The sequence below is a fragment of the Glycomyces sp. NRRL B-16210 genome, assembly GCF_000719515.1.
Lineage (GTDB): Bacteria > Actinomycetota > Actinomycetes > Mycobacteriales > Micromonosporaceae > Glycomyces.
The window spans coordinates 113,793-439,176 of record NZ_JOGR01000003.1 but is presented as its reverse complement, the minus strand read 5'-3'; the positions used below and the strand labels follow the sequence as shown (position 1 = coordinate 439,176).

Genomic DNA, 325,384 nt, shown 5'->3' with positions numbered 1-325,384 from the left:
ATTATTTCGAGCGGGGTATCGAGCTGGCGATCGGTAAGGACGGGGTGCGGTTCGAGGCGGTCGACATCTCGCAGCACAACGTCATCGAAATCGACTTCGGGGGCGACCTCGACAAGGTGAACGAGACCTTCAAGTAGCGGCCCGGGGACGCGCGGCGCTCGCAACGGGGCGCGCCGAGACCCCTGAGATCGACCCTGACTCCGGGAACCGGTCAGGCGAGTACAGAGCGAGGCGTAATGGTGCAACTTTCAGTCGTCATCCCGTATTACAACGTCGAGGCCTACTTCGAAGAGGCGCTCCAGTCCCTGGCGCGGCAGAGCCTGCGGGACCTCGAAGTGATCATGGTCGACGACGGCTCGCCCGACGCCAGCATCGAGATCGCGAAGCGCTTCGCCGCGGAGGACCCCCGCTTCAAGCTCGTGGTCCAGGAGAACGGCGGCCTCGGCCACGCCCGCAACACCGGCGCCCGCCACGCCACCGGCAAGTACCTCGCCTTCGTCGACTCCGACGACGTCATCCCGCACTTCGCCTACCGGCTCATGGTCGACACCATGGAGCGCACCGGCTCCCAGATCGGCGCCGGCAACGTGCGCCGCATCAAGTCCACCGGCGCCAGCGGCTCGCCCATGCACGCCAAGGCCTTCGCCTCCACGAAGCTGCGCACCACCCTCAAGGAGCACCGCGCCCTCCTGCGCGACATGACCGCCTGGAACAAGGTCTACCGGCGCGACTTCTGGGAGGCCAACGAACTCCGGTTCCCCGAAGGGGTCCTGTTCGAGGACGCCCCGGCGACCATCCCCGCCTACGCCCTCGCCGAGTCCATCGACGTCCTGGAGACCTCGATCTACTACTGGCGCGTCCGCGAAGGCGGGATGCCCTCGATCACCCAGCGCGCCACCGACGGCAAGAACATCGCCGACCGCATCGCCACCACCCGCATGGTCTCGGAGTTCTTCGAGCGCCAAGGCGAGCGCGAGCTCAAAGACGGCTACGACGACATGGCGATCCGCCACCACCTGGCGCTCATCCTCAAGTCGATCTCCCAGGCCGAGCCGGACGTGCAGCAGGCCTTCGGCACCGACGCCAAGGCCTACCTCGGCACCGTCAGCGACGAGGTCCTGCGCAAGCTCCCCCGCCACCTGCGCCTGTCGTGCCGCATCCTGCGCGACGGCGCGGTCGACGAACTCCTCACCGGCCTCGACGCCCCGATCTCGGCCTCCAAGCTCCCCTCCCCGCGCAGCCTCCTGCGCAAGATCACCGAACTGCCGGTGCGCGCCGACCTCCAGGCCGTCGTCTGGGAGGACGGTCGCCTCGCCATCCGCGGCAGCGTCGCCCCCACCTCGCCGTCGCACCCGGCCACCTGGAACCCCTCCAGCCGCGTCATGTGGATGCGCAACTCCAAGACCCGCGCGTTCCAGCGCCTCCCCTCCACCACCACCGCGCGCGTGCGCCCCCGCCGCCTCGACGGCAAGCCCGACCGCCACATCGTCTCCACCGAGTTCGAGGCGCTCCTCGACCCGGCCAAGCTCCAGCAGGACGGCACCTGGGAGGAGGGCGTCTGGCACGTCGCCCTCGGCGTGATCGACCAGCTCGGCGTCCACAAGGGCGGCATGGCCGCCGGCTCGGGCCTGGGCACCCTCGACCTCGAACCGCGCTGGCTCGACGACCGGTTCCGGATGGTCCCCGTCCTCAGCGGCGGGCGCCTCCTGGTCAAGATCGACCGGCCCACCGTCGTGCTCCTCGGCTGCGAGTTCGCGAACGGCGAGCTCGTCCTGCGCGGCGAGATCCACGACAAGGTCGCCGCCGAGACCGCCCAGCTCACCTTCGGGCGCACCCGCGGCAACCCCGCGCACCGCGTCGAAGTGGCGCTCGAGGGCTCCGGCGACGCGCGCTCGTTCACGGCCGCGATCGGCGCCCGCGACCTCGCGGACGCCTTCGGCGGCGTCGCGATCGCCCCCATCGGCGGCATCACCGACCGCATGTACATCGAACTGTCCTACGACGACGAATGCCGCGAACTGCTGGTGGGCAACGACGTCACCGGCGCGCACGCGACCCTCGACGACGCGACCCTCGCCGTCGACGTCACCCCGACGCGCTACGTGCGCCTGTCGGCCCGCCCGCCGCTGCCGTTCGTCACCGACCTGCGCCTGACCGAGAACGGCACGGTCGTCCTCACCGGCGAGGGCGCCCTCGCCCCCCACGACCGGATCCTCCTGCAACTGCGCGGCCAGCAGGAGCAGCACCCGTTCGAGGTCGAGGCCGACGGCAGCGGCTGGTCCGGCGAGCTGTCCGCCAACGCCGTCACCTCCCTGGCCGGCACCGTCGCGCTCATCCCCGGCGTGTGGGACCTGCTGCTGGAGACCCGCGACGCGTACGGCGAGACCCGCACCACCAACCTCGCCCTGACCTCGCAGACCGAGGCCCGCCTGCCGCTCAAGGTCACCGTGGACGGGCGCGACATCACCGCCTGCCGCCACGGCATCGACCAGGGCTTCGTCCGCACCGGCCCGTTCACCGAGGCCGCCGAGCGCCCGCCGGCGGGGCCCGAGTGGCTCCAGCGGTTCTTCTACCCGCAGGTGCGCCGCCGGGAGCCGCTGCGCGAGGCGGTCTTCTACGACTGCTTCTACGGCCGCCAGTACTCCGACTCCCCGCGCGCGGTCTACGAGCGCCTCGTCGAGCGCGACCTGCCGCTGGAGCACTACTGGTCGGTCCAGAACCGCCAGTTCGAGGTCCCCGCGCCCGCCAAGAGCGTCACCTACGGCTCCCGTGCCTGGTACGAGGCCCTGGGAACCGCCAAGTACGTCATCACCAACACGCACCTGCCGAACTGGTTCCAGCGCCGCGAGGGCCAGATCGTGGTCCAGACCTGGCACGGCACGCCGCTGAAGAAGATCGCCTTCGACGTCCCCGACCTCAAGACCGCCGACCCCGACTACCTCAAGAAGATCGCCCTCGAGATCCCGAACTGGTCCTACCTGGTCTCGCCCAACGAGTTCTGCACCGAGCGGCTCCCGAAGGCCTTCGCCTACGACGGACCGGTCCTGGAGACCGGCTACCCGCGCAACGACGTGTTCTACCAGGGCGACACCGAGGCGCTGCGGTCGCGACTGGTCAAGCTCCTCGGCCTGCCCGCGGACAAGAAGCTCGTGCTGTACGCGCCGACCTGGCGCGACAACGAGTTCTACGGCCGGGGCCGCTACAAGTTCACCTCGCCGTTCGACTTCGACGCGGCCAAGCGCGACCTCGGCGACGAGTACGTGATGCTCGTGCGCCGCCACCCCAACATCGTCGACCCGGTCCCCGGCGCCGGCGAGGGCTTCGTCTGGGACGTCTCCCTGTACCCCGACGTGGCCGAACTCCTCGCGATCAGCGACGCGCTCATCACCGACTACTCCTCGCTGATGTTCGACTTCGCCAACACCGGCCGCCCGATGCTCTTCTACGCCTACGACCTCGAGGACTACCGCGACAACCTGCGCGGTTTCTACTTCGATTTCGAGAGCACCGTCCCCGGCCCGATCCTCACCACCACCGAGGCCACCGTGGAGGCCCTGCGGGACCTCCCGGCGGTGGCCGCCGAGTACGCCGAGCGCTACGGCGAGTTCCAGCGTCGGTTCTGCGGGCCCGAGGACGGCAACGCCTCGGACCGGCTCATCGACGAGGTGTTCGGCAAGTGAACCTCCCCCCTCCTGCCCGCTTACGATGGAGCGCGATTGCCATGAACATGAACCTGAGCCCGGTCTGGGCCCGAATCGGAGGCCTGTGCGACCGGTTCGAGCGCTGGGGCATGGCCGGACGCTATTACGGGAAAGCCGCGGCCGCCCAGCCGCGCAACGCCGACTACGCCTTCCGGCTCGGCCGCGTCCGCGAGCGCCTGAGCGACTTCCACGGCGCCGTCGAGGCCTACACCGCGGCGATCGAGGCCGGCGGCCGCCACCTCGCCGACTCCCACAACCGGCGCGCGATCGCCCGCGGCCAGCTCGGCGAGTGGTCCGAGGCCGTCGCCGACCTCGGCAAGGCCCTCGACCTCCAGCCGGGCAACCGCAAGTACCTCTCCACCCTCGCCAAGGCCGAGTCCGAGACCGACAACACCAGGGGCGCGGCCGAGGCCCTCGCCGCGCTCGTCGAGGCCGGCGACACCAGCACCGCCTCGCTCGTCTGCCTCGCCAAGGCCTACGCCGACCTGGCCCGCTGGGACGAGGCCGCCGACCTGTACCGGACCCTCATCGAGGCCGACCCGAAGGACTCCGACCTCAACAACGCCTACACCGGGGTGCTCGAATCGGCCTTCCGGATGCCCTTCGGCATCGGCCACGACGACGAGGTCGTCCCGGCCCCCGCCGAAGGCCGCGACGCCCGCGGGGCCCTCGCGGTCGAGCAGATCCAGGCCGTCGTCGACTCCTCCGAGAAGCGCGTCTGGGCCGCCTTCCGCCTCGCCGCCGTCCAAGAGGCCCTCGGGGACACCGCGAGCGCCCGGGCGAACTACCGCGAGGCCGTGCGCCGCGCCGAGATCGCCAACCAGTCCTGGGTCCACCAGTCGATCACCTCCTGGACCTTCCGGGAGCAGTACCTCGCCCACGAGGCCGGCGAGTTCACCCCCGAGGAGCCCGACGAGCGCCTGGCCCGCACCATCGCGCCCGGACCCGCCCGGCCGGTCGGCGAGGACGCCGCCGGCTACGTCGAGGCCCAGATCTCCAACCACGGCCTCTCCGTCAGCGGCGTGCTCCGCCACGGCCTCGGCAACGAGCTCACCATCCTCCTCGACGGCGCGCCCATCCAGAAGATCACCGCCGACCCCGGCCAGTGGATGCCGAAGTTCCGCTCGGTCATCACCCACCGCACCGCGGCGCACTTCCCGCCCGAGTCGGTCCTGTCGATCACCTGCGGCGACCGCCCGGTCGTCGCGCCCAACGGCGCCGCCGACTTCGCCGTGGGCGTCCCCGACGGCGACGGCAGCCTCATGAAGCGCCTCGCCGACGGCCACTCGATCAACAAGAAGGGCCGCCTCTCCAAGCCCGCCAAGGCCAACCCCAAGCGCGAGAAGGACCTCGTCGCCGGGTACGTCAAGCTCAAGGACTACCTCGAGCGCGAGATGGGCGTCAAGGCGTTCCTGTGCTACGGCACGCTCCTCGGGTGCGTCCGCGGCGGCGCGATCATCCCCGGCGACGACGACTTCGACGTCTCGTTCCTCACCGGCGCCGAAGACCCCAAGGCCATGAAGCGCGAGGGCATCGAGATCGTCAAGGCCCTCGTGCGCGGCGGCTTCCACGTCCGCGTCACCGTCGACGGGCGCCTCATGCACGTCAAGGTCGACAACGTCACCCTCGACGTCAACCCCGTCTGGTTCTACCAGGGCAAGGCCTGGGCGTTCACCTCCCACAAGCTCGGCCGCGAGTCCTTCGAGCCCGTGGTCACCGCCCAGATGGGCGGCCAGGAGGTCTACATCCCCGAGCGCGCCGAGGACTTCCTGGTCGAGAACTACGGCGCCGACTGGCGCACCCCCCGCTCCGACTTCAAGTACTTCCGACCCGCCTCGGACATGACCGTCCTGCGCCAGGCCCAGCTCAACCCCACCGAGGTGCAGGAGCTGCTGGACTACTCCGAGAAGGCGCAGGTCGACAACCCCGAGGCCGGGCGCTTCCACGGCTACGGCGACCCGTCCCGACCCGAGTTCCGCTGACCGGTACCGCACCGAATCGCCCTTTAACAACCCTTCCTCACCCCTCTGTACCCTGAAGGCCCTCATATGAAGAACCCGATGACCTGGTGCCTGCTTCGCGCCGGCGGCCTGCTGCACCGAGCCGGGCGCTGGCGCCTGGCCGGACGCGCGTACGCCGGCGCCCTGCACCGCTCGCCGTCCGATCCGGTCGCCGCCTTCCGACTCGGCGTGGTGCTCCACCACGCCGGGGACATCGCGGGCGCCCGCGACGCCTACTCGGCCGCGCTCGCGGCCGGGACCGCCGACCGGCGCTCGTGCCTGCGCCGCCGCGCCCGCACCCACCAACTGCTCGGCGACCGCGACGCCCGGCTCGCCGACATGGAGACGCTGCTCGAAGACGGCGTGGGCGATGCGGAGTTCCTCAAGGGACTCGCCGACCTCTACGCGCAGCTCGACCGCGTGCCCGAGGCGATCGCCCTGCTCGAACGCCCAGCCGCGATCGAGGACCCCGCCCTCAAGCGGCGCCTCGCCGAACTCAAGTGCAGTCTCGGCGCCTGGCCCGAGGCCCTGCTGCTCTACGAGGCCCTGCTCGAAGGCCCCGACGTCGACGGCGCGCTGCTCTACGACGCGGCGCTGACGGCCGAGCGCATCCACACGGTGCCGTTCCACGTCGACGGCGACCCCGAGGGCGCGGTCTTCACCGCGACCGATCCGGCCGCGCGCCGCGAGGCCTTCGACACCGGGGTCGAACTGATGCGCCGGGTCGCCGAGGACCCCGAGCGGGTCTGGGGCCCCTACCGGCTCGGCCGCTTCTTCGAGGCCGCGGGCCGCGGCGAGGAGGCCGCGGCGGCCTACCAGTCCGCGTGCGACCGCGCCGAGGCCGCCGACCGCTCCTGGTCGGAGCACCGGATGGCCCTGTGGGGGTTCCGCCGCGACTACGTCTCCCGCACCGGCGAGGAGGCCGACGACCGCCTGGCCCTGACCGTGCGCCCCGGCCCGGGCCGCGTGGCGCTCGCCGACATCGCCGGCCACTGCACCGTCGGCGTCTCGAACTTCGGCCTCGCCGTCGCCGGCTTCACCTTCCACGGCCGGGAGCGGACCGTGACGCTCCACGTCGACGGCGAGCCGATCGTGAGCGCCGCCGTGAAGTCCTCCGGCTGGCGCCCGGAGTTCCAGATCGCCTTCAAGCACCCGGTGGTCCAGACGCTGGGACCGACCACGGTCCTCACCGTCACCTGCGGTGGCGTCCCCCTGGCGATGGGGGACATGGCCGACTCGGTCCTCCTCGACAACCCGCGCGGCACCGGCGAGTTCGCGCGGCTGCGCGCCGAGGGCCAGACGGTGAACAAGAAGGGCCACTGGTCCCCGCCCGCGCACGCCACGACCGACTACGAGGCCGGGGTCGTCAAGGCCTACGGGCGCTTCCGCGACTTCCTCGAGTCCGAGTTCGGCCGCGAGGCCTTCCTCATCTACGGCACGCTGCTGGGCTGCCACCGCAACGGCGCGCTCATCCCCGGCGACGACGATTTCGACATCGCCCTGGTCTCGCGCGGCGACGGCCCGGAGGAGGCCAAGGCCGACAGCATCGCGATCATGAAGTCCTGCCTCGCGCACGGCTTCGACGTGGGCGTGGGCTTCGAGGGCCGCCCGTTCAACCTGCGCATCGACGGGTACGTCATCGACGTCAACCCCGTCTGGTTCCACCGCGGCCGCGCCTGGGCCTTCAACACCCACGACCTGCGACCCGAGCATTTCGCGCCGGCCCGCCGGGCGGTCCTGGCGGGGTCTGAGGTGTACGTCCCGGCCGACCCGGACGCGTTCCTGGCCGAGAACTACGGCCCCGACTGGCGCCGGCCCCGCTCGGACTTCAAGTACTACCGCTCCAAGGAGACCCTGCACACCGTCCGCCGGACCCAGCTGGTGCTCAGCGAGGTCCGCGCGATCCGCGCCTACGCCGAGGCTCTGCGGCGCGAGTCCCCTTCGGCCGGCACCTTCTACGGCTGGGTCGAACGGCCCGGCAGAGCCGTCTGAGGCACCGCCCGACACGCCGCCGACGAATTGCGAAACGGCCGCGTCCCCGCTTCGGGGGCGCGGCCGTCGCACGATCGGTCAGTCGAGGGCCCGCAGCAGCAGCGCCAGCTCCTCGGCCGTGTAAGCCACCGGGTTGTTCCCGAGGCGTTCGACGTTCACGCCCGCCGCCAAAGCCGCGCGCGCCTGCGGCGTGTCGGCCCCCGCGGCGGTCAGGCCGGTCTTCAGCCCCACGCGCCGCATGAGGTCGTCGAACCGCTCCCGCGCCTCGGCGCCGTCCCCCGCGCCGAACGCGCCGAGGATCTCGCCCATGACCGCGCGGTGGACCCCCGCGTCGATCCCGGGCTGCAACCGCGCGTCGGCCGCCTCGGCGTGGGACTCGATGAACGCGCCCAGCGTCACGCCCACGGCGTGGCCGTGGCTGAGCCCGTAGCCCTTCGTGATCCCGTACGACAGCGCGTGCGCCGCGGTCGTCTTCGACACGTCGATCGCCCGGCCCGCGAGGTGCGCGCCGAGCGCCATCGGCCGCGCCGAGCCGAGCCCGGGCTCGTTGACGAACCCCTCGATCGCGGGCACGAGCAGCTCCAGGGCCGCCCGCGCGTAATCGCGGCTCGCCTCGCTCGCCCCCTGCGCCCACAGGCTCTCGACGGCCTGCGCGATCGCGTCGACCCCCGAGGTGGCCCGCTGGTAGGGCGAGCCGGAGACCGTCAGCGCCGGGTCCAGGACCACCGCGTCCGGGAGCATCCCCGGGCCGGCGATCGAGAACTTCGCGTCGCCGATGTAGACGACCGCGAAATGCGTCGCCTCGCTGCCCGAACCGCTCGTCGTCGGCGCGAGCACCAGACGCGTCCCGCGCTCGGCCACCGCCGCTCCGGCCCGGATCCTCGCGTGCAGCTCCTCGGCGTCGGTGACGCCCCGGTAGGCGCACAGCAGCTTCGCCATGTCCATGGCCGAACCGCCGCCGACGGCGACGATCAGGTCGGGGTCGAACCGCTCCACCAGGCGCAGGCCGACCACCAGGTCGGCCGCGTCGGTGTTCGGCGCGAAATCGCTCCACTGCTCGACCTCGGCGACCCGCTCCAGGCCCGGCAGCAGCCGGTCGGCGCCCGAGTCGGCGAACGAGCGCTTGCCGCGCACCAGCAGGACCCGGCGGGCGCCGAGCCCGCCGGCGACGGCGCCGACGAGCTCGATCGCGTGCGCGCCGAACCGGACGTCCCGGTCGGCGAAGACTGAAGTCGACATCGCTACTTCGCCAGGGCGCCCATGAACGCGGCCTTGGCCTCGGCCGGCGTCCGCGTGGGCCTGCCGATGTCCTTCCGGTTGCCCGGCTTGACCTTCAACTCCAGCAGCGCCGGACCGCCGGCCGCGCGCAGCGCCGCGATCTGCTCCGGCAGCGAACTCAAGTCCTCGGTCGAGGCGGCGTAGCGGTAGCCCAGGGCCTTCGCCGCCGCCGCCACGTCCACGACGCCGACCGAGGTCGGCTGCCCGCCGACCGAGTCGTGCACGCCGTTGTTGAACACGATGTGGAAGTACGTCGACGGCGCGTGGTCGGCGATCACCGCGAGCGAGCCCAAGTGCATGAGCAGGGCCCCGTCGCCGTCGAAGCACCACACCTCGCGGTCGGGCTCGGCCATCGCCACGCCCAGGGCGATCGACGAGGCGTGCCCCATCCCGCCCACCGTCAGGAAGTCCCGGTCGCCGTCGCCGCCGACCCGCTCGCGGTACTCGAACAGCTCGCGGCTGAGCATCCCCGTGGTCGACACGATCGCGGCCTCGGACCCGACGGCCTCGGCCGCGGCGATGAGCGCCTCCTCGCGGCTGGCGAGCGCCGGCTTCGGCGAGGCCACCTTCTCCCCGTCCGCGAACGTGCCCTTCTCGACCAGCAGGAAGAACGGCGAGGACTGCTCGGTCGCGGTCGCCAGGGCCTCGGCGACGGCCTTGTCGGCCGCGTCCGGGTCCTTCGGCAGGACCGCCCACGGCAGCCCGGCCGCGTCCAGCAGCGCCTCCTGCACCCGGCCCTGCTTGACGTGCTGCGGCTCGTCCTTCACGCCCGGCTGGCCCCGCCAGCCGACGACCACGAGCATCGGAATGCCGTACACGTCGGGGTCGGCCAGCGACAGCACCGGGTTCACCAGGTTCCCGAAACCGGAGTTCTGGAGGTACACGACCGCGGGCTTCGCGGTGCGCATGTAGTGCCCGATCGCCAGGCCCACGGCGGCGCCCTCGTTCGCGGCGATGACGTGCCGCTCGCGCGGCAGCGTCGCCATGATGTGGCTGCCCAGCTGCTTGAGCAGGCTGTCGGGCACGCCCGTGTAGAACTCGACGCCCAGCTCCGTGAGCTGGTCGATGAAGCGTCCGGGCTCGATCACGACTCGTTCTCCGGGATGATCGCCAGGGCTTCCTTGATGTTCGCGATCTGCGAGTCCACCTCGGCCGAGCGGGCGTTCTCCAGGATCGACTTCGCGACGCCCGACATGGCCTTGTAGGAGGCGCGCATCAGCTGGTTCGCGTAGATCACGACGTTGACGCCGCGCTCGATGAACTCCTCTTCGGTCACCTGGTTGTAGCTGGTGGGGACCACGACCAGCGGCACCTTCGTCTCGAAGGCCGCGAAGCGCTCGCAGAACTCGAAGATCTCGTCGGGGCTCTTCTGCCGTGAGTGGATCATGATGCCGTCCGCGCCGCCCTCGATGTAGGCCTTCGCGCGCGTGACCGCGTCCTCCATGCCCATCTCGAGGATGAGGCTCTCGATGCGGGCGATGATCATGAAGTCATCGGTGACCTGGGCCTTCTTGCCCACCTGGATGCGGTGGACGAAGTCCTCGATCGTCGACTGCGTCTGCGCCACCTCGGTGCCGAACAGGGAGTTGCGCTTGAGCCCCTCCTTGTCCTCGATGATGACCGCCGAGACGCCCAGGCGCTCGAGCGAGCGCACCGTGTACGAGAAGTGCTCCGGCTTGCCGCCGGTGTCCCCGTCGTAGATGAGCGGCTTGGTGGTGACCTCGAACAGGTCGTTGATCGTCTGGAGGCGCGAGTTCAGGTCCACCAGCTCGATGTCCGGCTTGCCCCGTGCGGTCGAGTCGGTCAGCGACGAGGACCACATGGCGTCGAACTCGACCTTCAGACCGCCCCGCTCCGCCTGGGCGGTCTCGATGATGAGCCCGGTCAGACCCGAGTGGGCCTCCAGGACGCGCACGATCGGCTTGGCGTCGATCAGGCGGCGCAGCCGCGTGAGCCGCACGTCGGGGGTCGTGCCGACCTCTTTGACCGAGGCGTTCAGCTGCGTGGAGGAGATGCCCTGCGTGTAGGGGACCTCGACGAGTTCGCCGCCCCATTCGGCGAGGGCGTCGACCACGCGCTGGCGGGTCTCGCGCTGCACGCCGGTCTGCCAGTCGTCGCCGTGGACGACGAAGTCGGGCTTGACCGAGCGGAGGTTCGGGACGTAGTCCAGCGTCTCCTGGGGGATCACCGCGGTGACGCCCTTCAGGTTCGCGACGACGGCTTTGCGCTGCTCGAACGTCATGTGGGGCAGACGCTTGTAGCTGGCGATGGCCGCGTCGGTCAGCAGGCCGATGGTGACGTCACCGAGCTCTGCCGCGCGGTTCAGGATGTTGATGTGGCCGGGGTGGATGAGGTCGGCGCTCATCCCCACATACACGGTCGGACGTGTTGACAACGTATCTCCTCGATAGGCGCTGGAATTCGCCCTGAGCTGCCCTTGGTCGGACTCGGATGCGGCTACCAGGCGGCGTCGGCTCGTGCCGCAAGCGGGGCGTGCTGCCAGTCTAGCGACGCGTTCGCCAAGCGGTCATCTGCCCGTTGGTTCGCCTTCACTTCGCCGTCGCCTCCGCGTCTCCCGCAGTCCCGCTCCGGTACACCTCGCGCGCGGCGTCGAGGAACACCTCGACGCACCGTTCCGGCGGGAAACCGCCCAGATAATAGGTGCGCGTGCGATCCCGCTGCTTCTCCAGCGGGTCCTCGCCGAGCATCGCGTCCAGCGCCTCGCCGATCCGCTCGCCCGCCGCGTCGATCCGGTACGCCGCCCGGGCCAGCGGCAGCCGCTCTCCGAACGCCTCGCCCAGGTCCTGCATGTCGGTGAGCGCGAACGGCTTCCCCGAGTACAGCCAGTCCGAGGCCGCCCCGCTGACGTCGGTCACCGCGAAGTCCGCCGCGTCGATGCACGCTGAGAGCGACATGCCCTCGGCGGTCGCCGCGCCCCACAGGTGCCGCCGCCCCGAGGACTCCGCGTCGGCCGCGAGCAGCCGCTCCAGCTCCGCCACGCGTGCGGCGGCGGACCGGTCGTGCCGCGTGTACGGGTGCGACCGCAGCAGCACGGTCGCGCCGCGGTCGAGCAGCGCCCGCACGATCGCCCGCCCGATGCGCAGCGAGGAGTAGTCGACCTCGCTCGAAGTGCCCGTCCACGTCGGCGTGTACAGCACCACCGGCGCGCCCTCGTCGCTCGGACGCGGCCCGACCCTCGTGGCCTGCAACTGCGGGCGCCCCACGATCCGGAACCGCTCGTCGGGGATGTCCACCCCGTGGTCGCGGTACCGGTCGATCCCGGCCTGCCCGGCGACGAAGACCCGGTCGTACATCGCCGCGACCGGGTTGCGGCTCGCGAGCTTGTCGCTGTCGCCGTGCATGAGCTGCACGTGCGTGAGCCTGCCGGTCCGCACCAGCTGCGTGTTCTCCATGCTGTTGTTCATGTAGAACACCCCGCGCACCGAGTCGGCGAGCAGGCCCTCGACATCGGTGATGCGCGGTGCGACCACGATCGGCGTCTTCGTCCGCCCGACCAGGGGCCCCAGCAGTTCGCGCTGGCGCAGCACGATCACGTACGGGTCGCCGAGCGCGTCGAAGTACGGCAGCCACATGAGGAGGTGGAAGTACGACTCGGCCGGCCCGGCGAGGTGCACCAGGAACTGCGGGCGCAGCCGCTCGACCGCCTCCCGCGTCGCCCGGTCGCCCGACCGCGCCGGCACGCTGCGCACGCGCACGACCGTGAACGCCGCGAACCCGATCCCCGCCGTGATAGCCGCGGCGATGCCCGCACCGGCCCAGGCGATCGCGAGGGCCCAGGCGGCCTGGGACGCGACGAGCGCCGCGCCGCCGGCCACCACGGCGGCCGTCAGCGCCGAGACGGCCCCGGCGACGCGCTTCGGGGTGAACCAGCGGTCCGGCAGCGGCCGGCGCACCGGCAGGTGCACCGATTCAAGATATGAGGAGGCGATGACCTTGGCCAGGAGCGGCTCGCCTGACACGAGCACGAGCAGGGCGAGTCCCGACAGCAGCAGCGGCAGCGCCGCGGCGAGGTTCGACGCGCCGGCCGACACCGTCCCGGCGACGACGACGGCCGCGACGGCCAGCGCCCGAGGGACGGTCCGCTTCGCGAGTCCGCCGCCGCGCGAGCAGACGAGGAGCGCGATCGCGGCCGCCGCGACGGCGACCCCTCCGATCCGCGGCAGCGGGGCGGCGGCGACGGCGAGCACCGCGAGGCCGCTCCCGGCGGCGTGGTTCCAGAGCTTCCGGAGCAAGTCGAGACGCATGGTGTGAGAAGGTCCTTCGCTGGCGGTGGCCGCCGTGTCGAGTGACGATGCACCGGCCTGGTTTCCGATAGCATCGTAACCGAGCGACGTCCGCCGCCCGAGTTCGCGGCGGAGCGTTCGCATCGCCGGATCGGTTGCACGACGTCACGCGTCGCACCTCCGCGCTTTTCCCGGTCGGGGCCGCCAGACGGCACGGTTACGCTCGATCGGTTCGATATTCAGTCCACATGGGTAGTCACAAGGCACGCGTCCGGTCCGGGCGCGAGACGGTGGGAGTTTCACATGGGAGTCCGTTCGTACCTTGCGAACCGCGTTCGCAAAGGGAGCGCGAAGACGCAGCTGCTCCGGGAGATCCGGGGGGAGCTGTCGCGTATGCGCGCGTCGAACGCCGCGATGGAGGGCCAGCTCAAGAGCGTCAACCGGCACCTCGCGCGGACCCGGCAGGTCGAGGAGGTCATCCGCTTCTCCCTGTCGGAGCGGGTGCTCCACGAGGTGACCCGGTTCTCCGAGGACCGGGTGCTCGACTTCGAGACCACGCTCCAGCGCATCGCGAAGGAGCGCATGAGCTTCGCGCGCTTCGGCGACGGCGAGCTGCGGCTGATGCTGAACCCGGACTACAACCTCAACTTCCAGGCCGGTTCGGCACCGCTGCGGCGCGACCTGCGTTCGGTCCTGACCTATGAGGGCTACGACCAGGGCCGGCTCCTGGTCGGCTTCCCGTTCCTGTTCCGCAGCCCGCACTGGCAGAAGGTGTGGAGCGACTCGTGGCCCCGCCTGCGCGAGATCTTGCCCGGGGACGTGGAGTACGGCGTCGCGCACGTCTCGCGTCCGATCTTCTTCGGCCAGGTCGGTCTCGCCGGGGTGGACCTGTGGCGGGACGTGTGGGAGGGCCAGCGCGTGTGCGTGGTCACCGGGCGCGGCTCGCGCTTCGCGATGGTCGACGAGCTGTTCGACAACGTCGTCTCGGTCGACTTCCTGCACTCGGCGCCGAAGAACGCCTACGACGACCTGGAGCGGGTGCTGGAGGAGGCGGTGGCGGCGCGGGGCGTGGACCTCTTCCTGGTCTCGCTGGGTCCGGCCGGGACGGTGCTCGCGGCCGAACTGTCGCGGCGCGGGCTGTGGGCGATCGACATCGGGCACCTCTCGGCGAGCTACGAGCAGGCGTTCAAGGGCGCCGGCGAGCCGGAGGACCGCCCGGTCAGCCAGGAATGACCCGCCGCACGGGCATCGGGATCGGGGTGGCGGCGGTCGCCGGGTGGGGGGCGACCATGCCGCGCTCGTCGCGTTCGGCGCACAGGTCGGCGAGCCGCTCGTAGGCGGCGGCGCCGAGCAGTTCGGTCAGTTCGACCGCGTACGAGAGGTAGACCGGTTCGGCGGCGGTGTGCGCGAGCGGGGAGCCGGTGCACCACCAGTCGAAGTCGTGGCCGCCGGGGCCCCATGAGGGCCGGTCGAACTCGGTGATGAGGGTGACCGACACGTCGGTGCCGTCGGCGCGGTGCTCGGTCTTGAAGTCGCGCTTGACCGGCAGTTGCCAGCACACTTCGGGCTTGTACTCCATGGGGTGGACGCCGTCGCGCATGGCCTGCTGGTGGAGGGCGCAGCCCGATCCGGTGGGGAAGCCCTCGCGGTTGTGGAAGACGCACGCGCCGTCGACGACGGCGGTCTTCTTGGCCGGCTCCTCCTCGCCCTCGTCGTTCTCGAGGGTGTCGTCGACGATGGTGTCCTTCCACTTGCGGTGGAGCTGCCAGGTCTCGGGGGTGAGCTTCTTGACGATCTGTTTAGTGCGGCGGATGTCGTCCTCGTCGGTGTAGAACGCCCCGTGCAGGCAGCACCCGTCGGCGGGCCGCTCGGCGTCGATGCCGGGGCAGCCGCCCTCGTCGGGGTGCTTGCCGAAGATGCATCCCCAGCGGGAGAGCAGCCAGGTCAGGTCGGCGCGGACCATCGTGTCAGGGTCTTCGGGATCGAGGAACTCCACCCACTCGCGGTCGAATCCCGCGGCCACCTCGTCGGTCATCGGTCAACCGTACCCGCAGCCCCCGCCCGGGCAGGTGAGGCGGCGCGCGCGGCGAACGCTGCGGGGCCCGCGCCGGGGCGGCGTACCCTTGTCCCCGTGACCCAGTCCGTCCCGGTTCTGCTGTCGACCACCTCCGTCTACCCGGAGCCCACCGCCGTGGGCTTCGAGCTCGCCGCCGAGCTCGGCTACGACGGGGTCGAGCTCATGGTCTTCACCGACCGCGTCTCGCAGGACCCGTCGGCCGCCGCGAGCCTCGCGAAGCACTACGGCGTCAAGATCGGCGCCGTCCACGCCCCGTGCCTGCTGGTGACCCAGCGGGTGTGGAGCGCCGACCCCTGGACGCGCCTGCGCCGCTCGGTCCAGGCCGCCGAGTATCTCGACTCGCCGACGGTGGTGATCCACCCGCCGTTCTCGTGGCAGCGCGACTACGCCGCGAAGTTCTCCACGGTGCTGGCGGGGCTGCGCTCCCGGTACCCGTCGGTGACGATCGCGGTCGAGAACATGTTCCCGCTCAAGCTCGGCAAGCGCAACCTGGTGCCGTACCGCCCGCACTGGGACCCGACGCGCCACGGCTACGACGCCTACACGCTCGACCTGTCGCATTGCGCGGCCTCGGGCGCGAACGCGCTCGACATGGCCGAGCGGATGGGCGAGGGCCTGCGGCACATCCACCTGTGCGACGGCACCGCTCCGGGCGCCGACCAGCACCTGGTGCCCGGGCGCGGCACGCAGCCGTGCGCCGAGCTCCTCTCCAACCTCGCCGCCGCCGACTGGAGCGGCTCGATCACGTTGGAAGTGTCGACGCGTAAGAGCGGCAACCGTACCCGCCGCTCCGAGGACCTCCACGAGTCCCTGAAGTTCGCAAGGGACGCCTTCCCCGCCTGAACCGCCTCCGTCCTCAAGGGAATTGAACGTTCGTCGTGCCCGGAACTCGCGGGCACGCAGTCCTCTCCTGGCGTTCGCGAGGTGTTCACTCCTGATTCGGTCGTCATTCCCGACTCGTCGTTAGCGTGAGGTCCCGACTGACCGATTCGGGGAGACGCATGCCAGACGACAAGCGCGACGACGCACCGCCGGCGATTCCGGCGGCCAGGCCGCACCTGGGCGAAGCGGAGATCGCGGCGGCCGTCGCGGTGCTCCGCAGCGGGATGGTCGTGCAGGGGCCCGAGGTCGCGGCCTTCGAGGAGGAGTTCACGAAGGTCTCCGGCACCGCGCACTGCGTCGCGGTGAACTCGGGGACCTCGGCCCTCCAGCTCGCCCTCCTCGCCATGGGCATCGGCCCCGGCGACGAGGTCATCGTGCCCTCGTTCTCCTTCGCCGCCAGCGCGAACGCGGTCCGCCTCGTCGGCGCCGACCCGGTCTTCGCCGACATCGAGCCCGGCTCGTTCTGCGTCGACCCCGACGCGGTCGCCGCGCTCGTCGGCCCCCGCACCGCCGCGGTCATGCCCGTCCACCTCTACGGCCATCCCGCCGACATGGACCGGATCGGCGCCCTCGCCGAGCGCCACTCCCTGGCGGTCCTGGAGGACGCCTGCCAGGCGCACGGCGCGCAGCTCGCCGGGCGTCCCGTCGGCTCCTTCGGCGCCGCGGGCGCCTTCAGCTTCTACCCGACGAAGAACATGCACGCCCTCGAAGGCGGCATGGTCACCACCGACGACCCGCAGCTCGCCCGGACCCTGCGCCTGCTGCGCAACCAGGGCATGGAGCAGCGCTACGCCAACGAGATCGTCGGCGCGAACATGCGGTTGACCGATGTGGCCGCCGCGATCGGCCGCGTCCAGCTCGGCCGCCTCGACGAGTGGACCGAGGCCCGCCGCGCCAACGCCGCCCGCCTCGACGCGGGGATCGACGCAGTCACCGTCCCGCCGGTCGCCCCCGAGGCCCGCCACGTCTACCACCAGTACACCGTTCGCGTTCCCGCCCAGCGCGACCGCGCGCTGGAGCGCCTGCGCGAGGCCGGGGTCGGCGCGGCCGTCTACTACCCGACGCCGATCCACCGCCTCACCCCCTACGCCCACAGCGGCGCCGAACTGCCCGAGACCGACCGCGCGGCGGCGGAGGTCCTCTCGCTGCCCGTCCACCCGTCGCTGTCCGCGGGCGACCTCGACCGCATCGTTGATGCCGTGAACGCTTTGGAGCCCAAGTGAGCCAGACCGCGCTGCGCGCCGGACTCGTCGGCCTGGGCGCCATGGGCCGCAACCACGCCCGGGTCCTCGACGCCCTCGAAGGGGTCGACCTGGTCGCCGTCGCCGACCCGCTCGCCGACGCGAGCGCGATCCCCACCGGGGTCCGCCTCGTCGAGACGGCCGAGCAGCTCATCGACCTTGGCATCGACTACGCCGTCGTCGCCTGCCCCACCGCCTATCACGAAGGCGTGGGCCTCGCCCTCGCCGAGGCGGGGGTGCACGCGCTCATCGAGAAGCCGCTCGCGCACACGCTCGAAGCCTCCGAGCGCCTCGCGAAGGCCTTCGAGGCCAAGGGACTGGTGGCCGGGGTCGGCCACATCGAGCGGTTCAACCCGGCGATCATGAGCCTGCGCGAGCGGCTCGAAGCCGGCGAGCTGGGGGAGATCCTCCAGCTCGTCACCCGCCGCCAGGGGCCCTTCCCGGGCCGCATCGCCGACGTCGGGGTCGTCAAGGACCTCGCCACGCACGACATCGACCTGACGGGTTTCGTGACCGGCCAGTCGTACCGGTCGGTCACCGCGCGGACGGTCTCGCGCTCGGGCCGCCCCCACGAGGACATGCTCTCGGCGATCGGGCAGCTCTCCGGCGGGGCCATCGCGAACCACTCGGTGAACTGGCTGAGCCCGTTCAAGGAGCGCACCGCCGTCGTCACCGGCGACCGCGGCTGCTTCGTCGCCGACACGCTCACCGCCGACCTCACCTTCTACGCCAACGGCGTCGAGGACACCGAGTGGGAGGCCCTGTCGAACTTCCGCGGCGTGTCCGAAGGGGACATGGTCCGCTTCGCCCTCCGCAAGCGCGAGCCGCTGCGCGTCGAGCACGAGCACTTCAGGGACGCGGTCCTCGGCAAGGGCGGGGTCATCGTGGACCTGCGCCAGGGCGCGGCCACCGTCGCCGTCTCCGAGATGATGCTCCGATCGGCGCTCACCGGCGAGACCGTCGCCCTGGACGGGGCCGGCACCCGCTGAGCGCCCGAAGGCCTCGCCTCCCAACGCCATCCGGCATCCGAGCCGGCCGAGACTGTAGGACTGGAAGTACGGGTATGGACATCTGCGTGGTCGCGCTGGGCAAGATCGGGCTGCCGCTGGCGGTCCAGTTCGCCTCCAAGGGGCACCGCGTCGTCGGCGCCGACGTGAACGAACGCGTCGTCGCGGCTGTCAACGACGGGCTCGAGCCCTTCCCCGGCGAGCACCGCCTCGCCGAACTGCTCAAGGAGACCGTCGCCGCCGGGAACCTCAAGGCCACCACCGACACCGCCGCGGCCGTCGCCGAGGCCGACGCGGTCGTGGTCGTCGTGCCGCTGTTCGTCGACGCCGAGGGCGTCCCGGACTTCGGCTGGATGGACGCGGCCACCGAGGCGATCGCCAAGGGCCTCAAGCCGGGCACGCTCGTCTCGTACGAGACGACCCTCCCGGTCGGCACCACCCGCGAGCGCTGGGCGCCGATGCTCGAAGCCGGCTCCGGCCTCACCGCCGGCGAGGACTTCCACCTCGTCTTCAGCCCCGAACGGGTCCTCACCGGCCGCGTCTTCGCCGACCTGCGCCGCTATCCGAAGCTCGTCGGCGGCATCGACGCGGCCTCCGCCGCTGCCGGGGTCGCCTTCTACGAGGCGGTGCTCGACTTCGACGAGCGCGCGGACCTGCCGCGCCCCAACGGCGTGTGGGACCTCGGCTCGGCCGAGGCCTCCGAGATGGCCAAGCTCGCCGAGACCACCTACCGGGACGTCAACATCGGCCTCGCGAACCAGTTCGCGCGCTTCGCCGATCGGCGGGGCCTCGATGTCGTGAAGGTCATCGAGGCCTGCAACTCCCAGCCCTACAGCCACATCCACCGGCCCGGCATCGCCGTCGGCGGCCACTGCATCCCGATCTACCCGCAGATGTACCTGTGGAACGACCCCGAGGCCACCGTGGTCCGCTCGGCGCGGGCCGCGAACGCCGCGATGCCCGCCTACGCCGCCGACGTGCTCGCCGCCGCCTACGGCGACCTCGCGGGCGCGAACGTGCTCGTGCTCGGCGCGGCCTACCGCGGCGGCGTCAAGGAGACCGCCTTCTCCGGGGTCTTCCCGCTCGTGGAGTCCCTGCGCGCCAAGGGCGCCGTGCCGTACGTGAGCGACCCGATGTACACCGACGCCGAAATCGAGGCCGAGGGCCTCGTTCCCCACCGCGGCGAGACGGTCACGGCCGCGGTGGTCCAGGCCGACCACGACGAGTACCGCACCCTGAGCCCGGCCGACCTCCCCGAGGTCGCCGTGCTCCTCGACGGGCGCCGCGTCACCGACCCGGCCGCCTGGGAGGGCCGCCGCCACCTCGTGCTGGGCGGCTGAGTTCAGGCGGCTGAGCCGCAACTGCTGAGCCGCAACGGAAAGCGCCCCGGGCCGCGGCCCGGGGCGCTTTCGTCTCGCTATCGTCGCGAGTGGACCCTCCGGTACACCCCGTCGAGCACTTCGGCCTGGCGCTCCCAGGTCCACGCGGTCAGATCGGCCGCGCCCTCGTAGGCCCTGCGGTACCGCTCGGGATCGGCGAGCACCCGCTGCGCGGCGCGCACGAAGTCGGCGGTGTCCTCGGCGGTGAAGACCTCGCCCTGCCCGGTGGCCCGCACGGCCTCGCTCATCGCCTTGACGTCGCTGACGACGATCGGCAGCCGCGCGTGCGAGTACTCGAAGAACTTCGTGATGAGCGCGATCTCGTGGTTGGGCCAGTGGTGGATCGGGATGACGCCGAGGTCGGCCTCCGAGAGGTGCTCGACCACCTGGAAGTACTCGACGTACGGCAGGAAGTGGAGCCGGTCGTACACGCCGATCTCCTTGCCGAGGGCCTTCAGCTCCGTCGAGTACCGGCCCTCGGGGTTGCCGACCACGAAGGCGCAGTGGACGTCCGGCAGCGACGGGAGCGCCTCGATCATGGTGGCGAGGCCGCGCTGCGGGGCGTCGCCGCCGCTGTAGACCATGAGCGGGACCTCGGGTCCGATGCCGCAGCGCCCGCGCAGGCTCGGCACGCCCGCGGGCCGCTCCGGCTCGCCGGCCGCCGGGGCCCACAGCCGCTCGCCGGTCTTGGCGGCGAACAGCATGAGCTCCCGGTCGCGGTCGATCGCCGCGCCGTCGACGGCCATGGGGGCGTTGAGGACCACGGCCGGGTCCTCCTTCAGCCCGAAGTCGCGGCGCAGCAGGTCGCCCAGTGCGGCCGAAACGGTCACGACCGCGTCGGCGTACGGCGCGAACTCCCGCTCGTGCGCCATCTGCGCGGGCCTCCAGCGCGGGTGGGCGTTCCACGGCGTGATGCCCGGCAGGTACTCGTGGGCGTCCCACACGAGCTTCACCTGCCGGCCCCTCGCCAGGGCGCGGAGCTTCGCCCGCGCGCCGACGCCGAGCATCGAGAAGTCGTTGGCGTGGATCACGTCGGGGTCGAACTGGTCGATCGCGTGGCCGAGGGCCAGCTCGTAGCGCCAGAGCCCCGGTTCGAGCCGCCGCCAGGCCCGGTCGCCCATGACCGCCTGCCAGAACCCGGTGGTGAAGCGGTCGAGCGGCGAGGTCATCGCCTTGCGCCGCTCCCGCAGCGCGTCGGTGCGGCGGCACCGCAGCTCGACCCACCGGGACCAGAGCTTGAACCGGACCCGCTTGGCCTGCAAGGAGGCCCACGCGAACGCGCGCGGCACCGGCGCGAGACCGGAGCCGAGCGCGGCGTACTCGGCCTTCGCCGCGCCGACCTCGGCGCGCTGCGCGCGCAGGTACAGCCGCTTCCACGCGGCGGTGACGCCCGGCGGGTAGGCGAGCGGCTCGCGCAGCCGGGCGCGCCGGAAGTCGTGGGGCCGCCGGTTCAGGTTGGTCGGCATCGGCCGCAGCTCCACCCGGGCCTTCCCGATGGTGCCCTCGTAGAGGCTCGTGTCGGGGGACATGCCGAACAGGGTCACGTCCCAGCCGAGTTCGGCGATCGAACGCGCCTGCTTCTGTACCCGGGAGTCGCCCTTGACATTGTTGTGGACCAACATGGCGATCCTCGGCCGCGGTTCGTTCACGCCTGGTTCTCCTTGGCTAGCAGTGGGGTCCGGAGGCCTTGCGGCGCAAGGCGACCGGACCGGTGATGCGGGAGTGCGCCTCCCGTGCCGAGGTGCTCGGCGAGGACCTCGACGACCGCGGCCCCGGCCCGGCCGCGGCCGTAGGGCCGAGCGGTCGGCGCGGACGGGGCCGGTCGTGCGGCGAGGGCGTGCCATTCGCCGGCCGGGAGCCGGTCGGGGTGGGGTACGAGGGCGTTCCAGCCGTCTTCGAGGGTCTCGACCCATTCGGTCTCGGTGCGCAGCGTCGTGCACGGCCGCTCCAGGAGGTACGCCTCCTTTTGCAGCCCACCCGAATCGGTCACGACGCCGCTGGAGGCCAGCACCGCCGCGACGAGCTCGGAGTACGGCAGCGGTGCACAAGGGACGATCGCGCCGCGTTCGATCGCGATCCCGTGCGCCGCGGCCTTGGCCCGCAGTCGCGGGTGGACGGCGAGCAGCACGGGCACCGGCAGCGCGGCGAGGCTCTGGAGGAGCGCGGCGAGCCGTTCGGGGTCGTCGGTGTTCTCGGCCCGATGGAGCGTCGCCACCAGGAACGGGGCCCCCGGGTCGATCCCCTCCGGCAGCGCCGGTCGCTCCTCCCGCGCCAGCACGGCGTCGCGGGTCGCGAAGCACACGTCGGTCATGACGTCCCCGACGAGCACGGCCCGATCGCCGAGACCTTCGGTCTCCAAGTGCCGCACGGCCGTCGCGGTCGGTGCCAGCAGCAGGTCCGCGCAGTGGTCGGTGAGGACCCGGTTGTGCTCCTCGGGCATCCGCCGGTTGAACGAGCGCAGCCCCGCCTCCAGGTGCGCGACCTTCAAATGCAGTTTGACGGCCGCGAGCGCTCCGGCGATCGTGGAGTTCGTGTCGCCGTAGACGAGCACCCAGTCCGGCCGCTCGCGTTCGAGGACCGGGTCGATCGCGGCGAGCATCGCGCCGGTCTGCTCCCCGTGCCCGCCCGAGCCGACGCCGAGGTGGAAGTCCGGCCAGGGGATCGCGAACTCGGTGAAGAAGACCTCCGACAGGGCCGGGTCGTAGTGCTGTCCCGTGTGGAGCACCAGGTGCTCGTGCCCGGTGCCCTTGAACGCCTTGGCGACCGCGCCGAGCTTCACCAGCTGCGGCCGCGCTCCGACGATGCTGAGGACCTTCACGCCTCCTCCAGTCGCCCTTCGCGCTCGATGAAGACCGCGCCCTCGACCGGGCACTCCCAGCGCCCGTCGCCGAGGTCCTTCAGCCGCTCGCCGGAGCGCCCGACCCACCCGGTCCGCTTCGCCGGGACGCCCATGACGAGCGCGTGGTCGGGCACGTCGCGGGTGACGACCGCCCCGGCCGCGACCATGGCCCACCGCCCGATCCGCAAGGGCGCCACGCAGACCGCGCGGGCCCCGATCGAGGCCCCTTCGGCGATGTCGACGCCGACGGCCTCCCAGTCGGCGGCGCCCTTGCGCTCGCCCTCGGGGGTGACCGCGCGCGGGTTGCGGTCGTTGGTGAGCACCGCGGCCGGGCCGATGAACACGCCGTCGGCCAGCCGGGCCGGCTCGTAGACGAGCGCGTAGTTCTGGATCTTCACCCTGTCGCCGATCTGGACGCCGGTGCCGATGTAGACCCCGCGGCCGACGACGCAGTCGGCGCCCAAACGGGCGCCCTCGCGGATCTGAGCGAGCTCCCAGACGCCGGTGCCGGGGCCGATCTCGGCACTGCCGTGCACTTGCGCGGATTCCTGGACCCTGTGTCCCATTCCCAGCCTTCGCGTGAGTCGAGTGAGTGGTGCGCCAGCGATTATACGAGTCGGAAAGAATGGTGAATACGCGGCAATATGAAGCGAACGAAAACTGAATCCACTGTTCACACGGTGCGAAATTTAGGGAAACACCAGTTGAACGAGACCATTGCGTACGATGTGGTCCGTGAAGTACCCCGGCGGTGGACCACCGCGACAATCGGAGGAACGATGAACGCCAGACCACGGCGGATGGTGATGCTGGTGCAGAACGGCGTGGTCGGCGACTCGCGTGTCCAGAAGGAGGCCGAGGCGGCGGCCGCTGCCGGTTGGGAGGTGTTCCTCCTCGGCCGCTCCCGCGGCGGCGCCGAGGAGTGGGAGCTCGGCGGCGCGCACGTCCGGCTCGTCCCGGCCAAGCGCGTGTTCGAGGTCCGCCGCCACGAGGTCCGCCGCTCCTGGCTCCGCTCGCCCCTGGCGTACCCGCCCGGACCCCTGAAGTCCTACCGGCGCACGCAGATCCGCGCCCGCGGCGCGGACCTGGAGACCGCCCGGGCCGCCCGCGCCTTCGCGGGCCGCGGCGAGGCGGGACTCCTGCCGCGCCGGGCCGCGCTCGCGCTCGCGCGCCGCTGGGTCGACCTGCGCGTGCGCGCCACCGACCGCTTGAGCGCCAAGCGCGCCGACGCCTCCGGGCTCCCCGAGCGGGCCGCCAAGGCCTTCTGGCTCCGCGTCCTCGGCGACCGCGCCTGGCGGCGGCTCGACCCGGCCCTGTGGGACCTCGAACTCGCCTTCGGCCCGGTCGTCGACGAGCTCGCACCGGACCTCATCCACGCCAACGACTTCCAGATGCTCGGCGTCGGCGCCCGCGCGAAGCTCCGCGCCGCCGCGTCCGGCCGCGACGTCAAGCTCGTGTGGGACGTCCACGAGTTCCTGCCCGGGATGCACCCGTGGAAGCGCCACCCGTGGTGGCACCCCGCCCAGTCGGGCCACGAGCGGGAGTTCGCCCCCTACGCCGACGCGGTCGTCACCGTCTCGGACACCATGGCGCGCCTGGTGAAGGAGCGCCACGGCCTCGCCGAGACCCCCGCGGTGGTCATGAACGTCCCCGACGCCGCCGAGGCCGAGACCCCCGCGCCGGGCCTGCGCGAGCGCTGCGGCGTCGACGCGGCCGCGCCGCTCATCGTCTACAGCGGCGCGCCCCTCGAACAGCGCGGCCTGCACATCATGGTCGAGGCGCTGCCGCGCCTGCCCGAGGTCCACGCCGCGTTCGTCGTCTCCAAACCGCACTGGAAGTACGTGCGCGGCCTGGAGGAGCGCGCCCGCGAACTCGGCGTCGACAAGCGCGTGCACGTGCTCTCCTATGTGCCGCACCGACAGGTGGTCCCGTTCGTCGCCGAGGCCGACGCAGGGATCATCCCGCTCCACCACTGGGGCAACCACGAGATCTCCCTCATCACGAAGTTCTTCGAGTACTCGCACGCGCGGCTGCCGATCGTCGTCAGCGACGTCGAGACCATGTCGGACCTGGTGCGCCGCACCGGCCAAGGCGAGGTGTTCGAAGCCGAGGACCTCGACGGCTTCACCGCCGCGGTCGAGCGCGTCCTCGCCGATCCGGCCCGCTACAGGGCGGCCTACGAGGACCGTGTGCCCCTCGCGGACTGGACCTGGCCGAGCCAGGCCCGGCGCCTCACCGAGGTCTACGAGGGACTCGTCGGCGCCCCGAGGCACCGGGACGCCGCGTGAGCCCGGGCCGCCGCGTCGCCGTCGTCACCCCCTGGTACCCCGAACCGCAGGTGCCCTTCGGCGGCTCCTTCGTGCGCGCCATGGTCGAGGCGGTCGCCCCCGGCTGCGACCGCCTGGACGTCTACCACCTGAACATCTGGACCGTGCTGCGCCCGGCAGAGCGCCGCCGGCGCATCTGGCGCGCCCAGCGGCGGCTCCTGCCCCGCTCGGTGCCGGCATCGGCGACCGTCGCCGGGGCGGCGCTCCACCGCATCCCGGTCCTCGCCCCGCCCACCGAGGACTGGCGCGCCAAGTCCGACGCCTTCGCCGAATGGCTCGCCGTCGCACTCGGCGGCGAGCGGATCGAGGCGCCGATCGTGCACGCCCACGTGCCCTTCACCGCCGGCTGGGCCGCCCTCGAACACGCCGCGCCCGGCGCGAGGGTCTACGCGACCGAGCACGCCTCGTTCCTCGCCGAGGTCCTCGCGCAGCCGCGCGCCCGCGACCGCTACGACGCGGTCCTCGACCGCCTCGACGGCTACTTCGTGGTCGGCGAGCCCCTCCGCGACCTCGTCGCCGCCGCCTTCCCCCACCACGCCGAGAAGATCCGATTCATCGCGAACCCCGTCGACTTCCGCGCCAGCCCCGCCGGGGTCCCGCGGGACCTGCGCCGCTGGCTCTCGGTCGCCACGCTCACCGAACGCAAGCGCATCGACCACCTCCTGCGCGGCTTCGCCCTGTGCCGCAACGAGGACCCCGACCTGACGCTCACGCTCGTCGGCGACGGCAAGGAGCGCCCGGCCCTCGAAGCCCTCGCGGCCGAACTCGGCGTCGCCGCCGCGGTGGACTTCCGCGGCGCGGTCGAACCCGACGCGGTCGCCGCGATCATGGCCGACCACGACCTGCTCGTCCACACCAGCCGCCACGAGACCTTCGGCATGGTCGTCGTGGAGGCCGTCGCCGCCGGGCTCCCGGTCCTGGTCACCCGCAGCGGCGGCCCCGAGCACGCCCTCGAAGGGATTGAGGCCGCCTGCGGGGCGTTCATCGAGGTCGACGACGACCCGGCGGTCCTCGCCGAGGGCTACGCCGACCTGCGCGGGCGCTTTCCTTCCGGGCTCGACCTCGCCCGCGCCCGCACCCGCCTCGCGGCCCGCTACGGCCACGAGGCGGTCGCGCGCCAGCACTTCGCGGCCTGGGACGCCCCCGCGCCCGAGGCGGTGCGGCCGTGAAGATCCTCTACGCCGCGCCCGTCGCCAAGCGCTACCGCGCGATCGAGTCCGAGACCCGCCGGGCCGCCGCGGACGGCCACGAGGTCCACCTCGCCGCCGCCCGCAGGCCCCACTGGGACGAGCACCCGCTCGACGCCCGCGTCACCGCCCACTGGCTCCACCCCGCCGGCCGCCGCGCCCCGGAGTCGGCGCTCGCGACCGCCCTGCTGTACCGGCTCCCGCGCGGCCTCCTGCGCCGCCTCGGTCGCGGTCCGCTCGCCGGGCCCGCCGCCGGGGCGCTGCGAGCGTGGAACCGCCGGGTCACCGGCCCGCTCGACCGCCGCCGCAAGCGCCGCACCGCCGAGGTCCACTTCGCCTACCGCCGCGCCGCGGTCCTGGCCCTGATCGAGGAGCACCGCTACGACTGGCTCGTCCTGAGCGAGCCGGGCGCGATCGACCTGCTCGCCGACGACCTGCCCGCGCTCCTGGACCGGCGCCCGGAACTGCGCACCACCTACACCTACGAGGACTTCGCCGAGGCCCGCGATGCCCGCTGACCGCCCCCGCCTGCTCTACCTCGCGTTCTACTTCCCGCCCTCGCGCGCCTCCGGCGTCTACCGGGCCCGCGCCACGGCCGAGCACTTCGCCGAGGACGGCTGGGACGTCACCGTCATGCGAGCCCCCGACCGCTTCTACCGCGAGGTCACCGGCTCCACCGACGAGGCCCTCGCCGACGCCGTCCGCCCCGAGATCACCCAGCTCGCCCCCGACATGGACTTCTTCCCCTGGGAGACCGACCTCGCCCGCTACGGGCGCTTCCGCGGCAACGCCCCCCGCGCGGCCCGGCGCCTCCACGAGTGGAAGCAGCGGCGGATCTTCCCCGAGCAGTACCACTCGTGGGCGCGCCGCAGCGTCATCGAGGCCCGCGGCCTCCACCGCCGCCGGCCCTTCGACCTCGTGCTCGCCACCGGCAACCCGTTCGCCTCCTTCGCCGCGGCCTGGGCCCTCTCCCGCATCACCGGCGTGCCGTACGTCGTGGACTACCGCGACTCCTGGACGCTCGACCTGTTCGCCAACGCCGAGGCCTTCCCGCCCGGGCACCCGGCCTGGAAGTGGGAGCGGCGCGTCATGGCCCGCGCGAGCGCCGCCGTGTTCGTCAACGACGCCCTCCGCGACTGGCACGCCGGCCGCTACCCGGGCACCGCCGACCGCATGATGGTGGTCCCCAACGGCTGGGACTCCGACGTCCTCGACCCCGCGGCCACCGACGGCGCCCCCGGCGGCCCCCTCTCCTACGCCTACGTCGGCACCCTCACCGCGAACCAGCCGGTGCGCGAGATGATCGACGGCTTCCGCGCCATGACCGGCCGCGGCGACCACGCGGGCGCGACCTTGGACCTGTACGGGCACCTCGGCTTCTTCGCGCACAGCCCCGAGAAGCTCCGCGCCGACCTCGGCCTCGAACTGGGCGGCGAGGGCGACGTGCGCTACCGCGGCCCGGTCTCCAAGACCGCCCTCGGCGGCGTGTACGCCGACAGCGACGTCCTGGTCTTCCTCGCCGGCGGCTCCAAATACGTCACCTCGGGGAAGATCTTCGAGTACATGGCCGTCGGCAAGCCCATCGTCTCGGTGCACGAACCCGGCAGCGCCGCCGAGGCGATGCTCCGCCGCTATCCGCTGTGGTTTCGCCCCGAGAGCCTCGACGCCGACCACCTCGCCCGCGCCATGGCCGAGGCCGGCGACGCGGCCGTGCGCGCCGACCCCCGGATCCGCGGGGCCGCACGCGAGTACGGCGCGGCCTTCACCCGCGACAAGGCCCTGGCCCCGCTTTTGGAGCGCGCCCGCGCGATCGCCGGGGGCCGCCGATGAGCCGCAGTGTCGTCGTGGTCGTCTTCTCCGGCGGCCCGGTCGGGCGCGTCAACCGCTTCATCGAGTCCGCCGCCGCCGAAGGCGTGGCCGTCACCGTCCTCACCGCCGAAGGCGGCCAGGCTTGGACGCGCGCCGAGGCGCTCCACCCCGCCGCCCGGTCCGTGTCGATCGGCCCCGGCGAGAACCGCCGTCCCTTCGTGCGGCTGAGTCTCGCGCTCGAACGCGGCCCCGGAGCGCTCCTGCGCCGCGCGGGAGCGCGCCTCCCGGGCGCGCCGGGCAAGGCCCTCGGCAAGGCCGCCTCCGCGCACGCCAAGGCCGCCCGCCTCTGCCGCAGGCGCCTGTTCTGGCCCGTCTACCGGGTCTTCCGCGGCCGGGCGCTGCGCCGCCTCGCCCTGCGCCGCGTCGGCGACCTCGGGCTCGACCGCGCCGAGCGGGTCGTCATCGTCGACGACGCGGCCGTCCCCTTCGGATGGACGCTCGCCCGCCGCCGCCCCGACCTCGAGGTGACCCGCCGCCTGCCCGCCTGAACCCGCCGCATCACCGAGTCCGATCCCGCCGCCGCCTTGGAAGGCGAGCATTGCTCGGTGAATCGGGCTTGGTTTCGAATGCCTCATGCCATCTGTTATCCCACCGTGACCTGATCGCCGGAAGCGGGCGGCTACGCTGCAACCATGCTGCGTTCTGTCATTCTCGCCGCCGCACGGTCATCGAAGATCGAGCGCCTGGTCGGCACCGCTCCGGTCTCCCGCTCGCTCGTCCGCCGCTACGTCGCCGGCGAGACCACCGCCGAAGCGGTCGCCACGACCCGGGCCCTGGCCGCCGACGGACTGCTCGCCAGCCTCGACTACCTCGGGGAGGACACGGTCGTCGTCGAGCAGGCCGACGCCACCCGCGACGAGTACCGGCGCCTCCTCGCCGCGCTGGACGAGGCCGGCCTCGCCGCCTCCGCCGAGATCAGCGTCAAGCTCTCGGCCCTCGGCCAGCGCATCGACGCCGAACTCGCCTACGACCGCGCCCGCGACATCTGCGAGGCCGCCGCCGACGCCGGGACCACGGTCACCGTCGACATGGAGGACCACACGGTCACCGACTCGACCCTGGAGATCGTCCAGCGCCTGCGCGAGGAGTTCGACGACACCGGCGCGGTCCTCCAGGCCTACCTGCGCCGCACCGAGGACGACTGCAAGTCCCAGGCCGTCCCCAAATCGCGCATCCGCCTGTGCAAGGGTGCCTACAAGGAGCCCGAGACCGTCGCCTACCAGCGCAGCCTCGACGTCGACCGCTCCTACGTGCGCTGCATCAACGCCCTCATGGCCGGCGAGGGCTACCCGATGCTCGCCACGCACGACCCGCGCCTCATCGAGATCGGCATCGACCGCGCCCGCTGGTACGACCGCGACAAGGACTCCTTCGAGTTCCAGATGCTCTACGGCATCCGCCCCGCCGAGCAGCTCCGCCTCGCCGGCGAGGGCTACCGCGTCCGCGTCTACGTGCCCTACGGCGACCAGTGGTACGGCTACCTCATGCGCCGCATGGCCGAGCGCCCCGCGAACCTCGCCGTCTTCGCCCGCTCCCTGTGGACCAAGTCCTAGCGCTGTGAGACGGCCGCGGGCTCCCCGCGGCCGTTTCCGTGAGCCCCCTCTCGCGGGGGCGGACCTCCAGCGCACAAGCACCGCTCGCGTCTCGCGCAGGTAGCGATCGGCGACTACAGTTGCGAGCGTGACTCAAGCCCCCGAGGACTTCACCCCGGACACTCCCGAGCACGGCCGCCCCGGCGAATCCGGGCCCGGACCGCTCGGTCCGGCTCCTCACGTGCCCGGCCAGCGCCCCGCCTCCGACACCCCCCACGGCGCCTCCCCGGGACCGGTGCTGCCGCAGGCCGGCGACGGGGCCCTCCCGTACGCGTCCGCGGCCCCGCCGCTCCCCGAGCCGACCGCCCCGCCCTCGGCGATGCCGGTCGACATGGCCCCGCCCGGCTCCATGCCCCCCGGCGCCCCTCACGGGCCCGGCCACCCCGCCGCGATGCCGCCCGGGGTCCCTCACGGAACCGTCCCGCCCGGCCCGATCCCGCTCAGCGCCATGCCCCCCTGGCCCGGCGGCCCCGCCCCGATCTACGCGCCGCGGCCCGAGCCCAAGCGCTCGCGCATCGGCACGGTCCTGGTCGTCATCCTCCTGGTCGGCGCCTCCGTCTTCGGCGGCGCGCTCGCCAACGGCTGGCGCCCCGGCCCCCTGTCCGCCGACACCGGCGACCTCGAAGGCCTCGCCGTCCAGCCCGGCGAGGGCACCGTCCCCAGCCCCGGCCCGGACGCCGACCAGTCGGAGATCCTCGCCTACCTCAAGGACCAGGCCCAGCTCGTCCTCGACGCCCAGGCCGAGTCGCTGCTCAACGGCAGCCTCGAAGGCTGGCTCGCCGCCTTCGACCCGACCTTGCACGACCAGATGACCCGCCGGTACGAGTCGCTCACGTCCATGCAGGTCTCCCGCTTCGACTACAAGATCGCCTCGGGCCCGCTGGAGGACGCCTCGGGCGCGGTCCCGCTGTACGACGTCGCCGTCGCCGTCTCCTACTGCTTCGTGGAGCCGGCCGACGTCTGCAAGGCCGCCGACATCGTCTTCGACACGCGTTGGCGCGCCGGCGACAACGGCATGGTCATGATCGAGGTGTCCGACTCCGAGTTCGGCGAGGGCCCGCACCCGTGGGAGGTCACCGACCTGGTCGCGGCCGTCGGCGACCGCACCGTCACGGCCGTGCCGGTCTCGATGGCCGACCGCTTGGACGAGGCGCTGGCGATCTCGGAGGCCGCCGCGGTGAACGCGGACGAGTGGGCCTACTGGGAGCGGCCGGACCGGTACGTCATCTACATCGCCAGCGACGAGGAGTTCGACACCTGGTTCGGCGGGATGTGGGACTCCGAGGACGTGCTCGGGTTCGCCCTGCCGCTGTCGGGCACGGTGGACGGTTCGCGCCAGCCCTCGACGTACGCCACGGTCATGGGCGTGGACCGGACCGGCTGGGGCGCGGGCCTCACGAGCGTGATCCGGCACGAGCTGGGGCACGCGGTGACGCTGTGGGCCGCGCCGTCGGAGCGCTACGCCGACGACACCTGGTGGATGGTCGAGGGGATCGCCGAGTACATCGACCACGGCGACAAGGACCTCGCCGACTACGACCGGATGTGGGACGTGCGCGACTACGTGGCCAAGGGCGGCTGCGAGAGCGACATCCTCCCGCCCGACCAGGACGACGACACGCTCGCGGGCTCGGGCAAGTACGGCTGCGGGTTCCTCGCGGTCCACTACGTCATCGACACCTACGGGGTCGACGAGTTCGCCGAGTTCTTCGGATCGACCGCGCGCGAGGGCACGCGGGCGTCCGATGCGGCCGAGGCCGTCTACGGGAAGAGCTACGCGGCGCTGATGGAGGAGATTACGGCCTTCATTGCCCAGACCGTGTGAGATCGGGTGTTGCCGGGTGGCCCGGACTGCCGTAACATGAGCAACATCCCAATCGAAATACATCAACGTCACGCTTCGTGACGACCGACTTGTTTCGGTTCATATGGGCATTCGCGTCCACCGCACCTCTAATACATCACACAACCCCACGTCCTTGCAGCAGTGCTCGCAACAGCCCTCGACAGAACGGTGAGACACATGAGCGAACCCGGGGACCTCCTCGACGAGGTCAAGTTCTTGACGGTGACGGAGGTGGCCGAGTTGATGCGCGTCTCGAAGATGACGGTGTACCGGCTCGTCCACAACGGTGAGATCGCGGCGGTGCGGGTGGGGCGCTCCTTCCGCGTCCCCGAGAGCGCGGTCAAGACCTACCTCTCCGAAGCGCTCCAGACCGACGACTGACCCCTGGATCCGACAGGTCCCGCCACGCGCGAGCTGTGACGGGGCCTGCGGTCCGACTCGCCCGGCGCGGGGGCTGCGGGGGGTGCGGGTTAGGCTGGTCGGACTCGAATCATCGTCTAGTGAACATCTGTGAGGAAGCTCTATGGGCTCGGTCATCAAGAAGCGGCGCAAGCGCATGGCGAAGAAGAAGCACCGCAAGCTGCTCCGCAAGACCCGCGTTCAGCGTCGCAAGCTCGGCAAGTAGCCGAGCCGACCGGCTTCCGAAACCCTGCGGGTAGGCTGGGCCACATGCCAGAGTTCGATGCCGTTTTCGCCCTCGAAGTCCGGGGCGTGGTCTCGCAGATCATCCGCTACGGGGCCGTGCTGCTGTGCCTGCTCGCGTGCATTCACTGCGCGGCGCAGAAGGCCGACGCGTTCAGTGTCGTCGGCACCCTCTCGAAGGGGGCCTGGATCGGCATCCTGATCCTGGGGGCGGTCTTCGCGCTGGTCTTCGGCGCTTACGGTCGACCGAGCTTCTTCGTGCTCATCGCCCTGGCGGCATCACTGGTGTACCTCCTGGACATACGCACGGGCCTCAAGGACATCGGCGGCAGCGCCTACTGAGGCCGGGCCGCGGCGGCGCTCCGGCGCCGAGGCGGCTCCTGACTTGACGCCAAGCCGCACCGGCAGCGCCGGTGCGGCTTTCGGCGTGCCCGGATCAGGTGCGCCCCAACCGGTCCAGGAACTCGTCGAGCGCCGCTTCGAGATGCCCGCTGTCGCCTGTGGACCGCAGGACGTGCACGCCGCCCTGCACCCCCGCGATGAGCGCGGCCGCGGCCCGCTCGGCGTCCACGCCCGGGTCGGCCGTCCCCGCCGCCTGCGCCGCGCGCACGCCGTCGCGCAGATGGTCCTGCCACTGCCGCAGCATCGCCGACACCACCGCCGCGACCCCGGCCGTGGACCGCACCTGGCCCATGAGCGAGCCGAGCGGGCAGTTCTCGCCCTGCGCCCCGTAGCGCGCCACCAGGGCGTCCCTCCAGGCCCGCCACGACTCCGGCGAGCCGAGTTCGCTCAGATACGGCTCCTGCTCGGCCAGCACCCGGTCGGCCTCGCGCCCGGCCACGACGAGCAGCAGCTCCTCCTTGCCGCCGGGGAAGTAGTGGAACAGCTGGCCCTTGCTGGTGCCGGTGTCGGCCAGCAGGTCGTCCAGCCGCATCTCTCCCGGCTCCTCGCTGCGCAGCCGCCGCGACGCGGCCTCGATGATCCGCTCCCGGGTCGCCCGGCCCTTCACCGTCAGACTCATCCCTCGAAACTAGCATTTCTGGACTGGCGGGTCCAGAAATACGGATCTAGCTTCGATGCCATGAGCCAACGACTGCAAGGAAAGACCGCACTGATCACCGGCGCGACGGGCAACATCGGCCGCGCCATCGCCGAGGCCTACGCCGCCGAAGGCGCCCACGTCGTCGCCTCCGGACGCGACAAGGACCGAGGGAACGCCCTCACCGCCGCCCTGCGCGAGCAGGGGCTGCGCGCCGACTTCGCCGCCGCCGACCTCGACGGCGGCCCCGAGGCCAGCCACGGTCTCGCCGACGCGGCCCGCGAACTCCTCGGCGGCCGCATCGACGTCCTCGTCAACAACGCCGGCGTCTTCCCCGGGGACACCACCGAAGGCACCGACGGCCCGACCTTCGACCAGGTCTTCGGCGTCAACGTCAAGGCCCCGTTCTTCCTCACCCAGGCCGTCGTCCCGGGCATGATCGCCGCCGGCGGCGGCGCCGTCGTCAACCTCGGCTCCTGGGTCGCCCGCCTCGGCATCCCCGTCGGCGCCCTCTACGCCTCCACCAAGGGCGCACTGGAGACCCTGACGCGGGCCTGGGCCGCAGAGTTCGGACCGCAGGGCGTGCGCGTCAACGCCGTCTCCCCGGGCGTCATCCGCCCGCGCGAGAGCGCCTCACCCGGGGACCTGTTCACCCGAGGCACCCCCGCGGGCGGCCCCGGCGAACCCGAGGCCATTGCCGCCGCGGCCGTCTACCTCGCCTCCGAGGAGGCCGCGTTCGTCCACGGCGCCGTGCTCGACGTCGACGGCGGCCGCATCGGCGTCGCCGTCACGCAGCCTTAGGCCGTGTTCACGAACCCCTCGCCGGCGGTTCGTGAACACGCCCTAGCGCACGACGCCGCGGGCCATATCCCGCAGGCGCTTCACGCGGTCGGCGGTCGGCGGGTGGGTCGAGAACAGGCTCGTCAGACCGCCGCCGCGCAGCGGCGACTCGATCATCAGGTGCGACTGCTCGGCGATCGGGCCATCGGCGCGCGCGGGCATCCTGTCCACTCCGGCGGAGATCTTCTCCAGGGCGCTGGCGAGCGCGAGCGGGTCGCCGGTCAGGCGCGCGCCGGAGGCGTCGGCCTCGTATTCGCGCGAGCGCGAGACGGCCATCTGGATGAGCCCGGCCGCGATCGGTCCGAGGAGCATCGTCAGCAGCAGGACCAGCGGGTTCGGCCGGTCGCGGCCGCCCCCGCCGAAGATCGGCAGGAAGACCGCGAGGTTGGCGAGCATCGTGATGATGCTCGCGAGGGCCCCGGCGACCGAGGAGATGAGGATGTCGCGGTTGTAGACGTGCGAGAGCTCGTGCCCGAGCACCGCCCGCAGTTCGGCGGGGGTGAGCAGCCGCAGGATGCCCTCGGTGACGGCCACGGCCGCGTGCTCGGGGTTGCGGCCGGTGGCGAACGCGTTCGGCTGCATGGTCGGCGAGACGTACAGGCGCGGCATGGGCTGCCCGGCGCGCTGGGCGAGTTCGCGGACGGTGGCGTACAGCTGCGGGGCCTGCGCCTCGGTGACGGGGCGGGCCTGCATCGCGCGCAGGGCGATCTTGTCGGAGTTGAAGTAGGCGTACGCGTTCATGCCGACGGCGACGGCCGCGGCGATGAGGATGCCGGTGGAGCCGCCGAGCGCGTAGCCCACGGCGATCACCAGGGCCGACATCGCGCCGAGCAGCACCGCCGTCTTGAGGCCGTTGTGATGCTTCATGGTGGCTGGTTTCCCTTTCTCGTAGGGAATGCAACGTCGTGGCTACACCCAGTATTTCGCCATGAGCTGGGAGTTCACCGAGAAAACGACGTGAACTCCAGCACGAGCTGCGGGGCGAGGGACACCGCGGCGATCGCGAGGCCGACGACGGCGACGCCGATCGCGAAGCGGCCCTTGCCGGTCGCGGAGGCGCGGCCGAGGAGGACGGCGCGCGCGAGCGGCAGGTAGTACGCGAGCCCGAGGACGGCGCCGGCCGCGACGACCACGGCGAGCCACACGGCCGAGGAGGCGAGCACTTCGAGGACGGCGATCTTCGCGAAGGTCCCGGCGAGCGCGGGCGGGAGCCCGGCGAGACCGATGACCGCGAGGAGGAACACCGAGGCGGGCAGCGGGGCCGAACGCCAGAGCCCGGAGAGCTCCTCGATCGAGCCGCCTTCACTGGAATCATGAACCCCCGCATCCGCGGCGGTTCCCCGCACGACGGTGCGCATCGACGCCTCGCGAGCGTCGCCGAACTCGGGAGAACCCTCCGACACCGCCTCAGTCGTCTGGAGCTCCCCGGCGATCGAGTCGACATTTCCGGCTCTAGCCTTCAAAACGGACCCCTGGGGACCCCCCGATTGCAATGCTGCCTCGGGGGTACGACGCTCTCCGTCCGCGAGCGATCCTCTGGTTTCGGTCGAGGACGCTCGACCGTCGCGCCCCGTCCCGCGCTCGTCGGGGCCCGCGCCCAGGAGCGCCCCGCTTCCGGGGCGCACCGCCGTCAGCGCCGCGAAGGCTCCCGCCTCCAGAAGCACGAAGAACACCGCGTACGCGAACGCCGCCGAAGCGGCCGTCGCCGCCTCCGCCCGTCCGGCCGCGGTCATGACCACCGCGAGCGGCGCGAGCACGTACCCGGCATGGGCCACCCCCGACCACGCCAGCAGCGGCACCGTCCGCCGCTGCGCCAGCGCCCCGAGGTTCCCGACCGCGATCGAGGCGACGCTCAAGACCGCCAGCACGATCCCCGCGCCCGCCTCCCCGGCGAGACCGAAGTGGACCACCCATATGATCGCCACCGCGCCGCCGAGCTTCGAGGCGCTCGCCAGATACGTCGCCACCGGCAGCGGCGCGCGTTCGAGCACCAATGGCGCCCACGCGTGCAGCGGCGCGGCCGCGAGCTTGAACGCCAGCCCGCCCAGCAGCAGCGCGATCCCGGCCGCGACCAGCCCGTGGTGCGCCCCGTCGAGCCCCGCCGCGAGCCCGCCCAGGTGCACCGTGCCGCCCGCGGCGTACAGCAGCGCCGCGCCCATGAGCGCCGTCGCCGAGGAGGTCACCGAGGCGATCAGGAACGTCACCCCGGCCTCGGCCCCGGCCCGGCCCGGTTTCGTCACGAGCACGTACAGCGGCAAGGTCAGCGTCTCCACCGCCACGACGAGCGTGATCAGGTCCCGCGACCCCGCGAGCGCGACGCCGCCGGCCGCCGAGACCGCCAGCAGGAACCAGTACTCGCCCGTCTGTCTGCCGCTCAATGCCGCGACCAGCACCGCGAGCGCGACGAACAGTGCCGCCGCGCCCATCGCCGCGTCGTCGGCCACATAGGAGTGCCACTCACCCACCGCGAACGTCGCCCGGTCCGCGCCGACCCCGACCCACACCGCCGCGGCCCCGGACGCGGCGAGCCCGATCATCGTGGCGGCCTTCGCGAACCGGCCGCCGAACAGGCCCAGGACCGCCGCCCCCGCCGCGAGGTACAGCGGCAGCAGCGCCACGTGGTCGATCGTCTGCGCCCGCATCTAGAGCAGTCCTTCCGCGAACAGGTTCAGCAGCGGACCGGGCACCAGGCCGAGCAGCAGCGTCCCCGCGACCAGCGGCGCCCACACGGCCGCCTCGACCGCCGAGACGTCGCCGATCCCCGAGACCGCGGGCGCGACCGGCCCGTGGCTGACGCGCTTGAGCATCCGCAGCAGGTACGCCGCGGCCAGGAACGCCCCGAAGGCCGCCGCCGCGGCCGGCGCGAGCCAGACCCCGCCGCGCTCGGCCGCCGCGTACACGGTGAACGCCTCGCCCCAGAAGCCCGCCAGGCCCGGCAGCCCTAGCGAGGCGAGCGCGGCGAAGCCGAGCAGGCCCGCGAACTGCGGCGCGGCCAGCCGCAGACCGCCGAGGGAGCCGAACTCCCCGGTGCGGGTGCGGGCCTTGAGCGCCCCGGCGAGGAAGAACAGGAGCGGCGTGATCAGCCCGTGCGCGAGGTTCCCGAACAGGGCCGCGCGGATGCCCGCCTCCGTTCCGGTCGCGAACGCGAGGACCACGAATCCCATGTGCCCCACCGAGGAGTACGCGATGAGCCGTTTGAGTTCGGGCAGACTCAGGCACACGAGCCCGGCGACGAGGATGCCGACCGCGGCGAGCGCCGCCAGGACGGGCGCGGCGCTGGCGGCCCCGTCGGGGGCGAGGCCCCCGGCGACGCGGATGAGCCCGTAGGTGCCGAGCTTGAGCAGGACGCCGGCGAGGAGGACCGACCCGACTGTGGGCGCGGCGGTGTGCGCGTCGGGCAGCCACGAGTGGAGCGGCCACAGCGGTGCTTTGACGGCGAACCCGATGGCCAGCAGTGCGAACACGAGCAGCGACACCGGTTCGCTCACGCCGCCCGACGCGATGATCTCCCCGAGTCCGGCGGTGCCGGTGTCGGCGACGGCGACGAACAGGCCGGTCGCCATGAGGAGCGATCCGGCGACGGTGAACAGCGCGAACTTCGCCGCCGCGCGGCGGCGCGTGGCCGCGTCGCCGTAGCGGTGGATGATCGCCCACATCGGCAGCAGGACCGCTTCGAAGGCGATGAAGAACAGGATCAGGTTGTCCGACAGGAACACCAGGGTCGAGGCGGCCTGGACGGCGAGCAGGAGCGAGGTGAGCGTCGGCGACGCGCGGACCGTGGAGCCGAGTGCGTTGTGGACGCAGCACAGCAGCCCGAGCAGAGCTGTCAGCAGCGCGAGCGGCCACGAGATGCCGTCGACCGCGAGCGAGAAGTCCAGATGGAGCGAAGGGGCCCAGGCGAGGTCGAGTCGGTGCCACCAGCCGCCGGTCGCTGTGCCCCCAGCACCGCGCCCGATCGGCAGCACCGCGACCGCCACCAGCGCGAGCGCCGCCGCCCCGACGCCGACCCAGTGCGCGGAAGGACTGCGCCGCAACGCATAAGCGAGGACGGCTCCTACCGAAGGCAGCGCCACGGAGGCGACGAGCAGCCAACTCACGGGCGCACCTCGTTCCCGGGGAGCGCCGATGCGACCCGGCAGTTCGAACCGGGTCGGTGAAGTCCCGCCGGGAATCGGCCGTCCGCAACGCGGTGCCGCGCCCGGTCGGGCGCGTCATCCCTCCCGTGCAAGCGACCCGCAGCGGCCGTAGCGCAGCGTGTCGCCATGCCGTGCCCGCCGGAGGCGGACCGGCTGGTCACTGTGGTCTTCGAGGCCGCCGAGCCGGAATCCGGGTTCGGCAGCTGGGAGTCGTCCATCGCGGCGCTCGCCGGACCGGCGTCATGTCCGGCGGCGCACTTGGCGGCCGCGGACCGTCTCGCCCGCCTGGTCCTCCCTGCCGCGGTACCGTCTCGGTCCGGGCACCGCCCCGATCCGCCAGGTTCGGGCCGCACGGCTCCGATCGCCCCGCCGCGTCGCACCGCGTGCCCCGTCAGCCGTTCCACAGGCTCACCCCGATCGCCGCGATCGCGATCACCAGCGTGCCCGCCGCGCTCAACCGCAGGTACTTGACCAGCCCGCCCCGGTGCCCGGCCGCCGTCTCCCGGGCCGCCGTGAGCGTTGCCCGCGCCGAACCCTCGACCGCCGTCCGGTCCACCAGCCGCTCGTCGAGCGCCCGCGCCGCGCCGCTGGCGACCGCCGCCCCCGCGCGAGTCGCCTTGGCCGCCAAGCTTTCGGCGTACAACCCCGCCGCGAGCGCCGGTCGTGCTCTGCCGAGGATCCGGGCCGGATCGAACCGGTCGTCCAGCACCGGCCCCTCGGCCCGGCACGAGCGGTCGCGCCACCACGAGTCGGCGACCACGGCGAGACCGCCGAGCGTCGCGAGCAGCAGCAGCGCCATCAAGTCCAGATGCAGCGACGGCACCGAGAACGGCCCCTTGTAGTACAGGCCTCCGACGAGGACCGTCGCGATCGTCAACGCCCACAGGCTGAACGATTCCGGCCCGCTTACTCGCAGCCGCTCGCGTCCGCGCCCGGCGCCGCGCCAGAACAGCAGCAGCCACAGCCGGGCCGCGTACGCCGCGGTCAGGATGCTCGCGCCGACCCCCGCCCAGAACACGACCACGCCCGCCGGCGTCCCGGCCTCGTACGCCGCGCCCAGGACCGTCTCCTTGCTGTAGAACCCGCCAAGCGGCGGCAGGCCCGCCATCGACGCGAGCCCGATCGTCATGGCCCAGAACGCCAGCGGCGACTCGCTCGGGCGCAGCCGCGTCGACCGCAGCGACCCGTCCGTCCCCGCCAGAGCGATCACCACGCCCGCCGTCAGGAACAGCAGCCCCTTGAACGCCGCGTGCGAGACCAGGTGGAACAGTGCCGCGTCGCCGGCCGCGACCGCGACGGCCGCGAACATGAACCCGACCTGGCTCACCGTCGACCACGCCAGCACGCCCTTGACGTCCGCCGCGGCCAGGGCGCAGAGTCCCGCGCCGACCATCGTCACCGCCGCCACGACCGCCACCGCCAAGAGCAGCTCCCGCGGCCACAGCGGCAGCAGCCTGGTGAGCACGTACGCGCCGGCCGCGACCATCGTCGCGGCGTGGATGAGCGCGCTCACCGGCGTCGGCCCGGCCATCGCCGGCGGCAGCCAGATCTGCAACGGGAACTGCGCCGACTTCCCGATGCAGCCGAACAGGATCAGCAGCATCGCCGCCGCCGCGGCGCCCTCGGGCACCTCCTGCATCTCGCTGATGCGGAAGGTCCCGGCCGCCGCGCCGAGGATCATCACGCCGAGCACGAACGCCACGTCGCCGAACCGCGTCACCAAGAACGCCTTCGCCGCGGCCCCCGGCGCCTTCGGCAGCTTCGCGTAGTGGGCGATGAGCAGGTACGAGCAGGCGCCCATGACCTCCCACCCGACCAGCAGCAGCACCAGGTCGTCCGCGGCGACCACGAGGAGCATCGCGGCGAGGAACAGGTTCACCTGGGCCGCGAACGGCGCGTACCGCGGATCGTCGCGCAGGTACGCGGCCGAGTAGGCCTGGACCAGCACGGTCACGAACGCCGCCGCGACCGCCACCGCGCTCGCGGTGGGGGAGACGTCGAACGCGGCGCTCACCTTGACCGACCCGAAGTCGGCGAGCGTGAACGCCGACACCGGATTCACTACGGCGCACGCCAGCGCGAACGCGAGCGCCGCGGCCGGAGCGGCCACCGCGAGTAGTCGGGCGAGCGCCCGGTCCCGCACGAGGAGCCCGGCGAGACCGGCCAGTGCGGGGCAGCCGACCAGCAGCAGCGCGAACGTCATGGAGTCCTCCGCGCGTCGGCCTCGGCGGGCGATTCCTCGGGCAGGGCGTCGGTGTCGACGCTCGCCCGCTCCCGCCACAGGTTGAGGATCAGCGCGAGTCCCACGCCGACCTCGGCGGCGGCGATGACCACGATGAACATGGCGAAGCTCTGGCCGGTGAGCGAGCCGTGGACCAGGTCGGTGGCGACCAGCGTCAGGTGGACCCCGCCGAGCATGAGCTCCGCCGAGGCCAACTGGAGCACGGCGTTGCGGCGGGTCAGGACTCCGAACAGGCCGATGGCGAACAGCCCCACGGCGATGAGATACCCGATCAGCGGATGCACGCAGCCTCCCCGAGACTCCGTTGACACGCGGCCGATCGATGGCACATGGCCTCATCTTGGCCCACCGGGGTCCCCAAAGTCCAGCCCTGAGGCCGTGTCGAGACCGCCGCGTCACGACCGCCGTGCGAGGGGCCTGCGCGAACGGCGTCCGCCATGCGGCCTTCCCCGGTCCTGAGGGGAACGAGGCCGCGTTCGGCGGCGCGCCTATGAACCGATCACGGGGGCCGGGGACGGGCGGCTTCGGTCAGCTGGCCGGGTCGTAGTGGAACTGCCGGAGCTCCTGCGGGCAGCGGCAGGCGGCGGCGATCTTCGCGGCCCATTCGAGCGCGGCCTCGCGCGAGGGCAGTTCGAGGACGGTGTAGCCGCCGTTGGGCACCTTGTGGCCCGGGTACGCGCCTTCGGCGACGGTGCCGTCGGCGGCCACGCGCACCGGGTCGACGCCCTCGTCGAGCCCGCCGCCGAAGACGTACACGCCCGCGGCCTTGGCCTCCTCGATCACGGCGTGGGAGTCCTCGACCACCGCCGCGAACTCCCCTTCGGGGACCACCATGGCCTCACCCGGGAACGAGATCAGATACTTCGTCATCGCGGTCTCCTCTGGCCGGCGCCTGTTCGGACCCCGTCATTATGCTCCGGTTCAGCGCAGGAGCAGGTCCGCCAGCGCGAACGCGAACAGCGCGACCGCCACGAAGCCGTTCGCGGTGAAGAAGGCCCGGTTCACCTTCGACAGGTCGCCGGGCTTGACCACCGCGTGCTCGTAGACGAGCGCGGCGGCCACGACCGCGAGGCCGATCCAGTACAGGAGGCCGTAGCCGGTCATCAGGCCGAATCCCAGGAACGCCAGCCACGCGAGGACGTGCGCGGCGCTGGAGGCGTGCAGCGAGGCCCTCACGCCCCAGCGCGCCGGGGTGGAGTGGACGCCGATCTCGCGGTCGACCTCCACGTCCTGGCAGGCGTAGATGAGGTCGAACCCACCGATCCAGAGCCCGACGGCCGCGCCGAGGACGATGGCCGGTCCCGATCCCTCGAAGGTCCCGGTGACGGCGAGCCACGCGCCGACGGGGGCGACCATCTGGGCGAGGCCGAGGATCGCGTGCGGGTAGTTCGTGAAGCGCTTCGCGTACGGGTAGAGGATGAGCGGGGCGACCGCCAGGGGGCTGAGCGCGAGGCAGAGCCAGTTGAGCAGGCCGGCCGAGACCAGGAGCACGACGAGGCTCACCGCGCAGCCGATGTAGGCCGTGCGCAACGAGACCTTGCCGGTGACCAGTTCGCGCTGGGCGGTGCGCGGGTTCTGGGCGTCGATCCTGCGGTCGATGATCCGGTTGGCGGCCATGGCGAGCGTGCGGGCGGCGACCATCGCGACGGTGACCAGGACCAGGACTCGCCAACTGAAGGCGTCCTCCAGGGCCATCACCGTGAGCGTCGCGAGGTAGGCGAACGGCAGGGCGAAGACCGAGTGCTCGAAGGCGACGAGCTTCAGGAAGTCCTTGACGTGGTTCGGGCGGGCGATGGTGGACACAGTGGACACTCCGGTTCGGGGCGGCGGGCGGGCGGCGGGGGAGGGGCTCAGTCGAGCCCGTACTCCCGCCAGCGTCGGTCGACGGTGGCCTTGACCGCCGAGCTCATGCGCATCGCCTCGGGCCAGCCGCGGGTGTAGCCCTCCTGGGGGGTCTTCGCGGTCGCGTCGATGCCGGCCTTGCCGCCCCAGAACTGGTGGTAGGAGGCGTGGTCGAGGTGGTCGACGGGGCCCTCGGTGAGCAGCAGGTCCCGCGAGTAGTCCACATTGCCCAGTGCGCGCCAGGCCACCTCGCGGTAGTCGTGGACGTCGCAGTCGGCGTCGACGACCACGATGAGCTTCGTCAGGCTCATCATCTGGAGGCCCCAGATGGCGCTCATGACCTTCTGCGCCTGCTTGGGGAACTTCTTGTCGATCGAGATGATGACGCAGTTGTGGAAGACCCCGGCCGCGGGCATGTCGTAGTCCACGATCTCGGGGATCATGATCTTGATGAGTGGCAGGAAGATCCGCTCGGTCGCCTTGCCGAGGCCGTGGTCCTCCTGGGGCGGGGCCGAGGTGATGATGGTGTGGTAGATCGGGTTCTGGCGCATGGTGATCGCCTCGATCCGCATGACCGGGAACGGCTCCACGGGGGTGTAGAACCCGGTGTGGTCGCCGAAGGGCCCCTCGTCGACGCGCTCGCCGGGCTCGGCCCAGCCTTCGAGGACGATCTGCGAGTTGGCCGGGACCTGGAGCGGCACGGTCAGGCAGTCGACCATCTCGACGCGCTCTCCGCGCAGGAACCCGGCGAAGAGGTATTCGTCGATGTCCGGGGGCAGCGGGGCGGTCGCGGCGTAGGCCATGACCGGGTCGGGGCCGATCGCGATGGCGACCGGGAGCCGCTCGCCGCGCCGCTCGGCCTCGGCGTAGTGGCTGGTGGAGTTCTTGTGGATCTGCCAGTGCAGGCCCACCGACCGCTCGTCGTGCTGCTGGAGGCGGTAGAGGCCGACGTTGCGCTTGCCGGACTCGGGGTGCTTGGTGTGCACGAGCCCGAAGTTGTGGAAGATCCCGCCGTCGCCGGGCCAGACCTGGAGGCCAGGCAGCATGTCGAGGTCCACGTCCTCGCCGGTGAAGACCACCTCCTGGCAGGGGGCCTTGCGGATCTTCTTGGGGGGCACCGATTTGAGCTGCATGAGCTTGCCGAGCCCGTCGCGGATGCCGGCCCAGCCGATCGGCAGCTCGGGCTTGGCGAGCTCCCCGATCCGGTCGCCGATCTCGTTGAGGCTCGCGACGCCGAGCGCCTTGGCCATGCGCGCCTCGGTGCCGAAGAGGTTGATCGCCACGGGCATCGTGCTCCCGGAGGGGCGCTCGAACAGCAGCGCCGGGCCGTCCTCGCGGATCACCCGCTGGGTGATCTCGGAGATCTCCAGGTGCGGGTCGACCTCGACGGGGATGCGCTTGAGGTCGCCGTCTGCTTCGAGGGCCGCGAGGAACGACTGTAGGTCGTCGTACGGGAATCTGGGTGCCACGAAGCCATTCAACCACCTGGGGCGGCAGCGTCCCGCCACACCCGAAGCGGAGTGAACACGGTCCTTCGCCCGCCGTTCACGGGCCGGAGACGCCGAGGACACGGGGGAGCGGGAAGGTCGAAAGGACCGCCGCGGCAGGCGGCGGTGGAGCGGCGCCGCGAGCCCGGAGCCGGTGTCGGACCCGGCCGGTACGATTTCCTGTGACCTGTATTACGATACGGTACCGTATCGTTTCGGAACGTCGTAGTCTGGCTTCCAACACCACAACACGCATGGACGCCGCAGGCTCCCGCGTTCGAACACCTTCGCGCCCCGGGCCCGCGTCACCTCGCCCGCCCGCCGCGCGTCATCACCTACAACACCGTCCGCGGTCGGCGCCGCGGACCCTTCCAGGCACCGCCGCGAGGCGCACCCCCGCGGCGACGCCCTCTTACAGAAACGGAAACCCTGTGAGCGAAACCCGTTCCGCCCCGGTCCCCGAAACCGGGCCGACCGCGACCGAAGACGACCTCGGCCACCCGCGCCGGTGGGCGATCCTCAGCGTCCTGGTCGTCAGCCTCATCGTCGTCGTCCTCGACAACACGGTGCTCAACGTCGCCATGAAGACCCTCGCCGACCCCACCGAAGGCGTCGGCGCCGCCCAGAGCGACCTGGCCTGGATGATCAACTCCTACACGCTCGTCTTCGCGGGCCTCCTGTTCGCCTCCGGCGTCATCGGCGACCGGATCGGCCGCAAGCGCATGCTCCTGGCCGGCCTCGTCGTCTTCGGCGTCGCCTCGCTCCTGTCGGCCTACTCCACCACCCCCGACCAGCTCATCTGGTACCGCGCCCTCATGGGCGCCGGCGCGGCGATCATGATGCCCTCGACCCTGTCGCTGCTGCGCAACGTCTTCTCCTCCAAGGAGTTCCCGAAGGCCCTCGGCATCTGGACCGGCGCGGTCGGCATCGGCGGGGCCATCGGCCCCATCGTCGGCGGCGTCCTCCTCGACCACTTCTGGTGGGGCTCGGTCTTCCTCATCAACGTCCCGATCGTCGTCTTCGGCATCATCGCCGTCGCCGTCCTCGCCCCCGAGTCCAAGGGCGGCAAGACCCGCGCCGACTTCCTCGGCATGGCCCTGTCCATGATCGGCCTCGTCAGCCTCACCTACGGCATCATCGAAGCCGGCGACGCCGGCTCGTGGGCCGGCGTCGAAGTCTGGGGCACCATCGCCCTCGGCGTGATCGTCCTGGTCGGCTTCGTCCTGTGGGAGCGGCGCATCCCGCACGCCTCCCTCGACATGAAGCTGTTCAAGAGCACCCGCTTCTCGGCCTCCTCGGCCATCATCACCCTCACCTTCTTCGGGATGATGGGCCTGATGTTCTTCATGACCTTCTACCTCCAGCTGCTCAAGGGCTACTCGCCGCTGGAGACCGGTCTGCTGTTCCTGCCGTTCGGCGCCTCGATGCTCGTCTTCGCGCCCATGTCGAACACCCTGGTCCAGCGCTTCGGCGCCAAGGCCGTCGGCATCGTCGCGATGCTCCTGGTGATCACCAACTTCGCCGTCACCGCGTTCGTGTTCGAGGCCGACACCCCCGTCTGGGTCGTCATCGTCCTGTTCGCCATCACCGGCGCCGGCATGGCCAACCTCATGCCGCCTGCGATGAACACCCTCATGTCCTCGGTCCCGAAGGAGAAGGCCGGCGTCGGCTCGGCCCTGGCCAACACCCTGCGCCAGGTCGGCGGCGCGCTCGGCGTCGCCGTGCTCGGCACGATCATGGCCCAGTCCTACCAAGGCGAGATCGCCGACACCGCGCCCGGACTGCCGGACGCCGCCCGCGAGTCCTACGCCTCCACCTACGGAGCGCTCGAATCCGGGCTCGTGCCGACCGAAGCGGCCGGACAGGTCGTCCAGGCCGCCGACGCCGCGTTCATCTCCGCGCTCCACACCACCGCGCTGGCCGCGGTCGCGGTGGGCGTGGTCGGACTGGTCGTCATCGCCGGGTTCTTCCCCGGCAAGCGCCGCCGCGAGGACGGGGGCGAGCGGGCCGAACCGGCCTCCGAGCCCGAGTACGTCGAGGTCTAGGAGAGAATCGAGCCATGCCACCCGAGCTCAGCGATGCAATGACCATCGGCCCCCTCGACGCCGATCTCCGCGCCGCGGCGCCCGGCCCCGCCAAGGGCCGGCCCCGCAGCGAGGCGGTCAGCCAGTCGATCCTGGAGGCCGCGCTGGACCTCATCGCCGAGCACGGGAGCGTGGCCGACGTCAGCGTCGAAGGCGTCGCCGACCGCTCGGGCGTCTCGAAGGCCACGATCTACCGGCGCTGGTCCTCCAAGGAGGAGCTCATCGCCGCGGCGATCGAGAGCGTCAAGGCCCCGCTGCCGGTCTCGATGCCGCGCACCTCGCTGCGCGACGACCTCGTCCACCTCGGCAACAGCATGCGCCGCACCTTCGGCCCCAGGGACAAGAAGATCGTCAGGTGCATGATGCTGGCGGTCAAGGACCCCGAGTACCAGCGCCACCACGACCGGCTCGTGGACCGCCGCCGGCGGTTCGTGCTCGACACCTTCGCGTACTGGGCCGAGCGCGGCGAGCTGAGCGAGCGGGTCGACCTCGACCTGGCGGTGGCGATGTTCATCAGCCCGATGCTGACGATCTACATCTACGGCCAGTACACCGAACTCCAGGGTCCCGACACCGTCGAGCGCTTCGTGGAGCACCTGCTCCAGGGCATCGGCGCCCCGGCCCGGACCGCCTGAGGACCGGCGAGGCTGAGCAGGCGAGGCAGAGCTGAGCCGGCGAGCCCGAGCCGGAGAGACGAAGGGAGCGGCCCGGCGGATCAGAATCTGATCCGCCGGGCCGCTCGCATGTCCTGACCCGCCGCGTGTGCGGTGGGAGGGGACGGCACCGGTGTGCACCGGGAAGTGTTACGACCGGGCCCCGCCGTCCCGCGGGGCCCGGTCACCGGAAGGAACCGAGGATCTGGTCGGAAGGCGGGGCCCGGCGATCGCCTCCCGGATCGCCGGGCCCCGCTTGACTAACTCACGCTTGCCGCGCCCCTAGTTGATGGGCGGCCAGGCGTTCTGGAGGAGCTCCTGGAACTGCTCCGAGGACCAGTGACCGGAGACCGGCATGTCGCCGCGGGCACCGGACAGGTTGTTGCCGTTGCGCGGGTTGCCGCCGTAGGTCGGGTCGCACATCTCGTCGAAGCCCTTGCCCTCGTCGTTGTCGATCAGTTCCGAGGAACCGTCCGACTCGCCGGGGGGCTTGATCCACACGTAGGCGTCGATCCAAGGCTCAGGCTGGACCTGCGGGCGCTCGCCCAGACCGGCACCGGCCTGGTTGCACCAGTTGCCCTTCTGGATGCGCTGGTCGATACGGGACTCGTCGACGAAGGTGACCGGGTCGTTCGAGGTCGACGGACCGGTCGGACGGTAGCTGCCGCCCCAGCCGTTGCGGCTGGTGTCGATCAGCATGCCGATGTCGGAGTTGAAGCCGTTCGCGATGAGCTCGGTGCGAAGCGCCTCAGTGAAGTCCTTCTCGTTGTTGTAGTCGTTCCAGTCGACCCAGGGCAGGTCCGGGTTCTGGTTCAGCGCCTGGCCGCCGACGTTCTGGTCGACGTCCCAGTAGGGCTCTTCGAGCACCGAGTAGTTCGCGGTGTTCGAGATGAAGCCGTGGACGTCGTCGGCGGTCATGCCGTTCTGCCCGATGAGCGAGCCGAACAGGGCCGCGGAGGCACGGAAGTTGTCGTACTCCGGGTTGTCGTCGCCCCAGCCGATCCAGCCGTGGTGGCCGGCGTCGATGTAGTTGTAGGTGTTCGGCAGGGCGCCGAGCTCGGCGGCGGCGTACGAGACGCCGTCGACGTAGCCGCCGTTGGCGAGCATCGTGTCGCAGGTGTCGGTCGCGGTCTCGCGGGGCGAGACGTTGGTGATCAGGTTCGGCAGCGAGTCGATCTCGATCACGTTGACGATCCGCAGGTCCGCGTAAGCGGGGTCCGACATGATGTCGACGATCTCGTCGATGTACTCCGTCTTGTACCGGTTGATCTCGTTCGGCGCGAGCTGGCCGTTCGAGGCCAGGGCGGCGCAGTCGCGGCCGGGCAGGTTGTAGATGACGACCTGGATCAGGTCGGCGCCCTGGGAGACCGCCTCGTCGAGGTGGTCGGCCAGACCGTAGGAGCCCGTGGTGGGCGAACCGTTGCCGTAGATGGCGCTGGTCTGGTCGAGCCACACGCCGGTGGGCTCGTTGGCGATGGCGGATCCGCCCGGCTCGGCGGCCGCGTTGGCCGACCAGATCGGGTTGACGTAGACCTGCGCGCCGACGTACGGGTTGTCGACCTTGTCACCGGGGTTGCCCGGGTCCGGGTCGGGGTCGGTCGGGTCCGGGTCCGTGGGGTCCGGGTCGGTCGGGTCGGGGTCGACCTGGCCGTTGCAGACGTCCCCGTTGATGGAGAACTGCGCCGGGGCGGTGGAGGAGCCCGAGCCGATGAAGCCGAAGACCTCAGTGGTCTGGCCCGAGGCGATCGAGGCGTTCCAGCCGACGTCGCTGCCGGTGAAGGTGGTGCCGCTCTGGCTCCAGTCGACGTTCCACGCGCTGGAGACGGTGGTGCCGGACGGGAAGTTCCACTGGAGGTTCCAGCCGTTGATCGCTTCACCGGCGGTGATGGAGACGTTGGCCTGGAAGCCGTCCCCCCACGTGCTGATGACGTTGTAGTCGACCTGACAACCCTCTTCGGCGAGTGCCTGGTTCGCCGAAACGAAGGTCAGACCGCCCGCGGCCAGCGCGCCGACGGCGACACCGGTGAGGGCGAGTCTCCTTCTCCTACGAGGTGCTTGCATTATCGAGTCCTTCGGGGTCTATGGGTCGCATGTGGGCGGCCCGGAACGGATGTCCACCGAGGGAAGCGCTCCCAAGATGTGCATTGATAATCTCCGATATATTGATGGACTGTCAAGAGGTTCGCCAGGATATTTCGTCCGTGTGACGGATCGGGACAACGGTTTCGAAGGTTGCCGGTCGCCCAGCAAGCGCTTGAATCAGTGAAAACGCTCCCGCGCCAACCGAAGTGGTCGGTCAAAAAAACTTCGCGTTGGCCTTCCCGCGCCCCAGGGCGCACCCCTCGCCGCACCCCGCTCAGTTGTCCCCGTATTACCTGTAAATACCTCTTGCCCCGAACATTCATGTGGTGACCTTTTTGGAGGCATAGGCCGGATTGATAGGGGTTCGCGCACACGACGGCGGCACGGACCCCGACCCCGGGGACCCGTGCCGCCGTATCCTCTTCTCGATCCGCCCCGCTCGGGCGCTCGCTCGCCGTTCCTCGAGCGGTGCGCCGTCCCGCGGTGCGGACGACGGCGGGGCCGCGCCTGCACGCGACCCCGCCGTCCTCGTCCGGGCGAAGTGCCGGTTCGCCCTCGTGCTTGGAATCTCTCCTCGAGACCCTCCGGCGCGGCGGTGGCGGTGAGCCGCGCCGCCGCGCCTTCGGGTCATGAGCCTTGAGGACCCTTCGGGTGCTCAGCCCCTAGAGGGGCGGGTAGGCGTTCTGGAGGAGCTCCTGGAACTGCTCGGAGGACCAGTGGCCGGAGATCGGCATGTTGTCCCGGGCGCCGGACGGGTTGTTGCCGTTCCGGGGGTTGCCGCCGTAGCTCGGGTCGCACATCTCGTCGAAGCCCTTGCCCTCGTCGTTGTCGATCAGCTCGGAGGAGCCGTCCGACTCGCCGGGGGGCTTGATCCAGACGTAGGCGTCGATCCAGGCCTCGGGGGAGGCCTGCGGGCGCTCGCCCAGACCGGCACCGGCCTGGTTGCACCAGTTGCCCTTCTGGATGCGCTGGTCGATGCGGGACTCGTCGACGAAGGTCACCGGGTCGTCCGAGGACGAGGGGCCGGTGGGCCGGTAGTCGCCGCCCCAGCCGTTGCGGCTGGTGTCGATGAGCATGCCGATGTCCGAGGCGAAGCCGTTGCTGACCAGCTCGTCGCGGAAGGCCTCGGAGAAGTCCTTCTCGTTGTTGAAGTCGTTCCAGTCGACCCAGGGCAGGTCCGGGTTGAGGTTGAGCGGCTGGCCGCCGACTTCCTCGTCCACGGCCCAGTAGGGCTCTTCGAGCACCGAGTAGTTCGCGGTGTTGGTGATGAAGCCGGCCACGTGGTCGGCGGTCAGGCCGTTCTGCCCGAGGAGCGAGCCGAACATGGCCGCCGAGGCGCGGAAGTTGTCGTACTCGGCGTTGTCGTCCGCCCAGCCGATCCAGCCGTGGTGCGCCGCGTCGATGTAGTTGTAGGTGTTCGGCAGCGCGCCGAGCTCGGCGGCGGCGTAGGAGATGCCGTCCGCGTAGTTGCCGTTGGCGAGCATTTCGTCGCACTCGGGCGTCGCGGTCTCGCGCGGCGAGACGTTGGTGACGAGGTTCGGCAGCGAGTCGATCTCGATCACGTTGACGATCTTGAGGTCGGCGTAGGCCGGGTCGCCCTGGATCGCGACGATCTCGTCGATGTACTCGGTCTTGTACGCGTCGATCTCGTCCGGGCCGAGCTGGCCGTTGGAGGCCAGGGCGGCGCAGTCGCGGCCGGGGAGGTTGTAGATGACGATCTGGATCAGGTCCGCGCCTTGGGCGACCGCCTCGTCGAGGTGCTCGGCCAGGCCCATCGAGCCGGTCGTCGGGGAGTCGTTGCCCCAGATGGCGCTGGTCTGGTCGAGCCAGACGCCGGTGGGCTCGTTCGCGATGGCCTCGCCGCCCGGCTCGGCGGCCGCGTTGGCCGACCAGATCGGGTTGACGTAGACCTGCGCGCCCTCATAGGGGTTGTCGACCTTCTGCGCGATGTCGATCCCGCCGGGTTCGTCCGCGGGGGCCTCCTCGGCGCCGGCGCTGGTCATCGTGACCGCACCGACCGAGGTCGCCGCGAGCGCCGCTGCGGCGAGCACGCCCACCTGCTTTTTTCTGCTTCGACTGAGTGTCATGTGCCTTCCCTTGTAAGTCGGCTCGTGGAGCGGTTCCGCGCGTACCGGGTGGAGGCGGAAGCGCTCCCAATCTCATATCGAAGTGTGCCTATGTCTCACTGCGATGTCAAGGGCTTCTGACATAGAGAATCCAGAAATTTCCGATTGGTCGCATGTGTAACGACTCAGGGTATTCACCCGACTTCGGAGGGTAGACAATTGCCCTTTTTGGAACAAATCGACTCCGAAATGGAGTGATCATCGCCCACGGCGCCCATCGGTGCAAGCCGAGAGGCGAGGGTGTCCGGGAGGGACGAATGAGGTCGAATCGGGTCCGAATGCGAGCCGGAGGCGCCCCGAATCGAGGCACGGGAAGGGCCCGGCCGGGGCCGGGAGAAGGTCGCTGCGGGTGACCGCCGGGTCACGGCCGTCAAGGTGCGGCTCAGAAGCGGCTCAGAAGAGGCGGCGCGGAGGAGGCCCGAAGCAGGCGACGCCGGCGAGGCGTCGGACTCCGGGCACACGAAAAGCCGGTCCACTGCGCCCCTGCCGAATACGGCCGAGGTGTCTCGCGGGACCGGCTTGTGCCAGGTGAATCTGCGGCCTGCGGCCGCTGCTCGGGCTTCTACGGCCTGAGAAGGCGGCCGTAGCGGGCGGATTCACGGCTCGTGAGCGAGGCCGTGACGGGCTGGATCGTCGTTCGGGCGTTCGCGGTCGCGGGCACGACCTGGTGTCTCACTGCTGGGCGTTGCCGGTCTCGAAAGCGGCCTGGGCTCCGGCGTCGCCTTCCAGCAGGGCCCGGACCTCCGACTCGCGGAACCGGCGGTGACCGCCCGGTGTGCGGATGCTCCCGATTCGGCCCGCGGCGGCCCAGCGTGTCACGGTCTTGGGATCCACGCGGAACAGCGAGGCCACTTCGCCGGGTGTGAGTAGGCGGTCCTCGGTCTCCATGATTTCTTCCTCCCCGTGATGAAGACTCACTTCGTGCGTTAAACCCATTACACCACTATTCAGTCAAACCTGCCATGAGTTCTTGGACATACTTTCGGTCGGTAGGTTTTGCCTGAAAGTACCACGCGTATGTCAACGGCGCTCTGAGCTGATTCCGACGCTCTAGGCGTACCCGGGTATGAGGTAGGCACAGGGCGCAAGTGGCAACTCTGGTTATCCTCAACGGGTGGACGAGATCGACCAGACCATCGTGAACCTCCTGCGCACCGACGGGCGTACTTCGTACGCCGAGCTCGCGCGCCGGGTCGGTCTCACCGCGCCGTCCGTTCAGGACCGCGTCACCAAGCTCGAGAAGAACGGCGTCATCACCGGCTACAAGGCCGTGATCGACTCCGAGGCGATCGGCCTCGGCATCACCGCTCTCATCGGCATCATCCCCGACAATGCCGCCGACCACCTGGATATCTGCGAACGGCTCCGCGCCATTCCGCAGATCGAGTCCTGCTATTTCCTCGCCGGCGTCGAGTGCTACCAACTCAAGGTCCGCGTGCCGAAGATGGGCGACCTCGAAAGCCTCATCCATCGCGTCGGGGCGATCCCGGGCGTGGCCCAGACCCGCACCACCATCACCCTGTCGACCAAATGGGAGGACCGGCCGCAGCCGGTCCCTCCCGTCCAGGCGGAGTGACGACCGACGAGCGCGAGGGGGGACCATGCAGTCGATCGACCGCACCAAGGACCGGCTCTGGGTGAACTGGGCGATCACCACAGTGGAGGCCGACGCGAACCGCTCGACCGACACCCACCTGCTGCCGTTCCCACTCCCTCCGCAATGGGGAGTCGACCTCTACCTCAAGGACGAGTCGGCCCATCCGACCGGCTCGCTCAAGCACCGCCTCGCCCGATCGCTGTTCCTCTACGCGATCTGCAACGGCTGGATCGACGAGGGCACGCCCGTCATCGAGGCCTCCAGCGGCTCGACCGCCGTGAGCGAGGCCTATTTCGCGCGGATGCTCGGACTGCCGTTCACCGCCGTCATGCCCGAGTCGACCAGCGCCGCCAAGATCGCCCAGATCGAGTTCTACGGCGGCAAGGCCCACCTCGTGCGCGACCCCGCGGCCGTCTGCGCCGAGGCCGAACGCCTCGCCGCAGAGACCGGCGGGCACTTCATGGACCAGTTCACGTACGCCGAGCGGGCCACCGACTGGCGCGGGAACAACAACATCGCCGAGAGCGTGTTCGAGCAGATGCGGCTCGAACGCCACCCGGTCCCGGCCTGGGTCGTGGTCGGCGCGGGCACCGGCGGCACCTCGGCGACCATCGGCCGCTACGTGCGGTATCGCAGGCACGCGACGAACCTGTGCGTGGTCGACCCCGAGCACTCGGCGTTCTTCGACGGGTGGCGCGAGGGCGACCCCGAGGCCCGGGCCGGGCGCGGCTCGCGCATCGAGGGGATCGGGCGGCCGAAGGTCGAGCCGTCGTTCATCCCCGGTCTGGTCGACCGGATGGTGAAAGTGGACGACGCCGAGTCGATCGCGTGCCTGCGATGGGCTTCGGAGCGGCTGGGGAGGCGCCTGGGCGGGTCGACGGGCACGAATCTGGTGGCGGCGCTGGCGATCATCGCGGAGATGCGCGAGTGCGGTCAGAGCGGGAGCATCGTGACGCTGCTGTGCGACTCGGGAGGGCGCTACGGCGCGACGTACTTCGACGACGGATGGGTGGCCGAGCAGGGCCTGGATCTGGAAGCGGCGGCAGAAAGACTCGCCCCGCTCCTCCCGGCCTGACCCGGGCCCGACCGGATGCCGCCTCACTCCTTCGAGTGACAAGGCGGCTCCGCGCCCCGGTTTTTGTCGTACCCGCGCGGGAGAGTGGGACCTACCTTTCCCCAGGGAGGGTGGGGGTTAGGGACGGTATATACCCCGACCTCGATCGACCCCGACTGCGACCCCAACCCCGATCGCGATCCCGCTTTCCCGCGATCGCATCGCACGGAACTCCCCGAGAACCGACCCCTGTGCCGCAAGTATCGACATGTATTGACTTTTGCGGAAGCGCTCGGTACCGTCCTCTCAGCAGTAAACGCTTGCCCGCATCGGCCCCCGAATTGAAACGATTCATACCCGCGTGCGCGGCGAGTTCCCTCCTCTCACTACGGAAGTGAACATGAGGTCCATGACTCCTCCACCCTCTCGACGGCGCCGCGGCCTCGCGGTCCTCGCGGCCGGGGCGACCGCCCTCGCGGGCGCCCTCCACGCCGCCCCCGCGAGCGCGCAAGAGGACGACGGCATCACCGTCTACCTCGCCTCCGACTCCACCGTCCAGACCTACGACGCCTACTACGAGCCCCAGGCCGGCTGGGGCCAGGTGATCGACCGCTTCTTCGACGACGAGGTCACCATCGCCAACCACGCGATCGGCGGCCGCTCCTCGCGCTCCTTCATCGAGCAGGGCCGCCTCGACGCGATCCTCGACGAGATCCAGCCCGGCGACTACCTGTTCGTCCAGTTCGGACACAACGACGCCACCGTCTCGGTCCCCGAGCGCTACACCCCGCCCGAGGACTACAAGACCTACCTGCGCGACGACTACATCGCCGGCGCCCTCGAGAAGGGCGCGATCCCGGTCCTCGTCACCCCCGTCTCGCGCCGCAGCTTCGACGCCAGGACCGGCGAGTTCCACGTCTCCTTCCCCGAGTACGTGGAGAAGGTCCACGAGCTCCACGAGGAGACCGGCGTCGCGGTCGTCGACCTCTCGGCCTCCTCTCGCGACTACCTCAACGGGATCGGCGCCGAAGAGGCGAAGTCGGTCTTCCTGCACGTCCCGGCCGGGGTCTACCCGAACCGGCCCACCGGCACCGTCGACGACACCCACTTCCAGGAGTACGGCGCCATCCAGATGGCCCGCCTGGTCGCCGAGGAGACCGCCGAGCTCGGCCTGCCGCTCTCGGAGCACGTGGTCGACGTCGCCCCGCCGGACGCCGTGCCCGCCGTGCCGACCGGTCTGACCGCCGCCACGGTCGCCAACGCGAGCGTCACTCTCAACTGGACCGACGCCGGCGACGCCGACATCTACCGCGTCTACGTCCGCGAGCCGGGCGGCGACTGGCGGCTGGGCACCACCGCCACCGTGGGCGTCGGCCGCGTCGCCGGCCTCGCCGAGGAGACCGCGTACGAGTTCGCGGTCGCGGCCGTCAACGGCAAGGGCGAATCGGACCGCTCCGCGGCCTTGGCGGTCACCACCGCCAGCGCCGGCTGGAAGTTCGACTTCGGCCCCGCCTCCCAGGTCGTCGCCGACGGCTACACCGAGGTCAACCGCGCCACCGCCTACTCCGAGGCCGCCGGCTTCGGGTTCGTGACCGACATGGCCGAGGCGATCGACCGCGACCGCGGCAACGAGGAGGACCCGGTGGGCCGCGACTTCGTGGCCTGGTTCGGCGGCTCGTACGAATTCGCGGTGGACGTGGCCGACGGCCTGTACACCGCGCGCGTGAGCGTCGGCGACTACGCCGGTTCGGCGCGTTCGAACCTCGCGTTCGAGGGGATCGACCACGGGGCGGCCAATGCCGGCTCGAACTCGGTGCTCGTGAAGGACTTCGAGGGCATCATCGTCGAGGACGGGCAGTTGAACGTCACCGTCACGGGCCAGACCGGGCACCTCAACGGCCTGGAGCTGACGCGGGTCGGGGACGTGCCCGGCCAGGGCGGCAACGAGCCCGACGAGCCGTGCGCGGACTGCGCGGCGCAGATCGAGGACCTCGACCGGGCGCCGGTCGCGGTCGCCGTGGACGAGGCCGACCGCAGCGGCGTGTACCTGAGCTGGCGGCGCCTGGTGACCGACGCCGAGGGCCTGGCCTTCAACGTCTACCGCGACGGCGCGCTGGTCAACGACGAGCCGCTGGCGGCCACGAACCTCGCCGACGCGGACGGGACGGCGAACGCGACGTACTGGATCGCCACGGTCGAGGACGGCGTCGAGACCGGTTTCACGGACGCGTTCACCGTGCTCGCCGATCAGTACATCGACGTGGACATGGACCGCCCGGCGGGCGGGACGACCCCCGACGGGGTCGCGTACACCTACAACCCGAACGACGCGACCGTGGCCGATCTGGACGGCGACGGCGTGTACGAGCTGATCCAGAAGTGGGACCCGTCGAACGCGAAGGACAACTCGCAGGCGGGCTACACCGGGAACGTGTACGTGGACGCGTACACCCTGACCGGCGACCTGCTGTGGCGCATCGACCTGGGCGTGAACATCCGCGCCGGGGCGCACTACACGTTCCTGATGGCCTACGACCTCGACGGCGACGGACGGGCCGAGGTGGCGCTCAAGACCGCCGACGGGACCGTGGACGGCGCGGGCGCGGTGATCGGCGACGCCGAGGCCGACTACCGCAACGACGGCGGGTACATCCTGGAGGGACCGGAGTTCCTGACGGTGTTCGACGGGCTCACTGGCGCGGCGCTGGAGACGGTCGACTTCGAGCCCGACCGCGGCGACGTGGGGGACTGGGGCGACACGTACGGCAACCGGGTCGACCGCCTCATGGCGACGATCGCCTACCTCGACGGGAGCACCCCGTCGCTGGTGACCACCCGCGGGATCTACACGAAGATGGAGCTCACCGCCTGGGACTGGGACGGGTCGGCGCTCGACGAGCGCTGGGCGTTCCGCTCGCAGGAGTGGGGCGCGCAGTACGCGGGCCAGGGCAACCACAACCTGTCGGTGGCCGATGTGGACGCCGACGGGCGCGACGAGATCGTCTACGGCTCGCTGACGCTCAACGACGACGGGACGATCCTCCAGTCGGCGGGCCTGGGCCACGGCGACGCGCTGCACGTGTCGGACTTCGACCCGTCCCGCGAGGGTCTGGAGGTCTTCAGCCCGTTCGAGTGCATGGGCTGCTCGGGGGACCGGGCGGCGGCGATGCGCGACGCCGAGACCGGCGAGGTGCTCTGGTCGATCCCGGGCACCCGCGACACCGGCCGCGGCACCTGCGGCGACATCGACCCGGCCTATCCGGGCGCGGAGTGCTGGGCGGCGAGCACCACGGGCGCGTGGGACTCGCGCGAGGGCGAGCTGCGGGCGGCCGACGGCACGCTCATCGGCGAGACGATCCCGTCGGCGAACGGCATGGTCTGGTGGGACGGCGACCTCGGTCGCGAGATCTTCGACCACGAGTTCGACGAGCCGGACTACGTGCCGCTCTACCCGTTCATCGCCGAGTGGGACCCGGCGACGGGCGAGCAGGTGGAGATCTTCACCCCCGAAGGGGTGCAGACGAACAACGGCACGAAGGGCAACCCGGTGCTGACCGCCGACCTGCTGGGGGACTGGCGCGAGGAGGTCGTCCTGCGCAAGGAGTCGAACGACGGGGTGCGGATCTTCACCACGACGATCGCGACCGAGCACTCGTTCCCGACGCTCATGCAGGACCCGCAGTACCGCCTGGCGATCGCCTGGCAGAACATCTCGTACAACCAGCCGCCGTGGCCGAGCTTCTTCCTCGGCTACGACATGGACGAGCCGCAGTGGCGTCCGGTCTCGGTCGAGTCGACGCGCGACGGCGCGGCGGCGCCGTACGCGGCCGCCTCGTGCACGGTGGACTACGACGTGGTCGCCGACTGGGGCTTCGGTTTCGTGGTGCAGGTCAAGGTGACCAACACCGGTGACGAGGCGTTCGGCGAGTGGGATCTGGTGTGGAAGTCCGGGGGCGTGGAGTCGGTGCTCTACGTCTGGGGCGGGGAGGTCGGCGCGGACGGCGCGGCGATGGTCGTCGAACCGGCCTTCTGGCACTTCCCGCTGGCACCGGGCGGCACCGCCCAGGTCGGCTTCCAAGGCACCGGGAACCCGCACGACCCGGGCATGTTCCTGCTGAACGGGAAGGTCTGCGCGATCGCGTGACGACCATCTGACGACCGTTTGGTGAAGCGGCCCGGGCACCTCGTGCCCGGGCCGCTTCGTCCTCAGTCCTCGGGTTTGGCCTTCATGCCGAACAGGCGGCCGTGGCCGTTGGGGATCGCGGCCCGCTTGTAGAGGTCGATGGCCCTGCCGCGCAGGGAGGTCGCCGTCCAGGCGGCGGCGAGCAGCAGCATCACGTCGAACAGGTAGAGGAACACCAGGAGGCCGACCGCGGTGGTCACCGCCTGGTAGGCGGGCCGGTCGGAGACCTGGAGGACGTACAGGCGCCCCACGGTCTTGAGCAGCTCCATGCCGACCGCCACCGCCAGCGAGGCCCACACGACCCGCCTCGGCGGCATGACGACCCGCGGCAGCGCCTGGAGCAGCACCGCGGCGAGGACCGCGTTCGCGATGAGGCCCACCACGACCGAGACGCCGCGCACGAGCAGCGCGGCGTTCCCGGTGACCTCGTCGAGGTCGAACCAGGCGAGCACCACCTCGGCCCCGGCGGTCGCGCCGATGGTGATGAGCAGGAGCACGCTCACGCCGATGAGGATCGCCAGGTCGATGAGCCAGCGCAGGATCGGGTTGCCCGGCTGCGCCTCGAGGTCCCACACCAGGCGGATCGCCGAGCGCACCGACTGCACCCACGCGACCCCGGCGACGACGAGGGCCACGGCCGCGAAGATCGTCACGGACGTGAGCGAGGACTCCAGGACCCCGATGTCGATCACCGGCAGGTTCTCCGAGAGCCACGTCTCGACCGAGTCGTAGATCTCGGGCACGTTGAGCAGGTACCCGAAGATCGCCAGCGCCAGCAGCGACATGGAGAACGCCGCGAAGAACGCGTAGTAGGAGATCGCGGCGGCGAGCTGACCGCCGTGGACCTCGAAGAACCGCTCCTGGGCGCGCCAGGAGTGGTCCACGAGATTGGAGCGCTTGCGGGCCCCCAGGAGCACGCGGTCCCACCAGGCCCCCAGATCAGGGAACTTCACGCACCGATTCTGGCAGAGCCGCCCGCGCCCCGAGGTCCCGACGCGTCAGTCACGGATGACCCAGGCGTCGGGGTCTTCGAGGAGCTTGGTCACCGAGGTCGGCAGGTCGTCGCCCGCGACGGCCGCGAGGGACACCGATTCGAGGATGTTGCGCTCGGAGACGCGCAGGGCGATCCACACGTTCGTCAGCGCGGTCGCGGTCCCGGAGTAGGGGACCTCCTCGGGACGTTCGCCGCGGACGCCGACGAGCGGGCCGTCGACGGCGCGGATGACGTCGGCGAGGCTGATCGTGTCGCCGGGGCGCGCGAGCTGGTGGCCGCCTTCGGAGCCGCGCTTGGAGGCGGCGATGCCGCCGCGGCGCAGCTGGAGGAGGATCGACTCGAGGAACTTGCGGGGGATGCCCTGGTCCTCGGCGATCTGCTCGGCCGATACCCACCGCTCTCCGTAGCCGGCGAGGGCCACCGCGGCTCGCAGTGCGTAGTCGACGCGGGCGGACAGGCGCATGAGGACTCCATTCGGGTTGACGCCGTTCGAGGCGGCTGCCTCGACTCTATCTCCCGAAAGCGGCTTCCAACTCGCCTCGGGGCCGCCGGTGCGGTGCGCGGCTCGGTCGCGGGCGCCGGGCGGCGCGGTCTCAGTCGTCGATGAGCAGGCGCAGGTACGCGGCGGTCTCGGCGGCGGCGAGGTCGGCGTCCCCGGCGATGATCGCCTCGACCGCGCGCGTGTGGTCGATGTGGGGGTCCTCGGCGAGGTCCTCGCCGATCGCGGCGCGCACGGTCTCGCGCAGCGAGTCGGCCAGCTCGGTGTACAGCTCGGCGAGGAGCTTGTTGTGGCTGGCCTCGGCGATGGCCTGGTGGAGGGCGATGTCGGCGGCGATGAACGATTCGGTGTCGCCGACCTCGTGGGTCGCCTCGCGCTCGGCCAGGAGGATCCGCAGGCGGGTGATGTCGGCCTCGTCGCGGCGCTGCGCGGCCAGGCGGGAGGCCTCGACCTCGAGGCCGCGGCGGACCTCCATGGCGTCGGAGGCGGGGCTGGCGGCGATGCGGCGGCGCACGGCGGCGGTGACCTCGCTGCGGCCGACGACGAAGGTCCCGGCGCCCTGGCGGATCTCCAGGAGCCCGGCGTGGGCGAGCGCGCGGACGCCTTCGCGGATGGTGTTGCGGCCGACGCCGAGGAGCTCGGCCAGTTCGCTCTCGGTGGGGATGCGCGAGCCGAGGCCCCATTCGCCGTCGCTGATCTGCTGGCGCAGTTGTTCGATCACCTGATCGACGAGGGCGGATTTGCGTGTCGACTGCAGTGCCACTGTGCGGACCTGACCTCTCCGGAGCGCTTTCACGGCCGGCCGGGGCCCGCCAGGGGTGTGCGTGTTTCCCAACACTAGAAGGATTAAAGCAGACAGCCGCCGCGATACCGTTGACAGGCCGCCAATTCATCCCATGAATTGACACGATCCTATCCCGGCACACCCGGCACGGTCCGCGAGCCACTGCGGCGCGCGGCCGACCGCACACGTGTGCGGGCCGCACGGCGGTCGCCCACCGCGCCGCCGGCCGCCTCCCGAGCCCGTAAGGAGCCGTCCGCGTGACGACCGAAGCCGCCCAGGCCGAAGACGACGCCACACGGACCGCGGCGGCACGACCGACCGAACCCCACCCCGGCGAGACCCCCGAACCCACCCCGCACGCCGAGACCGCCGAACCGCGCGAAGGCGTCCGCGCCGCGGCCGCCATGGGCTGGATGCTCGTCGCCGGAGTCGTCCTCGCCGCCTTCAACTTCCGCACCGCCGTCACCAGCGTCGGCGCGATCCTCGCCGAAGTGCGCACCGGCCTCGGCATGTCCGAGACCGTCGCCGGACTCCTCACCACCCTCCCCGTCCTCGCCTTCGCCGGCCTCGGCGCGCTCGCCCCGCGCCTGGCCCGCCGCTTCGGCCCCCGCGCCCTCCTCACCGGCGCGCTCCTGGCCATGGGCGTCGGCCTCGTCGCCCGCGCCTGGGCCCCGAGCACCGCGCTCTTCCTGCTGTTCAGCCTCCTGGCCCTCGCCGCCGGAGCTATCGGCAACGTCGCGATCCCGGTCATCGTCAAGCGCTACTTCCCCGGCCGCATCGGGGTCATGACCACCCTGTACTCCACCACCCTCGCCGTGGGCACGGCCGTCGCCGCCGGGGCCACCGCGCCCATCGAGCACCTCCTCGACGACTGGCGGATCGCTCTGGCGGTCTGGGCGCTCCCGGCGCTCGTCGCGATCGTCCCGTGGCTGCTGTGGCACCCGGGTGCGGCCGCCGCAGGGGTCCTGCCGATCACCCGCCTGCGCGGGGTCCGGCACTCGCGCCTGGCCTGGATGATGCTGCTGGCCTTCGGGGCGCAGTCGGCCATCGCCTACATCCTCATGGGCTGGACGACCACGATCCTCGCCTTCGACGGGATGGACGCGGCCGCCGCCGGGGCCATGCTGGGACTGCTCACGGTCGTGCAGATCCCCGTCTCGGTGGTCGTCCCGATGCTCACCGTCCGGTGGGGCCCGCGCCCGGTGTTCCTCATCCTCATGGCCTGCTACCCGCCGGCGATCGCGGGCCTCTGGCTCGACGGCGGCGGGCCGCTCACCTGGCTGTGGATGGCGCTGCTGGGCATCGGCACCTCGGTGTTCCCGCTGATCCTGACCCTGTTCGGGCTGCGGGCGCGCACCCCCGGCGGCACGAGCGCGCTCTCCTCGTTCGCGCAGTCCGGCGGCTACCTCATCGCGGGGACGGGCCCGCTGGCCGTCGGCTGGGTCTTCGGCCTCACCGGCTCCTGGTCGGTCCCGTTCGGCCTCCTCGCGGCCCTGGCGGTCGCCCTGTTCGCCGCGGGCCTGTACGTCACCCGCGAGCGGTACATCGAGGACGAGCTGACGGCCGCGTAGCGACCTTCGTCACGGACCGTCCGCCGCAATCGGGCGAAACCGCTGAAACCGGTCCGTCCGGGGTTCCCCCGAGGCGGGCACCGAACCCGAGTCGTGCCACGATAGTGCTGTGGGCCACAAAGTTGTGGAAATCGGGAGGCGATCGTGACCAACGAGGTGCTTTGGCTGCCGCGGCCGGACGCGGTGGAGACGACCAACATCGGGCGCTTCAGCCAGTGGCTGTCGCGCCGGGAGGAGCGCGACCTCACCTCCTACCCCGCTCTGTGGCAGTACTCGGTCGAGCATCTGCGCCCGTTCTGGGGCGCCCTCTGGGAGTACTTCGGCCTGGGCGAGACCGTCCCCGAGCACCGGGTCCTCGCCGACGAGTCGATGCCCGACACCGTCTGGTTCCCCGACGAGACCTTCAACTACGCGCGCGCCGTGCTCACCGCCCCGGGCGTGGCCGAGGACGACGTGCTCGTGCGCGCCTACTCCGACACCCGCGAGACGGTCGAGTGGACCCTCGGCGACCTGCGCGAGGCCGTCGCCCGTGCCCGCGCCGGGCTCGTCGCCCACGGCGTCCACCGCGGCGACCGCGTCGCGGCGTGGATGCCGAACATCCCCGAGACCTTCGCGCTCATGCTCGCCACCGCCAGCCTCGGCGCGGTCTTCTCCAGCTGCGCCCCCGAGTTCGGCGCCAAGGCCGTCCTCGACCGCTTCGCGCAGATCGAGCCGAAGGTGCTCGTCGCCGTCGACGGCTACAAGTACGGCCCCAAGTCCATCGACCGCACCGCCGACCTCAAGCGCGTCGTGCGCGGCCTCGAAGGCCTCAGCGCGGTCGTCACCGTTCCCTACCTGGGGACCGGCGAGGCCGAAGGCGAGACCTGGGACCGGTTCTGCGCCTACGACGAAGGGGTCGACTTCGAGCGGCTCACCTTCGACCACCCGCTCTACATCCTCTACTCCTCGGGCACCACGGGCCTGCCGAAGGCCATCGTCCACTCCCACGGCGGCATGGGGATCGAGCACGCCAAGATGCACGCCCTCCACCACGACCTCGGCGTCGGCGACCGGTTCTTCTGGTACTCCACCACCGGCTGGATGATGTGGAACTACCTCGTGTCCGCGCCGATCGTCGGCGCCGGCGTGATCCTGTTCGACGGGATGCCCGACCCGGCCGGCATGTGGCGCCTCGCCGAGGAGTCCGGCGCCACCTACTTCGGCACCAGCGCCCCCTTCCTCATGGCCTGCCGCGCCCGCGGCGTCAAACCCAAGGAGGAGGCGGACCTCTCGAGGCTGCGCGGCATCGGATCGACCGGCGCGCCGCTCCCGGCGGTCGGCTTCGACTACGTGTACGAGCAGATCAGCCCCACCGCGCAGCTTCAGTCGCTTTCGGGCGGCACCGACCTGTGCACCGGCTTCATCGGCGGCGTCCCCACCGTCCCGGTCTGGCGCGGCGAGCTGTCGTGCCGGTGCCTGGGCGCCGACGTGCAGTCCTTCGACCCCGAGGGCCGCCCCGGGATCGGCCGCGAGGGCGAACTCGTCATCGCCTCCCCGATGCCCTCGATGCCCGTCGGGCTGTGGGGCGACCCGCTCAAGCACCGCTACCGGGACACCTACCTCACCGACTTCCCCGGGATCTGGCGCCACGGCGACTGGATCACCATCACCGACCGCGGCTCGGCGGTCATCTCCGGCCGCAGCGACGCGACCCTCAACCGCGGCGGGGTGCGCATGGGCACCTCCGAGTTCTACGCCGTGGTCGAAGCCGTCGAAGGCGTCGCCGACTCCCTCGTGGTCCACCTCGACGATCCCGGCCAGGACCGCCTGCTGCTCTACGTCGCCTGCGTCGAGGGCGCCGACCTCGACGATGACCTGCGGCGGCGGATCACCGCGGCCCTGCGCGAGCAGCTCTCGCCGCGGCACGTGCCCGACGAGGTGCGGCAGGTCCCCGCGATCCCGCGCACGCTCAGCGGCAAGAAGGTCGAGGTCCCGGTCAAGAAGATCCTCAAAGGCGCCGAGCCCGACGAGGCCATCGCCAAGGACGCCCTCGCCGACCCCGCCGCCCTCAAGGCCTTCCTGCGCGCGTGAGCCCGCCGCCGCCGGGGGCGAAGGCCTCGGGGTAGTGGGCAAGGCCTCCCTGCGCGCGTGACCGCCCGGCCCTGCGTCGACCGACGGGCGCCCACGCCGCCTTTCCGCACGTGTGATCGGAGCTCGCAACGCCGCTCCCTCGCCCGCGCGCGAGTGTCTCCAAAGCAGTGCGAGGCCTGAGTGACACGGGGCGCCTAAAGACCCGATTTCCTTATGCGGCAAGGGAATTCAGTCGGGTGTGTGCCCGATCGCAGACGACCGGTGGCTAATATGTTCCGAGTCGCCCCGGTCGGTTTCCCCCGTAGCCGCCGGGGCGGCGCCATGCCCGGCGGTGTCCTGCGAGGACGGTGCGCGCGCCCGGCCGCCGAGCCCGGTGGCGGCGTCGGGACCTGTGCTCCAATAGTCGGCGTGACTGACGAGAACGCCTTCGCCGAGGACGCGCGCCCGGACGAGGTCGAGGACGCCGCGCACACCGGCGAGACCGTCGGCGTCGGCCCCTGGGAGGGCCCGCCGCCCGACGACGAGCGCTACGACCCCGAGCTGCTGCGCCTGGGGGACCGGCGCAACGTGGTCGACCGGTACCGCTACTGGCGCCGCGAGGCCGTCGTGGCCGACCTCGACGCCCGCCGCCACGACTTCCACGTGGCCATCGAGAACTGGCAGCACGACTTCAACATCGGCACCGTCGTGCGCAACGCCAACGCCTTCCTCGCCAAGTCCGTCCACATCGTCGGCAAGCGCCGCTGGAACCGCCGCGGCGCGATGGTCACCGACCGCTACCAGCACGTCGAGCACCACGCGAGCGTCGAGGCGTTCGTGGCCTGGGCCGCCGCCGAGGGCCTGGCGGTCGTCGGCATCGACAACCTGCCCGGATCGGTCCCGATCGAGACCACCTCGCTGCCGCGGCACGCGGTCCTGGTCTTCGGCCAGGAGGGCCCGGGACTGTCCGAACCGGTGCGCGAGGCCTGCGCGATGGTCTGCTCGATCACCCAATTCGGATCGACCCGCTCGATCAACGCGGGCGTGGCCAGCGGGATCGCCTTGCACGCCTGGGTGAGGGAACACGTGTTCGGGCAGCGCCCGACCGCCTGAGGCGCCCGCGTCCGAAATCCGACCCGGGGCGGGCCCCCGAACGTCGCACCCGAGTGGCACTCTAGAAGCCGGCGGTCGGCGTGGATCGCTTGCCGAATCGGCGAGTGTCGGATACCGGACGCTTCCATGGGGTCGAGGTGGGCGTTGCGCCTACATTGAGCCAATGGTGGGTGACTTGGGGTAAGCTCCCCGGAGGCATAAGCGAATAGGTTGTTCCGCTGGTGAACAGGCGGAGTCGGGCCACGGCGGAACCGCGAGGCGACGCCCCGTCCCGGGGCGGCCGCTCGGTTCACACCGAAGGGGCCCATACAAAACTGAAAGCCGAGTCATGCTCGTACGGTAGACTCGTGCAAGCCTGCGCCAGACGAACGATCGGCCAGGACCCTTGACGGGAGGGGTGAGGAAGTTGAAGAAGTTTCTGACTTGGGGCGGACTTGCGTTCCTGGTGTTCTTTGTAGCCTTCAGGCCGAGTGAAGCCAGCGATGTGGTCGGAAACCTCGCCGGTGGAATCCTCGATGCCGCCAACGGTTTCGCGGCGTTCTTCACGAACCTCGTGACCTGACGACGGCGGCACCATGACCGATTCCGGTGCAGGCGGCTCGGGGGACAACAAGGACACCGAGCCGCTGGAACCCCCCAGTCCCCGCGCCCCGTCCGACGGCCCCGCCCCGGGCGCCGAATCCCCCACGCGCGAGTTCCGGTTCTCCTCGGGAACGGCCGGCGCCGCCCCCGCGACCGCCGCGAGCGACATCGACGGCGTCCGCTTCGACGACGGCCTCACCGGAGGCCTGCTCTCGGGCGCACGCGCCCCGTCGATCCCGGACGTGCCGTCCCCCATCTCCGCCCGCTACCTCTTCCCGACCGAGAAGTACCGCGGCGAATGGCGCCGCCACTGGGTCCACCTCATGCCCTGGTTCGTCATCGGGACGCTCGCGACCTTCATCATGGGCCTCGCCTCCGGGCTGCTCACGCGGTGGGACAACGACAGCCGGGACACCGCCCTGTGGATCACGGTCCTGGCCTGGCTGGTCATCCTCGGGTTCGTGGGCTGGAAGCTCATCGACTGGTACATGGACCGGTTCATCCTGACCAACAAGCGGATCATGCTCATCCAGGGGGTCATCACCCGCTCGGTCGCCATGATGCCGCTCGGGCGCGTCACCGACATGAAGTACGCCCAGACGCCGATGGGCCGGATGCTCAACTACGGCGAGTTCATCATCGAGTCCGCGGGCCAGGACCAGGCCCTGCGGAACGTCCCGCACCTGCCGAACCCCAACGAGCTCTACCTCCAGATGTGCGAGGAGATGTACGAGCCCGAGGCGGTCGACGAGCGCGAGGCCGAGCCCGAGGAGGACCTCATCCCCGAGGACGACCTCGCCAAGGGCGCCGACGCCTGAGCCGCACCGGCTCGATCCGACACGTGTGCTGACGCACCCGCCGGCACCGCCCGGCGGGTGTTTCGCGTGCGCGTCCATGGTGTGCGCCGCGTCCCCGGGTGCCGGGACCCACCTGATTGCAGATACTTCGTATACTCACCTTCTACCGACCCTCGGTTGCCGACGACACCCAACTTTTGGCAGAATTCCGCCCTGCGGGGCAACCGTCCACCGGGGGTATGTCGTCTGTTGTTCGACCCCCCCAGGGAGACGCGTGAGCGAGGCCAAATCGTCCCAGGACGAGGAGTTCCGCGAGTACGTGGCGGCGCGCTCGGCCGCGCTGCACCGTGCGGCGTATCTCCTGACGGGGAACTGGGCGACAGCGGAGGACCTGGTGCAGACGACCTTGACGAAGACCTACCTGGCGTGGGGCCGGATCAGGACCACTGATTCGGTCGACGCCTATGCCCGTCGGATCCTCTACAACACCAACGCCTCCTGGTGGCGCAAGCGCTCCAACCGCGAGAAGCCCACCGAGGTCTTCGAGGACCGCCCCGACCTCTCCCGCGACTTCACCGAGCACACCGCGATGCGCGACGCCATGTGGCGCCACATCGCCGCCCTCCCCAAGCGCCAGCGCGCGGTCCTCGTCCTCCGCTACTACGAGCACCGCACGGACCCGCAGATCGCCGAACTCCTCGGCATCTCGGTCGGCACCGTCAAGAGCCAGGCCTCCCGGGCGCTCGCGGGCCTGCGCAAGCGCCTCGGGACCCCGTCGGCCGCGCTGGGACTGTCGATGGAAACGCGGGAGGCCGCGTGAGCGGGGACATCGAATCCCTTCTGCGCCGCGGCCTCTCCGACATCGCCGACGCCGCCCCCGTCTACGACGAGCCGGGCCTGGCCGACGCGGCCATCGCCGGGGCCGGGCGCATCCGCCGCCGCAGGCGCGCGGGCGCAGCCGCGAGCGGCGCGAGCCTGGTCGTCCTGGGCGCCGCGGCCTTCGTGTGGCAGCCCTGGTTCGCGACCGGGGCCGATGACGGCCCGGTCGCGGGCGACACGAGCGTGGTCGAGGCCCGCGACGAGTTCGCGATGGAGTTCGTGGTCCAGGACGACGGCGAGTACGTGATCCTCAACGAGCAGGGGAACGGCGTGCCGATCGGGTACGAGGAGCCGATCAACGTGTCGCGCCTGGAGATGGGCTACCTCGTCGAGACCGACACGGCGGTGAACGTCGTGGAGTTCGACGGCACCGAGGTCACCGGCTACGAGAAGCCCGAACCGTGGTTGAACGTGCCGGTCAACCGGGACGGCGACGGGTTCGCGGTCTTCTGGCCGGACGTGGACTTCCTGACGCAGGAGACCGAGCTGGTGCGGCCCGCCACCGACGGCAGCGGCGCTTCGGTCTCGTTCACGACCAGCACCGAGCTGGAGCTGGTCGACTGGAACCGGTCCACCTTGGTCTTCCGGGCCGACCTGTGGTCGGTCTCGGGCGGCGACACCGGCGGCTACATGTTCAACGACGACCACGACTGGGGACTGGAGGAGGTCGCCAGCCTCGGTTTCGAGGCCGCGGTGGTGACCGATATGACCGACCCGGGCTACGTGTGCGTGTCCGACCTCGATCCGATGACGGGGACCGCCAGCGTCAGGGAGTCCTGCGGCAGGGCCGACAGCGAGGAGATCCGGCAGATGCTCGCGGCCGACTCCGGGGACGAGGACGCGCCCGACCTGCTCGCGCACGTGGTCGAGCGGGAGTTCATGGAGTTCGGCGAGTTCGTGATGGACGGCGAGAGGAACGCCGAGGAGGGCGACCTCTACAGCCAGTTCTTCGACGAGGGCAGGGTCTGGTCGGACCCGCAGGGCCGCTGGCAGGTGTCGGGCCTGGCCGGGGACGAGTCGTGGCGGCTCATGGACCTGACGCGGGACCAGCCGGAGCTGACTGAGCTGGCGCTCCCGCCCGGGGCGGTCATGCCGGTGCTGCGGTACGGCTGAGCCGCACCTAACACGAGCGGGTGATTCCGGGGCTGTGACCTGGTGAACTTGCCATACTCGCAGCGTGGGTGGACTCGAGTACTTTCTGACCGTGTCGGTGACGCTGTTCGTCATCATGGATCCCCCGGGCATCGTGCCGATCTATCTGGCGCTGACGGGGACCATGGACAAGCGCCAGCGCAATCGCGCGGCGCTCCAGGCGACGTGCCTGTCGCTGGGGGTGATCACGCTCTTCGCCCTGCTCGGGCAGCAGATCATCAACTACCTCCACATCGACCTCGCGGCGTTGCAGGGCGCGGGCGGGCTGCTGCTGCTCCTGGTCAGCCTCCAGTTGCTGACCGGCAAGGCCGACGAGCCCTCGGAGTCGTCCACCTCGAACATCGCGCTGGTGCCCCTGGGTACGCCGCTGCTGGCCGGGCCGGGCGCGATCGTGGCGGTGATCCTGTTCGTGCAGCAGGCCGACTCCAATATGGACTTCCTGTGGGTCGCGATGTCGATCGTCATCATCCACGTGCTGATCTTCCTGGTGATGCGCTTCTCCGGGTTCCTGGTGAAGGTCCTGCGGCGCGGCGGCATCGAGGTCCTCACCCGGATCGCCGGCGTGCTGCTGGCCGCGATCGCGGTGCAGCTCATCGCAGATGCGGTGATGGGGTACGTCGCGGTCTTCGAAAGTTCGACCGGAGCTTCCGTCTGGTAGATCCTTTAGGGTTCAATGAACGTCATGACGACGATTCTGGATCTGCCCCTCCACCCTCTCGTAGTGCACGCCCCGATCGTGCTCATCGCGCTCCTGATCCTGTTCGGCCTCCTGTACCTACTGGTGCCGCCGGTGCGCCAGCGCATCGGCTGGGTCGCGGCGGCGCTCGTGCTGGCCGGCCCGGCGAGCGCGTACGGGGCGATCTGGAGCGGTGAGCAGCTCGCGGACTACGTGTCGCCGAACGGCTGGTCGGCGGCGATCGAGCAGCACCAGAACTACGGCTGGTGGCTGCTGTGGACGCTGGTGGCGCTGGTGCCGCTGTGGGGCCTGTTCGCCGGGCTCGACCGGGGGCGCAGGGCCGCGCTGAGGCGCAACGGCGACGCGCCCGCGCCGGTGGCGACCGAGGACGGCGAGAAGGTGTCGAGCGGCTCGGACGACCCGGCGGCGGCCGGGCGGAAGGTCGTCATGTTCGTGGTCGGCCTGATCGTGCTGGCGCTGCTGCTGCTGGCGGGATGGTGGCTGTTCCAGGCGGGGCACTCGGGGTCCGAGATGAAGTGGGGCGGGACGGTCCAGTAGGACGCCGCGCAGGACGGATGCGGACGACCCCGGCCGGGAGGCCGGGGTCGTCGGCGTTCAGCCGTTGATGAGGCCGATGACGAGCACGATGAACATGAGCGCCACCGCGACGAGGGTGATCCAATGCGTCACGAGGCGGGCGCGCTGCTCGGCGGTGTCGATAGCGGCGTGGTCCTGCGGAGGCAGGCGCCGGGGCTCGCCGGTGAGCGCGACGGTCTCGACGCGCCAGCCGGGCGGAGGAGGCACGTTCACAGGCGGGCCGTCGTAAGAGGCGGAATCGCTCATACAGAAAGCCTAACGCCGCCCAGGAGGAGCAGGCGAGAGTCGGTCGCCGAGCACGGGCGGGGGGCGTTTCGCGGGCAGGGGGAGAGGCTTGGGCGCCGGTGTTGAAGCGCCCCCGGTTTCGAGCGTGCCCGGCGGGTGTGACAAGACGACCGGGTTCGGTGTCACTCGAATGGGGAAGGCCCGTTCGCGTCCGGGGGTCGTTTGGATCCAATTGGATCCAAACGACCCCGCCGTTTTCCTTGCTTCTAGCCTTCGCTGACCTGGCGGTCGCTGCCGCCGGTCGGCCTGCGGCGGCGCCTGCGCCTGCGTGCGGGCGCGTCGCCTTCGGCGCCGCCCTCCGCGCGCGGGGCGCTCTCGGCCGCCGGCCGCGACTCGCGCGGCGCCGCCTTGGCCTCGCCGCCCTCGCCCTCGGTCCGAACGCGTCGGCGTTGTCGGTTGCGCGGGGCCGTGGCCTCGCCGCCTTCGCCACCGCTCTCGCCTCCGGAGGCGGCCCGGCCGCCCCCGCGGTTGCCGCCTTCACTGCGGCCCCTGCCGTCGCCTCCGCGACCCCTGCCGCGGTCGCCGCCGCCGCGCTGGCTCTTGCCGCGCCCTCGGGGCTTGCGGCTGTCGCCCTCGACGTTCTCCTCGCGCTCGGCGCTCAGGCCGTCCCGCTTGCGCAGCTCGCTCGGCAGCGCCGACGGCGCGCCCTCGGGGATGTCGAGGTCGGTGTAGAGGTGGTCGGAGGTGTGGTACGTCTCCACCGGGTCGCCGATGTCGAGGTTGTTGACCTTGACGATGATCTTCCACCGCGGCAGGTCCTCCCAGGTCAGGAAGGTCACCGCGATGCCGGTCGCGCCTGCGCGGCCGGTGCGGCCGATGCGGTGGATGTACGTCTCGGCCTCTTCGGGCGAGTCGTAGTTGATCACGTGGGTGATGTCGGGGACGTCGATGCCGCGGGCGGCCACGTCGGTCGCCACCAGCACGTCGATCTTCCCCGAGCGGAAGGCCCGCAGGGCCCGCTCGCGCGCGTTCTGGCCCAGGTCGCCGTGGACCGAGCCGACCGCGAAACCGCGGAAGTCGAGCTCGTCGGCGAGCTTCTGCGCCGCGCGCTTGGTGCGGCAGAACAGGATCGTCAGGCCGCGCTCGCGGGCCTGGAGGATCCTGGCCGTGACCTCGACCTTGTTGAGCGCGTGGGTCATGTAGACCAGCTGGCGGGTGTTGTTGGCCGCCTCCTGGTCGGGACCGGTCACGTCGGCGGCCACCGTCATCGGACGGTGCATGTGGCGGCGCGAGAGCGACATGATCGTGTCGGGCATGGTCGCCGAGAACAGCATCGTCTGCCGCTGCTCGGGCAGGAGCTTGAGGATCTTCTCGACGTCCTCGGAGAAGCCGAGGTCGAGCATCCGGTCGGCCTCGTCCAGCACGCAGTGCGCGATCTTGTCGAGCTTGATGTGCTTGGACTTGTAGAGGTCGAGCAGGCGCCCGGGGGTGCCGACGATGATGTCGACGCCGGACTTGAGCGCGTCGACCTGGGGCTCGTACGCGCGGCCGCCGTAGATCGGCAGGACCCGGATCGAGCGGGTCTTGCCCGCGTCCTCGAGGTCCCGCGCCACCTGGAGGCCCAGTTCGCGGGTGGGGACCAGGATCAGCGCCTGCGGCTTGCCGTCGGCGCCCTCCTCGGCGGAGGTTATCTGGTCGATGATCGGCAGGCCGAACCCGAAGGTCTTGCCGGTGCCGGTGGGGGCGCGCCCGATGATGTCGGATCCGCGGAGCGCGATCGGGATCGCGTACTCCTGGATGGCGAATGCCCGCTCGATACCAAGGGCCGCAAGGGCTTCGATGGTCTCTTCGCGGACACCCAGCTGGGCGAAAGTCGGCCCGTCGTTCTTGGGCCGGTCATTGTTCACTTCGTTCACTCTGTTCACCTCGTGGCGGAGGACGTCACCAGATCCGGGGAACTCGGCGCCACATCATGTCTCGTTACACAGCGGCGACGACCGCCGGATTCGGGAAGTCGCCGCTTCGCAGGAGCGGCACAGCGCCTGGCGCTGGTGCCGCATCGAGGACCGCTCGCGCAATCGCCGAAGACTCGTTCTCGCGAGCTTCGTCAAGGGGACTGCCACCTCAGTGGCCGCGGTCGCTCCTGTCCATCCTACGCTCCCCGGACCCGATCGTCTCGGCGCGCCGTTCCCGACCCGCCTCGAACGTGGCCGGACTCACCCCTCGGTGAACCCGCTGGCCTGCGAAGACGCCTGGAACGGTCGGGTAGGCGACGAACCGCGAAGGCGAAGGCCCCTCCGGGCCAGTGGTAACCTGCCCCGGTGTCCGAGACAACTGATCCCGTCGCAGGCCCCGACGCGCCGGCCCCCGCGGCCCCGGCCCCCGGCCGCGAATCCGTCATCGACCTCCTTGGCCTGCTTGCCCTCGGCGAACTGCTCGCCTTCGAGCGCATGGTCTTCGACGCCCGCCTGGCCCCCGACCTCGGACGCCGCGCCGCCCTCTCCGAGGCCGCCGTGGGTGAGATTCGCAACTACCGCCTCCTCGCCGACCGCCTCGCCGAGCTCGGCGCCGACCCCGCCGAGGCCATGGCCCCGTTCAAAGAGGCCTTCCGCTCCTTCGACGCCTCCACCTCGCCGCGCGACTGGCTCGAAGCGCTCGTGAAGGTCTACCTCGGCGACGCCGTCGCCGACGACTTCTTCCGCGCCGTCTCCACCGGACTGGAGGAGGGCGACCGCGCCCTCATCGAGTCCGTGCTCGCCGAGACCGGCGCCGCCGACCTGGCCGCCGAGGAGCTGCGCGCGGCCGTGGAGGCCGACCCGGCCGTCACCGGACGGCTCTCGCTGTGGGCCCGGCGCCTCGTCGGCGAGGGCATCAACCGCGCCCAGGGCGTCGCGGCGGCCAACGAACGGCTCACCGGGCTCATCGTCGGCGACGGCGGCACCCTCGACGCGCTCCTGCGCCGCCTCACCAGGGCCCACCAGGACCGCATGAAGTCCGTCGGCCTGAACAACTGAGCCCCAACGGGATTCGAACCCCCGGATCCGAGACGGCCCGAACCGCCGCCGAAGGAGTCGAAATCGGCGCCACCGCAAGGGCCGTTACCGAATCGAGACCGGCGGGCCGCAACTGCGCCCTTTGTCTCCCGCGTCTTGGGGGCGGAGGAGGACACAAACATGCGGCTCACGAAAAGCCATGTCGTCAGCGGGGTGCTCGCTGTCGCGCTGCTCGGCGCGACGGCCACTGCCTGGTACTTCGCGGCACAGGCCCGGACCCCGGCGCAGCGCGCCGAGGAGACGAGCGAACCGGACGACAGCGTGATCACGGTCCGGGTCGACCAAGATCAGTTGATCGACACGCTCGAATTCGACGCGGTGCTCGACCGGACCGGGGACTACGGCGTACCCGCCCCGTCGGCGCCCGAGGGGGTCGAGACCGCGCTGGCCTCGAAGATCCCGCTGAAGGTGGGCGACGAGGTCAGGGCCGGGACGGTCCTCTTGGAGGTCTCCGGCCGCCCCATGATCGCGCTCAAGGGCGCCGTCCCGGCTTACCGGGACCTCGTCGAGGGCGACACCGGCCCCGACGTCGAGCAGCTCCAGAAGGCGCTCGCGCAGATCTACGGCACCCCGGTCACCGGGACCTTCGACTGGCGCACCGCCTCGGACCTGGAGAAGCTCTACAAGAACGCCGGCTACGACCGCGCGGTCTTCAAAGAGGAGGTCGTCGACGACGATCCGCCGCCCGGCGACGACGAGCTCGGAGGCGACGAGGAAGGCGGCGACGAGGGCAACACCGGCGGCGCGCAGACCACCACGGTCACGCGCGGCAAGCTGCCCGCCTCCGAGGTCGTCTTCCTGCCCGAGCTGCCGATGCAGGTCAGCAAGATCAACGTGCAGCAGTCCGCGCCGATCGGCGAGACCGAATCGGTGATGGTCCTCGCCTCGGGCGACTGGAAGCTGGAGGCCGAACTCGACGACCAGACCTCGGCGGAGCTGTCCAAGCTCGGCGACAAGGCCGAGCTCGAATACGGCTACGGGCCCCTCGAAGGACAGGACGTCGGCACCTTCGAACTGGTCACCCGCGAGGAGGAGGGCGCGACCAACGACTGGGGCGAGCAGTCCGGCCCGGTCGAGAAGACCTACGCGGTCTTCGAGTTCGAGGCCGACAAGATCGAAGGGCTCGACGACCTCGCCCCCGGCGAGAAGCAGGAGCTGACGCTCGTGCGGGCCCGCTCGGCCGAGGACGCCCTCATCGTGCCGCTCTCGGCACTGTGGACGGACGCCGAGGAGCGCACCATGATCACCGTCCTCGACGGCGAGGCCGCGACCGAGCGGCACGTCGAGGTCAAGGTGACCCTGCGCCACGAGGGCCGCGGCGTGGTCGAGGCGGTCGAAGGCGAGCTCGGGAAGGGCGACAAGGTCGTGATCGCCTGGCGCGACCGGGGCAACGGCTGATGGCCCGCAAGCGGCGCGAGCCCGAGACCGACACCGAGCTGCTCAACTACGTCGAGGCGGGGGTCCAGCCCGAGGCCGCCGATCCCGAGCCGCAGGGCCGCAGGGCCGCCCGAAAGGCGGCCCGGGCCGAGCGGAAGGCGGCGAAGGCCGAGGAGCGGGAGCTGCCAGGACCCAAGGGCCGCTTCGGCATCCGCAGCATGGGCATCGCCTACGAGGCGTTCCAGTCCCTGCGCGGGCGCTCCATGCGCACCTGGATGACCGCGATCGGCATCGCCCTGGGCATCGCCGCCACCGTCGCCACCGTGGGCCTGTCGTCCACCTCGGCCGCCGCGATCGCCGAGCGCTTCGACGCCACCGAGGCCACCCAGGTCACCGTCTCGTTCTCCAACAACATGCGCGACGCCGGGTACGCCCCGACCCTGGAGTCGGCCGAGCGCGTGCGCGGCATCAACGGCGTCGTCGACGCGGGCATCCTCTGCGCCTCGGGCGACGAGCTGGCCGCCTCGCGCACTGCGACCCGGGACTACTCGCGCGACGTGCCGGTCTTCGGCATGGAACCGGGCGCGATGGAGGCCTACGGCTTCGTCTTCACCAAGGGCGCGTCCTTCGACGACGGCCACGTCGCGCGCGACGACCGCGTCGCCGTCATCGACGAGTCCGCCGCCCGCGACCTCGGCTACTCCTCGCTCGAAGGCGGGCCGATGATCTACATCGACGGCGAGGGCTACGCGCTCGTCGGCGTGTACAAGGCGCCCCAAGGCGAAGCGAAGCTCACCGGCGCGGTGGTCATCCCGCCGACCCCGTGCACTGCCGCCGACCCGACCTACGGCTCGGCGCAGGTGTTCATCCGCACCGACCTCGGCGCGGCCGACAAGGTCGCCGACACCGCCCCCACCGCGGTCTTCCCCGAAGGCGCCGAGAACCTCTCGGTCTCCAAGCCCTCGGACCTGCGCAGCTTCCGCAAGGGCGTCGAGAACGAGATGCAGGCCCTCCTGCTCGGCCTCGCCGCGGTCTCGCTCGTGATCGGCGCGGTCTCGGTCTCCAACACTGCGCTCGTCTCGGTCATGGAGCGCCGGAGCGAGATCGGCCTGCGCCGCGCCGTCGGCGCGGCCAGGCGCGCGGTGGCGATGCAGTTCGTCTGGGAGTCCACGCTCATCGGCCTCATCGGCGGGCTCTTCGGGACCGTCCTGGGCGTCAACGTCACCGCGCTCGTCTCGCTGGTGCGCGACTGGCAGATCGTGTTCGACCCGATGCTGTTCGCCGCCGGGCCCGTCATCGGCGCCGTCGTCGGCGTCGTGGCCGGGGTCTACCCGGCCTGGCGCGCCAGCCGCATCCCCCCGGCGGTGACCCTCCGGGCCTGACGATCGTTACACCCGTGTGCCGCTCGCCGAGAACGCCCGGGAACTGTTCCTGCCCGCCGCCTGCGCCTCCTGCCGGAGCGCGCCGGCGGCGGGCGGCGGTCTGTGCCCCGACTGCGCCGCCGACCTCGCCTCCCTGCGCCCGGTCCTGGCGACCCCCGCGGTGCGCGGTGCCCCGCCGGCGGTCGCGGCCGGGCCCTACGCCGGGACGCTCGCCGAGGCCTTGAACGAGTACAAGGAGCGGGCCCGGCGCGAGCTCGCGCCGGTCCTCGGCGGCCTCCTCGGCCGCGCCCTGGCCGTCGTCGCGGCCGAAGTCCCCGGGGCCGTGCTCGTCCCGGTCCCGGCCACCCGCGCCGCCCGCCGCGCCCGCGGCTTCGACCACGTCGCCGCCGCCTGCGCCCGCATCCCAGGCCCCGTGCCGGTGCACCCGTGCCTGCGGGCCCTGCCGCGGCCCGACTCGGTCGGCCTGAGCCCGCGCCAGCGCTCGCTCGCGGCCCGGCGGAGCCTGCGGACCACCGGCCGCGCCGCCGCCCTCGCGGCCACCGGGCGGCCCGCGATCCTCGTCGACGACATCGTCACCACCGGGGCGACCCTGCACGCCGCCGCCGAGGCGCTCCGGGCCGCGGGCGTGGTCGCGGCGGCGGCGATAACGGTCGCCGCGGCCTGACCGGGAACGACGCGATCGAGTGACCCCTGATGCGTACGGGACGGCCTGACGGGGTACTCCCACGGACATCGGCGCCCCGACCTGCCGATGTCCGACGGTTCGCCCGAGAATGCGAGGAGTTGTCTCAAGTACGTCGAAACCCGCGCGAGCGGGCCGCGGCCCGTTGGAGAATTCGTGTAGCCGAAGGGTCGACTTTCGGTGATCGAGGGGATAGTCTCAAAATCTCAGATCGGTAACGAGACGGCTGAGGTCAGGTGGACTATCACTGGACCGGAAGTGAACTCTCCCATGGAGTTCGAGCGGGACTCGCAAGAGTCCCGGCCGCCATGGGGAAGCTCCCGCCGCACGCCGTCCCATCCGTGAGAGGAGGTCGAACCTTCCGCCGTACCGGAACACCGGCTCCGGACCCAGCACGCACAACTTCGTCAGCATCCGCGAAGAGCGGGATGCACCTGGGAGGTTCAGAGGTGGACATCGTCGTCAAGGGCCGCAATGTGGAAGTACCCGACCACTACCGCGAGCTCGTCGAGGAGAAGATCGAATCCAAGATCGCCAAGTACCTCGCCCGGTACGACGGGGAGGCGATCCAAGTCGACGTCGAGCTCTATCACGAGCCCAACCCCCGCCAGGCCGACCACGCCCAGCGCGTCGAGATCACCTGCCGCCCCAAGGGGACGGTCATCCGCGCCGAGGCGTGCGCCGGTGACTTCAGGTCCGCGTTCGAACTGGCCGTGACCAAGCTCGGGCACCAGCTCCGCAAGACCTCCGACCGCAAGCGGATCCACCGCGGCGGCACCAAGGCGCCGATCTCGGTCGCCGAGGCGACCTCGAACGGCAACGGCTCCGTGTCGGCCTCGACGCTGCTCGCCGAACCCGATACGAAGGCCGCGCTCGCCGAGGCCCGCTTCATCTCCGAGGACGTCGACCACTTCGAGGGCCTGGTCGAGGACCAGGTGCCCGGCCGCATCGTCCGCGAGAAGATCCACCCGGGCGAGCCGATGAGCGTCGACGACGCCCTCGAGAACATGGAGCTGGTCGGCCACGACTTCTACCTGTTCCACGACAAGGAGAGCGGACGCCCGTCCGTGGTGTACCGCCGCCGGGCCTTCGACTACGGCCTGCTGCGACTCGACCTCTGACCGAGAGGCGCCGGCGGCGCGGCCGAGGTTCCCTCGCGGGACTCGGCCGCGCCGCCGGCGCCGACGCACGGCCCGGATGCACGGCGCGCGAGCGCCGGGGGTGGCATCCGGACCGACCGAGGCCCCGGGCGAAAGCCCGGGGCCTCGATCTGCGTCGATATGCGGTTTTCGGTATGCGGTTTAGAGCGCCGAGCCTTCGCGCCACTCGTCCCAGGACATGATCCAGTAGCCCCAGCCGTTGTTCCACGGCATCTCGCGCGGGGAGCCGACCACGTCGACCGGGTCGCCGCGCTGGGCGAGGTGGTAGAACCACTCCGCGTCCGAGTCGCTGGCGTTGACGCAGCCGTGCGAGAGGTTCGCCGATCCCAGGCTGTAGTTCCACGGCGCGCCGTGCACGAACTCGCCCGAGGAGTTGATGCGGGTGGCCCACTTGACGGGGGTCGAGTAGTAGCCCTCGTCGCCTTCTTCCCGGCCGGGGGAGACCATCGTCTTGTTCGCGAACTTCTCCATCACCAGGTGCACGCCGGTGGCCGTGTAGTACTCCCACTCGGCGCCCGAGCCGCCGCTGATCGGGATCGTGCGGACGACCTCGCCGTCGACCTCGACGGTCATGGTGTGCGCGTCCAGGTCCACCAGGGAGATCTGCGCCTCGCCGATCACCAGCTGCGCGGTGTAGTCCTCGCCGCCCCAGGTGTCGTTGCCGAGGTACTCGCCCTCGAAGTCGGCGGTGAAGGTCACCGTCTGGTGCGCCTCCCAGTACTCCTTGGTGCGGTAGATGACCTGGTTGTCGCTGATCCAGCGCCACGCGCCCTCGTGGCCCTTCTCGGACTCGACGATCAGGTGGCGCTCGACCTCGGCCCGGTCGGGCGCGTTCTCGGTGAAGGTCACGATGATCGGCGCGCCCACGCCGACCTCCTCGCCGTCGAGGACGGGCGTGACGTCGAGGACCGCGAAGCCCGAGCTCTCACGCGCCTCGGTCGTGAACTGGTGCTCGAACTCGGTCACCGTGCCGTCGGAGCTGACGGCCTTCGCCACGACCGTGTGCGTGGAGCCCGCGTTCATGATGCCGTCGGAGGTCCAGGAGGTGAGGTCCTCGGAGAACTCGCCGTCGACGGTCTCGGAGCGGTCGGAGGTGACGTTGACCTCCTCGAGGATGCCGTCGACCACCGTCAGGGTGAACGGAGTGAGCGGGTCCTGCTCCTCGACGACGTCGACGGAGACGACGGGGACGATCGGAGCGGGTATGAACGTCCCGGTCTGGGGCGCGGCGCAGGCCCCCGCCAGAAGCAGCAGGGACAGCACCGCTGAGGCGCGCACGGGCATGAGCTTCAAAGGGGGTTCCTCCACAAAGCGAAGTGACGACATCACTATATCTTCGACGCGCGGCAGGGCCCCTCCGGTTGCACGTCAATCGCTGCTGAGCAACGCCCACAGCAGCGTGTCGCGGCGCGGCCCGCTGATCGTGGGCAATCCGCCCCTTTCGACCCCTTCGAGCCGGAAGCCCGCGCGCCGCAGGACCGCCTGCGAGGCCGCGTTGTGGACGTCGGTCCCGGCCCAGAGCCGGTCGAGCCCGACCTCCCGGAAGGCCCAGCTCCGCACCAGGCGCACCGCCCGCGTCGCGTACCCGCGGCCGCGCACCGCCGCACTCAAGTCATAGCCGATCATCCCCGTGCCGACCACCCGCGCCACGTCGTAGAGCCCGATCGTTCCCTGGTATCCGGTGCCGTCGTCGATGACCATGAGGGCGCTGCGCCCCCGCAGCCAGTCGACCGCCGCCCGCCACTCGCAGATCTCCCGGGCCTCCTGGGCGCTCGGCGGCAGCGGCAGCGCCGCCCCCGCGTACACGTCCGGACTCGACCGGTGGCGCAGATGCGCCTCGAAGTCGCCCGGGACGAGCGGGCGCAGCGAGACGGTGTCGTCGCTGAGCATCCCGCCGGGTAGATCAGGCAGGACCCGCGGCGTCGGCCCTGGGCCGTCGTTCGGCAGCAGGCCCAGCACCATCGCCTCGGTGCCGTCCCAGGCCGCCCCGCGCGAGACCCCGCCGTCCGGCCGGAACCCGGCCCGCAGCGCCGCGCGGATCGCCGCCTGGTCGCGCACCGGCGGGCGCACCTCGAACCGCTTCGCGCCCGCGGCGAACAGGCCCGGCGCGGCCGCCTTGAGCATCCGCGCCGCCAACCGCGCGCCGCGCCGCTCGGGGGCGACCCAGTAGCGGGCGGTCGCGATGCCCTCGTCGCCGCCGAAGGCCAGCGCGCCCCAGACCGCCTCGCCGGCGGGGTCCACCGCGACCGCGTCGGGCCGGAACGGGGCGCCGTCGGGGCCGCAGTCGACCTTGAAGTCCTCGGGAGCCGGACGCAGCGTGAACGCCGTCGTCGCGACGGGTTCGAAGAAATGCACGCACCCAGACAAGCAGTCCCGGGAAGGCGCGTCAACCGTTTGCGCGGTTCGAATCGCCTCGGCGCCACCGCGGCGCGGCCCGCGATCCGGTCAGGCCAGGTCCTCCGGGAACAGGCTGCCGACCCACGAGTCGACCCGGCCGTCCGCGCCGTGGCGCATCCGCCGGCGCACCCCTTCGACGGTGAACCCGGTCTTCTCGGCCACGCGCCGCGAGGCCTCGTTGCCGACCACGGCCCGCCACACGATCCGCTCCAGACCCAGCTCGTCGAAGCCCAAGCGGCACAGGCGCCTGGCGGCGGCGGTCGTCCAGCCCCGCCCGCGCGCCCACGGCGACGCGAAGTAGCCGAGCTCGGCCTCGCCGGTCTCGTCGAGGGTCAGCTCGATCGAGCCGCAGTACCGGTCGGCGTCGTCGGCGAGGACGTAGAGGACGCTGCGCCCGCGTTCCCAGCGCGAGCGGCACACGGCGAACCAGTCGTCGGCGTCGGCCCTCGTGTACGGGCGCGGGAGCGGGACCCACCGCTGCGTCTGCGGATCGGCGCAGCTCGCCGCCAGATCGTCGAGGTCGCCCTCGCGCAGGCCCCGCAGCCGCAGGCCGGCCGCGCCGGTGTCGAGCTCAGGTCTGTCGCCCATGAAGAAGGCGGCCTGGCGCTTCAGAGCCGCGTAGTGCTCGGGCGGGTCGCCCGGCCCGCGCAGCTCGCCGGGGAGGATGCCGCCGACCCAGCAGTCGCGCGAGGTTCCGCGCTGGCTGACGCCGCTGCGGGCGACGCCTTCGACGGTGAAGCCGGTGCGCAGGGCCGCGAGGCGCGAGGCGTGGTTGCCGACGATGGCGTCCCAGGCGATGCGCTTGGCGCCCAGGCGTTCGAAGCCGAAGGCGACGGCGGCGCGGATCGCGCGCTGGGCGACGCCGCGCCCGCGCGCCCACGGCGCGGTCACGTAGGTGATCGTCAGTTCCGACGGGAAGGACTTGGTGAGCGCCATCGAGCCGACGAGGACGCCCTCCTCCTCGACGGCCCACCGCGGATTGCCGCCCTGCCAGTGCCGCACCTGGAGCGAGACGAACCGGTCGCGGGCGGGCCCGCCCCACGGCAGGGGCATGACCAGGTACCGCTCGATGAGCGGGTCGGCGTAGATCCGGGCCAGGTCGGCCAGGTGCCGCTGCTCCCAGGCGACGAGCCGCAGGCCGTCGGCGTCGAGGGTGACGGGTTCCATAGGCACCGATTGTGCCGCACCGGCGGCCATCGGGGCCAGCCGCTTCCTACGCGTAGTATTGACCGGGAAATCCACCCGATCCGGTCAAGTCGTTTGCTGGGAGCTGATCCTCCGTGTCGTTGTTCGAGAAGGTATTGCGGGCCGGCGAGGGCCGCGCGCTCAAGCGGCTCAAGGCGATCGCCGACGCGGTCGACTCCATCGAAGACGAGTACGAGTCGTTGACCGACGCGGAGCTGCGCGCGCTCACCGACGAGTACAAGGAGCGCCTCAAAGACGGCGAGACCACCGACGACCTGATGCCCGAGGCCTTCGCCACGGTCCGCGAGGCGGCCAAGCGCGTGCGCGGGATGCGCCACTACCACGTGCAGATCATGGGCGGCGCGGCATTGCACCAGGGCAACATCGCCGAGATGAAGACCGGTGAGGGCAAGACGCTCGTCTCCACGCTCCCGGTCTACCTGAACGCGCTGACCGGCAACGGCGTCCACCAGGTCACCGTCAACGACTACCTGGTGCGACGCGACGCGGAGTGGATGGGCGAGATCCACCGCTTCCTGGGACTGAGCGTCGGCGTCGTGCTCCCCGGCGAGGGCTCGGAGAAGCACCGCGAGGCCTACGCCGCCGACATCACCTACTCCACGAACAACGAGCTCGCGTTCGACTACCTGCGCGACAACATGACCAGTTCGGCCGCGAACCTGGTCCAGCGCGGCCACAACTTCGCGCTCGTCGACGAGGTGGACTCGATCCTCATCGACGAGGCGCGCACCCCGATCATCATCTCGGGCCCCGCCGAGCACTCCAAGCGCTGGTACACCGAGTTCGCGAAGATCGTCGGCTCGATGAAGCGCGACGAGCACTACGAGGTCGACGAGGGCAAGCGCACCATCGCGATCACCGAGTCGGGCGTGGCCCGCGTCGAGGACCGCCTGGGCATCGAGAACCTCTACGACTCGGTGAACACGCCGCTGGTCGGCTACCTCAACAACGCCATCAAGGCCGAGGAGCTGTTCGAGCGCAACCGCGAGTACATCGTCTCGGAGTCCGACGAGGTCCTCATCGTCGACGAGTTCACCGGCCGCGTCCTGCCGGGCCGGCGCTTCAACGAGGGCATCCACCAGGCCATCGAGGCCAAGGAGAAGGTGGAGATCAAGCAGGAGAACCAGACCTTCGCGACCACCACCCTCCAGAACTACTTCCGCATGTACGACAAGATCGCGGGGATCACCGGCACGGCCCAGACCGAGGCCTCGGAGTTCCACCGCGTCTACGGCATGGGCGTCATCCCGATCCCCACGAACAAGCCGATGATCCGCGCCGACCAGTCGGACGTGATCTACAAGACCGAAGAGGCGAAGTTCCAGGCGGTCGTGGACGACATCGCCGAGCGCCACGAGACCGGCCAGCCGGTCCTGGTCGGCACCGTCTCGGTCGAGAACTCCGAGATGCTCGCGCGCTTCCTGAAGAAGCGCGGCATCCCGCACAACGTGCTCAACGCGAAGAACCACGCGCGCGAGGCCGACATCATCGCCCAGGCCGGCCAGAAGGGCGCGGTCACCGTCGCCACGAACATGGCCGGTCGCGGCACCGACATCATGCTCGGCGGCAACCCCGAGTACCTCGCCGCCGCCGACCTGCGCGCCCGCGGCGTGGACGAGGCCGACGAGGAGACCTACTCGGCGGCCTGGCAGGAGGCGCTGGAGAAGTTCGAGGAGACCACCAAGGCCGAGGCCGAGGAGGTCAAGGACGCGGGCGGGCTCTACGTGCTCGGCACCGAGCGGCACGAGTCGCGGCGCATCGACAACCAGCTGCGCGGTCGCGCCGGGCGCCAGGGCGACCCGGGCGAGTCGCGGTTCTACCTGTCGCTGTCGGACGACCTGATGAAGCGGTTCAACGCCGAGGCGGTGCGCGCCATGATGAACCGGCTGCGCGTGCCCGACGACGTCCCGATCGTCTCCAAGCTCGTGTCCCGCCAGATCGAGTCGGCGCAGTCGCAGATCGAGGGCCACAACGGCGAGATCCGCAAGAACGTCCTCAAATACGACGAGGTCATGAACCGCCAGCGCACCGTCATCTACGACGAGCGGCTCAAGGTGCTCAACGGCGAGGACGTGTCCGAGCAGATCGGGCACTTCATCGACGACGTCCTGGAGGCCTACGTCGCCGGGGCGACCTCGGACGGCTACGCCGAGGACTGGGACCTCGACGAGCTGTGGCGGGCCTTCAAGCAGCTCTACCCGATCCAGCTGACCAGCAAGGAACTGCTCAAGAGCGTCGACGGGATCGACAACCTCGACCCCGAGAAGCTCCTCGAAGCGGTGCGCAAGGACGCCCACGCGTACTACGCCTCGCGCGAGGAGGCCTTCGGCGAGGAGATCCTGCGCAAGCTCGAACGCCAGGTGCTGCTCCAGACGATCGACCGCAAATGGCGCGAGCACCTCTACGAGGTCGACTACCTCAAGCAGGGCATCAGCCTGCGGGCCTACGCCCAGCGCGACCCGGTGATCGAGTACCAGCGCGAGGCGTTCGACATGTTCCAGACGATGCTCGACGGCATCAAGGAGGACTGCGTCCGCTTCCTGCTCAACGCCGAGCTCAAGTCCAAGACCAACGAGGAGGGCGCCGCCGAGCCGGTGGCCGAGATCCGCGGTCTGGAGCCGTTGCGCAAGCCCGAGCGGCTGCTCCAGTCGGCGCCGTCGATCGACGGCGAGGGCGGGGTCCAGCGGGAGACCACGACCGAGGACGGCACGGTGTTCAAGCGCCCGCCCAAGCCCGTCCCGGGCCAGAAGCGCGCGGTCAAGCGCACGCCGGGCGCCGGTTCGAAGGGCGCGGCGAAGGTCGCCCCGAAGTCGGCCCGCTCGGCCGGGCCGCGCAAGGCCTCGACCGCGCCGCCCTCGCAGCAGGCCAACCCCGGTCAGCGCCACTCCGAGAAGGTCGGCCCGAACGAGCAGTGCCCGTGCGGGTCGGGCAAGAAGTACAAGCGCTGCCACGGCGCCCCCGGCGGTGCCGCAAACTAAGGGCATGACGCGCGTATACGTTCCCGCCAACGCCGCGATGCTGGCGCGCCTCGCCGAGACCGGCGAGGTGCGCCCGGCCTCGCCGGTGCACACGGTCACCGCCTGGCTCGGCCGCGAGGCCCCCGGCGCCGACGTCGAGGACCTGGAGTACACGGCCTTCGACGACGCCGCGACGGCCTCGCTCGCGCTGCTGCCGGGAGAGGTCCCCAGGCGGGTGGTGATCTCGGCGGACGTGCCGGACGATCGGGTGCGCGAGCACGCCGAGGGGACCGGCGCGGACTTCGAGGGCAGCGTCAAGCTCAAGAAGGTGGCGGCCGTCCACGTGGACGACGCCGAGGCGGCCGCGGCGATCGCCGCGGCCTTCGCCGCAGGCGAGGTCGACCCGGAGGCGATCGGGGCGAACGTCCTCGACTGGTACGCCCCGACCGAGCTTCAGGACCTCTTGGCGGGCTTGGGGAGCAGCAGGCCGTAGGCGAGGACCGCGCAGAACGCCCCGGCGAACATCGCGGTCATCGAGCCGTTGTACTGCCATTGGAAGCTCAGTGCCAGGAACGCGGTGTCGAGCGGGGAGATCTCGTCGAGTCCGACCGCGAGCAGGACTTCCACGCCGATCTGGGTGATGACGGTGGACACGAGCCAGATCGCCCCGGGGATCGCCCCGGCGAGCAGGTGCCCGAGCAGTTTCACGCCGGCCTTCTTCTGGCGCAGGTACAGGAACGCGCACAGGCCGCAGGCGAGCCCGGCGAGGAACGGGAGGGTCCGGCCGAGGGCGCCGTACTGGTCGAGCGGGTCGGAGAACAGGCTCACCGAGGTGGCCGATTCGAACAGGCCGCGCGCGAACATGAGGACCAGGAGCAGCAGGGCGGCGCCGAGGCCGGCGACGACGGTGACGGCGCGTCCCGGCAGCGAGAACAGGCCGCCGAAGAGCGCTGAGCCGAACAGTACGAGCGCGAGCGTCAAGGCGATGGCGGGGTCGACGCTGAAGCTCGCGTAGCCGATGGCGCCGACGGCGAGTCCGACGACGGTGAACCCGAGCGCGCTGAGGACTTTCGCGGGGCCTTTGACCAGGCGCGGGGTGACGACGCCGGCGACGGTTCCGGCGAAGGCCGCGACGATGACGGGGCTGAACAGGCTGTGCGCCAGGAGCATGATGCCGGTGTCGTCGAGGCCGTCGGCCATGCCGGTGAGCGCGTAGAGGGAGTAGATGACGCCGCCGAGCGAGAGGACGGCGGCGGTCCCGAGCACCCAGAGTGCGACGCGGCCCGGTACTGGTGCGGGCGGCGCGGCGGTTTCGGCCTGCGTTTCCTGCGTCTTGGTCACCCGCCCAGGGTACGTACAGCCCCGCGGGTGCCCGCGTCACACCTGACCGCTGCGCGCGGTGCCGGATTTGTTCGCTTCGCGGCGGGTCGCAGGCGTGGAACTGTGCGAGGATGGCGTGGAGGAACACCGTCTTGTAGCCTGAGTATCAAAGATCTGAAATCACAGTGGCCATTGAATCAATGGGAGGGTCCGATGGAAGCCTTGTTTACGGTACCTAAGCCGGAGAACGAACCGATCAACTCGTACGCGCCGGGGACCCCGGAGCGCGAGAGCCTCCAGAAGAAGCTCACCGAGTTGGCCGGCACCCGGCTCGACCTGGACCTGAACATCTCCGGCGAGTGGCGCAGAGGCGCGGGCGAGGCGATCGAGGTCGTCCAGCCGCACAACCGCGCGCACGTCCTCGGCGTCACCCGCGAGGCCACCGAGGCCGAATGGGGCGAGGCGGTGGCCGCGGCCAAGGCCGCCCGGCACGACTGGATCCGCACCGACTTCGCCGACCGCGCCGCGATCTTCCTGCGCGCGGCCGAGCTCATCGCCGGGCCCTACCGCGACGTGCTCAACGGCGCGACGATGCTCGGCCAGTCCAAGACCGCGGCGCAGGCCGAGATCGACGCGGCGTGCGAGCTCATCGACTTCCTGCGCTTCAACGTCGGCTTCGCCGAGGGCCTGTACCGGCAGCAGCCGAACTCGTCCAAGGGCCTGTGGAACCGCACCGACCACCGGCCGCTCGACGGGTTCGTCCTGGCGATAACCCCGTTCAACTTCACCGCGATCGCCGGGAACCTTCCGACCGCCCCGGCGCTCATGGGCAACACGGTGGTGTGGAAGCCCTCGCCGACCCAGCAGTTCGCGGCGCACTTCGTCATGACGGTGCTGCTCGAGGCGGGGCTGCCGCCGGGCGTGATCAACATGGTCACCGGCGTGGGCCATGCCAGCGAGGTGGCCCTGCTCGACCCGGACCTGGGCGGCATCCACTTCACCGGTTCGACCAGGACGTTCCAGCACCTGTGGAAGACGGTGGGGCAGAACATCGCCGGGTACCGCAGCTACCCGCGCCTGGTGGGGGAGACCGGCGGCAAGGACTTCATCATCGCCCACCCGAGCGCGGACCTGGAGTCCCTCGCGGTGGCGATGGTGCGCGGCGCGTACGAGTACCAGGGCCAGAAGTGCTCGGCGCTCTCGCGGACCTATGTGCCCGCCTCGCTGTGGAAGCACGGCCTCAAGGACGCCGTGGTCGGGATGACCGAGGACATCACCTACGGGGACGTCACCGACTTCGCCAACTTCGGCGGCGCGGTGATCGACGAGCGGGCGTTCGCCAAGCACGTCGCGCTGTTCGACCGCCTCAAGGGGGACGCGAAGGCCACCGTGGTCACCGGCGGGACCGCCGACGACGCGGAGGGCTTCTTCGTGCAGCCCACCCTGATCGAGGCGACCGACCCGACGCACGAGCTGTTCTCCGAGGAGTACTTCGGGCCGATCAACGGCGTGTACGTCTACGAGGACGCCGAGTTCGACGCGGTGGTCCGCCAGGCGGCGGACATCGCCCCGTACGCGCTCACCGGGGCGGTCTTCGCGACCGACCGTGCCGCGATCGCCAGGGCCAGTGAGGAACTGCGCTTCGCGGCGGGGAACTACTACATCAACGACAAGCCCACGGGGGCCGTGGTCGGCCAGCAGCCGTTCGGCGGCTCGCGCGGCTCGGGCACGAACGACAAGGCCGGGTCGTGGCAGAACCTGGTCCGGTGGATCAGCCCGCGCTCGATCAAGGAGAACTTCGTCCCGCCGACGGACTACCGCTACCCGCACCAGGGCTGAGGCGAAGCGGCGCACCCCATCGGGTGATCCCGACAAGCGAGGGGGCCCGGACCGCGCGGTCCGGGCCCTTTTATGCTTGGGCGATGACGAAGCGTGAGCACCCGCTCAAAGGCGAGTTCGACACCGCCACGGCCCGTTGGGAACGCACGACGCACGAGGACGGCACGCCCGCCGCGCTCGAGATCGGTTACGCGGACAACGGCATGGTGGCACTGCGGATGGCCGAGGACCCCGAGGGCGACATCCTCATCTACACCCCGTCGGAGTGGGAGGCCTTCGTCGAAGGCGTCCGCGACGGCGAGTTCGACATCGAGACCTGGGACGACGAACCGATCGTCGAGGTCATCGAAGACGAGGACCCGGCCGAGGACGGCACTGCGAGCGCCGCTGAAGACGACACCACGGCGGACGCGAAGCAGTAGCCCACAACCGCATCCGAGACCGCGCGACCGCGCCGGCCCTAGGGCCGGCGCGGTCGTTCACGTCCGGAACCTCCCCAGGACGTGCCAACTTCAAAATCCCGCAAGAACCGTGTATCCCGCCGAAGGTAACGAACTCTTGCCTAATGAATGACGCGAAACCCGCCCAGTCAATGGTGTTCGCGGCATTCCGGGCTTGAGTGCCTTCCGACTATCGGTGTCGACGTGTACCCCACGATCGGCGGAGAATGAGGAGAATCGATTGAGAAGGATCCCCCTCCTCACCTGACAACCGCATAGACCCCTAGAGAAGCAGAGGAGCTCCCATGCGATTGGTGTTCGCGGACAACGAACCCCATTTGAAGCCCAATCCTCGCCGCGACCATATGAGCGGCGTGCCCGAACTGTCCTACTCGACGCTGGACCGCCACGGCGGCCGCGTCCTGGCCCCCGGCCAGGTCGTCCGCACCGCGGGCCGCTCGGCCCCGGTCGGCACCATCTACCGCTACGACCGCCTCCTGGTGGACGAGTCGGTCATCCAGAACAGCGAGACCCGCGAAAAGCTCGAAGGAGCGATCCGCCCGACGGGCATGTCCCTGGAGAGCCGGTCGGCGAGCTCGATCGTCCCGGGCCAGGGCTCGTACCGGGTCCCGGTGATCAGCGCCCACGGCGACCAAGCGGCGGTGGACGCCTGGTCCCTGCTCCAGCGCCTGCGCACCGACACCAGCGACGACGGCCTCCCGGGCGAACTCATCGACAAGGTGCGCCTGGAGCACCTGATGATCTGCTCGAAGAGCGGATCCGGCATCGGTGGTGGTGAACCGCCTGCCGGAGACTCGCGGGTGTTCACCCTCGGACGCATCCCCGTCGACATGGTGAACCCGATGCCCAGCCGCAAGAAGCTCGACCGGCGAATGCGTGTGGCCATCCTCGACACCGGCGTGCCGACGAAGCACCCGGCGTTCGACGTATCGGACCGATCCGAGAACGAGGACACGTTCGTCGTCGTCGACCACGCCTTCCAGGCGAAGATCGGCGAGCACTCCGATTCGCCTGCGATTCCGTTGGACGACCCCTGGGAGGGGCCGGTTCACGAGCCGACGCTCCTCGGTGAGGTCGCCAGCCACTTCGGCCACGGGACCTTCATGACCGGCCTGCTCCGTCAGATGTCGCCCGACGTACAGATCTACTCCCTTCGAGTGATCCACAACGACGGGCTTGCATACGAGCACGAGGTCATCGCCGCGCTCAACCATCTGGCCGACCAAGTGGAAGCGGCTCGAAGGGGGGACGCCGAGGCGTACAACGTCGATGTGGTCGTTCTTGCCATGGGCTATGTGGACGAGAACCCGAACGACGAGCCCGGCGGCTGGATCGGCAACGCGGTTCAGCGTCTGGCGCTGCTCGGCATTCCGGTGATCGCCGCCGCGGGCAATCAGTCCTCGGACCGGCCGTTCTACCCCGCGGCGTTCTCCGCGTACCCGCAGTCGGACAACGCGGCACCGATCCTGAGCGTCGGAGCGCTGAACCCCAACCGCCACGTCGCGATGTTCTCGAACGAGGGGCCGTGGGTTTCGTGCTACGCCACCGGGGCCGGGTTGGTCAGCACGTATCCCTGCGAGGCGAAGGGCTCGCGAATGCCCGATCGCCGAGCCAAGTCTTCGATCCTCGACCGTCACCGGGAGAGCCACGACCCCGACGACTTCTCGTCCGGCTTCGCGGTCTGGAGTGGAACTTCCTTCGCTGCGCCGATTGCGGCGGGATTCCTCGTGAACGCGATGGCCGAGGCCGGAGCGACCGAGGTAGACGACGCGATCCAAGCGTCGGCACGTGCGCACGAAGCGTTGAAGCGATTGAAAAGCCGCTAGCCTGAAGCAATGAACGCGACTTCAGCTCACTCGGTGGCTGCCGTGGACTACGACCGGCGCGCGCGGCTCTATCTTGCCGCGCGCGCCGGCGACGGCAATGCGCAGCAGGCCCTCGTCGAGGAGCTCAACGAGCTCCTCTGGCGTGCGGCTCGCCGCACCGGCCTTGACGCGGAGAGCGCCTTGGACGTCGTCCAGACGGCCTGGCTTCGCCTGTGGCACATCGACGGAGAGCTGGAACAGCCTCGCGCGTTGACAAAGTGGCTGCTCACCACGGTCAGCCGCGAGGCCTGGAAGCAGGTCAGCCATCTGCGACGAGAGATCGTCGCCGATCCGATCGACTTCAGGGAACCGGTCATGGACGGCATCGAGGACGGCCTCGTCCGCGACGCCGAGCATCAAGCGGTGCGTCGGGCCTTTCTCGCCCAGCCCGAAAGGTGCCGACGGCTGCTCGCCTTCGTGGCGACGGTCGCACGGCCCGACTACGACGTCATCGCCGAGGCACTGGGGATGAAAAGGGGGAGCATCGGACCCACTAGGGGCCGCTGCTTGGACAAACTGAGAAAGACGCTCCTGGACGATCCGTCTTGGGGCGGAGGTGAGGAGCGGGATGAAGATGCAACCTGAATTCGAGGGTCAGGGCGAACACGGGCCATTGGACTCCTGCGATGAGCGGATTCTCTCGGTGATCAACGAACTGCATCACCGATATGATCCGATGCCCGAGGACCTCAATGAGCGAGTCCAATTCGTGCTTGAACTTGAAGCAGAACTCGATGCCCGCGTGGCAAGCGTTTCGCGCTCCGGTGAACTCGTGCTGATGCGAGGTGACGCCGAACTAGCGGTGGGTCAAGGGGATCCGGCTTCGATCACTTTCGATTGCGAGGCGGTCACCGTCATGGTCACCCCTCGACCTTCTGCACTGCGGGAGCTGCGGCTCGACGGATGGATCGGGCCGGAGGGGACATACGAGGTCGAACTGAGAAGCCCGGAGGGAGCCAAGAGGGCGTCCACCGACGACACCGGTCGATTCGTACTCGAAGGTCTTCCCGGTGACCAGATGTTTCAGCTGGTGATCCGTCCGGATGAAGCGCTGCAACGGGAAGGGCTACCGGCAGTAGTCGTCACCCCTGCCGTGCGGTTGTAGCATGTGAAGAATGCTTCACCGCGCCTGGCGCTTGTTCAACCGAGGCCAGCGCCTGCACCGGCGCGGCCGAATCTTGGATGCCGAAGAGACGCTCGCAGGAGCGTTGTCGCATCTCGATTGGGATCCGGAACGCCCTCCAGAGGCGGGTACGTCGCGGGCCCGACTTACGGCACAAGTGCTCATGGTCCGGTCTACGAACCTTGCGCAAATGGGAGACGCCGCGACCGGGATGCGTCTGCTGGACAGCGCGGATGCATTCGTGTTCCCGCAGGATCGGGGCATGCTTCTGCATCAGCGCGCCTTCAACCTCTGGCAGAGCGGGCGACTCGCAGATGCGTTGCGGTGGTTTGAGACCGCCGAGCCGCACTTGGCTGCGAACGGACCCGACAATATCTACGCGGCGCTCTTCCACAACCGTGCGATGGTCTGGCGGGATCTCGGAGAGCTGCGAAAGGGCATGGAGAACATCCAGCGAGCGATCGAACTTTATGATCGCATCGACATTCCCGCCAACAGGGCAAAGGCCTTGCACCTGGAAGCGATGATCTGGCTCGATCTCGGTGAAGTGACCAAGGCGCTTTCGGCGTTCGACAGCGTTCGCGAGCAGTTTCGCAGATATGCGCCAGAACTCGAGTCGTTCATCGATGGTTCCTATGGGGATGCACTGCTGTATGTGGGCATGTACAGGCAGGCGATCGAACGTTGGACTGAGGCCATCGTGTCCCATCAGATGGCGGGCGAGCGTAGGAACGCCGCTATCTGCGAATTCTGGCGTGCGGTGACGGCGTTCGAAGACCGACAGTTCGAGCAGGCCGAAAAATGGGCCGAACAAGCCATGAAGTCATTGTACGAGCAGGGAAACGAGCCGATGGCCTTCTTGGCTCGTCTCCTGATTCTCCAGGGCCAGTTCGACTCTGGACGCCAAGGCCCGGATTTCGCTGACAAGGTCTCGCGACTGTGCGATGCGTTGGAGCAGCGCGGTTGGACGCTGCGGCTCGGCCAGGCCAAGATTCTGGCCGCTCGGGCCAAGATCAGCGTCAGGGAACTCGAAGGCGTCGAGGAGGATCTGCAAGTCGAGCATGGAGGTCCAGGCCATGACGCTCTGGCGGAGGACCTGGCTCGGTTCCTGGCGAAGGCGGAACTCGCGATCGTCCGCGGACAGGATCCGATCCCTGATCTGCAACTCGGCCTCGATCTGCTTGACAAGTACCGGATGACGTTCGGATCGGTCGAGTTCCAAGCCGGAGTTTCCGCGCTCGGCGTGGAGCTCACGCGCATAGGGTTGATTCACACCACCAACCACGGAGATGCCGCGGCGATGCTGTGGTGGGCCGAGCGCAGTCGCGCGCAGGCACTGCGGATCCCCCCGGTCAAGTCCTCGACTGATCCGGATGCCAGGGAAGCACTTGGGCGCCTTCGTCAGGCGCGTCGCCGCCTACGGGACCTTCAGCTCGAAGGCGAGGACGGCACCGCGGAGCTGGCGGGCATCCATATGCTCGAGGAGGAGATCCGCGCCTACGACCGCACCAAACCCGGTCCAGGACAGCAGGCGGACCGGATCGCTCCGGAGAAGATCCATGAGTACGCGGAGTCCCGGAAGACGGTACTGGTCAATCTGTACCAAGTCGGGGGCGATGTACGTGCGGTACTCGCGGGTGGTGACGGGCTGAGACATGTTCGGCTGATGCCCCTTGAGAAAGCGGCCGAACTCGAGCACCGTCTGGGGGCCGACCTCGACGCGCTCGGCAAACCGTTTCGACTTCCTCCACGGCTCCAGACGAGTGTCGAGGGTTCGTTGCGTCGGAGCGCCGCCGCGCTGGCTGAGGGCATCTGGGAACCGATCGCCGATTATGTGGGTGAGCGACAAGTAGTCATCGTGCCCCACCGCCAGCTCGCCTGGGTACCGTGGCCGTTGCTGCCGCCGTTGCGAGGTCGACCGGTCACGGTTTCTCCCTCGGCCGAAGCCTGGTGGCGTGCCGCGCACCGCCCCGCTGCGAACGGTCCCGCCCTGGTGGCCGCGGGTCCTGCGCTCTCGAAGGCCAGCAACGAGATCGTCACCATCGCAGGCCTTTATCCGGGCGCGAATCTGATCGCCGCCGAGAAGTCCGACCCCGAGCAGATCCTGCGCTGCCTCGACGGTGCGTCGGTCGCCCATATTGCGGCCCATGGGCATCATGAGCCGGAGAACGTCCTCTTCTCTCGGCTCGATTTCGGCCTGGGCCCGCTCAACGCTTATGAGCTTCTCGGCCTCGACCAGCCTCCTGAACATGTGGTGTTGTCCTCGTGCGACCTCGGGCGATCGACCGTGGAGGTCGGCAACGAGACTCTGGGATTCACTGCGGCGCTCCTCCACGCCGGCGCCTCGACGGTCGTGTCGAGCCTTGCTCGCGTGCCCGATGACATGGCCGCCGAGATGATGATCGAGTATCACCAGCGCTGCGTCGCCGGTGCCAGCCCCGCCGAAGCGCTTGCGGCCGTGGGGGAGCACCGGCCGTGGCACCCATTTGTCGCGTTCGGCGCATAAGCTCGGACCCGTCCCTCTTTGCTCCGCACTGACCCGTGCCAGTTCCTCCGACCCCGACCCGTCTCCCGCCCCCGGCGAAAGGTCCGCCCCGATGAACGACTGCCCCGGCTGAGCCCATGTTCCGAAACGCCGATCACCGCTTCCTGTTCACCTCCGTCGCAACGAGCCAGGTCGGCCTTCAGGTCGCCTATTTCTCCATCTCGATCATCGCCGTCGTCGTCCTCGAGTTCAGCGAGGCGCAGATCGGGATCCTCAACGCCATGGACCAGATCGCGCTGGTCGTCTTCGGGCTGCTCATCGGAGCCTGGGTGGACCGGGTGCGGCGCAAGCCGGTCGTCGTCACCGCCGAGGTCGCCAGGGCGCTGATCATGGTGAGCGTCCCGGTCGCGTGGATGCTCGACGCGTTGACGCCGCTGCACCTGTTCGCGGCCATGTTCCTGCTCGGGCTCGCCTCGATGTTCTTCGACATCGCGCAGGTGAGCTTCGTGCCGATGATGATCGACAACGACCGCCTCGCCGGCGCCAACTCCCGCATCCAGGGGATCCGTTCCGCCTCCGACACGGGCGGGCCGCTCGTGGCCGGGCCGCTGGTCGCGGTGCTGACCGCGCCGGTGGCGTTGGTGGCTTCGGTGCTGTCGTTCGCGGTGTCGGCTTTCGCGTTCTCGCGCATCAGGTTCCAGGAGGCCGAACCCGCGAAGCACGAGAAACCGCATCTGCGGACCGAGATCGCGCAAGGCGTGAAGTTTCTGTTCCGGGACCCGATCATCCGGTCCGTGGCGCTCGCCAGCGCTTGGTGCAACCTCTCCGTCGGCGCGTTCCAGGCGATGCTCGTGGTGTTCCTGATTCGCGACGGCGAGCACTCCACGACCGTCGTGGGTCTGATCCTCGCGGGTTCGGGCGTGGGCGGCATCCTCGGGGCGATGCTCGTCGGGCGGATCTCGGCGAAGGCCGGGATGGGGCCGACCGCGCTGGTGGCGCTGGCGATGTCGGGTCCGGGCATGGCGGTGGTGGCTATGGCGGGCACTGGTTGGGGCGCGGTGGTGGCGTTCGCGGGGCAGCTCGTGTACGTGGGTTCCATCGTGGTGTTCAACGTGAACGTGGTGAGCTACCGGCAGGCGATCACCCCGGACCCGATCCAAGGCCGGGTGAACGCTTCGCAGCGGGTGATGACGTGGGGCTCATTGGCGGTCGGTTCGATCGTGGGCGGTTTCGCGGGCGAGGTGATCGGCGCCCGGTACGTGCTGTTCATCGCTGCGGGAATGCTGTTCGCGGGCTGTCTGGTCCTGCTGGCGACCCCGATCCGGACGCTGCGAGAGCTGCCCGAGGAAGGCACCGGCCTGCGCGAGGTCCGCTAACGCACCCCTGGTGCGGTTGCGTGACAGGCCCGCCCGAACTGCTGTGCCTAGAGCGGGGTTGCGTCACAAGGCACCCGAACTGCGACAGTGCCGCGCCATCCGTGGCAACGGCCCGTGGACGCCGTTCCAAGGACGGCTGCTTCCGTTGCGCCGCTGTAGAGTCGGCCCATGACTTGGGACCCTGACGCGGCCGGAGTGATGCGACTGCCTTCGGGGCTGCTCGTGCGCGGGCGGCCGCTCGCTCGTCCGCTGCCCGAAGGGCCGACGCCGCAGTTCGCGCTGTACCTCCTCGGCAAGGAGCCGCCGGCGGTCGAGTGGGAGTCCACGTGGGTGCGCTGGCCGGACTTCCGGTTGCCTTCGGACAAGGAGGCGTTCGCGGCGGTACTCCATGATGCCTGGGAGCGGGCGGCGACCGAACGCGTCGAGTTCGCCTGCCACGGAGGGAACGGCCGTACCGGGACCGCGCTGGCGTGCCTGGCGGTCCTCGACGGCGTGCCCGCGGACGAGGCGGTCGCCTATGTCCGGTCCCACTACGCCAAGTCGGCGGTGGAGACCCCAGGCCAACGCCGCTTCGTAAAGCGCTTCGCCTGACCTCATTCCCGCGAGTCCGTTCCGATGACGCGAACGTGCCGAGGCTTGAGAAGTTCGCGCACCTTGAAACTTGAGTTGTCATGTTCGCCGACATCTCAAGTTTCGCGGCTGAGAGTTGAGAAGATGGCGAACTCTGTGATCCGAGGAGACGCTGAGGGTGGTCGGCGGGGGTGGGGGGTCTGGCATAGGGTGGTGTCGCGAACCACGCGTACCATCGCTCCCTTTGAGGCCGCCCATGACGCACCCCGCACCGCACCCGCCTCGCCGCTGGCTGCCGGTCGTCATCGTCGCGGCCGCGCTCCTGGTGGTCGGGATCGCCGCCCAAGGCACCGGCGTCGGCTGGCAGGAGGCCAACCTCCCCGAGGTCCCGGTGGAGCAGGAACCGCCCCCGATGGAGTTCGAATCGGTCGAGGAGATGCCCAGCGTCGAGATCCGCGAACCGGTCGACGGCGGCTTCACGCTGCCGCCCTGGGTCAGCTGGGTCGTGCTCGGCCTCCTGGTCGGCGTCCCCGCGCTGCTCATCCTGACCTTCCTCGTCCGCCGCCTCATCGAATGGCTCGTCGACGCCCCCGGCTCCACCGGCGAGCCCGAACCCGAGACCGCCCACCTGCACCGCGACTTCGCCCTCGTCGAGGACGCCGTCGCCGCCGCGATCGCCGAGATGGACCTCGGCACCGACCCGCGCTCGGCCATCATCGCCTGCTGGGTGCACCTCGAACGCGCCTCCGAGACCGTCGGCATCGAACGCGACGCCTCCGACACCCCCACCGACCTGGTCCGCAAGCTCCTCGAACGCCACCGGCTCGACGGCGACCCGCTCCGGCGCCTCTGCGACGCCTACCTGCGGGCCCGCTACTCGCCCCACGATGTCGGCGACACCGACCGCGACCAGGCCCGCGACGCCCTCGTCGCGCTCCAGTCGCAACTGGGCCTGCGGGTCGGCCGATGAACGACTTCCTCGCCCCGTTCGGGCGCCTCACGCTCTGGCCCGCCGTCGGCGCCGTCGCCCTCGCCGTCGTCTTCTGGGCCATCGCCTTGGTCTCCGGCGTCGACTTCTCCCTGTGGCAGCTCATCCTCCTCGCCCTGGCCGCCCTACTGGTCAACTCGGTCGTCAACGGGATGCGCGCCGACACCGTCAAAGCCCCCGAACTGCGCGTGCGCACCGTCAACGAACCGAGCTGGCGCCCGTTCACCGACGTCAACCGCTGGGAGGACCGGCTCATCTTCGCCCAGGCCAAACCGGGCCGCTTCGAGACCTCCAACGCCAAGCGCCAACTGGTCGAGATCGCCTCCGAACGCCTGCGCCTGCGCCGCGGCCTCACCCTCGACGGCCAGCCCGACCAGTGCCGGGCGCTCCTCGGCGAGGGCACCTTCCTGTTCCTGACCCGCCCCGTCCACGACTGCCCCGCCCCGCGCGAACTCGACGTCCACCTGAAAGCCATCGAGGAGATCTAATGTCCGAGACCCCCCACCTCAGCCTCGACCAGGTCGCGCACCACGCGGGGGCGGTCCTGAAGTCCGTCCGCTCGGTCATCGTCGGCAAGGACGAGCCGCTGCGCCTGGTCCTCGCCGGCATCCTCGCCGGCGGACACATCCTCCTCGAAGACCTTCCGGGCCTTGGCAAGACGCTCACCGCCCGCTGCTTCGCGCAGAGCCTCGGCCTCGACTTCCGGCGCCTCCAGTTCACCCCCGACCTGCTGCCCGCCGACGTCACCGGCTCCTTCCTCTACAACCAGAAGACCGGCGAGTTCGTCTACCGCAAGGGCCCGGTCCACACCAACCTCCTGCTCGCCGACGAGATCAACCGGACCCCGCCCAAGACCCAGTCCGCCCTCCTCGAAGCGATGCAGGAGCGCCAGGTCTCCGTCGAAGGCGAGACCCACCTGCTGCCCGAGCCGTTCACCGTCCTCGCCACCTCCAACCCCGTCGAGTTCGAGGGCACCTACCAGCTCCCCGAAGCCCAGCTCGACCGCTTCCTGCTGCGCGTCTCCTTCGGCTACCCCACCCCCGACGAGGAGTGGGAGGTCCTCCAGCGGCGCATCGCCCGCCGCGTCGAGAACGTCGAGCTCGACCCGGTCATCGACGCCTCCACGCTCGTCGCCATGCAGCGGGCCCTGGAGACGGTCACCGTCGAGGACTCCGTGGGCCGCTACATGGTCGCCATCACCGCCGCCACCCGCGGCCACGCCCAGCTCCAGGTCGGCGCCTCCCCGCGCGGATCGCTCGCGCTGCTCCTGGCCTCGCGGGCCCTCGCCGTCCTCTCCGGACGCGACTTCGTGACCCCCGACGACGTCAAGGGCGTCGCCGCGGCCGCGCTGGCCCACCGCATCACCCTCAAGCCCGAGCTGTGGATGCGCCGCATCGACCCGGCCACGGTCGTCGCCGACATCTGCAACGGCGTCGAGGCGCCCCAGACCGCGCAGGCCCCGACCTACAGCATCCAGCCCCAATGACGCTCGGCGATCCCGCGCTGAGCCTGCGCACCGACAACGCCCGGCCCGTCCGGCGGGCCGAGACCGAACCGCCCGTCACCTGGCGGCGCACCATGGCCCTGACGCGGGCCGTCGGTCTCATCGCGGTGTGCCTGCTCGTCGCGGTCGCGTTCGGACGGGTCGACCTGGTCCTCATCGCCGCGCCCTTCGCGATCGGCACCGCGATGCTCCTCCAGCAGCGGCCCGTGCGGCCCCCCGAGGCCCGCATGACCGCCCTTGACGACGCCTCGTGCGCCGAGGGCGCGACTGCCGCCGCGAGCCTCGTCGTCGCCAACCCCGAGCCGGTCGCGGTCACCACGCTCGTCACCGCCGCCGCCGACCCCTGGATCGACCTGCACACCGGCAAGGGCGACTTCGCCGAGCGGATCGGCCCGGCCTCGGCGCGGGACATGCTCGTCGCCGGGCGCGCCCGCCGCTGGGGCGGCCACCACCTCGGTCCCGTCCACGTCCGCTCCATCGCCTGCGGCGGCCTGCTGGAGACCACGGTGCAGCGCCTCCCCGGCACGACCGTATGGGTCCTGCCGGTCCCCGACTGGTTCGAGTCGGCCGAGTCGCTGCCGTTCGCCGACGGCGTCACCGGCGTCCACCGCTCCAGGCGCGGCGGCGACTCCGGAGAGCTCGCCGAAGTGCGCCTCTACCAGCCAGGCGACCGGCTCCGCCGCATCGACTGGCGCACCTCCATGCGCACCCAGGACCTCTACGTCAACGCCACACTGTCCGAAAGGGACACCGATGTGACGCTGATCCTCGACCTCCAGGTCGAGGCCGGGGTCTCCGGCGGCGTCGACGGCGCCGCCTCGATCGCCGACCTCACCGTCCGCGCCGCCGGGGCCGTCGCCTCCCACTACGCCCTCCAAGGCGACCGCGTCGCCTGCATCGAGTTCGGCGCCCGCGGACGCCGGATGCGAGCCGGAGCCGGACGCCGCCACGCCGCCGCCACCCTCCGCTGGCTCGCCTCGGTCGAGATCCCGCCCGACCCGATCCCGCCCTCGCCCGAGATGGTCCGCCGCCAGATCGCCGGCCAGCGCAGCCTCAACGTCGTCTTCACCCCGCTGCTGACCGACCGCGCCCTGCAACTCATCGCGGCCCTGGCTCGCGCGGGCCGACCCGTGCTCTGCGTCGACACCCTCCCGCCGCACGTGTCCCCGCCGCAGCGCACGTTCTGGACCCCGCACGCCGAGCGGCTCTGGCGCCTCGACCGCGACAACACCGTCATGGAACTGCGCGACCTCGGCGTCGCCGTCGAACCCTGGCAGGGCTCGGCCTCCCTCGACAACGTCCTCGCCGAACTCAACCGGAGGCGCTACCGATGAGCCCCTTGATGAAGCCTGCGAGTCACAGATGAGCGATGTCCAGCGCGGTCTCGCCCGGTCCCTCACCGCCGGCGCCCGTGAACGCCTCAAAGCCGGCAGACGCCGCGGCCTCACCTGGCTCCGGCGCCTCGCCCCCGCCCCGGTCCTGCTGCGCCTGGCGGTCGCACTGCCCCTGTTCCTCGCCGCCGAACTCGCCGTCCCGCCCGAATGGGCCGCCGCCGGCGGCTACATCGGCGCCGCCGCGCTCCTCGCCCTCGCCGCGGGCCTGCTCCCCGGCGGGATCGCGCCGCTCCTGGCGATGCTGTTCGTCCTCGTCTCCTGGCTCGTCAGCGGCGCGCTCGACCGCAACGCCGGCGACGACCCCTCCCTGTGGACGACCGCCGCGATCGCCTGCCTGCTGTACACCGCCCACTCGGCCGCCGCCGTGACCCAGCGGTTCCGCACGACCACCGCAATGGACGGTGAGATCATCCTCACCTGGGGTCGCCATCTCGGCCTCGTCCTCGCGTCGACAGTGGTCACAGCGGGAATCCTGACCCTGTTCACCGCCTATTTCACCGGCCTGACCGCCGGTTTCGCCGTCACGGCGGGCATCGTGGCCGCGGTCACCGTGATCTACGTCCTCGCGCGTTCACTACACAAGCGCCCCTGAGCAGGGCCAGAATTGAACGCGTGAAACGTATAGTCGTGATAGGTGCCGGTCACGTCGGTTTTTACGTTGCCGAACGCTTGAGCAAACTGCTGAAGGGCGACATCAAGCGCGGCCAAGTGGAACTGATGGTCATCGACCCCAACCAGCACATGACCTACCAGCCGTTCCTGCCCGAGGCGGCAGCCGGCTCCATCTCCCCGCGACACGGCGTTGTGCCGCTCCGACAGGCCCTCAAGCTCTGCACCATCCTCACCGGTGCGGTCACCGAGATCAAGCACGCCGAGCGCAAGCTCACCGTGCAGCCCTTCGTCGGCCCCACCCGCGAGGTCGAGTATGACGAGGTCATCGTCGCCCCCGGCTCCGTATCCCGCCCGCTCCCCATCCCCGGCCTGGCCGACGCCGCCATCGGCATCAAGTCCATGGGCGAGGCCATCTGGCTGCGCAACCACGTGCTCCAGCGCTTCGACATCGCCGCCACCACCGAGGACCCCGACGTGCGCCGCAAGGCCCTCACGTTCCTCACCGTCGGCGGCGGCTTCGCCGGCGCCGAGACCCTCGGCGAACTCGAGGACCTCACGGCGAACATCGTCAAGAACTACCCGATGCTCGACGCCTCCGAGATCAAGTGGTACCTCGTCGAGTACGCGGACAAGATCATGCCCGAGGTCGGCCCGCAGATGGGCGCCTACGCCGCCCGCGAGCTCACCAAGCGCGGCGTCGACATCCGCCTCGGCACCACCCTCAAGTCCTGCGAGGGCGGCCACGTCGTCCTCACCGACGGCGAGGAGTTCGACTCCGACACCATCATCTGGACCGCCGGGGTCATGCCGCACCCGCTGCTGAAGGCCACCGACCTGCCGATCGGCCCCCGCGGCCACCTCGAGTGCAACACCCGGCTCCAGGTCGCCACCGGCGTCGAGGCCGGCAAGGACACCATCGGCGAGGTCGTCGAGGACGCCTGGGGCGCCGGAGACTCCTCGCAGGTCCCCGACACCTCGGACTTCCCGATGGACTGGTGCACGCCCTCGGCGCAGCACGCCGTCCGCCAGGCCCGCATCCTGGCCGACAACGTCCACGCCCAGCACGTCGGCCGCGAACTCAAGCCGTACAAGCACAAGTACCTCGGCTCGGTCGCCGGCCTCGGCCTGTACAAGGGCGTCGCCAACACCTACGGGTTCAAGGCCAAGGGCCTGCTCGCCTGGCTCATGCACCGCGGATACCACCTCTCGCGCGTGCCCGGGACCGGACGCAAGGGCCGCATCCTCGCGGACTGGATCGTCGGCTTCTTCACCAAGCGCGAAATGGTACAGCTCGGTGAAATCCAGGCCGGACGGGAGCCCTTCGAGGCCATCGCCGCAGGCACCGACCCCGCGCGGGCGGTCAAGTCCGTCGGATAGTCGTTACAGTTAGAGCACCGCGGGAGTCCACCCGTGGTGCTCTAGCCTTTTGCGAGGTGGAAAACTGGTGTCCATGAGAGCACGTGTACTCGTCGTTGACGACGACCCGGCGCTGGCGGAGATGCTCGGCATCATCCTCCGGACCGAAGGCTTCACCCCCACTTTCGTCACCGACGGCGAGAAGGCGCTCGCCGCGTTCAAGGAGCACCGGCCCGACATCGTCCTGCTCGACCTCATGCTCCCGGGCATGAGCGGCATAGACGTCGCCAAGGCCATCCGCGGCGAGTCCGGCGTGCCCATCGTCATGCTCACCGCCAAGTCCGACACCGTCGACATCGTCCTCGGCCTCGAATCGGGCGCCGACGACTACATAGTCAAACCCTTCAAACCCAAGGAACTGGTCGCCCGCATCCGCGCCCGCCTGCGCCGCGGCGACGACGTCACCCCCGAACGCCTCGAGATCGGCAAGCCCGGCCTCCAGGTCCAGATCGACGTGCCCGCCCACCAGGTCACCCTCAACGGCGCCGAGGTCAAACTGACCCCGCTCGAGTTCGACCTGCTCGTGGCCCTCGCCCGCAAGCCCCGCCAGGTCTTCACCCGCCAGGTCCTGCTCGAGCAGGTCTGGGGCTACCGCCACTCGGCCGACACCCGCCTGGTGAACGTCCACGTCCAGCGCCTGCGCGCCAAGATCGAACCCGACCCCGAGCGCCCCCAGCTCATCCAGACCGTGCGCGGCGTCGGGTACAAAGCCGGCCTGGGCTAGTGACCGGCACGGGGGGCCGGCCTCGATCGAGGCCGGTGTGGCTCAGACGGCTCTGGCAGGGCGCCGCCGACTTCGGCGGCCGCGTCTCCAAACCACTGGTCGACCGCTTCCGCGCCTCCCTCCAACTGCGCGTCGTCTTCTCCACCCTCATCACCTCCACGATCCTGGTCCTCATCTTCAGCTTCGTCGTGGCCGGATCGTTCACCTCCGGGCTTCTCACCGAACGCCAGGACACCGCCGTCGAGGAGACGAAGAACGCCGTCGAACGCGCGGCCGAGCAGCTCGCCGCCTACGGTTCGGCCTCCGACTCCGCGCTGGCGCTGACCATGCAGCGGATCGTGAACGAGCTGGCCGAGGACCCGGTCTACGCCCCGTACGTCATGCTCCGGACCGCCGACGGGACGGTGACCAAGACGCACCCGGTCGCCGGTTTCGACGAGCCGTCCGAGGAGCTCCAGGAGGTCGTGGCCGACCGCCGCATCGCCACCCAGCACGACACCTTCGCCCTCGACGGCGGGGAGTCCATGCCCTACCTCGTGGTCGGCTCCTACATCGACCTCAACATCGACTACGAGCTGTACGCGTTCTACCCGCTCGACTCCCAGCAGGACGCCGTGAGCCTGCTGCGCACGAACTTGGCGCTCGCCGGGGTCGCGCTCGTCCTGCTCCTCGGGGTCATCGCTGCGCTCGTCACCAGGCTCGTGGTGACGCCTGTGCGCGAGGCCGCCCGCACCTCGCAGCGCCTCGCCGCCGGGCTGCTCCACGAGCGGATGGAAGTGCGCGGCTCCGACGACCTGGCCCGGCTGGCCGGGTCGTTCAACCTCATGGCCGAGAACCTCCAGAGCCAGATCGGCAGGCTTGAGGAGATGTCGATGATGCAGCGTCGGTTCACCTCGGACGTCTCGCACGAGCTGCGCACCCCGCTCGCGACCATGCGCATGGCCGCCGACCTGCTCTACGACACGCGCGAGGACTTCGACCCGATCACCAAGCGCTCCACCGAACTGCTCCAGCACGAGATCGACCGCTTCGAGGACCTGCTCCAGGAGCTGCTGGAGATCTCCCGCTTCGACTCGGGGTTCGCCTCGCTCGAAGTGGACGCGATCGACGTCGGCCGCATCGCCGAGGACGTCGTGGAGGGCCTCGCGGGCCTCGCGGAGGAGTGCGGGGTGCGCGTCTCGGTCGGCAAGCCCGCCCGGCGGGTCATCGCCGAGGTCGATCCGCGCCGGGTGCACCGCATCCTGCGCAACCTCGTCTCCAACGCCATCGAGCACGCCGAGGGCAGGCCCGTGGAGATCACCGTGGCCGAGAGCGACACGGCCGTGGCCGTGGCCGTGCGCGACCACGGGGTGGGCCTCAAGCCCGGCCACGCCGACCGCGTCTTCGACCGCTTCTGGCGCGCCGACCCCTCGCGCAACCGCAAGACCGGCGGCACCGGCCTGGGCCTGGCGATCAGCCTGGAGGACGCCAAGCTCCACTCCGGGACCCTCCAGGCCGTCGGCGAACTCGGCGAGGGGACGCTGTTCGTGCTCACCCTGCCGCTCCAGTCCGGCAACCGCGTCATCACCTCGCCGATCCCGCTGCGCCTCGACGCGAAGGCGCTCAAGCCCGGGCCGTCGATCGCGGCGTCGCGACCCTCGCCCGCGAAGGACGCGGCCCCGAACGCCGTGTCCGTGAACGACGCGTCCACCGAAGACGAGGAGGCCCCGCATGCGCCGCAGGACTAGCCTCACCGCCGCCGTGGCACTCGGCACGACCTGGGTCCTGTCGGCTTGCGGCATCCCCGCGGGCAAGGCCCCCGAGGTCATGGGCGACGCCCCGTCCGATTTCGACCAGTCCTCGGGCACCAGCGCCGAGACGTTCGCCCCGACCACGAACGCCGAGGAGACCGTCCAGAACTTCCTGAAGGCCGCCGCGGGCGAGGCGGACGGGCGCAACGACCGCCTCCACTCCTTCACCGTGGACGCCGAGCAGCAGTTCTCCGACCTCTCCGCCGGCCTCGACCTGCTCGCCGGCGTCGACGTCGCGATCGGCGCCGACAGCCTCGAATCCGCCACCGTCAAGGTGACCGGCTCGGTGGTCGGCACCTACCTGCCCGACGGGTCGGTCCGGATGCACTCCGCGCCCCGCGCCTACGACGAGTCCTTCACCCTCCAGCGCGAGGGCCTCCAGGACATCTGGAAGATCGCGACGCTCCCGACCCAGGTCATGCTCGACTACAACCAGTTCTCCTCCGACTATGGCAGCGCGCCGCTGTACTTCCAGGCGGGGATGACCGAGCTGCTGGTGCCCGACATCCGGTGGATCTACAACGACCTCGACGCCGAGACCGACCGCCGCCAGCGCCTCGAATGGCTCGTCCAGGGCCCCTCGGACTTCGTGGCGTTCTCGGCGCGCAACGCGATCCCCGAGGGCACGCTCTGGAAGACCTCCAACGACGACGGCACCGCCCGCATCGACCTGACGCGCGGCGAGACCGTCGACTCCGACACGGCCTCGGCCATCGCGGCGCAGATCGCCTGGAGCCTCGGGCTCAGCGGCGAGTTCGTGCTCGCGATCGACGGCGAGGCCGTCGTCAGCGGGGCCCTGCGGACCTGGCGGAGCTGGAACGCCATCCCCGCGAGCCTCGGCAACCAGGAGAACGGCTACTTCATCGCCGACGAGACGGTGTGGGAGTACACCGGGAGCCTCCAGGTCACCGCGGTCTCGGAGGACCACCCGTGGGTCGGGTTCAGCGTGGAGGGCCTGCGGCAGGTCGCGGTCGGCCCTTCGGGGAAGATCGCCGCGATCGTGGACGGCGGCGGGCGCGACGTGCTCCAGGTCGGCTCGACGACTTCGATGCGGGCCCTCGACGGCGGGCTCGGCGGGGACCTGTCCGACCCGCAGTGGCTCGGATCGCGCACGGTCGTCGTCATCGATGACGGCGTGCCGACGACGGTCGACTCGAGTTCGGGATCGGCGCAGACCCTCGCGGTGGGGACGGACGTGACCGCGATGTCCATCGCGGCCGACGGGCGGCGCCTGGCGTTCGTGGAGGAGGGCGTGGCGTGGGTGGCCCCGATCAGCGTGGACGCGGACGGGAACATCCAGGCCGGCGAGCCGCGGCGGATCGGCCTGGACATCAGTGACGTGACGGACGTGGCGTGGAGTACGGAGAACTACCTGTGGGTGGCCGGGCTGCGCGGCGACGACAAGCTGTTCCGGGTCGCGATCGACAACTCGCGGATCGAGGTCCAGAAGGGGATCGGCGGGGTCGTGATCGAGCAGATCGCGGCGAACCCGGCCGATCCGGTGGAGTCGAACCTCAACTGGGGCGAGCCGGTGCTGGTGGTGTCGGATTCGACGCTGTACCGGGTCTTCGTGAACGGACCGGACGCGGTCGACAACGAGGGGCAGCTGGTGCAGGCCAGTTCGCCGTTCACTGTCTTGAGATAGGCCGGCGGCGAGCGGAAAGGCCCGGAGCGGATGCTCCGGGCCCTCAACGTTTCACCAGCTCAGGCATGGACGGTTACGCGCCGCCGCTCACGGCGTGACACTTTAGCGGGCTCAGGCGTCGTACTGCGCCGCCGGTCACGGCGCGAAGCCTTCGCGGGCTCAGGCGTCGACCGTGAAGCCCACCGACCGCGCGCTGCTCGCGACGACCTCGACGTAGGCGATCTTCTCGACGGGGATGTACACCTGCCGGCCCTTGTCGTCCTCGAGACGCAGGACCCCGCCGTTCGCGACGGCCTGCTCGATCGTCTCGGACAGGTCCTTCGGAGACAGCTTGCTGTCCAACACCAGTTCGCGTGGGGCGTACTGGACACCGATCTTGACCTCCACGGGCCCTCCTCAATCGAAATACTCTGACGTCTAGACGGAAGCAAGACTACTCGCGGCGACCACCCGGAACCGGTACGGCACAGTGCGCCGAGAGCGAACGCGGACGCTCGCCCGGGCCCGGCTTCGCGCGGGTCGCGCCTATCTAACCCGAGTTCGGCTTCGCCCTCGCTCGGACCTTGCCTTCCAATCCGAGCCCGGCCCCGCCCTCCCTCGGACTGCGCCTTCTTAACCCGAGCTCGGCTTCGCCCTCGCGCGGGAAGTGCGAGATCCCCCGCCAAGCGAGGCTGCTCATGAGCTGTACGGCCTCTTCCTTGGGGATCCCTCGGCCCGAGGCGATCCACTTCCTGGCCGCGACCTCGGCGGCCCCGACCAGGCCGGTCGCGAGGAGCTCAGCACGGGCCTTGTCCACGTGGGCGTCGGCCATGATCGTGTCGGCCATCGCCGCCACGCAGTCGGCCTCCATGCGCATCACCCGCTCGGACACCTCGGGGTCGTTGCGCTGGTCGGATTCGAACACGAGCCGGAACGCCTCGCCCTGGGCGTCCACGAAGTCGAAGTAGGCCCGCATGGCGCGGTTGACCCGCTCCTTGTTGTCGTCGGTCGAGTCGATTGCGTTCTGCACCTGGCCGACCAGCTCGGCGGCCCGTCCGTCCAGCAGCGCCAGGTAGAGCTCCAGCTTCGAGGTGAAGTGCTGGTAGAGCACGGGCTTCGAGACGCCGGCGTTCTCGGCGATGTCGTCCATGGAGGTGTTGTGGTAGCCCTTGGAGACGAAGACGCCTTGAGCGGCCTGGAGCAGCTGCGCCCGGCGTTCGCTCCTGGGCAATCGGACCCGGCCCTCACCAGCGCTGTTCACTCCGGTACCTCTCCTCGACTCATGTCGCCCATCCGTCAGTCGCCGGATATTGCGACCTGAAGGAAGTTTACGGAAGTCTGAATACAGTCTCCCAGCGTACGGGGACGACAAACGCGGGTTCGAGTCACTGGGCGCGCCACGGTACCTTGAGGGCGGGAATATGAAGGAGTTGTCTAGTGGTGTATGACCAGAACCGACCGGATGATCCGCAGCGTCCGACCGGGGAGGAAAGGCCCGCCCGCAGGCGTATCGGCAGGTCCTGGGGACCGCCCGCCGAAGAGGCTCCCGAAGCCGCCGAAGAGGGGCGGCAGGGGTCGGGTCAGGCGCCCGAGCAGTACCGGTTCGACCCGGACCGAGGACGCCGACACCGCTACAGCGAGGACCCGACCGGACAGGTCCCGCACGTCCCGGTCGAGATCGCCGAGACCGGCCCGATGGTCCCGGCCACCCGCCGCCCCTCCCCGGGCGAGCAGTTCGAGCCGATCCCGGCCGCACCGCAGACTCCGCAAGGCCCGCAAGGATTCCAGGTCGAGCAGCCGCAATCGCCGTTCGCGCCGCCAGGTGCGAACCGGGAGCACAGCGCGCCGCCAGGCGTGAACCAAGATCGCAGTGCGCCGCCTGGCCTGAACCAGGACCGCAGCACGCCCCCGGGGAACCGCGAGAACGGCGCCGGGCCCGCGGGCCCGGGCCAGGAGTTCAGCGCCCCGCCCGGACCGAACCAGGAGTTCGCCGCGCCGCCCGCGCCGCAGCAGGACTTCGGCGTGCAGCCGAGCGCCCCGCAGGAGTTCGGCGTGCCGCAGACCCCCGGCCAGAGCTTCAACGGCTCCCAGGCCCCGGTCCAGCAGGAGTTCAACCCGCAGGCCCCGAACCAGGCCTTCGCGCCCCCCGGCCCGCCGCAGGAGTTCGGCGCGCCCCAGCAGCACCCCGGTTACAGCGCCCCGCCGGCGCCCGGCGACTACGCCGCCCCGCCGCAGCACCAGGCCCCGCAGCGTCCCGGCCCGAACCAGGAGTTCGCCCCGCCCGCCCCCGACCACAGCCCGCCGCAGTTCACCGCGCCCCCGCAGACGGGCGCCATGCCCAGCGCCCCCGCGTTCGCGCAGCCGGGCGCGGACCAGCACTACAGCGCCCCGCTCGCGCCGAACCAGGAGTTCCAGGCGCCCTCGGCCCCCCGCGAGGCCACCGCGCCGCCCGCTCCCCCCGAACCGGTCCAGGAGCACACCTCCCCGCCTCCCGCCCCGAGCCGGCCCCCGCACACCGGGCCCATCGAGGTCCCGCAGCCGCCGGTCCAGCAGACCCCCGGCGCGCCGCCCGCGCCGACGCCGCAGACCCCCGCCCCGGCCGCCGAGCAGCAGACCGACCAGTTCCCGATCGTCCAACCCCAGCCGCCGGTCACCGAGTTCTCGCCCGCCGCGGTCCCCAGCCCCACCGTCACCGAGCAGGCCCCGCTGCGCGCGCCCGGAGCCGGACGCCAGCCCATCGCCGAGCCCACCCCGCCGGCGACGGTCGACAAGACCGGCCCCGCCGACCCCGAGCCCGTGCGCCTGGTCGAGGCCGTCCGCCAGGTCCCCGGTGTCCGCGACGCCTTCCACGTGACCGCCCCCGACGGCGCCTCCAGCCTGCGCCTCGAACTCGAAGACGGCGTCGACCCCGATGAGGTCCACGCGGCCGTCTCGGCCGTCGTCAACGAGCAGCGCGCCGTCGACCTCGGCCCGCAATCGGCCGACGAACCCGGCGAGGAACTCCACGGCCAGGTCGAGGCCCCCGCAGCAGAAGTCGAGATCGCCGCCCTCGGACCGGTCGAGCTGCGACGCGTCGACATCGAGTCCGCGGGCCTCGAAGCCGAGGTCAGCGTGACCCTCGCGCTCGGCAACGAGGAATCCACCGGGAAGGTCGCCGTCCCGCCGATCGACTGGCACATCCAGCACGCCGCGGCCGCCGCCACAGTGGAGGCCCTACGGCCCCGCCTGGGCGCCAGCGACATCCGCGTCGAGGTCGAGCACGCCTCCATCGTCCCCACAGGCCCGGTCAAGACCGCCGTGGTCGTCGTCCTCTGGCTCGACGGCCAAGCGGTGCGGCGACTCTCGGGCGCCGCCGTGGTCACCGCCGAACGCTCCCGGGCAGTGGTTTCGGCTACATTGGGCGCGCTCGCCAATGAGGTGTCACACTAGCTCCCATGAAACGGGCACGGCTGGTCGACGCCGGCGAGGTTCGCAACCCGCGGCGTCCCCACCCGCCGTGGCCCGGAATCGAACACCAGCTCAGCCGCCGCAGACTCTTCATCAGGCACACCCCGCCCGCCGCCGAGGGCGCCGAGCCGGCCGTGTTCGTCCACGGCCTCGGCGGCTCGGCCCAGAACTGGACCGACCTCGCCGACGCCCTCGCCGACCGCGTCGCCGCCGACGCGATCGACCTGCCCGGCTTCGGCCAATCGGCCCCGGCCCCGCGCGTCACCATCCCCCTGCTCGCGCAGGACGTCGCGGCCTGGATCGTCGAATCGGGCCGCGGCCCGGTCCACCTCGCCGGCCACTCCCTCGGCGGCGCCGTCTCCGTCTACCTCGCCGCGACCCGCCCCAACCTCGTCCGCACCCTCACCCTCGTCTCACCGGCGATGCCCTTCGCGAACCCGCGCCGCTCGCATCAGGCCCGGTACCTGCCGATGCTCGCCGTCCCCAACATGGCCTGGTTCGCCGACCGCACCATGCGCTCGCGCACCCCCGAGCAGGTCGTGGACGACATCGTCCTCGGCACCTGGGCCGACCCCGAACTCATGCACCCCCAGCGCCGCCGCGAGGCCGTCGAAGAGGCCCGCCGCCGCCTCGCCACCCCGTGGAACTCCCGCGCCTACATCCAGACCTACCGCGGCCTCATGGCCTCCTTCTTCCAGACGTTCGTCCCCGGCACCCACTCGCTGTGGCGCCTGGCCGAGGAGATCGAATGCCCCACCCTCGTCATCTGGGGCAAGCAGGACCGCGTGATCGACGTGCGCCAGGCCCCGCCCACCGCGCTGGCGATCCCCGACTCGCGGCTGCTCATCCTCGACCAGACCGGCCACGTCGCGATGATGGAGCGCCCCCAGGCGGTCGCCCGAGCGGTCGCGGCGATGCTCGACGAGGTCCGCGAGGCCGCCGAGGGCGATGCGGAGGATGTCCTGTCCGCTATATGAACTCGAAACGGCGCACACAATACTCGGGGGTCGGCCTAGGGGCCCGCGAACTGACTTAGACTCGCCCTTGTGACCGAAGGACGGCTGAACCGCAACCGCAGGCTCCGCAGGAGGCGCCGCTTCGTGTTCCTCGCGATCCTCGTGCTCATGGCGAGCGCGGGCCTGTACTTCGCGGTCGACGCCGCCGACACCGAGACCCCGCAGGCGCTCGACGACCACGAGCAGGCCCCGCCGAGCACCGTCGTCGCCCCCTCGCCCGAGGAAGTCCCCACCGCGCCGTCCGCGATCGTGCCGCCGCTGTACTTCTCCGGCACCGGCACCTGGACCTACGCCGAACCGGCCGACACCGGCGTGGTCGGCGCCTCGGGCCAGCTGCTCCAGTACGACATCGCCGTCGAGAACGGCATCGAGATCGACCCGGCCGAGTTCAGCGCGTTCGTGCACGACACGCTCGCGGACCGGCGCTCCTGGATCGCCGGCGGCGCATGGCGCTTCCAGCAGGTCGGCGAGGCCGGCAACGCCGACTTCACCGTCTTCCTCGCCAGCCCCGAGCAGCGCTCGTACTTGTGCGGGTCCCAGAACACCACCGTCTCGTGCCGCAACGGCGACAACGTCGTCATCAACTCCGCGCGCTGGCTCACCGGCGTCGACCACTGGGACGGGACCCTCGACGCCTACCGCGAGTACGCGGTGAACCACGAGGTCGGCCACCGGCTCGGCCACGGCCACGAGGTCTGCCCCGCCGACGGCGACCTGTCGCCGGTGATGGCCCAGCAGACCTACCAGCTGGCCGGATGCGTCGGCAACCCCTGGCCCTACCCCGACGGCGACACGTACGTGTCCGGCCCGGCGGGGGACTACAACGGCCCCGACCTACCGCCGGACGACTTCGTCGACCGCTAGCCTCGTCCGAAAACCGTTCCAGATGCTGGGAGCAACCGTCCCACGAACGTGAAGAACCGCACACGGCGCTTCCCGGTGGAATATCCACAGCGTGGACATGCATTATTGGACATATGAGTTTGCCGCCGCTGGTCGAACCAGCCTCTGAGCTGTCGGTCGACGAGGTGCGCCGCTATTCGCGCCACCTCATCATCCCCGACGTCGCCATGGACGGTCAGAAACGACTCAAGAACGCCAAGGTGCTCTGTGTGGGCGCCGGCGGTCTCGGGTCCCCCGCGCTCATGTACCTGGCCGCCGCCGGGGTCGGCACGATCGGCATCGCCGAGTTCGACACCGTCGACGAGTCGAACCTCCAGCGCCAGATCATCCACGGCCAGTCCGACATCGGCCGCACCAAGGCCGAGTCCGCCGCCGAGTCGATCCGCGAGATCAACCCGTACGTGAACGTCGTCCTCCACAACACGGTGCTCGACAACGACAACGTCTTCGAGGTCTTCGAGCCGTACGACCTCATCATCGACGGCACCGACAACTTCGCCACCCGCTACATGGTCAACGACGCGGCCGTGCTGCTCGGCAAGCCGTACGTGTGGGGCTCGATCTACCGCTTCGACGGCCAGGCCAGCGTCTTCTGGGCCGACCAGGGCCCGTGCTACCGCTGCCTCTACCCCGAGCCCCCGCCCCCCGGCATGGTGCCCAGCTGCGCCGAGGGCGGCGTCCTCGGCGTGCTGTGCGCCTCGATCGGCTCAATCCAGACCACCGAGGCCATCAAGCTGATCACCGGCATCGGCGACCCGCTCGTCGGCTCGCTCATGGTCTACGACGCGCTGGAGATGAGCTACCGCAAGATCAAGGTCCGCAAGGACCCGAACTGCGCGGTCTGCGGCCCCGACGCCACGATCAAGGAGCTCATCGACTACGAGGAGTTCTGCGGGACGATCACCGACGAGGCCGTCGAGGCCGTCATCGGCTCGACCATCACCGCGCGCGAGCTCGAGGACTGGATCAAGGAAGGCCGCGACATCGACCTCATCGACGTGCGCGAGCCCGCCGAGTACGAGATCGTGCGCATCCCCGGTTCGCGGCTGATCCCCAAGGGCGACATCATCTCCGGTGCCGCACTCGCGGACCTGCCGACCGAGCGCCAGGCCGTGTTCTACTGCAAGGCGGGCGTGCGCTCCGCCGAGGCGCTGGCCGCGGCCAAGGCCGCCGGGTTGAAGAACGCCGTGCACGTCCAGGGCGGCGTGCTCAGCTGGATCAACCAGGTGGACCCGAGCCTGCCGAGCTACTAGCGGCAGCGACTCGCTGGGACCATGCATCGCGAAGGCCGTGGTTCGAGGAAACCACGGATCGCAATGCCATCGTCTCTTTAAGCCACCGTTGCAAAGGCGTACGGCCACTGGCCGTACGCCTTTGCGCACGTTCGGGGTTGCTTCGGCTCCCGATGACATATCCGACAGGATATTTCTCGGATCTCCCATTGATCGCCGTTGACCGGAACTGTCTGATTCCCTAGCCTTGCATGATGATTCGGCAACCGAACCCCACTCCGAACTCCACACTGAAGCGTTTCCGTCCCTCCCGCCGCACGATGCTGCGCGTCGGTGTCCCGTCCGCGGTGGTCCTCGCCGCCGGCGCCTCCTTCGCGGGCATCGCCGCGAGCGCCGCCGAGGACGGCCTCGGGAGCATCTTCGGCGAGTCGCGCGAAGAGCGGCGCGCACGGCTCCAGGCCGCGCTCGACGAACGCGTCGAGCAGTTCCTCGCCGGGTCCGGAACCCTGGTCGAAGCATCGATCTCCATTGAGCGCGACGGGATCCGCCTGGACTACAACCCCGAGCAGACCCACATCACCGCCTCCATCGTCAAAGTCGAGCTGCTCGCGATGGTCCAGCAGTACTGGGGCTCGGTCGAGGGCATCCCCGACGACCACCGGGAACTGTTGGAGCGCATGATCACCGAGTCGCACAACGGCTCGACCTCGACGCTGTACAACTACCTCGGCGGCGCGGACGCGCTCGCCGCCGCGCACGAGCGATACGGGCTGTCGGACACGACCGTCGACGCCGAAGGCCGTTGGGGAGTGGGCTGGTCGAGCGCGCCGGACCAGATGATCCTGCTCGACCTCAACCTCTACGAAGGGGTGCTCGACGCCGAGCAGGTCGACCTCGGCCGCGAGCTCATGGGCTCCGTGATCGAGGAGCAGGCCTGGGGCGTCTCGGCCGCAGCGGTGGAGGGCGAGACGGTCTGGCTCAAGAACGGCTGGGACGTCGAGTCGCAATTGGACGGACTCTGGGTGGTGAACTCGGTCGGCGTCCTCGGCGGGGACGGCGACGACCCGGTCAGGATCGCGATCCTCACCAGCGGCGCCGTCGACGACGTCGAGGGCATCCCGATCGTCGAGGAGCTGGCGAGGATCGCCCGCGAGGTCGTGGAGCAGGTCTGACCCGCCCGGCCATGACGAAGGCGAAGGCCCGGTCCGAGGTGGACCGGGCCTTCGCCGTCTTCGCTTGCGTCCGAACGCGATCGCGCCCTAGTAGCGGTAGTGGTCGGGCTTGTACGGGCCTTCGACCTCGACGCCGATGTAGTCGGCCTGCTTCTTCGAGAGCGTGGTCAGCTTGACGCCGAGGGCGTCCAGGTGCAGCCGCGCGACCTCCTCGTCGAGGTGCTTCGGCAGCGTGTACACGCCGATCGGGTACTGCTCCAGCTTGGTGTGCAGCTCGATCTGGGCCAGGACCTGGTTCGTGAAGCTGTTGCTCATCACGAAGCTCGGGTGGCCGGTGGCGTTGCCGAGGTTGAGCAGGCGGCCCTCGCTGAGCACGATGATCGAGCGCGCGCCAGTGCCGTCCTCACGAGCCGGGAACTGCCACTCGTGGACCTGCGGCTTGACTTCGAGCTTCTTGATCCCCGGCTCGTTGGCGAGGCCGGCCATGTCGATCTCGTTGTCGAAGTGGCCGATGTTGCCGACGATCGCCTGGTGCTTCATCCGTCGCATGTGGTCGATCGTGATGATGTCGCGGTTGCCGGTGGTGGTGATGAAGATGTCGGCGTACTCGACCGCGTCCTCGAGGGTCAGCACCTGGTAGCCGTCCATCGCGGCCTGGAGCGCGCAGATCGGGTCGACCTCGGTGACGATGACCCGGGCGCCCTGTCCGCGCAGCGCCTCCGCCGAGCCCTTGCCGACGTCGCCGTAGCCGCACACGACGACGGTCTTGCCGCCGATGAGCACGTCGGTGGCGCGGTTGATGCCGTCGGGCAGCGAGTGGCGCACGCCGTACTTGTTGTCGAACTTGGACTTGGTCACCGAGTCGTTCACGTTGATCGCCGGGAACGGCAGGCGCCCGTCGCGTTCGAGCTCGTAGAGGCGGTGCACGCCCGTGGTGGTCTCCTCGGTGACGCCCTTGATCGCGGCGGACTTGCGCGAGAGGCGGGTCGGGTCCTCCTTGAGTGAGCGGGCCAGCAGCGCGAGCACCACGGCCTCCTCCTCGCTGTCGGCCGAGGAGGGGTCCGGCACGACCCCGGCGGCCTCGTAGCGGGCGCCGTCGACCACGAGCATCGTGGCGTCGCCGCCGTCGTCGAGGATGAGGTTCGGTTCCTCGTCGCCCCAGTCGAGGGCGCGCTCGGTGCACCACCAGTACTCCTCGAGGGTCTCGCCCTTCCAGGCGAACACCGGGACGCCCTGCGGGTCCTCGGGGGTGCCCTGGCCGACCGCGATGGCGGCGGCGGCGTGGTCCTGGGTGGAGAAGATGTTGCACGAGGCCCATCGGACCTGGGCGCCGAGGGCCGTGAGCGTCTCGATGAGGACGGCGGTCTGGATCGTCATGTGTAGGGACCCGGTGATGCGGGCACCCTCCAGAGGACGGGACGCGCCGTAGCGCTCGCGCAGGGCCATCAGGCCGGGCATCTCGTGTTCGGCCAGGCGGATCTCGTGGCGGCCGAAGTCGGCCAGCTTGAGGTCGGCAACCTTGTAGTCGTCGGCTCGCAGCGTGTTCGTCATAAGGGAAATGCTACGCGCCGCGGCGGGCGGGCCGCCCCAACGGCACCGTGGCGGCGGCCACCGGCCCGCGACGGATTTTGCCAGAGAACTGCACAGCGTTATGGTGGTGGAACAGCAGGTCACCATGGTTTTGAAGGCCCGTGTGACGGAGGCCTTGGAAAAAACTTTGATCTTGACCCGGGTTTCGCTTGACACTGGTGGGGCTGTGGGTAATATTGCAGATACGCAGCGTCACGGAGATGCGGAGGATCCAAAGGGTCCGGAACCATCACCGCGGCGCCGGGGAATACCAAACCGGGGGGAGTGCCGGGCGGTCTGGGGTGGCCGCCCGGCACATTTTTGTGCGCCGGAACTCGAGCCCGGGTCGCGAAGCGACCCGGGCTTTATGTCGTACCCGGCGCGTACCCTTGAACCAAGGGGTCCCCCGGGACTACCCGCCTTCGCGTGCCCCCGATCCAGGCGAATTCACGAGCACTCCTCGGACTCGTTGCGCGCCACCGCCGACACTCACGCGGTACCGCTCGACCTCTGGCCACTTCGCTAAATCGATTGCGCCGGCCTCCCGGATACGGGACGGTACAGAGGACATGAGTGACATTGAGATTCTCCCGATAGATCCGCTCGACGCCGACCTCGTCGCGGCCTGGATCGCCATGCAGAACGCCGTCATCGAGCACGACCTCCCCGGTGACGCGCCGATCAGCACCGCCCACCAGCGGCTCCGCCTGCTCCTCCACCCGGCCGCCGTCGCCGTCGAGCGCTACGCCGCCCGCGCCGAGGGCCGCGTCGTCGGCGGCTTCGAACTGGTCCTCTTCCTCAAGGACAACCAGCACCTCGCCAACCTCGAACTCGAGGTCCACCCCGACTTCCGCCGCCGCGGCATCGGCACCGCCCTGCTCGCCTTCGCCGAGGAGCGCGCCGCCGCGCTCGGCCGCGACACCGTCCTCAGCGCCGTCACCGACTCCGTCGACGGCGCACCCGCGATGGACCACGCCGGCCAGGGCTTCGCGAAGGCCCGCGGCTACGCCTCGGTCGACAACGAGATCCACCGCCGCAACGACCTCTTCGCCGTCGCGAGCGAGGACCTGGAGCGCCTCTACGCCGACGCCTGGGAGAAGGCCGCCGGATACGAACTGCTGCAATGGGTCGGCCGCGCCCCCGACGACATCGTCGAGGGCATCGCCGAGATGCGCGCCCGCATGTACACCGACCCGCCCATGAGCGAGGAACTGGACATCCGCCCGGCCGTCTACGACGTCGAACGGGTCCGCGACGAGGAGCGCGTCCGCGCCGAACGCGGCGAACTCCAGCTCGCCGCCGCCGTGCGCGAGGTCGCCACCGGCGAGGTCGCCGGGCTCACCGACATCCTCGTCTTCCCCGGCGAAGAGGACCACGCGGGCCAGAACGACACCATCGTCGACCCCGCCCACCGCGGCAAGCGCCTCGGCACCGTCCTCAAGGTCGCCAACCAGCGGCTCCTGCGCGCCTACCGGCCGAAGCTGCGGTACGTGCACACCTGGAACGCCGAGGTCAACTCGCACATGATCGCCATCAACGAGGCCATCGGCTACCGGCCGCTGTGCCGCGACATCGACGTGCAGAAGAAGCTCGCCTGAGCCCCGGACCATCGCGTTGCAACAGAACGGCCCGACCGCTGCGCGGTCGGGCCGTTCACTTCGTCTCGGTGCTCAGGCGCTGGCGATGAACAGCTCGCCTTCGCCGCTCGCCACGACCGGTCCGGCGCTGCCGGCCGAGAACGCGGCGCGGCCGGGGGACAGGGCGGTCTCGCCCTCGTCGTCGGCCACGGTGACGCTGCCGCCGGTGCTCAGGCAGATCCGGGGGCCGTCGATCGCGAACGTCTGCGCGGTGCCGCCGAGTTCGACGCGCCGCAGCGCGAAGTCGTCGATCGGGACCGGCCAGGACCGCACCGGCCCGGCGTCCTCGATGACCGCCCGGGGCTCGTCGATCGCCTCGAAGTCGAGGACCCGCAGCAGCTCCGGCACGTCCACGCGCTTGTTGGTGAGACCGCCGCGCAGCACGTTGTCGCTGGCGGCCATGATCTCCACGCCGAAGCCGTCGAGGTAGGCGTGCAGGTTCCCGGCGGGCATGTAGACGCCCTCGCCGGGCTGGAGCGTGATGTGGTTGAGCAGCAGGCTCACCAGGACACCCGGGTCGTCGGGGTAGTCGCGGGCGAGCGACAGCAGGTCGGTGCTGTCGGCGCTGTCGAGCTCGGCGGCGGCCTTGGCCGCGGCGTCGATGACCGCGCGGCACTCCTCGCGGCCGAGCCCGAGGAGGTCGGTCACGGCCCGGCGCAGCCCGGCCTTGCGGTCGCGCAGCGTGCGCACGAGGCCCTCGAGCTCGGGAACGGCGAGCGCCTCGATGTCGTCGGCGGCCTCGAGCGGGTCGCGGAACCCGCACATGGCACGGAACTCGGTGAGCGCCACCAGCAGCTCGGGCTTGTGGTTGTCGTCCACGTAATTGCGGTAGGCCGCGTCGATGCCGATGCGCAGTTCCCGCTGGTGGCCGGAGTGCGCCTGGCGGGAGTTCGGGTGCGCCTGGAGCGAGAGCGGCTTGCCGGCGGCGAGCAGCTTCAGCAGGAACGGCAGGCGCGGGCCGAAGCGGTCGAAGACGCGCCGGCCCAGGAGGTCGACCGGGGCCGAGGCGATCGCGTCGTCCAGGGGGCGGCCGTCGTGGAGGGTCGAGGGGGCGCTGTGGTGGGCCCCGAACCACTCCTCCGCCTCAGGGAGGTCCGCGGGGACCTCCCGGCCCTGCAATCGGGCGATGTCGACCTGCGATCCCCACGCGTAGTTGCGGATGACGCCGTAAAGCCCCTGCACCGCAGCTCCTCACTGTTCGGCTCGAAGGAGTCAACTCTATCGGTTCGACTCGTGCGCCCGGCTACCACGGCCCGCCGCAGAGACGTGGGCGTCTCTGCGCGGCAGAGGCCGGGTAGCGCTTACAGCCGGTGGAGCGGCGATACCGCTGGGGCACGGGGGATCGGACGGGACCGAGCGGGATCGAGCGAATGGTGTCGACCGAGCGGCGTTGATGCGCTCGGGAAGCGGTCGCGGAGGATCGGGCGCGAGCGGTGTCGGACACGCGGTGTCCGAAACCGGCGGCACCGAAGCAGTCGGACCGGGCCCGAACGCCGGGCGGCGCCCGCCGGGTATTCGGATCGGCCGCGTTTCGCGCCTCCGATCCGGGTTCGTCTATTCGGCTCCGAGCGTGAGGTCCTTCATCTCCGAGACCGCCGGGACCCGCATCGGGTCGAGCCCGTGGGCCAGCGCCAGGTACACCGACGCGAAGTCCGGCACCGCGATGAGCGAGGCGAGCCGCTCCAAAGCGCAGCCGCCCTCGGCCGGGAGCACGTCGCAGCGGATGCCGCGTCGCTGGGCCAGGTCGGCGACCGCGTCGGCGCGGCGGGTGTCCGGCTTGGGGGTGCTGTCGTCGCCGTCGAGGCCGTCGTCGCGCATGAGGATGATCCGCAGACGCGTGAGCTCCTCCTCGCCCTCGGGGTCGGCGAAGATGTCCTTCTGTCCTTCGGCCAGCGAGCCGAACACGCCGTCGAGCAGGCCCACGCGCCCGCGCCCGACCTCGCCGAGTTCGCCGGAGACGACCGGGTAGCGGGAGTTCGCGGCGAGCATGTCGCCGAAGCGGCGGGCGGCGACGCCCGCGAGCGGGCTGGAGCCCCACACGACCGGGACGGACCCCGCGAGGTTCATCGCCAGTTCCTTGGCCGGGTTGACGTAGGCGTCGGCGTCGGGACGGCAGCGTTCGGCGTCCTCGTCGAGGCGGCGCGCGGTCTCGGCGATGTCGGCCTCGACCAGGTTCACCAGGCCCAGTTCCCTGGCGGCCATGAGGACCGGGACGGTGAGCGCCCACAGGCTCAGCCGCGCGGGGGCGCGGCGGGGGACGGCCACGAAAGAGGCGCGGGCGCGTTCGGCGAGCGACTGGAGCTCCGAATCGGGGGCGCCGATGGCGACCAGGCGCGCGCCGCGGCGGGCGGCGGCCTCGGCGGCGGCGAGCGCCTCGGGGCTGCGGCCGGAGGCGGAGACGGCGATGACGACGTCGGCGGCGCCGACCCAGCCGGGGACGCCTGCGGACCGGTGGCCGAGGATCGGCACGGGACAGCGGGGCCCGGCGACGGTGGCGAGGACGTCGCCGGTGCGCGCGGCGGTGCCGACGCCGGCGACGACGAGGGCGCGGGGGCGGCCCTCCTCGGCGAGCGTGCCGAGGCCGGCGTCCGCGGCGATCGCGGCCGACTCGCGCAGTTGCGGCCCGGCGGAGGCGAGCGCCCAGAGGGCGCCTCCGGGTCGGACCGACTCGCTCAGGTCGCCTTCGATACGTCGCTCGTCGGGGAGCCGGTCGCCGGTGATCCCGGCGATGCCGTCGTCCTCAAGACCCATGCTGTGTTCCTCCTTGGCCTGTGGCCCTGGCCGGTCGGGGCCGCTCGCGCGGGCCCTGTCGGTTCGCTTCGTCTGCCGGGGAGTGGTGGTCGGGGGAGTTGTTCGGGTGGCGCCTACGCGGGTGCGTCGTCGCCGGGGGCGCCGCTGTTGGTGACACCGCCGTTGGTGACGCTGTCGAGGAGCATCACGGGGATGCCGTCCTCGACGCGGAAGACCTTCGCGCACTTGGAGCAGACGAGCGCGGCGGCCTCCCGGTCGTAGGCGAGGGGGGCGTGGTGGGGCTCGGGGCAGCGCAGCAGTTCGAGCAGCACTGGTTTGGGCGCGGTGGCGGGCATGGGCTAGTTCCTTACGATGCGGAGGATGTCGTCGCGCAGCCGTTCCATCGATGCCGTGTCGGGGCCTTCGACGTTGAGCCGCAGCAGCGGTTCGGTGTTGGAGGGGCGCAGGTTCGCCCAGGAGCCGTCGGTGAGGGTGACGGTGAGGCCGTCGAGGCGGTCGGTGCCGACCTCGTCTTGCGAGGCGAAGTGCTCGGCGACCTCTTCGATCTTGGCGTGCGGGTCGGTGACCTTGGAGTTGATCTCGCCCGAGGGGGCGTAGCGGACGAACTCGTTCCCGAGATCGGAGGCGCTGCGGTCGCTCTCGCCGACGGCGGCCAGCACGTGCATGGCGGCGAGCATGCCGGTGTCGGCGAACCAGAAGTCCTTGAAGTAGTAGTGCGCGGAGTGCTCGCCGCCGAAGACGGCGTTCTCCTCGGCCATGACGGCCTTGATGTAGGAGTGGCCGACCCTGGTGCGCACCGGGCGGCCGCCGTGCTCGGCGATGATCTCGGGGACGGCCTTGGAGGTGATGAGGTTGTGGCACACCACGGAGCCGGGGTGCTTGGCGAGTTCGCGTGTGGCGATGAGCGCGGTGATCGCCGAGGGGGTGACGGGCTCGCCGTCGGCGTCGACCACGAAGCAGCGGTCGGCGTCGCCGTCGAAGGCCAGGCCGAGGTCGGCGCCGACGGCCTTGACGCGGGCCTGGAGGTCCACGATGTTCGCCGGCTCCAGCGGGTTGGCCTCGTGGTTGGGGAAGGTGCCGTCGAGTTCGAAGTAGAGCGGGTCGATCTCCAGTGGCAGCCCGTCCAGGAGCTGGTCGCCGAGGACGGCCGGGACGGTGTGGCCGCCCATGCCGTTGCCCGCGTCGACCACGATCTTGAGCGGGCGGATGCCGGAGAGGTCCACCAGTTCGCGCATGTAGGAGGCGTAGGCGGCGAGGAAGTCCTCGCGCGTCACCGCGCCCGGCGTGTCGGCAGCGGGGGCCGGTTCGCCGTCGATGATCGCCTGGGCCTTGTCGCGGATGTCGGCCAGGCCGGTGTCGAGGCCGATCGGCCGCGCGGCCGGCAGGCACATCTTCAGGCCGTTGTACTCGGCCGGGTTGTGGCTGGCGGTGAACATCGCCCCGGCCACGTCGCGCTGGCCGGCGATGAAGTAGAGCATGTCGGTGGAGCACAGTCCGGCTTCGAGGACGTCCGCCCCGGCGCGGGTCGCGCCGCGCGCGAAGGCCTCGGCGAAGCCGGGGCCCGAGTCGCGCATGTCGTGGCCGACGGCCCATGTCCGCTCACCGGTGACGGCCACGGCCGCCGCGCCTATGGCCTCCATGACCTCGGGGGTGAGCTGCGAGCCGACGAGCCCGCGCACGTCGTAGGCCTTCACGAATTCGCTGAGCTGGGGAGCCACAGGTCAGATGCCGCCTTTCCGGTGTCACGGGGCCGGTCGGTATGAGAGTCGCGGCGCGCGTGCGCGTCGCGTGTGGGCCGCCCCAGTGACGAGACTAGCGCTGTAGGTCCTCATCGCCGGACACCACCCGGAGGTGACGCCGGGCACCGAACTGCGGGGCCGAGGGGCGGAGTCCTTGGTGCGGCGACGGTTCGGCGTCGGCCGGCTCGCGGGCCGCGCGCGCGGCGCCGTCCGCCGCGTCGTTCGCGGCGAGGCCGGTCAGGGTCCCCTGGTTGGCGTCCGGGCGGTCGCCGACGGCGGCTTCGCGGACGGCGTTCGCCAAGGCGACCAGGTCGTCGTCGGTGGGCATCGGCACCGCGTAGTCGCCCTGGTGCCGGACGAGCTCCCAGCCGTGGGGCACGGTCAGGCGCCGGCCGTGCGCGTCGCACAGGTCGTAGCTATGGGGCTCCCGCGTCGTCGACAGCGGGCCGACCACGGCCGTCGAATCCGAATAGATGTACGTCAAAGTGGCCACCGCAGGCTGGCGGCAGCCGTTCCGGGAGCAACGCCGATCCGACCTCACCCCACGAAACTACCACTCGTGGAGGTGAAGTCGGCGACGCTGAGCAGTGGGGCGGAACCGATTCGCGGGTCGTGCCGCCGCGATGGGGCGGGGACGGGCCCGGCCGGGGCCGCCGGCGGCCGGCGCCGTGGCCGTGCGCGTCGGCGTGAACCCGGAATGTCCGCCGCGGACGCTAAGGTGGCCCAATGCGCAGAGATCGACACGGACGGGGCATGAGGGGTCCGCTCGCGCCCGGCGCGCTGCCGTTGCGGCGCACACCGGTCGAGGAGTTCGACGCGCTCGTGCTGGAGTCGGTGGTGGCGATCGAGCGGCGGCTCGCCGAGACGCTCGGCGAGAAGTTCACCGACCTGCGGCACATCGAGTTCGCGGTGGAGGAGGTCCCGCCGGAGACGCAGCCGTACGAAGCCGACATCGTCGAGGAGCGCGGTGTGGCGCTCTCGAAGCTCTACCCCGCCCAGCCGGGCACGATCGCGGCCTCGCCGCGGATCGTCCTGTACCGCAGGCCCATCGAGCTGCGGTGCGAGAGCAAGGGCGAGGCCGAGTCGCTGGTGCGGTCGGTCCTGGCCGAGCAGCTCGCCTCCCTGCTGAACCTGCCGCCCGACGACCTGGAGCCCTGAGGCCGCGCAGACCTCGCCCGGGCAGAGCGAAAGGGCGGGACCGCGTTGTCCCGCCCTCTCCGTCTGGTGCGACGTCGTTCGCTCGTAGGGATGTTCGCTATGCGGCCACCGGGACGCGGTCCTGCGCGGCCGGTTCCTCGGCCAGGCGGCCGATCGGGTCGCCCAGGGGGGCGCCGACCAGTTCCTCCATCAGCCCGATCGGTCCGCCGTGGCCCGAGCCGACCAGTACCGGGTCGGCGTGGCGCTGCTCAGCCGCGAAGACGACCTCGGTCGTCAGCGCGGGGTTGATCATCGGGCTCGGCATGCAGACCACGACCGGCAGCCGCTCGGTGCGGCGGCGCGCCGCCTCGCGGGCCTGGCGTTTGATCTTGCGGCGCTCCCGCTCGGAGAGGCCGCCCCAGATGCCGAACCGCTCATCGTGGTCCAGCGCGTACTGCAGACAGTTCTCTTTGACCTCGCATCGCGCGCAGATGCGTTTCGCATCCCGCGTGGAGCCCCCTTTTTCGGGGAAGAACGCCTCCGGATCGGTCTGCGCGCACAATGCGCGAGCCTGCCACTCCGGAACGTTACCCAACAGGTCGGCCAAGTAGTCACGGCCGTCCATATACGTCCGCCTCCTCGTTCGCGCACCGGTCGAACCGGTGCTCCCCCCTTGCAATCACTTGCACGGCATCGGTTTGCGGACTCTCGGGCGGACGCGTTCCCTCCCCTGAAACGCGTACGGCCCCGCTGCGGGCGCGCCGGTCGCCCGCTCGTGGTTCAGTCCTGCATTGCAGCGCTTCTCATGAAGCCCGGTGCCCGCGGGCGGCCTGTAGATGGGGCCGCGCCGCCTGACTCATCTCTATGGACGATGAGTCTTCATCGCTATTCGATAACGGTTCGATATCAGACGATAGCGCACAGTGATCTGATCGACGGAAGGACCCCTCAGACTCACGCTTGTGGGGGACTCAGCTTGACGGATCCGCGGTGGCGGATCGCTCGCGAGAGCCGCTCCATCGGGTGGACACGAGACCGATCACGGCCAGTGCCAACCAGACCGCGTCCAGCAGCAGTCGTTCCACTGCGGCGCGGGGGTCGATGAAGACCTGTCCTTCCTCGTCCAGTTGCCTGACGTCGTCGAAGCCGTACCGTGCCGCCGACATCGCCAGCAGCACTCCGATAACGAGGTAGGCGACGTAGACGAGACGGGTAAGGCGCCCGATCACCCGTCCGGGTCGCGTGGCGGGGGCGAGGAACGCGGCCAGTGCCGGAAGCGCCACGGGCAGTATCGAGAAGAGGGTCCGGCGCGCCTCGTCGGTGAAGCCGATGCCCGCGGCGCGGCTGAGGGTGTCGTCGCGGGGGTCGAGGCCGAGCCCGAAGAGCCACTGGGAGACGGCGACCGCGATGTAGATCGCCGCGCAGGCGAGCAGGACGGCGGCGACTGCGGATCGGTGGCGCGTGGCGAGCTGCATGGGCGCCATTAGACCAGATCGGTTCGCTTCGCCTGCTTGAGTTCCTCCACGAGGCCCTTGACCTCTTGGGCGCGGTCCCTGGGGCACACCAGGAGCGCGTCGGGGGTGTCGACGATGATGAGGTCGTCGACGCCGATGGCCGCGACGAGGCGCCCGGAGGCGGGGACGACGACGTTGCGCTTGGACTCGGTCAGGAGCGCCTCGCCCGAGCCGCGCGGCTCGACCACCACGTTGCCGACCTTGTCGGCGGCTTGCAGGACCTGGCCGAGGGTGTTGTAGTCGCCCACGTCGTGCCACTCGAAGTCGCCGGGGACGACGCCGACGCGACCGGCCGCGGCGGCCGGTTCCATGACGGCGTAGTCGATCGAGATCTTCTCGAGGGTGGGCCACAGCTGTGAGAACAGGGCCTCGCGGCCGGTGGAGTCCCAGGCTGCCGCGAGGGTGCGGACGGCGTCGTGGAGGGCGGGGCGGTGCTGGGCGAGCTGGTCGAGGAAGACGTCCACGCGCCAGACGAACATGCCGGCGTTCCACAGGTAGTTCCCGGCCGAGACGTACTCGACGGCCGAGACCTGGTCGGGCTTCTCCACGAAGGCGTCGAGCTGGTAGCCGGGGCCGACGGGGGCGCCCAGGCGCAGGTAGCCGAAGCCGGTGTCGGGGCCGGTGGGGTTGATGCCGATGGTCATGAGCAGGCCGGTGGCGGCCAGTTCCATGGCGCGCTCGACGGTCTTGGCGAAGGCCTCGCCGTCGAGCACGAGGTGGTCGGCGGCGAAGGCGCCCATGATCGCCTTGGGATCGCGCTCGGCGATGACGGCGGCGGCGAGGCTGATCGCGGCCGCGGAGTCGCGCGGGGAGGGCTCGACCAGGATGTTGTCGCCGGGGACGTCGGGCAGCTGGCGGGCCACGTCGACGGCGTGGGCGGCGCCGGTGACCACGTACACGTGGTCGGGCTCCGACAGGAGCCGGACCCGTTCGACCGTCGATTGCAGCAACGAGGAGTCCGTGCCGGTCAAGGGCAGCAGGAATTTGGGTCGTTGCGCGCGAGACAGGGGCCAGAGCCGGGTTCCGGAACCGCCTGCGGGGACCACCGCGTGAAGCATGCCAATAGTCTTGCACGCCGCTCCCACGTGCTCGTTCACCCCTGCGGAGGGGCCGCCGGCGTGACGCGGCAGTTGCAGCGATGTGAAGAATGCGCCAATTCCGACGGGCCGAATGCGCCGGCCATCGGTTGCCACAGGAGCGATCGGGGACGACTTGGAAAAGCCCGGGCCCGCTTTCGCCGTGAGGACCGCAGGATCGGAGCGCAGTCGTACTGCGCCCGCGGTCGATCAATGCGCCAACGTCCTATGGGGATCAGACAGTTCGGTCTGGTCCCTGGTCCGCGGGCCCACCGTGAGCGAGGTCTCTGATACTGTTCGGTCCGCGACCGGTACGGGGCTGGCAGCGCCACCCTAGACTCGGCGCTGTTCGGCCCGAACGAACCGATTGATCGACAACCATAGGAGTTCCCCGTGGCTTACCCGCCCGCCCCGGCCCCCGCCCCCGGGCCCCTTCCCGCGAAGCAGGGCAACGGCTTCGCCGTCACCGCCCTGGTGCTCGGCCTCGTCGCCCTCATCGTCTTCTCGTGGATCCCCGGCATCAACCTCTTCACCGCGATCCCGCTCGGCGTGCTCGCCATCATCTTCGGCATCGTCGCGATCGTCAAGTCCGGCTCGCGCGGCGGCAAGGGCAAGGGTGCCGGCATCGCCGGTCTCATCCTGGGCATTTTGGCGCTCGCCGCCGCTGTCGTGATCAGCGTCGCGCTCGTCAACTTCGCCAAGTCGCAGTGCGAGGACCCGAACTCGGCGGTCTACGGCAACGCCGAGTGCGCCGATATCCTGGATCTGTAAGCGATACGAACAAAAGGGCCGCGGCGGTGCCGCGGCCCTTTTGCGTTGCGCTAGAACAGGCGCGGCTGGGTCTGGTCGACCGCGCCGCGGAGGTCGTCGTAGTCGAGCACGACGCAGCGGATGCCGCGGTCCTCGGCGAGGACCCGCGCCTGCGGCTTGATCGCCTGGGCGGCGAAGACGCCGTCGACCGGGGCCAGCAGAGGGTCGCGGTTGAGCAGTTCGAGGTAGCGGGTCAGCTGCTCGACGCCGTCGATCTCCCCGCGGCGCTTGATCTCCACGGCCACGTGCCCGCCGTCGGCGTTGCGGCACATGAGGTCGACGGGCCCGATCGCGGTGGGGTACTCGCGGCGCACCAGCGACCAGCCCTTGCCGAGTGGCGCGGTGTCGGCGGCGAGGAGCTCCTGGAGGTGGGCCTCGACGCCGTCCTTCTGGAGCCCGGGGTCGATCCCGAGCTCATGGGAGGAGTCGTGGAAGACCTCCTCGATGGTGATCTTGAGCTGGTCGCCGGACTTCTTGGAGGTCACCGTCCACTCGTGTGCCCCTTCGACGACCGTGCACGGCGGCGTCATCCAGTTCCGTCCGCCTTCCAGATGAGCAGGCGGGTCGCCATGGGCAAATGGGCCGAAAGCCGACCGGTGTAATCAACCTGGCAACGAGCCACCAACAAACGCATGGCAAGCACCCTACCGCCGCCCTGGTGCCAGGTCTCTGCGCGTACGCCTGTCTGTGCACCACGTTGAGGGCGCTGACCGGCACCAGCGGATCGCGGCAGCCCCCGGAACCTGAGCGCGACGGTGGCGAGATAATCCACAGGTGGTTGCACCCCTCAAGGCCCGGCTCGAGTGGCGAGCCAACTCAGTCGTCCATATACCTTTCGATGTCGAGATCATTGTGTTCGAGTCGGGAAGCCGATGCTCGGCGCAGGGCTCACTCAATCCAGAACTGCTCGCAGATCCCGGGTCCATCGAGGTGTGGGGACTGTTGTGCGAGGGGAGCCCGTACTTCACGGTGATCTTCGATGACGGCTCCGAGTTCGAAGTAGCGCTGCGGCAAAGCGGCACGCCGGGCGAGTTCACCTTGACCGAATGCGATCGGGAGCTCGGGCAATGAGCGAATTGGAAGCGAAGATCGGTTCGTGGTCCCGAACCGATGGCATGGAACTCCTGTGGCTATACGAGGATGGCGTCGGTGATTACTGCGGGTTCGATCTTGAACCTGGGGCAGCCGGACTGTGGATTCTGCATGCGATGTACGAGCAGCAGGACCCTGCTGCAGAGCTGGTTCGCACATCCGGCTTCAAATGGGATGCCGCTCCGGTGTCTGGATGGCGCCGGCTGCGCTGGAGCGAGCTGTCCGAGCGAACCGGTAACCCAATCGTCCGGGTCGGTCATGACACGATCTACCCGATCCCGTCTCGCCACTCGTTTCCTTCAGCCGACCTGAGCGGCCCCAGCTCTTCACTGGTCCAGGCCCCGATGGAGGGAGGACTTGACGGCGAGTCCTTCAAGGCGCTTGCTGAGCTACTGAGACGCTCCGACGGGCCTGACGCCACGGTATACGTGCACTGGACCGAAGCCGTGACCCACGAGCCCGACGCGGTATTCAGAGGGCGACTCGCGAACCTGGAAGCCCTGGAGGAGCTGAAGATCGGGTTCAGTCCCTCCAACATCTGGCCGGAGGATCAGTCCTGGCTGATCTACTCCGACTGGGACCTATGGGGTACGAAGATCTACGGGCCTTCGGCCCTCCTCGACATGATCGAGGCGGATGCGTTCTTGGAAACGGCCAGACTGCCCCCGTCCGCCTTCCAGATGAGCAGGCGGGTCGCCATGGGCAAATGGGCCGAAAGCCGACCGGTGTAATCAACCTGGCAACGAGCCACCAACAAACGCATGCCCGCCACCATACCGGCCATGCCGTGCCCCTTCCTGCGCGTACACCCGGCGGTGCGATATTGCAGGGCTACAGGTCAGGGTGCGACGGTTGAGACGGGTCCGAGGCCTCAACTTCGCGAAGTTGAGCGGCGATGGCCCGCGCTTCCGCCGACTGACCATTGTTGGGGTGATAGATCCACCAGCCCGGCCCCCAGCGGAGGAACCTGCCGTAGAGGGTGAGGCGCAGGTTCTCTTCGAAGTTCTCGCCGGGCAGCCGGATGTCGCGGACGAGCGGATCGTAGGTTTCGGTGAAGTTTCCCAGCCCGCCGGTGCCCGGTTGGTAGGCCGCGGTGGTTTCCCAGAAACAGTCGATGAAGACCCAGCCTGTGCCGTCTTCAGGCGCATAGCAAAGCAGATCGCGACCGATCTTGAGGCTAGGAGGTCCGAAGGCGTCGAGGATCTCGCTCATGCGGACGTCGGTGTCGACGTAAGCGGTGTCTGCAGTCTCGACCAGCTTCGACCATTCCTCATCGGGCACCAGCCGTTCGGGAGTGAAGTACCCGTGCTGGTGGAAGATCTCGGCGAAAACGGAGGCCACCTCGTTGTAGAACTTCCGCTCACGACCGAACCTCTGATGGAAGGGGCCGATGATGCCGCACTTGCCGTATTTCGCTCCGATGCCGAGGCTGTGGAAGTCCATCTCGGGCGTGCCGTCCAGGAACAGTAGGTCGCTGAGACGCATCGAACAGATCGCCTGCAGCGAAATGCCATCGCTCGAGTACATCCCGGGCCGGCGGATGATGAGGTCGAGTTCGTCGATGAGGCGCTGTCGCATGGCGGAGCCGATATCCATGTACGGGATCGTAGCGAACGCCGCAACGAGCGGCTTCCTCCTGACGGACGGGAGCGGTCTTTCGACTTGGACGACTGATCCCGGAAGCCGGAGCACGAGTTGCTTACGGGGCCGAAACCGCAGTGGGGGCGCCGTTCGGAGACCGTTTGCCGACCGTTTGCCGACCGGTCGCAGATGAATTGATGCATGTCGATGTATTGGGCGGCTGGAGGTCTTGTTCCGCTGTGGAGCCGTCCGGATAATTCGAGGCGTTCCTGTTCATCCGCGGAACATCGCTCCACCGTCACCCCCTCATGACGACAAGCCCCCGGGTCTTCGTCGATGCCGACTGATGCGCCGTACTCCCGGACCGCCGCCGCGCCCGTCCGGGAGCCACCCCAAGGAGGGCAACCATGCGAAGCCGCATGAGACCGCTCATCGCCACCCTGTCCGCGTTCGCGCTCGCCGCCGGCGCCGCCGTGGCGCTCAGCTTCGGCGCCGCCGCGCCCGCGCAGGCGCAGAACTGCAACGGCTACGTCGCGCTCACCTACGACGACGGGCCCAACCCCGGCACCACCACCAGTCTGCTCAACGCGCTCACCGCGAACGGGCTGCGGGCGACCATGTTCAACACCGGCCAGAACGTCTCCAGCAACCCCAGTCTCGCCCAGGCGCAGGCCAACGCGGGCATGTGGGTCGAGAACCACTCCTGGTCCCACCCGCACATGACCCAGCTCAGTGCCCAGCAGATGGCCGAGGAGATCTCCAGCACCCAGCAGGCGATCCAGCAGGCCACCGGCATCACCCCGAAGCTCTTCCGGCCCCCGTTCGGCGAGACCAACTCGACCCTTCAGTCCGTCGAGGCCCAGTACGGCCTCACCGAGGTCATCTGGACCGTCGACTCCCAGGACTGGAACGGCGCCAGCACCGCGCAGATCGTGCAGGCCGCCCAGAGCCTCCAGAACGGCGGCGTGATCCTCATGCACGACGCCTACCAGACCACGATCAACGCGATCCCGCAGATCGCCGCCGACCTGAGCGCCCGCGGCCTGTGCGCGGGCATGATCTCCCCGACCACCGGCCAGGCCGTCGCCCCCGACGGCGCCCCCGGCGGCGGCGACCCGACCGAGCCTGGCGGCGGCGACCCCACCGATCCCGGCACCGGTGGCGGCACCGACCTCCTGCGCAGCACCTCCGCGGGCAAGTGCATCGACGTTCCCAACGGCAGCACCGCCAGCGGCACCAACGTCCAGCTCTACTCCTGCTACCAAGGGGCGAACCAGCAGTTCACCTACACCGCCGCGCAGGAGCTGCGGGTCCTCGGCACCTGCCTGACCGCGCCCTCGGGGAGCAACGGCACGCTCGTGCAGCTCTCCTCGTGCAACGGCTCCGGCGGGCAGAAGTGGACGTTCGGCTCCGACGGGACGATCCGCAGCGTCGGCCACGCCAACATGTGCCTCGACGTCTACAGCTCCTCCAACGGCGCCCCGGTGCAGCTCTACAGCTGCTGGGGCGGCGACAACCAGAAATGGTCCCGGGCCTAACTGAATAGCTCCGGCCGGTCTGTCAACGGCCGGCCGGAGACCTATCAATCCATGTTGTGGCCGCCGTTGACGGTGAGGCGCTGGCCGGTGATGAACGAGGCCGACTCCGAGGCGAGATGGGCGACCGCCGAGGCGATGTCCTCGGGAACCCCGATGCGGCCCACCGCGACATCGGCCACGTACCCGGCCGTGTCCGCGTCGGTCAGCTCGCCGTGCCGCTCGACCGGGATCCAGCCGGGGGCGACGAGGTTCACCGTGATGCCCCGGCGCCCGAGCTCCTTGGCCCACACGCGAGTCAGGCCCCACTGGGCGGCCTTCGCGGCCGTGTAGGCCGACATGTTCGGCAGCGAGCGCTCGAACACGTCCGACCCGATCTGGATCACCCGGCCGCGCCCGCCCGAGCCCAGGTCCTCCAGCAGCGCCTGCACCAGCAGCGAAGGGCTCTTGACGAAGAACTCCAGCTGGTCGAGGTGGTCCTGCCAGGTCACGCGCTCCATCGGGAGCTCGGGCTGCGGCCCGGTCGCGTTGCACACCAGCACTTCCACGGGCCCCAGCGCCGCGCGCACCGTCTCGGCGAGCGAGGCCACGGCCGCCTCGTCGGTGACGTCGGCGCCGAAGGCCTCGGCGGTGCCGCCGGCCGCGCGGATGTCGGCGACGACCTGGTCGGCCTGCGCTCCGCTCGACGCGAAGTTGACGGCCACGGTGAAGCCGTCGGCGGCGAGGTGCCGGGCGATGGCCGCGCCGAGCCCGCGAGAGGCGCCGGTAACGAGTGCGACGGTCATGGGGATCCTCCGGTTCCGGCGCCGGGCGGCGCCGCAGGCAAGCATGGCAGCCCGACCGGGCCGCGGCCGCCGAAAGTCCGAGTACTGGAACGCCGCCTTCCGGGCGCCGGCATTCGAACATCGTGGGATGATCGCCTGTCGCATGGGCTTCATAAGCTCTGCGATGTGAATCCGAATGACACCACCCTCACGGTGACCGAGCCCCTCGGCGAAGACCGGGTCGTCTACCCCGACGAGTGGCGCGACCAGCTTCTGGACCGGCGCGGGCGCGGGACGCCGCGGCCGGTCGCGATCGACGCCGACGCGCCCGAGCGCCTCCGCGAGCTCTTCGCGGAGAACGCCGAACGCCTCGAACCCGTCCTCGCCCACATCGCCTCCCCCGAGCAGGCCGCGGCGGTCCGCGACGGACTCGCCGGAAAGGCCGACCCGTTCGGCGCGGCCGTCGCGCTCGCCCTGGTGCGCCTGGGCCTGGAGGACCGCCAGAAGCGCATCGACGACCTCGGACGCGACGCCTGGATCACCATGCACGGCATCGCCTTCGCCGCTCAGGCCACAGTGGAGTACCTGTCGAACGAGGTGCGCTGGGACGCGTCCCCGCGATTCGGCGACCCCTATACGAGGATCAGGGAGACCGGCGTGGGCGCCCTCCCCAACTCCCGCCGCCTGGTCGAGCGGGCCGCGCCGATGCGCTCGATCCTCGCCGCCCTGCCGGAGGGCCGCCACGCCGAGGCCCGAGCCGCCCTCGACGCGAGCCTCTCCACCGACACGCACCGGTTCGTCGCCGCGATCCTCATGCCCGACCAGGAGGACCTGGTCCTCGCGGCCTGCCGACTCCACAGCGGGATCCGGTGGTCCGAACACGGCTCCGACCCGCTCTGGGCCGTGGTCTCCACGCCCGAGCACCTCGAACTGAGCGGCGCGAGACTGCTCTACCACCGCTGGAACGGCACCACCCGGGTCCCCCTGGTCGTCGACGCCCTCGGCACGGCGTCGCTCGGCGTCTTCGTGAACGTCCTCGAACACGAGGACAAGCCGGCCGCCGAGATTCGCGACGCGATCTACGACGCCATCGGCCGACTGCCCTCGGACGAGGCCGTCGCCTACCTCCTGCGCGACCTCACCAACCCGCAGGCCACCGCCGCCCTTTCCGGTGCCGCGCAGCGGTTCCCGACCCGGACGCTGCGCGCGGTCGCCGCGGCCGCGCCGACCGCGACGGCCTTCGCGAGGACCCGCCTGGCCAGGCTCGTCGAGACCGTCGGCCTCCAGGGCCGCGACCTCGCCGAAGCCGACCGGACCCGCCTGGAGGATCTGCTGCGCTCGGTCCGCCGCCACCCCGTCGCCGAGACGACCCCGGAGGTCTTCACGACCCCGCCGTGGGCGCCGTTCGGCAAGGCCAAGAAGACCGTCGTCGAGGGCCTCACCCCGCCGCCGATCGACGGCCTGCGCTGGGCCGAGGGCGAGCAGGAGGCGTGGTCGGCCAAGCGCGACAACGACTACTACTGGAGCCGGCCGGACGTCTGGAACCGCGTCATGCCCAGCGGGCCGGACCACACCCACTACTGGTTCCCCGAGTTCCTCGCCTACGCCGACGAGGCCCTCGCCCGCTCCGAGCTCCACCGCTGGGACGGCACCGTCCGGTACTCCACGACCGACACGATCCAGGCGATCCTCGCCCGCCACGGCGTCGACGCCCTCGCACGGGTGGAGGGCCTCGCCAAGAAGAAGCCCTCGTTCCGCGAGGCCCTGATGCCGATCGTGAACCTGGAGGTCGCCCGCATGGCCGCCGGGTGGCTCGCCCGCTCCCGCGCCGACCGCGCCATCGCCCGGACCTGGCTCGACCGCCACGCCGCCGAGGCCGCGACCCTGCTCGTCCCCGACGCGCTCGCCAAGGCCGCGGGGCCGCGTCGGACCGCGGCCGACGCCCTCCGGTACCTCGCGGCGGGCGACCGCGCCCTGGTGCTCGCGCAGGCCGCCGCCTACGGCGAGACCGCCGCCGAGGCCGTCGAGGCGCTGCTCGACCTCGACCCGCTCGACCCGCAGCGCCCCCGCGTCCCGAAGGCCGGCGCCTGGGCCGACCCGGCCCAGCTCCCGCCCGTGCTGCTGCACGGTGGCGAGGAGGCCCTGCCCGCCGAGGCGGTCGCGGTGCTCATGTCGGCGCTGGCCCTGGACGACTTCGAGCGCCCCTACGCGGGCATCGACCTCCTTGCGGCCGAATGCGACCGGGCGTCGCTGGCGGCGTTCTCGTGGGGCCTGTTCGAGCTGTGGCTCTCGGCCGGTTCGCCTTCGAAGGACGCGTGGGCGATGGACCAGCTCGGCCGGTTCGCCGACGAGGACGGGGTGCGGCGACTGGCCGCGCTCATCCGCCAGTGGCCCGGACAGAGCCAGAGCCGCAAGGCCGTGCGCGGCCTCGAGGTCCTCGGCGCGATCGGCACCGAGGCGGCCCTGCGGCAGGTGCAGGACATCTCCCGGAACGCGAAGTTCAAGGCGCTCAAGAAGACCGCTGTCGCGCAGATCGAGGTCATCGCCGAGCGGCTCGAACTGAGCCTCGATGAGCTCGCCGACCGGCTCGTGCCGGACTTCGGGCTCGCCTCGGACCGCGATCCCGTCCTCGACTACGGCCCGCGCGAGTTCACCGTCAAGTTCGACGAACGCCTGCGGCCCTTCCTGATCGACGAGGCCGGGAAGCGCCGGGCGAGTGCCCCCAAGCCGGGGGCGAAGGACGACCCGGACCTCGCGCAGGCCGCGTACGAGCGCTTCGCCGCGCTCCGCAAGGACCTCAAGACCGCTGCGGCAGAACAGGTCAAGCGGCTTGAGGGGGCGATGTGCGCGGGGAGGTCGTGGACGCTCGCGGACTTCCGCCGCTACCTGGTGGACCACCCGCTGGTCTGGCAACTCTCCAGCCGGCTCGTCTGGCAGGCCGAGACCGCGGAGGGCCGCAAGTCGTTCCGCCTCGCCGAGGACCGGAGCCTCGCCGACGTGGACGACGAGCCGTACGAGGCGCCCGGGGACGCGACGGTGCGGATCGCGCACCCGGTGACCCTCGGCGACGAGGTCGAGGGATGGGCGACCGTCCTGGCGGACTACGAGATCCTCCAGCCGTTCGACCAGCTCGCGCGGCCGGTGCACACCTTGAGCGAGGAGGAGCGCAAGTCGGGGCGGCTGACCCGCTTCGAAGGCCCGACGGTCGGGGCCGGACCCCTGGTCGGGCTGCTCAAGCGCGGGTGGCAGTACGGCAGCCCGCCCGGCCGGAAGGCCGGGCGGGGCCTGTACCTGGTGTTCGCCGAGGGCGGCCACCTGCACCTCGAACCGTCGCCGGGCGTCTACCCGGGCTACGACCCCGGCGGGGACCAGACACTGGAGGTCGAGATCGCGCTGCCGGACGGCGCGCAGGTCGATCCCGTGGTCCTCTCGGAGGCGATCAACGTGGTGGCGCGGCTGACCCACGTCGGGTGAGCGGCGCGAGCGGCCTGAACACGGCGATCCGCTTCCGACCGACGCGCTCGGCGACGGCGCGGCGGTTTCCGGACCGAGGTCTGGTAACCGCCGCGCCGCGAGTGCGGTGGCGCGAGTTCGCGACCGTGACCGGTCCGCTCGGGCGCGAGCGGTCACCGTGGCAATCGCGTTCGCGTGGGCCGAATATTCGAGACCCGCGCCGGGAGTGCGGTGGCGCGAGTTCGTAACCGGGTCCGCCCGGTTCGAGTGGCCACCGCGGCAATCGTGTCCGCGTTGACCGAATCCTCAAGGCCGCCGCGCGGCGTCGGGCCGAGCGTCCTTCTTCGCTTGCGCCTCTGCGTGTCCGATGCCGCTCAGGCCGTGGGACCGGCCTCGCCGGCGGTCGCGGCCCGCGGCACCAGTCAGATGCGAGTCTGCGGCACGAGCGTCTCCAGCTCCTCCCACAGGGCCTCGGGGATCTCGACGGTGAGCAGGTCGAGGGTCTGCCGGACGCGCTCCGGCTTCGACACACCGACCACAGTGGAATCCACCAGCGGCGAGCGCACCGAGAACTGAAGGGCCGCCGCCGCGAGCGGGACGCCCGCGCGCTCGCACGCGGCGGCCATCGCCACCGCGCTCGCCTGGAACGCCCCGTCGCGCTCGCTGTAGCAGTACTTCGGCTGCGCCGCAGGGCCCTTCGCGAGCATCCCGCCGCCGTACGGGGCGGCGTTGAGCACGCCGAGGCCGTCGGCGCGGGCCTGCTCGAACAACCCCTGCGCGTCCCGGTTGAGCAGCGTGAAGCGGTTGTGGTTGAGCACCACGTCGAACTCGCCGGTCGCCAGGTACCGCTCGGTCACGGCGATGTCCCCGGCGGCCACCGCGAGGTGGTCGGCCACGCCCTCATCGCGCAGGGCCACCAGGGCTTCGAGGGCGCCGCCGCGCGCGAACCCGTCCTGCTTCATGAACTCCGGGTCGTGCAAGGCCAGAATCGGCAGCCGGTCGACGCCGAGGCGCTCCAGGCTCTCCTCGACCGAGGCTCGCACCCGATCGCCGGAGTAGTCCCCGGTCGCCGGGTCGGCGTCCACTTTGGTCTGGAGGACGAAGCCCTCCGGAAGCCCGCTGCGCCTGCGGATCGCGGCGCCGACGCGGCGTTCGGCCAGGCCGTCCTCGCCGTAGCCGTTCGCGGTGTCGAGGAAGTTCACCTCGCTGTCGAACACGGCCTCCACCGTGGCGAGCGCCCGCTCGTCGTCCACGTCGTAGCCGTAGTGCGCCATGTTCGCCAGCGGGCTGGTGCCCACGCACAGCGGGCTCACTTCGAGGCCGGTCTTGCCGAGTGTATTGCGCTGCATGATCATCCGTTCGTCGAGAAGGCTGCGGTGTCGGGGTGCAAAGCGTTGATCGGCAGGCCGTCGAGCCGGGCGGGGTCCAGGGCGTGCTCGATGACCATGACGCCCGCGCCGATCGCGCCGCTCGACTCGCCGGTGCGGGCCGCGGCGATGCGCAGGTGCCTGGTCGCCAGCGGGAGCGACCGCTGGTAGATGACTTCGCGCACCCCCGCGATCAGGTGGTCGCCCGCGAGCGAGAGGGACCCGCCGATGACGATGATCGAGGGGTTGAAGAAGTTGACGGCCCCGGCGAGGACCTCGCCGATGTCGCGTCCGGCCTGGCGGATGCGCCGCAGCGCCGGGACCGACCCGCCGCGGGCGAGTTCGACCACGTCGAGCGAGCCGCGCGCGGGCACGCCCTGCTCGGTGAGGCTCGCGGCGATCGCGGCGCCCGAGGCCACCGCTTCGAGGCACCCGGTGTTGCCGCAGCGGCAGTGCGCGTCGTCGGCGCCGGCGACGCGGATGTGCCCCATGTCCCCGGCCGCGCCCTGGGCGCCGCGGTAGACCTGCCCGGAGGCGATGATGCCGCAGCCGATGCCGGTGGCGGCCTTGATGAACAGCAGGTGCTCGTACTCGGGCCAGGCGGTGAAGTGCTCGCCGAGGGCCATGATGTTCACGTCGTTGTCGACCAGGACCGGCACCGGCAGCCGTTCGCGCACATAGGAGGGCACGTCGAAGCCGTCCCAGCCGGGCATGATCGGCGGGTTGACGGCCCGGCCGGCCGAGTGCTCGACGGGTCCGGGCAGGCCGATGCCGATGCCGAGGAGGTCGCTCAGGGGCCGCCCGGCCTCGTCGAGGAGCAGGCGGCCGTGCTCGACCGTCCAGTCCAGGACCGCCTCGGGTCCCAAGGCGATGTCGAGGTCGGCGTTGACGGCGGCGAGGACGCTCCCGGCGAGGTCGGTGACGGCCAGGCGCGCGTGGGTGGCGCCGAGGTCGGCGCCGATGACGATGCGCGCGGCCGGGTTGAACGCGAACGTGGCCGGGGGCCGCCCGCCGGTGGAGGCGGTCTCGCCGGTCGGGGCGATGAGCCCGGCGGCCAGGAGGGCGTCCACGCGCCCGGCGACGGTGGAGCGGGCGAGGCCGGTGAGCGCGGCGAGTTCGGAGCGGGTCCGGGGCACGCCGTCGCGCAGGAGCTGGAGCAATGTCCCGGCGCCGGCCGAGGTCGCGGCGACGGGGCGACGCCTGGCCCCGGAATCATCTGTCACAGCACTAGTGAATCACACCGGTTCGGTCGCTCGGATGTCATAACTGTTTCATAACACGAGCAACTTTTGCTTGTGCTTCGTCATAAGTCTGTCCTACGGTCGTCATATGGCTCATGTCACGATCACCCAAGCGACCTACCGGGCCGCCATCATCGGCACCGGCTTCATGGGAAGGGTCCACTCCCACGCCATCGCCGTGGCCGGTGGCACCGTCGCCGGGATCGTCGGCTCCAGCCCCGAGAAGGCCCGCGAAGCGGCCGACTCCCTACGCGCCGAAGCGGTCTACGAGGACGCCGCGGCGCTCATCGACGCCGCCGACGTCGTCCACGTCTGCGTCCCCAACCACCTGCACGCACCGATCGCCCTGGCCGCGATCGCCGCCGGCAAGCACGTGGTCTGCGAGAAGCCCCTCGCGACCGACGCCGCCACCGCCCGCGCGATGACCGAGGCCGCCGACGCGGCGGGCGTGGTCGCCGCGGTGCCCTTCGTCTACCGCTTCCACCCGATGGTCCGCGAGGCCCGCGCCCGCGTCGCCGCCGGGCAGATCGGGCGTCTGACCCTCGCACACGGCTCCTATCTCCAGGACTGGCTGCTGCGGCCGGGCGACGACAACTGGCGCGTCGACGCCGACAAGGGCGGCGCGCTCCGCGCCTTCGGCGACATCGGCTCCCACTGGTGCGACCTCCTCGAGTTCGTCACCGGCGACCGCATCACCGCCGTCAACGCCCAGCTCGCGACCGCCAACCGCCGCCGAAGCGGACGAGAAGTGACCACAGAGGACATCGTCACGCTCCAGTTCGCCACGCGCGGCGGCATGATCGGCTCCACCGTCGTCAGCCAGGTCTCGGCCGGGCGCAAGAACCGCCTCCTCCTCGAAGTCTCCGGCACCGAGGCCACGCTGGCCTTCGACCAGGAGCAGCCCGAGACCCTGTGGGTCGGCGGGCGCGAGTCGAACGCGGTCCTCATGAGGGACCCCGAGTCCCTCAGCCCCGACGCCGCCCGCCTCGCCACCGTCCCCGGCGGCCACGCCCAGGGCTACCAGGACTGCTTCAACGCCTTCGTCGCCGACACCCGCGCCGCCGTCGCGGGCGAGACGCCCGACGGCCTCCCGGTCTTCGCCGACGGCCTGCGGGCCGCGCGCATCGCCGAAGCCGTCGCCGCCTCCGCGCGCCGTCGTGATTGGACGGAGGTCGACCGATGACCGCACCGCCCGTGCTCGACATGCACGGCATCGACAAGGCCTTCCTCGGCGTACCCGTGCTCACCTCCGTGGACCTCCGGATCGAACGGGGAGAGGTCCACGCCCTGGTGGGGGAGAACGGCGCCGGCAAGTCCACCTTGATGAAGATCCTCGCCGGCGTCCACACCGCCGACGCCGGAGCCATTGAGCTGGGCGGCCGCGCCGTCTCCTTCACCCACCCCCTCCAAGCCCAGCAGGCCGGCGTCGCCACGGTTTTCCAGGAGTTCAACCTCCTGCCCGAACTCACCGTCGCCGAGAACATCCACCTCGGACGCGAGCCGCGGACCTGGCACGGCGTCGACCGCCGCGCCATGGCCGCGCGGACGGCGAAGCTCCTCGACGACCTCGGCGTCGAGGGCCTCGCCCCGACCGCCAAGGTCGGCTCCCTCTCCGTGGCGCACCAGCAGATCACCGAGATCGCCAAGGCCCTCTCCCAAGGCGCCGACCTCATCTGCATGGACGAGCCCACCGCGGCCCTCGCCGACGCCGAGGTCGAACTGCTCTACCGGCTCGTGCGGCGCCTGCGCGACAGGGGCGTCGCCGTCCTCTACGTCTCCCACCGCCTGCGCGAGATCTTCGACCTGTGCGACCGCATCACCGTCCTCAAGGACGGCAAGCACGTGACCACAGTGGACACCGCCGACATCACCCCCGACGAACTCGTCACCGCCATGGTCGGACGCCGCATCGAATCGGTCTTCCCCGAACGCCTCCAAGGCACCGAGACCGGCGAAGTGCGCCTGCGCGTCGAAGGCGGAGGCAACGCCTGGATCGACGCGATCGACCTCGAAGTGCGCGCCGGAGAGATCGTCGGACTCGCCGGACTCCAAGGCTCGGGCCGCACCGAGATCGCCGAAGCGGTCTTCGGCATCGCCCCCTTCACCCGCGGCACCCTCAGCGTCGACGGCACCCCGATGCGGATCACCGGCCCCCGCAAGGCCATCCGCGCCGGACTCGCCCTCGTCACCGAGGACCGCAAAGCCGAAGGCCTCGCACTGCGCCAATCCGTCCGCGCCAACGCCCGCATGATCCTCGACGCCAACCCCCGCGTCCGCTCGCGCCGCCGCCTCGGCCGCATCCCCGGCCTCCTGTCCAGCCTCGACCTCGTCTCCCGCGGCGAGGACCAGGAAGTCCAGTTCCTCTCCGGCGGCAACCAGCAGAAGGTCGTCGTCGCCAAATGGCTCGCCGCCGAACCCGGCGTGATCGTCCTCGACGAACCCACCCGCGGCATCGACGTCGGCGCCAAGCACAAGCTCTACTCCGTGATCCGCCAGCTCGCGGCCGAAGGCCTCGCGGTCCTCCTCATCGCCTCCGAACTCATCGAGGTCATCGGCCTCGCCGACCGCATCGTGGTCCTCCACGACGGCCGCATCGCCGGGGAACTCCCAGCGGGCGCCACCGAGCAGGAGGTCATGGCCTACGCGACCGGACGCCGCGGCGCAGAGGCGGAGCCGTCATGACCCGCCCCGACCTCAGCGCCCTCACCGCCTCGATCCGGCGCCCGGGCACCACCGCCCTCATCTACCTCGCCCTCGCCGCCGTCGTGCTCGTCAGCGGCGTCGCCGTCGCACTCGAGGGCAAGAACCTCTTCGCCACCGCCAACCTCGTCGACATGTTCACCCGCACCAGCCTCACCGGGTTCCTCGCCATCGGCATGACCCTGGTGATCCTGTGCCGGTCCCTCGACCTCTCGGTCGGCTACACCGCCGCCCTCTCCAGCCTCGTCGCCGCGACCACCATGGACGGACAGGTCGCGAACCTCCCGCTCGCGATCGGCGCGGTCCTCCTCGTCTCCGGGCTCATCGGCGCCGCCAACGGCGCGATCGTCGCCTTCCTGCGCGTCAACCCGTTCATCGCCACCCTCGGCACCGGCCTGATCATCAAGGGCTACCTCGACACCCGGTACAAGGGCCCGGCCGGGGACGTGCCGGAGGCCTTCCGCGCCTTCGGGTACTCCCGGATCGGGCCCGTGCCGGTGTCCACGCTCGTGATGCTCGCGCTGGCGGTGGCCGCGATCTGGTTCCTGCGCTCCTCGCGCACCGGCCACCACATGTACGCGGTGGGCGGCGACGTCGACATCGCGCGCATGTCCGGCATCCGCACCGACCGGGTGCTCCTGACCGCGCACGTGTTGTGCGGCATGTGCGCCGGCGTCGCCGGGCTCCTGCTGGCGGCCCGCTTCGGCACCGGCTCGGCCGAGTCCTACACGAACCTGTACGAGCTCGACGCGATCGCCGCGGTGGTCCTGGGCGGCACGCTGCTGCTGGGCGGTCGCGGCGGCGTGGCCGGAACCGTCGCGGGCGTCATGATCCTCGCCGTCCTCGACTCGGTCTTCAACGTGTTGCAGATCGACCCGTTCGCCAAGGACGTGCTGCGCGGCGCGGTCATCATCGCCGCCGTCGCCCTGTACGCCCGCCGCCAGCTCGACCGGACCGCCCGCCGGCCCCGGTTCCCCACCGCCGCAGCAGGGAGGACGCGATGACGCGCTACCGCGACCGCGGGGCCGCCTTCGGCGCCGCCGCGCTCCGCTGGATCGCCAACCCGACGGCGACCGTGTTCCTCCTGCTCCTGCTCATCTTCGCGGGGATCTTCGCGCTGAACGACTCGTTCTTCGCCGGGCCGTCGTTCATGGCCTTCCTCAAGCAGGCCGCGCCGCTGATGATCCTCGCCGCGGGCCAGTACTTCGTGATCGTCTCGGGGAACTTCGACCTTTCCGTGGGCGCCCTCGTCGGCGCGCAGGTGGTCATCGCCGCGCGCCTCATCGACGGCGAGGAGTCCCGCACGGTGCCGGTCATGCTCGCCATGGTGGCCTTCGGGATCGCGGTGGGCCTGGTGAACGGGATCATCACGACCGTCCTGAAGGTCCAGTCGTTCATCACCACGCTCGGGATGCTCATGGTCCTGTTCGGCGCCATCAAGCTCTGGACCGGCGGCGCGCCGACCGGCGCGCTCTCGGAGTCCTTCCGCACCGCCGGGCGCCTCGGCATCGAGAACGTGCCGGTCCTCGGGCAGATCCCGTGGGCGGTGCTCATCGTGATCGGCCTCGGTGCCGGGGCGATCGGCCTGATGCGCACGGGCTTCGGCCGCGTCCTCATGGCCGCGGGGGACAACGAGCGCGCCGCGACGCTCTCGGGCGCGCCGGTGAACACCGTCCGCATCGCCGCGTTCGTCCTCTCAGGACTCTCGGCGACCGTCGCCGGGATCCTCATCGGCGGCTACGCCGGGGTCAGCGCCCAGGTCGGGCAGGGCCTGGAGTTCACCGTCATCACCGCCGTCGTCCTCGGCGGCGTGGTCCTCGGGGGCGGGCGGGGCACCGTGCTCGCCGCCATCGCCGGCGCCCTCGCCATCGAGTCCCTGTTCGCGCTGTTCAACCAGATGCAGCTGCCCTCGACGCTCCGTCCCACCGTGCAGGGCGCGATCATCATCGCCGCCGTCGCCTACGCCGCCCGGCGGCGGACCCGCCGAGGGGCCGCCGCCAAGACCGCCACCGCAACCGCTACTCCCTCATGAAAAGAAGGTCTCGCACCATGAAGACAACGCGTCTCGCCGCCGCGTCGGCCGCAGCCCTCGGGCTGCTGCTGGCGACCGGCTGCACCACCGACACCCCCACCGACGACGAGGCGACCAGCGCCGGCGAGTCGGACTCGGGGAGCTCCAGCGAGTGGTTCGTCCAGGCCGACTACGACGAGCAGCTCGCCCAGCGCGACATCGAACCCGAAGGCGACCCGAACACGCCGTGGCTCCAGGCCATCTCTCCCGAATGGATCGACACGAGCGAGTTCGCGCGCGAGGGCGGCGACGCCACCGTGTGCTTCTCGAACGCCTCGATCTCCAACCCGTGGCGCGTGACCGGCTGGATCACCATGCAGCAGCAGGTCGAAGTGCTCCAGGAGTCGGGCGACATCGGCGAGTTCCGCAGCTCGGACGCCGGTGACGACGACGACCAGCAGATCTCCGACATCCAGGCGTTCGTCGCCTCCGGCGACTGCGACGCGATCATCATCTCCCCGTCCACGACCGCGACGCTCACGCCCGCGGTCGAGACCGCCTGCGAGTCCGGCGTCCCGGTCATCGTCTTCGACCGCGGCGTCAACACCGACTGCGCGGTCACCTTCATCCACCCGATCGGCGGCTACGCCTTCGGCGCCGACGCCGCCGAGTTCCTGGTCGACAACCTCGAACCGGGTTCGACGGTGCTCGCGCTGCGCATCCTGCCGGGCGTGGACGTGCTCGAGCACCGCTGGACCGCGGCCGAGCAGATCTTCGGCGACTCCGAGCTGGAGATCCTCGGCGACGAGTTCACCGGCGGCGACGCGGCCGAGATCAAGAACATCGTCACGCAGTACCTCCAGCGCGGCGACGTGGACGGCATCTGGATGGACGCCGGCGACGGCGCCGTGGCCGCGATCGAGGCCTTCGAGGACGCCGGCAAGCCTTACCCGGTCATGTCGGGCGAGGACGAGCTGTCGTTCATGCGCAAGTGGGACGAGACCGGGATGACCGCTCTGGCGCCGGTCTACTCGAACTTCCAGTGGCGCACGCCGATCATCGCCGCGACGATGATCCTCGCGGGCGAGGAGGTCCCGGCCGAGTGGATCCTCCCGCAGGACCCGATCACCGAGGCCGAACTGGCCGACTACCTGGAGCGCAACGCCGACATGCCCTCGCTGCACTACGCCAAGTTCGGCGGCGAGGACCTGCCGGGCTTCCCCGACGCGTGGCGGGACCGTTGACGGAGGCGCCGCGCCGACCGATCGGCGTCAACACCTGGGTCTGGGCCTCGCCGCTCGACGACGAGGCCCTGGCCCGGCTCGCGCCGCGGATCCGCGACTGGGGGTTCGACGCGATCGAACTGCCCGTCGAGGACCCCGGCGACTGGGACGCGGCGCGGGCCGCCGACCTGCTGCGGGGACTCGGGCTCGCCGCGACCGTGGTGCTCGTGATGGGGCCCGGCCGTGAACTGGTCGCGGCCGGGCCGGAGACGGTGTCCACGACGCAGGAGTACCTCCGCCGCGTCGTGGACGCCGCGGCCGCGGTGGGCTCGGGCGTGATCGCCGGGCCCGCCTACGCCTCGGTCGGGCGCACCTGGCTCGTCGAGGACCGGGCCGCGGCGTACCGCGAACTGCGCGGCAACCTCGCGCCGGTCGCCGAGTACGCCGCCGAGCGCGGCGTCGCGATCGCCGTCGAGCCGCTCAACCGCTACGAGACGAGCCTGATCAACACCGTCGACCAGGCCCTCGAAGCGCTCGACGGGACCGGTTGCCAACTGGCCCTTGACGTCTACCACATGAACATCGAGGAGACCGACCTCCCGGCGGCGATCGGCCGGGCGGCCGGGCGCATCGGGCACGTGCAGGTCAGCGCCAACGACCGGGGCGCGCCGGGCCGCGACCACCTCGACTGGCCCGGCATCCTCGCGGCGCTCGACCGTGCCGGATACGACGGTCCGCTGGTCATCGAGTCGTTCACGGCGCACAATGCGACCATCGCCACCGCGGCCTCGATCTGGCGTCCGCTGGCGCCGACCCAGGACGCCATCGCCGTCGAGGGCCTGACCTACCTGAGGAGCCTGGACCATGCCTAGACCGATCACGCTGTTCACCGGCCAGTGGGCGGACCTGCCGTTCGACGAGGTGTGCCGCCTCGCCTCCGGTTGGGGCTACGACGGCTTGGAGGTCGCCTGCTGGGGCGACCACCTGGACGTGCGCCGCGCCGCGAGCGACGACGACTACGTCGCCGAACGCAAGGGGATCCTCGAATCCCACGGCCTCGGCCTGTGGGCGATCTCGAACCACCTTGTGGGCCAGGCGGTCTGCGACGACCCGATCGACCAGCGCCACCAGGCGATCCTGCCCTCGCACGTGTGGGGCGACGGCGATCCCGAAGGGGTCCGGCAGCGGGCCGCCGAGGAGATGGCCTTCACCGCGCGGGCGGCGGCGAAGCTCGGCGTGGACACCGTCGTGGGCTTCACCGGCTCGGCCGTGTGGAAGTACGTGGCGATGTTCCCGCCGGTGGCCGAGTCGGTGATCGAGGCGGGCTACGACGACTTCGCCGCGCGCTGGAACCCGATCCTCGACGTGTTCGACGAGGTGGGCGTGCGCTTCGCCCACGAGGTGCACCCCTCCGAGATCGCCTACGACTACTGGTCGACGCAGCGGGCGCTGGAGGCGGTGGACCACCGCACCGCGTTCGGCCTGAACTGGGACCCGAGCCACATGGTGTGGCAGGACATCGATCCGGCGGCCTTCCTGTGGGACTTCCGCGACCGGATCTACCACGTGGACTGCAAGGACACGCGCAAGCGCCTGGACGGGCGGAACGGGCGGCTGTCCTCGCACCTGCCCTGGGGCGATCCGCGGCGCGGCTGGGACTTCGTGTCCACCGGCCACGGCGACGTGCCGTGGGAGGACTGCTTCCGCGTGCTGAACGCGATCGGGTACGCCGGGCCGGTCTCGATCGAGTGGGAGGACGCGGGGATGGACCGCCTGCGGGGCGCGGCCGAGGCCGTGGGCTTCGTGCGGGACTTGAACTTCGACCCGCCGCAGGCGTCCTTCGACGCCGCGTTCGGCTCGGACTGAGGGCCTACATCACACACCACATAGGAGGGCGCCCCGGATGTTCCGGTCCGGGGCGCCCTCTGTGGTCCTCAGGCGAAGGCGAACAGCGGCGGGAAGACGAGGACCACGGTCCAGGCCCAGGCCGCGTAGACCGGCACGTAGTCGGTCTGCCAGCGGTCGAGCTGTGAGAACCGCTTGCGGCCCTTGATGATCGAGAAGTACAGCCAGGCCGTCCAGGCGAGGTTCGCGAACAGGACGAGGTTCAGGCCGAGCGCGGCGCTCTTGTTCGGCGTGAAGCCCCACTCGGTGATGCGGCCGGTGACCGCCACGAGCACCAGGACGTCGATGAGCAGGGCGCTCAGCACGAGCGCGAGCTGCATCCAGTCGAAGACGCCGGTCTTCGCGGCGGGGTCGCGCGCCGAGATCGAGTAGAGCACCAGGCCCAGGACCACCACCAGCAGCAGGTCGAACAGGATGAGCATGTCGCGCTCGACGTCGATGGCGTTGGTGGTCACCGCGATCGCGACCAGGGCGGCCACGAGCGTGGCGGCGAACAGGGGCGTGAAGACCCGCGTGAGGACCGGCGCCATGTTCTCGATGACGCTCTGCTTGGACTCGACCAGCCACGCGGCCACCACGATCGCGGCCATGCCGCCGCACGGCACCAGCCAGTTCACGATGAAGGTCTCGGAGTCGACGCCGATCGCGGCGAAGACCCCGGCGGTGAACCCGGTGAGCACCCCGCCGCCGAGTATCAGCAGCGCCAGGTAGATGAACCATTCGCCGGTGAAGCGGATGAAGTCCATGCGCCTGTGCCCCGAGCGCCATTCGCCCGCGGCGTAGGCGACGCCGACGACGAGCCACAGCGCGAGCGGCAGGTGGATCGCGGTGAGCGCGAAGGACTGCGACTCCTGGTCGAGCGGGAACGCGTTGGCGGCCACCGCACCGAGCGCGAAGAGCAGCACGATCGCCGCGGCGGTGCCGCGGCCGATCCCGCGCCGCCACGCGAAGTACAGCGCCAGCGGCGGCAGCGCGAACAGGCCCAGGTTGCGCGGGTAGAAGGTGCCCGACTCGTCCTCGATGCGCATTCCGAACAGGGCCGGCGCGTCCGCGTCGCCGGTGAAGTCGAGCCCGAACAGCGCGGGGAGCTTGATGGCGACCGCCGCGAGCGCGGCGCACACGACCATGACGACCAGGTCGCGGCGGCGCTCGGACGCGGCGGGCGCGTCGGGGTCGGCGGTCATGACGAGCTGCTTCCACAGCCGCTCGGAGTGCTCGCGGGCGAACTCGCGCGAGAGCTCGTCGACCCCGCCCATGCGCTTGACGGCGATGAGGAAGGCCTCGTCGGCGTGCAGGCCGGTCTCGGTGAGGTCCTCGATGCGGCTGCGCAGGTGGTCTTCGAGTTCGTCGGCGTCGGCGGGGCTGACCCCGCGCTGGCGGAGCATGTAGCCGCGCCAGGCGGCGATCTGGGCCTCGAGTTCGGTGTCGGCGCTCATCTCAGGCCTCCAGGGCCGGGGGCGCGACCGGCGCGGCCGACCGCGTGGCCTCCCAGACGTCCTGGAGCGCGTCGACGACCGCGGCCCACTGCCGGCGCTGCTCGGCCAGTTCGCCCCGGCCCGCCTCGGTGATTCGGTAGTACTTGCGGCGTCGCCCGCCTTCCGGTGTGCGCCAGGTGGATTCGATGTAGCCGACGCGTTCGAGCCGGTGCAGCAGCGGATAGAGCAGACCCTCGGTCCACTCCAGACGGCCGCCGGACCGCTCGCCGATCTCCTTGAGGATCGCGTACCCGTAGCTCTCCTCCTCGGTGAGGATGCCGAGGACGAGCGGGGTGGACGAGGCGGCGACGAGGTCTTTGGCGATGCGCATGGGGGGCCTCCTGACCCTAGTACCTCTATGCCTTGAAGTTCTATGCATCATAGATCTAGGTTTCCCGAACTGTCAAACCGAGGTCAGTGCCGCCGGAACCGCTCTTGTATCGTTTCAATTCCGTGGGTTCCGAGGCTTGGGAGAGCACATGGCCGCCACGACTGGCCCTTACGCGTTCGTGTTCTGGAACGACGACCTCACCGACGACGGGGTCCTCGCCCAGCTCCGCGAGATCGCCGCGGTCGGGTTCACCGGCGTGACCCTCAGCGCCCGCATCGGATTGAGCCGCCGCGTCGGCTACCTCACCGAGGAGTACTTCCGGCTGGTGCGGCTCGCGGTCGATGAATGCGCGCGGCTCGGCCTGGCCGTGATGCTCTACGACGAGGCTTCCTATCCGTCCGGCTCGGCGAACGGCGCCGTCGTGGAGCGCGACCCCGAGTTCGCAGCGCGGTGCCTCGTCCGGATCGAACGCGACATCGAGGGGCCTGCGGACGAGTACTGGCGGCCCGCGCTCGGCCGCGCCCTCGACGCGAGGCTCCTCGCGGTGGTCCGCGCGCCGATCCGCGGCGGCGCGCCCGTCCACGACGAGGCCGAGCTGCTGCCGGTCGAGGATCGCGGCCTGGTGCGGCTCGGCCCCATGGAAGGCCGGTGGCGGTTCACCGCGGTCTTCGACACCCCCAGCGGCGGCACGATCCGTGGCGCGCACGCGGGCCAGGACGACGGCTCGGCGCTCGCGCCGCCCGCCGCCGACCTGCTCAATCCCGCTGCGGTGCAGGCGTTCCTGGAGACCACCCACGACGCGTACGCGCGGGCGCTCGGTTCGCACCTGGGCACCACGGTCGTCGCGATGTTCACCGACGAGCCGTTCCTGCTCGGCCGCAACCCCCGCGAAGGCGCGCAGCCGTACACGCCGGGCCTGGAAGCCGAGGTCGCCGCAGCCGAAGGTCTCGAACCGGACGAGGTCCTGCGCAACCTGCCGTCCATTTGGGACGCTGATGCCGGGTTCGCGCGAGCCTACCGAGACGCGGTGCGCAGGCGCCTGATCGAGGTCTACTACGGCGCACAGGCGCGCTGGTGCGAATCCCACGGGATCGCGCTCACCGGGCACCCCGCCGAACCCGACGACCTCGCCACGTCCGCGAGCCTCCACTGGCCGGGCCAGGACACCGTGTGGCGCTGGGTCCTGCCCGAGGACGGCACCGCCCTCGCCGGGCCCGAGAGCACCGCCCCGAAGACCGCCGCCAGCGCAGCGAACCTCAACGGCGGCAATGCGATCGCCGAAGTCCTCGGCGCGTACGGCTGGCGGCTCACCCTGGACGAGGCGAAGTGGCTGCTCGACTGGTACCTCAGCCGAGGCGTGCCGACCCTGGTGCTGCACGCGTTCTTCTACTCGGTGCGCGGGGGCCGCGCGTACGAGAGCGAACCTGACCTCGGGCCGCACAACTCCTGGTGGCCGCACTTCCCGAGCCTGGTCGCCTACGCCGCGAGGGTCGCCGCGCTCTTCGATGAAGGGACGCACCGGGTCTCGACCGCGGTGCTCGCCGATCCGGAGCACGTGCCGGACGGCCCGGCGCGCGAACTCCTCGAGCACCAGATCGACTTCTTCTACCTCGACCCGGCCCGGCTGAGCGAGGCCGACATCGTGGACGGGACACTCGTCCTGGGGGACCAGCGCTTCCTCGCGGTGGTCGACCACCGCCCGGAAGGCCTGGCGCCCGACCGGGAAGCCGACGCGGCACTGGAGCGGTTCAAGGAAGCGGGAGGCCTGGTGGTCGCGGAGGCGGGCTGGAACCTGCGGAGCCTGCAAGACCACCTGCGAGCACAAGGCGCAGCGGTGGCGACCTCCTCGCCCGAACCGAACCTGCGCGTCGTGCGCTTCGAAAGCCCGGACACGGTCACCTACGCCTGCTTCAACGAAGGCGAGGAGCCCATCGCGACGACCGTGATCCTGCCGGGCGCGCCGGAGGAAGTCCACTGGCAGGACCCGTTCACCGGCCGACGCGCCAAGGCGATCCGCGATGGGTCCCAAGTGGAGCTTAGCCTGGAACGGCGTCAGACGAAGATCCTGGCCGAAGGACCGGCCCGAGCGGAGGACCCGCACCTGGCGCTCGGCCGCACCGCCCGACTCGACGACTGGACCGGCATCCCGACCCGCGCGCTCGGCGCGCTCCCGGCGAACCCGATCGGCCTGGGGGACTGGGCGAAGCGGGAGCCGCTGCGCCGCTTCAGCGGCACCTGCGCGTTCACGACCGAGGTCGAACTGCCCGAAGGAGTAGCGGACGCCAGGCTCGACCTCGGCGAGGTGGGCGAGGCCGCGAAGGTCCTCGTCAACGGCACCGAGGTGGGCGATCTCCTATGGCGCCCTTACGCACTGACCATCGACGGCGTGCACCTGCGACCCGGGACCAACCGGATCGAGGTCCAGGTGAGCAACAGCGCCGCGAACCACTACGAAGGCGCCCGCCGGCCGTCGGGACTCCTCGGCCCGGTCACGCTCGCGTACTGACGCCGGACGCGAAGCGGCCCGGTCGAGCACTCGACCGGGCCGCCTCACCTCACGGGTCAGCCGTTCGGGACGATCACGGCCCGGCCGTTGACGGTCCCGGCGTGCAGACGCTCGTACGCGGTGGGTGCCTCGTCCAGGGAGAACCGCTCCACGTGCACGTCGATCGCGCCGTTGCGGGCCAGCTCGAACACCTCGATCAGCTCGTCGCGCGTCCCCCAGTAGGGGGACTGCACCGACACCTCGAACGGCAGCACGCCGAAGCCGACCGGCAGCGTCCCGCCGCCGATGCCCACGATCGTCACGTCGGAGTCGACCGCCGCGCACGCGCCCGCCGTCTTCACCGTCGGCTCCGCGCCCACGAAGTCGAACACGGCCTGCGCGCCGAGGCCGCCGGTGAGGTCTTTGACCTTGTCGGCCGCGTCCGCGTCCGACAGGATCGTCTCGTGCGCCCCGACCTTCCGTGCGAGGTCGAGCTTCTCCTCGGAGACGTCGAGGGCGATCACCCGCGCGGAGGTGAGGCTGCGCAGCAGCTGCACGGCGACGTGGCCGAGGCCGCCGGTGCCGATGACGACCGCGGAGGAGCCGGGCGTGAGCTTCGGGAGCGACCGCTTGACCGCGTGGTAGGGGGTGAGGCCGGCGTCGGTGAGCGACACGGTCTGGACCGGGTCGAGGTCGCCGAGGGGCACGAGGTGCCTGGCGTCGTCCACGAGCAGGTATTCGGCGATCGCACCGGGCGAGCCGAGCCCGGGCGGGTTGATGCCGAGCTCTTGGGCGCGTTGGCAGTAGTTCTCGGCGCCGGCGGCGCACTTGATGCAGCGCCCGCAGCCCCAGGGGCCGTAGACGGCGACGGACTCGCCGATCTCGACGCCGGTGACGCCGTCGCCGAGGGACTCGACGGTGCCGGCGCCCTCGTGGCCGAGGGTGAGCGGCAGTTCGTAGGGGAATTCGTCGGCGGGCCAGGACATGACGGCGATGTCGGAGTGGCAGACCCCGGCGGCGGTGACCTTGAGGAGGACTTCGCCGGGGCCAGGTTCGGGCTTGGGGACCTCGACTACCTCGGGGTCTGCGCCGATCTCGCGGTATTGCAGGGCTTTCATGGACGCCTCCGTATTGGCTCGGTGTGGTGGCCCGATCAGTGGTTCTCCACGTCCTGCGGCGGGCCCGGTGGACGGTGCGCCCCGCCGAGTGAAACCGCAGCTAGCGAGGCCTGCTCACAAGCTCACCGTAACCCGGAACGGGCCGCGGGAAGCCCGAATCGGTGCACGGGCGCGGGGCGTGGGCGGCGGTGGGTTAGGTTCGGCGCGTGGAGATGGTGAACGACCCCCGGGTATTGCTGGACCGCGTCGCGTCGCTGGGCGGCGGGCGGGTGCTGATCGGGATCGCGGGGTGCCCGGGCGCGGGGAAGTCGACCGCGGCGGCGTGGCTGGCGGGCGCGTTGGGGGAGCGGGCGGTGCAGGTGCCGATGGACGGGTTCCACCTGGCGAACGCGGAGCTGGTGCGGCTGGGGAGGCGCGGGAGGAAGGGCGCGATCGACACGTTCGACGGGGCCGGGTACCGGGCGCTGCTGGAGCGGATCGCGGTCGAGCGCGGGGAGACGGTGTACGCGCCGGAGTTCGACCGGGAGGTGGGCGAGCCGGTGGCGGGCTCGATCGCGGTGAAGCCGGAGGCGGAGGTGGTGGTGACGGAGGGGAACTACCTGCTGGACGGGGAGGGGCCGTGGCCGGGGGTGCGGGCGGCGCTGACGGAGGTCTGGTACTGCGAGACGCCGGAGGAGCTGCGGCTGGAGCGGTTGATCAAGAGGCACGAGCGCTTCGGGAAGCCGCCGGAGAAGGCGAGGGCGTGGGTGGAGCAGGTGGACGAGCCGAACGCGAGGCGCATCCGCGAGGCAAGAGAGAGGGCCGACCTGGTGATCGACTTCGAAGCATTGGGAGTAGGAAAACCAGAAGCCGAATAGCCGCAGGGAAGCAGGGGTACCGGAATTCGCCGAGGTCCGCAGACTGAACACCGCGCACCATGTCGCTAGGAACCGCGCAGCCTGCCCCCGCTCACCCCGCTGCCTCCCGCCTGGCCCTTCGTCGCCTCGAATCGTGCAGCTTGCCCGACTCACCCCGATGCCTCTTGCCTCGCCCTTCGCCACCCCGACCAACGTTCCTGACCTCGCTGGCCGCATCGCACCCGACTTCGGACCCAGTCCCGCCCACCGCATCGCGCCTTGCGGCTCACCTCGCCCCTCGCCCCAACGGATTGTCGGACCCCCGCGTCACTGTTGACTCGGGGGGACCTCGGCCCCGACACACCCGACCCCGGGGTGCGGCCCAGCCTCCCAACTGCCGTTTTGTCGGTCCCTCGCGGCATTCTTGAACCGGGGGAACTTCCATCGCGACACACCCGACCCCGGGGTGCGAGCCGACCGCCCATCTGCCGTTTTGTCGGTCCCTTGCGGCATCTTTGAATCGGGGGAACCTCCGTCCCGACACGCCCGACCCCGGGGTGCGCTCAACTCACCCGATCCCGATCCCGATCCCGATCCTGAACCCGATCCCGATCCCGATCCCGAGCGGAGCCCGCGCCCACTCCAGCCCCGCGGTCCCGTCCCCTGCCACACCCCACCCCCCGCACAGCCGTCCCCGCTCCCCTCCCACCGATCCGACCACTCCGCACCTCCGAATCCGAAGGCTCGCGCGGGCACCGACGTATATTCGACGCCATGCCTCTCGCCGCCGCCTCGCTCCGCGTCGGGGTCCTCGGACCCCTCGCGGTCGCGACCGCCGCCGGCCCGATCGAGATCGCCGGCGCGCGCCTGCGCGCCCTCCTCACCCGCCTCGCCCGCAGCGCCGGGCAGCCCGTCACCGCCGAGAGCCTCGCCGCCGCCGTCTGGCCCGAAGACGGCCCCGCCGACCCCGCCTCCGCCGTCCGCTCCCTCGTCACCCGCCTGCGCCGCCTCCTCCCGCCCGACGCGATCGGCTCCGTCCCCGGCGGCTACCGCCTCGACCTCGAACCCGACGCCGTCGACGCCCTCCGATTCCACCGCCTCGCCGCCGAAGGCCGCCGCGCCCTCCGCGGCGGCGACCACACCGCCGCCCGCCGCCTCCTCACCGAAGCCCTCGGCCTCTGGCGCGGACCCGCCCTCGCTGACACCCCCGACGCCCGCAGCGCCATCGCCGCCCTCGACGAGGAACGCCTCACCGCCCTCGAAGACCGCGCCGAAGCCGAACTCGCCGCCGGCACCGACCTCCCCTCCCTCCTGCCCCTCCTCACCGAGGCCGCCGCCTCCCACCCGCTCCGCGAACGCCTGCACGCCATGCTCTTTCGCACCCTCCACGCCTCCGGCCAAGGCGCCGAAGCACTCGCCCGCTACGAGGAGCTGCGCCGCCGCCTCGCCGACGAGCTCGGTGCCGACCCGGGCACCGAACTCCAATCAGTCCACTTGCGACTACTCGAACCCGAAGCGCCCCAACGCACCCGAGGCAACCTCCGCTCCTCCTTCACCAGCTTCGTCGGCCGCACCGCCGAGATCGACCAGATCACCGCCGCCCTCGACACCTCCCGCCTGGTCACCCTCCGCGGCCCCGGCGGCGTCGGCAAGACCCGCCTCGCCACCACCGTCGCCGCCGCCACCCCCACCAGCGGCACCTGGATCGTCGAACTCGCCCCCGTCACCGACCCCGACGACGTGCCACACGCCGCCGCCCAAGCCGTCGGCGCCTTCGACAAGACCTTCACCGCCCTCGACGACGACACCGCCCGCCGCGACCCCGCCGACACCCTCGACCTCCTCGCCGAGACCCTCGCCTCCCGCCCCGCCCTGCTCGTCCTCGACAACTGCGAGCACCTCGTCGACGCCGCCGCCGACCTCGCCGACCGGCTCCTCGGCCACTGCCCCAACCTCCGCATCCTCGCCACCAGCCGCGAGCCCCTCGCGATCATCGGCGAGACCGTCTGCCAGATCGGACCCCTCGATCCCCAAGCGGCCCTTCGCCTCTTCACCGACCGCGCCACGGCCGCCCGCCCCGGGTTCACCGCCGACGACCCCGCCACCGCCGACGCGATCACCGAACTCTGCGACCACCTCGACGGCCTCCCCCTCGCCATCGAACTCGCCGCCACGAAACTGCGCACCCTCGAATTCCCGCAGCTCACCGAACGCCTCAGTGACCGCTTCCTGCTCCTCACCGGCGGCTCCCGCACCGCCCTCCCGCGCCACCAGACCCTCCGCGCCGTCGTCGCCTGGAGCTGGGACCTCCTCGAACCCGCCGAACGCGAACTCGCCGAAGCCGCCTCCGTCTTCGGCGGCGGCATCGGCATCGAAGCCGCCGAGCACCTCGGCCACTCCCTCGAAACCCTTACCGCCCTTGCGGACAAGTCGATCCTCCAACCGAGCCGCACCGGTCGCTTCCACATGCTCGAGACCCTCCGCGAATACGGCCAGGAGCGCCTCGCCGAGACCGGCCGCCTCGTCACCGCCCACGAGGCCCACGCCGCCTACGTGCTCGACCTCGCCGAACGCGCCGAACCCCACCTGCGCGGCGCCGACCAGCTCACCTGGATGCACCGCCTCGAAGCCGAACGCGGCAACATCCTCGCCGGCTTCCAGTTCGCCGTCGGCGCGGGCGACGCCGACACCGCCGTCCGCCTCGCCGCCGCCATGTGCCTCTACTGGCTCTACACCGGCGCCCGCCCCGAGGTCAACGGCTGGCTCGAAGCCGCGCTGGCCGTGCCCGGGCCCGCCCCGGAAGTCGCGCGCGTCGTCGTCCACGGCATGTCGGTGATCAACCGGATGCTCTGCGGCAGTTTCCAGTCGGACGAGATCATCGGCGAGTTCCAAGAAGTCGTCCGCGAGGCCGATCCGTACGCCGACCACCCGCTGCTCGGGCTCGCCGATCCGCTGCTGCGCATGTTCGTCGACGACCACGACGGCGGGTTCGCGGTCATCGAACCGCGCATGTCCCACCCGGACCCGTGGGTGCGTGCGGTCCTGTGGATGCTGCGCGCGCTGATGCTCGAAGACCGCGGCGAGATGACCGCGATGCGCGTCGACCTCGCCCGCTCCGCCGCGGGCTTCCGCGCCGTCGGCGACCGCTACGGCCTCTACCACTCGCTGAACTGGCTCGCCCAGCTCGGCCTCATGTTCGGCGACCTGGAACCGGCGATCGAGGCGCTGGAGGAGTCGATCGCGTTGCAGCGCCAGCTCAGTCCCGGTGCGACGGCCGTGCAGACCCGCACGATCCTGGCGAGCGCGCTCATGCGCCAGGGCCGCAACGCCGAGGCCCGCACCGAACTCGAGGCGATCGTCGCCGAGGCCGACCAAGACCGCGAGCAGCCAGCCTCGGCCCGCCAGGCCCTGTTCGCCCACTTGGGACTCGGCGACCTCGCCCGACTCGAAGGCCGCCTCGCCGACGCCGAGACCCATTACGCCGCAGCGGTTTGGCTCCGCGACGACTCGGGCGGCATCGTCCCTCCGCAGTGGCACGCGATCATGTCGCGGGCCCGCATCCTCACGGCCATCGCCGACGACGATCCCGAACGCGCAAGGCGCGAGCTGGCGGACGCGGTCGGCCAGGCGATGGAGGCGCTGGACATGCCGGTGCTCGCGAAGGTCGCGATCGGAGCGGCGGCGCTGGAGGCCTACGAAGGCGACGATGCTTCCGCCGCACGACTTCTCGGGGCCGCCGACCAACTGCGCGGCGCGCCCGACCGCTTCGACGTGGACGCGGCGATCCTCGAACGCGGACTGCGCGAACGGCTCGGTCCGGTCGTCTACGAGGAGACCGTGAAGGCCGGCCGGGCCCTCGACCGTGAGGCGGCGATCGCGCTCCTGGACGGCATCCGCAAGTGACAGCCCCACCCGCAATGCACCTGCCCCGCATCGCAAATCGGCGCTGGCCGATCCCGAAACCCACCGATGGCGGACCGGGCGCCGCCGAGTCCGCCATCGGCGAGGGTGTTCGAATGAAGTCCTATTGCGATGATCCACCGCCGGCGGCGACCCGGACGGGTCTGGCGTCCGCAGGCCGGGCCGCCGCCGACAGCGGCGATCAGGTGCGCCGCCGATAGGCCGCGACCGCCAAGGGCGCGAACACCGCGATGATCCCCGCGGTCCACAGCAGCGTCAGCGTCGCCGGCCCGGCGACCGGGCCGCCGACCATGAGCCCGCGGGCCGCGTCCATCGCGTGCACCGCCGGGTTGACGTGCATCCACGCCTGAAGCCAGCCGGGCATCGTCTCGACCGGCGTGAGCATGTTGGTGCCGAAGGTCAGTGGGAAGATCACGATGAAGGCGATGCCCTGCACCGAACCCGGCTCCTTCATCACCGCCCCCAGCAGCAGGAACACCCAGCTCAGGGCGAAGCCCATCCCGATGGCGAGCAGGCACCCGGCGAGCGCCCGCAGCGGGTCGGTCTCGATCCGGAAGCCCAGGATCGAGGAGAACCCGAGCAGCACGACGAGCGTGACCACGTAGCGGATCGCGTCGCCCACCACCGCGCCGATGAGCGGCACGGAGCGGCCGATCGGCATGGAGCGGAACCGGTCGAACAGCCCGGTCTTGAGGTCGGTGCTGAAGTTGACGCCCGACTGGATCGAGGCGAACAGCGTCAGCATGACCGCGAGCGCGGGCACCAGGGTCTGGAGGTACGCGGCGATGTCGCCCGCGAGCGCGCCGCCGAGGAGGAACCCGAACATCGCGGTGAAGATGATCGGCTGGAGCGTCACGTCGAGCAGTTGCTCGGGGTTGCGCATGGTCTTGACGAGGTTGCGCCAGGCGAGCGCGAGCGAGTGCCGCGCGAGCGCGAACGGCCGCTTCACAGCCGACGACGTGTCGTCCACAGTGGTGTTTTCGATGGCGAGGACGGCGGTCATGCCGGGACCTCCGTTTTCTCGTTGTCGGTGCTGGTGGTGTGCCCGGTGAGCTTGAAGAACACGTCGTCCAGATCGGGCAGTTGGAGCGAGAGCTCGGTGACGCCGATGCCCGCGAGCGCGAGTTCGCCGACGACGGCGGTGAAGACCAGGTCGCTGTCGGCGGGCACGGCGAGGACCCCGCGCTGCGGCGACTCGGGTTTGCGCCCGGTGAACTCCGCGAGGAGCCTGCCGACGCGGTCGAGCGTGTCGGGATCGCTGGGGCGCACCACGATCGACTGGCCGCCGACGATCCGCTTGAGCTCCGCGGGGGTGCCGTGGGCGATGACGCGGCCTTCGTCGATCACGGAGATCGCGTCGGCGAGCGCGTCGGCCTCGTCGAGGTACTGGGTGGTGAGCAGGACAGTGGTCCCGTCGGCGACGAGGCGGCGCACCACGCCCCACAGCTCCTCGCGCTTGGCCGGGTCGAGGCCGGTGGTCGGCTCGTCGAGGAACACGATGCGCGGGCGGCCCATGAGGCTCGCGGCGAGGTCGAGGCGGCGGCGCATCCCGCCGGAGTAGGTCTTGACGGTGCGCCGGGCGAACTCGGTGAGGTCGAAGTCGGCCAGGAGCTGCTTGGCGCGGGAGCGGATCTCGTTGCCCCGCAGGTCGAGCAGGCGCCCGATGAGGGTGAGGTTCTCGATCCCGGTGAGGTCGTCGTCCACGGACGCGAACTGGCCGGTGAGGCCGATCATGCGGCGGACCCGGTCGGGATGGTGCACGACGTCGTGGCCGGCGACGGTGACGGTCCCGCCGTCGGGGCGCAGCAGCGTGGAGAGGACGCGGACGGCGGTGGTCTTCCCGGCGCCGTTGGGGCCGAGCACGCCGAGGACGGTGCCCTCCTCGGCGGCCAGGTCGACGCCGTGGAGGGCGGTGAAGTCGCCGAAGCGTTTGACCAGCCCTTCGGCGCGGAATGCGGTTGACATGCGGGGTTCCCTTCGAACGGTTCCTGTTTCCGGGACCCATGGTTCGCGGGAGGCATGTCATCGGCGGTGCACGGGCGTGTCATGCGCGCGTGCGGCGTGACACGCGGGTGAGTTCAGGCCCTGATGAACGGCTCGGTCAAGTGCGGAGTCGCCAGGTGCAGCGCGGTTTCTTGCCCGAGCAGACGCTCCCTCGAATCCCTCGCGGTGGCCGGGTCGGTCTCGTGCGCGTAGGGGAGTTCGGGGTAGAGCAGTTGGAGGGCGTGGACGAGCAGGTCGCCGGTGATGAGGGCCGATTCCCGCCCGTTGGCGACCAGGACGCTCTGGTGCCCGGGGGTGTGGCCGGGGGTCGCGACGACCTTTGCGTCGCGCAGCGCGGTGTCGCCGTCGAGGAGCCGCAGCCGTCCGCTGTCTCGAAGCGGCGCGATGAGCGTCTCGCGAAGCTGCGGATTGAGCGAGTCGATCGCGTCGAACTCCCTGCGCTGCAACAGGTATTCGGCGTTCGAGAAATAGGGCCTGCGCCCGGCCGGGCCCTCGGTCACGACCGCCCAGCCGACGTGGTCGGTGTGGAGATGGGTGAGGACCACGGCGTTCACGTCGGCGGGCTCGATGCCCGCGGCCGCAAGCGATTCGGGGAGGTGGCCGGGGACGGGCGCCCAGGAGGCGGCGGGGCCGTCGGCAGGGCCGATCCCGGCGTCGACCAAGGTGACACCCCGATCAGTGCGGATGGCGAAGGCCCTGAATCGCAGGTGCCAGCGGCCCTCGGCGTCGACCGCGCCGGGATCGAACCGGTCGGCCGCGGCCCACTGCTCGTCCGTGGCCTCGGGAAAGGCCTCGGACCTGGGGGAGAAGAAGGGCCCCTCGCCGTCGGCGAGGGCGATGATCTCGGTGGACCCGAGCCGGAGGCGAGGAGTACGGAGAACCATGGCCGCGATCCTGCCATGCCAAGATCACAGAAGGCACACGCGCCGCGAGATCGGGTCGAGAGCAGTGTGATTCGGTCATGTCGAATGGAGAAGCAATGCCGGGATCGCGAATTCGACGATCGATGCAGGCGAGGATCCTGAAGCGGCCGATCGTCGCCGTGTCCGCGGCCGCGCTCTTGGTACTACTCGTCGCTGTAGCCGTGAACGTGCAGTTCTACGACCGATCCTTCGCCGATGCCGATCGAGATGTCCATCGGGCAGCGGTGGGAAGCGACGGTGGCCTGTACTACCTGCTCGAGACAACCGAGGGCTCGAACTCGGTCGGCGATCGATCGCTCTGGCGCAGTGACCTGGAAACAGGGGAGTCGGTTGCACTCTCGCTGCCCGTGGCGGAGATGTGCGACGGCAGGCTGGATCTGACGGATCTCCATCGATCCGGATCCTCGGGAATCGCCGTAACGGCGCAGTGCCTGAGCGGCGGGAGCTTCCGGTCGAGCATCTGGGAGTACCAGGAGCCTGACGGCCGTTTTCGGGAGGTCTACCACCACGAGCATGAGGACTGGACGGTGCCGGAATCGCTCTCGTATCAAGGAGGGAACGTCGTCTACAGGATTCGGCATGTCGACACCGCCTGCGCCGAAGTGCACGTCGAGTCGATCGGATCCGGTCCGGTCGAAGAAGCGAACTTGACCGATGTCCTCCTGGACCTCTCGCCGCTCGATGTCCCAGGCATCGGATGTGACGCGATTCCCGGCATCCGGTTCGAGGCGGACGACCGTGACGGCCTTTGGTTCTCCTTGGCGTCGCAGGGAGCGCAGACCATCTGTAGATTTTCGTACGTCGACGACGGGCTGTCGTGTGGATTCGAGGGCCGGAAGGAGTGCTCCCTCTGGAGGATCAATTCTGGCGGAACGTCGCTCGCGTGCGGATCGGCGCCGGCGAGCAGCGACGGTCTCTCACTGTCGTTGATCGAAATCGAATCCAAGGAGGCGACTGCAATCGAGATCGACTCCGGATTCTGGATCGTCACCGATAAGGACACGATCCTGGTACTCGGGGACACCTTGGAAATCGCCGAATACGGAGTTCGATGAAAGGCCGTCCGGCATTCGTCGGGGCCAGCGCACTCATCGCCTCGGCCCCACCTGCCGCAGAGGGTCATTCGCGAGATGAGGTGAACGGATCCGAGTGGGATTCTGGGTCAGGGTCAGCAAACCGACTCCAAGGATGAAAGGATCTAAATGTACCAGGCATTTTCTGCATCGCGAGTTGCTCGTAGGTGTATGGCCTTGGTACAGATAGATGAAGGTGAGCAGGGCTTGGCTGGCATGGTTCGGAAATTGTTTGTGTCGTGGGCGCCAGTACTTGGCCTGCTAGTTCTGTCTGGGTCGAGCTGTTTTCCATCGGTGCCCTCTTTCACTCCTGGGGTTGCGGTCATCGATGGGGAGTATGTTGTTTATTTTCCTCTATGCGGATCTGAGGAAGTAAAGAAGTACGAGGTTCTTCATTGGGACTGGGAGCAAGATCGAGGGCCCGGCAATGAGGAGGAGGTGCTTTGGAGCGCCGTTGGTCCGTTTGGTGCGTGGCAGGAGAAGGGGTGGCTGGTGCTCGGCTTGAATGAGGGATTTGCCGAAGTCACTCCGGAAGAGGTGAATGTCGACCAGTGGCCAGGGGAATTCTATGTCGGCGTTGAGGTCGGGACTGAGGAAATCGGGTTCGGAATACAAAGCGGTTGGATTGATGTTTCGAACGCGCCGAGGTACGAGAACGTTTCGTGGGCTGAGGTTGAGTATCTCGCCGATGGGGAGTTGAAGACGCCGAGGGAGATTCTGGCTTCAGACGACCGTTGTAGGTCACAGTCTGATCCGATCGTTCCAAGCTGACGCGTAGCCATTCAGGTCCGTTCGTGAGCTGGTGTTGTGCCAGGCATGATGCAGGGTGGTTGCCTTGGCGTGTGCTCCAGGTTCTAGGCTTTGGGCCGTGGCGCCTGCGTGGGGCGGCTGGGGTCTACGGTCGCCAGGCTGTGGGGATGACTTTGGGGGATTTTCGATGGTTCGTGTGGCGGTTACTGGTGGTAGCGGGAAGCTTGGGCGGGCTTGTGTTCGGGACCTTGTCGAGCACGGGTACGAGGTTTTCAACCTTGATCGCGTCCCCTCGCCTGACGCGCTTGTGCCGTTCCTGAAGATCGACCTCACCGATTACGGGCAGGTTGTTTCTGCTCTTACTGGCCTTGATGACCGGTATGAGGAGCTTGACGCCGTCGTGCACCTCGCCGCGATCCCTGCTCCTGGGCTTCAGGCCAACTCGGCTGTCTTTCGCAACAATGTCTTGAGTACTTACAACGTTTTTGCGGCGGCGAAGGTCGCTGGGATCAGCAATGTCGTCTGGGCTTCCAGCGAGACCGTGCTCGGTCTGCCCTTTGAGACGCCGCCGCCGTATCTGCCGGTCGATGAGGAGTACGCTCCACGGCCTGAATCTACTTATTCCCTGGTCAAGACCCTCGAAGAGACCATGGTCGAGCAGTTGTGCCGTTGGAGCCCTGAGCTCAAAGCGACGGGCCTGCGGTTCTCCAACGTCATGTACGTCGAGGACTACGCGGCCTTTCCTTCGTTCGAGGCCGACCCGAGCTTGCGGGATTGGAACCTCTGGTCCTACATCGACGCACGGGATGGCGCACAGGCGATTCGGCTTGGTCTTGAGCGTGAAGGCACCGGCAAGGAGGTCTTCGTGATCGCCTCACCGGACACCGTGATGTCCACGCCTACAGCGGAACTGGTGCGGGCTCACTATCCTGATCTTGAGCTCAAGCGACCGGTCGAAGGTCACGAGACGCTGCTGTCGATCGACAAGGCCCGTCGGGTTCTCGGGTACGACCCGCAGCACACCTGGCGCGATCACGTCTGATCATGCGTGGGCGCAGAACTCGTTGCCCTCGGGGTCTGCCATCAGAATCCACTTGGCGCCGTCCTCGTCGTAGGCGCCGAGACGGGTCGCACCCAGTCCTTCGAGCCGATCGGCCTGCGCCTCATAGTCTTCGGGCCCGTAGTGGAGGTCGAGGTGCAGCCGGTTCTTCACGGTCTTCTTCTCCGGCACGACCTGGAACAGCAGCCGCATCCCCTGGCCCACACCGTTCTGCGGGTTGACCGGAGCGTCCGGGTCGCGGACCGCCGCTGCGGTCTTCCAGGCCTTGTGCCCGTCGACTTCGACCACCGCGTCCTCACCGACCACGCCCTGCTGGAGCAGCACCTCGATGAGCGGCGAGTGGTCCTCGACGGCGTAGCCCATCGCCTCGGCCCAGAAGGCCGCGAGCCGGTGGGGATCGGTGCAGTCGATGCAGATCTTGAAGTGAACAGCCATGCCGCGATCGTAAACGAGGGGCCCGACAGAAATCCCCGATTGCGGAGCTAATCCACCTCGTACCAGACGTGGAAGTCGTCGTACCGGTGCTCGCCCGGGGCGCCGCCTATCTCGCGAAGGGCCCCTTGCAGGTTCCCGAGCTGCGTCACCGTCATCGGCAGCGCGGCCTCGTCGGGCTGGTACGTCCAGCCGCGCGGGTAGTCTGCGCCCGGCCGGGTCGACATCTCGACGTGGCACCCGACGAGGCGCGAGACCGGGTGCTCCTCGCACCAGGCCACGAGTCGGTCCACAGTGGCCACGTAGGCGTCCCAGTCCTGCACATAGAGTCGGCCCGGATAGAAGGTGTCGCCGGTGAGCAGGAGCCGCGTCCAACTGTCGTAGAAGACCGTCGCGCTGCCGTGGTGCCCCGGACCGGGGATGACGTTCAGCTTCCGGCCGCCCAGGTCGAGTTCGCGGGGCGTCTGCGGCCAGTCGTCGAAGCCGTAGAACCCCGTCACCGCGTCGAGTCCCGGACCGATGACTGTCGTGTTCGGACGGTCGGTGAACTGCGCATCGGCGGCCTTGTGGTCGCCGTGCCCGTGCGTGTGGGCCACGATGAGCCGGTAGTCCTCGCGCGGGTTGCGCGCGAGCCAGTCGCTGATGTGCCCGTCCACGACCGCGCGAAGCGGGAAGTACTCGGGATCGCTCGTCGCCCCGGTGTCGATCAGCAGCGCCGATTCGTTCCCGAACAGCAGGAACATGAACGGTGCCTCGAAGTTCACGGACATGTTCTGGCGCATGACGATCGTGTGCTCGTCCGCCGCGTGCGACTGGATCTCGGGCGCCGGGTCGTGCTTCGGCGAGGGCCAGCCCGCGTGCCAGTCGACGTCGAGGTCCGGCTCGCAGCCGCCGGGATTGAACTGCACTGTTCGATTCGGCAAAGGCTTCTCCTTGTTGGGAAGGTGGGCCGCGGGTCCCGCGGCGGTTCAGGCGGTGAGCGTACCCAGGGCCCTCGGCGACGCGCCTCTGTTTTAAACAGCGGCGGTGACCGGTACCGGAGGGCCGGCAGGGAAGCGAGCCGGTCGATCGACCCGCCTCATGGCGGTCCTGGGCTGCGGAAATGCCCGCAGTCATTTCGTGCGGAACCCATGGGATTCCGCGTGGCGACTCACGTACTGGAAAGTACGAGCCGTTGTCACGTCTGGCTATCCTGGGCGAGACTGTCCACCGGCAGGAGATGAGGGCCATGGGGTTTCGAGTTCAGGTTGAAAGTCAGCGACTGCGAAGCGGCGCAGGGAAGATGCGGTCCTTCGCCTCGGAGGCGAGTCGGATCCCCGAGTCCCCGGAGCGCGAAGCGCAGTCCGCCAACAGCGCGAACCAGGGATTCATGACCGGCGAAGCCTGCGAGGCCCTCGCGGAGGACCTCAAAGCGGACATGAAGGAACTCGGCGAGCACCTCGAGGACACCGCCACCGGTCTCGAAGACGCCGCCAAGGACTGGGACGAGGCCGACGACCAGATGGCCTCCGAGTTCGACCGGATCGCCACTTCGCTGAAGGGGACCTAGCGCCGTGCCCACCTTCCAACAGGCGCTCGACGCCGACCCCTCGAAGTTCATGACCTACGGCGCGACCCTGATCCAGTCGGCCGGTTCGGTGACGGGCCTGGCCGCCAAGTACGGCGAGCAGGTCGCCGACCTCGGCGCGGGCTGGCAGGGCGACGACTACAACGGCCTGCTGGGATGGGCGACCCAAGTCGGCGCCTTCACCGCCCAGGTCGACGCGGTGCTCCTCACCGCCGCGGCCACCTTGCAAGCCCTCGGCGCCTCCATGATGATCAACGTCCAGACCCTCAAGATCACGAAGCAGTCCGCGGAGGGCATGGGCTACAAGGTGCTTCCGACGCCGTTCGTGGTCCTGGGACCGAGCCAGTGGTCGCAGGTCTCCTCGGCGGGACCGGGCGCCCCGGCGGTCCTCGCCGCCTACCAGGCGGGCGCCGTCGCCTTCACCACCGCCCTCACCGCCCAGTACGCGGCCATCATCGCCCAGGACGTGGCGGCCAACACCGCGATCCGCGCCGCGATCGCCCTCTGACCCGAAGGACCCCCATGCCACGCAATGCGCTCCCCCGCATCGGGACCCGACCCGCGGGACAAGGGCTCCCGATGACGAATTACAAGGGCGACGGCCCGGTGACCATCAAACCTCCCAAAGCCGGTTTCACCAAGGCCGAGCGGGACCAAGCGGAGGAATACGTCGCGGCGGGCAACCGGGCCATCAAAGAGGGCTTCATCTCGCCCACCGGCCGCGTCTCCACGACGGCGAACACCGAGCTCGAAAGGCAGGCCCGTAACGAGGCCAAGAAGGAACGCGACCGGGCCAAGAACGACCAGCACTCCCCGGATTACAAGGGAATCGTTGCGCACCTTCCGGACACGGGCTGGATGAACAAGGACACGAAGGGCGTTCCAATGGAATGGAGCGACCACACTAGACGGCTCAATTCGAGTATCGCCGGTCAGAACCCGACCTATCCCGTCGGATTCAAACCGAGCGAGTTCAAGATGCACGATGACTGGTACACTACGGCGGCAATAGATGAAAGCTAAAGGAAATTCCAAGCCGCCCAATGACTCCCATCAAGTGCGCAATCGAGGAGCGCGACGTGCCTGAGCGAAATTCCTGGCCTGTGGTGCTGGGCCTCACCATCACCGCCAAGCGTGAGCTGCACCAGCGGGACCCCGAGGACAGCGACGAGCAGACCATCCCGCGGCTCAAGCTCGCTCCCGAGGAACTCGAAGCGCTCGAAAGGGAGATCGGCGAGCCGTTCCCCTCGGACTTCCGCGATTTCCTCCTGCACGCCAACGGATGGGAAGGCGTCTACTACGACCTGGACCTGTTCGGCGCGCCGGAGCTGCGCGGCGGCGGCCGCTGGCCGGTCGCCAAAGAGCTGCTCGACATCTACACCGAAGAAGGCGTGATGGAGACGCTCGGGCTCGACCCCAAGGGCGTCATGCCGGTCGCGGCCGGCGACGGCACCGACCTGGTCCTGCTCATCCGGCCCGGCTGGGAGCACGAGGGCGAGGTCGTGTGGATCATCGGCGGCCAGCAGTACCTCCGCGCCGACGACTACAAGGCCTTCGTCGAGTTCATCATGACCCAGTTGCAGTCCTGACCGATCAAGGCCGGTCGGCGGCGGCGAAGTCGAAGGTGCGCGGGTATGGGTTTCCGACTGGCGGCTTATGCCGTGTGCGTCGAGGACGAGCGGGTGCTGCTCGCCAGATGCACACCGGCGACGGGCGAAGGCCACTGGACTCTTCCGGTAGGCGGCCTGATCCACCACTGACGCGGCGTCTCCCGTTCCCCACTGACGGTTGACCACCGAGCGTCCCGACTGCGATACTCAGCGCCCTGGTTTCCCTACAGGGCGCGGCCTCCGGCCGCGGCCGAAGCGAGGCGATGGCATGGCCACCATTGAGGAGCACCGCGAGGAATGGTTCACGATCCTCGGCGACTACCCCGACGACGAGAAGCCCGACCCGGAGCACCGTCTCGCCGTGGAGACCTCCTGCTCCGGCTTCCTCGGCAACATGTGGACCCGCGCCACCATCCCCGAGGTCCAGGGCGTCTCGCTCCCGGAACTCGAAATGGTGTTCATCCAGTACTACCTCCAGAAGGCCGACGCCTTCTCAGCCGCGATGCTCGCGGCCATGACCGGACTCGCCGAAGCCCCCGGCGGCCGCCGTGCCGCCGTGAAAGCCGTTGAGCGCCTTGACAAGCTCGGCGTCGCCCCGCCCACCTGGTACGGCGAGGAGGTGACCGTCGGCGAGTGCTGGAAGGCCGGGGACCACTACGGCGACCAGCTCACCTACTTCTGCTCGTTCAACGCCCCCAGCGGGAACCACGCGCTGTCCTACACCGTCGACTTCTCCGAGTACCACTTCGACATGGTCGTGGACTGCGACGCGACCGACGACATCGAGCGGCTGCTCGAACTCCACCGGGTCCGGAACGCGAAGTTCCCCGACCGGCTCTTCGTCCCCGAGCAGGCCGACCCGGCCGAACTCAACCCCGGCACCAGGCGCTCGCTCGAGGACTGGGACCTCTTCTGCGTCGAAGGCGACCCGACCCGGCTCGCGCCCCGGTTCCTCATGCTGCGCGAGCTGTGGAAGGCGCGGATGCGCCTGCTGCCGCAGGCCGAGCCCGAGGAGATCCGGATGCCCTCGGAGGACGAGCTCTCGATGTTCGCCTCCGGGTTCGTCAACCACATCCTGGGGGAGATGCCGCTCGAGGAGGCGCACTTCGAGGCGATCCGGGAGCTGTGCTGGTTCCACGGGATCAACGGCCCGCGGATCAGCCCGACCCGCGCGTACGTGTTCCTGGAGCGGTACCTGCCCGCGAAGTACGAGCCGAGCGACCCGATCGTGGAGGCGGTGCGGCGGCTCTACCTTCCATTCCTGCGCTGGGCGGCCGCCGCGACCGACCTGCGGCCGGAGGCCTGGCCGTACTTCAAGCACAAGACCGAGCAACTCCTCCGGGCGTACCCGAACTGGACGTCAAAGGACCCCGACTGCGCCCGAATCCCGAGGCCGCGATCGCTCTGAACCCGCCTCGATGAGCGAGGGTGCTGGTATTCCTGCACAAGGACTTTGCTGCTCAGGGCACCGGTGGGATCGGCCATGCCACGTCGTCGATCGCGAGCCACGGTGCGGCGGCCACGGCCGTCGGCGTCAGTCCCGTGAACGCCTTGGCCTCGCGATGGAGGTGCGACTGGTCGGCGTAGCCGCTCTCGGCGGCGACGCGGGCGGCGGCTTGGCCCGCCGCGAGGCGGTGGGCGGCATGGTCGAACCGCACCAGTCGGGCGGCGCGCTTGGGCGAGATGCCGAGCTGCGCCCGGAAGCGCGACCACAGGCGCTTGCGGCTCCAACCGACCTCGTCCGCGAGGTCCTCGACCCGGACCCGCCCCCGGCCGGCGAGCGTCCGCTGCCAGATGTGGGCGACTTCCGCGTCGACCGGCGGACGCTCGACAATTCGTCCTTTGAGGACTTCGGCCGCGATCGCGAACCGCTCGTCCCACGACCGGGTGTCGCGCAGCCTTTCCTCGATTCGCGCGGCATCAGCACCCCAGAAATCTATGAGGGACACCAGGTTCCCGCCGAGTTCGCTCGCCGCGTCGAGCACTGCGGCCGCCGCGATCGGTCCCAGCCGGATCTGGAGGCACTCGCCGGGCCCGCGCGCGGACGCCCGAAGATCGCCGGGGGCGAGCCCGATGACGACGCTGCCCCGTTCGCGCCGCCCCTGGGCGTCGTAGACGATGGCCTCGCTCTCGCCCAGATCGAAGAGCAGGGTGACGGAGGGGTGCGCGACCATGTCCAGGTCCATGAGCGCGGGCGTGTGGTGGCGGAACCCGGCCATGCCGACGCCCGGCAGCCTGCCCGAGCGGGGCGGGACGGCGATGTCCACCCGCGCCCAGTCGAACGGTGTCCAGGCTGCCATCTGACAAGCGTAGTGCTCGGGGATCACCGGCGGGCCGTCAGCGGTACGCGTCCGCGAAGCGCAGCAGGAGCCCGCTCGTCGCCTCGGGGTCTTCGAGGAGAGGCAGGTGCCCGATGCCGGGCAGCATTTCGACCTGCGCGTTCGGCACCGCGTCGTATCGGCGCGCCGAGGACGGCTCCCAGCGGGGGTCGGCTGCGCCGAAGACCACCAGGACCGGGACGTCGAGGGCGGTGAGTCGTGCGGGCAGGCTCCGCTCGTCGAGGTACTCGGTGTTCCGGCGCGCTATCTCCCGGAACGAGCGGTAGGAGATGGCCTTGACCCCGGCGACCAGCTCGTCAGAAAGGTCCACCGGGCGGGCGGTTGTGGCGCGGATTCCCTTGCGGATCATCGCGTCCGAGCGCACCGGCCACACCAGCGCGCCGAGCGGCGGGCCCAGCAGGAGCTTGAGGATGGGCGGCTGCGGAAGGAGCGCGTCGAGGCTCGGGCCGGTGCTGATCAGCGCGAGCGAGCGCACCAGGTCGGGGCGGCGTTCGGCGAGCGCGGTGGCGACGTAGCCGCCGCTGGAGTGGCCGGCAGCGGTGACATCGCGAAGGCCGAGGCCGTCGAGCATCGCCGCCACCCGGCCCGCCTGCGCCGGTACCTCGTACGAAGGCGCGGGCGGGGAGTGGCCGCAGCCGGGGAGGTCGACGCGGATGACGTGATGCCGGGCGGCGAGGGCCGGGACCATCGGGTTCCAGGTGTCGCCCGAGGCCCCCGACCCGTGGATGAGCAGCAGGGGCGGCGCGTGCGGTGGGCCGCTGCGGACCACGTGCATCCCCTGCAAGCGTTCGATGTGGTTCTCGCTCATGGGCGAATGATGCACCGGCGAGCGGGTGACGGTCTTGGACGAATGTCGCCGAGAGGCTTTGCGGCGTTTTCATGCCCGGTGGCCGCCGAGTCCGCTTCGGCAATGAGAAAGGGAGGCGATTCCTCTTCCCACTTCAGTTTATACAGCACCGAGTTCGACATAGGGCACACCGGGCTCCTACCTGCGGAAACCAGCTGCTGCACAATTGCCCGTCCAAGCAATTGCAATCGGAAACGGGAGCCGGGAAATGCGTGTATTGCTGTCGACCTTCGGGTCGCGTGGGGATGTGCAGCCGCTGGCGGGACTCGCGCTGCGGTTGCGGGAGAAGGGCGCGCAGGTGCGGGTCTGCGCGCCCCCGGACCGAGAGTTCGCGGACCTGCTCGCCGGCGTCGGCGTGCCGTTCGTGCCGGGCGGGGAAGCGGTGCGCCCCATCGTGACCGGCGCGACGAAGATGGCGCCGCAGAGCCTGCCCGAACGCGCCGCCGGGATCATGTCCGCGCACTACGAGAGGATCATCGAGGCCGCCCGGGACAGCGACGCGGTGGTGGCGACCGGGCTGTTCCCGGCCTGCGCCGCCGCCCGGGCCGCGGCCGAGAAGGCGGGCGCCCGATACGCCCTCGCGGCCTTCGCGCCGACCGTCCTGCCCTCGCACCACCACCCGCCGTACGAGCGGCCCGGCCGCCCGCACCCTCCCGAGATCACCGACAACCGGGAACTGTGGGACCGCAACATCGAGGACATGAACGCCCTGTTCGGCAAGGCGTACAACGACCTCCGCTCATCGATCGGACTGGAGCCGGTGGACGACGTTCGCGGCCACGTCTACACCCGCCGGCCCTGGCTCGCCGCGGACCCGGTGCTCAGCCCGTGGCCGCCGACCGACTTCGAAGTAGAGCAGACCGGGGCGTGGATCCTGCCCGACGAGCGCCCGCTCCCAGCGGACCTGGAGGCGTTCCTGGAAGCCGGCGCCCCGCCCGTGTACGTGAGCTTCGGCAGCATGCCCATGCAGGCCTCGCGCGACGCCGCTCAAATCGCGGCGGAGGCGGCCCGCGCGCACGGGCGCCGGGTCGTGCTCGGCAGCGGCTGGGCGGACCTCGCGTTCGAGGACGCGTCGAGCGACGGCGCTGAGGACCGGTTCGTCGTGGGGGAGGTCAACCAGCAGGCGCTGTTCCCGCGCATGGCCGCGGTGGTGCACCACGGCGGCGCGGGCACGACCTTCACCGCCACGCGTTCGGGAACGCCGCAGGTGGTGGTCCCGCAGATCGTCGACCAGCCCTACTGGGCGGGCAGGGTGGCCGACCTCGGCATCGGTGCGGCGCACGAGGGCCCGAGCTTCACGGTCGAGTCGATGTCGGCCGCGCTGGAGCGGGCGCTCGCTCCGGAGACCGCAGCGCGGGCGGAAGCGGTGGAGGGGGAGGTCCGCACCGACGGCACGACCGTGGCCGCGAACCTGCTGTTCGAAGCGGTTGGTTGAGCGGCATCCCGAGTCGCTAGCGGCGGTCCGGTGACCGGTCGTGCGCTCGGGTCATCCGGTGCCGAAGCGTTCGGCCGCGCGGGCCTTCGCCTTGGCCGCCTCCACCTCGCGGTCCCGCGGCGGCGCCGAGGTCACCAGGGAGTCCAGCAGCTCCTGGGTGGCCGCGGCGATCGCGGCGACCGCCTGGTCGAAGGCCTCCTGGTTGGCCTTCGACGGCTGGGTCGACCCGCTGAGCTTGCGGACGTACTGGAGCGCCGCCGCCGTGACCTCTTCGTCGGTGGCGGCCGGTTCGAGATTGAACAAGGTTCGAATACTGCGACACATGCCTCTAGGGTCGCACGGCGCCGACCCGGTCGAACCCCGATGACGACCCTGCGCTGAGCACCGCTTGGCGTGCCGGAGGGCGGGCCACATAGCGGCCCGCCCTCCGGCGGTTTCCCGGAAAGGTCTCAGCGCTTGTTGAACTTCCGCTTCGCGACCGCGTAGCCGATCAGGGCCAGCGCGAGCGACCAGCCGACCGTGAGCGCCAGGTCCTCGCCTCCGACCGCCTCTCCGGCCAGGAGGCTCCGCGTGACCTCGATGAACGGCGTGAACGGCTGGTAGTCCGCGAAGTACCGCAACCAGGTCGGCATCGACTCCGTCGGCACGAAGCCCGAACCGAGGAACGGCAGGAGCAGCAGCGGCATCGGCGTGTTCGACGCGGTCTCGACGCTCTTGGCGGCCATGCCCATCCCCACCGTCAGCCAGATGAGGCCGAAGGCGATCAGCGCGATCGTGCCGAACAGGCCCAGCCAGCCCAGCGCGCTCGCCTCCGGGCGGAAGCCGACCAGCACCGCGACCGCGAGGACCACGGTGACGCCGAGCAGCGCCTGGATGAGCGAGCCGAGCACGTGTCCGGTGAGGACCGAGACCCGGGCGATCGACATGGTGCGGAAGCGGTCGACGATGCCTTCGGTCATGTCCATGGCGACCCCGATCGCGGTGCCCTGCACCGCCGCCGCGATGGTGGTGACGAGGATGCCGGGCGTCACGTACGCGATGTACGCTTCTCGGCCTCCGGCCGCGGTCCCGGCGACGGCGTCGCCGCCGAGGCCGTTGCCGAGGGTGCCGCCGAAGACGTAGACGAACAGGAGCAGGAAGACCACCGGCATCCCGATGATGATGGCCGTCAGCGACGGGTACCGGATCATGTGCTTGAGCTGGCGGCGCAGCATGGTCGAGGTGTCGGACAGGGTGTAGGCGAGGGTGCTCATTCGAGTTCTCCTTCTGGGCTTGCGAAGTGGTTCGATCGTGGGGCGGGAGTGGGGTAGGTTTCGGCGCGATCCGCGATCCGCGATCCGCGATCCGCGATCCGCGATCCGCTTTCGGCCTCTCCCCGACTCTCGCGGGCGGCGGACGCCCGCTGCGCGGTCAGCGGTTCATGCCGCGGACTCGACCCGGCCGGTGAGGGACAGGAAGACGTCGTCCAGGTCGGGGGTGTGGACGGTCAACTCGTCCACTTCGATCTGCTCGCGGTCGAGGGCGTCGAGCAGCGCGCGCAGCGCGCGGACCGACCCGTCCGAGGCGACCTGCACCGTGAGCTGGTCGGCGTCGAACGCGCTGGCGCTCAACGCCTGCGCGGCCAGCGCGACCTGGTCTGCCCGATGCAGCCGCAGGCTGATGTGGCCGCCGGGGACTAGTCGCTTCAACTGCTCGGGCGTGCCCTCGGCGACGATCTTTCCGCCGTCGAGGACCGCGATGCGGTCGGCGAGTTCGTCCGCCTCCTCCAGATACTGCGTCGTCAAGAAGACCGTGGTCCCGCCTCTGACGAGTTCGCGGATGATCGACCAGACCGTGCGGCGGCCGCTCGGGTCGAGGCCGGTGGTCGGCTCGTCCAGGAAGATCACCTGCGGGTCCCCCATGAGGCACATGGCGATGTCGAGGCGGCGCTTCATGCCGCCGGAGTAGGTCGCGGGCGGTCGCCTCGCGGCCTCGCCCAGGTCGAAGCGCTCCAGCAGCTCCTCGGTCCGGCGGCGGGTCTCGGCCTTGCCGAGGTGGTGCAGGCTGCCCATGAGGTGGAGGTTCTCGCGGCCGGTGAGGAGTCCGTCCACGGCCGCGAACTGACCGGTGACGCCGATGCGCTTGCGCACCTCGTCGGCGTCGCGGGTCACGCTGCGGCCCTTCACGAAGACCTCGCCGCCGTCGGCGGGGACCAGCGTCGTCAGGATGTTCACGGTGGTGGTCTTGCCTGCGCCGTTCGGGCCGAGCAGGGAGAAGACGCTGCCTTCGGGGACGGCGATGTCGATGCCGCCGAGGACGTCGTTGTCGCCGTACGACTTGGTGAGGCTCCGGGCCTCGATGGCCAGGGACTTGGCGGTGTTCATGATTCCTCGCTTCAATTGAGCATTGTGGACAGTCGGCGGGCAGGGCTCCGCCCGTCGGAGGTCAGAGGTGGGAGGTGGTGCGGCGGTGCCGTTCTACCAGTGCCGCCGTCGGGTCAGCACCGCCGTTGCGTCAGCATTGCCGTTGGGCCGGCCGGGTGCCGTTCTATGGCACGTCGTTCAACAGGCACCGTCGTTCAGCGGGCACAATCGTGCACCGGCACGGTGCCGGGTCCGATCTGCGTTGTGCTTGCGGGTCTGCGGGTCCGGCTAGACGTCGAGGTCCTGGACCGGCGGCGCCTCGGCGCTGGCGGCGACCATCGAGTACAGCTCGGCCGGGATCTTCGCCTTGAGCTCGTCGAGGGTGTCGACCACTTCGAGCGAGGCCTCCCCTGTCGTCGAGCCGTAGAACTGCTCGCCGAAGCCGAGGACTTTCTTCCAGCCGGTCTCGCCGGTCACGTGCACGTAGTCCGGCGTCTTCTCGGTGTGGACCACGAACTTGCCCGACCTGGCGCGGTAGACCCGGTAGATCTCGGCGGTCTTGCTGTCCGAGCGGATCCATTCGCCGAGCTTGACGCCGGTGAAGCGCTGGCGCTGGCGTTTGCGTCCGGTGCCCGGGCCCACGCGGACGGTGATCTCCTCGAAGCCTTCGAGCCGGCCCTCCTCGGCGTCGACGTAGCGCTTGAGCGCGGTCGAGATGGCCCTGGACAGATTGCCGCCCGCGAGCTCCTGCGCCCGGTTGTAGAGGGCGAGGTCCTTGTCGGAGACGTAGATCGTCTTATTGGGCATAGCGGCATCCTAACCTCCTTCCAGGGGTCCCCCTTGCTATACGTATAGACTATACGTATACGTAGATCCTTGGCAAGTCCGCTCCTCAGGATTTCTCGTAGGACGCCGTAGCCCGCGAGGTTGTTTGCGATGCGGCACCGCTGGGCAGGCAAAAGAGGGCGGCCCGGTGCTCACCCACCGGGCCGCCCTTATAAGTAAGGCTGCGCGCGTAAGGCCTGAGGCCTTACGCGGCTGAGGTTTCGCGGGGCGTCAGACGCCCTTCTGCGCGGCGAGCTGCGTCAGCTGCGCCTTCACGGTCTCGGCCACGTCGCCGCCGTTCGTGGGCACCGAGAACCGGATCGTCGAGTTCAGGTCCGGGGCCAGCAGCTCGGCCGTGTTGTCGGCCTGGAACACCACGTCGGTGTTCGCCTCGCCCACGACGAAGACCACTTCGAGCTCCTTGATGCGGCCGGCGAACTCGCCTTCGGTCGCCCAGAACTCGACCTCCTGGTAGAACGGCACCGTCGCGCCCTGGATGGTCCCCAGCTCGAGGTCCGTCTCCTGGAACGCGAAGCCCAGGGACTCCACCGCCTCCCAGACCGCCTTGTGCACCGGCAGGGCCTCCACGGTCAGCCAGTCCAGGTCGCCCTTGTCCAGGGCCTTGTCCAGCGCCAAGCGGGTCGCGACCCCGAGCTTCATGCCGCCGACCAGCGGGCGCCCCTCGGCGAAGTTGAACGGGGTCTCCCAGGGCACCTGCACCTCGAAGGGGATCGAGTGGGCCGTGCCCTTGGTGAGGTCGAACTTGCCCGAGACCTCGGCGCGGTAATAGTCGTGCACCGAGCCGGCCGCGTCCTCGCCCTTGCTGTCGTCCTCGACCAGGGCGGTGAACTCGAGGGTGACGCTCTCCACGGCAGCGTCCACTTCGGCGCCGGAGATGCGGACCTCGCCCTTGAGGACCCCGCCGGGGACGATGTGCTTCTCGTGCAGCAGCGTGTCGATCTGGATGCCACTGCCGAGAAAGGCTTTGAGCTTGCTGAAGACCATTGGGGCGGTTCCTTTCGGGGAGGATCGCGGGAACGTCGGGGACGCGGACGGGGGCAACCGCATCGTATCCCGGAAGCGCCGACCCGCGTGTGACAGATCCCCGGCCCCCGAATCGATCGCACCGCCGGCCCGGCGCGGAACCGATGCGCCTGAACAGGACCGTCGGATCGAGCGTTCGGGCGCTCGTCAGAGCCGCTGCGCCCGAACGGGACTACTCGCCGCCCTGGACCTGGACGACCGGGATCGCCGGGTCGCCGGGAGAGAGTTTCAAACCCTCCCAAGGGATCGAGATGAGCCGCTGGCGCAGCAGCTCCCGCGACGCCTCCAGGCTCGGCTGCGCCACCAGCTCGCCGCCGCGGAACAGCGGCACCTGGAGCAGCTTGTCGCCCGGCAGCGACTCCGGTTCCCCTTGGGACACCACGACCTCCTCCACCGCCGTGCCCGTCGGCTTGTGCCGGCGCACCGCGATCTTGCGGCCTCCATTGGTGCCCTTGTGCTCCGAGCGCTTCGCGACCGCGCGGCCCTCGACTTCGACCAGTTTGTACACCAGCTGCGCCGTCGGCGCGCCCGAGCCGACCACGACCGCCGTGCCCGCCCCGTAGATGTCCACAGGGGCCGCCGCCAGCGCCGCGATCGAGTACTCGTCCAGGTCGCCCGAGACCACGATCTTCGTGTCCAGGGCGCCCAACTCGTCGAGCAGTTCCCTTGCGCCGGTGGCCATGACGTCCAGGTCGCCCGAGTCGATCCGGATCGCGTTCAGCCGCGGCCCGGCCGCCTCGATCGCGTTGCGGATGCCCTGCGTGATGTCGTAGGTGTCCACGAGCAGCGTCGTGTCGGTCCCGAACGCGTCGACCTGCGCCTTGAACGCGGCGATCTCCGAGGTGTGCAGCAGGGTGAACGCGTGCGCGCTCGTGCCCGAGGTCGGCACCCCGTAGCGGCGCCCGGCCTCCAGGTTCGAGGTCGCCGCGAAGCCCGCCAGGTACGCCGCCCGCGAGGCCGCGATCGCCGCCGCCTCGTGGGTGCGGCGCGAGCCCATCTCCAGGATCGGGCGCCCCCGCGCGGCCGTGACCATGCGCGCGGCGGCGCCGGCGATCGCGCTGTCGTGGTTGAGGATCGACAGCGTCAGCGTCTCCAGCAGCACGCACTCGGCGAACGTGCCGGTCACGGTGATGATCGGCGAACCGGGAAAGTACAGCTCGCCCTCGGGGTAGACGTCGATGTCACCGGCGAAGCGGTAGTCCGACAGCCATTCGGCCGTCGACTCCTTCACGACGCCGCGGGAGGTGAGGTCCTCGAGGTCGGAGGGCTCGAAGCGGAAGCGCTCGATGGCCTCCGAGAGACGGCCGATGCCGGCGACCACGCCGTAGCGGCGGCCGGTGGGCAGGCGGCGCCCGAACACCTCGAACACGCACGGCAGTTCCGCGGTGCCGTCGCGGAGTGCCGCTTCGAGCATCGTGTACTCGTAGTGGTCGGTGTACAGGGGCGTGCGCGGGAGCGTGACGGACATAGGGGTGAGCGTAATGCACCCCGACCGGTCGCGGGCCGCGTGCGCGAGCGCCGCTCGCCTCCCTCGGCGCGCCCCTCCACCGCAGGTCGGCGGGGCCGCACCCGCCTTCGGCGAGGCCGCGAACAGCGGCGCCGATCACCCCCCGCGCCGCAGGTCGGGAGGCACGTCTCACGCTCTGAGCGAGGGCTTCAGACCTGGGGCGACCGCGTGTACGCTTGCTTGCGTGTTGCGGATCGCTCATGAGCTGGTCGAAGCGATGGTCGCGCACGCCCGGGCCGACCACCCCGACGAGGCGTGCGGCCTCATCGCCGGCCCCGAGGGCACGGGAGAGCCGAAGAGGCACGTCCCGATGATCAACGCTGCCCGCTCCACCACCTTCTACGAGTTCGACGCCGAAGAGTGGAAGCAGGTCTACGACCAGATGTGGGACAACGACGAGGAAGTCGTCGTGGCCTACCACTCCCACACCCACACCGAGGCCCACCCCTCGCGCTCCGACATCGCGATCGCCTCCGAGCTGGGCCTGCCCGGCGCGCACTACGTGCTCGTGACGACTCAGGACCCCGCGATCGCCGAGGTCCGGTCCTTCCGCATCAGCGGCGGCGAGGTCGCCGAGGAGCCCATCGAGGTCCACGGCGCGCCCGAAGCGGTGCAGAGCTACAAGTTCGCCCACACTCCCGACTCGACGGTCTACGACTGTTCCTGAGTTTGCGCCGGGGCCCGCGGCCCCGGCTCGCGTCATGCGGCCTCTCGGCCGCGAACCAGACACATCGAGCGCCCCCGGGCCTCATCGAACAAAGGGAAATCCAGCATGTCCATCGAAGTCCGCGTCCCCACCATCCTGCGCACCCACACCGGCGGCCAGAAGCTCGTCACCGGCGAGGGGGAGAACCTCGCCGCGCTGTTCGACAGCCTCGACGCGCAGCACTCCGGCATCAAGGCACGCATCGTGACCGAAGAGGGCGCCCTGCACCGCTTCGTGAACGTCTACATCAACGACGAGGACGTCCGCTTCATCGGCGGCCTCGAGGCGAAGCTCTCCGACGGCGACTCGATCACGATCCTGCCCGCCGTCGCGGGCGGCATGTAGCGGGAGGACCGGGGAGCCGTGGCACGCTTCGAGGACATCACCGCCACCGTCGGCGAGACGCCGCTGGTCGGGCTGCCGCGGTTGTCGCCCTCGCCCGAGGTCCGGCTGTGGGCCAAGCTGGAGGGGGCCAACCCCACCGGCTCGGTCAAGGACCGCGTGGCCGCCAAGATGATCGAGGCCGCCGAGGCCGACGGCCTCCTGACGCCCGGCGCGACCATCCTGGAGCCGACCTCGGGGAACACCGGCATCGCCGTGGCGATGCTGGCGCGGCGCAAGGGGTACAAGCTCGTCGCGGTCATGCCCGAGAACACCTCGGAGGAGCGCCGCCAACTGCTGACGGCCTTCGGCGCGGAGATCGTGTCGTCTCCGGCCGCGGGCGGGTCGAACGCGGCGGTCGCGAAGGCGCGCGAGATGGCCGCCGAGCGGCCCGACTGGGTGATGCTCAACCAGTACGCCAATCCCGCGAACGCGGCGGCGCACTACGAGGGGACCGGGCCGGAGCTGCTGCGGGACCTGCCGGAGATCACGCACTTCGTGGCCGGGCTCGGAACGACGGCCACGCTCATGGGCGTGGGCCGTTACCTGCGCGAATACGCGCCGGGCGTGCAGATCGTCGCGGCCGAGCCGCGGTACGGCGAGCTGGTGTACGGGCTGCGGAACCTCGACGAGGGGTTCGTGCCCGAGCTGTACGACGAGAAGGTCCTGGACCGGCGCCTGAGCGTCGGGACCGAGGACGCGCTGCGGCGCACGCGCGAGGTGCTCGACGCGGAAGGCCTGTTCGTGGGCCTGTCGACGGGCGCGGTGCTCCACGCGGGGCTCGCGCTGGCGAGGGAGGCCGCGAGGGCCGGACGCAGTGCGGACATCGCGCTGCTGGTGGCCGACGGCGGCTGGAAGTACCTGTCGACGGGCGCGTACTCGGACGGTCTGGACGAGGCGGCGAACGCCTTGGACGGCCAGGTCTGGGCGTAGGCGACAAGAAAGCGAGAGCGATCGGCCGGGCCCGCGCGAAGCGCAGGCCCGGCCGATTCGTGTCTGGCCGTGGGTTGAGGAGGTCGGCCGCCGCGCCCCGGGGTCGGGTGTGTCGGTTCGCAGGTCCCCCCATTGCAAGAGTGACGCGGAGGTACGACAATCCGTCGGGCGCGCTCCTGAGCGGTTCTCAGTGACTTGCTAGCCTGGCCGCATGAGCACCGGCCAGCAGAGCACTTTCACCCTCGGCCAGGCCACGGGCCTGCCCCGCCAAAGTGAAGCGCCGCAGGCGGAATCGAGTCCACTCGATCCTCCGCAGCCGGGCGCCGCCCAAACCGCCGCCGACGAGGCCCCCGCCGTCCGCCTGCGCCGCCTCCTCGGCGTCTCCGCCTGGGCACTCGTCCTCGTCCTCGCCGGCGTCGCCTCCTCGATCGTGGGCCTGTTCGAGATCCTCGGCGACGGCCCCGGCTGGTTCACCCCCGCCTTCATCTCCTGCGGCGTGATCGGCATGATGCTCGCGATGATGGCCTTCGCGACCGTGCGCTTCCGCGGTATGCCCTGGATGTTCATGACCGCCTCCTCGATCACCCTCCTCGCCGCCTTCGTGATGATCCGGATCGCCTGACCCGCCCGCCGCGGACCGCGCGGCCTTCCCCCGCCCAGGGTGGGTGTACAGACCCGACAATCCCTCCCTCCACCGACAAGAACGCCCTTCCCGCACCGGGATTGTGGCGATCGACACGTTGTCATTTTGACGACATTCCCGTGGCGAGCAGGCGCGCTCGCGGGCCGAATGGACGTACGCTCGTAGCCCATGAACGACGCGCCCATCGGGATCTTCGACTCCGGTGTCGGAGGCCTGACAGTCGCGCGGGCGGTCAGCGAGCTGCTGCCCGCCGAGCGACTCGTCTACGTCGGCGACACCGCCCATGTCCCGTACGGTCCGCGGCCCATCGCCGAGGTCCGCAAGCTCTCGCTCGACGTCTGTGACCACCTGGTCGAACAGGAGGTCAAGGCGCTCGTGATCGCCTGCAACTCCGCTTCGGCGGCGAGCCTGGCCGACATCCGCGACCGCTACGACATCCCGGTCGTCGAAGTCATCCGGCCCGCCGTCCGCCGCGCGGTGGCGACCACGCGCACCGGCAGGGTCGGGGTCATCGGGACGGTCTCCACGATCTCCTCGGGTGCGTATCTGGACGCGTTCAACGCCGTCCCGGACGTCAAGGCGACCGCCGTCGCCTGCCCGGCGTTCGTGGATTTCGTGGAACGCGGTGTGACAACCGGCCGACAGCTCCTGGGTCTCGCCCAGGGGTACCTTGAGCCGCTACAGCAGTCCGACGTCGACACAGTCGTGTTGGGCTGCACCCACTATCCGCTGTTGTCGGGACTCATAGGCCTGGTCATGGGAGAGGACGTGACGCTGGTGAACTCCGCGAGTGAATGCGCGCGCGAACTCTACCGCGTGCTCACCGAGCACGACCTCCTCGCCGCCCGCACCGAACCGGCCGAGCACCGCTTCCTCGCGACCGGCGACCCGGAGGCCTTCACCAGGACCGCCCGCCGGTTCCTGGGGAACCTGTTCCCGAACGCGGCGGCGGCCGTACTGGACTCCTCGGCGACGCTTGCCAGCCGAAAACTCGCAGGGTGTGATCTGCCATGAAACTCACGGTCATCGGCTGCGCCGGCTCCTTTCCGGCCCCCGACACGCCCTGCTCGGCCTACCTGGTCGAGGCCGGCGGCTACCGCCTGCTCATCGATTTCGGCACCGGCTCGCTCGGCGAGCTCCAGAAGCACGTCGACCCGCACCTGATCGACGCGGTCATCGTCACCCACCTGCACGCCGACCACTTCTTCGACGCCTGCGGCTACGCCGTGATGCGCCGCTACGCGCCCGAGAAGCCCGAGCACCCCGTCCCGCTGTACGGCCCCGCCGGCGTCGCCGAGCGGATCGCCGCCGCCTACGGCGGCCAGGGCGAGCTGTGCCCCTCCTCGCTGTGCGACGTCTACGACTTCCGCGAGCTCCAGCCCGGCGACTTCGAACTCGGGCCGCTGTCGATCACCGTCGACCGGGTCGCGCACCCGGTGGAGACCTACGGCGTCCGCGTCGAGCACGCCGGCTCCTCCCTCGCCTACACCTCCGACTCCGGCCCCTGCCAGGCCCTCGAATCGCTCGCCGCGCACTGCGACCTGCTCCTCGCCGAGGCCTCCTACCTCGAAGGCCGCGAGAACCCCAAGGATGTGCACCTCACCGGCAAGGAGGCGGGGGAGTACGCCACCAAGTCCGGGGCCGCGCGCCTGCTCCTGACCCACCTGGTCGAACCGTGGGGCTCGCGCGAAAGCACCCTCGCCGAGGCCCGGGCCGCCTACACCGGCCCGGTCGAAGTCGTCCGGCCCGGCGACGTCTACGAGTTCTGAGACCAGCGCTCCGAAGCCCGCCGACGGCGCTCTCAGCAGCGCGTTTCGTCGCCAATGCGCTGTTCAAGCGCATTCGGACGCGCACGCCGCGTCGCTATTGGCACTTTCCCGGGATACGGCCGTTGTGAATTCCCCGTAGTTTCGAAGCATGTCCAGCGATGCCAGTTTCCCGCAGTACTCCGGCCAGCCCGCTGGGCCGCCGCCGCAGTACCAGCAGCAGCCGTACCAGCCGCAGCCCGGCCCCGGCGGATATCCGGCCGGATATCAGCCCGGTCCGCCGCAGCCGAACCCGTACGTGGTCCCCGGCGCGCCCGATCAGGGCTTCGCCCAGGCCGGAGGCGGCCAGCCGCCGCACCAGCCGCCCGGCGCCTACGTGCCCGTCCCGCCGCCCCCGCCCGGGCGCCGCAACACCGGCAAGGTCGCGATCGCCGCGATCCTGTCGGTCGCGCTCGTCGCCGCCGCCGCGGCGATCGTCCTCTTCAAGTTCGTGTTCGTCACCGGGCCCGACCCGGCCGAGAGCTTCCCGGCCTCGGCGACCATGTACGTCGAGATCAACTTCGACCCGTCCTTCGACCAGACGCCGAAGCTCCTCTCGCACCTGGGCAAGTTCGACGACCTCGACTACGAGTCCACCGACGACATGATCGCCGACCTGCTGGAGGAGTCCGGCCTCGAGGGCATCGACGCCGAGAAGGACCTCACCTCCTGGCTCGGCATGCGCCACGGCCTGGCCATGTGGGAGCACGACGGCGAGCAGTACGCCGTGATCAGCCTCGCCAGCACCGACTCCGGCGCCGCCGAGGACGGCATGGCGAAGTTCCGCGCCGCCTCCGAGGCCGACGAGGACCAGTTCGCCTACACCGTCGAGGACGACCACGTCCTCATCGTCGCCGGCGAGACCGGCGCCAAGGGCGCCCTCAGCGCCGCCGAGAGCGAAGCGGGATCCTCGCCGCTGTCGACCTCCTCCGCCTACGAGGAGGCCCGCGACTGGCTCGAGGGCGACCAGCTCATCGTCTACTGGGTCGACATGGACGCCATCGTCGACCTCGCCGAGCTGACCGGCGACGAGTCCGAGGCCGACCTCCTGCGCGAGCTCTACTCCGGCGACCTCATCGCCGGGCTCTCCGCCTTCGACGAGGGCTTCGAGCTCACCTACCGCCTCTTCGGCGACGAGAAGGACCCGTGGACCGGCTCGGCCGACCTCATGTCCAACATGGGCGACATGCCCGCCGGCGACTTCGCCGCCGCCGCGTACCTGCCCGAGGACCTCGGCGCCATCGCCGAGAAGTGGACCAGCCTCTTCGGCGACCTCTCCGGCGCCAGCGGCGACGACTACGGCTACGAGCCCGGCTCGCCGCTCACCGACGCCGAGTACGAGGAGTTCCTCGACCTCCAGACCGGCTACTACGCCGCGACCCTCACCACCGAGGAGGAGGACCGCTACCGCGAACTCGAGGACCGCTACTGGCTGTACGGCACCGAGGACGAGCCCTGGGGCGGCTACGACGACCCGTACGGCTCCGGCTTCGGCGACGTCGAGGAGATGGTCGGCCGGATCACCGACCTCCTGGCCGGGTCGAGCCTCAGCATCGCGGGCGACTTCGCCCCCGAGTCGGTCGACGAGGAGTCGTTCTACTTCTCCGCCCGCCTCGCCGACGACCGCGCCCAGGAGCTCGAGGACCTCATCGAGGAGCTGACCGGCGGCGAGGCCCTCCCCGAGGGCATCGAGGTCGACGGCTCGGAGATCTCCTACTCCGGCCCGGGGGTCGACTCCTCGACCCTCTCGCAGGACTCGCGGTTCAGCGACTTCGCCGACGCCGCACCGGACCAGACCGCCATCGCGCTCTGGGTCGACCTGGCCGCCGCCGGCGAGTCCTACCCGGACGACTTCCGCGACGTCGAGGCGCTCTCGGCCTTCGCCTGGGCCCACGGCAGCGTCGACGGCGACGGGACCGGCGTCCTGCGTCTCTACCTGAAGGATTAACCCGCGAGGAACGGGATCGGCCGCGCTAGGCTCAATGGCGTGACCGATCCCGTTTCGCATTCCCTTCAGGAGCGCTGGCCGCCCCAGGAGCGGCAGGTCGCGGAGCCCGACTCGGTCCGCACCCCGTTCCAGCGCGACCGCGCCCGCATCCTGCACTCGGCCGGATTCCGGCGCCTGGCCGACAAGACCCAGGTCCACACCGCCGGGACCGACGACTTCCTGCGCACCAGGCTGACCCACTCGCTGGAGGTCGCCCAGATCTCGCGGGAACTGGGCCAGGCCCTCGGATGCGACCCCGACGTCGTGGACGTCGCCGGCCTCGCCCACGACCTCGGCCACCCGCCGTTCGGCCACAACGGCGAGGACGCCCTCCACGAGGTCGCCGGGCCCTGCGGCGGCTTCGAGGGCAACGCCCAGACCCTCCGCGTGCTCACCCGCCTCGAAGCGAAGGTGCTCGACGTCCGCGGCGCCTCGGCGGGCCTCAACCTCACCCGCGCCTCCCTCGACGCGACCTGCAAGTACCCGTGGCAGTCGGCGCCGGGCGTGCGCAAGTTCGGCGTCTACGAGGACGACCGGCCGGTCTTCGACTGGCTCCGCGGCGGCGCTCCCGAAGGCGTCAAATGCCTGGAGGCCCAGGTCATGGACTGGGCCGACGACGTCGCGTACTCCGTCCACGACGTCGAGGACGGCCTGCACGGCTCCTATATCAACCTCGCCAAGCTCATGGACGACGCCGAGGAGCAGGAGGCGGTCTGCGAGGCGGTGCGCGGCCGCTACGCCGACGACTCGGCCGCGACGCTCCAAGCGGCCCTCAAGGACCTCCTCCAGGACCCGGTCATGGAAGGACTGCACGACTACGACGGGTCCTTCGGCGCCCAGGTGGCGCTCAAGGAGTTCACCTCGAACATGGTGGGCCGCTTCGTGAACGCCGCCGCGACCGCGACGCGCGAGTCCTACGGCGAGGGACCGCTGCGCCGCTACGAGGCGAACCTGCTGGTCCCCGAGACCGCCCGGATCCAATGCGCCCTGCTCAAGGGCATCGCCTGGCGCTACGTGATGCGCCCGCGCACCGACGAGGCCTGGTACACCCGCCAGCGGGAGATTCTCCACGACCTGGTCGCGGTTCTCACCGACAGGGGACCGGACGAGCTGGAGCCGATGTTCGCCGAGAGCTGGCGCCGAGCGGCCGACGACGCCGCGAGGCTCCGCGTGGTGATCGACCAGGTCGCCTCGTTGACCGACGCCTCAGCCGAAGCCTGGCACCAGCGCCTGCTCGGGGAGTCGCGAGGCCCGACGATTGCCGATCCGAAGCAGCGGGCTGCGGCACTGGCCAGGCTGCGTAAGGCGGTCGCGGATGGCGCGATCGACTTGTCGGTCTACGAGGACAAGCGGAACTACCGTCCGTAGCCGGTTGCCCGCGGGAGGTCGGCTCGACCTAGAGGGGGCGGACGTCCCGTTCACGGAGTTCTGGTACGACCGAGGCGACGGCGCGGAAGTCGTTGTCGACATGGAGCACGGTCAGTCCGTGATGCACTGCGGTCGCACAGATGAGGAGGTCCACGACGTCGGCCGATCGGTGCAATCCCTGTTGCGTCAAGCGGTACTGAGTCGTCTCCACCCATCGCCAAGCATGTTTCGGCACTGGAGCGGGCTTGCAGAACTGGTCGAGCCGTTCGATCATCTCGTCGCGATGGGCCGAACTCGTCGCGGAATACAAGATCTCGGTTCGCGTAGCTTCGCAAGCCCGGAAAAGCCCGGCGGCGATGCCCTCGTGCCAGGCTTCGAGCGCCTTGGCGTTCCTGAAGAGATGCCAGAGCGCGGAGCTGTCGAGGAGGTATCCGTCGATCACTGGATAGCGTCTTTCCACGCCTTCTTCGCGGCGTCATGAGCCTCTGCGGCCGCATCGAAGACCCCTTGGCGGCCTTGCTCGTACAGCCATTCCGCGGCCTTCAGCCGCTCCATGCGCTCCACGTATTCCACGAGGGCCGTATTGACCGTTTCCTTCTTGGTCTTGGTCCCCATCAGGTCCATGGCCCTCTGGAGCGCTTCGTCGTTCAGATCGATCTGTGTAATGGACATGACCGCCTCCGAATGTTGATGATGTATGCAGACATCATACATCGCATTTATGGAGGGGTAGTGTCAGCGTTTGCGGAAGACCAGGTCGAAGATCTGCCTTCCGGCCTTGACGCCTCGGCGTTCGAATTTGGTGACCGGGCGGTGATCGGGGCGGGCGGCGTAGCCTTCGGCCGTGTTCTCCAGGGCCGGTTCGGCCGTCAACACTTCGAGCATCTGCTCGGCGTAGTCGGCGATGTCCGTGGCGCAGTGGATCACCCCGCCGGGGCGCAGCAGTCCGCTCATCGTCTTCACGTGCTCGGTTTGGATGATGCGGCGCTTGTGGTGGCGCTTCTTCGGCCACGGGTCGGGGAAGTACACCCGGATCTCGTCCAGCGACTCCGGCTCGATCGCCTCCCACAGCAGCGGCAGCGCGTCCCCCTGGTAGATCCGCAGGTTCTCCACGCCGCGCTCCTCGGCGCGGTCCATGAGGTCGGCGATGCCCTGCGGGTAGACCTCGACGGCGAGGAGGTCGCGGCCCCGGTCGGCCGCGCTCATCGCCGCGGCCGCCTCGCCGTTGCCCGAGCCGATCTCCAGGACCACCGGCGCCTCGCGGCCGAAGGTCTTCGCGAAGTCGATCCGGCCCTCGCCTGGCGCCCACTCCAGGCCGTAGCGCGGCCAGTGGGCCGCGAACGACTCGTCGTGGCGGGGCTTGTTGCGTCCCTGACGGAAGTTGAAGGTCAGGATGTGGCGGTGCTGCGATGGCTCATCAGGCATAACCGCGCAAGTCTAGCCGCACCGGCGCTCACGGACCGACCGGCGCGGGAGCGCACCGAAAAGCCCGCCGGGCGCGCCGCGAGGGCGCGACCGGCGGGCGTCAGGTTCAGCGTTCGAGCTTCGCCGGCGCCTCATAGGAGCGCCCGCGCACCCCCGCGGGCCCGTCCGGGCGCCTCGGGTCCGGCCGCGGCGGCGCGGCCGGCTCGTCGTGCAGACTGCCGTTCTCGAACAGGTACGACTCGCGCGGCTCCTCGTCCGCGTCGTCGCCGTCGGGCTGCTCGGGCACGTACATCGGCGGGCCGACCTCGGTGTGCTCGGGCTCGGCCGTGATCATCGCCTTCGGCACCGGGCGCCGCATCCGCTTCGCCCGCTCGCGCAGGAAGTACACGTAGCCGCCCAGGGCCAGCACCGCCAGACCCGCTCCGAACCAGAAACCGGGACCGGCGACGATGACGCCCACGAGTTCGAGCACGGTCAGCGCGATGAGCACGTAGAGGATGCGGCGGTGGCGGCGCCGCCACCACTCGGCGCGCATCTGCCGGAGCCTGGCCTGCTCGTGCATCTCGGGGTCCTCGCCGGTCAACGACTGGTCGGTCTCCAACCGTACCGAGTCCCCGCGGCGATTGCCGCGCCGCTCCCACCCGCGCGCGCCCGACGTCTCCGGAACCTCTTGCCCCGCAAGCAGATCCTCGATGGGAATGTCCGGCTCACCCAGATCGGCGGTCTTGTGCGAGGCCGGGCGCGACGGCCGGTGGGCCTCGCGGGCGAGCACCCGCGCGTCCGACGAGGCCCGGTCGGCGATCATGCGCTCGTCCGAGTCGTAGCGGCGCACCAGCGCCGGGGTCAGCGCCAGCAGGGCCGTGGCGGCCAGAAGCGCCAGTAGGACCGATGCGGGCATCGCACACCTCCTCTGCGTCGTTCACGCCGCCGCGCGTGTTCCCCCACGCTACGCAATGGCCTGACGTATTTCCGACAGTTGCCTGGAACCAGGTCGCGAAGTCCCAATACCATCACACCTGGTCACAATCACATCACAATTCACGGTTATGCCTGGCTTTTGCCCTAAACTCGCTGCAATGTCCAGTTCGCGACTGCCCGCGGACCAGGACCGCCCGACAAGCGCAACCTGAGGCGCGCTCGATCGTTAACCCAAGGGAGACATCGAGAACTCCTCCCCCGAGAAGATCGAGACACCTCGCCCGCGAGCACGAACCGAGCCCCCCGATGGTACGAGCTCGGCGCAACCAGGAAGGAGCACCGGCGAACCATGCCCGAGACCGTACCCGCCGGCGATCCCCATCGCGTCGAACCAGGATTGGATCGGCACCCCCAGGACACCCCCGAGACCCGCTCGGACCCCGAACTCATCGCCGCCACCCGCGGCGGCGACACCACCGCCTACGCCGTCCTCTACGAACGCCACGTCCACGCCGCCCGGCGCCTCGCCCGCATCCTCTCCAAGGACCCCGCCGGCGCCGACGACCTCGTCTCCGAGGCCTTCGCGAAACTCCTCCACACTTTCCGCGAAGGCGGCGGCCCCGACCTGGCCTTCCGCCCCTACATGCTCCAGACCCTCCGCAACACCTTCTACGACCGGATCCGCCGCGACAAGCGCGTCGAGTTCACCGACGACCTCACCCCGCACGACTCCGGCGAGATCTTCGTCGACCCCGCCGTCGAGGGCCAGGAGCGCCGCTACGCCGCGCTCGCCTTCGGCAAGCTCCCCGAGCGCTGGCGGATGGTCCTGTGGCACACCGAGGTCGAGGAGGACTCCCCGGCCAAGATCGCCACCATGCTCGGCATGACCCCCAACGGGGTCTCCGCGCTGGCCTACCGCGCCCGCGAGAAGCTGCGGCAGAACTACCTCACCGAGCACGCGGCCGACGCCCCGCGCGAGGAGTGCCGCTGGACGGTGGACCGCCTCGGCGCGCGCGTGCGCGGCAAGCTCGGCGAGCGCGACGCGATGAAGGTGGACGACCACCTCGACTCGTGCGTCACCTGCAACCTGCTCTTCGCCGAGCTCACCGAGTTGAACTCGGGCCTGCGCGGCGTGGTCGCCGGGGTGTTCCTCGGCGGTGCGGCGGTGCCGTACCTCGCGGCGGGCACGGTCTCGGCGGCCGGTCTCGCCGTCGGCGGCTTCCTCGCGGCCGTGTTCGCCCCCTTCAAGCTCGCCTTCAACTGGGTCAGGAGAGTCGTCCAGCAGCTCGGCACCAAGGGCAGCATCGCGACCGGCACCGCCGTCGCGGTGGCCGTCGCGGTCACCGTCTTCGCCCTCTCCGGCGGCGAGGAAGAGGAGGAGCCGCCGCAGGCCCTCCCCGAGGAGACGATCGTCCAGCCCGCCGACGAGGAGCAGGAGGCCGAACCCGAGCCCGAGCGGCCCGGCCCCGTCGTGCCCCCCGACGACCCCGAACCGGACCCGGCCGATCCCGTACCGGACCCCGACGACCCCGCCCCGGACGACCCGGCTCCCGAAGACGCCCCGCCTGACGAGCCCGCTCCGGCCGCCTACGCGATCGCGCACGGCCTCGGCACCAGCGGTCTGGTCGCCGGCGGCGAAGCGGTCCTGCCGATCCGGCTCGAATCGCCCGGCGGCTCCGGTGGCGGCTACGCGCCGCTCGCCGAGCGGCCCGCCGAATCCGGACCGGCCGAACCGATCACCGAGTCCGCCACCGAGCGCCGCGGCCAGGCCGCGACCACCGAACGCGTGACCCTCGACGTCACCCTCCCCCCGGGGATCGCCCTCGCCTCCGAGTCCGCCGAACCCGGCTGGACCTGCACCGAAGGCGACGCGGTCGTCCACTGCTCGATCGCCCAGATGCCGAGCCCCGCCGAAGCGCTGCTGCGCATCACCATCGGCGCCGAGGTCAGCGGCTACCAGACCTTCGAGGTCACCGTGAAGGGCCCGGGCATCAGCGGCACCACCTCGCTCCAGATCCCGATCGCCCCGGCCGGCAGCGAGGTCGGCTACGCCAGCGTCGACGCCACCGGCGTCACCGCCTCCGGGAACACCTGGCTGACCTGCTCGGTCCCCGGCTGCCGCGACCTCGCGCTCCTCGGCGGCGGCGACCGCTGGCCGATGAAGGCCTACAAGCCCGCGGGCGCACCCGCCGGCCGCGAAGGCGACGCCGTCTCCGGCGCGTACCTGGAGATCCCCTCCGGCGCGAAGGTCCAATGGGCCGGCCTGTACTGGGCCGGCTCCCGCGACGACCTGCCGACGGACGTCTCCCTGGCCGGACCGGGCGGGAGCTGGACCGACCTCAGCGCCGCCTCCCAGCGCTTCCCGAAAGGGGGCACGCAGGCGTTCGTCGAGGTCACGAACCTCGTCTCCGGCGGCGGCGCGTACTGGGTCTCGACCGACAACCACCAGTTGCCGACCTCCGAATGCGCGCACTGGCCGATCGACCCGGCCGCGAAGTGCCTCGATCGGCGCTGGGCCGGCTGGTCCCTCACGGTCGTCTACGCCGAACCGGGCGCCGAGCCGAAGGAGGTCGCCGTCTACGACGGCGCCGCCGCGGCCGACACCGAGATCCGCGTCGAGACCGGCGGCGAGGTCGACATCGCCGCGACCCTGTGGGGCGGTTCGGCCGCCAGCCGCGGCGACGGCATCGGCGTCGGCGGGCAGTCGCTCGGCGAGGCCGCGAGCTGCGTCGCGAACGGGGCGGTCGAGAATCCGCGCTGGTACGCGTTCGGCGTGGACGTCCGCGTGCACCGGTCCCGCGCGGGCGACCGCGAGGCGATCAGCATCGAACGCGGGAACGATCCGTTCATCGTCGGCGTGGTCGCCGTCGCCGCGCCGAGGAGCGGCTGAACCCGGACGACCCTCTCACGAGCTGGGACGGGACCGGTTCCCGTCCCGAATCCGCGGCCGCTCGACGCTGTCGGGAAAGCGGCCGAACGGGTAGGCTGGCGCTTGATGTCCACCACGATCGAGACCCCGCCCCCGGCCCGCAGCGGCCTCCTCCCGCGCGTCGTCGGCCTCGCCAGGCGCCACGCCGGGGAGCTGGTCCGGTTCGCCGGCGTCGGCGGGACCGCCTACGTGATCGACATCGGCCTGTTCAACCTGCTGTTCCTCGGCTTCGACTGGTCGGACTGGAGTGCGAAGATCGTCTCGACGATCATCGCGACCACGGTCGCCTTCGCCGGGAACCGGCACTGGACCTGGCGCGACCGGCGCGGCAGCGCCGCGGCCCACCGCCAGTACGCCCTGTACTTCCTGTTCAACGGGATCGGCCTGCTCATCGCGCTCGGCTGCCTGTGGGCCAACAACGGCCTCGCCACGGTCTGGCCGCAGTACTTCGACACGGCGATCGCGAAGAACCTCGCCGCGAACTTCTTCGGCGTCGGCCTCGCCACGGTCTTCCGCTTCTTCGCCTACCGCACCTGGGTGTTCCGCCACCCGAAGCTCGCCGAGGCCCCCGCGGGCTGAGGCCCGCCGCATACGACGAAGCCCGCTCGGTCCTCGACCGCGCGGGCTTCTCGGTGCGTTGCGGGATCAGGTCCCGTCGCCGGAGGCGCCGGCGCGGCGGGAGCGGTCGTCCTCGGCGAGCTGGTACAGCAGGGCCTTGGTCTTGTCGACCTTCGGGACGTCGATGAGCTTGATCTCGCCGTCGTCGGAGGCCGAGTCGATGTGCATGTCGCCGAAGCCGAAGATCCGCTCCCACACGTTCTGCGTGTAGGAGACGGTGTTGACGCGGGCGAGCGGGATGTGGCGGCTCTCGCGGGTCACGAGGCCGTCGCGCCACATGACGCGCTGGTCGGTGATCACGTAGTGGGTCGAGCGCCAGCGGATCAGCGGGATCACCGAGAGCCAGAGGAGGAGGGCGATGAAGATGACGACCTCGGCGAGGATCAGCCAGATCGTCCCGCTCCAGTCGATCCGGGACGTGTAGGTGATGGCGATGGCGCCGATGGCGAGGAAGACCACGAACCACAGGACGGGGCCGACGCCTTCCTTCCAGTGCGGATGGGTGTGCAGCTTGACCTCTTCGCCGCGGGCGAGCTGGTCGTCGGGATATCCCACTGCGGACCTCCAGGAGTGAGAAACGGGCGGGGGCGGTGCGATTGTTCAAAAGCACTGTAGTTCAAAAGCACAGTACAACACGGCGGCACCGGCACGCGGTCCACGATTGCCGCGGTCACCTGCGCGCGCGCCTTGCTAAGGGACCCAGCCGTTCTTGGCCGCGTGCCAGCCGAGCTGGATGCGGGTGTCCACATCCGCCAGGTCCATGAGCTCGCGCACGCGCCGCTGCACGGTGCGCAGCCCGATGCCCAGGCGCGAGGCGATGGACTGGTCGGTGAGCCCGGCGATGAGCAGCCCGAGCAGGACCGCGTCGTCCTGGTCGATCCGCTTCGGAGCGCCGGCCGAGGTGGCCGGTACGCCGGTGAGCCACAACTGCTCGAAGAGCGCTCCCGCGAGTTCCACGATGGACCGGTTCTCGGTGATGATCGTCTTCGGCCGCCCGGACCCGGGCACCTCGATCACCGTGGTCCGCTCGTCCACGATCACGAGTTTCAGCGGCAGCCGCTTGGCGAAGCGCACCTCGTCGCCCGAGGACAGCGCGTGGCGCAGGTAGTCGGCGTAGGGGTCGACGTCGAGCACGGCCCGGTCGAACAGGAGCCGGTGGCTCACCCCGCGCGCCTGGAGGTCGAGGTGGAGCTGCGCCTCGGGGACGGGCAGGACCATCGGGGGCCGCACGAAGGTGCGGATGCTGCGCTCGGCCGCGGCCTTGAGGCCCCGCAGGCGCGAGCGGATCGCGGCCGGGCCGGTCACGATCTCCCAGTGGCCCTGCTCGCCGCCGCTGCCGCCGGACCCGGGCCCGGCCCGGTGGATCTCGAGCAGTTCGCGCAGCGTCTCGTATTCGCCGAGGACGTCGCCGAGCTGCGCGGCGATGCGCCCGCCCAGGACGGTGTCGGGGCCGATCGCGCGGAAGCGCGCGTCGGCGCACATGACGGCGAATCCGGCCTCGACCAGGCCCATGAGCGCCTCGTGGACGCGGTCGGGGTCCTGGCCCGACTCGGTCGCGAGCTGCGACACGGAGGCGTCGGCCTTGGACAGCAGGAGCCGGTACAGGCGTTCGGCGTCGGCGTCGAGCCCGATCGGCGTCCGCCGGGTGCCGGGGCGCTCGCCTTCGCTGTGCGTCCGGTCGGTCAATGCGCCACCCCTCGGTCCCTTCTGCCCCGTCGCGGTCGCGAAGCGCAGTCCTGCGGTCGTCCGGGCCTGCGAACGCTCAGTCCTGCGGCCTCAGGTGGACGATGTCGCCCGCGGCGACCGTCTCCACCGCGCCGTCTCCGGGGTCGATCTTGAGGCAGCCGTCGGCGTCGATGCCGACCGCTCGCCCGGAAAGCTTGCGGCCGTTCGGGAACGATACCGCGACGTGCCGCCCGATCGTGGCGGAGTTTCGGCGCCAGCGCTCGATCGCCGAGGCCGGGCCGCGCTCCTCCCAGCTCCGGTAGACGGCCGCGAAGTGGGCGAGGAAGCTCGCGGCGATCTCCTCGCGGTCGAGCGTGGTCGCCCCGGCGAGGCGCAGCGAGGTGGCCTCGGGGACCGGCAGCTCCTCCTCGGTGAGGGAGACGTTGAGCCCGACGCCGATGATCACCGCGCTCCCCTCGACCTGCGCGAGGATGCCGCAGACCTTGCGGTCCTCGATCAGCGCGTCGTTGGGCCACTTGAGCTTCGCGTGGACGCCGCAGACGGCCCGGAGCGTCTCCTCCAGCGCCACCGCCGTTGCCAGGCTCAGGGTGCCCCACTGCTCGCGGCGGGCGGTGGGGCGCAGCAGGAACGACATCGTCAGTCCGGCTCCGGCGGGGCTCGTCCACTGCCGGTCGAGGCGCCCGCGCCCCTGGGTCTGCGACTCGGCGATGAGGACTCGGCCCTCGCCCGCGCCGTGCTTGGCTGCCGCGGCGAGGTCCGCGTTCGTCGACCCGGTGACCTCCACCACATCGACCTCGGTCCAGAAGTCGGACTTCTCCGACAACAGCGACCAGAGGACGTGCCGGTCCAGTGGCTTTCTCATCGGTGTGCTCACGCACATAGCGTAGCCACCGCGCGGGCCGATACGATCCGAAGCGTGACCGACATCGACTTCCACACGACCGCCGGGCGGCTCGCCGACCTGGCCGAGCGCCTCTCAGAAGCGGCCACCGGGAACCCCCGGGCGATCGAGAAGCAGCACGAGAAGGGCAAGCGCACCGCCCGCGAGCGCCTGGAGCAGCTGCTCGACGAGGGGTCGTTCGTCGAACTCGACGCTTTGACGCGGCACCGCTCCACCAATTTCGGCATGGAGGCCAACCGGCCGTACGGCGACGGCGTCGTGACCGGCTACGGCACCATCGAGGGCCGCGAGGTCTGCGTGTTCGCGCAGGACTTCACGGTCCTGGGCGGCTCGCTCGGGCAGGTCTCGGGCGAGAAGATCACCAAGATCCAGGACCTCGCGCTGCGCACCGGCCGCCCGATCATCGGCATCTCCGACTCCGGCGGCGCCCGCATCCAGGAGGGCGTGGCCTCCCTCGGCGGCTACTCCGACATCTTCTTCCGCAACGTGCGCGCCTCGGGCGTGATCCCGCAGATCTCGCTCATCATGGGCCCGTGCGCGGGCGGGGCGGTCTACTCCCCGGCGATCACCGACTTCACGGTGATGGTCGACCAGACCAGCCACATGTTCATCACCGGCCCCGACGTCGTGCGCGCGGTGACCGGCGAGGACGTGGGCATGGAGGAGCTCGGCGGCGCGCGCACGCACAATGCGGTGGCCGGCAACGCCCACTACCTCGCCTCGGACGAGGAGGACGCGCTCGAGTACGTCAAGCACCTCCTGTCGTACCTGCCCGCGAACAACCTCGACGAGCCGCCCGCGTACGAGTCGAAGGACTTCGAGCTCGACCTGACGGCCACCGACCTCGAACTCGACACGATCATCCCCGACTCGGCGAACCAGCCGTACGACATGCACAAGGTGATCGAGTCGGTCCTCGACGAGGGCGAGTTCCTGGAGACGCAGTCGCTGTTCGCCAAGAACATCCTCACCGGCTTCGGCCGCCTCGACGGCCGCCCGGTCGGCGTGGTCGCCAACCAGCCGATGCACTTCGCCGGGTGCCTGGACATCGACGCCTCGGAGAAGGCCGCGCGGTTCATCCGCTTCTGCGACGCCTTCAACATCCCGATCATCTCCTTCGTGGACGTCCCCGGGTTCCTCCCGGGCACCTCGCAGGAGCACGACGGGATCATCCGCCGCGGCGCGAAGCTCATCTACGCCTACGCCGAGGCCACCGTCCCCAAGCTCACGGTCGTCACGCGCAAGGACTACGGCGGCGCGTACTGCGTCATGGGCTCCAAGGGCGTCGGCGCCGACCTCAACCTGGCGTGGCCGACCGCCGAGATCGCGGTCATGGGCTCGCAGGGCGCGGTCAACATCCTCTACCGCCGGGACCTCGCCAAGGCCGACGACGAGCAGGCCAAGCGCGCCGAGCTCATGGCCGAGTACGAGGAGAAGCTCAACAACCCGTACACCGCGGCCGAACTCGGCTACATCGACGCGGTCATCCAGCCGCGCGAGACGCGCGCGATGCTCGTGCGGGGCCTGCGCATGAACGCCTCCAAGCGCGACGAGCTGCCCGCCAAGAAGCACGGCAACATCCCGCTCTAGGCGCCGCGAAGGCGGCGGGCCGCCCGCGGGCGACCCGCCGCCTTCGGCGTGCCCCGATCCTCCCGGCTCACCCGATCAGGTGAGCCGCACACGCGTCCGCATCGCGCCCGAGGCCGCTACCGGGAGAAACCGGATTGCCATGAAGAGCGGCGTGCACCACTCCCATCCGGAGAGTCCGATCCAGGTACCGTCTTAAGCTGGGGGAAGCGGGACGAATTGTCCCGCCCGATGTTGGGAGTGGGCCATGACACCAATCGGAGGGATGCTGCCCGGGTTGCCGTCCCGGCGGTACGCCATATTGATCGACGTCGGGTACCTCTACGCGGCGGCGGCGGAACTCCTGCTCGACGCCACCTCCCGACGCGACTACCGCGTGGACGCCGAGAAGCTCATCAAATCCCTCATCGAACGCGCCGCCCACCGCCTCTCCGACGGCGAACTGCTCCGCCTGTACTGGTTCGACGCCGCCCGCGACCGCGTGCCCACCGTCGACCAGCGCGTCATCGCCAACATGGAATTCGTCAAAGTCCGCCTCGGCAACCTCAACTCGCGCGGCCAGCAGAAGGGCGTCGACGCGCAGATCCGCTCCGACCTGGAACTGCTCGCCCGCCACCACGCCGTCCACGAGGCCATCCTTCTGGCCGGCGACGAGGACATGGTCCCGGCCGTCGAGGTCGCCCAGGCCTACGGGGTGCGCGTGCACCTGTGGGGCGTCGAGCCGCCGTACGGCACCAACCAGGCCGAGCGACTGGTGTGGGAGTCCGACACGGTCGAGACGATCGAGGCCGAGGACCTGCGCGCCTACTTCACCAAGAGCGGCACGGCCGCCGCGGCCACCTACAGCATGGTCGGCGCGCCCATCACGCAGCCGGAGCCGCGCGTCCCCAGCCCCGCCGCCGTCTTCGGCCAGCGCCAGTCGGTGGCGGTCACGATGAACGCCGCGGATGCGCTGGCCCAGGCCGAGTCGGCCCGGCCGAAGTTCGTGCGGACCACGCAGACCGGTGAGAAGCTCGACCCCGAGACGGTGCGCTCGGTGGGGGAGTACGTGGGCCACAAGTGGCTGCTGACCAGGGGCGCCGACAACATAGCCGACCTGCTGCCCGGCCCGCAGCTGCCGACGGTCATCGACAAGGAGCTGCTGGTGGAAGCGGAGAAGGAACTCGGATACTCTCTACGCGACCACCCCGAAGCGCGGATCTGGGTCCGCGACGGCTTCTGGGAGCGGGTGCACCGCGAATTCGACTTCGACGAGGAATGACACTCTCGCAGTGTCGCAGGTGAGGAGCAGCGCGATGAGTCTGGAGCTCAAGGTCCTGCGTGGCAACCCCACGGACGAGGAGCTGGCGGCGCTCGTCGGTCTGATCACGGCGCTGCCGCGCGCCGAGGAGGAGTCCGAGGCGCCGGGCCGCCGCGCGGCGTGGTCGAACCCGGGGCTGAAGCTGCGGGTGCGCCGTTCGTGGCGCGAGGCCTCGGTTCCGGCGCGGCGCGGGATGGACCGTTGAGCCGTCCGTTCGTCCTCGCTTCGCAGTCGCCGGCGCGGCGGGAGATCCTGAAGGCCGCGGGGATCGAGCCCTTGGTGATCGTCTCGGGCGTGGACGAGAGCCGCGTCATGGGCGAGGACCCGGCCGAGTTGGCCTCCACGCTCGCGGAGTTGAAGGCGCGGGCGGTGCTCGACCTGGTCGGCCCGGACGCGCTGGTGCTCGGCTGCGATTCGGTGCTGCACTTCGGGCACGAGATCCTCGGCAAGCCCGAGGGGCCCGAGGAGGCGACCTCGCGCTGGAAGCGGATGCGCGGCAACTCGGGGACGCTCTACACCGGGCACTGCCTGATCGACACGGCCGCCGACCGCCAGGTCCTGCGGGCCTCGGGCACCGAGGTGCACTTCGCCGAGGTCTCCGATGAGGAGATCGCCGCTTATGTGGCGACGGGCGAGCCGCTGCACGTGGCCGGCTCGTTCACGCTCGACGGCTACGGCGCGGCGTTCATCGACCGCATCGACGGCGATCCCGGCACGGTGATCGGACTGTCGATGCCGCTGCTGCGCAACATGCTCGGCGAACTGGAGATCGCCCTCCACGACCTGTGGCGTTAACGCCGCTTCTGCTTACGCGCGGCGCTTCCTGGGCGCGGCCGATCGGGGCGGCTGGGCCCGCATGTGGTCGCGCACGCGCGCCATCATGTCGCCGAGCTCGCGGATGTCCTCCTCGGTCAACGGCTCGAACAGCAGCCTGCGGGCGACCTGGACGTGTCCGGGCAGGATCCGCTTCACCCGGTCGACGCCCGCTTCGGTGATGGTGACCAGGGTGGACCGGTCGTCGTCGGGGCTGGGGCCGCGGGTGACCAGGCCGGCCTTCTCGAGCAGTCCCGCCTGGTAGGTCAGGCCGCTGCGGCTGTAGACCACGCCGTCGGCCAGTTCCGTCATCGTCAGCCTCCCGCCGGTGCCCGCGAGGCGCGCGAGGAGCTGGAACTGGACCGTGCTCAGGTCGCCGTCGGCGCGGACCTGCTGCTCGACGTGGTGCTGGAGCACGCTCACGGCCTCCATGAGCGCGAAGTAGGTCTCCAGTTGCTCGGGTTCGAGTCCGGGGACGCCGTCGAGGTCGGGCTTGGTCATCCGTCGAACTTACCTGCTTCGAATCCGAAGCAATGTGCGGAGCGTCACCCTCGAAAGCATTGTGCTTCGAATTCAAAGCACTCTAGGCTCGTCATATGCTTCGAACTCGAAGCACTTTCTCGAAGGAGCCATCATGAAGGCAGTGCGCTACCACTCCTACGGCGACAGCGGCGTCCTCGCCCACGAAGACGCCGAGAAGCCCCGAGCCGCCGCGGGACAAGTGGTCCTGCAAGTCGCCGGCACCTCGTTCAACTTCCTCGACATCGCCATCCGCTCCGGATTCGTCCGAGAACTCGCCCCCATCGAATTCCCGCACACCCCCGGCCTCGACGTCTCCGGCACCGTCGCCGAAATCGGCGAAGGCGTCAGCGGCTGGAACCTCGGCGACCCCGCCATCGCCGTCCTCCCACCGGAAGCCCCCGGCGCCGCCGCCGAATACGTCGCCGCAGAAGCGGCGAGCCTCGCCCCCGCGCCCCGCACCGTCCCGCTCCCCGACGCCGCCGCACTGCCCATCGCCGCGCTCACCGCCTGGCAGTCCCTGTTCGAATTCGCGAAACTCCAAGCCGGACAGCGACTGCTGATCAACGGCGCCGGAGGCGGCGTCGGCGGCCACGCCGTCCGCCTCGCCAAACGCGCCGAAGCGCACGTCACCGCCACCGCCGGCCCCCGCAGCCGCGACCGCGTCGAAGCCGCCGGCGCCGACCGGATCGTCGACTACACCCGCACCCCCGTGCAGGACGCACTCGCCGGCGAGCGCTTCGACGTCGTGCTCCACCTCGTGCGCAACGGCCCCGAGGAGACCGCGGCGCTTGTGGACCTCGTCGCCGACGGCGGCGTCCTCGCCAGCACCACCACCCCCGGCCCGCGGGAACCCGGACGCGGCGTGCGCGTCGAACAGGTGCGGATGCGCTGGGACGCGGCGCAGCTCGCCGAACTCGCCGCCCTCGTCGACGCCGGAGAACTCGCGGTCGAAGTGGCCGAACGGCTCCCGCTCACCGCGATCGCCGACGTCCACGACCGCGCCGCGGCCGGGCGACTGCTCGGCAAGACCGTCCTGACCCCCTGACCGCCGGTCAGGCGCGCCTGCGCCGCGTCCTGGTCGCCGCGACCGCGTCGACCGCCGCCAACTGCCAGCGCCGCGCCGCCTCGAGCGTCGGGGCGCGGCCGTCCTCCAGGTGCGCCGACGCGATCGCGGCGGCCCGGTCCGCGTCGCCCGCCTCGAGCGCTTCGAGCAGCTCCAGGTGCTCCTCGCGCTGGCGGGCGGGGTCGCGCCGGGCGGCGCGGTCGAACGAGGTGAGGTGGAACAGCCACCGCATCCTCGCCTCCAAGGGGCCCATGATCTGGGCGAGGAGCGGGTTTCCGGCGGCGGCGACGAGTTCGCGGTGGAACTCGGCGTTCGCGTCCACGAGCGCCTCGTCGTCGGTGCGGGGCTCGACGGCGGCGCGCAGCCGCCGCAGCGCCTCGGGTCCGGCGTTGGCGGCGGCGAGGCGGGCGGCGAGCGGTTCGAGTCCGGCGCGCACGTCGAAGAGGTCCGCGATGTCCTTCGGGGTCGGCACGGTGACGATGCTGCCCTGCCCGGGGACCGCGGTCACCAGGCCGTCGGCCGCCAAGCGCTGCAAGGCCTCCCGCAGCGGGATGCGGGAGACGTCGAACTCCGCGGCGAGGTCGCGCTCGATCAGCCGCTCGCCGGGCCGCAGCGCGGCGGTGACGATGCGCTCGCGCAGGGCCCGGTAGACCCGCTCGCCTCTGGTCATGACCCGTCTCGCTCCCCGGTCCGGCAGGTGGCCGGACCGCCGTCAACGGTATACCGTCGAACATAGTGGTATACCGCTATGAGCGGAACCTGAGGCGAAAGGATCGACACATGACCGACCTGCTGCTGCGCGACGCCCGGCTCTGGGGCCGCGAAGGGCGCACCGACCTGCGCATCGCCGAGGGCCGCATCAGCGCCGTCGGGCCCAGTGCCGCGGGCGAGGCCCTCGCCGACGAGGGCGCCCACGTCGAGGACCTCGACGGCGCCGTCCTCATCCCCGGCCTGGTCGACGCCCACGCGCACGTCGACAAGACCCTCTGGGGCGGCCCGTGGGTCCCGCGCACCGCCGGGCCCGGCCTGGCCGCCGCCATCGCCTACGGCCGCGACCGCCGCGCCGAGTTCGGCGTCCCGAACCCCGACTTCATCACCGCGCTGCTCACCAACATGGTCGTCTCCGGCACCACCCATGCCAGGTCCCATGTGGACATCGATCCGGGCATCGGGATCGGCGCGGTCGAGGCCGTCCGCGAAGGCGTCGAGCGCCTCGCCGGGCGCATCGACGTCGAACTGGTCGCCTTCCCGCAGACCGGCATCCTCGCCAGCCCCGGCACCGCCGACCTCATGGACGAGGCCCTGCGGGCGGGTGTGAAGACCGTCGGCGGCATCGACCCGGGCGGGTTCGACGGCGACGCCGAAGCGCACCTCGACCTCGTCTTCGCCCTCGCCGAGAAGCACGGCGCCGAGATCGACATCCATCTTCACGACGGCGGCGACCTCGGCGTCCGCGAGTTCGACCTCATCATCGAGCGCACCAGGGCCCTCGGCTACGCCGGGAAGGTCGTCATCAGCCACGCGTTCGCGCTCTGCGACGCGGGCGAGGCCGTCCGCGCCCGGCTCATCGCCGACCTCGCCGAGCTCCGGATCGGCCTGACCTCGGTGGCGCCCAGGCAGATCCTGCCGCTGCGCGAACTCGACGAGGCGGGCGTGACCATGGGGCTCGGCAACGACGGTGTGCGGGACCTGTGGAGCCCCTACGGCACCGGCGACCTGCTCCAGCGCACCCAGTGGTTCGCCCGCAACGCCGGGTTCAGCCGCGACGCCGACATCGAACTGGCCCTCGAAGCGGCCACGTTCGGCGGCGCGCGCCTGCTCAAGCTCGACGGCTACGGTCTCGCCGTGGGCGACGCCGCCGACCTCGTGGCCGTGGCCGGGCGCAACCCGTCAGAGGCGGTGCTGGAGCACCCCGAGCGCAGGCTCGTGGTCAAGAACGGCCGGATCGTCGCGCGCGAGGGCGCCCTGGTCTAATTTGGTGCGCCACTTGATGCCGCAGCCGGTCGAGGGGTAGTGCGGCTCGGGGACCGGCTCGCCCTTGCGGACCAGCTCGATCGCTGCCGCCAGGTACTCGCCGGTGACGGGCACGCCGTTGCCGGGGGTCGAGCCGTCGAACGCGCCGCGGTAGGCGAGTTCGCGGCCGGGCCCGTAGAGGAAGAAGTCGGGGGTGCACACGGCGCTGTAGGCGCGGGCGACCTCCTGGGACTGGTCGACCAGGTACGGGAAGGTCCAGTTCGCGCGTGCGACCTGCTCGGCGAGGCCGGCCGGGGCGTCGTCGGGGTAGTTCTCGGCGTCGTTGGCGCAGATGGCGACCACGTCGAGGTCCGCCTGCCCGGTGGTGAAGGCGCCGAGGGTCTGCTCGATGTGCTTGACGTACGGGCAGTGGTTGCACACGAACGCGACCAGGAGCGAGGGCGCGTCGAAATCGGACAGCGACCGGAGCCGGCCGTCGAGGTCGGGAAGCGTGAAGTCGGGCGCCGGGGTGCCGAGCGGAACCATGTTCGAGTTGAGGGCCACGGGAATCGCACTCCTCGGATAGACGATGCTGCCCTCCATCGTAGGGACCGGATCGGCACCGTCGCCAGTGGAGGAGCAGGACCGCTCGATTTTCCGGATGCGGGCGCCTCACGCCTGCGCTTACGAGCAGGGCTCCGAGCCGAGCGCCCCCGCTTTTCGCGCGGCCGGCGTTCCACGCCTGTGCTCCGCGCCCGCGTTTCGCGCGGCGGGGCCCCAGGCCAGGTAAGTGGAGCCCCGCCGCCGGCCGCCCGTGCTACCCCACGTCGCCGGGCGGCCCCCTGGTGATGGCGGCAAAGTCTCGAGTCGAGCAGGCTTGGCCTCTACCGCCGTGTCACCGGAGTGCGTGTAAATAGCGTAGAACTACCCAATCGACTTGCGAAGTCAATAACCCGACAAATGCAGACATTGCCATTTCCGCATGAAAGTGGACGGTCCGGCATCGTCAGTCGCGTTACGTAATTCCTCTAAGGACTATTCCTCGGAAGTCGAATGCCGATGCCGTTCGCCCCGTTGGAAGGTCCGTCCCGAGATCTCCACCTGGGCGATCCGCCGCAGGGCCCCGAAGATCGCGTCGCCCAGCACCGTGCCGACGACCATCGCCTCGATGATCTCGTCGCGGTCGGTGCGGGCCGCCAGCAGGCCGAGGTCGAATTCGGCCACCATCTCCGCCGCGCGCGCGTACTGGCCGCTCATGTCGACCATGTCGGCCAGGCCGAGCTCCCGCAACCGGCCGATCGCATCGGCCAGGGCCCTGACCTGCCCGTACTCCGGTGGAACGGAGTGCCAGCCCTGCCGCGCGACGATCGTCCGCGCCGTCTCCAGGTCCTCCTCGGCGACTTCTCCGGTCGGCTCGCGGTGCTGCGACAGCGCCCGACTCGCCACGCCCAGGGTGCCGTCCAGGCCGCGGTCGGGGACCTCGATCTCGGCCAGCACCTCGCGCACCTTGGCGATCGGCAGGCTCCCGACCTCGACCATCGCTCGCACCAGCCGCAGCCGCCGCACGTGCTCCTCGTCGTATTCGACCTGGTTGTGGCTGCGGCGCTCGCCTCCGGAGAGCAGACCCTCGCGCACGTAGTACTTGATCGTGGCGACCGGGACCCCGGTCCTGGCGCTGAGCTCTCCGATTCGCATGTGTCCTTCTTACCCGAAGCGCGGTTGACCGCCCTTCGAAAACAATGATAGTTTCACTATCGATAGTATCGCTCACACTCAGGAGACCCCATGTCCGTCATCCTCGACACCCCGAGGCGCGAACCGGCCCGGCGCAGGCGCGTCGCCGTGGTCGTCGTCGCGGTGCTCAGCGTCGCCGTCGTCCTCTACTTCGTCCCCGCCTACCTCGCCCCCGGCGCCGACTCGCGCGTCGGCATCCGCGAGAACGTGCCGATCCACCTGCCGTTCCTGGTCGTCCACGCCGTCACCTCCGGGATCGCCCTCCTGGTCGGCCCCTTCCAGTTCTTCGGCTCGATCCGCCGCAACCACCCGAAGGTCCACCGCGTCATCGGCCGCGTCTACCTGCTCGCCGGCATCCTCCCCGGCAGCCTCACCGGGATCGTGGTCGCCGTCCTGACCACGGCCGGGCCGATCGCGATCGTCACCTTCACGCTGCTCGACATCTTCTGGTTCTACTCGGCCCTGCGCGCCTACCGGGCCGTGCGCGCCCGCGACTTCGCCGCGCACGAGCGGTGGATGCTGCGCAACATGGCCGCGACCTTCGCCGCGGTGATGCTGCGGATCTACCTGGGGCTGTTCATCGTCGCCCAGCTGCCGCTGCTGGAGGGCTACTACGGCGGCGACTTCGAGGCGCTGTTCGACAACGCCTACCTCGGCTCGATCGTCGCCTCGGTCGTCCTCAACCTCGCCTTCATGGAAATCTATTTGCGACGCAGGGGAACCGGAGGGAGGCTCGAGGCGACCGCCTGAACCCTCCGGAAGGACGCCGATGGACGACCGCACGATCTCGACCGACCCCGACCGCCTCGACCTGGACTGGATCCACAAGGTCCTCTCCACCGACACCTACTGGGCGGTCGGGCGCTCCAAGGAGCGCGTGGCGAGGTCGGTCGAGCACTCGATCGTCTACGGCGTCTACGAGCCCTCCGGCCGCCAGGTCGCCGTCGCCCGCGTTGTCACCGACCGCACCGTCTTCGCGGTGGTCTCCGACGTCTACGTCGACCCCGACCTGCGCGGACAGGGCTGGGGCAAGCGGCTCGTGGAGCGCGTCATGGCCGACCTCGACGCCATGGACGTCAAGCGCGTCGTGCTCGCGACCGCCGACGCACAGGACCTCTACGCGAGGTTCGGCTTCACCGAACTGACCGGTGACGGGTACACCTGGATGCAGCGGGTGTGGCCCGATCGCGTCTAGCCCTCGATCGGCGGACGCGCGTCACCTCGGCGCGCTAGGCTGGTGCGTTCCCGAATTCGAGCGAGGAGCGCAGTGTCCCAGGAACCAGGCCCCGCCGACGACCAGCACCCACAGGACGTCGACGACACGTCCCACGCCGTGCCCGACCCCGATCCCTCCAACACCCCCGAGCAGGAGATCGCGATCGAGCAGCGCTTCGTCGACCGCGTCTACCAGCGCGTCGACGTGCTCCGCGCGGACGCCGAAGGCAACCGCGACGCCGGGTACGCCCACCTCGCCGCCACCGTCCCCGGCGCCCAGTACGAGCGCGACGTGTTCGTCTACCGCGCCGCCCGCCGCATCGCCGACCTCGACTCCCAGCACGAGGGCCTGGTCTTCGGGCGCCTCGACTTCGACGACGGCAAGGTCCGCCACATCGGACGCCTCGGCGTGCGCGACGAGGAGTACCGCACCCTCCTGGTCGACTGGCGCGCGCCCGCTGCCGCGCCGTTCTACCGCGCCACCGCCGTCGACCGCCAGGAGGTGGCCCGCCGCCGGGTGATCCGCTCCTTCGGCCGCGGCGTCGAGGAGATCAGCGACGACCTGCTCAACGAGGACGCCGCCGAACGCCTCCCGGTCGTCGGAGACGGCGCGCTCATGGCCGCCTTGGGCCGCAAGCGGACCGGGCGGATGCGCGACATCGTCGCCACGATCCAGGCCGAGCAGGACGCGGCCATCCGCGCGCCCGGGCGCGGCGCGACCATCATCACCGGCGGGCCCGGCACCGGCAAGACCGTCGTGGCGCTCCACCGCGCCGCCTACCTGCTCTACCAGGACCGCAACCGCTACGAGGCCGCTGGCATCCTCGTCGTCGGCCCCTCGGCGGTGTTCATGAAGTACATCGGGAGGGTCCTGCCGAGCCTCGGCGAGGAGACCGCCGCGCTGTACTCCATGGGGGAGCTGTACGCCGGGGTCGAGGCCACGCGCCAGGACCGGCCCGAGGTCGCCGCGGTCAAGGGCGGCACCGTCATGATCCCGATCCTGCGGCGGCTGGTGCGCCAGACCCCGCCGGGCGCCCCCGACGAGCTGCGGATCGTCTACCGCGGCGACGTGTTCCGGCTCGACGCGGCCGAGCTCGCGGCCGTGCGCGCCCGCGTCTTCGAGAAGGAGACGCGCCCCAACCTCGCCAAGACCGAGGCCGGGCGGGCGCTGCTGATCGCCTTGTGGCGCAAGATCAAGCCCGTGATCCCCGACGCGGAGCCGGCGAAGTTCTCCCGCGACGTGGGCTCGCGCGGGGAGTTCCTCACGTTCCTCGACCACTGGTGGCCCGACCTCGACCCGGCCGACGTGCTCGGCTGGGCCGGCGACACCCGCCGCCTCGCCTCGGCGGCCGAGGGCCATCTCAAGCGCGACGCGATCGAGGGCGTCGCGGCCTCGCTGCGCGAGAGCGACTTCTCGATCCCGGACGTGGCGCTGCTCGACGAGCTGCGCCTGCTGCTGGGCATCAAGCCGCAGCCGCGCGGGCGCGACCGCATCCGCTCGTGGGACGGCATCCAGGAGGTCTCGACCACCCAGGACCGCTACTACGACCGGCCCGAGCGGCAGTCGCGGGACGCGTTCTACGAGGACTACGCGCACGTCATCGTCGATGAGGCCCAGGACCTCTCGCCGATGCAGTGGCGGGTGCTCGGGCGGCGCGGCCGCGCCGCGGGCTGGACCGTCGTCGGCGACGAGGCCCAGTCGAGCTGGCCGCGCCCGAAGGAGAGCGCCGAGGCGCGCCGCCGCGCGGTGCCGCGCGGGCGCGTCCACGAGTTCCACTTGACGAAGAACTACCGCAACTCCAAAGAGGTCTTCGAGTACGCCGCCGAGTGGGCGAAGCCGCGGCTGCGGCACATCGACCTGCCCGAGGCGGTGCGCGAGACCGGAGTCGCCGTCGAGGAGAAGTCGGTGGCGGCCGACGCGCTGCTGCCCGAGCTCGCCGGAGCGGTGGCCGAGGCCCTCGAAGCGGTCGAAGGGACCGTGGGCATCATCGCCCCCTATGCGCGGCACGCCGAACTCGCGGGCCTGGTGCACGACGACCGGGTGACCCTGGTGGGCCCCTTGGAGTCCAAGGGCCTCGAATGGGACGCGGTGATCGCCGTGGACCTCGGCGCGGTGGCGAAGTCCCACGGAGCCGGCGTCGCCTACGTGGTCCTCACGAGGGCGACCCAACGCCTCCACCGCATCGACGTCGTCTGAGGGCGGTTCAGTCCTCGTCGAGGTTCTCGTCCAGGGTCTCGTCGGTGGTCCGGTTGCCGGACTTGACCATCGCGCGGACCAGCAGCACCGCGGCGATCACGCCCGGTCCCATGTGGACGAGCAGGACGCCGACGAGGCTCGGGCCGCCCCAGTCGTTCTCGTAGCTCGACGGGTCCGAGAAGTCGATGAGGAAGGGCTCCAGCAGGGCCCGCACGATGAAGAAACCGCCGAGGACGAAGCCGATCGGCCACAGGACGCGCTTCATGCTGTTCACGCCGACTCCTCACGGTCGCGGCCCTGCGTTCGCAGCGCCTTCAGGAAGCCGAGGACGAGCAGCAACTGCGCCGCCGCGTACGTCGCCATCACCGACTGGCTCTCCAGCGGCAGGTCGAACCCCGCCCTGCCCATGCCGATCAGCAGGTCCGAGACCACGAACAGCAGCCCGCCGGCCGCCGCGAGGCGCCCGAGGCCGCTCGCGACCGTGCCCATCGACACCAGCAGCAGGCTGTAGACCGCCACCGGGAGCGCGAGGGCCTCGAGCCGCGGCCACAGCACCACGTTGGCGCCCAACCAGAACCCCAGGTAAGCGCCCGGCACGAACCAGCGGCGCCGCAGCGGCTCCAGCGCGCCCAGCCGGGCGAACACCGCGATGTAGACGATCTGCATGAGGCCGAACAGCGCCATGCCCGTCAGGAACGCGGGCGTCCCTTCCACCAGCAGCGCGATGTCGGCCCCGCACGCGAGCACCAGGCCCAGGCCCATCCAGCGGGCCGGCCTCCCGCCCGGCGAGGCGGACACGATGAGGTACCCGAGGAGCAGAAGCGTCAACGCGGGCTTGCAGACCCAGCGCAGACCGTCGAATCCGAAGGTGATCGCGGCGAGGTCGGCGACGATGGCGACCGCGAACGCCCACAGCCACGCGCGCGGCGGGACGCGGACGAGCAGTGACCTGATCAACAGGAGGGGAGGGCTCATGGGTGAGGGAGCGTACCAGAGAAGGGCCCGCTCGTGCCGGTCCCGACGTGCCGATCTCCCCGCCCAGGGGACTCAGTCGAGCCGGAGGTTCTCGATCCGGTCGGCCTGGACGAGCTTGTCCGGACCCGAGCCGCCGAAGAAGTTGTTCTGGAACTTGACCTGCTGCCCGGCCTGGTTCACCTGCGACACCTGGATCGGCTGGCCCGCGAGGTCGCTCAACTGCCGCAAGAACGCCGGGTCCTCCGCGCACGCCCGCTCGATCTCGGCCGCGAGATCCTCGGCCGGAATCTTGCCGGTCTCGGCCCGCAGCAACGTCAGCTCCTGCTTCTCGTTCCCGCTGAAGCGCTCCCTGACGAACTCGCCCGCGGCGGCGATCCCCTTGGCGATCTCCCCGCCGAGTGCACCGGCGGCCGCGGTGGCGATCGAAAGCAGTATCGGGTCCATGGCGCTCCTCCTTCAGGACATGCGACCCAGCTTAGTCTGTGGGACCATGAACGTGGTCCCACCGGAGCGGCGACGCATGGAGGAGAGCGGGCCCCTTGAACCACAACGATTTCCACGGTGAAGTCCGCAACTTCATCCAGGCGGGGACGGTCGTGCAGCAGGCCCCGCGGCCCGAGCCGCCCTGGGAACTCTGCTTCAAGCCCTACGAGTGGACCGACCGCAGCGACAAACTCGAGCAGCTCGCGAACTGGCTCGCGGCAGACGAACCGCGCCCCGTCCAGATCACCGGACCGAGCGGCTCGGGCAAGACCGCGATAGCCGGCGTCGCCGCGGCGATGCTCAAGGACGCCTACCCCGACGGCGTGCTCCACCTCCAGCCCTCGACGCCCGGCGGCCACGACGAACTGGTCTCCGCCCTCGAACGCCTCGGCCGCAACCAGATCCCCTCCACACCGGCCGCCGTCGAGAAGGTCTACCGCTCGATGCTCGCCTCCAAGCGCATGATCGTCGTCCTCGACGGACCCGCCGACCGCGAGGAGATCGAACGGTTCTGGCCGCGGACCGCGACGGTCGCCTTCATCGTGCTCACCACCGCGCACCCCCACTGGCGCCCGGCCCGACGACTCGAACTCGGCCCGCTCGAAACCGAGCACGCCGCCGACCTCCTGGAAGCGGCCGTGGGCCTCGGACCCGACGTCACCGCCAGCCTCATCAAGGCCTTCGGCGGCATCCCCGGCCGCCTGCTCGACGCCGGCGGCGTCATCGCCGCCGGAGCGGTGGAGATCGAAGACCTCGTCGCCCTCGCCGCGCGCCACGACGACGCCGCACTGTTCCTGCGGGCCTACGAGTCCGTCAGCGCCGCGGCCCACCGGGTCTATCGAGCGCTGAGCCTGCTCCCGCAACCCGTGGTAGAACAGTCCCTACTGGACTGGTTCGACGCGAACGCCGACGGGTGCCGGCCCTCTGAGGAACTCCAGGAGCGGCGCCTCCTGGTCGAGAACGGTCCGGGGCGCTGGCGACTGCGACTGCGCCCGCGAGGCAGACACACCCGGGAGAGCGCATGACCGACGAACAGCGGCAGATGGTCCGGTGGCACCTCAAGCGGGCCCAGATCGCCGACCACGCCGTCATGGGCGAGCGCTACCGCGTCCAGGCCCGACCGATCGAGGACGTCCCCGTCCCGCCCTTCACCGACAAAGGCGAAGCGCAGCAGTGGTTCCGCGAGGAGCGCCGCAACCTCGTCTCCCTCACCGCCTTCGCCGCCCAGAACCAGTGGCACTTCGAGACCTGGGCGCTCGCCGAGGCCATGTGGGCCTACTTCACCACCGGCGGCCAGTACGAGGACGCCGAGTACACCTACCGACTCGCCGCCGAAGCCGCCGAAGAGGACGCGAACCCCGTCGCGCAGATCCGCATGATGCTGCTGCTCGGCCAGACGCTCACCGACGCGCTCCAGTTCACCGAGGCCGGCCGAGTCCTCACCGACACCCTCGCGGCCGCAGAGCGGCTCGGCGACCACGTGCTCATCGGCACCGCACTGGAGTTCAACGGCCGCCTGGAACTCAAACGCGAACGGTACGCGACGGCCCTCGCCTGGTTCGAACGCGCGACCGCGAATGCCCATAAGCAGATCGAACTCGGCGTCGGCACCCCCAGAGTGCTCGGGCTGCAACTGTGGTTCCTCGCCCAATCCCGCCGCGGACTCGGCGAACTCGACCTGGCCGCCGAACTCTTCGAGCAGGCCCGCGACCAGCTCGCGCTCGCGAACGACTGGCGCACCGGCGTCATGGTCGAGATCGAGGCCGCCCTGCTGGCACTGCGCACCGATGTGGACGGCGCGGCCGGACGGGTGGAGGACGCGCTCGGACTCGCCCACGACCTCGGCATCGCACTGCCGCTGGCGCAGGGCCGGCACCAGTTCGCGCTCCTCAGCGCCGAACCGGAACGCACCGAGCACCTCGAGAAGGCTCTCGCCCTCTACGAGTCGATCGGCGACGCCGGAGCCGACGAGGTCCGCAAGCTGCTCGGGCGATGACCTCGGCTGCCTGCGGCGAAGCCGCGATCGGGCGGGCCGAACCGCCCGATCAAGCCACGACGCCGATCGTCGCCGAGACCGTGCCCCCGGGACCGCGAAGCCGCAGCGAGGGCCCGAGGCGCGAATCCAGAAGCGCCGCAGGGACAACGTCGAGCAGACCCGCCCCGCAACGGATACCGAAGCGCACCCCGTCGCGGCCGACCGCGAGCGCCTCCTCCGCTCCGGTCCTGACGCTCACCAGCTTGCACTGCGTGTAGTCCGCGAACAACTCCTCCGCGACCGGCCCGACCTCGTCGGCTCGGTGCACTCGCGAATGCTCCAGGAACAGCTCGGCGTCGCCGCGGAGCCGCGAGTCGCGGCACTCGCCCGTGACGACCAGACGGCCCGGCCCGCGCGGATGCGAGGCCGGGTAACGGCTCCAGACGACCTCGTCGCCGTCGATCCGCAGGTCGCAATGCCACGCGTTCATCGGGCGACTCTCCGGAAGCCGCTCGGGCGGCGCCAGCAACTCCGGTTCGGTCTCCTCGGGGGACAAGCTGAGCAGTTCGTAGATCCGGTCCGTGATGCGCCGAGCTGGACCCGGCACCGGTTCCGACCACGCGGCGTCGAGATAACCGCGACGCCCGCAGGCCCCGCTCGACACCGCTTCGCGGATCTGCGAAACCGGGTCCTCCTCGCGGCGCAGCCACACGGCCTCCCGACCGAACGCCTCCTGCGGGCTTCCCGCGGCCATCTCCTCGAACCCGAACGCCGCCAACAGCACCGGCCTGCCCAGGTTCGCCGCGTAGAACGTCACCGAACCCGAATCGCCCACCACGCAGTCCGCCGCGATCAACGCCGCCCGCCAACCCTCCTCCGGCGGGATCATGATGAGCCCGTTCCGAAGCCGCGGCCGCAAGTACGCGAGCAGATTGCCGCCGTGGTCCGCGTCGATGTTCGGATGCGGGATGTACGCCACCGCGAACTCGTCCGCCGGCAGCCGCGACAGCAGATGCTCGGGCAGGGAACGGTCCACCGCGGTGAGCGAATACGGACCCCACGTGGACGAGACCACCACGAGCCTCTGGTGCGGCGCGACCCCGAGCGCCTCGCGGTACGCACGCCGCAGCGGGACACTGATACGCAACCGCTCCATGCACAGGTCGCCTGTCACCTCGGCCGCCGAGAGCGCCTCAGGGCAGTCGGCGGCGAGCTGCTCCACCGCGGCCGCGCCCGGCATCGCCATGAACGCGGGAAGCCGACCGCCCGGCCCGACTACCTGCTCGCGCGCCGTGCCAGCGGCGCCGGTCAGGCCGTCCAGGACGCGGTTGTACGTCGCGCCGTGGGGGATCAGCACCACCGGTGCGTTCGCCTCGTAGAGCTCGGGGTCGGCGCTGGCGGAGACCACCAGGTGGGGCCGCTCTTCAACGGCGACTTTCCATGGGACCAGCGGGATGCCGAGGTGCGGGGCGCGGCGCTCGGCGTGCCAGCGGCGGTCAGAGCCTTCGTTGAGGGTGTGGACGAGGCGAACGCGGTGGTCGAGGGCCAGGAGCGGGGCGAGGTCGAATCGGAGGCGGGCCAGGGACTGGAGGGTGCGTCCGGCGAGGACCACGGTCCGGCTGACGCCCAACGCACCGGGGTCCGGGGTCCGGGGTCCGGGGTCCGGGGTCCGGGGTCCGGGGTCCGGGTTGTGCGGCATCTTATCTTGTCAACCTTCGGATTCGGCTCATTGAACGACGTGTCGCGACGACTAGGTTAACGCGCGGTGAGACCGGATGGGGCCTAAGCGGTTCCGTCCGCCGCTCCATGAGACCGGCGCTCAGCGCGCCGGATTCGCGGCCGCCGCCGTGAGGTTCCACAAGGTGATCGCGTGGCCGCCGTGCTCGTAGCCGAGGGCCGCGATCGAGGCGGTGTCGATCGTGAAGTCGCGCCCGTCCCTCGCCGGCCGGCCCAGCCATCGCGCCGCCGCCACCCGCAGGCTGTGGCCGTGCGCCACGAACGCCACGTCGCCCCGGTCCAGCAGCGGCTCGGCCTCGGTGAGCGCCCGGTCGAGCCGCGCGGCGACCTCCTCGGCCGACTCGCCTTCGGGCCCTTTGCCGCCGTCGGTCCAGATCGACCAGTCCGGGTCGCTCCCCTGGATCTCCTCGGAGGTGCGGCCCTCGTAGTCGCCGTACGCCCATTCGGCCAGGTCGGGCAGGACCGCGGTGATCGCCAGCCCCGCCAGCTCCGCCGTCTCCAGGGCCCGGCGGCGCGGGCTCGACCAGACGGCGGTGAACTCGCGTCCCTCCAGCAGCGGACCGAGCGCCTTCGCCTGGGCCACACCGTTGTCGGTGAGTTCGAGGTCGGTGACCGAGGTGTGCCGGCCGGTCGCCGACCAGGTCGTCTCGCCGTGGCGGATGAGCACGATCTCTCCCATGCCGTCCACCCTAGTTCGGGACGGGGGCGGCCAGGTCCGATCGACTAGACCGCCTTGGCGAGGAACGCGCCCATGTAGTCGCGCTCGTCGGTCCAGCATCGCACCGGTTCGAACCCGGTCGCCTGGAGCTGGTCGTCCAGTTCGGCGCGGTGGAACTTCGTGGAGATGCCGGTGTGGATCTCCTCGCCGACGCTGAAACTGAGGTCGAGCCCGAGCCCCGCGACGTCCACCGACATCGGCTTCATCGCCCGCAGCCGCATGTCGACGGTGGCGGTGTCGTCGTCCCACAAGGCGATGTGCTCGAAGTTGTCCGGCTCGAAGTCGGCGTCGAGGCGGTGGTTGAGCTCGTACAGCACGTTCAGGTTGAACTCGGCGGTCACGCCCGCCGCGTCGTTGTAGGCGGCGAGGATGATCTCGGGGTCCTTGACGAGGTCGGCGCCGAGCAGGAACCAGTCGCCCGGCCGCAGCGCCTCGCGCAGGTCCCGCAGGAACTGGCCCCGCTCCATGCCGGTGAAGTTCCCGAAGGTCCCGCCGAGGAACGCCACCAACCGGGTGCCGTGGTCGTCGGGCAGGTGCGCGAGGTGGCGGGTGAAGTCGCCGACGATCCCGCCGAGGCGCGCGTCCGGGTAGGCGGTGGCGAGTTCGATCAGCACGTCCCGCACCTCCCCGGCGGCGACGTCGAAGGGCCAGAACCCTTCGAGGCGCCCGTCGCGGTCGAGCGCGCCGAGCAGCGGCCGGATCTTCTCGGCCCGGCCCGCGCCGAGCTCGATCACCGAGACCGGCTCGGCGCCGAGGGCCCGGGCGATCTCCTCGGCCCGGTCGCTGAGGATCGCCCGCTCGCTGCGGGTCTGGTAGTACTCGGGCTGGCGGGTGAGCTCGCCGAACAGGGCCGAGCCGCGCCCGCCGTAGTGCAGGCGCATCGGCAGGTACTTGGGGTGCGAGGTCAGGCCCCGCCGGGCGTCGAGGCGCAGCGCCGCGTCGAGGTCGGTCTCGTCGAGGCAGATCCGCAGTTCGGGAGCAGGCACCAGATGATCTTATGCCGCCGCGCGGCGAGTTACCGGCGCGTGAACGACGAGCCGGGTCACGGCGCGCCCGGGACGGTGCACGCGTGGGCGGCGAGCTGGCTCGCGTACCGCAGGGCCGCGGCGACCACGGTCCGGTTGCCCCAGGCGGCGAGGCGGTCGAGGCGCATCCAGCCCGCGGAGGTGAGCCAGCCCAGGAGCCCAGAGGTGAAGGCGTCGCCCGCGCCGATCGCGTCGACCAGGTCGACCTGCGGGGCCGCCATCTCGGTGACGTGGCCGCGGTGGAAGGCCACCGACCCGGCGTCGCCGAGGGTCACGACCACCAGTTGCGGCCCGGCGTCGAGCCAGTTGCGGGCGATCTCGTCCACGGCCTTGCCCGGGTAGAGCTGCGCCAGGTCGCGCTCGGAGACGCGCACGAGGTTCGCGAGGCCCACGAGCCGCTCGGTCCGCTCGCGGACCTCGGCGGGCTCGCCCATGGCGCTGAGGCGGATGTTCGGGTCGAACGAGACGGGGACGGCGCGGCGGGCGCGGTTGACCCAGTGCTCGATGGCGCGCGCCGACGGGTCGAGGTAGGCCGCGAGGGAACCGAAGTGGACGAGGTCCACCCGGGCCGGGTCGGGCTTGGGCAGGGCCCGGCCCTCCCACGCGAAGTCGGCGGTGCCGGTCGTCCAGTAGTCGTAATCGGCCCGGCCGTCCTCGTGCACGATCGCCAGGCCCAGGGTCGAGGGCAGGTCGGTGCGGTGGAGCCAGTCGCGGCGCACGCCCGCCGCGATGTGGCGGCGCCAGATCTGGCGCCCGAAGTGGTCGCCGCCGACCGCGCCGACGAGCGCGGTCGGGACGCCGCGCCGGGCGAGCGCGGCGGCGGTGTTCGCGGGGCCGCCGCCGCAGGTGGGCCGGAGCTGTCCGCCGGGGGCGGGGACGAGGTCGATGACGTTCTCGCCTGCCACGAGGATCAAGGGGGGCTCCTTCCGGTCGGGGCATGCCGCTGCGGTGAGGGTATTGCAAGCCCAGTTCGGGCGTGAAGTCGGATTCACGCCTGCGTGGGCAGGCGTGGGCGGAGCCGACCGGTTCGGGGCCGTCGCGGCCTCGGGCACGAGCCTCCGCGGACGGTCTCGCGGGCGGACTCGGCCGCGGCGGACCCGAGCCGCGCCTCGTGGGACACGCCCGGGCGGGCCGGTGCTCCCGCCCGGGCGCGGGTCGGCGACGATGGGGGCATGTCCACCGATGAGGTCAAGGTCGAACCCGGTCCCGCCGAGTCTGAAGCCCCCGCTGAAGCGCCCGCCGAGGCCGAGAAGCCCGCGCGCCCCAAGCAGCGGCGTATGCGCGACATGGCGTTCTCCATGGCGGTCCTGCTGGTGCCGCTCGGGCTGTTCTACTGGGGCTGGAGCTGGGTCGCGGCGGACCGGCAGGTCAGCGTGGTCGGCACGGCCGAGAACCAGGCCACCGCGGCGAGCCTGGGCCTGACCGTGATCGAGCCGGAGCTCTCCGAGGAGTGGAAGCCGATCTCGACCGCCCTCAACGTCGAAGGCGAGACGGTCACGCTGCGGACCGGCTGGTACTCGCCCGACGGCGACGGCCTCCAACTCGTGGAGACCAACGGCGCGATCGAGGACGTGAACGCGGACCTCACCGGGACCGGCACGCCCGTCGAGGCCTCGGGGATCGAATGGACCGCGTACCCGGTCGGCGCCGGCGAGGCCTGGGTAGCAGAACTCGACGGCGTGACCGTGATCCTGACCGCCGACGCCGACGGCGTGGACGAACTCCCCGAACTCGCCGCGGGCGTGGCCGAGGCCCTGTAGGCCGCTACTCCTCCGCGTCGGGCTCGGTGCGGGCCTTGAGCCGCTCCCTCGCGCCTTCGAGGTGCGACTGGCACAGGTCGGCCAGCGCCTCCCCGCGCTCCCAGAGCTTCAGCGACTCCTCCAGGGTCGCCCCGCCCGCTTCCAGGCGTTCGACCGTGGCCACCAGTTCCGCCCGGGCCGCCTCATAGCTCAACTGCTCGTCGCTCAACGTTCCTCCTGCTCGATCTTCTCGGTCACCGCGGCCTCCAGCGCCCCGGCCGCGAGGCGCACGCCGATGCGCTCGCCCGCCTCGGCCGCGTCCCGCAGCACCGCGCCGGACTCGGCGTCGGTGACGATCGCGTACCCGCGGTCGAGCGTCGACTGCGGCGACAGCGACCGCAGCCGCGCGCGCAGGTGCCCGAGTTCGTCGGTCGACCGCTCCAGGCGCGAGTGCACCTTCGAGCGCATCCGGTGGGTGAGGTTCGCGACCGCTTCGGCGCGGGCCTCCAGCATCGTCTCGGGCCGCGCCAGCACCGGGCGCGCCCGCGCCGCGGCCAGCGCGTCCGACTCCCTGGTGAGCATCGCGTGCAGCGCCTGGCGCAGCCGGGTGCGGCTGATGTTGAGGCCGCGCTGCTCCTCGGCGAGGTCGGGGACGACCTTCTTGCCGGCCTCGGTCGGCGTCGAGGCGCGCCAGTCGGCCACGTAGTCGAGGATCGGCGTGTCGGGCTCGTGCCCGATCGCGGAGACCACCGGGGTGACCGCTTCGGCGACGGCCCGGCACAGGGTCTCGTCCGAGAACGGCAGCAGGTCTTCCATGGAGCCGCCGCCGCGGGCGATGACGATGACCTCGACGTCGGGGTCGGCGTCGAGTTCGGCGAGGGCCGCGCAGACCTCCGTGACCGCTTTCGGGCCTTGGACGGCGACTTCGCGCACGGCGAACTCGGCCGACGGCAGCCGGGCCTGGGCGTTCTTGAGCACGTCGCGCATCGCGTCGGAGGCGCGCCCGGTGATGAGCCCGATCCGGTAGGGCAGGAACGGCAGCGGTTTCTTGCGCTCGGCCGCGAACAGGCCTTCGGCAGCGAGGAGCTTCTTGAGCCGCTCCAGGCGCGCGAGCAGCTCTCCGAGCCCGACCTGGCGGATCTCGCGCACGTGCAGCGAGAGCGAGCCGTTCTTGTCCCACCACTGGGCCTGGGCGCGGATGACGACCTGCGCGCCGTCCTTCAGCGGTGGCTCGCAGGCGGCGACGGCGCCGGTGAAGTCGACGACGCGCATCGAGACCTCGGCGGCCGGGTCGCGCAGCGTCAGGTAGACGGTGCGGCCGCGGTGGGAGATCTCGGTGATCTGCCCCTCGGTCCACACCTCGCCGAGGCGCGCGAGCCAGTCGCCGATCTTCTTGGACACCACGCGCAGGGGCCAGGGGTTCTCGGCGCTCATCGGAGCGCCCGGTCCGGTCTGCGCTGGAGCGTCGGTCACGTCGCCAGACTAACTGTCGGGTGTGACGAAACCGGGCGGCCGGTTACCATCGAGGCGTGGCAGACCCGAAGCGAGTGTTGTTGGCCAAGCCGCGCGGGTATTGCGCGGGCGTGGACCGAGCCGTGGAGACCGTCGAGAAGGCGCTGGAACTCTACGGGGCTCCCGTCTACGTGCGCAAGGAGATCGTGCACAACCGGCACGTCGTGGAGACGCTGGCCGGGAAGGGAGCGGTCTTCGTCGAGGAGAACGAGGAGGTGCCGCCGGGGTCGGTGGTGGTCTTCTCGGCGCACGGCGTGGCGCCGGAGGTGCACGACCAGGCCGACGAGCGCGGCCTCAAGGCGATCGACGCGACCTGCCCGCTGGTGACGAAGGTGCACCAGGAGGCGCGGCGGTTCGCGCGCGAGGACTACGACATCCTCCTCATCGGCCACGAGGGCCACGAGGAGGTCATCGGCACTTCCGGGGAGGCCCCCGAGCACATCCAGCTCGTGGACGGGCCCGACTCGGTCGACCAGGTCCAGATCCGCGACCCCGAGAAGGTCGTGTGGCTCTCGCAGACGACGCTGTCGGTGGACGAGACGATGACCACGGTCGAGCGGCTCAAGAAGCGCCTGCCGATGCTCCAGAACCCGCCGAGCGACGACATCTGCTACGCGACGCAGAACCGCCAGCAGGTCGTCAAGGACATCGCCGCCGACTGCGACGTGATGCTCGTGGTCGGCTCCACGAACTCGTCGAACTCGGTGCGGCTGGTGGAGGTCGCGGTGCAGCACGGCGCGAAGGCCGGGCACCTCATCGACTTCGCCCACGAGATCGAGGAGGAGTGGCTCGAGGGCGCGGAGACCGTGGGGCTCTCCTCGGGCGCGTCGGTGCCCGACAACCTGGTCCAGGACGTGCTCGCGCATTTGGCCGAGCGCGGTTTCACGAGCGTCGAGGAGTTCGAGCCGGTGACCGAGAAGCTGACCTTCTCGCTGCCGAGGGAACTGGTGAAGGACCTGAAGGCGGCCGAGAAGGCGAAGGCCGCGGCAGCGGGCTGAGGCCGGAAGCTGAAGCGCACGGTAGTGCGCTAAGAATCCGCCGGGGGTCGAGGTCCGGGCGCGGCCTGAAAAAGCCGCCAAGCGCTGAAGTCTGGGCGCGGCCTGAAAAACCGCGGAGGGCGGAAGCCTCCGCGCGGCCCGATCCGAGAACCGGCGGGCAGGGCGATGACCATACGCCCGCGGGCGGCGCGGAGCGCCGCCGCGCGGTCGCAGCCGCGAAGCCGGCGACACGCCAAGCCCGGTTCACGCTTTCGGGTGACATAACGGCTTCCGGGCCCGATTCTTGTCGTACCCGAGCGGGAAGGTTGCCGCTACGGTCCCCAGGGAGGGTGGGGGTTAGGGACGGTATAAAGCCTTAGGTGATCCGTGATCCGTGATCCGTGATCCGTGATCCGTGATCCGTGATCCGTGATCCGTGATCCGTGATCCGTGATCCGCTTTCGGGCCCTCCGCGCCACTCCCGGCGCCAGGTCACGGCTCCCGCAGTTCTGCCTCGTCCCATGTCGGCTTTCTCGCCGGGGTCACCACCGGGGCCGGCGACTCCGGGGCGTTCCCTGCCACCTCCAGCTCGCTGAACCGCCTCGCCGTCACCAGCAGCCGCGACTCCACGCTCGCCACCGCCGCGTTGTACGAACCCACCGCCGCTTCCAGCGACGCTCCAAGCCGCGAGAAGTGCCCCGCCACCGTGCCCAACCGCTCGTGCAGCTCCCGGCCCAACCGGTGCACCTCCTTGGCGTGCACCGCCAGCGCCTCCTGCCGCCACGTGTGCGCCACCGTCCGCAGCAGCGCCATCAGCGTCGCCGGCGAGGCCACCACCACGCCCCGCGCGAACGCGTCCTCCATCAGCGCCGGATCGCCCCGCAGCGCCGCGTCGAGGAACGCGTCCGCCGGCACGAACAGCACCACCATCTCCGGCGTGTCCTCGAACGCCCGCCAGTACTCCTTGCCCGCCAACGCCTCCACATGCCGCCGCAGGTGCTTCGCGTGCGCCCGCAGCGACTGGTCGCGCCCCACCTCGTCCTCCGACTCCAGCGCCTGCAAATACGCCTGCAACGGCGCCTTCGCATCCACTACCAGCGTGCGCCCGCCCGACAGCTTCACCACCAGGTCCGGGCGCACCCCGCGCCCGTCCACCACCCCGACCTGCTGCTCCGAGAAGTCGCAGTGCTCGACCATCCCCGCGGCCTCGACGATCCGCCGCAACTGCACCTCGCCCCACTGCCCCCGCACCTGCGGCGACCGCAGCGCCCCCAGCAGCCGGCCTGTCTGCTCCCGCAGATCCTCCGAGGTCTCCGCGACCCCCGACAACTGCACCCGCAACTGCGCGTACGCGTCCACCCGCGCACGCTCCACATCGCCCAGACGGGACTCGTAGCGCGCCAACGTCTCCGTGATCGGCGCCAGCACCTGCCCCACCGCAGCGCGCGAATGGTCCGTCGCCTCGTACGCGACCGTCCGCAGCGTCGACTCCAGCCGCTGCTCGTTGTCAGAGGCCGCCTCCAGCCGGGCCGTGGCCGCCGCCAATTCCGCCGCCTGCCGCGACCGCCCCGCGAACCAGCCGCCGAGACCCCCCGCCGCCAGGCACACCACCGCCAATAGGACCCACGTCATAGGGGCCAGTGTAGGCGCGCCGCCACGGGTAGGCTCGGACCATGGAGCTGTGGTTGACTCTGCTGGTGGTCGCTATCGCGGTCATCGCCTTCGTGGTCCGGTCCAATAAGAAGCGCGTCGAAGCCGAACTCGCCGACGCCGCCGCCGAAGCCCGCCGGCTGCACGAACGCCTAGGCGGCCAGACGATGAACCTCACCGCCCCCGGGGACAACCTCCCCGCCGGGCAGGCGCTCGCCGACGCGGGGGAGCGGTACACCGCCGCGGGCTCCCAGCTCGAATCGGCCGCCTCGATCCACCAGTACCGGCTCGCCGCCGAGACCGCGATCGAAGGCCTCCACTACGTGCGCGCCGCCCGGACCGCCATGGGCATCGACCCCGGCCCCGAGATCCCGACCCTGCGCGGCCAGACCCGCGTGGGCGCCCTGACCGAACCGGTCAGCGCCGAGGTCGAGGGCCGCTCCTACACCGGCTCCCCGGACCCCGACGACCAGAACCGCCACTACTACCCCGGCGGCAGAGTGGACGGACGCCCCGTGCCCGCCGGTTGGTACAACACCCCCTGGTGGAAGCCCGCGCTCGCCGGGGCGACCGGAGCGTTCGTCGGCCTCATGGTCTTCGACGCGATGCTCGCCCCCGCCTACGCCGGCGGCATGGTCGCGGGCGGCGACTACTCCGGCGGTGAAGGCGCCGAAGGCGACTTCGGCGGCTCCGAGACCGGCTTCGAATCCGGCGACTCCGGCGGCGACCTCGGCGGTGATTTCGGAGGCGGCGACTTCGGCGGCTTCGACTTCTGACCCGCTCCTGAACCACGCCTTACGAAGGGCTCCCTCCAATCGGAGGGAGCCCTTCGTCGTCCCTCAGACCCGGGGTCGAGGTTTTTTCATGCCGAGTTCGGGTCGGATGCAACCGAGCCGGGCCTTCAGTGCGTATCGAATTCGGGGCCCACAAAATGGGTTTATCCCCTACAACACGTCAATAGTCACCCAATTCCTTCCTCTAGGAGACCACCCCCGGCCCTTCGGGGCCACCCCCCAACAAGGAGAGTTCGTGACAGTTGCAAAGCGGCGCACGCGCCGCATTCTCGCCGCCGCCTTCGCCGGCGCGCTGGTCCCGGCGGCCGCCGCCTCGGGCGCCGCGGCCCAATCGGCCGACGCCGAAGTCCAAGCCCTCATCGCCGAGAAGGTCGATGTCGAGCTGGTCGCCGAGATCGACGACCAGGGCGACGCGGAGCTGTGGCTCCTGTTCGCCGGTTCCCCCGACTACAGCGCGGCGCTGGCCGCCGATTCCAAGGAGGAGAAGGGCGTCGCCGCCGTCGACGCCGCCAAGGCGTACGCCGAGGACTCGCAGGCCGAGGTCCTCGCCGCGCTCGACGCCGCCGGCGCCGACTACGAGTCCTTCTGGGGCGCTTCGGCGGTGAAGGTCGAAGGCGACGCGGACCTGCTCGCCGACCTGGTCGCCTTCGACGAGGTCGAGGCGGTCGTGGCCGCGCCCGAGTACGAGCTGATCGAGCCGATCACGCCCGGCGACAAGGACGCCGAAGGGTTCCAGACCTGGGGCACCGAGCAGGCGATCGAGCAGGCGGGCGTCCAATGGGGCGTCGCGGACGTCGGCGCGCCCGAGGTGTGGGAGGACGGCTTCACCGGCGAGGGCATCGTCGTGGCCAACATCGACACCGGCGTGCAGTACGACCACCCCGCGCTCGTGGAGCAGTACCGCGGCAACAACGGCGACGGGACCTTCACGCACGACTACAACTACTACGACATCCAGGGCGCCTGCGAGGACGGCGAGCCCTGCGACTTCGACGGCCACGGCACCCACACGATGGGCACCATGGTCGGCGCCGACGGCATCGGCGTGGCCCCGGGCGCGGAGTGGATCGCGGTCAACGGCTGCTGCCCCTCCACCGAGGCGCTGATCCTCTCGGCCGAGTGGCTCGCCGCCCCGACCGACTCCGAGGGCCGCAACCCGGACCCGCTCAAGGCCCCGCACGTCGTCAACAACTCCTGGGGCTCCTCGATCCCCGGTTACGACCCGATCTTCGCCGAGATCGTGGACCTGTGGCACGCCTCGGGGATCATCCCGGTCTTCGCGGCGGGCAACAACGGCCCGGCCTGCCTGACCATGAGCAGCCCCGGCGTGTACGAGAACGTGATCGCCGTGGGCGCCTTCGACGAGGACCACGCGATCGCGGAGTTCTCCTCGCGCGGGCACGGCCTCAACGGCACCCTCAAGCCCGACCTGTCGGCCCCCGGCGTCGACGTCCTCTCCGCCCTCCCCGGCGACGAGTACGGCACCGGCGACGGCACCTCCATGGCCACACCGCATGTGACCGGCGCGATCGCGCTGCTGCTCTCCGCGTCGCCCGCATTGGAGGGCGACTACGACGCGGTCTACGAGACGCTGGCCGGCACCGCGGTCGACACCGCCGACGACCAGTGCACCGGGGACGAGGAGGCCAACAACGTCTACGGGCACGGCCGCCTCAACGTCGAGGACGCCGTCGACCAAGCGCCGGCAGGGAAGTTCGGCGCGCTCTCGGGCGCGGTGACCGACCAGGACGGCGAGCCCGTCGCCGGCGCGCGCCTCGTGTTCGAGGGCGGCGTGGTCCGCGAGGCCACCACCGGGGCCGACGGCGCGTACGACTTCTCGCGCATCCCGGCCGGTCGCTACCACGTCACGGTCTCGAAGTTCCTGTACGGCACCGAGACCGGCGCCGTGCGCGTCAAGGACGACGGTGCGGCGGTCTTCGACGCCGCCCTGGTCAAGGGCGAGACGCAGACCGTCGAAGGCGCGGTGGTCGACGGCTCGGGCCACGGCTGGGCGCTCGACGCGAGGGTGAGCACCGCCGGAGGCGAGGCCACCGCGTTCACCGACCCGTTCACCGGCGCGTTCAGCCTGGAGATCCCCGCGACCGGCGACTGGCCGCTGACGGTCAAGCCCGCCTACCCGGGCTACCAGAGCGTCGTGGTCGACGCCGCCGACGCGGCGCTGATCGAAGTGCCGGTCACCCCCGAGTGCCAGGCGCCCGGCTACGGCTCCGACGTCTTCGACGAGCGCTTCGAGTCGCTGGCCCTCCCCGAGGGCTGGGAGGTCGTCGACCACGGCGAGGGCCAGGGCTGGATCTTCGACGACCCGCTCGGCTACGGCAACCTGACGCCCGGCTCGGGCGGCTTCGCGCAGGCCAACTCGGACGCGGAGGACCCGCAGCTGCACATCGACTCCGACCTGATCAGCCCGGTGATCGACCTGACGGCCGCCGACGACGCGACCCTGTCGTTCGCGAGCTTCTTCATCGACTTCGGGTTCGGCGCGGAGATCGAGGTGGCCGTCAGCACCGACGACGGCGAGACCTGGGAGCAGGTCTGGTACACCAACGAGGACCCCGAGGCGACGATCGAGACGGTCGACCTGTCGGACTGGGCCGACCAGAGCGAGGTGCGCCTCAAGTTCAACTTCGACGACAACGACACGTGGGCGTTCTGGTGGATGCTCGACGACGTGCGCATCGGCTGCGGTGAACTCGAAGGCGGCCTGGTGCGCGGCACCGTGACCGACGCGGCCGACGGCGCGCCGATCGCCGGGGCGCTGGTCACCGACCCGGCCACCGGCAACGTGGCCGTGACCGACCGCCAGGGCGCCTACGTGCTCTTCACCGACGCGGGGACCACCGAGCTGGCGGCGTCCGCCGAAGGCTGGGCCGACGGCGCCGCCGAGGCCGAAGTGGTGCTCGACGCCGTAGTGGGCGCGGACTTCGCCTTGGAGGCCGACGCCTGATCCGAATCCGGGTAAAGGGGCTCCCGCCGTTTCGGCGGGAGCCTCGTCCGCGTCAACGACCGGTGCGGCGGACCGACCTTCCCGCCACGGCACCGGTCCGGACGCCCTCTTCGATCGCCAAGGCGCCGTTGACGAACACGTACTCCACGCCCGCCGCCTGCCGGCGCGGCTCCGCGAAGGTCGACCGGGCGTCGACCGTCTCGGGGTCGAACAGCACCAGGTCGGCCGCGTAGCCGGCCTCGACCAGGCCCCTGTCCCGCAGGCCCAGCACCGCCGCGGGCCTGCCGCTCAGGTGCGCCACGCACTCCTCGACGCTCAAGAGCCCCAGCTCGCGTGTGTAGTGGCCGAGGTAGCGCGCGAACGAGCCCCAGGCCCGCGGGTGGATCTTGTCCCCGGCCAGCACGCCGTCGCTCGATCCGGTGTGGACGCCGTGGCGCATGATCGCCCGCACGTTCTCCTCGTTGCCCACGTGCATGAGGCACGCCGTGCCGAACTCGTCGCGCACGATCAGGTCCAGGAAGAACTCCGAGGCGCTCTGCGCCCCAGCGGCTTCGGCCACCCGTTTGCCGACCAGGCCCCGCAGTTCCGGGTGGTCGACTCCCGCGATCTCGATCTTCGACCAGTCCACCGGCACGCCGTTGGCGCCGTCGGTGCCGACCACGTCCAGCTCGTGCGCGATCCGCTCCCGTGTCGCCGCGTCCGCGAGCCTTTCCTCCAGGGCCCCATAGCCTCCGGCGACCGACCAGCTCGGCAGCAGCGCCGCGAGCATCGTCATCCCCGGCAGGTACGGGTAGGTGTCGAGGCTGATCGGCACGCCCTCGTCGAGCCCCTCGTCCACCAGTTTCAGCAGCTCGGCGGCCCGGCCCTCGTTGACCCCGTAGTTCAGCGTCGCGTGCGCCAGATGCAGCGCGCTGCCGGACTCGCGGCAGATCTGGATCATCTCCGCGTAGCCCTCCATCGCGCCGGCGCCGTAACTGCGCTGGTGCGGACCGAAATAGCCGCCGTACGAGGCGACCACGCTGCACAGCTCGATCAGTTCGGCCGTGTCCGCGTACATCCCCGGCGCGTAGCTGAGCCCCGCCGAGAGCCCGAACGCCCCCTCTTCCATGCCTTGGGCCACATGGGCTTTCATGACCTCCAGCTCGGCGGGCGTCGGCGGCCGGTCCTCCCAGCCCATCGCGAGCATCCGCACCGTGCCGTGGGGGACGAGGTAGGCGACGTTCGTGGGCGTGCCGCGGTCGACCCGGTCGAGGTACTCGCCGACCGTGCGCCAGTCGTAGTCGACGTCGAGCCGCCCGTTCCAGGCCGCGATCGCCTCCCACATCTGCGGCGCGGTCGCCTCGTCCACCGGCGCGTACGAGAGCCCGTCCTGGCCGAGCACCTCGAGGGTGCACCCCTGGCCCAGCTTCGCGAGGTGCTCGCGGTCGGCGAGCACGGCGAGCTCGGAGTGGGCGTGCATGTCGATGAACCCGGGCGCGAGGACCAGGCCCCCGGCGTCGATGACCCGGTCTCCGTCGAGGTCTTCGCCGAGGGCGGCGATGCGGCCGTTCGCGAGGCCGACATCGGCGCGGAACCTCGGCGAGCCGGTCCCGTCGGCGACCTCGGCACCCCGGATCACGAAGTCCAATGCAGCCACTCGACGCCCTCTCTCACCCGGCACGAAGCGTCAGTCTACGCAGGCCAGGGCGTCGATCTCCACCAGCATCTCGGCCCTCGGGAGGGTGCAGATCACCGTCGTCCGCGCCGGGAACGGGACGCCTGCGGGGACTTTCTCGTCGAGGAACGCGCCGTAGACCTCGTTCATCGCCGCGAAGTCCTCCCGGTCGGCGAGGTAGACGCGCAGCATCATGACGTCGCCCATCGTCGCGCCGCCCGCCTCCAGGATCGCCGCGACGTTCTCCAGCGTCCGGCGGGTCTGGGCCCGCACGTCGCCGAGGTGCAGGTACTCGCCGGTGGCCGGGTCCACCGGACCCTGCCCGGACACGGTCAGCATGGGGCCCTTGCGAACTCCCTGCGGAAAGGCGTGGGCGGGGGCCGGAGCGGCCTCGGTGCGGATCGCGGTCTTCGGCGTCGTCTCGGAAGGTACAGTCATATTGTAAAGATACATTCCAATTAAGGGCGGCGACCATGGACGACACCCGGCTGCGGGCCCTGCGCGAGGAACCGCTCGACTGGAGACACAAGTCCCTCCCCGCCGCGGCGCACGGCCGGACCCTCGCCGACTGGCTCCGCGACCGGCCCCAGGTCACCGATCTGGAGACCCCCGCCGTCGTCCTCGACGCCGAGGCCCTCGACCACAACCTCCACGCCATGGCCGCCTGGTGCGCCGCGCGCGGCCTCGCGCTCGCACCCCACGGCAAGGCCACCATGGCCCCGCAGCTGTGGCAGCGCCAGCTCGACGCCGGGGCCGTCGGCGTCACCGTCGCGAACGCCTTCCAAGCAGGCGTGGCCCGGCACTTCGGCGTGCCGCGGATCCTCATCGCCAACCAGGTCGCCGATCCCGCCTCGCTCGCGCGCATCGCCGCCTGGGCCGTGTCCGGCACCAGCATCGCCCTCTTCGCCGACTCGCGCGCAGCGGTCGAACAACTCGCGGCGGTCGCCACCGCGCCCGTGGACGTGCTCGTGGAACTCGGCGCGGACGGCGGCCGGGCCGGGGCCCGCGGCATCGCCGCCGCGCTCGAAATCGCCGAGGCGGTCGAGGCCGCCCCGAACCTGCACCTCGCGGGCGTCGCCGGATACGAAGGCGCGGTCACCGCCGGAACCGACGCCGCCGCGATCGACGCAGTAGACGCCTACCTCGGCGACCTCGCGACTCTCTTCGCGGCCTTGGACTTCGCTACCGATCGTCCCGTCGTCTCGGCCGGCGGCAGCGCCTACTTCGACCGAGTCGCGGCCGTCCTCGGACCGCTCGCCCCGGCAGCGGAGATCGTGCTCCGCTCCGGGTCCTACCTGGTCCACGACCACGGCTGCTACGCGCGCTGGACCCCCGCCGCCCGCGGCGGCGACGGCCCCGAGCTGCGGCCCGCCCTGACCGCGCGCTCCCGCGTGCTCTCGCGCCCCGAACCGGGCCTCGCGATCCTCGACGCGGGCCGGCGCGACCTCCCCTTCGACCAGGACCTGCCGATCCCGCTGGGACTCGACGGGGCCGTGTGCCCGCAGATCAGCGACCAGCACCTGTTCCTCACCGGCGCGCCCGAAGACCTCGCGGTCGGCGACGTGGTCCGCCTCGGCCTGTCGCACCCGTGCACGAGCTTCGACAAGTGGCGGCTCATCCCGGTCGCCGACGCGGACGGCGTCCTGGTCGACGCGGTGCGGACCTTTTTCTAGGAGGGCTCGGCGCAGTGGTCGACGCGCAGACCGGCGACCGCGTCCGGGCCTTCGGCCCGCAAACTCAGTCCCGCAGCAGCGCCCGCAGGGTCTCCACCGCGGGCCGGTTGCCCGGCAGCCACGGCACCGAGTCGAGTTCGTCCGGGCCGAGCCAGCGCAGTTCGGCGTGCTCCTTCGCGTGCGGTTCGCCGCTCACGAGCCGCGCGAAGTAGACCCGCAGCAGGAACCGGCCGCCGCCGGTGACGAGGTCGCCGCCGACGCGGGAGCCGACCTCGATATTGACGCCGAGCTCCTCGCGGCATTCGCGGCGCAGCGCCTCCGCTTCGGTCTCGCCCGGTTCGAGCTTGCCGCCGGGGAACTCCCAGAGCCCGGCGAGTTCGGGCGGGTAGGCGCGGGCCGCGGCGAGCACTTCCCGGCCCTCGCGGATCGCGGCGCCGACGACGACGCGCCGCCCGTCCGCCTCCGTGCCGGCTTCGACCGTGCTTCCCTCAGTCACGGCCGGAGTCTATCGACGCGGCCACGGCCGCTCGCCGCTCATGGCCGCTCTGGGCCGCCGATGCCGGAATGAAGGCCTTTCGTTATCTTTCGCAGGGGAGATAACGATCGGTGAGCAACTCTGAGCATCCCGTGTCTCATACGTTCGGACGATATTGCATGGACCAATTGGTCAGGAATCGTGTCTGTCAGCACAAAAGCAGGCAAGAACTGCCCCATGAAGTCCGTGATTCCCGATTAATCCCATTTGCCGTGCTGGACAGAAGCTGAGCGACGCGGAAGACTCGGTTCAGAAATGATAAAGATCCGGCGACAATTCAGACACGAACGCCCCCCGTGTCCGTCGGAGCCGAATCAAACCAACCTTACTGATCGGCCGACGCCCTGCTCCGGCAGGGTTTCGCGACTGCGAACACGGCCAGGACGAATGGCGACGGTGCCATATGGGGAGAACGGAGCAAGACGACAACGTGCTGCTGGACGCACTGAGGGAGCTCAACGGTTGGGTCGCGGACGGCGGCCGCCTCACGCGCTCGCTGCCGCTCGACGACTCCCAGCACGCGGAGCTCGCCGAGCAGATCAAGATCTTCGCGGACACCCTCGGCGTCAGGCCGGACGTGTCGCGCAGCGAGGAGGCGACGCTCATCGTCCTCGCCCGTGAGGGCGGGTTCAGCCTCACCGACGTGACCTTCGCCGGGCGCGTCGAGACCGCGTACATCACCATCGCCGGGGAACTCGCGGCCCGGGAGGACTCGCACCTCTCACGGGGCCGCTTCCGCTGGCTCAGGCGCGGCGAATAGCCGAGTAGAGACCGACGGCGGATCGCCGGGACCCCACCTCCCGACGATCCGCCGCAGCCGTGCCCGCCTTCCCCGCCGAGGGGCCCGGCCCGCTCAATCGGCCCGAGGGACGAAGTCCGACCGGCCCTCCCAGGACCCGTGCTCGGACACCGGCCGGAATCGCAGGGTCGTGAACTCGTGGTGGAAGTCCCGCCGCTCCCGTTCGGCCATCGCCTCGCTGTGTCGGCGCGCGCCGTCGCCTTCGCCCCGCCCGAAGACCATGCCCGTCATCGCGCGGGCGCTGGTCCAGACCGAGAAGGTGGAGATCGAGCGGGGCGGCCGCATCGCCGCGAGCGCCAGCGTGGTCTCGGGGTGGTCGCGCACCTGGCGTTCGACCGGCCTGCCCCAGTGGAGGAACCGCGGCAGCTCGGGCAGGCGCATCCGGGCGAGCGTCACCGCGACCGCGGGCGCGTCGAGTACCGTCCGCTCGGCTTTGAGAGGCAGGTGGGCCAGTTCCCGGACCTCGCCCCAGCGCCGCTGGAACGCGAGCCGCACATGCCAACCGCCGTCGAGCCTGCGGCCGAACCGGTGCTGCGCGAGGAACGCTTCGAGCGCCTCCTCGTCGGCCCACTCGGCGAACACCGCGAGGCGGCGGATCTGCATGCGGTCCGGCGACACCACCGGCGCGCCCAACCGCATGCCGGCGAGCACTTCGAGGTGGCGCAGCCCCGGCGCCGACGGCGGGCGCAGGAGCGCGCCGGCCGCCTCGCGCACCGGTACCCGCGCGAGGTGGAACGAGTGGATGCTCATAGATGCGATCCAACCCGAGCACCCGCGCGAACGCCAACCGGGGGACCCGCCGTCCTCGCACACGGCGTCTACGAGGACGCAGGTGCACCGGGTGACCAGTGCTCGCATACGGCGCAGCGCAGCACGAGACCCGGCGCTCGAATGCGGTCATGGCCCCGCGCGGCCGGCGGCGCGGGGCCGACCGCCTAGGAACGAGCGACGCTCAGGTGCACACCGGCGAGTTCCTCCAGCCCGGTCCAGATCCGCTCCGCGACCTCCGGACTCGGGGCGCTCGTGTGCCGCGAGGGGGTCAGACGGATCGGGAGCCCGGCGACCTTCTTCGGTCCGTAGAACTCGCCGCCGACCACGTCCGGGTCCGCGAGCGCGCGCACGCCCGACCACGCGGCCGCGTCCTTCCCCTGCGCCCATGGCGTGTACGGGTTGCGCCGGTAGGCGACGGTCGAGTCCCGGATCCCCGGGCGCTGCGGGGTCTTGGCGTCGACGCCGACACCGGGCCGCGTGACGACGGAGGCGATCGGGAGGCCGGCGGCACGGACGCGGCGGTCGAGTTCGTAGGCGAACACTTCGGTGAGCGTCTTCGCCCTGATGTAGGCGCCGATGCCGGTGCGCGACGTGGCGCGGGCGTCTGCCACTTCCGTGCGGAACTGCTGGACGAACCCGGTGGAGGCGTGGACGATCCTGAGCGGGTCACGGTCCGCCGACGTGCGCGCGGCGAGGAGTCCCGCGACGAGGGCGACGTTGGCGACCGTGTGCGCCCCGGTCATCAGCGGCAGGCCGTCCTGTGTCCGCGCCCGCGCGGAGAGGTTCATCGGGCCGCCGTTGAGGAAGACGCCGTCCAGTCGTGGCAGTGCCGCAAGCTGTTCGGCTCCCTCGCGGACCGAGGCCAGGGACGTCAGGTCGAAGGCGACTGATCCGGTGACCGCCTGCGGCACCTGTCCGCGGATCGCCGCTGCGGCCGCTTCGATCTTCCGCGCCGACCGGGACGCGAGGATCACCTCCGCGCCGGCCGAGGCGAGCTGCTCGGCGGCGAAATAGCCGATGCCGCCGGTCGCGCCGGTCACGGCGTAGACGCGACCGGTCAGGTCGGGCAGGTGTGCGGGGTCCCAGTTCATGAGCCACTCCTTGATATGGATTACTTATCCGTTTCAGCGTAGCTTGAAACGGATGAAGCATCCACATCGTGTAGGCTGTCGTCATGCCCACGCTCCGATCGGACGCGGCGCGCTCGCGCGCCAGGATCCTCGACGCCGCACGCCGGCAGCCGATCACCGAGCTGCGGTTGAACGATCTGGCCCGAGAGGCGGGCGTCGGCGTCGCCACCGTCTACCGCCACTTCCCGACGGTGACGGCCCTGGTCGAAGCGCTCACCATCGAGGCCCTCGAACAGCTTGTGGACGAGGCCCGAACCGCCGCTGCGGATCCCGATCCGGCTCTTGCGTTCACGCGGCTCGTGCGGAGCACGGCCACCCGCCAGCTCGAGCATCAGGGCCTCCAGACCGTGCTGCTCTCGGACGAGGTCTCGAGCGCGGCGCGCGGCCTCCGCGACGAGCTCTTCGACCTCGCGCAGACGGTGCTTACGAACGCGATCACCGCGGGAGCCGTGCGTCCCGACCTCTCGCTCGACCAGGTCCAGCGCCTCGTCTGCGGAGTCGAGCACGCCGTGCGGCTCGGAGACGGCAGCGACCGGGACCTCCTGCTCGACGTGGTCGTGTCGGGGCTGTCCCTGCCTTAGCTGGTGTTCACGAACTCCTGACGGCCGTAATGCTCGCTCGCCGCGTTCGCGCGAACCGGGGCCCGCCGCCCATGCGGCGTCCGGTCCGCGCCGATTCAGCCGTCGAACCCGTCCCGTACGGTCTGCCATTGCTCCCAGCACCGTTCCGGGTCGAGGTCGGCGTAGCCCCGCTGGTCCGCCATGAGCGCCGCCACCGAACGCGGCATCCGAATGCAGGTCGCCCCGTCGCGCAGGTCGAGGACCTCTTCCTCGGTGAGGGGACCGCCCTTCGAGCGCTCGGCCGCCAGCAGGAGCGCGATGAGCGGCGGCGAGAATTCGAGAACGAGATCGTCATCGCCGGTCGTGGTCATAGCCGACATCATAGGCCGAAGCGCCACACCAGCACCTTCCACGCTCCGAGGGCCCGCCTCCACACCGAACGATCTGAGCCGTCCGGGCTCGCAGCAGTCGGACTCCGCGGCCTCCGCGCGTGGCTAGGATTGCCGGCATGTCCTCCGGATGGAAGCAGAAGCGCGCCGCTCGGCGGCTGAAGCCTGGAGACGGCCACGGCCTCAAGCCGTACCGGTGGTGGCAGCCGTTCTCGCGCACGCTGTTCCACCTGCACCTCAAGGACGAGAACGGCGAGCGCCAGATCTGGTCCGTGGACGTCCGCCTCGGCGGCGACGCGGACGGCGAGGTCCGGGCGAAGCTCTACCGCGACGGCCGCAACCACGCCAGCTCCAAGCTCCCCGCCGCGTTCTCGGTGCCCGGCGGCACCGTCGAGGTCGTCGCCAGCGACTTCGGACTCAAGCGCTGCCACTACGTGACCGAGGACGGCGTCTCGCATCAGCTCGCGCCGGACCCGGCCTCGGCCGAAGGCCTGCGCGCCCGCCTGGAGCGTGCGCATCCGGCAGTCGGCCGCGCCATCGGGTTCGTGTCCGTCGGCGTTCTCGTCGTCGCGCTGGTCCTCGGCGTGCCGCAGATCGTCGAGCAGATCAGCCGGATCCCGCCGGTGGCCGAGAACCTCGGCTCCTACACCTCGCCGTTCCAGTTCCCCGCGTGGTTCAACGTGACGCTCATGGTGGCCGCGCTCGTGGCGAGCACCGAGCGCGCGCTGCGCCTGCGCTACAGCAGGCTGCTCGACGGCGGCGGAGGACTGTTCGACGGCACGGCGTAGCCGCAGGCGAGCCTCGCCGAAGCGGCCCTACCGGCCGAAGCCGACCATCACACGTTGAAGCGGAACTCGACCACGTCGCCGTCGCTCATGACGTAGTCCTTGCCTTCCATGCGGACCTTCCCCGCGGCCTTGGCCGCCTGCATGGTCCCCGCCTCCATGAGGTCGTCGAAGGAGACGATCTCGGCCTTGATGAAGCCGCGCTGGAAGTCGGTGTGGATCTCCCCGGCCGCCTCGGGTGCGGTCGCGCCCTGCTTGATCGTCCAGGCCCGCGACTCCTTCGGCCCGGCCGTCAGGTACGTCTGGAGGCCCAGGGTCGCGAAGCCGACGCTCGCGAGGCGGTCGAGGCCCGGCTCGGTCTGCCCGGTCGACTCGAGCAGCTCCAGGGCCTCCTCCTCGTCCAGGTCGATCAGCTCGGACTCGAACTTCGCGTCGAGGATGACCGCCTGCGCCGGGGCCACCAGCGCGCGCAGCTTCGCGGCCAGCTCCTCGTCGGCGACCTGGCCCTCATCGACGTTGAACACGTAGATGAACGGCTTGGCGGTGAGCAGGTGCAGGTCGTAGAGCAGCTCGGTGTCGAGCCCGGCCGCGAAGATGGTCCGGCCGCCGTCGAGCACCTCCTGCGCGGTCTTGACGGCGTCGAGCTTGGCGCGGGCGTCCTTGTTCATGCGCGCCTCGCGCTCCAGGCGCTTGAGGGCGTTCTCGACGGTCTGGAGGTCGGCGAGGATCAGCTCGGTGTTGATCGTCTCGATGTCGTCCACGGGCGAGACCTTGCCGTCCACGTGGGTGACGTTGCCGTCCTCGAAGACCCGCACGACCTGGGCGATCGCGGAGGTCTCGCGGATGTTGGAGAGGAACTGGTTGCCCTTGCCGGCGCCTTCGGAGGCCCCCTTGACGAGCCCGGCGATGTCCACGAACGTGACCGTGGCCGGCAGGATCTTCTCCGAGCCGTAGATCTCGGCCAGCTTCGGGAGCCGCGCGTCGGGGACGGCCACGACGCCGACGTTGGGCTCGATGGTCGCGAACGGATAGTTCGCCGCGAGGATGTCCGAGCGGGTCAGCGCGTTGAACAGCGTGCTCTTGCCGACGTTGGGCAGGCCGACGATACCGATGCTGAGTTTCACGAGGATCAAGTCTAGGCGGCCCCGCCCCGGCGGGGTGCGGCGCGACCTCCGATGGAGTGGGCGCCCACCCCCGGCCGCGGGTGTCGGGCGGCTGGGTGTGAGGCAGCCGGGTGCGGGCGCCCACGTTCGAGGGCCTATCCGGCGGTCAGCAGGCCGATGCCGAGGGTCAGGCTTCCGGCCGCGAGGCTCGCGGCGCCGACGTAGAGCAGCGCGATGGCCTTGTTCGGCGCGGTGCGGTCCTTGCCGGCCATCGCGGCGAAGAACCCGCCGGACATGAGGATCGCGGCGGCCGGGATCGCGGCGCGGGCGACCCAGCCCCAGAACCCGGTCAGGCCGCTCGCGTCGGCCAGGACCAGCGCGACGAGGCTGAGGATCACGAGCACGCCGGCGTGGGCGTGCCCGGCGCGGGAGAAGGACTTCTGGAAGTCGGTGAGCGGCACGCCGCCGGAGGCGACGCGCACCAGGAAGGTGCCGCCGAACTCGATGGTGACGATGGTGAGCAGCACGACGCCGGCGAGGATGCGCGAGGCGTCGCTGAGGGCGATGGCGGTTTCGAACATTCGGGTTTCCTCATTCCAGTGGGTCTGGAACTCAACCTACGCAGCAGTCTTGACAATGTCAAGTTAGAAGCGGATCGCCTGGATGTGGTGATTGACACTGTCAAGATCCGCGCTACAGTGGTCCCGTGACCGATCGCTACCACCACGGCGACCTCCGCCGCGCCCTCATCGACGCGGCCGTCGAGGCCGTCGGCGAGGCCGGGCCGAGCGCCCTGAGCCTGCGCGCCGTCGCCAAGCGCGCCGGCGTCTCCCACGCCGCCCCGGCCCACCACTTCGGCGACAAGGCCGGGCTCCTGACCGCCGTCGCCGCCGAGGGCTTCGACCGCTTCGCCGACGCCCTCGACCTGGCCTGGAAGGACACGGGGGACTTCATCGACGTCGGCGCCGCCTACGTGCGCTTCGCCATCGACCACCGACCCTATTTCGAGACGATGTTCCGACCCGAACTGCTCCACGGCGACGACCCCGAACTGCGACGGGCCTCCGATCGCGCCGCCGCGGCCCTCCACCGCGGCTCGGGCGTGCCGGAACCGGGCGAGTCCCCGGGCTTCAACGCGGGCGCCCTCGCGTCCTGGTCGCTCGTCCACGGCTTCGCCGAACTCCTCATGGCCGGGAACTTCCCGCCGGCGGTGCGGGCCGATCCGGAGGCGGCGCTGCGGGAGGTCGCGCGCCACCTCCGCTTCGACCGGACGCCGAAGCACCCGGAGCCGTAAGGCCCCGGCCGCTCGGCGCTCCGCGGCCGCCGAGTCGAAGCGGATGGCGCGCCGGATCGAGCGAGTAGGGCCCGTCACACGCATTTTGATTGTGCGCAACTTAATTGCGCGCTATCGTTATCTGCATGGAGACGACACCGAGGATCGGCGAGCTGGCCTGCTTCGCGCTGTACACCGCTTCGCGGGCGGTCATCGGCCTCTACCGGCCGGTGCTCGACCGGCTCGGCCTGACCTACCCGCAGTTCCTGGTCCTCATGGCGCTGTGGGAGCAGGACGGTCGCACCGTCTCCGCGCTCGGCGACGCCCTGCAACTCGACTCCGGGACCCTCTCTCCGCTGCTGAAGCGGCTGGAGGCGGCCGGGTTCGTGGAGCGGCGGCGCGAGTTCGGCGACGAGCGGCGCGTCACCGTGCACCTCACCGAGGCCGGCGCCGCGCTCGAACGCGAGGGATGCGCGGTCACCGAGGTGGTCGGCACCGCCGCGGGTATGCCCTTGGAGGAGCTGCTCGCGCTGCGCGACAAGCTCAACGAGTTCACCGAATCGGTCATACGGCACCGCGCCGCGCGATAGCGGCGTCAAGGAGAAGGAGACATCATGGAAGCCCTGTACACCGCACACGCCAAGTCCTCCGGCGCCGGTCGCGACGGCCACGTCGCCACCGACGACGGGCTCGTCGAGCTCGACCTGGCCGTCCAGAAGGAGCTCGGCGGCCCCGGCGGGAAGGCCAACCCCGAGCAGCTGTTCGCCGCCGGATACGCGGCCTGTTTCCACAGCGCGCTCCAGGCGGTCGCCCGCGCCGCGAAGGTCGACCTCGGCGCCTCAACCGTGGAGGCCAGCGTCGGGATCGGCAAGGAGGGCGAGGGCTTCGGCCTCAACGCGATCCTGGAGGTCGCGACCCCGGGTGCGTCCCGCGAGGTCGCGGAGGGCCTGGTCGCCAAGGCGCACCAGGTCTGCCCGTACTCGAACGCGACCCGCGGCAACATCGTGGTCGAGATCGACCTGGTCGACACCGCCGCCGAGTGAACCGCACGTGCGCTGCGGGGCGGGACATCGCATTGCGATGTCCCGCCCCGCAGCCTTGTATACGTCAGTGCCGCCGGTACCGGCGTCGAAGGTGAATGCGGGTGTTCCCGGCGTCAGCCTTCAAAACGGACATTCGCAGCACCCCTGACAACAACCCTGCCTCAAGGGTCCGACAGTTCCGGTCCCCTGAGGGTGCTAGTCCGCAGGGGACTTGGCCTCCGTGGGCTTCTTCCCCTTGCGGAAGATCTTGCGGCCCAGCCACACCAGCGGGTCGTACCGGTCCCCGGCCACGCGCTCCTTCATCGGGATGATCGCGTTGTCGGTGATGCGGATGTGCTCGGGGCACACCTCGGTGCAGCACTTGGTGATGTTGCAGTAGCCCAGGCCCTGGTCGTCCTGCGCGGCCTCTCGCCGGTCGTCCCTCGCGTCGAGCGGGTGCATGTCCAGCTCCGCGGCCCGGATGAACAGGCGCGGGCCCGCGAACGGCGGCTTGTTCTCCTCGTGGTCGCGCACCACGTGGCAGGTGTTCTGGCACAGGAAGCACTCGATGCACTTGCGGAACTCCTGGCTGCGCTCCACGTCGACCTGCTTCATCCGGTACTCGCCCGGCTCGAGGCCGGCCGGGGGCGCGAACGCGGGCATCTCCCTGGCCTTCTCGTAGTTGAAGGACACGTCGGTCACCAGGTCGCGCACCACGGGGAAGGTCCGCAGCGGCGTGATCGTGACCTGCTCGCCCTCGTCGAAGAGGTTCATCCGGGTCATGCACATCAGCCGCGGCGTCCCGTTCACCTCCGCCGAGCACGAGCCGCACTTGCCGGCCTTGCAGTTCCACCGCACCGCGAGGTCGGGCGCCTGCTCGGCCTGGATGCGGTGCACCACGTCGAGGATCACCTCGCCCTCGTTGACCGCCACGTCGAACTCGGCGAAATCGCCGCCGTCCGCGTCGCCCCGCCATACCCGGAAGGTCCTCGTGCTCATCAGCTCTCCTCCACGGTCGCAGTGGGGTCGGTGGTCGTGAGGTCAGTGGTCGCGGAGCCGCCCTGGTACTCCTCGGGGGTCATGTACTTCGACAGCTCCGCGGTCTCGAAGAGCCCCAGCAGCTCCGCGGTCATGGCCGGGACGGGCTGGCGCGTCAGTCGCACGTCGTCGCCTTCGAACGAGGCCACGAGGTTCACCTTGCGCCAGTCCGGGTTCATGCCCGGGGCGTCCTCCCTGGTGTGCCCGCCGCGGGACTCGTCGCGCTCCAGCGCCGCCAGCGCGGTCGCCACCGAGCAGACGTACATGTTCCGCAGGTCCAGGGCCAGGTGCCAGCCGGGGTTGTAGGCCCGCCCGCCGGCGGCGTTGACGTTCGCGATGCGTTCTTTCAAGGCCGCGAGTTCGGTCAGCGCCTCTTCGAGTTCGCCCGCCTTGCGGATGATCCCGACGAGGCGGCCGTTGATCGCCTGGAGCGCGTTCTGGAGTTCGTACGGGTTCTCGCCGTCATTCGCGAAGGGCCGCAAGGCGTCCTCGGCCGCGGCCGCGATCTCCGCGTCAGTGAGCTTCGGCGACGCCGCCGCCGTGGCGTGCTCGGCGGCGTGCTCGCCGGCCCGCTTGCCGAAGACGAGCAGGTCCGAGAGCGAGTTCCCGCCGAGGCGGTTCGAGCCGTGCATCCCGCCCGAGACCTCGCCGGCCGCGAACAGCCCGGTGACGGCCGAGGCGGTCGTGTCGGCGTCGACCTCGATGCCGCCCATGATGTAGTGGCAGGTCGGGCCCACCTCCATCGGCTCGGCGGTGATGTCGACGTCGGCGAGCTCCTTGAACTGGTGGTACATCGACGGGAGTCCGCGCCGGATGGTCTCGGCGTCCCGCCGCGAGGCGATGTCGAGGTACACGCCGCCGTGCTCGGTGCCCCTGCCCGCCTTGACCTCCGAGTTGATGGCCCGGGCGACCTCGTCGCGCGGCAGCAGCTCCGGCGGCCTGCGGTTGCTGTCGGGGTCGGTGTACCAGCGGTCGGCCTCCTCGGGGTTGTCGGCGTACTGCGCCTTGAACACCTCGGGGATGTAGTCGAACATGAACCGCTCGCCGCTCGAGTTCTTCAGGACCCCGCCGTCGCCGCGCACCGACTCGGTGACGAGGATGCCGCGCACCGAAGGCGGCCAGACCATCCCGGTGGGGTGGAACTGGATGAACTCCATGTTGATCAGGCGCGCCCCGGCCCGCAGCGCCAGCGCGTGCCCGTCGCCGGTGTACTCCCACGAGTTCGAGGTGACCTTGAACGAGCGCCCGATGCCGCCGGTGGCGACGACGACCGCGGGGGCGGCGATCGCGATGAACCGCCCGGTGGAGCGCCGGTACCCGAAGGCGCCCTTGACCGCTCCGCCTTCGGTGAACAGCTCGGTGATCGTCGTCTCGTCGATGACCTGGAGTTTCGTCTCGCTCTCGCCGGCGGCCTGGTCGTCCTGCTCGAGCGAGACGAGCTTCTGCTGGAGGGTGCGGATGAGTTCGAGCCCGGTGCGGTCGCCGACGTGGGCGAGGCGCGGGTACTCGTGGCCGCCGAAGTTGCGCTGGCTGATCCTCCCGTCGGGGGTGCGGTCGAACAGCGCCCCGTAGGTCTCCAGCTCCCAGATCCGCTGCGGCGCTTCCCTCGCGTGGAGTTCGGCCATGCGGTAGTCGTTGAGGAACTTGCCCCCGCGCATGGTGTCGCGGAAGTGGACCTGCCAGTTGTCGTTGGAGTTCACGTTGCCCATCGCGGCGGCGGCGCCGCCCTCGGCCATGACGGTGTGCGCCTTGCCGAACAGGGACTTGGAGATGACGATGACGCTCTTGCCGGCCAGGCGCGCCTCGACGGCGGCCCGCAGGCCCGCGCCGCCGGCGCCGATGACGAGGACGTCGCAGGCCAGGTGCTCGACCTCGTTGATGTCGTTGTCGCTCATGGTGCCCGTCCTCGTTAGTTGATGAAGCGGAGGTCGTCGAACCAGCCCGCGGCGACGGCCATGACGTAGAAGTCGGTGAGCGCCAGGGACCCCAGCGTGATCCAGGCCCACATCATGTGTCGGTCGTTGAGCGCGCTGGAGAGCGTCCACAGCCGGTACCGCACGGGGTGCTTCGAGAAGTGCTTGAGCCGCCCGCCCATCACGTGCCGGCACGAGTGGCAGCCGAGCGTGTAGCACCACAGCAGGATCACGTTCGCCGTCAGCACCACGTTGCCCAGGCCGAAACCGAAGCCGTCGGGGGAGTGGAAGGCCAGGACCGCGTCCCAGGAGTTGACGAGCGAGATCGCGACCGCGAGGTAGAAGAAGTACCGGTGGAAGTTCTGGAGGATCAGCGGGAAGCGCGTCTCGCCGGTGTAGCGGGTGTGCCCGTCGGGCACGGCGCACGCGGGCGGGGAGAGCCAGAAGGACCGGTAGTAGGCCTTGCGGTAGTAGTAGCAGGTGAGGCGGAAGGCCAGGAGGAACGGCAGGCTCAGCGCCGCGTAGGGGATGAGCGGGCTGTCCGGTATGAACCGTCCGAAGTGGGCCGACTCGGGGACGCAGCCCACGGAGACGCACGGGGAGTAGAACGGCGTCAGGTAGTGGTAGTCGGCGACCCAGTAGTCGCCTTGGTAGAACACCCGGAAGGTCGCGTAGGCGACCCAGGCGGTGATGCCGAGGACCGTGAGGATCGGCCCCCGCCTCCAGTTGTCGATCCGCAGGTTCCGCGCCTTGATCGCGGCCCGCGGCGGTCGGGAGACGGCGGGTTCGTCTGTCGTGGTCATATGTGGCGCCCCTTCGCGCTGCATCGCCTTCTGGTGGGCTGAAGCTCGGTCTGCTCGCCTCGAGCCTGGGCCCGTCAGCGCAGAATAGCCCCATGAATGTGACTTAGGTCCATGGGGTGCATCACAGTTACGAGCATTCTTCCAGACGGGTCGGTAGATTGCTAAGTTTCATTCGATCGCCCCAAAGCGGCCGGAGTGGCGCCTGAGGCGCGTGTGAACGGCCTCGATCCCGCTAGGCTTGGCCGCATGAGCGCTCGCGGCATCCTGTTCGTCCACGCCCACCCCGACGACGAGACCGTCGGCACCGGCGCCACCCTCGCCCACTACGCCGCCCGCCCCGACGTCCGCCTGACCGTGGTCACCTGCACCCTCGGCGAGGAGGGCGAGATCCGCGTCCCCGCCCTCGCCGGCCTCGCCGCAGACCGGGCCGACCAGCTCGGCGGCTACCGCTACTGGGAGTACCGCCAGGCCACCGCCGCGCTCGGCGTCGCCGACACCCACTTCCTCGGCGGCGTCGGCCGCTGGCGCGACTCCGGCATGATGGGCACCCCCGCCAACGACCACCCCCGCGCCTTCTGGGGCGCCGGCCCCGACGAGGCCGCGCCCGACCTCGTCGCCGTCGTGCGCGACCGCCGGCCCGAAGTGCTCGTCACCTACGACCCCGAGGGCTTCTACGGCCACCCCGACCACATCCAGGCCCACCGCGTCGCCATGCGCGCCGCCGAGCTCGCCGCCGACCCCCGATGGCGCCCCGACCTCGGCGAGGCGCACGAGATCCGAAAGATCTACTGGACCACCATGCCCCGGAGCCTCATCGAAGCCCAGTTCGAGGCCTTCACCGACGCCCCCGACAACCCCTTCGCGGGCGCCGCCTCCGTCGACGACCTGCCCTTCGGCGTCCCCGACGAGGACATCGACGCCCGCGTGAGCGCCGACGCCGACGCCGCCGCCCGCAAACGGGCGGCCCTCGCCGCCTACGCGACCCAGATCGCCCCCGGCGACTGGCTCGACATGCTCGGCGACAAACTCGGCGAGGACGCCCTCGCCGAGCACTACCGGCTCGTCAAGGGCGAACGCGGACCCGGCGACGGCCCCCACGGCTGGGAGACCGACCTCCTCGCCTGACGGTCCGCAGCCCGACGGTTCGCACCCGGCGCCGCGGGGTACTACGGTTCCCGCCATGGACCAATTCTGGACGCTGCTGGGACCGCTCGCGCTGGCGCTCGGCCTCGGCCTGCTCGTGGGCGCCGAACGCGAGTGGCAGGGCAAGCCCGCCGGGATGCGCACCCACGCGCTCATCGCGGTCGGCGCCTGCCTCTTCGTGCTCGCCGGACGCTACGGCTTCGACGCCGTGCCCGGCACCCCCGGGGTCGACCCGGCCCGCATCGCCGCCCAGGTGGTCACCGGCGTCGGCTTCCTCGGCGCGGGCGTCATCTTCTTCCACCGCAACCTCGTCTACGGCATGACCACCGCCGCCTCGATCTGGTCGACCACCGCGATCGCGATCGCCTGCGCGGCCGGACTGCCGTGGGCCGCCGTCGCAGTCGCCGTCATGCACCTGGTCGTCGTCGCCGGGCTCGCCCCGGTCGAGCGGGCCATCTCCCGCCGCGTCAAGCACACCGGACGCCTCCACGTCCGCTACACCACCTCGGCCGCGCTCACCGAAGTCCTGTCGGCGTGCACCGCGAAGGGCTTCAGCGTGACCGAGATCGACGGCGAGGACGGCGACGGGGACGGCACCGAACGCTCCACCGACCTGGTCCTCACCGGCCGCGGCTCGGTCAGGGACCTGACCGAGCGGCTCAGCGCCGAAGAGGGCATCGTGAGCGTCACCTTCAGAGAAGACCCCGGCGCCTGAACACCGAGAGCACCCCTGAGGACACCCGAACACCAGTGGAGAAGGACCCGGTTCGCGCACCGGTGAAGTGACAAGGGCGAGCGCCCCAGGCAGGATTCGAACCTGCGACCATCGGATTAGAAGTCCGGTGCTCTATCCAGCTGAGCTACTGAGGCACGGCGACGTCGCACAGGGCACCGCGCCAGCGCAAGAATACCCGGCCTCCGGCCCGATCGCGGAACGGGGAGCCGAACGCGGACACAGATACGGGGCGTCGCAAGAACACCCCAAACGATTCTCCACGACGCCCCGGAATTGCTGACCCACATCAATGAGTAGTCCTTGAGCGCGTGAGTGTCAAGCGGCACACCGAGTGTTGACGCCGATTCGTTACATTGCCCTAAGTGGTCGCCTATGCCCGCTATGCGCCCGCGCCGCCCCCGGCGCCTCCCCACGCTCCGGAGCGCCTCCGCTCACCCGCTGATCGCGTCCCGGCCGCTCTGGCGCGGACGTGCCACACTTGCACCAGAGCCAACCGTGAGGAGCGGGCATGAGCGACGAGCATCCGACTGCGGACGACGGCACCGAACCTGCCGACACCACCCCGGCCGAAGACGCGGCCGTCGAGCCCCGCGCCGGCGAGCGCGAGGCCACCTTCCTGCGCGGCATATCCACCCGCGCCTGGGAGCACCCCGCCGACCGCGGCGCCCTCGTGGCGCTGCGCGAACTGCGCGGCTTCGACGTCGTCATGCGCAAGCTCTCCGGCATCCTCTCCGAGCGCGCCATCCGCCTGAGCTTCCTCGGCTCGGCCATCCGCGTCGACCGCCACCAGTACAAGCGCGTCCACGACGCCTACCTCTCCGTCGGCGCCGTCCTCGACGCCAGCGACCTGCCCGAGCTCTACATCACCCGCAACCCCGACCTCGGCGGCATGTGCGTCGGCATCGACAAGCCGATCATCGTCATCAACTCCGGCTCGCTCGAACTGCTCGACGAGGCCGAACTGCGCTTCCTGCTCGCCCACGAGCTCGGCCACGCCCTCTCCGGGCACGGCCTCTACCGGACCATGCTCATGGTCCTGCTGCGCCTGACCACCTCGGTCGCGTGGATTCCCGTCGGCGTCATCGGCCTGCGCGTCATCACCGCCGCGCTCTACGAATGGAGCCGCAAGTCCGAGCTCTCGGCCGACCGAGCCGGGGCGCTGGCCGTCCAGGACCCGGCCGCGGCCGTGCGCGTCATGGCGAAGCTCGCCGGCGGCGGGGACCTCACCGACGTCGACACCGCCGCCTTCCTGGAGCAGGCCAAGGAGTTCGAGTCCGGCGGGGACCTGCGCGACAGCCTCCTCAAGCTCATGCTCCTCGAACAGCGCAGCCACGACTTCGCCGTCGCCCGCGCCGCGGCCCTGAAGACCTGGATCGACGAGGGCGAGTACCGCGACTACCTCGCCGGGAACTACCCGCGCCGCGAGGACGACGCCGACGCCTCGATCTCCGCCGAGGCCAAGGCCGCCGCGAAGTCCTACAAGGACCTGTTCGAGGCCTCCGGCGACCCGCTCGCCAAGCTCGTGCGCAAGTTCCGCGACGGACTCTAGACGCGCGGAACGGGCCCGGTCGCCGACCGGGCCCGTTCCTCTAGCTTCTAGCGCTTGAGCTTCTCCAGCAGCAGCGCCTCGGCCACGCAGACCCGCTCGAACATCGCGATGTCCAGCGACTCGTTGGGCCCGTGCGGGTTCGAGTACTGGTCCTCCACACCGGTCACGAGGATCGCGGCCTCGGGGAACAGCTCCTGGAACGTCGCGATCATCGGGATCGAGCCGCCGACGCCGATCTCCACCGGCTCGGTGCCGTCCCAGGCCTCGGCGAAGGCCGCGCGGGCCGCGTCGAAGGACGGCCCGGTCGCGTCGATCGCGCAAGGGTCCCCAAGGCCCCCTTCGGGAGTCACCGTCACCGCCGCGCCCCACGGGGCGTTGGCCTCCAGGTGCGCCCGCACCGACTTGAGCGCGTTCTCGGCCGAGTCGCCCGCGGCGAGCCGGAACGAGACCTTCGCGCGCGCCTTGGGCTGCAACGCGTTCGCCGCCTCGGATGCTCCTGGCGCGTCGATGCCCAGCACGGTCGCGGTCGGCTTCGACCACAGCCGCTCGGTCAGGCGCCCGGTGCCGATGAACTCGGTCCCCGGGAGCAGCCCGGCCTCGTGGCGCAGCGCCGCCTCGTCGTAGTCGAGCTCGGCGCTGCGGGCCGTGACCAGGCCCGGCACGGCCACGTCCCCGGCGTCGTCGTGCAGGGTCGCGACGAGCCGCGCCAGAGCGGTGAGCGCGTCGGGCACCGGCCCGCCGAACATCCCCGAGTGCACCGCGCCCTTGAGCAGCGCGACCTCCACGAACACGTTGATCACTCCGCGCAGCGTGGTCGTCAACGCGGGGACCTCGGTCCGCCAGTTCTGCGAGTCGGCGATGACGACCACGTCGGCCGCCAGCAGCTCGCGGTGCTCGCGCAGCAGCCCCTCCAGGGTCGGGGAGCCGAACTCCTCCTCGCCCTCGATGAGGAGCTTCACGCCGACCGGCGGGCGGCCCCCGTAGGCGCGCAGGGCGGCGACGTGCGCCATGACCCCGGCCTTGTCGTCGGCGACGCCGCGGCCGTAGAGCCGCCCGTCCCTCTCGACCACCGTGAACGGGTCCTCCTGGTCCCACAGGGCCAGGTCCCCGACCGGCTGGACGTCCTGGTGGGCGTACAGCAGCACCGTCGGCTGCCCCTCGGGGGCGGGGAAGTGCGCGTACACGCTCGGCTGCCCACCGCCGTGCGTCAACTGCCGCACCTCGGCGGCCCCGGCCTCGGTCAGGAGGCGCTGGACGGCGTCGGCGCCCTGGCGGACCGGCTCGTGGTCGAACCCGTCGAAGGCGATCGCCGGGATCTTGACGAGGGCCTCCAGGTCGGCGCGCACGGCGGGCATGGCGGCGCGCACCGCATTCACAACTTCGCTCATGGGGCGCAATCCTATGCCCGCCGAGGAGGTGTTCGAAGGCGAGACGGCGGCCGAGTCCACGTGCCCGCCCGCCGTGCGCATACGCGGCTCGCGAGCCTCGCCGAGGCCGCCGAAGGCCTCCCCGATACCGGCGCCGCATCAAGACGCCTACAACGCAGTGAGCGGGCGCATGGGCCGGACGGCGACCGTCCGGGCTTCCTCGAACACCGCCTAGACTCGGCGTCGTGATGCAGCGATTCGGGTTCGTCCTCACGCCGCGCTGGGTCGGGCTGACCCTGGCCGGAGCGGCCGTGATGGTCGTCTGCGTGCTGCTGGCGGACTGGCAGTGGGGCCGCGCGCTCGAACGCGCCGCCGCCAACGAGGTCATCGCCGAGGGCCGCGAGTCCGTGCCGCTCGACCGGACCCTGCCCGCGGGCGCCGCCCTGGACGACGCCGACCGCTGGACCCTCGTCGAGGCCGTCGGCGTCTACGACGCCGACGGCGAGATCGTGCTGCGGGCCCAGACCAACAACGGGACCAACGGCTTCGAGATCGTCACCCCCCTCGTCCTCGCCGACGGCACCGCGATCCTCGTCGACCGCGGCTTCATCGCCTCCGAGGGCACCGGCTCGGTCCCCGACTACCCGGCCCCGCCCTCCGGCGAAGTCACCGTGACCGGCCGGCTCTACGAGTCCGAACCCGAAGGCGGCTCGGTCAGCGAGGCCGACGGCCGCCTGGAGTCTCGCCGCCTGAGCGTCGAGATGCTCGAAGACCACCTCGACTACGACCTGCGCGCCGCCTGGATCGCCGACCTCGAACCCGCCGAGGGCCTCACCGCCTTGGAGACCCCCTCGTTCAAGGACTGGCAGAACTACTCCTACGCCGGCCAGTGGCTCCTGTTCGCCGCGCTCGTCCCGATCGGCTGGGTCGTGCTGGTGCGCCGCGAGCGCCGGGAACTCGACGAAGCCGCCGGCGACGACGAAGCGGCCCCGCCGGCCGAGGCCGGCGAGGCCGCCGAGGACGAGGCGTCCGCTACGTCTTCTTCCCCTCGAACTGGATCTGCCGCGACGGCGGATTGAACTTCTCCTCGGGAACGCCGTCGAGCGCCTTCTGGAAGATCTTCCCGACCGTGTCCTTCGAGACCGCCGAGTTCGCCGTGCCCACCGAGTTGAAGATGTAGTCCGGGTCGGCCATGAAGGCGCCGATCGTCAACTGCGGCGTGTACCCCAGGAACCACGAGGCCCGGTTGTTGTCGGTGGTGCCGGACTTGCCCGCGACGGGCCGCCCCGCCAGCGTCCCGACCGTCGGCGAGGTGCCCCACTCCCCGCACTGGGCGCCGCTGCGCTGCGTCCCGGTCACGCACCGGCCCGCGTCCGTGGCCGCCCGCGCCACGTCCTTGTCCAGCTCCTGATGGCACCGCGGCGAGGCGACGTCGAGCTCCTGCCCGTTCGGGTCGATGATCCGCAGCGCCGGTATTGGCTCGCAGTACTCGCCTTCGGCCGCAAGGGTGTTGAACACGTTCGTCATCTCGATCGGCTGCACGTCCGAGACGCCGAGCGTGAACGGCCCCCAGCCGGCGCGCCGCTCCTCCGAGGCGTAGTACGCGTCGCCCTCGCTGCGCCACTGGAGGCCCATGCGCTCGGCCATCTCGACGGCCTTGTCGGCCCCGACGCGGTCGATGAGCTGCGCGAAGTACGTGTTCACCGACATGCCGAACCCCGACCACATGTTGCGGTTGCCCGCCATCGAGGCCGAGCCGTTCTTCGGGCACCACCGGCCCCCGCACGCGGTCGTCGCCGAGATGAAGCTCGTGGCGACCCGGTCGGGGGAGTTGATGCTGTAGTTGAGCGGGTAGCCCGCGTCCAGCGCGGCGAGCATCGTGAACACCTTGAACGTCGAACCGGCCTGGTACCCGCCGGTGTCGCCGCCGCCGAGCACCGGGTTGACCGTGTTCGGGTAGTTGCCCTTGCGGTCGAACGACGGGTTCGAGTGCGGCCCGTTCTTGCTCTGGTCGTACGAGAACGTCCGGTTCAGCCCCAGCGCCTTGATGCGCCCGGTCCCCGGCTCCATGACGACCGCGCCGTGCGCGAACTTCGAGGTCTCGCCCTTGGCCTTGTTGACCGTCTCGTTCGCGATGTCCTGGAGCTCGGGGTCGAGCGTGGTGATCACGGTGTACCCGCCCTGGCGCAGCTCCCGCTCGCGGTCGGCCGGCGTCTCCCCGAACGCGTCCTGCTCGCGCCACCAGCGCCGGAAGAAGTCGCAGAAGAACCCGTACTCCGAGGTGGTGCCCTCGACGCCGATGCACGAGTTCGGCGGGTCGGACACGTCGAGCGCGATCGGCAGGCCCCGCACCTCGGACACGTCCCCGCGCGAGAGGTAGTCGATCTCGACCATCCGGTCGAGCACCCAGTTGCGGCGGTCGAGCGCGGCGGTCCCGTCGGCGCTGATCGGGTCGTACGCCGAGGGCGCCTGGACGAGCCCGGCGAGCGTGGCCGACTCCTGGAGGTTCAGCTCGGACGGGTGCTTGGAGAAGTACACCTGCGCGGCCGCGAAGATCCCGTACGCGTTGTGCCCGAAGTACGCCTGGTTGAGGTAGCGCTCGAGGATCTCGTCCTTCGTGAGCTGCTCCTCGACGGCCATCGCCAGGCGCGCCTCGGTCATCTTGCGCGTCGCGGTCTGCTCGGTCGCGGCGATGACCTCGTCGATGGAGTCGGCGTTGAGCTGGAGGGCCCCGCGCACGTACTGCATCGTGATCGTCGAGGCGCCCTGCTCGACGCCGCCGGAGGAGTTGTTGGCGACGAAGGCGCGCACGATGCCCCGGTAGTCGACGCCGTTGTGGTCGTAGAACCGGGCGTCCTCGGCCGCGACCATCGCCTGGCGCATGACCGGGGCGACCTCGTCCAAGGTGACGTGGCGGCGGAACTCGTCGTAGAACAGGCTGATGAGCGTCTCGCCGTCGGCGGCGTAGACGTAGGAGGTCAGCGGCGGGTCGGTCTCGGTGACCTCCACCGAGAGCGTGTCGATCACGTTGAAACCGGCCTTAGCGCTCAGACCGGCCATGGCCGCCAGCGGGAACACCAATGCCGCTATCGCCAGTCCCGCCAGCAGACTGGTGCGCAGGAGGGCGTACACCCCTTCGGCGGGCGGGCCGGTGTCGTCGCTCCCGTGGGCGGACAGTCCGTGCACACGGTGCTGGCGGGGTCGATCGCGCATATATCCAGCCTAGGACACACGCAGGACCGCAAGGTCAAAAAACCCATGAGGTCCGGTATCGCTTTCATCAAGGAACAGAACGCAATGGAATCTCGCATCACTGCCGTCCCATTCGCATCGCGCCCACCTGCGGCGTCACCGCGACGCGCCGCACAGTCCGCGTAACATGCTCGCAATCCACCGGTTAGATGAACGCGACGATTCCCGCCTACTCTTGACCGCGTACCCCTGGGAGTGCTGAGGAGGCACAAGTGTCGGTCTACGAGGTCGGTCTGCGTTTGCGCGGCAAGACGGTGCTCGTCGTCGGCGGCGGCTCGATCGCCGGACGCCGGGTCCCCCGCCTGCTCGCCGCGGGCGCCCGCGTCCGCCTCGTCGCCCCCGAGGCCACCACCACGCTCTCGGACCTCGCCGCCGCCGGCGAGCTCCACTGGGACCGCCGCGGCTGGCGCCCCGGCGACGGCGACGAGGCCTGGTTCGTCCTCGCCGCCACCGACGACCCGGCCGTCAACGCCGCCGTCGCCGCCGAGGCCGAGGCCCGCCGCACCTGGTGCGTCCGCTCCGACGACGCCGAGGCCTCCGACGCCTGGACCCTCGCCCGCACCGAGTTCGACGGCATCGGCGTCGCCGTCTCGGCCTCCGGCGACCCGCGCCGGGCCGCCGCCGTGCGCGACGCCGTCGCCGCCGCGCTGCGCGCCGGCGACCTCGACGCCCCCCGCACCCGCACCGCCCCGACCGGCGGCGCGGTCGCCCTCGTGGGCGCCGGCCCCGGCGACGCCGACCTCATCACCCTCCGCGGCCTCGAACTGCTCCGCCGGGCCGAAGTGGTCGTCTCCGACCGCCTCGCCCCGCAGGAACTGCTCGACCTGCTCGCCGACGACGTCGAGATCGTCGACGCCGCGAAGCTCCCGTACGGGCGCCACACCACGCAGGAGCAGATCAACGCCGTCATGGTCGAGCGCGCCCTCGAAGGGAAGTTCGTGGTGCGCCTCAAAGGCGGCGACGGCTTCGTCTTCGGCCGCGGCGCCGAGGAGCTCGACGCCTGCGTCGAGGCCGGCGTGCCCGTCGAGGTCGTCCCGGGCCTGTCCTCCTCGATCGCCGGACCGGCCGCCGCGGGCATCCCCGTGACCGAGCGCGGCATCGTCCACGACTTCACCGTCGCCACCGGGCACGTCCCGCCCGGGCCGCGCAGCAAGGTCGACTGGGCCTCGCTCGGCGCCGGCAACGGCACCGTCGTGCTGCTCATGGCCGTCAAGAACCGCGGGCCCATCGCCGAGGCCCTCATCGACGGCGGCAGGGACCCGCGCACCCCCGTGCGCATCGTCGAGAACGCGACCACCAAGAACCAGACCGTGCGCGAATGCGTCCTCGCCGACCTGGGCGCCACCGAGGCGCACCACCCGGCCGTGATCGTCATCGGAGCGGTGGCGGCGAGGGGCCGGAACCTGTGAGTTCTCACAGCTGAGGCACCGTTTCGGGCGGCCCCGGAGTTTCACTTCGGCGCCGCCGCGGATTTACCCGATCCACTCTTTACAAGGACGATCACAGGTCGTAATATTCGTCCATCAACAGCGCGGCGGTCGCCGTGTCTGCCACCGTGGTCCCTTTCTGAACCACAGGTGTACTTCCATTGAAGCGGGTGCTCCCGCTGATCCTTATTGTCCTCTTTGGAGTGTGCATGCGCATTCGTGAGTTCTCCGCCGAGCTCGCTTCGCGGCTCAAGGTCGCCTATGCGGTCCGCAACGTCGACCTGACGCTGCCCGGGCTGACCTTGACCCGCGAATGCGCGCCCAGGCCCGGCCACATCCTGGTCGCAAGGGTCGACGCGATCGGTCACCACAACTGGATCGAGACCACCACCGGACGCAAGGCCGCCATCTACCCCGGCGACGAGATCCTCCTGGCCTTCGGCGAGCGGTACGCCCCCGACCAGTACGAATCGCGCGTCCCCGCCCTCCTCGGCTCCTCGGTCGACCTCGTCGCCGCCGGAGGCGTCGCCGGCGAGGTCCTCTCCCGCCACGGCGACATGCGCCCCCCGACCCGCCTCGAACCGATCGGCATCCTCGCCGACCGCGAAGGCGTGCCGGTCGATTTGCGCCGCTTCAACGTCCTGGCCCCCTTCGGGCTCGGCGACCACCCGCCGGTCGTCTGCGTCGTGGGCACCTCCATGAACGCCGGGAAGTCCACCACCGCCGCCTCGGTGATCCGGGGCCTCACCCGCGCGGGCCACCGCGTCGCCGGCATCAAGATCACCGGCACCGGCGCCGGCGGCGACCCGTGGATGTTCCGCGACTCCGGGGCCGTCCTCGCCGCCGACTTCACCGACGGCGGCTACCCGACCACCGCGGGCGTCCCCGTCCCCGAACTGGCCGAACTCGCCCAGGTCCTCTACCACCACGCCGCGGCGCACGAGGTCGACGCCGTGGTCATGGAGATCGCCGACGGCATCCTCCAGGCCGAGACCTCCGCGCTCCTGGAGTACCCGACGGTGCGCGAACTGGTCGACGGCGTGGTCCTGGCCGCCGCCGACGCCGCAGGCGCCCGCTACGGCGCCCAGCACCTGCGCGGCCTCGGCCTGCCGGTCATCGCCGCCTCGGGGCGCCTCACCCAGTCCCAACTGGCGATCCGCGAGGCCGTCGCCGGACTCGACGTCCCCGTCCACACCCCCGGCGAACTCGCCGAGGCCCATGTGGCCCAGGGCATCCTGGCGCTCGCCGGGGTCTCGCGGACCCGCCGCGCGGGCGTCCTCGAACTCGGCGAGGCCGCTTAGCGACGCCAAGTAATAAGGTGCGGCGGCGCCCGAGCGCGCCGCCGCGAACCCCTCCCGCGGCCCTCGTCCGGTTCCTGCGGCAGCGACCACTTTGGCCGACCCGCGTCCGATACCTTCTTGTGACAATGGGAGGCTGGTCCGCGTTGCATGCGTGAATTAGGCTCGGGTTCGTGTGCTGACCCCACAGGCACCGGTCAGGGCCCGAGTGGCGCTCGCGCTTCTGGACAAGCTGATCCCGCAGAGGAACTCCCCCCTTATGACCACTAGCAATGTCGACGCCCGACGACTGAACGTCAAGGGCCTGCTCATCGCGGTCGGACTCCCGGTAGTGCTCGTGGGCGCCCTCGTCGCCACCCTCCTCGGCACCGGCGCGTTCAGCCGTGAGAACCAGGGCGAGGACGCGAGCCTGTGGCTGTGGACGACCCAGGTCGGCGAGATAGCGCGGGTCAACGGCCTCACCGCCGCCACCGACGTCCGCTTCGAGCTCACCGACGCCGCGGGCAACGCCGTCCAGATCGAGCAGACCGACACGCACCTGCTGCTGCGCGAGATCGTCACCGGGAAGGTCTCCGCGATCGACCTGTCGACCCTCGAACTCACCGGTTCGGCCGAGACCGCCCCCGGCGAAGGCGTCCGGATCGCGCTCTCGGACAAGGGCGCGTTCATCATCGACCAGACCCAGGGCCTGGTCAACCAGGTGCACCCGAGCACCCTGACCGCCATCGGCGACCCGCTCCAGTTCCCCGCCGGGCTCACCGGCGGCGCGTTCGACTCGGGCGGCTCGCTGTGGATCGGCGTCCCCCGCGAGGGCACCATCGTCCAGATCGAACCCCAGGACACCGGCGCCCAGACCCTCGCCACCGAAGTGGTCGCCGAGCCCCGCCAGCAGATCGCCCTCACCGTCCTCGGCGACGGCGTGGCCGTGCTCAACTCGACGGCCAAGAAGATGACGACGATCCGCTCCGACGGTCGCCGCTCGGTCGCCGACATCGAACTGGCCGGCCCGGCCGAGACTGCCGACACCAGCCCCGGCACCATCGCCTCGGTCACCGTGACCGACCCGCCCTCGGTCGTCACGGTCGACGACGAGCGCTCCAAGAGCTTCACGATCGGCGCGGGCGCCTCGAACCTGCTCGGCGCCTCGGTCGAGTTCCACCAGCGCATCTACGTGCCCGACGGCGCCTCGGGCCTCGTGTGGGTCTACGACCTCGACGGCAACGAGCTCGACCGGATCGCGATCGAGTCCGGCAACGGCCCGATCGAGCTCTACCACACCGGCGACACGCTGTTCGCCAACGCGCTCAACACGAACCAGGCCCTGGTCGTCTCCTCGGACGGCAACGCGCGCATCGCCGAGAAGGACCGCAACGACATCCTCGGCGGCGACGTGCCCCCCGAGGAGGACGAGAGCGGCGACGACGAGGGCGAGGACTCCGGCGACGGCGAGACCGCCCCGCAGGTCGGCCCGCCCGGCACCGTCTCGAACCTCGCCGGCACCGTCGGCGACGGCCTCATCAACCTCTCCTGGGACGCCGCGCCGAACAACGGCTCGGCGCTCACCAAGTACACCGTCGAGGGCGCGGGCAAGTCCTGGGAGATCTCGCCGAGCCAGCGGGTCCTGGAGATCACCGACCTCGACAACGGCACCCCGTACACCTTCACGGTGACCGCGCACAACGCCGAGGGCGCCGGCGACACCGCCACCTCGCCCTCGATCACCCCGTCCGCCGAGGTCCCCGACCCGGTCGGCGCCGTCACGGCCACCGCGAACAACGACGGCACGGTCACCGTGGCGTGGGACGAGGCCGACGGCCAGGGCAACGAGGTCACCGGCTACCAGGTCGAGGCGATCGCCTCGGGCGCGCAGGTCGTGGTCGGCCAGTCCGGCACGACCAGCCTCACCGTCCCCGAAGGGACCCTTGACTACGGCCAGCAGTACGCGTTCCAGGTGACGACCCTCGCGGGCGCGGCCGCTTCGGCGCCTTCGGAACTGTCGAACACGGTCGTCCCGTTCAACGTCCCGAACGCGCCGGGCGACCTCATCGCCAACACCGCCTCCGACGAGGCCGGGGCGATCGACGTGACCTGGTCCCAGCCCTCCCACAACGGCAGCGCGATCGAGAAGTACATCGTGCGCGGCGGCGGCCAGACCGTCGAGGCGACCACGACGGCGGCGCGCCTGACCGGGTTCAGCAACGGCCAGGCGGTGCCGATCTCGGTCACGGCCGTCAACGCGGCCGGCGAGTCCGCGCCCGCCGAGACCACCTCGGACACCATGCGCGCGCCCAGCATCCAGATCTCCAGCCACACCGCGACCGCCGACCGGATCGACCTGACCTTGGCGCTCGACGACGGCGGCGGCTCCGCGAAGTGCACGCTGCTGAGCGACGGCATCGTCCAGGAGACCGTCGACTGCCCCGGCGTCTACGCCGTGACCGGGCTGTACGCCTCGACGGCGTACTCGTTCCAGGTGCGGATCTCCAACCCGGCCGGCGAGATCACCTCGCCGGCCTACGCCGCCTCGACCACCCGCGTGGCCGGGAAGGTGTACTTCGGCTGCGACGTCAACATCAACAACACCTACTGCGACTCGGTGGACGGGGTCAGCATCTACTCCTCGGCGACGCAGTCGGGCAACAGCATCGCCACCACCAACACCGGGGATTCCTACAAGGCCTTCTGCTGGACCACCGGCGACAGGACCATTCCTCCGCGGGGGACCGAGGGCGGCGTGGAAGTCGACTACCACCCGGGCAAGGACGCTTCGAACAAGTGGATCAAGATCGACCGTGCCGCCAACGCCTACATCCCCTTCATCTGGATGAACATCGACGGTGTCGGCAAGAACTCGACCGGGGATCTTCCGAAGTGCTAGCAGGAGAGACGAATGCACGACACCGAGCAGACGCACCCGTTGCACGTGCCTAGGCGGTTGCAGCAGCCGGTCCAGCTCGGCGCCCCGCAGGCCGAGCAGTTCGCCGCGACGTTCGAGCGCCTCGCCTCCGCGGTCGACACCGTCGTGCTCGGCAAGCCCGAAGTGGTGCGCCTGGCCCTGACCGCCATGTTCGCCGAGGGCCACATCCTGCTCGAGGACGTGCCCGGCACCGGCAAGACCACGATGGCCCGGTCCATCGCCGCGGCCGTCTCGGGCCAGTGGCGGCGCATCCAGTTCACGCCGGACCTGCTGCCCTCCGACGTCTCGGGCGTCACGATCTTCAACCAGTCCAGCGGGGCCTTCGAGTTCCACCCCGGGCCGGTGTTCGCGAACATCGTCATCGCCGACGAGATCAACCGCGCCAGCCCCAAGACCCAGTCGGCGCTCCTCGAGGTCATGGAGGAGGGCCGCGTGACCGTCGACGGCCACCCCCACCAGGTGCCCGCGCCGTTCCTCGTCGTTGCGACCCAGAACCCCGTCGAGATGGACGGCACCTACCGCCTCCCCGAGGCGCAGCTCGACCGCTTCCTCGTCAAGCTCTCCGTCGGCTACCCGGTCGAGGCCGCCGAGGTCGAGGTCCTGCGCGGCACCCACCAGCGCTCGCCCGAGCAGCTGCCGCCGGTGGTCGACACCGAGACCGTCGCGCAGATGGCGGAGATGGCCAAGCACGTCTACATCGCCGACCCGCTCTACACCTACCTCGTGCAGCTCGCGAACGCCACGCGCAACCACCCGCAGGTCGCCGTCGGCGTCAGCCCCCGCGGGCTCATCGCCCTGACCCGCGCCGCGAGCGTCTTCGCGCTCTCCCAGGGCCGCACCTACATCATCCCCGAGGACGTGAAGGCCCTCGCCGGACCGGTGTTCGCCCACCGCATCCAGCTCGCGCCGGACGCCGCCATGCGCGGGGCCGGCGCCGCCGCCGTGGTCGCCGACGCCTTCGAGCAGGTCCCCGTCCCGCTGCCCGCCTCGGCGGCATGAGCGCGCCCGGAGCGAGCGCCGGGCGACCGGAACCCGAGCCGCCCGCACCGCCCTCGACGGCGGCGCGCCTGGCCGACCTCGCGCTCGCCGTGCCGGTCACCTCCCGCGGCGTCGGCCTCGCCTTCGCCGCCGTCGCGCTCCTCATCGCCGGATGGACCTGGGGCTACCCCGAACTCGCCGCCGTCGGCGCCGCGGCGGCCCTCGCCTGCGTCGCCGCCGCCTCCGTGATCGCCGCGCGCCCCCGCCTCGAAGTCGAACGCGGCCTCAGCCCCGACCGCGTCTCGGTCGGCGACAGCGCCACCGTGGCCCTCACCATCCGCAACACCGGACGCTGGCGCTCGGTCAACGCCCGCACCGTCGACGCCTACGGCGCCCCCGGCAAGGACCCCCGCCGCGTCGCCGTCCCGCTGGCGCGCCTGCGCCCGGGCAAGAGCGCCGGGGCCTCGTACCCGATCCGGGCCGAGCGGCGCGGCGTCGTGGACGCCGGGCCCCTCAGCATCGGCAAGCGCGACCTCCTCGGCCTGGCCGCGACCGCCGGGAACTTCGGGCCGACCGCGCGGCTGTGGATCCACCCGCGCCTGCACCTGCTCGGTCGCACCCCCGACGGCCTCGCCCGCTCCCTCGAAGGCACCGCCGACAAGGTCGAGCAGGGCTCGCTCACCTTCCACGCCCTGCGCGAGTACGTCATCGGCGACGAACTGCGCCACGTCCACTGGCGCACCTCGGCGCGCATCGGCAAGCTCATGGTCAAAGAGCACCTCGACACCTCGCTGCCCACGGTCGCGATCGCCGTCGACGACCGCCCCGAGAGCTGGCCGCGGCCCGAGCCCTTCGAGGCGGCCTGCGAAGCCGCGTACTCGGTCCTCACCGCGTGCTTCCGTGCCGAGTACCACGCCGCGCTCGTGCCCGCCTCGGGCGCGACGGTCTCGGGCGCCGGACGCGACAGCTACGGGGACCTCCTCGCCGAACTCGCCCCCGACGCCACCGACACGCTCGCCTCCTACGTCGCGCGCCTCTCGGCCGCCAAGTACGGCGACACGCTCGTGTGGATCACCGGGACCGAGCCGCCCACCGACCGCCTCGCCGTGCTCAAACGCGCCTACCCGACCGTGATCGCCGTTCACCTCGCCGAAGGGCTCGCGACCTCGGCGACGCTCGCCGGCGGGGTGCCGACCATCCGCGCGGCCGACGGCGAGCAGTTCGCCGCGGCCTGGAACAACGGCGGCACCCGGCTGTGAACCGCATGAGACGCACCCGCTACCGCCTCAGGGTCGCCGCCGTCGCCGCGGCCCTGACCCTCATGTGCGCCCTCGCGGGCTCGGTGGCCGGCCGGGTCTACCACGGGCAGCTCCTCACGCTCCTGGTCGCCGGCGCGGCCCTCGCCGCGTTCGCGATCGGTTTCCTCCTGCGCAACCGGTCGGCCTTCCTGGCCCCGAGCGCCTCGGCCACGGGCCTGGCCGCCTACCTCCTCGGTGCGATCGCCCTCACGAGCGACGGGGCCGAACCGCTCGGCGCCACGATCGCGGACGCGCTCGTCAACGCCGTCCCGCGCACGCTCACCGCGCTCATCCCCGTCGAACCCGCCCCCGACACCGTGATCGTCCCGGTCTTCCTCACCTGGCTCGCCGCGACCCTCGCCTGCGAGTTCGCGATCCGCTACGGCCGCACCCTCCTCGGCTGCCTGCCGCCGGTGCTCCTGTACGGCGCCGGGCTCTACCTCGTCGGCCCCAACGCCGCGGCCGGGCCGCTGTGGGCCATCGTCTTCTGCGTGCTCGCCGCCGCCGCGCTCGCGGTCACCGCCGCGCCGCCCGAGCGCCGCCCCGACCGCGACGCCGCCGTCGACGGCGAGGCCCCCTCACGCGCCCCCGCGCTCATGGGCGCGGTCGTGACCACCGTCGTCCTCCTCGCCGCCGTGGCCGTCCTCGGCCCGGCCGTCGCCCGGCTCGTCACCGCAAGCCCCGGCGACCCCCGCGAGTACGTCGAGCCCCCGCAGCTCACCGACATCGACCTCAACCCGCTGGTGCGCATCGCCGAATGGGCCAAGTACCCCGACCAGGAGCTGTTCCGGGCCGACACCAGCGCCGACGCCTGGCTGCGCCTGGCCGTCCTCACCGAGTACGACGGGACCACCTGGCAGGCCGCGGGGGACTTCCGCACCGCCGGCACCGTCATCCCCGGCAGCGGCGAGGCCACCTACTCCGCCGAGGTCGAGATCATCGAACTCGGCGGCAAGCTCGTGCCCGCCGCCGCCGACCCCGCCGCCGTCACCGACCTGCCGATCGCGGTGAACCTCTACACCCGGTGCCTGCTCACCCCCGACGGCCTCGCCACCGGCTCGACCTACCACGTCGACTCCGCGCTCGTGACCGCCGACCGGGACGCCGCCGCGAACGCCGGCCCCGACCTCTCCGACGCCACCGTCGTCGCCCTCCCGCCGGGCACCCCCGAGATCATGGCGACCATCGCCGACCACGTCCGCAGCCAGTACGGCACGCCCTACGAACGCGCCCAAGGGCTCGCGGACTTCCTCGCCGCGCACTACGCCTTCGACCCCGAGGCCCCCTCCGGGCACGACCTGCCCGCCCTCGGGTTCTTCCTCGGCACCCCCGTCGACCTCGGCGGGCAGCGGGGCACCAGCGAGCACTTCGCCGCCTCGTACGCGATCATCGCCCGCCTCATGGGCCTGCCGAGCCGCGTCGCCGTCGGCTTCGACGTGCCCTCGGGGTCGAGCACGGTCACCGCCGCCCAGGGCATGGCCTGGCCGGAGGTCGCCTTCGACGGGGTCGGCTGGGTCCGCTTCGACCCGCTCCCGGCCGCAGGCTCGGTCCCCACCCCGCCCGAGGACGCCCTCGAGGCGATGGAGGAGGAGACGCCGAGCGCCGACGAGGAGTCGGGCGGCGGCGGCGAGGCCGAGGACTACAACGACGACTCGCTGGAGCAGAACGGCGACTTCGACGCCGAACCGGCCGAAGAGGACTCGGGACTGCCGGTCTGGATCTGGTACGCCGCGGCGGCGCTCGCGCTCGCGTGCGTGCCGCTGGCGCTCAAGGCCCGCCGGGCGCTGCGGCGCCGCCGCAGGCTCGCCCGCGGGAGCCCCGCCGAGCGCGTGGCGGGCGCCTGGGCCGAGGTGCTCGCGGCATCGGCCCGCGCGGGCGTGAAGGTCCCCGCCCACGCGAACGCCGAGGAGGCGGCGGCGCGCCTCGCGGCCCTCGAATCGGACATCGGGCCGCTGCCGCGGCTGGTGAACGCCGCGGCCTTCGCCCCGGGCGCGGTCTCGGAAGCGGACGCGGAACTCGCCGCGACGATCGCCGTGGGCCACTCGCGCGCCATTCGACACCATGTGAGCCGGTGGAAGCGGTACCTCAACTGAATTGCACCAATTGTTAGTTGACAATTCCGCACAAATACACCATGCGGCAGGGCGAACCCGTGTAGTGGCCCTGGTCTGGCAGACTGTGACGTATGGAGAACCCCTTCTTCTCTGTCCGTTTTCGCGGATACGACCGAAGCCAAGTCGACCGTGCGGTGGCCCGTATCCGCAAAGCCACCGACTCCGGCTCGCCCCCGCATCCCGACTCCCTGACGAACCTCGGTTTCCAGCTCACCTTGCGCGGCTACGACACCGGGGAGGTGGACGAGTACTTCACCGAGGTCGCGAGATCCCTGCGCGGCGGCTAGTCTGGGGGCGTGACCGCGCAGGACCCGTACCACCCTCATATGCAGCCGCCCCCCGGCCCGCACCACACCGTCCCGGCGGGCCCTCAGCAGGTCCACGCCCACCAGCCGCAGTTCCACCCCCAAGCGCCCTACGGCCACCCCGTCCCGCAGCCGTTCTACTTCCCCCCGCCCGTCACGGTCGACGGCTTCCACATCGTGCAGCCGCGGCTCAAGCCCATTCCGTCCGGCCCGGCCATCGGTTCGCTGGTGGCCGGCATCGGCGGCATCCTCGGCGCCTTCCCCGGCCTCATCACCGCCGGCTTCAGCCCCTGGGCCGGGCTCACCTTCTTCATGTACGCCGTGCTCCTGGGCATCGGCTCGGTCGGCCTGGCCCTCTACGCCAAGCGCCAGATCAAGACCGCCCACGGCGGCGTCTCAGGCCGCGGCGTGGCGACCACCGGCCTCATCATGGGGATCATCGCCTGCTCCCTCGCCGGCATCACCGGCCTCATCGCGCTCGTCGCCATGTGAGCGGAAGCCAAGCGCCCGTTCACGATCGCGGGCATTGCGAAGACCGGCCGTGCGAAGACGGACAATTCGGTACGATGTCGGCATGACTATCAGCGGCACGGAAACCCTGCTCGACGGCCTGTCCCTCCTCCACCTGCCCGACCGGCTCGGGACCGCCTCGGACTTCGAGTTCGAATGGGGCGGCGTCAAGTTCGTCCAGCGGGTCTGGGAGACCGAGATCGAACCCGGCGTATGGCGCGTCGACCTCCAAGTCCACGTCCTGCGCGGCGACGTCCTCACCGACCTCGACGCACTGCGCACCTTCCTCGGCGAATACCACGAGCGCGGCGACGACTGGAAGACCGAGACCTTCGGCCGGGACGGCTTCACCAGCGAGCGCGAAGCCGCGCGGCTCCTCGCCCCGGCTCTGGCGATCGAAGTGCGCGACCCGTTCGGCCGCCAAGGCGTCGGCCAGGTCGACACCGTCGCCGCGGGAATCCTCTCGAACGAGGGCTAAGGCCGGCGCGCGACGACGAGATCGCGGTTGATGGCCTGGTCGACCCGGTGCGCGAACCCGAGGTACGGCTCGTCGTCGACCACGTCCAGTCCCGCGCCCGCGAGCATCGCCTCCAGCTCCTCACGGGGCAGCACGAGCGTGTTCCACGACAATCCGAGCGCCCCGCCCGAGCGCAGCAGCTCGGCCCATCCCGGGATCGCGGCCTCCAGCAGCTCACCGGGACTGCGCGAGAGCGCCCGCGCGGTGTTCACCGCGGCGTGCCGCACCCCGTAAGGGGCGTCGGCGACGACCAGGTCGAAGGACCGCTTCCGGAAGACCTTCGCACTGTCGAGCGTGTCGGCGTTGACCATCTCCAGGGACTGCACCTCGCCCGCCCGGTAGCGCTCCTTGCTCGCGGCGAACTCGACCTTGAGCCGCTGCCCCAGAGACCTGCCCTCGCGCTTGAGGCGGCTCTGCTCGGCTCTGTGCTTGAGCGACTTGCTCTTGAGCCAGCGCTGGATGAACGCGGCGTAGGCCTCGAAGTCCCGCTTGTCGATCTCGACGCCGCTCGCGTCCCAGCCGAACATGACCGCCTGGTTCAAGGTGGTGCCCCGCCCGGCCATCGGGTCGAGGACCCTCAGGCTCCCCTCGAGGTACCGGTCGGCGGAGATCGCCGCCGCCGCGGTGACGTTGAGCAGCAGCCTCGTGAACTGCTCGTTGGTCTTGCCGGTGTACTTGAGGATGGTCACCAGGTCGTCGTCGTAGCGGTCGAGGCGCCGCAGCGCCACCGGCTCCAGCATCGGGCCGTGGACCTTGAACAGCGCGTACAGCGCCGAGAGGTTCGCGAGGCACCGCAGGTCCCGGTCGCTGAGGTCGCTGGCCTCGAAGACGAGGTAGGGGATGCCGGCGATCGCGGTCGCCTCCAGGTTCTCGACCCTGCCGTCGAGCAGCCGGTCGGCGAAGACGCCGATCTCGGCGCTCGTCATGCGCGGCGCGTCGCGCGCGTACACGCGGTTCGCCGAAGGCGCCAACAGCATCGCGTACCGCTGCCTCACCGGAGTCCTCCCTCTCATCCACCGGGTGCGAAAACCGAACAGACCTTACCGCAGGCACCACACGTCCCGATGGACCCGCCGACCAGGCACGCGGCCTTGTACCGCAGGGGCCGAGGGCGGCGCCACCGGCCGTTCGGACGATGACTGGGAGCGGTCGCATTGCTACAGTCGCTTGAGGGCATTACATAGATAATGCTCGATGTTCCTCGACCGAAGGGAATGCGATGCGAACGAACCTCCTGCGACGCGCGACCATGGTGCTCGCCGCCGCTTTCGCGATGGCGCTGGCCGTCCTCATGGCGCCGGCCCCCGCGCACGCCGCCTGGGGGAGCCAGATCCCCGTCACCATCCAGGTCACCGGCAACGGCCACCAGCTCGGCTACGCCACGGGCTGGGTCCAGTTCGACACGGGCGGCACCACCTTCCGCTACGAGATCACGGTCTGCCGCCAGTCGAGCTACACCCCGCCGAACCTGGCGGTGTCCGTCAACCCCACCGTCGCCAACCCCGACGGCACCCTGCTCACGACCCACTTCATGTTCTCCTGGACGCCCGGCGGCACCGCTCCCTGCTACGGCGGCAGCGAGGTCTTCACCGGCCAGCACGACTACTCCCCGCTGAACAGCGCGTACTTCGTGCTCTCGGGCAACACCTTCGTCAACGGCAACAACTTCACGGTCTTCACCCAGGACCGATTCGTCTCCAAGTCGTACACCTACTGACGCCCCCCGAACCCGCCGCGAGGCCCCCTCACGCCCCCGCCCTGACCTGAACCCGGTGGCGCTCCCCTCACGGGCGCCACCGGCATCCGTGGTAGCGCTATCCCAAGGGGCGGCACAAGGATTGACATAGATTAGTATCAATATTTAGGATGCGGTGATGAACCGCATGTCGAAACGCACGAGCATCGCGGCCGTCGTCGGCGCGGCCGGTCTCATCGCGGCGGCCTCGCTGGCGCCCACCGTCTTCGCGGAAGAACCCGATCCAACCGCACTGCAAGCGGTCGACCTGGTGCTCACCCAGGTCGCCGTGGCGAACACGCCCACCGCGGGCACCCCCGGCCCCGACGGCTCGATCTGGATCGCGGAGCGCGCCGGAGTGGTCCGCGTGCTCGACGAGAACGGACTCGGATCGCCGGTGCTGGACATCAGCGACGAGGTGTCCGTCCTCGGCGAGGGCGGCCTGCTGGGCCTCGCCTTCGACCCGGACCTCGCGCACTTCTACGTCTCCTTCACCGGCCTCGACGGCGGCACGAACATCGACGAGTTCGCCGTCGCGGACGGGCAGTTGCTGCCCGACACCCGCCGCAGCGTGTTCACCCACCCGCAGCCGTTCTCGAACCACAACGGCGGCAACATCCTCTTCGGCCCCGACAATCTCCTCTACATCGGCCTCGGCGACGGCGGCGGCAGCGGCGACCCGCAGGGCAACGGCCAGGACCTGGGCACCCTTCTTGGCACGATCCTGCGCATCGACCCGCACGGCGCCGAGCCGTACGCGATCCCCGCCGACAACCCGTTCGTGGACGACCCGAACGCCCGGGACGAGATCTGGGCCTACGGGTTGCGCAATCCGTGGCGGTTCGCCTTCGACGCCGAGACCGGCGAGCTGTGGACCGCGGACGTGGGCCAGAACCTCATCGAGGAGGTCAACCTCGCTCCCGCGGGCGTCGGCGGGCAGAACTACGGCTGGTCGCTGATGGAGGGCACGATGCCCTTCAACGGCGAGGAGCCGGCCGACCACCACGCGCCGATCTTCGAGTACGACAACGACGGGGCGCGCTGCGCGATCACCGGCGGCTACGTCTACCGCGGCGAGGCCATCCCCGACCTCCAAGGCGCCTACCTGTTCAGCGACTACTGCGAAGGTGACATCCGAGCGCTGGAGATCCAGGACGGCGAGGTGATCGAGAGCAACCTCATCGACATCCCCAGCGGAGGCACCTTCTCGTTCGTCCAAGGCCCGGACCTGGAGATCTACGTCCTGGACGGCCGCTTCGGCAACATCTCCCGAATCGACCCCGCAGAAGGCCCGGACCCCGACCCGACTGATCCCGACCCCACCGACCCGGACCCGACTGACCCCGACCCCACCGACCCGACCGACCCGACCGGGGACGCCTGCACGGCCACGATCAACATCGTCAGCGACTGGGGCTCGGGCTGGCAGGGCAACGTCACCGTCACCGCCGTAGAAGGACTCGACAACTGGTCCCTGCAATGGACCTGGCCGGGCGACCAGGCCATCACGAGCCACTGGAACGCCGACCTGAACACCACCGGCACCTCAGTGACGGCCACGGATGTGGGATGGAACGGCACCATCGCGGCCGGCCAGAGCCTGGAAGTCTTCGGCTTCATCGCCACAGGCGCCGGCAGCGCACCGCAGATAACCTGCACCACCGCCTGACCCGACCAACGACAAGAGCACCCCGGCCGAACCATCGACCGGGGTGCTCAACCTGTCCCAAGAGGCCCACGACAAAGACTCCCCGAACAAGAAAAAAGAGGCCGACCGAAGTCAACCCCTCATCCATTCACTTGTACTCCCGAGCGGATTCGAACCGCCGTTTCCGCCTTGAGAGGGCGGCGTCCTAGGCCCCTAGACGACGGGAGCTTGGCCTTCGTTCTCGCGGCTTGCCGCGGCAACGTCGACAAGCCTACCCGACCGATTCACGGACCCTCAAGTGGGATAGCGCTTGTGACTTGGCCTACGCGGCCGCAGGTGGCGGGCCGGGCCGGCGCTGACACCTTCTCAGGTGAACCCCCGTTAGCGCCGGGCCCGGCCCGCCGAGCGACTGTAACGCGCCGTCAGCGCGGTGACGGCGAAATCACCCGTTGTCATCGGGCGTCTCGCCCGTGATCCCGTCCACCCAGGCCGCGTCCACCCCGTCGTGGTAGTTCACGAGCTTCACGCCGTAGGCGTTGTCCCCGACCTTCGCGGTGACCTTGGCGACCACCCCGCCGGTGGTCACGCAGACCTCGAAGGACCCGACCGGCGACTCCGCGGCCCCCTGCACATCCACGCAGTCGGCCAACTCACCCGCCAGGGTCGTGTCGGAGAACGTCGTCGACGCCGTCGGGTCGATCGCCGCCGCCGACAGCCACGAGGCCACGTCCTCATCGGTCGGCACGAGCCCGCTCAACCGCTGCCCAAGCCACAGCTCCAGCTCGGTCGGGTTCGCACCCGACCAGCGCTCCGACTCCTCGCCGACGACCACCGCGGCCGTCCCCGCGTCCTGGTCCACCGCGACGAGCACCGACTCGCCCGACTCCACCACGAGGTACTCGGCGGTATAGGCGCTGCTCCCGCCCTCCACCAGCCGGTTGCTCAACTCCGTGAGGGCGATCTGGTCCTCCGCGGACCGCTCCCTGCCACCGCCTCCGCCCGAGCAGCCGGCCAGCGCCAGCAGCGCCGCGGCACCGAGCGCGGCGCAGCGTCGAAGGGGCTTGTGCACGATCATGGGGCTCCACTTCCGTAGTGCCGGGCGCGGGCCGCCGAGGGGGTGTCGGCGACCGGGGGGCACGCCTAGCACAGGTGTCCGATCCTAGGCAGGACTCCTACCATATAGCGTCCTGGCCAGCGCTCATGTTACGCGAGCGCGCCCGGTCGCCGCGGTTGCTTTTTCACGGCTCGCGAGTATCACCGTCCAGGCCGACGCGTACGCTAAGGAGCTGTGGCCGGCGCAGTGTCGGGTCGGCCGAAATCCTTCGGACACGGACCCGTAATCGGGCCGATCGTCAGATTCGGCTATTTCAGGAGTGACAGTGGCTGCAATTGAAGACATCCGGGCAAGGGAGATCCTCGACTCCCGCGGCAATCCCACCGTCGAAGTGGAGATCCTGCTCGACGACGACACGCTTCAGCGGGCCGCCGTCCCGTCGGGCGCCTCCACCGGCGCCTTCGAAGCCATCGAGCTGCGCGACGGCGACAAGGGCCGCTACCTCGGCAAGGGCGTCGAGAAGGCCGTCGACAACGTCAACGGCCCCATCCGCGACGCCCTGATCGACATCGAGGCCTCCGAGCAGCGCCTGGTCGACCAGGCCCTCCTCGACGCCGACGGCACCCCCGACAAGTCCGTCCTCGGCGCCAACGCGATCCTCGGCGCCTCCCTCGCCGCCGCCAAGGCCGCCGCCGACTCGGCCGAGCTGCCCCTGTACCGCTACATCGGCGGCCCGAACGCGCACCTGCTCCCGGTGCCGATGATGAACATCCTCAACGGCGGCTCCCACGCGGACTCCAACGTCGACGTCCAGGAGTTCATGATCGCCCCGATCGGCGCCCCCACCTTCAAGGAGGCCCTGCGCTGGGGCGCGGAGACCTACCACGCCCTCAAGTCCGTCCTCAAGGACCGCGGCCTGTCCACCGGCCTGGGCGACGAGGGCGGCTTCGCCCCCAACCTCGACTCCAACCGCGCCGCCCTCGACCTCATCGCGGTCGCCATCGAGAAGGCCGGCTACAAGCTCGGCACCGACATCGCCTTCGCGATGGACGTGGCCGCCACCGAGTTCTTCACCGACGGCGCCTACCTCTTCGAGGGCCAGAAGAAGTCCGGCGAGGAGATGAGCGCCTACTACGAGGAGCTCATCGCCGCCTACCCGTTCGTCTCCATCGAGGACCCCCTCTCCGAGGACGACTGGGCCGGCTGGTCCACGCTGACCGCCGCCATCGGCTCGCGCCTCCAGATCGTCGGCGACGACCTGTTCGTCACCAACCCCGAGCGCCTGCGCCGCGGCATCGACGAGAAGGCCGCCAACGGCCTCCTCGTCAAGGTCAACCAGATCGGCACGCTCACCGAGACCACCGACGCGGTCGACCTCGCCCACCGCGCCGGCTTCGGCTGCATGATGAGCCACCGCTCCGGCGAGACCGAGGACACCACCATCGCCGACCTGGCCGTCGCCATGGCCTGCGGCCAGATCAAGACCGGCGCCCCGGCCCGCTCGGACCGCGTCGCCAAGTACAACCAGCTGCTGCGCATCGAGGAAGACCTCGGCGACGCCGCCCGCTACGCCGGCGCCTCGGCCTTCCCGAAGTTCGGCAAGTAAGGCCCTTCGAAGGCCCTCACGCCTTAACCCCTCCACGGCGCGCAAGCTGCGCCGTGACCGGCGTGAGGGCCTTCGCCGTTCCCCGATCGACTAGGCTGGGCCCGTGAACGCGAGCCGCCGACCCAGCCGCCCCGGAGGGCGATCCACCGGCCCCGGCCGCACCCGGGCCGCCCGCCGGCCCGCCCCCGGAGCGACCTCCCGCGCCGAGGTCAAGCGGGTCCGCTACCGCCCGGCCCGCAAGGTCTCGCGCCGCGCGGCGGTCCTCGCCCTCGTCCTCTCCGCGCTGGCCCTCGCCTACGCCTACCCGCTGCGCACCTACGTCGAGCAGCGCATCGAGATCAACCGCCTCGAGGACGCGCAGTCGATCCAGCAGGAGCACATCGCCGAGCTGGAGGCCGAGCGCCTCAAGTGGGACGACCCGGAGTACGTCAAGGCCCAGATCCGCTCCAGCCTCCTCCTGGTGCCCCCCGGGGAGGGCCTGGTGATCGTCATCGACGAGAACGACCCCAAGCACACCGGTGGCGCGGACGACGCCGAGGGGCAGGACCTGCCCTGGTACGACGAGCTGGCCGCTACCTTTGCAGACGCCGATCAGCTCGACCCAGAGGAAACCGAGGAGCCAGCGGAGTGAGGGACAAGGCAGTGCAGGAAGCGGCCGTCGAAACGCGGGCGGCGCGGTGAAGCCCGAAGCGTGGCCCCAGGCCCCCGAACCGGTCGCCGAAGCCGACGCGGCCGCCGTCTCCGCCCAGCTCGGGCGGCCCATCCGCGGCGCGCACGCCGTCGCCTGGCGCTGCCCGTGCGGGCAGCCCGCGGTGATCGAGACCGAACCGCGCCTGCCCGACGGCACCCCCTTCCCGACCACCTACTACCTGACCTGCCCCAAGGCCGCTTCGGCCATCGGCAGGCTCGAAGGCGGCGGGGTCATGAAGGACATGAACGAGCGGATCGGCGCCGATCCCGAACTCGCCGAACGCCACCGCAGCGCCCACGAGGACTACCTCGCGCGCCGCGCCAAGCTCGGCGAGGTCCCTGAGATCGACGGCGTCTCAGCCGGGGGACTGCCCGACCGCGTCAAGTGCCTCCACGCGCTCGTCGGCCACGCCCTCGCGGCCGGGCCGGGCGTGAGCCCCTTCGGCGACGAGGCCCTCGAACTGCTCCCCGAATGGTGGCGCAGCAGCAGTTGCGCGACCGCGCGGGAGGCCGCCGAATGAGCGCCCGCCGCGTGGCCGGCATCGACTGCGGCACCAATTCGATCCGCCTCCTCATCGCCGACGTCGACGCGGACGGCCGCCTCCACGACGTGGTGCGCCGCATGGAGGTCGTGCGCCTCGGCGAAGGCGTCGACCAGACCGGCCGCCTGTCCGAGGCCGCCCTGGCCCGCACCCGCGCCGCGCTGGCCGACTACACCGCGCAGATCCGCGAGCACGACGTAGCGGCGGTGCGCATGGTCGCCACCTCCGCGAGCCGCGACGCGGCGAACGCCGCCGACTTCGAGGCCATGGTCGAATCCGTCCTCGGCCAGGCCCCCGAGGTCATCACCGGCGACGAGGAGGCCCGCCTCTCCTTCACCGGTGCGGTCGCGACGCTGCCGGCCCACCAGGGCCAGCGGCTCCTGGTCGACATCGGCGGTGGTTCCACGGAGTTCGTGCGTGGCACCGGGTCTGAAGTCCTCGCGGCCGTCTCGGTGAACGTCGGCTGCGTGCGCATGACCGAGCGGCACCTGCACGCCGATCCGCCCACAGTGGACGAGATCGGTGCGGCGGTCGCCGACATCACCGACATCGCCGAGCAGGCCCTCGCCGTGGCCGACGCCGGCCGCGAGGCGACCGAGCTGGTGGCGGTCGCCGGCACCGCGACCACGGTCGCGGCGATCAGCCTGGGCCTCAAGGCCTACGACGCGGACGCGATCGACGGGACCCGCCTGACCTACGCCGAGGTCGCGCGCGTGACCGCCGAGCTCGCCGTCGCCGACCACGCCGAGCGCCTCGCGATCCCGGTGATGCACCCCGGCCGCGCCGACGTCATCATCGGCGGCTCCCTGGTCCTGCGCACCATCATGGAGCGCACCGGCATCGGTGCGGTCCTCATCAGCGAGCACGACATCCTCGACGGCATCGCGCTGTCCGCCTAGGGCGTGTTTGGGAGTCCCGGGCGGCCGTTATCCGGCCCATTTGCCCGCTCGCTTCGTTGTCGGCCTTCCCGATACAACACCGGTATCGGGAAGGCCTTCCGCCTCCCGAGCGAACAAATGGACTCGGATACCGACTCACCGGGGATTCCCAAACACGCCCTAGGCCGAACACGGATGCGGCCCCGCCTCCGCGGGGCCGCAACCGTCTGCGCGCCTACGCCTCCTGAAGCTCGCCCGGCCCCGGTTTCGAGGCCGCGCGCCACAACTCGGCCGCGATCCACAGCGCCGCCGCCGTCACCAGTGCGCCCCAGGCGATCCGCCCGGCGTGCGGCAGGAAGAACTGCGGCAGGAACGTGACCATGAGCGCCGCGAACGGGACCGCGCTCCAGCGCTGGAGCGTGCCCGAGCGCCACACCGCGACCGCGGCGAGGACCGCGGCGACGGCGATGAGCGCCAAGCCGATCGCGAACACCGCCATGGCGGTCGCGTCGAATCGGAACGCCTCGCCGACCTCGGTCAGCGAAGCGTCCCCGTCGGCGACCGCGCGTGCGCCGATCGCCTTGAGGCCGTACACCTCCGCGCCGTAGTACGAGATCGTCAGCCCCGAACCGATATAACCGATCACGGCGGCGAGGAACGCGGTCTTCTCGTTCCTGGTGCCTTCGAGGCCGTGCTTTTCAATGACGCCGCGCAGGGCCCCGTAGCCGAGCGGGATGAGGATGAGGCCGACGATGGCCGCGATGTGGGCGACCGCCCAGCCCGCGCTGGTCCAGGACTCGGCGCCTTCGAGGGTGGTCTGGTCGGCGCGCGGCGCGGCGGCCTCGTAGAGGACGAACAGGACGCCGGCGATCGCGAAACCGACGGCGCCCATGCGGGCGCGGTTATCGGGTCCGGTGGTGCGGGGGACTGGCATTGGGTGCTCCTCGGGGTCCACCGCCGAATGAGTGAGCGGTGCTCTCTGTTGTGAGCAATGATTACATATGCTTCCCGATCATGCAAGAGCGGTGCTCTCTTCTCGCTACACTGGCCCGATGAACGCGCCGAGAACCGCCCGAGCCCGTGCCCGCATCGAGCTGACCAGGGAGATCCTGGCGAGCGCCCGCCGCCAGCTCGGCGAGGCCGGGGCCGCGGGGCTCTCGCTCCGGTCGGTCGCCCGCGAGCTCGGCATGGCCTCCTCGGCGGTCTACCGCTACTTCGCCAGCCGCGACGAACTGCTGACGGCCCTCCTCGTGGAGTGCTACGGCGAGGTCGGCGACGCCGCCGTGGGCGCCGACGATCCCGAAGCGGCCCCAGGGGAGCGGTGGCTCGCGGTCTGGCGCGGCGTCCGCGAGTGGTCCCTCGCCAACCGCCACGAGTACGCGCTGCTGTTCGGCACCCCGGTCCCCGGCTACGCCGCCCCGCACCTCACCGCCGAGGTGGCCGCCCGGATGCCGCTGACGCTCGCGCGGATCGCCGGCGACGCGAAGGCCGCCGGCCTGCTCGACCCGCCGCCCGGCCCCTCGTGCGACCCCGCCGCGATCACGCCCGAGATGCTGGTCCTGTTGGAGGGCATGGCGTTCACCGTCGACGAGACCGCCCGGCTCATCCTCGCCTGGAACCGATTGGTCGCGATCATCGGCTACGAACTGCACGGCCACCTGGTCGGCGTCACCGCCGACGACACGGCCTTCTTCGACTACGCCGCCCGCGTCGAAGCCGCGAACAGCGGCATCCCCGTCCCCGGCCCCGGCGAAACCCGTTGAAGGTGGCACGAATAGGGGACACGGTACGACGGCGCCTCCCTCGTCTATACGGGTAGTGACAACCCGACGACGTTAAGGAGCGCGCCATGCGCCTGTCATCACTCACCGCCGCAGCCGTTCTCGCCCTCGCCTGCCTCGCCGCGTGCGGGACCGCCGAGCCCCCTGTCCCCGCACCGTCCGAATCGGACACCGATGTGGCCGCGACCGCGACCGCTTCCGAGAGCCCGACCGCGATCCCCAGCGCGACCCCGAGCGAGATCCCGTCCGCGACCCCGGTCGAGCAGACCTCCGCGCCCGACATCGACCCGCGGCTGGCGATCCTCGTCGGCACCTGGGAGGCCGACGTCGAGGAGGTCGGCCCGCACGGATCGACCCTCGAGATCTTCGAGGACGGCACCGCGAGCCTCGCGACCTTCCTGAACCAGCACGGCCCCTACGAGGGAGTGATCATCCTCGGCACCGCCGACCCGCACCGCTTCGAAGGCACCGAGGCCGAGACCTGCGGCCAGGTCGTCATCGAGTTCGGTTTCGACCCCGAGGCCGACACGCTCACCCTCGAATACGAAGGGGGCGCGTACGTCCACACCCGCGCCTGAGCGGGAACCTCAGCCCCGCAAGGCGAGCGCCACCACGATCGCCGCGATCACCAGGACGGCCCCGATCGCGGCGACCGCCCACGGCCAGCGCCGGGGCCGGCGGTGCTCGGACACGTCGCCGACGACCACGGTCACGTTGTCCGGGCCGCCGCCCTCCAACGCCAAGCGCACCAACTCGTCCGCCGCGGTCTGCGGATCGGTGAAGTCGCGCAGCACGCTCTCGATCACCGCGTCGTCCACGACGTCGCTCAGACCGTCCGAGCACAGCATGTACCGGTCGCCCAGCAGCGCCGGCCTCGTCTCGAAATGCGCCGGGGCGGGGTTGGCCTGGAGCACCCGCGTCACCACCGAGCGGTACGGATGGTCCTGCGCCTCAGCGGGAGTGATCGCGCCCTCGTCGACGAGGTGCTGCACGTACGAGTCGTCCACCGTCACCTGCACGAAGTCCTCCCCGCGCACCTGGTACGCCCGGGAGTCGCCTATGTGGACGATGTCGACCGCGTCGTCGCCGAGCCACAGGCCCGTCAGCGTCGTCGCCATCCCCTCCGACTCGGGGTTCTCGGCCACCGCCGCCCGGATCCGGTCGCGCGCGGCCTCGACCACCTCGCCCAGCTCCGCCTGCGCTTCGACCGGGGACCGCCGCGCCAGCCGCGTCACCTCCGCGATGGTCACCCCGCTGGCGACCTCGCCGGCGGCCGCGCCGCCCACGCCGTCGGCGACCGCGAGCAGCCGCCGTGACGCGAGATGGGAGTCCTCGTTCAGGTCGCGGACTTTGCCCACGTCGGTGGCGGCGCCGTAACGCCAACGCAATTCGGTCACAGGCGATCACCGCGGATTCCGCACCGGGATTCGGCTGTCTGTTCAAAGCTTGGCCGTTCGAGGGACATGGGCGCAAGTGTAGTTGCCCCGCACTCACAGCACGCGACCGTCGAAGCGCGCTCACGTCGCACCGGCCCGGCCAGGCTGTATCCCAGGTTCGTGCCACCCTGCCATCCCGCCGCTGAGCTGCGAGGACACCCCCTTTACAGTGGAATCTGCCAGCTTTGCGTCCACCCGCCCCTCATCGTTCTCGGGAGCAGCCATGCAGACGGTCCTCGCCGACCGGTACGTCCTGGAGCAGGAGATCGCCCGCGGCGCCGTGGGCGTGGTCTGGCGCGGCCACGACCGGGTCACCGGCGAGAGCGTGGCCGTCAAGGTCCTGCGCGCCGAACTGCGCGGCGAGACCGAGATCTTCGAGAGCTTCCGCGCCGAGGCCGGCATCCTGCGCACCATCGACCACCCCGGCGTGGTCGGCGTCAGGGACTTCATCGTCACCGACACCGTCTGCGCGGTCGTCCTCGACCTCCTCGAAGGCCTCGACCTGCGCGAGCACCTGCGCCTCCACGGGCCGCTCCCGGCCGCCGAGGCCGCCCTGCGCTGCGCCAGCGCCGCCGAGACCCTCGCGGCCATCCACGCGGCCGGCTACCGCCACAGCGACGTCAAGCCCGGCAACCTCATGCTCTCCGGCGCCGACGCGGTCAAGTTCATCGACTTCGGCATCGCCCGCGCCGCCGCCTCCAAGACCGCCCCCTCCCACGGCACCCCCGAGTACATCGCCCCCGAAGTGGCCTCGGGCGAGTCGGCGAGCACCGGCGTCGACAACTACGCCCTCGGCCTGGTCCTCTACGAGGCGCTCACCGGGCACAGCGCCTACCGCGGCGGCTCGATCACCGACGTGGTCGAGCGCCACCTCACGCGCATCCCCGTCAAGCCCGCCGCCGTCGACGCCGACCTGTGGCGCGTCGTCGAGCGCCTCCTCGCGCTCGACCCGCGCGCCCGCGGCGACCTCAACGAGACCGCCGCCGAACTGCGCCGCCTCGCGCCGCGCCTCTCGCGCCTGGCGACCGCGCCCATCGAACCCGAACTGCGCGAACGGGACGCGACCGCGACGTTCGACTACGAACCGGTCACCCCCCAATCGCCCGAACTCGAAGCCGGCGTCCTCGGCTCGCTCCTGACCGCCGAGTCCGACGGCGAGGACGACCGCGACGCGCGAACGCGCCGGGCCCCGCTCGTGCTCGCCGCCGCGGGGGCGGTCCTCGTCGCCGTGGTCGCCTTCTGGGCCTTCACCGTCCTGTTCGACCCGGATGCCCCGGAACCGGATGATGTGGCCGATCCGTCCGAAGTCGCCGTCACCGGCACGCCCGCCGAGGACGACTCCTCAGAGGAGCCAACGGAAACGCCCGGTGCGGAGAGCCCCACGCCCGAGGACCCGGCCTCCAGTCCTCAAGGGCCCGAGACGGATAGTGCCACTCCCGGACAGAATTCGGATGATATGTCCGAATCCACGGGCGGCGGCGGAGACTCCACAGAGGGCACTCCCGAGGGCGACTTGCCCGGATCCGATCTCATCGGTTCCCCTATGCCGGGCAACTGAAAGCGATCGCGACAGTCGATAATGATCCGTGACCGGCGGACAACGCAGCGTCTTCGCAACCGAAGAGGCGATCGGGATCACACGATTGGAATTCTCTGAACAGGCGTTGCAATTCCGTCTAGTGCTTCGACCGATCGTCATGCCTCACAGAGCTTTCCGGGGTCGCATCCGGTGAAACATCGGTATCGCTCTATCAACACATTGGAGCTGTCCACTTGTCAGCGAGGCATCCACATGGCATCCTGTCGAACATGGCAGGAAAAGAACTCAACGCGACCTCAGCAGCATTGCTGGGCTTGCTACACGAAGGACCGATGACCGGCGGACAACTCATGGCGGAGGCGACCCGTCGCCTCGGTCCGTACTGGACCATGACGCGCTCGCAGGTCTACCGCGAACTCCCGGCGCTCGCCGAAGGCGGACTCGTCCGCGTCGGGAAGCCGGGGCCCCGGGCCTCGGTGCCCTACACGATCAGCGCCAACGGCAAGCGGGCGTTCACCCGCTGGCTCAACGAGCCGGCCCGCATCGGCCAGCTGCGCGACCCCGTCGCGCTGCGCACGGCCTTCCTCGACTACCTCTCGAAGGACACCGCCGAGGAGATGTTCGCCGACGCGACGGAGCAGCACCAGGAGGCCTTGGCAGAGGCCCGTGCCGCCGCGAAGGACTACGCCGACGAGGACCCGAACGCCGCGATCGCGATGGAGTTCGCGATCGGCTACCACCGTTCGGCCCTCAGCTGGCTGAAGAAGCGATAGGCACTACCACGCCCGGGCGCTGACCCGGGATCAGTTCAAGCACGGAGCGGGACGCAGGGCCGATACGGCCCCGCGTCCCGTTTCGTATGAGCCCGCATACAGGCGTACCCTGATCTGTTGTGACCAGTGTCGATGTTTCCGCAGATCTCCGCGAACTCAAGGCGACGCTCGCCAGCGTCGAGGCCGTGCTCGACCTCCCCGCACTCCGGCGCGAGCTCTCCGAGCTCGAGGCCGCGGCCGCCGACCCCGGGCTTTGGGACGACCCCGACCAGGCCCAGAAGATCACCTCGCGCCTCTCCTATATCCAGGCCGAGCTGAAGAAGCTCGCCTCGCTCCACGAGCGCATGGACGACGTCGCGATCATGTTCGAGCTCGCCGACGACGAGAGCGACCCCAGCGCCGCCGCCGAGGCGACCGCCGAACTCGCCGCCATCCGCAAGTCCGTGGACGAGCTCGAGGTCCGCACCCTCCTGTCGGGGGAGTACGACGAGCGCGACTGCGTGCTCACCGTCCGCTCCGGCGCCGGCGGCGCCGACGCCTGCGACTTCGCCGAGCAGCTCATGCGCATGTACCTGCGGTGGTCGGAGTCCCACAACTTCGCCACCGAGGTCTACGACATCTCCTACGCCGAGGAGGCCGGCATCCGCTCGGCCACCTTCGCCGTCAACGGCCCCTACGCCTACGGCCACCTCTCGGTCGAGCAGGGCACCCACCGCGTGGTCCGCATCAGCAAATACGACAACCAGGGCCGCCGCCAGACCGGCTTCGCCGCCGTCGAGGTCGTGCCCGCCCTGGAGCAGACCGACGAGATCGAGGACATCCCCGAGGACGAGATCCGCGTGGACGTCTACCGCTCCTCCGGCCCCGGCGGGCAGGGCGTCAACACCACCGACTCGGCCGTGCGGCTGACCCACCTGCCCACCGGCATCGTCGTCTCCTGTCAGAACGAGCGCTCGCAGCTCCAGAACAAGGCCACCGCGATGGCCGTCCTCAAGGCCAAGCTCCTCCAGCGCAAGCGGGACGAGGAGCGGGCCAAGGTCGACGAGCTGCGCGGCTCGGCCACCGCCTCGTGGGGCGACCAGATGCGCTCCTACGTCGAGCACCCCTACCAGATGGTCAAGGATCTGCGCACGAGCTTCGAGACCGCCGACGTCAAGGGCGTCTACGACGGCAACATCGACGGCTTCCTGGAGGCCGGCATCCGCTGGCGCAAGAGCGGCGAGAAATAGGAGCAGCCCCGCCCGCGTGGCGCGGATCCCACCGCCGGCCGCACCGCGGCGCGGCGCCCCTCCCGGCGCCCGCCCCTCCGTCCGAAGCGGACCGCTCAGTGGCCGCCCCGTGACCCTTTGCGGCCCCTCTATGGGCCGCCTGACCATGCGCACTTCCCCCGTTCGGATGAAATCGCGTCGTAACCCTTTCGTGGACGTGACATATGGGGCTGAAACTGCGGAATATGCCACGCTTGTACTGGAGCCGCCCGACCGGCGCTGGGCTTCGGCGGATAGACTCCGGCTCGTGATTCAGCTTGAGGGTGTAACCAAGCACTACCCCCGGTCGAACCGCCCGTCGGTGGAGGACTTCAACGTCTTCATCGACAAGGGGGAGTTCGTCTTCTTCATCGGCCCGACCGGTGCGGGTAAGTCGACGATGATCAAGCTCCTGCTGCGCGAGGAAGTCCCCGACAAGGGCAAGATCACGGTCGGGGACACCGACGTGACGCGCCTGCGACGCTGGAAGGTCCCCGCCTACCGGCGCAGCATCGGCTGCGTGTTCCAGGACTTCCGTCTGCTTCCCAACCGCACCGCCGCGGAGAACGTGGCCTTCGCTCTGGAGGTCATCGGCAAGCCCCGCTCGGTCGCCCGGCGGGTCGTCCCCGAGGTCCTCGAACTGGTCGGCCTCGGCGGCAAGGAGCACCGATACCCGCACGAGCTCTCCGGCGGCGAGCAGCAGCGCGTGGCCGTGGCCCGCGCCTTCGTCAACCGCCCGCTGCTCCTGCTGGCCGACGAGCCCACCGGTAACCTCGACCCCGACACCTCGATCGAGATCATGCGGCTCCTCGACCGGATCAGCCGCACGGGCACCACCATTCTCATGGTCACCCACGACTCCAACATCGTGAACCAGATGCGCCGTCGAGTCATCGAGATCGAGAACGGCCAGATCGTCCGCGACCAGGCTCGCGGCGTCTACGGCTAAGCGGAAGGCAGAACTAGAGCACATGCGCGCGAAGTACGTGATGTCCGAGGTCTTCCTCGGGCTGTGGCGCAACATCTCCATGACCGTCGCCATGATCATCACCATGGCCGTCTCGCTGACGATGCTCGGCGCGGGCCTGCTGCTGTACAACCAGGTCGACGTGATCGAGGAGTACTACCAGACGAACCTCGAAGTGGTCGTCTACCTCCAGCGGGACGTCACCGAGGAGGTCACCGCCCAGATCGAGGCCGAGCTCAAGGAGAGCCCGTACGTCGAGACGGTGAAGTACGAGTCCAAGGAGCAGGCGTACGAGCGCTTCAAGGAGACCTTCAAGGACACTCCCGACCTCGTCAAGTCCGTGGACGCCGAAGTGCTGCCCTCGGCCTTCCGCATCAAGATGGTCGACATCGCCGACGCTCCGAAGCTCCAGGCCGAGTTCCAGGACCGCGAAGGCGTCTACCAGGTCACCAACCAGCGGGAGATCCTCCAGCAGGTCTTCGACATCCTCGGCGGCGCGCAGCGTCTGACGCTCATCGTCGCCCTCGTCCAGGGCGTGGCCGCGCTCATGCTGGTGGCCAACACGATCCAGGTCGCCGCCTACTCGCGGCGCCGCGAGGTCGCGATCATGAAGCTGGTCGGCGCCCCGAACTGGTTCGTCCAGGCCCCGTTCGTCCTGGAGGCGGTCTTCGCCGGCGTCATCGGCGCGATCTTCGCCTTCGCGACGCTCGTCGCCGCGAAGTTCCTGGTCATCGACGGGCAGTTCGCGAACCTGTTCAGCCTGATGCCGCCGATCAGCATGCAGTCGATCCTGCTGCTGCTGCCGATCCTCGTGGGCGTCTCCGCGGTCATCAGCGCGATCACCGCGTGGATCACCTTGCGCTTCAACATCAAGGTCTGACCTCACCCGTTCCGGGCACAACTCCAGAATTCCCCGAATATCCGTCGCAGATGGACTAAATTCGGGCCTTATGAGGCGAATCGGTTGGCTGCTCGCGGTCCTGCTCCTGGCGGGAACCGCGAGCAGTCCCGCGTCAGGGGCCTCCCAGTCCGAGTTGGACGCCGTCGAGCGCGAGAAGGCCGAGATGGCCGCCGAACTCGAAGGCGCCTCCGAGGCGGTCCGCGCCGCGGGCCAGATCCTCGCCGACACCGAGGCCCGCCTGCCCGCCGCCGAGTACGCCGTGGACGTCGCCGAGGGCCGCGTGGCCGCCGCCGAAGCCGAAGCGGCCCAGGCCCAGCGCGAAGCCGAGGCCGCCCGAGAGGCCCTCGCCGAAGCCGAGGCCGCCTACGAGGCCGCCGCCGAGGAGGTCGCGGTCGTCCGCGAGGCCCGCGCCTCGGTCTTCACCGCCACCGCCCGCGGGGTCGAACTGCTCACCGTGGACGCGATCCTCGCCTCCGGCGAACCCCAGAAGGCCGTCGACGGCCTGTCCTACCTGGAGTTCATGATGGAGGGCAAGAACCTCGCGGTCGAGGAGGTCACCCTCGCCCGCCGCGAGGCCGCCAACGCCGAGAACGCCGCGACCGTCGCCGAGTCCGAGGCCGCCGCCGCCGAGGCCGCCGCCGACGCCGCGCTCGCCGAGGCCGAGAGCCGCTACTTCGAGGCGCAGACGGCCAAGGCCGCCGTCGAGGAACTCGTCCAGGACCACACCGCCGCCCTCGCCGTCGCCGAAGGCGCCCGCGACGAGGCCCAGTCCGAATACAACCAACTCGAGGCCGAGTCCGAGCGGCTGGCCGAAGCGCTGCGACGCGCCGAGGAGACCCGCAAGAACAACGGCAACAACAACGGCGGCGGAGGGAACTCCGGCGGATCCTCGGGAGGCTCCTCGGGCGGATCCTCCGGCGGCTCGGGCTTCGTCGTCCCCGTCGAGGGCTGGAAGTCCTCCGACTACGGCTGGCGCCGCCACCCGATCTACGGCAACGCCCGCTTCCACGGCGGCACCGACTTCGCCGCCGGCTCGGGGACCACGATCCACGCCGCCGACTCCGGCACCGTCGTCTACGCCGGCTGGAACGCCGGCTACGGGCAGCTGACCTGCATCAACCACGGCGGCGGACTCACCTCCTGCTACGCCCACCAGTCGAGCATCTGGGTCGCCAACGGCCAGCACGTCTCGCGCGACCAGGGCATCGGCGCGGTCGGGACCACCGGCGACAGCACCGGCCCGCACCTGCACTTCGAGGTCCGCGTCAACGGCGAACGGGTCAACCCGATCGGCTACCTGCCCTCCTGCCTGTGCCGATGAGCCACACCGCGCGAAATCGGCTTCCCCATACGCGTGTTCGATCGTTAAGCTTGGCCCGTGTCCAAGAAGCAGCAGGAGAAGGTCAAGCACTCGGGTTCCGAGCGCTCGGTGGTCACCACCAACCGCAAGGCCCGGCACGACTACGAGATCCTGGACACCTACGAGGCCGGCATGGTCCTGTCCGGGACCGAGGTCAAGGCCCTGCGCCAGGGCAAGGGGAACATCGTCGACGCCTACGCCGAGATCCACAACGGCGAGGCGCGCGTCCACAACCTCCACATCCCCGAGTACGACTACGGGACGTGGACCAACCACCCGCCCCGGCGCATCCGCAAGCTCCTGCTCCACCGCGGCGAGATCGCCAAGCTGGCCGTCAAGCTCGACGAGGCCGGCCTGACGCTGGTCCCGCTGTCGGTGTACTTCCAGAACGGCTACGCCAAGATGGAGCTCGGGCTCGCCCGGGGCCGCAAGAACTACGACAAGCGCCAGGCCATCGCCAAGCGCGAGTCCGACCGCGAGATCGAGCGGGCCATGGGCCGCGCGGCCAAGCGCGGCGGCAAGTGACCGGCTCCCGGCGCGGGGAATATCCCGTCGCCGGGGGCGGTTGGACTGAGCTAGAATCGAAAAGCACAACTGAACAGCAAGAACTCACCAGACTGCGCAGCAAGGCGACGGTGCCCGCACTTTCCAGGGGCTGATCGGTTTCGACTCCGTATGTTGAAGTGAGGGAAGCGGGTCGAGGAAGCCAACGCCGTCTCGTAAACCGACGTTGGAAACCAATAAGTGCCAACGCAAAACGCACTGACTTCGCTCTCGCTGCCTAAGCGACAGTGAAGTTGCCGCTCCAGAGGCGCATCCGCTCTGGGTTCGCGGCATCATTTAAGGATGCTGGGCCGACGCCTTGATCGCTGGGGCGTCCGGCCGAGATCTCCGGCGATTAGAGCCCGTCTCACCGTCTCGTCCGCGTGATCGGTGGGGCTCGATAAAAGACACAGCGGACTGCACCCGGAGAAGTCTCACCGAGGCAGCGGAGGACCAGGGTTCGATTCCCTGCAGCTCCACCGGCCGAAACGTTCGAACCCCGGGCCCTCAGGGTCCGGGGTTCTTCGTGTCCGCCGTTCCGCGCCCTGCTGCGTGCTATGTCCGTAAGATCACAATATGCACACTCTGTCACTGATCCTGCACGTGCTGCTGGTGGTGATCATCGTCGGTCCGGCCATGCTCCTGCCCTGGCTCGGCGAGCGGGCCCTGCGCGAGCGGGACGGCGAACGGGTGCACCAGGCCGGGCGCCGCTGCATGGCGTTCAACGCCCTCACGCTGGTCGCGGCCCTGTTCGGAGTGTTCGCGACGATGACGAGCGAGCGGTACGCCTTCGCCGACGCCTGGCTCATCGTCGCCTCGACCCTCTACGTGGTCGCGGTCGTCAACGGCACCGCATTGATCCCGAGCACGCTCGCCCGCATCGGCAAGGAGCTCCAGGATTCCCACGGGGTCATGGACGGCGAGTCGCTGGAGCGCCATCGCGGTCGCCTGCTCGCCCTCTCGGGCCTGAACCTGGTCTTCTACGCCGTCATCGTGGTGCTCATGGCCTGGCGGCCGGGGGCCTGAGCGGGGTCAGTTCATCACCGGGTCGGCGGGGTAGTGCGCGACCGCCGAGAGCATTCCGCCCTGGCGCCGCCACACCATGCCCCACAGCTCCTCCGGCGTCGCCGAGAACGGGTCGGCCGGCAGCGCGTCGAAGACCATCCAGGCGCCCGCCTCGATCTCCTCCTCCAGCTGCCCCGGCGACCAGCCGGCGTATCCGGTGAAGACCCGCATCCCCTCCAGCAGCGGCGCGACCTCGTCGGGGTCCCGGGAGAGGTCGAGGGTGCCCAGGCGGCCGAGCACGGGCCGGAACGCGTCCGAGAACGGCGCGTCCGCCTTCCTCCAGCCCAGGCCTATGGCGGCGTCCGGCTGGACCGGGCCGCCTTCGAAGAGCACCGCCGGATCGCCCGCCAGTTCGGCCCACTGGTCGAGGTAGTGGACGACCTGGCGCTCGGTGGCGCGGTTGAGGACCACGCCGAGCACCCCGTCGGATTCGTGTCCGACGCCGATGACGACGGTCCGGTCGAAGTTGGGGTCTTGCAGCGTGGGAGTGGCGACGAGGAGACTGCCGACGAACGACTTGGTTCGCGCCGGCGACGTTTCACGACTGGCCATGGCTCCACCTCCGTTCTGCGCCCGCCTCCGCTGGTGACCCGGGCCCGGGTACGGCCCGGCTCTCCCCGGCACGGTAACCCGCGGGAGCGCGCTTGCAGCAAGGTTCCCGCACTTTCCGGGGAAATACACCGTGGTGTCGGGAGCCCGACAGTTGTTTCCTCACGGAGGGTGCGCGAAAGGAGACGATCCGGCGCGGCCGGATAGGTCCGAAGTGGAGTGAGTGTTCCCAGGGCCTGTTGCGGCGCTTGGGATCAGGTCGTCATCGCAGTCCGGCGAAGAGGTCGTCCTCCGGCAGGCGCGTCTCGATGCGCGTCTCGACGAGTTCGTAGTCCTCGGTCGGCCAGGCCTTCTGCTGGATCTCGCGCGGCACGGCGAACCAGAACCCGTCGGGGTCGACCTGGGTCGCGTGGGCCTTGAGCGCGGCGTCGCGGATGTCGAAGTAGTCGGCGCACTCGACGCGGGTGGTGACCCGCTCGCTCTTGTCGCGGGTCCAGTCGCCCCCGGCCATCCAGTCCCCGTAGGGCGACTCGAGTCCGGCGTCGACCATCGCGTAGTGCAGGGCCTCGATGCGCGCCTTGCCGAACGAGTGGCTGTAGTACAGCTTCAGCGGCTGCCACGGCTCGCCGAGGTCGGGGTACCGCTCGGGGTCGCCCGCGGCGGCGAAGGCCGCGACCGAGACCTCGTGGGTCTTGACGTGGTCGGGGTGCGGGTAGCCGCCCTCCTCGTCGTAGGTGGTGACCACGTGCGGCTTGAACGAGCGCATGACGGCCACCAGCGGCGCGGCGGCCCGCTCGGTCGGCACCTCGTAGAACGCGTCCGCCGGGAGCGGGATGCCGGAGTCGGGGAGCCAGCCGTCGGGGAGCCCGGAGTCGGTGAAGCCGAGCCAGTGCTGCTCGACGCCGAGGATCTCGCGGGCGCGGGCCATCTCCTCGCTGCGCACGCGCGGCAGGTTCTCCTGGATCTCGGGCCGGTCCATCTTGGGGTTGAGCACGTCGCCGCGCTCGCCGCCGGTGCAGGTGACCACGAGGACCTCCACGCCCTCGCGCACATAGCGCGCCATCATCCCGGCGCCCTTGCTGGACTCGTCGTCGGGATGGGCGTGGACGCACATCAGGCGCAGTTTGCTGGACGGATTCGTCACGTCGGTCGACCTCACTGGCGGGTGTCAATCGGAAGGCTCTCGGGCACGCGAACCGACGCGCGCACTGCGACAGTTGTCGGCTCTGGCATTCTGTGCAACGATACTCGATAACCATTACTTCCCGGTTCTCGCGAGAATCCGGGCTCTTGGCGGCGCAGCCGCCGATCGCGAAACGGAAGCGACGCATTGACTGAGACGCAGACCACGGACGGACGCGTGCCCGGAACGGGCGACGTGTCCTTCCCCGCTGGTCGCTACGGTCGTCGCCGCGCTCCGGTCCGCCGCCGCCCGGCGGTCACCGCGCTGCTCACCGTCGGCGTGGTCGCCGCGGGCCTCGTCGCCGCCTGGCGGCTCACCGAGGTGTACGGGCAGGGCGAGATCTCCGAGCGGCTCCTCGCCTTCGACGACTCCGTCCCGGGGCAGGTCGACATCACGTTCGAGGTCTACAAGCCGGCCGGTGAGGGCGCGGTGTGCGCCGTCCGGTCCCGCGATCTCGCCGGGGCCGAGATCGGCTACGCCGAGGTCGCCGTCCCGGCGGACGAGACCACCCACGTCGAGATGACCTACACCCTCGCCGTGGAGGGCGAGCCCAATACCGGCGAGGTCCTGAGGTGTCGGCAGGCGGACTGAACATTGACTTTCGGCCCGTCGCACCGCATCCCGGTCGGCGGGCCTTTCGCTATCCGGGATCGGCTCCGGCGGCGGCGCACCGGCTTACCCACTGAGGCAGGACCTCACACACGGATCGCACTATTCGGAGGATTCAGAAGACATGGCTATCGACGCTAACCAGGGCACATGGCTGACGCAGGAGGCCTACGACCGCCTCAAGGGCGAGTTGGACGAGCTGGTCGCGAACCGTCCGCTGATGGCGGCGGAGATCAATGCGCGCCGGGAAGAGGGCGACCTCAAGGAGAACGGCGGCTACCACGCGGCCCGCGACGAGCAGGGCAAGCAGGAGGGGCGCATCCGCCAACTGGAGGACCTGCTGCGCAACGCGAAGGTCGGCGAGGCGAAGGAGAGCGACGAGATCCAGATCGGCACCGTCGTGACGATCGCCTTCGACGGCGACCCCGACGACACCGAGAAGTTCCTGCTCGGCTCGCGCGAGATCGCGGCGACGACGGATCTGACCGTCTACAGTCCCGATTCGGCGCTGGGCGCGGCCATCGTGGGCCACAAGGTGGGCGACACGGTCGCCTACAAGACCCCGAAGGACGTCGAGATCTCGGTGAAGATCGTCGACGCCGAGAAGTTCCTGGGCTGACCGAACGCCGGTTTCGCCGCGGCCTCCTCAATCGAGGGGGCCGCGGCGTTCGCGTATCGCGGCCCCGCCCTCAGGCCCGCTGGGTCCAGCCGACGTCGATGCGCTTGCCGTACTTGTCGAAGTAGTGCAGTGCGTCCATGTGGACGGCCACGGTGATCGGCTGCCCGGCCGAGACCGGGATGTGCGGCGGGAGCCGGAAGACCAGGTCCGCGGGCTTGCGGATGGGGCCGGTGTCGGTCTCGCGCTGCTCGACGGGGGCCTGGCCGAACCCGGAGAACAGGCCGCCGAGGCGCCGGCGCGGCTTGGAGCCGTTGCGGGCCAGGTCCGGCTTGTCGCCGATGCCGTCGGGCACGACGGCGGTGGCGCCGATGTCGAGGAACACGAGCGTCTCGTGGCCGTGGTGCTCGTAGAAGCGCACCCGGCCCTGGATCGACTGGCCGGGGTGGCCGTCGGCGACCGGCGCGAGGGCCTCGGCCCGCATCCCGACCACGATGTTCTCGCCGTGGTAGCGGGCGACGGCGCGTCCGCGCAGGTCGTGCCAGGGCAGGCGCAGCTCCTGGTCGCCGAAGTCGAGGGCCACGTACCGGTCGAGGTAGACGTTGACGCGCGCTTCGAGCAGGTTCATGCGGGGGGTGCCGAGGAAGGCGGCCACGTACATGGTCGCGGGGCGCTCGTAGACCTCGTCGGGGGTGCCGACGTCCTGGAGGACGCCCTTGCGCATGACCGCGACCCGGTCGGCCATGGTGAGCGCCTCGGTCTGGTCGTGCGTGACGTACAGGGTCGTCGCGTCGTGGCGGCGCACCAGCGAGGAGATCTCGGTGCGCAGCTCGGCGCGCAGGCCCACGTCGAGGTTCGAGAGGGGCTCGTCCATGAGGAACAGCTTGGGGCGGCGCACGAGGGCCCGGCCCATGGCGACGCGCTGCTGCTGGCCGCCCGAGAGCTGGGCGGGCTTGCGGTCGATCAGGTCGCTGATGCCCAGGGCCCCGGCCATGTCGCCCACGGCCTCGGGCACCGACTGGGCGCCGTTGTGCTTGCCGAGTTTGAGGGGGAACCCGATGTTGTCGCCCACTGACATGTGCGGGTAGAGGGCGAACGTCTGGAAGATCATGGCCGCGTTGCGCTCGCGCGGGGGCAGGTCGTTCGCGTACTCCCCGTCGAGGAGGATCTCGCCGTCCGAGGGCGTCTCCAGCCCGGCGACCATGCGGAGCACGGTGGACTTGCCGCAGCCGGACGGGCCGAGGAGGACGAGGAATTCGCCGTGGTTGACTTCCATGCTCAAGGAGTCCACGGCCAGGGTTTCGCCGGGGAACACCTTGGAGACGTTCTTCAGCGTGACAGCAGTCACCTTTGACTCCAGGGGTTCTAAAGGGGACGGACGGGCTCGGTGTGAGGGCTAAGCGGACAAGTCATTGCCCGTTCATGACTCGCAGGCTTCGCCATGGTTAAGGGATGACTGTTCGTAGCTTAAGCCTTCCAGAGTTTCCGAGTAACGGGGGTCACCCCTAATTCATACCCGTAAATGCCGCTTCACACTGGGTTCCACCTGCGGTTTCAGACGTCGCACGCGTGCCGCCCAGGGAGGATCAAGGTAGGCATTTCGGTCCAGTGCAACCGTTTTCCGGCATCGCTCGGCGCCTTTCGCGCCCGCATTCGAAAGTGTTTCGATTTGGCCGCGCTCCCACTCCGCACTGTGCTCACCCGACACTGCATACGCATCCTGCGCCCACAAGTTCCCGCCCCCGCGGGCCCGCGCTCCCCGTCCGCCGCACCCGCCCGTGCGCGGCCGCCCGGCCCGCCGCGGGCACTACGATCGAGGCGTGACGGAGCTGGTGACACTTTCCGACGTCCGCGCCGCGGCCGCCGAACTCTCCGGGGTCGTGCGCCGCACGCCCCTCGAACCCTCCCGCGACCCCGTCCTCGACGGCGTCCACCTCAAATGCGAGAACCTCCAACGCGCGGGCTCGTTCAAGATCCGCGGCGCCTACATGCGCGTCTCGCGCCTGAGCGAGGCCGAACGCGAACACGGGGTCGTCGCCGCCTCCGCCGGCAACCACGCCCAAGGCGTCGCCCTCGCCGCCTCCACCCTCGGCATCCGCTCCACGGTCTTCATGCCCGAATCCGCGCCCCTCCCGAAGGTGGCCGCCACCAAGGGCTACGGCGCCGAAGTCATCCTCGGCGGCCTCACCGTCGACGACGCCCTCGAATCGGCCCACCGCTTCGCCCAGCAGACCGGCGCGACCCTCATCCACCCCTTCGACCACCGCGACATCGTCGCCGGCCAGGGCACCATCGCCCTGGAGATCCTCGACCAGCTCCCCGAGACGGCCACCATCGTCACCTCCGTCGGCGGCGGCGGCCTCGTCGCCGGCATCGCCGCCGCCGCCAAGCAACTGCGGCCCGACATCAAGATCATCGGCGTCCAGGCCGAAGGCGCCGCCTCCTACCAGCACTCCCTCGCCGCCGGCCGGCCCGTGCGCCTCGACAAGATGCACACCATCGCCGACGGGATCGCCGTCGGCCGCCCCGGCGACGTCCCCTTCGCGCACGTCGCCGCCCTCGTCGACGAGATCGTCACCGTCACCGAAGAGGACATCAGCCGGGCCCTGCTGTCCCTGCTCGAACGCAACAAGCTCGTGGTCGAACCCGCCGGCGCCACCGCCTACGCCGCGCTCCTGAACTACTCGATCGCCTACGAGGCGCCCGCCGTCGCCGTCCTCTCCGGCGGCAACATCGACCCGCTCCTGCTCATGCGGCTCATCGAACACGGCCTCGGCGCCTCCGGCCGCTTCATGCGCGCCAACCTCCGCTGCGCCGACCGGCCCGGCGCCCTCGCCTCGGTCCTCCAGCGCGTAGGCGCCTACGGCGGCAACATCGTCGACGTCAACCACCAGCGCTCCGACCCGCGCCTGAGCGTCGGCGAGGTCGCCGTGGACCTCTCGATCGAGACCCGCGGTTCCGAACACGCGACCGAAATCGTTGCGGCCCTGCGCGACGCGGGATACTTCGTGTCGGTGGAGGGCCTTAGCATCTGAGTCATGCAGAAGACTCTCGATGAACTGATGGAGCCCGGCTGGGCCAAAGCGCTCGCCCCCGTCGCCGACGACGTCGCGAAGATGGGGGAGTTCCTCCGCGCCGAGGTCGCCGCCGGACGCACCTACCTCCCCGCCGCCGAGCACATCCTCCGCGCCTTCCAGCAGCCCTTCGACGAGGTCAAGGTCATCATCGTCGGCCAAGACCCCTACCCCACCCCCGGGCACGCCATCGGCCTGTCCTTCGCCGTCGCCCCCGACGTGCGCCCCCTCCCCAAGAGCCTGGTCAACATCTTCAACGAGTACCGCGACGACCTCGGCCACCCGCTGCCCGCCAACGGCGACCTCACCCCTTGGGCCGACCAGGGCGTCCTGCTCCTCAACCGCTCCCTCAGCGTCGCCCCCGGCACGCCCGCCTCGCACCGCGGCAAGGGCTGGGAGACCGTGACCGAGCAGGCCATCCGGGCCCTCGCCGAACGCGGCGGCGCGTCCGTGGCGATCCTGTGGGGCGCCGACGCCCGCAAACTCAAGGACCTCCTCGGCCCGATCCCCTCGATCGAGTCGCCCCACCCCTCCCCGCTGAGCGCCCGGCGCGGCTTCTTCGGCTCCAAGCCCTTCAGCCGCGCGAACGAGCTCCTGGTCCAGCAGGGCGGTGAGCCGGTCGACTGGCGGCTGCCCGCCCTTCAGGAGTCCTAGTACGCCCGGGATACGGTGGAGTCGTGGGTATCGAGATCCTGGCACAAGAGTTCGGGCCGGAACGCGACCAGGCGCTGGCCGGGCCGTTCGGCCTGTTCGTGACCGTGTTCCTGGTCGTCGTGACGATCTTCCTCATCAGAGGGATGAACAAGCACGTCAAGCGCCTGAACAACCGGCTCGAGAGCGAGGCCGCCCTGGCGGCGGCCGCTTCGACGACGGCCCCGGCCGCGGCCGACGCGGCCGAGACGAAGGACGGGCCCGCCACTGACGACGCGACCCGCGCATAACCCGGTACCGGACCGATGCCGCGCAAGAACCGCCGCCGGGACGAACCTCGGCGGCAGACTTCAGGTGCACAGGACCCGAGCCTGATCGACGGCCCGAACGGGCCGGTCAGGGTCCGCCGCATCCCCGGCGCGAACGCGGCGAAGGCCTACCGGTGCCCCGGTTGCGACCTGGAGATCCAACCGGGCACGCCGCACGTGGTGGCGTGGTCGGACCACGGCGACGGCGACGACCGCCGACACTGGCACGCCGGCTGCTGGAACGCCCGCGACCGCCGCAAGCCCGGCCAATGGCGCTGAACCCCAACTGAACATCGCGAGGGGCGGGGCCGCCAGGCCCCGCCCCTTCGCCGCCCAGCAGGCAAAGGCCCTTCGCGGTGACCGGGACGCCGCTCCCGCGCGGGCCGCTTCCTCGGGCCGCAATTCGACGCCGCTTCACCCCCGCTCGCTCCGCGGAGATCCGCTCACCTCTGATCGGCGACCGCCGACGATGCCCCCGCTCCACGACCTCTTTCGAGTGACACCGGCGCCGCCGCGCCGGGTTTCTGTCGTACCCGAGCGGGAATGTTGGGCCTACCTTTCCCCGGGTGGGTGGGGGTTAGGGATGGCAACTACTAGGGGGCCACCTCTTCGGCCGGTGCCGACTGCGCCACACGTGGTGTTTCCGGCGCCGTATTCCGGGGATAATCCCGGTGTGGCTGTCATCAGATCCGCGAGCATGCTCCCCGCCCGGCGCGAGGCGCTCACGCTCCACACCGCCGACGGGCTCGAACTCGTCGGCGAAATCGCCCTGCCCGCCGACCGCGAGCCCGAGGCGACCCTCATCTGCGTCCACCCGCTGCCCACCCACGGCGGCATGATGGACTCGCACATCTTCCGCAAGGCCGCCTGGCGGCTGCCCGCGCTGGCGAACACGGCCGTCCTGCGCTTCAACACCCGCGGCACCGAATCCCAGCAGGGCACCAGCCAAGGCGCGTTCGACCACGGCGTCGGCGAGCGCTTCGACCTCGCCGCCGCCGTCGAGTACGCCGAGTTCGCCGAGCTCCCTCGCGTGTGGATCGTCGGCTGGTCCTTCGGCACCGACCTGACGCTCAAGTACGGCCTCGAACCCGGCGTCGAAGGCGCCGTGCTCCTCTCGCCCCCGCTTCGCTACTCCAAAGAGGAGGACCTGGAGCGCTGGGCCGAGGACGGCCGCCCGCTCCTGGCGCTCATCCCCGAGCAGGACGATTACCTCCAGTACCCCGAGGCCAAGCAGCGCTTCGCCGCGATCCCGCAGGCCGAGGTCGTCGAGATCGCGAACGGCGGCCACCTGTGGGTCGGCAAGGCCGAAGAGGCCCTCGACCGCATCGTGGGCCGCATCCTCCCCGAACACGCCCCGCTGCCGACCACTTGGGACGGACCGATGGAGCGCGGCGACACCTCCGCCTACGCGAACAAGACCGTCGCCGCCTTCGGCGGCTTCCTGCCGAAGGAAGGGCAGGAATAGGCCTGTCGGAAGACGATCGGGAGTAGGGCCCTCCTAAGGCAGTACCGGGGTGACGAAATGCTGGAGGGCTCTTCCTACCTGCGCGATCCCGCGACCGCTTCCGTCGGGACTCTCAGCAGCCGAGGAACTCGGTGATGCTCGCCGGCAGCGACGGATCGGCGCAGTCGCCTACGACCACCAGCTCCTCGCCCTCGATCCGCCACGCCAGGCGCTCGGCGGCGTCGCCGCTCCCGCCCGTTCCCCCCTGATGGTCCACTGTGGCGACCACGAACTGCCCGTCGGCCGCGCACCAGCTGTCGATGACCTTGACGCTCTCGGCCTGGTCGCCGAACTGCTCCCCGAGCCGCTCGCCGATCTGCCCCGCGAGCGCGGCCGGATCGGTGCACAACGACCCCGAGCTCTCGGGGTTGGTCGCCGCGTAGGTCGCCAGAGCGGCCCCGCCCAGCAGCGCGCCGGTCAGCGCGACGCCGGCGGTGGCCGTGGCGATCGAACGCAGCCGCGGGCGCAGTCCAATGCGCTCGCGGCTGGGGCGGTACGGGGCGAGTTCGGTGGAGACGGCCACGGTGACGGGCCGGAGTCCACGCCGGGGGAGGAGCCCGGGCGCGACGGAGTCGGGCCTGCGGCCGGCGCTGGGCGGTCCGGCGAGCGGCAGGCGGGTGAGCTGCTGCCGGAGCGTCTCGGCGGTGGGCCGGCGCCGCGGGTCGGGGCTGAGGGCCGCGCCGATGATGTCGGTGAGTTCGCAGTCCACGCCGGCGATGTGCGGCACCGGGGCGGCGCGCAGGAGCGGGTCCGCGGCGTCCTCGCGGGCGTGGCGCACCCACGGCAGGCGGCCGCCCAGGGCCGCGTAGAGGACGGTGGCGAGGGCGTACACGTCCCCGGCGGGGCTGGCGGCCACCTCGCCCGCCACGGCGGCGTCGAGGTGCTCAGGGGCCGTGTACGGCGAGGGCGGCAGCGGCGCGGCGAGCACCGGGGCGGTGACGTCGTACGCGGTGAGTTGCAGGTGGCGTCCGGAGCCGACGAGTATGTGGGCAGGCTGGATCGCGCCGTGGATGAGCCCCGACCGGTGGTAGACGGCCACGGCGTCGCTCAGGGCGACGCCGAGCGCGCGGACCTGCCCGGGGGGCATGGGTCCCTGGTCGCTCAGGAGGTCGGCGAGGGTGCGCCTGGCCGTGCCCACGGCCAGGTACGGGCGTCCGTTCTCGGTGAGGCCGACTGCGGTGCAGGGTGACAGGTGGGGGTGGGCGGCGAGGCCGGTGAGCTTCGCGGCCCATTCGAGGAACACCTCGCGTCGGGAGCCGTCGACGCGCTCATGCGCGACGGTCACGCACAGGAGGTCGGTGGGCGCTGTCGCGACGGTGCCGCTGAAGACGCTGCACACCGTGTCCCGGTGCAGTAAACGGTGTACGGCTGCGGGTCCGACGGTCGTCATGCTCGACATCCTCACCTCCTCAGGGGGTCCGCTGTTCGGTGTCGTGATTTGGCACTAAATGTGAGGCTATCCCATCCGTTCGGTCGAGCGGTAGTCGGCCGCGGGGTTGTTGACCGAACGGGTGAGGCCGTCGAGCCGCATGGTCAGTTCTGGTGAATTGGTCACAGCTCAGTGCCTCCGCAGGCGTCCGGTGTCGTATTTCGGGGGACTTGAAAGGCAACGATTCGGACACGAGACCCATCCGCTGTTGACGGTTGTGGAAAAACGTTGAACTATCGAATCCGTCTTGACCCCAGGGCGTCGTCGGTGTGCACCGGCGCCGCCCAGTACGAAGGAGTACGAATGAACGTCATCCCACGACGTGTTTTCGCAGGTCTGGCCGGTGCCGCGGTGTTGGCGCTGTCCGTCACCGCCTGTGCTTCCGGCGACAACGACAGCGCTGACGGCGATGGAGGGTGCGACGTGAACCTCGGCGCTCTGGCCGCGAGCGTTCCCGAGGGCTTCGGCTCCGACTCGTCCGAGGCGCGCGAGTCGGTCGAGGACGGCGGGCGCGTCGGCATCGCGATGCCGACCCAGACCTCCGAGCGGTGGATCGACGACGGCAACAACCTGGTCACCGAGTTCGAGGCCGCGGGCTTCGACACCGACCTCCAGTTCGCCGACGACGACGTCGCCAAGCAGGTCAACCAGATCGAGAACATGATCACCCAGGGCGCCGACGTGCTGGTGATCGCCGCGATCGACAACCAGTCGCTGACCGGCGTGCTGTCCCAGGCGAAGGACGAGGACATCACCGTCATCGCCTACGACCGCCTCATCCGCGAGACCGAGGACGTCGACTACTACGCGACCTTCGACAACTACCAGGTCGGCGTGCTCCAGGCCCAGTCCGTCCTGGACGGCCTGAACATCGACGAGCAGGAGGGCACCTGCAACATCGAGCTGTTCGCCGGCTCGATCGACGACAACAACTCCTTCTTCTTCTACGAGGGCGCGATCGACACCCTCCAGCCCTACATCGACGAGGGCAAGCTCCGGGTCAAGTCGGGCGAGACCGACATCAACACCATCGCCACCGAGCGCTGGGACGGCGAGATCGCCCAGAGCCGCATGGACAACCTCCTGAGCACCCACTACTCCGGCGAGGACGTCCACGCCGTGCTCTCCCCGTACGACGGCATCAGCCGCGGCATCATCGCCTCGCTCGAAGGCAACGGCTACACCGACGACAACCTGCCGGTCGTGTCCGGTCAGGACGCCGAGGTCGCCTCGGTGCAGATGATCATCGAGGGCCGCCAGTCGGCCACGATCTTCAAGGACACCCGCCAGCTCGCGAGCGTCACCGTCGACATGGTCGTGGACATCGCCAACGGCGAGGAGCCCGAGGTCAACGACACCGAGTCCTACGACAACGGCGTCAAGACCGTGCCCTCGAACCTGCTGGAGCCGTACATCGTCACGGTCGACAACTACGAGGCACTGCTGGTCGACTCCGGTTACATCGACGCCGCCGACCTGGACTAGCAGTCCCGGCACCGCGTCCTTTGGAGGGGCGGCCGCCCTCGCGGCCGCCCCTCCCGACCTCTCTCACCCAGAGCAGCACTTCCATTCGTATTGGGACCAAGCCATGTCTGAAGACATCCTCCGCATGCGGAGGATCACCAAGCGATTCCCCGGCGTACTGGCGCTCAGCGATGTGGACCTGCGCGTCAAGCGGGCCACGATCCACGCGCTCGTCGGCGAGAACGGCGCCGGCAAGTCCACCCTGATGAAGGTCCTGTCGGGCGTCTACGCGCACGGCGACTTCGAGGGCGAGATCGAGTTCGAGGACCGGCCCGCGCGCTTCCGCAACATCCGCGACTCCGAGGCCGCGGGCGTCGTCATCATCCACCAGGAGCTCGCGCTCGTCGGCGAGCTGTCGATCGCCGAGAACATCTTCCTCGGCAACGAGCAGAAGTCCGGCGGGTTCATCTCCTGGGACAAGACCAACGCCGAGGCCGCCCGCCTCATGAAGCAGGTCGGCCTCCACGACAACCCGCAGACCCTCGTCGAGAAGATCGGCGTCGGCAAGCAGCAGCTCGTCGAGATCGCCAAGGCCCTGTCCAAGAACGTCAAGCTCCTGATCCTGGACGAGCCGACCGCCGCGCTCAACGACACCGACTCCGAGAACCTCCTCGAACTGCTCCGCGTCCTCCGCGACGAGGGCGTCACCTGCATCATCATCTCCCACAAGCTGGGCGAGGTGCTGTCGGTGGCCGACACCGTCACGGTGCTGCGCGACGGGCGGACCATCGAGACCCTCGCCACCGAGGCCGACGGCGTCACCCAGGACCGGCTCATCAAGTCCATGGTCGGCCGCGACCTGGAGCACCTGTACCCGCCGCGCGAGCCCTCGATCGGCGAGGTCTTCTTCGAGGTCAGGGACTGGACCGTCCACCACCCCGACCAGCGCGAGCGCGTCATCGTCAACAACGCCGAGCTCAATGTCGCCCGCGGCGAGATCGTCGGCCTCGCCGGCCTCATGGGCGCCGGCCGCACCGAGTTCGCCATGAGCCTGTTCGGCCGCAGCTGGGGATCGGGCATCTCCGGCACCGCCACCATGGACGGCAGGCCCCTGCGCCTGTCGTCGGTCCCCGACGCCATCGACGCCGGCCTGGCCTACGCCACCGAGGACCGCAAGCAGTACGGCCTGCACCTCGACTACGACCTGCGGCAGAACTTCACGCTGCCGGGGCTCGGCAAGGTCTCCAAGCGCGGCGTGGTCGACCAGAGCCGGATCAACGCCGTCTCCGAGCGCCTGCGCACCGAGTTCGGCGTCAAGGCCCCGTCGGTCTACTCGCTCGCCGGGAACCTCTCGGGCGGCAACCAGCAGAAGATCGTGCTCGGCAAGTGGGTCTTCACCGAACCCGAGCTGCTCATCCTCGACGAGCCGACCCGAGGCATCGACGTCGGCGCCAAGTACGAGATCTACGAGCTCATCCACAGGCTGGTCGACCAGGGCAAAGGGGTCCTCATGATCTCCTCCGAACTGCCCGAGCTGCTCGGCATGTGCGACCGGATCTACGCCATGAGCGCCGGGCACATCACCGGCCAGGTCGACCGCGAGAACGCCACACAGGAAGAACTGATGCGGCTCATGACCCTTGAGACCGCATCCGGGGGAGAAGAACTACGCCAATGAGCACCGTCAACGTCACATCCCGCAAGCGCCTGACCTCCGGTCTGCGCCACCTGAACCTGCGGGCCTACGGCATGATCATCGCCCTGGTGTTCATCATGCTGCTGTTCCAGGTCCTGGAAGTCGCCAAGCTCGACCAGAACTTCCTGACCCCGGCGAACATCAACAACGTCATCGTCCAGAACTCCTACATCCTCATCCTCGCGATCGGGATGATGATGGTCATCGTCAACGGCCACATCGACCTGTCGGTCGGCTCGGTCCTGGCGTTCACCGGCGCGATGTCGGCGATCGCGCTCTCGAGCTGGGGCCTCCCGTGGTACCTGGCCGTCCTCGTCGCCGTGGGCATCGGCGCGCTGATCGGGGTGTGGCAGGGCTTCTGGATCGCCTACGTGCGCATCCCGGCGTTCATCGTGACGCTGACGGGCATGCTGCTCTTCCGCGGCCTCACCCTGTGGGCCCTGGAGTCCAAGACGATCTCGATCCGCTCCCAGGAGTTCCGCCAGCTCGGCTCGGGCTACTGGGCGCAGAACGAGAACAACGCCTACCACCTGCCGACCCTCGCCATCGGGGCCGTCGCCGTCGCCGTGATCCTGTGGATCCAGCTGTCGGGCCGCCGCAAGGCCGTGCGCACCGGCGTCGCCACCGGCTCGGCGACCGCCTTCTGGATCAAGACCGTGCTGCTGGCCGGCACCGTCGCCATCGGCGCGCTGACCCTGGCAGCCCACAAGGGCCTGCCGATCATCGGCATCATCCTGGTGGCGCTGGTCATCGTCTACACCTTCGTGACCAACCGCACCGTGTTCGGCCGCCACGTCTACGCCGGCGGCGGCAACGAGAAGGCCGCGATGCTCTCGGGCGTCAAGACCAAGCAGACCACCTTCTGGGTCTTCGTGAACATGGGCGCGCTCTCGGGCCTGGCCGGCGTCGTGCTCACCGCCCGGCTCGCCTCGGCGACCCCCGACGCGGGCACCATGTTCGAACTGCACGCCATCGCCTCCTCGTTCATCGGCGGCGCCTCCATGAGCGGCGGCGTCGGCACCATCATCGGCGCGGTCATCGGCGGCCTGGTCATGGGCGTCATGAACCAGGGCATGTCGATCCTGTCGGTCGGCCAGGACATGCAGAGCGTCATCCTCGGCCTGGTGGTCCTCGCCGCGGTCCTGTTCGACGTGTGGAACAAGAAGCGCGCCACCGGCGGCGGCCTGCCCCTCGTGGGCACCACCCCCGGCGGCTCCGGTGAGGCCAAACGCAAGGCCAAGGACGCCCAGGCGCCCGCCGAGTCCGGCACCGACGAATAGCGCGAGGGGCCCGCGACGCCTCGGCGCGCGGGCCCACGCGAAAGGCCCGGTGCACCGCACCGGGCCTTTCGCGTTCTCGCCTTACTTCGTGGTCACCTTCTCGGCGGCCTCCGTGCTCTGCTTGCTGCCGCCGCTCTGCGAGCGGCCCCGGCCCTTCGCGTTCACCGCGGGCTCCTTGGCCGGCGCCTCCTCGCCCTCGGCGGGACGGTTCGCGCGGGCCTCCTCGACGAGCTTCTTCGCCTGGGCCCGGGCGGTCGCCAGGATCGCCTCGGAGTCGCGCCGCGCGGTCTGCTTGGCCGACTTCGACAGCTCCTCGGCGCGCCGCTTGGCGGTCTCGGCCTTCTTCTCGGCCTCGGTCACGTACTGGTCGCGGTCGGACCGGACCTGCTCGGCGTCCAGGTTCGCCTGCTCCAGGACCCGCTGCGCCTCCGCCTTCGCGTCGGCCAGGAGCTTCTCGCGCTCGGCCTCGATCGCGGCGACCTCGGCGCGGGCCCGCTCCACCTCCGCGGCGGCCTCGGCCTTCGCCCGGTCGGCCTCACCGCGCAGCTTCTCGGCCGCGGCGCCCGCCTCGGCGGTGAGGCGCTCGGCCTCGGCGCCGGCGTTCTCGCGCAGCCGCCGCACCTCGGCGGCGGTCTCCTCGGTGAGCTTGCGGGCGGCGACCTCGGCGGCCTCGCGCTCCTTGCGGCTCGCGTCGGCGGCCTCCTCGCGCAGACGCTGCGTCTCGCGCTCGGTCTCCTCGGCCAGCCGCAGCGCGGCGGCCTCGGCCTGCTCGCGCGCCTTGCGGGAGGCCTCCTCGGCCTCGGCGGCGAGCTTCGCGGTCTTCTCATCGGTCTCGGCCGTGAGGCGCTGCGCCTCGGTCTCGGCCTCCTCCAGGCGCCGCTGCGCCTCCAGGCGGACCCGCTTGGCCTCGTCGGCGGCCTCGGTGCGCGTCAGCGTCGCGCTGTCGGCGGCCTCGGCCCGCACCCGCGTGGCCTCGTTCTCGGCCTCGGTGCGCACCGACTGCGCGAACGTCTCGGTCTCCTGCTTGAACTTCTCGAGGTTCTCGACCGCCTCGGTGCGCAAGTCCCGCAGCTCCGCCTCGTGCTCGGCGCGCTTGCGCTCGGCCTCGGCCTCGGCTTCGGCCGCGATGCGGTCGGCCTTCTCGCGCGCCTCGGCGATCGCCTGCTCAGAGGTGAGCGTCGCGTCGTCCTTGAGCTGCTGGGCCTCGGTGCGCAGGCGCTCGACGTGAGCGACCAGTTGCCGGGTCTGCTCGTCAGCGGCGGCCCGCTTGTTCTCGGCGTCCTGCTCGGCCTCGGCCACGAGCGCGGCGGCCCGCTCCTTCGCCTGGTCCACCATCGCCTGCGCCTCGCGCGCCCGCTTGTTGATCTCGGCGTCGATGATCGCGCGGCGGTCGGCCTCGGCCTTCTCGGCGGCGGCCCGGCGCGCCTTCAGCGTGGTCTCGAAGTCCTTGCGGGCCTGCTCGATCTGCGCCTCGGCCTCGCGCAGGCGCTGGTCGGCGTGGACATGCAGGTGCTGGGTCTGCGCCTGGGCCTTGGCCTTGATGTCCTCGGCCTGCTCCTCGGCGAGCGTCAGCATCTGCTCGATGCGGACCCCGAGATGGCGGTAGGAGGCCTTGTCGCCCGCGGCGCTGCGGCGACGCAGCTCCTGGATCTGCGCCTGCAACTGCTGGATCTGGACCACGAGTCGGTCGATCTGGGCGAGCGCCTCGGCCCTCTCACCCGCAAGGGTGTCCATCTGCAACTGCATCTGCTGGAGGAACCGGTCCACCTGCCGCTTGTCGTAGCCGCGCAGGGCGGTCTCGAACTCGTACTCGACGGGTCCACCCTCGTTGAAACCGGTCAGCAGTTCCGAGTCGTCGCTGAGTCTGTCTTCACGCGCCATACCCTCATCCTCACGTAAGCCGCGTCCCGCCACCGCCGGCAAGGGACCGGATGTGACGGGACGCGGCCGAAGCTGTGGTTCCTCCACCATCGACCTTGGCCACGGTCGTTCTTTACTGTCGTGGCTTCGACGGTAACGCGGATTCGCCAGTTTTACTCGTTGTCGGACTGATCTACTTGTCTTCCGACGCATCGCCCACGGCGCCGTCGAGCGCCCCGCTGAGGGCGCCGCTGACCAGACCGCCCAGGTTGCGCAGGGTCGCCTGGACCTGGTCGCGCTTGGCGGTGAGGTCGGCCACCTCGGACTCGGCCTTCTGGGTGACGCTCTCGGCGTCGGCCTTGGCGTTGGCGAGCAGCCGCTCGGCCTCGGCCTTGGCGTCGGAGACGAGCTTGTTCGCGTCGCGCTTGGCCTTGGTCGTGGTCTCGCTGGCGTAGTTGTCGGCCTCGGAGCGCTTCTCCTCGGCGCGGGTCTCGGCGGCCTTGGCGCTCTCCTCGGCCTCGCGGGCGCGGTTCTCGGCGTCGGAGACGAGCTTCTGGGTCTCGGAGACGGCGCGCGTGTGGCGGTCGGACTCCTCGCGCTCGGCCTTCTCCTTGCGCTCGGCCAGTTCGAGGTCGAGGGCCTGGAGGTCCTTGTCGCGCTTCTCCTTCGCCTCGGCGAAGAGCTTCGCGGCCTCGGCGCGCTTCTCCTCGGCCTCGCGGGCGGCCTTGGCGCGCAGCTGGGTGATCTCGCGGTCCGCCGTGGCGCGGAGGGTCGCGACCTCGCGCTCGACGGAGGCCTTGAGCTCGGCGACCTCGTGGCCGGTGGCGGTGCGCAGCTGCTTGGTCTCGCGCTCGGCGTCGGCGCGGAGGGTCTCGCATTCGCGGCGGGCGTTGGTCCGCAGCTCCGCGACCTCGCGCTCCACCTGGGTGCGGAGGCTGTTGGCCTCGCGCTCGGCGTTCTGCTTGAGGCTGCCGGCCTCGCCGCGGGCGGCGTCGGTGATCTCACGCGATTCGAGGCGGGCGGCCGAGAGGATGCCCTCGGTCTCGCGCTTGGCCTCGGCGCGGTGCTCGTTCGCCTGCTCTTCAGCCAGTCTCAGAATCTGCTCGACCCGGGTGCCGAGCCCGGAGAGCGTGGGGCGGGTGTTCTCCTCGAGCTGCTTCTGCTGCTCGGTGAGACGCTGCTCCAGACCCTGGATGCGCTGCTCGGCCTGGCGCAGACGACGCTGGGCGTCGGTCATCCGCTGCTCGGCCTCGGTGCGCTGCTGCTCGGTCTGAGACTGCTTGGCGAGATTCTTCTGGATGAAGTCATCCACCTGGTGGCGGTCGTAACCCCGCAACTGCACGGGGAACTCCGGCACCGATTGGTCGTTGTCGAAAAAAGTACTGGCGGAGGGCTGCTGCGACATGGACCAATACTTGCAGACGCGACCGCGAATGTCGACAGCAAGGTCAGGGGTTTGTAGGGGTCGAACCACCCGTAACTCTAACCGCAAAACGGGCGAAATCCTTGAAACGACACGGAAGTCGAATCCGGGGAAGTTCACGCTCCGTGCCGCCGTCACTCGATCGGCGTCAAGTATCCGACAGTCCCGGTAGTGATCAGGCGACGCTCCGCGATCACTCCTGCGAGACGCTTCCCCTAGGGGCCCTTCGCGGGCTCGACCAGCTCCACCAGGACCCCGCCCGCGTCCCTCGGATGGACGAAGTTGATCTTCGACCCCGCGGTCCCTTGGCGCGCTTGGTCGTAGAGCAGCCGCGCGCCCCGCTCCCGCAGCGCCGCCGCGGCCGCCTCGACGTCCTCGACGGTGAACGCCAACTGCTGGAGCCCCGGGCCCTTCGTCCCCAGGAACCTCGCGATCGGCGAGTCCTCCCCGAACGGCGCGAGCAACTGCACCTGCGCCCCGCCCCCGGGCCAGGCGACCATGGCCTCGACCACGCCCTGCGCCTCGTTGACCTCGCGATGCACCGCCCGCCCGCCGAGCGCGCCCTCGTACCACTCCAGGGCCTCGTCGAGATCGGGAACCGCGATCCCCACATGATCGATGCGCCGCAGTCCGATTCCGTCAGTGAACGTCATACGATCGAGACTATCGACCAACGGAGGTCCGCCATGAGCGACAACACCGCAGAGCGCACTGTCATCCTCGCAGCCGCTCGCACACCCATCGGGCGCTTCAACGGCGCCCTCGCCGACGTCCCCGCCACCGACCTGGCAGGGACCGCGATAAGAGCCGCGATCGAACGGGCTGGGCTGTCCCCCGACCTGGTCGACCAGGTCCTCCTCGGGCAGGTCCTGCCCGCCGGCAGCGGGCAGAACCCCGCCCGCCAGGCGGCCGTGGCCGCCGGGCTGCCGATGCGTGTCCCCGCGCTGTCGGTGAACAAGGTCTGCCTCTCCGGGCTCACCGCCGTCGGCCTGGCCGACCAGATCCTGCGCGGCGGCGCGGCCGACGTAATCGTCGCCGGCGGCATGGAGTCGATGAGCCGCGCCCCGCACCTGCTGCCCGGTTCGCGCCGCGGCTTCAAGTACGGCGAGGCCGTCCTCATCGACCACCTCGCCCACGACGGGCTCACCGACGCCTACGACGGCATCTCCATGGGCGAGTCCACCGAGCGCCACCTCAAGGGCCGCTCGATCACCCGCGAGGACCAGGACGCCTTCGCGGCCGACTCCCACCAGCGGGCCGCCAAGGCCGCCGAGCGCCTCGCCGAGGAGATCACCCCGGTCGAGACCCGCCGCGGCCTCGTCGACGCCGACGAAGGCGTCCGCCCCGAGTCCACCGCCGCCTCGCTCTCGCAACTGCGCGCGGCCTTCACCGAGAACGGCACCATCACCGCCGCCACCGCCTCGCAGATCTCCGACGGCGCCTCCGCGCTCGTCCTCGCCCGCAAGTCCGTCGCCGAGGCCAACGGCTGGGCCTGGACCGCCGAGATCCTCGCCTACGCCACCGTCGCCGGACCCGACAACTCCCTGCTCGACCAGCCGGCCAACGCCATCGCGAAGGCCCTGGACCTCGCCGGGCTCACCGCCGCCGACCTCGACGTGGTCGAGATGAACGAGGCCTTCGCCGCAGTCGTCCTCGCCTCTGCCGAGACCCTCGGCGTCGACCTCGCCCGCGTCAACCCCGACGGCGGCGCGATCGCCCTCGGCCACCCGATCGGCGCCTCCGGGGCCCGCCTCGCCCAGACCCTCGCCCGCCAGCTCGCCGCGGGGCGGATCGGCGCGGCCGGGCTGTGCGGCGGCGGCGGCCAAGGCGACGCCGTCATCCTCAAGGGAGCTTGATGGCCGTTCGGAGCACGCCGGCCGAACTCGTGGAGGCGGCCCGCGCGGGCGACCGCCGGGCCACCGCCCGCCTCCTGACGGCCCTGGAGAACCAGACCGCGGACGCCGCCGCGATCGCAGGGCTCGTCAAAGGCGGCGACGCCCAGATCATCGGCATCACCGGCTCGCCCGGCGTCGGCAAGTCCACGCTCGTGTCGGCCCTCATCGGCGCCTGGCGCGAGGCGGGCCTGCGCGTCGCGGTCCTCGCCGTCGACCCCTCCAGCCCCTTCACCGGCGGCGCGATCCTCGGCGACCGCGTCCGCATGGCCGACCACGCCCTCGACGCGGGCGTGTACATCCGCTCGGTCGCCACCCGCGGCCACCTCGGCGGCCTCGCCGCCACCACCGGCGCGGCCGTGCGCCTGCTCGAAGGCCTCGGCTTCGACGTCGTCATCGTCGAGACCGTCGGGGTCGGCCAGGCCGAGGTCGAGATCGCGAGCCTCGCCGACACCACCCTGCTGCTGCTCGCCCCCGGCATGGGCGACGGCATCCAGGCCGTCAAGGCCGGCGTCGTGGAGATCGCCGACGTCTACGTCGTCAACAAGGCCGACCGGCCCGGCGCCGACGGCGCGGTGCGGGACCTGCGCGCCATGATGAGCCTCGTGCGCCGCGAGCCCGGCGAATGGCGCCAGCCCATCTGCACCACCGTCGCCTCCGAGGCCAAGGGCGTCGACGATCTGGTGGCCGCCATAGCGAAGCACCACGACTGGCTCGCCGGAGCCGACCGGCTCGCCGACAAGCGCCGCCGCCGCGCCGCCGCGGAGATCCGCGCCCGCGTCGACGCGGCCCTGCGCGAGCGCTACCGGGTGAGCGAGGATCTGGCCGAGGCGGTCGCCGACGGCGAGACCGACGTGGCCTCGGCCGTGCGGAGGGTCCTGGGCGACACCGGCTAAACCACTTCGCGTCCGGGGCCGCGCGCTCTCTACACTTGACTGGTGACCGACGCAGCGAAGAAGACACCGGACCTGGAAACCCATCTTCCGAAGACGTACGCGCCCGTAGAGGTAGAGGCGCGACGCTACGAGAAGTGGGTAGCGGACGGTCGCTTCAAGGCTGCCGACGACTCCGACCGCGAGGGCTACGCCATCGTGATCCCGCCGCCGAACGTGACCGGCCAGCTCCACCTCGGCCACGCGCTCGACCACACCCTCATCGACACCCTCGTGCGCCGCGAGCGCATGCGCGGCAAGGAGTCCCTGTTCCTGCCGGGCACCGACCACGCCGGCATCTCGACGCAGAACGTGGTGGAGCGCCAGCTCGCCGACAAGGAGGGCCTCTCGCGCCACGACCTGGGCCGCGAGGGCTTCATCGAGCGCGTGTGGGAGTGGAAGGACGTCTACCACGAGCGCATCACCGCGCAGATGAAGAAGATCGGCGACGGCGTCGACTGGGACCGCGAGCGGTTCACGCTCGACGAGGGCCTGTCCAACGCCGTGCAGACGATGTTCAAGCGCATGTACGACGACGGGATGATCTACCGCGCCGAGCGCATCATCAACTGGTGCCCGCGCTGCATGACCGCCCTGTCGGACATCGAGGTCGAGCACCAGGAGGACGCCGGCGAGCTCGTGTCGATGCGCTACGGCGACGGCGACGCCTCGATCGTGGTCGCCACGACCCGCCTGGAGACGATGCTCGGCGACACCGCCGTGGCCGTCCACCCCGACGACGAGCGCTACCGCCACCTGCTCGGCACGACCGTGGAGGTGCCCTTCACCGGGCGCCGCATCCCGATCGTCGCCGACTCCCACGTCGACCCCGAGTTCGGGACCGGCGCGGTGAAGGTGACCCCCGCGCACGACCCGAACGACTTCGCGATCGGTCGGCGCCACGACCTGGAGTCGATCCTGATCATGGACGAGCGCGGCGTCATCACCGCGCACGGCCCCTTCCAGGGCCTCGACCGGTTCGAGGCGCGCTCGGCGATCGCCGCCGCGCTCCGCGCCGAGGGCCGGATCGTGGCCGAGAAGCGCCCGTACCTGCACGCGGTGGGCCACTGCGAGCGCTGCGACACCACGGTGGAGCCGCGCCTTTCGAAGCAGTGGTTCGTGAAGGTGGAGCGCCTCGCGAAGTCCGCCGGCGACGCGGTCCGCAGCGGCGAGACGAAGATCCACCCGCCAGAGATGGAGAAGCGCTTCTTCTCGTGGGTGGACAACCTCCTCGACTGGTGCATCTCGCGCCAGCTGTGGTGGGGCCACCGCATCCCGATCTGGTACGGCCCGAACGGCGAAGAGGTGTGCGTGGGCCCTGGGGAGACCGCCCCCGAGGGCTACGTGCAGGACCCGGACGTGCTCGACACGTGGTTCTCCTCGGGGCTGTGGCCGTTCTCCACGTTCGGCTGGCCCGAGTCCACGCCCGCGCTCGACAAGTTCTATCCGACCGCGGTGCTGGTGACCGGCTGGGACATCATCTTCTTCTGGGTGGTCCGGATGATGATGTTCGGGACCTACGCGATGGGCAGGGCGCCCTTCAGCGAGGTGTTCCTGCACGGCCTCATCCGCGACAAGCAGGGCAAGAAGATGTCGAAGTCCTCCGGGAACGGCATCGACCCGCTCGAGGTGGTCGACCAGTACGGGGCCGACGCCCTGCGGTTCATGCTCGCGCGCGACGCGAACCCCGGCGCGGACTCGATCGCCTCGATCGAGCTGGCCGAGATCAGCCGGAACTTCTGCAACAAGCTGTGGAACGGCACCCGGTTCGCCCTCATGAGCGGCGCCACGGTCGAAGGCGACCTGCCCGCCGACCTCTCGCTGATCGACCGCTGGGTCCTGTCGCGACTGTCGCGCACGGTCACCGCGGTGGACGCCTACCTGGAGGAGTACGAGTTCGCCAAGGCGATGGACACGCTCTACCACTTCGCGTGGGACGACGTGTTCGACGTGTACCTGGAGCTGACCAAGCCGGTGCTCGGCGGCGGCGGCCGAGCGGCCGACGACACCCGCCGGGTGCTCGGCCACGTCTTCGACCAGCTGCTGCGCCTGCTGCACCCGGTGATCCCGTTCGTCACCGAGGAGCTCTGGCTGACCCTCACCGGCACCGAGGCGCAAGGCGACTCGCTCACCGTGGCCGCCTGGCCGACCCCGGCCGGGACCGACGAGGAGGCCGAGCGCCTCGTGGCCGCCCTCCAGCACATCGTCGTGGAGGTGCGCCGCTTCCGCTCCGACCAGGGCGTCAAGCCCAGCCAGGCCGTGGCCGCGCGCATCACCGGCCTCGAAGCGGCCGGCCTCGCCGACCAGGAATGGCTCGTCCGCGCGTTCGTGAAGCTCGACCCCGAAGGCGAGGGCTTCGCGCCCTCGGCCGAACTCGCGGTGTCCGACCAGGTCACCGTCGCGCTCGACACCTCGGGGACCATCGACGTCGCGGCCGAGCGGGCCCGTCTCGAGAAGGCCCTCAAGGCCGCCGAGAAGGAGCTGTCGGGCACCACCGCGAAGCTCGGCAACGAGGCGTTCCTCGCGAAGGCCCCCGACGCCGTGGTCGACAAGATCAAGACCCGCAAGGCGACCGCCGAGGCCGACATCGCGCGGATCACCGCGCAGCTCCAGCGGCTCGCGTAAGAAGAACTAGTGAAGGGCGGTCGCCCGCGAAGGCGACCGCCCGCACCGGACGGGCCCGCGCGAGGCGGCCCGCAAGTGCCGCCGCAGCGCCACGAGCGCGGCCCGCGAGCCGCGCCAATGGGGGGAACCACACCTTGAACGCCGAATTCGCCCAGGTCGAGGCCGCGCTCGAAGCGCGCGGCTTCTCCCGCTGGGATTTCACCCTCGACCGCATCAGGCAACTGCTCGACATGATGGGCGACCCGCAGCGGTCCTTCCGCTCGATCCACATCACCGGCACCAACGGCAAGACCTCGACCACCCGCATGATCGAGCGGCTGCTGCGCGGCCACGGCCTGCGCACCGGCATGTTCACCTCCCCGCACCTCAACACCGTCAACGAGCGCATCTGCGTCGACGGCGAGCCGATCGACTTCGACCGCTTCGCCGCCCAGTACTACGAGATCGCGCCGCTCGCCGACCTCGTCGACCGCGAGGCCGCCGAGCCGCTCACCTACTTCGAGATGACCGTCGCGCTCGCCATGGGCGCCTTCGCCGACACCCCGATCGACGTCGGCGTCATCGAGGTGGGCCTCGGCGGCGAGACCGACTCGACCAACATCCTCAATGCCGAGGTCGCCGTCATCACCCCCATCGGCATCGACCACACCAAGTGGCTCGGCGAGACCCTCGCCGAGATCGCGACCATGAAGGCCGGGATCGTCCACGAGGGCTCCACGCTCGTCACCTCCACGCAGGAGCGCTCGGCGATGGAGCCGCTGCTGCGCCGCGCCAACGCCGTCGGCGCGAAGCTCGTTCCCGAGGGCCGCGGCTTCGAGGTGACCGCCCGCGAGGTCGCCGTCGGCGGCCAGCTCGTGACGATCGAGACCCGCGCGGCCCGCTACGAGGACCTCTTCCTGCCCCTCCACGGCGAGTACCAGGCCCACAACGCCGCGCTCGCGCTCGCCGCCGTCGAGGTGCTCCTCGGCGCGGGCGAACCCAAGCCCCTCGACGCCGAGGTCGTCGGGGAGGCCTTCGCGGACTTCACGTCCCCCGGCCGCCTGGAGGTCGTGCGGACCGCCCCCACCGTCATCCTCGACGCCGCCCACAACCCCGCGGGCATGGAGGCCATGACGAAGGCCGTCGGCGAGGAGTTCAACTTCCGCAAGATCGTCGGCGTCGTCGGGATGCTCGCCGACAAGGACGCCGACCACATGCTCGAACTGCTCGAACCGCTCCTCGACGAGATCGTCGTGACGAAGTCCACCTCGGACCGGGCGATGCCCGCCGCGACGCTCGCGAAGCTCGCCCACGAGGTCTTCGGCGAGGAGCGCGTCGTCGTCGTCCCGCACCTGCGGGACGCGATCGCCCGCGGCATCGAACTCGCCGAGGAGGCCGACGACGTCTACGAGAGCGGCGGCGGCGTCCTCATCACCGGCTCGGTCTTCACCGTCGCCGACGCCCGCAAGATCCTGGTGGGCCGCCGTGGCTGAGCACGATCGACCCGGGCACGGCGAACACGGCGAGCACGCTCCCGAGGAGCCCGAAGAGGCCGAAGCGCCCTGGACCGAACCCGACGAGCTCCGCTCGGGCCTGCGCGACCCGGCCCGCGCCGCCCGCAGCCTCGCCGCGATGGCCCTGAGCTTCGAGGCCCTGGCGCTGCTGCTCGCGATCGTGCCGATGCGCATGATCCTCGACGACAGCACCACCGCCACGATCGCGATCGTCGTGCTCACCGTCGCGTGCGTCGTCCTCGCCGGGATGTCGCGCCGCACCTGGATCTGGCCCGCCGGAGCGGTGCTCCAGGTCGCCGTGATCGCCTGCTGGGCGCTGCACTGGGCCCTCGGCGCCGCCGGCGTCGTGTTCGCCGTCGTCTGGGCCTACTGCTGGTACGTGAAGGTCCAACTGGCGAGGCCCCCGAAGCGGTGAGCGTCGCACTGGAGACCGAGCGGCTGCTGCTGCGCCCGATCGAGGAGGCCGACGCCGAGGCGCTGGCGGTGATCAACGCCGACCCCGAGACCATGCGCTACATCGGCGACGGCCGGACCAGGACCCTCGCCGAGACCCGGGTCCTGGCCGGGAGGATCGCCGCGAACTGGGCCGAGCACGGCTGGGGTACCTTCGCCGCGATCGAAAGGGCCACTGACGAACTGGTGGGCATCGCGGTCATGGCGACGCCGACGTTCCTGCCGGAGATCCTGCCCGCCACCGAGATCGGCTGGCGGGTCCGGCGCGACCGCTGGGGCCGCGGCTACGCGCCCGAGGCGGCCGCGGCCGCCTTCGGCTTCGCGTTCGGCGCGGTCGGGCTCGACCGCGTGGTCTCGTGCGTCCACGCCGAGAACGCCGCTTCGATCCGCGTGGCCGAGAAGCTCGGCATGTCGCTCGAACGCGAGACGGTCGTCCCCGGCCACGCCGTGCCCTGCCGCGTCTACGAACGCAGGGCCCCGACCGCCTTAGTCGCAACCGCCGCCGGAGTCGCCGCCTCCGCCGCTCCCGGAGTCGCCGCTCGGGCCGCAGTCGTCGCCGGAGGACCCGCCGTACGAGCCGCCGTAGTGGCCGGCGCCGGAGTCCGAGTAGTGATGCGAGCCGGCCCGGCCCCTGGCCCGGCTGCCGCCGCGGGTGAGCGACACGATCAGGAACACGAGTCCGATCAGGACGAGGAACGTGATGAAACCGGTCATGTGGCCTCCTCGGGGGCGGGGCTTCGAGCGGTCAGGTTACTCCGGCGCCGCCACGCGGACGCGCCGTCGCCTTCCGCCGCACGGGCTCGGTCCGCGGCCCAGCCGCCGGGGATCGGGTCGCCGCCCGGTCGAGGGGCCTCGTCCTCGATCCGCTCGCGCCTGCGGCGGCGCCAGTCGCGGACGCCCGTCGCGGTCGCGGCGGCCAGCACGACGCCGATGATCACGCCCGCCAAGATCATTTCGACCATCTCGACTCCTCGTGCTCGGTGAAGACCGCTTCGTCCGGTTCGCAGACCCTACCGATACGACGCCACAACCCTCCTCCGAGGACGTTCCCGCAATGTCGGGTAGCCGACTCAACGCGTTCTGAGAGGGCATTCGCGTCGCATCGCCGTGCCATAGTGAAGCTGTCCGATTCGGTCCTGAGCGCATTCGGCGGTGGTCCCCTGTGAAGATGCAGCCCCGGCAACAGCTTCTCGACATCTGGAAGGCGCAGGTGGCCTACAGCTGGCGCCCGGTCGAGGGCGGCGGCCGCGGCAAGCAGTGGCACTGGGGCGGGCGCAACGACTCCGACGCCGTCGGCGACGCGCAGCAACTGCTGTGCCTGCTCTTCCCGGCCCAGGAGCTCCCCGAACTCAACTACGCCGACCCCGACGCCACGAGCGACGCCGTGCTCGACGCCCTCGCGGGCCTCGGCGACGCGGTCGAGATCCCCATCCGGATCATGCGCCTGATCGAGAACTACATGGAGAAGCACGTCGACGACGAGGGCGTGCCCGTCTACTCCGGCGGCTCCAACATGCACCGGGTCGACCGCACCCAGAAGGCCAACCCCGAGCAGCGGGCCATCGACGTCACCGAGGGCTTCGCGCTCGCGATCCCGCTGTGCCTCACCTCCCTGACCTTCCTGGCCGACTTCGGGCCCACCGTCGACCGCATGGGCCGCACCGACCTCATCGGCGAGCTGGAGCAGGTCGAGCAGAGCGTCCACCGCCGCCTCCTGGGCGCCATCACCGGACTCCTGCGCTCATTCGCGGTGTCCACCTTCGACGTCGACGACGAGTTCGGCCGCCAGCTCATCGCCCTGATCAACGTGGACGGCCAGCCCGACCGCAAGATCGTGCGCCGCTTCCGCGAGAACGCCGAGGAGATCATCGCCTCGCTGCGCAACATCACCGTCGGCTCGGGCGGCACCGCCGGCGTCGAGGCCCCCACGAAGCTCTTCGAGATCGGCTGGTCCTGGTCGGTCGTGGAGAAGGCCCCCGACATCCCCGACGTCTCCGACACCTCCACCCAGCGCGCCGGCCGCGCCGAGGACGCCCCCTACCTCTACTTCACCGTGGTCGCCCTCGAGGCCATCGCGACCCTCTTCTCCGCCAGGGTCATGCGCCGCAACCTCCTCACCGAGGAGGAGCAGCGCCTCGCCCAGTCCCTGCAACTGCGCCTGGACGTCACCCGCCGCTACTGGTCCATGGTCGCCTCCTTCGGCGGCGGCTCCAAGTGGCCCCTCGAAGACGTCCCCTGGCGCACCACCGACGGCCTCGAGTACGACTACTACACGCTCCTGGTCTGCGCGGTCGCCACCGAGAACTTCGGCGCCTCCCGCGGCGGCGACGACGACCTCATCCGCCTCGGCGAGGTCCTCACCGAACTCGCCAACCGCGGGCGCATCACCCGCCGCGCCCTCACCGGGGACCGCGCCATCGAGACCCACTTCCCCGGTGTCAAGGCCGAACTCGCCGGCATCGAGAAGCTCGACGGCCCCGCGATGGTCTGGAACATGGTCGACTTCGCGCCGCTGCTGCTCAAGCGCCTCTACCACGCGGCGGGCCTCCTGGTCACCATCGAGGCCCGCGCCCAGCTCCTCGACGTCGCCGACCAGGTCTGGGACCACCTGGCGCGCAGGCGCATCCGCGAGGGCCGCGCCGCGCGGCTGTGGGACCAGCCGCAGCAGACCTACCAGGAGCTCCCGAACTGGTTCGAGGACCCGTCCTGGCACTTCACCATCCGCGTGGTCGAGGCGATGGTGATCGCCGCCCAGTTCGCCACCTCCGACCCCGCCCGCTCGCGGAGCCTGGAGAGCCTCGCCCACGAACTGCTCGTCGAGGCCGAGCACGTCTACGACCAGGAGCTGCTGCGCGGCTCGGGGAACGCCGGCCCCGCGCTGGCCCAGGAGATCCGCTCGGTCGGCCTGACCATCGAGCACGCCAAGGAGATCGTCGACGAGCGCCCCGGCACCGCCTTCTCCCTGGGCGTCAAGGCCCTCATCGACCTCGACCGCCTCATCGCGGCCGAGCACGACGCCGAGACCGGAGTCTGACGATGCTCCTGTTCGCGACCTCCGACAAGGGGGGCACCGGCCGCTCGGTCTCCTCTTGCAACCTCGCCTACCGCCGCGCCCTCCAGGGCCGCAACGTCTGCTACGTGGACTTCGACTTCGGCTCGCCCACCGCCGGCGCGATCTTCGGCATCGACGAACTCGACCACGGCACCCGCGGCAACGGCATCCACGAGTACCTCCAGGACTTCGACTCCGAACCCGAACGCCACTCGGTGTGGGCCGAGAGCGACCGCCGCGAACTGCGCTCGCGCCCCGACGGCGCCGGCGAGCTCGTCCTGTGCCCCGGCGACGCCGACGGCTCGGAGTTCCCCGGCGACGACACCACCGTCGACCGCTGCGTCAAGCTCCTCCAAGAGCTCTCCGGCGAATTCGACCTCGTCATCGTCGACCTCAGCGCCGGCCGCTCCCACGCCACCGAGATGGTCATGTCCGCCACCGCCCGGCCCGAACTCGCGAACCTGCCCTGGCGCTGGATCGTCTTCCACCGCTGGACCAAGCAGCACGTGCTCGCCGCCCACTCCCTCGTCCACGGCGAGCGGGGCCTGCTGGAGACCGGCAAGGCCCACGGCGAGGACTACCAGCGCCGCCTCCTCGCCTCGATCCGCTACGTGCGCACCGCCGTGGTCGACCCCGACGGCTCCGACCTCTCGGGCCTCAAACCCACCCAGGTCCGGTGGCTGCGCAAGATCGACGCCGACCTGCACCAGATGGCCGCCCGCCTCAAACTCGGCCGCATGAACCTGCTCGGCTCGGTCCCGCTCGACCCGGTGCTCCAGTGGCGCGAGCAGATCATCACCGACGCCGACACCGTCACGCTCGACATCGCCAACCAGGAGACCGTCAAGGCCTTCTCGGAACTGGCCGCCCGCTCCGCCGAGGAGCTGTTCGTACCCGGCCTGGAGGCCATCGCCCGTGGCATCGAATGAGTGGACCGCATGACCTACGAGGAGACCAGCGCCAAGCAGCGCACCGAACGCTTCGCCATGTCCCACCTCTCGATCGAGGTCGGACACCTCTACGCCGAGGGCCTGAACCGGCCCGACCTCCTCAAAGAGGAGATGGCCTCGGCCGCCGCGTGGGTCCACGGCACCACCGAGGCGCTCAGCAAGCGCCTCGGCGGGCGCACGCCCCGCGTGAGCACCTGCTACCTCGTGGACGACTACTTCCACCGGGACCTGCCCGACCCCGAGCGGCTCATCGCCACCGTCACCGAGGCCGCCGCCGACGCCGGACTGCGCCTGGACTACCTCGCCCGCGAATCCGCCTGCGCCCGCATGGACGACCTCGACCTCGCCGCCCTCGTGGCCGGCCGCATCGTGTTCGAGCCGCCGCCGGGCGCCAACGGCTCGCGCCCGCCGGTCTCCCGCTCGGGCTGGCTCTGCAACGGCGTCCCCAGCCCCAAACCCAAGCGCATCGCCATGGGCGCGGCCGACCAGTGGACCCCGCCGAGCCAGAACGCCAAGAGGGAGCACTCGGTGTTCCTCGACATCGAACTGTGGAACGAGACCGAGACGGGCCGCCGCTGGTCCTGCCCCATGCTCGCCGCCGTCTGGCAGCTCGTGCGCCTCGGGGTCCTGCGCGACGAGGGCCGGCGCATCGGCACGCCCGAACCGGTCGAGTCGCTCGTCCCCGCCGAGTACGGCCACGACCCCGACCGGCCCGCCGGGAACCGCTTCCCCGAGACCTGGGCGGCCATGCCGCCGATCCTGCGGCTCAACGCGGACGCGTTCCCCTTCCCCGCCTACCGCACCGTCTCGGTCCTGTCGGTCGACTTCCTGGAGGTCGAGCACGCCGTGCGCGTCATCTGCGGCGCGGTCCGGCCCGACACCGGCGCGCTCGAGTCGATCCGCAAGTCCGCCGAACGCGAGGGCATGAAGCTCCCGGGCGAACTGGTCGACCGGCTCTCCTACATCTTCCAGGGACCGCTCTAGATAAGTGATAGTGCTGGTCCGCCGCGCCGGTCTGGCGCTGGCGGTCCTCCATGAGGTCGAGCATCTTCGCGGCCAGGTCCGCCGCGCCGTAGTCGATCTGCGAGCGCACCCGCTCGGTCATGGTCGTCCACTGCCGCGTCAGGCCCGGGCGCCGCTCCAGCGAGTCCCACATGAACTCCAGGTCCCGCGAGGTCCGCGCGCCCGCCGACCACAGGTGCAGCAGGTGGTCCACCACCGGCCGCAGGGTCCGCAGCGTGTGCCGCGGGTCCTCGCCGATCTTCGCCAGCGCGATCCGCGCCGAGACCGCGCTGAGCAGCCAGTCGTGGACGGCCAGGTCCTCCGCCGCGGCGGCCACCTGCTCGGGCTCGATCGGCCCGGTCACCAGGCTCATGCGGCGCCGGTCGGTGCCGACCAGGCGGAACGCCACGGCCCTGCCCGCGCCGGGGTCGGCGATGGCGGCCCACCGCAGCCGGGTCGAGCCGGTCTTGATCGGCGGGCGCTGGTCGAGCCCGGGCCGGGAGAGCACGTCGTGGAGGGAGTGGCGGGCGATCGCGGCGGCGTTGAGCAGCCCGGCGCGGTCGCGCCGGCTCTCGGCCGCCAGGTAGCCCTCGGCGAGCCTGCGGGCGTCGAAGTTCCCGATGGTCTCCAGCGTGCCGGGCCGGGCCAGGTAGTGCGACCAGGGCATGCGCCGCGGGTGCTCCGGCGGTTCGACGGCGGTCCAGGCCGAGCCCTGGAGCAGGTGCCCGCCGGTGAGGACGGCCCGTGAGCCGACGGTGCCGACCGCGCGCACCGAGCTGGCGGGCGCGGCGTCCTCGGCGTGCGGGTTCCCGCGTTTGGGGCCGAGCGGCAGGCGGCAGTCGACGCCGTGCAGGAGGATCGGCGAGGCCGTGTGGGGGACCGGCCTGGCCCATTGCACGACCGTCTCGCCGACCGCGAGCGCCAGGGCCGTGCGGGCCTCCTCGGGCGTGAGCGGCCGCGAATGCGGCAGCAGCGCGGTGTGGATCTCACCGATGATCAGCATGGGCGTTCACTCCGATCCGGCGCCGTTATTCGCGCTCCTTGTGCTCGGTGATGGCCAGGCCGTGCCCGTCCGGGTCGTGGAAGGAGGCGGCCCGCATCTGGTAGTTCTGCCCCAGCAGCGCGGTGCGCGGCAGGTGCAGGAATTCGACGCCGGCCTCGTTCATCTGCGCGAACGTGGCGTCGATGTCGCCGACTTCGAAGGTGAGGTGCATGACGCCGGTCTCGCCGGGCGGCGCGTCGGGCCGCTCCCACAGGAGGATCTTCCCGAACCCGGCGTCGAGGACGGCCGCTTCGGAGGTCCGGTCGGCGATGTGCAGTCCCAACGCGTCGGTGTAGAACTCGACCGACCGCTGGAGGTCGGCCACGACGAGGGTGGCGGCGACGTCGGTGACGTCGGTCCCGCCGAGCCGCTGCTCGGACAGGAGCAGTTCGGCCAGGTCGTGGCCGAGGCTGCGGTTCTCGCCGGAGGTGCGCTGGCGGGGCGGTCCCGGTGCGGCCGCGGCGACCGGGGTCTCCGGCGGGGCGGTGGCGACCGATTCGCCGCCGATCTGCTCGCTCGGCAGGGTGAAGCTCGTGCCCGGTGAGGCCTCGGGTGCGGCGGGAGGTTCGGGCTCCGGTTCGACCAGCACGGCGTCGACCGGCGTCGACTCGACCGGTGCGGTCACGGTCGCGACGCCCTCGACCGGCGGGTCCTCGACCACGACGGCCTCGACCGGTACGGCCGCAACCGGAACGGCATCGACCGGGGTTTCCACCGGGACCGCCTCGACCGGCGCCGATGCGGCCGGAGCCGCTTCAACGGGCGCGGTCGCCACCGGCGGCGCCTCCTGGGCGACGACGGTGTCGAGCAGGATCTCGGTCTCGTCCTCGCTCTCGGGCCTCGGGGGCGGTTCGAACAGGTCGTCGAGCGCTTCCATGGTGGCCTGCGCCGGTTCCTTGACCGGTGCGGGCCGCGGCGGGTCGTCCTCGACGATGAGGTCCTCGAGCCGGTGCTGCCCGATGGGCGGCGGGGCCGGGACCGGTTGCGGGAAGCGCCGGGCCGACCGCTCCACGGTGATGAAGGCGATGCAGCCGGCGAGGCACAGGAACGCGAGCACGGCGATGCCGACGTTCTGGGCCCCCAGGGCCATCGAGGTGAAGAAGAACGCGAGGATCAGTAAAGTGATGGCACCGACCGCGTGGGAGGTGCGCCAGCGCATCCGCCGGTCGCCGTTGAGCACCGTGCCGATGGCCTCGCCGCCCGCCGAGTGGTGCTGGCGGGAGTGGAGGTCCTTGAGCGCGTGCTGGTTGATCGCCCACCAGCGCGCCTCGTTCTGGCGGCGCTGCTGGTCGAGCAGGATGCGCTGCTGGCGCAGCTGCTCGGCGTTCGCCCCGCGCCCGGCGGTCTGGCGGGCGCCGCGCGGTGCGGCCTTGGCGGGTGCGGCCTTGCGGGCGCCGCCGGTCTTGGCGCCGCCCTTCGCGCCGCCTTTGGCAGCGCCTTTCGCCCCTCCTCGGGCGGCCCCGCCTTTCGCGGCGCCTCTGTTGGGCGCCTTGGAAGGCCGTGGGGCGGGCCGCGGTGGTTGGCTCCGGGGCATCGGGGACACCTCATCCACAACTGGGAAACCGGGTTTCAACGTGAATCGTACGTGGGTGAGGCAAGGGGCACAACATCGCTTAGGATGGCAGCCACTATCCGACAGTAGCTTTCAAGGGGTATTGCCAGTGTCTGAACAGCGCACGCTCGTGTTGATCAAACCCGACGCCGTGGAGCGCGGGCTCATCGGCGAGGTCCTGGCCCGCTTGGAGCGCAAGGGGCTGCGCATCGAGCAGCTGCGGCTGCGGACGATGGACGCGGCGCTGTCGGACGCGCACTACGCCGAGCACGTGGGCCGGGAGTACTACGAGGGCCTGCGGTCGTTCATGACGTCCGGTCCGCTGGTGAGCCTGATCGCCGCCGGCGACGAGGCGATCCCGGTGGTGCGCAAGCTGGCCGGTGCCACCGACGGGCGCAAGGCCGAGCCCGGGACGATCCGCGGCGACTTCTCGCTGTCGAACTCCCGCAACCTCATCCACGCCTCCGACTCCGAGGAGTCGGCGAAGCGCGAGATCGACCTCTGGTTCGCGGCCTGAGCCTGTTGGCGCACCGCTGACGACGCTGGCAGCGGTACGCGGCTCATGGGCCCGTTACGCCGGGCTCGGGTGGTTCAGCGCCGCCAGGTCGGCGGGGGTGTCGATGTCGAGCGGGTCGCCCGGGCAGGCGATCTCGGTGACGAGTCCGGGGTTGGCCGCGAGGAAGTCCCGCGCGCCCCTGTCCCCCGAGGCCCTGTCGGCGATCGCGCCGAGGTGCTCGCGGGCGAAGTACATCGGGTGCCCGCGCCGTCCCTCGTAGACCGCCACGGCCACCGAGGCCCCCTCCTCGGCGGCGGCGATGAGCCGCCGGACCGCCTCCGAGGCGATGCGCGGCTGGTCGACCAGCGTCACCACCACCCCGTCGTACCGCTCCGGCACGGCCGCGAGCCCCGCCTTGAGCGAGGTCGACAATCCCTGCCCCCAGCGCCGGTTGCGCACGGGCGTGAACGCCTCGTCCGCCGCGGCGAGCGCCTGCTCGGCGCCGGCGCCGAGGACGGCGAGGACCTGCCGGCAGCCGCCGCCCCTGAGCGTGGCGACGGCGCGGTCGAGCAGGCACCGCCCCTCGTAGTCGACGAGGGCCTTCGGCTGGCCGAAGCGCCTTCCGGCGCCCGCGGCGAGCACGAGCCCCGCGGTGTTCTTCATGTGTTCCCCCCTCTTCATGGTCCCGCCGCCGTGGCGGGACCGGACCGTTCGGTGCGCCGACGAGCCTCCGGGAAGGCTCAGTCCAGGCTCACCGCGAGCGCGAGGTCCATCCGGTCGAGAGGATTGCGCAGGTCGCGGCCGGTGAGCTCCTCGACCCGGCGCATCCGGTACCGGACGGTGTTGACGTGCAGGTGAAGACTGGTGGCGCACTGGCGCCAGGACCCGTCGCACTCCAGGAACCGCCGGAGGGTCGGCAGCAGGTCCGAGCGGTGCCGGGCGTCGTACTCCAGGAGCGGGTCGAGCACGCGGGTGCGGAAGGCCCGGCTCACGTCGGGCGGCACGGCCGCCAGCAGCATCCGGTGCGACACGAGGTGGTCCGGTTCGCTCACGTCGACCCGGCCGGGCCTCGGCTGCGCCAGCGCCGCGGTGTGCCGGGCCTGCTCCAGTGCCCCGCGCAGCCCTTCGGGTGAGCGGACCGGATCGGCGATGCCGACCGCGACGGCCCCGTCGGCCCCGGCGTTCGCGCCGCTCATGACCGCGGCGCAGTGCCGCGCCCACGCGACCAGGCCGCCGCGCTCCTCCATCGAAGCGGCCGGGCCCGCGAGGATCGCGACCGTCTCCTCGCCGACGGTCGCCCACGCGGCGGCCGGGGACGCGAGCGGGTCGTCCACGCTGTCGGGCCCGCACACGGTCTCGGCCACGACGACCTCCCGCAGCGCCTCCGGCTCCCCGGTGGCGACGATGACGGTGACCGCGCCGCCGACCGGCAGCCCGGCCGAACGCATCAGGTGCTCGTCGACCCTGCCCTCCTGCAACGCGGTGACGAGCTCGACGTGCGGCGCGGGCCGCACGGCCGGGTCGTCGAGTTCGAGCATGAGCAGCGCCGAGAGCTGCTCGGCGACCAGGCGCCGCTCCGGCGGCCACCGCGTGTGGTCGTCGTCGATCACCAGGAACCGTCCGGTGTGGATGGTCGAGCCGATCCCGAACACCGAATGGCACCGGTGGCGGTCCAGCGTCACCTTCTGCGGCAGCCGGGCCGCGGCGTGCGCCCTCGTCACCACCGCGGTCCGCTCGGTCTCGCTCAGTTCGAGGCCCCCGCGCAGCGCCCGCCCCGTCGGCGAGAGCACCAGGCACTCCATGCCCAGCTCACGGCGGATGAGTTCGAGGATCTGCCCGATCCCGTCGGCGGCGATGAGCCGCCGGTGCCGGTCCAGCAGCGACGCCAGGTCCCCGGAGCGGCCCACCGACAGCCGCTGCACGATCCGCTCGGTGATCTCGGCGAACGCCACCTCGGCGTCCACGGCGAACAGCGGCAGGTCGTGCTGGGCGCACGCGTCCACCAGATCCTCCGGCACCGCATGGAACTCCGGGTGGTCGCCCGCCCCGAGCGCGGTCACCCCGGCGGCGATCAGGTTGCGCACGAACGTGTCCGAGTCGCACTCGGCCCGGCGCCACATCATCCCGGTGAGCACCAGCTCCCCGCCCGAGAGGTACCGGCGCGGGTCGTGCAGGTCAGTGGGGACGACCCAGCGGATCTCGCGGTCGAGGTGGTGGCGTCCCGAGACCAGGGTCAGCCCCAGCTCGGGCATTTGCAGCAGTGAACGCAGTCGCATGGGGCCCCCAGGGGTCCGGCCTTCTCGCAGGCGGTCGGGACGCGGTAGGTAAGGCCACCATAGCCCCGCCCGCGGCGCGGGTTTGGACGATCCTCCAGCATTTAACGGCGCAGAAATCAAGGTTTCATAGCCGGTGACCATGGCCCGAACCTCGGGATTCGGCTTCACTTACCCGACACGCCCCGAACATGCGACGGTGGGAGTGCGCAATGCCGACGGGACCGGAACGGGAGGCGCCGATGTGGACGCTCGGAGCGTTCAACGCGATGGACGCCGCCGACGCGGCGCGGGTCCTGACGGCCTGCTGCGCGTCGCGGGCCTGGGCCGAGAAGCTCGTCTCGGGCCGCCCGTACGCATCGACCGCCGCTTTGAAGGCCGCGGCGCTGGCCGGATTCGACGCGCTGGAGGCGTCCGAACTGGCCGTCGCGCACGCCGCCCACCCGAAGATCGGTGGGCCCGGCGGCACCGAGGCGACCTGGTCGCGCGATGAGCAGTCCCGGGCGATGACCGCCGGTGAGAAAGTCCAGGCCGCGCTCGCCGAGGCCAACGCCGCCTACGAGCGCCGCTTCGGGAAGGTCTTCCTGATCTGCGCGACCGGCCTGACGGGGGAGCAGATCCTCGCCGAGGCCCAGCGCCGCTTGGGGAACGACGACGCGACCGAATACGCCGAGTCGGTCGCCGAACTGCGCAAGATCGTGGCGCTGCGCCTCGACAAGTCGTTCGAGGAGGCACGGCCATGACCGAACCCGCCCTTGTGCCCGACCGCGACCCGCGCGAGGAGGCTCGGCCATGACCACCGTGTCCTCCCACGTGCTCGACGCCGTGACCGGCACCCCCGCCACCGGGGTGCGCCTGACCCTGATCCGCCTCGGCAACGAAGCCGCCGAGGTCCGCACCGGCCTCACCGACGCCGACGGCCGCGTCTCGGGCTGGGAGACCGCCCCGGGGCCGCACCGCATTCGGTTCGACACGGGCGCGTGGTTCGCCGCCAGAGGCATCGCGACGTTCTACCCCGAGGTCGCGATCGACTTCCTTGCCGACGAGCGCCATTGCCACGTGCCGCTGCTCCTGAGCCCTTTCGCCTATTCCACCTACCGAGGGAGCTAGATGCCGAACGACGAGCCGCAGCACCGCTTCTCCCTGGGCCCCAACAACTACGGCAAGTCCGGGATACGCCTGGTGCGCGTCGGGCGCGAGACGCCCCGACACGAGATCCGCGACCTGACCGTGCACACCGCGCTCGCCGGGGACCTCGACGCGACCCATTACACCGGCGACAACACGGGCGTCCTGCCCACGGACACGCAGAAGAACACCGTGTACGCGCTGGCGCGGGACGGCATCGGCCCGATCGAGGCCTTCGCCGAACGCCTCGCCCGGCACTTCGTGGACCGCACCCCGGCGATCACGACCGCGCGCGTCCAGATCGAAGAGCAGGCCTGGACGCGCATCGGCGACCACTCCTTCACCCGCGGCGAACGGGGCGAACTGCGCACCGCCGAGGCCGTCTACGACGGCGAGGCCGCCGCGATCGCCTCCGGCGTCCGCGACCTACTGCTGCTCAACACCACCGACTCGGAGTTCAACGGCTTCCTGGCCGACGAGTACACGACCCTCCCCGAGACCGACGACCGCATCCTCGCCACGGCGGTCACCGCGACCTGGACCTACACGCCCGCCGACACGGCAGTCCCCGACATCGACACCGGCGCGACCGCAGCCGACACCCAGGCCACCGCTCCCGGCCACGGCATCACCTACGACCGCGCCTTCTACGACCGTGCGTTCACCGCCGCCCGCGGCGCGCTCCTCGAAGCGTTCGCCGACACGTACTCGCTCTCGCTGCAACAGACCCTTTACGCCGTCGGCGAGCGCATACTGAGGGCGGTGCCCGAGATCGGCGAGGTGCGTCTGTCCCTGCCGAACCGGCACCACTACCTGTTCGACCTCGAACGGTTCGGCCTCGACAACCCCGGCGTGGTCTTCCAGGCCGGGGACCTGCCGTACGGACTCATCGAAGGCACGGTCCGAAGGGAGGCGGCATGACGGCACCCGTACCGGCCACCACCACGGCCCCCGCCGACTTCGAGTTCCACCGGCCCGCCGACACCGCCGAGGCCCTGCGCCTCCTCGCCCAGCGGCCCGAGACCGTGCCGATCGCCGGCGGCACCGACCTCATGGTCGCCGTCAACTACCGCCACACCCGGCCCGCGGCGATGCTCGACCTCACCGGCCTCGCCGAGCTGCGCCAATGGACCGACGAAGGCGCGTCGATCCGCATCGGCGCGGGCGTGCCCTACGCCCGGATCGTCGCCGAACTCGCCACCGTCCTGCCCAGCCTGGCCGCCGCCTCCCGCACCGTCGGCTCCCCGCAGATCCGCAACCGCGGCACCCTCGGCGGCAACCTCGCCACCGCCTCACCGGCGGGCGACGGCCACCCGCCGCTCCTCGCCACCGGCGCCTGCGTCGAGATCGCCTCCCTCGAAGGCACCCGGACCGTGGACGCCGCCGACTTCTACACCGGCCCCAAACGAAGCGTGCTCGAACCGGGGGAGCTGGTCACGGCCGTGACCGTCCCGAAGGCCGCCGGGCCGCAGCAGTTCCTCAAGGTCGGCACCCGCAACGCCATGGTCATCGCGGTCTGCTCCCTCGCGGTGTCCCTCGACCTCGACCGGCGCCGACTCGGCACCGGCATCGGCTCGGCCGGACCCACCCCGCTCCGCGCACCCGAGGCCGAGCAGATCGACCTGCCTTGGGCCGCACCCTCTCGCCTCGACGACGCCCTCCTCATCGAGTTCGGCCGCCGCGTCGCCGCCGCGGCCCGCCCGATCGACGACGTGCGCTCCACCGCCGAGTACCGCCGCCACGCCCTGGCCGTGTGCGCCGCCCGAGCGCTCCGCCGAGTGTGGACCGCCGCCCACGAGAGGAGCGCATGATGCGAGTGACGATGCGCGTCGACGGCGCGGACACGGCCGCGGACATCGACAGGCCCGGAGAGAGCCTGCTCGCCACCCTGCGCGACCGACTCGCCCTCACCGGCACCAAGAACGCCTGCGAACAGGGCGAATGCGGTTCGTGCACCGTGCTGCTCGACGGCGATCCGGTGTGCGCGTGCCTGGTCGCGACCGCCCAATGCGAAGGCCGCGAAGTGCGGACCGTCGTCGGCGCGGTGCCGAGAGCCGTCCGGGACGCCTTCCTCACCTGCGGCGCGGTCCAATGCGGCTTCTGCACCCCGGGACTGCTGGTCACGGTTGCCGACCTGCTCGAACGAGAAGCCGACCCGAGCGACCTGCGGATCCGAGAGGCGCTGGCGGGCAACCTGTGCCGATGCACCGGCTACGAGAAGATCATCGAAGCCGTGCACGTGGCAGCGGCCGCGAGCGTGTCCGGCGCAGAAGAGGCACGGGCGACCGACGCCACCGCTTGGCCCGAGGCCGCGACGACACCCGCCGTCGACGCGCCGGCGCCCGATTCGGTCGCGCCCAGCGCCGCTGCGCCGCCCGCGACCGAACGCACCGGCGATGCCCGGCCATCGGCAGGTGAGCCGCAATGAGCGTCGAGCCGAGTCTCCCCCGAGCGATCACGAAGGGCACCGACGAGGACTTCGCGCCCGTGCAAGCCATCGCGCGTGAAACCGCGCGAACGGGCTCGACCGTCCACACGACCCGCCCAGCCCAGCACTTCGCACCCGGCGCAAGACAGCGTTCCGCAACCGCAACCGTTCGCACCGCTTCCACGGCCCCGGCCACCGCCCTCGTCACCGACGCGTCGCTCCCGCGACCGTCCACTGCCTTCGACCCCACCTCGACCGGCCGGATTCGTCCGCTTCCCTTCGCCTCACCTCCCTCCGCATCTGCCTCCACCTCAACCGTGACACCGAGGTGTGACAATTTGACTCCGGAGTGTGCGCCATGGCCGTGACCGTCATCGACAACGCATGGGTCGCCACCGTCGACTCCTCCGGGACCGAGCACGCCCCCGGCCACCTCGTCATCGAGGACGGCCGCATCACCGCCGTCGGCCCCGGCCCCGGGCCGAACCTCGACGGCGCCCTCCGCATCGACGGCTCCGGCTGCCTCGCCACGCCCGGTCTCGTCAACACCCACCACCACCTCTACCAATGGGCCACAAGGGGATACGCGACCGACCACACCCTCTTCGAATGGCTCGTGGACCTCTACCCCGTCTGGGCCCACCTGCGCCCCGAGCACGTCGCCGCCGCCAACACCGCCGGCCTCGCCTGGCTCGCCCTCTCCGGCTGCACCACCGCCGCCGACCACCACTACGTCTACCCCGCGGGCCAGACCGCCGACCTCATCGACGTCCAGATCGCCGCCGCCTCCCGGATCGGCCTGCGCCTCCACCTCGCCCGCGGCTCCATGGACCGCGGCGTCGCCGACGGCGGCCTGCCGCCCGACCACCTCGTGGAGGACATCGACGCCGCCCTCACCGCCACCGCCGAAGCCGTCGACCGCCACCACGACCCTTCCCCCGCATCGCGACTGCGCATCGCCGTCGCCCCCTGCTCGCCGTTCTCCGTCTCCACCGAACTCCTCCGCGAATCCGCCGCCCTCGCCCGCGACAAGCGCGTCCGCCTCCACACCCACCTGTGCGAGACCCTCGACGAAGCCGAGTTCTGCGAACGCGTCCACGGCTGCGACCCCGTCACCTACATGGAGCGGGTCGACTGGATCGCCGACGACGTGTGGCTCGCCCACGCCGTGCACCTCTCCGCCGACGCCCAGCGCCGACTCGGCGCCGCCCGCACCGGCGTCGCCCACTGCCCCTCCTCCAACGCCCGCCTCGGCACCGGCCTCGCCGACGTCCCCGCGATGCTCGCCGCCGGCATCCCCGTCGGCCTCGGCGTCGACGGCGCCGCCAGCCAGGAGGCCGGCCACCTCGGCGAGGAACTGCGCCAAGCCGTCTACACCGCCCGGCAACTCCACGGCCCCCACTCGATGGACGTGCGCACCGCGCTGCGCCTCGCCACCATCGGCGGCGCCGCGGTCCTCGGCCGCGAGAGCGAGATCGGCTCCCTCGAAGTCGGCAAGCAGGCCGACATCGCCCTGTGGGACCTCACCGGCCTCGGCCACGCCGGCATCGCCGACCCCGTCGCCGCCTTGGTCCTCGGCCCCGCCGCCCCGCTGCGGCTGCTCACCGTCGCCGGGACGCCGGTCGTCGCGGACGGCGAACTGCGCACCGCCGACACCGCGACCCTCACCGCCGACCTCAAAGCCGCCGACAAGAACCTGAGGGAGGCCGCCGATGCCTGAACCCGCCGAGACGCCACGAGCGGCAGCCGACGCGCCCGCGACCGGCGCAGAATCATCCTCTATGGAACGACCTGCCTCGCTCCGGCCCGGCGCGCCTCGCGGCGCCGCCGCGCCCTCGGCTCCCCGCGGGGTCATCGGGCAGTCCCCGATCCGCCCCGAAGCCGAAGCGAAGGTCAACGGCACCTTCGACTACGCCTCCGACCTCCACTTCGCGAACATGCTCTGGGGCCACACGCTCCGCAGCCCCCACCCCAAGGCCGCCATCCGCTCCATCGACGCCACCGCCGCGCTGGCCCTCCCCGGCGTCGCCGCGGTCCTCACCGCCGCCGACGTACCGGGGAAGCTCCACTACGGGCTCATCGAGGCCGACCAGCCCGTGCTCGCCCTCGACCAGGTGAACTACCAGGGAGAACCGGTCGCGATCGTCGCCGCCGACACCCTCGACGGCGCCCGCCGCGCCGCCGAGGCGATCGAGGTCGACTACGAGGTCCTCGAACCCCTCTGCGACCCCGCCGACGCCGTCGCGGCCGGCAGCTTCTTCCGCTACCAGCCCGTGCGCCTCGGCGATCCCGACACCGCCGGCGCGGCCGTGATCATCGCCCACGAGTACGTGGTCGGGATGCAGGACCAGGCGCCGCTGGGCCCCGAATCCGGTGCGGCCGTGCCGACCGGCGACGGCGGCGTCCGCCTCCACGTCGCCACCCAGTGGCTCCACTCCGACCTCGAGCAGCTCGCCCCGTGCCTGGGCCTCGAACCCGACCGGATCCACCTGGAGATGGCCGGGATCGGCGGCGCGTTCGGCGCCCGCGAGGACCTGTCCGTCCAGGTCCACATGGCGATGCTCGCGCTCGCGACCGGCCGTCCCGTCAAGATGATGTACGACCGGGCCGAGTCCTTCCTCGGCCACGTCCACCGCCACCCGGCCCGGATGCGCTACGAGCACGGCGCGGACGAGCACGGCCGCCTCGTCTACGTCAAGGCCTCGATCGTCCTCGACGGCGGCGCGTACGCCTCGACCACCGAGGCCGTGGTCGGCAACGCCGCCTCGCTCTCGGTGGGCCCCTACGAGGTCGAGCACGTGAGCATCGACGCCTGGGGCACCCGCACCAACAATCCGCCGTGCGGGGCCATGCGCGGCTTCGGCGGCGTCCAGACCTGCTTCGCCTACGAGTCCCAGATGGACGCCCTCGCCGAGGCGCTCGGCCTCGACCCCTTGGAGATCCGCCGCCGCAACGCCGTCGCCCAGGGCTCCAAGCTCATCACCGGCCAAGTGGTCGACGCCTACGATCCTGGCAGAGCCGGATCGGACGGTACCCCGTTCTCCCCGCTCAAGGACATGCTCGACCGCCTCGCGGCCCTCCCCGCGCCCGACGCCGCGACCGCCCGCGACATCGTGGACCTGCCCGGCGGGGCCGGCAACACCACCCACGGCGAAGGGGTGCGCCGCGGCGTCGGCTACGGCGTCGGCCTCAAGAACGTCTGCTACTCCGAGGGCTTCGACGACTACTCGACCGCGCGCGTCCGCCTCGAACTGGTCGACGGCGAACCGGTCGCCTACGTCCACACCGCCGCGGCCGAGGTCGGCCAGGGCCACTGGAACCTCCAGACCCAGATCGTGCGCACCGAACTGGGCGTCGACCGGGTCGTCCTGCTGCCCAACGACACCAAGGTCGGCTCGGCCGGCTCCTCCTCGGCCTCCCGCCAGTCGTACATGACCGGCGGCTCGGTCAAGGCCGCCGCCGAGGCCGTGCGCGAACTGCTCGCCGGCCGCGACCTCGCCGACGGCCCGGTCGAGGCCACCCGGGTCTTCCGCCACCGCGCCACCAAGCCGATGGACGCCGTCACCGGCCAAGGCGAGAGCCACGTCCAACTCGCCCTGTGCGTCCACCGCGCCACGGTCGACGTGGACGTGGAACTCGGCCTCGTGAAGGTCGTCGACCTCACCTGCGTCCAGGACGTCGGCCGCATCCTCAACCCCGTCGCCCTCGAAGGCCAGATCCAGGGCGGCACCGCCCAAGGGCTCGGCCTGGCCCTCATGGAGGCGCTGGTGGTCGAGGAGGGACTGGTGAAGAACGCCTCCTTCACCGACTACCTCATCCCGACCTTCCTCGACATGCCGCCGATGCGCATGGAGATCGTCGAGAACGCCGATCCCGAAGCGCCGTACGGCCTCCGCGGCGCGGGCGAGCCGCCCACGCTCTCCTCGACGCCAGCGATCGTCGCCGCCGTCCGCGACGCCACCGGCCTCGCGCTCACCCACGTGCCCGTGCGACCCGAGCACCTGACCGTCGGGAGGCCCTCGTGAAGCACGCCCGCCCCGTTCGCCCGCGTCGGCGCAAGCGCCCCGGGAGGCCGTCATGAAGGACATCGCCGCGACCCTCGACGCGTGGCGGCGCGAAGGCACGCCGTTCGCGCTCGCCTCGCTCATCGGCGTCTCCGGTTCGGCGCCGCGCCCGCTCGGCGCGGCCCTCGCCGTCGATCCGTCCGGAGCGGTCGTCGGCGGCGTCTCCGGCGGCTGCGTCGAAGCGGCCGTCTACACCCGCTGCCAGGAGGTCCTCGACACCGGCGTCCCCGTGGTCGAGTCCTTCGGGTACGGCGACGAGGACGCGTTCGCGATCGGCCTGACCTGCGGCGGCTCCATGGAGGTGCTCATCGTCCGGGTCGAGCCGGACGACCCGGCGATCGGCGCGGCCGTGGACGCGGTCCTCGAAGGCGAGCCGGTCTCGCTCGTGCGCGCCGTCGAAGGCCCCGACATCGGTGCGGCCGTGGCGATCACGAGCCGGGGCTTCACCGGGCGCCTCGACCTCGCCGGCACCGTGCCGCCCTCCGCCTCCGGCAGGGTCGGGCGCTTCGCCGTCGAGGTCCACGACCCGCCGCCGCGGCTCCTCGTCTACGGCGCCGTCGACTTCGCCGCGCCCGTCGTCAGGATCGCCAAGACCCTCGGCTTCCACGTGACCGTCTGCGACGCCCGCCGGGTGTTCGCCACCGCGATCCGCTTCCCCGAGGTCGACGAGATCGTGGTCGACTGGCCCCACCGCCACTTCGACAAGACGAAGGTCGACGCCCAGACCGCCGTGTGCGTCCTGACGCACGACGCCAAGTTCGACCTCCCGCTCCTCGAACGCGCCCTCGTCTCCGAGGCCGGGTACATCGGCGCCATGGGCTCGCGCGCCACCCACCGCGAACGCCTCGAACGACTCCGCGAAGCCGGAGTGGGGGAACGGCCGCTCGCGCGCCTGCGCTCGCCGATCGGGCTCGACCTCAACGGCGGCAACGCCGAAGAGACCGCGCTCTCCATAGTGTCCGAGATCGTCGCCGTCAGGAACCGGGCCCGCGCCGGGTTCCTCACCGACGCCGAAGGCCCCATCCACCACTGACCGCGCAACGGAAGGGAGCGACCATGGTCCGCATGTTCCTCAACGGAGGCGGCATGAAAGGCGGCGATCTCCACCACCTCATCGGCGGTGCGCCGTTCGTCGGCCCCGCCCGCACGCTGCCGATCTACCGCCTCCACTCCGTCGGCGACGACCACCCCGCGCTCCAGACCGCACCAGAGGGCGAAGGCGCCGCGATCGAAGGCGAGCTCTACGACATCGACCTGCGCGTGCTGCGCGAATCCCTCCTGCCGGCCGAACCCGCCGACCTCGAACTCGGCGTCGTCGGCCTCGCCGACGGCACCGAGGCCCTCGGGATGCGCCTGCGCGACGCCTGCGCCGACCTCCCCGAACTCATCGACATCACCGTCCACGGCTCCTGGCGCGCCTACAACGCCGCGAAAACCGAGACCCCATGAGCACCAACACGACTCCGAGCGGCCGCACCGTCCGGACGGAAGACGCGCGGGCCGCCGGGCCGCCGACAGCGGGCCGGGCCCGCTCCCGCCCGGCCGCTCCGGCCATGCCGGATCACGTGCGCCTCGCCGCACGATCCGCCACCGGCTATGCCGTGCCGAGACGAGCAGTCGAATCCCGCCAGGTCCACGTTCGCCCCGCCACCGGCCGCGGCCGATCACGCTCCCTTCCCCGGTCGCCGAGCCTTCCCCCGGAGCCGCCATGTTGACCGACCCCGCCGACTTCGCCGCTCCCGTCGTCTACGACCTGGTGCTCCGCTCCCGCCGCACGGTCCTCCCCGACGGCGAGCGCCCCGCCGCCGTCGCGATCGCCGGCGAACGCATCGCCGTCATCGGCGACTACGACGAGCCCGTCACCGCCCAGCGCACCGAAGACCTCGGCGACCTCGCCCTCCTCCCCGGCCTCGTCGACACCCACGTCCACGTCAACGAACCCGGCCGCACCGAATGGGAGGGCTTCGCGACCGCCACCCGCGCCGCCGCCGCGGGCGGCGTCACCACCCTCGTCGACATGCCCCTCAACAGCCTCCCGCCGACCGTCGACACCGATGCGCTCGCCGCGAAGCGCCGCGCCGCCGAGGGCCGCACCTGGATCGACGTCGGCTTCTGGGGCGGCGCGATCCCCGGCAACGAAGCCGACCGCAAAGGCCTCCACGACGCGGGCGTCTTCGGCTTCAAGTGCTTCACCGCCCCTTCCGGAGTCGACGAGTTCCCGCCGCTCGACGCCGCGGGCCTGCACCGCGCCTGCGAGGACGCGGCCGCCCTCGGCGCCGTCCTCATCGTCCACGCCGAGGACCCCGCCCACCTGCGCGAGACCGACACCGCCCCCGGCTTCGACCGGTTCCTCGCCACCCGCCCGGCGGCCGCCGAGACCAGCGCCGTCCGAGCCGCCGTCGCCGCCGCCCGCGCCACCGGCGCCCGCGTCCACTTCCTCCATCTCGCCGCCGCCGAAGCCCTCGGCCCGATCGCCGAAGCCCGCCGCGAAGGCCTCCCGATCACCGTCGAGACCTGCCCCCACTACCTCGCGTTCGCCGCCGAGGACGTGCCCGACGGCGCGACCGCGTTCAAATGCTGCCCGCCGATCCGCGACGGCGCCAACCGCGAAGCGCTGTGGGCCGCCCTCGCCGACGGACGGATCGACTTCGTCGTCTCCGACCACTCGCCGAGCCCGCCGCACCTCAAGACCGGCGACTTCGCCACCTCCTGGGGCGGCATCGCCTCACTCCAGATAGGACTCCTGGTGCTGTGGACCGAGGCCCGCGCCCGCGGCCTTGCTCTCGAACGCCTCGCCCGCTGGACCTCCTCCGGCCCCGCCGACTTCGCCGGACTGCACCGCAAGGGCCGCATCGCGACCGGAGCCGACGCCGACCTCGTCGCCTTCGACCCCGAACGCGCCTGGACCGTCCGCGGCGACGACCTCCACCACCGCCACCCGCTCACGCCCTACGACGGCCGCGCCCTCACCGGAGCGATCGCCGCGACTTGGCTGCGCGGCGAACGGGTCGACACCGAGGCCGCCCCGCGCGGCCGACTGCTGCGAAGGAGCCCCCGATGACCGCCATCGAACCCCGACCCGAAGCCGTACCGCCCCAGCGGACCGCGCCCCTCGTCGACCTCGCCGCCCGCGCCCTCGGCGGCGCCGTCCTCGCCGCCAACGACGAGTCCTTCGCCGAGAAGGAGCACCTCATCGAGCCCTACCCCGTGACCCACCACGCCCGCACCTTCGGCCCCAAAGGCCAGGTCTACGACGGCTGGGAGACCCGCAGGCGCCGCGAAGACGGCCACGACTGGGCGATCGTGCGCCTCGGCGTCCCCGGCGCGATCAGCGGCGTCGTGGTCGACACCGCCTTCTTCACCGGCAACTACCCGCCGAACGTCTCCGTGGACGCCTGCCGCGTCGACGGCCACCCGGCCCTGCCCGACCTCCTCGCCGCCGACTGGCGGAACCTCGTCCCCGTCACCGCCGCCAAAGGCGACGACACCAACGAGTACGCGGTGCACTCCCCGGAGCGCTTCACCCACGTGCGCCTCAACCTCCACCCGGACGGCGGCGTCGCCCGCCTCCGCGTCCACGGCACGCCCGTCCCGGACCCGACCCTCTTCGCCGACCTGCCGCTGGACCTCGCCGCCCTCGTCAACGGCGCCGCCGTCACCGACGCCTCGAACGCCTTCTACTCCAACCCGATCGGCGCCATCATGCCCGGCCTCGCCACCTGCCAGGCCGACGGCTGGGAGACCGCCCGCCGCCGCGAACCGGGCCACGAGTGGCTGGACGTGCGCCTCGCCGGCCGCGGCACCGTCCGCGTCGCCGAACTCGACACCAGCCACCTCAAGCACAACGCGCCCGGTTCGGCCTCGATCGACGGCTTCGACGGCGACGCCGCGTTCGAACTGCTGCCGCGCACCCCGCTGCAACCGGACACGCTCCACCGCTTCCCCGTCGCCGACCGGCGGCCCGCGACCGCGGTGCGGCTCAACATCTTCCCCGACGGCGGCATCGCCCGCCTGCGCCTCTACGGCCGCCTCACCGACGCCGCGCTCGCCGACCTCCACCACCGGTTCGACGCCTGACGCGGGCGCGAACCGGCTGCGCGGTCCGCCGAGCCGCTCGGGTCGGCGTCCCCGGAGACGGTCCGACCCGGCGGTTCCTCCCGCGTCGGTATCCTGCCTCCATGGCCGACCAGACGCGGACCGCCGCGACCAGCTCCGCCCCGACCAGCTCGGTGGACGACTTCTTCCGCACCGAGATCCGCGCCGGCCGCGTCGAGCGCGCCGAGGTCTTCGCGAAGGCCCGCAAGCCCGCCTACAAGCTGTGGATCGACTTCGGCGAGCTCGGCGTCAAGCGCTCCAGCGCGCAGATCACCGCCCGCTACAGCGCCGAAGAACTCGTCGGCCGCACCGTGGTCGCGGTGACGAACTTCCCGCCGCGCCAGATCGCCGACTTCATGTCCGAGGTGCTCGTCCTCGGCGTGCCGGTCGAGGGCACCGACGAGGTGGTCCTCCTCGCCCCCGACGCCGAGGTGCCGATCGGCGCCCGCGTCGCCTGAGCGGTCAGGGCCGCGTCGCGACGTACACGGTGTTCGAGGACCTGCCACCGCTGAACGGGTTGTCGAACCAGACGCGCTTGGCCGTGACCTCCTCGAAGACGCCTTCGAGGACCTCGGTGAACTCCTGGTCCGGCGGGTCGTCCGACCACATCGCGAAGACGCCGCCCGGGCGCAGGTGCGCGGTGAGGGCGCTGAAGCCCTCGTGGGTGTAGAAGGCCGCGTGCGGGGAGTGGAGCACGTGCCGCGGCGAGTGGTCGATGTCGAGCAGGACCGCGTCGAAGACCCGCCCGGGCCGCTCGGGGTCGAAGCCGTCCTCGCCGGTCGCGGAGGCGAAGAAGTCGGCGCGCGAGAGGCGGATCCGCTCCTCGGCGGCCAGGCCCTCGGTGTCCGGCAGGAGGTCGCGCTCGTGCCATTCGATGACGGCCTCGGAGTACTCCACGACGATCAGTTCGCGCACGCGCGGGTCCTCAAGGGCCGCTTGGGCGGTGTAGCCGAGCCCGAGCCCGCCGACGACCACGTCGAGCTCGTCGCCCTCCGTGCGCGCCAGCCCCAGGTGCGCGAGCTCGATCTCGGCGACGGTGAACAGGCTCGACATGAGGAACTCGTCGTCGAGCTTGACCTCGTACACCTCGGTCCCCACGACGGGGTCGAACCGCCTCCGCAGGCTGATCTCGCCCATCGCCGTCTGCCGCCAGCCCAGTTCCTCTATCCGCATGTTCACCGTGCAATCGAACCATCAAGCCCGACCGCGCCGACCCACGCCCTAGTACCCGTTCTCCACGAGGTTCGCGAGCGGCTCCCCGGCGGCGAGCCGCCGGATCTGGTCGCCGACGAACGGGTAGCACCGCTCGATGAAGCCCTCGACCGCGCCGCCCACGTGCGGGGTGATGAGCGCGCCCTCCAACCCCCACAGCTCGTGGTCGGCCGGGAGCGGTTCGGGATCGGTCACGTCCAGCGCGCACCGCAGCCGCCCCGAGGCGACCTCGGCGGTCAGCGCGCCGGTGTCCACGACCTTCCCTCGGGCGGCGTTGACCAGCAGCGCGCCGTCCTTCATGCGGGCCAGGAACGCGGCGTCCACCAGGCCCTCGGTCTCGCCGGTCAGCGGCACGATGATGACCACCACGTCAGCCTGCGGCAGCAGTTCCGGCAGGTCCGCGAGGGTGCCGACGCCCGGCCGGGCCGTGCGCGCGACCTTGAGGATAGTCATGTCCATGCCCTCGAAGCGGCGGGCGACGGCCTCGCCGATCGAACCGGCGCCGACGATGAGCGCGGTCGCCCCCGTGAGGGTCCGGCCCCGCTTCCCCTCCCACCGGCGCTCGGCCTGGCGCCGCGCGAACACGTCCAGGTTGCGCGAGGAGGCCAGCGCGGCGGCCTGCACCCATTCGGAGGTCGCCGCGGTGTGCGCGCCGCGGTTGTTGCACAGCGCCATCCCGTCCGGGACGACCGGGACCCAGGCCTCGACGCCGGCGCTGAGCAGCTGCACCGCGCGGAGCGCGGTCATGTCCTTGAGCGTCTGCACGGCGTCCGGGCCCTGGAACGGGGGGACCCAGAGTGCGACGGCGGCCGGGTCGGAGGGGTACTCGCCGCCGGTGTAGACCTCGACCTCGACGCCGTCGGGGACCGGGTCGAGCTGCGCCCGGCCCGCTTCGTGAGCGATCCAGATTTTCATACGGCAATCGTATGGTCCGCATGTTGCCGGACCGTTGCAGCGACCGATGGGTGAGCACCGGTCACATCGACGCCGGGCGGTCCGCATCGCCTCGTCGCCGAAACCCTTCGGGCCCAAGCGGACGGGCCCGCACCGGGCGCGTTCCGCGTCGGACCGCGCCCGGCCGGGGCGTAACACGGCCGTCTCGGGCCGCCCTACTGCACCTTGTACGTCAGGCACGCGAACTGGCCGCTCGGCCTGGCCCTGACGAGTTCGAGGCGGTGCGAGAGGATCCGGCGCGGCAGCACCGGCGCGCCGCCGCCCGGCCCGCGAACGGCCCTCGGCGGTTCGGTTACGGCCTCCCGCTGTCGGGTTCCCGACATTCACCGCTTTATGGCTATAACGAGCCTTCTGTCTCATTAGGTTGAGACCGCGCCACAAGGCGTGATCGATCAAGTTCACCAAAGGGGTGATCATGGTACTGAAGAGACTCTTCACTGCCATCGGTGTCCTGGCGGCCGCGCTCGCGCTGTCGCTGTCCGCCACGACCACCGCGTCGGCCGCGGCGACCGCCGACGTGCCGCCGTCCGAGGTCGCGAGCGCGTCCGTGCCCGACACCGCCTCGGAGCAGCGCACCTGCCGGGCCCGCTTCAGCGACGGCGTCAACCAGCGGCTGCGGGCCGACGCGGGCTCCACGATCCTCGGGATCATCCCGGCCGGCACCTGGGTGCAGGCCTCCTGCACCCGCGTCGCCGGAGGCACCTACACCGCGTGCGGCCTCTCCAGCGACTACTGGATGGAGGTCTTCTGGAACGGCAAGTGGGGCTACAGCGTCTGGTCCTGCGTGCAGGACTGGGAGTACACCAACTAGACCGAAGAGCGCAGCCGAGAAGGCCGGGAGTCGCCGCGACTCCCGGCCCTCGTCCGTCTCAGTCCTCGCCTATCCCGCCGTCAGCCGCAGCGCGTTCCCGACGATCCGGTGGCCGTGCGCGCCCGCCGCGGTCAGGATCGACTCGGGGTGGAACTGCACCCCGAACCACCGCTTCGCGGGCGCCTCGATCGCCATGACGACCTCGTCGATCGCCGCCGTCGGCGTGAAATCGCCCTTGACCTGGTCGGCCGTGGCGTACAACGAGTGGTACCTGGCGGCGGTCACCTCGTCGGGCAGCCCCTCGAACAGGCCCCCGCCGGTCACCTTCACGTTCCCGGGCTTGCCGTGGCTCGGCTCGTCCAGCAGCGACAGTGCACCGCCGGCGTGCTCGATCATCGCCTGGAGCCCCAGGCACACCCCGAACGCCGGCAGGCCGCGCTTCTCGATCTCGTCCAGCAGCGCCGCGGTGTCGAAGTCGGCCGGGCGCCCCGGGCCGGGGGAGAGCACCACCAGGTCGGGGTCGATCTCGGCGAGCACCGCCGCCGCGTCGAACCCGAACCGCAGGGTCGTCACCTCGCACCCGTGCTGGCGGAAGTAGTCGCCGAGGGTGTTCACGAACGAGTCCTCGTGGTCGACCAGCAGCACCCGGCGGCCGGTCCCCGCCGGTCCGCCCGCGACCTCGATCGGCTCGGGCACGGCCGCCGCCGCGCCGATCCCGCCCGCCGCCGTCTCCAGCAGCGCCCGGGCCTTGAGGTGCGTCTCGGCCTCCTCGGCGTCCGGGTCGGAGTCGTACAGCAGCGTCGCGCCGGCCCGCACGCACGCCACGCCGTCCCTGATCTGCGCGGTGCGCAGCGTCAGCCCGGTGTTCATCGACCCGTCGAAGCCGACGAAGCCGACCGCCCCGCCGTACCAGCGCCGCGGCGTCGTCTCCTGCTCCTCGATGAACCGCATCGCCCACGTCTTGGGCGCGCCGGTCACCGTCACCGACCACATGTGCGTCAAGAACGCGTCCAGCGCGTCCATGCCCTCCCGCAGCCGCCCCTCGACGTGGTCGACGGTGTGGATCAGCCGCGAGTACATCTCGATCTGCCTGCGCCCCAGCACCTTCACCGAACCGGGCACGCACACGCGGGCCTTGTCGTTGCGGTCCACGTCGGTGCACATCGTCAGCTCCGACTCCTCCTTCGGGGAGGCGATGAGCGCGGCGATCTGCGTCGCGTCGTGCAGCGGGTCGCTGCCGCGCGCGATCGTCCCCGAGATCGGGCACGTCTCGACCCGGTCGCCCGAGACCCGCACGAACATCTCCGGCGAGGCCCCCACCAGGTACTCGCGGTCGCCGAGGTTGAACAGGAACTCGTACGGCGCGGGGTTGGCGGTGCGCAGCCGCTCGTAGAACGCCGTCGGCGAATCGCACGCCGCGTACATCTCGTGGCCCGGCACGACCTCGAACAGGTTGCCGGCCTTGAACTCGCGCCGCGCCCGGCGCACCGTGTCGGCGTACACGCCCGGCACCGGGCCCTCGGGCACCGACGCCGCCTCGATGTAGTCCAGCGACTCGGTCTCGCGCGACAGGCCCTTCGTGCTGCGGTCCCCGAGCGTGAACTCGTAGCGGCGCACCTGCGCGGTCTCGCGCTTGCGGTCGACCACGTAGATCTCGTCGGCCAGGTGCAGCACCAGGTCGCGCGCGTCCTCGGGCCGGTCCTTCGCGTACGGGATCGGCTCGAACTGGTAGGCCAGGTCGTACCCGAACGCCCCCCACAGCCCCAGGTACGGGTCGTCGCAGCGCAGCGCGTCGAGCACCACCCGCAGCGCCGAGAATGCCGTCGGCTGCTTCGAGCGCAGCTCCTCGGGCACCCGCTCGGTCGCCTCCGGCACCTCGACGTGCACCTCTCGGTCGCAGCGGGTCACCGCCCCGACCCCGGCCGCCGCCAAGGC

291 protein-coding genes, 2 tRNA genes, 1 other RNA gene and 7 pseudogenes (1 of these 301 running past the window's edge) are annotated in these 325,384 nt (G+C 70.8%); 184 read left to right on the top strand and 117 right to left on the bottom strand.

The window, feature by feature from the left end:
* The first annotated feature begins 236 nt into the window (after window positions 1–236).
* The 3 genes from IF12_RS0106355 (at window position 237) to IF12_RS0106345 (ending at window position 7,693) form a co-directional block, all read left to right on the top strand.
* On the top strand, window positions 237–3,680 hold the full coding sequence (locus IF12_RS0106355) for a bifunctional glycosyltransferase/CDP-glycerol:glycerophosphate glycerophosphotransferase (protein WP_030155856.1): 3,444 nt from the start codon (window positions 237–239) through the stop codon (window positions 3,678–3,680).
* Between the two features lie 41 nt (window positions 3,681–3,721).
* The gene (locus IF12_RS0106350) at window positions 3,722–5,683 is read left to right on the top strand and encodes a tetratricopeptide repeat protein (protein WP_030155854.1); all 1,962 of its coding nucleotides are present in this window, start codon (window positions 3,722–3,724) and stop codon (window positions 5,681–5,683) included.
* Window positions 5,684–5,749: 66 nt separating this feature from the next.
* The gene (locus tag IF12_RS0106345; protein ID WP_030155852.1) at window positions 5,750–7,693 is read left to right on the top strand and encodes a M48 family metallopeptidase; all 1,944 of its coding nucleotides are present in this window, start codon (window positions 5,750–5,752) and stop codon (window positions 7,691–7,693) included.
* Window positions 7,694–7,771: 78 nt separating this feature from the next.
* On the opposite strand, the gene IF12_RS0106340 is transcribed toward IF12_RS0106345, so the two are convergent.
* The 4 genes from IF12_RS0106340 to IF12_RS0106325 form a co-directional block, all read right to left on the bottom strand.
* Window positions 7,772–8,932: a phosphonoacetaldehyde reductase gene (locus IF12_RS0106340; protein WP_030155849.1), complete on the bottom strand. Its 1,161-nt coding sequence runs from the start codon at window positions 8,930–8,932 to the stop codon at window positions 7,772–7,774.
* A 2-nt stretch (window positions 8,933–8,934) separates the two neighbouring features.
* On the bottom strand, window positions 8,935–10,059 hold the full coding sequence (gene aepY / locus IF12_RS0106335; protein WP_030155847.1) for a phosphonopyruvate decarboxylase: 1,125 nt from the start codon (window positions 10,057–10,059) through the stop codon (window positions 8,935–8,937).
* Window positions 10,056–11,336 (bottom strand): phosphoenolpyruvate mutase, encoded by a 1,281-nt coding sequence (gene aepX, locus IF12_RS0106330; RefSeq protein WP_030155845.1) that lies wholly within the window; start codon window positions 11,334–11,336, stop codon window positions 10,056–10,058. Before aepX ends, aepY begins: the two co-directional genes overlap by 4 nt.
* Window positions 11,337–11,520: 184 nt before the next feature.
* Window positions 11,521–13,236, bottom strand: coding sequence for a CDP-glycerol glycerophosphotransferase family protein (locus IF12_RS0106325; protein ID WP_051704037.1), 1,716 nt, complete (start codon window positions 13,234–13,236; stop codon window positions 11,521–11,523).
* 372 nt (window positions 13,237–13,608) lie between these two features.
* On the opposite strand from IF12_RS0106325, the gene IF12_RS0106320 reads away from it, so the two are divergent.
* Complete coding sequence (locus IF12_RS0106320; protein ID WP_030155839.1) at window positions 13,609–14,448, top strand: GT-D fold domain-containing glycosyltransferase; 840 nt, start codon at window positions 13,609–13,611, stop codon at window positions 14,446–14,448.
* Here IF12_RS0106320 and IF12_RS0106315 read toward each other — a convergent pair.
* Window positions 14,435–15,250 carry a hypothetical protein gene (locus IF12_RS0106315; protein WP_035748430.1) on the bottom strand — a complete coding sequence of 272 codons (816 nt, stop codon included), beginning with the start codon at window positions 15,248–15,250 and terminating at the stop codon, window positions 14,435–14,437. The two genes, IF12_RS0106320 and IF12_RS0106315, sit on opposite strands and share 14 nt — an antisense overlap.
* Before the next feature lie 96 nt (window positions 15,251–15,346).
* Here IF12_RS0106315 and IF12_RS0106310 point away from each other — a divergent pair, with 96 nt between their 5' ends.
* The 4 genes from IF12_RS0106310 (at window position 15,347) to IF12_RS0106295 (ending at window position 19,762) form a co-directional block, all read left to right on the top strand.
* Window positions 15,347–16,135, top strand: a complete 789-nt coding sequence (locus IF12_RS0106310) for a sugar phosphate isomerase/epimerase (protein WP_030155835.1) — start codon at window positions 15,347–15,349, stop codon at window positions 16,133–16,135.
* 158 nt (window positions 16,136–16,293) lie between these two features.
* Window positions 16,294–17,397, top strand: coding sequence for a DegT/DnrJ/EryC1/StrS aminotransferase family protein (locus IF12_RS0106305; protein ID WP_051704036.1), 1,104 nt, complete (start codon window positions 16,294–16,296; stop codon window positions 17,395–17,397).
* On the top strand, window positions 17,394–18,404 hold the full coding sequence (locus tag IF12_RS0106300; protein ID WP_030155831.1) for a Gfo/Idh/MocA family protein: 1,011 nt from the start codon (window positions 17,394–17,396) through the stop codon (window positions 18,402–18,404). Before IF12_RS0106305 ends, IF12_RS0106300 begins: the two co-directional genes overlap by 4 nt.
* 74 nt (window positions 18,405–18,478) lie before the next feature.
* Entirely contained in the window at window positions 18,479–19,762 is a 1,284-nt protein-coding gene (locus tag IF12_RS0106295; protein WP_030155828.1) for a nucleotide sugar dehydrogenase, read from the top strand.
* 77 nt (window positions 19,763–19,839) lie between these two features.
* Here the strand turns inward: IF12_RS0106295 and IF12_RS0106290 are convergent, their stop codons facing one another.
* The 3 genes from IF12_RS0106290 to IF12_RS0106280 are packed head-to-tail and all read right to left on the bottom strand — an operon-like array spanning window position 19,840 to window position 23,206.
* Window positions 19,840–21,450 (bottom strand): glycosyltransferase family 4 protein, encoded by a 1,611-nt coding sequence (locus IF12_RS0106290; protein ID WP_197034619.1) that lies wholly within the window; start codon window positions 21,448–21,450, stop codon window positions 19,840–19,842.
* A complete protein-coding gene (wecB, locus tag IF12_RS0106285; RefSeq protein ID WP_081913275.1) occupies window positions 21,447–22,619 on the bottom strand; it encodes a non-hydrolyzing UDP-N-acetylglucosamine 2-epimerase in 1,173 nt (390 codons plus the stop codon). The genes IF12_RS0106290 and wecB overlap by 4 nt, the downstream gene beginning before the upstream one ends.
* On the bottom strand, window positions 22,616–23,206 hold the full coding sequence (locus tag IF12_RS0106280) for an acyltransferase (protein WP_030155822.1): 591 nt from the start codon (window positions 23,204–23,206) through the stop codon (window positions 22,616–22,618). Before IF12_RS0106280 ends, wecB begins: the two co-directional genes overlap by 4 nt.
* Window positions 23,207–23,419: 213 nt before the next feature.
* Here IF12_RS0106280 and IF12_RS0106275 point away from each other — a divergent pair, with 213 nt between their 5' ends.
* The 10 genes from IF12_RS0106275 to IF12_RS0106230 all read left to right on the top strand — a co-directional run bounded on the left by IF12_RS0106275 (window position 23,420) and on the right by IF12_RS0106230 (window position 32,445).
* Window positions 23,420–24,928, top strand: coding sequence for a glycosyltransferase family 4 protein (locus IF12_RS0106275; protein WP_030155819.1), 1,509 nt, complete (start codon window positions 23,420–23,422; stop codon window positions 24,926–24,928).
* Window positions 24,925–26,136 (top strand): glycosyltransferase, encoded by a 1,212-nt coding sequence (locus IF12_RS0106270; protein WP_081913273.1) that lies wholly within the window; start codon window positions 24,925–24,927, stop codon window positions 26,134–26,136. The genes IF12_RS0106275 and IF12_RS0106270 overlap by 4 nt, the downstream gene beginning before the upstream one ends.
* A complete protein-coding gene (locus tag IF12_RS0106265; protein ID WP_030155815.1) occupies window positions 26,133–26,672 on the top strand; it encodes a hypothetical protein in 540 nt (179 codons plus the stop codon). Before IF12_RS0106270 ends, IF12_RS0106265 begins: the two co-directional genes overlap by 4 nt.
* Window positions 26,662–27,984, top strand: coding sequence for a glycosyltransferase (locus IF12_RS0106260; RefSeq protein ID WP_030155812.1), 1,323 nt, complete (start codon window positions 26,662–26,664; stop codon window positions 27,982–27,984). The genes IF12_RS0106265 and IF12_RS0106260 overlap by 11 nt, the downstream gene beginning before the upstream one ends.
* Window positions 27,981–28,511: a hypothetical protein gene (locus IF12_RS0106255; protein ID WP_030155810.1), complete on the top strand. Its 531-nt coding sequence runs from the start codon at window positions 27,981–27,983 to the stop codon at window positions 28,509–28,511. Before IF12_RS0106260 ends, IF12_RS0106255 begins: the two co-directional genes overlap by 4 nt.
* 144 nt (window positions 28,512–28,655) lie before the next feature.
* Window positions 28,656–29,576 carry a proline dehydrogenase family protein gene (locus tag IF12_RS0106250; RefSeq protein ID WP_030155808.1) on the top strand — a complete coding sequence of 307 codons (921 nt, stop codon included), beginning with the start codon at window positions 28,656–28,658 and terminating at the stop codon, window positions 29,574–29,576.
* A gap of 127 nt (window positions 29,577–29,703) precedes the next feature.
* Window positions 29,704–31,440, top strand: a complete 1,737-nt coding sequence (locus tag IF12_RS0106245) for a hypothetical protein (RefSeq protein ID WP_156036813.1) — start codon at window positions 29,704–29,706, stop codon at window positions 31,438–31,440.
* Window positions 31,441–31,638: 198 nt separating this feature from the next.
* Window positions 31,639–31,842, top strand: coding sequence for a helix-turn-helix domain-containing protein (locus IF12_RS0106240; protein WP_030155806.1), 204 nt, complete (start codon window positions 31,639–31,641; stop codon window positions 31,840–31,842).
* A gap of 142 nt (window positions 31,843–31,984) precedes the next feature.
* Window positions 31,985–32,086: a 30S ribosomal protein bS22 gene (locus tag IF12_RS24765; protein WP_081687713.1), complete on the top strand. Its 102-nt coding sequence runs from the start codon at window positions 31,985–31,987 to the stop codon at window positions 32,084–32,086.
* Window positions 32,087–32,130: 44 nt separating this feature from the next.
* Entirely contained in the window at window positions 32,131–32,445 is a 315-nt protein-coding gene (locus tag IF12_RS0106230) for a DUF2516 family protein (RefSeq protein WP_030155805.1), read from the top strand.
* Between the two features lie 94 nt (window positions 32,446–32,539).
* Here IF12_RS0106230 and IF12_RS0106225 read toward each other — a convergent pair whose 3' ends face one another.
* Window positions 32,540–33,124, bottom strand: coding sequence for a TetR/AcrR family transcriptional regulator (locus tag IF12_RS0106225; RefSeq protein WP_030155804.1), 585 nt, complete (start codon window positions 33,122–33,124; stop codon window positions 32,540–32,542).
* A gap of 60 nt (window positions 33,125–33,184) precedes the next feature.
* Between IF12_RS0106225 and IF12_RS0106220 the strand changes: the two genes are divergently transcribed.
* On the top strand, window positions 33,185–33,943 hold the full coding sequence (locus IF12_RS0106220) for an SDR family NAD(P)-dependent oxidoreductase (RefSeq protein WP_030155803.1): 759 nt from the start codon (window positions 33,185–33,187) through the stop codon (window positions 33,941–33,943).
* A 42-nt stretch (window positions 33,944–33,985) separates the two neighbouring features.
* Here the strand turns inward: IF12_RS0106220 and htpX are convergent, their stop codons facing one another.
* The 8 genes from htpX to IF12_RS0106180 form a co-directional block, all read right to left on the bottom strand.
* Window positions 33,986–34,849: a zinc metalloprotease HtpX gene (htpX, locus tag IF12_RS0106215; RefSeq protein ID WP_030155802.1), complete on the bottom strand. Its 864-nt coding sequence runs from the start codon at window positions 34,847–34,849 to the stop codon at window positions 33,986–33,988.
* Window positions 34,850–34,923: 74 nt separating this feature from the next.
* Window positions 34,924–36,624 carry an NADH-quinone oxidoreductase subunit N gene (locus tag IF12_RS23840; RefSeq protein ID WP_051704035.1) on the bottom strand — a complete coding sequence of 567 codons (1,701 nt, stop codon included), beginning with the start codon at window positions 36,622–36,624 and terminating at the stop codon, window positions 34,924–34,926.
* A complete protein-coding gene (locus IF12_RS0106205; RefSeq protein WP_030155800.1) occupies window positions 36,625–38,079 on the bottom strand; it encodes a NuoM family protein in 1,455 nt (484 codons plus the stop codon). It abuts the gene before it with no gap.
* A gap of 430 nt (window positions 38,080–38,509) precedes the next feature.
* Complete coding sequence (locus tag IF12_RS0106200) at window positions 38,510–40,321, bottom strand: NADH-quinone oxidoreductase subunit L (protein WP_035748428.1); 1,812 nt, start codon at window positions 40,319–40,321, stop codon at window positions 38,510–38,512.
* On the bottom strand, window positions 40,318–40,644 hold the full coding sequence (gene nuoK / locus IF12_RS0106195; protein ID WP_035748425.1) for an NADH-quinone oxidoreductase subunit NuoK: 327 nt from the start codon (window positions 40,642–40,644) through the stop codon (window positions 40,318–40,320). The genes IF12_RS0106200 and nuoK overlap by 4 nt, the downstream gene beginning before the upstream one ends.
* A gap of 244 nt (window positions 40,645–40,888) precedes the next feature.
* A complete protein-coding gene (locus IF12_RS0106190) occupies window positions 40,889–41,230 on the bottom strand; it encodes a YciI family protein (protein WP_030155793.1) in 342 nt (113 codons plus the stop codon).
* Between the two features lie 51 nt (window positions 41,231–41,281).
* Window positions 41,282–42,172 (bottom strand): menaquinone biosynthesis prenyltransferase MqnP, encoded by an 891-nt coding sequence (mqnP, locus tag IF12_RS0106185; protein ID WP_081913271.1) that lies wholly within the window; start codon window positions 42,170–42,172, stop codon window positions 41,282–41,284.
* Between the two features lie 38 nt (window positions 42,173–42,210).
* Window positions 42,211–43,671, bottom strand: a complete 1,461-nt coding sequence (locus IF12_RS0106180; RefSeq protein ID WP_030155789.1) for a menaquinone biosynthesis decarboxylase — start codon at window positions 43,669–43,671, stop codon at window positions 42,211–42,213.
* A gap of 449 nt (window positions 43,672–44,120) precedes the next feature.
* Here IF12_RS0106180 and IF12_RS0106175 point away from each other — a divergent pair, with 449 nt between their 5' ends.
* Window positions 44,121–45,734 carry an MFS transporter gene (locus IF12_RS0106175; protein WP_231492363.1) on the top strand — a complete coding sequence of 538 codons (1,614 nt, stop codon included), beginning with the start codon at window positions 44,121–44,123 and terminating at the stop codon, window positions 45,732–45,734.
* Window positions 45,735–45,748: 14 nt separating this feature from the next.
* The gene (locus IF12_RS0106170) at window positions 45,749–46,408 is read left to right on the top strand and encodes a TetR/AcrR family transcriptional regulator (RefSeq protein ID WP_081913268.1); all 660 of its coding nucleotides are present in this window, start codon (window positions 45,749–45,751) and stop codon (window positions 46,406–46,408) included.
* Between the two features lie 300 nt (window positions 46,409–46,708).
* On the opposite strand, the gene IF12_RS0106165 is transcribed toward IF12_RS0106170, so the two are convergent.
* From IF12_RS0106165 to IF12_RS22740, 3 genes are all read right to left on the bottom strand, one after another.
* Window positions 46,709–48,487: a glycoside hydrolase family 6 protein gene (locus IF12_RS0106165; RefSeq protein WP_030155782.1), complete on the bottom strand. Its 1,779-nt coding sequence runs from the start codon at window positions 48,485–48,487 to the stop codon at window positions 46,709–46,711.
* A gap of 683 nt (window positions 48,488–49,170) precedes the next feature.
* Entirely contained in the window at window positions 49,171–50,595 is a 1,425-nt protein-coding gene (locus IF12_RS0106160) for a glycoside hydrolase family 6 protein (protein WP_051704033.1), read from the bottom strand.
* A gap of 711 nt (window positions 50,596–51,306) precedes the next feature.
* Window positions 51,307–51,522: a BldC family transcriptional regulator gene (locus IF12_RS22740; RefSeq protein ID WP_035748422.1), complete on the bottom strand. Its 216-nt coding sequence runs from the start codon at window positions 51,520–51,522 to the stop codon at window positions 51,307–51,309.
* Window positions 51,523–51,748: 226 nt separating this feature from the next.
* Between IF12_RS22740 and IF12_RS0106150 the strand changes: the two genes are divergently transcribed.
* The 3 genes from IF12_RS0106150 (at window position 51,749) to IF12_RS23835 (ending at window position 57,429) form a co-directional block, all read left to right on the top strand.
* A complete protein-coding gene (locus tag IF12_RS0106150; protein ID WP_030155778.1) occupies window positions 51,749–52,210 on the top strand; it encodes an Lrp/AsnC family transcriptional regulator in 462 nt (153 codons plus the stop codon).
* 25 nt (window positions 52,211–52,235) lie between these two features.
* Complete coding sequence (locus tag IF12_RS0106145) at window positions 52,236–53,306, top strand: PLP-dependent cysteine synthase family protein (RefSeq protein WP_035748420.1); 1,071 nt, start codon at window positions 52,236–52,238, stop codon at window positions 53,304–53,306.
* A gap of 388 nt (window positions 53,307–53,694) precedes the next feature.
* On the top strand, window positions 53,695–57,429 hold the full coding sequence (locus IF12_RS23835) for a cellulose binding domain-containing protein (RefSeq protein WP_051704032.1): 3,735 nt from the start codon (window positions 53,695–53,697) through the stop codon (window positions 57,427–57,429).
* A gap of 62 nt (window positions 57,430–57,491) precedes the next feature.
* Here IF12_RS23835 and IF12_RS0106135 read toward each other — a convergent pair whose 3' ends face one another.
* The 3 genes from IF12_RS0106135 to IF12_RS0106125 all read right to left on the bottom strand — a co-directional run bounded on the left by IF12_RS0106135 (window position 57,492) and on the right by IF12_RS0106125 (window position 59,724).
* Complete coding sequence (locus IF12_RS0106135) at window positions 57,492–58,421, bottom strand: YihY/virulence factor BrkB family protein (protein ID WP_081913266.1); 930 nt, start codon at window positions 58,419–58,421, stop codon at window positions 57,492–57,494.
* Between the two features lie 45 nt (window positions 58,422–58,466).
* Window positions 58,467–58,925: an Rrf2 family transcriptional regulator gene (locus IF12_RS0106130; protein ID WP_030155769.1), complete on the bottom strand. Its 459-nt coding sequence runs from the start codon at window positions 58,923–58,925 to the stop codon at window positions 58,467–58,469.
* Window positions 58,926–59,055: 130 nt separating this feature from the next.
* Window positions 59,056–59,724, bottom strand: a complete 669-nt coding sequence (locus tag IF12_RS0106125; protein WP_030155767.1) for a FadR/GntR family transcriptional regulator — start codon at window positions 59,722–59,724, stop codon at window positions 59,056–59,058.
* A 278-nt stretch (window positions 59,725–60,002) separates the two neighbouring features.
* Here IF12_RS0106125 and IF12_RS0106120 point away from each other — a divergent pair, with 278 nt between their 5' ends.
* The 9 genes from IF12_RS0106120 to IF12_RS23830 all read left to right on the top strand — a co-directional run bounded on the left by IF12_RS0106120 (window position 60,003) and on the right by IF12_RS23830 (window position 69,122).
* Complete coding sequence (locus tag IF12_RS0106120) at window positions 60,003–61,316, top strand: MFS transporter (protein ID WP_231492361.1); 1,314 nt, start codon at window positions 60,003–60,005, stop codon at window positions 61,314–61,316.
* Window positions 61,317–61,460: 144 nt separating this feature from the next.
* A complete protein-coding gene (locus tag IF12_RS0106115) occupies window positions 61,461–63,386 on the top strand; it encodes an acetoacetate--CoA ligase (protein ID WP_030155762.1) in 1,926 nt (641 codons plus the stop codon).
* 408 nt (window positions 63,387–63,794) lie between these two features.
* The gene (locus tag IF12_RS0106110) at window positions 63,795–64,478 is read left to right on the top strand and encodes an RNA methyltransferase (RefSeq protein ID WP_051704030.1); all 684 of its coding nucleotides are present in this window, start codon (window positions 63,795–63,797) and stop codon (window positions 64,476–64,478) included.
* 406 nt (window positions 64,479–64,884) lie between these two features.
* Window positions 64,885–65,040, top strand: coding sequence for a hypothetical protein (locus IF12_RS26055; RefSeq protein WP_166659627.1), 156 nt, complete (start codon window positions 64,885–64,887; stop codon window positions 65,038–65,040).
* 13 nt (window positions 65,041–65,053) lie between these two features.
* Complete coding sequence (locus IF12_RS0106100; protein WP_051704029.1) at window positions 65,054–65,878, top strand: PH domain-containing protein; 825 nt, start codon at window positions 65,054–65,056, stop codon at window positions 65,876–65,878.
* Window positions 65,879–66,131: 253 nt separating this feature from the next.
* Window positions 66,132–66,677 carry a SigE family RNA polymerase sigma factor gene (locus IF12_RS24760; RefSeq protein ID WP_051704028.1) on the top strand — a complete coding sequence of 182 codons (546 nt, stop codon included), beginning with the start codon at window positions 66,132–66,134 and terminating at the stop codon, window positions 66,675–66,677.
* Window positions 66,674–67,849 carry a hypothetical protein gene (locus IF12_RS0106090; RefSeq protein ID WP_030155754.1) on the top strand — a complete coding sequence of 392 codons (1,176 nt, stop codon included), beginning with the start codon at window positions 66,674–66,676 and terminating at the stop codon, window positions 67,847–67,849. The genes IF12_RS24760 and IF12_RS0106090 overlap by 4 nt, the downstream gene beginning before the upstream one ends.
* Window positions 67,850–67,913: 64 nt before the next feature.
* On the top strand, window positions 67,914–68,546 hold the full coding sequence (locus tag IF12_RS0106085; RefSeq protein ID WP_030155752.1) for a MarC family protein: 633 nt from the start codon (window positions 67,914–67,916) through the stop codon (window positions 68,544–68,546).
* A 24-nt stretch (window positions 68,547–68,570) separates the two neighbouring features.
* The gene (locus tag IF12_RS23830) at window positions 68,571–69,122 is read left to right on the top strand and encodes a hypothetical protein (RefSeq protein WP_133884422.1); all 552 of its coding nucleotides are present in this window, start codon (window positions 68,571–68,573) and stop codon (window positions 69,120–69,122) included.
* A gap of 57 nt (window positions 69,123–69,179) precedes the next feature.
* Here the strand turns inward: IF12_RS23830 and IF12_RS0106075 are convergent, their stop codons facing one another.
* Entirely contained in the window at window positions 69,180–69,407 is a 228-nt protein-coding gene (locus IF12_RS0106075; RefSeq protein ID WP_030155748.1) for a hypothetical protein, read from the bottom strand.
* A 245-nt stretch (window positions 69,408–69,652) separates the two neighbouring features.
* Complete coding sequence (locus IF12_RS0106070; RefSeq protein WP_030155746.1) at window positions 69,653–71,302, bottom strand: DEAD/DEAH box helicase; 1,650 nt, start codon at window positions 71,300–71,302, stop codon at window positions 69,653–69,655.
* A 405-nt stretch (window positions 71,303–71,707) separates the two neighbouring features.
* On the opposite strand from IF12_RS0106070, the gene IF12_RS0106065 reads away from it, so the two are divergent.
* From IF12_RS0106065 to hpf, 5 genes are all read left to right on the top strand, one after another.
* Complete coding sequence (locus tag IF12_RS0106065) at window positions 71,708–72,400, top strand: ferritin-like fold-containing protein (RefSeq protein ID WP_030155744.1); 693 nt, start codon at window positions 71,708–71,710, stop codon at window positions 72,398–72,400.
* A gap of 159 nt (window positions 72,401–72,559) precedes the next feature.
* Entirely contained in the window at window positions 72,560–73,837 is a 1,278-nt protein-coding gene (locus tag IF12_RS0106060) for a peptidoglycan-binding protein (protein WP_030155741.1), read from the top strand.
* Window positions 73,837–75,198 (top strand): ABC transporter permease, encoded by a 1,362-nt coding sequence (locus tag IF12_RS0106055; RefSeq protein ID WP_051704024.1) that lies wholly within the window; start codon window positions 73,837–73,839, stop codon window positions 75,196–75,198. Before IF12_RS0106060 ends, IF12_RS0106055 begins: the two co-directional genes overlap by 1 nt.
* Before the next feature lie 16 nt (window positions 75,199–75,214).
* The gene (locus IF12_RS0106050) at window positions 75,215–75,862 is read left to right on the top strand and encodes a ComF family protein (protein ID WP_030155737.1); all 648 of its coding nucleotides are present in this window, start codon (window positions 75,215–75,217) and stop codon (window positions 75,860–75,862) included.
* A 467-nt stretch (window positions 75,863–76,329) separates the two neighbouring features.
* A complete protein-coding gene (gene hpf, locus IF12_RS0106045; RefSeq protein ID WP_030155735.1) occupies window positions 76,330–77,001 on the top strand; it encodes a ribosome hibernation-promoting factor, HPF/YfiA family in 672 nt (223 codons plus the stop codon).
* Between the two features lie 180 nt (window positions 77,002–77,181).
* Here hpf and IF12_RS0106040 read toward each other — a convergent pair whose 3' ends face one another.
* The 3 genes from IF12_RS0106040 to IF12_RS22735 all read right to left on the bottom strand — a co-directional run bounded on the left by IF12_RS0106040 (window position 77,182) and on the right by IF12_RS22735 (window position 80,604).
* Entirely contained in the window at window positions 77,182–78,324 is a 1,143-nt protein-coding gene (locus IF12_RS0106040; RefSeq protein WP_231492392.1) for an Ig-like domain-containing protein, read from the bottom strand.
* Between the two features lie 84 nt (window positions 78,325–78,408).
* Window positions 78,409–79,395 (bottom strand): GNAT family N-acetyltransferase, encoded by a 987-nt coding sequence (locus IF12_RS0106035; RefSeq protein WP_051704022.1) that lies wholly within the window; start codon window positions 79,393–79,395, stop codon window positions 78,409–78,411.
* 90 nt (window positions 79,396–79,485) lie between these two features.
* Window positions 79,486–80,604 carry a GNAT family N-acetyltransferase gene (locus IF12_RS22735; protein WP_051704021.1) on the bottom strand — a complete coding sequence of 373 codons (1,119 nt, stop codon included), beginning with the start codon at window positions 80,602–80,604 and terminating at the stop codon, window positions 79,486–79,488.
* 113 nt (window positions 80,605–80,717) lie between these two features.
* On the opposite strand from IF12_RS22735, the gene secA reads away from it, so the two are divergent.
* Together secA and IF12_RS0106020 are read left to right on the top strand one after the other, a co-directional pair.
* Window positions 80,718–83,621 carry a preprotein translocase subunit SecA gene (secA, locus tag IF12_RS0106025; protein ID WP_030155727.1) on the top strand — a complete coding sequence of 968 codons (2,904 nt, stop codon included), beginning with the start codon at window positions 80,718–80,720 and terminating at the stop codon, window positions 83,619–83,621.
* A 4-nt stretch (window positions 83,622–83,625) separates the two neighbouring features.
* A complete protein-coding gene (locus tag IF12_RS0106020) occupies window positions 83,626–84,093 on the top strand; it encodes a hypothetical protein (protein WP_030155724.1) in 468 nt (155 codons plus the stop codon).
* On the opposite strand, the gene IF12_RS0106015 is transcribed toward IF12_RS0106020, so the two are convergent.
* Window positions 84,054–84,941 (bottom strand): hypothetical protein, encoded by an 888-nt coding sequence (locus IF12_RS0106015; protein WP_133884421.1) that lies wholly within the window; start codon window positions 84,939–84,941, stop codon window positions 84,054–84,056. The genes IF12_RS0106020 and IF12_RS0106015 overlap by 40 nt on opposite strands.
* A 192-nt stretch (window positions 84,942–85,133) precedes the next feature.
* Between IF12_RS0106015 and pruA the strand changes: the two genes are divergently transcribed.
* The 17 genes from pruA to IF12_RS0105935 all read left to right on the top strand — a co-directional run bounded on the left by pruA (window position 85,134) and on the right by IF12_RS0105935 (window position 104,712).
* Window positions 85,134–86,759: an L-glutamate gamma-semialdehyde dehydrogenase gene (gene pruA, locus IF12_RS0106010; RefSeq protein ID WP_030155721.1), complete on the top strand. Its 1,626-nt coding sequence runs from the start codon at window positions 85,134–85,136 to the stop codon at window positions 86,757–86,759.
* An 83-nt stretch (window positions 86,760–86,842) separates the two neighbouring features.
* Window positions 86,843–87,181, top strand: coding sequence for a DUF397 domain-containing protein (locus IF12_RS0106005; protein WP_081913255.1), 339 nt, complete (start codon window positions 86,843–86,845; stop codon window positions 87,179–87,181).
* Window positions 87,182–87,504: 323 nt separating this feature from the next.
* Window positions 87,505–89,046, top strand: a complete 1,542-nt coding sequence (locus tag IF12_RS22730) for a S8/S53 family peptidase (protein ID WP_133884420.1) — start codon at window positions 87,505–87,507, stop codon at window positions 89,044–89,046.
* 9 nt (window positions 89,047–89,055) lie between these two features.
* A complete protein-coding gene (locus IF12_RS0105995) occupies window positions 89,056–89,670 on the top strand; it encodes an RNA polymerase sigma factor (RefSeq protein ID WP_081913253.1) in 615 nt (204 codons plus the stop codon).
* Entirely contained in the window at window positions 89,654–90,190 is a 537-nt protein-coding gene (locus tag IF12_RS25505; RefSeq protein ID WP_133884419.1) for a carboxypeptidase regulatory-like domain-containing protein, read from the top strand. Before IF12_RS0105995 ends, IF12_RS25505 begins: the two co-directional genes overlap by 17 nt.
* A 208-nt stretch (window positions 90,191–90,398) precedes the next feature.
* Window positions 90,399–92,714, top strand: coding sequence for a CHAT domain-containing protein (locus IF12_RS0105990; RefSeq protein ID WP_030155713.1), 2,316 nt, complete (start codon window positions 90,399–90,401; stop codon window positions 92,712–92,714).
* A 116-nt stretch (window positions 92,715–92,830) separates the two neighbouring features.
* The gene (locus IF12_RS0105985) at window positions 92,831–94,069 is read left to right on the top strand and encodes an MFS transporter (RefSeq protein ID WP_030155712.1); all 1,239 of its coding nucleotides are present in this window, start codon (window positions 92,831–92,833) and stop codon (window positions 94,067–94,069) included.
* A 168-nt stretch (window positions 94,070–94,237) separates the two neighbouring features.
* Window positions 94,238–94,660 carry a protein-tyrosine phosphatase family protein gene (locus IF12_RS0105980; protein WP_030155709.1) on the top strand — a complete coding sequence of 141 codons (423 nt, stop codon included), beginning with the start codon at window positions 94,238–94,240 and terminating at the stop codon, window positions 94,658–94,660.
* Window positions 94,661–94,895: 235 nt separating this feature from the next.
* Complete coding sequence (locus tag IF12_RS23825) at window positions 94,896–95,609, top strand: DUF4129 domain-containing protein (protein ID WP_051704018.1); 714 nt, start codon at window positions 94,896–94,898, stop codon at window positions 95,607–95,609.
* Complete coding sequence (locus IF12_RS23820; protein WP_051704017.1) at window positions 95,606–96,115, top strand: hypothetical protein; 510 nt, start codon at window positions 95,606–95,608, stop codon at window positions 96,113–96,115. The genes IF12_RS23825 and IF12_RS23820 overlap by 4 nt, the downstream gene beginning before the upstream one ends.
* Window positions 96,115–97,113: a MoxR family ATPase gene (locus tag IF12_RS0105965; RefSeq protein ID WP_030155703.1), complete on the top strand. Its 999-nt coding sequence runs from the start codon at window positions 96,115–96,117 to the stop codon at window positions 97,111–97,113. The genes IF12_RS23820 and IF12_RS0105965 overlap by 1 nt, the downstream gene beginning before the upstream one ends.
* On the top strand, window positions 97,110–98,465 hold the full coding sequence (locus IF12_RS0105960) for a DUF58 domain-containing protein (protein WP_051704016.1): 1,356 nt from the start codon (window positions 97,110–97,112) through the stop codon (window positions 98,463–98,465). The genes IF12_RS0105965 and IF12_RS0105960 overlap by 4 nt, the downstream gene beginning before the upstream one ends.
* A gap of 28 nt (window positions 98,466–98,493) precedes the next feature.
* Complete coding sequence (locus IF12_RS0105955; protein WP_030155698.1) at window positions 98,494–99,117, top strand: hypothetical protein; 624 nt, start codon at window positions 98,494–98,496, stop codon at window positions 99,115–99,117.
* Window positions 99,118–99,137: 20 nt separating this feature from the next.
* A complete protein-coding gene (locus tag IF12_RS0105950) occupies window positions 99,138–100,514 on the top strand; it encodes an NAD(P)/FAD-dependent oxidoreductase (RefSeq protein ID WP_197034618.1) in 1,377 nt (458 codons plus the stop codon).
* A 73-nt stretch (window positions 100,515–100,587) separates the two neighbouring features.
* A complete protein-coding gene (gene mtrA / locus IF12_RS0105945) occupies window positions 100,588–101,277 on the top strand; it encodes an MtrAB system response regulator MtrA (protein ID WP_030155693.1) in 690 nt (229 codons plus the stop codon).
* 35 nt (window positions 101,278–101,312) lie between these two features.
* Window positions 101,313–103,004, top strand: coding sequence for an MtrAB system histidine kinase MtrB (mtrB, locus tag IF12_RS0105940; protein WP_197034617.1), 1,692 nt, complete (start codon window positions 101,313–101,315; stop codon window positions 103,002–103,004).
* Complete coding sequence (locus tag IF12_RS0105935) at window positions 102,988–104,712, top strand: LpqB family beta-propeller domain-containing protein (RefSeq protein WP_030155688.1); 1,725 nt, start codon at window positions 102,988–102,990, stop codon at window positions 104,710–104,712. Before mtrB ends, IF12_RS0105935 begins: the two co-directional genes overlap by 17 nt.
* Window positions 104,713–104,871: 159 nt before the next feature.
* Here the strand turns inward: IF12_RS0105935 and IF12_RS0105930 are convergent, their stop codons facing one another.
* Together IF12_RS0105930 and IF12_RS0105925 are read right to left on the bottom strand one after the other, a co-directional pair.
* A complete protein-coding gene (locus IF12_RS0105930; RefSeq protein WP_030155686.1) occupies window positions 104,872–105,099 on the bottom strand; it encodes a DUF3107 domain-containing protein in 228 nt (75 codons plus the stop codon).
* 142 nt (window positions 105,100–105,241) lie between these two features.
* Window positions 105,242–105,991 carry a TetR/AcrR family transcriptional regulator gene (locus tag IF12_RS0105925; RefSeq protein ID WP_081913299.1) on the bottom strand — a complete coding sequence of 250 codons (750 nt, stop codon included), beginning with the start codon at window positions 105,989–105,991 and terminating at the stop codon, window positions 105,242–105,244.
* A gap of 137 nt (window positions 105,992–106,128) precedes the next feature.
* On the opposite strand from IF12_RS0105925, the gene IF12_RS0105920 reads away from it, so the two are divergent.
* From IF12_RS0105920 to IF12_RS23815, 5 genes are all read left to right on the top strand, one after another.
* Window positions 106,129–108,120: a hypothetical protein gene (locus IF12_RS0105920; RefSeq protein ID WP_030155681.1), complete on the top strand. Its 1,992-nt coding sequence runs from the start codon at window positions 106,129–106,131 to the stop codon at window positions 108,118–108,120.
* A gap of 5 nt (window positions 108,121–108,125) precedes the next feature.
* A complete protein-coding gene (locus IF12_RS0105915) occupies window positions 108,126–109,115 on the top strand; it encodes an alpha/beta fold hydrolase (protein ID WP_051704015.1) in 990 nt (329 codons plus the stop codon).
* A gap of 69 nt (window positions 109,116–109,184) precedes the next feature.
* On the top strand, window positions 109,185–110,018 hold the full coding sequence (locus tag IF12_RS0105910) for a DUF3152 domain-containing protein (RefSeq protein ID WP_133884417.1): 834 nt from the start codon (window positions 109,185–109,187) through the stop codon (window positions 110,016–110,018).
* A 113-nt stretch (window positions 110,019–110,131) separates the two neighbouring features.
* Window positions 110,132–111,310: an adenylyltransferase/sulfurtransferase MoeZ gene (gene moeZ, locus IF12_RS0105905; protein ID WP_030155675.1), complete on the top strand. Its 1,179-nt coding sequence runs from the start codon at window positions 110,132–110,134 to the stop codon at window positions 111,308–111,310.
* Between the two features lie 299 nt (window positions 111,311–111,609).
* Complete coding sequence (locus IF12_RS23815) at window positions 111,610–112,461, top strand: serine hydrolase (RefSeq protein ID WP_051704013.1); 852 nt, start codon at window positions 111,610–111,612, stop codon at window positions 112,459–112,461.
* Between the two features lie 87 nt (window positions 112,462–112,548).
* Here IF12_RS23815 and ahcY read toward each other — a convergent pair whose 3' ends face one another.
* Window positions 112,549–114,012 (bottom strand): adenosylhomocysteinase, encoded by a 1,464-nt coding sequence (gene ahcY, locus IF12_RS0105895; RefSeq protein ID WP_030155670.1) that lies wholly within the window; start codon window positions 114,010–114,012, stop codon window positions 112,549–112,551.
* Between the two features lie 587 nt (window positions 114,013–114,599).
* Between ahcY and IF12_RS23810 the strand changes: the two genes are divergently transcribed.
* On the top strand, window positions 114,600–115,628 hold the full coding sequence (locus IF12_RS23810; protein ID WP_051704012.1) for a GNAT family N-acetyltransferase: 1,029 nt from the start codon (window positions 114,600–114,602) through the stop codon (window positions 115,626–115,628).
* Between the two features lie 72 nt (window positions 115,629–115,700).
* Here IF12_RS23810 and manA read toward each other — a convergent pair whose 3' ends face one another.
* The 5 genes from manA to IF12_RS24755 form a co-directional block, all read right to left on the bottom strand.
* On the bottom strand, window positions 115,701–116,849 hold the full coding sequence (gene manA / locus IF12_RS0105885) for a mannose-6-phosphate isomerase, class I (RefSeq protein ID WP_030155665.1): 1,149 nt from the start codon (window positions 116,847–116,849) through the stop codon (window positions 115,701–115,703).
* Between the two features lie 372 nt (window positions 116,850–117,221).
* The gene (locus IF12_RS0105880) at window positions 117,222–118,418 is read right to left on the bottom strand and encodes an SIS domain-containing protein (protein ID WP_030155663.1); all 1,197 of its coding nucleotides are present in this window, start codon (window positions 118,416–118,418) and stop codon (window positions 117,222–117,224) included.
* Between the two features lie 113 nt (window positions 118,419–118,531).
* On the bottom strand, window positions 118,532–118,753 hold the full coding sequence (locus IF12_RS22715) for a Trm112 family protein (protein WP_035748415.1): 222 nt from the start codon (window positions 118,751–118,753) through the stop codon (window positions 118,532–118,534).
* A 3-nt stretch (window positions 118,754–118,756) separates the two neighbouring features.
* On the bottom strand, window positions 118,757–120,136 hold the full coding sequence (locus IF12_RS0105870; RefSeq protein ID WP_030155661.1) for a phosphomannomutase/phosphoglucomutase: 1,380 nt from the start codon (window positions 120,134–120,136) through the stop codon (window positions 118,757–118,759).
* Between the two features lie 94 nt (window positions 120,137–120,230).
* Window positions 120,231–120,650, bottom strand: a complete 420-nt coding sequence (locus IF12_RS24755) for a DUF3499 domain-containing protein (RefSeq protein WP_231492357.1) — start codon at window positions 120,648–120,650, stop codon at window positions 120,231–120,233.
* Between the two features lie 260 nt (window positions 120,651–120,910).
* Between IF12_RS24755 and IF12_RS0105860 the strand changes: the two genes are divergently transcribed.
* Window positions 120,911–121,315: a metallopeptidase family protein gene (locus IF12_RS0105860; protein WP_051704011.1), complete on the top strand. Its 405-nt coding sequence runs from the start codon at window positions 120,911–120,913 to the stop codon at window positions 121,313–121,315.
* Window positions 121,316–121,667: 352 nt separating this feature from the next.
* Here the strand turns inward: IF12_RS0105860 and IF12_RS0105855 are convergent.
* The 3 genes and pseudogenes from IF12_RS0105855 to IF12_RS0105845 all read right to left on the bottom strand — a co-directional run.
* A pseudogene (locus IF12_RS0105855) lies at window positions 121,668–121,919 on the bottom strand (WhiB family transcriptional regulator); the annotation flags it as partial.
* Window positions 121,920–122,265: 346 nt separating this feature from the next.
* Entirely contained in the window at window positions 122,266–122,769 is a 504-nt protein-coding gene (locus IF12_RS0105850; protein WP_133884416.1) for a hypothetical protein, read from the bottom strand.
* Between the two features lie 8 nt (window positions 122,770–122,777).
* A complete protein-coding gene (locus tag IF12_RS0105845; RefSeq protein ID WP_030155648.1) occupies window positions 122,778–123,866 on the bottom strand; it encodes a mannose-1-phosphate guanylyltransferase in 1,089 nt (362 codons plus the stop codon).
* 411 nt (window positions 123,867–124,277) lie between these two features.
* Between IF12_RS0105845 and IF12_RS0105840 the strand changes: the two genes are divergently transcribed.
* The gene (locus IF12_RS0105840; RefSeq protein ID WP_051704010.1) at window positions 124,278–124,655 is read left to right on the top strand and encodes a hypothetical protein; all 378 of its coding nucleotides are present in this window, start codon (window positions 124,278–124,280) and stop codon (window positions 124,653–124,655) included.
* A 50-nt stretch (window positions 124,656–124,705) separates the two neighbouring features.
* Here IF12_RS0105840 and nucS read toward each other — a convergent pair.
* Window positions 124,706–125,328: pseudogene (nucS, locus tag IF12_RS22705) on the bottom strand (endonuclease NucS).
* Window positions 125,329–125,468: 140 nt separating this feature from the next.
* On the opposite strand from nucS, the gene IF12_RS25500 reads away from it, so the two are divergent.
* Window positions 125,469–125,765: a hypothetical protein gene (locus IF12_RS25500; protein ID WP_133884414.1), complete on the top strand. Its 297-nt coding sequence runs from the start codon at window positions 125,469–125,471 to the stop codon at window positions 125,763–125,765.
* 685 nt (window positions 125,766–126,450) lie between these two features.
* On the opposite strand, the pseudogene IF12_RS24745 reads toward IF12_RS25500, so the two are convergent.
* A pseudogene (locus tag IF12_RS24745) lies at window positions 126,451–126,549 on the bottom strand (endonuclease); the annotation flags it as partial.
* A gap of 68 nt (window positions 126,550–126,617) precedes the next feature.
* Window positions 126,618–127,382, bottom strand: a complete 765-nt coding sequence (locus IF12_RS0105820; RefSeq protein ID WP_030155641.1) for a hypothetical protein — start codon at window positions 127,380–127,382, stop codon at window positions 126,618–126,620.
* Between the two features lie 392 nt (window positions 127,383–127,774).
* On the opposite strand from IF12_RS0105820, the gene IF12_RS24740 reads away from it, so the two are divergent.
* The gene (locus tag IF12_RS24740) at window positions 127,775–128,905 is read left to right on the top strand and encodes a polysaccharide deacetylase family protein (RefSeq protein WP_081913239.1); all 1,131 of its coding nucleotides are present in this window, start codon (window positions 127,775–127,777) and stop codon (window positions 128,903–128,905) included.
* Between the two features lie 44 nt (window positions 128,906–128,949).
* Here the strand turns inward: IF12_RS24740 and IF12_RS0105810 are convergent, their stop codons facing one another.
* Window positions 128,950–129,687, bottom strand: coding sequence for an SDR family oxidoreductase (locus IF12_RS0105810; RefSeq protein WP_030155636.1), 738 nt, complete (start codon window positions 129,685–129,687; stop codon window positions 128,950–128,952).
* 165 nt (window positions 129,688–129,852) lie between these two features.
* Between IF12_RS0105810 and IF12_RS0105805 the strand changes: the two genes are divergently transcribed.
* Window positions 129,853–133,140: a DUF4132 domain-containing protein gene (locus tag IF12_RS0105805; RefSeq protein ID WP_030155634.1), complete on the top strand. Its 3,288-nt coding sequence runs from the start codon at window positions 129,853–129,855 to the stop codon at window positions 133,138–133,140.
* A gap of 401 nt (window positions 133,141–133,541) precedes the next feature.
* Here the strand turns inward: IF12_RS0105805 and IF12_RS0105800 are convergent, their stop codons facing one another.
* Window positions 133,542–134,468 (bottom strand): aldo/keto reductase, encoded by a 927-nt coding sequence (locus tag IF12_RS0105800; protein ID WP_030155632.1) that lies wholly within the window; start codon window positions 134,466–134,468, stop codon window positions 133,542–133,544.
* 2 nt (window positions 134,469–134,470) lie between these two features.
* The gene (locus tag IF12_RS0105795; RefSeq protein WP_051704008.1) at window positions 134,471–135,709 is read right to left on the bottom strand and encodes an ROK family transcriptional regulator; all 1,239 of its coding nucleotides are present in this window, start codon (window positions 135,707–135,709) and stop codon (window positions 134,471–134,473) included.
* Between the two features lie 106 nt (window positions 135,710–135,815).
* On the opposite strand from IF12_RS0105795, the gene IF12_RS0105790 reads away from it, so the two are divergent.
* Genes IF12_RS0105790 through IF12_RS0105760 form a run of 7 tightly spaced genes read left to right on the top strand, consistent with a single transcriptional unit; the run spans window position 135,816 to window position 143,527 of the window.
* Window positions 135,816–136,910, top strand: coding sequence for a Gfo/Idh/MocA family protein (locus tag IF12_RS0105790; RefSeq protein ID WP_030155626.1), 1,095 nt, complete (start codon window positions 135,816–135,818; stop codon window positions 136,908–136,910).
* Window positions 136,907–138,409 (top strand): sugar ABC transporter ATP-binding protein, encoded by a 1,503-nt coding sequence (locus tag IF12_RS0105785; protein ID WP_030155624.1) that lies wholly within the window; start codon window positions 136,907–136,909, stop codon window positions 138,407–138,409. The genes IF12_RS0105790 and IF12_RS0105785 overlap by 4 nt, the downstream gene beginning before the upstream one ends.
* Entirely contained in the window at window positions 138,406–139,431 is a 1,026-nt protein-coding gene (locus IF12_RS0105780) for an ABC transporter permease (protein WP_030155622.1), read from the top strand. The genes IF12_RS0105785 and IF12_RS0105780 overlap by 4 nt, the downstream gene beginning before the upstream one ends.
* Window positions 139,428–140,459: an ABC transporter permease gene (locus IF12_RS0105775; RefSeq protein WP_051704007.1), complete on the top strand. Its 1,032-nt coding sequence runs from the start codon at window positions 139,428–139,430 to the stop codon at window positions 140,457–140,459. Before IF12_RS0105780 ends, IF12_RS0105775 begins: the two co-directional genes overlap by 4 nt.
* Window positions 140,460–140,476: 17 nt before the next feature.
* A complete protein-coding gene (locus IF12_RS0105770) occupies window positions 140,477–141,682 on the top strand; it encodes a substrate-binding domain-containing protein (protein WP_030155616.1) in 1,206 nt (401 codons plus the stop codon).
* Window positions 141,679–142,533, top strand: a complete 855-nt coding sequence (locus IF12_RS0105765) for a sugar phosphate isomerase/epimerase (protein ID WP_030155614.1) — start codon at window positions 141,679–141,681, stop codon at window positions 142,531–142,533. Before IF12_RS0105770 ends, IF12_RS0105765 begins: the two co-directional genes overlap by 4 nt.
* The gene (locus IF12_RS0105760; protein WP_030155611.1) at window positions 142,526–143,527 is read left to right on the top strand and encodes a sugar phosphate isomerase/epimerase; all 1,002 of its coding nucleotides are present in this window, start codon (window positions 142,526–142,528) and stop codon (window positions 143,525–143,527) included. The genes IF12_RS0105765 and IF12_RS0105760 overlap by 8 nt, the downstream gene beginning before the upstream one ends.
* Window positions 143,528–143,595: 68 nt before the next feature.
* Here IF12_RS0105760 and IF12_RS0105755 read toward each other — a convergent pair whose 3' ends face one another.
* Both IF12_RS0105755 and IF12_RS0105750 read right to left on the bottom strand, forming a co-directional pair.
* A complete protein-coding gene (locus tag IF12_RS0105755) occupies window positions 143,596–145,002 on the bottom strand; it encodes a permease prefix domain 1-containing protein (RefSeq protein WP_030155609.1) in 1,407 nt (468 codons plus the stop codon).
* Between the two features lies 1 nt (window position 145,003).
* Window positions 145,004–145,372, bottom strand: coding sequence for a PadR family transcriptional regulator (locus IF12_RS0105750; protein ID WP_030155607.1), 369 nt, complete (start codon window positions 145,370–145,372; stop codon window positions 145,004–145,006).
* Between the two features lie 148 nt (window positions 145,373–145,520).
* Here IF12_RS0105750 and IF12_RS0105745 point away from each other — a divergent pair, with 148 nt between their 5' ends.
* Window positions 145,521–147,878, top strand: coding sequence for a hypothetical protein (locus IF12_RS0105745; protein WP_030155604.1), 2,358 nt, complete (start codon window positions 145,521–145,523; stop codon window positions 147,876–147,878).
* 56 nt (window positions 147,879–147,934) lie between these two features.
* Here the strand turns inward: IF12_RS0105745 and IF12_RS0105740 are convergent, their stop codons facing one another.
* Window positions 147,935–148,975, bottom strand: coding sequence for an NAD(P)-dependent alcohol dehydrogenase (locus IF12_RS0105740; RefSeq protein ID WP_030155601.1), 1,041 nt, complete (start codon window positions 148,973–148,975; stop codon window positions 147,935–147,937).
* 212 nt (window positions 148,976–149,187) lie between these two features.
* On the opposite strand from IF12_RS0105740, the gene IF12_RS0105735 reads away from it, so the two are divergent.
* Window positions 149,188–149,832, top strand: coding sequence for a nucleoside/nucleotide kinase family protein (locus IF12_RS0105735; protein ID WP_030155599.1), 645 nt, complete (start codon window positions 149,188–149,190; stop codon window positions 149,830–149,832).
* A 753-nt stretch (window positions 149,833–150,585) separates the two neighbouring features.
* A complete protein-coding gene (locus IF12_RS0105725; RefSeq protein WP_030155596.1) occupies window positions 150,586–153,714 on the top strand; it encodes a BTAD domain-containing putative transcriptional regulator in 3,129 nt (1,042 codons plus the stop codon).
* A gap of 199 nt (window positions 153,715–153,913) precedes the next feature.
* Here IF12_RS0105725 and IF12_RS0105720 read toward each other — a convergent pair whose 3' ends face one another.
* The 3 genes from IF12_RS0105720 to IF12_RS0105710 form a co-directional block, all read right to left on the bottom strand.
* Complete coding sequence (locus IF12_RS0105720) at window positions 153,914–154,735, bottom strand: ABC transporter permease (RefSeq protein WP_030155593.1); 822 nt, start codon at window positions 154,733–154,735, stop codon at window positions 153,914–153,916.
* Window positions 154,732–155,697 carry a daunorubicin resistance protein DrrA family ABC transporter ATP-binding protein gene (locus tag IF12_RS0105715; RefSeq protein WP_030155591.1) on the bottom strand — a complete coding sequence of 322 codons (966 nt, stop codon included), beginning with the start codon at window positions 155,695–155,697 and terminating at the stop codon, window positions 154,732–154,734. Before IF12_RS0105715 ends, IF12_RS0105720 begins: the two co-directional genes overlap by 4 nt.
* Window positions 155,698–155,810: 113 nt before the next feature.
* Window positions 155,811–156,620 (bottom strand): MBL fold metallo-hydrolase, encoded by an 810-nt coding sequence (locus tag IF12_RS0105710; RefSeq protein WP_030155589.1) that lies wholly within the window; start codon window positions 156,618–156,620, stop codon window positions 155,811–155,813.
* Window positions 156,621–156,697: 77 nt separating this feature from the next.
* Here IF12_RS0105710 and IF12_RS0105705 point away from each other — a divergent pair, with 77 nt between their 5' ends.
* The 3 genes from IF12_RS0105705 (at window position 156,698) to IF12_RS0105700 (ending at window position 159,524) form a co-directional block, all read left to right on the top strand.
* On the top strand, window positions 156,698–157,714 hold the full coding sequence (locus tag IF12_RS0105705; RefSeq protein ID WP_133884411.1) for a hypothetical protein: 1,017 nt from the start codon (window positions 156,698–156,700) through the stop codon (window positions 157,712–157,714).
* A gap of 189 nt (window positions 157,715–157,903) precedes the next feature.
* On the top strand, window positions 157,904–158,503 hold the full coding sequence (locus IF12_RS25495) for a hypothetical protein (RefSeq protein WP_197034615.1): 600 nt from the start codon (window positions 157,904–157,906) through the stop codon (window positions 158,501–158,503).
* A gap of 166 nt (window positions 158,504–158,669) precedes the next feature.
* A complete protein-coding gene (locus IF12_RS0105700; RefSeq protein ID WP_030155583.1) occupies window positions 158,670–159,524 on the top strand; it encodes an NAD(P)-dependent oxidoreductase in 855 nt (284 codons plus the stop codon).
* Here the strand turns inward: IF12_RS0105700 and IF12_RS0105695 are convergent, their stop codons facing one another.
* A complete protein-coding gene (locus IF12_RS0105695) occupies window positions 159,525–159,977 on the bottom strand; it encodes a VOC family protein (protein WP_030155581.1) in 453 nt (150 codons plus the stop codon).
* Window positions 159,978–160,024: 47 nt separating this feature from the next.
* Window positions 160,025–160,897: an MBL fold metallo-hydrolase gene (locus IF12_RS0105690; protein ID WP_231492355.1), complete on the bottom strand. Its 873-nt coding sequence runs from the start codon at window positions 160,895–160,897 to the stop codon at window positions 160,025–160,027.
* 179 nt (window positions 160,898–161,076) lie between these two features.
* On the opposite strand from IF12_RS0105690, the gene IF12_RS24735 reads away from it, so the two are divergent.
* The 6 genes and pseudogenes from IF12_RS24735 (at window position 161,077) to IF12_RS0105665 (ending at window position 164,559) form a co-directional block, all read left to right on the top strand.
* Window positions 161,077–161,523 carry a type VII secretion target gene (locus tag IF12_RS24735; RefSeq protein WP_081913237.1) on the top strand — a complete coding sequence of 149 codons (447 nt, stop codon included), beginning with the start codon at window positions 161,077–161,079 and terminating at the stop codon, window positions 161,521–161,523.
* Window positions 161,524–161,527: 4 nt separating this feature from the next.
* Window positions 161,528–162,049, top strand: coding sequence for a hypothetical protein (locus IF12_RS0105680; RefSeq protein ID WP_030155573.1), 522 nt, complete (start codon window positions 161,528–161,530; stop codon window positions 162,047–162,049).
* Window positions 162,050–162,120: 71 nt separating this feature from the next.
* Window positions 162,121–162,564, top strand: a complete 444-nt coding sequence (locus IF12_RS0105675; protein ID WP_030155571.1) for a hypothetical protein — start codon at window positions 162,121–162,123, stop codon at window positions 162,562–162,564.
* A gap of 56 nt (window positions 162,565–162,620) precedes the next feature.
* Window positions 162,621–163,130, top strand: a complete 510-nt coding sequence (locus IF12_RS0105670) for an SMI1/KNR4 family protein (protein WP_166659625.1) — start codon at window positions 162,621–162,623, stop codon at window positions 163,128–163,130.
* 45 nt (window positions 163,131–163,175) lie between these two features.
* Window positions 163,176–163,298: pseudogene (locus IF12_RS27140) on the top strand (NUDIX hydrolase); the annotation flags it as partial.
* Window positions 163,299–163,419: 121 nt separating this feature from the next.
* The gene (locus IF12_RS0105665) at window positions 163,420–164,559 is read left to right on the top strand and encodes a hypothetical protein (RefSeq protein ID WP_030155561.1); all 1,140 of its coding nucleotides are present in this window, start codon (window positions 163,420–163,422) and stop codon (window positions 164,557–164,559) included.
* 52 nt (window positions 164,560–164,611) lie between these two features.
* Here IF12_RS0105665 and IF12_RS0105660 read toward each other — a convergent pair whose 3' ends face one another.
* Both IF12_RS0105660 and IF12_RS0105655 read right to left on the bottom strand, forming a co-directional pair.
* On the bottom strand, window positions 164,612–165,451 hold the full coding sequence (locus IF12_RS0105660; RefSeq protein ID WP_035748412.1) for an AraC family transcriptional regulator: 840 nt from the start codon (window positions 165,449–165,451) through the stop codon (window positions 164,612–164,614).
* A 37-nt stretch (window positions 165,452–165,488) separates the two neighbouring features.
* Window positions 165,489–166,298, bottom strand: a complete 810-nt coding sequence (locus IF12_RS0105655; RefSeq protein ID WP_035748410.1) for an alpha/beta fold hydrolase — start codon at window positions 166,296–166,298, stop codon at window positions 165,489–165,491.
* A gap of 247 nt (window positions 166,299–166,545) precedes the next feature.
* On the opposite strand from IF12_RS0105655, the gene IF12_RS0105650 reads away from it, so the two are divergent.
* Window positions 166,546–167,772 carry a glycosyltransferase gene (locus tag IF12_RS0105650; RefSeq protein ID WP_030155555.1) on the top strand — a complete coding sequence of 409 codons (1,227 nt, stop codon included), beginning with the start codon at window positions 166,546–166,548 and terminating at the stop codon, window positions 167,770–167,772.
* Between the two features lie 51 nt (window positions 167,773–167,823).
* On the opposite strand, the gene IF12_RS0105645 is transcribed toward IF12_RS0105650, so the two are convergent.
* The 6 genes from IF12_RS0105645 to IF12_RS0105620 all read right to left on the bottom strand — a co-directional run bounded on the left by IF12_RS0105645 (window position 167,824) and on the right by IF12_RS0105620 (window position 173,451).
* Window positions 167,824–168,096, bottom strand: a complete 273-nt coding sequence (locus tag IF12_RS0105645) for a DUF2277 domain-containing protein (protein WP_030155553.1) — start codon at window positions 168,094–168,096, stop codon at window positions 167,824–167,826.
* Window positions 168,097–168,221: 125 nt separating this feature from the next.
* Window positions 168,222–169,025 (bottom strand): ABC transporter permease, encoded by an 804-nt coding sequence (locus IF12_RS0105640; protein WP_030155550.1) that lies wholly within the window; start codon window positions 169,023–169,025, stop codon window positions 168,222–168,224.
* 165 nt (window positions 169,026–169,190) lie between these two features.
* Window positions 169,191–170,135 carry a daunorubicin resistance protein DrrA family ABC transporter ATP-binding protein gene (locus IF12_RS0105635; protein WP_030155548.1) on the bottom strand — a complete coding sequence of 315 codons (945 nt, stop codon included), beginning with the start codon at window positions 170,133–170,135 and terminating at the stop codon, window positions 169,191–169,193.
* A 267-nt stretch (window positions 170,136–170,402) separates the two neighbouring features.
* Window positions 170,403–170,921, bottom strand: coding sequence for an EXLDI protein (locus IF12_RS0105630; RefSeq protein ID WP_030155546.1), 519 nt, complete (start codon window positions 170,919–170,921; stop codon window positions 170,403–170,405).
* Window positions 170,922–171,170: 249 nt separating this feature from the next.
* Entirely contained in the window at window positions 171,171–171,944 is a 774-nt protein-coding gene (locus IF12_RS0105625) for a sporulation protein (protein ID WP_035748408.1), read from the bottom strand.
* A gap of 211 nt (window positions 171,945–172,155) precedes the next feature.
* Window positions 172,156–173,451, bottom strand: a complete 1,296-nt coding sequence (locus IF12_RS0105620) for a nicotinate phosphoribosyltransferase (protein WP_030155541.1) — start codon at window positions 173,449–173,451, stop codon at window positions 172,156–172,158.
* Between the two features lie 223 nt (window positions 173,452–173,674).
* On the opposite strand from IF12_RS0105620, the gene IF12_RS0105615 reads away from it, so the two are divergent.
* From IF12_RS0105615 to IF12_RS0105580, 8 genes are all read left to right on the top strand, one after another.
* Window positions 173,675–174,157 carry a Mov34/MPN/PAD-1 family protein gene (locus IF12_RS0105615; RefSeq protein ID WP_030155538.1) on the top strand — a complete coding sequence of 161 codons (483 nt, stop codon included), beginning with the start codon at window positions 173,675–173,677 and terminating at the stop codon, window positions 174,155–174,157.
* A 105-nt stretch (window positions 174,158–174,262) separates the two neighbouring features.
* A complete protein-coding gene (locus tag IF12_RS0105610; RefSeq protein ID WP_030155537.1) occupies window positions 174,263–174,541 on the top strand; it encodes a MoaD/ThiS family protein in 279 nt (92 codons plus the stop codon).
* Window positions 174,542–174,559: 18 nt separating this feature from the next.
* Window positions 174,560–175,510 carry a PLP-dependent cysteine synthase family protein gene (locus tag IF12_RS0105605; protein WP_030155534.1) on the top strand — a complete coding sequence of 317 codons (951 nt, stop codon included), beginning with the start codon at window positions 174,560–174,562 and terminating at the stop codon, window positions 175,508–175,510.
* 211 nt (window positions 175,511–175,721) lie between these two features.
* Window positions 175,722–176,132 carry a hypothetical protein gene (locus IF12_RS0105600; protein WP_030155531.1) on the top strand — a complete coding sequence of 137 codons (411 nt, stop codon included), beginning with the start codon at window positions 175,722–175,724 and terminating at the stop codon, window positions 176,130–176,132.
* 189 nt (window positions 176,133–176,321) lie between these two features.
* Complete coding sequence (gene murI, locus IF12_RS0105595) at window positions 176,322–177,167, top strand: glutamate racemase (protein WP_051704005.1); 846 nt, start codon at window positions 176,322–176,324, stop codon at window positions 177,165–177,167.
* The gene (locus IF12_RS0105590; RefSeq protein WP_030155526.1) at window positions 177,164–177,922 is read left to right on the top strand and encodes an MBL fold metallo-hydrolase; all 759 of its coding nucleotides are present in this window, start codon (window positions 177,164–177,166) and stop codon (window positions 177,920–177,922) included. Before murI ends, IF12_RS0105590 begins: the two co-directional genes overlap by 4 nt.
* Before the next feature lie 148 nt (window positions 177,923–178,070).
* Complete coding sequence (locus IF12_RS0105585; RefSeq protein WP_133884409.1) at window positions 178,071–179,906, top strand: hypothetical protein; 1,836 nt, start codon at window positions 178,071–178,073, stop codon at window positions 179,904–179,906.
* Window positions 179,907–179,945: 39 nt separating this feature from the next.
* The gene (locus IF12_RS0105580; RefSeq protein WP_081913229.1) at window positions 179,946–181,313 is read left to right on the top strand and encodes a deoxyguanosinetriphosphate triphosphohydrolase; all 1,368 of its coding nucleotides are present in this window, start codon (window positions 179,946–179,948) and stop codon (window positions 181,311–181,313) included.
* A 28-nt stretch (window positions 181,314–181,341) separates the two neighbouring features.
* Here IF12_RS0105580 and IF12_RS0105575 read toward each other — a convergent pair whose 3' ends face one another.
* The 4 genes from IF12_RS0105575 to IF12_RS23805 all read right to left on the bottom strand — a co-directional run bounded on the left by IF12_RS0105575 (window position 181,342) and on the right by IF12_RS23805 (window position 183,636).
* A complete protein-coding gene (locus IF12_RS0105575) occupies window positions 181,342–181,752 on the bottom strand; it encodes a PIN domain-containing protein (protein WP_030155511.1) in 411 nt (136 codons plus the stop codon).
* Window positions 181,752–181,985 (bottom strand): type II toxin-antitoxin system VapB family antitoxin, encoded by a 234-nt coding sequence (locus IF12_RS0105570; protein ID WP_030155508.1) that lies wholly within the window; start codon window positions 181,983–181,985, stop codon window positions 181,752–181,754. The genes IF12_RS0105575 and IF12_RS0105570 overlap by 1 nt, the downstream gene beginning before the upstream one ends.
* Before the next feature lie 63 nt (window positions 181,986–182,048).
* On the bottom strand, window positions 182,049–182,738 hold the full coding sequence (gene trmB, locus IF12_RS0105565; RefSeq protein ID WP_030155505.1) for a tRNA (guanosine(46)-N7)-methyltransferase TrmB: 690 nt from the start codon (window positions 182,736–182,738) through the stop codon (window positions 182,049–182,051).
* 106 nt (window positions 182,739–182,844) lie between these two features.
* Window positions 182,845–183,636 (bottom strand): hypothetical protein, encoded by a 792-nt coding sequence (locus IF12_RS23805; RefSeq protein WP_051704004.1) that lies wholly within the window; start codon window positions 183,634–183,636, stop codon window positions 182,845–182,847.
* Window positions 183,637–184,005: 369 nt separating this feature from the next.
* Between IF12_RS23805 and IF12_RS23800 the strand changes: the two genes are divergently transcribed.
* The gene (locus IF12_RS23800; RefSeq protein WP_081913228.1) at window positions 184,006–186,546 is read left to right on the top strand and encodes a sigma-70 family RNA polymerase sigma factor; all 2,541 of its coding nucleotides are present in this window, start codon (window positions 184,006–184,008) and stop codon (window positions 186,544–186,546) included.
* Window positions 186,547–186,651: 105 nt separating this feature from the next.
* Entirely contained in the window at window positions 186,652–187,164 is a 513-nt protein-coding gene (locus tag IF12_RS22690; RefSeq protein ID WP_051704002.1) for a GtrA family protein, read from the top strand.
* A 66-nt stretch (window positions 187,165–187,230) separates the two neighbouring features.
* Here the strand turns inward: IF12_RS22690 and IF12_RS0105545 are convergent, their stop codons facing one another.
* The 3 genes from IF12_RS0105545 to IF12_RS0105535 all read right to left on the bottom strand — a co-directional run bounded on the left by IF12_RS0105545 (window position 187,231) and on the right by IF12_RS0105535 (window position 189,763).
* Window positions 187,231–187,758: a PH domain-containing protein gene (locus IF12_RS0105545; RefSeq protein WP_051704001.1), complete on the bottom strand. Its 528-nt coding sequence runs from the start codon at window positions 187,756–187,758 to the stop codon at window positions 187,231–187,233.
* 135 nt (window positions 187,759–187,893) lie between these two features.
* Window positions 187,894–188,889: a hypothetical protein gene (locus tag IF12_RS23795; protein WP_051704000.1), complete on the bottom strand. Its 996-nt coding sequence runs from the start codon at window positions 188,887–188,889 to the stop codon at window positions 187,894–187,896.
* Window positions 188,890–188,965: 76 nt separating this feature from the next.
* Window positions 188,966–189,763, bottom strand: coding sequence for a biotin--[acetyl-CoA-carboxylase] ligase (locus IF12_RS0105535; protein WP_166659624.1), 798 nt, complete (start codon window positions 189,761–189,763; stop codon window positions 188,966–188,968).
* A 33-nt stretch (window positions 189,764–189,796) separates the two neighbouring features.
* On the opposite strand from IF12_RS0105535, the gene IF12_RS0105530 reads away from it, so the two are divergent.
* From IF12_RS0105530 to IF12_RS0105515, 4 genes are all read left to right on the top strand, one after another.
* Window positions 189,797–191,380: an acyl-CoA carboxylase subunit beta gene (locus IF12_RS0105530; protein WP_030155486.1), complete on the top strand. Its 1,584-nt coding sequence runs from the start codon at window positions 189,797–189,799 to the stop codon at window positions 191,378–191,380.
* A gap of 244 nt (window positions 191,381–191,624) precedes the next feature.
* Window positions 191,625–192,638, top strand: a complete 1,014-nt coding sequence (locus tag IF12_RS0105525; protein WP_030155483.1) for an NYN domain-containing protein — start codon at window positions 191,625–191,627, stop codon at window positions 192,636–192,638.
* A gap of 34 nt (window positions 192,639–192,672) precedes the next feature.
* The gene (locus IF12_RS0105520) at window positions 192,673–192,882 is read left to right on the top strand and encodes an acyl-CoA carboxylase subunit epsilon (RefSeq protein ID WP_030155481.1); all 210 of its coding nucleotides are present in this window, start codon (window positions 192,673–192,675) and stop codon (window positions 192,880–192,882) included.
* Window positions 192,879–193,472 carry a nucleoside triphosphate pyrophosphatase gene (locus tag IF12_RS0105515; protein ID WP_030155478.1) on the top strand — a complete coding sequence of 198 codons (594 nt, stop codon included), beginning with the start codon at window positions 192,879–192,881 and terminating at the stop codon, window positions 193,470–193,472. The genes IF12_RS0105520 and IF12_RS0105515 overlap by 4 nt, the downstream gene beginning before the upstream one ends.
* A gap of 12 nt (window positions 193,473–193,484) precedes the next feature.
* On the opposite strand, the gene IF12_RS0105510 is transcribed toward IF12_RS0105515, so the two are convergent.
* Window positions 193,485–193,991, bottom strand: a complete 507-nt coding sequence (locus IF12_RS0105510; RefSeq protein WP_030155475.1) for a MarR family winged helix-turn-helix transcriptional regulator — start codon at window positions 193,989–193,991, stop codon at window positions 193,485–193,487.
* Between the two features lie 133 nt (window positions 193,992–194,124).
* On the opposite strand from IF12_RS0105510, the gene IF12_RS0105505 reads away from it, so the two are divergent.
* On the top strand, window positions 194,125–195,057 hold the full coding sequence (locus IF12_RS0105505; RefSeq protein WP_030155472.1) for an NADP-dependent oxidoreductase: 933 nt from the start codon (window positions 194,125–194,127) through the stop codon (window positions 195,055–195,057).
* Between the two features lie 7 nt (window positions 195,058–195,064).
* Here the strand turns inward: IF12_RS0105505 and IF12_RS0105500 are convergent, their stop codons facing one another.
* Window positions 195,065–195,745 (bottom strand): GntR family transcriptional regulator, encoded by a 681-nt coding sequence (locus IF12_RS0105500; RefSeq protein ID WP_030155469.1) that lies wholly within the window; start codon window positions 195,743–195,745, stop codon window positions 195,065–195,067.
* Window positions 195,746–195,855: 110 nt separating this feature from the next.
* Between IF12_RS0105500 and IF12_RS0105495 the strand changes: the two genes are divergently transcribed.
* On the top strand, window positions 195,856–197,049 hold the full coding sequence (locus tag IF12_RS0105495; protein WP_030155467.1) for an amidohydrolase: 1,194 nt from the start codon (window positions 195,856–195,858) through the stop codon (window positions 197,047–197,049).
* Here IF12_RS0105495 and IF12_RS0105490 read toward each other — a convergent pair.
* Complete coding sequence (locus tag IF12_RS0105490) at window positions 196,966–197,592, bottom strand: thioredoxin family protein (protein WP_081913226.1); 627 nt, start codon at window positions 197,590–197,592, stop codon at window positions 196,966–196,968. The genes IF12_RS0105495 and IF12_RS0105490 overlap by 84 nt on opposite strands.
* A 471-nt stretch (window positions 197,593–198,063) precedes the next feature.
* The gene (locus IF12_RS0105480; protein WP_030155462.1) at window positions 198,064–198,723 is read right to left on the bottom strand and encodes a MerR family transcriptional regulator; all 660 of its coding nucleotides are present in this window, start codon (window positions 198,721–198,723) and stop codon (window positions 198,064–198,066) included.
* 90 nt (window positions 198,724–198,813) lie between these two features.
* Between IF12_RS0105480 and IF12_RS0105475 the strand changes: the two genes are divergently transcribed.
* From IF12_RS0105475 to IF12_RS0105465, 3 genes are all read left to right on the top strand, one after another.
* Window positions 198,814–199,512, top strand: a complete 699-nt coding sequence (locus IF12_RS0105475; RefSeq protein ID WP_030155459.1) for a DUF2306 domain-containing protein — start codon at window positions 198,814–198,816, stop codon at window positions 199,510–199,512.
* A 19-nt stretch (window positions 199,513–199,531) separates the two neighbouring features.
* On the top strand, window positions 199,532–199,957 hold the full coding sequence (locus IF12_RS0105470) for a GNAT family N-acetyltransferase (RefSeq protein ID WP_030155457.1): 426 nt from the start codon (window positions 199,532–199,534) through the stop codon (window positions 199,955–199,957).
* Between the two features lie 72 nt (window positions 199,958–200,029).
* A complete protein-coding gene (locus tag IF12_RS0105465) occupies window positions 200,030–202,174 on the top strand; it encodes a UvrD-helicase domain-containing protein (protein WP_197034612.1) in 2,145 nt (714 codons plus the stop codon).
* A gap of 7 nt (window positions 202,175–202,181) precedes the next feature.
* Here IF12_RS0105465 and IF12_RS22685 read toward each other — a convergent pair whose 3' ends face one another.
* The 3 genes from IF12_RS22685 to IF12_RS0105450 all read right to left on the bottom strand — a co-directional run bounded on the left by IF12_RS22685 (window position 202,182) and on the right by IF12_RS0105450 (window position 203,593).
* On the bottom strand, window positions 202,182–202,439 hold the full coding sequence (locus IF12_RS22685; protein WP_369807674.1) for a hypothetical protein: 258 nt from the start codon (window positions 202,437–202,439) through the stop codon (window positions 202,182–202,184).
* 5 nt (window positions 202,440–202,444) lie between these two features.
* Window positions 202,445–203,149 (bottom strand): lysoplasmalogenase, encoded by a 705-nt coding sequence (locus IF12_RS23790; protein ID WP_051703999.1) that lies wholly within the window; start codon window positions 203,147–203,149, stop codon window positions 202,445–202,447.
* A 72-nt stretch (window positions 203,150–203,221) separates the two neighbouring features.
* Window positions 203,222–203,593 (bottom strand): hypothetical protein, encoded by a 372-nt coding sequence (locus IF12_RS0105450; protein ID WP_030155452.1) that lies wholly within the window; start codon window positions 203,591–203,593, stop codon window positions 203,222–203,224.
* 95 nt (window positions 203,594–203,688) lie between these two features.
* Here IF12_RS0105450 and IF12_RS0105445 point away from each other — a divergent pair, with 95 nt between their 5' ends.
* Window positions 203,689–204,657: an NB-ARC domain-containing protein gene (locus IF12_RS0105445; protein ID WP_030155451.1), complete on the top strand. Its 969-nt coding sequence runs from the start codon at window positions 203,689–203,691 to the stop codon at window positions 204,655–204,657.
* Window positions 204,654–205,628: a tetratricopeptide repeat protein gene (locus tag IF12_RS0105440; protein ID WP_030155450.1), complete on the top strand. Its 975-nt coding sequence runs from the start codon at window positions 204,654–204,656 to the stop codon at window positions 205,626–205,628. The genes IF12_RS0105445 and IF12_RS0105440 overlap by 4 nt, the downstream gene beginning before the upstream one ends.
* A gap of 49 nt (window positions 205,629–205,677) precedes the next feature.
* Here the strand turns inward: IF12_RS0105440 and IF12_RS23785 are convergent, their stop codons facing one another.
* The 4 genes from IF12_RS23785 to IF12_RS0105420 all read right to left on the bottom strand — a co-directional run bounded on the left by IF12_RS23785 (window position 205,678) and on the right by IF12_RS0105420 (window position 209,992).
* Window positions 205,678–207,015, bottom strand: a complete 1,338-nt coding sequence (locus tag IF12_RS23785) for a hypothetical protein (RefSeq protein WP_133884407.1) — start codon at window positions 207,013–207,015, stop codon at window positions 205,678–205,680.
* Between the two features lie 411 nt (window positions 207,016–207,426).
* Window positions 207,427–208,023, bottom strand: a complete 597-nt coding sequence (locus tag IF12_RS0105430; RefSeq protein ID WP_030155448.1) for a histidine phosphatase family protein — start codon at window positions 208,021–208,023, stop codon at window positions 207,427–207,429.
* 44 nt (window positions 208,024–208,067) lie between these two features.
* Window positions 208,068–209,048 (bottom strand): L-histidine N(alpha)-methyltransferase, encoded by a 981-nt coding sequence (gene egtD / locus IF12_RS0105425; RefSeq protein WP_030155446.1) that lies wholly within the window; start codon window positions 209,046–209,048, stop codon window positions 208,068–208,070.
* A gap of 56 nt (window positions 209,049–209,104) precedes the next feature.
* Window positions 209,105–209,992: a carbohydrate kinase gene (locus IF12_RS0105420; RefSeq protein ID WP_231492390.1), complete on the bottom strand. Its 888-nt coding sequence runs from the start codon at window positions 209,990–209,992 to the stop codon at window positions 209,105–209,107.
* 267 nt (window positions 209,993–210,259) lie between these two features.
* On the opposite strand from IF12_RS0105420, the gene IF12_RS23780 reads away from it, so the two are divergent.
* Complete coding sequence (locus IF12_RS23780; RefSeq protein ID WP_051703997.1) at window positions 210,260–210,847, top strand: DUF4245 family protein; 588 nt, start codon at window positions 210,260–210,262, stop codon at window positions 210,845–210,847.
* Window positions 210,848–210,851: 4 nt separating this feature from the next.
* Here the strand turns inward: IF12_RS23780 and IF12_RS0105405 are convergent, their stop codons facing one another.
* Together IF12_RS0105405 and xseA are read right to left on the bottom strand one after the other, a co-directional pair.
* A complete protein-coding gene (locus tag IF12_RS0105405; protein ID WP_030155438.1) occupies window positions 210,852–211,055 on the bottom strand; it encodes an exodeoxyribonuclease VII small subunit in 204 nt (67 codons plus the stop codon).
* Entirely contained in the window at window positions 211,052–212,299 is a 1,248-nt protein-coding gene (gene xseA / locus IF12_RS0105400; RefSeq protein ID WP_231492342.1) for an exodeoxyribonuclease VII large subunit, read from the bottom strand. The genes IF12_RS0105405 and xseA overlap by 4 nt, the downstream gene beginning before the upstream one ends.
* Before the next feature lie 56 nt (window positions 212,300–212,355).
* Between xseA and IF12_RS0105395 the strand changes: the two genes are divergently transcribed.
* Window positions 212,356–213,336 (top strand): 4-hydroxy-3-methylbut-2-enyl diphosphate reductase, encoded by a 981-nt coding sequence (locus tag IF12_RS0105395; protein WP_030155427.1) that lies wholly within the window; start codon window positions 212,356–212,358, stop codon window positions 213,334–213,336.
* A gap of 471 nt (window positions 213,337–213,807) precedes the next feature.
* Here the strand turns inward: IF12_RS0105395 and IF12_RS0105390 are convergent, their stop codons facing one another.
* Window positions 213,808–214,947, bottom strand: coding sequence for a DNA recombination protein RmuC (locus tag IF12_RS0105390; protein WP_030155425.1), 1,140 nt, complete (start codon window positions 214,945–214,947; stop codon window positions 213,808–213,810).
* Window positions 214,948–214,988: 41 nt separating this feature from the next.
* Between IF12_RS0105390 and IF12_RS0105385 the strand changes: the two genes are divergently transcribed.
* Both IF12_RS0105385 and IF12_RS0105380 read left to right on the top strand, forming a co-directional pair.
* Complete coding sequence (locus IF12_RS0105385) at window positions 214,989–215,741, top strand: hypothetical protein (RefSeq protein ID WP_030155423.1); 753 nt, start codon at window positions 214,989–214,991, stop codon at window positions 215,739–215,741.
* A gap of 253 nt (window positions 215,742–215,994) precedes the next feature.
* Entirely contained in the window at window positions 215,995–218,724 is a 2,730-nt protein-coding gene (locus IF12_RS0105380; RefSeq protein WP_051703996.1) for a S8 family serine peptidase, read from the top strand.
* Between the two features lie 52 nt (window positions 218,725–218,776).
* Here the strand turns inward: IF12_RS0105380 and IF12_RS0105375 are convergent, their stop codons facing one another.
* Together IF12_RS0105375 and IF12_RS0105370 are read right to left on the bottom strand one after the other, a co-directional pair.
* The gene (locus IF12_RS0105375) at window positions 218,777–220,351 is read right to left on the bottom strand and encodes a D-aminoacylase (protein ID WP_030155418.1); all 1,575 of its coding nucleotides are present in this window, start codon (window positions 220,349–220,351) and stop codon (window positions 218,777–218,779) included.
* Window positions 220,352–220,390: 39 nt separating this feature from the next.
* Window positions 220,391–220,816 carry a RidA family protein gene (locus tag IF12_RS0105370; protein WP_030155416.1) on the bottom strand — a complete coding sequence of 142 codons (426 nt, stop codon included), beginning with the start codon at window positions 220,814–220,816 and terminating at the stop codon, window positions 220,391–220,393.
* Window positions 220,817–220,851: 35 nt separating this feature from the next.
* Between IF12_RS0105370 and IF12_RS0105365 the strand changes: the two genes are divergently transcribed.
* On the top strand, window positions 220,852–222,051 hold the full coding sequence (locus IF12_RS0105365; RefSeq protein WP_030155413.1) for a hypothetical protein: 1,200 nt from the start codon (window positions 220,852–220,854) through the stop codon (window positions 222,049–222,051).
* Between the two features lie 64 nt (window positions 222,052–222,115).
* On the opposite strand, the gene IF12_RS0105360 is transcribed toward IF12_RS0105365, so the two are convergent.
* A complete protein-coding gene (locus IF12_RS0105360) occupies window positions 222,116–222,547 on the bottom strand; it encodes a (deoxy)nucleoside triphosphate pyrophosphohydrolase (protein WP_051703995.1) in 432 nt (143 codons plus the stop codon).
* Window positions 222,548–222,989: 442 nt separating this feature from the next.
* Between IF12_RS0105360 and IF12_RS0105355 the strand changes: the two genes are divergently transcribed.
* Complete coding sequence (locus IF12_RS0105355) at window positions 222,990–223,346, top strand: hypothetical protein (RefSeq protein ID WP_051703994.1); 357 nt, start codon at window positions 222,990–222,992, stop codon at window positions 223,344–223,346.
* 93 nt (window positions 223,347–223,439) lie between these two features.
* Here the strand turns inward: IF12_RS0105355 and IF12_RS0105350 are convergent, their stop codons facing one another.
* Together IF12_RS0105350 and IF12_RS0105345 are read right to left on the bottom strand one after the other, a co-directional pair.
* Window positions 223,440–224,135, bottom strand: a complete 696-nt coding sequence (locus tag IF12_RS0105350) for a hypothetical protein (RefSeq protein WP_030155406.1) — start codon at window positions 224,133–224,135, stop codon at window positions 223,440–223,442.
* Window positions 224,136–224,320: 185 nt separating this feature from the next.
* Window positions 224,321–225,247, bottom strand: a complete 927-nt coding sequence (locus IF12_RS0105345) for an SDR family NAD(P)-dependent oxidoreductase (RefSeq protein WP_030155404.1) — start codon at window positions 225,245–225,247, stop codon at window positions 224,321–224,323.
* Window positions 225,248–225,330: 83 nt separating this feature from the next.
* Here IF12_RS0105345 and IF12_RS0105340 point away from each other — a divergent pair, with 83 nt between their 5' ends.
* Window positions 225,331–225,867, top strand: a complete 537-nt coding sequence (locus IF12_RS0105340; protein WP_030155402.1) for a TetR/AcrR family transcriptional regulator — start codon at window positions 225,331–225,333, stop codon at window positions 225,865–225,867.
* A gap of 95 nt (window positions 225,868–225,962) precedes the next feature.
* Here the strand turns inward: IF12_RS0105340 and IF12_RS0105335 are convergent, their stop codons facing one another.
* Complete coding sequence (locus IF12_RS0105335) at window positions 225,963–226,217, bottom strand: hypothetical protein (protein WP_030155400.1); 255 nt, start codon at window positions 226,215–226,217, stop codon at window positions 225,963–225,965.
* A 137-nt stretch (window positions 226,218–226,354) separates the two neighbouring features.
* Between IF12_RS0105335 and IF12_RS0105330 the strand changes: the two genes are divergently transcribed.
* Window positions 226,355–227,023: a hypothetical protein gene (locus IF12_RS0105330; RefSeq protein WP_030155398.1), complete on the top strand. Its 669-nt coding sequence runs from the start codon at window positions 226,355–226,357 to the stop codon at window positions 227,021–227,023.
* Between the two features lie 47 nt (window positions 227,024–227,070).
* Here IF12_RS0105330 and ychF read toward each other — a convergent pair whose 3' ends face one another.
* Entirely contained in the window at window positions 227,071–228,144 is a 1,074-nt protein-coding gene (gene ychF, locus IF12_RS0105325) for a redox-regulated ATPase YchF (RefSeq protein WP_030155395.1), read from the bottom strand.
* Between the two features lie 134 nt (window positions 228,145–228,278).
* Entirely contained in the window at window positions 228,279–228,704 is a 426-nt protein-coding gene (locus IF12_RS0105320) for a hypothetical protein (protein WP_030155393.1), read from the bottom strand.
* Between the two features lie 125 nt (window positions 228,705–228,829).
* Between IF12_RS0105320 and IF12_RS0105315 the strand changes: the two genes are divergently transcribed.
* The 3 genes from IF12_RS0105315 (at window position 228,830) to IF12_RS0105305 (ending at window position 230,439) form a co-directional block, all read left to right on the top strand.
* Window positions 228,830–229,417 (top strand): TetR/AcrR family transcriptional regulator, encoded by a 588-nt coding sequence (locus IF12_RS0105315; protein WP_030155391.1) that lies wholly within the window; start codon window positions 228,830–228,832, stop codon window positions 229,415–229,417.
* A 125-nt stretch (window positions 229,418–229,542) separates the two neighbouring features.
* Window positions 229,543–229,986, top strand: coding sequence for a MarR family winged helix-turn-helix transcriptional regulator (locus IF12_RS26980; protein ID WP_030155387.1), 444 nt, complete (start codon window positions 229,543–229,545; stop codon window positions 229,984–229,986).
* Between the two features lie 24 nt (window positions 229,987–230,010).
* Window positions 230,011–230,439, top strand: coding sequence for an organic hydroperoxide resistance protein (locus IF12_RS0105305; protein ID WP_030155385.1), 429 nt, complete (start codon window positions 230,011–230,013; stop codon window positions 230,437–230,439).
* A 222-nt stretch (window positions 230,440–230,661) separates the two neighbouring features.
* On the opposite strand, the pseudogene IF12_RS0105300 reads toward IF12_RS0105305, so the two are convergent.
* The 3 genes and pseudogenes from IF12_RS0105300 to IF12_RS0105290 all read right to left on the bottom strand — a co-directional run.
* Window positions 230,662–231,417: pseudogene (locus tag IF12_RS0105300) on the bottom strand (succinate dehydrogenase/fumarate reductase iron-sulfur subunit); the annotation flags it as partial.
* The gene (locus tag IF12_RS0105295; protein ID WP_081913222.1) at window positions 231,417–233,351 is read right to left on the bottom strand and encodes a fumarate reductase/succinate dehydrogenase flavoprotein subunit; all 1,935 of its coding nucleotides are present in this window, start codon (window positions 233,349–233,351) and stop codon (window positions 231,417–231,419) included. The pseudogene IF12_RS0105300 and the gene IF12_RS0105295, both read right to left, overlap by 1 nt.
* Window positions 233,352–233,365: 14 nt before the next feature.
* Window positions 233,366–234,172 carry a hypothetical protein gene (locus tag IF12_RS0105290; RefSeq protein WP_030155378.1) on the bottom strand — a complete coding sequence of 269 codons (807 nt, stop codon included), beginning with the start codon at window positions 234,170–234,172 and terminating at the stop codon, window positions 233,366–233,368.
* A 246-nt stretch (window positions 234,173–234,418) separates the two neighbouring features.
* Between IF12_RS0105290 and mshB the strand changes: the two genes are divergently transcribed.
* Window positions 234,419–235,297, top strand: a complete 879-nt coding sequence (mshB, locus tag IF12_RS0105285) for an N-acetyl-1-D-myo-inositol-2-amino-2-deoxy-alpha-D-glucopyranoside deacetylase (RefSeq protein ID WP_030155375.1) — start codon at window positions 234,419–234,421, stop codon at window positions 235,295–235,297.
* 55 nt (window positions 235,298–235,352) lie between these two features.
* The gene (locus tag IF12_RS0105280; RefSeq protein ID WP_030155373.1) at window positions 235,353–236,030 is read left to right on the top strand and encodes an MgtC/SapB family protein; all 678 of its coding nucleotides are present in this window, start codon (window positions 235,353–235,355) and stop codon (window positions 236,028–236,030) included.
* A gap of 81 nt (window positions 236,031–236,111) precedes the next feature.
* Here IF12_RS0105280 and IF12_RS0105275 read toward each other — a convergent pair.
* Window positions 236,112–236,185: transfer RNA gene (locus IF12_RS0105275), tRNA-Arg, on the bottom strand.
* A 374-nt stretch (window positions 236,186–236,559) separates the two neighbouring features.
* Here IF12_RS0105275 and IF12_RS0105270 point away from each other — a divergent pair.
* The gene (locus tag IF12_RS0105270; protein WP_081913220.1) at window positions 236,560–237,600 is read left to right on the top strand and encodes a M48 family metallopeptidase; all 1,041 of its coding nucleotides are present in this window, start codon (window positions 236,560–236,562) and stop codon (window positions 237,598–237,600) included.
* A gap of 47 nt (window positions 237,601–237,647) precedes the next feature.
* Here IF12_RS0105270 and IF12_RS0105265 read toward each other — a convergent pair whose 3' ends face one another.
* A complete protein-coding gene (locus tag IF12_RS0105265; protein WP_030155369.1) occupies window positions 237,648–238,988 on the bottom strand; it encodes a dipeptidase in 1,341 nt (446 codons plus the stop codon).
* Between the two features lie 227 nt (window positions 238,989–239,215).
* On the opposite strand from IF12_RS0105265, the gene IF12_RS0105260 reads away from it, so the two are divergent.
* On the top strand, window positions 239,216–240,046 hold the full coding sequence (locus IF12_RS0105260; protein WP_051703993.1) for an SURF1 family protein: 831 nt from the start codon (window positions 239,216–239,218) through the stop codon (window positions 240,044–240,046).
* On the opposite strand, the gene IF12_RS0105255 is transcribed toward IF12_RS0105260, so the two are convergent.
* Window positions 240,000–242,180: a transglycosylase domain-containing protein gene (locus IF12_RS0105255; RefSeq protein ID WP_081913218.1), complete on the bottom strand. Its 2,181-nt coding sequence runs from the start codon at window positions 242,178–242,180 to the stop codon at window positions 240,000–240,002. The two genes, IF12_RS0105260 and IF12_RS0105255, sit on opposite strands and share 47 nt — an antisense overlap.
* A 251-nt stretch (window positions 242,181–242,431) precedes the next feature.
* Here IF12_RS0105255 and cobA point away from each other — a divergent pair, with 251 nt between their 5' ends.
* The 9 genes from cobA to IF12_RS0105210 all read left to right on the top strand — a co-directional run bounded on the left by cobA (window position 242,432) and on the right by IF12_RS0105210 (window position 253,544).
* Window positions 242,432–243,628 carry a uroporphyrinogen-III C-methyltransferase gene (gene cobA, locus IF12_RS0105250; RefSeq protein WP_030155362.1) on the top strand — a complete coding sequence of 399 codons (1,197 nt, stop codon included), beginning with the start codon at window positions 242,432–242,434 and terminating at the stop codon, window positions 243,626–243,628.
* Window positions 243,629–243,855: 227 nt separating this feature from the next.
* Window positions 243,856–244,947, top strand: a complete 1,092-nt coding sequence (locus IF12_RS0105245) for a DUF1611 domain-containing protein (RefSeq protein WP_051703992.1) — start codon at window positions 243,856–243,858, stop codon at window positions 244,945–244,947.
* A gap of 256 nt (window positions 244,948–245,203) precedes the next feature.
* Window positions 245,204–247,822, top strand: a complete 2,619-nt coding sequence (locus IF12_RS0105240; RefSeq protein WP_030155358.1) for a fibronectin type III domain-containing protein — start codon at window positions 245,204–245,206, stop codon at window positions 247,820–247,822.
* Between the two features lie 12 nt (window positions 247,823–247,834).
* Window positions 247,835–248,860, top strand: a complete 1,026-nt coding sequence (locus IF12_RS0105235) for a MoxR family ATPase (protein WP_081913216.1) — start codon at window positions 247,835–247,837, stop codon at window positions 248,858–248,860.
* Window positions 248,857–250,098 (top strand): DUF58 domain-containing protein, encoded by a 1,242-nt coding sequence (locus tag IF12_RS0105230; protein WP_051703991.1) that lies wholly within the window; start codon window positions 248,857–248,859, stop codon window positions 250,096–250,098. Before IF12_RS0105235 ends, IF12_RS0105230 begins: the two co-directional genes overlap by 4 nt.
* 5 nt (window positions 250,099–250,103) lie before the next feature.
* The gene (locus IF12_RS0105225) at window positions 250,104–252,230 is read left to right on the top strand and encodes a transglutaminase-like domain-containing protein (protein WP_030155352.1); all 2,127 of its coding nucleotides are present in this window, start codon (window positions 250,104–250,106) and stop codon (window positions 252,228–252,230) included.
* A 92-nt stretch (window positions 252,231–252,322) separates the two neighbouring features.
* Window positions 252,323–252,538: a DivIVA domain-containing protein gene (locus IF12_RS24725; protein ID WP_081913213.1), complete on the top strand. Its 216-nt coding sequence runs from the start codon at window positions 252,323–252,325 to the stop codon at window positions 252,536–252,538.
* Window positions 252,539–252,577: 39 nt separating this feature from the next.
* Window positions 252,578–253,048: a hypothetical protein gene (locus IF12_RS23775; RefSeq protein WP_051703990.1), complete on the top strand. Its 471-nt coding sequence runs from the start codon at window positions 252,578–252,580 to the stop codon at window positions 253,046–253,048.
* Between the two features lie 82 nt (window positions 253,049–253,130).
* Window positions 253,131–253,544 (top strand): hypothetical protein, encoded by a 414-nt coding sequence (locus tag IF12_RS0105210; protein WP_030155347.1) that lies wholly within the window; start codon window positions 253,131–253,133, stop codon window positions 253,542–253,544.
* On the opposite strand, the gene IF12_RS0105205 is transcribed toward IF12_RS0105210, so the two are convergent.
* Window positions 253,541–254,578 (bottom strand): TRM11 family methyltransferase, encoded by a 1,038-nt coding sequence (locus tag IF12_RS0105205; protein ID WP_197034611.1) that lies wholly within the window; start codon window positions 254,576–254,578, stop codon window positions 253,541–253,543. The genes IF12_RS0105210 and IF12_RS0105205 overlap by 4 nt on opposite strands.
* A gap of 224 nt (window positions 254,579–254,802) precedes the next feature.
* Here IF12_RS0105205 and IF12_RS0105200 point away from each other — a divergent pair, with 224 nt between their 5' ends.
* The 3 genes and pseudogenes from IF12_RS0105200 to IF12_RS27135 all read left to right on the top strand — a co-directional run bounded on the left by IF12_RS0105200 (window position 254,803) and on the right by IF12_RS27135 (window position 256,987).
* On the top strand, window positions 254,803–255,300 hold the full coding sequence (locus tag IF12_RS0105200) for a hypothetical protein (protein ID WP_030155342.1): 498 nt from the start codon (window positions 254,803–254,805) through the stop codon (window positions 255,298–255,300).
* A 166-nt stretch (window positions 255,301–255,466) separates the two neighbouring features.
* Window positions 255,467–256,603 (top strand): annotated as a pseudogene (locus tag IF12_RS0105195) (sorbosone dehydrogenase family protein); the annotation flags it as partial.
* Window positions 256,583–256,987 carry a cellulose binding domain-containing protein gene (locus tag IF12_RS27135; protein ID WP_369807673.1) on the top strand — a complete coding sequence of 135 codons (405 nt, stop codon included), beginning with the start codon at window positions 256,583–256,585 and terminating at the stop codon, window positions 256,985–256,987. The pseudogene IF12_RS0105195 and the gene IF12_RS27135, both read left to right, overlap by 21 nt.
* Window positions 256,988–257,121: 134 nt before the next feature.
* Here IF12_RS27135 and IF12_RS0105190 read toward each other — a convergent pair.
* Both IF12_RS0105190 and IF12_RS23770 read right to left on the bottom strand, forming a co-directional pair.
* Window positions 257,122–257,194: transfer RNA gene (locus IF12_RS0105190), tRNA-Glu, on the bottom strand.
* A 214-nt stretch (window positions 257,195–257,408) separates the two neighbouring features.
* Window positions 257,409–258,041: a hypothetical protein gene (locus IF12_RS23770; protein ID WP_030155337.1), complete on the bottom strand. Its 633-nt coding sequence runs from the start codon at window positions 258,039–258,041 to the stop codon at window positions 257,409–257,411.
* Between the two features lie 304 nt (window positions 258,042–258,345).
* Here IF12_RS23770 and eno point away from each other — a divergent pair, with 304 nt between their 5' ends.
* The 4 genes from eno to IF12_RS0105165 all read left to right on the top strand — a co-directional run bounded on the left by eno (window position 258,346) and on the right by IF12_RS0105165 (window position 261,757).
* Window positions 258,346–259,626 carry a phosphopyruvate hydratase gene (eno, locus tag IF12_RS0105180; RefSeq protein ID WP_030155335.1) on the top strand — a complete coding sequence of 427 codons (1,281 nt, stop codon included), beginning with the start codon at window positions 258,346–258,348 and terminating at the stop codon, window positions 259,624–259,626.
* 103 nt (window positions 259,627–259,729) lie between these two features.
* Window positions 259,730–260,257: a septum formation initiator family protein gene (locus IF12_RS0105175; protein ID WP_051703989.1), complete on the top strand. Its 528-nt coding sequence runs from the start codon at window positions 259,730–259,732 to the stop codon at window positions 260,255–260,257.
* A 46-nt stretch (window positions 260,258–260,303) separates the two neighbouring features.
* Window positions 260,304–260,837 (top strand): DUF501 domain-containing protein, encoded by a 534-nt coding sequence (locus IF12_RS0105170; protein ID WP_035748393.1) that lies wholly within the window; start codon window positions 260,304–260,306, stop codon window positions 260,835–260,837.
* A gap of 11 nt (window positions 260,838–260,848) precedes the next feature.
* A complete protein-coding gene (locus IF12_RS0105165) occupies window positions 260,849–261,757 on the top strand; it encodes a Ppx/GppA phosphatase family protein (RefSeq protein WP_035748462.1) in 909 nt (302 codons plus the stop codon).
* A gap of 214 nt (window positions 261,758–261,971) precedes the next feature.
* Here IF12_RS0105165 and IF12_RS0105160 read toward each other — a convergent pair whose 3' ends face one another.
* Window positions 261,972–262,670 carry a hypothetical protein gene (locus IF12_RS0105160; RefSeq protein ID WP_133884404.1) on the bottom strand — a complete coding sequence of 233 codons (699 nt, stop codon included), beginning with the start codon at window positions 262,668–262,670 and terminating at the stop codon, window positions 261,972–261,974.
* A 118-nt stretch (window positions 262,671–262,788) separates the two neighbouring features.
* On the opposite strand from IF12_RS0105160, the gene IF12_RS0105155 reads away from it, so the two are divergent.
* Both IF12_RS0105155 and IF12_RS0105150 read left to right on the top strand, forming a co-directional pair.
* Window positions 262,789–263,499, top strand: a complete 711-nt coding sequence (locus IF12_RS0105155; protein ID WP_030155324.1) for a TetR/AcrR family transcriptional regulator — start codon at window positions 262,789–262,791, stop codon at window positions 263,497–263,499.
* Window positions 263,500–263,585: 86 nt separating this feature from the next.
* Window positions 263,586–264,095, top strand: a complete 510-nt coding sequence (locus IF12_RS0105150) for a hypothetical protein (RefSeq protein ID WP_030155322.1) — start codon at window positions 263,586–263,588, stop codon at window positions 264,093–264,095.
* A 9-nt stretch (window positions 264,096–264,104) separates the two neighbouring features.
* Here the strand turns inward: IF12_RS0105150 and IF12_RS0105145 are convergent, their stop codons facing one another.
* Entirely contained in the window at window positions 264,105–264,914 is an 810-nt protein-coding gene (locus IF12_RS0105145) for a PP2C family serine/threonine-protein phosphatase (RefSeq protein ID WP_051703987.1), read from the bottom strand.
* Window positions 264,915–265,176: 262 nt separating this feature from the next.
* On the opposite strand from IF12_RS0105145, the gene IF12_RS23765 reads away from it, so the two are divergent.
* From IF12_RS23765 to IF12_RS0105105, 9 genes are all read left to right on the top strand, one after another.
* The gene (locus tag IF12_RS23765; protein ID WP_051703986.1) at window positions 265,177–266,511 is read left to right on the top strand and encodes a serine/threonine-protein kinase; all 1,335 of its coding nucleotides are present in this window, start codon (window positions 265,177–265,179) and stop codon (window positions 266,509–266,511) included.
* Between the two features lie 251 nt (window positions 266,512–266,762).
* Window positions 266,763–267,266, top strand: a complete 504-nt coding sequence (locus IF12_RS0105135) for a PadR family transcriptional regulator (protein WP_030155315.1) — start codon at window positions 266,763–266,765, stop codon at window positions 267,264–267,266.
* Between the two features lie 119 nt (window positions 267,267–267,385).
* A complete protein-coding gene (gene prfB / locus IF12_RS0105130) occupies window positions 267,386–268,495 on the top strand; it encodes a peptide chain release factor 2 (protein ID WP_030155313.1) in 1,110 nt (369 codons plus the stop codon).
* Window positions 268,496–268,781: 286 nt separating this feature from the next.
* Window positions 268,782–269,462, top strand: coding sequence for a cell division ATP-binding protein FtsE (gene ftsE, locus IF12_RS0105125; RefSeq protein WP_030155311.1), 681 nt, complete (start codon window positions 268,782–268,784; stop codon window positions 269,460–269,462).
* Between the two features lie 22 nt (window positions 269,463–269,484).
* Entirely contained in the window at window positions 269,485–270,360 is an 876-nt protein-coding gene (ftsX, locus tag IF12_RS0105120) for a permease-like cell division protein FtsX (protein ID WP_030155308.1), read from the top strand.
* Window positions 270,361–270,430: 70 nt separating this feature from the next.
* Window positions 270,431–271,702, top strand: a complete 1,272-nt coding sequence (locus IF12_RS26875; RefSeq protein ID WP_051703985.1) for a M23 family metallopeptidase — start codon at window positions 270,431–270,433, stop codon at window positions 271,700–271,702.
* 57 nt (window positions 271,703–271,759) lie between these two features.
* Entirely contained in the window at window positions 271,760–272,266 is a 507-nt protein-coding gene (gene smpB / locus IF12_RS0105110; RefSeq protein WP_051703984.1) for an SsrA-binding protein SmpB, read from the top strand.
* A gap of 126 nt (window positions 272,267–272,392) precedes the next feature.
* Window positions 272,393–272,766, top strand: a transfer-messenger RNA (tmRNA) gene (ssrA, locus tag IF12_RS24720).
* A gap of 94 nt (window positions 272,767–272,860) precedes the next feature.
* Window positions 272,861–273,310, top strand: coding sequence for a DUF2269 family protein (locus IF12_RS0105105; protein WP_030155300.1), 450 nt, complete (start codon window positions 272,861–272,863; stop codon window positions 273,308–273,310).
* 6 nt (window positions 273,311–273,316) lie between these two features.
* Here IF12_RS0105105 and IF12_RS0105100 read toward each other — a convergent pair whose 3' ends face one another.
* Window positions 273,317–273,901 carry a YqgE/AlgH family protein gene (locus tag IF12_RS0105100; protein WP_030155298.1) on the bottom strand — a complete coding sequence of 195 codons (585 nt, stop codon included), beginning with the start codon at window positions 273,899–273,901 and terminating at the stop codon, window positions 273,317–273,319.
* Between the two features lie 259 nt (window positions 273,902–274,160).
* Window positions 274,161–275,012, bottom strand: coding sequence for a mycothiol conjugate amidase Mca (mca, locus tag IF12_RS0105095; protein WP_030155295.1), 852 nt, complete (start codon window positions 275,010–275,012; stop codon window positions 274,161–274,163).
* A 216-nt stretch (window positions 275,013–275,228) separates the two neighbouring features.
* Here mca and IF12_RS0105090 point away from each other — a divergent pair, with 216 nt between their 5' ends.
* Entirely contained in the window at window positions 275,229–275,672 is a 444-nt protein-coding gene (locus IF12_RS0105090; protein ID WP_051703983.1) for a DUF4307 domain-containing protein, read from the top strand.
* A 142-nt stretch (window positions 275,673–275,814) separates the two neighbouring features.
* Window positions 275,815–276,309: a transcription elongation factor GreA gene (greA, locus tag IF12_RS0105085; protein WP_030155291.1), complete on the top strand. Its 495-nt coding sequence runs from the start codon at window positions 275,815–275,817 to the stop codon at window positions 276,307–276,309.
* A 70-nt stretch (window positions 276,310–276,379) separates the two neighbouring features.
* Here the strand turns inward: greA and IF12_RS0105080 are convergent, their stop codons facing one another.
* Window positions 276,380–277,654 (bottom strand): ABC transporter ATP-binding protein, encoded by a 1,275-nt coding sequence (locus tag IF12_RS0105080; RefSeq protein WP_030155289.1) that lies wholly within the window; start codon window positions 277,652–277,654, stop codon window positions 276,380–276,382.
* 472 nt (window positions 277,655–278,126) lie between these two features.
* On the opposite strand from IF12_RS0105080, the gene ilvA reads away from it, so the two are divergent.
* The 5 genes from ilvA (at window position 278,127) to IF12_RS0105055 (ending at window position 281,804) form a co-directional block, all read left to right on the top strand.
* Window positions 278,127–279,341 (top strand): threonine ammonia-lyase, encoded by a 1,215-nt coding sequence (gene ilvA / locus IF12_RS0105075; protein ID WP_030155287.1) that lies wholly within the window; start codon window positions 278,127–278,129, stop codon window positions 279,339–279,341.
* A 3-nt stretch (window positions 279,342–279,344) separates the two neighbouring features.
* Window positions 279,345–280,034 (top strand): uracil-DNA glycosylase, encoded by a 690-nt coding sequence (locus IF12_RS0105070; protein WP_030155285.1) that lies wholly within the window; start codon window positions 279,345–279,347, stop codon window positions 280,032–280,034.
* Window positions 280,035–280,057: 23 nt separating this feature from the next.
* On the top strand, window positions 280,058–280,321 hold the full coding sequence (locus tag IF12_RS0105065) for a hypothetical protein (RefSeq protein WP_035748391.1): 264 nt from the start codon (window positions 280,058–280,060) through the stop codon (window positions 280,319–280,321).
* A 15-nt stretch (window positions 280,322–280,336) separates the two neighbouring features.
* Entirely contained in the window at window positions 280,337–280,618 is a 282-nt protein-coding gene (locus IF12_RS0105060) for a hypothetical protein (protein ID WP_030155275.1), read from the top strand.
* A 418-nt stretch (window positions 280,619–281,036) separates the two neighbouring features.
* A complete protein-coding gene (locus IF12_RS0105055; protein ID WP_030155273.1) occupies window positions 281,037–281,804 on the top strand; it encodes an alpha/beta hydrolase in 768 nt (255 codons plus the stop codon).
* A 112-nt stretch (window positions 281,805–281,916) separates the two neighbouring features.
* Here IF12_RS0105055 and IF12_RS0105050 read toward each other — a convergent pair whose 3' ends face one another.
* Window positions 281,917–283,233 carry a protein kinase gene (locus tag IF12_RS0105050; RefSeq protein WP_166659623.1) on the bottom strand — a complete coding sequence of 439 codons (1,317 nt, stop codon included), beginning with the start codon at window positions 283,231–283,233 and terminating at the stop codon, window positions 281,917–281,919.
* 342 nt (window positions 283,234–283,575) lie between these two features.
* Here IF12_RS0105050 and chvE point away from each other — a divergent pair, with 342 nt between their 5' ends.
* The 3 genes from chvE (at window position 283,576) to mmsB (ending at window position 287,712) form a co-directional block, all read left to right on the top strand.
* A complete protein-coding gene (gene chvE, locus IF12_RS0105040; protein ID WP_081913207.1) occupies window positions 283,576–284,757 on the top strand; it encodes a multiple monosaccharide ABC transporter substrate-binding protein in 1,182 nt (393 codons plus the stop codon).
* A 103-nt stretch (window positions 284,758–284,860) separates the two neighbouring features.
* Window positions 284,861–286,414, top strand: a complete 1,554-nt coding sequence (mmsA, locus tag IF12_RS0105035; protein WP_030155267.1) for a multiple monosaccharide ABC transporter ATP-binding protein — start codon at window positions 284,861–284,863, stop codon at window positions 286,412–286,414.
* Window positions 286,411–287,712: a multiple monosaccharide ABC transporter permease gene (mmsB, locus tag IF12_RS0105030; protein ID WP_030155265.1), complete on the top strand. Its 1,302-nt coding sequence runs from the start codon at window positions 286,411–286,413 to the stop codon at window positions 287,710–287,712. Before mmsA ends, mmsB begins: the two co-directional genes overlap by 4 nt.
* Window positions 287,713–287,793: 81 nt before the next feature.
* Here mmsB and IF12_RS0105025 read toward each other — a convergent pair whose 3' ends face one another.
* The 3 genes from IF12_RS0105025 to mce all read right to left on the bottom strand — a co-directional run bounded on the left by IF12_RS0105025 (window position 287,794) and on the right by mce (window position 291,648).
* On the bottom strand, window positions 287,794–289,593 hold the full coding sequence (locus IF12_RS0105025) for a DivIVA domain-containing protein (RefSeq protein WP_030155263.1): 1,800 nt from the start codon (window positions 289,591–289,593) through the stop codon (window positions 287,794–287,796).
* A gap of 172 nt (window positions 289,594–289,765) precedes the next feature.
* Window positions 289,766–290,977, bottom strand: coding sequence for a cell division protein DivIVA (locus IF12_RS0105020; RefSeq protein WP_030155261.1), 1,212 nt, complete (start codon window positions 290,975–290,977; stop codon window positions 289,766–289,768).
* A 233-nt stretch (window positions 290,978–291,210) separates the two neighbouring features.
* Complete coding sequence (mce, locus tag IF12_RS0105015) at window positions 291,211–291,648, bottom strand: methylmalonyl-CoA epimerase (RefSeq protein WP_051703981.1); 438 nt, start codon at window positions 291,646–291,648, stop codon at window positions 291,211–291,213.
* Between the two features lie 33 nt (window positions 291,649–291,681).
* Between mce and IF12_RS0105010 the strand changes: the two genes are divergently transcribed.
* From IF12_RS0105010 to IF12_RS26485, 9 genes are all read left to right on the top strand, one after another.
* Complete coding sequence (locus IF12_RS0105010) at window positions 291,682–292,851, top strand: acetyl-CoA C-acyltransferase (RefSeq protein WP_030155252.1); 1,170 nt, start codon at window positions 291,682–291,684, stop codon at window positions 292,849–292,851.
* Entirely contained in the window at window positions 292,851–293,783 is a 933-nt protein-coding gene (gene meaB, locus IF12_RS0105005; protein WP_030155250.1) for a methylmalonyl Co-A mutase-associated GTPase MeaB, read from the top strand. Before IF12_RS0105010 ends, meaB begins: the two co-directional genes overlap by 1 nt.
* Window positions 293,784–293,825: 42 nt before the next feature.
* Complete coding sequence (locus IF12_RS0105000) at window positions 293,826–296,444, top strand: valine--tRNA ligase (protein WP_030155248.1); 2,619 nt, start codon at window positions 293,826–293,828, stop codon at window positions 296,442–296,444.
* 134 nt (window positions 296,445–296,578) lie between these two features.
* Window positions 296,579–297,916: a folylpolyglutamate synthase/dihydrofolate synthase family protein gene (locus tag IF12_RS0104995; protein WP_030155246.1), complete on the top strand. Its 1,338-nt coding sequence runs from the start codon at window positions 296,579–296,581 to the stop codon at window positions 297,914–297,916.
* Entirely contained in the window at window positions 297,909–298,352 is a 444-nt protein-coding gene (locus tag IF12_RS0104990; RefSeq protein ID WP_197034609.1) for a DUF4233 domain-containing protein, read from the top strand. Before IF12_RS0104995 ends, IF12_RS0104990 begins: the two co-directional genes overlap by 8 nt.
* Entirely contained in the window at window positions 298,349–299,374 is a 1,026-nt protein-coding gene (locus IF12_RS25490; protein ID WP_197034608.1) for a GNAT family N-acetyltransferase, read from the top strand. Before IF12_RS0104990 ends, IF12_RS25490 begins: the two co-directional genes overlap by 4 nt.
* Window positions 299,375–299,558: 184 nt before the next feature.
* On the top strand, window positions 299,559–301,424 hold the full coding sequence (locus tag IF12_RS0104980; RefSeq protein ID WP_133884402.1) for an SCO2524 family protein: 1,866 nt from the start codon (window positions 299,559–299,561) through the stop codon (window positions 301,422–301,424).
* A gap of 2 nt (window positions 301,425–301,426) precedes the next feature.
* A complete protein-coding gene (locus tag IF12_RS0104975) occupies window positions 301,427–302,371 on the top strand; it encodes an SCO2523 family variant P-loop protein (protein ID WP_030155238.1) in 945 nt (314 codons plus the stop codon).
* 9 nt (window positions 302,372–302,380) lie between these two features.
* The gene (locus tag IF12_RS26485; protein WP_030155236.1) at window positions 302,381–303,376 is read left to right on the top strand and encodes an SCO2522 family protein; all 996 of its coding nucleotides are present in this window, start codon (window positions 302,381–302,383) and stop codon (window positions 303,374–303,376) included.
* Window positions 303,377–303,461: 85 nt separating this feature from the next.
* Here IF12_RS26485 and IF12_RS26050 read toward each other — a convergent pair.
* Both IF12_RS26050 and IF12_RS0104960 read right to left on the bottom strand, forming a co-directional pair.
* Window positions 303,462–304,397, bottom strand: a pseudogene (locus tag IF12_RS26050) (SCO2521 family protein); the annotation flags it as partial.
* A gap of 25 nt (window positions 304,398–304,422) precedes the next feature.
* Window positions 304,423–305,970: a VOC family protein gene (locus tag IF12_RS0104960; RefSeq protein WP_133884401.1), complete on the bottom strand. Its 1,548-nt coding sequence runs from the start codon at window positions 305,968–305,970 to the stop codon at window positions 304,423–304,425.
* Window positions 305,971–306,097: 127 nt separating this feature from the next.
* Between IF12_RS0104960 and ndk the strand changes: the two genes are divergently transcribed.
* Entirely contained in the window at window positions 306,098–306,505 is a 408-nt protein-coding gene (gene ndk, locus IF12_RS26480; protein WP_231492331.1) for a nucleoside-diphosphate kinase, read from the top strand.
* Between the two features lie 54 nt (window positions 306,506–306,559).
* Here ndk and IF12_RS0104950 read toward each other — a convergent pair whose 3' ends face one another.
* Window positions 306,560–307,147, bottom strand: a complete 588-nt coding sequence (locus IF12_RS0104950) for an NTP transferase domain-containing protein (RefSeq protein ID WP_030155228.1) — start codon at window positions 307,145–307,147, stop codon at window positions 306,560–306,562.
* Between the two features lie 77 nt (window positions 307,148–307,224).
* Window positions 307,225–308,760 (bottom strand): PucR family transcriptional regulator, encoded by a 1,536-nt coding sequence (locus IF12_RS0104945; RefSeq protein ID WP_030155226.1) that lies wholly within the window; start codon window positions 308,758–308,760, stop codon window positions 307,225–307,227.
* 209 nt (window positions 308,761–308,969) lie between these two features.
* Here IF12_RS0104945 and uraD point away from each other — a divergent pair, with 209 nt between their 5' ends.
* The 12 genes from uraD to IF12_RS0104885 all read left to right on the top strand — a co-directional run bounded on the left by uraD (window position 308,970) and on the right by IF12_RS0104885 (window position 320,930).
* Window positions 308,970–309,500: a 2-oxo-4-hydroxy-4-carboxy-5-ureidoimidazoline decarboxylase gene (uraD, locus tag IF12_RS0104940; RefSeq protein WP_197034605.1), complete on the top strand. Its 531-nt coding sequence runs from the start codon at window positions 308,970–308,972 to the stop codon at window positions 309,498–309,500.
* 49 nt (window positions 309,501–309,549) lie between these two features.
* Complete coding sequence (uraH, locus tag IF12_RS0104935) at window positions 309,550–309,867, top strand: hydroxyisourate hydrolase (protein ID WP_030155223.1); 318 nt, start codon at window positions 309,550–309,552, stop codon at window positions 309,865–309,867.
* Window positions 309,868–310,806 (top strand): factor-independent urate hydroxylase, encoded by a 939-nt coding sequence (gene pucL, locus IF12_RS0104930; protein ID WP_030155221.1) that lies wholly within the window; start codon window positions 309,868–309,870, stop codon window positions 310,804–310,806.
* Window positions 310,803–311,696 carry a xanthine dehydrogenase family protein subunit M gene (locus IF12_RS0104925; RefSeq protein ID WP_051703979.1) on the top strand — a complete coding sequence of 298 codons (894 nt, stop codon included), beginning with the start codon at window positions 310,803–310,805 and terminating at the stop codon, window positions 311,694–311,696. The genes pucL and IF12_RS0104925 overlap by 4 nt, the downstream gene beginning before the upstream one ends.
* An 11-nt stretch (window positions 311,697–311,707) precedes the next feature.
* Window positions 311,708–312,313: a (2Fe-2S)-binding protein gene (locus tag IF12_RS0104920; protein WP_231492330.1), complete on the top strand. Its 606-nt coding sequence runs from the start codon at window positions 311,708–311,710 to the stop codon at window positions 312,311–312,313.
* Between the two features lie 358 nt (window positions 312,314–312,671).
* Entirely contained in the window at window positions 312,672–314,033 is a 1,362-nt protein-coding gene (locus IF12_RS0104915) for an 8-oxoguanine deaminase (protein WP_030155215.1), read from the top strand.
* 61 nt (window positions 314,034–314,094) lie between these two features.
* On the top strand, window positions 314,095–316,338 hold the full coding sequence (locus tag IF12_RS0104910) for a xanthine dehydrogenase family protein molybdopterin-binding subunit (protein ID WP_197034604.1): 2,244 nt from the start codon (window positions 314,095–314,097) through the stop codon (window positions 316,336–316,338).
* 52 nt (window positions 316,339–316,390) lie between these two features.
* Entirely contained in the window at window positions 316,391–317,410 is a 1,020-nt protein-coding gene (locus tag IF12_RS0104905) for an XdhC family protein (protein ID WP_030155211.1), read from the top strand.
* A gap of 23 nt (window positions 317,411–317,433) precedes the next feature.
* A complete protein-coding gene (locus IF12_RS0104900; RefSeq protein WP_030155210.1) occupies window positions 317,434–317,826 on the top strand; it encodes a gamma-glutamylcyclotransferase in 393 nt (130 codons plus the stop codon).
* Window positions 317,827–318,085: 259 nt separating this feature from the next.
* Window positions 318,086–319,438, top strand: coding sequence for an allantoinase AllB (gene allB, locus IF12_RS0104895; protein ID WP_051703978.1), 1,353 nt, complete (start codon window positions 318,086–318,088; stop codon window positions 319,436–319,438).
* Window positions 319,435–320,454 carry an allantoicase gene (gene alc / locus IF12_RS0104890; RefSeq protein WP_051703977.1) on the top strand — a complete coding sequence of 340 codons (1,020 nt, stop codon included), beginning with the start codon at window positions 319,435–319,437 and terminating at the stop codon, window positions 320,452–320,454. Before allB ends, alc begins: the two co-directional genes overlap by 4 nt.
* A 101-nt stretch (window positions 320,455–320,555) precedes the next feature.
* Window positions 320,556–320,930 (top strand): tRNA-binding protein, encoded by a 375-nt coding sequence (locus IF12_RS0104885; RefSeq protein WP_051703976.1) that lies wholly within the window; start codon window positions 320,556–320,558, stop codon window positions 320,928–320,930.
* A 4-nt stretch (window positions 320,931–320,934) separates the two neighbouring features.
* Here the strand turns inward: IF12_RS0104885 and IF12_RS0104880 are convergent, their stop codons facing one another.
* The 3 genes from IF12_RS0104880 to IF12_RS26040 form a co-directional block, all read right to left on the bottom strand.
* Window positions 320,935–321,645 carry a spermidine synthase gene (locus IF12_RS0104880; protein WP_081913285.1) on the bottom strand — a complete coding sequence of 237 codons (711 nt, stop codon included), beginning with the start codon at window positions 321,643–321,645 and terminating at the stop codon, window positions 320,935–320,937.
* 48 nt (window positions 321,646–321,693) lie between these two features.
* Window positions 321,694–322,599 (bottom strand): 2-hydroxyacid dehydrogenase, encoded by a 906-nt coding sequence (locus IF12_RS0104875; RefSeq protein WP_030155200.1) that lies wholly within the window; start codon window positions 322,597–322,599, stop codon window positions 321,694–321,696.
* Window positions 322,600–322,793: 194 nt separating this feature from the next.
* Entirely contained in the window at window positions 322,794–322,961 is a 168-nt protein-coding gene (locus tag IF12_RS26040; RefSeq protein WP_197034603.1) for a hypothetical protein, read from the bottom strand.
* Window positions 322,962–323,053: 92 nt separating this feature from the next.
* Here IF12_RS26040 and IF12_RS0104865 point away from each other — a divergent pair, with 92 nt between their 5' ends.
* Window positions 323,054–323,449 carry a hypothetical protein gene (locus tag IF12_RS0104865; RefSeq protein WP_133884399.1) on the top strand — a complete coding sequence of 132 codons (396 nt, stop codon included), beginning with the start codon at window positions 323,054–323,056 and terminating at the stop codon, window positions 323,447–323,449.
* Between the two features lie 69 nt (window positions 323,450–323,518).
* Here the strand turns inward: IF12_RS0104865 and IF12_RS0104860 are convergent, their stop codons facing one another.
* Window positions 323,519–325,384 carry the 3' portion of an anthranilate synthase component I gene (locus IF12_RS0104860; protein WP_030155196.1) on the bottom strand. The gene runs 264 nt beyond the window's last position, so the window shows 1,866 of its 2,130 coding nt (coding positions 265–2,130); its start codon lies off the right edge, out of view; the stop codon is at window positions 323,519–323,521.

Excerpts from the sequence above, each read along its gene's own strand:
- IF12_RS0106355 (WP_030155856.1), top strand. The coding sequence starts at position 237 with ATGGTGCAACTTTCAGTCGTCATCCCGTATTACAACGTCGAGGCCTAC.
- IF12_RS0106350 (WP_030155854.1), top strand. The coding sequence starts at position 3,722 with ATGAACATGAACCTGAGCCCGGTCTGGGCCCGAATCGGAGGCCTGTGC.
- IF12_RS0106345 (WP_030155852.1), top strand. The coding sequence starts at position 5,750 with ATGAAGAACCCGATGACCTGGTGCCTGCTTCGCGCCGGCGGCCTGCTG.
- IF12_RS0106340 (WP_030155849.1), bottom strand. The coding sequence starts at position 8,932 with ATGTCGACTTCAGTCTTCGCCGACCGGGACGTCCGGTTCGGCGCGCAC.
- aepX (WP_030155845.1), bottom strand. The coding sequence starts at position 11,336 with ATGAGCGCCGACCTCATCCACCCCGGCCACATCAACATCCTGAACCGC.
- IF12_RS0106325 (WP_051704037.1), bottom strand. The coding sequence starts at position 13,236 with ATGCGTCTCGACTTGCTCCGGAAGCTCTGGAACCACGCCGCCGGGAGC.
- IF12_RS0106320 (WP_030155839.1), top strand. The coding sequence starts at position 13,609 with ATGCGCGCGTCGAACGCCGCGATGGAGGGCCAGCTCAAGAGCGTCAAC.
- IF12_RS0106315 (WP_035748430.1), bottom strand. The coding sequence starts at position 15,250 with ATGACCGACGAGGTGGCCGCGGGATTCGACCGCGAGTGGGTGGAGTTC.
- IF12_RS0106305 (WP_051704036.1), top strand. The coding sequence starts at position 16,294 with ATGCCAGACGACAAGCGCGACGACGCACCGCCGGCGATTCCGGCGGCC.
- IF12_RS0106295 (WP_030155828.1), top strand. The coding sequence starts at position 18,479 with ATGGACATCTGCGTGGTCGCGCTGGGCAAGATCGGGCTGCCGCTGGCG.
- IF12_RS0106280 (WP_030155822.1), bottom strand. The coding sequence starts at position 23,206 with ATGGGACACAGGGTCCAGGAATCCGCGCAAGTGCACGGCAGTGCCGAG.
- IF12_RS0106275 (WP_030155819.1), top strand. The coding sequence starts at position 23,420 with ATGAACGCCAGACCACGGCGGATGGTGATGCTGGTGCAGAACGGCGTG.
- IF12_RS0106260 (WP_030155812.1), top strand. The coding sequence starts at position 26,662 with ATGCCCGCTGACCGCCCCCGCCTGCTCTACCTCGCGTTCTACTTCCCG.
- IF12_RS0106255 (WP_030155810.1), top strand. The coding sequence starts at position 27,981 with ATGAGCCGCAGTGTCGTCGTGGTCGTCTTCTCCGGCGGCCCGGTCGGG.
- IF12_RS0106250 (WP_030155808.1), top strand. The coding sequence starts at position 28,656 with ATGCTGCGTTCTGTCATTCTCGCCGCCGCACGGTCATCGAAGATCGAG.
- IF12_RS0106240 (WP_030155806.1), top strand. The coding sequence starts at position 31,639 with ATGAGCGAACCCGGGGACCTCCTCGACGAGGTCAAGTTCTTGACGGTG.
- IF12_RS24765 (WP_081687713.1), top strand. The coding sequence starts at position 31,985 with ATGGGCTCGGTCATCAAGAAGCGGCGCAAGCGCATGGCGAAGAAGAAG.
- IF12_RS0106230 (WP_030155805.1), top strand. The coding sequence starts at position 32,131 with ATGCCAGAGTTCGATGCCGTTTTCGCCCTCGAAGTCCGGGGCGTGGTC.
- IF12_RS0106225 (WP_030155804.1), bottom strand. The coding sequence starts at position 33,124 with ATGAGTCTGACGGTGAAGGGCCGGGCGACCCGGGAGCGGATCATCGAG.
- IF12_RS0106220 (WP_030155803.1), top strand. The coding sequence starts at position 33,185 with ATGAGCCAACGACTGCAAGGAAAGACCGCACTGATCACCGGCGCGACG.
- htpX (WP_030155802.1), bottom strand. The coding sequence starts at position 34,849 with ATGAAGCATCACAACGGCCTCAAGACGGCGGTGCTGCTCGGCGCGATG.
- IF12_RS23840 (WP_051704035.1), bottom strand. The coding sequence starts at position 36,624 with ATGCGGGCGCAGACGATCGACCACGTGGCGCTGCTGCCGCTGTACCTC.
- IF12_RS0106200 (WP_035748428.1), bottom strand. The coding sequence starts at position 40,321 with ATGACGTTCGCGCTGCTGCTGGTCGGCTGCCCCGCACTGGCCGGTCTC.
- IF12_RS0106190 (WP_030155793.1), bottom strand. The coding sequence starts at position 41,230 with ATGACGAAGTATCTGATCTCGTTCCCGGGTGAGGCCATGGTGGTCCCC.
- IF12_RS0106170 (WP_081913268.1), top strand. The coding sequence starts at position 45,749 with ATGCCACCCGAGCTCAGCGATGCAATGACCATCGGCCCCCTCGACGCC.
- IF12_RS0106165 (WP_030155782.1), bottom strand. The coding sequence starts at position 48,487 with ATGCAAGCACCTCGTAGGAGAAGGAGACTCGCCCTCACCGGTGTCGCC.
- IF12_RS0106160 (WP_051704033.1), bottom strand. The coding sequence starts at position 50,595 with ATGACACTCAGTCGAAGCAGAAAAAAGCAGGTGGGCGTGCTCGCCGCA.
- IF12_RS22740 (WP_035748422.1), bottom strand. The coding sequence starts at position 51,522 with ATGGAGACCGAGGACCGCCTACTCACACCCGGCGAAGTGGCCTCGCTG.
- IF12_RS0106145 (WP_035748420.1), top strand. The coding sequence starts at position 52,236 with ATGCAGTCGATCGACCGCACCAAGGACCGGCTCTGGGTGAACTGGGCG.
- IF12_RS23835 (WP_051704032.1), top strand. The coding sequence starts at position 53,695 with ATGACTCCTCCACCCTCTCGACGGCGCCGCGGCCTCGCGGTCCTCGCG.
- IF12_RS0106130 (WP_030155769.1), bottom strand. The coding sequence starts at position 58,925 with ATGCGCCTGTCCGCCCGCGTCGACTACGCACTGCGAGCCGCGGTGGCC.
- IF12_RS0106100 (WP_051704029.1), top strand. The coding sequence starts at position 65,054 with ATGACCGATTCCGGTGCAGGCGGCTCGGGGGACAACAAGGACACCGAG.
- IF12_RS23830 (WP_133884422.1), top strand. The coding sequence starts at position 68,571 with ATGACGACGATTCTGGATCTGCCCCTCCACCCTCTCGTAGTGCACGCC.
- IF12_RS0106075 (WP_030155748.1), bottom strand. The coding sequence starts at position 69,407 with ATGAGCGATTCCGCCTCTTACGACGGCCCGCCTGTGAACGTGCCTCCT.
- IF12_RS0106060 (WP_030155741.1), top strand. The coding sequence starts at position 72,560 with ATGCGGCTCACGAAAAGCCATGTCGTCAGCGGGGTGCTCGCTGTCGCG.
- IF12_RS0106055 (WP_051704024.1), top strand. The coding sequence starts at position 73,837 with ATGGCCCGCAAGCGGCGCGAGCCCGAGACCGACACCGAGCTGCTCAAC.
- IF12_RS0106040 (WP_231492392.1), bottom strand. The coding sequence starts at position 78,324 with ATGCCCGTGCGCGCCTCAGCGGTGCTGTCCCTGCTGCTTCTGGCGGGG.
- IF12_RS22735 (WP_051704021.1), bottom strand. The coding sequence starts at position 80,604 with ATGGAACCCGTCACCCTCGACGCCGACGGCCTGCGGCTCGTCGCCTGG.
- IF12_RS0106020 (WP_030155724.1), top strand. The coding sequence starts at position 83,626 with ATGACGCGCGTATACGTTCCCGCCAACGCCGCGATGCTGGCGCGCCTC.
- pruA (WP_030155721.1), top strand. The coding sequence starts at position 85,134 with ATGGAAGCCTTGTTTACGGTACCTAAGCCGGAGAACGAACCGATCAAC.
- IF12_RS0106005 (WP_081913255.1), top strand. The coding sequence starts at position 86,843 with ATGACGAAGCGTGAGCACCCGCTCAAAGGCGAGTTCGACACCGCCACG.
- IF12_RS22730 (WP_133884420.1), top strand. The coding sequence starts at position 87,505 with ATGCGATTGGTGTTCGCGGACAACGAACCCCATTTGAAGCCCAATCCT.
- IF12_RS0105995 (WP_081913253.1), top strand. The coding sequence starts at position 89,056 with ATGAACGCGACTTCAGCTCACTCGGTGGCTGCCGTGGACTACGACCGG.
- IF12_RS25505 (WP_133884419.1), top strand. The coding sequence starts at position 89,654 with ATGAAGATGCAACCTGAATTCGAGGGTCAGGGCGAACACGGGCCATTG.
- IF12_RS0105990 (WP_030155713.1), top strand. The coding sequence starts at position 90,399 with ATGGGAGACGCCGCGACCGGGATGCGTCTGCTGGACAGCGCGGATGCA.
- IF12_RS0105985 (WP_030155712.1), top strand. The coding sequence starts at position 92,831 with ATGTTCCGAAACGCCGATCACCGCTTCCTGTTCACCTCCGTCGCAACG.
- IF12_RS0105980 (WP_030155709.1), top strand. The coding sequence starts at position 94,238 with ATGACTTGGGACCCTGACGCGGCCGGAGTGATGCGACTGCCTTCGGGG.
- IF12_RS23825 (WP_051704018.1), top strand. The coding sequence starts at position 94,896 with ATGACGCACCCCGCACCGCACCCGCCTCGCCGCTGGCTGCCGGTCGTC.
- IF12_RS23820 (WP_051704017.1), top strand. The coding sequence starts at position 95,606 with ATGAACGACTTCCTCGCCCCGTTCGGGCGCCTCACGCTCTGGCCCGCC.
- IF12_RS0105965 (WP_030155703.1), top strand. The coding sequence starts at position 96,115 with ATGTCCGAGACCCCCCACCTCAGCCTCGACCAGGTCGCGCACCACGCG.
- IF12_RS0105960 (WP_051704016.1), top strand. The coding sequence starts at position 97,110 with ATGACGCTCGGCGATCCCGCGCTGAGCCTGCGCACCGACAACGCCCGG.
- IF12_RS0105955 (WP_030155698.1), top strand. The coding sequence starts at position 98,494 with ATGAGCGATGTCCAGCGCGGTCTCGCCCGGTCCCTCACCGCCGGCGCC.
- mtrA (WP_030155693.1), top strand. The coding sequence starts at position 100,588 with ATGAGAGCACGTGTACTCGTCGTTGACGACGACCCGGCGCTGGCGGAG.
- IF12_RS0105935 (WP_030155688.1), top strand. The coding sequence starts at position 102,988 with ATGCGCCGCAGGACTAGCCTCACCGCCGCCGTGGCACTCGGCACGACC.
- IF12_RS0105915 (WP_051704015.1), top strand. The coding sequence starts at position 108,126 with ATGAAACGGGCACGGCTGGTCGACGCCGGCGAGGTTCGCAACCCGCGG.
- moeZ (WP_030155675.1), top strand. The coding sequence starts at position 110,132 with ATGAGTTTGCCGCCGCTGGTCGAACCAGCCTCTGAGCTGTCGGTCGAC.
- IF12_RS23815 (WP_051704013.1), top strand. The coding sequence starts at position 111,610 with ATGCTGCGCGTCGGTGTCCCGTCCGCGGTGGTCCTCGCCGCCGGCGCC.
- ahcY (WP_030155670.1), bottom strand. The coding sequence starts at position 114,012 with ATGACGAACACGCTGCGAGCCGACGACTACAAGGTTGCCGACCTCAAG.
- IF12_RS23810 (WP_051704012.1), top strand. The coding sequence starts at position 114,600 with ATGAGTGACATTGAGATTCTCCCGATAGATCCGCTCGACGCCGACCTC.
- IF12_RS0105880 (WP_030155663.1), bottom strand. The coding sequence starts at position 118,418 with ATGGGTCTTGAGGACGACGGCATCGCCGGGATCACCGGCGACCGGCTC.
- IF12_RS22715 (WP_035748415.1), bottom strand. The coding sequence starts at position 118,753 with ATGCCCGCCACCGCGCCCAAACCAGTGCTGCTCGAACTGCTGCGCTGC.
- IF12_RS0105860 (WP_051704011.1), top strand. The coding sequence starts at position 120,911 with ATGAGGGGTCCGCTCGCGCCCGGCGCGCTGCCGTTGCGGCGCACACCG.
- IF12_RS0105850 (WP_133884416.1), bottom strand. The coding sequence starts at position 122,769 with ATGCAGCTCGCCACGCGCCACCGATCCGCAGTCGCCGCCGTCCTGCTC.
- IF12_RS0105845 (WP_030155648.1), bottom strand. The coding sequence starts at position 123,866 with ATGCTTCACGCGGTGGTCCCCGCAGGCGGTTCCGGAACCCGGCTCTGG.
- IF12_RS0105820 (WP_030155641.1), bottom strand. The coding sequence starts at position 127,382 with ATGGATATCGGCTCCGCCATGCGACAGCGCCTCATCGACGAACTCGAC.
- IF12_RS24740 (WP_081913239.1), top strand. The coding sequence starts at position 127,775 with ATGCGAAGCCGCATGAGACCGCTCATCGCCACCCTGTCCGCGTTCGCG.
- IF12_RS0105810 (WP_030155636.1), bottom strand. The coding sequence starts at position 129,687 with ATGACCGTCGCACTCGTTACCGGCGCCTCTCGCGGGCTCGGCGCGGCC.
- IF12_RS0105800 (WP_030155632.1), bottom strand. The coding sequence starts at position 134,468 with ATGCAGCGCAATACACTCGGCAAGACCGGCCTCGAAGTGAGCCCGCTG.
- IF12_RS0105790 (WP_030155626.1), top strand. The coding sequence starts at position 135,816 with ATGGCTCATGTCACGATCACCCAAGCGACCTACCGGGCCGCCATCATC.
- IF12_RS0105785 (WP_030155624.1), top strand. The coding sequence starts at position 136,907 with ATGACCGCACCGCCCGTGCTCGACATGCACGGCATCGACAAGGCCTTC.
- IF12_RS0105780 (WP_030155622.1), top strand. The coding sequence starts at position 138,406 with ATGACCCGCCCCGACCTCAGCGCCCTCACCGCCTCGATCCGGCGCCCG.
- IF12_RS0105775 (WP_051704007.1), top strand. The coding sequence starts at position 139,428 with ATGACGCGCTACCGCGACCGCGGGGCCGCCTTCGGCGCCGCCGCGCTC.
- IF12_RS0105770 (WP_030155616.1), top strand. The coding sequence starts at position 140,477 with ATGAAGACAACGCGTCTCGCCGCCGCGTCGGCCGCAGCCCTCGGGCTG.
- IF12_RS0105760 (WP_030155611.1), top strand. The coding sequence starts at position 142,526 with ATGCCTAGACCGATCACGCTGTTCACCGGCCAGTGGGCGGACCTGCCG.
- IF12_RS0105755 (WP_030155609.1), bottom strand. The coding sequence starts at position 145,002 with ATGAGCGCCGACACCGAACTCGAGGCCCAGATCGCCGCCTGGCGCGGC.
- IF12_RS0105750 (WP_030155607.1), bottom strand. The coding sequence starts at position 145,372 with ATGCGCATCGCCAAAGACCTCGTCGCCGCCTCGTCCACCCCGCTCGTC.
- IF12_RS0105745 (WP_030155604.1), top strand. The coding sequence starts at position 145,521 with ATGGCCGCCACGACTGGCCCTTACGCGTTCGTGTTCTGGAACGACGAC.
- IF12_RS0105740 (WP_030155601.1), bottom strand. The coding sequence starts at position 148,975 with ATGAAAGCCCTGCAATACCGCGAGATCGGCGCAGACCCCGAGGTAGTC.
- IF12_RS0105735 (WP_030155599.1), top strand. The coding sequence starts at position 149,188 with ATGGTGAACGACCCCCGGGTATTGCTGGACCGCGTCGCGTCGCTGGGC.
- IF12_RS0105725 (WP_030155596.1), top strand. The coding sequence starts at position 150,586 with ATGCCTCTCGCCGCCGCCTCGCTCCGCGTCGGGGTCCTCGGACCCCTC.
- IF12_RS0105720 (WP_030155593.1), bottom strand. The coding sequence starts at position 154,735 with ATGACCGCCGTCCTCGCCATCGAAAACACCACTGTGGACGACACGTCG.
- IF12_RS0105715 (WP_030155591.1), bottom strand. The coding sequence starts at position 155,697 with ATGTCAACCGCATTCCGCGCCGAAGGGCTGGTCAAACGCTTCGGCGAC.
- IF12_RS0105710 (WP_030155589.1), bottom strand. The coding sequence starts at position 156,620 with ATGGTTCTCCGTACTCCTCGCCTCCGGCTCGGGTCCACCGAGATCATC.
- IF12_RS0105705 (WP_133884411.1), top strand. The coding sequence starts at position 156,698 with ATGTCGAATGGAGAAGCAATGCCGGGATCGCGAATTCGACGATCGATG.
- IF12_RS25495 (WP_197034615.1), top strand. The coding sequence starts at position 157,904 with ATGGCCTTGGTACAGATAGATGAAGGTGAGCAGGGCTTGGCTGGCATG.
- IF12_RS0105700 (WP_030155583.1), top strand. The coding sequence starts at position 158,670 with ATGGTTCGTGTGGCGGTTACTGGTGGTAGCGGGAAGCTTGGGCGGGCT.
- IF12_RS0105695 (WP_030155581.1), bottom strand. The coding sequence starts at position 159,977 with ATGGCTGTTCACTTCAAGATCTGCATCGACTGCACCGATCCCCACCGG.
- IF12_RS24735 (WP_081913237.1), top strand. The coding sequence starts at position 161,077 with ATGCCCGCAGTCATTTCGTGCGGAACCCATGGGATTCCGCGTGGCGAC.
- IF12_RS0105675 (WP_030155571.1), top strand. The coding sequence starts at position 162,121 with ATGACGAATTACAAGGGCGACGGCCCGGTGACCATCAAACCTCCCAAA.
- IF12_RS0105665 (WP_030155561.1), top strand. The coding sequence starts at position 163,420 with ATGGCCACCATTGAGGAGCACCGCGAGGAATGGTTCACGATCCTCGGC.
- IF12_RS0105660 (WP_035748412.1), bottom strand. The coding sequence starts at position 165,451 with ATGGCAGCCTGGACACCGTTCGACTGGGCGCGGGTGGACATCGCCGTC.
- IF12_RS0105655 (WP_035748410.1), bottom strand. The coding sequence starts at position 166,298 with ATGAGCGAGAACCACATCGAACGCTTGCAGGGGATGCACGTGGTCCGC.
- IF12_RS0105650 (WP_030155555.1), top strand. The coding sequence starts at position 166,546 with ATGCGTGTATTGCTGTCGACCTTCGGGTCGCGTGGGGATGTGCAGCCG.
- IF12_RS0105645 (WP_030155553.1), bottom strand. The coding sequence starts at position 168,096 with ATGTGTCGCAGTATTCGAACCTTGTTCAATCTCGAACCGGCCGCCACC.
- IF12_RS0105640 (WP_030155550.1), bottom strand. The coding sequence starts at position 169,025 with ATGAGCACCCTCGCCTACACCCTGTCCGACACCTCGACCATGCTGCGC.
- IF12_RS0105635 (WP_030155548.1), bottom strand. The coding sequence starts at position 170,135 with ATGAACACCGCCAAGTCCCTGGCCATCGAGGCCCGGAGCCTCACCAAG.
- IF12_RS0105630 (WP_030155546.1), bottom strand. The coding sequence starts at position 170,921 with ATGCCCAATAAGACGATCTACGTCTCCGACAAGGACCTCGCCCTCTAC.
- IF12_RS0105625 (WP_035748408.1), bottom strand. The coding sequence starts at position 171,944 with ATGGTCTTCAGCAAGCTCAAAGCCTTTCTCGGCAGTGGCATCCAGATC.
- IF12_RS0105620 (WP_030155541.1), bottom strand. The coding sequence starts at position 173,451 with ATGTCCGTCACGCTCCCGCGCACGCCCCTGTACACCGACCACTACGAG.
- IF12_RS0105610 (WP_030155537.1), top strand. The coding sequence starts at position 174,263 with ATGTCCATCGAAGTCCGCGTCCCCACCATCCTGCGCACCCACACCGGC.
- IF12_RS0105600 (WP_030155531.1), top strand. The coding sequence starts at position 175,722 with ATGAGCACCGGCCAGCAGAGCACTTTCACCCTCGGCCAGGCCACGGGC.
- murI (WP_051704005.1), top strand. The coding sequence starts at position 176,322 with ATGAACGACGCGCCCATCGGGATCTTCGACTCCGGTGTCGGAGGCCTG.
- IF12_RS0105590 (WP_030155526.1), top strand. The coding sequence starts at position 177,164 with ATGAAACTCACGGTCATCGGCTGCGCCGGCTCCTTTCCGGCCCCCGAC.
- IF12_RS0105585 (WP_133884409.1), top strand. The coding sequence starts at position 178,071 with ATGTCCAGCGATGCCAGTTTCCCGCAGTACTCCGGCCAGCCCGCTGGG.
- IF12_RS0105570 (WP_030155508.1), bottom strand. The coding sequence starts at position 181,985 with ATGTCCATTACACAGATCGATCTGAACGACGAAGCGCTCCAGAGGGCC.
- trmB (WP_030155505.1), bottom strand. The coding sequence starts at position 182,738 with ATGCCTGATGAGCCATCGCAGCACCGCCACATCCTGACCTTCAACTTC.
- IF12_RS23805 (WP_051704004.1), bottom strand. The coding sequence starts at position 183,636 with ATGCCCGCATCGGTCCTACTGGCGCTTCTGGCCGCCACGGCCCTGCTG.
- IF12_RS23800 (WP_081913228.1), top strand. The coding sequence starts at position 184,006 with ATGCCCGAGACCGTACCCGCCGGCGATCCCCATCGCGTCGAACCAGGA.
- IF12_RS22690 (WP_051704002.1), top strand. The coding sequence starts at position 186,652 with ATGTCCACCACGATCGAGACCCCGCCCCCGGCCCGCAGCGGCCTCCTC.
- IF12_RS0105525 (WP_030155483.1), top strand. The coding sequence starts at position 191,625 with ATGACACCAATCGGAGGGATGCTGCCCGGGTTGCCGTCCCGGCGGTAC.
- IF12_RS0105520 (WP_030155481.1), top strand. The coding sequence starts at position 192,673 with ATGAGTCTGGAGCTCAAGGTCCTGCGTGGCAACCCCACGGACGAGGAG.
- IF12_RS0105510 (WP_030155475.1), bottom strand. The coding sequence starts at position 193,991 with ATGACCAAGCCCGACCTCGACGGCGTCCCCGGACTCGAACCCGAGCAA.
- IF12_RS0105505 (WP_030155472.1), top strand. The coding sequence starts at position 194,125 with ATGAAGGCAGTGCGCTACCACTCCTACGGCGACAGCGGCGTCCTCGCC.
- IF12_RS0105500 (WP_030155469.1), bottom strand. The coding sequence starts at position 195,745 with ATGACCAGAGGCGAGCGGGTCTACCGGGCCCTGCGCGAGCGCATCGTC.
- IF12_RS0105495 (WP_030155467.1), top strand. The coding sequence starts at position 195,856 with ATGACCGACCTGCTGCTGCGCGACGCCCGGCTCTGGGGCCGCGAAGGG.
- IF12_RS0105480 (WP_030155462.1), bottom strand. The coding sequence starts at position 198,723 with ATGCGAATCGGAGAGCTCAGCGCCAGGACCGGGGTCCCGGTCGCCACG.
- IF12_RS0105475 (WP_030155459.1), top strand. The coding sequence starts at position 198,814 with ATGTCCGTCATCCTCGACACCCCGAGGCGCGAACCGGCCCGGCGCAGG.
- IF12_RS0105470 (WP_030155457.1), top strand. The coding sequence starts at position 199,532 with ATGGACGACCGCACGATCTCGACCGACCCCGACCGCCTCGACCTGGAC.
- IF12_RS22685 (WP_369807674.1), bottom strand. The coding sequence starts at position 202,439 with ATGAAGCGCGTCCTGTGGCCGATCGGCTTCGTCCTCGGCGGTTTCTTC.
- IF12_RS23790 (WP_051703999.1), bottom strand. The coding sequence starts at position 203,149 with ATGAGCCCTCCCCTCCTGTTGATCAGGTCACTGCTCGTCCGCGTCCCG.
- IF12_RS0105450 (WP_030155452.1), bottom strand. The coding sequence starts at position 203,593 with ATGGACCCGATACTGCTTTCGATCGCCACCGCGGCCGCCGGTGCACTC.
- IF12_RS0105440 (WP_030155450.1), top strand. The coding sequence starts at position 204,654 with ATGACCGACGAACAGCGGCAGATGGTCCGGTGGCACCTCAAGCGGGCC.
- IF12_RS0105430 (WP_030155448.1), bottom strand. The coding sequence starts at position 208,023 with ATGGGAGAGATCGTGCTCATCCGCCACGGCGAGACGACCTGGTCGGCG.
- IF12_RS23780 (WP_051703997.1), top strand. The coding sequence starts at position 210,260 with ATGTCCACCGATGAGGTCAAGGTCGAACCCGGTCCCGCCGAGTCTGAA.
- IF12_RS0105390 (WP_030155425.1), bottom strand. The coding sequence starts at position 214,947 with ATGACGTGGGTCCTATTGGCGGTGGTGTGCCTGGCGGCGGGGGGTCTC.
- IF12_RS0105385 (WP_030155423.1), top strand. The coding sequence starts at position 214,989 with ATGGAGCTGTGGTTGACTCTGCTGGTGGTCGCTATCGCGGTCATCGCC.
- IF12_RS0105370 (WP_030155416.1), bottom strand. The coding sequence starts at position 220,816 with ATGACTGTACCTTCCGAGACGACGCCGAAGACCGCGATCCGCACCGAG.
- IF12_RS0105365 (WP_030155413.1), top strand. The coding sequence starts at position 220,852 with ATGGACGACACCCGGCTGCGGGCCCTGCGCGAGGAACCGCTCGACTGG.
- IF12_RS0105355 (WP_051703994.1), top strand. The coding sequence starts at position 222,990 with ATGGGGAGAACGGAGCAAGACGACAACGTGCTGCTGGACGCACTGAGG.
- IF12_RS0105350 (WP_030155406.1), bottom strand. The coding sequence starts at position 224,135 with ATGAGCATCCACTCGTTCCACCTCGCGCGGGTACCGGTGCGCGAGGCG.
- IF12_RS0105345 (WP_030155404.1), bottom strand. The coding sequence starts at position 225,247 with ATGAACTGGGACCCCGCACACCTGCCCGACCTGACCGGTCGCGTCTAC.
- IF12_RS0105340 (WP_030155402.1), top strand. The coding sequence starts at position 225,331 with ATGCCCACGCTCCGATCGGACGCGGCGCGCTCGCGCGCCAGGATCCTC.
- IF12_RS0105335 (WP_030155400.1), bottom strand. The coding sequence starts at position 226,217 with ATGACCACGACCGGCGATGACGATCTCGTTCTCGAATTCTCGCCGCCG.
- IF12_RS0105330 (WP_030155398.1), top strand. The coding sequence starts at position 226,355 with ATGTCCTCCGGATGGAAGCAGAAGCGCGCCGCTCGGCGGCTGAAGCCT.
- IF12_RS0105320 (WP_030155393.1), bottom strand. The coding sequence starts at position 228,704 with ATGTTCGAAACCGCCATCGCCCTCAGCGACGCCTCGCGCATCCTCGCC.
- IF12_RS26980 (WP_030155387.1), top strand. The coding sequence starts at position 229,543 with ATGGAGACGACACCGAGGATCGGCGAGCTGGCCTGCTTCGCGCTGTAC.
- IF12_RS0105305 (WP_030155385.1), top strand. The coding sequence starts at position 230,011 with ATGGAAGCCCTGTACACCGCACACGCCAAGTCCTCCGGCGCCGGTCGC.
- IF12_RS0105295 (WP_081913222.1), bottom strand. The coding sequence starts at position 233,351 with ATGAGCGACAACGACATCAACGAGGTCGAGCACCTGGCCTGCGACGTC.
- IF12_RS0105290 (WP_030155378.1), bottom strand. The coding sequence starts at position 234,172 with ATGACCACGACAGACGAACCCGCCGTCTCCCGACCGCCGCGGGCCGCG.
- mshB (WP_030155375.1), top strand. The coding sequence starts at position 234,419 with ATGAGCGCTCGCGGCATCCTGTTCGTCCACGCCCACCCCGACGACGAG.
- IF12_RS0105280 (WP_030155373.1), top strand. The coding sequence starts at position 235,353 with ATGGACCAATTCTGGACGCTGCTGGGACCGCTCGCGCTGGCGCTCGGC.
- IF12_RS0105270 (WP_081913220.1), top strand. The coding sequence starts at position 236,560 with ATGAGCGACGAGCATCCGACTGCGGACGACGGCACCGAACCTGCCGAC.
- IF12_RS0105265 (WP_030155369.1), bottom strand. The coding sequence starts at position 238,988 with ATGAGCGAAGTTGTGAATGCGGTGCGCGCCGCCATGCCCGCCGTGCGC.
- IF12_RS0105260 (WP_051703993.1), top strand. The coding sequence starts at position 239,216 with ATGCAGCGATTCGGGTTCGTCCTCACGCCGCGCTGGGTCGGGCTGACC.
- IF12_RS0105255 (WP_081913218.1), bottom strand. The coding sequence starts at position 242,180 with ATGCGCGATCGACCCCGCCAGCACCGTGTGCACGGACTGTCCGCCCAC.
- IF12_RS0105245 (WP_051703992.1), top strand. The coding sequence starts at position 243,856 with ATGCGCATTCGTGAGTTCTCCGCCGAGCTCGCTTCGCGGCTCAAGGTC.
- IF12_RS0105240 (WP_030155358.1), top strand. The coding sequence starts at position 245,204 with ATGACCACTAGCAATGTCGACGCCCGACGACTGAACGTCAAGGGCCTG.
- IF12_RS0105235 (WP_081913216.1), top strand. The coding sequence starts at position 247,835 with ATGCACGACACCGAGCAGACGCACCCGTTGCACGTGCCTAGGCGGTTG.
- IF12_RS0105230 (WP_051703991.1), top strand. The coding sequence starts at position 248,857 with ATGAGCGCGCCCGGAGCGAGCGCCGGGCGACCGGAACCCGAGCCGCCC.
- IF12_RS0105225 (WP_030155352.1), top strand. The coding sequence starts at position 250,104 with ATGAGACGCACCCGCTACCGCCTCAGGGTCGCCGCCGTCGCCGCGGCC.
- IF12_RS24725 (WP_081913213.1), top strand. The coding sequence starts at position 252,323 with ATGGAGAACCCCTTCTTCTCTGTCCGTTTTCGCGGATACGACCGAAGC.
- IF12_RS23775 (WP_051703990.1), top strand. The coding sequence starts at position 252,578 with ATGCAGCCGCCCCCCGGCCCGCACCACACCGTCCCGGCGGGCCCTCAG.
- IF12_RS0105210 (WP_030155347.1), top strand. The coding sequence starts at position 253,131 with ATGACTATCAGCGGCACGGAAACCCTGCTCGACGGCCTGTCCCTCCTC.
- IF12_RS0105200 (WP_030155342.1), top strand. The coding sequence starts at position 254,803 with ATGCGAACGAACCTCCTGCGACGCGCGACCATGGTGCTCGCCGCCGCT.
- IF12_RS23770 (WP_030155337.1), bottom strand. The coding sequence starts at position 258,041 with ATGATCGTGCACAAGCCCCTTCGACGCTGCGCCGCGCTCGGTGCCGCG.
- IF12_RS0105160 (WP_133884404.1), bottom strand. The coding sequence starts at position 262,670 with ATGCCAGTCCCCCGCACCACCGGACCCGATAACCGCGCCCGCATGGGC.
- IF12_RS0105155 (WP_030155324.1), top strand. The coding sequence starts at position 262,789 with ATGAACGCGCCGAGAACCGCCCGAGCCCGTGCCCGCATCGAGCTGACC.
- IF12_RS0105150 (WP_030155322.1), top strand. The coding sequence starts at position 263,586 with ATGCGCCTGTCATCACTCACCGCCGCAGCCGTTCTCGCCCTCGCCTGC.
- IF12_RS23765 (WP_051703986.1), top strand. The coding sequence starts at position 265,177 with ATGCAGACGGTCCTCGCCGACCGGTACGTCCTGGAGCAGGAGATCGCC.
- IF12_RS0105135 (WP_030155315.1), top strand. The coding sequence starts at position 266,763 with ATGGCAGGAAAAGAACTCAACGCGACCTCAGCAGCATTGCTGGGCTTG.
- ftsX (WP_030155308.1), top strand. The coding sequence starts at position 269,485 with ATGCGCGCGAAGTACGTGATGTCCGAGGTCTTCCTCGGGCTGTGGCGC.
- IF12_RS26875 (WP_051703985.1), top strand. The coding sequence starts at position 270,431 with ATGAGGCGAATCGGTTGGCTGCTCGCGGTCCTGCTCCTGGCGGGAACC.
- IF12_RS0105105 (WP_030155300.1), top strand. The coding sequence starts at position 272,861 with ATGCACACTCTGTCACTGATCCTGCACGTGCTGCTGGTGGTGATCATC.
- IF12_RS0105100 (WP_030155298.1), bottom strand. The coding sequence starts at position 273,901 with ATGGCCAGTCGTGAAACGTCGCCGGCGCGAACCAAGTCGTTCGTCGGC.
- mca (WP_030155295.1), bottom strand. The coding sequence starts at position 275,012 with ATGTGCGTCCACGCCCATCCCGACGACGAGTCCAGCAAGGGCGCCGGG.
- greA (WP_030155291.1), top strand. The coding sequence starts at position 275,815 with ATGGCTATCGACGCTAACCAGGGCACATGGCTGACGCAGGAGGCCTAC.
- IF12_RS0105070 (WP_030155285.1), top strand. The coding sequence starts at position 279,345 with ATGCAGAAGACTCTCGATGAACTGATGGAGCCCGGCTGGGCCAAAGCG.
- IF12_RS0105060 (WP_030155275.1), top strand. The coding sequence starts at position 280,337 with ATGCCGCGCAAGAACCGCCGCCGGGACGAACCTCGGCGGCAGACTTCA.
- IF12_RS0105055 (WP_030155273.1), top strand. The coding sequence starts at position 281,037 with ATGCTCCCCGCCCGGCGCGAGGCGCTCACGCTCCACACCGCCGACGGG.
- IF12_RS0105050 (WP_166659623.1), bottom strand. The coding sequence starts at position 283,233 with ATGACGACCGTCGGACCCGCAGCCGTACACCGTTTACTGCACCGGGAC.
- chvE (WP_081913207.1), top strand. The coding sequence starts at position 283,576 with ATGAACGTCATCCCACGACGTGTTTTCGCAGGTCTGGCCGGTGCCGCG.
- mmsA (WP_030155267.1), top strand. The coding sequence starts at position 284,861 with ATGTCTGAAGACATCCTCCGCATGCGGAGGATCACCAAGCGATTCCCC.
- mmsB (WP_030155265.1), top strand. The coding sequence starts at position 286,411 with ATGAGCACCGTCAACGTCACATCCCGCAAGCGCCTGACCTCCGGTCTG.
- IF12_RS0105025 (WP_030155263.1), bottom strand. The coding sequence starts at position 289,593 with ATGGCGCGTGAAGACAGACTCAGCGACGACTCGGAACTGCTGACCGGT.
- IF12_RS0105020 (WP_030155261.1), bottom strand. The coding sequence starts at position 290,977 with ATGTCGCAGCAGCCCTCCGCCAGTACTTTTTTCGACAACGACCAATCG.
- mce (WP_051703981.1), bottom strand. The coding sequence starts at position 291,648 with ATGACGTTCACTGACGGAATCGGACTGCGGCGCATCGATCATGTGGGG.
- IF12_RS0105010 (WP_030155252.1), top strand. The coding sequence starts at position 291,682 with ATGAGCGACAACACCGCAGAGCGCACTGTCATCCTCGCAGCCGCTCGC.
- meaB (WP_030155250.1), top strand. The coding sequence starts at position 292,851 with ATGGCCGTTCGGAGCACGCCGGCCGAACTCGTGGAGGCGGCCCGCGCG.
- IF12_RS0104980 (WP_133884402.1), top strand. The coding sequence starts at position 299,559 with ATGCAGCCCCGGCAACAGCTTCTCGACATCTGGAAGGCGCAGGTGGCC.
- IF12_RS0104975 (WP_030155238.1), top strand. The coding sequence starts at position 301,427 with ATGCTCCTGTTCGCGACCTCCGACAAGGGGGGCACCGGCCGCTCGGTC.
- IF12_RS26485 (WP_030155236.1), top strand. The coding sequence starts at position 302,381 with ATGACCTACGAGGAGACCAGCGCCAAGCAGCGCACCGAACGCTTCGCC.
- IF12_RS0104960 (WP_133884401.1), bottom strand. The coding sequence starts at position 305,970 with ATGCCCCGGAGCCAACCACCGCGGCCCGCCCCACGGCCTTCCAAGGCG.
- IF12_RS0104950 (WP_030155228.1), bottom strand. The coding sequence starts at position 307,147 with ATGAAGAACACCGCGGGGCTCGTGCTCGCCGCGGGCGCCGGAAGGCGC.
- IF12_RS0104945 (WP_030155226.1), bottom strand. The coding sequence starts at position 308,760 with ATGCGACTGCGTTCACTGCTGCAAATGCCCGAGCTGGGGCTGACCCTG.
- uraD (WP_197034605.1), top strand. The coding sequence starts at position 308,970 with ATGCCGACGGGACCGGAACGGGAGGCGCCGATGTGGACGCTCGGAGCG.
- uraH (WP_030155223.1), top strand. The coding sequence starts at position 309,550 with ATGACCACCGTGTCCTCCCACGTGCTCGACGCCGTGACCGGCACCCCC.
- pucL (WP_030155221.1), top strand. The coding sequence starts at position 309,868 with ATGCCGAACGACGAGCCGCAGCACCGCTTCTCCCTGGGCCCCAACAAC.
- IF12_RS0104925 (WP_051703979.1), top strand. The coding sequence starts at position 310,803 with ATGACGGCACCCGTACCGGCCACCACCACGGCCCCCGCCGACTTCGAG.
- IF12_RS0104920 (WP_231492330.1), top strand. The coding sequence starts at position 311,708 with ATGCGCGTCGACGGCGCGGACACGGCCGCGGACATCGACAGGCCCGGA.
- IF12_RS0104915 (WP_030155215.1), top strand. The coding sequence starts at position 312,672 with ATGGCCGTGACCGTCATCGACAACGCATGGGTCGCCACCGTCGACTCC.
- IF12_RS0104910 (WP_197034604.1), top strand. The coding sequence starts at position 314,095 with ATGGAACGACCTGCCTCGCTCCGGCCCGGCGCGCCTCGCGGCGCCGCC.
- IF12_RS0104905 (WP_030155211.1), top strand. The coding sequence starts at position 316,391 with ATGAAGGACATCGCCGCGACCCTCGACGCGTGGCGGCGCGAAGGCACG.
- IF12_RS0104900 (WP_030155210.1), top strand. The coding sequence starts at position 317,434 with ATGGTCCGCATGTTCCTCAACGGAGGCGGCATGAAAGGCGGCGATCTC.
- allB (WP_051703978.1), top strand. The coding sequence starts at position 318,086 with ATGTTGACCGACCCCGCCGACTTCGCCGCTCCCGTCGTCTACGACCTG.
- alc (WP_051703977.1), top strand. The coding sequence starts at position 319,435 with ATGACCGCCATCGAACCCCGACCCGAAGCCGTACCGCCCCAGCGGACC.
- IF12_RS0104885 (WP_051703976.1), top strand. The coding sequence starts at position 320,556 with ATGGCCGACCAGACGCGGACCGCCGCGACCAGCTCCGCCCCGACCAGC.
- IF12_RS0104880 (WP_081913285.1), bottom strand. The coding sequence starts at position 321,645 with ATGCGGATAGAGGAACTGGGCTGGCGGCAGACGGCGATGGGCGAGATC.
- IF12_RS0104875 (WP_030155200.1), bottom strand. The coding sequence starts at position 322,599 with ATGAAAATCTGGATCGCTCACGAAGCGGGCCGGGCGCAGCTCGACCCG.
- IF12_RS26040 (WP_197034603.1), bottom strand. The coding sequence starts at position 322,961 with ATGTCGGGAACCCGACAGCGGGAGGCCGTAACCGAACCGCCGAGGGCC.
- IF12_RS0104865 (WP_133884399.1), top strand. The coding sequence starts at position 323,054 with ATGGTACTGAAGAGACTCTTCACTGCCATCGGTGTCCTGGCGGCCGCG.